The 450,346-nt window shown below is 69.4% G+C and carries 433 protein-coding genes, 1 tRNA gene, 3 rRNA genes, 6 pseudogenes and 2 riboswitches (2 of these 445 cut by a window edge); of the genes and pseudogenes, 260 read left to right on the forward strand and 183 right to left on the reverse strand.

All coding sequences use genetic code 11. From position 1 onward, the window contains the following. Positions 1-369 carry the 3' portion of a LysE family translocator gene (locus ACRSBM_RS06410; protein ID WP_434440613.1) on the forward strand. The gene continues 240 nt to the left of window position 1, outside the view, so 369 of the gene's 609 nt are visible here — the last part of the coding sequence; its start codon lies off the left edge, out of view; it ends in the stop codon at positions 367-369. Between the two features lie 42 nt (positions 370-411). Continuing rightward, entirely contained in the window at positions 412-585 is a 174-nt protein-coding gene (locus ACRSBM_RS06415) for a hypothetical protein (protein WP_434452993.1), read from the forward strand. Here the strand turns inward: ACRSBM_RS06415 and ACRSBM_RS06420 are convergent. The 5 genes from ACRSBM_RS06420 to ACRSBM_RS06440 form a co-directional block, all read right to left on the reverse strand. Continuing rightward, positions 582-2,738: an ATP-binding protein gene (locus ACRSBM_RS06420; RefSeq protein WP_434440614.1), complete on the reverse strand. Its 2,157-nt coding sequence runs from the start codon at positions 2,736-2,738 to the stop codon at positions 582-584. The two genes, ACRSBM_RS06415 and ACRSBM_RS06420, sit on opposite strands and share 4 nt — an antisense overlap. Positions 2,739-2,802: 64 nt before the next feature. Continuing rightward, on the reverse strand, positions 2,803-3,897 hold the full coding sequence (locus tag ACRSBM_RS06425) for a bifunctional lysylphosphatidylglycerol flippase/synthetase MprF (protein WP_434452995.1): 1,095 nt from the start codon (positions 3,895-3,897) through the stop codon (positions 2,803-2,805). Beyond that, entirely contained in the window at positions 3,839-5,284 is a 1,446-nt protein-coding gene (locus ACRSBM_RS06430) for a rhomboid family intramembrane serine protease (protein WP_434440616.1), read from the reverse strand. Before ACRSBM_RS06430 ends, ACRSBM_RS06425 begins: the two co-directional genes overlap by 59 nt. After that, entirely contained in the window at positions 5,251-6,543 is a 1,293-nt protein-coding gene (locus ACRSBM_RS06435; protein WP_434440618.1) for an alpha/beta hydrolase, read from the reverse strand. Before ACRSBM_RS06435 ends, ACRSBM_RS06430 begins: the two co-directional genes overlap by 34 nt. A gap of 91 nt (positions 6,544-6,634) precedes the next feature. After that, positions 6,635-7,573: a maleylacetate reductase gene (locus ACRSBM_RS06440; protein WP_434440620.1), complete on the reverse strand. Its 939-nt coding sequence runs from the start codon at positions 7,571-7,573 to the stop codon at positions 6,635-6,637. A gap of 101 nt (positions 7,574-7,674) precedes the next feature. Between ACRSBM_RS06440 and ACRSBM_RS06445 the strand changes: the two genes are divergently transcribed. Beyond that, entirely contained in the window at positions 7,675-9,525 is a 1,851-nt protein-coding gene (locus ACRSBM_RS06445; RefSeq protein WP_434440621.1) for a Xaa-Pro dipeptidyl-peptidase, read from the forward strand. A gap of 39 nt (positions 9,526-9,564) precedes the next feature. Next, complete coding sequence (recQ, locus tag ACRSBM_RS06450; RefSeq protein WP_434440622.1) at positions 9,565-11,550, forward strand: DNA helicase RecQ; 1,986 nt, start codon at positions 9,565-9,567, stop codon at positions 11,548-11,550. A 215-nt stretch (positions 11,551-11,765) separates the two neighbouring features. Here the strand turns inward: recQ and ACRSBM_RS06455 are convergent, their stop codons facing one another. The 3 genes from ACRSBM_RS06455 to ACRSBM_RS06465 all read right to left on the reverse strand — a co-directional run bounded on the left by ACRSBM_RS06455 (position 11,766) and on the right by ACRSBM_RS06465 (position 14,896). Next, on the reverse strand, positions 11,766-12,458 hold the full coding sequence (locus ACRSBM_RS06455) for a hypothetical protein (RefSeq protein WP_434440624.1): 693 nt from the start codon (positions 12,456-12,458) through the stop codon (positions 11,766-11,768). A gap of 49 nt (positions 12,459-12,507) precedes the next feature. Next, on the reverse strand, positions 12,508-14,523 hold the full coding sequence (locus ACRSBM_RS06460) for an NACHT domain-containing protein (protein ID WP_434440626.1): 2,016 nt from the start codon (positions 14,521-14,523) through the stop codon (positions 12,508-12,510). 181 nt (positions 14,524-14,704) lie between these two features. Then, positions 14,705-14,896: an antitoxin gene (locus tag ACRSBM_RS06465; protein WP_434440628.1), complete on the reverse strand. Its 192-nt coding sequence runs from the start codon at positions 14,894-14,896 to the stop codon at positions 14,705-14,707. 459 nt (positions 14,897-15,355) lie between these two features. Here ACRSBM_RS06465 and ACRSBM_RS06470 point away from each other — a divergent pair, with 459 nt between their 5' ends. Next, positions 15,356-16,051 carry a peptidylprolyl isomerase gene (locus tag ACRSBM_RS06470; protein WP_434440630.1) on the forward strand — a complete coding sequence of 232 codons (696 nt, stop codon included), beginning with the start codon at positions 15,356-15,358 and terminating at the stop codon, positions 16,049-16,051. Between the two features lie 9 nt (positions 16,052-16,060). On the opposite strand, the gene ACRSBM_RS06475 is transcribed toward ACRSBM_RS06470, so the two are convergent. From ACRSBM_RS06475 to ACRSBM_RS06500, 6 genes are read right to left on the reverse strand one after another with little or no spacing between them, the layout of a single operon-like run. Beyond that, positions 16,061-16,678 (reverse strand): TetR/AcrR family transcriptional regulator, encoded by a 618-nt coding sequence (locus ACRSBM_RS06475; protein WP_434440633.1) that lies wholly within the window; start codon positions 16,676-16,678, stop codon positions 16,061-16,063. 33 nt (positions 16,679-16,711) lie between these two features. Next, entirely contained in the window at positions 16,712-17,872 is a 1,161-nt protein-coding gene (locus ACRSBM_RS06480; RefSeq protein WP_434440635.1) for an acyl-CoA dehydrogenase family protein, read from the reverse strand. Position 17,873: 1 nt separating this feature from the next. After that, positions 17,874-18,959 (reverse strand): CaiB/BaiF CoA transferase family protein, encoded by a 1,086-nt coding sequence (locus ACRSBM_RS06485; RefSeq protein WP_434440637.1) that lies wholly within the window; start codon positions 18,957-18,959, stop codon positions 17,874-17,876. Next, positions 18,956-20,074 (reverse strand): Glu/Leu/Phe/Val family dehydrogenase, encoded by a 1,119-nt coding sequence (locus ACRSBM_RS06490; RefSeq protein ID WP_434440639.1) that lies wholly within the window; start codon positions 20,072-20,074, stop codon positions 18,956-18,958. The genes ACRSBM_RS06485 and ACRSBM_RS06490 overlap by 4 nt, the downstream gene beginning before the upstream one ends. Positions 20,075-20,082: 8 nt before the next feature. Then, positions 20,083-21,180, reverse strand: coding sequence for an NAD(P)/FAD-dependent oxidoreductase (locus tag ACRSBM_RS06495; protein WP_434452997.1), 1,098 nt, complete (start codon positions 21,178-21,180; stop codon positions 20,083-20,085). 43 nt (positions 21,181-21,223) lie between these two features. Continuing rightward, the gene (locus ACRSBM_RS06500) at positions 21,224-22,708 is read right to left on the reverse strand and encodes an aldehyde dehydrogenase family protein (RefSeq protein ID WP_434440641.1); all 1,485 of its coding nucleotides are present in this window, start codon (positions 22,706-22,708) and stop codon (positions 21,224-21,226) included. An 82-nt stretch (positions 22,709-22,790) separates the two neighbouring features. On the opposite strand from ACRSBM_RS06500, the gene ACRSBM_RS06505 reads away from it, so the two are divergent. Further along, positions 22,791-23,711 (forward strand): LysR family transcriptional regulator, encoded by a 921-nt coding sequence (locus tag ACRSBM_RS06505; RefSeq protein WP_434440643.1) that lies wholly within the window; start codon positions 22,791-22,793, stop codon positions 23,709-23,711. Between the two features lie 313 nt (positions 23,712-24,024). Here the strand turns inward: ACRSBM_RS06505 and ACRSBM_RS06510 are convergent, their stop codons facing one another. Genes ACRSBM_RS06510 through ACRSBM_RS06520 form a run of 3 tightly spaced genes read right to left on the reverse strand, consistent with a single transcriptional unit; the run spans position 24,025 to position 27,532 of the window. Beyond that, positions 24,025-24,510, reverse strand: a complete 486-nt coding sequence (locus ACRSBM_RS06510) for a DinB family protein (RefSeq protein WP_434440645.1) — start codon at positions 24,508-24,510, stop codon at positions 24,025-24,027. Positions 24,511-24,537: 27 nt separating this feature from the next. Next, on the reverse strand, positions 24,538-25,917 hold the full coding sequence (locus ACRSBM_RS06515; protein ID WP_434440647.1) for an ArnT family glycosyltransferase: 1,380 nt from the start codon (positions 25,915-25,917) through the stop codon (positions 24,538-24,540). A 28-nt stretch (positions 25,918-25,945) separates the two neighbouring features. Continuing rightward, positions 25,946-27,532 carry a thiamine pyrophosphate-binding protein gene (locus ACRSBM_RS06520; protein ID WP_434440649.1) on the reverse strand — a complete coding sequence of 529 codons (1,587 nt, stop codon included), beginning with the start codon at positions 27,530-27,532 and terminating at the stop codon, positions 25,946-25,948. Positions 27,533-27,797: 265 nt separating this feature from the next. On the opposite strand from ACRSBM_RS06520, the gene ACRSBM_RS06525 reads away from it, so the two are divergent. The 4 genes from ACRSBM_RS06525 (at position 27,798) to ACRSBM_RS06540 (ending at position 30,429) form a co-directional block, all read left to right on the forward strand. Beyond that, entirely contained in the window at positions 27,798-28,154 is a 357-nt protein-coding gene (locus ACRSBM_RS06525) for a PLDc N-terminal domain-containing protein (RefSeq protein ID WP_434452999.1), read from the forward strand. A gap of 194 nt (positions 28,155-28,348) precedes the next feature. After that, positions 28,349-28,753, forward strand: a complete 405-nt coding sequence (locus ACRSBM_RS06530) for a hypothetical protein (protein WP_434440651.1) — start codon at positions 28,349-28,351, stop codon at positions 28,751-28,753. A gap of 200 nt (positions 28,754-28,953) precedes the next feature. After that, positions 28,954-29,775 carry a hypothetical protein gene (locus tag ACRSBM_RS06535; RefSeq protein ID WP_434440653.1) on the forward strand — a complete coding sequence of 274 codons (822 nt, stop codon included), beginning with the start codon at positions 28,954-28,956 and terminating at the stop codon, positions 29,773-29,775. Positions 29,776-29,817: 42 nt separating this feature from the next. Next, positions 29,818-30,429: an ANTAR domain-containing response regulator gene (locus ACRSBM_RS06540; protein WP_434440655.1), complete on the forward strand. Its 612-nt coding sequence runs from the start codon at positions 29,818-29,820 to the stop codon at positions 30,427-30,429. On the opposite strand, the gene ACRSBM_RS06545 is transcribed toward ACRSBM_RS06540, so the two are convergent. Next, on the reverse strand, positions 30,410-31,822 hold the full coding sequence (locus ACRSBM_RS06545) for a hypothetical protein (protein WP_434440657.1): 1,413 nt from the start codon (positions 31,820-31,822) through the stop codon (positions 30,410-30,412). The genes ACRSBM_RS06540 and ACRSBM_RS06545 overlap by 20 nt on opposite strands. A gap of 449 nt (positions 31,823-32,271) precedes the next feature. On the opposite strand from ACRSBM_RS06545, the gene ACRSBM_RS06550 reads away from it, so the two are divergent. From ACRSBM_RS06550 to ACRSBM_RS06570, 5 genes are all read left to right on the forward strand, one after another. Further along, positions 32,272-33,498, forward strand: coding sequence for a branched-chain amino acid ABC transporter substrate-binding protein (locus ACRSBM_RS06550; protein ID WP_434440659.1), 1,227 nt, complete (start codon positions 32,272-32,274; stop codon positions 33,496-33,498). Positions 33,499-33,574: 76 nt separating this feature from the next. Next, on the forward strand, positions 33,575-34,489 hold the full coding sequence (locus ACRSBM_RS06555; RefSeq protein ID WP_434440661.1) for a branched-chain amino acid ABC transporter permease: 915 nt from the start codon (positions 33,575-33,577) through the stop codon (positions 34,487-34,489). Beyond that, positions 34,486-36,207: a branched-chain amino acid ABC transporter permease gene (locus ACRSBM_RS06560; RefSeq protein ID WP_434440663.1), complete on the forward strand. Its 1,722-nt coding sequence runs from the start codon at positions 34,486-34,488 to the stop codon at positions 36,205-36,207. Before ACRSBM_RS06555 ends, ACRSBM_RS06560 begins: the two co-directional genes overlap by 4 nt. Then, positions 36,204-37,013 carry an ABC transporter ATP-binding protein gene (locus ACRSBM_RS06565; protein WP_434440665.1) on the forward strand — a complete coding sequence of 270 codons (810 nt, stop codon included), beginning with the start codon at positions 36,204-36,206 and terminating at the stop codon, positions 37,011-37,013. The genes ACRSBM_RS06560 and ACRSBM_RS06565 overlap by 4 nt, the downstream gene beginning before the upstream one ends. Further along, positions 37,010-37,726: an ABC transporter ATP-binding protein gene (locus ACRSBM_RS06570; RefSeq protein ID WP_434440667.1), complete on the forward strand. Its 717-nt coding sequence runs from the start codon at positions 37,010-37,012 to the stop codon at positions 37,724-37,726. Before ACRSBM_RS06565 ends, ACRSBM_RS06570 begins: the two co-directional genes overlap by 4 nt. A 138-nt stretch (positions 37,727-37,864) precedes the next feature. Here ACRSBM_RS06570 and ACRSBM_RS06575 read toward each other — a convergent pair whose 3' ends face one another. Both ACRSBM_RS06575 and ACRSBM_RS06580 read right to left on the reverse strand, forming a co-directional pair. Next, positions 37,865-39,040, reverse strand: coding sequence for a lipase (locus ACRSBM_RS06575; protein WP_434440669.1), 1,176 nt, complete (start codon positions 39,038-39,040; stop codon positions 37,865-37,867). A 76-nt stretch (positions 39,041-39,116) separates the two neighbouring features. Continuing rightward, the gene (locus tag ACRSBM_RS06580; RefSeq protein WP_434440671.1) at positions 39,117-39,476 is read right to left on the reverse strand and encodes a hotdog fold thioesterase; all 360 of its coding nucleotides are present in this window, start codon (positions 39,474-39,476) and stop codon (positions 39,117-39,119) included. Here ACRSBM_RS06580 and polA point away from each other — a divergent pair. Further along, on the forward strand, positions 39,469-42,255 hold the full coding sequence (gene polA, locus ACRSBM_RS06585) for a DNA polymerase I (protein WP_434440673.1): 2,787 nt from the start codon (positions 39,469-39,471) through the stop codon (positions 42,253-42,255). The genes ACRSBM_RS06580 and polA overlap by 8 nt on opposite strands. A 267-nt stretch (positions 42,256-42,522) precedes the next feature. Here polA and ACRSBM_RS06590 read toward each other — a convergent pair whose 3' ends face one another. Both ACRSBM_RS06590 and ACRSBM_RS06595 read right to left on the reverse strand, forming a co-directional pair. After that, a complete protein-coding gene (locus tag ACRSBM_RS06590; RefSeq protein WP_434440675.1) occupies positions 42,523-44,631 on the reverse strand; it encodes a DPP IV N-terminal domain-containing protein in 2,109 nt (702 codons plus the stop codon). 28 nt (positions 44,632-44,659) lie between these two features. Then, a complete protein-coding gene (locus tag ACRSBM_RS06595; protein ID WP_434440677.1) occupies positions 44,660-45,265 on the reverse strand; it encodes a DUF4097 family beta strand repeat-containing protein in 606 nt (201 codons plus the stop codon). Between the two features lie 397 nt (positions 45,266-45,662). Between ACRSBM_RS06595 and ACRSBM_RS06600 the strand changes: the two genes are divergently transcribed. Both ACRSBM_RS06600 and ACRSBM_RS06605 read left to right on the forward strand, forming a co-directional pair. Continuing rightward, on the forward strand, positions 45,663-45,923 hold the full coding sequence (locus ACRSBM_RS06600) for a SecDF P1 head subdomain-containing protein (RefSeq protein WP_434453001.1): 261 nt from the start codon (positions 45,663-45,665) through the stop codon (positions 45,921-45,923). Positions 45,924-45,973: 50 nt separating this feature from the next. Then, positions 45,974-46,381 (forward strand): DUF2716 domain-containing protein, encoded by a 408-nt coding sequence (locus ACRSBM_RS06605; RefSeq protein ID WP_434440679.1) that lies wholly within the window; start codon positions 45,974-45,976, stop codon positions 46,379-46,381. Positions 46,382-46,600: 219 nt separating this feature from the next. Here ACRSBM_RS06605 and ACRSBM_RS06610 read toward each other — a convergent pair whose 3' ends face one another. Continuing rightward, positions 46,601-46,792 carry a hypothetical protein gene (locus tag ACRSBM_RS06610; protein ID WP_434440681.1) on the reverse strand — a complete coding sequence of 64 codons (192 nt, stop codon included), beginning with the start codon at positions 46,790-46,792 and terminating at the stop codon, positions 46,601-46,603. 319 nt (positions 46,793-47,111) lie between these two features. On the opposite strand from ACRSBM_RS06610, the gene ACRSBM_RS06615 reads away from it, so the two are divergent. Beyond that, a complete protein-coding gene (locus ACRSBM_RS06615) occupies positions 47,112-47,714 on the forward strand; it encodes a TetR/AcrR family transcriptional regulator (protein ID WP_434440683.1) in 603 nt (200 codons plus the stop codon). A gap of 8 nt (positions 47,715-47,722) precedes the next feature. Here the strand turns inward: ACRSBM_RS06615 and ACRSBM_RS06620 are convergent, their stop codons facing one another. Continuing rightward, positions 47,723-48,172: a winged helix-turn-helix transcriptional regulator gene (locus tag ACRSBM_RS06620; RefSeq protein ID WP_434440685.1), complete on the reverse strand. Its 450-nt coding sequence runs from the start codon at positions 48,170-48,172 to the stop codon at positions 47,723-47,725. Between the two features lie 76 nt (positions 48,173-48,248). Between ACRSBM_RS06620 and ACRSBM_RS06625 the strand changes: the two genes are divergently transcribed. From ACRSBM_RS06625 to ACRSBM_RS06660, 8 genes are all read left to right on the forward strand, one after another. Further along, complete coding sequence (locus tag ACRSBM_RS06625) at positions 48,249-48,761, forward strand: GNAT family N-acetyltransferase (protein ID WP_434440686.1); 513 nt, start codon at positions 48,249-48,251, stop codon at positions 48,759-48,761. A 100-nt stretch (positions 48,762-48,861) separates the two neighbouring features. After that, positions 48,862-50,331 (forward strand): hypothetical protein, encoded by a 1,470-nt coding sequence (locus ACRSBM_RS06630; RefSeq protein WP_434440688.1) that lies wholly within the window; start codon positions 48,862-48,864, stop codon positions 50,329-50,331. 107 nt (positions 50,332-50,438) lie between these two features. Next, positions 50,439-51,704, forward strand: a complete 1,266-nt coding sequence (locus ACRSBM_RS06635) for a Gfo/Idh/MocA family protein (RefSeq protein ID WP_434440690.1) — start codon at positions 50,439-50,441, stop codon at positions 51,702-51,704. A gap of 100 nt (positions 51,705-51,804) precedes the next feature. Further along, on the forward strand, positions 51,805-52,857 hold the full coding sequence (locus tag ACRSBM_RS06640) for a Gfo/Idh/MocA family protein (RefSeq protein WP_434440692.1): 1,053 nt from the start codon (positions 51,805-51,807) through the stop codon (positions 52,855-52,857). 38 nt (positions 52,858-52,895) lie between these two features. Then, entirely contained in the window at positions 52,896-53,411 is a 516-nt protein-coding gene (locus tag ACRSBM_RS06645) for a hypothetical protein (RefSeq protein WP_434440694.1), read from the forward strand. 213 nt (positions 53,412-53,624) lie between these two features. Continuing rightward, positions 53,625-53,828: a cold-shock protein gene (locus tag ACRSBM_RS06650; protein WP_086665400.1), complete on the forward strand. Its 204-nt coding sequence runs from the start codon at positions 53,625-53,627 to the stop codon at positions 53,826-53,828. An 85-nt stretch (positions 53,829-53,913) separates the two neighbouring features. Next, the gene (locus ACRSBM_RS06655) at positions 53,914-54,486 is read left to right on the forward strand and encodes an AAA family ATPase (RefSeq protein ID WP_434440697.1); all 573 of its coding nucleotides are present in this window, start codon (positions 53,914-53,916) and stop codon (positions 54,484-54,486) included. Then, entirely contained in the window at positions 54,483-54,992 is a 510-nt protein-coding gene (locus tag ACRSBM_RS06660; RefSeq protein WP_434440699.1) for a hypothetical protein, read from the forward strand. Before ACRSBM_RS06655 ends, ACRSBM_RS06660 begins: the two co-directional genes overlap by 4 nt. 12 nt (positions 54,993-55,004) lie before the next feature. Here the strand turns inward: ACRSBM_RS06660 and ACRSBM_RS06665 are convergent, their stop codons facing one another. The 5 genes from ACRSBM_RS06665 to ACRSBM_RS06685 all read right to left on the reverse strand — a co-directional run bounded on the left by ACRSBM_RS06665 (position 55,005) and on the right by ACRSBM_RS06685 (position 59,913). Further along, a complete protein-coding gene (locus tag ACRSBM_RS06665; protein ID WP_434440701.1) occupies positions 55,005-55,571 on the reverse strand; it encodes a TetR/AcrR family transcriptional regulator in 567 nt (188 codons plus the stop codon). Next, a complete protein-coding gene (locus ACRSBM_RS06670; RefSeq protein ID WP_434440703.1) occupies positions 55,568-57,442 on the reverse strand; it encodes a YhgE/Pip family protein in 1,875 nt (624 codons plus the stop codon). Before ACRSBM_RS06670 ends, ACRSBM_RS06665 begins: the two co-directional genes overlap by 4 nt. Continuing rightward, complete coding sequence (locus ACRSBM_RS06675; RefSeq protein ID WP_434440705.1) at positions 57,439-58,068, reverse strand: hypothetical protein; 630 nt, start codon at positions 58,066-58,068, stop codon at positions 57,439-57,441. The genes ACRSBM_RS06670 and ACRSBM_RS06675 overlap by 4 nt, the downstream gene beginning before the upstream one ends. A gap of 79 nt (positions 58,069-58,147) precedes the next feature. Then, positions 58,148-59,068 (reverse strand): GNAT family N-acetyltransferase, encoded by a 921-nt coding sequence (locus ACRSBM_RS06680; RefSeq protein WP_434440707.1) that lies wholly within the window; start codon positions 59,066-59,068, stop codon positions 58,148-58,150. Between the two features lie 11 nt (positions 59,069-59,079). Continuing rightward, a complete protein-coding gene (locus ACRSBM_RS06685; RefSeq protein WP_434440709.1) occupies positions 59,080-59,913 on the reverse strand; it encodes a class I SAM-dependent methyltransferase in 834 nt (277 codons plus the stop codon). A 177-nt stretch (positions 59,914-60,090) separates the two neighbouring features. Between ACRSBM_RS06685 and rpsA the strand changes: the two genes are divergently transcribed. The 3 genes from rpsA (at position 60,091) to coaE (ending at position 63,533) form a co-directional block, all read left to right on the forward strand. Next, positions 60,091-61,581 carry a 30S ribosomal protein S1 gene (rpsA, locus tag ACRSBM_RS06690; RefSeq protein ID WP_434440711.1) on the forward strand — a complete coding sequence of 497 codons (1,491 nt, stop codon included), beginning with the start codon at positions 60,091-60,093 and terminating at the stop codon, positions 61,579-61,581. Between the two features lie 175 nt (positions 61,582-61,756). Continuing rightward, on the forward strand, positions 61,757-62,374 hold the full coding sequence (locus ACRSBM_RS06695; RefSeq protein WP_434440713.1) for a hypothetical protein: 618 nt from the start codon (positions 61,757-61,759) through the stop codon (positions 62,372-62,374). A gap of 10 nt (positions 62,375-62,384) precedes the next feature. After that, on the forward strand, positions 62,385-63,533 hold the full coding sequence (coaE, locus tag ACRSBM_RS06700) for a dephospho-CoA kinase (RefSeq protein WP_434440715.1): 1,149 nt from the start codon (positions 62,385-62,387) through the stop codon (positions 63,531-63,533). Here coaE and ACRSBM_RS06705 read toward each other — a convergent pair. Both ACRSBM_RS06705 and ACRSBM_RS06710 read right to left on the reverse strand, forming a co-directional pair. Next, positions 63,509-64,027 carry a DUF402 domain-containing protein gene (locus ACRSBM_RS06705; protein ID WP_434440717.1) on the reverse strand — a complete coding sequence of 173 codons (519 nt, stop codon included), beginning with the start codon at positions 64,025-64,027 and terminating at the stop codon, positions 63,509-63,511. The two genes, coaE and ACRSBM_RS06705, sit on opposite strands and share 25 nt — an antisense overlap. Before the next feature lie 88 nt (positions 64,028-64,115). After that, positions 64,116-64,625 carry a DUF402 domain-containing protein gene (locus ACRSBM_RS06710; protein ID WP_434440718.1) on the reverse strand — a complete coding sequence of 170 codons (510 nt, stop codon included), beginning with the start codon at positions 64,623-64,625 and terminating at the stop codon, positions 64,116-64,118. Positions 64,626-64,675: 50 nt separating this feature from the next. On the opposite strand from ACRSBM_RS06710, the gene ACRSBM_RS06715 reads away from it, so the two are divergent. From ACRSBM_RS06715 to ACRSBM_RS06735, 5 genes are all read left to right on the forward strand, one after another. After that, positions 64,676-65,773, forward strand: coding sequence for a DUF5685 family protein (locus tag ACRSBM_RS06715; RefSeq protein WP_434440720.1), 1,098 nt, complete (start codon positions 64,676-64,678; stop codon positions 65,771-65,773). A 153-nt stretch (positions 65,774-65,926) separates the two neighbouring features. Further along, a complete protein-coding gene (gene uvrB / locus ACRSBM_RS06720; protein WP_434440722.1) occupies positions 65,927-68,089 on the forward strand; it encodes an excinuclease ABC subunit UvrB in 2,163 nt (720 codons plus the stop codon). 342 nt (positions 68,090-68,431) lie between these two features. Continuing rightward, a complete protein-coding gene (locus ACRSBM_RS06725) occupies positions 68,432-68,836 on the forward strand; it encodes a MarR family winged helix-turn-helix transcriptional regulator (protein ID WP_434440723.1) in 405 nt (134 codons plus the stop codon). Positions 68,837-68,843: 7 nt separating this feature from the next. Beyond that, positions 68,844-69,191: an MmcQ/YjbR family DNA-binding protein gene (locus tag ACRSBM_RS06730; protein WP_434440725.1), complete on the forward strand. Its 348-nt coding sequence runs from the start codon at positions 68,844-68,846 to the stop codon at positions 69,189-69,191. 354 nt (positions 69,192-69,545) lie between these two features. Then, a complete protein-coding gene (locus ACRSBM_RS06735; protein ID WP_434440726.1) occupies positions 69,546-69,938 on the forward strand; it encodes a VOC family protein in 393 nt (130 codons plus the stop codon). Positions 69,939-69,983: 45 nt separating this feature from the next. On the opposite strand, the gene ACRSBM_RS06740 is transcribed toward ACRSBM_RS06735, so the two are convergent. Genes ACRSBM_RS06740 through ACRSBM_RS06750 form a run of 3 tightly spaced genes read right to left on the reverse strand, consistent with a single transcriptional unit; the run spans position 69,984 to position 73,808 of the window. After that, positions 69,984-70,910 carry an ABC transporter permease gene (locus tag ACRSBM_RS06740; RefSeq protein WP_434440728.1) on the reverse strand — a complete coding sequence of 309 codons (927 nt, stop codon included), beginning with the start codon at positions 70,908-70,910 and terminating at the stop codon, positions 69,984-69,986. Then, entirely contained in the window at positions 70,907-71,143 is a 237-nt protein-coding gene (locus ACRSBM_RS06745; protein ID WP_434440730.1) for a hypothetical protein, read from the reverse strand. The genes ACRSBM_RS06740 and ACRSBM_RS06745 overlap by 4 nt, the downstream gene beginning before the upstream one ends. Next, positions 71,136-73,808, reverse strand: coding sequence for an alpha/beta fold hydrolase (locus ACRSBM_RS06750; RefSeq protein ID WP_434440732.1), 2,673 nt, complete (start codon positions 73,806-73,808; stop codon positions 71,136-71,138). Before ACRSBM_RS06750 ends, ACRSBM_RS06745 begins: the two co-directional genes overlap by 8 nt. A gap of 529 nt (positions 73,809-74,337) precedes the next feature. Here ACRSBM_RS06750 and ACRSBM_RS06755 point away from each other — a divergent pair. Continuing rightward, positions 74,338-75,348, forward strand: coding sequence for a TerC family protein (locus ACRSBM_RS06755; protein ID WP_434440734.1), 1,011 nt, complete (start codon positions 74,338-74,340; stop codon positions 75,346-75,348). Positions 75,349-75,417: 69 nt separating this feature from the next. Here the strand turns inward: ACRSBM_RS06755 and ACRSBM_RS06760 are convergent, their stop codons facing one another. Further along, the gene (locus ACRSBM_RS06760; RefSeq protein WP_434440736.1) at positions 75,418-76,626 is read right to left on the reverse strand and encodes an amidohydrolase family protein; all 1,209 of its coding nucleotides are present in this window, start codon (positions 76,624-76,626) and stop codon (positions 75,418-75,420) included. Positions 76,627-76,715: 89 nt separating this feature from the next. Between ACRSBM_RS06760 and ACRSBM_RS06765 the strand changes: the two genes are divergently transcribed. Next, complete coding sequence (locus tag ACRSBM_RS06765) at positions 76,716-78,578, forward strand: S9 family peptidase (protein ID WP_434440737.1); 1,863 nt, start codon at positions 76,716-76,718, stop codon at positions 78,576-78,578. On the opposite strand, the gene ACRSBM_RS06770 is transcribed toward ACRSBM_RS06765, so the two are convergent. From ACRSBM_RS06770 to ACRSBM_RS06780, 3 genes are read right to left on the reverse strand one after another with little or no spacing between them, the layout of a single operon-like run. Further along, positions 78,563-79,600: a DUF6236 family protein gene (locus ACRSBM_RS06770; protein ID WP_434440739.1), complete on the reverse strand. Its 1,038-nt coding sequence runs from the start codon at positions 79,598-79,600 to the stop codon at positions 78,563-78,565. The genes ACRSBM_RS06765 and ACRSBM_RS06770 overlap by 16 nt on opposite strands. Continuing rightward, complete coding sequence (locus tag ACRSBM_RS06775; protein ID WP_093596775.1) at positions 79,597-80,253, reverse strand: RES family NAD+ phosphorylase; 657 nt, start codon at positions 80,251-80,253, stop codon at positions 79,597-79,599. Before ACRSBM_RS06775 ends, ACRSBM_RS06770 begins: the two co-directional genes overlap by 4 nt. 28 nt (positions 80,254-80,281) lie before the next feature. Beyond that, positions 80,282-80,866: a DNA-binding protein gene (locus tag ACRSBM_RS06780; protein WP_434440741.1), complete on the reverse strand. Its 585-nt coding sequence runs from the start codon at positions 80,864-80,866 to the stop codon at positions 80,282-80,284. A 155-nt stretch (positions 80,867-81,021) separates the two neighbouring features. Here ACRSBM_RS06780 and ACRSBM_RS06785 point away from each other — a divergent pair, with 155 nt between their 5' ends. Then, positions 81,022-82,191, forward strand: a complete 1,170-nt coding sequence (locus ACRSBM_RS06785; protein ID WP_434440742.1) for a glycosyltransferase 87 family protein — start codon at positions 81,022-81,024, stop codon at positions 82,189-82,191. On the opposite strand, the gene ACRSBM_RS06790 is transcribed toward ACRSBM_RS06785, so the two are convergent. Beyond that, positions 82,133-82,678: an HdeD family acid-resistance protein gene (locus ACRSBM_RS06790; protein WP_434440744.1), complete on the reverse strand. Its 546-nt coding sequence runs from the start codon at positions 82,676-82,678 to the stop codon at positions 82,133-82,135. The two genes, ACRSBM_RS06785 and ACRSBM_RS06790, sit on opposite strands and share 59 nt — an antisense overlap. Positions 82,679-82,731: 53 nt before the next feature. Between ACRSBM_RS06790 and ACRSBM_RS06795 the strand changes: the two genes are divergently transcribed. Then, positions 82,732-83,253 (forward strand): hypothetical protein, encoded by a 522-nt coding sequence (locus tag ACRSBM_RS06795; RefSeq protein WP_434440746.1) that lies wholly within the window; start codon positions 82,732-82,734, stop codon positions 83,251-83,253. Here ACRSBM_RS06795 and ACRSBM_RS06800 read toward each other — a convergent pair. The 4 genes from ACRSBM_RS06800 to ACRSBM_RS06815 form a co-directional block, all read right to left on the reverse strand. Beyond that, positions 83,250-84,137 carry a hypothetical protein gene (locus ACRSBM_RS06800; protein WP_434440748.1) on the reverse strand — a complete coding sequence of 296 codons (888 nt, stop codon included), beginning with the start codon at positions 84,135-84,137 and terminating at the stop codon, positions 83,250-83,252. The two genes, ACRSBM_RS06795 and ACRSBM_RS06800, sit on opposite strands and share 4 nt — an antisense overlap. 417 nt (positions 84,138-84,554) lie before the next feature. Beyond that, on the reverse strand, positions 84,555-84,863 hold the full coding sequence (locus ACRSBM_RS06805; protein ID WP_434440750.1) for a type VII secretion target: 309 nt from the start codon (positions 84,861-84,863) through the stop codon (positions 84,555-84,557). A gap of 34 nt (positions 84,864-84,897) precedes the next feature. Then, positions 84,898-85,431 carry a YbaB/EbfC family nucleoid-associated protein gene (locus tag ACRSBM_RS06810; RefSeq protein WP_434440752.1) on the reverse strand — a complete coding sequence of 178 codons (534 nt, stop codon included), beginning with the start codon at positions 85,429-85,431 and terminating at the stop codon, positions 84,898-84,900. Between the two features lie 137 nt (positions 85,432-85,568). Beyond that, positions 85,569-85,943, reverse strand: a complete 375-nt coding sequence (locus ACRSBM_RS06815; protein ID WP_434440754.1) for an FKBP-type peptidyl-prolyl cis-trans isomerase — start codon at positions 85,941-85,943, stop codon at positions 85,569-85,571. Positions 85,944-86,115: 172 nt separating this feature from the next. Here ACRSBM_RS06815 and ACRSBM_RS06820 point away from each other — a divergent pair, with 172 nt between their 5' ends. From ACRSBM_RS06820 to ACRSBM_RS06830, 3 genes are all read left to right on the forward strand, one after another. After that, the gene (locus tag ACRSBM_RS06820) at positions 86,116-86,922 is read left to right on the forward strand and encodes a S1 family peptidase (protein ID WP_434440755.1); all 807 of its coding nucleotides are present in this window, start codon (positions 86,116-86,118) and stop codon (positions 86,920-86,922) included. A gap of 54 nt (positions 86,923-86,976) precedes the next feature. After that, positions 86,977-88,926 carry a beta-propeller domain-containing protein gene (locus ACRSBM_RS06825; RefSeq protein ID WP_434440756.1) on the forward strand — a complete coding sequence of 650 codons (1,950 nt, stop codon included), beginning with the start codon at positions 86,977-86,979 and terminating at the stop codon, positions 88,924-88,926. A gap of 67 nt (positions 88,927-88,993) precedes the next feature. Then, positions 88,994-89,395, forward strand: a complete 402-nt coding sequence (locus tag ACRSBM_RS06830; protein WP_434440758.1) for a nuclear transport factor 2 family protein — start codon at positions 88,994-88,996, stop codon at positions 89,393-89,395. A gap of 34 nt (positions 89,396-89,429) precedes the next feature. Here ACRSBM_RS06830 and ACRSBM_RS06835 read toward each other — a convergent pair whose 3' ends face one another. The 3 genes from ACRSBM_RS06835 to ACRSBM_RS06845 all read right to left on the reverse strand — a co-directional run bounded on the left by ACRSBM_RS06835 (position 89,430) and on the right by ACRSBM_RS06845 (position 92,564). After that, positions 89,430-90,185 (reverse strand): EI24 domain-containing protein, encoded by a 756-nt coding sequence (locus ACRSBM_RS06835; protein ID WP_434440759.1) that lies wholly within the window; start codon positions 90,183-90,185, stop codon positions 89,430-89,432. A gap of 48 nt (positions 90,186-90,233) precedes the next feature. Beyond that, positions 90,234-90,908: a GNAT family N-acetyltransferase gene (locus ACRSBM_RS06840; RefSeq protein WP_434440761.1), complete on the reverse strand. Its 675-nt coding sequence runs from the start codon at positions 90,906-90,908 to the stop codon at positions 90,234-90,236. 192 nt (positions 90,909-91,100) lie between these two features. After that, the gene (locus tag ACRSBM_RS06845; RefSeq protein ID WP_434440763.1) at positions 91,101-92,564 is read right to left on the reverse strand and encodes an IS4 family transposase; all 1,464 of its coding nucleotides are present in this window, start codon (positions 92,562-92,564) and stop codon (positions 91,101-91,103) included. 312 nt (positions 92,565-92,876) lie between these two features. On the opposite strand from ACRSBM_RS06845, the gene ACRSBM_RS06850 reads away from it, so the two are divergent. Further along, a complete protein-coding gene (locus ACRSBM_RS06850; protein ID WP_434440765.1) occupies positions 92,877-93,242 on the forward strand; it encodes a hypothetical protein in 366 nt (121 codons plus the stop codon). On the opposite strand, the gene ACRSBM_RS06855 is transcribed toward ACRSBM_RS06850, so the two are convergent. Further along, entirely contained in the window at positions 93,213-94,139 is a 927-nt protein-coding gene (locus tag ACRSBM_RS06855) for a YihY/virulence factor BrkB family protein (RefSeq protein ID WP_434440767.1), read from the reverse strand. The genes ACRSBM_RS06850 and ACRSBM_RS06855 overlap by 30 nt on opposite strands. Continuing rightward, positions 94,126-94,311 carry a hypothetical protein gene (locus ACRSBM_RS06860; RefSeq protein WP_434440768.1) on the reverse strand — a complete coding sequence of 62 codons (186 nt, stop codon included), beginning with the start codon at positions 94,309-94,311 and terminating at the stop codon, positions 94,126-94,128. Before ACRSBM_RS06860 ends, ACRSBM_RS06855 begins: the two co-directional genes overlap by 14 nt. 92 nt (positions 94,312-94,403) lie before the next feature. On the opposite strand from ACRSBM_RS06860, the gene ACRSBM_RS06865 reads away from it, so the two are divergent. After that, complete coding sequence (locus tag ACRSBM_RS06865; RefSeq protein WP_434440770.1) at positions 94,404-96,005, forward strand: hypothetical protein; 1,602 nt, start codon at positions 94,404-94,406, stop codon at positions 96,003-96,005. On the opposite strand, the gene ACRSBM_RS06870 is transcribed toward ACRSBM_RS06865, so the two are convergent. Next, positions 95,998-97,140 (reverse strand): cysteine desulfurase-like protein, encoded by a 1,143-nt coding sequence (locus ACRSBM_RS06870; RefSeq protein WP_434440772.1) that lies wholly within the window; start codon positions 97,138-97,140, stop codon positions 95,998-96,000. The two genes, ACRSBM_RS06865 and ACRSBM_RS06870, sit on opposite strands and share 8 nt — an antisense overlap. 119 nt (positions 97,141-97,259) lie before the next feature. Here ACRSBM_RS06870 and ACRSBM_RS06875 point away from each other — a divergent pair, with 119 nt between their 5' ends. From ACRSBM_RS06875 to ACRSBM_RS06885, 3 genes are all read left to right on the forward strand, one after another. Further along, complete coding sequence (locus ACRSBM_RS06875; protein ID WP_434440774.1) at positions 97,260-97,763, forward strand: DinB family protein; 504 nt, start codon at positions 97,260-97,262, stop codon at positions 97,761-97,763. 79 nt (positions 97,764-97,842) lie between these two features. Beyond that, the gene (locus ACRSBM_RS06880) at positions 97,843-98,757 is read left to right on the forward strand and encodes an NADP-dependent oxidoreductase (RefSeq protein WP_434440776.1); all 915 of its coding nucleotides are present in this window, start codon (positions 97,843-97,845) and stop codon (positions 98,755-98,757) included. A gap of 71 nt (positions 98,758-98,828) precedes the next feature. Next, positions 98,829-99,974: an endonuclease gene (locus ACRSBM_RS06885; RefSeq protein WP_434440777.1), complete on the forward strand. Its 1,146-nt coding sequence runs from the start codon at positions 98,829-98,831 to the stop codon at positions 99,972-99,974. Here ACRSBM_RS06885 and ACRSBM_RS06890 read toward each other — a convergent pair. Further along, entirely contained in the window at positions 99,961-100,407 is a 447-nt protein-coding gene (locus ACRSBM_RS06890; protein ID WP_434440778.1) for an NUDIX domain-containing protein, read from the reverse strand. The genes ACRSBM_RS06885 and ACRSBM_RS06890 overlap by 14 nt on opposite strands. A 10-nt stretch (positions 100,408-100,417) precedes the next feature. On the opposite strand from ACRSBM_RS06890, the gene ACRSBM_RS06895 reads away from it, so the two are divergent. Both ACRSBM_RS06895 and ACRSBM_RS06900 read left to right on the forward strand, forming a co-directional pair. Beyond that, on the forward strand, positions 100,418-101,479 hold the full coding sequence (locus ACRSBM_RS06895; RefSeq protein WP_434440780.1) for a DNA polymerase IV: 1,062 nt from the start codon (positions 100,418-100,420) through the stop codon (positions 101,477-101,479). Between the two features lie 28 nt (positions 101,480-101,507). Continuing rightward, positions 101,508-101,723: a hypothetical protein gene (locus tag ACRSBM_RS06900; RefSeq protein ID WP_434440781.1), complete on the forward strand. Its 216-nt coding sequence runs from the start codon at positions 101,508-101,510 to the stop codon at positions 101,721-101,723. A 3-nt stretch (positions 101,724-101,726) separates the two neighbouring features. On the opposite strand, the gene ACRSBM_RS06905 is transcribed toward ACRSBM_RS06900, so the two are convergent. Beyond that, positions 101,727-102,455, reverse strand: a complete 729-nt coding sequence (locus ACRSBM_RS06905) for a class I SAM-dependent methyltransferase (RefSeq protein ID WP_434440783.1) — start codon at positions 102,453-102,455, stop codon at positions 101,727-101,729. Positions 102,456-102,519: 64 nt separating this feature from the next. On the opposite strand from ACRSBM_RS06905, the gene ACRSBM_RS06910 reads away from it, so the two are divergent. The 4 genes from ACRSBM_RS06910 (at position 102,520) to ACRSBM_RS06925 (ending at position 106,580) form a co-directional block, all read left to right on the forward strand. After that, a complete protein-coding gene (locus ACRSBM_RS06910) occupies positions 102,520-103,347 on the forward strand; it encodes a hypothetical protein (RefSeq protein ID WP_434440784.1) in 828 nt (275 codons plus the stop codon). A gap of 156 nt (positions 103,348-103,503) precedes the next feature. Continuing rightward, a complete protein-coding gene (locus ACRSBM_RS06915; protein WP_434440786.1) occupies positions 103,504-103,686 on the forward strand; it encodes a DUF397 domain-containing protein in 183 nt (60 codons plus the stop codon). A 163-nt stretch (positions 103,687-103,849) separates the two neighbouring features. Continuing rightward, positions 103,850-104,713, forward strand: a complete 864-nt coding sequence (locus tag ACRSBM_RS06920; protein ID WP_434440787.1) for a helix-turn-helix domain-containing protein — start codon at positions 103,850-103,852, stop codon at positions 104,711-104,713. 280 nt (positions 104,714-104,993) lie between these two features. Beyond that, entirely contained in the window at positions 104,994-106,580 is a 1,587-nt protein-coding gene (locus tag ACRSBM_RS06925) for a toll/interleukin-1 receptor domain-containing protein (protein WP_434440788.1), read from the forward strand. Positions 106,581-106,833: 253 nt separating this feature from the next. On the opposite strand, the gene ACRSBM_RS06930 is transcribed toward ACRSBM_RS06925, so the two are convergent. The 3 genes from ACRSBM_RS06930 to ACRSBM_RS06940 are packed head-to-tail and all read right to left on the reverse strand — an operon-like array spanning position 106,834 to position 108,517. Beyond that, the gene (locus tag ACRSBM_RS06930) at positions 106,834-107,715 is read right to left on the reverse strand and encodes an SRPBCC domain-containing protein (protein WP_434440790.1); all 882 of its coding nucleotides are present in this window, start codon (positions 107,713-107,715) and stop codon (positions 106,834-106,836) included. A gap of 3 nt (positions 107,716-107,718) precedes the next feature. Continuing rightward, positions 107,719-108,030, reverse strand: a complete 312-nt coding sequence (locus ACRSBM_RS06935; protein ID WP_191302609.1) for an ArsR/SmtB family transcription factor — start codon at positions 108,028-108,030, stop codon at positions 107,719-107,721. Positions 108,031-108,061: 31 nt separating this feature from the next. Next, entirely contained in the window at positions 108,062-108,517 is a 456-nt protein-coding gene (locus ACRSBM_RS06940; RefSeq protein ID WP_434440792.1) for a GyrI-like domain-containing protein, read from the reverse strand. 74 nt (positions 108,518-108,591) lie between these two features. On the opposite strand from ACRSBM_RS06940, the gene ACRSBM_RS06945 reads away from it, so the two are divergent. Both ACRSBM_RS06945 and ACRSBM_RS06950 read left to right on the forward strand, forming a co-directional pair. Next, positions 108,592-109,728 carry a PLP-dependent aminotransferase family protein gene (locus ACRSBM_RS06945; protein WP_434440793.1) on the forward strand — a complete coding sequence of 379 codons (1,137 nt, stop codon included), beginning with the start codon at positions 108,592-108,594 and terminating at the stop codon, positions 109,726-109,728. Further along, positions 109,725-110,348 (forward strand): class I SAM-dependent methyltransferase, encoded by a 624-nt coding sequence (locus ACRSBM_RS06950; RefSeq protein ID WP_434440795.1) that lies wholly within the window; start codon positions 109,725-109,727, stop codon positions 110,346-110,348. The genes ACRSBM_RS06945 and ACRSBM_RS06950 overlap by 4 nt, the downstream gene beginning before the upstream one ends. 268 nt (positions 110,349-110,616) lie before the next feature. On the opposite strand, the pseudogene rnhA reads toward ACRSBM_RS06950, so the two are convergent. The 3 genes and pseudogenes from rnhA to ACRSBM_RS06965 all read right to left on the reverse strand — a co-directional run. Further along, positions 110,617-111,060, reverse strand: a pseudogene (rnhA, locus tag ACRSBM_RS06955) (ribonuclease HI); the annotation flags it as partial. Positions 111,061-111,071: 11 nt separating this feature from the next. Then, positions 111,072-111,449: a DUF1801 domain-containing protein gene (locus ACRSBM_RS06960; RefSeq protein WP_434440797.1), complete on the reverse strand. Its 378-nt coding sequence runs from the start codon at positions 111,447-111,449 to the stop codon at positions 111,072-111,074. 68 nt (positions 111,450-111,517) lie between these two features. Then, positions 111,518-112,483: an amidase family protein gene (locus ACRSBM_RS06965; protein ID WP_434440798.1), complete on the reverse strand. Its 966-nt coding sequence runs from the start codon at positions 112,481-112,483 to the stop codon at positions 111,518-111,520. A gap of 10 nt (positions 112,484-112,493) precedes the next feature. Here ACRSBM_RS06965 and ACRSBM_RS06970 point away from each other — a divergent pair, with 10 nt between their 5' ends. Beyond that, the gene (locus ACRSBM_RS06970) at positions 112,494-113,069 is read left to right on the forward strand and encodes a DUF7711 family protein (RefSeq protein ID WP_434440799.1); all 576 of its coding nucleotides are present in this window, start codon (positions 112,494-112,496) and stop codon (positions 113,067-113,069) included. A 208-nt stretch (positions 113,070-113,277) separates the two neighbouring features. Here ACRSBM_RS06970 and ACRSBM_RS06975 read toward each other — a convergent pair whose 3' ends face one another. From ACRSBM_RS06975 to ACRSBM_RS06990, 4 genes are all read right to left on the reverse strand, one after another. Beyond that, positions 113,278-114,300, reverse strand: coding sequence for a hypothetical protein (locus ACRSBM_RS06975; RefSeq protein ID WP_434440801.1), 1,023 nt, complete (start codon positions 114,298-114,300; stop codon positions 113,278-113,280). Between the two features lie 29 nt (positions 114,301-114,329). Next, entirely contained in the window at positions 114,330-114,884 is a 555-nt protein-coding gene (locus tag ACRSBM_RS06980) for an RNA polymerase sigma factor (protein WP_434440803.1), read from the reverse strand. Between the two features lie 112 nt (positions 114,885-114,996). Beyond that, positions 114,997-116,436 (reverse strand): carboxylesterase/lipase family protein, encoded by a 1,440-nt coding sequence (locus ACRSBM_RS06985; protein ID WP_434440805.1) that lies wholly within the window; start codon positions 116,434-116,436, stop codon positions 114,997-114,999. Positions 116,437-116,461: 25 nt separating this feature from the next. Next, positions 116,462-117,379: an MBL fold metallo-hydrolase gene (locus ACRSBM_RS06990; protein WP_434440807.1), complete on the reverse strand. Its 918-nt coding sequence runs from the start codon at positions 117,377-117,379 to the stop codon at positions 116,462-116,464. A gap of 102 nt (positions 117,380-117,481) precedes the next feature. Here ACRSBM_RS06990 and ACRSBM_RS06995 point away from each other — a divergent pair, with 102 nt between their 5' ends. Then, positions 117,482-118,450: a helix-turn-helix transcriptional regulator gene (locus ACRSBM_RS06995; RefSeq protein WP_434440808.1), complete on the forward strand. Its 969-nt coding sequence runs from the start codon at positions 117,482-117,484 to the stop codon at positions 118,448-118,450. A gap of 27 nt (positions 118,451-118,477) precedes the next feature. Here the strand turns inward: ACRSBM_RS06995 and ACRSBM_RS07000 are convergent, their stop codons facing one another. Continuing rightward, positions 118,478-119,746 carry an ATP-binding protein gene (locus ACRSBM_RS07000; RefSeq protein WP_434440809.1) on the reverse strand — a complete coding sequence of 423 codons (1,269 nt, stop codon included), beginning with the start codon at positions 119,744-119,746 and terminating at the stop codon, positions 118,478-118,480. Between the two features lie 324 nt (positions 119,747-120,070). On the opposite strand from ACRSBM_RS07000, the gene ACRSBM_RS07005 reads away from it, so the two are divergent. Beyond that, entirely contained in the window at positions 120,071-121,204 is a 1,134-nt protein-coding gene (locus tag ACRSBM_RS07005; protein WP_434440810.1) for an HIRAN domain-containing protein, read from the forward strand. Positions 121,205-121,289: 85 nt separating this feature from the next. Here the strand turns inward: ACRSBM_RS07005 and ACRSBM_RS07010 are convergent, their stop codons facing one another. Beyond that, positions 121,290-121,967 (reverse strand): MBL fold metallo-hydrolase, encoded by a 678-nt coding sequence (locus tag ACRSBM_RS07010; RefSeq protein ID WP_434440811.1) that lies wholly within the window; start codon positions 121,965-121,967, stop codon positions 121,290-121,292. Between the two features lie 137 nt (positions 121,968-122,104). Between ACRSBM_RS07010 and ACRSBM_RS07015 the strand changes: the two are divergent. After that, a pseudogene (locus ACRSBM_RS07015) lies at positions 122,105-123,064 on the forward strand (acyltransferase family protein); the annotation flags it as partial. A 47-nt stretch (positions 123,065-123,111) separates the two neighbouring features. Here the strand turns inward: ACRSBM_RS07015 and ACRSBM_RS07020 are convergent. After that, a complete protein-coding gene (locus ACRSBM_RS07020; RefSeq protein ID WP_434440812.1) occupies positions 123,112-123,864 on the reverse strand; it encodes a maleylpyruvate isomerase family mycothiol-dependent enzyme in 753 nt (250 codons plus the stop codon). A gap of 224 nt (positions 123,865-124,088) precedes the next feature. Here ACRSBM_RS07020 and uvrA point away from each other — a divergent pair, with 224 nt between their 5' ends. Further along, positions 124,089-126,968 carry an excinuclease ABC subunit UvrA gene (gene uvrA, locus ACRSBM_RS07025; RefSeq protein ID WP_434440813.1) on the forward strand — a complete coding sequence of 960 codons (2,880 nt, stop codon included), beginning with the start codon at positions 124,089-124,091 and terminating at the stop codon, positions 126,966-126,968. A 311-nt stretch (positions 126,969-127,279) separates the two neighbouring features. Further along, positions 127,280-127,747 carry an SRPBCC family protein gene (locus tag ACRSBM_RS07030; protein WP_434440814.1) on the forward strand — a complete coding sequence of 156 codons (468 nt, stop codon included), beginning with the start codon at positions 127,280-127,282 and terminating at the stop codon, positions 127,745-127,747. A gap of 16 nt (positions 127,748-127,763) precedes the next feature. Here the strand turns inward: ACRSBM_RS07030 and ACRSBM_RS07035 are convergent, their stop codons facing one another. Genes ACRSBM_RS07035 through ACRSBM_RS07045 form a run of 3 tightly spaced genes read right to left on the reverse strand, consistent with a single transcriptional unit; the run spans position 127,764 to position 130,836 of the window. Then, on the reverse strand, positions 127,764-128,957 hold the full coding sequence (locus ACRSBM_RS07035) for a hypothetical protein (protein WP_434440815.1): 1,194 nt from the start codon (positions 128,955-128,957) through the stop codon (positions 127,764-127,766). After that, positions 128,957-130,204 carry a VWA domain-containing protein gene (locus ACRSBM_RS07040; protein ID WP_434440816.1) on the reverse strand — a complete coding sequence of 416 codons (1,248 nt, stop codon included), beginning with the start codon at positions 130,202-130,204 and terminating at the stop codon, positions 128,957-128,959. Before ACRSBM_RS07040 ends, ACRSBM_RS07035 begins: the two co-directional genes overlap by 1 nt. Before the next feature lie 35 nt (positions 130,205-130,239). Continuing rightward, complete coding sequence (locus tag ACRSBM_RS07045; RefSeq protein WP_434440818.1) at positions 130,240-130,836, reverse strand: TetR/AcrR family transcriptional regulator; 597 nt, start codon at positions 130,834-130,836, stop codon at positions 130,240-130,242. A gap of 75 nt (positions 130,837-130,911) precedes the next feature. Between ACRSBM_RS07045 and ACRSBM_RS07050 the strand changes: the two genes are divergently transcribed. Together ACRSBM_RS07050 and ACRSBM_RS07055 are read left to right on the forward strand one after the other, a co-directional pair. Further along, entirely contained in the window at positions 130,912-132,063 is a 1,152-nt protein-coding gene (locus ACRSBM_RS07050; RefSeq protein WP_434440820.1) for an FAD-dependent oxidoreductase, read from the forward strand. A gap of 72 nt (positions 132,064-132,135) precedes the next feature. Then, the gene (locus tag ACRSBM_RS07055) at positions 132,136-132,951 is read left to right on the forward strand and encodes a hypothetical protein (protein ID WP_434440821.1); all 816 of its coding nucleotides are present in this window, start codon (positions 132,136-132,138) and stop codon (positions 132,949-132,951) included. Positions 132,952-133,002: 51 nt separating this feature from the next. On the opposite strand, the gene ACRSBM_RS07060 is transcribed toward ACRSBM_RS07055, so the two are convergent. The 5 genes from ACRSBM_RS07060 to ACRSBM_RS07080 all read right to left on the reverse strand — a co-directional run bounded on the left by ACRSBM_RS07060 (position 133,003) and on the right by ACRSBM_RS07080 (position 139,993). Continuing rightward, positions 133,003-135,093, reverse strand: a complete 2,091-nt coding sequence (locus tag ACRSBM_RS07060) for an alpha-galactosidase (RefSeq protein ID WP_434440822.1) — start codon at positions 135,091-135,093, stop codon at positions 133,003-133,005. A gap of 99 nt (positions 135,094-135,192) precedes the next feature. Then, positions 135,193-135,705, reverse strand: coding sequence for a hypothetical protein (locus ACRSBM_RS07065; protein WP_434440824.1), 513 nt, complete (start codon positions 135,703-135,705; stop codon positions 135,193-135,195). Positions 135,706-135,709: 4 nt separating this feature from the next. After that, positions 135,710-137,107 (reverse strand): GntP family permease, encoded by a 1,398-nt coding sequence (locus tag ACRSBM_RS07070; RefSeq protein WP_434440826.1) that lies wholly within the window; start codon positions 137,105-137,107, stop codon positions 135,710-135,712. Further along, entirely contained in the window at positions 137,104-138,687 is a 1,584-nt protein-coding gene (locus ACRSBM_RS07075) for an N-acyl-D-amino-acid deacylase family protein (RefSeq protein ID WP_434440828.1), read from the reverse strand. Before ACRSBM_RS07075 ends, ACRSBM_RS07070 begins: the two co-directional genes overlap by 4 nt. Before the next feature lie 13 nt (positions 138,688-138,700). Beyond that, entirely contained in the window at positions 138,701-139,993 is a 1,293-nt protein-coding gene (locus ACRSBM_RS07080) for an amino acid deaminase (RefSeq protein ID WP_434440829.1), read from the reverse strand. An 85-nt stretch (positions 139,994-140,078) separates the two neighbouring features. Between ACRSBM_RS07080 and ACRSBM_RS07085 the strand changes: the two genes are divergently transcribed. The 5 genes from ACRSBM_RS07085 to ACRSBM_RS07105 all read left to right on the forward strand — a co-directional run bounded on the left by ACRSBM_RS07085 (position 140,079) and on the right by ACRSBM_RS07105 (position 143,529). Continuing rightward, the gene (locus tag ACRSBM_RS07085) at positions 140,079-141,044 is read left to right on the forward strand and encodes a sugar kinase (RefSeq protein ID WP_434440831.1); all 966 of its coding nucleotides are present in this window, start codon (positions 140,079-140,081) and stop codon (positions 141,042-141,044) included. Next, complete coding sequence (locus ACRSBM_RS07090; RefSeq protein WP_434440832.1) at positions 141,045-141,791, forward strand: IclR family transcriptional regulator; 747 nt, start codon at positions 141,045-141,047, stop codon at positions 141,789-141,791. Positions 141,792-141,802: 11 nt separating this feature from the next. Further along, positions 141,803-142,183: a RidA family protein gene (locus ACRSBM_RS07095; RefSeq protein ID WP_089923748.1), complete on the forward strand. Its 381-nt coding sequence runs from the start codon at positions 141,803-141,805 to the stop codon at positions 142,181-142,183. A gap of 123 nt (positions 142,184-142,306) precedes the next feature. Beyond that, the gene (locus ACRSBM_RS07100) at positions 142,307-142,897 is read left to right on the forward strand and encodes a hypothetical protein (protein WP_434440834.1); all 591 of its coding nucleotides are present in this window, start codon (positions 142,307-142,309) and stop codon (positions 142,895-142,897) included. Then, entirely contained in the window at positions 142,894-143,529 is a 636-nt protein-coding gene (locus tag ACRSBM_RS07105) for a hypothetical protein (protein ID WP_434440836.1), read from the forward strand. The genes ACRSBM_RS07100 and ACRSBM_RS07105 overlap by 4 nt, the downstream gene beginning before the upstream one ends. Here ACRSBM_RS07105 and ACRSBM_RS07110 read toward each other — a convergent pair. Beyond that, entirely contained in the window at positions 143,523-143,873 is a 351-nt protein-coding gene (locus ACRSBM_RS07110; protein ID WP_434440838.1) for a DUF1844 domain-containing protein, read from the reverse strand. The genes ACRSBM_RS07105 and ACRSBM_RS07110 overlap by 7 nt on opposite strands. 288 nt (positions 143,874-144,161) lie before the next feature. Between ACRSBM_RS07110 and infC the strand changes: the two genes are divergently transcribed. From infC to ACRSBM_RS07135, 5 genes are all read left to right on the forward strand, one after another. After that, on the forward strand, positions 144,162-144,773 hold the full coding sequence (gene infC / locus ACRSBM_RS07115) for a translation initiation factor IF-3 (protein ID WP_434440840.1): 612 nt from the start codon (positions 144,162-144,164) through the stop codon (positions 144,771-144,773). Between the two features lie 49 nt (positions 144,774-144,822). Further along, positions 144,823-145,017, forward strand: a complete 195-nt coding sequence (gene rpmI, locus ACRSBM_RS07120; protein WP_086663968.1) for a 50S ribosomal protein L35 — start codon at positions 144,823-144,825, stop codon at positions 145,015-145,017. A 92-nt stretch (positions 145,018-145,109) separates the two neighbouring features. Further along, entirely contained in the window at positions 145,110-145,499 is a 390-nt protein-coding gene (gene rplT / locus ACRSBM_RS07125; protein ID WP_434440841.1) for a 50S ribosomal protein L20, read from the forward strand. Further along, complete coding sequence (locus tag ACRSBM_RS07130) at positions 145,496-146,338, forward strand: TrmH family RNA methyltransferase (protein WP_434453003.1); 843 nt, start codon at positions 145,496-145,498, stop codon at positions 146,336-146,338. The genes rplT and ACRSBM_RS07130 overlap by 4 nt, the downstream gene beginning before the upstream one ends. Before the next feature lie 37 nt (positions 146,339-146,375). Then, a complete protein-coding gene (locus ACRSBM_RS07135) occupies positions 146,376-147,260 on the forward strand; it encodes a S41 family peptidase (RefSeq protein WP_434440842.1) in 885 nt (294 codons plus the stop codon). 55 nt (positions 147,261-147,315) lie between these two features. On the opposite strand, the gene ACRSBM_RS07140 is transcribed toward ACRSBM_RS07135, so the two are convergent. After that, positions 147,316-150,018 carry a hypothetical protein gene (locus ACRSBM_RS07140; protein ID WP_434440844.1) on the reverse strand — a complete coding sequence of 901 codons (2,703 nt, stop codon included), beginning with the start codon at positions 150,016-150,018 and terminating at the stop codon, positions 147,316-147,318. Between the two features lie 2 nt (positions 150,019-150,020). Beyond that, positions 150,021-151,817, reverse strand: a complete 1,797-nt coding sequence (locus tag ACRSBM_RS07145) for an HSP90 family protein (RefSeq protein ID WP_434440846.1) — start codon at positions 151,815-151,817, stop codon at positions 150,021-150,023. A 218-nt stretch (positions 151,818-152,035) separates the two neighbouring features. Here ACRSBM_RS07145 and pheS point away from each other — a divergent pair, with 218 nt between their 5' ends. The 3 genes from pheS to ACRSBM_RS07160 all read left to right on the forward strand — a co-directional run bounded on the left by pheS (position 152,036) and on the right by ACRSBM_RS07160 (position 156,557). Further along, positions 152,036-153,103 carry a phenylalanine--tRNA ligase subunit alpha gene (gene pheS / locus ACRSBM_RS07150; RefSeq protein ID WP_434440848.1) on the forward strand — a complete coding sequence of 356 codons (1,068 nt, stop codon included), beginning with the start codon at positions 152,036-152,038 and terminating at the stop codon, positions 153,101-153,103. Between the two features lie 5 nt (positions 153,104-153,108). Continuing rightward, positions 153,109-155,586 carry a phenylalanine--tRNA ligase subunit beta gene (gene pheT, locus ACRSBM_RS07155; protein ID WP_434440850.1) on the forward strand — a complete coding sequence of 826 codons (2,478 nt, stop codon included), beginning with the start codon at positions 153,109-153,111 and terminating at the stop codon, positions 155,584-155,586. 473 nt (positions 155,587-156,059) lie between these two features. Beyond that, complete coding sequence (locus ACRSBM_RS07160; protein ID WP_434440852.1) at positions 156,060-156,557, forward strand: hypothetical protein; 498 nt, start codon at positions 156,060-156,062, stop codon at positions 156,555-156,557. Positions 156,558-156,605: 48 nt separating this feature from the next. On the opposite strand, the gene ACRSBM_RS07165 is transcribed toward ACRSBM_RS07160, so the two are convergent. Beyond that, positions 156,606-157,274, reverse strand: coding sequence for a DNA alkylation repair protein (locus ACRSBM_RS07165; protein WP_434440853.1), 669 nt, complete (start codon positions 157,272-157,274; stop codon positions 156,606-156,608). Between the two features lie 146 nt (positions 157,275-157,420). Between ACRSBM_RS07165 and ACRSBM_RS07170 the strand changes: the two genes are divergently transcribed. Both ACRSBM_RS07170 and sthA read left to right on the forward strand, forming a co-directional pair. Then, positions 157,421-158,410, forward strand: coding sequence for a hypothetical protein (locus tag ACRSBM_RS07170; protein ID WP_434440855.1), 990 nt, complete (start codon positions 157,421-157,423; stop codon positions 158,408-158,410). Between the two features lie 63 nt (positions 158,411-158,473). Next, positions 158,474-159,886, forward strand: coding sequence for a Si-specific NAD(P)(+) transhydrogenase (sthA, locus tag ACRSBM_RS07175; protein ID WP_434440857.1), 1,413 nt, complete (start codon positions 158,474-158,476; stop codon positions 159,884-159,886). A gap of 4 nt (positions 159,887-159,890) precedes the next feature. On the opposite strand, the gene ACRSBM_RS07180 is transcribed toward sthA, so the two are convergent. Genes ACRSBM_RS07180 through ACRSBM_RS07190 form a run of 3 tightly spaced genes read right to left on the reverse strand, consistent with a single transcriptional unit; the run spans position 159,891 to position 163,514 of the window. Continuing rightward, positions 159,891-160,532, reverse strand: a complete 642-nt coding sequence (locus ACRSBM_RS07180) for a response regulator (protein ID WP_434440858.1) — start codon at positions 160,530-160,532, stop codon at positions 159,891-159,893. A gap of 10 nt (positions 160,533-160,542) precedes the next feature. After that, a complete protein-coding gene (locus ACRSBM_RS07185; protein ID WP_434440859.1) occupies positions 160,543-162,024 on the reverse strand; it encodes a sensor histidine kinase in 1,482 nt (493 codons plus the stop codon). Then, positions 162,021-163,514, reverse strand: coding sequence for a sensor histidine kinase (locus ACRSBM_RS07190; RefSeq protein ID WP_434440860.1), 1,494 nt, complete (start codon positions 163,512-163,514; stop codon positions 162,021-162,023). Before ACRSBM_RS07190 ends, ACRSBM_RS07185 begins: the two co-directional genes overlap by 4 nt. 115 nt (positions 163,515-163,629) lie before the next feature. On the opposite strand from ACRSBM_RS07190, the gene argC reads away from it, so the two are divergent. The 9 genes from argC (at position 163,630) to ACRSBM_RS07235 (ending at position 171,662) form a co-directional block, all read left to right on the forward strand. Further along, on the forward strand, positions 163,630-164,646 hold the full coding sequence (argC, locus tag ACRSBM_RS07195) for an N-acetyl-gamma-glutamyl-phosphate reductase (RefSeq protein WP_434440862.1): 1,017 nt from the start codon (positions 163,630-163,632) through the stop codon (positions 164,644-164,646). Continuing rightward, positions 164,643-165,815, forward strand: a complete 1,173-nt coding sequence (gene argJ, locus ACRSBM_RS07200; RefSeq protein ID WP_434440863.1) for a bifunctional glutamate N-acetyltransferase/amino-acid acetyltransferase ArgJ — start codon at positions 164,643-164,645, stop codon at positions 165,813-165,815. Before argC ends, argJ begins: the two co-directional genes overlap by 4 nt. After that, entirely contained in the window at positions 165,812-166,684 is an 873-nt protein-coding gene (gene argB / locus ACRSBM_RS07205) for an acetylglutamate kinase (RefSeq protein ID WP_434440865.1), read from the forward strand. The genes argJ and argB overlap by 4 nt, the downstream gene beginning before the upstream one ends. A 148-nt stretch (positions 166,685-166,832) precedes the next feature. Continuing rightward, positions 166,833-167,990, forward strand: coding sequence for an acetylornithine transaminase (locus tag ACRSBM_RS07210; protein ID WP_434440866.1), 1,158 nt, complete (start codon positions 166,833-166,835; stop codon positions 167,988-167,990). Beyond that, positions 167,987-168,919, forward strand: a complete 933-nt coding sequence (argF, locus tag ACRSBM_RS07215) for an ornithine carbamoyltransferase (RefSeq protein WP_434440868.1) — start codon at positions 167,987-167,989, stop codon at positions 168,917-168,919. The genes ACRSBM_RS07210 and argF overlap by 4 nt, the downstream gene beginning before the upstream one ends. Beyond that, positions 168,916-169,401, forward strand: coding sequence for an arginine repressor (locus ACRSBM_RS07220; protein WP_434440870.1), 486 nt, complete (start codon positions 168,916-168,918; stop codon positions 169,399-169,401). The genes argF and ACRSBM_RS07220 overlap by 4 nt, the downstream gene beginning before the upstream one ends. After that, on the forward strand, positions 169,394-169,660 hold the full coding sequence (locus ACRSBM_RS07225; RefSeq protein ID WP_434440872.1) for an argininosuccinate synthase: 267 nt from the start codon (positions 169,394-169,396) through the stop codon (positions 169,658-169,660). The genes ACRSBM_RS07220 and ACRSBM_RS07225 overlap by 8 nt, the downstream gene beginning before the upstream one ends. A gap of 12 nt (positions 169,661-169,672) precedes the next feature. Next, positions 169,673-171,064 carry an argininosuccinate lyase gene (argH, locus tag ACRSBM_RS07230; protein ID WP_434440874.1) on the forward strand — a complete coding sequence of 464 codons (1,392 nt, stop codon included), beginning with the start codon at positions 169,673-169,675 and terminating at the stop codon, positions 171,062-171,064. Continuing rightward, positions 171,054-171,662, forward strand: a complete 609-nt coding sequence (locus ACRSBM_RS07235; protein ID WP_434440878.1) for a DNA-3-methyladenine glycosylase — start codon at positions 171,054-171,056, stop codon at positions 171,660-171,662. The genes argH and ACRSBM_RS07235 overlap by 11 nt, the downstream gene beginning before the upstream one ends. On the opposite strand, the gene ACRSBM_RS07240 is transcribed toward ACRSBM_RS07235, so the two are convergent. After that, positions 171,654-172,697: a TIR domain-containing protein gene (locus tag ACRSBM_RS07240; protein ID WP_434440880.1), complete on the reverse strand. Its 1,044-nt coding sequence runs from the start codon at positions 172,695-172,697 to the stop codon at positions 171,654-171,656. The genes ACRSBM_RS07235 and ACRSBM_RS07240 overlap by 9 nt on opposite strands. 12 nt (positions 172,698-172,709) lie before the next feature. Then, the gene (locus ACRSBM_RS07245) at positions 172,710-173,102 is read right to left on the reverse strand and encodes a hypothetical protein (protein ID WP_434440882.1); all 393 of its coding nucleotides are present in this window, start codon (positions 173,100-173,102) and stop codon (positions 172,710-172,712) included. A 109-nt stretch (positions 173,103-173,211) separates the two neighbouring features. Here ACRSBM_RS07245 and tyrS point away from each other — a divergent pair, with 109 nt between their 5' ends. The 15 genes from tyrS to ACRSBM_RS07320 all read left to right on the forward strand — a co-directional run bounded on the left by tyrS (position 173,212) and on the right by ACRSBM_RS07320 (position 190,859). After that, a complete protein-coding gene (tyrS, locus tag ACRSBM_RS07250) occupies positions 173,212-174,486 on the forward strand; it encodes a tyrosine--tRNA ligase (protein WP_434440883.1) in 1,275 nt (424 codons plus the stop codon). Positions 174,487-175,054: 568 nt separating this feature from the next. Continuing rightward, positions 175,055-176,571: ribosomal RNA gene (locus tag ACRSBM_RS07255) — 16S ribosomal RNA — on the forward strand. 338 nt (positions 176,572-176,909) lie between these two features. Further along, positions 176,910-179,993: ribosomal RNA gene (locus tag ACRSBM_RS07260) — 23S ribosomal RNA — on the forward strand. A 94-nt stretch (positions 179,994-180,087) separates the two neighbouring features. Beyond that, a 5S ribosomal RNA gene (gene rrf / locus ACRSBM_RS07265) occupies positions 180,088-180,204 on the forward strand. The 16S, 23S and 5S rRNA genes sit together here, the layout of an rRNA operon. A gap of 86 nt (positions 180,205-180,290) precedes the next feature. Beyond that, a complete protein-coding gene (locus ACRSBM_RS07270; protein ID WP_434440885.1) occupies positions 180,291-182,498 on the forward strand; it encodes a hypothetical protein in 2,208 nt (735 codons plus the stop codon). Then, the gene (locus tag ACRSBM_RS07275) at positions 182,495-183,289 is read left to right on the forward strand and encodes an HAD-IIA family hydrolase (RefSeq protein ID WP_434440887.1); all 795 of its coding nucleotides are present in this window, start codon (positions 182,495-182,497) and stop codon (positions 183,287-183,289) included. The genes ACRSBM_RS07270 and ACRSBM_RS07275 overlap by 4 nt, the downstream gene beginning before the upstream one ends. 5 nt (positions 183,290-183,294) lie before the next feature. Beyond that, on the forward strand, positions 183,295-183,462 hold the full coding sequence (locus tag ACRSBM_RS07280; protein ID WP_167980346.1) for a hypothetical protein: 168 nt from the start codon (positions 183,295-183,297) through the stop codon (positions 183,460-183,462). 6 nt (positions 183,463-183,468) lie between these two features. Further along, the gene (locus ACRSBM_RS07285; protein WP_434440889.1) at positions 183,469-184,266 is read left to right on the forward strand and encodes a TlyA family RNA methyltransferase; all 798 of its coding nucleotides are present in this window, start codon (positions 183,469-183,471) and stop codon (positions 184,264-184,266) included. Further along, entirely contained in the window at positions 184,263-185,153 is an 891-nt protein-coding gene (locus ACRSBM_RS07290) for an NAD kinase (protein WP_434440891.1), read from the forward strand. Before ACRSBM_RS07285 ends, ACRSBM_RS07290 begins: the two co-directional genes overlap by 4 nt. Before the next feature lie 95 nt (positions 185,154-185,248). Then, entirely contained in the window at positions 185,249-187,030 is a 1,782-nt protein-coding gene (gene recN, locus ACRSBM_RS07295) for a DNA repair protein RecN (RefSeq protein WP_434440894.1), read from the forward strand. A 169-nt stretch (positions 187,031-187,199) separates the two neighbouring features. Next, complete coding sequence (locus ACRSBM_RS07300) at positions 187,200-187,787, forward strand: hypothetical protein (RefSeq protein ID WP_434440897.1); 588 nt, start codon at positions 187,200-187,202, stop codon at positions 187,785-187,787. Between the two features lie 24 nt (positions 187,788-187,811). Then, on the forward strand, positions 187,812-188,243 hold the full coding sequence (locus ACRSBM_RS07305; protein ID WP_434440900.1) for a hypothetical protein: 432 nt from the start codon (positions 187,812-187,814) through the stop codon (positions 188,241-188,243). Further along, on the forward strand, positions 188,240-188,677 hold the full coding sequence (locus tag ACRSBM_RS07310) for a hypothetical protein (RefSeq protein ID WP_434440902.1): 438 nt from the start codon (positions 188,240-188,242) through the stop codon (positions 188,675-188,677). The genes ACRSBM_RS07305 and ACRSBM_RS07310 overlap by 4 nt, the downstream gene beginning before the upstream one ends. 62 nt (positions 188,678-188,739) lie before the next feature. After that, positions 188,740-189,924: a putative cytokinetic ring protein SteA gene (steA, locus tag ACRSBM_RS07315; RefSeq protein WP_434440905.1), complete on the forward strand. Its 1,185-nt coding sequence runs from the start codon at positions 188,740-188,742 to the stop codon at positions 189,922-189,924. Next, entirely contained in the window at positions 189,921-190,859 is a 939-nt protein-coding gene (locus tag ACRSBM_RS07320; RefSeq protein ID WP_434440908.1) for a copper transporter, read from the forward strand. Before steA ends, ACRSBM_RS07320 begins: the two co-directional genes overlap by 4 nt. A gap of 25 nt (positions 190,860-190,884) precedes the next feature. Here the strand turns inward: ACRSBM_RS07320 and ACRSBM_RS07325 are convergent, their stop codons facing one another. Continuing rightward, positions 190,885-191,568: a hypothetical protein gene (locus ACRSBM_RS07325; protein WP_434440910.1), complete on the reverse strand. Its 684-nt coding sequence runs from the start codon at positions 191,566-191,568 to the stop codon at positions 190,885-190,887. A gap of 177 nt (positions 191,569-191,745) precedes the next feature. On the opposite strand from ACRSBM_RS07325, the gene ACRSBM_RS07330 reads away from it, so the two are divergent. Genes ACRSBM_RS07330 through ACRSBM_RS07340 form a run of 3 tightly spaced genes read left to right on the forward strand, consistent with a single transcriptional unit; the run spans position 191,746 to position 194,447 of the window. After that, positions 191,746-193,428 (forward strand): CTP synthase, encoded by a 1,683-nt coding sequence (locus tag ACRSBM_RS07330; protein WP_434440913.1) that lies wholly within the window; start codon positions 191,746-191,748, stop codon positions 193,426-193,428. Then, positions 193,425-194,042 carry an NUDIX domain-containing protein gene (locus ACRSBM_RS07335; RefSeq protein ID WP_434440916.1) on the forward strand — a complete coding sequence of 206 codons (618 nt, stop codon included), beginning with the start codon at positions 193,425-193,427 and terminating at the stop codon, positions 194,040-194,042. The genes ACRSBM_RS07330 and ACRSBM_RS07335 overlap by 4 nt, the downstream gene beginning before the upstream one ends. Before the next feature lie 9 nt (positions 194,043-194,051). Then, positions 194,052-194,447, forward strand: a complete 396-nt coding sequence (locus tag ACRSBM_RS07340; protein ID WP_434440919.1) for a DUF2752 domain-containing protein — start codon at positions 194,052-194,054, stop codon at positions 194,445-194,447. On the opposite strand, the gene ACRSBM_RS07345 is transcribed toward ACRSBM_RS07340, so the two are convergent. Next, the gene (locus ACRSBM_RS07345; protein WP_434440921.1) at positions 194,444-195,055 is read right to left on the reverse strand and encodes an NINE protein; all 612 of its coding nucleotides are present in this window, start codon (positions 195,053-195,055) and stop codon (positions 194,444-194,446) included. The genes ACRSBM_RS07340 and ACRSBM_RS07345 overlap by 4 nt on opposite strands. Positions 195,056-195,108: 53 nt before the next feature. Here ACRSBM_RS07345 and ald point away from each other — a divergent pair, with 53 nt between their 5' ends. The 6 genes from ald (at position 195,109) to ACRSBM_RS07375 (ending at position 199,591) form a co-directional block, all read left to right on the forward strand. Then, positions 195,109-196,179: an alanine dehydrogenase gene (gene ald / locus ACRSBM_RS07350; RefSeq protein WP_434440924.1), complete on the forward strand. Its 1,071-nt coding sequence runs from the start codon at positions 195,109-195,111 to the stop codon at positions 196,177-196,179. Between the two features lie 8 nt (positions 196,180-196,187). Continuing rightward, positions 196,188-197,063: a site-specific tyrosine recombinase XerD gene (xerD, locus tag ACRSBM_RS07355; protein WP_434453004.1), complete on the forward strand. Its 876-nt coding sequence runs from the start codon at positions 196,188-196,190 to the stop codon at positions 197,061-197,063. A gap of 24 nt (positions 197,064-197,087) precedes the next feature. Beyond that, positions 197,088-197,417, forward strand: a complete 330-nt coding sequence (locus ACRSBM_RS07360; protein WP_434440927.1) for an ArsR/SmtB family transcription factor — start codon at positions 197,088-197,090, stop codon at positions 197,415-197,417. Positions 197,418-197,517: 100 nt separating this feature from the next. Further along, positions 197,518-198,441 carry a ParA family protein gene (locus ACRSBM_RS07365; RefSeq protein ID WP_434440930.1) on the forward strand — a complete coding sequence of 308 codons (924 nt, stop codon included), beginning with the start codon at positions 197,518-197,520 and terminating at the stop codon, positions 198,439-198,441. Further along, a complete protein-coding gene (locus tag ACRSBM_RS07370; RefSeq protein WP_434440932.1) occupies positions 198,438-198,764 on the forward strand; it encodes a hypothetical protein in 327 nt (108 codons plus the stop codon). The genes ACRSBM_RS07365 and ACRSBM_RS07370 overlap by 4 nt, the downstream gene beginning before the upstream one ends. Continuing rightward, complete coding sequence (locus ACRSBM_RS07375) at positions 198,761-199,591, forward strand: segregation and condensation protein A (RefSeq protein WP_434440935.1); 831 nt, start codon at positions 198,761-198,763, stop codon at positions 199,589-199,591. Before ACRSBM_RS07370 ends, ACRSBM_RS07375 begins: the two co-directional genes overlap by 4 nt. 348 nt (positions 199,592-199,939) lie before the next feature. On the opposite strand, the pseudogene ACRSBM_RS07380 reads toward ACRSBM_RS07375, so the two are convergent. After that, positions 199,940-199,987 (reverse strand): annotated as a pseudogene (locus ACRSBM_RS07380) (hypothetical protein); the annotation flags it as partial. An 80-nt stretch (positions 199,988-200,067) separates the two neighbouring features. On the opposite strand from ACRSBM_RS07380, the gene scpB reads away from it, so the two are divergent. The 8 genes from scpB (at position 200,068) to ACRSBM_RS07420 (ending at position 209,866) form a co-directional block, all read left to right on the forward strand. Further along, on the forward strand, positions 200,068-200,619 hold the full coding sequence (scpB, locus tag ACRSBM_RS07385) for an SMC-Scp complex subunit ScpB (RefSeq protein WP_434453005.1): 552 nt from the start codon (positions 200,068-200,070) through the stop codon (positions 200,617-200,619). Then, positions 200,612-201,346 carry a pseudouridine synthase gene (locus ACRSBM_RS07390; protein ID WP_434440937.1) on the forward strand — a complete coding sequence of 245 codons (735 nt, stop codon included), beginning with the start codon at positions 200,612-200,614 and terminating at the stop codon, positions 201,344-201,346. Before scpB ends, ACRSBM_RS07390 begins: the two co-directional genes overlap by 8 nt. Positions 201,347-201,597: 251 nt before the next feature. Beyond that, positions 201,598-201,780 (forward strand): hypothetical protein, encoded by a 183-nt coding sequence (locus ACRSBM_RS07395; protein ID WP_434440939.1) that lies wholly within the window; start codon positions 201,598-201,600, stop codon positions 201,778-201,780. Between the two features lie 158 nt (positions 201,781-201,938). Next, positions 201,939-204,653 carry an nSTAND1 domain-containing NTPase gene (locus ACRSBM_RS07400; protein ID WP_434440942.1) on the forward strand — a complete coding sequence of 905 codons (2,715 nt, stop codon included), beginning with the start codon at positions 201,939-201,941 and terminating at the stop codon, positions 204,651-204,653. Between the two features lie 114 nt (positions 204,654-204,767). Beyond that, positions 204,768-207,497 carry an nSTAND1 domain-containing NTPase gene (locus ACRSBM_RS07405; protein ID WP_434440945.1) on the forward strand — a complete coding sequence of 910 codons (2,730 nt, stop codon included), beginning with the start codon at positions 204,768-204,770 and terminating at the stop codon, positions 207,495-207,497. A gap of 80 nt (positions 207,498-207,577) precedes the next feature. Next, positions 207,578-208,321, forward strand: coding sequence for an ABC transporter permease (locus ACRSBM_RS07410; RefSeq protein ID WP_434440948.1), 744 nt, complete (start codon positions 207,578-207,580; stop codon positions 208,319-208,321). Next, on the forward strand, positions 208,318-209,085 hold the full coding sequence (locus ACRSBM_RS07415) for an ABC transporter permease (protein ID WP_434440951.1): 768 nt from the start codon (positions 208,318-208,320) through the stop codon (positions 209,083-209,085). Before ACRSBM_RS07410 ends, ACRSBM_RS07415 begins: the two co-directional genes overlap by 4 nt. Beyond that, the gene (locus ACRSBM_RS07420) at positions 209,069-209,866 is read left to right on the forward strand and encodes an ABC transporter ATP-binding protein (protein ID WP_434440954.1); all 798 of its coding nucleotides are present in this window, start codon (positions 209,069-209,071) and stop codon (positions 209,864-209,866) included. The genes ACRSBM_RS07415 and ACRSBM_RS07420 overlap by 17 nt, the downstream gene beginning before the upstream one ends. Before the next feature lie 124 nt (positions 209,867-209,990). Here ACRSBM_RS07420 and ACRSBM_RS07425 read toward each other — a convergent pair whose 3' ends face one another. Next, positions 209,991-210,848, reverse strand: coding sequence for an IniB N-terminal domain-containing protein (locus ACRSBM_RS07425; RefSeq protein ID WP_434440957.1), 858 nt, complete (start codon positions 210,846-210,848; stop codon positions 209,991-209,993). A 174-nt stretch (positions 210,849-211,022) separates the two neighbouring features. Next, complete coding sequence (locus tag ACRSBM_RS07430) at positions 211,023-212,192, reverse strand: 4-hydroxybenzoate 3-monooxygenase (protein WP_434440960.1); 1,170 nt, start codon at positions 212,190-212,192, stop codon at positions 211,023-211,025. A gap of 178 nt (positions 212,193-212,370) precedes the next feature. Between ACRSBM_RS07430 and ACRSBM_RS07435 the strand changes: the two genes are divergently transcribed. The 5 genes from ACRSBM_RS07435 (at position 212,371) to ACRSBM_RS07455 (ending at position 218,264) form a co-directional block, all read left to right on the forward strand. Beyond that, entirely contained in the window at positions 212,371-213,387 is a 1,017-nt protein-coding gene (locus ACRSBM_RS07435; protein WP_434440962.1) for an ABC transporter substrate-binding protein, read from the forward strand. A 221-nt stretch (positions 213,388-213,608) separates the two neighbouring features. Continuing rightward, positions 213,609-216,368, forward strand: a complete 2,760-nt coding sequence (locus ACRSBM_RS07440) for a nitrate- and nitrite sensing domain-containing protein (protein WP_434440965.1) — start codon at positions 213,609-213,611, stop codon at positions 216,366-216,368. Then, positions 216,365-216,787 carry a roadblock/LC7 domain-containing protein gene (locus ACRSBM_RS07445; RefSeq protein ID WP_030468876.1) on the forward strand — a complete coding sequence of 141 codons (423 nt, stop codon included), beginning with the start codon at positions 216,365-216,367 and terminating at the stop codon, positions 216,785-216,787. Before ACRSBM_RS07440 ends, ACRSBM_RS07445 begins: the two co-directional genes overlap by 4 nt. A gap of 17 nt (positions 216,788-216,804) precedes the next feature. Then, positions 216,805-217,401, forward strand: a complete 597-nt coding sequence (locus tag ACRSBM_RS07450) for a GTP-binding protein (RefSeq protein WP_434440968.1) — start codon at positions 216,805-216,807, stop codon at positions 217,399-217,401. Positions 217,402-217,748: 347 nt separating this feature from the next. Beyond that, complete coding sequence (locus ACRSBM_RS07455; protein WP_434440971.1) at positions 217,749-218,264, forward strand: snapalysin family zinc-dependent metalloprotease; 516 nt, start codon at positions 217,749-217,751, stop codon at positions 218,262-218,264. Positions 218,265-218,311: 47 nt separating this feature from the next. Here the strand turns inward: ACRSBM_RS07455 and ACRSBM_RS07460 are convergent, their stop codons facing one another. From ACRSBM_RS07460 to ACRSBM_RS07480, 5 genes are all read right to left on the reverse strand, one after another. Continuing rightward, a complete protein-coding gene (locus ACRSBM_RS07460; protein WP_434440974.1) occupies positions 218,312-220,144 on the reverse strand; it encodes a diguanylate cyclase domain-containing protein in 1,833 nt (610 codons plus the stop codon). Next, positions 220,144-220,944: an SAM-dependent methyltransferase gene (locus ACRSBM_RS07465; RefSeq protein ID WP_434440977.1), complete on the reverse strand. Its 801-nt coding sequence runs from the start codon at positions 220,942-220,944 to the stop codon at positions 220,144-220,146. Before ACRSBM_RS07465 ends, ACRSBM_RS07460 begins: the two co-directional genes overlap by 1 nt. A 103-nt stretch (positions 220,945-221,047) precedes the next feature. Continuing rightward, on the reverse strand, positions 221,048-221,491 hold the full coding sequence (locus tag ACRSBM_RS07470; protein ID WP_434440979.1) for a hypothetical protein: 444 nt from the start codon (positions 221,489-221,491) through the stop codon (positions 221,048-221,050). Next, positions 221,469-222,095 carry an RNA polymerase sigma factor gene (locus tag ACRSBM_RS07475; RefSeq protein WP_434440982.1) on the reverse strand — a complete coding sequence of 209 codons (627 nt, stop codon included), beginning with the start codon at positions 222,093-222,095 and terminating at the stop codon, positions 221,469-221,471. Before ACRSBM_RS07475 ends, ACRSBM_RS07470 begins: the two co-directional genes overlap by 23 nt. Positions 222,096-222,149: 54 nt before the next feature. Further along, complete coding sequence (locus tag ACRSBM_RS07480) at positions 222,150-222,995, reverse strand: S8 family peptidase (RefSeq protein WP_434440984.1); 846 nt, start codon at positions 222,993-222,995, stop codon at positions 222,150-222,152. A 12-nt stretch (positions 222,996-223,007) separates the two neighbouring features. On the opposite strand from ACRSBM_RS07480, the gene ACRSBM_RS07485 reads away from it, so the two are divergent. Together ACRSBM_RS07485 and ACRSBM_RS07490 are read left to right on the forward strand one after the other, a co-directional pair. Then, the gene (locus tag ACRSBM_RS07485) at positions 223,008-223,430 is read left to right on the forward strand and encodes a hypothetical protein (protein WP_434440987.1); all 423 of its coding nucleotides are present in this window, start codon (positions 223,008-223,010) and stop codon (positions 223,428-223,430) included. Beyond that, positions 223,427-226,015, forward strand: coding sequence for a CHAT domain-containing protein (locus ACRSBM_RS07490; RefSeq protein WP_434440990.1), 2,589 nt, complete (start codon positions 223,427-223,429; stop codon positions 226,013-226,015). Before ACRSBM_RS07485 ends, ACRSBM_RS07490 begins: the two co-directional genes overlap by 4 nt. Here ACRSBM_RS07490 and ACRSBM_RS07495 read toward each other — a convergent pair. Then, positions 226,012-229,218: an NACHT domain-containing protein gene (locus ACRSBM_RS07495; protein ID WP_434440993.1), complete on the reverse strand. Its 3,207-nt coding sequence runs from the start codon at positions 229,216-229,218 to the stop codon at positions 226,012-226,014. The two genes, ACRSBM_RS07490 and ACRSBM_RS07495, sit on opposite strands and share 4 nt — an antisense overlap. 46 nt (positions 229,219-229,264) lie before the next feature. On the opposite strand from ACRSBM_RS07495, the gene ACRSBM_RS07500 reads away from it, so the two are divergent. The 3 genes from ACRSBM_RS07500 to ACRSBM_RS07510 are packed head-to-tail and all read left to right on the forward strand — an operon-like array spanning position 229,265 to position 231,952. Next, complete coding sequence (locus ACRSBM_RS07500) at positions 229,265-230,185, forward strand: helix-turn-helix domain-containing protein (protein ID WP_434440996.1); 921 nt, start codon at positions 229,265-229,267, stop codon at positions 230,183-230,185. 10 nt (positions 230,186-230,195) lie between these two features. Next, complete coding sequence (locus ACRSBM_RS07505) at positions 230,196-230,357, forward strand: DUF397 domain-containing protein (RefSeq protein ID WP_434440999.1); 162 nt, start codon at positions 230,196-230,198, stop codon at positions 230,355-230,357. Between the two features lie 41 nt (positions 230,358-230,398). Continuing rightward, positions 230,399-231,952 carry an FAD-binding oxidoreductase gene (locus ACRSBM_RS07510; protein ID WP_434441002.1) on the forward strand — a complete coding sequence of 518 codons (1,554 nt, stop codon included), beginning with the start codon at positions 230,399-230,401 and terminating at the stop codon, positions 231,950-231,952. Here ACRSBM_RS07510 and ACRSBM_RS07515 read toward each other — a convergent pair. Further along, positions 231,915-232,151, reverse strand: a complete 237-nt coding sequence (locus ACRSBM_RS07515; RefSeq protein ID WP_434441005.1) for a YggT family protein — start codon at positions 232,149-232,151, stop codon at positions 231,915-231,917. The two genes, ACRSBM_RS07510 and ACRSBM_RS07515, sit on opposite strands and share 38 nt — an antisense overlap. Before the next feature lie 120 nt (positions 232,152-232,271). On the opposite strand from ACRSBM_RS07515, the gene ACRSBM_RS07520 reads away from it, so the two are divergent. Next, positions 232,272-232,601 (forward strand): TfoX/Sxy family protein, encoded by a 330-nt coding sequence (locus ACRSBM_RS07520; protein ID WP_434441008.1) that lies wholly within the window; start codon positions 232,272-232,274, stop codon positions 232,599-232,601. Between the two features lie 64 nt (positions 232,602-232,665). Here ACRSBM_RS07520 and ACRSBM_RS07525 read toward each other — a convergent pair whose 3' ends face one another. Further along, on the reverse strand, positions 232,666-234,144 hold the full coding sequence (locus tag ACRSBM_RS07525) for an Nramp family divalent metal transporter (protein WP_434441011.1): 1,479 nt from the start codon (positions 234,142-234,144) through the stop codon (positions 232,666-232,668). A 131-nt stretch (positions 234,145-234,275) separates the two neighbouring features. On the opposite strand from ACRSBM_RS07525, the gene ACRSBM_RS07530 reads away from it, so the two are divergent. Beyond that, positions 234,276-234,722 carry a nucleoside deaminase gene (locus tag ACRSBM_RS07530; protein ID WP_434441014.1) on the forward strand — a complete coding sequence of 149 codons (447 nt, stop codon included), beginning with the start codon at positions 234,276-234,278 and terminating at the stop codon, positions 234,720-234,722. Positions 234,723-234,732: 10 nt separating this feature from the next. Further along, the gene (locus tag ACRSBM_RS07535) at positions 234,733-235,245 is read left to right on the forward strand and encodes an SDR family NAD(P)-dependent oxidoreductase (protein ID WP_434441017.1); all 513 of its coding nucleotides are present in this window, start codon (positions 234,733-234,735) and stop codon (positions 235,243-235,245) included. On the opposite strand, the gene ACRSBM_RS07540 is transcribed toward ACRSBM_RS07535, so the two are convergent. From ACRSBM_RS07540 to ACRSBM_RS07550, 3 genes are read right to left on the reverse strand one after another with little or no spacing between them, the layout of a single operon-like run. Then, positions 235,227-235,595, reverse strand: coding sequence for an STAS domain-containing protein (locus tag ACRSBM_RS07540; RefSeq protein ID WP_434441020.1), 369 nt, complete (start codon positions 235,593-235,595; stop codon positions 235,227-235,229). The two genes, ACRSBM_RS07535 and ACRSBM_RS07540, sit on opposite strands and share 19 nt — an antisense overlap. Before the next feature lie 20 nt (positions 235,596-235,615). Beyond that, positions 235,616-236,386, reverse strand: a complete 771-nt coding sequence (locus ACRSBM_RS07545) for an iron-containing redox enzyme family protein (RefSeq protein WP_434441023.1) — start codon at positions 236,384-236,386, stop codon at positions 235,616-235,618. Then, the gene (locus ACRSBM_RS07550; protein ID WP_434441026.1) at positions 236,386-237,453 is read right to left on the reverse strand and encodes a carboxylate-amine ligase; all 1,068 of its coding nucleotides are present in this window, start codon (positions 237,451-237,453) and stop codon (positions 236,386-236,388) included. The genes ACRSBM_RS07545 and ACRSBM_RS07550 overlap by 1 nt, the downstream gene beginning before the upstream one ends. Before the next feature lie 49 nt (positions 237,454-237,502). Here ACRSBM_RS07550 and ACRSBM_RS07555 point away from each other — a divergent pair, with 49 nt between their 5' ends. Beyond that, a complete protein-coding gene (locus tag ACRSBM_RS07555; protein WP_434441029.1) occupies positions 237,503-238,426 on the forward strand; it encodes a DNA topoisomerase IB in 924 nt (307 codons plus the stop codon). Here the strand turns inward: ACRSBM_RS07555 and ACRSBM_RS07560 are convergent. Genes ACRSBM_RS07560 through ACRSBM_RS07570 form a run of 3 tightly spaced genes read right to left on the reverse strand, consistent with a single transcriptional unit; the run spans position 238,413 to position 240,077 of the window. Then, the gene (locus ACRSBM_RS07560; protein WP_434441033.1) at positions 238,413-238,838 is read right to left on the reverse strand and encodes a DUF4383 domain-containing protein; all 426 of its coding nucleotides are present in this window, start codon (positions 238,836-238,838) and stop codon (positions 238,413-238,415) included. The two genes, ACRSBM_RS07555 and ACRSBM_RS07560, sit on opposite strands and share 14 nt — an antisense overlap. A gap of 42 nt (positions 238,839-238,880) precedes the next feature. Then, positions 238,881-239,600, reverse strand: a complete 720-nt coding sequence (locus tag ACRSBM_RS07565) for a SigB/SigF/SigG family RNA polymerase sigma factor (RefSeq protein WP_434441036.1) — start codon at positions 239,598-239,600, stop codon at positions 238,881-238,883. A 12-nt stretch (positions 239,601-239,612) separates the two neighbouring features. Further along, positions 239,613-240,077, reverse strand: coding sequence for an SRPBCC family protein (locus ACRSBM_RS07570; protein ID WP_434441039.1), 465 nt, complete (start codon positions 240,075-240,077; stop codon positions 239,613-239,615). A 210-nt stretch (positions 240,078-240,287) separates the two neighbouring features. On the opposite strand from ACRSBM_RS07570, the gene ACRSBM_RS07575 reads away from it, so the two are divergent. The 10 genes from ACRSBM_RS07575 to ACRSBM_RS07620 all read left to right on the forward strand — a co-directional run bounded on the left by ACRSBM_RS07575 (position 240,288) and on the right by ACRSBM_RS07620 (position 250,651). Beyond that, positions 240,288-241,064 carry an ABC transporter ATP-binding protein gene (locus tag ACRSBM_RS07575; protein WP_434453007.1) on the forward strand — a complete coding sequence of 259 codons (777 nt, stop codon included), beginning with the start codon at positions 240,288-240,290 and terminating at the stop codon, positions 241,062-241,064. Continuing rightward, positions 241,061-241,840 carry an ABC transporter ATP-binding protein gene (locus ACRSBM_RS07580; protein ID WP_434441042.1) on the forward strand — a complete coding sequence of 260 codons (780 nt, stop codon included), beginning with the start codon at positions 241,061-241,063 and terminating at the stop codon, positions 241,838-241,840. Before ACRSBM_RS07575 ends, ACRSBM_RS07580 begins: the two co-directional genes overlap by 4 nt. Continuing rightward, positions 241,837-243,660, forward strand: coding sequence for an AMP-dependent synthetase/ligase (locus ACRSBM_RS07585; RefSeq protein ID WP_434441045.1), 1,824 nt, complete (start codon positions 241,837-241,839; stop codon positions 243,658-243,660). Before ACRSBM_RS07580 ends, ACRSBM_RS07585 begins: the two co-directional genes overlap by 4 nt. Continuing rightward, on the forward strand, positions 243,653-244,540 hold the full coding sequence (locus ACRSBM_RS07590; RefSeq protein WP_434441048.1) for a branched-chain amino acid ABC transporter permease: 888 nt from the start codon (positions 243,653-243,655) through the stop codon (positions 244,538-244,540). Before ACRSBM_RS07585 ends, ACRSBM_RS07590 begins: the two co-directional genes overlap by 8 nt. Continuing rightward, positions 244,537-245,646, forward strand: coding sequence for a branched-chain amino acid ABC transporter permease (locus ACRSBM_RS07595; RefSeq protein WP_434441051.1), 1,110 nt, complete (start codon positions 244,537-244,539; stop codon positions 245,644-245,646). Before ACRSBM_RS07590 ends, ACRSBM_RS07595 begins: the two co-directional genes overlap by 4 nt. Positions 245,647-245,676: 30 nt before the next feature. Then, positions 245,677-246,948, forward strand: a complete 1,272-nt coding sequence (locus tag ACRSBM_RS07600; protein WP_434441054.1) for an ABC transporter substrate-binding protein — start codon at positions 245,677-245,679, stop codon at positions 246,946-246,948. A 182-nt stretch (positions 246,949-247,130) separates the two neighbouring features. Further along, entirely contained in the window at positions 247,131-247,337 is a 207-nt protein-coding gene (locus tag ACRSBM_RS07605; RefSeq protein WP_434441056.1) for a hypothetical protein, read from the forward strand. Between the two features lie 101 nt (positions 247,338-247,438). Then, positions 247,439-248,065 carry a DUF4255 domain-containing protein gene (locus ACRSBM_RS07610; RefSeq protein WP_434441059.1) on the forward strand — a complete coding sequence of 209 codons (627 nt, stop codon included), beginning with the start codon at positions 247,439-247,441 and terminating at the stop codon, positions 248,063-248,065. Next, positions 248,062-250,050, forward strand: coding sequence for an ATP-binding protein (locus ACRSBM_RS07615; protein WP_434441062.1), 1,989 nt, complete (start codon positions 248,062-248,064; stop codon positions 250,048-250,050). Before ACRSBM_RS07610 ends, ACRSBM_RS07615 begins: the two co-directional genes overlap by 4 nt. Continuing rightward, entirely contained in the window at positions 250,025-250,651 is a 627-nt protein-coding gene (locus ACRSBM_RS07620) for an eCIS core domain-containing protein (RefSeq protein WP_434441065.1), read from the forward strand. Before ACRSBM_RS07615 ends, ACRSBM_RS07620 begins: the two co-directional genes overlap by 26 nt. A gap of 5 nt (positions 250,652-250,656) precedes the next feature. Here ACRSBM_RS07620 and ACRSBM_RS07625 read toward each other — a convergent pair whose 3' ends face one another. The 3 genes from ACRSBM_RS07625 to ACRSBM_RS07635 are packed head-to-tail and all read right to left on the reverse strand — an operon-like array spanning position 250,657 to position 254,190. Beyond that, positions 250,657-251,613 carry a TolB family protein gene (locus tag ACRSBM_RS07625; protein ID WP_434441068.1) on the reverse strand — a complete coding sequence of 319 codons (957 nt, stop codon included), beginning with the start codon at positions 251,611-251,613 and terminating at the stop codon, positions 250,657-250,659. Continuing rightward, entirely contained in the window at positions 251,610-252,812 is a 1,203-nt protein-coding gene (locus tag ACRSBM_RS07630) for an MFS transporter (protein WP_434441071.1), read from the reverse strand. Before ACRSBM_RS07630 ends, ACRSBM_RS07625 begins: the two co-directional genes overlap by 4 nt. Positions 252,813-252,831: 19 nt before the next feature. Beyond that, the gene (locus ACRSBM_RS07635; RefSeq protein ID WP_434441074.1) at positions 252,832-254,190 is read right to left on the reverse strand and encodes a CBM96 family carbohydrate-binding protein; all 1,359 of its coding nucleotides are present in this window, start codon (positions 254,188-254,190) and stop codon (positions 252,832-252,834) included. A gap of 239 nt (positions 254,191-254,429) precedes the next feature. Between ACRSBM_RS07635 and ACRSBM_RS07640 the strand changes: the two genes are divergently transcribed. The 15 genes from ACRSBM_RS07640 (at position 254,430) to ACRSBM_RS07710 (ending at position 270,765) form a co-directional block, all read left to right on the forward strand. Continuing rightward, positions 254,430-255,944, forward strand: a complete 1,515-nt coding sequence (locus ACRSBM_RS07640; RefSeq protein ID WP_434441077.1) for a phage tail sheath family protein — start codon at positions 254,430-254,432, stop codon at positions 255,942-255,944. Positions 255,945-255,959: 15 nt separating this feature from the next. Continuing rightward, entirely contained in the window at positions 255,960-256,403 is a 444-nt protein-coding gene (locus ACRSBM_RS07645; protein WP_434441080.1) for a phage tail protein, read from the forward strand. Between the two features lie 11 nt (positions 256,404-256,414). Beyond that, on the forward strand, positions 256,415-256,783 hold the full coding sequence (locus tag ACRSBM_RS07650; protein ID WP_434441083.1) for a hypothetical protein: 369 nt from the start codon (positions 256,415-256,417) through the stop codon (positions 256,781-256,783). After that, entirely contained in the window at positions 256,780-256,935 is a 156-nt protein-coding gene (locus ACRSBM_RS07655) for a DUF6760 family protein (protein WP_434441086.1), read from the forward strand. The genes ACRSBM_RS07650 and ACRSBM_RS07655 overlap by 4 nt, the downstream gene beginning before the upstream one ends. Before the next feature lie 1,856 nt (positions 256,936-258,791). Further along, positions 258,792-259,397: a hypothetical protein gene (locus ACRSBM_RS07660; RefSeq protein ID WP_434441089.1), complete on the forward strand. Its 606-nt coding sequence runs from the start codon at positions 258,792-258,794 to the stop codon at positions 259,395-259,397. A 9-nt stretch (positions 259,398-259,406) separates the two neighbouring features. Then, on the forward strand, positions 259,407-259,835 hold the full coding sequence (locus tag ACRSBM_RS07665) for a phage tail protein (RefSeq protein ID WP_434441092.1): 429 nt from the start codon (positions 259,407-259,409) through the stop codon (positions 259,833-259,835). Beyond that, positions 259,832-260,566 (forward strand): peptidase M23, encoded by a 735-nt coding sequence (locus ACRSBM_RS07670; protein WP_434441095.1) that lies wholly within the window; start codon positions 259,832-259,834, stop codon positions 260,564-260,566. The genes ACRSBM_RS07665 and ACRSBM_RS07670 overlap by 4 nt, the downstream gene beginning before the upstream one ends. Next, positions 260,559-262,328 carry a VgrG-related protein gene (locus ACRSBM_RS07675; protein ID WP_434441098.1) on the forward strand — a complete coding sequence of 590 codons (1,770 nt, stop codon included), beginning with the start codon at positions 260,559-260,561 and terminating at the stop codon, positions 262,326-262,328. The genes ACRSBM_RS07670 and ACRSBM_RS07675 overlap by 8 nt, the downstream gene beginning before the upstream one ends. Before the next feature lie 8 nt (positions 262,329-262,336). Next, the gene (locus ACRSBM_RS07680) at positions 262,337-262,621 is read left to right on the forward strand and encodes a PAAR domain-containing protein (protein ID WP_434441101.1); all 285 of its coding nucleotides are present in this window, start codon (positions 262,337-262,339) and stop codon (positions 262,619-262,621) included. Further along, complete coding sequence (locus ACRSBM_RS07685; RefSeq protein WP_434441104.1) at positions 262,621-263,022, forward strand: GPW/gp25 family protein; 402 nt, start codon at positions 262,621-262,623, stop codon at positions 263,020-263,022. The genes ACRSBM_RS07680 and ACRSBM_RS07685 overlap by 1 nt, the downstream gene beginning before the upstream one ends. After that, complete coding sequence (locus ACRSBM_RS07690; protein ID WP_434441107.1) at positions 263,022-264,947, forward strand: putative baseplate assembly protein; 1,926 nt, start codon at positions 263,022-263,024, stop codon at positions 264,945-264,947. Before ACRSBM_RS07685 ends, ACRSBM_RS07690 begins: the two co-directional genes overlap by 1 nt. 1 nt (position 264,948) lies before the next feature. Beyond that, on the forward strand, positions 264,949-265,485 hold the full coding sequence (locus ACRSBM_RS07695) for a phage tail protein (RefSeq protein ID WP_434441110.1): 537 nt from the start codon (positions 264,949-264,951) through the stop codon (positions 265,483-265,485). Continuing rightward, positions 265,482-266,426: an NADase-type glycan-binding domain-containing protein gene (locus ACRSBM_RS07700; protein WP_434441113.1), complete on the forward strand. Its 945-nt coding sequence runs from the start codon at positions 265,482-265,484 to the stop codon at positions 266,424-266,426. The genes ACRSBM_RS07695 and ACRSBM_RS07700 overlap by 4 nt, the downstream gene beginning before the upstream one ends. Beyond that, positions 266,423-269,383 carry a VWA domain-containing protein gene (locus ACRSBM_RS07705; RefSeq protein ID WP_434441116.1) on the forward strand — a complete coding sequence of 987 codons (2,961 nt, stop codon included), beginning with the start codon at positions 266,423-266,425 and terminating at the stop codon, positions 269,381-269,383. The genes ACRSBM_RS07700 and ACRSBM_RS07705 overlap by 4 nt, the downstream gene beginning before the upstream one ends. Positions 269,384-269,469: 86 nt before the next feature. Then, entirely contained in the window at positions 269,470-270,765 is a 1,296-nt protein-coding gene (locus tag ACRSBM_RS07710) for a COG1470 family protein (protein WP_434441118.1), read from the forward strand. 32 nt (positions 270,766-270,797) lie between these two features. On the opposite strand, the gene ACRSBM_RS07715 is transcribed toward ACRSBM_RS07710, so the two are convergent. From ACRSBM_RS07715 to ACRSBM_RS07725, 3 genes are all read right to left on the reverse strand, one after another. Further along, positions 270,798-271,424: a response regulator transcription factor gene (locus ACRSBM_RS07715; protein ID WP_434441121.1), complete on the reverse strand. Its 627-nt coding sequence runs from the start codon at positions 271,422-271,424 to the stop codon at positions 270,798-270,800. 64 nt (positions 271,425-271,488) lie between these two features. Further along, positions 271,489-272,118 (reverse strand): response regulator, encoded by a 630-nt coding sequence (locus tag ACRSBM_RS07720; protein WP_434441129.1) that lies wholly within the window; start codon positions 272,116-272,118, stop codon positions 271,489-271,491. Next, on the reverse strand, positions 272,115-272,759 hold the full coding sequence (locus ACRSBM_RS07725; RefSeq protein ID WP_434441131.1) for a sensor histidine kinase: 645 nt from the start codon (positions 272,757-272,759) through the stop codon (positions 272,115-272,117). The genes ACRSBM_RS07720 and ACRSBM_RS07725 overlap by 4 nt, the downstream gene beginning before the upstream one ends. A gap of 200 nt (positions 272,760-272,959) precedes the next feature. Between ACRSBM_RS07725 and ACRSBM_RS07730 the strand changes: the two genes are divergently transcribed. Next, positions 272,960-273,538 carry a hypothetical protein gene (locus ACRSBM_RS07730; RefSeq protein WP_434441134.1) on the forward strand — a complete coding sequence of 193 codons (579 nt, stop codon included), beginning with the start codon at positions 272,960-272,962 and terminating at the stop codon, positions 273,536-273,538. Here ACRSBM_RS07730 and ACRSBM_RS07735 read toward each other — a convergent pair. Further along, complete coding sequence (locus ACRSBM_RS07735; RefSeq protein ID WP_434441136.1) at positions 273,501-274,487, reverse strand: PHP domain-containing protein; 987 nt, start codon at positions 274,485-274,487, stop codon at positions 273,501-273,503. The genes ACRSBM_RS07730 and ACRSBM_RS07735 overlap by 38 nt on opposite strands. 46 nt (positions 274,488-274,533) lie before the next feature. Beyond that, positions 274,534-275,481, reverse strand: coding sequence for an MASE1 domain-containing protein (locus ACRSBM_RS07740; RefSeq protein WP_434441139.1), 948 nt, complete (start codon positions 275,479-275,481; stop codon positions 274,534-274,536). Between the two features lie 165 nt (positions 275,482-275,646). Between ACRSBM_RS07740 and ACRSBM_RS07745 the strand changes: the two genes are divergently transcribed. Next, positions 275,647-277,806: a molybdopterin oxidoreductase family protein gene (locus ACRSBM_RS07745; protein ID WP_434441142.1), complete on the forward strand. Its 2,160-nt coding sequence runs from the start codon at positions 275,647-275,649 to the stop codon at positions 277,804-277,806. Between the two features lie 452 nt (positions 277,807-278,258). Here the strand turns inward: ACRSBM_RS07745 and ACRSBM_RS07750 are convergent, their stop codons facing one another. Next, positions 278,259-279,242 (reverse strand): LacI family DNA-binding transcriptional regulator, encoded by a 984-nt coding sequence (locus tag ACRSBM_RS07750; RefSeq protein ID WP_434441145.1) that lies wholly within the window; start codon positions 279,240-279,242, stop codon positions 278,259-278,261. Positions 279,243-279,484: 242 nt separating this feature from the next. Between ACRSBM_RS07750 and ACRSBM_RS07755 the strand changes: the two genes are divergently transcribed. Next, complete coding sequence (locus ACRSBM_RS07755) at positions 279,485-280,387, forward strand: alpha/beta hydrolase family protein (protein ID WP_434441147.1); 903 nt, start codon at positions 279,485-279,487, stop codon at positions 280,385-280,387. A 7-nt stretch (positions 280,388-280,394) separates the two neighbouring features. Here the strand turns inward: ACRSBM_RS07755 and araD are convergent, their stop codons facing one another. Genes araD through ACRSBM_RS07770 form a run of 3 tightly spaced genes read right to left on the reverse strand, consistent with a single transcriptional unit; the run spans position 280,395 to position 283,634 of the window. Beyond that, positions 280,395-282,101 (reverse strand): L-arabinonate dehydratase, encoded by a 1,707-nt coding sequence (araD, locus tag ACRSBM_RS07760; protein WP_434441149.1) that lies wholly within the window; start codon positions 282,099-282,101, stop codon positions 280,395-280,397. After that, on the reverse strand, positions 282,098-283,003 hold the full coding sequence (locus tag ACRSBM_RS07765; RefSeq protein ID WP_434441151.1) for a dihydrodipicolinate synthase family protein: 906 nt from the start codon (positions 283,001-283,003) through the stop codon (positions 282,098-282,100). Before ACRSBM_RS07765 ends, araD begins: the two co-directional genes overlap by 4 nt. Beyond that, a complete protein-coding gene (locus tag ACRSBM_RS07770; protein WP_434453008.1) occupies positions 282,990-283,634 on the reverse strand; it encodes a GntR family transcriptional regulator in 645 nt (214 codons plus the stop codon). Before ACRSBM_RS07770 ends, ACRSBM_RS07765 begins: the two co-directional genes overlap by 14 nt. A 245-nt stretch (positions 283,635-283,879) precedes the next feature. Between ACRSBM_RS07770 and ACRSBM_RS07775 the strand changes: the two genes are divergently transcribed. The 4 genes from ACRSBM_RS07775 (at position 283,880) to ACRSBM_RS07790 (ending at position 286,769) form a co-directional block, all read left to right on the forward strand. Further along, positions 283,880-284,371: an anti-sigma factor gene (locus tag ACRSBM_RS07775; RefSeq protein ID WP_434441153.1), complete on the forward strand. Its 492-nt coding sequence runs from the start codon at positions 283,880-283,882 to the stop codon at positions 284,369-284,371. Between the two features lie 100 nt (positions 284,372-284,471). Continuing rightward, the gene (locus ACRSBM_RS07780; RefSeq protein ID WP_434441155.1) at positions 284,472-285,392 is read left to right on the forward strand and encodes a DUF1996 domain-containing protein; all 921 of its coding nucleotides are present in this window, start codon (positions 284,472-284,474) and stop codon (positions 285,390-285,392) included. Positions 285,393-285,513: 121 nt separating this feature from the next. Continuing rightward, positions 285,514-286,065, forward strand: a complete 552-nt coding sequence (locus ACRSBM_RS07785; RefSeq protein WP_382428635.1) for a sigma-70 family RNA polymerase sigma factor — start codon at positions 285,514-285,516, stop codon at positions 286,063-286,065. Next, positions 286,062-286,769 carry an anti-sigma factor family protein gene (locus tag ACRSBM_RS07790; protein ID WP_434441159.1) on the forward strand — a complete coding sequence of 236 codons (708 nt, stop codon included), beginning with the start codon at positions 286,062-286,064 and terminating at the stop codon, positions 286,767-286,769. Before ACRSBM_RS07785 ends, ACRSBM_RS07790 begins: the two co-directional genes overlap by 4 nt. A 41-nt stretch (positions 286,770-286,810) precedes the next feature. Here the strand turns inward: ACRSBM_RS07790 and ACRSBM_RS07795 are convergent, their stop codons facing one another. From ACRSBM_RS07795 to ACRSBM_RS07815, 5 genes are read right to left on the reverse strand one after another with little or no spacing between them, the layout of a single operon-like run. Beyond that, positions 286,811-287,755, reverse strand: coding sequence for a zinc-binding dehydrogenase (locus ACRSBM_RS07795; protein ID WP_434441162.1), 945 nt, complete (start codon positions 287,753-287,755; stop codon positions 286,811-286,813). 60 nt (positions 287,756-287,815) lie between these two features. After that, the gene (locus tag ACRSBM_RS07800; protein WP_434441165.1) at positions 287,816-289,204 is read right to left on the reverse strand and encodes an aminobutyraldehyde dehydrogenase; all 1,389 of its coding nucleotides are present in this window, start codon (positions 289,202-289,204) and stop codon (positions 287,816-287,818) included. Beyond that, positions 289,201-290,817: a thiamine pyrophosphate-binding protein gene (locus ACRSBM_RS07805; RefSeq protein ID WP_434441168.1), complete on the reverse strand. Its 1,617-nt coding sequence runs from the start codon at positions 290,815-290,817 to the stop codon at positions 289,201-289,203. The genes ACRSBM_RS07800 and ACRSBM_RS07805 overlap by 4 nt, the downstream gene beginning before the upstream one ends. Then, a complete protein-coding gene (speB, locus tag ACRSBM_RS07810) occupies positions 290,814-291,752 on the reverse strand; it encodes an agmatinase (RefSeq protein ID WP_434441175.1) in 939 nt (312 codons plus the stop codon). The genes ACRSBM_RS07805 and speB overlap by 4 nt, the downstream gene beginning before the upstream one ends. Then, a complete protein-coding gene (locus tag ACRSBM_RS07815; RefSeq protein WP_434441178.1) occupies positions 291,749-293,170 on the reverse strand; it encodes a sodium:solute symporter in 1,422 nt (473 codons plus the stop codon). The genes speB and ACRSBM_RS07815 overlap by 4 nt, the downstream gene beginning before the upstream one ends. Positions 293,171-293,252: 82 nt before the next feature. On the opposite strand from ACRSBM_RS07815, the gene ACRSBM_RS07820 reads away from it, so the two are divergent. The 7 genes from ACRSBM_RS07820 to ACRSBM_RS07850 all read left to right on the forward strand — a co-directional run bounded on the left by ACRSBM_RS07820 (position 293,253) and on the right by ACRSBM_RS07850 (position 299,297). After that, on the forward strand, positions 293,253-294,596 hold the full coding sequence (locus ACRSBM_RS07820; protein ID WP_434441180.1) for a PucR family transcriptional regulator: 1,344 nt from the start codon (positions 293,253-293,255) through the stop codon (positions 294,594-294,596). Between the two features lie 144 nt (positions 294,597-294,740). Then, positions 294,741-294,812 (forward strand) — tRNA-Glu (locus ACRSBM_RS07825). Between the two features lie 120 nt (positions 294,813-294,932). Beyond that, the gene (locus ACRSBM_RS07830) at positions 294,933-295,595 is read left to right on the forward strand and encodes an SAM-dependent methyltransferase (protein ID WP_434441183.1); all 663 of its coding nucleotides are present in this window, start codon (positions 294,933-294,935) and stop codon (positions 295,593-295,595) included. A gap of 108 nt (positions 295,596-295,703) precedes the next feature. Further along, complete coding sequence (locus ACRSBM_RS07835) at positions 295,704-296,372, forward strand: DUF4383 domain-containing protein (RefSeq protein WP_434441186.1); 669 nt, start codon at positions 295,704-295,706, stop codon at positions 296,370-296,372. Between the two features lie 77 nt (positions 296,373-296,449). Then, positions 296,450-297,130, forward strand: a complete 681-nt coding sequence (locus ACRSBM_RS07840; RefSeq protein ID WP_434441189.1) for a M50 family metallopeptidase — start codon at positions 296,450-296,452, stop codon at positions 297,128-297,130. 40 nt (positions 297,131-297,170) lie between these two features. Then, positions 297,171-298,904: an arginine--tRNA ligase gene (gene argS / locus ACRSBM_RS07845; protein WP_434441191.1), complete on the forward strand. Its 1,734-nt coding sequence runs from the start codon at positions 297,171-297,173 to the stop codon at positions 298,902-298,904. A 72-nt stretch (positions 298,905-298,976) separates the two neighbouring features. Next, positions 298,977-299,297: a WhiB family transcriptional regulator gene (locus ACRSBM_RS07850; RefSeq protein ID WP_434441194.1), complete on the forward strand. Its 321-nt coding sequence runs from the start codon at positions 298,977-298,979 to the stop codon at positions 299,295-299,297. Here the strand turns inward: ACRSBM_RS07850 and ACRSBM_RS07855 are convergent. Together ACRSBM_RS07855 and ACRSBM_RS07860 are read right to left on the reverse strand one after the other, a co-directional pair. Then, the gene (locus ACRSBM_RS07855) at positions 299,267-300,070 is read right to left on the reverse strand and encodes a SigB/SigF/SigG family RNA polymerase sigma factor (RefSeq protein ID WP_434441197.1); all 804 of its coding nucleotides are present in this window, start codon (positions 300,068-300,070) and stop codon (positions 299,267-299,269) included. The two genes, ACRSBM_RS07850 and ACRSBM_RS07855, sit on opposite strands and share 31 nt — an antisense overlap. Then, a complete protein-coding gene (locus ACRSBM_RS07860) occupies positions 300,067-300,435 on the reverse strand; it encodes an ATP-binding protein (protein WP_434441200.1) in 369 nt (122 codons plus the stop codon). Before ACRSBM_RS07860 ends, ACRSBM_RS07855 begins: the two co-directional genes overlap by 4 nt. Before the next feature lie 170 nt (positions 300,436-300,605). Between ACRSBM_RS07860 and ACRSBM_RS07865 the strand changes: the two genes are divergently transcribed. Beyond that, positions 300,606-301,274 (forward strand): ATP-binding protein, encoded by a 669-nt coding sequence (locus tag ACRSBM_RS07865; RefSeq protein ID WP_434441203.1) that lies wholly within the window; start codon positions 300,606-300,608, stop codon positions 301,272-301,274. Here ACRSBM_RS07865 and ACRSBM_RS07870 read toward each other — a convergent pair. Further along, positions 301,271-301,630 (reverse strand): STAS domain-containing protein, encoded by a 360-nt coding sequence (locus tag ACRSBM_RS07870; protein ID WP_434441206.1) that lies wholly within the window; start codon positions 301,628-301,630, stop codon positions 301,271-301,273. The two genes, ACRSBM_RS07865 and ACRSBM_RS07870, sit on opposite strands and share 4 nt — an antisense overlap. Before the next feature lie 144 nt (positions 301,631-301,774). Beyond that, a complete protein-coding gene (locus ACRSBM_RS07875) occupies positions 301,775-302,443 on the reverse strand; it encodes an ANTAR domain-containing protein (protein ID WP_434441209.1) in 669 nt (222 codons plus the stop codon). Between the two features lie 253 nt (positions 302,444-302,696). Between ACRSBM_RS07875 and ACRSBM_RS07880 the strand changes: the two genes are divergently transcribed. From ACRSBM_RS07880 to gcvP, 9 genes are all read left to right on the forward strand, one after another. Then, positions 302,697-302,912, forward strand: coding sequence for a hypothetical protein (locus ACRSBM_RS07880; RefSeq protein ID WP_434441212.1), 216 nt, complete (start codon positions 302,697-302,699; stop codon positions 302,910-302,912). Positions 302,913-303,018: 106 nt separating this feature from the next. Then, complete coding sequence (locus tag ACRSBM_RS07885) at positions 303,019-303,600, forward strand: CDP-alcohol phosphatidyltransferase family protein (protein WP_434441214.1); 582 nt, start codon at positions 303,019-303,021, stop codon at positions 303,598-303,600. A gap of 42 nt (positions 303,601-303,642) precedes the next feature. Further along, positions 303,643-304,026, forward strand: a complete 384-nt coding sequence (gene gcvH / locus ACRSBM_RS07890) for a glycine cleavage system protein GcvH (protein ID WP_434441217.1) — start codon at positions 303,643-303,645, stop codon at positions 304,024-304,026. Between the two features lie 113 nt (positions 304,027-304,139). Then, positions 304,140-304,598 (forward strand): glycogen accumulation regulator GarA, encoded by a 459-nt coding sequence (garA, locus tag ACRSBM_RS07895; protein WP_030476302.1) that lies wholly within the window; start codon positions 304,140-304,142, stop codon positions 304,596-304,598. Between the two features lie 48 nt (positions 304,599-304,646). Then, entirely contained in the window at positions 304,647-305,186 is a 540-nt protein-coding gene (locus ACRSBM_RS07900) for a MerR family transcriptional regulator (protein ID WP_434441221.1), read from the forward strand. Between the two features lie 179 nt (positions 305,187-305,365). Continuing rightward, positions 305,366-305,839, forward strand: a complete 474-nt coding sequence (locus ACRSBM_RS07905) for a bifunctional nuclease family protein (RefSeq protein ID WP_030468959.1) — start codon at positions 305,366-305,368, stop codon at positions 305,837-305,839. A 303-nt stretch (positions 305,840-306,142) separates the two neighbouring features. Beyond that, on the forward strand, positions 306,143-306,709 hold the full coding sequence (locus tag ACRSBM_RS07910) for a MerR family transcriptional regulator (RefSeq protein WP_434441226.1): 567 nt from the start codon (positions 306,143-306,145) through the stop codon (positions 306,707-306,709). 87 nt (positions 306,710-306,796) lie between these two features. Continuing rightward, positions 306,797-307,756: a Clp protease N-terminal domain-containing protein gene (locus ACRSBM_RS07915; RefSeq protein ID WP_434441229.1), complete on the forward strand. Its 960-nt coding sequence runs from the start codon at positions 306,797-306,799 to the stop codon at positions 307,754-307,756. 56 nt (positions 307,757-307,812) lie between these two features. Then, positions 307,813-307,908: riboswitch (glycine riboswitch) on the forward strand. 204 nt (positions 307,909-308,112) lie between these two features. Continuing rightward, positions 308,113-310,989: an aminomethyl-transferring glycine dehydrogenase gene (gcvP, locus tag ACRSBM_RS07920; protein WP_434441232.1), complete on the forward strand. Its 2,877-nt coding sequence runs from the start codon at positions 308,113-308,115 to the stop codon at positions 310,987-310,989. Positions 310,990-310,999: 10 nt separating this feature from the next. On the opposite strand, the gene ACRSBM_RS07925 is transcribed toward gcvP, so the two are convergent. The 4 genes from ACRSBM_RS07925 to ACRSBM_RS07940 are packed head-to-tail and all read right to left on the reverse strand — an operon-like array spanning position 311,000 to position 312,865. Beyond that, the gene (locus tag ACRSBM_RS07925; protein ID WP_434441235.1) at positions 311,000-311,182 is read right to left on the reverse strand and encodes a hypothetical protein; all 183 of its coding nucleotides are present in this window, start codon (positions 311,180-311,182) and stop codon (positions 311,000-311,002) included. A gap of 12 nt (positions 311,183-311,194) precedes the next feature. Beyond that, positions 311,195-311,800, reverse strand: coding sequence for a class I SAM-dependent methyltransferase (locus ACRSBM_RS07930; RefSeq protein ID WP_434441238.1), 606 nt, complete (start codon positions 311,798-311,800; stop codon positions 311,195-311,197). Positions 311,801-311,825: 25 nt separating this feature from the next. Continuing rightward, positions 311,826-312,485 carry a maleylpyruvate isomerase family mycothiol-dependent enzyme gene (locus ACRSBM_RS07935; protein WP_434441241.1) on the reverse strand — a complete coding sequence of 220 codons (660 nt, stop codon included), beginning with the start codon at positions 312,483-312,485 and terminating at the stop codon, positions 311,826-311,828. A 2-nt stretch (positions 312,486-312,487) separates the two neighbouring features. Further along, positions 312,488-312,865, reverse strand: coding sequence for a DUF3224 domain-containing protein (locus ACRSBM_RS07940; protein ID WP_434441244.1), 378 nt, complete (start codon positions 312,863-312,865; stop codon positions 312,488-312,490). A 49-nt stretch (positions 312,866-312,914) separates the two neighbouring features. Between ACRSBM_RS07940 and ACRSBM_RS07945 the strand changes: the two genes are divergently transcribed. Together ACRSBM_RS07945 and ACRSBM_RS07950 are read left to right on the forward strand one after the other, a co-directional pair. After that, entirely contained in the window at positions 312,915-313,886 is a 972-nt protein-coding gene (locus ACRSBM_RS07945) for a helix-turn-helix transcriptional regulator (protein ID WP_434441247.1), read from the forward strand. Then, positions 313,874-314,686 (forward strand): aldo/keto reductase, encoded by an 813-nt coding sequence (locus tag ACRSBM_RS07950; protein WP_434441249.1) that lies wholly within the window; start codon positions 313,874-313,876, stop codon positions 314,684-314,686. The genes ACRSBM_RS07945 and ACRSBM_RS07950 overlap by 13 nt, the downstream gene beginning before the upstream one ends. A 33-nt stretch (positions 314,687-314,719) precedes the next feature. Here the strand turns inward: ACRSBM_RS07950 and ACRSBM_RS07955 are convergent, their stop codons facing one another. Next, entirely contained in the window at positions 314,720-316,426 is a 1,707-nt protein-coding gene (locus tag ACRSBM_RS07955) for a substrate-binding domain-containing protein (RefSeq protein WP_434441252.1), read from the reverse strand. A 62-nt stretch (positions 316,427-316,488) separates the two neighbouring features. Next, the gene (locus ACRSBM_RS07960) at positions 316,489-317,304 is read right to left on the reverse strand and encodes a 3-methyladenine DNA glycosylase (RefSeq protein ID WP_434453010.1); all 816 of its coding nucleotides are present in this window, start codon (positions 317,302-317,304) and stop codon (positions 316,489-316,491) included. A gap of 76 nt (positions 317,305-317,380) precedes the next feature. On the opposite strand from ACRSBM_RS07960, the gene ACRSBM_RS07965 reads away from it, so the two are divergent. Next, positions 317,381-317,818, forward strand: a complete 438-nt coding sequence (locus ACRSBM_RS07965; protein ID WP_434441255.1) for an iron chaperone — start codon at positions 317,381-317,383, stop codon at positions 317,816-317,818. Here the strand turns inward: ACRSBM_RS07965 and ACRSBM_RS07970 are convergent. Next, the gene (locus tag ACRSBM_RS07970) at positions 317,815-318,060 is read right to left on the reverse strand and encodes a hypothetical protein (RefSeq protein ID WP_084401880.1); all 246 of its coding nucleotides are present in this window, start codon (positions 318,058-318,060) and stop codon (positions 317,815-317,817) included. The two genes, ACRSBM_RS07965 and ACRSBM_RS07970, sit on opposite strands and share 4 nt — an antisense overlap. A gap of 84 nt (positions 318,061-318,144) precedes the next feature. Here ACRSBM_RS07970 and ACRSBM_RS07975 point away from each other — a divergent pair, with 84 nt between their 5' ends. Beyond that, positions 318,145-318,759 carry an SDR family NAD(P)-dependent oxidoreductase gene (locus tag ACRSBM_RS07975; protein ID WP_434441257.1) on the forward strand — a complete coding sequence of 205 codons (615 nt, stop codon included), beginning with the start codon at positions 318,145-318,147 and terminating at the stop codon, positions 318,757-318,759. Here the strand turns inward: ACRSBM_RS07975 and ACRSBM_RS07980 are convergent. The 5 genes from ACRSBM_RS07980 to ACRSBM_RS08000 form a co-directional block, all read right to left on the reverse strand. Further along, on the reverse strand, positions 318,745-319,245 hold the full coding sequence (locus ACRSBM_RS07980; RefSeq protein WP_434441260.1) for a GNAT family N-acetyltransferase: 501 nt from the start codon (positions 319,243-319,245) through the stop codon (positions 318,745-318,747). The genes ACRSBM_RS07975 and ACRSBM_RS07980 overlap by 15 nt on opposite strands. Continuing rightward, positions 319,238-319,834 carry a dihydrofolate reductase family protein gene (locus tag ACRSBM_RS07985; RefSeq protein WP_434441262.1) on the reverse strand — a complete coding sequence of 199 codons (597 nt, stop codon included), beginning with the start codon at positions 319,832-319,834 and terminating at the stop codon, positions 319,238-319,240. The genes ACRSBM_RS07980 and ACRSBM_RS07985 overlap by 8 nt, the downstream gene beginning before the upstream one ends. A gap of 162 nt (positions 319,835-319,996) precedes the next feature. After that, positions 319,997-321,022, reverse strand: a complete 1,026-nt coding sequence (locus ACRSBM_RS07990; protein ID WP_434441265.1) for a hemolysin family protein — start codon at positions 321,020-321,022, stop codon at positions 319,997-319,999. Then, positions 321,019-322,326: a hemolysin family protein gene (locus ACRSBM_RS07995; RefSeq protein ID WP_434441268.1), complete on the reverse strand. Its 1,308-nt coding sequence runs from the start codon at positions 322,324-322,326 to the stop codon at positions 321,019-321,021. The genes ACRSBM_RS07990 and ACRSBM_RS07995 overlap by 4 nt, the downstream gene beginning before the upstream one ends. 108 nt (positions 322,327-322,434) lie before the next feature. Beyond that, positions 322,435-323,451: a LacI family DNA-binding transcriptional regulator gene (locus ACRSBM_RS08000; protein WP_434441270.1), complete on the reverse strand. Its 1,017-nt coding sequence runs from the start codon at positions 323,449-323,451 to the stop codon at positions 322,435-322,437. 122 nt (positions 323,452-323,573) lie between these two features. Here ACRSBM_RS08000 and ACRSBM_RS08005 point away from each other — a divergent pair, with 122 nt between their 5' ends. From ACRSBM_RS08005 to ACRSBM_RS08015, 3 genes are read left to right on the forward strand one after another with little or no spacing between them, the layout of a single operon-like run. Next, positions 323,574-324,716 carry a Gfo/Idh/MocA family protein gene (locus tag ACRSBM_RS08005; protein WP_434441273.1) on the forward strand — a complete coding sequence of 381 codons (1,143 nt, stop codon included), beginning with the start codon at positions 323,574-323,576 and terminating at the stop codon, positions 324,714-324,716. Then, positions 324,709-325,731, forward strand: coding sequence for a dihydrodipicolinate synthase family protein (locus ACRSBM_RS08010; protein WP_434441276.1), 1,023 nt, complete (start codon positions 324,709-324,711; stop codon positions 325,729-325,731). The genes ACRSBM_RS08005 and ACRSBM_RS08010 overlap by 8 nt, the downstream gene beginning before the upstream one ends. After that, positions 325,713-326,519 carry a sugar phosphate isomerase/epimerase family protein gene (locus tag ACRSBM_RS08015; RefSeq protein WP_434441278.1) on the forward strand — a complete coding sequence of 269 codons (807 nt, stop codon included), beginning with the start codon at positions 325,713-325,715 and terminating at the stop codon, positions 326,517-326,519. Before ACRSBM_RS08010 ends, ACRSBM_RS08015 begins: the two co-directional genes overlap by 19 nt. 114 nt (positions 326,520-326,633) lie before the next feature. On the opposite strand, the gene ACRSBM_RS08020 is transcribed toward ACRSBM_RS08015, so the two are convergent. Further along, positions 326,634-327,668, reverse strand: a complete 1,035-nt coding sequence (locus tag ACRSBM_RS08020; RefSeq protein WP_434441281.1) for a serine hydrolase — start codon at positions 327,666-327,668, stop codon at positions 326,634-326,636. A gap of 99 nt (positions 327,669-327,767) precedes the next feature. Between ACRSBM_RS08020 and ACRSBM_RS08025 the strand changes: the two genes are divergently transcribed. Next, positions 327,768-328,451: an SDR family oxidoreductase gene (locus ACRSBM_RS08025; protein WP_434453011.1), complete on the forward strand. Its 684-nt coding sequence runs from the start codon at positions 327,768-327,770 to the stop codon at positions 328,449-328,451. Here ACRSBM_RS08025 and ACRSBM_RS08030 read toward each other — a convergent pair. The 3 genes from ACRSBM_RS08030 to ACRSBM_RS08040 are packed head-to-tail and all read right to left on the reverse strand — an operon-like array spanning position 328,442 to position 331,168. After that, positions 328,442-329,245: an alpha/beta fold hydrolase gene (locus ACRSBM_RS08030; RefSeq protein WP_434441284.1), complete on the reverse strand. Its 804-nt coding sequence runs from the start codon at positions 329,243-329,245 to the stop codon at positions 328,442-328,444. The genes ACRSBM_RS08025 and ACRSBM_RS08030 overlap by 10 nt on opposite strands. Before the next feature lie 10 nt (positions 329,246-329,255). Then, positions 329,256-329,687, reverse strand: a complete 432-nt coding sequence (locus tag ACRSBM_RS08035) for a cupin domain-containing protein (protein ID WP_434441286.1) — start codon at positions 329,685-329,687, stop codon at positions 329,256-329,258. Next, the gene (locus tag ACRSBM_RS08040; protein WP_434441288.1) at positions 329,684-331,168 is read right to left on the reverse strand and encodes a diguanylate cyclase domain-containing protein; all 1,485 of its coding nucleotides are present in this window, start codon (positions 331,166-331,168) and stop codon (positions 329,684-329,686) included. The genes ACRSBM_RS08035 and ACRSBM_RS08040 overlap by 4 nt, the downstream gene beginning before the upstream one ends. 137 nt (positions 331,169-331,305) lie before the next feature. On the opposite strand from ACRSBM_RS08040, the gene ruvC reads away from it, so the two are divergent. From ruvC to ACRSBM_RS08075, 7 genes are all read left to right on the forward strand, one after another. Continuing rightward, the gene (gene ruvC / locus ACRSBM_RS08045) at positions 331,306-331,875 is read left to right on the forward strand and encodes a crossover junction endodeoxyribonuclease RuvC (protein ID WP_434441290.1); all 570 of its coding nucleotides are present in this window, start codon (positions 331,306-331,308) and stop codon (positions 331,873-331,875) included. A 106-nt stretch (positions 331,876-331,981) separates the two neighbouring features. After that, positions 331,982-332,563: a Holliday junction branch migration protein RuvA gene (gene ruvA / locus ACRSBM_RS08050; protein WP_434441293.1), complete on the forward strand. Its 582-nt coding sequence runs from the start codon at positions 331,982-331,984 to the stop codon at positions 332,561-332,563. After that, positions 332,560-333,573, forward strand: coding sequence for a Holliday junction branch migration DNA helicase RuvB (gene ruvB / locus ACRSBM_RS08055; RefSeq protein ID WP_434441296.1), 1,014 nt, complete (start codon positions 332,560-332,562; stop codon positions 333,571-333,573). The genes ruvA and ruvB overlap by 4 nt, the downstream gene beginning before the upstream one ends. Before the next feature lie 72 nt (positions 333,574-333,645). Beyond that, a complete protein-coding gene (gene yajC, locus ACRSBM_RS08060; protein ID WP_434441299.1) occupies positions 333,646-334,023 on the forward strand; it encodes a preprotein translocase subunit YajC in 378 nt (125 codons plus the stop codon). A 129-nt stretch (positions 334,024-334,152) separates the two neighbouring features. Continuing rightward, positions 334,153-335,940: a protein translocase subunit SecD gene (gene secD / locus ACRSBM_RS08065; RefSeq protein WP_434441302.1), complete on the forward strand. Its 1,788-nt coding sequence runs from the start codon at positions 334,153-334,155 to the stop codon at positions 335,938-335,940. A gap of 1 nt (position 335,941) precedes the next feature. Continuing rightward, positions 335,942-337,096, forward strand: a complete 1,155-nt coding sequence (secF, locus tag ACRSBM_RS08070; RefSeq protein WP_434441305.1) for a protein translocase subunit SecF — start codon at positions 335,942-335,944, stop codon at positions 337,094-337,096. A gap of 23 nt (positions 337,097-337,119) precedes the next feature. Then, positions 337,120-337,611: an adenine phosphoribosyltransferase gene (locus tag ACRSBM_RS08075; protein WP_434441308.1), complete on the forward strand. Its 492-nt coding sequence runs from the start codon at positions 337,120-337,122 to the stop codon at positions 337,609-337,611. A gap of 46 nt (positions 337,612-337,657) precedes the next feature. Here ACRSBM_RS08075 and ACRSBM_RS08080 read toward each other — a convergent pair whose 3' ends face one another. From ACRSBM_RS08080 to ACRSBM_RS08090, 3 genes are all read right to left on the reverse strand, one after another. Continuing rightward, positions 337,658-337,939, reverse strand: coding sequence for a hypothetical protein (locus ACRSBM_RS08080; RefSeq protein WP_434441309.1), 282 nt, complete (start codon positions 337,937-337,939; stop codon positions 337,658-337,660). 51 nt (positions 337,940-337,990) lie between these two features. Next, positions 337,991-338,329: a hypothetical protein gene (locus ACRSBM_RS08085; protein WP_434441312.1), complete on the reverse strand. Its 339-nt coding sequence runs from the start codon at positions 338,327-338,329 to the stop codon at positions 337,991-337,993. Between the two features lie 106 nt (positions 338,330-338,435). Continuing rightward, entirely contained in the window at positions 338,436-338,711 is a 276-nt protein-coding gene (locus ACRSBM_RS08090; protein ID WP_434441314.1) for a hypothetical protein, read from the reverse strand. Positions 338,712-339,095: 384 nt separating this feature from the next. Here ACRSBM_RS08090 and ACRSBM_RS08095 point away from each other — a divergent pair, with 384 nt between their 5' ends. The 4 genes from ACRSBM_RS08095 (at position 339,096) to ACRSBM_RS08110 (ending at position 343,802) form a co-directional block, all read left to right on the forward strand. Further along, positions 339,096-340,316, forward strand: coding sequence for a DUF222 domain-containing protein (locus tag ACRSBM_RS08095; protein WP_434441317.1), 1,221 nt, complete (start codon positions 339,096-339,098; stop codon positions 340,314-340,316). 72 nt (positions 340,317-340,388) lie between these two features. Further along, complete coding sequence (locus ACRSBM_RS08100; protein WP_434441320.1) at positions 340,389-341,243, forward strand: helix-turn-helix domain-containing protein; 855 nt, start codon at positions 340,389-340,391, stop codon at positions 341,241-341,243. Then, positions 341,218-341,394 carry a DUF397 domain-containing protein gene (locus tag ACRSBM_RS08105; protein ID WP_434441322.1) on the forward strand — a complete coding sequence of 59 codons (177 nt, stop codon included), beginning with the start codon at positions 341,218-341,220 and terminating at the stop codon, positions 341,392-341,394. The genes ACRSBM_RS08100 and ACRSBM_RS08105 overlap by 26 nt, the downstream gene beginning before the upstream one ends. 122 nt (positions 341,395-341,516) lie before the next feature. Further along, positions 341,517-343,802, forward strand: a complete 2,286-nt coding sequence (locus tag ACRSBM_RS08110) for a RelA/SpoT family protein (RefSeq protein WP_434441325.1) — start codon at positions 341,517-341,519, stop codon at positions 343,800-343,802. A gap of 78 nt (positions 343,803-343,880) precedes the next feature. On the opposite strand, the gene ACRSBM_RS08115 is transcribed toward ACRSBM_RS08110, so the two are convergent. Further along, a complete protein-coding gene (locus ACRSBM_RS08115) occupies positions 343,881-344,738 on the reverse strand; it encodes a peptidylprolyl isomerase (protein WP_434441328.1) in 858 nt (285 codons plus the stop codon). A gap of 114 nt (positions 344,739-344,852) precedes the next feature. Between ACRSBM_RS08115 and ACRSBM_RS08120 the strand changes: the two genes are divergently transcribed. The 3 genes and pseudogenes from ACRSBM_RS08120 to ACRSBM_RS08130 all read left to right on the forward strand — a co-directional run bounded on the left by ACRSBM_RS08120 (position 344,853) and on the right by ACRSBM_RS08130 (position 347,574). After that, complete coding sequence (locus tag ACRSBM_RS08120) at positions 344,853-345,563, forward strand: MBL fold metallo-hydrolase (RefSeq protein WP_434441331.1); 711 nt, start codon at positions 344,853-344,855, stop codon at positions 345,561-345,563. A 5-nt stretch (positions 345,564-345,568) separates the two neighbouring features. Then, positions 345,569-346,819: pseudogene (gene hisS, locus ACRSBM_RS08125) on the forward strand (histidine--tRNA ligase); the annotation flags it as partial. Between the two features lie 95 nt (positions 346,820-346,914). Continuing rightward, positions 346,915-347,574, forward strand: coding sequence for a hypothetical protein (locus ACRSBM_RS08130; protein WP_434441333.1), 660 nt, complete (start codon positions 346,915-346,917; stop codon positions 347,572-347,574). A gap of 10 nt (positions 347,575-347,584) precedes the next feature. Here ACRSBM_RS08130 and ACRSBM_RS08135 read toward each other — a convergent pair whose 3' ends face one another. Continuing rightward, a complete protein-coding gene (locus tag ACRSBM_RS08135) occupies positions 347,585-348,421 on the reverse strand; it encodes a spermidine synthase (protein ID WP_434441335.1) in 837 nt (278 codons plus the stop codon). Positions 348,422-348,467: 46 nt separating this feature from the next. Between ACRSBM_RS08135 and ACRSBM_RS08140 the strand changes: the two genes are divergently transcribed. Next, complete coding sequence (locus ACRSBM_RS08140; protein WP_434441340.1) at positions 348,468-348,821, forward strand: DUF1304 domain-containing protein; 354 nt, start codon at positions 348,468-348,470, stop codon at positions 348,819-348,821. Here the strand turns inward: ACRSBM_RS08140 and ACRSBM_RS08145 are convergent. Further along, positions 348,742-350,142 (reverse strand): YibE/F family protein, encoded by a 1,401-nt coding sequence (locus tag ACRSBM_RS08145; protein ID WP_434441342.1) that lies wholly within the window; start codon positions 350,140-350,142, stop codon positions 348,742-348,744. The two genes, ACRSBM_RS08140 and ACRSBM_RS08145, sit on opposite strands and share 80 nt — an antisense overlap. Before the next feature lie 126 nt (positions 350,143-350,268). Here ACRSBM_RS08145 and ACRSBM_RS08150 point away from each other — a divergent pair, with 126 nt between their 5' ends. Next, positions 350,269-352,245 (forward strand): intein-containing Rv2578c family radical SAM protein, encoded by a 1,977-nt coding sequence (locus ACRSBM_RS08150; protein WP_434441345.1) that lies wholly within the window; start codon positions 350,269-350,271, stop codon positions 352,243-352,245. 53 nt (positions 352,246-352,298) lie between these two features. On the opposite strand, the gene ACRSBM_RS08155 is transcribed toward ACRSBM_RS08150, so the two are convergent. Continuing rightward, the gene (locus tag ACRSBM_RS08155; protein WP_434441347.1) at positions 352,299-352,643 is read right to left on the reverse strand and encodes a nuclear transport factor 2 family protein; all 345 of its coding nucleotides are present in this window, start codon (positions 352,641-352,643) and stop codon (positions 352,299-352,301) included. A 19-nt stretch (positions 352,644-352,662) separates the two neighbouring features. Then, positions 352,663-353,394: a putative protein N(5)-glutamine methyltransferase gene (locus tag ACRSBM_RS08160; RefSeq protein ID WP_434441349.1), complete on the reverse strand. Its 732-nt coding sequence runs from the start codon at positions 353,392-353,394 to the stop codon at positions 352,663-352,665. A gap of 126 nt (positions 353,395-353,520) precedes the next feature. Here ACRSBM_RS08160 and ACRSBM_RS08165 point away from each other — a divergent pair, with 126 nt between their 5' ends. From ACRSBM_RS08165 to ACRSBM_RS08195, 7 genes and pseudogenes are all read left to right on the forward strand, one after another. Then, positions 353,521-354,048 (forward strand): TetR/AcrR family transcriptional regulator, encoded by a 528-nt coding sequence (locus tag ACRSBM_RS08165; RefSeq protein ID WP_434453013.1) that lies wholly within the window; start codon positions 353,521-353,523, stop codon positions 354,046-354,048. Beyond that, positions 354,045-354,779, forward strand: a complete 735-nt coding sequence (locus tag ACRSBM_RS08170) for a TIGR03084 family metal-binding protein (RefSeq protein WP_434441352.1) — start codon at positions 354,045-354,047, stop codon at positions 354,777-354,779. The genes ACRSBM_RS08165 and ACRSBM_RS08170 overlap by 4 nt, the downstream gene beginning before the upstream one ends. Positions 354,780-354,826: 47 nt before the next feature. Then, a pseudogene (locus ACRSBM_RS08175) lies at positions 354,827-356,298 on the forward strand (acyclic terpene utilization AtuA family protein). Continuing rightward, complete coding sequence (locus tag ACRSBM_RS08180; RefSeq protein ID WP_434441354.1) at positions 356,295-357,407, forward strand: acyl-CoA dehydrogenase family protein; 1,113 nt, start codon at positions 356,295-356,297, stop codon at positions 357,405-357,407. The pseudogene ACRSBM_RS08175 and the gene ACRSBM_RS08180 overlap by 4 nt, the downstream one beginning before the upstream one ends. Then, the gene (locus tag ACRSBM_RS08185) at positions 357,407-358,957 is read left to right on the forward strand and encodes an acyl-CoA carboxylase subunit beta (RefSeq protein WP_434441357.1); all 1,551 of its coding nucleotides are present in this window, start codon (positions 357,407-357,409) and stop codon (positions 358,955-358,957) included. Before ACRSBM_RS08180 ends, ACRSBM_RS08185 begins: the two co-directional genes overlap by 1 nt. A gap of 5 nt (positions 358,958-358,962) precedes the next feature. Further along, positions 358,963-360,795 carry a biotin carboxylase N-terminal domain-containing protein gene (locus ACRSBM_RS08190; RefSeq protein WP_434441360.1) on the forward strand — a complete coding sequence of 611 codons (1,833 nt, stop codon included), beginning with the start codon at positions 358,963-358,965 and terminating at the stop codon, positions 360,793-360,795. Continuing rightward, on the forward strand, positions 360,792-361,931 hold the full coding sequence (locus ACRSBM_RS08195) for an acyl-CoA dehydrogenase family protein (RefSeq protein ID WP_434441363.1): 1,140 nt from the start codon (positions 360,792-360,794) through the stop codon (positions 361,929-361,931). Before ACRSBM_RS08190 ends, ACRSBM_RS08195 begins: the two co-directional genes overlap by 4 nt. Positions 361,932-361,953: 22 nt before the next feature. Here ACRSBM_RS08195 and ACRSBM_RS08200 read toward each other — a convergent pair whose 3' ends face one another. Beyond that, on the reverse strand, positions 361,954-362,844 hold the full coding sequence (locus ACRSBM_RS08200) for a helix-turn-helix domain-containing protein (RefSeq protein ID WP_434441366.1): 891 nt from the start codon (positions 362,842-362,844) through the stop codon (positions 361,954-361,956). A 222-nt stretch (positions 362,845-363,066) separates the two neighbouring features. Here ACRSBM_RS08200 and ACRSBM_RS08205 point away from each other — a divergent pair, with 222 nt between their 5' ends. From ACRSBM_RS08205 to ACRSBM_RS08230, 6 genes are all read left to right on the forward strand, one after another. Further along, complete coding sequence (locus ACRSBM_RS08205; RefSeq protein ID WP_434441369.1) at positions 363,067-364,140, forward strand: S8 family peptidase; 1,074 nt, start codon at positions 363,067-363,069, stop codon at positions 364,138-364,140. A gap of 110 nt (positions 364,141-364,250) precedes the next feature. Beyond that, positions 364,251-365,429 carry a S8 family peptidase gene (locus ACRSBM_RS08210; RefSeq protein ID WP_434441372.1) on the forward strand — a complete coding sequence of 393 codons (1,179 nt, stop codon included), beginning with the start codon at positions 364,251-364,253 and terminating at the stop codon, positions 365,427-365,429. A 156-nt stretch (positions 365,430-365,585) separates the two neighbouring features. Beyond that, positions 365,586-367,394, forward strand: a complete 1,809-nt coding sequence (gene aspS / locus ACRSBM_RS08215) for an aspartate--tRNA ligase (RefSeq protein WP_434441375.1) — start codon at positions 365,586-365,588, stop codon at positions 367,392-367,394. Continuing rightward, positions 367,394-368,335 carry a DUF389 domain-containing protein gene (locus tag ACRSBM_RS08220; RefSeq protein WP_434441378.1) on the forward strand — a complete coding sequence of 314 codons (942 nt, stop codon included), beginning with the start codon at positions 367,394-367,396 and terminating at the stop codon, positions 368,333-368,335. The genes aspS and ACRSBM_RS08220 overlap by 1 nt, the downstream gene beginning before the upstream one ends. A 114-nt stretch (positions 368,336-368,449) precedes the next feature. Then, positions 368,450-369,631, forward strand: coding sequence for a hypothetical protein (locus tag ACRSBM_RS08225; protein WP_434441381.1), 1,182 nt, complete (start codon positions 368,450-368,452; stop codon positions 369,629-369,631). 53 nt (positions 369,632-369,684) lie between these two features. Next, positions 369,685-370,461: an SGNH/GDSL hydrolase family protein gene (locus ACRSBM_RS08230; RefSeq protein WP_434441384.1), complete on the forward strand. Its 777-nt coding sequence runs from the start codon at positions 369,685-369,687 to the stop codon at positions 370,459-370,461. A gap of 4 nt (positions 370,462-370,465) precedes the next feature. Here ACRSBM_RS08230 and ACRSBM_RS08235 read toward each other — a convergent pair whose 3' ends face one another. Together ACRSBM_RS08235 and ACRSBM_RS08240 are read right to left on the reverse strand one after the other, a co-directional pair. Beyond that, a complete protein-coding gene (locus tag ACRSBM_RS08235; RefSeq protein WP_434441387.1) occupies positions 370,466-371,830 on the reverse strand; it encodes a sensor histidine kinase in 1,365 nt (454 codons plus the stop codon). After that, positions 371,808-372,533, reverse strand: a complete 726-nt coding sequence (locus tag ACRSBM_RS08240) for a response regulator transcription factor (protein WP_434441390.1) — start codon at positions 372,531-372,533, stop codon at positions 371,808-371,810. Before ACRSBM_RS08240 ends, ACRSBM_RS08235 begins: the two co-directional genes overlap by 23 nt. A gap of 321 nt (positions 372,534-372,854) precedes the next feature. Between ACRSBM_RS08240 and ACRSBM_RS08245 the strand changes: the two genes are divergently transcribed. From ACRSBM_RS08245 to ACRSBM_RS08265, 5 genes are all read left to right on the forward strand, one after another. Then, positions 372,855-374,504 carry a bifunctional metallophosphatase/5'-nucleotidase gene (locus ACRSBM_RS08245; protein ID WP_434453014.1) on the forward strand — a complete coding sequence of 550 codons (1,650 nt, stop codon included), beginning with the start codon at positions 372,855-372,857 and terminating at the stop codon, positions 374,502-374,504. Between the two features lie 74 nt (positions 374,505-374,578). Then, positions 374,579-375,028 carry a hypothetical protein gene (locus ACRSBM_RS08250; protein WP_434441392.1) on the forward strand — a complete coding sequence of 150 codons (450 nt, stop codon included), beginning with the start codon at positions 374,579-374,581 and terminating at the stop codon, positions 375,026-375,028. 10 nt (positions 375,029-375,038) lie between these two features. Beyond that, complete coding sequence (locus ACRSBM_RS08255; RefSeq protein ID WP_434441396.1) at positions 375,039-375,362, forward strand: sunset domain-containing protein; 324 nt, start codon at positions 375,039-375,041, stop codon at positions 375,360-375,362. Positions 375,363-375,371: 9 nt separating this feature from the next. Beyond that, positions 375,372-375,866, forward strand: a complete 495-nt coding sequence (mug, locus tag ACRSBM_RS08260; protein ID WP_434441399.1) for a G/U mismatch-specific DNA glycosylase — start codon at positions 375,372-375,374, stop codon at positions 375,864-375,866. A 225-nt stretch (positions 375,867-376,091) separates the two neighbouring features. Continuing rightward, positions 376,092-378,896 (forward strand): BTAD domain-containing putative transcriptional regulator, encoded by a 2,805-nt coding sequence (locus ACRSBM_RS08265; RefSeq protein ID WP_434453016.1) that lies wholly within the window; start codon positions 376,092-376,094, stop codon positions 378,894-378,896. On the opposite strand, the gene ACRSBM_RS08270 is transcribed toward ACRSBM_RS08265, so the two are convergent. Then, a complete protein-coding gene (locus tag ACRSBM_RS08270; protein ID WP_434441401.1) occupies positions 378,886-379,437 on the reverse strand; it encodes an NlpC/P60 family protein in 552 nt (183 codons plus the stop codon). The two genes, ACRSBM_RS08265 and ACRSBM_RS08270, sit on opposite strands and share 11 nt — an antisense overlap. A 156-nt stretch (positions 379,438-379,593) precedes the next feature. Between ACRSBM_RS08270 and ACRSBM_RS08275 the strand changes: the two genes are divergently transcribed. The 7 genes from ACRSBM_RS08275 (at position 379,594) to ACRSBM_RS08305 (ending at position 384,599) form a co-directional block, all read left to right on the forward strand. After that, positions 379,594-380,352 (forward strand): LLM class flavin-dependent oxidoreductase, encoded by a 759-nt coding sequence (locus ACRSBM_RS08275; RefSeq protein WP_434441404.1) that lies wholly within the window; start codon positions 379,594-379,596, stop codon positions 380,350-380,352. Between the two features lie 75 nt (positions 380,353-380,427). After that, entirely contained in the window at positions 380,428-381,063 is a 636-nt protein-coding gene (locus ACRSBM_RS08280) for a DUF4041 domain-containing protein (RefSeq protein ID WP_434441407.1), read from the forward strand. Between the two features lie 22 nt (positions 381,064-381,085). Continuing rightward, the gene (locus tag ACRSBM_RS08285) at positions 381,086-381,535 is read left to right on the forward strand and encodes an SRPBCC family protein (protein WP_434441409.1); all 450 of its coding nucleotides are present in this window, start codon (positions 381,086-381,088) and stop codon (positions 381,533-381,535) included. Positions 381,536-381,567: 32 nt separating this feature from the next. Beyond that, on the forward strand, positions 381,568-382,311 hold the full coding sequence (locus tag ACRSBM_RS08290) for an ABC transporter ATP-binding protein (protein WP_434441412.1): 744 nt from the start codon (positions 381,568-381,570) through the stop codon (positions 382,309-382,311). After that, positions 382,308-383,288: an ABC transporter permease gene (locus tag ACRSBM_RS08295; protein ID WP_434441414.1), complete on the forward strand. Its 981-nt coding sequence runs from the start codon at positions 382,308-382,310 to the stop codon at positions 383,286-383,288. Before ACRSBM_RS08290 ends, ACRSBM_RS08295 begins: the two co-directional genes overlap by 4 nt. 36 nt (positions 383,289-383,324) lie before the next feature. Next, positions 383,325-383,702 (forward strand): GntR family transcriptional regulator, encoded by a 378-nt coding sequence (locus tag ACRSBM_RS08300; RefSeq protein ID WP_434441417.1) that lies wholly within the window; start codon positions 383,325-383,327, stop codon positions 383,700-383,702. Between the two features lie 57 nt (positions 383,703-383,759). Continuing rightward, the gene (locus ACRSBM_RS08305; RefSeq protein WP_434441420.1) at positions 383,760-384,599 is read left to right on the forward strand and encodes an ABC transporter ATP-binding protein; all 840 of its coding nucleotides are present in this window, start codon (positions 383,760-383,762) and stop codon (positions 384,597-384,599) included. Here the strand turns inward: ACRSBM_RS08305 and ACRSBM_RS08310 are convergent. Next, positions 384,587-386,131: a phytoene desaturase family protein gene (locus ACRSBM_RS08310; protein WP_434441423.1), complete on the reverse strand. Its 1,545-nt coding sequence runs from the start codon at positions 386,129-386,131 to the stop codon at positions 384,587-384,589. The two genes, ACRSBM_RS08305 and ACRSBM_RS08310, sit on opposite strands and share 13 nt — an antisense overlap. Further along, positions 386,128-386,991 (reverse strand): NAD-dependent epimerase/dehydratase family protein, encoded by an 864-nt coding sequence (locus ACRSBM_RS08315; RefSeq protein WP_434441426.1) that lies wholly within the window; start codon positions 386,989-386,991, stop codon positions 386,128-386,130. Before ACRSBM_RS08315 ends, ACRSBM_RS08310 begins: the two co-directional genes overlap by 4 nt. Positions 386,992-387,196: 205 nt before the next feature. Here ACRSBM_RS08315 and ACRSBM_RS08320 point away from each other — a divergent pair, with 205 nt between their 5' ends. Next, on the forward strand, positions 387,197-388,435 hold the full coding sequence (locus ACRSBM_RS08320) for an ABC transporter substrate-binding protein (protein WP_434441429.1): 1,239 nt from the start codon (positions 387,197-387,199) through the stop codon (positions 388,433-388,435). Between the two features lie 58 nt (positions 388,436-388,493). Here ACRSBM_RS08320 and ACRSBM_RS08325 read toward each other — a convergent pair whose 3' ends face one another. Further along, a complete protein-coding gene (locus ACRSBM_RS08325; RefSeq protein ID WP_434441432.1) occupies positions 388,494-390,818 on the reverse strand; it encodes a Tex family protein in 2,325 nt (774 codons plus the stop codon). A gap of 49 nt (positions 390,819-390,867) precedes the next feature. Between ACRSBM_RS08325 and ACRSBM_RS08330 the strand changes: the two genes are divergently transcribed. The 3 genes from ACRSBM_RS08330 to ACRSBM_RS08340 all read left to right on the forward strand — a co-directional run bounded on the left by ACRSBM_RS08330 (position 390,868) and on the right by ACRSBM_RS08340 (position 393,849). Beyond that, on the forward strand, positions 390,868-391,965 hold the full coding sequence (locus ACRSBM_RS08330) for an alkaline phosphatase family protein (protein ID WP_434441434.1): 1,098 nt from the start codon (positions 390,868-390,870) through the stop codon (positions 391,963-391,965). A 45-nt stretch (positions 391,966-392,010) separates the two neighbouring features. Beyond that, a complete protein-coding gene (locus ACRSBM_RS08335) occupies positions 392,011-392,871 on the forward strand; it encodes a patatin-like phospholipase family protein (RefSeq protein ID WP_434441437.1) in 861 nt (286 codons plus the stop codon). A gap of 66 nt (positions 392,872-392,937) precedes the next feature. Next, positions 392,938-393,849: an alpha/beta fold hydrolase gene (locus ACRSBM_RS08340; protein ID WP_434441440.1), complete on the forward strand. Its 912-nt coding sequence runs from the start codon at positions 392,938-392,940 to the stop codon at positions 393,847-393,849. A gap of 24 nt (positions 393,850-393,873) precedes the next feature. On the opposite strand, the gene ACRSBM_RS08345 is transcribed toward ACRSBM_RS08340, so the two are convergent. Then, positions 393,874-395,373, reverse strand: a complete 1,500-nt coding sequence (locus ACRSBM_RS08345; RefSeq protein WP_434453019.1) for a WS/DGAT/MGAT family O-acyltransferase — start codon at positions 395,371-395,373, stop codon at positions 393,874-393,876. A gap of 221 nt (positions 395,374-395,594) precedes the next feature. On the opposite strand from ACRSBM_RS08345, the gene ACRSBM_RS08350 reads away from it, so the two are divergent. Further along, positions 395,595-396,413: an esterase/lipase family protein gene (locus ACRSBM_RS08350; RefSeq protein WP_434441443.1), complete on the forward strand. Its 819-nt coding sequence runs from the start codon at positions 395,595-395,597 to the stop codon at positions 396,411-396,413. Between the two features lie 13 nt (positions 396,414-396,426). Here ACRSBM_RS08350 and ACRSBM_RS08355 read toward each other — a convergent pair whose 3' ends face one another. Further along, positions 396,427-397,212 (reverse strand): helix-turn-helix transcriptional regulator, encoded by a 786-nt coding sequence (locus ACRSBM_RS08355; protein WP_434441446.1) that lies wholly within the window; start codon positions 397,210-397,212, stop codon positions 396,427-396,429. A gap of 69 nt (positions 397,213-397,281) precedes the next feature. Between ACRSBM_RS08355 and ACRSBM_RS08360 the strand changes: the two genes are divergently transcribed. After that, on the forward strand, positions 397,282-398,016 hold the full coding sequence (locus ACRSBM_RS08360; RefSeq protein WP_434441449.1) for an SDR family oxidoreductase: 735 nt from the start codon (positions 397,282-397,284) through the stop codon (positions 398,014-398,016). 14 nt (positions 398,017-398,030) lie between these two features. On the opposite strand, the gene ACRSBM_RS08365 is transcribed toward ACRSBM_RS08360, so the two are convergent. Both ACRSBM_RS08365 and ACRSBM_RS08370 read right to left on the reverse strand, forming a co-directional pair. Then, positions 398,031-398,948: a hypothetical protein gene (locus ACRSBM_RS08365; protein WP_434441451.1), complete on the reverse strand. Its 918-nt coding sequence runs from the start codon at positions 398,946-398,948 to the stop codon at positions 398,031-398,033. Between the two features lie 11 nt (positions 398,949-398,959). Continuing rightward, positions 398,960-399,928, reverse strand: coding sequence for a DUF2332 family protein (locus ACRSBM_RS08370; protein WP_434441453.1), 969 nt, complete (start codon positions 399,926-399,928; stop codon positions 398,960-398,962). A 102-nt stretch (positions 399,929-400,030) separates the two neighbouring features. Between ACRSBM_RS08370 and ACRSBM_RS08375 the strand changes: the two genes are divergently transcribed. From ACRSBM_RS08375 to ACRSBM_RS08385, 3 genes and pseudogenes are all read left to right on the forward strand, one after another. Then, a complete protein-coding gene (locus ACRSBM_RS08375; RefSeq protein WP_434441455.1) occupies positions 400,031-400,789 on the forward strand; it encodes an enoyl-CoA hydratase/isomerase family protein in 759 nt (252 codons plus the stop codon). Positions 400,790-401,036: 247 nt separating this feature from the next. Continuing rightward, positions 401,037-402,122 (forward strand): annotated as a pseudogene (locus tag ACRSBM_RS08380) (IS4 family transposase); the annotation flags it as partial. Between the two features lie 121 nt (positions 402,123-402,243). Beyond that, on the forward strand, positions 402,244-402,525 hold the full coding sequence (locus ACRSBM_RS08385) for a hypothetical protein (protein WP_434441458.1): 282 nt from the start codon (positions 402,244-402,246) through the stop codon (positions 402,523-402,525). Positions 402,526-402,635: 110 nt separating this feature from the next. Here ACRSBM_RS08385 and ACRSBM_RS08390 read toward each other — a convergent pair whose 3' ends face one another. The 7 genes from ACRSBM_RS08390 to trxA form a co-directional block, all read right to left on the reverse strand. Then, positions 402,636-403,235: an MBL fold metallo-hydrolase gene (locus tag ACRSBM_RS08390; RefSeq protein WP_434441461.1), complete on the reverse strand. Its 600-nt coding sequence runs from the start codon at positions 403,233-403,235 to the stop codon at positions 402,636-402,638. Then, a complete protein-coding gene (locus ACRSBM_RS08395; protein ID WP_434441463.1) occupies positions 403,235-404,323 on the reverse strand; it encodes an S-(hydroxymethyl)mycothiol dehydrogenase in 1,089 nt (362 codons plus the stop codon). Before ACRSBM_RS08395 ends, ACRSBM_RS08390 begins: the two co-directional genes overlap by 1 nt. A 13-nt stretch (positions 404,324-404,336) precedes the next feature. Next, entirely contained in the window at positions 404,337-404,855 is a 519-nt protein-coding gene (locus tag ACRSBM_RS08400) for a VOC family protein (RefSeq protein ID WP_434441466.1), read from the reverse strand. Between the two features lie 69 nt (positions 404,856-404,924). Beyond that, complete coding sequence (locus ACRSBM_RS08405; RefSeq protein WP_434441468.1) at positions 404,925-405,194, reverse strand: DUF4235 domain-containing protein; 270 nt, start codon at positions 405,192-405,194, stop codon at positions 404,925-404,927. Next, entirely contained in the window at positions 405,191-405,478 is a 288-nt protein-coding gene (locus tag ACRSBM_RS08410) for a DUF3618 domain-containing protein (RefSeq protein WP_434441470.1), read from the reverse strand. The genes ACRSBM_RS08405 and ACRSBM_RS08410 overlap by 4 nt, the downstream gene beginning before the upstream one ends. Beyond that, the gene (locus ACRSBM_RS08415) at positions 405,475-405,864 is read right to left on the reverse strand and encodes a phage holin family protein (RefSeq protein WP_434441473.1); all 390 of its coding nucleotides are present in this window, start codon (positions 405,862-405,864) and stop codon (positions 405,475-405,477) included. The genes ACRSBM_RS08410 and ACRSBM_RS08415 overlap by 4 nt, the downstream gene beginning before the upstream one ends. Before the next feature lie 73 nt (positions 405,865-405,937). Next, complete coding sequence (gene trxA, locus ACRSBM_RS08420; RefSeq protein ID WP_434441474.1) at positions 405,938-406,309, reverse strand: thioredoxin; 372 nt, start codon at positions 406,307-406,309, stop codon at positions 405,938-405,940. Positions 406,310-406,472: 163 nt separating this feature from the next. Between trxA and ACRSBM_RS08425 the strand changes: the two genes are divergently transcribed. The 5 genes from ACRSBM_RS08425 (at position 406,473) to ACRSBM_RS08445 (ending at position 411,971) form a co-directional block, all read left to right on the forward strand. Further along, a complete protein-coding gene (locus ACRSBM_RS08425; protein WP_434441475.1) occupies positions 406,473-407,558 on the forward strand; it encodes a hypothetical protein in 1,086 nt (361 codons plus the stop codon). A gap of 273 nt (positions 407,559-407,831) precedes the next feature. Beyond that, positions 407,832-408,737 carry an ABC transporter substrate-binding protein gene (locus ACRSBM_RS08430; protein ID WP_434441478.1) on the forward strand — a complete coding sequence of 302 codons (906 nt, stop codon included), beginning with the start codon at positions 407,832-407,834 and terminating at the stop codon, positions 408,735-408,737. Further along, on the forward strand, positions 408,727-409,560 hold the full coding sequence (locus tag ACRSBM_RS08435) for an amino acid ABC transporter permease (protein ID WP_434441481.1): 834 nt from the start codon (positions 408,727-408,729) through the stop codon (positions 409,558-409,560). Before ACRSBM_RS08430 ends, ACRSBM_RS08435 begins: the two co-directional genes overlap by 11 nt. After that, positions 409,547-410,305, forward strand: a complete 759-nt coding sequence (locus ACRSBM_RS08440; protein WP_434441483.1) for an amino acid ABC transporter ATP-binding protein — start codon at positions 409,547-409,549, stop codon at positions 410,303-410,305. The genes ACRSBM_RS08435 and ACRSBM_RS08440 overlap by 14 nt, the downstream gene beginning before the upstream one ends. Position 410,306: 1 nt before the next feature. Continuing rightward, on the forward strand, positions 410,307-411,971 hold the full coding sequence (locus tag ACRSBM_RS08445) for an aminotransferase class V-fold PLP-dependent enzyme (protein ID WP_434441486.1): 1,665 nt from the start codon (positions 410,307-410,309) through the stop codon (positions 411,969-411,971). Here ACRSBM_RS08445 and ACRSBM_RS08450 read toward each other — a convergent pair. Both ACRSBM_RS08450 and ACRSBM_RS08455 read right to left on the reverse strand, forming a co-directional pair. Continuing rightward, positions 411,949-412,131: a DUF397 domain-containing protein gene (locus ACRSBM_RS08450; RefSeq protein WP_434441488.1), complete on the reverse strand. Its 183-nt coding sequence runs from the start codon at positions 412,129-412,131 to the stop codon at positions 411,949-411,951. The two genes, ACRSBM_RS08445 and ACRSBM_RS08450, sit on opposite strands and share 23 nt — an antisense overlap. Beyond that, entirely contained in the window at positions 412,106-412,945 is an 840-nt protein-coding gene (locus tag ACRSBM_RS08455) for a helix-turn-helix domain-containing protein (protein ID WP_434441491.1), read from the reverse strand. Before ACRSBM_RS08455 ends, ACRSBM_RS08450 begins: the two co-directional genes overlap by 26 nt. Before the next feature lie 206 nt (positions 412,946-413,151). On the opposite strand from ACRSBM_RS08455, the gene ACRSBM_RS08460 reads away from it, so the two are divergent. From ACRSBM_RS08460 to ACRSBM_RS08480, 5 genes are all read left to right on the forward strand, one after another. Next, on the forward strand, positions 413,152-415,398 hold the full coding sequence (locus ACRSBM_RS08460; RefSeq protein ID WP_434453021.1) for a chitobiase/beta-hexosaminidase C-terminal domain-containing protein: 2,247 nt from the start codon (positions 413,152-413,154) through the stop codon (positions 415,396-415,398). Positions 415,399-415,506: 108 nt separating this feature from the next. Then, positions 415,507-415,896, forward strand: coding sequence for a TIGR03618 family F420-dependent PPOX class oxidoreductase (locus ACRSBM_RS08465; protein ID WP_434441494.1), 390 nt, complete (start codon positions 415,507-415,509; stop codon positions 415,894-415,896). Then, positions 415,877-417,022: a precorrin-6y C5,15-methyltransferase (decarboxylating) subunit CbiE gene (gene cbiE / locus ACRSBM_RS08470; protein WP_434441496.1), complete on the forward strand. Its 1,146-nt coding sequence runs from the start codon at positions 415,877-415,879 to the stop codon at positions 417,020-417,022. The genes ACRSBM_RS08465 and cbiE overlap by 20 nt, the downstream gene beginning before the upstream one ends. Next, positions 417,019-417,759 carry a precorrin-4 C(11)-methyltransferase gene (gene cobM, locus ACRSBM_RS08475; protein WP_434441499.1) on the forward strand — a complete coding sequence of 247 codons (741 nt, stop codon included), beginning with the start codon at positions 417,019-417,021 and terminating at the stop codon, positions 417,757-417,759. Before cbiE ends, cobM begins: the two co-directional genes overlap by 4 nt. After that, positions 417,756-418,457, forward strand: a complete 702-nt coding sequence (locus ACRSBM_RS08480; protein ID WP_434441502.1) for a cobalt-precorrin-6A reductase — start codon at positions 417,756-417,758, stop codon at positions 418,455-418,457. Before cobM ends, ACRSBM_RS08480 begins: the two co-directional genes overlap by 4 nt. Here ACRSBM_RS08480 and ACRSBM_RS08485 read toward each other — a convergent pair. From ACRSBM_RS08485 to ACRSBM_RS08495, 3 genes are read right to left on the reverse strand one after another with little or no spacing between them, the layout of a single operon-like run. Next, the gene (locus ACRSBM_RS08485) at positions 418,429-419,880 is read right to left on the reverse strand and encodes a precorrin-2 C(20)-methyltransferase (RefSeq protein ID WP_434441505.1); all 1,452 of its coding nucleotides are present in this window, start codon (positions 419,878-419,880) and stop codon (positions 418,429-418,431) included. The two genes, ACRSBM_RS08480 and ACRSBM_RS08485, sit on opposite strands and share 29 nt — an antisense overlap. Beyond that, positions 419,877-420,497, reverse strand: a complete 621-nt coding sequence (locus tag ACRSBM_RS08490; RefSeq protein ID WP_434441508.1) for a precorrin-8X methylmutase — start codon at positions 420,495-420,497, stop codon at positions 419,877-419,879. The genes ACRSBM_RS08485 and ACRSBM_RS08490 overlap by 4 nt, the downstream gene beginning before the upstream one ends. After that, positions 420,494-421,567: a hypothetical protein gene (locus ACRSBM_RS08495; RefSeq protein ID WP_434441511.1), complete on the reverse strand. Its 1,074-nt coding sequence runs from the start codon at positions 421,565-421,567 to the stop codon at positions 420,494-420,496. Before ACRSBM_RS08495 ends, ACRSBM_RS08490 begins: the two co-directional genes overlap by 4 nt. A gap of 8 nt (positions 421,568-421,575) precedes the next feature. Next, a riboswitch (cobalamin riboswitch) is annotated at positions 421,576-421,707 on the forward strand. A gap of 35 nt (positions 421,708-421,742) precedes the next feature. Here ACRSBM_RS08495 and cobN point away from each other — a divergent pair. Beyond that, on the forward strand, positions 421,743-425,309 hold the full coding sequence (cobN, locus tag ACRSBM_RS08500) for a cobaltochelatase subunit CobN (RefSeq protein WP_434441514.1): 3,567 nt from the start codon (positions 421,743-421,745) through the stop codon (positions 425,307-425,309). On the opposite strand, the gene ACRSBM_RS08505 is transcribed toward cobN, so the two are convergent. Beyond that, positions 425,270-425,947, reverse strand: coding sequence for a helix-turn-helix transcriptional regulator (locus ACRSBM_RS08505; RefSeq protein WP_434441517.1), 678 nt, complete (start codon positions 425,945-425,947; stop codon positions 425,270-425,272). The two genes, cobN and ACRSBM_RS08505, sit on opposite strands and share 40 nt — an antisense overlap. A gap of 79 nt (positions 425,948-426,026) precedes the next feature. Between ACRSBM_RS08505 and ACRSBM_RS08510 the strand changes: the two genes are divergently transcribed. Beyond that, on the forward strand, positions 426,027-426,404 hold the full coding sequence (locus tag ACRSBM_RS08510) for a hypothetical protein (RefSeq protein WP_434441520.1): 378 nt from the start codon (positions 426,027-426,029) through the stop codon (positions 426,402-426,404). After that, positions 426,401-426,961 (forward strand): GTP cyclohydrolase I FolE, encoded by a 561-nt coding sequence (gene folE / locus ACRSBM_RS08515; RefSeq protein ID WP_434441523.1) that lies wholly within the window; start codon positions 426,401-426,403, stop codon positions 426,959-426,961. The genes ACRSBM_RS08510 and folE overlap by 4 nt, the downstream gene beginning before the upstream one ends. Here folE and ACRSBM_RS08520 read toward each other — a convergent pair. Both ACRSBM_RS08520 and ACRSBM_RS08525 read right to left on the reverse strand, forming a co-directional pair. Further along, positions 426,949-427,464 carry an EF-hand domain-containing protein gene (locus tag ACRSBM_RS08520; protein ID WP_434441526.1) on the reverse strand — a complete coding sequence of 172 codons (516 nt, stop codon included), beginning with the start codon at positions 427,462-427,464 and terminating at the stop codon, positions 426,949-426,951. The two genes, folE and ACRSBM_RS08520, sit on opposite strands and share 13 nt — an antisense overlap. A 56-nt stretch (positions 427,465-427,520) precedes the next feature. Next, positions 427,521-430,070 (reverse strand): AAA family ATPase, encoded by a 2,550-nt coding sequence (locus ACRSBM_RS08525; protein WP_434441529.1) that lies wholly within the window; start codon positions 430,068-430,070, stop codon positions 427,521-427,523. 290 nt (positions 430,071-430,360) lie between these two features. On the opposite strand from ACRSBM_RS08525, the gene ACRSBM_RS08530 reads away from it, so the two are divergent. Next, positions 430,361-432,982: a LuxR C-terminal-related transcriptional regulator gene (locus ACRSBM_RS08530; RefSeq protein ID WP_434441532.1), complete on the forward strand. Its 2,622-nt coding sequence runs from the start codon at positions 430,361-430,363 to the stop codon at positions 432,980-432,982. Here the strand turns inward: ACRSBM_RS08530 and ACRSBM_RS08535 are convergent. Genes ACRSBM_RS08535 through ACRSBM_RS08545 form a run of 3 tightly spaced genes read right to left on the reverse strand, consistent with a single transcriptional unit; the run spans position 432,936 to position 434,887 of the window. Next, positions 432,936-433,343, reverse strand: a complete 408-nt coding sequence (locus tag ACRSBM_RS08535) for a LapA family protein (protein ID WP_434441535.1) — start codon at positions 433,341-433,343, stop codon at positions 432,936-432,938. The genes ACRSBM_RS08530 and ACRSBM_RS08535 overlap by 47 nt on opposite strands. A 53-nt stretch (positions 433,344-433,396) precedes the next feature. Next, positions 433,397-433,924 (reverse strand): DUF742 domain-containing protein, encoded by a 528-nt coding sequence (locus ACRSBM_RS08540; RefSeq protein ID WP_434441538.1) that lies wholly within the window; start codon positions 433,922-433,924, stop codon positions 433,397-433,399. Positions 433,925-433,963: 39 nt separating this feature from the next. Continuing rightward, complete coding sequence (locus ACRSBM_RS08545) at positions 433,964-434,887, reverse strand: anti-sigma factor RsbA family regulatory protein (RefSeq protein WP_434441541.1); 924 nt, start codon at positions 434,885-434,887, stop codon at positions 433,964-433,966. Positions 434,888-434,989: 102 nt separating this feature from the next. On the opposite strand from ACRSBM_RS08545, the gene ACRSBM_RS08550 reads away from it, so the two are divergent. Beyond that, positions 434,990-435,811: a MerR family transcriptional regulator gene (locus ACRSBM_RS08550; RefSeq protein ID WP_434441544.1), complete on the forward strand. Its 822-nt coding sequence runs from the start codon at positions 434,990-434,992 to the stop codon at positions 435,809-435,811. 74 nt (positions 435,812-435,885) lie between these two features. Here ACRSBM_RS08550 and ACRSBM_RS08555 read toward each other — a convergent pair whose 3' ends face one another. Genes ACRSBM_RS08555 through ACRSBM_RS08565 form a run of 3 tightly spaced genes read right to left on the reverse strand, consistent with a single transcriptional unit; the run spans position 435,886 to position 438,100 of the window. Next, positions 435,886-436,518, reverse strand: coding sequence for a GTP pyrophosphokinase (locus ACRSBM_RS08555; protein WP_434441547.1), 633 nt, complete (start codon positions 436,516-436,518; stop codon positions 435,886-435,888). Positions 436,519-436,578: 60 nt separating this feature from the next. Then, a complete protein-coding gene (locus tag ACRSBM_RS08560; RefSeq protein WP_434441550.1) occupies positions 436,579-437,550 on the reverse strand; it encodes a D-cysteine desulfhydrase family protein in 972 nt (323 codons plus the stop codon). A gap of 19 nt (positions 437,551-437,569) precedes the next feature. Then, entirely contained in the window at positions 437,570-438,100 is a 531-nt protein-coding gene (locus tag ACRSBM_RS08565; protein ID WP_434441553.1) for an NUDIX domain-containing protein, read from the reverse strand. Between the two features lie 179 nt (positions 438,101-438,279). On the opposite strand from ACRSBM_RS08565, the gene ACRSBM_RS08570 reads away from it, so the two are divergent. Both ACRSBM_RS08570 and ACRSBM_RS08575 read left to right on the forward strand, forming a co-directional pair. Then, positions 438,280-438,630 (forward strand): hypothetical protein, encoded by a 351-nt coding sequence (locus ACRSBM_RS08570; RefSeq protein WP_434441556.1) that lies wholly within the window; start codon positions 438,280-438,282, stop codon positions 438,628-438,630. Between the two features lie 122 nt (positions 438,631-438,752). Next, positions 438,753-439,766: a hypothetical protein gene (locus ACRSBM_RS08575; RefSeq protein WP_434441559.1), complete on the forward strand. Its 1,014-nt coding sequence runs from the start codon at positions 438,753-438,755 to the stop codon at positions 439,764-439,766. Here ACRSBM_RS08575 and ACRSBM_RS08580 read toward each other — a convergent pair. Continuing rightward, the gene (locus tag ACRSBM_RS08580; RefSeq protein ID WP_434441562.1) at positions 439,756-441,093 is read right to left on the reverse strand and encodes an IucA/IucC family protein; all 1,338 of its coding nucleotides are present in this window, start codon (positions 441,091-441,093) and stop codon (positions 439,756-439,758) included. The two genes, ACRSBM_RS08575 and ACRSBM_RS08580, sit on opposite strands and share 11 nt — an antisense overlap. A gap of 22 nt (positions 441,094-441,115) precedes the next feature. Here ACRSBM_RS08580 and ACRSBM_RS08585 point away from each other — a divergent pair, with 22 nt between their 5' ends. Then, positions 441,116-442,564 (forward strand): IucA/IucC family protein, encoded by a 1,449-nt coding sequence (locus tag ACRSBM_RS08585; RefSeq protein WP_434441565.1) that lies wholly within the window; start codon positions 441,116-441,118, stop codon positions 442,562-442,564. A 27-nt stretch (positions 442,565-442,591) separates the two neighbouring features. Here ACRSBM_RS08585 and ACRSBM_RS08590 read toward each other — a convergent pair whose 3' ends face one another. The 4 genes from ACRSBM_RS08590 to ACRSBM_RS08605 all read right to left on the reverse strand — a co-directional run bounded on the left by ACRSBM_RS08590 (position 442,592) and on the right by ACRSBM_RS08605 (position 445,877). Further along, positions 442,592-444,028, reverse strand: a complete 1,437-nt coding sequence (locus ACRSBM_RS08590) for a WGR domain-containing protein (RefSeq protein WP_434441568.1) — start codon at positions 444,026-444,028, stop codon at positions 442,592-442,594. 88 nt (positions 444,029-444,116) lie between these two features. Next, on the reverse strand, positions 444,117-444,716 hold the full coding sequence (locus ACRSBM_RS08595) for a tetratricopeptide repeat protein (RefSeq protein ID WP_434441570.1): 600 nt from the start codon (positions 444,714-444,716) through the stop codon (positions 444,117-444,119). Between the two features lie 10 nt (positions 444,717-444,726). Then, positions 444,727-445,518, reverse strand: coding sequence for a hypothetical protein (locus ACRSBM_RS08600; protein ID WP_434441575.1), 792 nt, complete (start codon positions 445,516-445,518; stop codon positions 444,727-444,729). After that, positions 445,515-445,877: a hypothetical protein gene (locus ACRSBM_RS08605; protein WP_434441578.1), complete on the reverse strand. Its 363-nt coding sequence runs from the start codon at positions 445,875-445,877 to the stop codon at positions 445,515-445,517. The genes ACRSBM_RS08600 and ACRSBM_RS08605 overlap by 4 nt, the downstream gene beginning before the upstream one ends. A 67-nt stretch (positions 445,878-445,944) precedes the next feature. Here ACRSBM_RS08605 and ACRSBM_RS08610 point away from each other — a divergent pair, with 67 nt between their 5' ends. Further along, entirely contained in the window at positions 445,945-449,349 is a 3,405-nt protein-coding gene (locus ACRSBM_RS08610; RefSeq protein ID WP_434441581.1) for a CHAT domain-containing protein, read from the forward strand. Between the two features lie 17 nt (positions 449,350-449,366). Here ACRSBM_RS08610 and ACRSBM_RS08615 read toward each other — a convergent pair whose 3' ends face one another. After that, the gene (locus tag ACRSBM_RS08615; protein WP_434441583.1) at positions 449,367-449,801 is read right to left on the reverse strand and encodes a MarR family winged helix-turn-helix transcriptional regulator; all 435 of its coding nucleotides are present in this window, start codon (positions 449,799-449,801) and stop codon (positions 449,367-449,369) included. A 61-nt stretch (positions 449,802-449,862) separates the two neighbouring features. Here ACRSBM_RS08615 and ACRSBM_RS08620 point away from each other — a divergent pair, with 61 nt between their 5' ends. Further along, on the forward strand, positions 449,863-450,346 hold the 5' portion of the coding sequence (locus ACRSBM_RS08620) for a hypothetical protein (RefSeq protein WP_434441585.1). The gene runs 38 nt beyond the window's last position; the window shows 484 of its 522 coding nt (coding positions 1-484); it begins with the start codon at positions 449,863-449,865; the stop codon falls past the right edge of the window.

Here is a 450,346-nt window from a genome sequence, read left to right on the forward strand (position 1 = left end):
GCCTACCTGGTCTACCTGGGTGCCAAGGCGTTGTGGCAGTCCCGGCGCCCGGTCGAGCTCGACGAACCGGCGCCGGTGCCGTCGGTCCGCGCGGCCGTCCGGGTCGGACTCCTGACGAACCTGCTCAACCCCAAGCCGGGCGTCTTCTACATCTCGTTGCTGCCCCAGTTCCTGCCCGTCGGCCAGCCCGCGTGGGGCGCCGTGCTCGTGGCCGTGCACCTCGGCATCGGGCTGGTGTGGTTCCCGATCCTGATCACCGCCGCCGGTCGGGCCCGTGCTTTCCTGTTGCGCCAACGGCTTCTGCTGGACCGCCTGTCCGCTTCCGCGCTGATCGCGTTCGGCTTGAAGACGGCGGCGGATGCGCGCTGACGCTGAGCTTCTCGCTCGTCGCGTAGGCGCGCGGCCTACCTGATCTACGTGGGCGCCAAGGCTTTGTGGAACTCGCGCCAGGTCGCGACCCCGGAGGACTCACGTCCGGTGCCGAGCGCGCGGGCGTCGTTGCGCGTGGGGTTGCTGACGAACCTGCTCAACCCCAAGGTCGGCGTTTTCCACCTGTCGCTGCTGCCGATCCTCACCGCGGGCTAACGGTCGCCCGCGGCCGTGCGGTGCCAGGCCGCGAGCGCCGTCCTGCTCGGCAGTCCCAGCTTCACCCGGATGTTGACGACGTGCCGGTCCGCGGTGTGCGGCGAGATGAACAGCCTGGCCCCGATCTGCTTCGACGTGAGCCCCTCCGCGACCAGGCCCGCGATGGTGAACTCCTGCCTCGTCAGGCCGCCGGGCAGCGTGGGCTTGACCGGCCGGCGCTCGGAGTCCGGCACCGGTTCGAGGGCGAACGCCATCGCCTGCTCCGGCCGCAGGTCGGCGCCGAGCGTCGTGATCACCTGGTAGTCGTCGCCGAGCGCGCGGCGGACGGTCCTGTCGGCACGTTCCAGCAGCTTGTGGAACGGGCTCATGCCGCCGAACGAGATCCGCGAGATCCGCTCCTGCGACCGCAGCGCGCCGAGCAGCCGTGCAGCGCGGTCGAAGGCGCCCAGGTCGGCACACGTGCACGCGAGCAGCCACAGGCTGAACGTGGCGCCCCACGTGTCGCCGAGCGTCAGCTGGACCCGCAACGCCTGCACCGCGAGCGGATGCACCTGTGCCGGGTCGCCGTGCAGGAGCTCGTAAAGGCCTCGATGCCACAGTCCCCAGGCGTGCGACCAGTTCACGCCGTTGCTCTCCGCCTGCCGGGCGAGCCCGGTCGTGGCCTTGTCCGCAGCCTCGGCGTCCAGCAGGAAGCACACCGCCATCGCGTGCAGGAGTTCGGTGACGTAAGTGTCGCCCGGTGATGCGTACTGACGGCACAGCTCGACGACGTGCGCGTACAACGGCACGCAGTCCGGCGAGCCGTCCACGAAGAAGAGATGCGTGGCCTCGGCCAGCACCAGATGGACGTTGGTGATCGGCAGCCGTGGCAACGCCCGTGCTTCGTTCATCAGCGGGACGGCCACCGCCATGTCGCCACGCGCCTGAGCCAGGTACGCGCTGTGCGCGAGCAACGATGTGCGCAGAGGTGCCTCGGTGATCACCTCGCGGGCGGCCGCGAGCAGATCCCATGCCTGGCCGAGCATGCCCGCGAACAACGTGAAGCGCGCTCGCTGCAGGTTCATCGCCGCGGTCGTGCCGATCGCGGCCAGGCCGGGGGTCCGCAGAGCGTGCCCGATCGCCGCGCGGACGTTCGGCCACTCCTCCCAGAGCCTGCCCATCCACTGGCCCTCGTCGGGGCCGAACCACGAGCGGGCCGCCTCGTCCACGAACTCGCTGTAGTGCAACGCGTGGCGCCGCAACGGTTCGTCCGCATCGGTCAGCAGACCGGCGCCGAACCGCGAGACGGTGTCCAGCAACCGGTAGCGGGTCGCGCCGGTGACCACACTCGTCGTGGCCACGACGATCGACCGGCGAACCAACGCGGACAACGACTCCAGCACATCCGCGCCCGCCACCGCCTCGGCGGCGGCGTGGTCGAAGTCCGCCGGGAACACCGACAGCAGCGTCCACAGCCGTCGTTCCTCGTCCGTGCAGTGCCGCGCAGCCCACTCGAACACCCGCTCCAGCGTGGCGGACTCGAGCTCGCCGATCGGTGCGATCCCTGCCGCCGCCACGAGCTCGATCGCGAGTGGTAACCCGTCCACCGCCCGGCACACCGCCTCGGCCTCGGCCAGGTCCACCTCGGCCGGGGCCCGGTCCAGGAACAGCAGCACCGCCTCGTCCTCGCTCAACGGCGGAACCCGCAGCAGGTGCTCGCCGTAGACGCCGATGGGCTCCCGCGAGGTCGTGAGGATCGTCAGCCCCTCACAGTCCCGCAACAGGTGGTGCACCAGGTGCCGGACCGCCTCCAGCAGGTGCTCGCAGTTGTCCAGTAATAGGAGCAAGTGCTTGTCGTGCAACGACTCCACGAGCCGCCCGAGCCCGGCGGCGGGCGAGTTGTCGACGATCCGCAGCTCGGTCGCGACCGTGCGGGCGAGCAACGCCGGGTCCTTGAGTTCCGCGAGCCGCACTCGCCAGACGCCGTGCCGGAACGCCTCCGCCTGGGCCAGGACGCGGCCGGTCTCCACGGCGACGCGGGTCTTGCCGGCACCGCTCGCGCCCACCAGCGTGACCAGCCGGGCCTTGCCGAGGAGTGCCTCGGTGTCGGCGAGCACCGCCTGGCGGCCGATGAACGTCGTGATCTGGGCAGGCAGATTGCCCCGCACGGTCATCGGCGCATCTTCGCCTAGTGCCGCGGGGGTGTGATGACGAGCATCACCTCACCACCCTATCGGCCTAGCGAGTTCGACCATGCGTGGTCACGCGCTCTCTGGTCCGGATGATCATCTTGCTCGCCAGCCGAAGTCCCTGGCGCGCGTTGAGATGCGGCAGGTACGCACGGCTGACCGCGTTCGCGATCCGCGGCAGCGCGGCCGAGTCCGGGTACGCCATGAACATCGGCTGGTAGGCAGGCTGGAACTTCGCCTTGAACGCGAGCAGCGAGCGGAACCCGTACACCGGCTCCAGCACCTGCCCGGTGAAGTCGAGGACGCGCTGCAGCGCCCGAGGACGTTCGCCCCGGTCCAGCCGGGCCAGCGGCGCCCCGGACAGGCTCAGGAACCGCGCCCCCTCGGCCTGGAGTTGTTGCGCCGCCGACGCGATCAGGAACTCCATCGAGCCGCGGAAGCCGTTGGCGCGGCGGCGCATGAAGTCGAGCGTCCACCCGACGACCTCGCCGTCGGCGTACACCGGCAGCCAGCTCGTGATGCCGTGGACGGTGCGGTCGCCGTCCACCGCCAGCAGGCAGCGGACACCGTCGCCGGTCAGCTCCTCCAGGCCGCCCAGCGTGAAACCCATCTCCGGCAGGCCCTTGTCCGCCACCCACTCCGCCGAGATCGACCGGATCTGGTCGGTGATCGCGTACGGCGCGTCGGCGTACGTGCACCACTCCGCGGTGATGCCGGACTTGGCGGCCTTGTTCAGCGCCGTGCGCACGTCCTGCCACTTCTTGCCGGTGAAGCTCAGCTGGTCCAGTTCGATCACGGTGTCCTCGGCGACCTGCACAGCGGACCAGCCGAGGCCTTCGACCACCTCCCGCGTCTCGGTGCCCACGCTGTACAGGCACGGCGTCCAGCCGTTACGCGCGCAGAACTCCGCGAACCCGCGCACGGCGTCCACCCGCGCCGGACCGACCGGATCGCCGACCGTCAGCGCGATCGTGGCCACCACCCGGTACGCGATGGCCGTCTCGCCGTCGGGCGTGAACCAGTACTGGTTGCCACGCCACGTCGTCATGTACGACAACGACGAACCGCCGTGGCGTCGCATCAGCTCACGCGCGTGCGCCGCCTCCTTCTCGCACGACGACGGCCACGTGCGCCACGACGCCATCAGCAGACCGGCCAGCACGATCAGCCAGAAGACCACGCCCGTGTACTCGAACAGCAGCGCGCCGGCGAACCCCTCGGCGGAGAACCGCAACGGCACCAGGCCGAGGTATCCCGGCGGCAGGAACCGCGTCGGCAGGTCCGCGAGCAGCGCGGTGAACCCCGGCTCCGGCGTGAACTGGTCGCGGACCAGGTACCCGCCGAAGACGTACAGCGCCGACAGCAATGCGACGCTGCCCGCCGTGAACCGCCAGAACTTCCTGACGGCATGCCGAGGCAGCCGCACGTCGAAGTGCCTGCGGGTCGCCAGCAGCACGACGGTGATCGCGAGCGGCGCCAGCATCGGGACGCCGAACGACAACCGCGAGCTCCAGCACGCCGGCGTCCGGGAACTGCGCGACGTAGACGACGTACGAACCGATGAACGCCGCGAACGCCAGGTTGAACACCAGCGCCGACCGCCACGCGAACCGCCGGCCGCGTCGCAGCCCCTCCGCCAGCACGAGCAGCAGCAACGCCGGCAGCAACGACATCACGAGCGCGGGGAACCGGCCGTACGACAGCTGCACCACCATCGTCCGGCAGAACTCCGCCGCGTCCGAAGCGCACAACGCGTCGACGTCCTGCTGCGAGGGTTGCGCGACCGCCACGACGTCCGCCAACCACCACAGCGGGCCGTTCGGGTACGGCGACATCATCGACACCACCGGCCCGAGCGCCGACGCCGCGAGCAGCAGCGCCACCAGCACCCGCGTCTCCTGCAGCGAGCGGGCCCTGTGTTCCGGCCCGGTCCTCCACAGCAACGCTCCGATCAGCAACCCGGCCACGCCACCGGACAGTCGGAGCAGGTCTTCCAGCCAACCCGAGTACAGCGTAAGGACCAGCACCGACAAGATCATCAACAGGCGTATCCGGCGCCTCCAGAGCGGTGGCATCCGGAAGGTCAGCGCGAGCGCCAGCCCCACCCCGCCGATCGACGGACCGGCCGCGACCTCGCCCACCAGCGACTCGAGCCAGTCCCAGTCCACGTCCCGCCCGATCAGCACCAGCGCGAGCCCCAGGGACGAGCCGGCCACGTGCGAGGACAGGAAGACCGCCGCCGTCCGCAGCTGACCGAACGAGTGTTCGGCGAACGTGCCGGCGACGAGCAGCAGAACGGTCGTGCCGACGTAACCCAGCAGGTCCATCGACCACAGCGCCGAGGTGAAAACGGTCCACACCGGGCTCTCGGTGCCGATGCCGGTCCGCGCGAGAAGGTCGTCACCGGCACCGGTGATCGCACCGGTCAGCGCGCCGACGGTCCAGAAGACGATGAGGAACGCGCAGGTCAGCGGCGCGGTCCGGAAGAGCCGGGCGATCATCTGACCAGCCCGGTCCGCTGCGCGAGCCACGGCAGTGAGCTGTAGAGGCCCGGCCGCCACACGGTCCAGTCGTGTCCGCCGGGCAGTTCCGTCCACCGCACGTCCATTCCGGCCCTGCCACAGGCCTCGAACACCTCGGCGTCGGCCGGGCGGTAGAGGGCGTCGTCCCTGCCTGCCACGATCACGCCCGCCGTCCGCGGGAACCGTTGCCGGGCAAGGATGTCCATGGGGTTGACGCGGGCGAACGCCGCTTCGTCGCCGCCGAACGCGGCCTTGACCGTCTCCGCCCGGCTGCCGAGCGTGGGCTCGCGCTGCCCGGAGATGTCGATGAAGTTGCCGTACACGTCCGGCGCGCGCACAGCGAGCTGAAGCGCACATGTACCGCCGTGCGAGAAGCCCGCGATCGTCCAGGCCTCACGGCGTTCGTCGACCGTGAGGCGTTCTTTGATCCACTTGGGCGCGTCGTGGGCCAGGTAGGTCTCCGCCTGGCCCAGCTTCGAGTCGAGGCACAGCGGGTTCGCCGTGGTCGAGCCGAGCTGGTCGGCCATCACGACGATCGGCGCGAGACCGTTGTGGTCGCGCGCGAACGCGTCCATGTGCTCGACGATCCCGCCCGCGTCGTACCAGTCGCGGGGTGTGCCGGGCTGGCCGGCCAGCAGGACGATCACCGGCAGCCGCGGCCGGGGCTTCGTGGCGTAGGCGGGTGGCAGGTAGACCCACGCGGGGCGCGCCCGCAACGCGCCGGGGATCTCGATCTCGGACATCGTGCCCTTGTCCGGCAGGCCGGTGGCGGTCCAGACGTCGGCGAGCTTCTTGCCGGCCGGTACCTCCAGCACGTCGGACGGTTCGGCGTTGTCCGGCAGGTCGACGCTCGGGTTGTGGAACACCTGCAGCAGGGCCCGTGCCGTGGGGTACTGGCCGAAGTACGCGTTCGTGGCTGTCATCGCGCTCGTCATGACGACGAGCACGGCGAACACGCTCAATACACGGCCGTGCCACCGCGACGGGCGCAACCGCGCGATGGCGAGGCTCAGCGCCACCAGTGCGCCGCCCAGCCACACCATCAGGATGGTCGGCAAGGGCTCAGGCCACGGTTTCCACACGTTGTTGACGACGAGCGTCAGCCCTGTCACGACCAGCGCGCACGCCAGCACGACGATCGGCAGCACGCGGACCCACCACGTCCGGTTCCTCCGGATCGCCAGGAACGCGAGCGCGAGCACGGCCGCGACCGTGGCGGCCTTGGGGATCGGCCCGTGTATCAGGGACAGGTCCAACGGGCTGGGCATGTTCCCGATGCTTCAGGAAGTCTTCAGGTTCCACATCGGAGGTTCGTCTGAGTTCGGAGGTGTGAACATCACCCTGAAGAATGACAACCCGTCAGCCGGATGACGCGTCGTGCCACGCGTTCGTCAGCACCCGCAGCGCGTCCGGGTGCCCGGCGATCTCCGCGGCGCGGGACAAATCGGACTCCGCCATCCCCAGTGCGCGCAACGACGTCGCCGCACCGAACCGCGTGGCCGTCTCGTGGATGCGCTTGGTCAGGTCGGCGGGCGCCGTGTGGGGGAGCAGTGCCGTGTGCGTGGCGGCGTGCGGCAGTCCGAACGAACCGCCCAAAACGTGCGCGAGCTTGTGGTGCAGTCCCATGGGGACTGACGCGAGGCACGTGCCCGCGAGCCACGCCGAGGACAGCAGGTCGGTCCGCGCGTCCACAGTGGACGGATTTCCGCCCAAAGCGCGCAAAACGCCCTCGATCGCCTTGGTCGCGATGGCGTCGACCAACGGGTTCTCGTTGCCTCGTGCGGCGACGGCGTGCGCGAGAGCGTTGAGCGCGCTCGTCACCGTCACGTCGAGCGGCAGGTCCAGCGTGAGGTCGACGTCGTAGATCACGGTGTCCGGCTGGATCGCCGCGTCGCGCCGCGTCTTCTTCAGCCCTGCCGCCGTCTCCCCGAGCACCGGCGTGACCTCGGACCCGGCGTAGGTCGTCGGAAGGATGATCTGGGGGACGCCGGCGCGCACCGAGAGCGCCTTGGACAGCCCTGTGCTCGACCCGCCGCCGACCGACACCAGACAGTCTGCGCCGTGCTCGTGCAACGACGCGAGCGCGCGCTCCGTGACCTCGACCGGCGTGTGCATGGCCGCGCCGGTGAACCGGGCCGTGAGCAGCGGGCCGAGTGCGGCCGCCACCTCGTCGCCGCCGTGCCGGGCGATCAGCAGCACCCGTGTCGCACCGAGCCGTTCGGCCTCGGCGCGGACGGAGGAAGCGGTGCCGCGGCCGAAGACGACGCGGGTCCGCGCGGGTTCGAAGGTGAAGCTCACGAAGGTCGAATATTCGTGACAGAAGACGTCTGCGCAACAGCGGAGGGTCAAGCCTTTCGGCTCTGACGGGGCGACTTGGTCACTCCTTAGCGTGAATCTCTATGAAGCGTGTTCGTGTTGTAGTGGCGTTAGTAGGAGCACTGACCCTGACGCCAATCCCTGCCACAGCGGCGACACCCGCGTTCACCCTGTCCGGCGGCGTGTCCGCCCCGATCCACTCGATGGCCGACGCGGTCCGCGAGACCGTCTACGTCGACTCCGGGCTCGACCTCGACGGCAACGGCACCCGTGACCGGGTGGCCGCCGACATCATCAGGCCGTCCACGACCGGGCGCGTGCCCGTGATCATGGACGCCAGCCCCTACTACCAGAGCGCGGGACGCGGCAACGAGAGCGAGGTCAAGACCTACGACTCCGCCGGCGTGCCGGTGAAGTTCCCGCTCTTCTACGACAACTACTTCGTGCCACGTGGCTACGCCGTCGTGCTGGTCGACTTCCTCGGCACGAACCGGTCACGTGGCTGCGTCGACGTCGGCGGCCGGTCGGAGATCGCGTCCGGCACGGCCGTGATCGACTGGCTCAACGGCCGCCGGACCGGCTACTCGACCCTGACCGGCTCCACGACCAAGTCCGCCTCGTGGTCGACCGGCGCCGTGGGCATGATCGGCAAGTCGTGGGACGGCTCGATCGCGAACGGCGTCGCGTCGACCGGCATCGACGGGCTGAAGACCATCGTCCCGATCGCGGCCATCAGCTCCTGGTACGACTGGTTCCGCTCGGACGGCGTCGCGTACCCCGGTTACAGCTCGCCGACCGGGCTGGGTTCACAGTTCGAGAACTCCAACGCGCGCTCACGGTGTGGTGCCGTACGCACGCAGATGACGAACGGGTCCCCGGCCAACGGCGACTACACGGCGATGTGGCAGGCACGTGACTTCGTGCGCGACGCCTCGCGCGTGAAGGCGTCCATCTTCGCGATCCACGGACTGAACGACCTCAACGTGAAGACGCTGCAGTACGGGCAGTTCTGGGACGCCGTGCCCGCGTCGGTGCCGAAGAAGCTGTGGTTCTCGCAGACCGCGCACGTCGACCCGTTCGACTTCCGGCGCGCCGAGTGGGTCTCGACGTTGCACCGGTGGTTCGACCGCTGGCTGCTGAACGTGCCGAACGGGATCGAGAACGAGCCGCAGGTGTCCGCTGAACGTGCGCCGGACCAGTGGGCGGACGACCAGACGTGGCCGCCTGCGGGGACCGTCAGCACCGTGCTGCGTCCTTCTTCTTCGGGACTCGGCACGGTGGCCGGCACCGGTACGGCGGCGTTCACCGACAACGGCAGCGCCACGCCGTCCAGCTGGCTGTCCGGTTCGAACACCGGCCGGGTCGTCTACTCGACCGCACCGCTGACGTCCGACCTGCGCATCGCCGGTACCTCGTCGATCACGGTGGGAGTGTCGTCGTCCACGCCGACGGCGCACCTCACGGCGTACCTCGTCGACTACGGACCGGCTCGCGTGCGGACCGGTCAAGGCATCCGGACCCTGAGCACGGAGTCGTGCTGGGGCGAGAGCCGCACGGGCGACGACGCCTGTTACCGCGACACGGAGGCCACCGCGGGCAACGTCGACGCGCAGATCATCGCGCGCGGCTGGGCGGACCTCGCGAACTACGAGTCGCTCTCGGTTCCGCGCACGATCACGCCGGGAACCAAGTACCGCATGACGTTCCGACTGTCCACAACGGACCACGTGATCCCGGCGGGGCACCGGCTGGGGCTGCTGATCGGCGGTACCGACTCGAGCGCGATCGTGCGGCCGAGCCAGCTACCGCGGTTGACCGTCGACCTGGCGGACACCTCGGTGCGGATCCCGATGAAGGGCTCGGTGCCGTCCGCGTCGGCCATCCCGCTGGTCGCTTCCAGCGTTTCCGCTGGTACGAAGAGCGAGTTGGGCTAGCACACCGGACTGTCGGTGCTGCTCGCTAGCATCGGCGTCATGGGTTCAACCGAGGGTGTCGTTCTCGAAGACGCGCTGCAGGTCCTGCAGCGCGTCTTCGGGTACCCCGAGTTCCGCGGCGACCAGGCCGCCATCGTCGAGCACGTGATCACGGGCGGCGACGCGCTCGTGCTCATGCCGACCGGCGGTGGCAAGTCCCTCTGCTACCAGGTGCCCGCCCTGGTGCGGCCCGGCACGGGCGTGGTGATCTCACCGCTCATCGCGCTGATGCAGGACCAGGTGGACGCGCTGCGCGCTCTGGGCGTGCGCGCGGGCTTCCTGAACTCGTCGCTGTCCTGGGACGAACGCCGGATGGTCGAGGCCGAGTTCGTGGCCGGCGAGCTCGACCTGCTCTACCTGGCGCCGGAACGGCTGACGTCCGAGGCGACCCTGCGCCTGCTGGAACAGGGTGAGATCGCGCTGTTCGCGATCGACGAGGCGCACTGCGTCTCCCAGTGGGGCCACGACTTCCGGCCGGACTACCTCTCGCTGACGCACCTGCACGAGCGCTGGCCGAAGGTGCCGCGCATCGCGCTCACCGCCACCGCGACGGAGGCGACGCGCAAGGAGATCCTCACGCGCCTCGAACTGGGCGACGGCCGCCAGTTCGTCTCCAGCTTCGACCGGCCGAACATCCAGTACCGCATCGTCGGCAAGAAGGAGCCGAAGAAGCAGCTGCTGGACCTGCTGCGCGGCGAGCACCAGGGCGACGCGGGCATCGTCTACTGCCTGTCCCGCTCCTCGGTGGAGAAGACGGCCGAGTTCCTGGTGGCGAACGGCATCCCGGCGCTGCCCTACCACGCGGGGCTCGACTCCTCTGTCCGCCAGCGCAACCAGGCCCGGTTCCTGCGCGAGGACGGCCTGGTCATGGTCGCCACGATCGCGTTCGGCATGGGCATCGACAAGCCGGACGTCCGGTTCGTCGCCCACCTCGACCTCCCGAAGTCGGTCGAGGGCTACTACCAGGAGACGGGCCGCGCGGGCCGCGACGGGCTCCCGTCCACGGCCTGGCTCGCCTACGGCCTGCAGGACGTGGTGCAGCAACGCAAGATGATCGAGTCGTCGGAAGGCGACCTGGCGTTCCGCCGCCGCTCGCAGACCCACCTCGACGCGATGCTCTCCCTCTGCGAGACGATCACGTGCCGCCGCTCGGTGCTCCTGGACTACTTCGGCGAGTCCGGCGTCCCGTGCGGCAACTGCGACACCTGCCTGACCCCGCCCGAGTCGTGGGACGGCACGGTCGCCGCGCAGAAGATCCTCTCCACCGTCTACCGCCTGCGCAAGGAGCGGAACCAGAAGTTCGGCGCAGGCCAGGCGATCGACATCCTGCTGGGCCGCAAGACCGCCAAGGTCATCCAGTTCGACCACGACCAGCTCAGCACGTTCGGCATCGGCGCCGACCTGAACGAGAGCGAGTGGCGCGGCGTGGTCCGCCAGCTGCTCGCCCAGGGCCTGCTGGCCGTGGAGGGCGAGTACTCGACGCTGGTCCTCACCGAGGCGAGCTCCGAGGTCCTCGGCCGCAAGCGCGAAGTCAAGATGCGCAAGGACCCGGCGCCCACCCGCTCGACGACGCGCACGGCATCGTCCTCCACCGCCGCCAAGGCGAAGGTCGACCTCCCGGCTGACGCCGCCCCGCTCTTCGAGGCGTTGCGCGAGTGGCGCGCACAGCAGGCCCGCGAACAGGGCGTCCCGGCGTACGTGATCTTCCACGACGCCACGCTGAAATCCATCGCGGCCTCCCGCCCCGGCTCGCTCACCGCCCTGGGCGCGGTGAGCGGTGTCGGCCAGGCGAAGCTCACGAAGTACGGCGAGCAGATCCTGGAGGTGGTGGCGGGAGGCGGCCCGGCACCGGCCGAACAGGTCACCCCGCCCGCCGCCAAGCCCAAAGCCAAGCCGACGAGCCCAGGCGGCGCGGCGTGGGGTTCGGGCGCGGACGCCGACGAGTGGCCGGAGCCGGAGGAGCCGGACGAGCCGATGGACTGGTAGCCGGTGACGGTCAGACCGATGCGCTTCTGAGCGACCACCGGCACCATCTGCCGCAGTTCCCGGAACGCCGGTGAGCCCGGCCGCGATTGACGAGAACGCGTGGAAGCCGTCAAAGCAGCTCCGCGCCTTCACGCGATCTGCTCGACCAGCTCTGCTCCCGAGTGCGGAGAACGTCGAACATGCTCAGCCCCAGGTCAGGGCGGGAGCATACGTGGTCAGGTGACCTTTTCGACCTGAGCGCGCTCTATGGCGTCCTTCCCCGGCTCACCGACCAGGTCGAACGCGGTCCTGTTCAGCACGACGCAGGCCGAGCCGACCCCGACGACCCGCACGGTCGTCTGCTTCCCGTTGCTGAGGTTGGTCACCCGGACCGACGTGCCGACGGGCAGTTGCGACGAGAACGCCCCAGGCGCGCCACCGACGGCCGTCAACCCGACGGTCGTGCCGTCGCACACGACCCGCCCGCCGACGCCGGAGGTCCGGACCCGGGCCGCGGACGTCCGTGCGGTGGGTGCCGGCGCGTTTCCGACGATCTCGACGCGAATGCGCCGGAGAAGGCTTTCCGTCACATTCTCGGCGGGTTCGGCGGACCGAAGTGAATCGAACGCCGCGGTGTTCAGCACCGCGCAGCCGGTGGAGGTGCCGGTGACCGAAACGGTGATCGCCCGCCCGTTGGCGAGATTCGTGATCCGCAACGAGGTTCCGACGGGGAACTGGTCCGACAGCACACCGGCCGGTCCGGCGGACGGAACCGAACTCACCGGCTGGCCGCCGCACACCTCCTTGCCCGCCACCCCCGACCGCGACGCGGGCGCGCCGGAGCCGGCGAGGGCGAAGGCCGTACCCCCGACGGCGGCGACGACGGACAAGACTCCCGCGCTCGCGATCCAGCCCTTTGACCAGCGCATGTGCACCCCACCTTCCTGTCAGGCCGTACGGCCCGCGGATCGGGAAGGTTCAACGGCGCGTGGCTCGGACCAGCGCGGTCGGATCGCACGACGCCAGGTGGTCCCGCAGGGCGACGTGGACGAAGCGGTACTCGCCGTCGACGCGGGTGAGCAGCAGCCGGTCCTGCGCGAGATGAAGCAAAGCCTTGCGGCGGAACGACAACTCGCCCAGCGACAGGGGCCGGGTGACCCCTTCGGCGCTGATCTCGGCGAGCGCGTCGAACGGCCAGACGTAGTCGCGCGCGGCGGTCGGCGTCACCAGCAATCCCAGCGCGACACCCAACGCGGTGCCCCACGATCCCAGCGTCCCGATGCCGCCGAGCAGACCGACCGTGCCGAGGAGAGGGACGGCGGGCTGGATCCACCACGGACGCCCAAGCCGCATGCGTTGCTGTTGTGCCGGACGCACCGTGCGCCACACGCGTCCCACCGCCGCCGAGAAGATGCCGCCCGCTACGCCGGCGGAAAAACCGATGCCCATGCCTGCCATCACCGCGTAGGGGCCCGTCCAGATCATCGCGACGCCTGGTGCGGCGGCGATCAGCGCCGCCCACGGCACAGGTGCGTCACCCGGTATGAATCCCAACGCCAAGAAGAATGACGCCACCACCACGAACACGTACGCGACGAAGTAGGGCCACGACGTTCCGATGCCACCGAGCCACAAGCCTGCGAGCCCGACCAACAATCCGGCGAAGATCCCGGCAAGGAATCCGAGTGCGGCAGTCAGAATGCCGTGCGCGCGTCCGGGCGGGTGGAAGACGCGCGGCAGTTTGTTCACCAGCACGAGCAACGACGAAGCGGCGACCACGAAAGACAAAGCGGGCCACACCCCGAGGCGCATCGCCGTCATGAACGCCACCGCACAGACACCACCGGCATATGCGGCGGGTACTGCTCGGACGAACAGCAGCCACAACGGACGCGTCGGCAACAGCGGAAGCCACGCACGGCGGTGAGGCATGTGCACGGGCGCACCGAGGTCCGGGCGGTCCAACCGCGCGAGGAACTTCAACGCGCGAATGGTGGGGCCCGCGCCACGTTGGCCGGAGAGGCGCTCCACCACGAACGAGCCCACGAAGTCGGTGCCGATCGTGTCGACCTGCTTGTCCAAATGCGTCAACGCCAACAGGTTCAGCGCCAGCGGTGAGTCCAGTCGCTCCCAGATCTCCGGCGTCAGGGCGGATTCCAGACTATCGAGACGTGGACTGACCGATGCGATGTACGCCAGCACCTGACCGCGTGACAACGGCTCCACGACCACCGTGGGCAGGTTCTCGATCGGACCCGTCGAGCACACGACCGAGGCGAACGGCGCGAGTTCGGACTCGCAGTGCGCACGGTCGACGCGCGGCACCTCGTCCAGACCGTCGATCAGCACCGCCACCCGCTCGCGGCGCAGCCAGATCGAGCCCGCCGAACGACTGATTCCGTAACGGCGGTTCATCTCCCGCAACAACCATGCGGTGAACTCGGTCGGCTTACGCGTGCCGTACGCACGCCACGTCGCCAAGTCCACGAGGACGGGAATCGGTGCCTCGGGGTCGTTGCGTGCTCGCTCGACCAGCACCAGGCACAGTTCGCGTAACAGGGTCGAGCGCCCACTGCCGACCGGACCGACCAGGACCATCGAGTGACCGAGCCGCTCGTAGACAGCCTCCACGTCGGAAGAAGAGTCCTCCTCGTCCTCGACCCGGACGGCGAGCCGGGGCGGCTGCAGGACACCGAGCTTGATCTGCGTCTGGGCCGCCAGCGAGGAGGCGATCAACGCCTTCACCCGCGACTCGACCCGAGCGAGCGCGGCGGTGCGGCTGCTGGTCTCGTGACCGCGAACACGTTCCCAGAACGCGAGACCGATCGCGACGAGCACCATCGCGCCGACCGCGGGCCACAACCACCGGCCGAACTCGCCGAAGAACCCCGGCACGGCCCCGCCGGTACTCACACTGATGGCCGCCGGAAGCAGCAAAACAACGGTGACCAGGCACAATGCCGCCAACGCGGTCAGCCGTGCCGCTCTGGTCACCCCGCTCGGATCCACCTTCACCTCCGCGATCCCGGCGACCGACGGTAAACCGTGCCGCCAGGATCGCGGAAGTGACTCAGACACGTGTATGTGTCCGCGGCCACGGATGGTCCGATCAGGCGTAACTCACACGCGCACCAATCGCGTGTGCAGCCCCAGGGACGCACGCTGGGTAAGGCTGTTACTGCTGCTGACCGCCGAAGTCGCGGAGGCCTTCCTTCAGCTTTTCCTCGCCTTTGTCGATGTGCTCGCCGTGCTTGCCGCCGGTCTTCTCGTCGGCGAACTGGCCGGCACGCTCGACACCCTGGTCGACCTTGTCGCCGTGCTGCCCGACCATGTCCTTGGCCTTGTCCTTCATTTCCTCGAAGCCCATGACTGCATCACCTCCCTATGGATTTCGGATACCCGGTCTTGGATCCAGCACACGTCACTGGATGGAGTGAAGCTCCGCGACCGCGCACCTGTTGTGAGTGCGGTGAGGACGTCAAGCACCACGCCGGCGGAGGGAACAGGCGCCTGCCAGGGCTGGTTGACGCCGAGCGAGATGTTGGCGAGCCACACGTGGGGAATCCCGATGGCGAGCTCGGCTACAGGCGGCCTGATTCCGTTCGAGCACCGACAGTCCGATCGCGATTCCACCGAACGCGGATCACTCTCCACATCGGACGCGTCGGTAACGCACCGCCGAAAGAACGCCGCTGAAAGGAACGCCGCCACCGTCATGCAAAGTGCGCCCGGAGGCGACGTGCGAGGACGAGATCACCGATGCCCCTGGCAACTGAGTGATCCGTTAAACCTTGCCGGTCACCGCCGGCTCCCGTAGGAAACGCGCATGAGGCGAATCGCAGCTGGTCTGGCAGTGGCGGCACTGGCCGTCGGGTTCATCACGACGGGTACCGCAGCCGCCGAGGAACAGGTGACGAGGCCCGACTGCGGCTACACCGCGACGCCGGAGGAACCGGCCGCCCGCCCGGTGTCGATCCCGCACGACCCTTGGTTCACCAAGGGCAAGGTCCTGGTGAAGGTGAAGACCAACCAGGGTGATGTCCCGATGCTGCTCGACCGGTCCAAGGCGCCGTGCACCACGCACAGCTTCATCCACCTGGCGCACCGCGGGTTCTACAACCAGACCGAGTGCCACCGCCTCACCGCGTACCCGACGTTGAAGGTGCTGCAGTGCGGCGACCCGTCCAACACGGGTGAGGGCGGCCCCGGCTACAAGTACTCCGATGAGTTGCCGACCGACCTGCAGCCCGCGCCGAACGACCCGACCGGCCAGCGCCGCATCTACCCGCGCGGCACGCTCGCCATGGCGAACGCCGGCCCGGACACGAACGGCTCGCAGTTCTTCCTCGTGCAGTCGGACTCGATCCTGCGCCCGAACTACACGGTGTTCGGTCAGATCCTGCCCGAGGGCCTCAAGACCCTGGACAAGATCGCGGCCGGTGGCATCGCGGGCGAGAACCCGCTGGACGGCAGGCCGAACGTCAAGTCCGAGCTGAAGTGGGTGCTTCCCCTCGGACTCTGACCGAGTGCGTCACACGTCGGAGAGCGTCCACCCGGACAGGGCGCCGTAGAACGCGTCGCAGAGCCGCCGGACCACCTGCTCGTCAGGTAGTCCGGCGGTCTTCGTCAGATCGATGATCTCGCGCGGGTCGAACAACGCGTTGTGCAGGAACCGTGCCACGTTCAACAACGCGTCCGGCAGAGCCAGGTCGATCAGCACACCGCGCAGGGCCTGGTCCCACGCGCCGCACGACAGCCTCGTCGCCTCGTCGGCGTGGTGCAGGCGTTCCAGAAAGCCGCGCTGCGACCAGAACCGCACTATCACCGGTCCGTGTTCGTCCTGCAGCTTCACCCAGCGCGTGGCCTGGTGCTCGAACAGTTCCTTGCCGGTCTTGCGAGACTTTTCGCCGTGCTCGACCAACGACGCTACGACGTCCTCGTGGTAGGCCACCACGAGCGCTTCCACGGACGGGAAGTGCCGATAAGCCGTCGCCTGGGAAAGCGCCGCCTCGCGCGCGATCGACTGCATCGTCGCCGTTGCTGGTTCAGCCCGCAGGACGTGCGTCGCGGCATCCAGCAATCGCTTGCGGTTGCGGCGCGCGTCACTACGGCTGTTTGTCTCCTCCGGCAGAACGTCCTCCCACCCCACGAATCCAGTGCGGGTGCAGGATAGGGCGAAGGATCAGCGGAATGAGGCGATTCCGGTCAACGCGTGGCCGATGGATAGCAAATGGATGTCGGACGTGCCTTCGTAGGTCAACACGGATTCCAGGTTGTTGGCGTGGCGTAGTGGCGAGTACTCCAAAGAGATGCCGTTGGCGCCGAGGATCGTCCGGCTTTCCCGTGCGATCGCGATGGCCGACTCGACGTTGTTGTACTTGCCGACGCTGATCTGTTCGGGCTTGAGCGTGCCCGCCTCCTTGAGCCTCGCGAGGTGGAGCGCCAGCAGCATCGAGTTGCTGACCTGCACCGTCATGCTCGCGAGCTTGCGCTGGGTCAGCTGGAACGCGGCGATCGGCTTGTCGAACTGGATACGCGTGCCGGAGTAGTCGAGTGCCGCCTGCAACGAATCCCGGGCGGCGCCGACGGCCCCGAACACGATCCCGAACCTCGCCTCGTTCAAGCATGAAAGTGGTGCGCGCAAGGAAGTCGCGAGCGGCAGCCGAGCGCTTTCCGGCAGCCGTACGCCCTCCAGGACCAACTCGGAAGTGACGGATGCTCGCATTGACAGCTTCTGCTTGACGTCCCGCGTCGAGAATCCGGGCGTGCCGCGCGGAACGAGGAATCCTCGAATTCCCTCCTCGGTTCGCGCCCACACGGTCGCCACGTCGGCGAGGCCGCCGTTGGTGATCCACATCTTGGTGCCGTCGAGCACCCAGTCCGAGCCGTCCCGCACGGCCCGCGTGCGCATGCCGGACGGGTTCGAGCCGAAGTCCGGCTCGGTCAGCCCGAAACACCCGATCGCCTCACCGGCGGCCAGGCGCGGCAGCCATTCCTGTTTCTGCTCCTCCGACCCGTACTTCCAGATCGAGTACATCGACAGCGAGCCCTGCACGGACACGAAGCTGCGGATCCCGCTGTCCACCGCCTCGAGCTCCAGGCACGCGAGCCCGTACGCGAGCGCCGACGTCCCCGCGCACCCGTAACCCTCCAAGTGCATGCCCAGCACGCCGAGCTTGCCGAGTTCCCGCGCCAGCTCGCGCGGCAGGATGCCCTGTTCGAACCAGTCCGCGATGTGCGGCCGGACGTGGTCGGACAGGAACGCCGCGACGGTGGCCTGGATGTCGCGTTCCTCGTCGCTCAGCAACGACGGGATGTCCAGCAACTGCAACGGGTCCTGCACGTCACTGCTCCAGCTTCGGCGGGCGCAGCCGGTAGGTGACCGGCGTGCGCGACAGGCGGATGGGGTTCGCTACGAGCGTCATGTCGTCGATCGTGGCGGTCGGGTTGAGATCCAGCGATTCGGCCAGCGCGAACGCGTGCGCGACGTCGTTCACCGGACCGCACGGGACACCGAGAGGCGTCAGCGTCTCGAACCAGTGCTGGGCCGGCCGCGTTCGCAGCCGTGCCGAGAGCACCTCGAACAGCTCGTCCACGTTCAGCACCCGGCCGGAGTTGGTGACGAACCGCTCGTCCGTGGCGAGTTCCGGCACGTCGAGCACCGAGCACAGCCGGCGGAACTGCCTGTCGTTGCCCACCGCGAGCACGATCGGCTGGTCGGCCGTCGGGAACACCTCGTACGGTGCGATCGACGGGTGCCGGTTGCCCATCGGCTTCGGCACCGAACCGGCCAGCGTGAAGCCCGCGCTCTGGTTCACCATGCTGGACAGCAACACCGTCAGCAGGTCCAGCTCGACGAGCTGGCCCAGCCCGGTCGCCTCCCGGTGCCGCAACGCCGCGAGGATGCCCACGCAGGCGTGCAACCCGGTCAGCACGTCGACGAGCGCCACACCGGTCTTCACCGGCTCGTACGGACCGGGCCCGGTCACGCTCATCAACCCGCCCACGGCCTGCACGAGCAGGTCGTAGCCGGGCAGGTCCGCGCCCTTGCCCGAACCGAACCCCGAGATCGAGCAGTAGACGAGGTCGTCACGCCCCAACGACTCGTAGTCCAGCCCGAACTTCTTCATCGTGCCCGGCTTGAAGTTCTCGACCACGACGTCCGCACGCGCGATCAGCTCGCGCGCCTGTTCCCGGCCCGCCCTGGTCGACAGGTCGATCTGCACGGATGTCTTGTTCCTGTTCACGGACAGGAAGTACGTCGCCTCGTCCTCGTAGTGCGGCGGACCCCACGTGCGGGTCTCGTCGCCCCTGCCGGGCTGTTCGACCTTGATCACCTCGGCGCCGAGGTCGCCCAGCATCATCGTCGCGTACGGCGCCGCCAGCACCCGGCTGAAGTCCGCGATCACCACACCTTCGAGCGAGCTCATGCGACCCGTCCCCGCAGCTTCATCGCGGCCAGCACACGCTCCTGTGCCAGCTCCCGTGCGGCCACATGTGTTGTGGTGCCACGGCTTCTCGCCTCGACGATGACGTTCGCGGCGTTCGCCCTCAGCTTCTCCGACACGGCGTCCAGCACCGTCGCCGGGTTCACCGGGAACGGTGAGTACCGCGCGTCCATCCCGAACGCCGCCGCGACCACGCCGCCGGCGTTCGCGATGAAGTCCGGTACGACGGTGATCCCGCGCCGCGCGAGAACCTCCTGCGCCGCGGCGGAAGTCGGCAGGTTCGCGCCCTCGACCACCAGGGTGGTGTCGAGCTCGCCCGCGAGATCCGCGTCGATCACGTCCTGCATCGCGGCGGGCACCAGCACGTCGCACGGCACCCGGAGCTCGGCACCGAGCTCCCGGACCTCGCCGTACTCCTGCACCGCGAGGTCACCGAACTCGCTCCGCAGCTTCACCAGCCGGGCCACGTCGAGACCGTTGGCATCGACCAACGCGCCGTGCACCGACGACACGGCAACGACGACAGCGCCCAGTTCGGCGAACCGCTTCGCCGCTGCGGCACCGACCGCGCCAAAACCCTGAAGGGCCACACGCTTGCCCCGCAAGGGCATCAGTTCATCCGCCACCTCGGCCACGCCGAACCCGGTGACGCCCAGCTCGTCGTACGGAAGACCGCCGAGTTGAGCCGGTGCGCCCATCATAGCGCCGCGGTCCGACAGTTCGTCCTGGACGATCGCGGCGTCCCGTTCGGTGAGGCCCATGTCGAGCCCGAGCACATACTCTCGCGGCACCTCGTTGGAGAGCTTGCGCGCGAACGCCCGCAGCGCCGCTTCCTTGCCGGGCGAGGCCGGATCGAACACGATCCCCGCCTTCGCGCCGCCGAAGAACAGGTCGACCCCGGCCCACTTCCACGTCATCACGCGCGCGAGACGGGCGATCTCCGCGACCGTCACGGCCGGGCTCATCCGCGTGCCGCCCTTGCCCATGCCGCGCGCGGTGTTGTCGATGACGAGCACGCCCTTCATGCCGGTGCGCCGGTCGGACACGCAGACGACCTTCTCCGGCCCCCACTCGTCCATGAGCTCGAGAACATCCATCAGTTTCCTCACACGCAGTTGAGTTCCGGCCGTGCCCGGTCGGCGGCGAACCTTGCGGCGTCCAGACTGGACACGTCGACGAAGGGCTCGCGCTCCAGCACGAGGTCGCGCACGACCTCGCCGACCGCGGGGCCCTGCAGGAAGCCGTGCCCGGAGAAGCCGGTGGCGTAGAAGAACCGGCCCACGGAGCCGATCAGCGCGTTGTGGTCCGGTGTCACCTCGTACAGCCCGGCCCACCCGTTGCGCACGCCCACGTCCAGCAACCTCGGGGCGCGTCGTCCGATCGCCTCGGTCAGACGTGGCAGCCACGCGTCGGACATGTCCAGCTTGAAACCCGGTGTCTCGTCCGGGTCGGACATGCCGAACAGCAGCCCGCGGCCTTCGCGGTGGAAGTAGAAGGTGCTGCCGAAGTCGATGGTGAAGGGCACCACCCGATCGTGTAGTTCGGGCATGGGCTCCGTGAACATGACCTGCCGTCGCAGAGGAGAAACCGGCAGGTCAACGCCCACCATCTCGCCGATCGACCGAGACCACGCGCCGGCCGCGCAGACGACTGTGCCCGTCGAAACCGTCCCGCGGTCGGTCTCGACGCGAAAAGTGTCAGACCCCGTCCCTACGATCGATCTCACGGTTGTTCTGGTGCAGAAGCGGGCACCGAACCGGCGGGCCGCGGTGGCATAGCCGAGGACCACGGACTCAGGAGTGCAGTGTCCGTCGTCCGGCGAGAAGGTCGCCGCGAGCAGGCCGTCCGTTTCGATCAGCGGCGAGATCCGTTGTGCTTCCTCTGCGGTCAGCATGCGACTGCGCACTCCGAGGGAGTTCTGGAGCTCGACGTTGCGCTCGAACGCCGTGACGTGTTCCCGAGAAGAAAGGAGGAACAGGTAGCCGACCTGGTGCAGATCGATCTCCTGCCCGGGCCGCTGCGAGAAGCGTTGGAACAGTTCGATGGATCGAGCTCCGAGCCTGATGTTCAGCTCGTCGGAGAACTGGGCGCGCACTCCACCCGCTGCTTTGCAGGTGGAGCCGGAGCCCAGCTCGTCCTTCTCGACGACCACGACATCCCGGATGCCTGCCTCGGCGAGGTGAAAGGCGATGGACGATCCCATCACCCCGCCGCCGATGACGACGACTTCGGCCTGACCAGGCAGCTCAGCCGAGCCGGTAGTCAAGGTTCGCCTCGATCGCGAGAGTGTCCATTTGCGCTTTCTGCAGCTTCCCGGAGTAGTCCCAGTTCATGGACTGCCAGCGGGTGAACTGGTCGAGCACCCACACGCCCGACTGCCGGGAGCCGTTGCCGCTCTTGCCGTTACCGCCAAACGGCAGGTGCGCCTCGGCCCCGGACGTCGAGTTGTTGACGCTCACCATCCCGGCGGAGATGCCGGCACGGAACCGGAAGGCCTTGTTCGGGTCCGTGGTGTAGATCGAGCACGACAGGCCGTAGCCCGGCTTGTTGCCCAGCTCGATCGCCTCGTCCAGGTCCGAGTACTTCATGACGCCGACGATCGGTCCGAAGGTCTCCTGCAGGAACAGTTCGTCGTCGGCGCGCACACCGGAAACGATTGCGGGGTGGTAGAAGAAGCCGTTCTCACCAGTGAAACCGTTGCGCGGGCTGGATGCCGTGATGCGGCCGGTCGTGCCGTGCACCGTGTGGTGCTCGCCGATCCAGCCGAGGTACTTCTCGTACGCCAGGGCGAACTTCTCGTCCAGCAGCGGTCCATAGAGGACATCACCGGTCGGGTCGCCGACCACGGCGCCGGCCACGGCCTCGACGAACCGGGACAGGAACTCGTCGTACACCGACTCCTGCACGATCGCCGTGCCGAGCGAGGTGCACCGCTGACCCGCGGAACCGAAGCCCGCGAACAGCGCGCCCTGCACGGCCAGGTCGAGGTCCGCGTCCTCGGTGACGACCATCGGGTTCTTGCCGCCCAGCTCCAGGCACGGCGTCTGGAGGTGGCGCCCGCACAGTTCGCCGATGCGCACACCGACCTCGCTGGAGCCGGTGAAGCCGACCTTGTCGACGAGTCCCTGCCGCAGCGCCTGTTCCAGGCCGTCGAACGTCTCCGAGCCCTCGGCGAAGACGATCTCGAACACCCCGGTGGGGATGCCGGCTGCCTGGAACACGTCGTAGAAGGCCTGGGCTGAGGCGGCGGAGTACTCGGCGGGTTTCCAGACGACCGAGTTGCCGCACAGCAGCGCCGGGATGATGTACCAGGACGGCACGGCCACCGGGAAGTTGCCGGCGGTGATGATCGCCGCGACGCCGACCGGGTTGCGGAACGTGAAGAGCTGCTTGTCCGGCATCTCCGACGGCACCGTCTGCCCGTACAGGCGCCGGCCCTCGCCGACGAAGAAGTTGCAGGTGTCCACGATCTCCTGCACCTCGCCACGGGCCTCGGCGATCGGCTTGCCGATCTCGCGGGTCACGAGCTGGGAGAGGGGCTCGAAGTTGGCCTCGACGAGCCGGCCGATGTTGCCGATGACCTGCCCGCGCACGGGTGCGGGTACGCGTGCCCACGCGCGCTGTGCCGCTTTCGCCCGCTGTGCCGCGTCGACGAAGGTGCGGCTGGTCCCGAGCTCGATCTCGGTGACCACGTCAGAGGTGTTCGCCGGGTTCGTGGAGACGTAGGACATGCACTCCACCCTGGTAGCTGCCAGGTGGTTCCGCCAGGGGTTGCAGACTGAAACCTCGCGAAGTCGAGCATAAGCTGTCCTGGTGCTCAATCCGGTCCATCTCCGCACGCTCGTCGAGGTTGTGAAGACGGGTTCCTTCGCCGAGGCCGCCCGCCGTCTCGGCTACACGTCGTCGGCCGTGTCGCAGCAGATCTCGGCGTTCGAGCGCGCGGTCGGCGTGACGCTCTTCGAACGCGAGGCGCACTCGATCAGGCCGGCCAGCGCCGCTCTGCTGATCGCCGACCGCGGTGGTGAGCTGCTCGCCGCGTTCGACGGGTTCGAGCATGAGGTGAAGGCGATGGTGCAGGGGCTGCGGGGGCGGCTGCGGATCGGCACGTTCCCGACCGCGAGCTCACGGGTCGTGCCGAAGGCGCTGGCGAAGCTGCAGGCCGACCTGCCGGGTGCCGAGATCCGCCTCGACGAGGCCGAGCCGGACGACGTGCTGCCGCTCGTGCTGACCGGTGAGCTCGACCTCGCGCTGGTCTACGCCTACGACCTCGTCCCGCGGACGTGGCCGGACGAACTGACGGTGTTGCCGCTGCTGGACGAGTCCCTCCTGGTCATGGTGCCGGTCGAGCACCCGGCCGCGAAAAGCAACGTCAGACTCGAAGATCTGAAGGACGAACGCTGGATCGCCTCGCGGGATGGAACGTCCGGGGCCACCTGTCTCACGCGTCTCTGCGCGGCGGCGGGATTCGCGCCGAAGATCGCCTTCCGCAGCAACGACTACGAGGTCGTGCAGTCACTCGTGGCGGCCGGTGTGGGGGTCGCGCTGGTGCCGGCGCTCGGGCACAAGGCGTTGCCGGGGACGCACGCGATGCCGTTGCGGCACAAGCCGTTGCGCAGGCACGTGCACGTCGTTCACCGCACCGCGAACACGAACCCGTTGCTGCGCGATGCGGTAAATGCTCTCCAAAACGTGTGCCAAAGCGCTGTAGGCGGCTACATAAGTCCGCCTCGATGAAGGAACAGGCGAACTCAGCGGCGATGGGCGCCGGCTGCGATCCGGAACGGGGTTTCGCCGGAGGTCTACCGCGGTCCGTGGGTGTGGCTGTACGGCATCACCAGGCTGCGCAACGCGAACCCGGTCGAGCGCGTCACGCCGGCTGGCGGAGACCGGCGTGCGGGTGGGAAGCGTCGCCGGCGCACTGGCACTCCCCGGTCTGCGCGACCGCCTGCTCCGGTCTCGCGCCGCGCTGATGTCACTTGCCGGTGCCGTCGTCGACTTGGACGGTGTGGTCGCACCGCTCACACCGCTGTGGCCAGGCGAGGTCTGGCTACTCGCCGGTCTGCCCGTCCGCCAGTTCGCGAAGCAGGTCCAGATGGCCCACGTGGCGTGCGGTTTCCTGCGCGACGTGGGCCAGGATCCATCGCACGGTGCGTTCGCCGTCCGCCGCAGTCGCGTCGGGGTCGAGCTTCTTCAACGCCTCGGCGTTCGCCCACTCAGCCTGGTAGGCCTGGATGAGCGACGCCGGGGTGTCGTCGTCGGTGAGGTCCCACGACGGATCCGGGTCGCCCTTCCACAGCGACGGCAGTTCCAGGCCCGCGCCTGCGATGCACAGCCAATACCGTTCCACCGCCGCGAGGTGTTTGAGCACGCCGAGCGCCGTCAGCTTCGGGGAGGTGGCGATCGGGGCCGCCGCGGCCTGGTCGCGGGTCAGGCCCTCGACCTTCGTCACGGCGGTCTTGCGGAGGAAGTCGAGGAACTCCCAGGCGAGAACGCCTTCGTCCGTGGCGAGGTTGGTGGGCCAGGTACGGGTCACCGGGCGAGTTTGCCAGTCAGCAAGCGCTTAGTAGTAGTGGCGTAGCTTCGGCCAGAACTCTTCCCACGGTTCTGTTGGTGCCGAGCACACCTTGATTTCCACGCCGTCCTCTTCGTTCTCGACGGCGTTGTGGTGCTGGGTGACGACCTTGCAGTCGCTGAACGGCGGTTGGCTGAACCCGACCAGCAGCACCTTGCCGGAGGTGCGCGGAGGTGGTCCCCAGTCGTAGAACGACATGTGGCCGGAGTACGGCTGGATGTCGGTGTGGACCTCGATCGCACCGGCCTGGCCGTAGTTGCGGGTGATGACGGTGGGGTGGTCGTTGTCCCGCCATGCGTTCTGGACTGTCATGGCCAGTTCGTGCCAGCCGACCTGCTCGCCTTGTTCGGGGTTGATGGCGATGACCGGTCCCAACGCGCTGGGCGGAAGGACGGGGAGCGAACCGATCACAGCCGGCACGACGCTCAGCGCCACCAGCACGCCGCCGAGTGCCTTGCGGCGCAACAACCATTCCTGGGCCTGGCGTGCGCCCGCCGCCATCAGCACCAGCAGCAGGGGCACCGCGTAGTACGGCTTGCCGCCGGTGATCAGGCACAGCGTGCACAGGATCGGGTAGGCGAGCGCAAGCGAGCGGAACGTCCGGTCGCGCCACAGGTTTCGCAGGCCGATCACCCATACCGGAACGAGAAGCGGTGACAGCAACAGCAACTGCATGGGGACGAACATGACGCGGTTCTCGGTGCCGTCGTCCTCGCTGATGCCGCGGGCGACGGTGAGCAACGGGAAGTCGTGCAGCGCTTGCCAGATGACGACCGGCGCTGCGATCACCGCGCACACGGCCACGCCCGAGGGGAGCCACCAGGTGCGCAGGACGTCGCGGGGGCCGGTGATGAGCAGGGCGGTCGCCAGTGCGGCCAGCAGGAGGAGCAGCAGCCACTTGTTGGCGAGGCCCACGCCGGCGATCGCGCCGAGGGCGAGCCACCAGCGGGTGTCCCGGGTCTTCAGGAGTCTGATCGCGAAGTAGGCGATGAGCACCCAGATGAGGAGGTCGACGGTGGCGGTGGAGAGCATGTGGCCCAAGGCCAGGACGAACGTCGACGTTGCCGATGCGGCGGCGGCGAAGACCGCGCCGCCGCCCAGTTCCTTCGCGATGAGCGCCACGACGACCGTGATGGCCAGCGCCAGCACGGTAGCGGCCACGCGGAGGCCCATCGGGGTCTCGCCGAACGCCTCGGTGGTGAGGCGGGCGAGGAGCGGGGTGATCGGCGGCTGGTCGACGTAGCCCCAGTCAGGCCGTTTGCCCGCCGCGATGAAGTACAGCTCGTCGCGGTGGAACCCGTACCTCCCTGATAACGCGGTCAGCACTACCGCCTGTACAGCGAGCACGAGCCCCACCCCACGTCTCATGGACGGACGGTAGCGAGTGCACGCTTGATCAAGTGGCCGTTTTGCGATACCAGCGGGGTGAGGTGTTGATCGGCGGCTTGAGGCTCGCGTTGACCACGATCATGGTGGGACCCTCCGCGTCGCCCAGCGCGTCTGCGAGGCCGTCGAAGCCGTTGAGGGTGACCGCGGGGATTCCGAAGCTTCCGGCCAGCTTGGCGAAGTCGGGTCTGGTCAGGTCGACGCCGCTGATGGCGTGGTTCGCGAGCTGCTGGTCGTACCTGAGCATTCCGTAGCCGCCGTCGTCGACCAGCACGATCGTCAGCGGCAGGCCTTCCTGTTTGAGGGTGGCGAGGTCGCCGCACGCGAAGAGGAAACCGCCGTCACCGACGACCGCGATCGTGCGGTGGTCGACGGCGGCTCCGATCGCCGCGGGGAAGCCGAAGCCGAGCGTGCCCCAGCCGACCGGATAGGCGAGGCCCCGCGGCTTGGTGACGTGGTGGAAGCCGCCGATCCAATAACCGGGGATGCACATGTCGGCGACGATCGTGGCATCGGTGCCCTCCAACGCCTTCAGCAACACGGCGGCTTCGGGGGAGTCGGCTTCGGCCAGCGCACGCACCCCGGCGTTGACCGCCTCGACGTCGACGGTGGCTTCCTTCGCGCCCACCTCGGCCGCCAGTGCCGCGGTGACGGTGGCCGCGTCGCCTTCGATCGTGACGTCGGCGGGGTAGTTCTTGTTCGCCTCTGCTTTGTCGATGTTGATGGCCAGCAGGGCAGGAGGCTTCGGCTGCAACCAGTTCTGGGTCATCATGCCGTCGAAGTCGGTGCCGATCGCGATCACGAGGTCGGCTTCGTCCCAGAGCTTGCCGACGGGTGGTGCGTGCACCGGCCCTCGCACGACCTGAGGACTGTCGGTCAGGCCACGCGCGCCATACGTCGTGACGATCGGCGCCTGCAGCTTGGCGGCCAGCGTGCGGATCGCGGCGCCGGCTCCTGAGCGTGCCGCGCCGCCGCCCGCCCAGATGAGCGGCCGGGTGGCTCGGGCGATGAGCTGTCCGGCCTCGGTGAGGTCGGGGACGAAATGAGTGGGCTCGGCTTTCGTCGTGACGTGGTGAAGGACCTCGGCGGACAGGAAGTCCGTCGGGACGCCCAGGTAGACCGGGCCGTGCGGGCTCCGGGTGGCCAGCTGGACGGCCTTGTCGGCGTATGCGCCGAGTTCCCGCGCCGACGGCACGTCCAGGGCCGCCTTGGTGACCGGCGTGAACATGGATTTCTGGTCGCGTGTCTCGTGCAGAACGCCGCGGTGGACGCCGGGCCGCCGCAGTGTCGACGGGATGTCCGTGGCGATCACCAGCACCGGGCTGCCCGACGCCCACGCCTCGCCGGTGGCGCCCAGGGTGTTCGCCGCGCCGGGACCGGTGGTCACGACCGCCACGCCGAGCTTGCCCGTGGCGCGTGCGTAGCCGTCTGCCGCGTAGACCGCCGTCTGCTCGTGGCGCACGCCGATCATGCGGATGCCGGGACGCTTCCCCAGCGCCTCCCAGATAGCGAGGTTGTGCACACCAGGCAGGCCGAACACCACCTCGACGTCGTGCGCGGCCAGCACGTCCAGCAAGCTCTCGGCACCCGGGGGCATGGCCTCGACGCTAAGGCTCCCTTATGCCGCAGGCAACGGATGCGCAGCAGGTCTGGTGCTCAGCGTCAGGGACGCTGTGAACGTTCCGGCACGGGAAACCGCACCCGAATCGAGCGGGAACGAATTCAAGCCGGTTCTTTTCGCCCCGTGGGGTGAATTGGTTGCTCAGTCAGGAATTGGTTCGCAGATGATTGACATGTGAACCATGTTCAGGAGTGGCCCCTTGTGCCACGATATGCGCGACCGCACTGACCTGGGGGTGGAGATGCTGTACTTCGGTGGGCTCTTCGGAGTGGTGATGATATGCGTGACGATCTTCGCGGTCGTGGACGTGGTCACGACCGACGAAGGCTCGGTTCGCAACCTGCCGAAGATGATGTGGCTTCTCCTGGTCTTGCTGTTCCCGTTGGTCGGCTCGATCGCGTGGCTCGTCGCGGGGCGTCCGGTGGTGGGGACCGGACGCGCGCGATTCGGAGCGTTCGAGCGCGGTGCTCCTGCCTATCCCGAGTACGACCGGCCGGGGCGGTTCGCGGCCACCGATGCTGACGACGACCAGGAGTTCCTGCGCCGCTGCCGTGAGCGCGCGGAGGAACAACGACGCAAGGGACGCGAGAACCAGTGAGGATTGTCCTGCTGTTCTTAGTTGTTCTGCTCGCCGGTTGTGGCGGAAACGCGCAAATGGCGGCCTCACCCCCGGCTACTCAAACGTCCACTTCGGACAAACTGGCGCCGGCGGATTTCCAGGCGCGCTGGTGGACGTGGGCCTCCCAGCCCGCGAACAGCAACCCGGTGTCCGACACCTCCGGGCGTTTCTGCATGCGCGACCAGCCTGTCGAGGTCTGGCTGCTCGCCGGCTCCCTCGGCGACGGGCCGGTCGAGCGGCAGTGCCGCGTCCCCGCCGACAAGCCCCTGCTCGCGCCCGTCGTGAACCTCGCCGGTGACGTCGCGAGCTGCGAGACGTTCATGAAGAACGCGCAGGGCGAGGTGCTGGTCGACGGCTCCACCCAGGCACTGACCAGAGTGTCCGCCACGCCGTTCACCTACGAGGCGCGCGCGGGCAACCCGTTCGGTGTCCAGACGGGCCGCATCAACTCGGTCGGCTGCGGCCTGTACGCGTGGATCGCCGCGCCCGCGTCCGGTGAGCACGAGCTCGTGATCCGGGGTTCGGCGGACGGCAAGGAAGTCGACGTCAAGTACAAGCTGATCGTGGGCGCGGACTAGAAAATCGGGTGCGGTCGTCCGGTAACGTGGTTCGTGGCGTCCGAGCAGACGTGAGGCTGGAGCCGCTCCCCGGCAGTGAGCGGCGTTCTCCGCCGCAGTGTTCAGCAACTCCTGCTCACCGAAGCGAACCGACCACGTAGACGCGTGACACATGCGTCCTTGTCGTGCCGAGCCGGGCGGCGGAAACGAGGACTGCTGTCATGGCACGTCTGTCCATCACGGACCAGCTCGCCGATCTGCGGCGCACCTACACGGGCGAGAACCTCTCCCAGGCGGTCCCGGCCGTCCGCGACGGGGAGCTCCTGCTGCCCGACGCGACCACCGAGGCCCAGCGGCAGCTCGAGGCCAAGGTGCTGATCGCGGGGTGCACCGCGGCCGCCACGCTCCAGCTGATGCCACCCGCGAGCATCGTCAGGCCCGCCCACGCGTTCCGCACCGTGGAACCGGGGGAGACCTTGAAGCTGCATCTGAGCGACAGGGCGCTCGGCCCGCTGCTGTTCGAACTGCTGCCGCGCACCGAGGGCGGCTTCGGCATGGGTGTCGCGGGTCTGGCCCACCGGCAGTACCGGCGCTCGGCCGAGCTGAGCACCGGTGACGCCGGTGTGGTGCTGGCCGGAGTCGACGAGCGGGCGTGGGACCTCGGCATGCGCTACGTGCGCTGGATGCACGAGTTCCGCGGCGTCGAGTACACCGACGGTGGCGGCAACGACGAGGAAGTCGCGGAATCGGCCACTGGGAGCGCACTTCTGCGCCGGGTACACCTGTGGCATGACGCGAGCTGGTTGCGAGCACTTCCGCTGGGCGAGGCCTGGTTCGTCGAGTGGCCGGGCGGCCCGTCCGAGGACGACGTCAGGCAGAAGCTCGGCCACCCGGACTTCGGGACCACCCGCGAGATCACGTTGCGCCGCATCGACGCGCCGGCCCAGGACGTCGGGGAAGGCCTGCGCACCTATCCGTGGCCTGAGGAGTTCGTGTCTGCCGTCACGGCTGCTGAGCCTGATCAGCTGCCTGACCGCAGGTAGACTGCCCTTTCGCCCGCAGGAACGATCGTCAGGAGGACCCCGGTGACCCAGCAGGCTGCCGAGGCCCAGTCCGAAGCCACGCGCAAGGCCCCTCGCGTGCTCGTCGCCGAGGACGAGGCGCTGATCCGTCTCGACCTCGTGGAGATGTTGCGCGAAGAGGGCTACGACGTGGCGGGCGAGGCCGCTGATGGTGAAGAGGCCATCAAGCTCGCGACCGAGCTCGACCCCGACCTGGTGATCCTGGACGTCAAGATGCCCAAGGTCGACGGGATCGAGGCGGCGCAGCACATCGCGGGCAACCGGATCGCGCCGGTCGTGATCCTCACCGCGTTCAGTCAGCGCGAGCTGGTCGAGCGTGCCCGCGACGCGGGTGCGATGGCCTACCTGGTCAAGCCGTTCGCCAAGCGGGACCTCGTGCCCGCGATCGAGCTGGCGATGAGCCGGTTCAACGAGCTGGCGGCGCTGGAGCAGGAGGTCGCGGGGCTCACCGAGCGCCTGGAGACCCGCAAGGTCGTGGAACGGGCCAAGGGCATTCTCATGACCAAGCAGGGTCTGAGCGAGCCGGAGGCGTTCCGCTGGGTGCAGCGCACCGCGATGGACCGCCGCACGACGATGAAGGCCGTCGCAGAGGCCGTCATCGAGAACTTCGGCTGAGTTCGAGCCACACGGAGGCCGTCTGCGTCCCGGGATCTTCCGGGCGCAGGCGGACCTCGACGTTGCGGCTGCCTTTCAGCGAGATCTGGAGCTCGTGCCGCCCGCCGACACCACCCGGTATCGGGACGGTCGCGGCGAGACCGCTGTCGACGTACACCTCGAAGCCCGCCACAGGCGCCACTGACCGGGCCTGGGCGGCGTCGAGGGTGACCACGAGGGTCACGTCGTTCGGGGTCATAGCGTCGAACTCAGCGGTCATGACGGGCAGAACGGGCGCGGGCTCGCCCGGCGCGTTCCCGAGCCTCTCCGACGACCGCCCCGGCACTTCCAGGTAGCTCTCCAGCACCTGCGCCTGCGACGCGCCGGGCATGCGCAGCACGAACGGCGTCAACGCGTCCGGCCCGGCCTGGGCGAGCAGTGCGGCGGGCACGTCCCCGGTCAGCGTCAGTTCGCTGTCCTCCGCCGCCGACCAGCCGCTGACGACCGGGCGCAACGGCACCTTCGCCGAGCCGAGCTGCGCGACCAGGCCGTTCGGGTCGCCGCGGTCACCGAACCGGATCGTTGTGCGTAATCGTGCCGAAGGGGCCCCACGCAACGGTGCGCGCGCCACACCGATGCCCGGCGCCTCCTCCTCGGGTTCCAGCACACGCAGAGTTCCCGCCACGATCGGTGTCTCGGTCACCTCGGCCACGGACTGAGGCCGCCCGGTGATGCCGACCGCGTCGATTTCCACCCGTCCGGGATAACTGGGCGGCGGGGTCACCCCGATCACCACGCTCGCCTCCCGCCACTTCGGCACGGCGGGTGCCGTCGCTATCTGGGCACCGTCCTGCAGAACTTGTACGCCGTTATCTGTCAGCACTGCTTCGAATCGATGCAGAACGCCCGCACCGCGCGTTCCCGGCGCCACGGAGTCGTCCACCACGACACGGATCGCATCAGCAGGAAGTATGGGTCCGAGGCGATCCGGGGTTCCGGGGACCAGGTCGAGCACGAGCCTGCCGCGCGGCCCGGCCGCATCGGTCACCACGGCCACCCGGCCCAGTTCGTCCGACTCGTTCAACTGCAGCAGCGTCCGTGCGCGCAACACCGCCGTGTCGTTCCCGCACGGCATGTCGATGACCAGGCGACCGCCGGGGCCCGCGCCGGGGTTCACGCACCCGCGGCGGCCGCTGAGGTGGTAGCGGCTGTCCAGGAACGGGTCGTCGAAGTCGTCCAGCCAGCCGTTCACCGCGCGGCGCCACGAGTCGTCGGCAGGGCGTTCCTCGGCCTTGGCGGGCAGCGAACGCCGTCCGAACGCGTCCACCGCCCGCACGTCGGGCCGGCCGGAGCCCGTGACCTCGGGCGACGCGACGAGCTTGCCAAGGACCTCGTAGCCGGCCGCCCCGTCCACGGGTGTCCATTGGACCCGCCCGTCGCTGCTCCATACGGAGGATGGCGGGCTGGGCGCAGCCGGTTGAGACGCCAACTTGACGAAATCCGCGGCGTACTCGGTGAGGCGAATGGGCTCTGAGCTGGGCTTCTTCCCGGCGTCATCGGTCTCACGCAGTACCAGCACCGCCGCGACGAGTACTGCGGCGCGCCCACAGCGGCGACAATCCGACGACGCGGAGTCATATGCCCAGGTTATGGCAGCCGTCCAAAGAGTGAACGAAGGTTACAGGCTGTGAGATTGCTTAAGTGAAACATAACGCCGCGTTGCGTTATGGTCACGAGCCCATTGGCTTTGATGACTGGGGTCACAGTCATCGCCTAGGTTCCGGCCATCCCTCAGGAGAGGGTGATGGAGCGGCGCGCGGAGATCTCGCGTAGCCGGGAGCAGGGATAGAGGAGGGACATCACGTGCGTAAGCACTCTGTGAAGTCCGCAGCGATTGTCGGTGCCTCGCTGCTTGTTCTTGCAGCCTGTGGCTCGAACAAGGATGAAGCCGGCGGCAACAACGGGGGCAGCTGCGACACGTCGAAGGGCACTCTGACCGTCGGTGTTGTCGCTCCGCTGTCTGGCAACCTGTCCGCCCTCGGCCTCGGCATCCGCCAGTCCGCCGAGCTCGCGGTGGACGAGGCGAACAAGAAGTGCACGGTCAAGGGCTACAAGCTGACCGTGTCCCCCCAGGACGACGAGGCCAACCCCGCCAAGGGCGCCCAGGCCGCCACGAAGCTGTCGACTGACCCGAACGTCGTGGGTGTCGTCGGCACGCTGAACTCGTCGGTGGCCCAGACGGTGCAGCCCATCCTGCGGGACAAGAAGATCCCCCAGGTGTCGCCTGCCAACACGAGCCCGACGCTGACCAGGGGCAACGACTTCCTGACGGCCCCGAAGCGGCAGTTCGAGAACTACTTCCGCGTCTGCACCACCGACGACCTGCAGGGCCCGTTCGCGGCCAACTACCTCGTCGAGAAGGCCGGCAAGAAGAACATCGCCATCATCACCGACGGCAAGACCTACGGTGAGGGCCTCGCCGCCGAGCTGTCGAAGCAGGTCACCAAGAAGGGTGGCCAGATCGTCGGCTCCGAGAAGGTCGGCGAGAAGGACACCGACTTCTCCGGCGTCATCTCCAAGATCAAGGCGCTCAACCCGGACGCCGTCTACTACGGCGGTGAGTACCCGGTCGCCGGCCCGCTGTCGAAGCAGATGGCGAGCGCGGGCCTGAACGTTCCGCTGATGGGCGGCGACGGCATCTTCGACCCGAAGTTCATCGAGCTCGGCGGTAAGGAAGGCGACCTCGCCACCTCGGTCGGCGCGCCGACCGAGTCCCTGGCCACGGCCAAGGCCTTCGTCGAGGCTTACAAGGCGAAGTTCGGCAAGGAGGACTACGCCGCCTACGGTGCGTTCTCCTACGACGCCACGAACGCGATCATCGGTGCGCTGGCCAAGACCGTCGACGGCTCCACCTGGGACGAGTCGAAGCGTGACGCCATGCTGACGAACGTCGGTGCCTACAGCGGCTCCGGCGCCACCGGTGAGGTCAAGTTCGACGAGTACGGCGACAGCACGAACAAGGTGCTGACCGTGTACCAGGTCACCTCTGGCAAGTGGAAGGACGTTCAGACCGGCGAGTACACCGGCTGACGACTACTGACAACTGGTTGAAGCTACGGCGGGGGCGGGCGTTGTTTGCTCGCCCCCGCCGTCTACGGAGGTAGTCGTGTCAGTCCTGCTCCAACAGCTGGCCAACGGGGTCGTGCAGGGCGCTTTGATCGCCCTGATCGCCCTCGGGTACACCATGGTGTACGGCATTATCCAGCTGATCAACTTCGCTCACGGCGAGGTTTTCATGGTGGCCTCGTACGGGGGCCTTGCCACGTTCACGCTTCTTCCTGACGATCTCAAGAAGTCGCCTGCCGTGGCCCTGCCGCTCATGTTCGTCGGCGGCATCCTGGTGGCGGTCATCGTTGCCGTGATCATGGAACGGTTCGCCTACCGGCCGCTGCGCAACGCGCCACGGCTGGCGCCGCTCATCACAGCGCTCGGCGTGTCCGTGTTCCTGCAGGAAGCCGTGCGCGTTTTCTACCCGAACGCCAAGTCGAACCTGCCCTACCCGAAGGTCTTCCCCGAGGGCAACCTGACGCTCGGCCCGGTCAGCGTGTCGTGGACCGGTGTCATGCTGGTCGTGCTCTCGGTCGGTCTCGCGGTCATCCTGCAGACCTACATCAACCGCTCGCGTATGGGCCGGGCGATGCGCGCGACCGCGCAGGACCCCGACACCGCGAAGCTCATGGGCGTGAACCCCGACCGCGTGATCGTGCTGACGTTCATCTTCGGCGCGGTGCTCGCCGGTGTCGCCGGCATCATGTTCGGCGGTTACCTGAACAACATCAACATCGACATGGGCTTCCAGAACGGCATCTTCGCCTTCACGGCGGCCGTCCTGGGCGGCGTCGGCAGCATCCGCGGCGCGGTCATCGGTGCGTTCATCATCGGTCTGATCAAGACCGTGGCCGGTCAGTACATGCCGGGTGGCACCCAGTACGACTACGTGTGGATCTTCGTCGTGCTGATCCTCGTACTCGTCTTCCGCCCGCAGGGTCTGTTCGGTGAGCCGGAAAGGGTGCGCGCATGAGCACGATGGTCGCTACTACTTCTGGCAAGCCTTCCTCGCTCGCCGGCCTCGGCAAGCCGTTCGCGGCAGTCGCCGGCGTCCTGGGCATCGTCGCGGCACTGCTGCCGTGGGTCACGTTCGGTCTCAACGACGGCAACTGGCCGGACAAGGCGACGCTGCAGTTCTTCGACGCCCCGTTCGCCGTCACCGGCTTCCGGTGGCACGTCCTGGTGCTCGGCGTGCTCATCCTGCTCGCCGCGTTCGTACCGCAGGTCCCGTCCAAGGGCCGCGTCGTCAGGGCCCTCGGCTGGGGCCTCGCCGTCATCTCGTTCGTCAACGGCGCGTACATCACCGTCAAGGGCGGCGGCCTCGGTGCCATCACGGCCCTCGACGGCGCCTTCGCGTTCGGCGCCATCGCCGGCCTCGTCGCCGGTGTGCTGGCGATCCTGGCGGGCTACGGCATCGGCATCGAGCCGGTCGGTGAGTGGAAGCTCAAGGTCTCCACTCCGGTCGCGTACGTGGTGCTGCTCGTGTCCTTCGTGGCCGTGCTGCTCGCCGTCGCCGCAATGCTCACCACCGGTGGCGTCGGCTCCGCGAACCCGTACGCGGGTGCCATCTTCCTGTCGTTCCTCGGTTTCGCCGGCGGTGTGCTCGGCGCGCTGAGCGGCGTCGGGTACGTCCGCTGGATCTCCGCTCTGTCGGAGCAGCACCGCGTGTTCAGCGTGATCGTGCTGGCGGCGTGCGCGCTGCTGCTGCCGTTCACCGACGCCGGCAACGAGTACTGGATGACGGTCGCGGCGAACATCGGCATCTACGCCGCCACCGCGATCGGCCTGAACATCGTCGTCGGTCTCGCGGGTCTGCTCGACCTCGGGTACGTGGCGTTCATGGGCATCGGTGCCCTCGTGGCAGCGAACTTCTCCGGTGCCGCCACCGCGTACTTCGGCTTCGACCTGCCGTTCCCCGTCGCCGCCGTGATCGCGGCGATCGTGGCCGGCATCTTCGGCGCGGTCGTCGGTTCCCCGACGCTGCGGGTCCGCGGTGACTACCTGGCCATCGTGACGCTGGCGTTCGGTGAGATCTTCACCCGCTCCGCGCAGAACGACATCGGTGGTTTCACCAACGGCTCCAACGCCATCCCGGGCATCCCCGCGCTGTCGCTGTTCGGCGCGGAGTTCAACAAGTCGTTCACGATCGGCGCGGTGAAGCTGCCCGCCGGTGTCCTCTACTACATCCTGATCGTGCTGCTCGTGGCGGCGACGATGGCGGTGTTCGCGAACCTCAAGTTCAGCCGCATCGGCCGCGCATGGATCGCGATCCGCGAGGACGAGGACGCCGCCCGCGCGATGGGCATCCGCACCGGCAAGATGAAGATCCTCGCGTTCCTCATCGGTGCGATGCTCGCCGGTGTCGCGGGTGCGGTGTTCGCGCACAAGAACGGCACGGTGTCGTACGAGTCGTTCAAGTTCCTCGAGTCGGTCACGCTGCTCGCGGCGGTCATCCTCGGCGGCATGGGATCGATCCCCGGTGCCGTTCTCGGTGCCGCACTGCTGTTCGTGCTGCCCGAGAAGCTGCGCGACTTCGAGGACTACCGCCTCATGATCTTCGGCCTCGCGCTGGTCCTGATCATGCGGTTCCGGCCGGTCGGCCTGATCCCCGATGCGCACAGGCGCGCTGAGATGATCGAGCGCGCCGATGAGAACGCCGAAGAGGCGCACGTGGAGGCGAAGAAGGCATGAGCACTCCGGTTTTGGAGGCGCGTGACGTCTCGATGGTCTTCGGTGGCCTCAAAGCGTTGAAGGGCGTCACACTGACGCTCGAGGAAGGCAAGATCGTCGGCCTGATCGGCCCGAACGGTGCGGGGAAGACGACGTTCTTCAACTGCCTGACGGGTCTGTACACGCCGACTACGGGTCAGGTGCTGCTCAAGGGCAACGTCCTGCCCGGCGACCCGGCCAAGGTGACGGACGCGGGTGTCGCCCGCACGTTCCAGAACATCCGCCTGTTCCCCAGCATGACCGTGCTGGAGAACGTCATGGTGGGCCGCCACGTGCGGATGAAGCAGGGCCCGCTGGCCTCGCTGTTCCACGGCCCCGCGTACCAGCGCGGTGAGAAGGCGGCTCGCGAGCGGTCGCGGGAGCTGCTCGCGTTCGTCGGTCTCAACGGCGTGGAGGACGAGCTCTCGCGCAACCTCCCGTACGGTGACCAGCGCCGTCTCGAGATCGCGCGAGCGCTGGCGACGGACCCGGCGGTGCTGCTGCTGGACGAGCCCACCGCGGGTATGAACCCGCAGGAGACGGAAGCGACGCAGCAGCTGATCTTCCGCATCCGCGAGACGGGTGTGTCCGTCGTGGTCATCGAGCACGACATCAAGTTCATCTTCGGGCTGTGCGACTCGGTCTCCGTGCTCGTGCAGGGCGAACTGCTCGTCGAGGGCAGCCCCGAGGTCGTGCGGGCGGACCCGCGGGTGGTCGAGGCCTACCTCGGCAAGCCGCCGGAGGAAGTGCAGCACGACGTCGAGGCCGCGAAGGGAGAGCAGGCATGAGCCCGCTGCTCGAAGTCCGCAACCTTTCGGTCGCCTACGGCGCCATCGAGGCTGTCCGCGACATCTCGTTCACCGTCGAGGCCGGTCAGATCGTGTCGCTGATCGGCTCGAACGGCGCGGGTAAGACGACGACGCTGCGCACCATCTCGGGTCTGCTGCGTCCGGCGGCCGGCGACATCCTGTTCCAGGGCAAGCCGATCCACAACGAACCGGCGCACGCCATCCTGGGCATGGGCATCTCCCACTCGCCGGAGGGCCGTAGGCTCTTCCCGCGGATGACCGTGGAGGAGAACCTCCAGCTCGGCGCGTACGTCCGCAAGGACGACGGCGTCCAGGCCGACATGCAGCGCGTCTACGACCTGTTCCCGGTGCTCGGGGAGCGGCGGCACAACAAGGCCGGGCTCTTCTCCGGTGGCGAGCAGCAGATGCTGGCCATCGGCCGGGCGATGATGTCCAAGCCCCGCCTGCTGATGCTCGACGAGCCCTCGATGGGTCTCTCGCCGATCATGACGCAGCGGATCTTCGACACCATCAAGGAGCTGCAGTCGCTCGGCACCACCATCCTCCTGGTGGAGCAGAACGCCCTGGCGGCGCTGGCGTTGTCGGACCACGGGTACGTGATCGACCTCGGCAGGACCACTTTGGACGGTCCGGGGCACTCCCTCCTGGCCGACCAGCGGGTGCGCGACGCGTACCTGGGTGAGGCTCACTGAGGTTTCGTCGTGAGGGCGGGGTGGAGGACTTTCCTCCGCCCCGCTTTCGGTTGCGCGCCTGGAGGCCGGCGGCATTGACCTGCGTGTGCCGTCCGGTGAGTTCCGGCGCTGTCGTGCTTCGCTGAAGGCGAGGTCTGCTCACCTCTCGCGGTCGAACTCGGCCAGGATGCGCGGCAGGGCCAGCTTGGCGGCCTTGCCGTGGTTCACGTCCGCGCCCAGGTCCACGAGGGTGCTGCGGGCGTGGTGTGCCTTCAGGCGCTGGTCGCAGTAGGCGGAGGTCTCGAGCAGCGTGTCGCGGTCGCCGGCGGAGGAGTAGATCGTCACCGGGACCGCAGGGCGCCAGTCGCAGTAGCCGTCGGCCTCGCGCAGTTTCGCGCGCAGAACGCCGGTCGGGTGCTGCACGCGGTCGAGGTAGGCGGGGGTGAGGAGCTCGGCCATGGTCGCGGGCAGGTGCCGGAAGATCTCCTCGTCGCGGTGCTCGCCGTCGAACAGAGCCTCGATCGACGGGTCCCTGAAGGCCTCGGCCGGGTTGTCGTAGAGGTGGTGGACGCGGTTCCAGGCCACCGTCCAGTACGCCATGTACGCCACGCCGTTGGCGATCTTGTCTTCTGTCGCCCTGGAGACCAGCAGGCTCGGCTTGAACGGGCCACCGATCGGGGCCAGGCCGCCCACCTTCAGCCGCCGATCGGCGCCGGCCTGCAGGGCTCTGCCCAGGGCCATGGCGGCGTGGCCGCCCTGGGAGTGGCCGGTGATCATGACGCGCGGGTCGGGGCGCAGGCCGCTGCGGGCGGCGAGCACGCGGGCCGCGCGTAAGGCGTCCACCGAGGCCGTGACGGTGGACGGGGCGTCGATGTACGGGTGACGACCGGGGCCGGTGCCCAGGCCCAGGTAGTCGGGCGCTGTGGTGAGGTAGCCGGCGGAGGCGAAGAGCAGGGCCGCCGCGCGGTCGTTGCCGTCCGCCACCGAGGCGACCGAGCCGCGGTAACCGGTGGTGCCGTGCAGCCAGGCGGCCTGGCGCGGTGATCTGACGGCGTTGCGGGGCAGGGCGATCAGTGCGCTGGCCGTGGTCGGCCTGCCGTGCGCGTCGATGGTGCGGTACGTGATTCGCTTCGCGTCCACGGCGAAGCGGACGCGTGAGGCGTCCAAAGCGTGATCCCCCAGGTAGGTGACCAGCTGGGTGGTGTCCATCGTGGACACCGGGACGACGTCGAGGAGTGCGCCGCGGGTCGTGCGGGCCAACGCGGTGGCCGGGGCCGAGGCCGCGACCAGTGCGCCGCACAGGACTGCCGCTGTGAGTCGAGTCGTGAAGGTCATGTCCCAACGATGTCGGGGTGATCTTGGTCGGACACTGGGGCTGACCGCACAAAGAAGGTGTGGTTTACCCCAGTACTCACGCTCCCGGCGCCTTGGGACGGATGAGGCAGGTGAGGCGCGCGGTGCAGGTGCGCTTGCCTTCCTCGTCGGTCATGACGATCTCGTACGTCGTCGTGCTGCGGCCGAGGTGGATCGGCCGCGCCACGCCCGTCACGATGCCCTCGCGCGCAGCTCGATGATGGGTGCAGGACAGCTCGAGTCCCACCGCGATGCAGTTGAACTGCGCGGCGTGCATCGCGGACGCGATGGAGCCCAGCTGTTCGGCGAGCACGGCGTTCGCGCCGCCGTGCAGCAGGCCGAACGGCTGGCGGTTGCCCTTGACCGGCATGGTGCCGACCATCTCCTGGACATCCCATCGAGTGATTTCGATGCCCATCCGGAGGTGCAGTTGTTCGTCGGCGAACTCGACGGGCAGGTCGGGGGTCACACGTGCTCCAAGGGCTCAAGCGAAACTGTCAGACCCCCACCCTAGACTCGGGCTCGTGACTCCCTCAGACGTGAAGCGGCTCCTGCTCATCGACGGTCACTCGATGGCCTACCGAGCGTTCTACGCCCTGCCCGCCGAGAACTTCCAGACGGCGACGGGGCAGGTCACGAACGCCGTGTACGGGTTCACGTCCATGCTGATCAACATCCTGCGGGACGAGAAGCCCACGCACGTCGCCGTGGCGTTCGACGTGTCGCGCAAGACCTTCCGCTCCGAGCAGTACCCCGAGTACAAGGCCGGTCGCTCCAAGACGCCGGACGAGTTCCGCAGCCAGGTCTCCCTGATCAAGGACGTGCTGGCCACGCTGCAGATCCCGACCATGGAGAAGGAGAACTACGAGGCGGACGACATCATCGCGACGCTCACCACGCAGGCCGTGGAGCAGGGCTTCGAGGTGCAGATCGTCACCGGCGACCGCGACGCGTTCCAGCTGGTCAACGACCAGGTGACGGTGCTGTACCCGGTCAAGGGCGTCTCGGAGATGGGCCGGTTCACCCCCGCGTACGTCGAGGAGAAGCACGGCGTGCGCCCCGACCAGTACGCGGACTACGCGGCGGTGCGCGGCGACTCGTCGGACAACCTGCCGAACACGCCGGGCGTGGGCCCGAAGACGATCATCAAGCTGCTCAACCAGTTCGGTGGCCTCAACGAGCTCGTCGACCGCATCGACGAGGTGCCCGGCAAGGTCGGCGAGGCCCTGCGCGGCAACCTGGCGAACATCATCATGAACCGCCAGCTCACCGAGCTGATCAAGGACGTCGAGCTGCCGTACACGATCGACGGTCTGGCGGCGCAGGCCTGGGACCGCGACGCCGTGCACCGGCTGTTCGACGAGCTGGAGTTCCGCGTTCTGCGTGACCGTCTGTTCCAGACGCTGACGACCGCGGAGCCCGAGGCCGAGGAGGGCTTCGAGGTCTCCGGCGGCGCGATCCCCGCCGGCACGCTGGCGAAGTGGCTGGACGAGCACGCGCGCAAGACGCGCGTCGGTGTCGCGCTGCGCATCACGACCGACCTGGAGGGCGTCGCGCTGTGCACGGCCACCGGTGAGGGCGGGTACGTCGACGTCACCGAGCTGAACGAGGCCGACGAGCAGGCGCTCGCCGCCTGGCTGGCCGACGAGGGCGTGGCCAAGGCGGGCCACGACCTGAAGCTGCCGTTGCGCCGCGTGCGCGCCCGCGGGTGGAAGCTGCGCGGCCTCTCCTCCGACACGGCCCTGGCCGCCTACCTCGTGCGTCCCGGCCAGCGTTCGTTCGCGCTGGACGACCTGGCGCTGCGCTACCTCAAGCGGGAGCTGCGGGCGGAGGAGTCCGGCGACGGCCAGCTGTCGTTGCTCGCCGACGAGTCCGAGGAGGCGCAGAAGGTCGCCACCGGCACGATCCTGCGCGCGCGTGCCGTCGCCGAGCTCGCCGACCGCCTCGACGAGGAACTGGTGACGATCGGCGGCGCCGACCTGCTCGCGAACCTCGAGCTGCCGCTGATGAACGTGCTCGACGAGGTCGAGGCCGTCGGCATCGCGATCGACGTCGACCACCTCTCCGAGCTGGAGGCGCACTTCGCGGCGGGAGTGAAGCACGCCGCGCAGGAGGCGTACTCGGTGATCGGCAAGGAGATCAACCTCGGCAGCCCGAAGCAGCTGCAGACGGTCCTCTTCGACGAGCTGAACATGCCGAAGACGAAGAAGACCAAGACCGGCTACACGACGGACGCGGACGCCCTGCAGAACCTCTTCGAGCAGACCGAGCACCCGTTCCTGCAGCACCTGCTCTCGCACCGCGACGTCACGCGGTTGAAGTCCACTGTGGACGGCCTGCTGAAGTCGGTGGCCGACGACGGCCGCATCCACACGACGTTCCACCAGACGATCGCCGCCACCGGCCGGCTGTCCTCGACGGACCCGAACCTGCAGAACATCCCGATCCGCACGGACGAGGGCCGCCGCATCCGCCAGGCGTTCGTCGTCGGCAAGGGCTACGCGGAGCTGATGACCGCGGACTACAGCCAGATCGAGATGCGGATCATGGCCACGCTGTCCGGCGACGAGGGCCTGATCGCGGCGTTCAACAGCGGCGAGGACCTGCACACCTACGTGGCGTCGCAGGCGTTCTCGATCCCCACCTCCGAGGTGACGGGCGAGATGCGCCGCCGCATCAAGGCGATGTCGTACGGCCTCGCGTACGGCCTGTCGGTGTTCGGCCTGTCGCAGCAGCTCCGTATCCCGACCGAAGAGGCCCGCGAGCAGATGGAGGCCTACTTCTCCCGCTTCGGCGGCGTGCGCGACTACCTCAACGAGATCGTCGAGAAGGCCCGCAAGGACGGCTACACCGAGACCGTCCTCGGCCGCCGCCGCTACCTGCCGGACCTGACCTCGGACAACCGCCAGCGCCGCGAGATGGCCGAGCGCATGGCCCTCAACGCCCCGATCCAGGGCAGCGCCGCGGACATCATCAAGGTCGCCATGCTCGGCGTCTACCGCGCGCTGGAGTCGTCCGGCCTGCGCTCGCGGATGCTCCTGCAGGTCCACGACGAACTGGTGCTGGAAGTCGCCGAGGGCGAGCGCGAGGCTGTGGAGGCTCTCGTGCGCGACCAGATGGGCAACGCCTACCAGCTTCAGGTCCCGCTGGAGGTCTCGGTCGGCGTGGGTCGCTCCTGGGACGACGCCGCGCACTAGGACACACGACGCAAGTTGTTGCGGACGAGTCGTCGCGGAGTTCGAGGAGTGCGCGACGGTCCTCCGTGCGGCAGGACGAGCAGACTGGGCAACTGAGGTTGCAGTGGGGCGCAGTAGGCCCTCCCCGCGGCGATCGACAGTCAGGCAGGACGCGAGGTGGCCGTCCACCCCGCGTCCGTAGGCGACCACCGTGTTCGGCGCGCATCAGGTGCACAACGGCGCAGCCCGCCCAAGCCTGAGCTCGGACGGGCTGCGTGCTGCCGCGGATCAGAAGATCTCGCTCAGCAGTTCGGGGTCGATGACGATCGGCGCGGGCCGGTACGCCGGCGGCTCGGTGCCCATCAGCGTGCGCACCAGGAAGTCCCAGCAGCGCGTGCGGACGTAGGCCAGGCTGTCGAGGAACATGTGCTCGGCGCCGGGCACGATGAGCATCTCGAAGTCCTTGTTCGCCGCGATGAGCCGGTCGGCCAGCCGCAACGTGTGGTCCACGTGCACCTGGTCGTCCATCTCACCGTGGACGAGCAGCAGCTTGCCTTCCAACCGGTCGGCGATGTCGACGTTCGAGGAACGGGCGTACGCCTCGGGGTTGTTCGCGCCGTCGTAGGTCTCGATGAAACCCAGGTTGAACGTCCGCGCGTCGTGCCAGCCGGAGAGCGAGACACCGGCCTTGTACGTCTCGGGATGTGTCAGCAACGCCCGCATCGTCGCGAAACCGCCTCCCGAGTGGCCGAACGCGCCGACGCGGTCCAGGTCCATCCACGGGCGGGAAGCCGCGAGCTGGTGCAGTGCCGCGACGTGGTCCTCCAGGGCGCCCGCGTCCGCGATGCGACCGTAGGACGCGTCGTGGAAGGCCTTGCCGCGTCCCAGGGTGCCGCGGCCGTCGATCGCCACCACCACGAAACCCAGTGCTGCCAACGGTTCGGCGTCCATGCCCATGCCGCCGGGGTCGAAGCCCGGCTCGACGCGGTTGACCTGCGGGCCGGGGTAGATCGTGTCCACCACGGCGTAGCTCTGGGTGGGGTCGAACCCGCGTGGCTTGTAGAGCACGCCGTAGATGTCCGTCTCGCCGTCAGCCGCCTTCACGCAGAAGCGTTCCGGTGCCGTCCAGCCGGTGGCGGCGAGCCGGGTGATGTCGGCACGCTCCAGTTCGACGAGCACGTGACCGGTCCAGTCACGCACCACGGTCACCGGCGGAGTGTCCACAGTGGAGGCGGAGTCGATGTAGTACCTCCCGTTCGGGGACACCGTGACGACGTGGTCCAGCCCGTCGTCGGTGAGGAGGGCGAACCCGGTGCCGTCCAACCCGATCCGGCAGACCGAACGCCGGTACGGGTCCTCGGCGACCAGGCCGGACGCGACGAAGTGCACGACCCCGTCGGCGACGCGCAGGATCTGCCGCACCGTCCACTCGCCCGAGGTGACCTGGTTCAGCAGTTCGCCGGTGTGCAGGTCGTAGCGGTAGAGGTGACCCCAGCCGTCGCGCTGCGAGAACCACAGCACCTCGTCGTCGAGCACTTGGACGATAGCGGGCTCGAACAGCCACTGGTTGGGCTCGACGCGTGTGGGACCTGACTCGCTCAGCACGACGCTGACCTCACCGGTCACCGGGTCCATCCGGTGCAGCGTGAGAGTGCGCTGGTCACGGGGTTGCGCCAGGTAGTAGACCGCCGAGCTGTCCTCGGCCCACCACGCCCACCGGGTCATGATCGGCGACACCTGGGAGAGGAACAGCGGCTCCGCCTGGGCGCGGACCACCGTGCCGGTGGCGACGTCCAGCACGACCAGTTCGGCCTGTGGCGCGTGCTCGTCGCCGGCGTAGCCGTATCGCTGCGTGTGCACCACCGGGGCGCCACCGTCGGCGGGCGCGGCCTCGACCAGGTGGGTCAACCGGACGTCGCGCTCGTCGAGGCGGTGCGTCAGGACTTTCGCCGAGTCGGGCGACCAGGCCACCGCGGGCGGCAGGTGCGGCAGACCGAACCTCCTCATCAGCGTGCGGTAGCTCGTGATGTCCGGACCGTAGCCGTAGCCGTGGTCCTGCTCGCCGTCGGTCGTGAGCGCCCACTCGCGCTCGCCGGAGCGCGCCCACAGGTCCTGCCCGCGGCGCGACACCGCGACCTTGCCGTCCGGTGAGGGCACCTCCAGCGGGTTGCCCGGCGCCGCGATGAACGGCATGGGGTCGAAGCCGGGCGTGCGGGTCCCCTCCACCGGGTCGACGACCACGAACCGGCGGTCGGCGCCGTCGCGGACCTGGTACCAGAAGCGGTCGCCGTCCTCGATCCACTGTGGACTGACCTTGGCGCCGACGACCAGCTCGGCGGGGTTGGCGAGGCGGCGGAGGAGCTGCTCGGCGGCCTGGTAGTTCTCGGTGGTGCTCACTGTCTTCTCCCCAGTTTTCGACGTGTGGTCAGAGGCTGCGGGCGGTGATGTCGCCGTAGGCGGTGGTGGCGCGGATGGTGAGATCGGGTGCTCCGGTGTTCTTGAGCGAGTTGTGGACCCGGCCGTAGGTGGTGCCGGCGTCCAGGGAGGCCGAGCGTCCGGCGGCGACGCTGACGGTGATGTCGCCCTTCTGGGTGCTGATCTCGGCGGATCCGTTGAGGCGGCCGACGGTGACGTCACCCGCCTGCGTGTTCAGCCGGACGTGCGCGGCTTCGTCGATCTTGATGTCGCTCTGCGCGGCCTCGAAGGCGATGTCCCCGAGTCGGCCGACGCCGCGGAACTCGGCGCTCGCGGCCTTGGCCTCCACGCGTGACCCGGCGGGCAGCTGGACCGTGATCTCGACGGACCCGGAGGAGCCGAGGATCGTGCTCCCGGCCTCGGCCCTGACCCGCAGGACGCCGTCGGCGAACGCGACGTCGATCTTCTCCGCGGCCTTCACGTCACGGCTCTTCGAAGCGTCGACGGGCAGGACCTCGACGGCGGCGTCGGCGCGGTCGGCGGCGATGAACTGAACGCGCCCGGCGGGGATGTCGAGGACGGCGGTGATCGGGGCGGTGGTGGCGAACGTGTGCATCTCTGGCTCCTGTGGCTCGTCGTTTCTGACAAGCGAAAAGCTACGTTGCGTTCATGGGAGACGCCAACACGCTTGTTGCGCTGTCGGCATATCTATGCAGCTCACAGCTGTTCAATCATTGCAATGGAGTCTAGATCTAACGCAACGTGCAAACGGAATCGTTGCAATGATAGTGAACTGAACGCTATGGCTGAGACGGGAGCTGGGGCATCGGCGTCGAAGTCGCGCCGTCGGCCTTCGTGGCCTCTGGAGGCCACGGCCGTCAAGTTCACCTACTGGAGTAGTCAGGCCGAGGGTGCGACGCTGACCGGTCGGCGACGGCCGTGACGCCCGAGGTCCTCGACGAGATGCGCCGGCTCGCCGAACCGGGTCCCCGAGTGGGTACAGACGTGCGAGGATCGCCGGAGAACGACGTTGCGATTCGCCTGATGCGAATGGTGGCCACGTCATGACGGTCGAGTTCGAACCAATGGGCTCGGTGACCTGGGACGACTTCATGAGCGCCAACGAGGGGCAACAGGTGGCGATCTTGACCAACGGACACGTGCTCAGCGCGCCCGGCATCCAGTCGCCGATCCTCGGTGGCGCCACGCAGATCGCCGGGAGGTTCATCGCGGACGAGGCCGAGCAACTCGCGCAGCAGCTGAGCGGGCGATGATCCGGGATTACGACGAACGACGGCTCGGCAGAACGCCGTGTGGTGCTGTGGTGGAGCAGGACGGCGTGCTCGTCGACTTCCCCGGCATCGCCGAGCCGGCGGACTCCGTCACCTGGGGCGGTGCCTTCGCGGCGGAGGACGCCGTCACAGCGGTGATCAGGCGTGGACTCACCGCCTGCACTGAGCCCGGCGAGCGGATCTTCTGGGCGGACCCCTACCACTTCGGGACCGCGGCGGACCTGCACCGCGTGGGCGGCCTGGGCCAACCGGTGTGGGAGGAACCTGTTGTCGGCGACGGCGACTACGCCATCAACGCGCCGTACGACTTGAGGTTCGGCACGTTCGGGCATCCGTGGGAGAACTCGCTGTGCGTCTGGGGCGCCGACCTTCTCGCCGAAGTCCAGGACGAGGTCGACGCGCTGTTGCCACGCCTGCGCGCCGGCGGCGAGAAGAGGTGAACCGAGCCGGCTGAGACGTACGTGTAGGGGGTGTCCGCAGTGAGGGGTGACCCGCGATGCCGTACCAGGTTGGGCTCGATCTCGGATCCGCAGGCACCACCGTCGCCACTGATCGTGGCGTCACGGCCAACGGCCGTCGCCAGCGGACTCCGGCCGCTGGTGCTGATGGAGAACACACGGCGCCCCGGCCCATTCCCTGCACGGCCCCCCGCAGGGAAGTCACGACGATCCAGGCCGTCCGTTGGACAGCTTCTCCGGGGCGAACGGCAGTCCGGTGTTCAACGCTTTCGCGCCCACGGCGCACAGCTCGCCGAGCATGCTCACGCCGATGGACAGCTGTGTCGGCGCGTGCCCGCCGATGAGCAGTCCGAGTCCCAGGCCCACGCCGAGCGACGCCACCCAGACGACCAACGTCCACGGCGTGTACCGCTTGCCACAGGTGGCCGTCGCGTTCGAACAGCTTGGTCGTCATGCCCCGGACGGCACCGAACGCGAACCCGGCGGTGAGCGGGAGCAGGTAGCTGAGGTGGAACTCGTCGACCGCGCGGATGCCGAAGAACAACAGGAACGCGGGTGGCGCCAGCAGGTCCCTCGCGTTCAGCGGCTCCCCCCTGAACCGGCGCACCAGCACGTACAGCACACCGGCCGCTATCAGCAGATAAGTCATCGCGTCCCCCTAAGTAGCATGACCTTGCTACTTAAACTAGCAGGGCCGTGCTACAAAAGGGAGGTGTCACCGAGAGTCGTCGATCCCGCCGCCCGCCGCCAGGCCGTCGCCGAGGCGGTGTTCCGCGTGGTCGTGCGGGACGGCGTCGAGCAGGCCTCGCTGCGCAACGTGGCGGTGGAGGCGGGCCTGGCGATCGGCTCGATCCGCCACTACTTCGACAGCCACGACGACATGATCATCTTCGCGGTCGAGGCGCTGATCGAGTCGACAGAACAGCGGGTCTTCGCGCAGGTCCGGTCGCTCGGCGACCGCTCGGGCCACCGGCGCCCCGCCGAACGCGTCCTCTCGGAGGTTCTCCCGCTCGACGACCGCCGTCGCGACGAAGCCGTGCTGTGGCTGGCCTTCGCCACGGCGGCGCGCACCCGTCCCTCACTGCTGCCGCACGCCGAGCGGCTCTACGACGGCCTGCGCCGGCTCTGTCACCGCGCGCTGTCCGTGATGTCCGAGGCCGGAACCGTCGCGGCGACGCTCGACCTCGTCCTGGAGTCCGAACGGCTCGCGTCGCTGCTGGACGGGCTCACCGTCGACGGCGTGTTGCACCCGGACCGCATGACGCCGGAGCTCACGGTCTCGTTGCTGCGCAGGCACCTCGACTCGCTGCGCTAGGCCCAAGTTCACCGCTTGGCGGTCACCTGCACGTCGCGCGCCGTCAGTTCGGCGCCGCAATCGGTGCACTCGACCTTCGCCCGCACGCCGCCGCCACAGCCGCGGTGGTGGGTCTCGAACGACTCCTCCTCGTCCGGGGCCATCCACTTCTCGCCCCACGTGCGCAACGCCATCAGCACGGGGTAGAGCTCCCTGCCCTTCTCGGTGAGGCGGTACTCGTGCCGGGTGCGGCCGTCTTCCCGCTGATAGGGCACACGCTTGAGCACGTCCTCCTGCAGCAGCACGTTGAGGCGGTCCGTCAGCACGCTGCGGGAGATCTCCATCGTCGACTGGAAGTCCTCGAAGCGGCGGGTTCCCAAGAAGATCTGGCGGAGCAGCAGCAGCGTCCAGCGCTCGCCCAGCAGTGCCGCGGGGCGGCTCAGGCTGCAGGGCATGCTGGCGAAACTCGCGTACGACATGGGCCAAGGATATCCCTTGCGTTCGTTTTTCGAACTCAGTTACAGTTCGGATTCCGAACTCAGGGAGTCGATCCTCATGCGCGTCACCGAGCTCAACCGCGACACCGCCGGAGAGGCTGTCGACGCGGTGTTCGCAGGACTGTCCGCGCGAAGCCGCTACCTGCGGTTCCACTCCCCGACGCCACGGCTGACGGCGTCGGCTCGCCGCGTCCTGGCCGACGTGGACGGGGAGCGTCACGCGGCCGTGTGTGCGCGGATCGGTGGCGAACCGGTCGGCATCGCGCGGTTGATCAGGACCAGCGAGTGCGGTGCGGAGATCGCCGTCGCCGTGATCGACCTGTGGCAGCGCCGCGGGGTCGGCCGCCGGTTGCTCGAAGAACTGACGGCGGTCGCGGCCCGGATGAACGTCGCGGAACTGCACGGTGACGTGCTGCCGGACAACCTGGCCATGCTGGCGCTGGTCCGCAAGGTGCTGCCCGGTGTGCGACTGCGGCGGGAGATCGACACGATCCAGCTGAGCTACCCGCTGGCGTGGGTGACCGCGGAGGTCAGCGACGAAGACCTCGTGAACAGCCTGCAGGGCATCTAGGAACGGCCGTGAGGGCAGAGTTCGCCGCCCCCGGGAGCCGGCCGAATACAGGACGTTCGACTGGACCAAAACTTCACATCGCCTTGCTACGGTGACCGGCATGAGATCGTGGGGGATGTTGGCGGTCGCCGCGGCGGCCATCACGTTCGGCTCGACGCTGGCCATGCCGGACGTCGCGGTCGCGGCCGCCGAGGGCGGGGTGTTCTGCGGCGCGTACGAGGCGAACCAGAAGATCACGCGCAGCGAGGTCCTGGCGCGGTCGCGCACGTGGATCAGCGCGCGGGTGCCCTACAGCCAGAGCGACTGCTTCGGCAACAAGTACGGCGCCTACCGCACGGACTGCTCCGGCTTCGTGTCGATGGCCTGGGGCCTGCGCATCTCCTACACCACGCACATCCTCGAGCAGGTCGCGCACCGCATCGACTGGGAGGACCTCCGTCCCGGCGACGCGCTCAACGACCGCGAGAACCACGTCGCGCTGTTCATCGGCTGGGCCGACGCGGCCAAGACGCGGCCGATCGTGCGCGAGCAGGCGGGCCCGGACGGCAGCCGCCCGGTCCAGCGCGTGTGGAGCGCCGCCACGGCCAGCAGGTACGTGCCGCTGCGCTACAACAACATCCTCGAGGCCGGGAGCGGCGGCACCGGCAGCGAGACGCCGGTGACGGACAAGGTCGTCGTCAACTCCGGCCCGCAGATCTCGAACACCGGCCAGCAGCAGCTCGAGATCTTCGCGCGCGCCACCGACGGCACCATCATCACGAACTTCCACAAGACGAGCCGCTGGGCGGGCTGGCAGCAGCTCGGCCCCGAGCTCTTCGCCGGCGACCCGGTCGCGCTGATGAACCCGCAGACGAAGATCGTCGAGGTGTTCGCGCGCGGCACGGACGACAAAATCTACCGCCGCGTCGACGGCAAGTGGCTCGCGCTGGGCGACACGGCCGTCGCGGGCGACCCGACGCTGCAGTGGAACGACAAGACCAAGGCCGTCGAGGTCCTCGCCCGCGGCGCGGACGGCCTCCTGCTCCGCTTCACGGACAAGTGGGCGCCGGTCGGCGACCGCAGGATCCAGGGCAACCCGGCCGTCGCCGACAAGGACCTCTACGCGCGCTCCGCCGACGACAAGCTGGTCAAGTGGGACGGCACGACGTGGCAGGACCAGGGTGACGTGAAGATCGTCAGCGACCCGAGCGTCGCCGTCGACCAGGTCTTCGTCCGCACCGCGTCCGGCAGCGTCGAGCAGTACGCGGCGGGCGTCTGGAAGACGCTGGGCGGCAAGGGCACCGGCGCGCCGTCGGCCGTCTTCAACTCGACGACCGGCTCGATCGACGTCGTGCAGCTCGGTGAGGGCGGCTACGTCGAGCACTCCCGCGCGACCGACAAGGGCTGGACCACGTGGGCGAGGCTCGGCACCACCGAGGTCTCCGCGGCGCCGACCGCGATGTACCACGCGCAGACCAAGACCGTGGAGGTCTTCGCCCGCACCGACGACGGCAAGCTGATCCGCCGCTTCTACAAGGAGAAGGCCGGCTGGAGCCAGTGGGCCCTGCTCAGCGACCGGGGCATCGGCTGAGCCTCTCCGCCAGTCCAAGAACCGCTCAACGTCCACCAGGGCGTTGGGCGGTTCTTTTTTGTTGCCGTCGACTAGCGTGAGGAAAACGTTTTCAGAGGAGGTCGCGGATGGCTCGCAGGCGGTACGCGGTGGTCGGCACGGGGTCGCGGGCACAGCGGCACGTCGACGCCATCGCGGTCGAGCACGCGGACACCTGCGAGCTGGTCGGGTTCGCCGACGTGAACCGCACCCGGATGACCGTCCACAACGACCGGCTCGCCGGTCTGGGCATCGAGCCGGTTCCCGCCTATGACGCCGCCGACTTCCTCAAGATGCTCCACGAACAACGGGTCGACGTCGTCGTCGTGACCACCGTCGACCGGTTCCACGACACCTACATCGTCGAGGCGCTTGACGCTGGTCGCGACGTCGTGACGGAGAAGCCGATGACGACGGACGTCCCGTCGTCGCGCAAGATCCTCGACGCGGTGCACCGCAACGACGGCACCCTCACGGTCACCTTCAACTACCGCTACAACCCGATCCACGAGAAGGTCCGCGCACTGCTCGCGGACGGCGCTGTCGGCGAGATCGGGTCCGTGCACTTCGAGTGGCTGCTCGACACGCGCCACGGCGCCGACTACTTCCGCCGTTGGCACCGTGACAAGGCAAACTCCGGCGGCCTCATGGTGCACAAGGCGACCCACCACTTCGACCTGCTCAACTGGTGGGTCGGCTCGGTGCCCGAGACTGTGTACGCACACGGCCGGTTGTTCTTCTACGGCGCGGAGAACGGCGAACGCCACGGTCACGCCCGCGACGACAGGTTCGCGATCGACCTCCGGCGCGACGACTGGCTCAGGAAGCTCTACCTCGACGCCCGGCACGAGGACGGGTACCGGCGCGACCAGAACCCGTTCGAGGCTGGTGTGTCCATTGAGGACGACATGTCGGTGCTCGTCCGCTACGCCAGTGGCGCGAACCTGACCTACCACCTCACGGCCTACTCGCCGTGGGAGGGCTACCGGCTGATGGTCAACGGCAGCAAGGGCCGGCTCGAACTCGAGGTCGTCGAGAACTCCTGGGTGTCGGGCCAGCACCCGGCCGTGCACGGCGTCAGCGCCAACCCGGAACAGGGGTGGGCGAAGCTCTCCGTCCAACGGCTGTTCGAACAACGGCAGGAGATCCCGCTCGACTACGACAGGGACGGGCACGGCGGCGCGGACCGGCGGATGGTCGACGCGCTGTACGGACCGGCAGGGCAGGAGGATCCGCTGGGACGCAGGGCGACGCACCACGACGGCGCGCTGTCGCTGCTGACCGGGTTCGCCGCCAACCGCAGCTTCGAGACCGGCGAACCGGTCCACGTCGCCGACGTGCTCGACCTCCGCTGACGGCAAACGTGTCTTGGTTGGCGCGGCGCATTGATATTCGCGGCACCTCGGCCGATGCTGAGGACGGCGTCGGTGGCCGCCGGTGTGCCCGAGAAGGGTGATGACGATGCGTGTTGCGCTGGTCGGTGCTCGCGGGCATGGGGCGCGGCACGTGGAGAACCTGCTCCGGCTCGGCCACGACGGGATCGCCACCTTCGTCGGTGTCGTGGACGTGGCGGACGTCGACGTGCCGGTGCCGTCGTACCCCGATCTGCCGTCGCTGGCCGCCGAGCTCCACCCGGAGGTCGTGGTGATCTCCTCGCCGCCGTCGACGCACCACGACCTCGTGCTGTCGGCGTTCGAACTCGGCTGTGACGTGCTGGTGGAGAAGCCGGCGGTGCTGTCGACGGCCGACTTCGACGAGATCTCCGCGGTGGCGGAGAAACGCGGGCTGGTGTGTCAGGTCGGGTTCCAGACGCAGGGCAAGGGCTCGTACCGGCGCCTCTGCTCGTTGATCGGCTCCGGCGCGTTGGGCTACATCTCGGGCATCGGCGCTGCCGGGCGTTGGGTGCGCACGGACTCCTATTACGAACGCGCTGACTGGGCCGGACGGCAGGGGGAGGACGGGACGCTCGTGAACCCGTTCGCGCACGCCCTGCAGAACGCGTTGCTTCTCGCAGACGTCGAGGAACAAGCCGAGATCGCCGTCGAACTGGAACTGTTTCGGTGCCGCGACACGATCAGTTCGGACGACACGGCGTGTGTCCGGGTGACGGCAGAGGGTGCGCCGCCGGTCGTGGTCGCCACCACGTTGTGCGCCACGACATCGTTGCCACCGGTCGTGCTGGTACACGGATCGTTGGGGCAGGCGGTCTGGTGGTACGACGACGACCGGTTGACGGTCAACGACCACCGCATGGCCGTGGCACCCGCCGTCGACCTCCTGGAGAACCTCGTCCGGCACCGGCAGAGCGGCGAGCCCCTCGTGGCACCGCTGGCCGCCGCACGGGCGTTCACGTCGGTCGTCGAGCAGTGCGGCAAGGCGGACGTGTCGCTGTTGCCTGCCCGCCGCATCGGCGACCGGGTGGTGCTCGACGGCATCGACGAGGTGGTCGTGCGCGCCGCCGAGAAGGTCGCGACGTTCGCCGAGCTGGGCTGCGGATTCGGGCGGTAGTCTGCCGCGCAATCCGTCGTGTTCGGGGGTTGCCTGCGTTGGACACCTACATCGACCTGAAGGACGTCCGGGTCACCGGCTACGTCAGCATGGGACTCATCGCGCTCGTCGCCGCCGAGTCGGTCTGGGGCACGATCAACGACTGGCAGGGCGGCTCGTCCTCGTGGAGCTTCCTCGCCATCGTGCTCATCCTGCCCGCGGCCGTGGCGTCCGTGCTGTGGTTCCGCAGCGCCACCCACAACGCCGAGGCCATCGCGCTGCACGGCGTCCGGATGGTGGCGCAGGTGTGGAAGGCGAGCGACCCCGAGCAGCGCGAGGTGCCGTTCGACCAGCGCGTGGCGAGCCCGCTGATCAAGCCGTGGCAGTACGCGTTCCTCGCGATGGTGCTGTGTGACGTGCTTGAGTCGTTGCTGCTCGACACGCCCTTCTACGTCGTGTTCTCGACGCTGTCCACGGTGTGCGCGCTGGGGGCGGCCGGGCTGGCCTGCTACCTCGTCTTCCGGATCTCGCTCATGCAGCAGCGGTTCGCGGTTCCGCAGCGCAAGCGACGCTAGTGTGGCCCGGAACATTGCCGGGTCACCCCACTGACCGCCGCCGTGGGGTACACTGGTCCTTGGTTGCAGTTTTGTGTTCGTGTCTTACACGCTCGCCAAACTTCAGTTGCGGGCGCTTCTCCTTCTTAGCGGTTGGGGCGGTCAGCTCATGACCAACCACGGAGCGGCCGCACAGTGCGGTTCGTTCTTCAGCATTGAAGGAGCAGTAAGTACATGGCAAACGGCACCGTCAAGTGGTTCAACGCCGAAAAGGGCTTCGGCTTCATCGCCCCCGAGGACGGCGGCGCTGACGTCTTCGTCCACTACTCGGCCCTCAACGGCGGCGGCTACCGCAGCCTCGAGGAGAACCAGAAGGTCTCGTTCGACGTCACGCAGGGCCAGAAGGGCCCGCAGGCGACGAACGTCACCGCTCTCTGACTTTAGTCCCGCAGCGCAGGGCCTCCGGTTTTCCGGGGGCCCTGCGCTCGTTTTGTGATCATGTGGTTTTCGTTAGCCTGGCCCGATGCCGTTGCTCGGACCAGCCGATCCGCTGCCGCACGTGCCCCGGCGCATCCTCGTCGCCGGCAACGCCGGATCCGGCAAGTCGACGCTCTGCCTGCGCATCGCCGAGCAGCACGACCTGCGGAGGGTCGAGCTCGACAGTCTCTACTGGGGTCCGCGGTGGACGCCGCGGCCGGAGTTCTCCGACGAGGTCGCCGCGTTCGTGCGCGAGGACACCTGGGTCACGGAGTTTCAGTACAAGGCTGTGCGGCCCATGTTGCTGGCGCGGGCGGACACGGTGGTGTGGCTCGACCATCCGTTCGCCACGGTGATGGGACGCCTGGTGAGTCGCACGATCAGGCGACGCGCGGGCAGGGTGGAGTTGTGGAACGGTAACCAGGAATCGTCGCTGTGGTCGGTGTTCACGGACTCCGAGCACATCCTGCGATGGGGCCTGACGTCCTACCGGCGCAGCCGGGCCAGGGTGCTCGCCCTGGTCGACGAGCTCGTGGTCGTCCGGTTGCGCGGGCAGGGGCAGGTGGAGCGGTGGCTGGCGGGGCCGCTGGCCTCGGTCCGGGAGGAGCGTGCTCGGTGAGAACGGCGCTGGTGCTCGGCGGGACCGGCATGCTGGCCGGATGCGCGCAGGAACTCGTCACCCGCGGCTGGCGGGTGGTGCTGCCGTCGCGGACCCAGCCCCTGATGGCCGACGACGGTCCGGGACGGGCGGCGCGCGCCTCGATCTCCCGCGGGCACCGGCCGACCTGGGTCAAAGCCGACTGGGCCCAGCCCGTCGCACTAGCGTCGGAGGTCGAGTACGAACTCGACGGCCACCTGGTGAACCTGCTGGTGGCGTGGGTGCACACCACCTACCGCGTGGACGTTCTCCGTGCCGTGCAGCTCCTTCTCGCCCAAGGCGCGCCGGTGGTGGAGGTGCACACGTGTGCGCCGGTGCCCGACCCGGTGCTGCCGAACCCGACACAGCAGGTGTTGCTCGGTCATTTCGCCCACGACGCCACGCAACGCACGAGCCGTGCGGTGCTTGAGGCGGTCGAACGGGCGTTGGAAGGGCGCGCGCCCTCGCTGCACTACGAGGCCCCTTGAGCCTCACACCTGTCACCGGGCCGAGCGCATGCCCCGCACCAGCAGCATGACCGACTCGCGCACCTCCGCGCGTGACCGCTCCGGCTGGAACACCTGCCAGTCCAGCGCGATGACGAGCAACGTGCCGAACAACGCCGCCGAGGCGGTGCCGACCTCGACCCCCTCCGGCAGGCGGCCCGCGTCGGACAGACGCTTCATCTGGCCGCGCACGATCGACACGATGTCGTCGCGCAACAACGAGAGAGTGCCGTGCCACTGGCCCGGTGTGCGCCACAGCTCGGAGACGAGCAACTGGCCGAACGCCGGGTACTCGGCCCAGAAGCCGAGCATCTCGTCGACCAGTGCCTCCAGCGAGTCCTCGGCGGACCGCAGCCGGCTCGCGAGGATCTCCACGCCGTGCCGCAGCAGGGCTTCGACGAGGGCGTCCTTCGACGCGAAGTTGTAGTAGATCGTGCCTTTGGCGACGCCCGCCTCGGCGGCGATCTCGTCGACCGTCACCGAGGCCGCGCCCCGCTCGCCGACCAGCTTCAACGCCGCGTCGAAGAGCTTCTGCTTGGTCGCCGTCGTCCGCGCGCTCACAGCACGAGCTCCGGCTTCAGCTTGGACGCTGTCCACACCCGCTGCTTGTAGGCCGCCACGGACGTCAAGGCTAGGGCCCCGACCAGCCAGGCGAGAAGGATCAGTGCGTCCTTGCCGACGCTGCCCAGGTCACCGCCGTACATCAGGTGCCGCAGGCCGTCGACCGCGTACCCCATCGGCAGGCCGAAGTGCAGCGGGTACAGCGGCACCGGGATCGTCTGCCACGGGAACGTGCCGCCCGCGCTGACCAGCTGCAGGATCAGCAGGATGAGTCCCAGGAACTTGCCGACAGCGCCGAACGCGGCGTTGAGCGCGTGCAGGATCGCCACGAACGTCAGCGACATCAGCGCGAGGAACGCGAACGTGCCGAAGGGGTTCGACGGCTCGATGTCCACCACGAACCGCACCACCGTGAACATCACGAGCACCTGCACGATGCCGAGCAACGCACCCGGCAGCCAGCCGCCCAACGCGACGCGCAGCGCCGACTGACCGGCGGCCAGCGCACGGCGTGAGAGCGGGCGCAACAGCAGGAACAGCACGAACGCGCCGATCCAGGTCGCCAGGCCGAGGAAGAACGGCGCCAGGCCGGCGCCGTAGGTGGCCGCCTTCGTCTGGGACAGTCCGCGCACCGCCACCGGGTCACCGATGGCCTGCGCGATGGCCGCACGGGTCGGGTCGTCGGCGTTCGGGATCTTGTCGATGCCGCCGGTGAGGCCGTCGCGCAGCTGCGCGGAGCCGTCGGCGACCTTGGACGCGCCGTCGCGCAGCTGCGGCGTGCCGGTGGCCGCCTTCTGCAGGCCGTCGCGCAGCGTCGTGGCGCCGTCGTCGAGCTTGGCGATGCCGGCGGTCAGGGCGGGCATCTTCTCCGAGAGCTGCTCGGCGCCGTCGGCCACCTGGTCCGCGCCGTTCGCGAGCTTGCGCAGGTCGCCCGCCGCGCCCTGGACCTTGCCGTTGGCGTCGTCGACGGGCTTGCGGACCTGGCCGAGCGTGGTCAGCACGTTCTGCACCTGCTCCTCGGTGAAGCCCAGGGAACGCAGGCGGGCCGCGATGTCGCCGTCGGCCTGGTCGAGCACGCCGACCAGGGCCTGGGCCTTCGCCGCGTACTCCTCCGCCGAGCGGGCGGCGGTCTCGTTGCCGGTCGCGACCTGGCGCGCCCCGTCGGCGATCTTCTTCGCGCCGTCGGGCAGCTGTGCGGTCTGCGTGCGCAGCTCGTGCGTGCCGTCGCGGAGCTGCGCGGCGCCGCTCGACAGCTGCTGGACGCCGTTGTCGAGCTCGCCGATCTTGTCGCGCAGCGTCGCGCTGCCGTCCGCGAGCTGCCGGGCGCCGTCCGCTGCCTTGGTGGTCTCCTCGCGGATCGTGGAGAAGCCGAGCAGGAACCTGTCGGCGGCCTCGGTGGAGACCTTCGCCGTGATGGCCCTGCGGACCTCGCTCACCACCTGGTTCGCGATCGTGGAACCGAGGTAGTTGTTGGCGTCGTTGGTCGTCAGGGTCAGCACGCCCTGGCGCGGCTTGTTCTGCTCGGCGGACGTGAGCGCCTCGGAGAAGTCCTCCGGCAGGGTCAGCGCGAAGATGTACTTGCCCTCGCGGACGCCCTCGTCGGCGTCGTCCACGACCTGCCAGTTGAACTTCCTGCCGTTCAGCAGCTCGTCGGCGACGTCCTTGCCTGCGTTGAGGTCCTTGGCACCCTTGTCCTTCACGACCAGTGCGGCGGGGACGTGGTCGAGGTTCGCGTACGGGTCCTTGTTGGCGTACAGGTAGAGCGACGCGTACAGCAGAGGCACGAGGGCCAGAGCCAGGACGGCGAGCTTGGGGAGCGTGCCGGAGGTGATCCGGCGCAGCTCGTTGAAGGCCATGCGAAGGGCGCTCATGCGGTGATCTCCAGCTTGGTGTCGTTGTCCTCACCAAGGCGTGCGTGCGGGATGTCGAGGAGGTGGGCGGAGGAGTTCGAGCACAGGACGACGACGGACCGTTCGGGGGTCACGTGGTCATGGGCCAGTGCGAGCCACTCGCGCGGGTCGGGGTGGTAGCGGTCGGGGCTGTCGAGGACGAGTGCCGTCACACCTGGGCGCGCCGCGGCGAGTTCGAGCAGCACCGCGCACCGCGTCCGCGCCGGCACGTGCTCGAAGCGCTTGTCCGCGTGTTCGTCGGCGGCGTGCTCGACCAACCAGTCGTGTACGGCTTTCTTGCCGGACGGCATGCCGTTCATCGCGAGCTCCTCGCCGACGACGGCGGTGAGGCTGAGCGCCTCCTCCGGCTCGTTGACCTCGGGGGCGTCGATCAGCACGACGCGCTTGCGCAGCGTCTTCGCGTCCGGCGACACCGTGCCCGTCGAGGGCTTCATGCGGCCGGAGAGCAGCAGGCCGAACGCCGTGTGACCGGTGCCGGGCTCGCCCGCGACCAGCGTCAGCTCACCGGGCTTCACGGTCAGCGAGGTCGGCCGGAGCAGGGGACCATGGCCCCCGTTGACGCCTGCGCGTTGCGCATGGATCTCCACGGCCTTTACCTTCCATTTAAACTGACCGGTCAGTACAAATTGTTGCGCAGACGTCGGCGTCCCGCAACCCGGACATAGGTCACCTAAGGGCGGAGGCGGGGCGTACTTCCCAGACGGTCCACAACGGCCGGTAGCCCTGCCGTGGCCAGAACACCGAGCTCAGCGGGTTCGGCGGGTTGTAGTAGAGGTAGGTGCCGACCGTGCCCATGCGGTGGAGCTCCTGGTGGGCGTGGGCGAGCAGCTGCTGGCCGATGCCGGTGCCGCGGGCGCCGGGCAGCACCGAGACGCAGTTCACGTAGCCCCACCGGCCGCGCGGCAGGCGTGCTGCCGCCATGGTGCCGGGCTCGGACGACACGATCGCGCACTCGGCGAGCGCCACCGCGACGCCGTCGCGTTCGGCGAGCCAGATCGGGCTCGCGTTCCTGAGGCGCTCGACCAGCGCGCGGCGCTTCACCGCCGGGGCGTCCGGGCGGACGATCGTCGAGCCGACGTAGGAGGAGTACTCGAGCTCGGCCAGTGACAGCTCCAGCACCGTTTCCAGGTCGTTCGGGGTGGCGCGGCGGATCGTGAGGGTGCGGGAGACGTGCTGCGCCGGTGTCCTGAGTCGTACGGCGAGCACCGACAGCGGCACGAGACCGTGGTCCAGGAACGCCCGTGCGGCCTTCGTGTCGCGACTCGGCCAATGCACGACGCACGCCGTGTCCTCGCCGGCCTCCTGCGTGTCGAGGTGCCGGCGGAAGCGCGTGAGCAGCGCGCCCATGCCCTGGGTGCTCCCGACCAGCGGCAACATCTCCCACACCTCGGCCGCCGACCACAGCCGTGTCGTCGAGTGCGGTTCGAAGCTCTGGTGACTGATGACCGCGGCAACGCGCGTGCCGTCCGCGAGCGCCGCCGTGATGACGTGGCCGTCCGTCGGCGGTTCGGTGGCCGGCGGCAGCAACGGGTCCAACGCCGCGAAACGTGCCGACTGGGCCGCCACCAGCCCGCGTGCCGAGGTCATAGCAGGTCAGATTACGACGTCAGGCGGGTGCGGAAGATCGCGGTGCCGGGGAAGAGCTTGCCGCGCAGGGGGCTCCACTGGCCCCAGTTGCGCGTGTGGCCCTGCGGCCATTCGGGTTCGACGAGGTCTTCGACGACGAAGCCGGTGTTGGTGAGCGCCCTGACGTAGTCGCCGAGCGTGCGGTGGTGCTCGACGTAGGTGGCCCGGCCCTCCTCGTCGACCTCCACGTACGGAGTGCGGTCGAAGTAGGACTGGGTGACCGTGAGGCCGAGCGGGCCGGGGTCGTCGGGGAAGATCCACCGCATCGGGTGGTTGACCGCGAACACCCACCGCGCGCCCGGCCTGAGCACGCGGGCGACCTCGCCGAAGACCTCCTGGACGTCCGCCACGAACGGCACGGCGCCGAACGCCGAGCAGGCCGCGTCGAAACTGCCGTCCCGGAACGGCAGCTGGTCGGCGCTGGCCTGGACGAGCGGGACGTCGATGCCGGTCTCGGCGTTGGCGCGGCGGGCGTGCCGGAGCATGCCCGCGGAGATGTCGAACGCGGTGACGTTCGCGCTGTTGTCCTTGAGCCAGCGGGCGCAGGGAGCGCTGCCGCACCCCACCTCGAGGATGCTCTGACCAGCGACGTCACCCAGGAAGCGGACGTCCTGCTCACGCAGTCCCTCCGGGCACCAGACGAAGTCCGCCGCACCCAGGAACTCGCCGTGCGTCTCGTGGTAGTCGTCGGCGTCCGCGTCCCACCAGATGCGGTTCGCCACGCGTGACTCGGCGGCGTCCGCCCCGCGCTTGACGATGCCGGCGGTGCCGAGCGCTTGTTCCGCGCTCGCGTGCTGGTTGGACACACTGCTCCTTCACGTGGGGGCTGGTTTGCTTGCGCCTCTGGCGGCCGCGTACGATATCGCGTGCGTAGTGGGTTAGTGCTGCCCATGATCCAGATCCGCGGATTCCAGGTCGCTGCGACGCTGCGCGCGCACCACTACCAGCCATCAATGCCAATCCGTACCGGAGCCACCTACCTAATGTCCACCGACACCACCACCGCCCCCGTTGCCGCTGCGCCCAAGCAGGTCGCGATCAACGACATCGGGACGGAGGAGGACTTCCTCGCAGCTATCGACAAGACGATCAAGTACTTCAACGATGGCGACATCGTCGAAGGCACGATCGTCAAGGTCGACCGGGACGAGGTCCTGCTCGACATCGGCTACAAGACCGAGGGCGTCATCCCCTCGCGTGAACTGTCGATCAAGCACGACGTCGACCCCAACGAGGTTGTCAAGGTTGGTGACGAGGTCGAGGCGCTTGTTCTCCAGAAGGAGGACAAGGAAGGCCGCCTGATCCTCTCCAAGAAGCGCGCCCAGTACGAGCGCGCGTGGGGCACCATCGAGGCCCTCAAGGAGAAGGACGAGCCGGTCAAGGGCACCGTCATCGAGGTCGTCAAGGGTGGTCTCATCCTCGACATCGGCCTCCGCGGCTTCCTCCCCGCCTCCCTCGTCGAGATGCGTCGCGTCCGCGATCTCCAGCCGTACGTCGGCCGTGAGCTCGAGGCGAAGATCATCGAGCTGGACAAGAACCGCAACAACGTGGTCCTGTCCCGCCGCGCGTGGCTCGAGCAGACCCAGTCCGAGGTCCGCAGCGAGTTCCTCAACCAGCTGCAGAAGGGCCAGGTCCGCAAGGGCGTCGTGTCCTCGATCGTCAACTTCGGTGCCTTCGTGGACCTGGGTGGCGTCGACGGTCTCGTCCACGTCTCGGAGCTGTCCTGGAAGCACATCGACCACCCGTCCGAGGTCGTCGAGGTCGGCCAGGAGGTCACGGTCGAGGTCCTCGACGTCGACATGGAGCGCGAGCGCGTCTCCCTGTCGCTGAAGGCGACCCAGGAAGACCCGTGGCGCCAGTTCGCCCGCACCCACGCGATCGGCCAGATCGTGCCGGGCAAGGTCACCAAGCTGGTTCCGTTCGGTGCGTTCGTCCGCGTGGACGAGGGCATCGAGGGCCTGGTCCACATCTCGGAGCTGGCCGAGCGCCACGTCGAGATCCCGGAGCAGGTCGTCCAGGTCGGCGACGACGTCATGGTCAAGGTCATCGACATCGACCTCGACCGTCGCCGCATCTCGCTGTCGCTCAAGCAGGCCAACGAGGGCTTCACGGTCGACACCGAGTTCGACCCGACCCAGTACGGCATGGCCGCCGAGTACGACGACCAGGGCAACTACATCTACCCCGAGGGCTTCGACCCGGAGACCCAGGAGTGGCAGGACGGCTTCGACAAGCAGCGTGAGGAGTGGGAGCGCCAGTACGCCGAGGCGCACACTCGTTACGAGGCCCACATGAAGCAGATCCGCAAGGCCGCCGAGGCCGAGGAAGAGGCCACGGCCGAGGGTGCGGGCAACTACACCTCCGGTGGCGACGCTCCTTCCACCTCGGTCGGTGCGCCGGCGCAGTCCGGTGGCACGCTGGCTTCCGACGAGCAGCTCGCTGCTCTGCGGGAGAAGCTGTCGGGCGGCATGTGACCGCTCCGGCTACCTCGTAGCTGACTGACGAAGGCCCCCGCACTCCGGTGCGGGGGCCTTCGTCGTTCCCTGGTGCCCTGAGGGCCGGGCTCGTGTCCCTCGATCGGAGGGCTTGGCGCGCCACCCGTTCATGCTGTGGTGGCGGCCGGAGCCCGTTGTGTAGGTTGACAAACCTATGCGTTGGAACACTTTCTTCGTGGCGTTGGGCGCGGTCGCGCTGACGGTGAGCGCGGCCTGCTCGACTGCGGAGCCGCAGCCCCAGGCGCCGCCGCCGCAGATCCCGAAGATCACTCCGTCCACCTCGCCGTCGCGGGTACCGGTGATGGTGGACCGGCCGTTGCCCGACGACTGCGAGCTCGTGGTGCCCGTCGACGTCATGAACGCGACGCTCGGGCAGGAGCTTCCCGGGGAGCCCCGGATCATCATCGGCATCAAGGAGCCGGCGATCGGGCGGACGGGAAAGGTCGACTGCTACTACGGGATCCCCGAGAAGAAGAACCTGCCGGACGCCAAGATCGTCATCGGCTTGTCGACGTACACGGACGACCTGACGGCCCGGACTCGGGTCACCGAGGGCGTCGAGGCGGAGCGGCAGAACGGGGCGAAGATCAGCGAGGTCGACGTCGGCAAGCAGAAGGGCACGCTGATCGAGGGCAAGGACGAGCAGATCCTGATCGGGTCGCTCGGGAAGTCGACGTTCGTGGTGCGCAACCGGCACAACTTCATCCCCAAGGAGAAGCTGGTCGCCGTCCTGCCGGTACTCGCCCAGCAGGCGATGACACCTCCCGTCTAACCTGGCCCGCATGCTCAGGGTGGGGTTGACCGGGGGAATCGGGTCCGGCAAGTCGACGATCGCGCGGTTGCTCGCCGAGAACGGCGCCGTCGTCATCGACGCGGACAAGCTCGCGCGTGAGGTGCTGGAGCCGGGGACCGACGGGCTCAAGGAGGTCGTCAGGGCGTTCGGTGAGGACGTGCTCAACGGTGACGGCACGCTGAACCGGGCGGCGCTGGCGGCCAAGGCGTTCGCCGGCGAGGAGTCCCGGCAGACGCTCAACGCGATCACGCACCCGCGCATCGGGGCGCTCACCGGGCAGCGGATGGCGGAGGCGCCCGAGGACGCGATCGTGGTGCACGACATCCCGTTGCTGGTCGAGCGGGACATGGCGGCGGCCTACCACCTGGTGATCGTCGTGTACGCGGACGCGGCCACGCGGCTGGAGCGGCTGGTCGGCAGCCGGGGGATGGACCGGCAGGACGCGCGGAACCGGATCGCCGCGCAGGCCACCGATGAACAGCGCCGCGCCGTTGCGGACGTGTGGCTGGACAACAGCGGTGAGGTTCCGGACGTCACGGCGTTGTGGGACCGGTTGGTGGGCTTCGAGAAGAACGTGCGCACGCGGTCTTACGCCGCCGGGCCGCCGATCGTCGTGCCGTACGACGAAAGCTGGCCCGCGCAGGCGAGCAGGATCGCCCGGCGGATCAGTCTGGCGGCCGGTGGCCGGCACGTGGAGCACATCGGGTCGACGGCGGTGCCCGGACTCGCGGCGAAGGACGTGCTCGACTTCCAGCTGGCGGTCGAGGACATGGAGACCGCGGACGGGCTGCGGGAAACGTTGGGGCAGGCCGGTTTTCCGTACTTGGGGTCGTACGTGGACACGCCGCGTGGCGAAGGTGACTGGAGCAAGCGGCTGCACGCCGGGGCTGATCCGGGGCGCCGGGTGAACCTGCATCTGCGCGTTCAGGACGGGCCGGGGTGGAAGTGGGTGGTCGACTTCCGTGACTGGCTGCGGAGCGACGCGCAGGCTCGCGAGGAGTACGCCGCGCACAAGTTGGAACTGTCGCAACGGTTTGCGGCCGACTCCAGCGGGTTCGCCTACGGTGAGGCGAAGGACCCGTGGATGGAGACGGCCGTCGCGCGCGTCGAGGCCTACAGGGGCGGCCAGGAGTCGTAGATGCCGTGCCACGTCAGCCACGACGTCAGGTTGTGGTTGACGTTGCTCAGCTCTTCGAGCGTGCGGTGGACCGTGCGCAGCGCCTGGTCGGCGTCGCCCGGTCGCAGCACGCGGCCCGCGACGGCGGCGGCGAAGTCCTCGCTGCGCACGATGCGGGGCGTGGTGCCGCCGGGGACGGCCAGGCCCAGCAGCAGGTCGGTGGTCTGCCAGTGGCGGTGGTCGCGTTCGACCCGGACCGCGGACAGGATGCTCGGGCCGCTGCGGGAATGGCGCGAGCGCGCGCGGTAGGTCGTGAGGCGCAGGCCCAGTTCGGGCATGAGCCAGGTGATCTCGGAGTCCGAGAACGGGTCTTCCGGTGTGGGATGTTCGATTCGCAGACCCCACCGTTCGACATGGCACGAACTGAGAGTTCGCGAGCCACCGGACGAATACGCGCGCACCCCCGAAATGGTGTCGACGACATCGACCAGCTGAGGTGTAGTGACCGCTCCCACGCCGCCGAGCGTAGTCAAATAAGTGCTCCCAGTTACACGGCGAGTCGATTCGTTACGTCACGTTCAGATGACGACCACACTCTGTGTATCAACGCCACGTCGTAGGGCAACCCGAAGAGGTGAGCCACCGGATCACATCGTGACCGTGCGCTGAAATGCCGGACACCGCCGAGTAGGTGGTTTCCAGTGCCCATTGCGCGCGTTCCGGGGAGATCAACTTGTGCTGAACTGCGGCGATCAGCTCGTCCGTGTCCAAAACAATCACGCTGTGCCCCGTTCGGACTATCAGGTCGAGGTAAAGATCGATCGTTTTCCACACGGTGCCGATCGCGGTGATCTCCACGACGTCGACGTAGAAGTCGAAGTCGAGCTCGTGGCCGGGGTGCCAGGACTGGCGCGTGACCCGGAGGTTGAGCTTGGGCAGGAACCAGCTCTCGAAGTGGCTGATCTTCGGATGCCCGGCGAGCGGCCGGAACATGTAGAGGCCCGTCGGGGTGAGGCGGTACTCGTCGACGCTTCTCAGCTGTCCCTTGGGATCGGTGTTGCTCTTGGCGTCCAGGTCGAAGTACTCGATCTTCGGCGGATGGATGTGTGCCACGTCCGCGATACTGCCATCGTCGCGGCGTACGGCCACTTAGGATGCCGCGCATGTTCGGGATCATCCGCCCCTGCCGCAACAGAATGGGCGCTGAGCTGCGGTCCGCGTGGCTCTCTCACCTTTGTGGAATGTGCCTGTCGTTGCGCGACGAGCACGGTCATCTCTCGCGTCTCGTCACGAACTACGACGGGCTGATGATCTCGGCCGCCGTGGAGGCGCAGTCCGGGGTCTCGCGGCGGACCGCGGGACCGTGCGCGTTGCGTGGCATGAAGTCGGCGGACGTGGCCATCGGCTCCGGCGCGCGGCTGGCGGCGTCGGTGTCGCTGGTGCTGGCGTCGTTGAAGATCCACGACCACGTGGACGACGGCGACGGGCTCGCGGGCCGGCTCGGCTGGGCCGGGCGCGCGGTGGCGCAGCGCTGGGCCGCCAAGGGGCTGGGAACCGCCGCTGATCTCGGGTTCGACGCGTCGGTGATGGTGGATTCGGTGCGCCGGCAGCCCGCGGTGGAGGCCGCGGCGGGCCTGGGCAGCTCGGTGCTCGTGGTCACCGAGCCGACGGAGACCGCGACGGGGTTCGCGGTCGCGCAGACCGCGGTCATCGCCGGGAAGCCAGGGAACGTGGAACCGTTACGCGAGGTGGGGCGGCTGTTCGGGCGGGTGGCGCACCTGGTCGACGCCGTGGAGGACCTGGAGGAGGACCGCGCGTCGGGCGCGTGGAACCCGCTGCTCGCCACCGGGACGCCCGTCGAGGAGGCGCACCGGCTGTGCCTGGACGCGGTGACCGGGATCAGGCTGGCGCTCGGCGAGGTGGAGTTCACCGACGCGCGGCTCGTGCACAAGCTGCTGGTGCACGAGCTGGAGGAGTCGATCGTCCGGGTGTTCGGCAAGCGGCGGCGGCACGAGTACCCGCCGGGCAAGCCGCGCTGGTCGGATCCCGGCAGCGGGCTGTGGGCGTACCCGAGGCTGAACTGGCAGCCGCGGCCGCGCGGGTGCTTCGAGGGCTGCGGTGCGTTCCTCTACATGTGCGGAACGTGCCAGTTCTGCTGCCGCGACCCGTTTCCCGGGCCGTGGAGCGACAAGCGGCGCGACGGGTGTGACGGCGGCGACTGCAGCCCGAACTGCGACTGCAACTGCTGCCCCTGCGACTAGCCCGTGTCCTGCGACTCTCATCGAACGCACCCGCGTGGCGACCCGCCGCAAACCGCATCGACGACCCCGCGGGTCGGCACACCCAAGGGTCGTTGTGGCGCTCTGACCAGCCACAATCGGAAATTGTCAGACCTGCGGCGTAACGTGCTTCCCGTGGCATTCGCAACCGAGCTTCCGCCAGAGGAGAGCACCGTCAAGGCGCACTCCGAGCACCGTCCCGTCGGCGACATCGTCCGCACCGAGGGGCAGTTCCGCGTGGTCAGCGAGTACCAGCCGGCGGGCGACCAGCCGGCTGCGATCGCCGACCTGGAACGCCGCGTGCGCGCCGGTGAGCGCGACGTGGTGCTGCTCGGTGCCACCGGTACGGGCAAGTCGGCGACCACGGCGTGGCTGGTCGAGAAGCTGCAGCGCCCGACGCTGGTGATGGCGCCGAACAAGACCCTGGCCGCCCAGCTGGCGAACGAGCTGAAGGAGCTCTTCCCGCACAACGCGGTGGAGTACTTCGTCAGCTACTACGACTACTACCAGCCAGAGGCGTACATCCCGCAGACGGACACGTACATCGAGAAGGACTCGTCGATCAACGAGGACGTGGAGCGCCTGCGCCACTCGGCGACCATGTCGCTGCTGACCCGGCGTGACGTCATCGTGGTCGCCTCGGTGTCGTGCATCTACGGCCTGGGCACGCCCCAGTCGTACCTCGACCGCTCCATCCCGCTCGAGGTGGGCGTGGAGGTCGACCGCGACGCGTTCCTGCGCCTGCTGGTCGACGTGCAGTACACCCGCAACGACATGTCGTTCACCCGCGGCTCGTTCCGCGTGCGCGGCGACACGGTCGAGATCATCCCCTCCTACGAGGAGCTCGCCATCCGGGTCGAGTTCTTCGGCGACGAGATCGACAAGCTCTACTACCTCCACCCGCTGACCGGCGACGTGGTCCGCGAGGTGAAGGACCTGCGGATCTTCCCGGCCACGCACTACGTCGCGGGCCCGGAGCGCATGGAACGCGCGATCCGCGACATCGAGGCGGAGCTGGAGACGACGCTCGCGCAGATGGAGCGCCAGGGCAAGCTGCTGGAGGCCCAGCGCCTGCGCATGCGCACCCAGTACGACCTGGAGATGATGAAGCAGGTCGGCTTCTGCAACGGCATCGAGAACTACTCGCGCCACATCGACGGCCGCGGTCCCGGTACGGCGCCGGCCACGCTGATCGACTACTTCCCGGACGACTTCCTGATGGTCATCGACGAGTCGCACGTGACGGTGCCGCAGATCGGTGGCATGTACGAGGGCGACGCCTCCCGCAAGCGCAACCTCGTCGAGCACGGCTTCCGGCTGCCGTCGGCGATGGACAACCGCCCGCTGACGTGGGAGGAGTTCGCCGACCGGATCGGGCAGGTCGTGTACCTGTCGGCGACGCCGGGGCCGTACGAGATGGGCCAGGCCGGCGGCGAGTTCGTCGAGCAGGTGATTCGGCCCACCGGCCTGGTCGACCCCGAGGTCGTGGTCAAGCCGACCGAGGGGCAGATCGACGACCTGGTGCACTCGATCCGCGAACGGGCCGAGCGGGACGAGCGGGTGCTGGTCACGACGCTGACCAAGAAGATGGCCGAGGACCTGACGGACTACCTGCTGGAGCTGGGGATCCGGGTCCGGTACCTGCACTCCGAGGTCGACACGCTCAGGCGCGTGGAGCTGTTGAGGCAGCTGCGGCTCGGCGACTTCGACGTGCTGATCGGCATCAACCTGCTGCGGGAGGGTCTCGACCTTCCCGAGGTGTCGCTGGTGGCGATCCTCGACGCCGACAAGGAAGGGTTCCTGCGGTCGGGAACGTCGCTGGTGCAGACGATCGGCCGTGCGGCTCGTAACGTGTCCGGTGAGGTCCACATGTACGCGGACCGGATCACCGACTCGATGCGGCACGCGATCGAGGAGACCAACCGGCGCCGGGCCAAGCAGATCGCGTACAACACGGAGCGCGGGCTCGATCCGCAGCCGTTGCGCAAGAAGATCACCGACATCCTGGAGGCGGTGTACTCCGAGGTGGAGGACGAGGTTCCGGTCGGCGGGTCCGGGCGGAACGCGTCTCGGGGGAAGCGGGCTGCCGGTGAGAGCGGCCGGTTTTCCGGGGTTGTCGCCTCGCACGAGCGGGCCGGGATGGCTCGGTCCGAGCTCGCCGATCTGGTGCAGTCGTTGACCGATCAGATGATGAACGCGGCTCGGGACCTGCAGTTCGAGTTGGCGGCTCGGTTGCGGGACGAGATCCAGGACCTGAAGAAGGAGTTGCGCGGGATGGACGCCGCCGGAGTCAAGTGACCTTCGAAGAGCGCCCGTTTCGTAGGTCGGCTCCGTGTCGCGTGGCGGTGCCTGGTTCGTAGGTGCGCGAGATGAGCCAGGAGGGTGAGGCAGCCACCACCTTGGTTTTGTCGGCAGGACTGGTCACCTGCGGCATCGCCGACGAGTGTCCACTGTGGAGCAAATGTGGACGCCGTGTGCGTTGCGTGAGTGCGGCGGAAGCGGTGGGTCACGTGTCCGACGGGATTTGGTTCAACGCTGTCGCGTAAATCGCCCTCTGGGGTGAGATGTTCGCTGACAGCTTTCGTCAGGCCCCAGGACGGCCATGATCTCACGGTGGATGTGGACTCCCACCTCGCCGCGGTGGAGCAGGCGCTGATCGCTGTGCGGCGCAGTCAGTCACGTCGGGCGTTGGCCGAGTTGGCTGTTCCGGCTTTTGACGTCCTTGATGTCGTGGAAACGGCCGAGCGCACCGGTGCGCAGGCGACGGTTTCCAGTGTGGCTTCGGCTTTGCACGTCGATCAGCCGCGGGCCAGCAAGCTCGTCACCAGTGCCGTCGACGCCGGGTTGGTGTCGCGGATCGCCGACAAGGCGGACGGGCGGCGGGTGTTGCTCGTGCGCACGCCGCAGGGCCGGGCCACGTCCGCTGAGCTGCACCGGGCGCGGCAGAACGCTTGTGCGGTGGCGATGGCGGGCTGGAGTGATGCGGAACGGGCGGAGTTCGCCCGGCTGCTCACGCGTTTCGTCGAGGTGTTCGGCGCGCGATAATCCTGTTGTGACGCTGGACGAGTTGATCGCCTACTGCGCCGGCAAGCCCGGTGCGGAGGAGACGTATCCGTGGGGTGAGACCGAGTTGGTGTGCAAGGTCGGGGGCAAGGCGTTCGCCTTCATCGGGCTCGACGTACACACCGTGGGGCTCAAGTGCGGTGTCGATGCCGAGGCCGCGTTGCCCTGGCGAGAGCGCTTTCCCGGCGACGTCACGGTGAGCGGGTACATCGGGCGGTACGGGTGGAACACCATCGCGCTCAAGGGATCCGTGCCGGACGACGACCTGCTGGAGCTGGTCGACGGGTCCTATGACGCCATCGTCGCGCGGTTGCCGAAGTCGAAGCGGCCCGCCTAGGTGTACTTGGCCGGGATGTTGGTAGCGGTGGACAGGTGTTGACGTGGGGAGAGCCTCCGGTTGGGGTGTGGTTTGTCTAGGACCCACGTCAGCGGAAGGCTCTCGTGTCTCACCGTAACGCCCGGACCACGTTCCTGGGCAGACTGCTGATCGTCCAGCGGTATCAAGCCGGGTGGCCTCAAGCCCATATCCCGGCCGCATCACTCACCGCGCCGTACCAGCGCCGAGCTCGAGCAACGCATCGTCGCGCTGTGCCGTGAGCAGCGGCGTGGATCTCGAAGTGCACGGGACGTGACATGAGCGGGCACGCTACTCCGGACAGTGGTTGTCCGCATTGGTCTCTACGGTTGCTTCATGGCAATCGGAATCCAGGTCACGATGGACGCGGCGGACCCCGGCAGGCTGTCCGCCTTCTGGGCGGAGGCACTCGGTTACGTGGTGCAGCCGCCGCCTCCCGGCTTCGAGTCGTGGGAGGACTTCGCCGTCAGGAACAACATTCCGCAGGAGTCGTGGAACGACTTCACGGCGATCGTCGATCCGGAGGGCAAGGGGCCGCGGATCTTCTTCCAGCGCGTGCCCGAGGCCAAGACGGCCAAGAACCGCGTCCACCTCGACGTGAACGCGGGACTCGAGGCGGTCGATCGGCTCGTTGCCCTCGGGGCGACAAAGGTCCAGGAGTTCAAGGACGCCAAGGGCCACTGGGTCGTGATGCTCGACCCCGAGGGCAACGAGTTCTGCGTGCAGTAGCCGGTGACCGGCGACCTTCGCTGGGCAAGGCCGCCGGTCGCGGCGCTAGCTCGTGATGTCCTTCGTCTTGAACTGACGTGCCGCGAGCAGCGTGAAGATGCCGCCGTAGACGAGCGCGGAGAACGTTCCGCGGGTCATCTCCGACCAGTCGATGTCGGTCGAGAGCAGGTCGGCCCACGCCATCGCGTAGTGCGTCGGCAGGTAGTTGCGCAGGTCCCCGAGCGGTTCGATCTGGTCGAGGATCTGCGACAGGATCGAGACGAGGACCGTGCCGCCGACCGCGCCGAGAGGTGCGTCGGTGGAGACGGACAGGAACATCGCGAGACCTGCCACCCAGAACAGGTTGATCGAGATGTAGACGACCGCCAGCGCCATGCCGAGCACGCCGTCGCCGAACGGGGCCGCCTCGCCGGTCGGGCTCACGACCTCGCCCGCGCCGTACCAGACCACGCCCACCGCCAGCGCCACCGCGGGGAGCAGGGTGAGGGCGAAGATGCTGAGGATGCCGCTGCTGATCGCCTTCTGGCGCAGCAGGCGGTGCCTCGGGATCGGTGCGGCGAGCAGGTACTTGAGGCTCGACCACGACGCTTCGGACGCGATCGTGTCGCCGAAGAACAGCGCCACGATCATCGGCAGCAGGAAGCTGCTGCTCACGAACAGCGTCAGCACCACGAAGTTGATGCCGCTGGCGGTCGCGAGGTCCACGAAGCCGCCGGTGCGGCGGTTCGGGTCCGACTGACCGATCTCGAAGCTCAGCGCGAGGATGAACGGCAGCAGCACCAGGAAGCCCAGCACCAGCTGGGTCCGGCGGCGGCGGATCTGCCGTTGCAGCTCCACGTGGATGCGCAGTGTGCGGCGCGCCTTGTAGCCGACCGACGAGCCGTCCGGAGCCACCTTGGTGTGCTGCTGGGCGGCCGCGTCGGTGAGGTCGTTGAGCGCGCCGGGATCGGTGTGGACGCCGTTGTCGCTCATCGGTCCACCTCCTGCCCGGTCGGGGCCTTCGTGCGGTTCGGGTTCGCGGTGAGGACGGTCTTCACCACGGGCGTGACCTCGGCGGGCCCGGAATTGTCGGTGTCGCCTGGGATAATGGAATCAAGGGGACCCCCTTCGCCGGCGAGCAGCGTGCGCTCGCTCGACGAGGGGACCTCTGCTTCGGCCTGGGCGTCCGTGGTTGCGCACGCCGCTGCCATCAGGAAGTCATTCACCGACCAGCTCCAAGAACGCGTCTTCCAGCCTGCGGCGCGGACCCGCCTGGTCCACCGCCACGCCTGCCGCCACGAGGGCGGACAGTGCGGCGGCGCGCGGGACGCCGTTCATCGACGCGTGCACGGCGTCCTCGTCCTCGTGCACGTCGTGCACGCCTTCGATGCTCCGCAGGACGTCGGCCGCCTTCGAGGGGGAGTCGACGCGGAACGTCGCCTCGCCGCCTCCCGCCGCGATGTCGGCCACCTCGCCGGCCGCGACGAGCTGGCCCTTGTGCATCACGACCACGTGCGAACAGGTCTGCTCGACCTCGGCCAGCAGGTGCGACGACACGACGACCGTGCGGCCCGCCGCGGCGTAGCGGCGCAGGACCTCGCGCATCTGGTGGATCTGGGGCGGGTCGAGCCCGTTGGCCGGTTCGTCCAGGATCAGCAGGTCCGGGAGGCCGAGCATCGCCTGGGCGATCGCCAGCCGCTGGCGCATGCCCTGGCTGTACGTGCGCACGCGGCGGTGCACCGCGTTGCCGAGGCCCGCGATCTCCAGCGCCGCCTCGACGTGCGCCTCCTCGACCGGCCGGCCGGTCGCCGCCCAGTACAGGCGCAGGTTCGCGGCGCCGGAGAGGTGCGGCAGGAAGCCGGAGCCTTCGACGAACGAACCGATGCGCGACAGCACCGGAGCGCCCGGCGTGACCTTGTGGCCGAAGACCCGGATGTGGCCCTCGGACGGGTGGATGAGGCCCATCACCATGCGCAGCGTCGTGGTCTTGCCCGCGCCGTTGGGTCCGAGCAGACCGAGGACCATGCCGTGCTCCACGCGGAACGACAGGTCCTTCACCGCGGTCACGCCACCGGGGTAGGCCTTCGTCAGGTTCGAGATGACCAGCGGCACGCCGGCGAGGTCGGGGTCCGAGTCCTGCGCCATGCGACGGCGGAACATCGCGACGATGCCGGCGCCGATCAGCACCAGCAGCGCGATCACGATGCCCCACAGGGCGCTCGTCGGGAAGCCGGTCGTCACGTTGCGGCCGGGCACCACGGGCACCGAGATCTCCTCGGAGGCCAGCGAGATCCGGTACGCGGCGGGCTGTTCGGCGTTCGCGAACGCCTGGTCCGTCGTCGACACCACCAGAGCCAGCTTGTGCTCGCTCTCGACCGGACGCACGGCCGGAGGCAGCGTCACGGTCACCTCGGCGGCCGAGCCGTCCGGCGGCAGCGCCACCCGGAACGGGGCCACGGTCGAGCCCGGCAGCACGCGCGTGCCGTCGGCCGAGACGTCGTAGAGCTTGGCGAACAGGATCGCCTCACCGGAGGTCTGGTCACCGCGCGCGACGCGCAGCTTCACCGTCGACGAACCGGTCAGCAGCAGCTGCGAGTCCAGGGCTTCCGTGCTGAACACCGCGGCCTGACCTGGCAGGTCGAGCGACAGCCGCGACGAGATCGCGGACGAGCGCGACAGCGCGGAACCCAGGCCCGGCAGGTTGCTGATCGCCGCCGGGTTGCCACCGGCCGGGTTCACCGCCACCTGCTCGCGTCCGGACAGCTTCAGCGTCCTGCGCTCGGTGGAGGAGCCACCGGAGAGCCCCGGGTAGGACGGTGCGACGACCGTGCGCAGCGACGGCTGGCCCGACGAGCGGAACGCGCCCTGCACCGCGTACTCGAAGCCGGTGCCGGGGTCGGTGCCGTTGCCCCGCAGGTGGAAGTCCATCCAGTCGGCGATCTCGCCCCGCAGCGCGGTGCCGGGGTTGCCGCCGTCGTGACCGCCCGCGTACCAGACCATCTTGACCTTGCCGCCGGCCGCGGCGATCTGGCGCGCGGTCGCGTCGGACTGGTCGAGCCCGAACAGGGTGTCCTGCTCGCCCTGAACCAGCAACGTCGGCTGCTTGATCTGGTCCGCCACGGCGACGGGGGACGACTTGCGCAGCAGTTCGAGCGTTTGCTGCGAGGCGCTGCCCGTCGTGGCGACCTCCGTGTAGGCGGCGCAGACCTCGGGCGTGAACCGGCCGCAGGCGCCCAGTGACGGCGTCGGCTGCTGCTGGCCCTGAGCACCCGAGCCGCCACCCGGCTGCTGTTGCTGCTGGTCGGCGGGCTGGTTCGACTCGGTCTGCCCCATCTCCGGCGCTTCACCGGTCGGCGAGGAGAGGTCGATCGACGTCATGCCCGCCGAGAAGAAGATGCCCGCCCACGACCGCTTGAAGACGCCGTCCTCGGCGAACGCGGTGGCCGCCGGCGTGGCGTCCGAACGCGGTGTCGCCAGTGCCGAGTTCGGCAGGAGCGACTGCGCGAGGTCGTTGTACGTGATGATCGGGACGAGGGTGTCGACGCGCTTGTCGACGCCCGCGAGCAGCAGTGACAACGCACCGCCGTACGACGCGCCTGTCACGCCGACGCGCGGGTCGCCGCCGCTGTCCTTCTGCACCTCGTCACGTGTGCCGAGGAAGTCGAGCAGCTTCTGGGCGTCGCGGACCTCGCGGTCGAGCGAGTTCAGGGCGATCTGGCCGGTGCTGCGGCCGAACCCGCGCGCGGACCACGTCAGCACGACGAAGCCGCGTCGCGCGAACTCCTCCGCCTGGGTGTGCACGCTGCGCAGACTGCCGCCGAAACCGTGCGCGAGCATGATCGCGGGCGCGGGCGTCTGCTGGGGGAGGTAAAGACGCGTCTCGATCGTCACCGTCTGAGCGCTGTCAGGGCTCTCAGGTGCGTCGATGGTCGCTTCTTTGAAGGAAACGGCTACGGGGTCGTCTCCGGATCGAGTGAAGTACACGCCGCCGGCGACGAGGGCGAGTACCACGATCAATGCGGGGATCGTCCACCTGCCGCGAAGGCGGGAGAGGCGGGACACAGCGATGACGATAGGCGAGTTTTGCTGAGAACGGCCTGTCGGGATCCGGTCGCGGTCTCAGCATGAGTGGATCTTCAGCAGGCCTTCAGGTAGTGGCAGGTTCAGATTCGAACGACACGCTGCGTATTCCCGTTGCAGCAGGTTGCGTGGGTCTGCTCACCCTGTGTGGCGCTAGACGGACTCCGTAGAGCACAATATTGACGCAGCATGGAGGGGAGTACTCCCTAAGCGGCGGTGTCGTCAGTACGGAGCTCGGCGTGGAGCTCCCGGTGCCGTCGGTCGTTCGAGAGATCATCTCGGCGGCGGAGGAGACCTCCGGGTTTATTTGGCATGCGCTAAGAATCCCGGAGGTTGGGTTGTGAACGTCCCCGCATGGATGTGGATCGCGACGATCGTGGGTCTGCTCGTTCTACTAGCCGTCGACCTCGTGATCGTCGATCGAAAGCCCCATGAGGTGACGATCGGTGAAGCCGCCCGCTGGGTGATCTTCTACGTTGCGATGGCCGTGCTCTTCGGTATCGGCATCTGGTACTTCTCCGGTGGTCAGTACGCGACGGAGTTCTTCGCGGGGTACATCACCGAGTACTCGCTGAGCGTCGACAACCTCTTCATCTTCTTGATCATCATGACGACGTTCAAGGTGCCCGCGATCCACCAGCACAAGGTGCTGCTGGTCGGCATCCTGCTCGCACTCGTCATGCGTGGCATCTTCATCGCGGCCGGCGCGGCGCTCATCAGCCAGTTCAGCTGGGTGTTCTTCATCTTCGGCGCGTTCCTCATCTACACCGGCTGGCAGCTGGCGCGGGAGAACCACGACGAGGAAGAGGACTTCAAGGAGAACCTGATGCTGCGCATGGTGCGCAAGGTTTTCCCGGTGACCAACGACTTCCACGGCTCCAAGTCGTTCATCAAGATCGACGGCAAGCGCTTCGTGACCCCGATGTTCATCGTGATGGTCGCGATCGGCTCCACCGACCTGCTCTTCGCGCTCGACTCGATCCCCGCGATCTTCGGCCTCACCAAGGAGCCGTTCCTGGTGTTCACGGCCAACGCGTTCGCGCTGATGGGCCTGCGTCAGCTGTACTTCCTGCTCGGCGGCCTGCTCGCGAAGCTGGTCTACCTCTCGATCGGCCTGGCGGTGATCCTCGGCTTCATCGGCGTGAAGCTGATCCTCGAGGCGCTGCACACGAACACCTTGTGGTTCCTCAACGGTGGTGAGCCGTTCCACGTGCCGACGATCGGCATCGAGGTCTCGCTGTCGGTGATCATCGGCGTGCTGGCCATCACGACGATCGCCAGCCTGCTCAAGGTGCGCCGCGACCCGGACTCCGCGAAGCACGTCGGCGCGGGCGCCGACGCCAACCACTAACGGGTACTTTTTCCGGCACGCGGGGGCCCTACGTACTGTCTGACGGTACGTAGGGCCCCCGCGTGCAAACTAAGGCTGGACGGTGGGGGTGCCGTTCTGGTACACGGCGCGGATGGCCTGTTTGAGGGTGCCGGCCTCCACGTGCTGCTCGGCATCACCCTCCACGAGAACGAGATCGGCGAGCTTGCCAGGGGCGAGCTCGCCGAGGTCGTTTCCGAGGCGCATCAGCTCGGCGGCCGACGTGGTGGTCGCGTAGAGCGCCTCCGCCGGCGACATGCCGTACTCGACCATCAGCGTCAGCTCGTTCAGGTTGTCGCCGTGCGGGCCGACGCCGGAGTCGGTGCCCATCGCGATCTTCACACCGGCCTGGTGCGCCTTCTGGAACGACTGGAAGTGCTGCGAGACAACGGATTTCGCCTTGTCCAGGATGACGTCCGAGATCGCCACGCCCGCCGCGGCCTGGTCCAGGACCATGCGCGGGGCCATCAGCGTCGGCACGAGCCAGGTGCCGTTCTTGATCATCTCTTCGACGCCCTCGTCGGTGAGGAAGACGCCGTGCTCGATGGACCGCACACCGTTGCGCACGGCCGTGAGGATGCCATCGCCGCTCATGGCGTGCGACATGACCGCGATGCCCGCGGCGTTCGCCTCCTGCACGATCATCGCGATCTCCTCGTCGCGGAAGTGCGCGTGACGGGGGTTGCTGCGCGGTGACATCACGCCGCCGCTGGACGCGATCTTGATGATGTCGGCGCCGTGGCGGACCAGCGTCCGGATGACCTTGCGCAGCTCCTCGGGACCGTCGGCGACGGTGTCGGGGAGGCCGGGGTGCAGCGGCGGCGAGATGTGCGCACCGCACTGCATCCAGTCGTCGTTGTGGCCACCGGTCTGCGAGACCATGTTGACCGCGATCTGCATGCGCGGGCCCTGGATCAGCCCGCGCCGGACCGCTTCAGCGACACCGAGGTCCGCGCCGAGCGCGTCGCGGACCGTCGTGATGCCGCACTGCAGCGTCGCTTTCATGTTGCCGATCGCCTCGTAGAACGGCAGCGAGAACGGCGTGTTCAGCGACCGCACCAGGTCGGCGCCGCTGAACATGAAGTGCACGTGGCAGTCGAACAGCCCCGGCAGGATCGTGTGGCCGGTCGCGTCGACCTTGGTGTCACCGTCGAGTCCGATGCCGACGTCGACGATGCGGTCGCCCTCGACCACCACGTCGCCGGGCTCTGTCGCCCGGCCGGTGAAGACCCTGCCCCCAGAGAACACGATGCGCGTCATAGGCGCGAATCTATGCGGCGAGTCAATTTTTGTGATCGGTCAACAAATAACTCTGAGCTTTGCTAACAAGTTCTGTTAGCGTCCACGCCGTGCGCCCTGAAGACCTGCAGCTGCTCACCACGCCCGGCACCGTCGCCGTGTCCGGAGACCTGGTGCTGGTCAGCATCACCACGCCCGACCTCGACAAGAACACCTACCGGGGCGGTCTGCACCGGGTGTTCCCGGACGGCACGACAACACCGTGGACGCACGGTGATCGTGACAATGCACAGCGCATTTCTCCCGACGGCCGGATGGTCGCGTTCCTGCGCGTCAGTGGAAAGTCGAAGCCGCAGCTCTACGTCGTCCCGGTGGACGGCGGCGAGCCCCGCCGGCTGACCGACCTGCCGCTGGGCGCCGGTGCCCCGGTGTGGTCGCCGGACTCGTCGCGGATCGCGTTCGTCGCCCGCGTGCCCGAGGCCGGCCGTTACGGCACGACCGACGACGGTCCCGAGGCCGAGGCGCCGCGCCGCATCACGCGCCTGGACTACCGCGTCGACGACGTCGGCTTCCTCGCCGACCGCCGCCCGCGCCTGCACGTCGTCGACCTGGACGGTGTCGTCTCCGAGGTCACCGACGGTGCGTACGACGTCTCCGACCCGGCCTGGCTCGACGACTCCACGCTGGTGTTCGTCGCGCCGCGCGACCTGGGCGTCTCCGAGACCCTGCACTGTGACCTGTACACGGTCCCCGCCGCCGGCGGCGAGGCCTCGCTGCTGGTCCGCGGCGCCGGTGAGGTCTCGATGCCGTTCGTGGCCAACGGGTCGCTCTACTGGCTGGGCACCGAGTTCACCGGGATCGAGGCGGTGGCGCGCAACCACGGCTTGTGGAAGTCGCCGGTGGACGGTTCGGCTCCCGTCCGGCTCACCGACGTCGAAACCGTCGACGTGGAACGGCTTTCCGGCCAACCGGTGGCCGACTCGTCGGGCGTGCTCCTGGTCGTGCGCAACCGCGGTGCGTTGGAGCTGCAGCGAATCCCGTTCGACGGCGGGCCCGGCGAGGTGCTGGCGGGTTCCAAGGCCGCCGTCCGGTCGTTCGCTTCCGACGGGTCCACTGTGGTCGCTGTCGTGTCCACTCCGGACAGCCCTGGCCAGGTCGAGTTCGTCGGAACCGGCGTGCGCACCGCGTTCTCGTCGGTCGGCTCTGCTCGCCGCGTCGTCGAGCTCTCCGGTGAGGCCTCGGACGGATATCCGGTGCACGGCTGGCTGGTCCTGCCAGAGGGGGAGGGCCCGCACCCCGTCGTGATGGCGGTGCACGGCGGCCCGTTCATGTACCACAGCTGGGGTTTCTTCGACGAGGCCCAGGTCTGCGCCACCGCCGGGTACGCCGTCGTGCTGCCGAACCCGCGTGGCTCGGCGGGCTACGGCCAGGCCCACGGTCAGGCGGTGATCGGCAAGTTCGGCACCGTCGACGTCGACGACGTGCTGTCCCTTTTGGACGTTGCGCTCGCTCGGCCTGACTGCGACTCCGAACGAGTCGGCGTCATGGGCGGCTCCTACGGCGGCTTCATGACGTCGTGGCTGTCCGCGCACCACGGCGAGCGCTTCAAGGCCGCCTGGAGCGAGCGCGCCGTGAACGCCTGGGACTCCTTCTCCGGCTCGTCCGACATCGGCTACTTCTTCGCCGACGCCTACTGCGGCACCGATCCCGAGGCGCAGCGCGCGATGTCGCCGCTGACCTACGCCGAGAAGATCAACCTGCCGTTCGCCGTCGTGCACTCCGAGCAGGACTGGCGCTGCCCGCTCGAACAGGCCCAGCGCATGTTCGTGACCCTGAAGCGCCGCGGCGTCGAGACCGAGATGCTGATCTTCCCCGGCGAGGGGCACGAGCTCACCCGGTCCGGCCAGCCGCGGCACCGCAGGCAGCGCTTCGACGCGGTGCTCGAGTGGTGGGGCCGCTACCTCAGGGCCTGACCCGCCCGGAACAGCCAGCCGACCGGTGACTCCCGCACCGTGTCCGCCTTCAGCCACACGCGGACGCGGCGCGGGACCAGTTTGACCGAGCGGAGCTTGTCCTCCAGTTCCAGGAGTTCGGCGCGGACGAGTTCGTCGACCGCGACGCCGATGTGCAGGTCCGTCGTCGCTTCCGCCCTCAACTCGGTGAAGCGATCCCCGACGTGCGCGCGGAAGCGGTGGAAGTCCTTGGGGAACGTCTCGCGCAGCTCGAGGATCTTCTCGGCGGGGACGTCCGCCAGTCCTTCGGGCACGACGGCGTCCACCGCGGCGGTGACGAACGACTGCGTCGAGTCCTGCCTGGAGGAACGGGCCGGCAGGCCGAGCAGCACCTCGGTGATGTGGTCCAGGTCCTGAGTCATGAGCGCGCTGTGGGGAACCGCCTGATCGGTCAGGGGGTGCAGCGACTCGTACCGGGCCAGGTCGTCGGCCAGCAGGCACATGTAGACGGCGGCGAGCTCGGGGTGCATGCCGAGCCAGCTGAGGCCGTGGCTCTCGCCGAGACCGTTCGCGATGAGCCCTTGAACGGCGGAGAGACCGATCTTGCCGACGTGCAGGTAGGTGAGCCTCGGGTCGGCTCCCGGTCCGGCCGAGGTGGCGCCGCCGTCCCGGACCGCCCATCCCGCGCGTTGGGTGAGTCCGTAGCGGGGGCGGAGCTCGTCCGCACGATCCAGGACCATCGGGAAGAAGCGGTCGTGCCTGCCGGTGAACATCCAGGGGCGCGGCACCTCGGTCAGCACCTCGGCACGAACGAACTCGCGCGCGGTGGGCGAGTCCATCGTCTGGTATCCGTGCGGGACCAGACGGGCGATCGTCGGCCAGTACATCGCCGCGTACTTCAGCCACGTGTCGTCGCGGACGTGGATGTTCGGGTAGTAGAACGCGATCGAACGTGCCTGTCTGCGCGGCTGCTCGACGTGCAGGTTCCCGATCTGCGTCGCCGTCCCGGTGACGCCGCCCTTGATCTCGTTGTGCGTGCTCACCCGAGCAGTGTGTAGTTGAGTTCCTCGCACACGCGCGCCAACGGCAGATCCAGACCCGGATGGTCGAGAGGAAGCAACACGTCCGGGGCGGCCGGCAGCCCGGAGGCGCCGGGCGGGTCCCACAGGCAGATCGCCGGGTCGCCCGAGTCCATCGACGACCGGTACCAGAGCCCGTCCAGCTCCGGATAGGCCGCCCGGATGGCCCGCGACCACGCCTGCGTCACGATCTTCGGCCCGGTCGAGATCTCCTGCGACGCGCCGACGCGGGTGGGCCACAGACCGCCGAGGTCCAACAGCCGCAACGTGCGCCGAGGCCGGAGGACGACCAGGAACGGGCTGCGGGTGCGGCGGTCGACGATCGAGGTCGCCTGGAAGACCTCGGCGATCGACGTGCGCACGGACAGCCCGAAGTACAGGACGCCGTTCTCGTGGTCCTGGACCGGGCTGCCGTCGTCGGCCGGTTGCTGCGCGTCGAAACGGGCGTGCGGGAGCGGGCCCGTGTAGCGGAACGTGTTCCAGCGCTGGGGATGGGAGCCCTTCGCCGTGAACACACGCACCAGGCGGGTCGCGCGGTGCACCGCCACCACGTCCTCGGTGCGGCGCAGGTGTGCTTGGAGCACGGCAGGGGCAGGCGGCTGCGGAAGCCGTGACATTCGCGTCCTGTCGGGTGTTCGGGAATGGCTAGGCAGGTGTGCCGAGCACGCAGGCCAGGGTGGCGACGCGGCGGGGGTCTCCTCCTGCGAGGAGCCAGTCGCGCGGGGTCGCGGGCTTGCCGTCGACGGGCAGGTCCTCCTGGTCGGTGGTCATGAACGCGGCGACTACCAGCGCCGGTTGGTCCGGCGGGATCTCCGCCAGCACGGTTTCCAGGCCGGGCAGTACGCCGCTGCCCGCGAACTGCCACGCGGGCAGCCGCCAGCTGCCCCGGTCCTTCCAGCCCACGAGCCTGCCGACACCGAGCCGGTGCCGGATGCGGCTCGTGTCGACCTGGAGCTGGCGCGCGGCCTCGTTGACCGTCAGCGCCGAGTCGCGCAGCACCGCGTGCGCCACGACGGTGCGGGTACGGGGACGGGCGTCGTCCTGGTCCGCCGGGGAGAGGTCCAGACCGACGTCGCTCAGGGCGGCCTGCTGGTCCGGCGTGAAGTAGGTGGCCGGTTCCGGGTGTGGCGGGGCGAGCCTGCGTGCCGCGTCGGACACGAGGGCCAGGAACTCGTCGGGGCTCACCTGCAGGCCGGCCTTGGCCAGCACCGTCTCCAGCGCGGGACTCATGCGCACAGGGTATCCCGTGCGTGCGCTTTTGTGCGCCCTACGAACGGCTTAAGCGGTAATGTCCGACGTTGCGCGGCCACGCAATAACGCTACGTGAGATCTCCCGGCGCAGACCGTGACGTGGGCCTCATCTGGCACATCGATACCATTCCACGATGCAGCTGGACCGCTCCGCCAAGCGGGTCGTGGTGGCGTGGGCCGCCGTCATGGTCGCCACGCTCACCTACGTCATGCTCCGCCCACCGGGATGGTCCCTCGATCTCCGCGTCTACCGCAACGGCGGTGCGGCGTTCCTGCGGGACCTGCCCCTCTACGTCGACGGCTTCGCGAACCCGCTCGGCGGTCCGGACCTGCCCTTCACCTACCCGCCGATCGCGGCGGTGCTGTTCAGCCTGCTGGCGCTCGTCCCGCTCGGCGTCGCGATCTTCGCGGTGGCGGCGGCGAACCTGGCGATGCTCACCGCGTTGTGCCTGATCGCGGCCCAGCGCGTGGTGGGCTGGGGTCCGGGCGCGGTCAAGTGGGGGCTGGGCGCGGCGGCGGTGTCGTCGATCTTCGACCCGCTGCGCGAGACGCTGTGGTTCGGCCAGATCAACCTGCTGCTGGGCGTGCTGGTGATGGCCGACTGCCTGCTGGAACGCACCCGCTGGTGGCCGCGTGGCGCGCTGATCGGACTGGCCGCCGCGATCAAGCTGACGCCGGCGTTCTTCGCGTTGTACTTCGTGGCGCGACGGCAGTGGAAACCCGTGTTCGTGTCCATCGGGTCGTTCTTCTTCTTCGGACTGGTGGGGTTCCTCATCGCGTTCGGTGACGCGAAGGAGTACTGGACGCATGCGCTGCTCGACCCAGGCCGCGTCGGACGCCTGACCTACGCGTCGAACCAGGCCGTTCGCGGCATGCTCGCGCGCTTCGGCCTGGAGAACGGCGCCCAGGTCGCCGTGTGGCTGCTGCTGGCGGTGCTGGTCGTGGCGGCGGTGTGGTGGCTCGCGTCGAAGCTGGGCGATGTCGAGGCCTTCTTCGCCGTCGCGCTGGGCGGGTTGCTGATCTCGCCCGTGTCGTGGGGGCACCACTGGGTCTGGATCGCGCCCGCGCTCGTCCTGCTGGCGCGTCCCGCGCTGCGCCGCCACTGGGCGTCGTGGGCGATCGTGGCGGTGTTCGCGATCGGGCCGCACTGGCTGTTCCCGCGCGACAACGACGTCGAGCGGAACTGGGCGTGGTGGCAGCAGGTGATCGGCAACCTCTACGTGCTCGTCGCGGTCGCCGTGCTGGTCACGCTTGCCGTACGCGTGGTGCGAACGCGCCGCCGAACTGCTTCAACCGCAGGCTGAACAGCACCAGCACCACGCCCCACAGGATCGCGAAGACGCCGATGGTGATCACGAACGCCATCGCGCCCGCGGCCGGGTTCACGACCAGGATGATGCCGAGCAGCACCGTCAGCGCACCGGTGACGACGTAGAACCACTCGTTCGTCATCACCTTGCGCAGCCGGATGGCGTCGACGATCTGCAGCACGCCGGTGACGAGCGCCCACGCGGCGATGAGGAGCAGCAGCGCGGTCGCCGTGATGCCCGGCCAGAACAACGCGATCAAGCCCGTGACCAGGCCCAGCACGCCGATGAGGCCGAGCGCCCAGCGTGCGGGCCACTCCTTGTGGGTGAGGGTCGCGTAGAGCATCATCGCGCCGTCGAAGAGCGCGTAGGCGCCCCACAGGATGATCAGCGCCAGCAGGGTGAGGCCTGGCCAGATCAGGGCGGCCAGGCCGAACAGGACAGCGAACACTCCGCGCACCGTGAAGAGCCACCACCGTTGCATGGCCAGGATCGTCTCGGCTGTCGCGGAGGTCGGCAACCTGAGACCCTCGTCCGGTGCTGATCCGAGTGGCTGACTGGGAGCGCATCCGGTCCGGCGAGGTCACGCTGCAGTTCCGGCGGTGGAAACGGCCGGCGGTCAAGGCGGGCGGGACCTTGCGGACGTCGCTGGGCGTCCTGGCGATCGACGCGGTGGACGTCGTGTCGCGGCCGACCCGTGCCGAGGCGGTGGCGGCCGGGTTCCCGACCGTCGTCGCGCTGATGTCCTCTGTGGAGGGTCGAGAGGGCTCGCTCTACCGCGTCCGCCTGCGTTTCGTCGGGGAGGATCCGCGGGTCGAGCTGCGGTCGTCGTCCGATGTGGACGGGCTGGAGCTTTCGAGCGCGGCCGTGGCGTTGCTGCGGCTGATCGCGGCGAACCCCGGTGTGCGGGCCGCGGACCTGGCCGCCTCGGTGGGCCGCGAGAAGCTGCCGTTCAAGGCGGACGTCCGCAAGCTCAAGGCGAAGGGGCTCACCGAGTCGCTGGAGGTGGGGTATCGCCTCTCCCCGCGGGGAGAGGCGTACCTGCGAACGCTGGACTAGCTCTGGCCCGTGATGATCGACACCGCGCGCTCCTGCGTCTGGTCGCTCACCTCGGCGACCTGGAACCCGCGCGCGGCCGCGTGCGCGACCAGCTCGGGCTCCGGCGGGAGGCCGTACTTGCGCAGGTAGTGCGGCACGGCGCCGGCCCAGATCCAGGTGCCGTCGGTGCGGAAGTTGAGCGGCACGTCCTGCTCGCCGTTCTGCGAGAACTCGTCGAGGTCGTAGCTGCGCGCCGCCAGCACCACCGGCGCCGACTCCAGGTAGGTGAGCAGGCCGTCGAGCAGCTGCGGGTCGACCGGCTGACGGTTGACGATGATGCGGCCGTCGTCGTTCTTGCCGTCGTACACGCGTGCCGTGCGCAGCTCACCCTCACCCTGCTGCTCCACCTGCTGCGGCGGAACCTGGAACTCCTGCTGCTGGGGTTCCGGCTCGGGCGCGGGCAGCGGCGGCAGGCCGACGCGCTGGCGCCACCAGTCCGGAATCTGCCGGTCCGGCCGCGGGAACGTCTGCAGCTCGTCGCGGAAGCCGATGGGCGGCGGCGCGTTGCGCCAGCGCGGCTCGTCCTCGGCGTTGAAGTCGACCGTGAACGCCGCCGGCGCCTCGATCTCGTACGTCGCACTCAGCCACGTGCCGCGCTCCGGGTGGTACATGCCGCCGCGCAGGTGCCCGAACATCTGCACCACGTCCATCGGCGGCCGCACCGGTCGCAGCTGGCCGTCGGGTCCCGCGAACGCCAGGTCGACCTCGATGTGCCGTCCCGCCGCGCGGTACTCGGCCCGGATGCGCTGCCAACCCTGCGGTACGGCCGGCAGCATGGAACGGCCGATCTGCCGCACCAGCTGCTGCTGGTCCTGCTCGCTCAGCGGTGTCGCCGGCTGGCTCATGTGGTCCTCGCCCCTCTCCCCGTGAAAGCGCGCTGATCTTATCGGGCTACCGCGACGCGCGCGGGCCGGTCGGGCTTGACACCACTCCAAGTGGGTGCTGTCCCTGGTGGTTCCGGGTGATTTTCACCGGGTGGTCCCTGCTGCGGGCCGCCGTTCGCGCACGTCATGCCCGTCGAGCACCGCGCGCAGGTCCAATTCCCGGCGGTTGATCGTCCGCTGCTCGGCGAGCCGGCCGTGGGGGACGCCACCACCGCCACTCGCCGGCGTCGGCTCAGGCGACGTGTTCGTACGTCAGCGTGCCTTGGTCGTCGAACTCGGTTTCGAGCGCGAGTTGCCCGTTCGGGTGCCAGTTCCGGTTCACGCCGCCGAGCAGACCGAACCTCCGGGCTCGGCGGGCAGCGGATTCGGGGATGACGATCAGACTCCACCCGTGAAGGTCTGGGTGATCTGGTCCTCGATCGCCTGGTAGTGCTTGGCGGTCTCGGTGATCTTCTTCGAGGTGGCGTCCATCGCCTCCGCGGCGCCCTTCAGTGCGTCCATGCCCCACTGCTCGACGGGGTCGAGCAGCATCCGGAACGGCTGGCAGATGATGCCGTACGCGTCGGTCGGCATCGACACGGTGTTCGCCGCGTCCACTGTCGCTTGCAGCCGTCCTTGGAGGCCCTCCAAGGTCTTGGCGTGCGCTTCCAGCACGTCCGACGTGACGTTGAAACCACCGGCGGTCATCGAACCCCCTCAAGTTCGAGCAGCGGACAGGAGATCAGGAGAGCACGGACTGCCCGCCGAAGTCGTCGTCATCGTCCGACGGCGGGCGGCGGCGCGGGGGAGGCGGCGGTGGCGTCGGGCGGGCGGGTGGCGGGGCCTCGTCCTCCACCCGGAAGCTCATCTCGTTGCGGTCGTACGGCGTGCGCGTCGGCTCTTCGGCCGGCGGCGCCGGGAAGTTCTTCTTGGCCTCGTTGAACAGCACGTTGGCCGTCTCGTCCTGCGTGCCGATGGTCTCGGCCATCGCGTTCTGCAGCAGTTCGGGGATCCGGGACTGGGCGCGCTGCAGCAGCTTCATGATCTCGCCGCTGATCTCGGACATGCGCTTGCCGGCGGCCGACTCGTTGATCACGAGGTTCTGCAGGATCCCGTTGGACCCGACCAGGATCTCGATGGAACCGTCCTGCGACCGCTCGGAGATCGTCATCCCCTGCACGCGGGTCGCCATCTCCTGGTAGCGGGCGGCGCGGTCCTGGATCTTCTGGTTCCAGTTCGCGAGCATCTGCTCGGATCCGGCGATGTCCTCGGGCACCGGTGTTTCCCTCCCACAAGCGGCGGCGGACTCAAAGGATGACGCAGCCGGACCCGATCCCGTTCCAGCCCGGGGTCAAATCGGCTGAACGGACCAGCGGCGTCCCACTGATCGGACCAGCGGGACGCCGCCAGGCCCTAGTTCACGCCGAGCAGGTCGACGACGAAGATCAGCGTCTCGTTGGGCTTGATCACGCCACCGGCGCCGCGCGCGCCATAGCCCAGGTGCGGCGGGATGACCAGCTTGCGACGGCCACCGACCTTCATGCCCTGGACGCCCTGGTCCCAGCCCGCGATGACGCGGCCGCCGCCGAGCGGGAACTGGAACGCCTCGCCGCGGTCCCACGAGGCGTCGAACTGCTCGCCCGTCGAGTGCGAGACACCGACGTAGTGCACGGACACGAACTGCCCGGCCGTGGCCTCCGCGCCGTCGCCGACGGTGATGTCCTCGATCAGCAGGTCGGTGGGCGCCGGGCCGTCGTGCGGGTCGACCTCAGGCTTCGTGGGGGCCATCACAGACTTCCTCTCGGAACGGGGTTGTTCGCGGTCGATCCAATCACGCGCGCGCGTGCGCGGCCGAATGGCCTACGCGGACCAGCCCTTGCCGGTCCTGGTGCACCCATGTCTTTCTTTGATGACCAACGGCTCCTGCAGCCGGAGGACACAACAGAAGAAGGAGACCCCCATGGCGGCAACCCTGCACCGCCTCCGGTCACTACTCGGTGCGGCACTGGCGGCGGCGACGCTGTCGATGGCGTGCGTGAGCGTGGCCGAAGCAGATCCGGCTCCGACGGCCGACGGTGAGCTCGGCACCCAGATCGTGGGCGGCACGCGCGCGAGCACGTCCACCTACCCCTGGGTCGTCTACCTCGCCACGAGCAGCGGCTTCCAGTACTGCGGCGGCACTCTCGTCGCTCCCGACAAGGTCGTCACCGCCGCGCACTGCACCAAGGGCGACTCGGCGTCCGCCGTCCGCGTCGTCGCCGGCCGCGACGACAAGAACTCCACCGCGGGCACCGTCGCCCGCGTCACGCGGATCTGGATCCACCCGAGCTACCGCGACGTGACCCGCGGCTACGACGTCTCGGTGCTCACGCTCGACCGCAACCTGTCGCAGACCCCCATTCCGTTCGCCACCTCGGCGGACAGCGCGCTGTACGCCGCGGGCACCAGCTCGACGATCCTCGGCTGGGGCACCACCTCGTCCGGCGGTTCGTCCTCGCGCTACCTGCTCAGGGCCACCGTGCCGCTGACGAGCAACTCGAGCTGCTCCGGCTCGTACGGCAGCGACTTCAACGCCACGCACATGGTGTGCGCCGGCTACGCGCAGGGCGGCACCGACACCTGTCAGGGCGACTCCGGTGGCCCGCTCGTGGCCGGTGGCAAGCTGATCGGCATCACGTCGTGGGGTGAGGGTTGCGCGGCCGCCGGTTACCCCGGCGTCTACGCCCGCGTCTCGGCCTACGCGACGCAGATCCAGGCCCAGCTGTAGGAACGGCCGGGAAGGGCGAGCAACCCTTCCCGGCACTTTTTACGTCCTGGTGGCATGAACGGCAGAAAGCTGTTGGCCGGCGCCGCCGTGCTGGCCGTCGCCGGAGTGTGCGTGAGCTCCGCGGTGCGGGACGAAACCCTCACACCACCACCGGTCGTGGACCACGGGCCGGTGCGTCTCGTCGCGTTCGACTCGTGCGACAACGCACTGACCGAACTGCGCCGCGCCATGGCCCCGTACGTCAGCGCGTACGGCCTCGGCTCACCGCAGCTCTTCACCACGGAGAGCTCGGCGTCCGACACGAGCGCGGGCGTCGCGCAGAGGAGCGTGCCCGAAGCGAAAGCCGCCACGCCGCCCGCGCAGCAGCAGGAGCACTCGACGACGAACGTCCACGAGCAGGGCGTCGACGAGCCGGACATCGTGAAGACGGACGGAAAACGTGTCGTCTCCGTGGCCGACGGCAAGCTGCGCGTGATCGACGTCGCGAGCAAGGCCGTCACGCGCACGATCGACCTCGGTGAGCGCCGCGCCAGCCAGTTGCTCGTCTCCGGCGACCGCGCGCTCGTGGTCACCGACAACCCGGTTCCGTTCGAGAAACCGGTGCTGCCGCCCGGCCGGCCGTCGTACGCGCAGTACGCCGGCACCGAGCTCGTCCTGGTGGACCTCAAGGAGTTCAAGGAGATCGGCAGCCTCAAGACCGACGGCTTCTACCTCGACGCCCGCCAGATCGGCGGCACCGCGCGTGTCGTCGTCCGCTCGCAGCCGCGCATGCCGTGGGTGTACCCGGACCAGACGACCAACGAAGCGGGAGCGTTGCGCCGCAACAAGGAGATCCTGCGGACCGAGCCGATCGCGTCGTGGCTGCCGCGCTACGAGCTGACCGAGAACGGCGCGAAGTCGAGCGGATCCCTGGTGGGCTGCGAGAACATCAGCCACCCGGTCGTGCACTCGGCGACGTCGATGCTGACCGTGCTGACGTTCGAGCTCTCCGGCGCGCTCGGCACCGGCCAGCCGGTTTCGATCATGGCCGACGGCGATACCGTCTACGGCACCGACCGCAACCTCTACATCGCCGACGACCACCGCCTGGTGCCCGAACTTCCTGCCAGGCCACCGGTCCAGCGCCAGATCACCACGGCGATCCACCAGTTCGACATCAGCCAGGCGGGTCCGCCGAAGCACGTCGCGTCCGGTGACGTCGGCGGCACGCTGCTGAACCAGTACTCGTTGTCCGAGCACGACGGCGTTCTCCGCGTCGCCACGACGACCGGCACCGAGACCCGGTGCTGCTGGCGCATGCCGGCCGACATCGCGCCGCAACAACAACAGCAGCCTTCGGAAAGCTTCGTCACGACGCTGCGGCGCGAGGGCAACCAGCTCGCCAGGGTCGGCCAGGTCGGCGGGCTGGGCAAGGGCGAGCGGATCTACAGCGTCCGGTTCATCGGCACGATGGGCTACGTCGTCACGTTCCGCCAGACCGACCCGCTCTACACGCTCGATCTCAGCGATCCCCGGCAGCCCAGGGTGACGGGCGAGCTGAAGATCACCGGCTTCTCCGCCTACCTGCACCCGGCGGGTGACGGGAAGCTGATCGGCGTCGGCCAGGAGGCGACCGAGCAGGGCAGGACGACCGGCACGCAGGTGTCGCTGTTCGACGTGCGCGATCCCGCGTCACCGCGGCGACTTGCGCAGTACCACCTGCCGGGGTCCACCTCCGAGGCGCAGTTCGACCCGCACGCGTTCCTGTACTGGCCGCAGGACGGCACGCTCGTGATCCCCGTGTCGGCCTACAAGACCTACCACGAGGTCTCGTCGCTGGTGCTGCGCGTCGACGGCGACCAGTTGCGCGAGAGCGGCAGGATCGTCGAGCCGTCCAGCCAGAACCACGGCGGCGGTCAGCGGCGCACGATCGTGATCGGCGACCAGCTGTGGTCGATCTCCAGCGCGGGCGTGCAGGTCAACGCGCGCAACGGTCTGGCGCAGCAGGCCTGGCTGCCGTTCTGAGGCCGCAGCTCGGTCGTGCTCTCGGACGGGCGATATCGTTGATCAACGATGAGCGATGGGGAGAAGCATGACGATCGACCAGAACAAGGAGTCCGTCACCAAGCTGGTCGAGGGTCTGGGAACGAACGGCAGCCCCGACGCCTTTGACCTTCTGCACGAGGAAGCCGTGTGGACCGTCATGACCGACGCTGCCACTTTCCCGGTCTCCGGTGACATGTCGAAGCCCGCGTTCATCGAACACATGAAGAGGTTTCACGACTCGCTTCCCAGTGGGATACACATGTCGGTGACCAGCGTGATCGCCGATGAAGCGAACGCGTCAGTGGAGGCGACGTCGAACGCACTCCTCGTCAACGGGAAGAGCCTCGATCAGGTGTATCACTTCGCGTTCGAACTGGCGGACGGCAAGATCGTCGCAGCACGCGAGTACATCGACACGGCCCGCGCTCTCGCCGCGTTCTCCGGGTGAGCGATCTGTTGGCGACAACCAGTTCGCAGGTGCTTCAGGCAGCGGAACGATCAGCGGTGAGCAGGCGGTGCGACAACACCGTGCCGCCTGCCATCGCCGCCGGGATCACGATCATCGCGGCCAGCGGGATCAGGCACAGCAGGTAGGTGGGCACGGCGAACCCGAGCACCATCGCCCGGCGCGTCGCGAGGATCTGCCTGCGCTGCTTGAACGTCCGGCCGCGCCGCGTGAACGGGATGCCGGTCAGCTCGATGCCGAGCAGGTAGCCGTTGATGCACACCGCCAGCACCGGCACGACGGTCTGCCCGACGACCGGGATGAACCCGCAGACGAACAGCGGGATCGCGAACAGGATCGACGTGCCGACCAGCAGGAGCGTGCTGCGCAGTCCGACCAGGAACCCGCGCCACCAGCCGACCTGCTCTGCCTCCGGCACGCCGCCGAGCTCGTCCTCGACCTCTTCGGAGATGTACTCGTAGAACGGGCCGCCGATCATCAGCGTGATCGCGGTGAACAGCAGCACGCTCAGGCCGAGCAGGGCCGCGATCACCGAGATCCCGACGGCGACCTCGACGACGTTGCGCCAGGTCTCGCTCCACGAGTCGGCGAAGCCCGTCAGCCACCCGGCGATCGAGTCGATGCTGGTGAGCAGGAACACCCAGCCGGTGATCATCAGCGCGGCGGTGATGACCGCGGGCAACGCCCCGACCAGCACGCGCTTGGGCGAGCTGAACACCAGCTTGAACCCGCGCAGCAGCAGAGCGACACCGGCACCGAAGTCCTTGATCACGCGCGCAGGATAGTCGGTGCGGGATCGGGCCGCTGCGAGGTCCGGGAACTACTCGGCCGGTGCGGCGATGCAGGCCGTTCCGATCCGGCGGAACCCCACGCGCTCGTACACCCGCGCGACGTCCAGGCTCCCCGCGGACAGGAACACCAGCTCGGCGCCCCGGTCCAGGGCGTCGCGCGCCAGTTCGGCGGTGACCGCGGCACCGAGACCACGCCGCCGTGCGGCCGGGAGTGTGCCGATGCCCACGATCTCCACGACGTCGCCCGCCCGTTGCGCGGTGCCCACCGCCAGCACGCCCTCGCCCGGCAGGTCGGCCACCGCGTGCCGGTGCCGGGTGTCCGCCGGGGTGGCCGTCGCGAGCGCCGCGTCCCGTTCCGCCGTGCCTGCCTCGCCCGTCGCGGTGCCCGGCGTCGAGAACGCCAGCTGTGCCACCACCGACACCTCGGCGGGCCGCGGGCCGAGCACGCGCACGTGCGGGTGCGGTTCCGGCAGCTTCTCGGGGTCGAGGACCATCAACGGAGCTTGGAGCACCTCCAAGCCCGCCTCGATCGCGACGTCGAGGAGGCCGGGAGTCGTCTCGTGCACCCACTCGAACGCTTCGGGCACACCGAGTTCGCGCTGCCGCTCGCGCACCTTCAGCACGTCGTCGAGGCTCGGGTTCCCGCCGGGGAACCGGGGCCGCGCGTAGTAGGGGTAGCCGTCGCCCGCCTGCAGGAACAGCACCAGCTCGCCGTGTTCCTCAACGCGAGATCCCGGTCGGGGCACAGAGTCGTAAAACTCTTCCAGAACACTCCGCATAGAAGATCACGCTAGTGGTGTGGCTCGGAACGTTGCCAGGCGAATTCGCGGTCAGACGGGTGCATCGTGGTGCCGCCCCCACGTCGTCGTACTGGTTGTACGGGCAATGCCTGGAACTTAAGCGGTTCTGGGGCTGCTTGTGGTTGGCGGGTGCGTGGTAGCTGTTGTTGAAGTCGTTGTGGGGAGTACCTGGATCTGGTAGCTGGCGTTGTTGCTGGTCAGCTGCCGGGTCTTCCCGCGCCACGGGTATCGCGCGTAGGTGTTCTTGAGCGCGCGGGGGAAGATCCGGTGGTGGGTGTGGACGGTGACCAGCTGCCGGCTCAGGTCGTGTACTGCCCAGGCGAGGTGTCTGGCGGCGTCGGCGGGCGTGGTAGTGATCGCGTGCTCGACGGTGTCACGGGCGGCGGTGAAGGAGATCCGGGACGGGTCCAGGTCGTGGGTGAGTGCGGCGTGGCCGATCAGTAGCCGGATGGCCTGGTGGACGACCAGGGTGGCCCATAGTTCTTGCTGGGCGCGGATCGGGGTCTGGCCGCGTAGTGCTCGCTTGGCCAGCAGCACGGTTTTGATCTCGCCGATGCCGGTCTCGGCGGCCCACCGGCGGGCGTAGAGGGCCACCAGCTGGTCCGCGGGGGCGGTGGCGGGGTCGAGCAGGCTGGTGACCAGCCGGTATTTCTCGGTGCGGGTCTCGCCGTCGGCGGTGACGGTGATCAGCGCCTCGACCACCCGCACCACGATGCCCTTGATCGGACGGGGCGTGGGCGGGCGGTGTCCGTGTTGCTTGTTGCGGCGCACGTTGCGCCGCCAGTTGCGGGCGTCGTCGGGGTCGTGGAGCACGGACAGCCACGATCCGTCCGGCAGTGCCTGCCGCACCGGCAGAATCGGCTTGTCCAGCTTGGCCCGCCACAACAGATGCGTGCCGCGGGCCCGGCACGCGGTCCACAACGCGTGGCTGAGAAAGCCGCGGTCGGCCAGCAGCAGCATCCCGGCGCGCAGCCGCTCGATGAGCTGCCCGGCCAGGAATCTCTCGCTGCGGGCGACCCGCCCGGTGGCCGCACCCAGCAGACGGCGTCCGCCGCAGGCCAGCAGCACCAGAACCCGTGTCTTGGGCAGTCCGTGGAAGACGCCTTTGCGTTGATGGGGCGGGAAGTGCTCGCGGTTGGCGGTGGTGTCGGCCAGCTCGATCTCGGTGCCGTCCCAGGCACACACCAGCAACCCGAACGCATGCGACCACGGTCGGACTGGGGCCGGTATCGCCTGGACAAGCGCGCCGAACAACAGTTGAAACGGCACCACGCCGATCCGGTCCCGCAGCGCGGTCAACGCCGTGCTCGACGGCAGCCGCCAACCCCGCACCGATAACCGGACCAGACCGTCGAGCGGGAACATCGCCTTGATCGTTGTGGCTGCCGACTTGGTGCGCAGCAGGCATAACGCGAGCACGAAGTACACGCCCAGCCGCGATGGCAACGCCCGGAACCGTCGCTCGTCGCGGCCCGACACCGCCAATGCCTCATCGACCAACGCCGGTGGCAGGACGCACGACAACAGGCCTAGCGCGGACCGGGACAACAACCGCCCCACCGGCGAGGACCACCCTGAGGGCATGGCAGCATGAACAGACAACGAGGCTCCTGGCCCAGACTGCTGACTTCGACAATCACCAGTCCTAGCCGGAGCCTCGTTGCCTGTTCAGGCAGCCACACTGATCACAGCCGAACCGTGATCAACGCCCTCCGCCACCCAGCCTTAAGTTCCAGGCATTGGTTGTACGGGGGCGTGGGGGCGGTGCCGCGAGGTGCCCTGCTGAGCGTGAATTACCCAGCCAACGTTCCGGGCCACACCACTGGCTACCTTTGGCGGTATGACGCACGGCATTTCCCGCAATGAGCGGTCATGAGGGCCCTGGCGGCGGTCGTCGCCCTGGCCGTGGTCCTGACCGGGTGCGGCGGCGACGGCGAGGACCGGTTCGCGAGACCCGGCGCGCCCAAGTCGTCGCCGAGCGGGAACTTCGTCGCGCACGCCGAGAGCGCGAGCGAGGTGCGGGTGACCGACCGCAACGGCGGTGACGTGTTCCGCAAGTCATACGAGTACGCCACGAGTTCGCGCTCCGACGGCATCGGCGTGGTGTGGCTGTCCAAGAAGGACCAGCTGTGGGTCCTCGTCCCCGGCGACACGAGCGAGCGCATCGAGGCGGGCCCGGACGGGGTCTGGACCGCGGTCGAGGCCGACCTACCCGGGGAGATCACGCGGCTCGGGTGAGGCTTCCTGCTCCGTGGCGCCCTGTGCGATCCGCCTGCCGCGCTCCAGTTCCGCGTCGAGCTCGGCACCGAGCAGCACGGCGATGTTCGAGATCCACAGCCACACCAGGAAGACGATCACGCCACCGAGCGAGCCGTAGGTCTTGTTGTAGGACGCGAAGTTCGCCACGTAGACCGCGAACCCGACGGTCGCGAGCGCCCACAGCGCGATCGCGAGCAGGCTGCCGGGCGTGACCCACCGGAAGCCGGGCTGCCGGACGTTCGGCGCGGCCCAGTACAGCACCGCGAACGCCAGGCTCACGAGCAGCAGGATGACCGGCCACTTCACGATGTCCCACACGGTGACGACAGTGTCGCCGAGCCCGATCGCGTTGCCGACCGCGTCCGCGATCCCGCCGGTCAGCACGAGAGCGCCGAGCGTGAGCGACACCACGACCACCGAGCCGAGCGTCAGCGCGACGCGCAGCGGCAGCGTCTTCCAAAGCGGCCGGCCTTCCTCGACGTCGTACACGGCGTTGCAGGCGCGGATGAACGCACCGAGGTACCCCGACGCGGTCCACAGCGCTGTCAGCAGACCGATGATGCCCAGCAGGCCGGCCGCGCTCTGGCTCTTCTGCAGCTCTTCGATGGACGACTTCACCAGGTCGCCGGCCTGACCGGGCGCGACCTGGTCGACGTACTTCATCAGCTCCTGCGTCGTCGTCTCGCCGAGCAGCGCGAGCACGGACGTCAGCACGATGATCCCGGGGAACAACGACAGCACCGCGTAGTAGGTGAGCGCGGCCGCCCAGTCCGTCAGGTTGTCGTCGTTGAACTCTTTGCCGGTCCGCTTGAGAACGCCCCACCAGGCGCCTTTGTTCAACCTGGTGGGGCCGTCGACGGTCTTACCTGCGGGCACGGCGCCATCCGAAGGAACGGGTGCTGGTGCCGATTCCCGCGAGGTGCAGCGCGAGCAGCAGCAAGCCGAGCACGACGAGCGTGTTGACGGTGATCACCTCACCGAGGGCTGCCTTCGCCAGGTCCAGGATCAGTGCTAAACCGAAGGAAACTGCGGCGATGATGGCCAGCATGTGTCCACCTCCGTATTGGGTGACGTGCGGATACCCGTTTCGTTGGTGGTGAACCGCGCCGTTCGGAGCAACGGACGTGTCATGATCCCTCCGTGGACGTCCAGCGCTGGCAAGCGGCCGCGGTTCCGTGGTGGGTGACCAAGGTCGGACTCGTCGGTGGGTGGCTCGTCGCCTTCTACTTCGCCGCGAGCGGGAACGAGGCGCCCTGCACCACCGCACAACCCTGCGTGCCGGACCCGCTGTTCTCCCTCGCCGTGGTGCCGTTGCTCGCCACGCCGCTGTTGCTGTTGTCCGGTCGTGTGCTCACGGGCTGTGCCATGGGCCTGCTGTTCGGTGTCCTGGACCTCGTGCTCGACGGCAGCGCGGCCGCCAACGTCGCGTTCGGCCTGCACGCCGGTGCGTGTGCGGTGGTGGCGGCGTGGACCGTCAGGGCGCGCGCGGACCAGCACGACGCGGCGGGTGCGGCGCTCGTCGCGCTGCCGGATCTGCCGCCGCAACGCGGAGTTCTCCGCGTCGTCGCCGTGCTGCTGGTCGTCTTCGGGTTCCTGACGTTCGTGCAGTACGGCCTCATCAGCGACGAGATCGAGCAGCACGTCGCCAAGGCCAGCCGCGTCGAGGCCGAGGTCGTCGAGATCAAGGACACCTACGAGGTGTGGGTGGAGCTGCCGGACCGGCAGCGCGCCGCGTTCGAGCCGCTCGCGCCGGAGTCGTACCGGGTCGGCGACCCGGTGCCGGTGCTCGCGGACGGCACGTGGGTGCGGATGGAGAACGAGCCGGAGGACGTCACGTGGTGGCTGACGCTCGGCGGCGCCGCCGTGTTCCTCTCGATCATGCTGGCCGCGCGGGAACGCCGCCGCCGCTCGTTGTGGCACGGCCCGGTGAAGGCGCTGCGCCTGCAGGCGCACCCGGTCGGCCCGCGCCGCATCCTGTTGCGCTACAAGGGGGAGGACATCGCCACGGTCACCACGCTCGCCGACCTCGGGCTGGAGGAGCCGCTCTACCACGACACCGAGCAGTTCGGCCGGGTGTGGCGCGGCGAGGAGGACCCGCCGCTGCAGCTCGACCCGGTCGAGGTCCTCGTCGCGGGGGAATGGCACCACGGCGGCCAGGTGGCGTTGCTGGTGGAAGGCGACGTGGTGGCGACGAGCACCCTGAACCGGGTCCGCCCGCGCCACACCGTCCACAGTGCACACCTGCCGGGCGAACCGGTCACCGCGGGCGCGCCGGTCGACCTGCCGCACGCGGTGTGGCCGGGCGATCGGCGGCGGAGCGAGGGCGTGGTGCTGCTGCTCGGCGCCGCCGGTGCGTTGGTCGCGCTCGAGTACTACCCGGAACTGATCGTGCTCGGCCTGATCGGCGTGCAGTGCGTGCTGTCGGCGGTGACGCGGTTCCAGCCGATGCTGCGCCTCGACCACAACGCGGTCGTGCTCTACACCGGCGTCTGGACATATCGCGTGCCGTGGGCGCAACTGCACGGCGTGCGCCGCTCCGGACCTCAGCTCATGCTGGCGTTCGGCCCGCACGGCGACGTGCTCACCACCCCGCACCTGCCCGACCGGCAGGCCGGCGAGAAGCTGATGTGGGCCCGCGCCCGGTCGCTGGTCGCGGAGCACCCCGGCGAGCGGGTGACCCGCAAGCTCAACATCAGCGTGTTCGCCGGGGCCGCCTACGCCGCGCTGGTCCTGTTCATCTGAGCTTGGCCACGGCCTTGAGCAGACGGTCCACATCGGACTCGTCGGTGTAGGGCCCGATGCCCGCCCGCACGGCGCCCTTGTCGCCCAGACCGAGCCAGCGCGAGCACTCGATCGCGTAGAAGTGGCCGGCCGGCGCGTTCACGCCCTCGGCGCCGAGCCTGCGGTAGACCTCGGCCGGCTCGAGGCCGTCGACGGAGAACAGCACGGTCGGCGTGCGCGAGGCCGCCTTGCCGTAGATGCGCACACCGAGCTCCCGCAGTCCGGTCTCCAGCTGCTGGCGCAGCCCGAGCTCGTACTCCTCCAGCCCCTCCAGCGTGCGCATGAACTCCACCGCCGCCGTCGTCCCGGCCAGCAGCTCGTACGGCAGCGTGCCCAGCTCGAACCGCTCCGGCACGGCGTTGGACGACGGCAGCAGCTTGTCCGGCCGCAACGTCTCCAGCAGCTCCGGCGCGGCCGCCAGCACGCCGAGGTGCGGGCCGAGGAACTTGTACGGCGAGCACACGAAGAAGTCCGCGTCCAACGCCTCGACGTCCACCGGCACGTGCGGTGTGTAGTGCACGCCGTCGACGTAGACGAACGCCGCCATTTCGTGCGCCGCCCGTGCGATCTCCGCGATGTTCGGACGCGTGCCGAGCAGGTTCGACGCCGCCGTGATCGCGACGACGCGCGTGCGGTCGGACAGCAGCTTCGTCACCGACTCGACGGGCAGCTCACCGGTCGTGCGGTCGAACGACGCCCAGCGCACCGTGGCCCGTGCCGCCTCGGCCGCCTGCACCCACGGCCTGATGTTCGCGTCGTGGTCGATCCTCGTCACGACGATCTCGTCGCCGGGCCGCCAGTTCTTCGACAGCGTGCGGGCGAAGTCGTAGGTCAGTTGGGTCATGCTGCGCCCGAACACGATGCTGCCCGCGTTGAGGAACTCGGCCATCGTGCGGCGTGCCGTCCGCACGACCTCCTCGGCCCGGCGCTCGGCGGCCGTGACGCTGCCGCGGTTGGAGATCGCCGAGGTCAGTGTCCGGCTGACCGCCTCGGCGACGACGTCGGGCACCTGCGCGCCGCCGGGGCCGTCGAAGTGCGCGGCACCCTCGCGCAACGCGGGGAAGTGGGCGCGGACCGCTGCGACGTCGTAGGCCATGCCCTCATGGTGCTCGACCACCGGCGGATCGGGAAAGGATCAACCGTAGGGTCATCACCCGCCCGGCCGTAGTGCTTCCAGGACGGTGGTTGTCCGCAAACGGATTTACCGTCGTCCGCATGGACTGGAACAAGCAGTTGACGGACCAGCTCGGGTTCCACTGGAGTGTGCTGTTGCGGCCGCGGCTGGAGGGACTGACCGACGACGAGTACTTCTGGCAGCCCGTGCCCGACTCGTGGACCGTGCGTCGGGACAACTCGATCGACTGGCAGTACCCGGCTCCCGAGCCCGCGCCGGTGACGACGATCGCGTGGCGGATGGCGCACATCATCGTGGGTGTGTTCAACGCGCGCACGGCTTCGCACTTCGGTGGTCCGCCGGTCGACTACGCGACGTGGCAGTACGCGATGAGCGCAGACGAGGCGTTGAAGCAGCTGGACGACGCCTACGAGGCGTGGATGGCCGGCGTGCGTACGGCCGACCTGTCGAAGGCCGTCGGTCCGGCGGAGGGGCCGTTCGCCGAGGAACCGATGGCGACGCTGGTGCTGCACATCAACCGCGAGGTGATCCACCACGGCGCGGAGATCGCGCTGCTCCGCGATCTGTATCTGCGGGAGAGCTAGGCACCTCGAAGTGCCTACTTTCTAGAAGTTGGCGCTAACTGCAAGATGGTGTCCATCGAGAACATCGAAGGGGATCATCATGCGAGTCATCACGCAGAAGACCGTTGGCGCCGCGTCCGTGCTGGAGGTCGCCGAGGTCGCGAAGCCCGTGCCCGGACCGGGTCAGGTGCTGGTCGAGGTGGGGGCGGCGGCCGTGAACCCGGTCGACACCTACATCCGCGCCGGCGGGTTCCCCGCGCTCGGGGAGCCGCCGTTCACGCTGGGCTGGGACGTCGCGGGCACGGTCGAGCAGGCCGGTGAGGGTGTCCGGGACTTCGCGGCCGGCGACGAGGTCTACGGCCTGCTGACCTTCCCCGGCACAGGCGGCGGTTACGCCGAGTACGCCGTGGTGGACGCCGCCAACGTGGTGCGGCGGCCGTCGTGGCTGACCGTCGAGCAGGCGGGCGCGGTGCCGATGGTGGCGCTGACGGCGTGGCAGGCGCTGGTCGGACGGGGTGGCGTGGCCGCTGGTCAGCGCGTGCTGGTCCACGCGGCCGCCGGTGGTGTCGGGCACGTCGCGGTGCAGATCGCCAAGGCCCGGGGCGCCTACGTGATCGGCACGGCGTCGGCGGCCAAGCACGACTTCCTGCGCTCGCTGGGCGTGGACGAGGTCGTCGACTACCGCAACCAGGACTTCACCGAGATCGAGCCGGTCGACGTCGTGCTGGACACGGTCGGCGGGGAGTACGCCGAGCGTTCGGCCACGGTGCTCAAGCCCGGTGGCGTGCTCGTGTCGATCATTCCGGGCAACCCGGGTTTTGACGTTGACCGAGCTTCCGAGCTCGGCATCCGGTTCGAGCTCTTCACCGGCGTCACCGCGTCCGGTGCCGATCTCGCCGCGTTGCCGCAGCTCAGGGTGCAGATCGACCACGCGGTGCCGCTGGCGGAGGCCGCGAAGGCCCACGAACTGGTCGAGTCCGGGCGCACCACGGGCAAGGTCGTCCTGCTGCCGTGACCGCTCGTTAACCAGTCGTTGACCATGTGCACCGATCGTGTGCGCAACATCCACACGATCGGGGAGTGCTCATGGCACGGTGGAGTCCACTTGCGTTAGTCGTCGCTCTGCTGGCGGCGGTCGGCCTGTACGGGTCGACCGCCGCTGTCGCCGCTGGTCCGCTGACCGTCGCCCAGGCGATCGGCCAGCAGAACGGGTCGTCCGCGACGGTCAGGGGGTACGTCGTCGGCCAGCCCACGGCGACGAACACCGTCATACGATCGAATTACCCGAACGACTACGCGCTCGCGCTGGCCGACTCGGCGTCCACGACCAGCACGTCGAACATGATCTACGTGCAGATCCCGTCGGCGTTCCGCGCCTCGTGGGGCCTCCGCACGAACCCGTCGCTGCTGGGCAGGCAGATCGACGTGACGGGCTCGTTGAGCGCGTACTTCTCGCACGCGGGACTGACTTCGTCCACGGCGTTCGCGTTCGCGGGCACAACACCGCCGCCCACCACCACCGTGACGACAACACCGCCGTCGACCTGCACCGGTTACTACGCGGCGGCCTGCAACAAGACCGGTACGGCGTTGAAGTCGGCCTTGAACGGCATCATCCGCAACCAGACCAAGCTCAGTTACGACCAGGTCTGGGACGCGCTGAAGGCCACCGACCAGGACCCGGCCAACTCGGGCAACGTGATCCTGCTGTACAGCGGCCGTTCGCAGTCGAAGTCGACCAACGGCGGTGGGGCCAACGACTGGAACCGCGAGCACGTCTGGGCCAAGTCGCACGGTGACTTCGGCACGTCCACCGGTCCCGGCACCGACATCCACCACCTGCGGCCGGAGGACGTGTCGGTCAACTCCGCGCGCGGCAACCTCGACTTCGACAACGGTGGTTCCCCGGTCAGCGAGGCGCCGGGCAGCCTCGCCGACGGCGACTCGTTCGAGCCGCGCAACGCCGTCAAGGGTGACGTCGCGCGGATGATCTTCTACATGGCCGTGCGCTACGAGGGCAACGACGGCTACGTGAACCTGGAGATGAACAACTCCGTGTCCAACGGCTCGGCGCCGTACATGGGCAAGCTGTCGGTGCTCAAGCAGTGGCACCTGCAGGACCCGCCGGACGCGTTCGAAAAGCGGCGCAACCAGGTGATCTTCGACAGCTACCAGCGCAACCGCAACCCGTTCATCGACCACCCGGAGTGGGCCGCGGCTATCTGGCCGTGAGTCGTTCGAGGAAGGGGCGTTGCGCGGAGATGATCTTCGCGCTCGCCTCTTCCACGCTGAACCACTGCACGCGGTCGACCTCGGGAAACGACTTGAGCTGACCCGACTTCGGCGGCCATTCCATCTCGAAGACTCCCGGCGTGACCGCCTCGGGGTCGAGGTCGCCTTCGAGCGCCCACACCGTGATGACCTTGCCGGAGCCCTTGGCCTCACCGAGCGGGATCAGCTCGCCGTCCGGCACCGGCAGGCCGAGCTCCTCGGTGAACTCGCGCCGCGCGGCCACCTCGGGCGTCTCGTCCTCGGTGTACTCGCCCTTCGGCACGGACCACGCGCCGGCGTCCTTGCGGGCCCAGAACGGGCCGCCCATGTGCCCCAGCAGCACCTCGAGCCCGGTGGTTCGTCTGAACAGCAGGATTCCGGCGGACCGTTTCATACTGTCCAGCATGGCGGACTGGGTCCTGCACGTGGATCTCGACCAGTTCATCGCCGCGGTCGAGGTCCTGCGCGATCCGTCGTTGCGCGGCAGGCCCGTGGTGGTGGGCGGCAACGGCGACCCGACCGAGCGCGCGGTCGTGGCCACGGCGTCCTACGAGGCGCGCGCGTTCGGGGTGCGCTCGGGACTGCCGTTGCGGACTGCGTTCAAGAAGCTGCCGGACGCCGTGTACCTGCCGGTGGACCACGCGCTGTACGAGGCCGCGTCGGCGGACGTGATGGCCGTGCTGCGGTCGTTCCCCGTGGTCGTCGAGGTGATGGGGTGGGACGAGGCGTTCGTCGGTGCCTCCGTGGACGACCCTGTGGCGCTGGCCCGGTCGTTGCAGGCCGCGGTGCTGGAGCAGACCGGTCTGCACTGCTCGGTGGGCATCGGCGACAACAAGCTGCGCGCCAAGATCGCGACCGAGTTCGGCAAGCCCGCCGGCGTCTTCCAGCTCACCAGGGACAACTGGGTCGAGGTCATGGGACACCGGCCGACGTCCGCGTTGTGGGGCATCGGCGCGAAGACCGAACGCAAGCTGTCCGAACTGGGCCTCACGACCGTCACGGACCTGGCCTCCGCTCCGGTGGACGCGCTGGCCGCCCGGTTCGGCCCCCGGATGGGCCCGTACTACCGCAGCGTCGCGCAGGGCGCGGGCGACACGATCGTGAGCGCGACGCCGTGGGTGGTGAAGTCGCGCAGCCACGAGAAGACGTTCCAGCAGGACCTCGCCTCGCTGGAGGACATCCGGCGCGAGGTCGTGGCGCTGGCCCACCAGGTGGCTCTCGACGTGGTCGCCGAGGGACGCCCGGTCGTGCGCGTCGGCGTGAAGGTGCGCTTCGTGCCGTTCTTCACGAAGGTGCGCCTGATGAAACTGCCGGCGCCGACATCGTCCGCCGACGAACTGGCCGCAGCCGCTCTGGTCGTGCTGGACCGCTTCGAACACGGCCGCGCCGTACGTCTTCTCGGCGTCCGCGCGGAATTCTCTGCCGATGATGTCGAACCGAAGCCTTCTCCTTCGACGTATCAGTAAGTAGACGCTTCGCCGCAGGGAGAAGAAGATGACCGACTCATCGCTCACACATCGCGACCGCGCGGTTCTCCGAGCCGTCGCCGACGGCCGTTGCGAGATCTCCGGAAGCTTTCTGCTCGTCGACGGCCTTTGCTGCGCCGACCAGTTCGTCGGACTGCGCCTGACCTCCGCGGGCCTGATCAGCACCCGTCCCGGCCCCGCCGCGCTGACCAGCGCCGGGTACGAGATCCTTGCCGCCGCCTGATCGTCAGTTCTCGTTCTTGCGGAAGAGCGACATCAGGTACTTGTTCGCGAACCGGTAAGAACCGTCCGCGGCTCGGAACGGTTCGGCGGCGGCCCTGATCTTCTCCGCGACCTTTTTCTCACCTTCGCTCTCGATGATGCGCTGATAGCTGCCCACGCTCAGAAAGCTGTGCAGCATCGTGGCCTCGTCGGGATGCGCCTGGGGAATGTCGATCGTCAGTTTCTCGTCCGGGACGGGAAGCTTCGCGCCCGTGCGCCCGCCTGGTCCTCGCACGGCCCGGCCGATGACCAGCAGGTCGCTCGGGTGCTCCGGATGCCACTCGCAGACCACCACATGGCTCCTGCTGACCCTGACCGCCTCCGCGAACGCCTCGTCGGGATCGGCCGCGAAGAACAGCGCGTTGAACGCCGTCACGACGTCGAACGTGCCGTCCTGCCAAGGCAACGCTCCCAGCGCGAGCTCGTGGAACTCGGCGGTGCTCGCCTGTCGCGCCAACGCGATCATGGCCGGTGAGATGTCGATCCCGGTGGCCGTGGCGCCCGCCGCCACCGCGGCGGCGCAGAACTCGCCGCTGCCGCACGCCAGGTCGAGGACCGTGGTGCCCGTGGTGATTACGGTGCGTTCGATGGCGGCCTTCCAGGCGGGCATGGACATCTTCGCTCCCAGCGCCGCTCGTTGCGCGGCCCTGCGGCCCCACAGTTCGCCTTCCCGGACTGGCTGGGTTTCGGTCATGATCGCGACCCTAGTGGGGTGATCGGCGCGAAAATCGCTGGCCGATGCCCGGATCATGGTGGGCATGGGTGTCCTGACGCGGGTGTTGCGGTCGTTGGGCGGCGAGGAGGCGCTGGACCGGCTCGCGAGCCTGTCCGGCAGCGACCTCACCAGTGTTCTGCTCGCGTTGACGCGCCGGCGTGCGGGCAGGTTGTCGGGCCCGGATGTGTTGCGGCAGTACCGGTCCGACCGTTTCGTGGCGCCTGCCGCGGTGCCGTTCGCCGTGCTGCGCGCGGCGGAGGACCGGCTGCTGGCCGCGCTGCCCCCGTCGTTCGACGTGCTGGGGCTGGCGCCCGTCGCGCCGCTGGGAACGTGTTCCGCGGTGGCCGAGATGGACCAGAACAACGTGGTGTCGACGGTGCGCGGCACCGAGGTCGCCGCCGACCCGACCAACGCGCTGGCGCTGGAAGCCGCTGTGCGCAGGCAAGCCGGGCCGGACGACGTGCGACTCGCGACCGTACAACGCGTGGTGCGGGCGCAGTTGTTCAGCGGTGCCGGGAGGTTCGCGCACTTCACGTTGTTCGCCGCGGTGTCGGCCGGGCGCGACCGCGGCTCGCTCGCCTTCGAACGCGAGCACTTCGCCGAGCACATCGCGTTCCTGCGCGAGGCGTGTGGTGACATCGAGGTGCGCGTGACGGTGCTGGATCCGCGGTTCGAGGTGGTGCGCGGCGACCTGCCCGCCGACCCGTCCCGGCGGACCGGGTACTACCAGGGCTTGTGCTTCAAGGTCTTCCGCGACGGCGTGGAGATCGGCGACGGCGGGTTCGTCGACTGGACGCAGCGGTTGACGGGCAACCGCAAGGAGCGCCTGTTGATCAGCGGCGTGGGTGTCGACCGCTTCGCCACGCTCTGATTCCATGTGATGCCAACAAGTCCGTGTCGGCGTGTCCTTGATCTGTCAGGTTTCTGTCCAGGGAGTGGGCAACCTCTGGCGGTAGCTCGATCAACTAGCCGGACCTAGGCTCAGGTGTGGCCTTGTCGGGTCGGGGACCTTGCCGGGAGGGCGACGGTGGCGGCGGAGCTCAGGTGGAAGCGCAGTTCCTACAGCGCCAGTGGTGGCGACACGCAATGCGTCGAGTGCGCCGATGACGGCCGTGTGGTGCAGGTCAGGGACTCCAAGGACCGTGGTGAGCGGCAGCTCCAGGTCTCGCCGGACGGCTGGCGCGCGTTCGTGAACTTCGCCCGTTCTTGATCTCACCGAAAAGGTGACACCTGGAGGGTTGGCAAGAGTTGATCTGCCATGCCTCTGACTGGTACTTCTCTCCCTGAAATCGGCCAATTGGTTGACAGGCATTGTGGAACCCTGCCAATTAGCCGCTACCATTCTGCTAGGTAGCAGATTGAGAGGAGCGGTGTTGCCCCGCAAGGAAAGTCCCGTGGTGTTGCAGAAGCGCCTGCTGACCGAGTTGAGGCAGACGCGGATGGGACTCGATCTCAGTCAGCAGGCGGTCGCCGAAGCCATGGACTGGTCTGTTTCGAAACTGATCAGGATCGAGAAGGGGGAGAACAAGATCTCGGTCACCGACGTTCAGGCGCTCCTCTTCCACTACGGCGTGCGCGATGACGACCGCGTCGCCGCGCTGGTGGGGATGGCCAGGGCGATCCGGCAGTCCAAATCGGAGTGGATGGACAAGTACCGCGGCTCGTTCACCGAGCAGTTCGCCAAGTTCCTCGAACTGGAGACGGCCGCCGTACGGATCCGCCAGAGCCAGCTCAACGTCGTCTCGGGCCTGCTGCAGACCCCGGACTACGCACACGCGCTGGTCAAGAGCTACGGGAACACCGACGACGTCGTCGAACGCGGCGTAGAGATCCGCATGCACCGCCAGTCGGTGCTGGACCCGGACGGCCCCGAGATCTTCATCATCCTCGACGAGTCGGTCCTGCACCGGGTGATCGGCAACGAGGGTGTGCTCCGCCGGCAGTTGTTGCGGATCAAGGAGGTCGCGGCGCTGGACCACGTGACGATCCAGATCGTGCCGTTCTCCGCCGGCGTCCACCCGGCGATGAAGGGCTCGTTCTCGATCCTCGAGTTCTCGGAGGGTGACGAGGACTTCGCTCTGCTGCTCGAACATCCCGGGCGCGACGAGCTCATGACGTCCGGGCCGGAGCTGAAGGAGTACCTGAACCACTTCTTCCAGCTGGAGGACTTCGCGTTGCCCGCGAGGGAGACGCCGGACGTGATCGACCGACGACTGCAGGAGCTAGGAGGGGCCTGAATCGCAATGGCCGGGCGGGTGGCTGCGCCAACAGCCACCCGTCCGATGGCAACCCACAACCGAACCCCAGTCCAATGAGGCGAGGCGATGTCGCCGTAGGTCAGCCTATGACGTTCGAACCCTGATGAGTGCCGCCATCCAGGTCCCCTTCGGGTGATTGGTCCTCGCCGCACCGGTCTTCGGACCGCGCGTGACCACACTGGCAGGAGGCGCACCATGTGCAATGACACCAGAAATCGCACCCACCCCCTCGTAGCTCGTCACGAGAGAGGTCGCTGCGATGGCCGTATTCGTTAGCTACAGCAGTAGCGATGGAGGTCCGGCGGCGTCGGCGGTGGTGGAGGCGTTACGTGCCCGCGGGTTCGACGTGCTCTGGGACGGCGATCTCACGATCATCCACCCTCTGTCCATTCCGGCCTGGATGGAGACGGCGGTCCGCGACAGGACAGTTCTCGTCATCGTCTCGGACGACTACCTGAAGGCCTTGCTGTCCAACGACTTCGTGGAGCGCAGGGGAGTGCGCTACGAGGCGGGCCTGGTACGGCACAAGATCTACCACCACGGCGGCGCGCACGGTTGTGCGGTGCTTCCGGTGGTGCCGCCGGAAATCGACGCGAACGCGTTGCCGTCCGTCCTGCAACAGCTGGTGATCCACCGGTTCGATCCCGGCACGCGGCACGGCGAGGAGGAACTGGTGCGCAGTCTCGGCGCGCTCGAGGTGGGGAACGGGGGTGGGGAGATGCAGGTCGAGCGGGAGATCGTGTACCGGAGCAGGCTGCTGCTGGCAGGTCTGGAGGCACATCCGCCGTCGTCGGCGGCGGCGTACCGGCTCGCGCACGAGCTGGTGGAGCAGGGCGAGGGCGATCTCGAACTAGCCAGGGCGTTCGACTCGGTCGTCGGCGTGGCCAAGGCGCACGGCGATGTCGGGCTGGTCAGCCGTCTCTCGCAGGTGTGCCTGAAGACGCTCTCGTCGACGTTGCCGTTGAAGGGCGAAGGGGCCCTGATGGCGAAGGTCCTCGTCTCGGGGAAGGCGTGGCACCTGGTGCGGGAGCACCGTTTCAGCCAGGCGGCCTCGGTGGCCGAGGAGGGGACGCAGATCGCGAAGAAGTACCGCGACCTGTACACGGCCGCACGCGGCCAACGCGTCCATGCGCGGGTCTTCCTGCACATGGCGGCGGAAGCGCTGCCGTACGACCGCGAGTTCTACCTGCGCAACTGCGAGCACCTGCTGATCCTCGCGACCACGCAGTTCCGCTCCGTCAGCGGTCCGACGAGCGAGGAGGTCGGGGTGTGCGCCTCGCTCGACGCGGAGAAGCAGCTGCTGCGGTACGAGATGACGGGCGACCGCGCTCTGCTCGGCGTCGCGTGGGAACGCGCGCAGGTCGCGGAGGGACTGCTGACGCCGGGCACCGAGCCGTACCACTGGCTCACCGTCCTGCAGGCACGGCTCTGCCTCGCGGCGCGGAAGTACAACGAGGGCAAGGAGTTCGCCTCGAACGTCATCGCTACCGCGGACTTCCCCGAGGTGGTCGCCAGGGCCAGGCAGGTCCGCGCCGACCTGCTGTTCGCCACCCGAGAGAAGGCCGAGGCGGTGCGGGACCTCCTCGACGCCGAGGAACAGTTCCGCGCGCTCGGGTGCGACTACGCGGCCGCCACCTGCTGGTGGACGGTCGCGAAGGCCGACCCGACCAAGCTCGTCGGCTTCCGCCTCACCGCGGCCGACGTGCTCCGGCTCGAGGACCTCGCGCCGGACCCGCGCGTCCGGCGGCTCGCGGTGCTGGCCCACGAGCTGAGGTCGGCCCGGCGACTCGGCCGGCGGTGCGTGCCGGACTGGGCCTGCCTCGTCGACCGCGTGCAGCACGCTTGACCTCGGTCGCGGCCGTTGGGTGACGGCCGCGACCGAGGTCGGGGCAGGGGGCGCGGGGTGGTGGGCGAGGCGCGGAGGCGTGATCGCGGCCGGTCTGCGCGATCTGGCCGTGTTGTGCGCCGGTAGGGCCGCGGTACGAGCTCACGGGCTCGCCTGGAGCACGGGATGCTGCGCCAGCCGGGATGGTCGGGCAGCCGGGACTGCCGTGCCGCCGGGTCTCTCGGGACCGAGGTGTCGTGCGTCCAGGCCTCCGTCAACGCTCGGCGTAGCGCTTGGCCAGGTCCTCCTCCCGCTCGGCCGGCCACGGGCAGCGGATGTCGCCCTGCGTGGCGGCGAAGAACAGCTCCAGGTGCACGTGCCACGCCGCGAGCGCTTCGGGGCCGTGCGCGTTCTCCTGGAAGAGCGTGACGGTGGTGCCCTGCAGCGGCACGTGGTCGAACTCCCAGCGCACCACGCCCTTCGGCTCGCCGTCCTGGAGCCACTCGTACTCCAGCAGGCGCGGCGCCTCGGACCTGGTGACCTTGCCCGGCGTGAGGCCGGGGTGTGCGGCGCGGACCGGTACGGCATTCTCGGTGCCTTCGGTCAGGAGCTGCCAGACTTCGTCCAGCGGCTTCCACACCAGGTCGCGGACGAACACGACGCCGTCGGGCCGGTCGGTGCCCTCGTCCAGGCCGAACTTGCCGATGTAGTGCTCGATGAGCGACAGCCACTCCGTCGGCGGCTCGAACGTCGTGCCGTCGGCGTGCGCGACCAGCGCGTCGAGGCAGGTGGTCCAGCCGGGGGCGTCGCGGCCGACGGCCAGCTTGTTCGTGACCACCGCGGTGAAGACGAGCAGGCAGCCGTCCTCGCGCGGCAGGATCTCGAAGCGCAGCACGTCGGTGAGCCAGCGGAACGCGAACACCTTCGGCGGGTCGGACTCGAGCACTTCGCCCTCGCCGCCGTCGGCGTCGACGGGTGCCTCGGCCGGGAACGTGAAGCGCATCTTGCGGCCGTCGATCCCGACCTCGGCCGGGAACCAGTGCTTCATCTCGGCCGGATCGCTGACGACCCGCCAGACCTTCTCCGGCGAGTGCCGCAGCCTGCGCTCGAAGCGCAGGACGGGCTTGCCCTCGATCATCTGTAGTTCGGCGTCCACGGGTCAGTCCCCTTCGATCTCGTCGAGTCGTCGTTCCAGTGCGTCGAGGCTCTTCTCCCACATCCGCCGGTACGGCGCCAGCCAGGCGTCGATCTCCGCCAGGGGACCGGGCGAGACCCGGTACCAGCGCTTCTGGGCGTCGGTGCGCACCTCGACCAGGCCGGCCTCGCGCAACACCTTGAGGTGCTTCGAGACGGTCGGCTGGGCGAGCGTCAGCCGGTCGACGAGGTCGCCGACCGGCCGCTCGCGTTCACGCAGCAGGTCGAGGATCTCCCGGCGACTCGGATCCGCCAGCACGGCGAATGTAGATGCCATGCCAGCAATATAGCCTTATCGGCATATAAGCTCAACCGGCGAGGCGGATGGCGACCTCCGTTGCCCATTTGCTTTGGTCGGGCTCCACCGCGGGGTCGGTGAAGTACGTCTCGACGCGTGCGCCCCACCTGTCGCCGTCGCGGTCGAACTGGACGGTGTGGGCGAGGAGCCGATCGGTGACGGCGGCCAGCCCGTCCGGGCTGCCCTCGTGCAACGCGACCAGGTACTGGCCGGCGGGCAGCGTCGCCGTGAACACCTCGCCGTCGCCGGGCACCCCGGCGACGGTGGGAATCCCCGCCTCCACCTCGAACTCCCCGGCCGTGACGCGTAAGTACCGCAGGAACGGCGCTCCGAGAACCGGTAACTCACGATCGGCCAGCCACTGCATGACCTCGGGGAACCGGTCGGCGATCCCGGCGAACGTCTCCAGCGTCACCGTGGCCCGGACGGCTGCGTAGGGCTGCTCTCCACGTGTCTCGATGTCCATGCCACCACGCTAGCCACGAGCACCGACAGAAAATCGGCGTCCGGCCGGGAGGGCGACCGATTAACGTGAAGTTCATGCACCGCACCCTTTCCGTGGCCGGCTCTCCGGTGCGCGACCTGCTCGCGCTGACCTCGCGCCCCGAGGTGATCTCGTTCGCGGGCGGCCTTCCCGCCGCCGAACTGTTCGACCTGGACGGTGTGCGCGCCGCCTACGACGTCGCCCTGCGAGACCGCTCGGTGCTGCAATACGCCCCCACAGAAGGAAATCCGGACCTGCGCGCCCTGGTCTGCGCGCGTCTGACCGGCCGTGGACTGCCCACTTCGGACGTCCTGATCACGACCGGCTCCCAGCAGGCGCTCACCCTGGTGGCCACCGCGCTGCTGGAACCGGGCGCCGTCGTGGCGGTCGAGGAGCCGACGTATCTGGCGGCGCTGCAGTGCTTCCAGCTGGCAGGAGCCCGGATCGTGCCCGTCGCGAGCGACGCCGACGGCCTGGTTCCGGAGTCGCTGCGGTCGGTGGTGGCCGCCGAACGTCCTTCGCTGCTGTACCTGGTGCCGACGTTCGCGAACCCGACCGGCCGCACGCTGTCGGCGTCACGCCGCGCGGAGATCGCGGAGATCGCCGCCGAGAACTCGCTGTGGGTCGTGGAGGACGACCCGTACGGCGAGCTCCGCTACCGGGGCTCGGCCGTCGCGCCGCTCGCGTCCATCAGCGATCGAGCCATCTACCTGGGCAGCTTCTCGAAGGTCGGTGCGCCCGGAATGCGCCTGGGCTGGCTCCGCGCGCCCGCCGACCTGCTGCGCACGCTGGTGATCGTGAAGCAGGCCGCCGACCTGCACACGTCCACTGTGGACCAGGCCGCCGCCGCGGCCTACCTGGCCCACAACGACCTCGACGTCCACATCGCCAGCCTGTGCACCGAATACGGCGCGCGGTGTGCCGCGATGATCGCCGCGCTGCCGTCCGCCGTTCCCGACGGCACGACGTGGAGCGACCCGGACGGCGGCATGTTCGTGTGGCTGCGGCTGCCCGGCGACGTGGACAGTGCCGAACTGCTGACGGAAGCCCTGCGCCACGACGTCGCTTTCGTGCCCGGCGCACCGTTCTTCGCGACCACGCCGGATCGTTCGACGTTCCGGATGTCCTTCACCTCCAACACGCCGGAGGAGATCCGGGAAGGCCTGGCCCGGCTGGCGAAGGTGCTGCGGTGAGCCTGCTCGGCGACGAGGCGCTGTGGAGCTCGTCGGTCGTCGCGAACTGCGAGATGAACCGTGAACGAGGCTTGGCGAGCTACCGGCGAGAGCTGGGAACCGATCTCTCACTGAGACCCGGTGCTCGGTGGGTCGATCTCTGTTGCGGCTCCGGCAAAGCGCTGGCCGAGGCGGCGAGGGAGGACCTGACGATCACCGGGGTGGACCTCGTCGACCAGCACGTCTCCGCGCGACCAGGACTGAGTTTCGTCATCGCGCCAGCGGACCAGTGGGAGCCCGACGAACCGGCCGACCTCGTGACGTGCGTCCACGGCCTGCACTACGTGGGCGACAAACTCGGCCTGCTGGTGCGCGCCGCGTCCTGGCTCGCACCCGGCGGCCGGTTCGTCGCGAACTTCGACGTCGCCGGCGTGCGGCGCGCCGACGGCACCCCGTTCGGACGTTCGCTGACCAAAGCGTTGCGCGAAGCCGGATTCACCTACGACACCCGCAGACGTCTCATCGACTACGAAGGGCAGGGACGGCCGCGCCTGCCGTTCGCCTATCTGGGCGCGGACGACAGGGCAGGCCCGAACTACACGGGACAGCCCGCTGTCGACTCCTGCTACGAGCTCCTCTGACGCCCTTCGCCTGCCTTCACACGAACAGTTCGAGGGCGTCCTGGTGGTACTCGCACCGGCCGCCGCCGGTCGCGATGGTGCAGGGCGTGCCCTTCTTCGTGGTGGCACCGCACTGCAACGCCGGGTCGTGCACGTGGCACAGCCCGTTCTTCCCCGCCGTGATCGGACACGGCGTGCCCTTCTTCGTGGGCGCGCCACACGGTTCGCCGCTCAGCTCGCGCGCCTGCTTCGGCTTGGCCACCTTCTTGGGTTTTGCTTGGGGCTGCTTGACTTCCCGCCCCGTGACCTCCTCCACGCCGCGCACGGCCAGGCGGTCGGCGCGCTCGTTCTCGGGATGGCCCGCATGGCCCTTGACCCAGTGCCACGCCACCTCGTGCCTGTTGGCGGCTTCTTCCAGGCGGCGCCACAGGTCGGCGTTCTTGACCGGCTCACGGGCCTTCGTGAGCCAGCCGTTCGCCTTCCACCCGTGCACCCAGGAGGTGATGCCGTTGCGGACGTACGTGCTGTCCGTGTAGAGCTGCACGGTGGACGGCCGCGTGAGGCTCTCCAACGCCACGATGGGCGCCATCAGCTCCATGCGGTTGTTCGTCGTCGGGCCGATGTCACCGCCGTACATGTCCTTCTCGTGCTCGCCGTAGCGCAGCACGGCGCCCCAGCCGCCCGGACCGGGATTGGGGCTGCACGCACCGTCGGTGTAGATCTCGACCTCCATGCGTGGTGAGGCTACCGACGAGGTCCGGCACTCCTGCGCCTGCGGTTGTTGGCGATGATGTGGCGGAACATCTCGACGAGCGCGGGCGCGTTGATGGGCTGGTCGTGGTACACCGAGATCATGCGCGCGGTCTTGTTGCCGTGGCCGCTCGTGATGATGTTCTGTGGATCGGGCACGGCCGCCTTGTCGTAGAGCATCACGTTCACGTGGTCCTTGGTGCCGAGCAACGCGCAGACGTTGCCGTCCAGCACGAAGTACGGCCGGTTGGTGAACTTGATCGTCTCCTCGACGTCCGGATCGGCCTGGTGGACGAGCCTGCGGACCTCGCGGCAGATGTCCTGCTGCCACTCGGGCAGTCCGGCGATGTAGTCGTCAACTCGTGTGTCCATGACCCTGTGTCGTAGCCTCTCGCGGTTTCTCGACATCGTGCCCGTGCGGTAAGACCCGCAGCGACTGATCAGCGAGATGGATTGGGCTCAAAACACCCGATGGGGTGAGATTGACGCGCCAGGACCACGCGTGCCGCGGCGACCAAATCCGCCTCACGCCCGTGCCGGGCCACCGCCTGCAGCCCGACGGGCAGACCGGACGAGTCGAAGCCGGCCGGGATGCTGATCGCAGGGTGCCCGCTCAGGTTGAACGCCCAGGTCAGCGCCGTGTTGATGCGAGCGCCCGGACCGTCGTGCCCGTGCGGCGGGCCGGGCGTCGTCGGGGTGAGCAGCAGGTCCGTCGTCTCGAACAACGCGTCCAGCACCGGACTCGGGCCGCAACTGCCGGCGAACCAGTCGTCGGCAGGGTCCTCGAGCACCAGGTCAACGGCTTGCGGGCGGAGCGGAGCCGCCGCCCGCCAGGCGATCTCGGCCTGCTCGTCGTCCACGGTGGCGAAGCCCAGGTCCGTCGACCAGACGGCGGTGGGCGAACTGACCTCCGTGGTGCCGAGGTAGGTCGCGAGCAGGGAGGGGTCGCGGGTGAAGACCCCGACAGCGGCCCGTTCGGACGAGGTCGTCTTCAGGCCGAGCACGCCGCACCACGCGGCCGGGACGCGGATCGAGCCCGCGCCGTCGACGCCGGTGGCCAGCGGCACGACGCCCGCGGCGACCGCCACGGCCGAGCCCGCGGACGAACCGCCCGGTGTGCGGGAGAGGTTCCACGGGTTGCGGGTGAGCCCACGGGCGTTGCGGCCCCACGTCTGCCACGGCGTGTTGCCGTCCGGCGTGGTGGTCAGGCCGATCGGTACGCAACCGAGGGCCGTCAACGCCTCCCGGTGGCTGCGGCGCTCACCCCGTTTCACCGCGATGGGCATGCCGGCGAGCGGCAACGCGGGATCGACCGGGGGAAAGGAGCGGTAGACCTCGTGGAACGCGTTCAGCACGGGTTCCACGAGGTGCAGCCGGGCCAGGGCGGACTCAACGGCTTCGGGCATGATCCACCTCGTGAAATGGACTCGCGCTGTGCACCACCTGGCTGAGCTCACCGAGAAGTGTGGCGACCTGCCGGCCTCGTTCTTCCGGTTCCAGGTGGTCGAGCTGTGGGTCTTCGGCGATCTGCTCGACGTGCCGCGCGACGTCGAGGCCATCCAGGTCGCGCTGGTCACCGACCTGCCGGTGGACGAGGTGCCGTGGCTGTCCGAGCCCGTCGGGGCCGAGCACTGGGCGAACTCGACGCGGCTGTCGCGCAACCCGTTCGACGCGCGGTGGCGGTCGAAGGACGCGCCGGTGTGGAACCACCGCATCGAGCGGCCCGCGTTGATCTGGAGCGCTGCCGACGGGATCAACGAGGAAGCGCTCGTCGCGGTCAGCGACGGCACGGCCGAGCTCGTGCGCCAGGCGGCGCCATCCGCGGAAGAGCTCCGCAAGCGTGTCGCGGACGAGCTGGAGGTGAGCCTCAGGGCGTTGCGGCGGGTGAACCAGGACTACACCGACCGCCGCTGGAATCCCGGCAAGCTGACCCCCTACTCGGACGCGCTGTGGCGCACCACCACCGGCTACCTCGACCTGCTGGACGCGTAGGGCGTCAGCAGGCATGACGCGGGCTAGGTTGCTCATGTTCGTGTGGAACCTACAAACGGCCGTCGCTTCCGCGCGCAGAGGCCACAAGATGACCATCTGATCAGGTATCGAGGACAGCTCCTCTATCGCAACGTGCGCTCGTGCCGACGCGCGAGTCCGGGGAGGACCGACATGATCTCGGCCCTCCCCGGACAGTTCGCCAGGAGGATCAGATCTTGCCCGCCGCCACGTCGGCGAGGTTCACGCGGGACGACTTGTAGGTCATCACCCAGGGCGTGGACACGGAGTCCTTGACCATGGTGCCCTCGGAACGGATCGGCAGGCCGTTGTCGGCGTTGATGGTGAACACGTGCGAAGCGCTGCCACCGCCGATGGCGGGGCCCACGGTGAGGGCCAGCGCGGGCTGGCCGTCGACCTCGGTCTTGGCGATGGCCACGTCCTGGATGGTCGCGAGCAGCTTCAGCACGCCCGCGCGGACGTCCGGGTTGGCGGCGCCGCGGGACAGCGCGTACGTGGAGCCGCTCCACACCCTGTTGTTGATGCGGTTCTCCAGGTCCTTGCCCGTCGGGCGCGGCCCGGCGTCGGGCACCTTCTTGCCGATCTTTTCCAACTCCTTGGCGACCGCCGCCTGGTGGTCCGCCCACGCCTTGTCGGCCTCGGCGGGGCTCAGGCCGAGGCCGAGGCCGTTGGCGGAGGCATTGACCATCGCGATCTTGGCCTTCTCCACGTCGCCGTTCGCGGCGAGGCTGGCCGCCGCCAGCACGTTCTTGTCGTACTGCTGTGTCGAGTCGTCGTCGCCCTTGCGGACCGCGTCCGCCAGGGTCTTCACCGAGTCGCCGTGGAAGACCTGGCCCTTGTCGGTGTAGAGGTCGTAGAAGGGCTGCGGCGATACGTTGTTCAGCGGGGGCTTCGTGGAGATGACCAGCGACGCGTCACCGGACGTCGTGCCGGACTCCTTGACCTCGGAGGCCAGCTTCACCAGCGGCGACTCGACCACCTGCGGGGCCGCGTCGGACGTGCCGGCCGGGACGCTGCCGCCCGTCGTACCCATCACCACGGCCGCCGCGACGGCTGCCGCGCCCACGGCGGCGACGCTGACCTTCGGCCAGGAGAACCAGCGCTTCGGTCGCACGACCGTGTTCACGGGTTCCTCCATCGCCGTGTGCAGCGCCGAGCGTGCACGGTCGTAGGCCTCGGGACTCGGGGACGGCACATCACGCAAGTTCTTCATGAGATCCATTTCATCCATGGGTTGTCTTTTCACGTTGTCGGGACTTGCAGCAGCGCGGCCACTTCAGGGGCCTCACGCAACGTCTTGCGCGCTTGGTGCAGCAGGCGGCGAGCCGTGCCCGCCGGGATGTCGAGCACCCGCCCGGCCTCGGCGACGGTCAGGTCCTCCCAGGCGACGAGGCCCAGCACTTCCCGCTCTTCCGGTTTGAGCCGAGTCAGTGCCTTTCGCAGCAGTGCCTGCGTGTCCACGCGGGCGTCCACCGTCGGCCAGGGGTCCCAGTCGCTCGCCACTCGGGTCAGGTCCGCCGCCGGCTCCTCGACCGGTTCGGACCGCCAGTACCGGCGCAACCTGTTCAGTGCGACGCCGTACAACCACGGCCTGGCTTCGGGATACGAACTGTCGTAGTTCGCACGGGACTCGTAAGCCGCCACCCACACCTCGCCGAGTACGTCCTCGGCGGCCTGCCGCCCCACTCTGCGCGCAAGGTAGTTCCCGATCGCGGCCTCGTGACGACTGATCACTGTCACGAAGGCATTGGTGTCTCCGCGCAGCGATCTGCCGATCAGTTCCGCGTCTGACGACATGAAGCTCCTCGGGTTTCGCTTCGCCCTTGCATCCCCTCTTTGCCAACGCGGGCCGAAACCGTTCAGGTTGCTTCCATGAATGACGATCTCTGCTGTTCAGCGTGGCGGACGCTCAGCTGCCGAGTGCCTCCGCCACGGGCTGCCGCGGGTCGTACGCGGCCCAGCCCGGGTCCCCGGTGGCGGCGAACGCGACCCAGGCGGTGTGCACCCTGGCCGCGAGCCCGGCTGGGGCGGGATCGGGGCCGAGCAGGCCCGTCTCACCGTGCAGCCACGGCTCGTCGGCGATGTCGAAGACGAAGGGCAGCTCGACGGTGTGGGTGGCGCCGAGGCGCCCGTTCAGGGCTGTTGAGCGATACCCGAACGAGTAGACGTGCGTGCGGCCGCCTGAGATCTGTGCGTGAGCTTGTGCCATGCGGGCCGTGCCGGCGCCGAACAGGGCGTCTCCGAGCACCGCGGAGCGCAGCTCGCCCGGTGACGCGTCCGGCAGCGCCGCGCGGTGTGCGGCGACCTTGGTCTCCGGGTCCGCGGACAGCTTTGCGGCGATGGCGAGCACGTCCGCGTTCGTGGAGGACTCCAGGTTGCCCTGCGGCACGAGGTAGAGGTGTCCTTCTTCGGTGTTGGTGCCGATCAGCAGGTCGACGTCGCGGGCAGGGCCGTCGGGGAGACCGTCGGCGGGCTGGACCGGAAGGACCACACTGAACGGGCTGAGGCCGGCCAGCGGGTCCGTGGCGGTGCTGGTGCGCAGGTCGAGTCCGGCCAGTGCGGGCAGGATCTCCAGGAAGCGCTCGTCGGGAATCGTGGCGAACGCGTCGGCGGTCGGGTCGACGCCCAGCGTGGCGGCCGCCGAGGCGGTGACCCGCCGCGCCTGTTCCGGGGTGAAGGCGCCGGTGCCGCTGCCGCTCTGGATGATCGCCCGCCGGAACAGGCCCTTGGCCTCCGGCGTCGCGAGCAGCGCCCCGACGAGCGTGGCGCCCGCGGACTGGCCGAAGACCGTGACGTTGTCCGGGTCACCGCCGAACGCCGCGACCGTGGCGCGCACCCAGCCGAGCGCGGCGAGCACGTCGAGCAGCCCGCGGTTGGCCGGAGCGCCCTCCAGGTCGAGGAATCCGGGGATGCCGAGGCGGTAGTTCACCGTCACGAGGACGATGCCGTCGCGGGCGAACGCGCTGCCGTCGTAGAGCGCCGCACGGTTCGAGCCGGTGACGAAGCCGCCGCCGTGCACGAAGACCATGACGGGTCGCTTGCCGCTGTCGGCGGCGGGCGTGCGGACGTCGACGGTCAGGTACTCCTCGCCCCGGACCCAGCCCGGCCCGAAGTAGGGGGTCATGTCGAGCGTGCCGAAGTCGCGGACCGGTTGGGGCGCGGTGGGTGAGGGTCGCGTGCCGTCGCGGACGCCGGACCAGCCAGGATGCGGCGCGGGCGGGGCGAAACGGCGGGCGGCGATCGGTGCCGCCGCGTAGGGGATGGCACGGTAGAACTCGCCGGAGTCGTCGCGGACGCCGCGCACGGCGCCCGCCGGGGTGTCGACGACCGGGTCTTGGTGCTGGATCACGGGAAACGCTTTCCTTTCGAGAGGGTCAGGAGATGCGGGAGAAGGCAGCCCACTCCTTGATCGCGAACTTCGACCCGTGACGCTCGACCTCCGCGGCGCCCTGGCCGCCGAAGTGCGCGGGGAAGACGAGCGCGTTGTTCTCGGCGGCGTGGCCGAGCAGCTTGTGCCGGGTGGCCCTGGACTCGGCCGGGTCCTCGCAGAAGCAGGAGTTGGTCTCCGGCTCCGCGATCTGCAGCCCGGTGTGCACCAGGTCCCCGACGAACAGGGCCTGGTCGCCGCCGGACTCCAGGACGAGCACGGACGAGCCGGGGGTGTGCCCGGGAGCGAGGTCGAGCCGCAGGTTCCGGTCGATCCGGTAGGACCCGTCCCACAGGTGGGTCAGGCCGGCCTGGTGGACCGGCGTGACACTGTCCTCGAAGACGTTCTGGTTCCCGCGGCCCAGCACGGACCTGTGCTCGTTGGCGGGGTCCCAGAACTCGAAGTCCCGCCGCGCCATCAGGTACGTGGCGTTCGGGAAGGTCGGCACCCAGGTACGGCCGTCGAGCCGGGTGTTCCAGCCGACGTGGTCGACGTGCAGGTGCGTGTTGACGACGATGTCGACGTCCTCGGGCCGCACCCCGGCGGCGGCGAGGTTGTCGAGGTAGCCCGTGTCCAGACGGCTCCACACCGGCGAGTACGGCCGGTCCTTGTCGTTGCCCACGCCGGTGTCGACGAGGATCGTGCGCCCCTCGCTGCGCAGCAGCCAGGACTGGATCGCCGAGTGGCACTCGTCCGTCTCGGGATCCCAGAAGTCGGGCGCCAGCCAGCCGCGGTGCTCGTCCCACGAGCCGTCGGGACTGTCCGGGAAGAACTCGCCCGGCGTCATCTCGACCGAGCCGTAGTACTCCTTGATGCGCGTCACGGTGACATCGCCCAGGATGATCTGGTCGGGTTGCTGATCCATGAGACCGAGCCTGGACACGTGGGCGGGCACCAACCACTCCCGCGTTGTCCTACCCCTCGCGGGGTGTGGCTGGGACCGGGCAGCGCCCCGGATACTGGGGACATGGACGGACCTGGCCCACTCGGAGATTTCCTGCAGGTCAGACGCGCACTGCTGCGCCCGGAGGACGTCGGACTACGCGACCTCGGACCCCGCAGGCGGGTGGCCGGGCTCCGGCGTGAGGAACTGGCCCAGCTGGCGGGCGTCAGCGTCTCGTACTACACGAGGCTGGAGCAGGGCCTGTCCCGCGGCGCCTCGGCCGAGGTGCTCGAGGCGATCGCCCGCGCCCTGCTGCTCGACGACCACGAACGCGACCACCTCTACCGGCTCGCCGAGTCCGCCCGCCGCACTCCCCGCGCGCGCCGCCCCCGGCCCGAGAAGCTCACCGACGAGACGCGTGACCTCCTGCGCGCCGTGGACGGCGTCCCGGCGCTGGTACTCGGCCGGCGCACGGACGTGCTGGCGTGGAACACCCTCGGACACGCCCTGCTGGCCGGCCACCTGGACTTCCACAGCCCGGACGACCTGACCGGGCGGCCGAACATGAGCCGGATGCTGTTCCTGGACCCGCACTGCCGCGAGCTGTACACCGACTGGAAGCGCAAGGCCCGCGCGGTAGTCGGCAACCTGCGGATCACCGTCGGCAGGCACCCGGACGACCCGCTGCTCGCGGAGCTGATCGGCGAACTGACGATGAAGAGCCCGGAGTTCGTCGCACTCTGGGCCGACCACCGCGTGGAGCCGTGCGACGCCGCGTCCTACGACCTGCACCATCCCGTCGTGGGCACGGTGACCGTGACACAGCAGACACTGTCGATCGCCCGCTCACCGGAACAGATGCTGATCGTGTGCACGACGCCTGCCGGCTCCTCCTCCGAGGAAGCCCTCGCGCTACTTCGGCAGACGAGCAGCGGCCAGGCGCCTTACGTGGACGATGTCGACCGCTTGATCAGCCGCGACGCGAAGACTTCAACGCAGCGACGCGAAGTTGTCGGCGGACGTGGTCTTCCCCACACCCCCCGGAAAGAGTGAATCACACCAGCGGTGAACACATCGCGATCATCGGTGACTGAGTTGCCACAGTGATGCGATGGGAAGTGACACGAGTCGGTCACCAAAGCCGATTGCCCCCTGTCGGCCGGTGTGTAGAACAATCCCCTGGGAGAACTGGTCGCCGAGAAGGTCGCGCAACGTCGCGAGCCCTCGGAAGTCTTCTCCGGTCACAGTATCTCTTGCTTTGGACTCGATGCCGATGACCTGGCCGTCGTCTCGCTCCAAAACCACGTCGACTTCCGCTCCGCCGCTGACTCGCCAGTGATGCAACCGAACCGCCGTCTCGCTCCAGGTGGCTTGCTTCGCGAGCTCGTTGACGATGAATGTCTCGATCAGCGGGCCGCGGGCCGGAGCGACCGGCTTGGCCAACGACTCCGGTGAAACACCCAGCAGCGAAGCGGCAAGTCCCGTGTCGGTGAGGTGCAGCTTCGAGTGTTTTATGACTCGCGCAGTCAGGTTGCGCGACCAGGCCGGAAGCCGGTGGATCAAGAAAACTGCTTCGAGAAGCTCGAGGTAGCGGTTCACCGTGGTGCGATGAAGTCCCGTCTTGCCGGAGGTGTTGACACTGTTGTGCTCCTGCGCGGTGATCGACGCGAGATAGGAGAGCAGCGCGGTGATCGCGCTAGGCTCGTTGATTTTGGCCATTTCGCGAATATCTCGTTCGGCGATTGCTTGCACGTAGCTTCGGAACCAAGCCCTACGTGCTCGTGTGCTCGTCATGAGTGCCGGCTCGGGGAAGCCGCCCCGGCAGACGCGCGCGAAGTAATCGGCGCGATCCACCTGAGAGGGTGCGATGTGGCTCAGCGAGCGAGTTTCGTCGAATGCGATATCGATGAACGACTCGAACTTTCCCTCGAACTCGCCTTGTGAGAACGGCCAGACGTCCACGACAGCGCCGCGACCCGCCAGCGATTCGGACAAGCTCGGGGTTGTCAGGAACCGCGTGGACCCAGCGAGCACGTAGCGACCTGGTCGTGGAACAGCATCGACCTCTGCCTTGATCGCCCTGACGAGTGGGTCGCCGGCTCGCTGTACCTCGTCGATGAGTCTCGGTTCGCTGCCTGTACCCGCGAACGCTAGTGGGTCGCTGACCGCCGCCTGCAAGAGCTGTTCGTCGTCGAGGCTGAGCAACGTTCCGCCGTGGCGGTGCTGCAGGTGTCTGAGCAGTGTCGTCTTGCCGGCCTGGCGTGGTCCGTTGAGTATCACGACACGGAAGGTCGACAGGTACTCCTCCGTGACGCCGGAGCACGCGCGAACCAGGTCTGACTCGGGCACAAGACCTCTCAGCGGTGAGAACGACGGGCGACTGGCGTGTGAGTGTACATCTCACGGCATCTCAAGCCGACAGACCACGATCAGGTCGACCGACATTCTGCAGGCATTAGAACCGACAGATTGCTGATCTTCGCATCCTGCGTTGAGTCCGCTGTCATCGGTCTCCTGGGCTCGAAACCGCGCCGGACGGATCTCGCGCGACGGAAACCGGTCGTGGGTTTGCCCAGCGGTCCCCGCGACGATGTGTAACGGCCGCCTGCTGCCAGAACGACTAGCGGTTGAGTTGGTGCCACTGAGCGCGCCGTGAGCCGATAGGAGTATTCGGTGGACGGGTACGGAATTTCTGTCGACTTCGATGGTCAACAGCTCGTCGTCCAGCCCAAGAACGCACTGACGAAGGTGGCGCTGGGCCGGAGCAGGCTCGTGGTGACCAGCGCGGACCTGGTATCAGTCTCGATGACAAGGGCAGGCCTGTTCCGGAATGGCCGTCTGGATCTCGTCGTTCGAGACGAACGTCCTTGTCAGCTGCACTTCACCCGTAGGCAACAGGCGGATTTCGAGCAGCTGTATCGTGGGCTGCGTTCATTCTGCGCGGGAGACGCAACTATCCCCGAAGTCTCCTCGCGGGAGTCGAAGCAGCAGCCTCGCCCCGCATCAGCTGAACGTTCGACAGGAAAGTCCCTCCTGCTGCGGGGTTCTGGCTGGTTCGGCCAAGAGGTGGTTGGCGAGTCGCACTACTTCCAGGCGTTGCGCGGCCTGGCCGGCGCAACGTCGACTGGTGAGCGGGAAATGACTGCTCAGTTGCGCCGTGAACCGTCGAATCGCCACGATCGCAACGCGGTCCAGGTGTTGATCGAGGGGCGGCTGGTCGGTTACCTGCCGCGCGAATCAGCCGCCGAATACGTGACTCCTCTGCAGGCGGTGGAACAATCCGGCAAGATTGCCCAGTGTCGTGCACGGGTCTGGTGGCGTCGTGGTCCCGGGGACTTCATCGCCAGCGTATCGCTCGATCTTGCTGAACCATCAGTCCTGTTCCCGATCAACGATGTCGATAACCGGTCGCGCCACATGTTCATTCCGTCGGGACGCTCTTATCAGCTGACTCGCGAAAGTGAGCATTTGGACGTGCTGGGACCGTTCATGAGTCGTGCCCAGGCGCAGGGCAAGGCTCTGGTCGTCGCCAGTCTCCGAGTTCTTGAGCGTTCCGGCCCGCGATCGAAGAGCGAAGTTGTCGTGGTCTACGTCGATGGTCGGGAAATCGGCGAGTTGACGAAGCAAACGTCAGCCAAGCTGTTGTCGATCGTGCGCCCGCTGCAGGAAGCCGGCATCACGTGTTACGCCGATGCCGTGTTGACGGGGAACGCTTTGGCCGTTGAGGCGAAGCTCAACATCTCGCCGCCGGAAGCATTGCCGCACGACTTCGTGCGGCAACTGCAGCTCGCGGTTCAGCAACCTTGACGCGTGTCCGGCTCATGACAAGGTCACGTCGTGCCGGTGAGCTCGGCCACCTGAGAGGCCGGTGGCCGAGCTCACTGCGTCTGCGTCACCAGCCGCGGGCGCGCCACTCCGCGAGCGAGGGGCGTTCCTTGCCGAGCGTCGAGTCGTCGCCGTGGCCGGGGTAGAACCACGTGTCGTCGGGCAGCACGGCGAACAGCCGGTCCTCGACGTCGTTGATCAGCGACGCGAAGTTGTCTGCGGACGTGGTCTTCCCCACACCCCCCGGAAAGAGTGAATCTCCGGTGAAGAGGTGCGGGTGGCCGGCCGGGTCGTCGTACACGACCGCGATCGAACCCGGCGTGTGGCCGCGCAGGTGGATGATCGAGAGCGGGACTTCTCCCACGTTGACGGTGTCGCCGTGGTCCACGAGGACGTCCGGCGGGACCGGGAGGACGGCGGCGTCGAGCTCGTGGGCGACGGTGTTCGCGCCGTGGGCGCCGGCGAGGGCTCCCAGTGCCTGCCAGTGATCGGCGTGCTGGTGCGTCGTCACGATCGTGCGCAGGCGTGGGCGGTTCGGGATGTGGCCGAGCAGGTCGGACAGGCGCTCGTAGTCGTTGGCCGCGTCGATCAGCAACGCCTCGTTCGTGGACCGGCAGACCAGCAGGTAGGCGTTGTTGTCCATCGGGCCGACGGAGATCTTGGTGATGGTCAGCGCGTCCAGGGTGCGGCGGGCCGCGGGGCCGTCGGGATCAACGTGTCCGGTGTAGTTCTCGAGTACGTCCACGGTGGCAGACGGTAGTAGCTCGATGCGGCGAGACGCACACCTTCAGGTTGCATACAGGTCTCACTCATAGGGTAAGTAAGGATCTAGCTTCGATCCCCGAGTACGCCGAAAGCACCAGCGAACGGTCCCCGCCTCTCGTGATTTCAGAGCAACGACAGCAGCCCAGGACGGCCCGCAGGGTCAGCTGGGACGTCCTCCGCGTCGTCGCCATCGGGTGCGTGTTGCTCCACCACGGCACGCTCACGAGCGTCAGCAGTCACCCCTATCTCGGGCCGCTGCCGTTCACCTTCCCGATGTCGATGGGCGCCAGCACGCTGATGGTCGTCTCGGCCTTCTTCGCCTGCGCCTCGCTGAACAGCGGCAGACCCGGGCTGTTCCTGTGGAGGAGAGTCGCGCGGCTGCTGCCCGCGTACCTGGCGGCGGTGCTGCTCACTTATGCCGTGCAGCGGTGGATCGCGCCGGAGGGGTGGAGCCAGCTCGACGGCAGGGACGTCGTCTACAACCTGCTGCTGGTCAACCAGTGGTTCCCGGACGTCGACATCGTCGACTTCGCGTACTGGACCGTGCCGGTGCAGCTCACGGCGTTCATCGCCGGTGCCCTGCTCGTGAAGCGGCTGAAGGGCACCAAGCTCCGCGTCTTCCTGTGGGCGCTCATCATCACGCCGCTGGTGATGCGTCCGTTGCTGGACCACTCGCACACGCTCTTCATGATCTACAACGGGTTCGCGCTGCACAGGGCACAGCTGTTCGCCGCCGGCATCGCGGTCTGGCTGTGGCACAAGGACCGGATCGGCGCGAAGCATCTCGCCGCGCTCCTCGTCGCCACCCTGGTCGCGCAGGCGATTCACACGACCGAGTACGGATCGACGCTCGGCTTCGCCGTACTGCTACTCATGGTGTGCGCGGCGGCCGCTGGACCCGATTGGGTGTTCTTCGGGCCGATCGCCAGGCCGATCACGTGGCTCGCCGGCATCTCGTACGGCGTCTACCTCGTGCACCAGCAGATCGGCACCGTGGTGATGGACCGCATGCACGCCGTTGGGCTGCGGTCCTGGTGGGTCCTCGCCGGGTTCCTCACCTCGGCGCTGGTGCTCGGGTGGGCGATGACGAAGTTCGTCGAACGGCCCGCGTACCGGCTGCTGACTCAGCCCCAGTCGGGCAGGTCGGGCAGCTCCCCGCGCAGGTCGGCGCCGTCGGTCCGGCCGGTCAGCCATCCCAGGACGGCGGCCGCCGACCCGCTCACCGAGCTGCGGCTCGCCGGGCCGTTGACCATCCAGCTGCGCTGACTGCCGTCGGGCAGTGTCACCTCGATGCCGAACGGGTCGACCCTGCCCGCGAACTGCGCGACCGCGTCGTCGAGGAACTCCTCCACGAAGTCGGCGGGCAGGTCGTCGAACCCGATCCCGGCGTTCAGGTCGACGAGGTGGATCCAGATCTCGCGCAGCCGGAACAACGGCACCATGGACGCCGGGATCGCCTGCCCCTTGGGCGTGGTGATCTCCGAACGCCACGCGTGCGCGGGCAGCTCGCGGCACGCGGCCTCGAACCGCTGGCACGCCGAGTCCAGATCGGCCTTGATTACCTGCAGGATCCTGCGGGAACCCTCTTCGATGTCGGCGTCGCGATCCGCCCGTGACGTGTAGGCCTGGTGCTCGACCCCGGTCTTCGCCCAGGTGAGCAGGTTCACCAACGCGTCCGCGTTGCGCGCGAGGTGGGTGATGACGTGTCCGCGGGTCCATCCCGGAAGCAGGCTCGCGCCGCGCACGGCGGCCTGGTCCAGCTCCTCGACGACCTCGTACAGGACGTCCGTCGCCTGGCGCACGGCGTTGATGTGCCGGTCAGGCACTCCCCGAGGTGCAGGTACGGACGTGTCCTGGGTGGACGGCGTGTAGGTCATGTGCTGCCTCTCCCCGACGTTGAGGCTCTGATCGAAGTGACCAGACTATGAGTAAACCCAGCTCAGGGGAATGCGACAGCCATCCGAACCGTTTTTGTCAGGGGTGCGCCCTAGCATGGTCGGCGGGTCGGTCGCAGCCTCCAATCCGATGCTAGTACTCTTCGAACGCTTGTTCGGGAGAGTGTGGCGTGAGTGACCCGCCGATCGCAGCCGAAGGGACCCCAGTGGCAGACCGTCTTGTTGTTCGCGGCGCCCGCGAGCACAACCTGCGCGGCGTGGATATCGACCTGCCGCGGGACAGCCTGATCGTCTTCACGGGGCTGTCCGGCTCCGGCAAGTCGAGCCTGGCTTTCGACACGATCTTCGCCGAGGGGCAGCGCCGCTACGTCGAGTCGCTCTCGGCGTACGCGCGCCAGTTCCTCGGGCAGATGGACAAGCCCGACGTCGACTTCATCGAGGGTCTCTCGCCCGCGGTCTCGATCGACCAGAAGTCCACGAGCCGCAACCCGCGCTCGACCGTCGGCACCATCACCGAGGTCTACGACTACCTGCGCCTGCTCTACGCGCGCGCCGGCAAGCCGCACTGCCCGCAGTGCGGCGAGGCGATCGGCAAGCAGACGCCGCAGGAGATCGTCGACCAGGTGCTCGCGATGGAGCAGGGCATCAAGTTCCAGGTGCTCGCACCGGTCATCCGCGGCCGCAAGGGCGAGTACCTCGACCTCTTCCAGAACCTGCAGACGCAGGGCTACTCGCGCGCGAAGGTCGACGGGGTCGTCTACGCGCTCGCCGAGGTGCCCAAGCTCAAGAAGCAGGAGAAGCACCACATCGCGGTCGTCATCGACCGCCTGTCGGTCAAGTCGTCGTCCAAGCAGCGCCTGACCGACTCGGTCGAGACCGCGCTGCGGCTCGCCGACGGCCTGGTCGAGCTCGAGTTCGTCGACCTGCCCGAGACCGACCCGAAGCGGATCAGGGGCTTCTCCGAGAACCTGGCGTGCCCCAACGGCCACCCGCTCGCGATCGAGGACCTGGAGCCGCGGTCGTTCTCCTTCAACTCGCCGTACGGCGCGTGCGTGGTCTGCACGGGCATCGGCGTGCGCAAGGAGGTCGACCCGGAGCTCGTCGTCACGGACGACGAGCTGACCCTGGAAGAAGGCGCCATCGCGCCGTGGGCCGGCGGGCAGACGGCGGAGTACTTCACCCGGCTGCTGCAGTCGCTCGGCGAGACCATCGGCTACCGGATGGACACGCAGTGGCGCCACCTGCCCGCCAAGGCGCAGAAGGCGATCCTGCACGGCATCGACGAGCAGGTGCACGTCCGCTACAAGAACCGCTACGGCCGTGAGCGCTCCTACTACGCCAACTACGAGGGCGTGATCCCGTTCCTCGAACGGCGTCAGGAGCAGACCGAGTCCGACTACATGCGGGAGAAGTACGAGGGCTACATGCGCGAGGTCCCGTGCCCCGCGTGTGCGGGTACGCGCCTCAAGCCCGAGATCCTCGCCGTCACGCTGCACCACGGCAAAAAGGGCGACAGGTCCATCGCCGAGGTCTGCGCGATGAGCGTCTCGGAGTGCTCGGACTTCCTCGACGGCCTCAAGCTCGGCAAGCGCGAGTCGATGATCGCGGGTGCGGTGCTCAAGGAGATCCAGGCCCGCCTGCACTTCCTGCTCGACGTCGGCCTCGACTACCTCTCGCTCGACCGCGCGTCGGGCACCCTGTCCGGCGGTGAGGCGCAGCGCATCCGCCTCGCCACGCAGATCGGGTCCGGTCTGGTCGGCGTGCTGTACGTGCTGGACGAGCCGTCGATCGGCCTGCACCAGCGCGACAACCACCGGCTGATCGAGACGCTGACGAGGCTGCGCGACCTCGGCAACACGCTGATCGTCGTCGAGCACGACGAGGACACGATCCGCAGCTCGGACTGGGTGGTCGACATCGGCCCCGGCGCGGGCGAGCACGGCGGCAAGGTCGTGCACAGCGGCCCGTACAAGAAGCTGCTGACGAACAAGGAGTCGATCACCGGCGCGTACCTGTCGGGCCGCAAGTCGATCCCGATGCCCGCCAAGCGCCGCAAGATCGACAAGAAGCGCCAGCTCACGGTCGTCGGCGCGCGCGAGCACAACCTGCGCGGCATCGACGTGTCGTTCCCGCTCGGCACGCTCACCTCCGTCACCGGTGTGTCCGGCTCCGGCAAGTCGACGCTGGTCAACGACATCCTGGCCACGGTGCTCGCGAACAAGCTCAACGGCGCGCGCCAGGTGCCCGGCCGCCACACCCGGATCAACGGCCTGAACGAGGTCGACAAGCTGGTGCGGGTCGACCAGTCGCCGATCGGCCGCACGCCGCGGTCGAACCCGGCCACCTACACCGGTGTGTTCGACCACGTGCGCAAGCTGTTCGCGGCGACGACCGAGGCGAAGGTCCGCGGCTACCAGCCTGGCCGCTTCTCGTTCAACGTCAAGGGCGGCCGCTGCGAGGCGTGCGCGGGCGACGGCACGATCAAGATCGAGATGAACTTCCTCCCGGACGTCTACGTCCCCTGCGAGGTCTGCAAGGGCGCGCGGTACAACCGCGAGACGCTGGAAGTGCACTACAAGGGCAAGACGATCTCCGAAGTCCTCGACATGCCGATCGAGGAAGCGGCCACGTTCTTCGAGCCGATCAACGCCATCCACCGCCACCTGCGCACGCTGGTCGACGTCGGCCTGGGCTACGTGCGGCTGGGCCAGCCGGCACCGACGCTGTCCGGTGGCGAGGCGCAGCGCGTGAAGCTCGCGTCGGAGCTGCAGAAGCGCTCGACCGGCAAGACGGTCTACATCCTCGACGAGCCCACGACGGGCCTGCACTTCGAGGACATCCGCAAACTGCTGGGCGTGATCAACGGCCTGGTGGACAAGGGGAACACCGTCATCGTCATCGAGCACAACCTCGACGTCATCAAGACGTCAGACTGGATCGTCGACATGGGTCCCGAAGGGGGCTCCGGCGGAGGTATGGTCGTGGCAGAGGGCACACCCGAGCAGGTCTCCGAGGTCGAGAAGAGCTACACGGGGCAGTTCTTGCTGCAGGTGCTCGAAAATGAGGAGGTGTCGGCAGCAGGGTGATGATCCCACTCGATGCGCTGGCCCACCGCGAGCGCGCCCTTCAGGCGTCGCGCGGAGAGCCCACTGCGTACCCCTTCAGCCTCGTTGAGGCGCTCGACTCGTCGGAGCAGGCACTCCGCCGCGTCGCGGCTGTCGGTTGGTTGCGGACCCTGGAACGGTTTCCTCATCTAGTCGGCAAGTGAACACGGACGGCCTAGTGAGACGCTGGAGTCTCACTAGAGCCATATGACACGCCGTGAGGAATTCCCGGTCCGCTGTGAGTTTTGTCGAGGACCTGTCACTCGGACGAGCGATCCGGGATGATGGCGGCCGTGTCACTGAACCGCTATCACTTCCGCAGCGTGTGGCACGTCGACGCGTCCCCGGCCGATGTGTACGAGGTGCTGTCCGACATCGCGAACTATCCGTTGTGGTGGAACGAGGTCCGGAAAGCGACGAAGATCGACGACGAGACCGGCGAGCTCCGGTGCCGCTCGTTCCTTCCCTTCGACCTCGTCGTGCAGGTCAAGCACAGCATCCGCAACCAGCAGGCCGGCCTTTTGCGCGCGACGTTGTCCGGTGATCTCGAAGGCTATGCCAGCTGGGAGATCACCGGCAGAGACGGCGGCACGGACCTGATGTTCGACCAGGAGGTCGTGGTCAACAAGGCGCTGCTGCGGCGGCTGGTGCTGATCGCCAAGCCGTTCTTCCGCGGCAACCACGACCTGATGATGCGCGGCGGCTTCAAAGGCCTGAAGCAGGCCCTCGAAGCCAAGGCGGCCAGCCGGGACGAAGCCTGACGGTCGCCGGTGCCTCTCATCGCTGGTAGTCACCGATCTGGATCAAGGCTTTGTCGCTCGCCCGCCCGCACTTGAGCGGGACCTGGGTATGCGCGAGGCCGTCCTCGTAGGGCCAGGAACAGGCCCAGTCGCCGGACTGCCAGAGCATCAGCTGGCCCTGCACCTGACCGGTGTCGAGCGCGACCTGGTAGCGGTCCACGACGTCGATGGCGGCCGGGCAGTCGATCCAGCCGTCCAGGATGGTGACCTTCCGTTCACCGTCACGGCAGACGACCGGTTCCTTGAGGCAGTCGAAGTTCCACGCGGCCCAGACTTCCTTCGGCACCTGGCCGCACGGCATGTCCGTCTGCGCCAGCGTTTTCTGCCACGCGTCATCCTTGAACTCGAAGACGACCGGCATGTCCTGCCCCTCGCGGTTCGACGAGTTCAAGGCCGCGAGCACGTAGCGGTCCTGCTGGCACTTGATGTCGAAGTAGGTCAGGCCGGGCTCCGGCAGGTACGCGGCAGCGAGAGTCTCCTGGGACACCGAGTCGCACGGAGCGATCTTCACCTCCTTCGCGACCAGATCGGCGGGGACCGAGATCTCCTTCATCGTGGTGACGAGCTCGTCGGAGCTTTTGGTGAGACGGGGCTTGTGCGCGTCGGACGCGGCGGCGATCTCGTTGAGGACTCGGATCTGTTCCGGGGTGAGCCGGTGGCCGACGAACCGGAAGTCGATCTTCACCCCGGCCCGCGCCACGTGCTCGTCGATGATCGTGCGGACCTCGTCGGCGTTCTTGCCGCAGGCGTCGGCACCGCCGCGGGCGACGACCACGATCCGGTTGGTCGCGGAGCCGCGGAACGGATAGGTGCGGGCGAAGTCGTCGATCGCCGCGAGGATGCCGCTGAGCAGGGTCGCCTTGCCGCGGGGCGTGATCGCGCGGGCGGCGGTACCGATCTCGGCCGCCTGGCCGGTGCCGGGCGTCACCAGCTCGGCGGTGTCGGGGGAGTCGCAGGTGCCGCCGAAACGGCGCAGCGCCAGTGAATCGTCGGCGGACATGTTCGACGCGGCGGTTCCGACGGCGTCCGCCACCTCGCCGAAGTCCGGCGACTCGGACGCGTCGACCAGGAACGTCGTGCGGTGGTCCGGAGTCAGGAACATCCACGCCCCGCCGGTCACCAGCCCCAGCACCAGAACCACGGCACCCGCTGCTGCCAGCCAGCGTTTCATCACGTTCCCCCTGGGCCTTGCGCGCGCAGCGCCGTCAGCTCGTCCGTCATGTTCCGTGCCTCGGCGTTGTACGCGCCGGCGGCCTTGGTGTAGACGGCGAGCGGTTCCGTCAGGTTCCGTCCCGAACGAGCCGAGTCGAGCAACGACTCCGCCGCCGTGATCACCGAAGCTTGCAAGGAGCGCAGCCGCACCGCGATGTCCCGCAACCGCACCGCGTCCGCCGAGCTGGTGCGGCCGTCGAGGTCCTTGATCTCGATGTCGACGACGGCGTCCCGAGCCTCGGTCATCGCGGCGTCGGCGAGGTCGAGCCGGCCGCTCTTGATCGCCTCGGTGGCCGAGTTGAGCTTGTCCACGGTCGGGTTCAGCACGTTGACGACCGACTGCGACGACCGCAGCACCGGCTCGATGGTGGTGAACCACGCGAGCATGCGCCGCAGTTCCTCGGGTGAGTCCGTGAACGCCGGTTCCTGCTGATTGAGCTGCATGGCCAGCTTCGTCAGCTCGTCGCCGCCGTCGCGGACCTGGTAGCCGATGAACCGGAACTCGATCGACAGCCCGGCGGCCGCCACCCGGTCCCGGATCTGGGCCTGGACGAACTCGTCGTCGGGATCGCACTCGTCCCGGCCGTGCCTCGTCACGACGATGATCCGGTTGACCTGCTTGGCTTTCAGCGACAACGGCGTGGTGAAGTCGCTGACCGCCTCGACGATCCCGCGCTGCAGCGTGGCTTTCGCGCCCTGCCGCACCGACTGCGCCGCCTGGGCGATCTCCTGGCGGTTGCCGGTGCCGAACCCGACGAGCTGCGTGGTGTTCTCGTCCGACCCGCACTCGCCACCGAAGCTGCGCAACGACTGGGAGTCGTGCTCGCCCGAGTTGCCGACGACGGTCGTCAGCGCACCGGTGACGCTCGCCAGGTCACCCTCGGCGGCGTCGATCAGGAACGTCGTCTTGTAGATGGGCGCGAACACCGGGACGACCCACCGCACCACCACGAACCCGCCGCCGGCGACCAGGACGCCGGCGAGCAGGGCGACCAGCAGGCGCCGCACGCTCTTCGGCAGTTCCCAGAACGTGTTCCACTGCCGCGCGTTGTCCCCGACGATGACGCCCTTGGCCTTGCCCAGGTTCACCGTGTACTGGGCGTCCGCTGCCGGTTCTTCGAGTTTCCCGTGCGCCTTCCGGATCGCCTCGGACGCCGCCGGCGACAGCTCGTTCGCCGCGTCGACGGACAGACGGATCTCGTCCATGGAAGAAAAGGTACAGAGTTTGGGAGGAAAGGAAGTCAGGTTCGGCCGGACAGGTGGCGGATCAGCAACGCGAGTTGTTCCGCGTACCTGTCGGCGAACTCCGGTGTCGCGGGGTCCTCGCCGGTGATCTGGCTCGCGGTGTGCCGCAAGGTCAACGGCGCGGAGGCGGCGGCCATCAGTGCCAGCAACAGGAAACCGGGGTCCAGGTCCGCGGGTAGCTCTCCGGCGGCCTGGCGCTCCCGCATCTGCTCGACCTGGGCGCGCAGGAACGCCGCGTCGGTGGGTGGGCTGTCGCCTGCCAGGTTCGACCACGCCCACAGCCGGCCGTGGTCGGTCAGCGTGGTGTGCACGAAGCTCGCCAGCACCTTGTCGAGTGGCTGCTCCGTGCTCGCCATCTCGGCCGCGGACCCGTGCCAGCTCGTGGCGAGCTCCTTGTACAGGCCTTCCTTGCCGCCGAAGTAGTACGAGATCAGCTGCTTGTTCACGCCCGCCCGCGCCGCGATGTCCGTGGTGCGCGTGGCCGCGTAGCCCTTCGCGCCGAACTCCGCCGCGGCCGCCTCCAGCAGCAGGGCCCGCGTGCGTTCCGGGTCGCGCTTGCGTTCCGCAGCGCTGGGAGAGCGGCGTTGATCCACGTCGACACGGTAGCCGACCGACCCTTATCAACCAACGGGTTGACTTAATCAACCGCGCGGTTGAAACTCGATGACATGAGGATCGCAGTCATAGGTGGGGGAATCGGCGGGCTGTGCCTGGCGCACGGGTTGCGCAGGGCCGGCGTGGACGTGGCGGTGTACGAGCGCGAGCTGTCGCGCACGGACCGCTTGCAGGGATACCGGGTGCACATCAACCCGGACGGTGCCGCCGCGCTGAAGGAGTGCCTGCCCGCGGAGGGGTGGGCTCGTTTCGAACGGAGTGCGGGCAGTGGTGGCAACGGGTTCGGCTTCCTGACCGAACAGCTCACGCCGTTGCTGGTGCTGGACGCCGAGCCCGAGCGGCACTACTCGGCCAGCCGGATCACGCTCCGCCAGGTGTTGCTCGACGGCCTGGACGTCCGGTTCGGCAAGCGGTTCGAGCGGTACGAGCAGAGCGACGACATCACGCTGTACTTCGAGGACGGCACCACGGCGTCGTGCGACGTGCTGGTCGGCGCGGACGGGATCCGGTCACGGGTGCGTCAGCAGTACCTGCCGCACGCGGGAACGGAAGAGGTCGGGATCACCGCGGTCGCGGGGAAGCTCTTCCTCGACGAGCACGACTGGATTCCGCGCGATCTGCTCGTCAGGGCCAACTCGATCGTCCCGACCGGCAGATGCGGCATGTTCCTGGCGGCCCACGACGGCCTTGGCCACTCGGATCACGACGGCTTGCTGTTCGACAACGTGCGCCCGTACCTGATGTGGGCGTACGCGGCCAGGGACCTCGACGTCCGCAACGGGTTGCAGTCCGAGGTGCTGCGGCGGATCGGCGGGTGGAGCCCCGATCTGCGCAGGATCGTCGAGTCGTCGCATCCGGAGACGGTCAGTCAGTGGCACATCAGGTCGTCTAAGCCGATCGAGCGTTGGCAGCCAACGAACGTCACGCTGCTCGGCGACGCCATCCACGCGATGACACCGATGAGGGGCATCGGAGCGAACATCGCACTGAAGGACGCGCAACTGCTCGCGCGGTGCATCACCGAAGGCGGCGACGCCATTGCCCGGTACGAGGCGCAGATGTACGAGTACGGGTTCGCGGCGGTGCGCGACTCGCTGCGGGCGGCGAGGCAGTTCGCGGAGGGCAGCCCGGTGTCGCGGACCCTGTTCCGGACGGTGCTCAGGACGGCCGCGGCGGTGCCCGCGTTGAAGCGCGCGATGTTCTGAAGATCGATGTGAACCGATCTGGCGTGCTCTGCGTGTGATGGGCGTTGGAGGGCACGAGCCAGGAGGTCCAGGATGATCCGCAAGAGCGTTGCGGTCGTCGCGCTGGGGTTGGTCTCGTTGACGGCCTGCGCGGGCACACCGGAGAGCAGGCCGGTCGCGCAGCAGCAGGAAAGCGTTGTGGCGCTGAACGTCGCCGAGAACGCGGACCTCGGTCCCGTGGTCACCGACGCCGGGGGTTTCACGCTCTACCGGTTCGACGGCGACACGGCCCAGCCGCCGGTGTCCACTTGCGACGGTGGCTGTGCCGCGACCTGGCCGCCGGTCTACGTGGAGGGCGAGACGCCGCGGGTGAAGGGCATCGACCCCAAGCTGCTCGGCACGATCACCCGCGAGGACGGCAGGAAGCAGCTCACGGTCGCGAACTGGCCGCAGTACACCTTCAAGAACGACGGCAAGCCCGGTGAGGCCAAGGGTGTCACCGTGCCGAAGTGGTTCGCCACCGCCACCGACGGCAGGAAGGCCCAGCAGAACAAGGCGATCGCGTTGACCAGCGCGACCGTCGCGGACCTCGGCGTCGTCGCCACCGACGCCGGCGGCATGACGCTCTACCGGTTCGACGACGACTCGGCGGACCCGCCGGCGAGCACCTGCTCCGGCGGGTGCGCGGCGCAGTGGCCGCCCGCGTTCGTCAGCGAGGGTTTCCAGGTGCAGGGCGTGGATTCCTCGCTCGTCGGGACGATCGAGCGGGACGGCAAGAAGCAGCTCACCATCGCGGGGTGGCCGCAGTACCTGTTCGCAGGGGACAAGGTCTGCGGTGAGGCCAACGGGCAGGGCGTTGGCGGGAAGTGGTGGGCCACCAAGGCCGACGGAAGTCGCGCCGGCCGGTAGAAGGGGAGAGAGCGGTCCCGGCGGGAGACTTCCCGCCGGGACCGTCCCGTTCTACCTCAGGCGCAGCAGGACGGCCTGCTCCGGTTCCAGCACCGGCAGCTGGATCCCGACCTCCGACAGCACGGAACCGGGCAGCTCCACCGGCTCCCAGAGCGCGGCCTTCGGCTGCGTCAGCCGGGGCAGGCCGGCGGGGGCGTCGAACGACAGCCGGTACGTCCGTGCCGGGTCGAGCCCGGGCAGCCGCACCCGTCGTGGCTTGTTCTGCACCGACGTCGTGAGCTGCGCGTAGCAGAAAAGTGCCTCCGACTGGTCGGTGGCAACGACTCCGTGCACCCAGGCCGCGGGATCCGGGTGGTCTGAGTGCACGACGACGCCGCTGTGCAGCAACGCCCGCGCGTCCTTGTAGTACTCGATCGCGGCCTGCAGCCCGGCCCGGTCCTCGTCGGTGGCCGAGTTGATGTCCCACTCGATCCCGAAGTGCCCGAGCATCGCCGTCGCGACGCGGAACGACAGGTCGTGCACGCGTCCGGTCGTGTGCGACTTCGTGGGGCCGACGTGCTGGCCCATCAGCTCCGGCGGCAGGAACACGCCGGTCCACCGCTGGATCAGCTGGCGTTCCAACGCGTCGTTGCAGTCCGACGTCCACACGCGGTCCGTGCGCGCGAGCACGCCGAGGTCGATCCGCGCGCCACCGGACGAGCAGCTCTCGATCTCCACGTGCGGGTGCCGGAGCCGCAGCTCGTCCAGCAGCCGGTAGAACGCGGCGGTCTGGTCGTGCACGCGGGAGCCGATCAGGTCGCGGTTGTGGTCCCACTTCACGAACGCGATGTCGTTGTCCGCCAACACCGACGAGACGCGGTCGAGGATGTGCGCGTAGGCCTCCGGGTGCGCGATGTTCAGCACCTGCTGGTTGCGCGACGGCGGCGGCAGCACGCCGGGACGCGGGCCGAGCACCCAGTCCGGGTGGGCGCGGTAGAGGTCGGAGTCCGTGTTGATCATCTCGGGCTCGAACCACAGACCGAACTCCATGCCGAGCGCGCGGACGTGCTTGATCAACGGCGTCAGGCCGTCCGGCCACACCGTCTCGTCGACGTACCAGTCACCGAGCCCGGCGGAGTCGTCGCGGCGGTGGCGGAACCAGCCGTCGTCCAGCACGAACCGCTCGACGCCGATGGCGGCGGCGGTGTCGGCCAGCGAGGTCAGGCGGGCCAGGTCGTGGTCGAAGTACACGGCCTCCCACGTGTTGAGCACGACCGGGCGCGGCCGCAGCTCGCGCTCGCGCAACTGCCGGTGGAACGCCGCGCTGATGCCGTCGATGCCTGCGGAGGAGTAGGCCGCGTAGAGCCACGGCGACTCGTACTCCTCGCCCGGGGCGAGCGTGATCTCGCCCGGCAGCAGCAGTTCGCCACCGCCCAGGACGGGCAGACCGTCCACCAGGTTCTCCGCATACGTCACGTGGTTGCCGCTCCACGCCACGTGCAGCGCCCACACCTCGCCGTCGCGGAACGAGAAACCCGGTGTGCCGGCCAGCAGCCCGATGGTCGCGTCGTGCCCGGTGCGGCCACGACGGTTCTCCCGCACCCATGAGCCGTACTGGAAAGCCTGCCGTTGCGGCGCGCGCTCGCGGCTCCAGCGCCCGGTGAAGTCGAGGAGTTCGGCGGCGTGCGACGGGATCGGGAGCGCGGTTTCCAGGCCCTCCACCGAATACGGCGTAGTGCCGTCGTTGCGGACGGCGTGCCGGAGGCGGAGCATCCCGGACGCCAGCAGCTCGACCGTGCCGGTCACGGTCAGCTCGGCGGCCTCGTCCGACGCCACGTAGCGGAAGATCGAGTCGGCCTCCCCGGAGAACGACGTCACCGCCAGCGAGGGCGCGAAGTGCTCGCCGCCGCGGTGGCCGCGCAGGCCGGGGCGACCGGTGTACCCGGCGCCGGCGTCGGGCAGCAGCGCGAGTGGGACCGGGAGGTCCGGCGCGTTGTTCGGGTTGGTCCACGACACGGCGCCGGCCAGCCCGCGCAACGCGGCCTCGCCGACGTCTCCGAGCGTGCGCCCCCAGTGCGTCACGACCGGCAGGCTCGCGCCGTGCAGGGCGATGACGACGCTGGAGCTGTCGTCGTGCAGGTGCACGACTTCCGGGTTGTTCATGCGGGCCCCGTCCACATCAAACAGAAATGAACAATGGGCCGATCCTGAGACGCGGAACTCGCCTTGTCAAGCGTTGGAGAATGTTGAGTTGTGTCCGTTTCAGCTGGAGCACTGCGGGGCTTGCAACTCGGCCAACCGCGGCCCCTCCGGCTTCCACGTCATGGCGTCGAGGCCTGCCAGCGTGAGCGGTGCGTCGATGCTCTGAGCTGGGAACTTCTGCGCCTTGTCCAGGTAGTCCTGCAACTTCGGAACGAGTTCGCCGAGGCCCTTGCGGCGTCCGGCGACCAGTTCGTCGCCTCGGGGCACCGGCGACGGACCGATGGCGTCGTACGCGGTCTTCGACTCCGTGTACATGTCACGGAGTTTGGTGAGGGATGCGACCACGGCCGGCCGGTCGGCTTCCGTCGGCTGCTGTCCCTGGGCGAACTTCGGGGCCGTGGCGACCACGGCGCTCACGACGAGGATCGGTTTGTCGGCGGCGCAGACCTGGTCGACCCACGCCTGTACGGCCGCTTGGTCCGGGGTCGCGGAAGGGGGCGGAGATGCGACCGGCGGCGGCGAGGAACACCCCGCCGCCGCGATCACGAGCGAACAGATCAGGATCCGGTGCACATGGTCAGACAACCAGACTGAGCAACGCGGCGACCACGAAACCGACCACCGAGAGAATGGTTTCGAGGACGGTCCACGACTGCAGCGTCTCCTTGACCGACAGGCCGAAGTACCGCGAGACGATCCAGAACCCGCCGTCGTTGACGTGCGAGGCGATGATCGACCCGGACGCGATGGCCATGACGACCAGCGCGAGCTGCGGCTGCGAGTAGTTCAGGTCCGCCAGCACCGGTGCCACGATGCCCGCGGTCGTCACGATCGCGACCGTCGCCGAACCCTGCGCGATCCGGATGACGCAGCTGATCACGTACGCCAGCGCGATCACCGGCAGGCCGATGCCGGACAGTTCGCCCGCCAGCGTCTTGCCGATGCCCGTCGCGGCCAGCACGGCGCCGAAGAAGCCACCGGCACCGACCACGAGCAGGATCATCGCCACCGGGCGCAACGAGGCGCCGGACAGCTCCGCGATCTTCTCGCGGGTCATGCCGCGCCGGAAACCCAGCAGCCAGAACGCGAGCAGCACCGAGATCGTCAGCGCCACCGCGGGCGTGCCGAAGAACGTCGCCACCGAGTAGAGGCTGGAGCCCTTCTGCAGCAGGATCGAACCGAACGTGCCGGCGAGGATCAGCACCAGCGGCAGGCCGATGATCGAGAGCACCAGCCCGAGCGACGGCGGTTCGCGGTCACCGTTGTCGGCACGCGCCGCCTCGGCCGCGACCAGCATCTCCTCCGGCACCGGCACGGTGAGGCGCTTGCCGATCCAGTACGAGTACAGGACACCGCCGACGAACCACGACGGGAGCGCCACCGCGAGACCCATGATGATGATCCAGCCGAGCGACACCCCGAGCAGACCGGCCGCCGCCACCGGTCCGGGGTGAGGTGGCATGAACGCGTGCATCACGGACAGACCCGCGAGCAACGGCATGCTGAACAGCACGATCGACTTGCCGCTGCGCTTGGCGGCCACGTAGACCAGCGGTGCCAGCACGAAGATGCCGATGTCGAAGAAGACCGGCACACCGAAGATCAGACCGGCCAGGCCGATCGCGACCGGCGCGCGCTTCTCGCCGAACGCGCTCATCAGCTTGTCCATCAGGACCTGGGCACCACCGGACGCCTCGAGGATCGCGCCCAGCAGCGTGCCGAGTCCGATGATCGCGGCGATGTGCCCGAGGATGGAGCCGAAGCCCTTCTCCAGCAACGAGTCCGAGGCCTTCTGCGCCGACCCGACGAGCGTCTCCGTCGGGACGCCCGCGGCCAGTGCGACCAGGAGCGCGACGACGATCAGCGCGATGAACGGCTCGACCTTGAACCTGATGATGAGCAGCAACAGCACCGCGATGCTGACTACCGCGAGGGTGAGCAAGCCCCCTGTTGAGTGTTGCAACCAGTCGATCACGGGCGGCTCCTGAGTGAATGGCCTGGCAATGCGCCGGTGGCGGTTCCGTCGTCGATCACCGGTACCCCGTTGCAGAACACGTACGGGATGCCGGCGGCCTGCTGGCGGGGGTGGTCGAACGTCGCCGTGTCGGCGATCGCCGAGGCGTCGAACAGCACGAGGTCGGCCGCGTAGCCCTCGCGGACCAGACCCCGGTCGGTGAGCCGCAGTCGCCGGGCTGCCCTGCCGGTGAGGTGCTCGACGCACTCCTCCAGGCTCAGCACGCCCAGCTCGCGGACGTAGCGCGCGAAGTAGCGGGGGAACGTGCCCCACGCGCGCGGGTGCGGCCGGTCGCCGACGAGCAGGCCGTCGCTGCCGCCCGTGTGCGCCGGATGCTTCATGATCGCCTGCACGTTCTCCTCGTGGCCCACGTGCATGAGGCAGGAGGTACCCAGGCGTTCGTCGACCAACACGTCGAAGTACAGGTCGGCGGGCGCACGTCCGAGGCGTGCCGCCGACCGCAGGACGCTCGCGCCGACCAGGTGCGCGTTGCGGTCGTTGCGGACACCGTTGATCTCGATGGAGTCCCAGTCGACCGGCACGCCGTGGCACCCGTCCGAGCCGGTCTCCTCGATCTCGGCGCGGATGCGTTCGCGGGTGTCCACATCGGACAGGCGCGCCAGCGCCTTCTCCGGCCCGCCCTCCGTCGCCCACGACGGCAGCAGCGCACTCAGGTAGGTGGCACCGGGCAGGTACGGGTAGGTGTCCAGCGAGATGTCCGCGCCACCGGCGATCGCGTCGTCCAGCAACGTCAGCAACTCGGGCGCACGCCCCTTGTTGACCGGGAAGTTCATCGTCGCGTGGGCGAGGTGCAACGCGCAGCCGGACCGCTTCGAGACGTCGACCATCTCGGCGTACGCCTCCAGCGCGCCCGCGCCGTAGCTGCGGTGGTGCGGACTGTAGAACCCGCCGTGCTGCCCGACGACCTCGCACAGCCGCACGAGCTCGGACGTGTCCGCGTACATGCCCGGCGTGTAGGTGAGCCCGGACGACATGCCCATCGCGCCCTCGGCGAGTGACTGCGCGAGAACGGACCTCATCCTGTCCATTTCGGACTCGGTCGGCGGCCGGTCGTCCCAGCCGACGACGAGCATCCGCAACGTCCCCTGCGGCACCAGGTACGCGGCGTTGACCGCGATGCCCTGGTCGAGCCGGTCGAGGTACTCGCCGACCGAGCGCCAGTTCCAGTCGAAGCCCGGCGGGTCGTCGTTCCACCCGGCGAGCTGGCCGCGCAACGTCGCGAGCACCTCGTCGTCCACCGGCGCGTACGACAGCCCGTCCTGGCCGAGCACCTCGGTCGTGACGCCCTGCGAGACCTTCGCCAGGTGGTCCGGCTCGGCGAGGACCCGCAGGTCGGAGTGCGAGTGCATGTCGATGAACCCCGGCGCGAGCACGAGCCCGTCCGCGTCGATCGACCGCGTGGCGCTCACCCCGTCGCCGATCGACGAGATGACGCCGTCCTTGATCCCCACGTCCGCCCGGTAGGCGGGTGCGCCGGTGCCGTCGGCGATCAGTGGTCCGCGCAGGACGACGTCGTCCATCGGAACGCTCCTTCTAGAAGTAGGTGCGGATCAGGTCGACCACGGTCGTGCCCTCGACGACCGGGATCAGCTGCCACTTGTCGAACACCGTGCAGGGATGCGAGAGACCGAGGCCGATCCAGTCACCGACGCGGACCGCGGACTCCGGCCCCAGCGACAGGAACGCGTGCTGGTCGTTCATCGCGGTGACCTTCGCCTGGGTCAGCGGCGCGATGGCTCCGTCGCCGCGGCGCACGAGCTGCGGTTCGGGCAGGCCCTCGTCGAACGACGCGTCGCGCTTGCCGATCGTCAGCAACGCCAGGTCGCGCTGCGGCCGTGACGTCACCTGGGCCCACGCCCGCAGGGCGCTGCGGAACGGCTCCACGCCCTCGATCCGCGAGAACGGCGAGATCCCGCGGTAGAAGCCGTCGTCGTGCGTGACGTACGCGCCGCTGCGCAGCACCGGGGTCACCGGCACCGGCCACGGCTGGGCCAGGGTCGCCGCCACCTGGTCGAAGTACGCGCTGCCGCCGGCGGTGACGATCACCTCGTCGAGTTCGTCGAGCATCCCGGCGTCGGCCACGCGCAGCACGAGAGACCGCAGGTCGGTGAGGTAGCGGTCCACAATGGACTGCGACGACTCGGAGGCGTCGTGGGCCAGCGCGCCTTCGTAGCCGCTGACGCCTGTCAGCCGCAGCACCGGGCTCTGGTCGATCGCGCGGGCGACGGAGAGCGCGGTCTCCGGGTCGCGGGCGCCGGTCCGTCCGCCGGGTGCACCCAGCTCGACCAGCACGTCGACCGGCCGCGACGGCTGGAACTCCTGCAGCGTCTCGCTCATCAGCGCGACGCCGGCCTCGGAGTCGGCCCAGCAGCTGAACTCGAAGCGCGGGTCGCGGTCCAGTTCGCCGACCAGCCAGCGCAGCGCGGCCGGGTCGAGCAGCTGGTTCGCCAGCATGATCCGGCTCACCCCGAACGCCCGGTAGACGCGCAGCTGCGAGGCGTTGGCCGCGGTGAGGCCCCACACGCCGTGCTCGAGCTGCCGCTGGAAGAGCTGCGGTGCCATCGTTGTCTTGCCGTGTGGCGCCAGCTTGACGCCGTGGTTGTCACACCACTTGGCCATCGTCGTCAGGTTGTGCGTCAACGCGTCCGCGTCGAGCACGACGAGCGGGCCGACGAACTCGTCGGCGAACAGGTCGAGCCGCCGGTCCGCGACCTCGCCGATGGTCGAGCCGAACGTGCTCGACGGCAGGCCCTTGAACCGCCAGCTCACCTGTTCGGACCTGATGTCCGCGACGGCCGAGAGGTCCATCTCCGTCAGTTGTTGCATATTTTGCAACTCCCATTGCGCGATGTGATGCTGGAGTGTGTAGCATTCGGGTGCGCCGCCGTCAACGAACACCTCTGGAGCACGCATGCGGTTCGAACACGTCGGCGGTGTCGTGTGCCTCGGCGAGACCATGGTGATGATGGTTCCGGCTGAACCCGGTCCCGTGCATCTGGTACGCACCTGGCACCGCGCCGTCGGTGGCGCCGAGTCCAACGTCGCCTGCCACCTCACGCGCCTGGGCGTGCGGTCCTCGTGGGTCAGCTCGGTCGGCGACGACTCGTTCGGGCGGGCGGTGCTCGACGTGGTCGGCGGCTTCGGCGTGGACGTCTCGGCGGTGCGGATCGACTCGTCCCGCCCGACCGGCCTCTACGTCAAGGAGGCCTCGCCCCACGGCAGCCCGGTGCGCTACTACCGGCGCGGTTCGGCGGCGTCGGGCATGGGCCTCGAGATGATCGACCGGCTCGGGCTCGGCGAGGTGAAGCTCGTGCACCTCAGCGGGATCACCGCCGCCCTGTCCGACTCGTGCCTCGCGATGATGCGGGAACTGCTGCGCCGGCCGCGCCACGGGTTCCGGATCTCGTTCGACCTGAACTGGCGGCCCGCGCTGTGGTCCGACCGCGACCCGCGGGTGCTGCGGGAGCTCGCGGACCTGGCGGACGTGGTGCTGGCCGGCTCCGACGAGGCGGAACTGGTGTGGGGCACCGGCGATCCGTCCCGGTTGCGGAAACTGCTGCCCGGACCGGCGTCGCTGGTGGTGAAGCACGGCGCGGAGGGCGCGACGCTGCTGGAGGGCGGTTCGTCGTACTTCGAACCGGCGCTGAAGGTCGCGGTCGTCGAACCCGTGGGCGCGGGTGACGCTTTCGCGGCCGGGTTCCTCGCGGCCACACTGGCGGGGGAGAGCCCGTCCGTGCGGTTGCGCGCCGGGCACCTGCAGGCGGCCTCCGCTTTGCTCACCGCGGAGGACGTCGGAGATCCTTTGCCGGAGGACGTGACAGGTCCGCTGCTGCACGCCGACCCGCAGACCTGGGCGTCCGCCCGCCTGGAGGTATAGATGAGCCAGAGCCTCGACAGAGCGCTCACCCTGGTGAGCCAGCTCGCGACGGGCCCCAAGACGCTGGACGAGCTGTCCGGCGTGATCGGCGTGCACAAGTCGACGACGCTGCGCCTGCTGCGCACGCTGGAGTCGCACCGCTTCGTGCAGCGCGACGGCGTGCACCACTACCGCCTCGGCACCGCCCTGTTCGACCTCGCGAACCTCGCCCTGGAGGAACGCGACGTCCGCCGTGCCGCCGAACCCGCGTTGCGCGAGCTGAACTCCCGCCTGGGCCACACCGTCCACCTCGCGTCCTATGAGGACGGTGAGGTCATCTACATCGACAAGTACGAGTCCAGGCACCAGATGCGGATGTACTCGCGCATCGGCCGCCGCGCGCCGTTGCACTGCACCGCCGTGGCGAAGATCCTGCTGGCCGACCTGCCCGCTCCCGCCCTGCAGAAGGTGCTGGCCGGCATGGAGTTCCCGCGCCTGACCGAGAACACCATCCTCGGCCCCGCGGCGTACCTGGCCGAGCTCGACCGCGTGCGCGCCAACGGCTACGCCGTCGACAACTCCGAGCACGAGGACTTCATCCACTGCATCGCCGCCCCGATCAAGGGCGCGCGGGGCGAGGTGCTCGCCGCGGTGTCGATGTCCGTGCCGAAGGTGCTGCTCGACTACGACGGCCTGCTGTCCCACCTGCCCGACCTGCTCGCCACCGCCGAAGCTGCATCAGTCGAATGCGGTTATGTTCCAAGATGAGGGAGTTTCCGTTGTCCAAGGTTGAGATCAAGACCGCCGACGCGCCGCAGCCGGTGGCCCGTTTCTCGCAGGGTGTGCGCAAGGGCAACATCCTGCAGGTGGCCGGTCAGGTCGCGTTCGACCCCTCCTCGGGCGAGATCGTCGGCACCACCGTCGCCGAGCAGACCCGCCAGACGTTCGCGAACCTGCACGCCGTGCTCGCCGCCGGTGGCGCGTCCATCGACGACGTGGTGATGATCCGCGTCTACCTCACCGACACCGCGCACTTCGCGGAGCTGAACGAGGTCTACGGCGAGTTCGTGACCGACCCGGCGCCTGCGCGCACGACCGTCTACGTCGGACTGCCCGCCGGTCTGCTGGTGGAGATCGACGCGCTGGCCGTCGTCGACTGACCTGTTCGTCGGGCGGGGCGTGTCCGTTGCGGGCACGCCCTGTTCGCGTTGTGCGGTTGTGACGCGCGTCTTGCGGCTCACAGGCGGTAAAACGCCACTCACCGTTGTGGCAGCATCCGCGACATGAAGTGGTACGCGGACAGACCGGGCAGGCTCACGCGTCAGCTGATCGCCGACCTCCTAGCCGTGGCATGGGTGGCCCTCTGGATCTGGGTGGCCACCACCGTCCACGACTGGGTCCTCGGACTGAGAGCTCCGGGAGACGGCCTGGTCAACGCCGGTGGCGACATCCGCGACGTCTTCACCAACGCCGCGGACAAGGCCAGGGGCGTTCCCTTCGTGGGCAACGACCTGGCCGGTGCGCTCGGCAACGGCACCAAGGCCGGCGAGACGCTCACGAACGCGGGCAACGCGCAGATCAGCGTCGTGCAGGACACCGCGTTCTGGCTCGCCGCGGCCATCGTGGTGGTCCCGGTGCTGTTCCTGCTGATCACCTGGCTGCCGATCAGGCTCCGGTACGCGCGCAGGGCCGCCACCATCCTGAAGCTCAGGGACAAGCCCGACCTGCTGGCCCTGAGAGCGCTCACCAGCCTGTCGCCGCGTGAGCTGGGCAGATTCGACGGTGACCCGGCGGTCGCGTGGCGCACCGGGGACACCGACGTCATCGACGAGCTGGCCGGTCGTCAGCTCGCGGCACTGGGGGTGCGGGCATGATCACCCTGGCAGTGGTGGCCGCCGTGGTGGCGATGTGCGCCACCGCCGTGTCGTTGTGGCAGGCCCGCGAGGCGAAGCGAGCCCAGGAAGCCGCCAGGTCCGCCCAGGAAGCCGCGGTGAAGGCCCAGGAGGAGGCGCAGGCGGCGCGCAAGGCCGTCGAGCAGGCCACGTCCAGCGCACTGCAGGCCAGGACGGCGGCGGAGGAGACCAAGAAGGCGGCCGCGACGGCCGAGGAGGCCGCCACGGCGGCGCGGATGCTGGCCGACGAGGCGCAGCTCACCGCCCACCAGGTGGCGGTACAGGTCAACGAGCTGGTCGAGGCCCTCGAGGCCGAGCGCAGCCGCCGGGGCATGCCGACGTTCGCCATCACGCCCGGCGCGCCCGACGAGTTCCGGCTCAGCTACTTCGGCGGGCCCGCCGTCATCGAGCAGCTCACCGTGTCGGTGGTGCCGGGCTCGCGGGTCCTCGGGCTCTCGCAGTACGACGAACCACCGGCGGAGCACCTCGAGGTGGGGCCGCTCCACAACGGCTCCGCCATCACCTTCCGGGCCGCGACCGGCCAACGGGCCAGCGCGGTGTTCCAGGTCAGGGCGGAGCCGTGGGAACCGGTCGTGGTCAGGGCGGATCAGTAGACGGGACCGGTGTACTTCTCGCCGGGACCCTGGCCCGGCTCGTCCGGCACGGCGGAGGCCTCGCGGAACGCGCGTTGCACCGACTGCAGGCCGTCCTTCAGCGGCGCGGCGTGCGGGCCGAGGTACTCCGAGGTCGCGGTGACCAGGCCGGCCAGGCCGGTGATCAGGCGGCGGGCCTCGTCGAGGTCGCGGCGCGGGGAGTTGTCGGGGTCCGGGTCGGCGAGGCCCAGGCGCTCCGCGGAGGCGGACAGCAGCATCACCGCGGCCCGGCTGATCACCTCGATGCTGGGGACATCCCCGAGGTCACGGGCGTTCAGAGCGCTGTCTTCAAGCGGATCGGTCACGCCCACATTCAAGCAAGCGGACGTCACGGGGCCGCGATTCGGGGGTTGACAAGAGCGTCTGCTACTATTTCCGACGCGACCAGCTCTCGTTAGTGCGAGAGCGGCAAGTGGAGCCCCGCTCCCACCCGCGATCACCGCTTCTTGAGGTGGCCGGGTCCGGTCCTCCTGAACGCCAGGGCACACGGGTGCCCGACGGTACAGGTTTGTGATCGGTCGGAAGCGGGCCCTGTCGTCGACATCGACGACGGGGCTCTTGTCTTTGGCGCAACCGAGTCTCAAAGGACGTGAATGACAAGTCCCTCGAACCGCGGTGCACCCGTCAGCACCGAGCCGCGCATCAACGACCGGATCCGCGTGCCCGAGGTCCGTCTGGTCGGGCCGAACGGCGAGCAGGTCGGGATCGTTCGCATCGAGGACGCACTCCGACTCGCGCAGGAAGCGGATCTGGACCTCGTAGAGGTCGCCGCTCAGGCTCGCCCGCCGGTCTGCAAGCTGATGGACTACGGCAAGTTCAAGTACGAGACGGCGCAGAAGGCCCGCGAGTCTCGTCGGAACCAGCAGCTGACGGTCATCAAGGAGCAGAAGCTCCGCCCGAAGATCGACCCGCACGACTACCTGACGAAGAAGGGCCACGTGGCCCGCTTCCTCTCGCACGGGAACAAGGTCAAGGTGACCATCATGTTCCGCGGTCGCGAGCAGTCGCGCCCCGAGCTCGGCTACCGGCTGCTGCAGAAGCTGGCGGAGGACGTCGCGGAACTGGGCTTCGTCGAGTCGAACCCCAAGCAGGACGGCCGCAACATGATCATGGTGTTGGCGCCGCACAAGAACATCAAGCCGCGCGCGGTCAAGCAGGACGACGGCGCGCCCGAGGCGGACGACACCGCTTCGGACGAGGCTTAGGACGCACGCCCGCCCCCGACCCGGTGGGTAGCACGAGACGAGGACGGAAATGCCGAAGAACAAGACGCACAGCGGGACCTCGAAGCGGTTCAAGGTCACCGGCAGCGGCAAGATCCTCCGGGAGAAGGCCGGCAAGCGCCACATCCTGGAGAAGAAGTCCAGCAAGGTGACGCGTCGCATGAGCGGCACCGCGGTCGTGTCGGAGAACGACGCCCCGCGCATCAAGAAGCTGCTCGGTCTCTGACCCGCTTCGACACCCCCTAGCTAATTCGGGCGGCGGCAGCGCCAAGTTTTCTGGCGAACTCCGCCTCCCCATGAGATCGACAGGATGGACCCGTGGCACGCGTCAAGCGGGCTGTAAACGCCCAGAAGAAGCGTCGTACCACCCTTGAGCTGGCGAGCGGTTACCGCGGCCAGCGCTCGAGGCTGTACCGCAAGGCCAAGGAGCAGGTGCTCCACTCGCTCAACTACGCGTACCGCGACCGGCGTGCGCGCAAGGGCGACTTCCGCAAGCTGTGGATCCAGCGCATCAACGCCGCTGCCCGCGCGAACGGCATGACGTACAACCGCCTGATCCAGGGTCTGCGCCTGGGCGGCGTCGAGGTCGACCGCAAGATCCTCGCGGACCTCGCCGTCCACGACGCCAACGCCTTCACGGCCCTCGTCGAGATCGCCCGCAAGGCGCTCCCGGCCGACGTGAACGCTCCGGCCGGGAGCCAGGCCTGAGCCAGCACCACGGCGGACACCACCGACCCGAGGCAGCTCCGTTCACCGAACGGACGCCTCGGGTCGTTGCTGCTCGCCACCTGACCCGCCGCCAGGGCCGTGACAAGGCAGGCCGGTTCCTCGTCGAGGGCGCCCAGGCCGTGCGCGAGGCACTCGCCTGGAAAACCGGTGCGGTGCACGAGCTCTTCGTCACGGCGACGGCCGCGGAACGCAACGCCGAACTGCTCCAGACAGCCACGAACCAGGGCGTCCGGATCAGCGAGGTCGACGACAAGGCCGCCGCCTCGTTGTCGGAGACCGTGACGCCCCAAGGGCTCGTCGCGGTCTGCGACGTCGTGCCGCAGCCGCTCGACGCCGCCCTGCGGGGCACCCCGCGTCTGGTCGCGGTGCTCTACGGCGTCTCCGATCCCGGCAACGCGGGCACCGTCACGCGCGTGGCCGACGCGGCCGGCGCCGACGCGGTGATCTTCGCCGGTGACACGGTCGACCCGCACAACGGCAAGTGCGTGCGCGCCTCCACCGGCTCGCTCTTCCACCTGCCGATCGCTCGTTCCCGCGACGCGGACGAGGTCTTCGCCGCCTGCCGCCAGGCCGGGCTGAGGCTCGTGGCCGCCGACGGGTACGCGAAGCAGGACCTGGTCGAGGCCTCGGCGAACGGCGAACTGGAGCAGCCCACCGCCTGGGTCTTCGGCAGTGAGGCGCACGGCCTGCCCGACGACGTCGTGGCGAAGCTCGACACCTCGCTGAAGGTGCCGCTGTACGGCGCGGCCGAGAGCCTGAACCTCGCGACGGCCGCCGCGGTCTGCCTCTACGCCTCCGCGCGGGATCAGCGGAATTGAGCTGACGGGCGACGGGCGCGCGATCTACTGTGCGCCCGTGCGTGAACCCGAGATCGAACTCCTGTGCTCCCAGCTCGCCTCCTATTACGTCTTCCCGGACACGGCCAACGAGATCGCGAAGGTCCTGCGCTCCCGGCTGGACCAGGGCGCCTACTCCGATGTGGACGATGAGGAGTTCGCGGCGAGGGTGACCGCGGACCTGCAGAGCGTCAACGGCGACAAGCATCTCCGCCTGCTGCACAGCACCGAGGAGATTCCGGAGACCGGCCAGGAGACGGCCTGGGACCCGGTGGCGCACCGGAAGGAAGCCGAACTGGACGCGTTCGGCGTCCGCAGGATCGAGCGCCTGCAGGGCAACGTCGGGCTGCTGGAGCTCACCCGGCTCTACGACGCCGGGATCGCCACGCCCGCCATCACCGCGGCCATGAACCTCATCGCGCACACCGACGCGCTGATCATCGACCTGCGCGACAACGGCGGCGGGGACCCGCACACGGTCGCGTTGATCTGCAGTTACCTCTTCGACGAACCCGTGCACCTCAACGACATCTACAACCGCCCGGACGACACGACCCAGCAGTTCTGGACGCTGCCGCACGTCCAGGGCCCGAAGTTCGGCGGCAGCAAGCCCGTCTACGTGCTCACCAGCAGCCGCACGTTCTCCGGCGCGGAGGAGCTGAGCTACAACCTCCAGCAGAACGAGCGCGCCACCCTCATCGGCGAGACCACCAGGGGTGGCGCCCACCCCGGCGACCGCTACCGGGTCGGCCCGCACCTCAAGTCCGCTGTCCCCAACGGCCGCGCGATCAACCCGATCTCCGGCACCAACTGGGAGGGCGTCGGGGTCGTCCCGCACGTCCAGGTGCCCGCGGACACCGCGTTCGAGGTCGCCTACGAGAAGGCTGTCCAAGCCCTCTCTTGATCTTGATGAGGGGAGCTTTCATAAACCTGAGGTTTATGAAAGCTCCCCTCATCAATCAGTCGAGCCGGGCGGTCAGCTCCCGCACGAGCGGATCGGTGCCGGACGGCTTGTTCTGCCGCCGCAACGCTTCCGACAGCATCGACAGCACGTTTCCGACCTGGTTGTCGTCGGGCAGCAGCGATGCCGCCCGGCGCGCCTCGGCCTCCGCGCCCTCGGCGTCGTCGGCGACCAGCAGCACGTGCGCCGCCTTCAGCACGACGAACACCCGCCAGCCCTCGTCGCCCAGCGACACCACGAGCTCCTCGGCGTCGCGGTAGTGCTTCATCGCCAGCGCGAACTCACCGACCTGGCCGTGCACCCACGCCCGGATCGCGGCGATCTCCGCCTGCCGGCGCGTGACCTCGCGCGGCTCGTCCAGCAGCGGCAGCAGCGCCTCCGCCTCGTCGACGGCCGCACGGGTCTGGGTCACCTCGTCGTCGGGCAGGTTGGACGCGAGCTCGACCAGCGAGCCGATCGCCTCCGTGAGGTTGTCCTCCTGCTGCCACAACGCGGCGGCCGCGCGCCAGGACGCCGTCGCCTCGTCGTGCTTGCCCAGCCCGTTCTGCACGGACGCGAGCGCGTCGAGCAGGAACGCCCGGCGGCCCGTCTCCTCGGGCGGCAGCAGTTCGGAGGCCTCGCGCAGGTACCGCTCGGCCGCCGGGAGCTCGCCCAGCTTGCGGCACACCTGGCCGAGCCGGAACACCACCTGCAGCCGCAGGTCCTCCTGGCCCTCCTGCAGCAGCCGCAGCGACTCCTCCAGCACCTCGGCCGCCTCGACGAACCGGTTCGTCTGCACGTACCCGCCGCTCAGCGCGAAGCAGAAGTGCGCGGTGTGGCCGAGGGACAGGTGCACGCGGGAGATCGCCACGGCCTCGCGGAGGTCGCCCAGGCAGGCGCCTTCCTGGTCCAGCTCCTGGATCGTCGCGACCTGGTACCAGCGGGCCTCGGCGGATTCCGGCAGCGGGAACGCCGACACGAACGCCCGTGCCGTCGCGATCGCCTCCGGGACCTTGCGCAGCAACGTCTCCAGCCGTAGCCGCAACCGGTAGCCCTCGAACCGGGCGTTCAACGGCAGTGTGCCGGCCATGGCCGCCACGACGTCCGCGTACGCGCCGTCGAGATCCTGTTGCCGCGCCCGGTGTTCCGCCGCCTCGATCGCGACCCGCCCGCGCAGCTCCGGAACGTCCAAAGAGGACGCCAGTGCGAGCATCTCGCCGGCCCGCTCGTGCGCGTGGGCGTTGTCGAGCAGTTCGGCCAGCGACAACGCCGCGACCGTGCGCGTGTAGTCCGACGCCGCCTCGGCCAGGCACCGCTCGGCGAGCTCCTGGCCGCCTTCGAGGCCCATCGCGAGCCGCGCCTGGTACCGCAGCGCGAGGTCGGCGGGCAGCGCCGTCAGCAGCTGGTCGAAGACCTCGGGGTCGAACGGCACCAGCCCGGTCGTCATCCGCCGGATGCCCGCGTGCGCGGCGAGGTCGGGCGGCAGCAACGAGTCCATGTCCGCGGGCAGCGAGTCGAGCATCCGCCGCGCCTTCACGAAGTCGCCCTGGTCGTACAGCAGCACCATCGACTCGGCGATCTCCACCGGGTCGCCGAACACGACGGACTCCTCGGCGGGAGGGGTCACCGGAGCGGACGGCACCGCCAGCTCGACGGCCGGGTAGTCGGCCTGCTCCAACGCCCTGGTCACCCGCTCGATCCACGCCGACGTGCCGTTGCGCTCGTCGAACTGCTTCGCGAGCTGCACCGCCCGCTTCGACAGCCGGTCGAGCAGCTCGGCGGCGGTCCGCGAACCGACCGCCGGGACCTCGAACACGGTGTCCGCCGGAAGTCGTCGCAACAGAACGGAAGCGCACTCGGCGAACGACATCTCGTCGGCAGGCAGCTGGGTGGCCTTCACCTTGTGCAGCGACCGGCGCAGGATGTCCTCGCCGCGCGCCAGGTTGCCCGTCAGCGCGCAGAACCGGATGTGCTCGTGCACGTACGAGGTGATCTCGTCTTCCTTGATCAACCGGTACGCGGTCGTGTGCGCGTGCGCGGCCTTCTCGGCGTCGCCGATCTCCAGCAACGGCCACAGCAGCGCGGTCAGGATGCCCTGCGGCTGCGTGGCGCAGCCGGTGTTGCCCGACAGGCCCTCCCAGCCGTGCGCGGCGGCCTCCTGGTGCCGGCCGAGCCGCGCCAGCATCCAGACCTGCTCCTCGATCACGCAGGCCTCGCAGTCGGCCATCGGCCCGCGTTCGGTGGCGAGGTAACGCCCGAGGTGCTCGGCGAGCCCGGTCATGTCACCGACGTGGTAGGCGAGCTCGGCGCGGGCGCCGTGCACCGGCTGCACCGAGAAACCGAGCCGCCCGTAGCGGTCCGCGAGCTCGCCGATCACGGCCTTCAGCTGGTCCAGCGAGAACCGCGGGTCCCGGCGCAGGCCCGTCGCGATCCACTTGTGCGACCAGTTCAGCGAGCGGACCTCGTAGTCGTTGAACGCCTCGGGGTCCTTCTCCTCGGCGGCCCGCACCCACGCGAACGGCGCCAGCATCAGGTCGTAGCGCGACAGGTAGTACGCCGAGTCGATCATCGCGACCCGGCACGAGACCCCGAGCGGCAGGTGCCCGAGCGTGTCGGACATGCGCGCGGCCCGTTCCAGCGCCTCGTGCTTCGGCATGCCCGCCGGCATGTGGTACGCGTCGAGGAACGCTCTTTCGGCGTCCTCAGCGGTGAAGTCGGCCATGTTCACTTACCCCCAACGGCGCGGTCCAGCAGTTCCAGGAACGAGCGGTTCAGCGCCGCCGTGTCCTTCGGTCGCATCGGCCGCCGAGCCTGCAGAACGGCGTGCACGTAAAGAGATTCGAGTGTCAGCTCCACCAGCGACGGGTCGGTCAACCGCGCCAGCCGCTGCACGAGCGGGTTGCGGCAGTTGAGCACCAGCTGTTCCGGGCGCGACGACGACGAGCCGGCGGTCAGCTGTCCCAGCAGCTCGGCCCACAGCGGGTCCGTGGTCTCCTCGGCGGTCTGCTCCGTGTCGAGCTTGCGCTGCTGCTCGGCGTTGCTGATCAGCAAAGCGGGCAACGAGACCGGGTCGAAGTCGCGGATCACCGCGTCGCAGTCGTGCCGGTCCAGCGCCGCCGCGCCCTCGGACAGCCGCAGCCGCAGCGCCGTCTCGATGTCCGGTTCCGGATCGGCCAGCGCCGCCAGCAGCTCCGTCGGCGCGACCCGGCGGGCGACGGCAGGGCCGTCCAGCGCGCTCAGCCGGTTCAGCAGCTCGAGGTCGTAGGCGTAGCCGGCGTTGACCAGCCCGAGGCCCTGCGCGGCCGCGACCGGCGCGAGCTGGTGGAACTCGTCGACGTCCGGGATGTAGAGGATCGCGCCGTGCTTGCGCCTGAACTGCCGCAACGGGACCGGGCCGTCCGTGGTCTCGAACGGCAGCCAGCGCTCGACCAGCCGCAGCATCTCGTCGTCCGACCGCGCGAGCGACTTGATGCCCAGGTGGTGCGCGGCCAGCAGCTCACCGGCCCGGCGCGGCTCGATCGCGTCCAGCCTGATCAGCCAGTCGCGGATCTGCTCGCCCAGCTCCTCGCGCACCGCGAGCAGCATCTCGTCCTGGTACAGCGACTCGCGCGACGCCGTCGGCCGGATCGCGGACGCGTCGACCACGCACCGCACGAAGTACGCCCAGTCCGGCAGCAGGCCCTCGACGGTGTCGCCGACCAGCATCCGCTTCAGGTAGACCCGGTGCGTCTGGCGCGTTCCGGGGTGCACCCCGGACGGCAGCACGAACGCGACACCGGTCAGTCCCGCCGCCTCGACCTCGATCGGGATCGCCTCGAACGGCGTGAACCCGAAGATCTGCTCGCAGTACTCGGAGAGGTCGGCGTCCTCGTCGTCCCACGGCCGTTCGCCTCGGGTCACGACCGCGCCGTCCAGCGTCACGACGGCCGGCAGCAGATCGCCGTAGTCGCTCACCAACGGCCGCACGACGTCGGCCTCCAGCCAGTGCTCGTTGCCGCGCGAGGCACTCAACCGCACCGTCGTGCCGACCGGCACGTCACCGTCCGCGGTGTCTACTTCGGACACGGTGTAGTTGCCGGACGAGTCCGCCTCCCACCGCACGGCCGGACCACCACGAGCGGACCGCGTGACGACCGTCACGGAGGAGGCGACCAGGAAGCACGACAGCATGCCGACGCCGAACTGGCCGAGGAACCCTTCGCGGGCGAACCCGAGGTCGTCTCTTTTGGAGGTGCGGCCGAGCGTGGACAGCAGCTCGTGGACCTCGGTCTCGGTGAGCCCGATGCCGGTGTCGGTGATCGTCAGCGTGGGACCGCAGGTGATCGTGACGTCGGCGGGGCACGACGGGTCGAGCTCACGCCGTGCCGTGATCGCGTCGACGGCGTTCTGCAGCAGTTCGCGCACGTAGACGCGTGGACTGCTGTACAGGTGGTGGCTGAGCAGGTCGATGATGCCGCGCAGGTCGACGCGGAAGGTGTGCGACATGATGCCGCTCATCCTAGGGACGGCGGGGCGGTCCATGCCGCTGTTTATGCGCAAGGGCTGAGGTCACGGACTGGGGGTTCGGATCGTGCCGGAGATCTCCGGCACGCTCGCCGGCCCTGCCCTGATCGGTCACCACCGCGACGCAAGGGGCCGGTAGCCGCGCCCTAACGGAACGGGCGAGAGTGGTCAGGACGGCACCGACTAGGATCGGCCTGTTTATTTCCGATGTCCGCGACGGGAGCTGTTTTACAACCATGTCCGGAGCCAACGACCCGTACGACCCGAAGCAGGTCGCGGCGCTGTCGGCCGAGAACCTCGACGCGGCCGTGCAGAAGGCGCGCGAGGCGTTCGCCGGAGCTGCCGACCTGGAGGCACTGGCCGCGGTCAAGCCCGGCCACCTCGGTGACCGGTCGCCCGTGCTGCTGGCCCGCCGCGAGATCGGTGCACTGCCCCCGAAGGCCAAGGCCGACGCCGGCAAGCGCGTGAACGAGGCGCAGTCCGCGATCAGGACCGCGTTCGACGAGCGCCACGCCGTGCTCCAGGTCGAACGCGACGAGCGGGTGCTGCGCGAGGAGTCCGTCGACGTCACGCTGCCCTGGGACCGCTTCCCGCGCGGCGCGCGCCACCCGATCACCACGCTCGCCGAGCGCATCGGTGACGTCTTCGTGGCCATGGGCTACGAGATCGCCGAAGGCCCCGAGCTCGAGACCGAGTGGTTCAACTTCGACGCGCTGAACTTCGGCAAGGACCACCCGGCCCGCTCGATGCAGGACACGTTCTACATCGCGCCGGGTGACTCGCAGCTGGTCCTGCGCACGCACACCTCGCCGGTGCAGGCCCGTACGCTGCTGGAGCGCGACCTGCCGGTGTACGTCGTGTGCCCCGGCCGCACGTTCCGCACCGACGAGCTCGACGCGACCCACACCCCGGTGTTCCACCAGGTCGAGGGCCTCGCGGTCGACAAGGGCCTGACGATGGGCCACCTCAAGGGCACCCTGGACGCGTTCGCGCGCGCCATGTTCGGCGAGGACTCGAAGACCCGCCTGCGTCCCAGCTTCTTCCCCTTCACCGAGCCGTCGGCCGAGGTCGACGTGTGGTTCCCGGAGAAGAAGGGCGGTGCCGGCTGGGTCGAGTGGGGCGGCTGCGGCATGGTCAACCCCAACGTGTTGCGCGCCACCGGCGTCGACCCGGACGTGTACTCCGGCTTCGCGTTCGGCATGGGTCTGGAACGCACCCTGCAGTTCCGCAACGGCCTGCCCGACATGCGCGACATGGTCGAGGGCGACGTCCGCTTCACCCAGCCTTTCGGAACGGAGGCCTGATCCGGATGCGCGTCCCGGTCAGCTGGCTGGTCGAACACCTCGGTTTCGACGAAGTCCCCACACCCGACGAGCTCGCCGAGGCGTTCACCCGCATCGGCATCGAGGTCGAGGAGGTGAGCCCGCTCGGTCCCGTGACCGGCCCGATCGTCGCCGGTCGCGTCGTCGAGATCGAGGAGCTCACCGAGTTCAAGAAGCCGATCCGATACTGCAAGGTCGAGGTCGGCCCCGAGCAGGTCAACCAGATCATCTGCGGCGCCACGAACTTCGTCGAGGGCGACTCGGTCGTCGTCGCGCTGCCCGGCGCCGTCCTGCCGGGTGACTTCACGATCTCCGAGCGCAAGACGTACGGCCGCCTGTCCCAGGGCATGATCTGCGCCGCCGACGAGCTCGGCATCGGCGACGACCACTCCGGCATCCTGGTGCTGCCCACCGGCACCGCGCAGCCCGGCGACGACGCGATGGAGCTGCTCGGCCTGAACGACAGCGTGCTCGAGCTCGCGCCGACCCCGGACCGCGGTTACGCGTTCTCGGTGCGCGGCCTGGCCCGCGAGATCGCCTGCGCGCTCGAGGTGCCGTTCGGCGACCCCGGTCTCGCCGAGATCCCGGAGCCCGAGGGCGAGGCGTGGCCGGTCCACATCGAGGACCGCGGCGGCTGCTCGCGGTTCGTCGCGCGCCGCGTGACCGGTGTCGACCCGACGGCGCCGACGCCGTGGTGGATGCGCCGCCGCCTGATGCTCGCGGGCATGCGCTCGATCTCGCTGCCGGTCGACGTCACGAACTACGTGATGCTCGAGCTCGGCCAGCCGCTGCACGCGTTCGACGCCGCGTCCCTCTCCGGAGCGCTGACGGTCCGCCGCGCGCTCGCGGGGGAGAAGCTGACGACGCTGGACGACCAGGTCCGCGCGCTCGACACCGACGACATCGTGATCGCCGACGACTCCGGCGTGATCTCGCTCGCCGGTGTCATGGGCGGCGCGTCGACCGAGGTCGGCGACGACTCCTCGGACATCCTGCTCGAGGCCGCGAACTGGGACCCGGCGTCCATCGCGCGCACGGTCCGCCGCCACAAGCTGCCGTCCGAGGCCGCGAAGCGCTTCGAGCGCACCGTCGACCCGGCGCTGGCACCGGTGGCGCTGGAACGGGCCGCGAAGCTGCTCAACCACTACGCCGAGGGCCAGATCAAGCCCGGCCGGACCGACGTGGGCGCGCCCTCGGTGCCCGAGCCGGTGTCGATGCCGATCGACCTGCCGGACCGCGTCGCCGGGGTCCGCTACGCGCGGGGCGTCACCGCTCGCCGGCTCGGCCAGATCGGCTGCCAGGTCTCCGTGACCACCTCGGAGGAGGGCCAGACGATCGTCACGGCCGTGCCGCCGACGTGGCGTGCCGACCTGGTGCAGCCCGCCGACCTGGTGGAGGAGGTGCTGCGCCTGGAGGGCTACGACACGATCCCGTCGGTGTTGCCGCCCGCCCCGGCCGGTCGCGGTCTGACCGAGCAGCAGCGCCGTCGCCGCGCCGTGTGGCGCACGCTGGCCGAGGACGGCTTCGTCGAGGTCAAGCCCTTCCCGTTCATCGACCCGTCGGTGTTCGACGCGTTCGGGCTGGCCGCGGACGACATCCGCCGAAACACCGTCGGCGTGCTGAACCCGTTGGAGGCGGACAAGAACGTCCTCGCCACCACCCTGCTGCCGGGGTTGCTCGAAACGCTGCAGCGCAACCTGGCCCGTGGTGCTCGCGATGTCGCTCTGTACAACGTCGCGCAGGTGACGTTGCCGCGCGCCCAGCAGATCCCGGTGCCTTCGCTCGGGGTGGACCGTCGGCCGACCGAGGCCGAGGTGGCCTCGCTGCTGGCCGCGTTGCCGCAGCAGCCGCTGCACGTCGCCGGTGTGCTCACGGGCCACCGCGAGCTGGCCGGCTGGTGGGGCAAGGGCCGCATCGCCGACTGGTCGGACGCCGTCGAGGCCGCGCGCCGCGTCGGTGCCGCGTACGGCGTGACGCTGCGGGTCGTGGCGTCGGACCTGCTGCCGTGGCACCCCGGCCGGTGCGCCGAGCTGCGCGTCGGCGACTGGCCCGTGGGTCACGCCGGTGAGCTGCACCCGAAGGTGGTCGAGGCGCTGGGCCTGCCCAAGCGGACCGTGGCGTTCGAGCTCGACCTCGACGCGCTGCCGCTGGACGACCACCGCCCGGCTCCGATCGTGTCGGCGTACCCGCCGGTGCTGCTGGACGTGGCGCTCGTCGTCGACGCCTCCGTGCCGGTGCAGTCGGTGTCGGAGGTCCTCGGCGCGTCCGCGGGCGACCTGCTCGAGGACATCCGCCTGTTCGACGTCTACACGGGTGAGCAGGTGGGCGAGGGCAAGAAGTCGCTCGCGTACTCCCTGCGCTTCCGCGCGCCGGACCGCACGCTGACGGTGGAGGAGGCGACCGCGGCCCGCGATGCCGCCGTCGCGGCCGCCGGCGAACGCGTGGGTGCGGCTCTGCGCGCCTGATCGGTGACACCGCGAGAGGCCCGGGATTCTTCGCGAATCCCGGGCCTCTCGCGTGCCGGTGATCGTCACGATCTCGGGCCGGACGCTCGAGGCTGGTCGTCGGCGACACCGCTCAGGAGCCCGGTAAGATCACCCTTTTCATCCAGGCCGTGGACCGTTCAGGCCATGTCGGCTGGAAAGATCTGTTCCTGATAATTCGCTCGATCGGCTGAATCTCGTTCGCCGGGATTTGGGATCAAACCAGCAGGTGGTGGCCCTGCGTAGCTGTCAAGGTGCCGAAAGCCCCTCATTACAAGGGGAAATCGGCGCCCGTCGGACGCTTGCGCAGTACGTGAAGGTTCTCCAAGATTGTCCACGCGGCCCGCTGGGCCGAGGGGCGAAGCGATGAACCACCGGGCGAGTATGGTCGCCGGTCCGGTGGGGAGCTAGAGGCGAACCCACCGCCTGGAGCAACAACTCTGGAGAGTTGCGCCATGCGTAATCTGGGTCCGCGCCTTGAGATCGCCGTGTCGTTGACGATTCTCATGGTCGGCGCCGCGGTCGTGGCGGCCATGCACCTGACGTGGCCGGAGCCGCAACTGCCGGCGATGGCGTACTCCGTGAGCAGTGGCGAGTCGGGCATGCAGGAGCTCAAGCCGTTCGAGATCAACGACATCTCCGGCGCGGCCGTGGAGCTCAAGCCGGGCGCCGAGGGTGAGCGCAAGGTGCGGCTCTCGAACCCGAACCCCGTCGACATCATCGTCGAGAGCCTGTCCGCGGTTCCCGGTCAGCCGCTCGACGCGACCCAGCAGCGCGTCGACGGATGTTCCGCCGGCCTGCTGACCGTGGTGCCGCTCGAGGACATCGTGGCGATCCCGGCCGGAGGCGCGGTCGAGGTCGTCATGAAGGTCCAGGTGGCCGCGGACGTTCCCGCCGCGTGCGCCGAGCTCGCCTTCCCGCTCACCTACTCGGGCCGCGCGAAGCACGGCTAGCGGTGTGGCTCGTCCCGGGGCTCGGCCGCGGACCTGGGGGACGGCGCACTAGAGGTGCTTCAACGCCTCCCGCCGCGACAGCGGCGACAGCCCCGGCCGGGCCTCGACGAACGACCGCACCCAGCCAGGTTCGGTCTTCGCGAACTCGCGCAACGCCCAGCCGATGCCCTTGCGCAGGAAGAAGTCGGGATCGTCCGCGTTGGCGTCGATGCACGCGGTCAGCAGATCGGCGTCGGTCGCGCCCTTGGACCCGAGCTGGCAGATGATCGACGTCCGCCGCCGCCACCTGTCCTCGTCGGCCGACCACTTGAGCATCAACGGCCGCACGACGTCCGGCGCCGACCGCAGCAACGGCCCGACCCGCTTCGACGCGATCTCGTCGACGTAGTCCCACCACGCGCCGGTCACGATCATCTCGTCGAACCACGGCAGCAGGTCGACGGACTGGAAACGGCGATCACCGCTCAACGCCAGCGCGACGTACCTTTCCTCCCGATAAGTCGCCTCGCGCCACAACGTCCGCACGGCGTCGAGCCACTCGTCCCGGTCGCCGGGCACCGGTAACGATCGCAGCAGCGCCACTCGTCCGGGTTTCTGCACGCCCAAGAACGGCATATCGGACTTCATGTACGCCTGCATCTCCGGCGCTTTGCGCGGATCCGCGAGCGCCTCGAGCCCTGCTCGAACCGCCTCGATCAAGGAAACCTTAAGCGTCACGCCCAAACGGTATAGGCATTGGGAGTAACGCCGTTGAGATTTATGGCCCCTTTGGTACCGAAAGTGCTAACAAACCCGCAAAACATCACTTGACCGGGGGTGACTGTGAACGGAAAGGCCGCTTGATCCCGTTACAGTTCCAGTTCATGCGCGTGCTCATGGTGGTGGCGGCGCTCGTGCTCGGCAGCATGGGCGCCACCAAGGCGGATACGGTGGATTACCTGGATCTGCCTCTGGTGAACGGAAACGGTGAGCAACGGGGTGGCGTTCATCCCGATCTCCCGTACGACCGTGCCGTGATCGAGCGCGCGCTGACCGGTTATCGGGAGAAGGGCATCGCGCCGGCCAGGTTCAAGGCGTTGCTGTGGCAGTACTGGATCGTCCGCGCGGCCGAGGACGCCGGCGTGCGGTTGGCCGACTGGGACCCGCAGCGCAGCGCCGAGAACAACCGCTCGGTGATCTTCGCCGTCTACGACTTCTACGCGAAGCTCTACCTGACGCACCCGGACTCGTTGCGGTGGATGGGTTTCGCGAACATCGGCGCGCCCGCGTTCGCCGCCGGGATGCTCGACCTCGGCACGGTTCCGGAACTGCGCTGGTACTCGTCGATGCTGATGTCGATGCAGAAGCACATCTTCATGGACCTCGGCGCGATGCACGCGGCCTACCTGTACGGCGGGATCGCGGCCGTGCAGGAGATGCGCGACGCGGGGATCATCGACCCGGAGACCACCGCCGCGTGGGCGGATCCGGCGCAGGCCGTCATGGAGTTCTCGTCGCGCGAGCAGAACCTGGTGATCGCCGAGCAGTTCGACCGGATGCGCGCCCGGCTGCTGCCGCCGGGGGAGGTGGTCACGTACGCGATCACCGTCGCCGGTCCGATGCCGGTGCCCGGTGGCAAGACCCCGGCGCAGTACCGGCCGCTGCTGGGCGGACCGCTGCCCGCGTTCAACTACGCGGACCGGCTGGCGCGCTGGGACTTCCTCAGCAACGACACCGTTCCCGCTTATGAACGGCTTTCGCGCGACACCGTACACAGCATCGTGCGGCGGCCGTTCGCGGAGCGCGTCGAGGAATACCGCGCCACGGCCCGGTTGCTCGACCTGCTGACGCCGTTCAGCGCCGACGTGCCGTAGCCGGTCCGCGATTCATTTTTCGTTCAGGCGTGGAATCGGGTTCGCCGAAGTAGGCTGCTGACCATGACGTCGTACGACTACGACCTGATCGTCATCGGCTCTGGCCCTGGTGGCCAGAAGGCGGCGATCGCGGGTGCGAAGCTGGGCAAGCGCGTGGCGATCATCGACCGGCAGGAGATGGTCGGGGGCGTCTGCGCGAACACGGGCACCATCCCGTCGAAGACGCTGCGCGAGGCCGTCATGTTCCTGACGGGCATGAGCCAGCGCGAGCTGTACGGCGCCAGCTACCGGGTCAAGCAGGACATCACGATCACCGACCTGATGGCCCGCACGCAGCACGTGATCGGCCGCGAGGTCCAGGTCGTGCGCGCCCAACTGCATCGCAACGGCATCGACCTGCTCAACGGTTTCGGGCGTTTCGTCGACGAACACACCGTTGCGGTCGAAGGAAGTCACCGCAACGACCGGACGACGATCAGCGGCGAGTTCATCGTCATCGCGACCGGCACGACGCCCGCCCGCCCGTCCGCCGTCGACTTCGACGAGGAGCGGATCCTCGACTCCGACGAGGTTTTCGCCCTGCAGGAGATCCCGTCGTCGCTGGTCGTGGTCGGCGCCGGTGTGATCGGCATCGAGTACGCGTCGATGTTCGCCGCGCTCGGCACCCGTGTCACGGTCGTCGAGCAGCGCGAGAAGATGCTGGACTTCTGCGACCCCGAGATCGTCGAGTCGCTGAAGTTCCACCTGCGCGACCAGGCCGTGACGTTCCGCTTCGACGAGAAGGTCGTGGACGTGTCGGTGTCCGACTCGGGCACGATCACGACCCTGGCGTCCGGCAAGCGCATCCCGGCCGCCGCGGTCATGTACTCGGCCGGCCGCCAGGGCTGTACGGACCTGCTCGACCTCGCCGCCGCGGGCCTGGAGGCCGACCGCCGCGGCCGGTTGAGCGTCGACGAGCACTACCGCACGCCCGTCGAGCACATCTACGCCGTCGGCGACGTGATCGGCTTCCCGGCGCTGGCCGCGACGTCGATGGACCAGGGCCGCCTGGCCGCGTACCACGCGTTCGGCGAGCCGGTGCACGAGCTGACCGCGCTGCAGCCCATCGGCATCTACACGATTCCCGAGATCTCGTACTGCGGCGCGACCGAAGCCGAACTGACGTCGTCCGCCGTTCCCTACGAGGTCGGCATCTCCCGGTACCGCGAGCTCGCGCGCGGCCAGATCGTCGGCGACGCGTACGGCATGCTGAAGCTGCTCGTGTCCACTGTGGACCGCAAGATCCTCGGCGTGCACGTGTTCGGCACCGGCGCCACGGACCTCGTGCACATCGGCCAGGCCGTGATGGGCTGCGGCGGCACGGTGGACTACCTGGTCGACACGGTCTTCAACTACCCGACGCTGTCCGAGGCCTACAAGGTCGCGGCCCTCGACGCCACGAACAAGATCCGCGCGCTCGACCGCTTCACGACCTGAGTGATCACGACCGGGTGAGCCCGGCGTCGTGGGCCACGATGGCGGCCTGCACGCGGTTGGTGACCTCCAGCTTGGGCAGGATCCGGCTGATGTGCGCCTTCACCGTGCCGGTCGCCATGTAGAGCCGCTCGCCGACCTCGGTGTTCGACAGCCCTTCGCCGACGAGCTTGAGCACGCCCCGTTCGGTGTCGGTGAGCGCGTCGATCTTGCGCCGCGCCTCCGACCCGCTGCCGGGCGCGGTCAGGTGCTTCTCGATCAGGCGTCTGGTGATCTGCGGCGCGAGGATCGGCTCGCCCTGAGCCGCCTTGCGGACGGCGATGATCAGCTCCTGCGGCGGGGTGTCCTTGAGGAGGAACCCCGTGGCGCCGACCTTCAGGGCCTGGGCCACGTAGGAGTCCTCGCCGAACGTCGTGAGCATGACGACGTTGGTGCTCGCGGCGATCTGCTCGGCGGCTTTCAGGCCGTCGCCACCGGGCATGCGGATGTCGAGCAACGCCACGTCGACGTTGTGCGCGCGGGTGAGCTCGACGGCCTGTCTGCCGTCGCTCGCCTCCGCCACCACGGTGATCTCGGGGTCGTTCTCCAGGATCAGCCGGATACCGGCGCGCATCAACGTCTCGTCATCGGCGATGAGGACTCGGATCACGCGGGCCAGACTACGGGCGTTCCTGCTCCTTCGACGCCAACTTGCCGTCCCGGAAGCACAGCTTGTAGAGCAGGTCGGGGTTGTGCGAGGTCCGGAACCGCGAGCACCCGTCCAGCCCGAGCTGGCCGAGGCCGTACCGGTCCATGATTTCCTCCTCGGACGTCACGCCCTCCCGCAGCGAGTCGAAGTAGGGCGCGTTCATCTGCGCCGGGTTGAGCAACGCGAAGAGCAGCAGCGCGATCAGCGCGCCGGCGATCGGCAGCAGCGCGAAGAGGCCGAGGCAGCCGCCGCCCAGCACGCGCGGCACGGTCAGCACCTCGGCCGCGAGCGGGGGCGGCACCTCCGCCACCTCGGTCACGGACTGGTCCGACTGCGCGGCGGGGTGCAGTGGCACGTCGGCCGCCACCCGGAAGCCGCCCTCCACCGGCGGGCCCGCGGTGAACGAGCCGCCGAGCAGGCCGACGCGTTCCTCCAGGCCGATGAGGCCGCGCCGGGTGCCCTTGCCGGGAGTGGCGGACGTCGGTCCGTTCACCACCTGGATCCGTGCCCGCCCGCCCTGGACCGCGACCTGCACCCGAGTGCGGGCGGACGGCGCGTGCTTGTGCACGTTGGTCAACGCCTCGCGGACCACGCGGTGCACGGCGCGCCGTGTGCGGGGGTCGGCGCCGTGCAGGTCGTCGCCGGACCAGTCGAGCGAGACCGTGATCCCCGCGGCCACCGAGTTCTCGACCAGGGCGGCGATGTCGGACCTGGTGCCGGTGTCCTCGTCGAGCGACTCGGGTTCGGGGTTCGTCCGCAGCACGCCGACGATCTCGCGCAGCTCGGCCATCGCGAGCGACGACGTGGTGCGGATCAGTTCGGCCTGCTCGTGCAGCTGGGGTGCCTTGGCCGCGGTCGCGAGCTCGAGGGCGCCCGCGTGGATGGAGATCAGGCTCAGCCGGTGGCCGAGCATGTCGTGCATCTCGCCCGCGATGTGCGCGCGTTCCTCGGAACGGGCCGACGCGGCGGTCAGCGCCCGTGCGCGTTCCAGGTACTCGTTGCGCTCCCGCAACAGCCGGACCATCGGCTTGCGGCGGCCGAGCAGCATGCCCGACACGGCGGGGAAGAGCACGAAGAACACCGAACTGAAGGCCGCGCCGACCAGGGCCTCCCAGAGCGGCAGCGCCCGGTAGCTCTCCTGCAGCAGGCTGAACGCGCTCTGCAGCATCGCCATGACGCCGAGCAACGCCCACAGCCGGCCGAGCCGCGTGATCCGCCGGCACGCGGCGAAGACCACGAACGTCGTGACGGCCTGCGCCCACAGGTTGTTGACGGCGAAGAGCGGCGCGGTGAGCAGCAGCGCCAACTCCGGTCTGCGCGGCGCCAGCCACACGAGCGCCGCGATCCAGAGCGCCGACGCGATGGTCAGCAACGGGTGCGGGATCGGCGCCAGTGGGGCGACCAGCGGCACCATGCCCACCAGGAACGCGAGCGACGGCCAGACGAACCTCACCGGGCAAGCTCCTTCTTCGTGGTCAGCACACCCTGCCGGTCGAAGCACAGCTCGACGTCGCGGTCGGCGGAGTCGCGCACGTGGTAGCGGAAGCAGCCGCTGTTGTCCGACGGCACCCCGAAGCCGTGCGTCTCGGTGACATCCTCCTCGTGCGTCACCGACACCTGGAACGCGTCGAACTCCGGCCGGCTCATCTCGCTGCTGCTGAAGACCGCGACGAGGAGCAGGACGAGCACCGTGACGAGCGCCGGGACGACGGACAGCGCGGCGAGGCAGCCGCCGCCGACGACCCGCGGCACGGTCAGGACCTCGGCCGTGATCGGCGGCGGAGCCTCGGCCACGGCGCCCGCCGCACCCCCGTCCTCCTGCGCCACCGGGTGCAGGGGCAGGTCGGCCGCCACCCGGAACCCGCCGGTGACCGGCACGCCCGCGAGGAACGACCCGCCGATCAGCTCGACCCGTTCCTCCAGCCCGATGAGCCCGCGCCGGGTGCCGCCACCCCGGGGCGAGTCGGTGGGGCTGTTGACCACCTCGACCCGCACCCGATCTGCGACGACCACGGATACGCGCGTGCGGGCTGACGGCGCGTGCTTGTGCACGTTCGTGAGTGCTTCGCGCACGACTCGGTGCACCGCCCTCCGAAGCCGTGCGTCGGCGTCGGACAGATCGTCACCTGACCAGTCGAGAAGGACGGGCACCCCTGCGGCGGCGGAAGCGGCCACGAGCCGTTCGACATCTGCGCGCGTACCGGCGTCCTCATCGGTTTCCGTCGACGTGCCGAGCACGCCGAGGATCTCGCGCAGCTCCTCCATCGCCACCGCGGACGTCCTGCGGATCAGCTCGACCTGTTCGCGCAGCTCGGGGGCGTGTTCGGCAGCGGAGGCCTCGAGCGCGCCCGCGTGCGCGGTCAACTGCCTGAGCCGGTGGCTGAGCATGTCGTGCATCTCGCCCGCGATGTGCGCGCGCGTCGCCGACCTCGCGGTGTTCGCGGTCAACACACGCGTGTGTTCCAGGTAGTCGTTGCGTTCCATCAGCACCTGCGTCAACGGCTTGCGCCGCCCGACGAGCGCACCGGCCACGGCGGGGAAGACCAGCAGGAACAGCACGCTGAACCCCGTGCCGAGCAGGTAGTCGCGCAGGCCGTCCCCGGCCCGCCACGAATAGAGGCCGCCGAACCCCGCCTGCAGCACCGTCGTGACGCCGATCAACGCCCACAGCTGGGACTGCGAGCGGACGGACCGGGCGGCGCGGAAGACCACGAGCGCGGTCGGGGCGATCGCCAGCAGGTTGTTGACCGCGTTCAGGGGTGCGGTGAGCACGATCGCCCACCGCGGCCACCGCGCGCTGACCGGCACCAGCGCGGCCGCCCACACCGCGGACGCCACGATCAGCCACCACTGGCCGGGTCTGCCGAGCGGTGCCATCAGCGTCACCAGCGCCACCAGGAGGACAGCCGCCGCCCAGATCCAGTCGCGCACCCTCACGTTCACGCCGATCATCATGGTCGACCCGGTTCCGCCGCCCACAGCGCCAGGTGGCTCGATCGGGTGGCCAGGTGGCCATGCTCGGTTGAGTGAGTTTGCATGACCGTGCATAATCATGCGCATGACAGTGAGGATCGCGGTCGCGGGCGCCAGCGGGTACGCGGGTGGCGAGCTGCTCCGCCTGCTACTCGGCCATCCGGACATCGAGATCGGCGCGCTGACGGCCAACAGCAGCGCCGGCGACAAGCTGCTCAGGCACCAGCCGCACCTCCTGCCGCTCGCCGACCGACAGCTACAAGACACCACAGTCGAGACCCTCAAGGGCCACGACGTGGTGTTCCTCGCACTTCCTCACGGTCACTCAGCCGCGCTGGCCGGGCAACTCGGCGACGACACGCTCGTGATCGACTGCGGCGCCGACCACCGGCTGACCAGCGCCGACGACTGGACGCGGTGGTACGGCGGCGAGCACGCGGGCACCTGGCCGTACGGGTTGCCCGAACTTCCCAACCAGCGGGAGAAGCTCGTGGGCGCACGCCGCGTCGCCGTTCCCGGCTGCTACCCGACGGTCTCGTCGCTCGCGCTCGCCCCGGCCGTCGACCTGATCGAGGACGAGGTCGTCATCGTCGCCGTCTCCGGCACGTCCGGCGCCGGCAGGTCGCTGAAGCCGAACCTGCTCGGGTCCGAGGTCATGGGCTCGGCGAGTGCCTACGGCGTCGGTGGCGCGCACCGGCACACCCCCGAGATCACCCAGAACCTGAGCGGCGCGGCCGGCCGGTCGATCAAGGTCAGCTTCACGCCGGTGCTCGCGCCGATGTCCCGGGGCATCCTCGCGACCTGCACCGCGACGTTGAAGGACACCGCCGCAAACGTTCGCGAGGCCTACGAGAAGGCCTACGCGGACGAGCCGTTCGTGCACCTGCTGCCCGAAGGCCTCTGGCCGACGACGAACGCCGTTCTCGGCTCGAACGCCGTCCAGCTGCAAGTCACCGTCGACGCCGACCTCGGCCGGCTCGTGGTCGTCGCCGCCGTCGACAACCTGGCCAAGGGCACCGCCGGTGCCGCTGTCCAGTGCATGAACCTCGCTCTCGGACTGCCGGAAACGACCGGCCTCTCGACCGTTGGAGTCGCTCCGTGAACCGCAACAAGGGCGTCACCGGACCCCAGGGCTTCCGTGCCGCCGGGATCGCCGCCGGCATCAAGGAATCCGGCGCGCTGGACCTCACCCTCGTCGTGAACGACGGGCCGTCCGACACCGCCGCGGGCGTCTTCACCACGAACAAGGTGAAGGCCGCGCCGGTGTTGTGGTCGCAGCAGGTGATCCAGTCCCGACGCCTCACCGCGGTCGTGCTCAACTCCGGTGGCGCCAACGCGTGCACCGGCCCCGAGGGTTTCCAGGACACGCACGCCACCGCCGAGAAGGTCGCCGAGGTGCTCGGCACCGGCGCCGTCGACGTCGCGGTCTGCTCCACCGGACTGATCGGCGAGCGCCTGCCGATGGACAACGTGCTCGCCGGTGTCGAAAGCGCCGCGAAGGAGCTCGCGTCCTCGGTGGAGGCCGGCCTGAACGCCGCGACGGCCGTGATGACCACCGACAAGCGCCCCAAGCAGTCGTGGAAAGCGTCCGAGCAGGGCTGGTCCGTCGGCGGGTTCGTGAAGGGCGCGGGCATGCTCGCCCCGAACATGGCCACGATGCTGTCGGTCATCACGACCGACGCCAAGATCTCCGGCGACCAGCTGGACCAGGCGCTGCGCCTGGCCACCGGCCGCACGTTCGACCGCCTCGACGTCGACGGCGGCACGTCCACCAACGACACCGTGCTGGTGCTGGCCTCCGGTGCCTCGGGGGTCGAGCCCTCGTTCGAGGACTTCACCGCGTTGCTGACCGAGGTCGCGGGTGACCTGGTCAAGCAGCTGCAGGGCGACGCCGAGGGGGTGACCAAGGAAATCAGCATCACCGTCCGGCAGGCCGCCACCGAGGCCGAGGCCGTCCTCATCGGACGGACGGTCGCCGAGGACAACCTGGTCAAGACGGCGTTGTTCGGCAGCGACCCGAACTGGGGCCGCATCGCGATGGCGCTGGGCCGCGCGGACGCCGAGATCGACCCGGACGTGCTGCAGATCCTGATCAACGGCGTTTCCCTGTACCGCAACGGGACCCGCGACCGCGACCGGTCCGAAGCGGACCTGTCCGGACGCGACATCGAGATCGTCATCGACCTCAACGTCGGCGACGCGGAAGCCACCGTCCTGACCACGGACCTGTCCCACGACTACGTCGAAGAGAACAGCGCGTACTCCTCATGAACGCACAAGAGAAAGCGGCAGTCCTCGTCGAAGCGCTGCCGTGGCTGGAGCGTTTCCGCGGCGCGCTCGTGGTCGTCAAGTACGGCGGCAACGCCATGGTCGACGACGAGCTGAAGAAGGCGTTCGCCGAGGACATGGTGTTCCTGCGGCTGTGCGGGCTGCGCCCGGTCGTCGTGCACGGCGGCGGCCCGCAGATCAAGTCGATGCTGGACCGGCTCGGCATCCACAGCGAGTTCCGCGGCGGCCTGCGCGTCACCACGCCCGAGGCCATGGACGTCGTGCGGATGGTCCTGGTCGGCCAGGTCGGGCGTGAGCTCGTCGGGCTGATCAACCAGCACGGTCCCTACGCCGTCGGCATCTCCGGCGAGGACGCGCACCTGTTCACGGCCACGCGGCGCGGCGCGGTCGTGGACGGCGAAGAGGTCGACATCGGTCTCGTCGGCGACATCACCGAGGTCAACCCGGACGCGGTGCTCGACATCGTCCGTGCGGGCCGGATTCCGGTCGTGTCGTCGGTCGCGCCGGACATCAACGGCGTGCCGCACAACGTGAACGCGGACACGGCGGCCGGCGCTCTCGCGGTCGCTCTCGGCGCCGAGAAGCTCGTCGTGCTGACCGACGTCGAGGGCCTGTATGCGAACTGGCCGGACAAATCCTCGCTGCTGAACCAGGTTCGCGCGACCGAGCTCGAGAAGATGCTGCCGGAGCTGGAAAGCGGCATGGTGCCGAAGATGGAGGCCTGCCTGCGGGCGGTGCGCGGCGGGGTGCCGCAGGCGCACGTGATCGACGGCCGGCTGGCCCACAGCGTCCTGCTGGAAGTCTTCACCACCGAGGGCGTCGGCACCATGGTGCTGGGTGATGCCCAGTGAGCCGCGAGTTCGCGTCGGTCGTCCGGTCGCCCCTTCGGGTCAACCGCCGAAGGCGATTCGGGCCGAAGCGGTGGCCGGACGACCGACTCACAGGCGAACTCGCCGCCGTCTCCGGAGGAGCGGCAATCAAACACAGCTTGGGGGACAAATGACCTCGCGGTGGCAACAGTCCATGATGGACAACTACGGCACACCTTCGCTTCAGCTCGAACGCGGTGAGGGCGCCCACGTCTGGGACGCGGACGGAAACCGTTACGTCGACCTGCTGACCGGCCTCGCCGTCAACGCCCTGGGCCACGCGCACCCGGCGATCGTCGAGGCGGTGTCCACGCAGATCGCGAAGCTAGGCCACACCGGCAACCTGTACGTCAACGAACCCGCGCTGAAGCTCGCCGAACGCCTGCTGGACCTCGCGGGAGAGCCGGGCAGGGTCTTCTTCTGCAACTCCGGCGCCGAAGCCAACGAGGCCGCGCTGAAGATGGCACGCCTCACCGGCCGCACCAAGATCGTCTCCACCCTCGGCGGGTTCCACGGCCGCACGATGGGAGCGCTCACGCTCACCGGCCAGGAGCCGAAGCGGGCGCCGTTCGAACCGCTGGTGCCCGGCGTCTCGCACATCCCGTTCGGTGACGTGGCAGCCCTCGAGGCCGCGATCGACGACGACACGGCGGCGTTCATCGTCGAGCCGATCCAGGGCGAGCAGGGCGTCATGATGCCGCCCGCCGGCTACCTGCAGGAGGTCCGCCGGATCACCTCGGAGCACAGCGCGCTGTTCATCCTCGACGAGGTCCAGACCGGCGTCGGCAGGCTCGGCACGTGGTTCGCGTTCCAGCAGGCCGGGATCGTGCCGGACGTCATGACCCTCGCCAAGGGCCTCGGCGGCGGCCTGCCGCTGGGCGCCACCATCGGTTTCGGCGCGGCGGGGGAGCTGTTCCAGCCGGGCCACCACGGCAGCACGTTCGGCGGCAACCCGGTGTGCTGCGCCGCCGGTCTCGCGGTGCTGGACACGATCGCCTCGGAAGGCCTGCTGGAGCACGCCTCGTCCGTGGGCAAGGAGATCGCCGCGGGAGTGGAGGCGTTGCACCACCCCGCGATCTCCGGCGTCCGGGGAGCCGGCCTGCTGCTCGGCATCACGCTGCGCGAGGCGGTCTCGGCGAAGGCCGCGGCGGCCGCGCAGAAGGCCGGTTACCTGGTCAACCCGATCCAGCCCGACGTGATCCGGCTGGCCCCGCCGCTGGTGCTGGAGGAGTCCGACGCGCAGGCCTTCGTCGCCGCGCTGCCCACCTTCTTCGAGGAGACGCCGTGAGCCCCAGGCACTTCCTGCGCGACGACGACCTGACCACCGAGGAGCAGGCCGCCGTCCTCGATCTCGCCGACACCTACAAGGCCGACAGGTTCACCGCGAAGCCGTTGGCGGGCCCCAAGTCCGTCGCGGTGATCTTCGAGAAGAACTCCACGCGCACCCGGTTGTCGTTCGAGGTCGGCATCGCGCAGCTCGGCGGCAACCCGGTGATCATCGACGGCCGGTCGATGCAGCTGGGCCGCGAGGAGACGATCGAGGACACCTCGCGGATCCTGTCCGGGTACGTCGACGCCGTGGTGTGGCGGACGTTCGCCCAGGCGCGCATGGAGGCGATGGCCAGCGTTTCGCGGATCCCCGTGGTCAACGCGCTGACCGACGAGTTCCACCCGTGCCAGGTGCTCGCGGACCTGCAGACGATCCGCCGCCGGTACGGCCGGTTGGCCGGTCTTACGCTCACGTACCTGGGCGACGGCGCCAACAACATGGCGCACTCGCTGCTGCTGGGTGGTGCCACGGCCGGTATGCACGTCCGCGTCGGCGCACCCGCCGGGTTCGTGCCCAACCCGCAGTTCCTCGAGGACGCCAAGAAGCGCGCCGCGGAGACCGGCGGTTCGGTGGCGTTGATCAGCGATCCGCGTGAGTCGGTCGACGGCTCGGACGTGCTGGTCACCGACACGTGGACGTCGATGGGGCAGGAGAACGACGGCAAGGACCGCGTCGGCCCGTTCCGCCCGTACCAGGTGAACGCGGATCTGCTGGCCGCCACCGGAAAGCCCGACTCGACGGTTTTGCACTGCCTGCCGGCGCACCGCGGCTGGGAGATCACCGACGACGTGCTCGACGGACCGCAGTCGCTCGTGTGGCAGGAAGCGGAGAACAGGCTGCACGCGCAGAAGGCGTTGCTCGTGTGGTTGCTGGAGCAGTCGTCATGACTCGCACCGCACGTCAGGGCCGCATCGTGGAGATGGTCAGCCAGCAGGCCATCCGCAGCCAGTCGGAGCTCGCGAAACTGCTTGCGGCGGAAGGCGTCGAGGTCACCCAGGCCACGTTGTCGCGCGACCTCGACGAGCTGGGCGCGGTCAAGCTGCGCGGACCTGACGGCGGTGCGCCGGTCTACGTCATCCCGGAGGACGGCAGCCCCGTGCGCGGCGTGCAGAGCGGGACCACGCGCCTGGTTCGCGTGCTGGGCGAGCTGCTGGTGTCGACGGACTTCTCGGGCAACCTCGCGGTGTTGCGCACTCCGCCGGGTGCCGCGCAGTTCCTGGCGTCGGCACTGGACCGCGCGGCGTTGCACGAGGTCGTCGGCACGATCGCGGGTGACGACACGATCCTGGTCGTGGCCCGCGAGCCGATGACCGGCGCCGAGCTCGCCGACCGGATCGCCGCGCTGGCCACGGGCTCCGTCGATGAATGACCCCGTCCATGCCGTTCTGACGTTCGACGCCGGCGTGCCGGTGGCCGTGGACGGCGAGACCGTCTCGGTCGCCGAGGCGGTCCGCGAGCTCAACTTCCGCGCCGGCGTGGTCAGGTCCAGCCTGGGCTCGGTCGCGGTGCGCGTCGCGCGGATGGCCTTGACGTCGGGTTCCGGCGAGGTCGACGTCGCGCTGTACGAGGGGCGCGTGGTCGGGCTGGTGGCCCGTTCGGAAGAATCGCTTTACGACTTCGCTAGCTGAAAGTTGCGTGTGATGAGTTCTTTGTGGGGTGGCCGGTTCGAGTCGGGACCGGCCGAGGCGATGGCCCGGCTGTCGCTGTCGACGCACTTCGACTGGCGGCTCGCGCCGTACGACATCGCCGGTTCGCGCGCGCACGCCCGTGTGCTGCACGCGGCGGGCCTGCTGTCGGACGACGAGCTGGCCGGCATGCAGAAGGCGTTGGACGCGCTGCTGGCGGACGTCGAGTCCGGCGCCTTCACCCCGGTGCTGGAGGACGAGGACGTCCACACGGCGCTGGAGCGCGGCCTGATCGACCGCGCGGGCACCGATCTCGGCGGCAAGCTGCGCGCCGGCCGTTCCCGCAACGACCAGGTGGCGACGCTGTTCCGGATGTGGCTGCGTGACGCGGCCCGTCGTGTCGCCGCCGGTGTGCTCGACGTCGTGGACGCGCTGGCCGCCCAGTCCGAGACGCACTTCGGCGCCGTGATGCCGGGCCGCACGCACCTGCAGTCCGCCCAGCCCGTGCTGCTGTCGCACCACCTGCTGGCGCACGCCCACGCGTTGCTCCGTGACGTCGACCGCCTGCACGACTGGGACAGGCGCGCGGGCTACTCCCCGTACGGCTCGGGCGCCCTGGCCGGTTCCTCGCTGGGCCTGGACCCGGCGAAGGTGGCCGCGGACCTCGGCTTCTACGCGCCCGTCGAGAACTCGATCGACGGCACCGCCTCCCGCGACTTCGCCGCCGAGATCGCGTTCGTGCTGGCCATGATCAGCGTGAACCTCTCCCGCGTCGCCGAGGAGGTCATCATCTGGACCACCGCCGAGTTCCGCTTCGCGGTGCTCGACGACGCCTGGTCCACCGGCAGCTCGATCATGCCGCAGAAGAAGAACCCGGACGTCGCCGAACTCGCGCGCGGCAAGTCGGGCCGCCTGATCGGCAACCTCGCGGGGCTCCTGGCGACGCTGAAGGCCCAGCCGCTCGCGTACAACCGCGACCTGCAGGAGGACAAGGAGCCCCTGTTCGACTCGGTCGAGCAGCTGGAGCTCCTGCTGCCCGCCTTCGCCGGCATGGTCGCGACGTTGAAGTTCGACGTCGACCGCATGGCCTCGCTGGCCCCCGCCGGCTTCACCCTGGCCACGGACATCGCGGAATGGCTGGTGCGCCAAGGCGTTCCGTTCCGCGTGGCGCACGAGGCCGCCGGTGCCTGCGTCCGCGCCGCGGAGTCCCGTGGCGTCGGCCTGGAAGAGCTGACCGACGCCGAGTTCGCCGCGATCTCGCCGGCCCTGACCCCCGAGGTCCGCTCCGTGCTGACCGTCGAGGGTTCCATCGCCTCACGCAACGCCCAGGGCGGCACCGCACCCTCCCGCGTCCGCGAACAACTGGACGCACTGGTGGCGAAGGCCGCTGCCGCACGTGAGTTCTAGGCTGCTGACCCAGGAGGAGCTGGCCGTCGACCCGGTCGACGCAGCCCATCTCCTCCTGGGCTCTTTCCTGGAAGCCGGCGACGTGCGGGTGCGCATCGTCGAGGTGGAGGCCTACCGGGGCGGCGACGACCCGGCGTCCCACTGCTACCGCGGCAAGACGCCGCGCAACGAGGTGATGTTCGGTCCGGCCGGCCACCTCTACGTCTACTTCGTCTACGGCATGCACTTCTGCGCCAACGTCGTGTCGCTGACCGACGGTGTTCCTGGTGCCGTGCTGCTGCGCGCGGGCGAAGTCGTCGAGGGCGAGGACGTCGCGTTCTCCCGGCGCCCCGCATCGCGTTCCGCCGCCGAACTGGCCAAAGGACCCGCACGGCTGTGCAAGGTCCTCGGGTTGGACCGCTCGTCCAACGGCCTCGACCTGACGTCGGTCGACTCGCCCGTGCGGCTGTACGCGGCGGAGGAGCCCGCGGTGCGGGTGTTCTCGGGTCCACGCGTCGGTGTCGCCGTGGCGATGGACGTGCCCTGGCGGTTCTGGATCGACTCTCCGGCGGTGTCGACCTACAAGAGAGGCGGCAAGCGCCGCCGCCCCTCAGCGTGAGAGCTGGTCCAGCGCTGCCTTGAACTGCCGTTCCAGCTCGGGATCCACCTCGAACACCAGCGGTACCGTGATGTCGATCTCCTCACCGGCGGTCAGCCGTTCGACCAGCGTGTCCGCCACCTCACGCAGGTCCCGTGCGACCGCGTGCATGGCCTGCAGCTGCTGGTCGGCGAACCGCGCCTGGATCCGGGCGGCCGTGCGAGCGTGCTCCTGCGCGTAGCTCGTGCCGTGGATCTTGCGCGCCCACTCCAGGATCTCGTCGAACGTCCGCACGAACAGCTCACCGAGGTGCACGATCCGGTCCGGGTTCCCCGGCACCCCGGACTGCCCGAACGCGGCCTCCTGGGTGTCCGCCGTGAAGACCGCCTCCACCGCGACCTTGACGATCTCGCCCAGCAGCACGTTGCGGTCCCGGATCAGGCCGATGCCGTTGCCGTGCTCGACGGTCCCGTTGCGCGGCGCGTACCGGAGGAAGTGCTCCCAGTATTTCGACTCCAGCTCACGGAGTCCTTGCGACACAACGGTCACGTACAGCAGGTACTCCCAGCCGCGCGGCTTCTCCCGCACGAGCGCCGCCACTGACTGAGGCGTGATCGGCGTGTGAGTGGTGAACTCCGCACGGTGCTGCGCCAGCTTCTGCACGACAGCGCGTGCGATCAGGTCGGTGTCGTGGACGCGCAGGTCCAGGAAACCGATGGTGGACGCGAGACCCGGCACCTCGGTGTCGTCGATCCGGATCGGCAGCAGGAACTCGGCCTGCTGCTCCAGCGCCCGCGCCTGAGCGGCCCGGCGCTGCAGACGTGCCCAGCGCTCGTCGACGTAGTGCCGCGACACGAACGGCAGCACGTACCGGACCCGCCGGCTGAACGTCTCCGAGGTGTGTTCGACCAGGTCGAGGCCCCATCGCTCGACCAGCTGGTCCTCGTCGTAGTAGACGGTGACGCCCAGGTCCTTCAGCCGTTGGACGACCTGGAGGACCTGGGCGCGGTCTTCGTCGGCGAAGGACGGGGCGACGTCGAACTCGTACTCCGGCACCCCGCCATTCTTTTACGGCCGCACGCTCCGGCGGTACCAGGCTCGCCGATGTCCGGACGGCAACGCGACACGAGTGATCAGGTTGGTGAGCAACGCGCCGATGACCAGCCACAGGAGAGCGGCGAGGCCCTCGTTGAGAAGGATGGCCACGGACTGGTTGTCCGAGGTGAAGAGACCGTCCAGGCCGAGGGTGATCCCGTCCGCCCAGCCGGCGACGAACTGGAAGAACCCGTTGCCCGCGTTCGCCCCCGCGATCACGAGGAAGATGTGCACCAACAGCACGATGGCGAACGTCCAGCACACGATGTCGATCACTGCGCAGACGGTTCGTACCGTCCGCACCCTGCGATAGTCGTCGTCGCGCTCCACGACCTCTTCGACGACAGGTTCGTTCACGCGCGGCATGCGTTCAGTGGGCCGCCGTAACTCGTCACGTGGCTCCGTCATGGCCACCGCATACCCGTCCGCCCACCGGGTCGAAACCCGTTGGACCAGGTAGGCGACAATGAACGCCGTGAGCGAGCACATCCTTGACGAACTGTCCTGGCGCGGCCTGATCGCGACGTCCACCGACCTCGACGCACTCCGGAAGGACCTGGACGGCGGCCCGCTCACGCTCTATTGCGGTTTCGACCCCACGGCGCCCTCGCTGCACGCCGGCAACCTGGTCCCGCTGCTCATGCTCAAGCGCTTCCAGAAGGCCGGTCACCGGCCGATCGTGCTGGCCGGTGGTGCCACGGGCATGATCGGCGACCCGCGCGACACCGGTGAGCGCACGCTGAACTCGCTGGACACCGTCGCCGAGTGGGCCGGCCGCATCCGCGGCCAGCTGGAGCGGTTCGTCGACTTCGACTCCTCGCCCACGGGCGCCGTCGTCGAGAACAACCTCAACTGGACCGGCCAGATCAGCGCGCTGGAGTTCCTGCGCGACGTCGGTAAGCACTTCTCGATCAACGTCATGCTGTCGAGGGAGACGGTGAAGCGCCGCCTCGAGGGCGACGGAATGTCGTACACCGAGTTCAGCTACCTGTTGCTGCAGTCGAACGACTACCTGGAGCTGCACCGCAAGTACGGCACCGCGCTGCAGATCGGCGGCTCGGACCAGTGGGGCAACATCGTCGGCGGGGTCGACCTGATCCGCCGTGTCGAGGGCAAGCACGTGCACGCCCTGACCGCGCCGCTGGTCACCGACGCCGAGGGCCGCAAGTTCGGCAAGTCGACCGGTGGCGGCAACGTGTGGCTCGACCCGGAGCTCACCTCGCCTTACGCCTGGTACCAGTACTTCGTGAACGTCGGTGACGCCGACGTGCTCCGCTACCTGCGCCTGTTCACCTTCCTCACGCGTGAGGAGCTGGACGAGCTGGAGAAGGAGACCGCCGACAAGCCGCACCTGCGTTCGGCGCAGAAGCGCCTCGCGCAGGAGTTCACGGACCTGGTCCACGGCGAGCGCGCGACGCAGCAGGTCATCCTGGCGTCGTCGGCGCTGTTCGGCCGGGGCGAATTGCGCGAACTGGACGCGTCGGTGCTGGAAGCGGCACTGGCCGAGGCACCCAAGGGCCAGGTGCGGCTGGCGGACGAGCCGACGATCGTCGACCTGCTGATCGCGTCGGGCCTGGCCGAGAGCCGGGGTGCCGCGCGGCGCACGGTCAACGAGGGCGGTGCCTACGTCAACAACGCGAAGGTGACCGACGAGGAGTGGAAGCCGGCGCCGGCGGACCTCCTCCACGGCAAGTGGCTCGTGCTTCGTCGCGGCAAGCGCAACAACGCGAGCGTGCACGTAGAGCTCTGACCTGCACGTTCAGGTCACCGGAGGCCGTCGATCCCACTGGGGATCGACGGCCTCCGGCCTTTCTCGGTGTGATCGCGGTCACAGTGTGTGCGGTTCCGGGCTGCGATAGCGTGGTCGGAGGGTCCTGTACGGGGCTGCTGACCTGCGGTTTCTTAACCGCGGGTGGCTGGGGCGCCCCCGATTTGACCCTCAGTTGGCGTGCGTGTAACTTTCTCTCTGCCAGCGCGGAACGGGCCGGGAACACCGGAACGGAGCGCGGCGGGGGTCACGAACCAAGCTTCCACGGACCGTGGTAGAGTGGGTGACCGCGAAACGATGAAGACCCAGCCGGTAGCTCTTCTGAGCTCAGAGGCCAAGGGCGTCGGAAGTTTCAAACAACAAGCTTACGTACGACACAGCCTCGGATCGAGTCGCCATACGGCGGCTCGTGATGATGAGCGCGTGTTCTTTGAGAACTCAACAGCGTGCCGAAACACAGCCAGTAATATATGAATTACCTCCTCGTCGAGGTAGTTCCTTTGAGAAGATAGATGCCAGACATATTCCGTCTGGAGCGATCACACAATCCTTATTGGAGAGTTTGATCCTGGCTCAGGACGAACGCTGGCGGCGTGCTTAACACATGCAAGTCGAGCGGTAAGGCCCTTCGGGGTACACGAGCGGCGAACGGGTGAGTAACACGTGGGTAACCTGCCCTGTACTCTGGGATAAGCCTTGGAAACGAGGTCTAATACCGGATACGACCTGGGATCGCATGATCTTGGGTGGAAAGTTCCGGCGGTATGGGATGGACCCGCGGCCTATCAGCTTGTTGGTGGGGTAATGGCCTACCAAGGCGACGACGGGTAGCCGGCCTGAGAGGGTGACCGGCCACACTGGGACTGAGACACGGCCCAGACTCCTACGGGAGGCAGCAGTGGGGAATATTGCACAATGGGCGAAAGCCTGATGCAGCGACGCCGCGTGAGGGATGACGGCCTTCGGGTTGTAAACCTCTTTCAGCAGGGACGAAGCGCAAGTGACGGTACCTGCAGAAGAAGCACCGGCTAACTACGTGCCAGCAGCCGCGGTAATACGTAGGGTGCGAGCGTTGTCCGGATTTATTGGGCGTAAAGAGCTCGTAGGCGGTTTGTCGCGTCGGCCGTGAAAACTTGGGGCTTAACCCCAAGCCTGCGGTCGATACGGGCAGACTTGAGTTCGGCAGGGGAGACTGGAATTCCTGGTGTAGCGGTGAAATGCGCAGATATCAGGAGGAACACCGGTGGCGAAGGCGGGTCTCTGGGCCGACACTGACGCTGAGGAGCGAAAGCGTGGGGAGCGAACAGGATTAGATACCCTGGTAGTCCACGCCGTAAACGGTGGGTGCTAGGTGTGGGGGGCTTCCACGCCCTCTGTGCCGCAGCTAACGCATTAAGCACCCCGCCTGGGGAGTACGGCCGCAAGGCTAAAACTCAAAGGAATTGACGGGGGCCCGCACAAGCGGCGGAGCATGTGGATTAATTCGATGCAACGCGAAGAACCTTACCTGGGCTTGACATGGACTAGAAAGCTCTAGAGATAGAGCCTCCCTTGTGGCTGGTTCACAGGTGGTGCATGGCTGTCGTCAGCTCGTGTCGTGAGATGTTGGGTTAAGTCCCGCAACGAGCGCAACCCTCGTTCCATGTTGCCAGCGGGTAATGCCGGGGACTCATGGGAGACTGCCGGGGTCAACTCGGAGGAAGGTGGGGATGACGTCAAGTCATCATGCCCCTTATGTCCAGGGCTTCACACATGCTACAATGGCCGGTACAAAGGGCTGCTAAGCCGTGAGGTGGAGCGAATCCCATAAAGCCGGTCTCAGTTCGGATCGGGGTCTGCAACTCGACCCCGTGAAGTCGGAGTCGCTAGTAATCGCAGATCAGCAACGCTGCGGTGAATACGTTCCCGGGCCTTGTACACACCGCCCGTCACGTCACGAAAGTCGGTAACACCCGAAGCCCGTGGCTCAACCCGCAAGGGGGAGAGCGGTCGAAGGTGGGACTGGCGATTGGGACGAAGTCGTAACAAGGTAGCCGTACCGGAAGGTGCGGCTGGATCACCTCCTTTCTAAGGAGCATCTACCAGTGTTCTGAGCGAACGTCTCAGCGCTGGTCAGAACCTGCACTCGCTTAAGCGAGGTAGGGCTCATTAGTGGATGCTGGCTGGCTAGACGTCCGGTTGCCGGATGAGTGAGTACTGCAGGTTCGCCTGCGTGGAAAGGTCATCGGGGGGCTGGGTGAACAGATCGGTACGCTGTTGGGTCCTGAGAGAACACGTGAGTGTCTTTCAGTGATCGGTCATCAGACGCGGATGAACCACCTGGCTTTGGTCAGGCCGGCGTTCGCAGTGGTTCTGGTGGGTCTGATTGTTCTTTGAGAACTGCACAGTGGATGCGAGCATCTTTGTAGCAAGTTAGTAAGGGCATACGGTGGATGTCTTGGCACCAGGAGCCGATGAAGGACGTAGGAGACTGCGAAAAGTCTAGGGGAGCTGTCAACCGAGCTGAGATCCTAGAATTTCCGAATGGGGAAACCCGGCCCCAGTCATGTGGGGTCACCCATACCTGAACACATAGGGTATGTGGAGGGAACGCGGGGAAGTGAAACATCTCAGTACCCGCAGGAAGAGAAAACAACCGTGATTCCGTGAGTAGTGGCGAGCGAAAGCGGATGAGGCTAAACCGCGTCTGTGTGATACCCGGCAGGGGTTGCATTCGCGGGGTCGTGGGACCTCTTGGCTAGTTCTGCCGAGCTAGCAAACAGTCAGAAAACGCATCGTTAGAGGAACGTGTCTGGAAAGCACGGGCGTAGAGAGTGAAACCCTCGTACTCGAAAACGTAGCGTCTGTTTAGAGTGTTCCCAAGTAGCAGCGTACTCGTGAAATTCGCTGTGAATCTGGCGGGACCACCCGCTAAGCCTAAATACTCCCTGGTGACCGATAGCGGACTAGTACCGTGAGGGAAAGATGAAAAGTACCCCGGGAGGGGAGTGAAATAGTACCTGAAACCGTGTGCCTACAATCCGTCGGAGCCTTTAGGGGTGACGGCGTGCCTTTTGAAGAATGAGCCTGCGAGTTAGTGCTACGTGGCGAGGTTAACCCGTGTGGGGTAGCCGTAGCGAAAGCGAGTCTGAATAGGGCGCTTGAGTCGCGTGGTCTAGACCCGAAGCGGTGTGATCTAGCCATGGCCAGGGTGAAGCGCGGGTAAGACCGCGTGGAGGCCCGAACCCACCAGGGTTGAAAACCTGGGGGATGAGCTGTGGTTAGGGGTGAAAGGCCAATCAAACACCGTGATAGCTGGTTCTCCCCGAAATGCATTTAGGTGCAGCGTCGTATGTTTCACCGCGGGGGTAGAGCACTGGATGGTCTAGGGGGCCCACAAGCTTACCGAAATCAACCAAACTCCGAATACCGTGGTGTGAGAGTGCGGCAGTGAGACTGCGGGGGATAAGCTTCGTAGTCGAGAGGGAAACAGCCCAGAACGCCAGCTAAGGTCCCTAAGTGTGTGCTAAGTGGGAAAGGATGTGGGGTCGCACAGACAGCCAGGAGGTTGGCTTAGAAGCAGCCACCCTTTAAAGAGTGCGTAATAGCTCACTGGTCAAGTGGTCCTGCGCCGACAATGTAGCGGGGCTTAAGCACACCACCGAAGCTGTGTCATTTCGAGCTTGACTCGGGATGGGTAGGGGAGCGTCGTGTAGCGGTTGAAGCGGCGGAGTAATCCAGCCGTGGACGCTATGCGAGTGAGAATGCAGGCATGAGTAGCGAAAGACGAGTGAGAAACTCGTCCGCCGGATGACCAAGGGTTCCTGGGCCAGGCTAATCCGCCCAGGGTAAGTCGGGACCTAAGGCGAGGCCGACAGGCGTAGTCGATGGACAACGGGTTGATATTCCCGTACCCGTGTGAACGCGCCCATGATGAACCTTGTGATACTAACCGCCCGAAGCACCAGCGAAAACCCTTCGGGGTCTAGCTGACTGTGGAGCGCGGGACCTGAACTTGTAGTAGTCAAGCGATGGGGTGACGCAGGAGGGTAGCTCCGCCAGTGAGTGGTAGTACTGGTGCAAGCGTGTAGGGAGTCTGGTAGGCAAATCCGCCAGGCATATATCCTGAGACGTGATGCGTAGCCGATTGAGGCGAAGTAGAGTGATCCCATGCTGCCGAGAAAAGCCTCTAGCGAGCTTTCACGCGGCCCGTACCCCAAACCGACACAGGTGGTCAGGTAGAGAATACCGAGGCGATCGGGCGAACTGTGGTTAAGGAACTCGGCAAAATGCCCCCGTAACTTCGGGAGAAGGGGGGCCGTAGCGCTTGAAGCCTCTTGCAGGCTAGGGCGAGACGGCCGCAGAGACCAGCGAGAAGCGACTGTTTACTAAAAACACAGGTCCATGCGAAGTCGCAAGACGATGTATATGGACTGACGCCTGCCCGGTGCTGGAACGTTAAGGGGACCGGTTAGTCCTTCGGGGCGAAGCTGAGAACTTAAGCGCCAGTAAACGGCGGTGGTAACTATAACCATCCTAAGGTAGCGAAATTCCTTGTCGGGTAAGTTCCGACCTGCACGAATGGCGTAACGACTTCTCGACTGTCTCAACCACAGGCCCGGCGAAATTGCATTACGAGTAAAGATGCTCGTTACGCGCGGCAGGACGGAAAGACCCCGGGACCTTTACTATAGCTTGGTATTGGTGTTCGATTCGGCTTGTGTAGGATAGGTGGGAGACTGTGAAGCGCTGACGCCAGTCAGTGTGGAGTCATCGTTGAAATACCACTCTGGTCGTATTGGATGTCTAACCTCGGTCCGTGATCCGGATCAGGGACAGTGCCTGGTGGGTAGTTTAACTGGGGCGGTTGCCTCCCAAAGAGTAACGGAGGCGCTCAAAGGTTCCCTCAGCCTGGTTGGCAATCAGGTGTCGAGTGCAAGTGCACAAGGGAGCTTGACTGTGAGACTGACGGGTCGAGCAGGGACGAAAGTCGGAACTAGTGATCCGGCCATGGCTTGTGGAAGCGTGGTCGCTCAACGGATAAAAGGTACCCCGGGGATAACAGGCTGATCTTCCCCAAGAGTCCATATCGACGGGATGGTTTGGCACCTCGATGTCGGCTCGTCGCATCCTGGGGCTGGAGTAGGTCCCAAGGGTTGGGCTGTTCGCCCATTAAAGCGGTACGCGAGCTGGGTTTAGAACGTCGTGAGACAGTTCGGTCCCTATCCGCCGCGCGCGTAGGATACTTGAGGAAGGCTGTCCCTAGTACGAGAGGACCGGGACGGACGGACCGCTGGTGTGCCAGTTGTTCTGCCAAGAGCATTGCTGGTTGGCTACGTTCGGAAGGGATAACCGCTGAAGGCATCTAAGCGGGAAGCTCGTTCCAAGATGAGGTATCCCACCCTTCGTGGGTTAAGGCCCCCAGCTAGACCACTGGGTTGATAGGCCAGAGGTGGAAGACCGGTAACGGTTGGAGCTGACTGGTACTAATAGGCCGAGGACTTGTTACAAAGACGCTACGCATCCACTGTGCGGTTCTGGGAGAACAACCAGGACTGATCGAGCCCTGTTGTTCGGGGTTTTGGTTGAATATTTCCATAGTGTTTCGGTGGTTATAGCGTTGGGGAAACACCCGGTCCCATTCCGAACCCGGTAGTTAAGCCCTTCTGCGCCGATGGTACTGCACTGGTTACGGTGTGGGAGAGTAGGTCGCCGCCGAACTTCTTCCCTGAAGGGGCTTGTGATTGCGGGGCACAACAATAGTGCTCGCTCACAAGCCCCTTTCAGCGTGTCCATAGGAGGATTAGGTGTCCAGGTTCGGGGAACGTCCCGGCGACCGTCAGCGTGGCCAGGGAGACCGACCGCGCCGTTCCGAGGGTGGCCGTCCAGCAGGCGATCGAAAGTTCAGCAGCAACTCCCAGCGTGGTGAAGGCTCCGGCGACCGCACCAACAGCGGTGACCGTCGAGACAACCGCGCCGGCTCAAGCGACCGCGGCGGCTATCGCGGTCAGGGTTCCAGTGACCGTGGTGGTTACCGCAAGGACGACTCCGGCGACCGCGGTGGCTACCGCGGCGACCGTTCGAGCGACCGCGGTGGCTCCGGCGAGCGTGGCGGCTACCGGGGCGAACGCTCCAGCGGCGGCTCCAGCGGCGCCGGCCGCGGCCAGGGTTCCGGTGAGCGCAGTGGCTTCCGCAGCGACCGGCCCGGCTACCGCAAGGACGATTCCGGTGACCGTGGCGGTTACCGCGGCCAGGGTTCCAGTGACCGTGGCGGTTACCGCAAGGACGACTCGAGCGATCGCGGTGGTTACCGCAAGAGCGAGCCCGGCGATCGCGGTGGATATCGCGGCGACCGCGCCGGATCTGGTGATCGCGGTGGTTACCGCAAGAGCGAGTCCGGCGACCGTGGCGGCTACCGCGGCCAGGGTTCCAGTGACCGTGGCGGTTACCGCAAGGACGACTCGAGCGATCGCGGTGGTTACCGCAAGAGTGAGTCCGGCGATCGCGGTGGATATCGCGGCGACCGCGCCGGCTCTGGTGACCGTGGTGGTTACCGGGGTCAGGGTTCGAGCGACCGCGGTGGCTACCGCAAGGACGACTCGGGTGACCGTGGTGGCTACCGCAAGAGCGAGTCCGGCGATCGCGGCGGCTACCGCGGCGACCGCGCCGGAACTGGCGATCGCGGTGGTTACCGCAAGAGCGACTCCGGTGATCGTCCCGGCCACCGTGGCCAGGGCTCCGGCGACCGGGGCGGCTTCCGTTCGGACCGCGGCAGTGACCGCGGCAGTGACCGTGGAAGTGACCGTGGCGGCTACCGCAGGGACGACCGCGGCGATCGCCGCGACTCCCGTCCGGCTCGCGACAGCCACCGCAACGACGAGCGTTCCGGCCCTCAGCGCGACGACCGTCGTGACGAGCGCAGCCGCGAGCGTGCGGCGCGGTTCCAGGGGCGTCAGCCAGAGCAGGACGTCACGGCCAAGGACGGCACCGACGTCGAGGCCGCCGGCCAGGACGTGGCGGGTGCCGCTGAGGTGACCCCGGCCGCCGAGCGCGCCGGTTACCGCCTGGGCGACGGCGCCGCGGCCACCCGAGCCGCTGCCGGTCGCGAGTCCGTCGCCGGCACCGAGCCTGCCAACGCCGAGCCGGCCGACGCCGAGTCCAAGGTCGCCGAGTCCGAGGTCGCCGTCGAAGGCGACGCGGGTGAGGTCGCCAAGGCCGACGTCAACACCAACACCAACACCGACGTCGATGCGGACGATCGCGACGCTGCCGACGAGCCTCGTGCCGAGGCCGGCGACGCGGAGCAGCGTGACGAGGCGCCCGCGCCCCGTGGCGGACGGCCCGAGCTTCCCGAGGAAGCCGACCTGTCGCTGCTCGACCCGGAGATCAAGCTCGAGCTGCGCAGCCTGCCCAAGGGTCTCGCGGAGATCATCGGCAGGCACCTGGCCGCGGCTGGGCTGCTGATCGACGAGGACCCGCAGCTGGCGCTGGAGCACGCGCGGTACGCGCGGAGCAAGGCTGCTCGCGTCGGTGTCGTGCGGGAAGCGGCGGGTCTGACCGCCTACTTCGCGGACGAGTGGGCCGAGGCGCTCAGCGAGTTGCGGGCCGCGCGCCGGATGATGCCCGGACCGGGCCACCTGGCGATCATGGCCGACTGCGAGCGGGCGCTCGGGCGGCCGGAGCGGGCGATCGACCTCGCCAAGGACCCGGCGGCCAAGGAGCTCAGCCAGGAGGACGAGATCGAGCTGCGGATCGTCGCGGCCGGCGCTCGTCGCGACATGGGGCAGCTCGACGCGGCCGTGATCGCGCTGCAGGGTCCGGACCTCGATCCGGGGCAGCGCACTCCCTACTCCGCGCGGCTCTTCTACGCTTACGCCGACAACCTGGCCGCGGCCGGTCGCACCGAGGAAGCGGTCAAGTGGTTCCTCAACGCCGCCGAGGCTGACGACGAAGGGGAGACCGACGCCGCCGAGCGTGCGTTCGAGCTCACCCAGGAGGAGACCCCGGAGCAGTGAGCGACACGTTGGTCGACCGGTACGACGCATTGCTGATCGATCTCGACGGCACCGTCTACCGCGGGTCCGAGGCCGTGCCGGGTGCCGCTGAGGCGATCGCGGCGGCCAGGAGCAAGGGCGTCGGGATCCGGTACGTCACCAACAACGCTTCACGCTCACCGCAGATGGTGGCTGATCACCTCGTCGAGCTCGGGTTCGACACGAGCGTCGACGAGGTGAGCACCTCCTCCCAGGCGGGCGCGGCCATGCTCGCCGAACGCCTGCCCAGGCGATCCACTGTGCTCGTGCTCGGCACCAAGGCCCTGGAGGCCGAGGTGTTCAAGCGCGGACTCATCCCGACCGACACCGCCGAAGGCGCGGTGGCGGTCCTGCAAGGCCTCAGCATGGACCTCGGCTGGCGTCAGCTGGCCGAGGCCGCCGTGGCCATCCGCGCCGGTGCGCTGTGGGTGGCGTGCAACGTCGACGCCACCCTCCCCACCGAACGCGGTCTTCTGCCAGGCAACGGCAGCCTCGTCGCGGCGCTGCGGACCGCCACCGACCAGGAGCCGCTCGTCGCCGGCAAGCCCGCCACCCCGCTGTTGCAGCAGGCGGCGAAGGATCTCGGCGCGCACCGGCCGCTGGTGGTCGGCGACCGCCTCGACACGGACATCCTGGGCGCGGTCAACGCGGGCATGGACTCGTTGCTCGTGCTCACAGGTGTGTCCACGGAGCAAGAGGCGCAAGCGCTTCCGGTTGAGCAAAGGCCCACGTATGTCGGCGCGGACCTGTCGGTACTCCATCGGCTACCGTAAGAGGAGTGAGCTACCCCCTGCCCGGACCGCCGCCCAACCCGGCTGACGCCATCGACGGCGCGCTGGCGAGGCTCGACGGGCTTGAGAACGTTCCCCTCGACGAGCACGTGGCGCGGTTCGACGCCGTGCACGCGACGCTCACCGACGCACTGTCGAGCATCGACAAGGTGTGATGCACAGTGCCTCGCAGGGTGCGGCTCGACGCCGAACTCGTGCGCAGGGGACTCGCCAGGTCCCGTGAGCACGCCAGCCAACTCGTCGCGGACGGCCGCGTCACGGTGCGCGGCACCGTCGCGACCAAGCCCGCGACCGCCGTGGAGACCTCCGACGCGGTCGTCGTGAAGGACCTCGGCAACGACCCGAACTGGGCGTCCAGGGGCGCGCACAAGCTGATCGGCGCGCTCGAAGGCTTCAAGATCGACCCCACCGGCAAGCGCTGTCTCGACGCCGGCGCGTCCACCGGCGGCTTCACCGACGTGCTGCTGCGGGGTGGCGCACGGCAGGTCGTCGCGGCCGACGTCGGGCGCGGTCTGCTCGACTGGAAGCTGCAGACCGACGACCGGGTCGTGGTGAAGGACAAGACCAACGTCCGCACCCTCACGCCCGAGGACATCGGCGGCCCGGTTGAACTCGTGGTGGCCGATCTTTCGTTTATCTCGTTGAGGCTTGTGCTCCCCGCACTGGCCGCGTGCCTCGACGAGGAGGGCGACCTGCTGCCGATGGTTAAGCCGCAGTTCGAGGTCGGCAAGGAACGCCTCGGCTCCGGTGGCGTCGTGCGCGAGCCTGAGCTGCGCGCCGAAGCCGTGCTCGACGTGGCCGGCGCGGCGGCGGAACTGGGGCTGGCCGTGCACGGGGTCGTCGCGAGCCCGCTGCCCGGTCCTTCCGGCAACGTCGAGTACTTCCTCTGGCTGCGCAAGCGCGACGCCGTCGACCCTGCGGAGATGGTGCGCACCGCCGTCGAAGAAGGGCCCCAATGAGGGAAGTCCTGCTGGTCGTCCACACCGGCCACCAGAGCAACATCGATCTCGCCCGTCAGGTGGCCGGCCGGCTCGCGGTCGGGGGCATCACGACGAGGGTGCTCGACGACGAGGCGCGTGACCTCGGCCCGTCGTGCTGCACCAAGGTCGTGCCCGCCGACGACCACGCGGCCGAGGGCACCGAACTGGTGCTGGTGCTGGGCGGTGACGGCACGCTGCTGCGCGGCGCCGAGCTCGCCCGCCCGGCGCGGGTGCCGGTGCTGGGCGTGAACCTGGGCCGCGTCGGGTTCCTCGCCGAGGCCGACTCGGACGCCTTGCACGAGGCCGTCGGCCACGTGCTGGAGCGCGACTACTTCGTGGAAGAGCGCATGACGCTCGACCTCGTCGCGACGGTGGGCGGCGAGGTCGTCGCGAAGACCTGGGCGCTCAACGAGATCAGCGTCGAGAAGCTGATCCGCGAACGCATCCTGGAGGTCGTCGTCGAGGTCGACGGACGTCCGGTGTCGGCGTTCGGCTGCGACGGCGTGCTGTGTGCGACGCCGACGGGCTCGACGGCGTACGCGTTCTCGGCCGGCGGACCTGTCGTGTGGCCGGACGTGCAGGCGATCCTGGTGGTGCCGAGCAACGCGCACGCGCTGTTCGCGCGGCCGCTGGTCGTCTCGCCGAAGTCGCACGTGGCGTTCGAGATCGAGGCGACAGGGCACCCGGCGGCACTGTCCGCGGACGGCCGGCGCACGTTCGAGCTGCCCGCGGGCGCGCGGATCGAGATCGTGGAGGGCGAGGTGCCGCTCAAGGTCGTGCGGCTGCGCCAGGCTCCGTTCACGGACCGGCTGGTCGAGAAGTTCGACCTGCCGGTGAAGGGATGGCGGGGACCATCGGCAGGCTGATCGCGCCGCTCGGCGCATCGGCACTCGCCCGCTACGGTGCCCCCACAGAGACGCCCCATCCGGAAATGTCGGACCCGACAAGTAAGGTTCGCCCTGTGCTGGCCGAGATGCGCATCAATGGCCTTGGCGTGATTGACGAGGCCACTCTCGAACTCGATCCCGGATTCACCGTCGTCACCGGTGAGACGGGTGCGGGCAAGACCATGGTCGTGACCGGGTTGCACCTGCTCGGCGGTGGCCGGGCGGAAGCGTCCCGTGTGCGCACCGGTGCCGACAAAGCGGTGGTCGAAGGCCGCTTCCAGGCTCCGGCGGGCAGTCCTGCCGCGAAGGTGGCGGAGGAGGTCGGCGGTGAGGCGGACGAGGACGGGTCGCTGATCGCGATCCGCACCGTCGGCGCCGACGGCCGCTCCCGCGCCCACGTCGGTGGCCGCTCCGTGCCCGTCGGCGTGCTGTCCGAACTGGCCGAGCAGCTGATCGCCGTCCACGGCCAGAACGACCAGCTGCGCCTCATGCGCCCGACCGAGCAGCGCGGCGTCCTCGACCGCTTCGCCGGCGACGACGTCGCCGAGCCCCTGCGCGCGTACCAGGCCGTCCGCGAGGAGTGGCTGCGCGTCTCGACGGAGCTGCGCGAGCGCACCGAACGTTCCCGCGAGCTCGCCCGCGAGGCCGACCTGCTGCGCCACGGCCTCGGCGAGATCGACGCCGTCGACCCGAAGCAGGGCGAGGACGCCGAGCTGCACGACGAGGCCCGCCGGCTGGCCGACGCCGATCAGTTGCGCGAGGCCGCCCAGGGCGCGCAGTTCGCGGTGTCCGGCTCGCTGGAGGGCGACCTGGACAACCCCGGTGCGCTCGGGTTGATCTCCGAGGCCGCCCGGCGGTTGTCGGCGTCCGAGGACCCGAAGCTGCGGGAGTTGGAGCCGCGGCTGGTCGAGGCGGCGACGTTGCTGGCCGACGTCGGGGCCGAGATCTCCGGGTACCTGGACCACCTGGAAGCCGATCCGGGCCGCCTCGAATCCGTGCTGCAGCGCCAGGCCGAGTTGAAGGCGCTGACCCGCAAGTACGCGGCCGACGTCGACGGCGTGATCGCGTGGGCGGCCGATGCCCGGGCCCGGCTGGACGGGTTGGACACGTCCGAGGAGGCTCTGACCGCTCTGGCGAACCGTCGCGACGAGCTGGCCACGGAGCTGGCCTCGCTGGCCGAGCGGGTCACCGCCGCGCGCGTCGAGGCCGCTCTGGAGCTGGGCAAGGCCGTCACCGAGGAGCTGGACGGGCTGGCGATGCCGCACGCCTCGGTGGAGCTCGCCGTCCGTCCCCGGCACGCCGAGGCCGGAGACGCGCAGGCGCTCGCCGTCGGCCGCTCGATCCTGCACGCCGGGACTTCGGGCGTCGACGACGTCGAGCTGCGGCTGATCTCGCACCCCGGTGCACCGGCGCTGCCGGTGCACAAGGGCGCGTCCGGCGGTGAGCTTTCGCGGGTGATGCTGGCGTTGGAGGTCGTGCTGTCGCACTCCGACCCGGTCCCCACTCTCGTCTTCGACGAGGTCGACGCCGGGGTCGGCGGCCGGGCCGCGGTCGAGGTCGGGCGGCGGCTGGCTCGGCTGGCCCGGTCGCATCAGGTGATCGTGGTGACGCACCTGCCGCAGGTGGCCGCTTTCGCTGATCGGCACCTGGTGGTGGACAAGTCCGCCGACGGGACTTTCACGCGGTCCGCCGTGCGGAGGCTGGACGAGACGCAGCGGGTCGTCGAGCTGGCCCGGATGCTCGCCGGGATGGATTCGACCGATACCGGGCGGGCGCACGCCGAGGAGCTGCTGGCCGCGGCCAAGGCGGACAAGACCGCTGCTCCCGTGGTGCGGCGGAGGAAGAAGAAGTCCTGACGACGCCTTGCCGGCGGCGCGCTGCGTCGCGGCTTCGCGTGAGCCTGGGTTGCCTCCGGCTTCGCTGTACCTGAACCCCTGCTTCCGCCGATGTTCGGCATGATGAGAGCGTGACCGAGTTGCGGTCAGCGGACGCACACGGTGGTGCGGTGGAAGGTGGACCGGATCTGTGACCACGCGCCGGGTGTTCGGGGCGGTGCTGGTGTTCGTCGCGGCCGGGCTGGCGGTGGCGGCTACGTTCTTGCCCGCCTTCTCCGTGCAGGTCGTGCTCAACGGGCGGACGTTGCGGTTCGAGGCCACGTCGTGGGTTGTCGAGCGGGACGACTTCCGTGGGGCGCTGATGCTGGAGCCGCTCGAGTTCGGGGAGCCTTCGGTGGGGGCGGCGCTGATCATGGCGCTGGCCGTGGTGATCGCGTTTCGGGTGCCGGCCGCGAGGGTGGCGTCGTTGCTCGGGGCCGGGGTGCTGGCCGGGGTGGCCTGGTCTGCCCTCGGGCGGGTTCAGGGGTTGCTGGAGGAGCTCGCCGAGCTCGAGTCGCCTGTGCCCATCGAGGTGGAGCAAGGTGAGGGCGTCACGCTGCTGATCGTGGCGGCCGGGGTGGCTGTGGTGTCGGCGGTGTTGCATCAGGAGTTGCCGCGCGCGGTCAGGGCGGAACCCGCTGAGGGCGGGGTGGTGATCCACCAGCTCGAGGACGAGGCTGATGACACCGACACGCCGCCGTACGGATATCCGGTCATCGTGGAGCCGAAGAGTGATTGACCGTGTTGTGCGGCAGGAGGCGCGGTGATCGGCAGGCCTACCGCGGTGGCGTTGATCGCGGCGGGCGTGGTGCTGACGGCCACGGCGATGGTGTTGCCGTGGTACTCGACCGCGTACGCCGGCGGGGTCGAGGTCGTGGTCAGGGCCTGGGGCACGGAGGTCGTGAACAAGCCCGGTGACTGGCCCGCGGGCGAGCTGTCGCCCTGGTACGGGCTGCCGGTCGCGGTCGCGGCCGCACTGCTGGTCGCCGGGGTCTGGGTCAACCGGGCCGCGCTCGCCGGTGCCGCGGCCCAGCTCGGAGCGGTCGGCATCACGGCGGCGCTGGTCGTGTCCGAGCGTGGGCACGCGGTCGAGCAGCAGGGCGAATTCGCGATCGGCTACGGGCTGGTGTTCCTCGTCGTCGGGACGGTGGTCGCGCTCGTGGGAGCCATTGCCGTGCAACGGGAGTCGGCGTGAAGCTGCTGAGCACCGTCCTGTTGGGACTCGCCGCGGCCGCGGCCGTGGCGGCGACGTTCCTGCCGTTGTCGGAACTGTTGATCCGTCTCGCTCCCGGCCAGCCGCAGACCGCGTACGTCACCACCGGGTGGAGCACGCACTTCGGTGGCACGAAGGACGAGCACGGGCCGCTCTTCGCCATCCCGGTCGTCGCGGCGGCCGCGGCGGTGCTGGCCGGGATGCGGTGGCGGAAAGTCGCATTCGCCGGAGCGGCGGCACTCGCGGGCGTCACCGGAATGTTGTTCGTCTATCTGCTGAACGCGATCAGCTTTCACAAGACGGGCAACATCGCCATCGATCCCGGCCTGGAAGCCGGGTTCGGCAACGGTATCTGGGTGCTCATAGGCGCGGTCGTTCTCGCGTTCGCAGCCGTGGTGGTTCACCCCGACGACTGACCAGCCAAAATCGCCCGGCGTGCCTCACCTGTCGCGTGCGCACCGTGGGTCACTATCGGCGCATGAAGCTTTCCGGGCTGCTGAGCCGCACCAACCACGAACTTCCCGGTGTCACCGGCGTCGCGCGGGTTGACAGGCGCGCGAGCGACCTGGTGCGGCGGATCAGTCCCGGCGATGTCGCCGTGTTCGACCTCGTCGACCTCGACCGGCGCACCGCGGAGGCACTCGTCGCGGCCGAGGTGGTCGGTGTCGTGAACGCGTCGCCGTCGATCTCCGGGCGCTTTCCCAACCTCGGTCCGGAACTGCTGATCGAGGCGGGCATTCCGCTGATCGACGACGTCGGCCTCGTCGCGTTGCGGGAGATCAAGGACGGCGTCAAGATCCGGCTGCACGAAGGCGTCGTCTACGCCGGGGAGCGCGAGCTCGCCAAGGGTGTCGAGCAGGACGCCGAGAGCATCGCCGACGCCATGATCGAGGCGAAGGCCGGCATGTCCGCGCAGCTGGAGGCGTTCTCCGCCAACACCATCGAGTTCCTGCGCCGGGAGCGGGCGCTCGTGCTCGACGGTGTCGGCGTGCCCGAGGTGTACGTGCCGATGCGCGACCGGCAGGTGCTCGTCGTCGCGGGTGGACCGTCGCACGCGGACGAGCTGCGCCGGCTGCGCAAGTACATCCGCGAGTACCGGCCGGTGCTGATCGGCGTCGACACCGGCGCGGACACGTTGCTCGACGCCGGGCTCAAGCCGGACATCGTCGTCGGCGACCCCGACGGCATCGGCACCGCGTCACTGCGCGCGGCCGCCGAGGTGGTCGTGCCCGCGCAGACCGACGGCCACGCGCCCGGCCTGCAGCGCATCCAGGACCTCGGCATCGGCGCGGTGACGTTCCCCGCGTCGGGCAACGCGGAGGATCTCGCGTTGCTGCTCGCCGAGGCGCACGGCGCGTCCCTGGTCGTGACGGTGGGGTTGCGCGCGACGTTGCGCGAGTTCCTCGACCGGGGACATTCCGGTTCCAACCCCTCCACGTTCCTCACCCGGTTGAAGCTCGGCAGCAAGCTCGTCGACGGGGAGGCCGTCGCGACCCTGCACCGCAGCCGGGTGTCGCTGGGCGTGATCGTCCTGCTGGTGACCGCCGCGATCGCCGCCATGGCGGCGGCCCTCGCGGTGTCCGGCGTCGGTCACGTCTACGTCGACATCGTGGTCGATGGCTGGCACTCCGTCGTCAACTGGTTCAAGGGGTTGTTCTCGTGATAACGCTGCGCTACCACATAGTTTCGATCACCGCGGTGTTCCTCGCGCTCGCGGTCGGTGTCGTGCTGGGGTCGACCGCGATCAGCGGACGGCTGCTGTCGGGGTTGAGCGACGAGAAGAACTCGTTGGCGAAGCAGGTGAACGACCTGCAGAACGACCGCAACGCGTTGAACGCGAAGCTGACCGAGGCGGACGAGTTCGCCGCGTCCGTGGGACCGCTCGCCGTCAAGGACCGGCTCGCCGAGCGCACGGTCGTGCTGGTGACCACGTCGGACGCCCGTCCGTCCGATCGGGACGCTCTGGCGGGGCTGCTGAAGGCCGCGGGCGCCACCGTCAACGGTGAGATCCAGCTGACCGACGCGTTCGCCGACCCGTCCCGCGGCGACCAGCTGCGCGACCTCGTCGCACGGCTGCAGCCCGCCGGTTCGCAGCTGCCCACCGCCGCCGACCCCGGAACGCGCGCCGGCGGCCTGTTCGGAACGTTGCTGCTGCTCAACTCGTCCACCAACCAGCCGCAGGCCACCGACGACGAGACGGCCGCCGCCCTCGCCGGGCTCTCCAACGCCGGGTTCGTGAAGGCGACCTCGGGAGTCAAGCCGGCGCAGCTCGCGATCGTCCTGACCGGAGGCGCCGCGCTCGGTGACTCGGCCGCCGACCGCGCCGCGACCGTCGCGCGCTTCGCCGCCCAGCTCGACCGGACCGGCGCGGGTGTCGTGCTGGCCGGCGCGAACGGCTCTGCCAACGGCACCGGCGCGATCGGCGTGGTCCGCGCCGACACCGCCGCGACGTCGATCCTGTCCACGGTGGACAACTCCGACACCCCGGCGGGCCAGGTCGTCGTGGTGATGGCGCTGCGCGAACAGCTGGAGGGCCGCTCCGGCCGGTACGGCGTGGCGGGCAACGCCGAGGCGTCCTCGCCGGGCACCGCGGGTTAGGGCCGAGCCGTTCCCGCGCCGCCGTTCAGCACTCGGTCGTCCAGTCGCCGGGCAGGGTCTTCACCAGCAGCTCCAGCGCCTCCGGCGTGCGGGCGCGGGCCCACAGCCACTGGTGGTCGTCCTCGCGGACGATCAGGTCCTCCGCGACGAACCAGCGACTGCCGGGACTGTGCAGCGGCAAGAGCGTGAAGTGCTCTTCGAGCAGGGGGACGTCCGCCTCGGACGTCTCCCTGTCCGCTGTTTCGGCTCCGTCGCGGAACAGCGCCTCCGACAGCACCATCTCCACGCACGCCAGTGAGAACCGGGGCAGCCACCGCTGCCAGCGCTCCTCGGTCTTGTCCACGAGGTCGAGCTTGATCATGACCTCCGGGTCGTCGCCGTCCAGCGCCGTCCCCCAGGCGGCGACCCACTGGTTCTCGTCGCGGAACACCAGCACGTCGTCGTCGACGCGCAACTCCGACGGCATGAGCAGGCGGTCCTGGTTGCTGGTCAGGTCGGGCCGCTTGCCGAACAGCGACAGCGCCTCCTTCACCGCCTCGGGCAGCCGCACGCGCAGCTGGTCCTCGGTGGCGGCGAGATCGGCCCTGTCCCAGCCGTCCCGGGCTTCCAGCGGCTCGGCCCACGCGGCGGCGAAACCCTCGATGAAACGCCACGCCGCCGAACGGTCGTCCACGGCTCTCGCGGCCGCACCTGCCACGTCGAAGGTCACGTGGCAACTTTTCCTGATGCCGGCCCATGCCGGGGGAAGTTCGGCAAAACCCCTCGCTGCGCCGATCGGGTGATGTGATCTGGTGGGTCGTGGTGCGCTGAGTGACCGGCGGCGTGTTAGCGTTATGGCCCGTGGATAGGGGGATTTACCCCCACGATTTTCACGGGAGCCCCGTTGGTGCAGCAGGCACGTACGACCAAGCACGTCTTCGTCACGGGAGGCGTCGCCTCCTCCCTGGGCAAGGGGCTCACCGCCTCCAGCCTCGGCCAGTTGCTCACCTCGCGCGGCCTGCGGGTAACGATGCAGAAGCTCGACCCGTACCTGAACGTGGACCCCGGCACGATGAACCCGTTCCAGCACGGCGAGGTCTTCGTGACCGACGACGGCGCGGAGACGGACCTCGACATCGGCCACTACGAGCGGTTCCTCGCGCGGGATCTGAGCGGCGACGCGAACGTGACCACCGGCCAGGTGTACTCCGAGGTGATCGCCAAGGAGCGGCGCGGCGAGTACCTGGGCGACACGGTCCAGGTCATCCCGCACATCACCGACGAGATCAAGCGCCGCATCCGTGCGATGGCCGAGCCGGACGCCGACGGCGTCACGCCGGACGTGGTCATCACCGAGGTCGGTGGCACCGTCGGCGACATCGAGTCGCTGCCGTTCCTCGAGGCGTGCCGCCAGGTCCGTCACGACGTCGGCCGCGACAACGTCTTCTTCCTGCACGTCAGCCTGGTTCCGTACCTCGCGCCGAGCGGTGAGCTGAAGACCAAGCCGACGCAGCACTCCGTCGCGGCGCTGCGCAACATCGGCATCCAGCCCGACGCGATCGTGTGCCGCGCGGACCGGGAGATCCCGGACTCGCTGAAGCGCAAGATCGGCCTGATGTGCGACGTCGACACCGAAGCCGTCGTCGCGGCCGTGGACGCGCCGTCGATCTACGACATCCCGAAGGTGCTGCACTCCGAGGGCCTCGACGCCTACGTCGTGCGCCGCCTCGGCCTGCCGTTCCGCGACGTCGACTGGACGGTGTGGGGCGACCTGCTGGAGCGGGTGCACAACCCGTCCGAGACGGTGAAGATCGCGCTCGTCGGCAAGTACGTCGACCTGCCGGACGCCTACCTCTCGGTGACCGAGGCGCTGCGTGCGGGCGGTTTCGCGCACCACGCCAAGGTCGAGATCAAGTGGGTGCCGTCGGACGAGTGCAAGACGCCGGAGGGTGCGGCGCGGGCGTTGTCCGGCATGGACGCGGTGCTGATCCCCGGCGGGTTCGGCGTGCGCGGCATCGAGGGCAAGATCGGCGCGCTGAAGTACACCCGCACGCGCGGTGTGCCGACGCTGGGCCTGTGCCTCGGCCTGCAGTGCATGGTCATCGAGGCCGCGCGGAACCTGGCGGGCATCGAGGACGCGAACTCCAGCGAGTTCGAGGAGGGCGGCTCGCCCGTCATCTCCACGATGGCCGACCAGGAGGACGTCGTCTCCGGCCAGCGCGACATGGGCGGCACGATGCGCCTCGGCGCGTACATCGCGAAGCTCACGCCGGGTTCGCAGGTCGCGAACGCGTACGGCGCCACCGAGGTGTCCGAGCGGCACCGGCACCGCTACGAGGTCAACAACGCCTACCGCGGTCAGCTCGCCGACGCGGGCCTGGTCTTCTCCGGCACCTCGCCGGACGGCCGCCTGGTCGAGTTCGTCGAGCTGCCGGCCGACGTGCACCCGTTCTACGCCGCCACGCAGGCGCACCCGGAGCTCAAGTCGCGTCCCACGAAGCCGCATCCGCTGTTCGCGGCGTTCGTGAAGGCCGCGATCAACTACCGGGTTGCCGACCGCCTGCCGCTGACTGCGGGGGCCGCGAAGTGACCCGGCACGACTTCCGGACCGTGTCCAGCGAGGACGTGCACGTCGGGAAGGTCGTCGCGCTGCGGGTCGACGTGGTGGAGATGCCCGGCGGCGACACGGCCAAGCGCGAGATCGTCGAGCACATGGGCGCGGTCGCGGCCGTGGCCGTGAACGACGCCGGTGAGGTCGTGCTGGTCCACCAGTACCGCCACGCGCTCGGCAGGCACCTCTGGGAGCTGCCGGCCGGGCTGCTCGACCACGACGGCGAGGAGCCGGTCATCGGCGCCCGCCGGGAGCTGGCCGAGGAGGTCGGGCTCGACGCGCAGCGCTGGGACACGCTGGTCGACACGGCCGCTTCGCCCGGCTTCACCGACGAGGTCGTGCGCGTCTTCCTCGCGCGCGAGCTGTCCGAGGTGGACCGCGACGTGCAGGGCGAGGAGGAGGCGGATCTGGAGATCCATCGCTTCCCGCTGGCCGAGGCCGTGCGGATGGTGCTCTCCGGCGAGATCGTGAACTCGTCCACGGTCGCCGGGCTGCTCGCGGCCCGCGAGGTGCTGGAGGGCAGGGCCGAGCCGCGCCCGGCCGATGCGCCGTTCCGCGACAAGCCGACCCGGTTCGCCGCCCGCGCGAAGTAAAGTGGACCGATGCGGACGGTGAAGGGTGTCTTCTCGCGGATGAAGGCACCCTTCGGCGTTCTCGCGCTGGGTGGCGCGGGCGTGGTGTTGCTGCAGTTCGTCGACCCGACCAAGCCGGGCAACCTGCTGCCGAAGTGCCCGCTCAACTGGCTGACGGGGCTGGACTGCCCGGCGTGCGGTGCCACGCGCATGGTCCACGCGTTGCTGCACGGTGACGTCGTCAGCGCGTTCCACTTCAACGCCGTGTTGCTCGCGTTGGGCGTGCCACTCGCGGTGTGGCTGTTCGCGCGGTGGACGAAAGATCGCTGGACTGGCGAACGGCGATCCGTGCCGAAGCCGGTCGGTGTCGCCGTTCTCGTCGTTGCCGCCGTGTGGGGCGTGGGGCGCAATCTCGCGGGGATCTAATCCCGCAGTTTGCGGCCCTGGGCGTCCGTGCCGCCGCTGACCAGGATGATGATCCCGTCGATCAACGACCAGATGCCGCAGCCACCGCAGGTCAGCAGCTGGGCGACGGCCATCCCGGTGTGGCCGGTGTAGAAGCGGCCGATGCCGAAGTTGCCCAGGAACAACTGCAGCACGCCCGCCGCGACCTTCGACTTCTCCGACAGCGGCACGCCGGTGATCGGGTCGAAGCCGTACGGGGCACCGGGAGTGCCGTAGCCGGGCGGCATCATGCCGGGAGGCGGCGGCGGAGTACCGAACTGCGGCTGCGGGCCGGTGGGCGGTGGGTAGTACGGCTGGGTGGGTGGGGGCACGTATCCGGGCGGCGCCGGCGGAACGGCCGCGAACGGCACCGAGGGCGGCGCGAGGAACGGCGGATGGGGCTGCGGGAGGTCGCGGAACAGCTCGGCGAGCTCGGCGTAGGCCTGCGCGACCGACGCGCGGTTCACCCGCTCCTGGTACTCCGTGATGTCGAGCCGCGCCATCGCGAAGTGGTCGTTGAGCGCGGTGATCGCTTCTTCGCGCTGCTGGTTGCCGATGCGCTGCTGCTCCGGCCCGAATGCTTCTGACACGGCTCAGCACGTTATCCGATGCAGCGCGTCGATATCGCGAATACGCTGCGACGATGCTGGTCGGTGTCCCAAAGGAGATCAAGAACCACGAGTACCGGGTCGCCATCACGCCCGCGGGAGTGGTCGAACTGGTCCGCCGCGGGCACTCCGTCGTCGTCGAGCGCGACGCCGGCGCGGGGTCGTCGTTCCCCGATCACGAGTACACGGCGGCCGGTGCGCGGATCGCTCCCTCCGCGGACGAGGTGTGGGGTTCCGCCGACCTGGTGCTGAAGGTCAAGGAGCCGATCCGGCCCGAGTACCACCGGATGCGCCGGGACCAGGTGCTGTTCACCTACCTGCACCTGGCCGCGAGCCCGGAGTGCACCGAGGCCATCGCGTCCTGCGGCATCACGGCCATCGCCTACGAGACCGTGCAGCTGCCCGACGGGTCGCTGCCGCTGCTGGCGCCGATGAGCGAGATCGCCGGGCGGATGGCGGCCCAGGTCGGCGCGCACTGCCTGGAACGGGCCCAGGGCGGGCGCGGGGTGCTGCTCGGTGGTGCTCCCGGGGTCGCGGCGGGCAAGGTCGCGGTGATCGGCGCGGGGGTGGCGGGGATGAACGCGGCGACGATGGCGATCGGCATGCAGGCCGAGGTCGTCGTGCTGGACAACAACGTCAACCGGTTGCGGCAGATCGACTTCACCTACCGCGGGCACCTGCAGACGATCGCGTCGAACGCCTACGAGGTCGAGAAGGCCTGCCGCTGGGCGGATCTGGTCGTCGGAGCGGTCCTCGTGCCCGGTGCGAAGGCGCCGAAGCTCGTCAGCAACGACCTGGTGTCGCGGATGCGGTCCGGCAGCGTGCTCGTGGACATCGCGGTCGACCAGGGCGGGTGTTTCGAGGACACCCGGCCGACCACGCACGACGACCCGACGTACCGCGTGCACGACTCCGTGTTCTACTGCGTGGCGAACATGCCCGGTGCCGTGCCGAACACGTCGACGTACGCGCTCACCAACGTGACGCTGCCGTATGTCATCGCGTTGGCGGACAAGGGTTTCGACGGGGCCGTGGCAGCGGATCCGGCGCTGGCCAAGGGGGTCAACGCGCGTGACGGGGAGATCTTGTTGGAAGGCCTGGTGTGATCGCTGATCTGGTGGCGACGTATCTCGACCACCTCGCCGTGGAACGCGGCACCGCCCGCAACACCCTCGACTCGTACACCCGCGATCTACGCCGTTACACCGAACACCTGGAATCCATCGGTGTCACGGACTTGGGCGCGGTGACCGAACTGCACGTGAGCGAGTTCTTGGCCGTGTTGCGGGAGAGCGGGCTCGCGGCGTCGTCTGCCGCACGGACGTTGGTCGCTGTGCGGGGATTGCACCGTTTCGCGCATCGCGAAGGCGTCGTGCCACATGACGCCGCACGGGCCGTGCATCCGCCGTCGCCACCCAAGAGGCTGCCGAAAGCATTGCCTATCAATGATGTTCTGACGCTGCTCGAAAATGTGGGAAACCTCAGGGACAAGGCCCTGCTCGAGCTGTTGTACTCGACGGGAGCCCGGATCTCCGAGGTGGTCGGGCTCGACCTGGACGACATCGACGCGGCCGAGCGGACGGTGCTGCTCGACGGGAAGGGAGGCAAGCAACGGCTGGTTCCGGTGGGGCGTCCGGCGTTGGCGGCGGTGGACGCGTACCTGGTGCGTGCACGTCCTGCGCTGGCGGCCAAAGGTCGTGGCACGCCTGCGTTGTTCTTGAACGCGCGTGGCGGGAGGCTCTCCCGGCAGAGCGCGTGGACCGTCCTGAAGACCGCTGCGGAGGAGGCTGGAATCACCGCCGTGGTGTCGCCTCACACGTTGCGACATTCGTTCGCCACCCATCTGCTCGAAGGGGGTGCGGACGTTCGGGTGGTGCAAGAACTCCTCGGGCACGCATCGGTTACGACCACTCAGGTGTACACCCTGGTGACCGTTACGACTTTGAGGGAGGTCTACGCAACTGCACACCCTCGAGCCACTGGAACATGAGGCTTCCACGGGTACGGTGGGCAGGTGCCGAACTTGGACGAGCCGTCCCCACAGGCCATTGATCTAGCCGCCGTGCTGCACGCGCTGAGCGACCCGACGAGGCTCGCGGTCGTACGCCAGATTCAGTCCAGCGGCGAGAGGCTGTGCGGGGCCTTCGAGGTCGACGTCGCGAAGTCGACCCTTTCCCAGCACCTGCGCGTGTTACGCGAAGCAGGCATCACACGAACACGGTGCCGGGGCAACCAGCGCTGGGTGTCGTTGCGCCGCGATGACCTGGATCTTCTCTTCCCGGGTCTGCTCGACGTGGTGCTGACGGCGTCCGAGCGCCGAACACGAACGGATGTTCCGGCCTAACTGAGTCTTGACAACACCGGCGAGGCGCGTTGCCGCTCGCACGGGTGCGGCCTAGGCTGCGCCCGGAGAGACGACTACGACGAGTGAGGGAACGCCAGCCATGTCGACACCGGAGCACGCTTTCGCGCCCCGTGCCGATCTGAGCCTGGCTCCGCACGCCGCGCCGGTGGACGACGTCGCTCAGGAGCAGCTCGACGGCATCGGGCCGACAGGCCGCCCACGCCGCCACATCCCGGATCCGCCGCCGCTGCTGCACCACGGTCCGGCGAAGATCCTCGCGGTGTGCAACCAGAAGGGCGGCGTCGGCAAGACGACGTCGACCATCAACCTGGGCGCGGCGCTGGCCGAGTACGGCAGACGGGTGCTGCTCGTCGACTTCGACCCGCAGGGCGCGCTGTCCGTGGGCCTCGGCGTGCACCCGCACCAGCTGGAAACCACGATCTACAACGTCATCATGGAAGGCGACACCGCCGTCCGCGACGTCATCCGCAAGACCATGATCGACGACATGGACCTGCTGCCGAGCAACATCGACCTCTCGGCGGCCGAGATCCAGCTCGTGTCCGAGGTGGGCCGCGAGCACACGCTCGTGCGCACCCTCCGTCCCGTCATCGACCACTACGACTACGTGCTGGTCGACTGCCAGCCCTCGCTCGGCCTGCTCACGGTGAACGCCCTCGCGGCCGCGGACGGTGTGCTGATCCCGCTGGAGTGCGAGTTCTTCTCGCTGCGCGGGGTGGCGCTGCTCATCGACACCATCGAGAAGGTCAAGGAACGCTTGAACCCCAAGCTCACCATCACCGGCATCCTCGCCACGATGTTCGATCCGCGCACGCTGCACTCGCGCGAGGTCATGGCCCGCGTCGTGGAGGCGTTCGGCGACATCGTGTTCGACTCGGTCATCAACCGCACGGTGCGCTTCCCGGAGACGACCGTGGCCGGCGAGCCGATCACCCGCTGGGCCCCCCGTTCCTCGGGCGCCAACGCGTACCGCGCGCTGGCTCGCGAGGTGATCGCCCGGTGAACCGTCGCCCTTCGTTGCCGGGGGCGGCCGAACTGTTCCGGCTGACGGCTGCTCCCGCCGCCCCGGACGAGGTCTCGTCCGCCGAGGAGACTCCGCAGCAACGCCGCGGTTCCGGCCGCACCAAGCACACCACGAAGATCACGGTCTACGTGTCCGACGAGGAGCTCCTCGCGCTGGAACAGGCGCGGCTGGTGTTGCGCGGCTCTCACGGCCTGGGCGTCGACCGCGGCCGCGTGGTGCGTGAGGCGATCGCCATAGTGCTGGACGACCTCGAGGCGCACGGTGACGCGTCGTTGCTGGTACGCAGGTTGCGCGAGCAGTGACCGAGGACGTACCCGAGCAGGCACCGGTTGACGACGGCAAGTTCAAGGTTCGGCTCACGAACTTCGAAGGTCCGTTCGACCTGCTGCTGCAACTGATCTCCCAGCACACGCTCGACGTGACCGAGGTGGCGCTGCACACGGTCACCGACGACTTCATCGCGCACATCCGCGGCATGGGCGACGCGTGGGACCTCGACGAGACCACCGAGTTCCTCGTCATCGCGGCCACGCTGCTCGACCTGAAGGCCGCGCGGCTGCTGCCCACCGGTGACGTCGAGGACGAGGACGACCTGGCGTTGCTGGAGGCGCGCGACCTGCTGTTCGCGCGGCTGCTGCAGTATCGGGCCTACAAGCAGGTCGCGGCCCTGTTCGCGGAACTGGAACAGGGCGCGTACCGGCGCTACCCGCGCTCGGTGTCGCTGGAGCCGCGCTTCGAGGGCCTGCTGCCCGAGGTGATGCTCGGCGTCACCCCGGACAAGTTCGCCCTGATCGCGGCCGCCGCGTTCCGGCCGAAGCAGAAGCGGACACTGTCGGTCGACCACATCCACCAGCACCGGGTGTCGATCCGCGAGACCGCCGACGTCCTGCGGGCGATGCTGATCGAGAAGGGCACGGCGTCGTTCTCGGAGATCGTCGCCGAGTGCACCGAGACGATGGAGGTCGTGGCGCGGTTCCTGGCGCTGCTGGAGCTGTACCGGGAGAAGTCGCTGGCCTTCGAGCAGGAGGACCCGCTCGGGCCGCTGCAGGTGACGTGGGTCGGCGGGACGTTGGAACAAGCGCAGGCGCAGGTGCACGCCGGCGACGAGGATGAGGACTACGGCGGATGAGCGAGCCACTGGTCGGGCCGGACGCGGCGGAGATCGAGAAGCCGGGGCCGGCGTACGACGGGGGCGAGCCCGGGGTGGCGGCGCCCGCCGGGGCCGCCGAAGGAAAGCCTGAGACCGAGCCTCCCGCAGAGCCGACTGCCGAGCCGACTGCCGAGCCGGGGGAGTCGGCTGAGCCGGGCTCGGGCGCGGGGGTCCCCCCGGTTTCCAGTCTATCGGGCGGCACCGACGAAAACGGCGGGTCAGGGGCCGAGCCTGTGGACAACTCCGCGGCCGAGCCCGCCGCTGTCGAGGCCAAGCCCGACGCAGCCGAGCCCGACGCAGCCGAGCCCGACGCAGCCGAGCCCGACGCAGCCGAGCCCGACGCAGCCGAGCCCGACGCAGCCGAGCCCGACGCAGCCGAGCCCGACGCCGACGCCGCCACCCTCGAAGCCCAGCTCCTCGCCGCCGCCCCCGAAGAGGCGATCGAGGACAGCGGCCTGCCGGACCTCACCGACGACGCGACCTTCGAGGCCGCGCTCGAGTCGGTGTTGCTCGTCGTCGACAGCCCGATCGCGGAAGACCAGCTCAGCAGTGCCCTCGAGCAGCCGGTTAAGCGAATCAAGCAGGCACTCCGTAGACTCTCCACCCGGTACACCGAGTCCGGCAGTGGCATCGACCTGCGCAGGGCGGGGGACGGCTGGCGGTTCTACACGCGGGACCGGTTCGCCCCGTTCGTGGAGAAGCTGCTGCTCGACGGTCAGCGCGCGAAACTCACCCGCGCGGCCCTGGAGACGCTCGCGGTGATCGCCTACCGGCAGCCTGTCACGCGGGCGCGGATCGCGGCGGTTCGTGGCGTCAACGTCGACGGTGTGATCCGGACCCTGGTCGCGCGGGGGCTCATCGAGGAGACGGGCACCGACAGCGACACGGGTGGGATCCTGTACCGCACGACCGAACTGTTCCTGGAGCGGTTGGGGCTTTCGTCGCTTGCCGACCTGCCGCCAATCGCCCCGCTGCTGCCCGAAGTGGATGCGATCGACGATGTCTGAGAACGAGGGCGTGCGCCTGCAGAAGGTGCTCGCACAGGCCGGGATCGCCTCCCGCCGTGCTTCTGAGGAGCTGATCGACCAGGGCCGCGTCCAGGTCGACGGCGAGGTCGTGCGCGAGCAGGGGCGCCGGATCGACCCCGAGACGGCCATCGTGCACGTGGACGGCGTGCGGGTGCAGATCCGCGAGGACGTCGTCACGATCGCGCTGAACAAGCCGTTCGGGATGCTCTCCACGATGGAGGACGACCTGGGCCGCCCCTGCGTCGGCGACCTGGTGCGCAACCGCAAGGAGCGCCTGTTCCACGTCGGCCGGCTCGACGCCGAGACCGAGGGGCTGCTGCTGCTCACGAACGACGGCGAGCTCGCGCACCGGCTGATGCACCCGAGCTACAACGTCAAGAAGACCTACCTCGCCGAGGTGCCCGGCCCGGTCGAGAAGGGTCTCAACAAGAAGCTCAAGGCAGGCATCGAGCTGGAGGACGGCCCGGCCAAGGTCGACTCGTTCAAGCTCATCAGCGCCGTGCCCGGCAAGGCGCTGGTCGAGATCGTGCTGCACGAAGGCCGCAAGCACATCGTCCGCCGCCTCATGGAGGCCGCCGGCTACCCGGTGCAGTCGCTGGTCCGCGTCGCGGTCGGCGACGTGTCGCTGGGCAACCAGCGTCCCGGCTCGATGCGGGTGCTGAACCGGCAGGAGGTCGGCGGGCTCTACAAGCTCGTCGGTCTCTGATCGGACCTGCCCCGCGAGGGGCCGCCGACGCCGTGGCGGGACGATCGCAAGACCGTGCAGCTGTGGAGGATCGACGGCACCCCGCGGTGGTGGGCGGATCTGCCCGGCTCCTCGACGTCCGTGCCGGCCGTGGAGTTCGGGGACGGCACCGTGGCAGTGCACACGGAGCCGGTCGTCCAGGTCTGGGACCTCCGCGGTGACCAGCCGCGGCGGGCACCCGGTTCGGCGGGTTCGGCAGCCACGTCCAGTCGGTGCGTTATCGGCCGGACATAAGGGAGTTCGTCGCCTTCGAGTGGGACGGCGCGAAGGTGTGGACGTTGCGCGGTGACCTGGCCGGCGCGCTGAGGAAGGTCTGCGACGTCGCGGGGGCACCGCTGCCGGACGCCGAGTGGGAGCGGCGGTTCCCGGACGTGGAACGTGTGCCGGTGTGCTGAACGAAGCCGTGGATGGCGTTGCGTGTCGCCACCCACGGCCACACCGGCGCCGGTTCGGGGCGAAAGCACCGGGTCTTCCCCAGCAGTGACGTTAGGGCGAATGGGTTGTTCACGGTCATGTGTTGGCCGCTGAACAAAGTTCTCTGAACAATGACGGGATGCCGAGACGGGAACGCCCTCTCGACGAGGGCGAGAGCGGCCTGCTGCGGTTCGCGGCGGAGCTGCGCCGGCTGCGGGAACGCGCGGGCAGCCCCACCTACCGCGAACTGAGCCGGCGGGCGCACTACTCGGCCGCGGCGTTGTCGGAGGCGGCGGGTGGGCGCAAGCTGCCGAGCCTCGCGGTGACGAAGGCGTACGCCAAGGCCTGCGACGCCGACCCGGAGGAGTGGGCGCGGCGGTGGCGGGCGGTCGCCGAGTCCGAACAGGACGCGGGCGGCGACAGTCCGTACGCGGGCCTGGCGACGTTCCAGCCCGACGACGCCCCGAGGTTCTTCGGGCGCGAGCGGTTGACGGCCGAACTGCTCACCACCCGGAACCGCTTCACCGGCGTGTTCGGGCCGTCCGGGGTGGGGAAGTCGTCGTTGCTGCGGGCCGGGCTCATCGCCCGCACCCGTGAGCCCGTCCTGTTGTTCACCCCCGGCGCGAACCCCGTGGAGGAGTGCGCGGTCGCGCTCGCCCGGCTCACCGGCGCGGACGCCGTCGAGCTCGCCCGCGAACTGGAAGACCCCCTGGAACTCCACCGCAGGCACCGGCACCTCGTGGTCGTCGACCAGTTCGAGGAGTTGTTCACGTTGTGCCGCGCCGAAGAGCTGCGCACATGGCTGATCGCGGCACTGAAGGGCTGTACCAAGGTCGTCATCGGTGTGCGGGCCGACTACTACGGCCACTGCGCGCGGTACCCGGAGCTGGTCGAGGCCCTCGAAGGCGCCCAGCTCCTGCTCGGCCCGATGACCCCGGACGAACTGCGCCTGGCCATCACCGAACCCGCCGCGGTCGCCGGTGCCAAGGTCGAGTCGGCGTTGCTGGCCAGGCTGATGGCCGACGCGGTCGGGCAGGCGGCGGTGTTGCCGTTGCTGTCCCACGCGCTCGCGGAGACCTGGCAGCACCGCCGCGGCATGACGCTGACCCTCGCCGCCTACGAGGAGGTCGGCGGCCTCGAACACGCCGTCGCCCGCACCGCGCAGGAGGTCTTCGACCGGTTGACGCCGTGGCAGCGGGAGCAGGCGAAACGGATCCTGCTGCGGCTCGTGACCGCCGAGGACACGAAACGCCGTGCGCTCTCCGACGAGCTCGAAGCCGACGACGAGGTGTTGTGCGCGCTGGCCGCGGCGCGGCTCGTGGTGATCGACCGCGACGGCGTCGAGCTCGCGCACGAGGCGTTGATCCGCGGCTGGCCCGCGTTCCAGCGCTGGGTCGAGGAGGACCGCGAGAACATCAGGGCGCAGCGCGAGCTCACCCACGCCACGCGGACCTGGGAGGCACTCGACCGCGACCCCGGAGCGTTGTTGCGCGGCCGCCGGCTCTCCTCGGTGCCGGCCGGGTTGTCGTTGAACGCCGCGGAACGCGCGTTCCTGGCCGCGAGCCACGCCGCGGAGGCCGATCTCTCGGCCAGCGCGCGAAGACGCACCCGCCGCCAGCGTCAGCTGCTCGCCGCGCTCGCGGCTCTGGTGGTCGTCGCCGCCAGTTCGACCGTCTTCGCGTTGCAGGCAGGCAGGACCGCCGACGAGCAACGTGCCAACGCCGCCGTGCTGCGGGCCGTGGGGGAGGCCGCCGTCCTGCGCTCCACGAACCCCGCGCTGGCCCAGCAGGTCGCGCTCGCCGCCTTCCAGCTCGTGCCGCTGCCCCAGGCACGCAACGGCCTGCGCCAGGAGGACGTGCCCTCCCAGGTGCTCCGCGAAGCCCAGTCCGAGGTCACCGCGCTCGTCGTCGGCCCGACCCAGCAGCAGGTCGCGACCGGCCACCGCGATGGCACGGTCGTGCTGACCGCGCTCGACGACCTGCCGTCGCCACGCACCTCCCACGACGCCACGAGGCACGCCGGTGCGGTCACGGCCCTCGCGATGGACTCGACCGGCGGCATGGTCGCCTCCGCGGGTGAGGACGGCGCCGTCCACGTCGTCGACGTCTCCCTCGGCAAACCCCGCGAGCTCGCGGTGCTCCCCGTGCGCGCCACCGCGATCGCTTGGCAGGGCACCACCCTCGTCACCACCGGGCAGGACGGCGCCCTGAGCTTCTGGACCGACCTGCGCCGCGAACGCCCGCGGCTGCTCGCCGGTACGCAGCTCGGCCTGGGCCCGCTGACGGGCCTGGCCTTCCGCGCCGACGGCCACGTCCTCGCCGCCGTCACGACCGGGCGCGCCGTGCACCTCGTCGACGTCTCCGACCTGGGCGACGCCAAGCTCCTGTCGCTGACCAGGAAGTTCGCCGGCGGCGCCCAGTTCGCCGGTCCCGGCGACCTCCTGACCACGGCCGGCAACGCCGTCCACGTCTGGGACACCACGGACCCGCGCGCCCCGGTCCTGCGCGCCGAGATCCCGTCGGGCGGCGGCGAGGTCACCGCGGCCTGGCTCGGTGCCGGCCGGGTCGCGGTCGCCACCGACGACGGCCTGGTGCGGCTCTGGCTGCTCGGTGCCGGCGAACCAGTGGAGCAGGCCCTGCTGCGCGGGCACGCCGGGCCGGTCGCCGCGGTCGGTCTCACGCCCAAGGGTGACGAGGTCGTGACGGGTGGTGCGGACCGGGCGGTGCGGCTGTGGGACGTCGACCCGCGGGACCCCGCGGTGCGCATCTGCGAGCAGGCCGTGCCGCGGATGAACCGCGACCAGTGGGAGCAGTTCTTCGGCGGTCTCGACTTCACCCCGCCGTGCCGCGACTGAGGCCCAGCGTGCGGCAGGTGGAACGATCACGAAGCGCACGTCCGGGTGGTGAGTGATTAGCGGGCCGTTAGACGGCGGGCGAACCTCTGGTGGACAATCCCGCCAGGAGGCGGCATGCCACGAGGGGAACGACCGCTGGGTCCGGAGGACACCGCGCTGCTGCGGTTCGCCGGTGACCTGCGTCGACTGCGCGACCAGGCGGGCAAACCGAGCTACCGCGAGCTGGCCAGGCGGGCGAACTACTCGCCGACCGCGCTGTCCGACGCGGCCGGCGGGCGCAAGCTGCCCTCGCTCGCGTTGACGCTCGCGTTCGTCCGCGCCTGCGAGGCCGATCCGGCGCCGTGGACCAAGCGCTGGCGTGAGCTGGCGGCCGAGCACGCGCAGCCGTTGCACCCGAACGCGCCGTACCCCGGCAACGCGCCCTTCACCGAACACGACGCGAAGCGGTTCTTCGGCCGTGAGAACCTCGTCGAGCAGGTGCTGGAGTCGGTCCGGGCCAGACCGCTCACCGTCGTGGTCGGCGCCTCCGGCTCCGGCCGCACGTCACTGCTGCACGCGGGCCTGCTGCCCGCCCTCGACGACGCCGTGGTGGTCACTCCGGCGGAGAACCCCCTCGACGACCTGGCCGGTGCCCTCGCCGAGGTCTTCGGCGACATCACGCCCGACCGGCTCGCCGACGAGCTCCGGCGGGACCCCGACCACCTCAGGCTGCGGATCCGGCAGCACCGCCCCGGCCTCGTGCTGCTCGTCGACGACGCCGAGAAGGCGCTCGGCGCGGACGACTTCCTCGCCGCCGTCACCCGCTGCCCCCACGTGGTGCTCGCGGTGCGTGCGGACCACCAGCGGCGGTGGCGGGAGAAGGACCTCGGCGGCGGCGAGATCGTCATCGAGCCGATGAGCGCCGACCAGCTGCGCCGCGCGATCACCGAGCCCGCCGCCAAGATCGGCGCCACCGTCGAGACCGCGGTGATCGCGCGACTGGTCGCCGACGCCGCGAACCAGCACGCGCTGCCGTTGGTGCAGCAGGCCCTCGTCGAGACGTGGCGGCGCAAGCGCGGCATGACGCTGTCGCTCGCGGGCTTCGAGGAGGCGGGCGGCGTCGAGCACGTCGTCGCGCAGGCCGCCCAGACGGTCCTCGCGGAGCTCGACGAGACCGGCAGGGCAGCGGTCAGACAGCTCTTCCTGCGGCTGATCTCGGTGCAGCGCAACGGGATCGTGCAACGCCGCACGCGCGCGCTCGACATCGACGCACACCTGCTCGACCTGCTCGCGAAGGCCAGGCTGGTCACGCTCACCGAGGACGGCGTCGAGCTCGTCCACGACGCGGCGCTGCGCTGGCCGAAGCTCGCCGAGTGGATCGACGAGGAACGCGAGAACCTCCAGACGCACCAGCAGCTCGTCACCGCGATGGAGCTGTGGGAGGCGAGCGACCGCGACCCGCTGGCGCTGTACCGGGGAGCGCGCCTGCGCAAGGCCAAGGAGCTCGGCGGGTTCCTGACGGTCCAGGAACGCAGGTTCGTCGAGATCAGCACCCGCCGCGAGACACGCCGTTCGACGGCGTTGATCGCGGTCATGGCGGTGCTGATCGCGCTGGTGCCGGGCACCGTCGTCTACGCGCTGGCCAACGAACGCAAGATCACCGAGCTGCACGACAGGGAGCTCGGCAGCAAGGCGATCTCCCAGTCCGAGTCGCTGATGGAACAGCGCCGGCCGTACGCGGACAGGTACGCGCTGGTCGGCTACCGGGTCAGCCCGTCGGCCGAGGCCGAGAAGGTGCTGCGGCTCGCGAACGCGGTCGCGCGCGGCATCCCGTTCACCGGCACGCCCAAGGACGACGCGGACGTCATGGTCACGCCCCGCGGCGACCTGGCGGCGGTGACCGACGAGGACGGCACCGACCGGATGTGGAGCCTCGACGAGGACCGGGCGGTGCCCGGCAAGAGGTTCGCCGACCGCCACCGGGTCGTGAAGCTCGCCCAGGGCCGTGCCGTCACCAAGGACAACACCAGCCGGGAACACCTGTGGGCCATCAGTGACGGCGGCGACGTCACCTACCTCGCGCCGCTGCGCGACCGGTTCCGGACGCTCGACCTCAGCGCGGACGGCTCGCGGATCGTCGGCAAGGTCGGCGAGTCGGTCGACGTCGGCCTCCCGACGCCGGACGCGTCCGAGCACGCCGAGCTGTTCGACCTCAACGACCCGCGGCACCCGCGCGAGCTGCCGATGCCGGTGCGCAACCCCGAGACCGTCGCGCTGAGCCAGGACGGCCGCGAGCTCTCGACCGCCGTCTGGGACGCGGCCGCGGGCACGACGACGATCGAGTTCTGGCGCATCGGCGGCACCGTCGAACGCGCCGCGCCGGCGTTGCAGCAGGGCGTCTACGTCCGCGGTCTCACCTACAGCGGTGACGGCCGGTGGCTCGCCGTCGAGCAGTCGCCCGAGTCCGTCGTCGAGGTGTGGCAGCGCGTGCCCAGCGGCACGCCCGTGCTGCGCGCCCGGCTGGACACCACGCTGCGGTCCGGTGCCCGGGTCACGTTCGCCGCCGACGACCGCGTGGCCGTGGTGCGCGACAACGTCTTCGAGGTGCAGCGGCTCTACGCGTCCGACCGCTTCCCGGACCGGCTCGTGTACGTCGTCGGCCACGGCAACTCGACGCGTGCGGTGTACCGGTCGCAGTACGACGACTTCCTCGTGCGCAGCGGGGGCCGCGAGCCCGAGCTGCTGCCGTACGAGCTCGACGCCGCCCGCATCATCTCCAGGATGTGTGAAAAAGACGGCGCGAGGCTCACGGACTCCGAATGGGTGAAGAGCTTCGGCGAAGTGGAGCGCGTCGAAGTCTGCTGACCGCCGCGATCCGCCGGAAACAACCCGGAGTTGCGCATGCACGCATTGTGAAGCAGAGGTCCACTCTCTAGGGTGACCGAGTGCGTGCGTTCACAAGGGGACTTCTCGGCATTGCCGGGTTCCTCGCTCTCTGGGAGCTCTTAGGACGCTCTCCCCTCCTACCTGCACACGCGCTCCCGCCACCGTCCGTCGTGTTCGGTGAGCTCGTCGTGCAGCTGACTTCTCCTGAGTTCATCAGTCATGTCGTGGCAACGGTTCTCGCGGTGCTGATCGCCATCGGCATCGCCATCGCCATCGCGGTGCCGAGTGGACTCGTCCTCGGCTCCGTCCCGGCGGTACGCCACGCGACGCGCGCCGTGATCGAGTTCCTGCGCCCGATCCCTTCTGTGGCACTGATTCCACTCGCGCTCGTGATGCTCGGTTTCGGACCGGAAACCAAGATCACGCTGGCCGTGTACGCGGCACTGTGGCCGATCTTGTTCAACACCATCTACGCCCTGGACGAACTGGACCCGCTGCAGGTTGAGACAGCAAAGGTTTTCGGCACCGGACGGGTGGGCGTGCTGTTCCGGGTGGCGTTGCCGAGCGCGCTGCCGTTCGTCCTGACCGGAATCCGGCTCGCCGCGACGACGGCGTTGATCGTGATGGTGAGCGTGGAGCTGATGGCGGGCAGCCAGGTGGGCCTCGGCTACTTCATCATGGAGGCCCGCAGCGGGCCGGGCCGCATGGACCAGGTGCTGGTCGGCACCGTGGTCGCGGGCACCATCGGTGTCCTGCTGAACAGCGGTCTCGAGCGCGTCCGCCGGCGTTGGGTGGCCTGGTGAACAAGTTCCTCCAGAGATGGGCCGTGTTCGCCGGTCTCGTCGTCGTGTGGCAGCTGGCCGGCTGGCTCGCCGAGGACCCGTTCTTCCCGCCTCCGTCCGACATCCTGGCGTCGGCCTGGGAGTTGTGGGTCCTCGAGCCGCAGAACTTCACCGAGCACGTCGTGCCGTCGATCGGGCGGCTGCTGTCCGGCTGGGCGATCGCCTCGGTCATCGGCGTCGCGCTGGGACTGCTGCTGGGCCGCTCGGACCGGGCGATGGAGTACGCGGGACCGCTGCTGGTGTTCCTGCGCTCGATCCCGCCGCCCGCGCTGGTGCCGGTGTTCCTCCTGCTGTTCAAGGCGGGGACGTCGATGCAGCTCGCGACGATCGTCTTCGGCGTGATCTGGCCGGTGCTGCTCAACACCGTGGACGGCGCCCGTTCCGTCGACGTGACCAAAGTGGACACCTCCGCGGTCTTCCGGATCCCGCGCTACCAGTGGGTTCTCGGAGTGGTGCTGCCCGCGGCCTCGCCGAAGATCTTCGCCGGGCTCCGGGTGTCCCTGTCGCTCTCCCTGGTGCTGATGGTCATCTCCGAGCTCGTGGGCACGGACAACGGCATCGGCTCACAACTCATGCAGGCACAGCGCGAGTTCGACTACACGCGCATGTGGGCGGGCATCGTCCTGTTGGGCGTGCTCGGCTACGGACTCAACACCGCACTCCTGGCGGTGGAACGCAGGGCTTTGGCGTGGCAACCGAGGAGTCGGGATGAGCAACATGCTTGAGGTGGCCGACCTAGGCCACACCTACGGCGACTACGAGGCCATCGGCGGCCTCACGTTCACCGTGCGCGCCGGCGAGCTGGTGTGCGTGGTCGGACCTTCCGGATGCGGCAAGTCCACTCTGCTGCGCACGATCTCCGGGCTCATCACGCCCTCCCGCGGTGACGTGTCCCTGAAGGGCTCCCACCTCGCGGTGGTGTTCCAGGACTACTCCCGTTCGCTGTTCCCGTGGCTCACGGTGCAGGGCAACGTGGAGTTCCCGCTGCGCTCCCTGCCGCGCGCGGAACGCCGCTCCCGCGCCGCTGAGGCGCTCGAGTGGGTGGGGCTCGGCGCGGCGGCCAGGAAGCGGCCGTGGCAGCTCTCCGGCGGCATGCAGCAGCGCGTGGCGATCGCGCGGGCGCTGGCGTTCCGGCCGGCGTTGTTGTTGATGGACGAGCCGTTCGCCTCCGTGGACGCCCAGACCCGTTTCGAGCTGGAGGACCTGTTACTCCGCGTACGCCGTGAGCACGACACGACCGTTCTCGTGGTCACGCACGACATCGACGAGTCGGTGTACCTGGGCGACCGGATCCTGGTCCTTTCCGGATCACCCGCGAAGCTGGTGGCGGATCTCGAAGTGCCGTTGCCGGCCGAGCGCGACCAGGTGACAACCCGCACCGACGAGGCCTTCGTGGCGCTGCGGTCGAAGGTGGCGCGGCTGCTGAACGTCGGCAAGCCCTCGGTGGACGTGGAGAAGTGGGCCGCGGCCGAGCGCGACTCGCTGAGCGAGACCGTCTCGTCCTGACCAGAACGCGGATCAGCCCCGGACCTGATGTGGTCCGGGGCTGATCCGCGTTCGAGGTGGAGGCGGGCACTTCGGGCTCGGGGGCAGCGCCGCGGGGAGCGCCCGCCTGCCGTTCGAGCACGGATCAGAAGTGGATGTCCGTGTCGTTGCCGTTGCCGATGCCGCCGTCGAGCACGTCGCCGAGGTGGAGGTCGCCGACGACCTGGCCGACGCTGTTGTGGACGTCGCCGACCTGCGCGACGTCCTGGACCACGTTGCCGGTCACGTCGACGACGTCCTTGACGTCCACGACGTCGCTGACCAGCACGTCGGTGTTCTTGACGAGCACGTCCACGTCGACGACGTCCTTGACGAGCACGTCGGCGTCGAGGTCCTCGACCAGCACGTCGGTGACGGCCTTGACGTCGGCGACGCCGGCCACCTCGGTGACGTTGCCGTAGCCGAGGCCGGAGACGGTGGAGACGGCCTCGTTGCCCGTCAGGAGGGCGGAGTCGAGGGTGCCCGACACGTCGCCCAGGCCGGAGAAGTCCGAGGCCAGCGCGGTGATCGAGGAGGGCGCGGCGACGTCCGTGATCGCGGTGACGCCCTCGACGTTGTCGGAGACCAGCTTCAGGCAGCTGGACGCGTCCAGGTCACCGGCCCCGCCGAGCACCTCGTCGATCGCGTCGACGTTCGCGACGGACGCGGCGTCGAGCACCAGCGGCAGGATGTCCTGGACGTCGCCCGCCGTGATGTCGCCCAGACCGGCCGCCTGCAGGGCGCCCAGGGGGTCCTGCTGGAACGCGGCGCGGGCGTCCAGGTCGGTCAGGAGGCCGAGAGTGAAGTCGTGCAGCGTGGTCTGCTCGGTCTGCACCGTGGTGCCACCGGTCTGCACCGTCGTGCCACCGGTCTGCACCGTGGTGCCACCGGCCTCCACGCTGGTGTCACCGGTCTGAGCCGTGGTCGGTCCGGTCTGCACCGTGGTCGTCTCGGTCTGCTGCATGGAACTCAAGCTCCTGATGGTGGATCGGGGGATGTCGTGCTGAACCGTATGGACGAACGGCATCCCCCGGCATCGGGAGTTGGCCCCAGATCGTGACGCAACGAGGTCCCTAGGGGGTTGGTGTCACCCATTAGGGGAACGGTGATTTCACCCATATGGGTCGACTTCGAGCCCTCACGGGCCGACGTAGTTCTCCGCGAAGGTCGCGCGGTAGGCAGGGGACTCGGCCAGGTGCTCCAGCCGTGCCTGGGCCAGCCGTCCGAAGAACGGTGAGGTGACGTCGGTGTGGATCATGTTCACCATCCACTGCGAGAACTCCTGTGCCCGCCAGACGCGGCGCAGGCAGTCCTCCGAGTAGGTCTTGAGACCCGTCTCGGATCCGGTGGTGTAGAAGTCGATAAGCGCACGTCCGAACGTTGCGGCGTCGTTCATGGCGAGGTTCATGCCCTTGGCGCCCACCGGAGTGATGATGTGGGCTGCGTCACCCAGGAGGTACAGCCGCCCGTACGACATCGGCTCGACCACATGGCTGCGCATATCGAGCACGCGCTTTTCAATGATCTTGCCCTCGGTCAGCGCCCACGAGCTGTCGTGCAATGCGAAACGCTTGTGCAGTGCTTCCCAGACCTGTTCGTCGGACCAATCCGAAGCCTTTGTCCCGACGGGCACCTGCAAATAGAAGCGGGACACCGACGGCGATCTCAACATATGTCCGGCGAAACCGTCCTCGTGCAGCGCGTAAATGATGGCTTTAGTCGACGGAGGAGCCTCCGCGAGAATGGCCAGCCACTCGATCCCGTGCTGGTGCGTGAATTGTGAGAGCGCTTCCTCGGGAATCGACCGGCGCGTTACGCCGTGGAACCCGTCGCAGCCGGCGACGAAGTCGCTCGCGGCCGATTCGCGGACTCCGTCTGCGCTGGTCCAGGCCACCGACGGGGTCGAGGACGTCAGGTCCCGCAACTCCACGTCGCTGACCGAGAACCGGATGTCACCTCCCGCGTCCAGAAATGCCGCGACGAGGTCCTTCACCACTTCCTGCTGGGGGTAGACGTAGTGTTCGCGGCCGCCGTAGAGGTCGCTGTACGACACCTGGAACGCCTGACCGTTCACGCGGAATTCACACGTTCCGTGACGGTCTGCTTCCAACAGCAATCGATCCGCCAGACCGAGTGACTCCAACATGGTCACGGAGCGGTGCTCCAGCACTCCTGCCCGTGGCCGGGTTTCCACGTGGGCTCGACTGGCTTTTTCGAGCACCACGCAGTCGATACCTGACTGCTGGATCAGGTTTGCCAAGGTCAGACCTGCCGGCCCGGCACCGACGACGGTCACTGCGCGCTTCAATTGGGGTTCTCCTAGCGCTCGGCCTGCTGTGCTTAGATGCTCACCGCAGGTAGTGGACTGGAACCTGCTCGTGTCGGTCAACTGGGGTCTTTTGGAGCAGCATCATTACTCTGAGTGGTTGACCGTCGCGACTCCTCCCCCGCAACGACGACACCGCTCCGACAGGAGAGTGCTCCCGATGACTCGAAGAGTCCGCCGTATGGCCATCCGTGGCATCGCCCTTGCCACGCTGCTCGCCACCGTGGCGAGCTGTGGTGCGCTCGGCGGCACAGAGCAGGCGCCCCCGGCCGACGCGAACAGCAGCGGCCCGGTCGAGAAGGCCAAGATCACCCTGGGGACGATGCCCGTCCTCGACGTGGCCTCGATCCACGTGGCGATCAAGAAGGGCTACTTCAAGGCCGAGGGTCTCGAGGTCGAGCTGAAGACCATCCAGGGTGGTGCCCAGGCGATCCCCGGCCTGATCAACAAAGAACTGGACTTCACGTTCGGCAACTGGGTCTCGTTCTTCGCCGCCCAGTCGAAGGACGCCGCCAAGGCGGTCGACGGCATCAAGCTCATCGCCGACGGCTACCAGGCGAAACCCGACATGTTCCTGATCTTGGCGGGCGGCGACTCCGCCATCAAGGGCCCTGGGGACCTCGCGGGCAAGACCATCGCGATCAACACGTTCAAGAACATCGCGGAGCTGACCGCCAAGGCCACGCTCGAAGCCGCGAACGTGGACGTGAGCACGGTCAAGTTCAAGGAGATGCCGTTCCCGGACATGCAGGCGGCGGTCCAGAACAAGACCGTTGACGCGGCCTTCATGGTCGAGCCGTTCATCACCCGCGCCCAGCGCGCCGCCGGTCAGATCAAGGTGCTGGACGCCGCGTCCGGCCCGACCGACAACATCCCGATCGCCGGCTACGCCACCAGCGGCGAGTTCGCCAAGAACAACCCCAAGACCGTCGCCGCGTTCCAGCGTGCGATGGCCAAGGGCCAGGCCGACGCCGCCGACCGTCCCACGGTCGAGCCGCTGCTCGTCGAGTACGCCAAGGTCGACAAGGAAACCGCAGGTCTCGTCCACTTCGGTGCCTTCCCGACGACGCTCGACCAGACGCGCCTGGAGCGCGTCGTCCAGCTGATGCAGCGGTACGGGATGCTGGACAAGGAGCTCGACGTCAAGCCGATGCTCATCCAGCCCTCCGGTAGTTGACGAACAGCGCGGGCGCCTGTGATCAGGCCGTGATCACAGGCACCCGCGCTCCTCGTTTCCACCAGATGAATTATCGCTTGGGGGCCGTTTAGCCGCCCACAGCAAAGTTGTTGATTCTCGAACCAGCTGTTTTGTCGTCCAAACGGCGGTATGAGAACAGCGTGTTTTACTCCAAGATCCACCAGGTTTGCAGCTATTAAACGGGGCGGGGAGTGTTGACGGTGCGCGGTCGTGAGGACCAGCGAGGCATCGACCGGTTCCGCCTACGCAACTGGCGGTTGCGGAGCAAGCTCGCGGTGGTGTTGCTAGTTCCGGCCCTGAGCACCGCGACTCTCGCGGGTCTGAGGCTGAACACCCAGCTCGACGACGTCGAACTCTTCGGCACCGTCCAGCGCGAGTTGGCCGTGAGCCACCAGGCCGCGAAGGTGGAGAACGCGCTGCAGGTCGAGCGCGACTGGGCCGTGCAGTGTGTGGCGGCGGGCAGGCAGAACGCGTGCCCCGAGCACGCGGCCCGTGCGGGTCTCACCGACACGGAACTGGGCAACTATCGGGATTCGGGCGCGACGGCCACGGCCATGAGCGCGCCCCTGCAGGAGTCGTTCACCAAGTCCATGCAGGCGCTCGACGGACTGGCGAGCCTGCGCGTGACGTTGCTGAGCACCAAATACCCGGACATCGCCGTGGTCGGTGCGTACAACCAGATCATCGCGCCGCTGAGCCAGGTGCACCGTGCCGCGGTGTCCAGCCTGAGCGAGCCGGAGATCGTTCCGCTCGTCGCGGCGGCGCAGGCGCTGTACCTCGCGCAGGAACAGCTCGGCCAGCAGAACTCGATCCTGACGTCCACCGCGCTGCGCCGGGGTTTCGCGCCCGGTGCCGCGGACGAGCTGCGGTCCGCGCAGTCCCGGTTGGACGCGGCGTTCAGCGAGTTCAACGACGTGGCGTCGGCGGCGAACAAGCAGAAGTTCCAGGACATCGTGTCCGGTGCGTCCGTGGACGGCCGCAACCGGCTCGTGAAGCTGGCGCTCGCGCAGCACGCCGAGGGTGTGCCGGTGTCCATTACGGACGCCGAGGTCCTCAAGATCGGCCAGGACACCGCGAACCTGGTGCGCGAGGTCACGTCGGACCTCGAGGGCCAGGCCGACGCGACGGCGACCCGCCTGGCGTCCGAGGCGCGTGGCTCCGCGTGGCGTGACGCCGCACTGGTGGCCGTCTCGCTGCTGGTCGCGTTCGGTCTCATGGCGATGGTCGCGCAGTCGATGCTGCGACCGCTGCGCGTGCTGCGCCGCAGCGCCCTCGACGTCGCGCGCAACCAGCTGCCGGACGCCATTCGGCGCATTCGCTCGCACCGCGATCCGGAACGGGCCGCGGAGGAGGCGATCGTCCCGGTGCCGCTCAACACGACCGAGGAGGTCGGCCAGGTCGCGCGGGCGTTCGACCTGGTGCAGCGCGAGGCCGTCCGCCTCGCCGTCGAGCAGGTGGCACTGCGCGCGAACGTCAACGACATGTTCATCAACCTGTCGCGGCGCTCGCAGGCGTTGGTGGAACGCCAGATCAGCGTGATCGACCGGCTCGAGCAGGACGAGCAGGACCCCGACCACCTGGCGTCGCTGTTCGAGCTCGACCACCTCGCCACGCAGATGCGCCGCAACAGCGAGAACCTGCTGGTGCTCTCCGGCACGACGGTCAACCGCCGCGTCACCCGCCCGGTCGCGATCGCCGAGGTGCTCGGCGCCGCGGTGTCCGAGGTCGAGAAGTACGCGCGCGTCCAGATCGCGCCAACGCCGGAACTGATGGTGCAGGGCCGCGTGGTCAACGACCTCGCGCACCTCGTCGCCGAGCTGCTCGACAACGCGACGGCGTTCTCCAAGCCGACCACCAAGGTCACGGTGCGCACGATCGAGACCCGCAAGGGCGAGGTCGCGATCCGCATCCACGACCGCGGTGTCGGCATGCAGGAGGACGACGTCGTCGAGTTCAACGCGAAGCTCGCCGAGCCGCCGGAGGTCGACGTCTCCGTGGCCCGCGAGATGGGCCTGTACGTGGTCGGCCAGCTCGCGAAGCGCCACGAGATCCGCGTGACGCTCGCGAACAACGACGACATCGAGGGTGGCGTCACCGCTCAGGTGATCTTGCCGATCTCCTTGTTGCACAAGGGATCAGTGCCCGCACTGCCGTTGCCGCCCGCCGCTCCCGCCGCCTCCGAGTCGACCGGCGAGGGCCTGTCCGGTGTGCCGAAGTGGACGCCGGAGCACCCGGTCGTCGTGCCGGCGCGCGCCACCACGGAGGAGAACTCCGGGCGGCACCGCATCGAGCAGACGTCGGCGGACGGCCTGTTCACCGCGCGGATCGAGGCGACGGAGGAGGCCGCTGAGGACGGTTACTCCTACGAACCGCCGATCGAGAAGCCGGAGCCGGACCCGGCGACCGAGATCTTCCCGGCGATCGCCGACGAGCCGGAGATCTCGCACGACGAGCTGTCGCGGTGGTTCCAGACCCCCGCGGCACCCGAACCCTCCACAAGGGACGTTCCGTCAGCGGAGCCGGTACGTGCCGAGGAAGAGGACGCGGAGCCCGCCACCGTGAACGGCCTGCCCAAGCGGCAGCGTTCGGCGGAGACCGTGAAGATCGAGGCTCCCACGGCGGTGCCGCGTGCGGTCGCCGACTTCGCCGACTCCGACTGGGGAGCGGCGGACGAGGGCTGGAAGGCCGCGGGCGCGCTGGACAAGGGCGCACCCGCGCAGACGACGGAGAACGGTCTGCCCAAGCGCGTCCCGAAGGCGCGCCTGGTTCCCGGTTCGCTGCCGAAGCCGGCGTCGCCGGCACCCCAGCTGGCGACCGCCGGCGCCATCCCCGGGCGGTCGGCTGACCGGTTGCGTCAGCGGTTCGCCACGTACCAGAAGGGTGTCCAGATGGGCCGCGAGTCGCTCTTCGACTCGGCCGTCGGAGGCATCCCCGTGATCGCAGAAAGGGAACGCCAGTGACCACCGCGACTGAGGAACTGGACAACTTCAGCTGGCTGGTCGAGGACTTCGTCAGCAGGGTCGCCGGTGTCGCGCACGCGATCGTCGTCTCCGCGGACGGCCTGCTGCTCGCTTCGTCCGACCGCCTGCCCCACGACCGCGCGGAGCAGCTCGCCGCCGTATCCTCTGGCCTGGTCTCGCTGAACCTCGGCGCGGCCCGCTGCTTCGAGGCCGGTGAGGTGAAGCAGACCGTCGTCGAGATGGAACGGGGCTATCTTTTCCTGATGTCCATCAGCGACGGATCCTGCCTCGCCGTGCTCGCCGCGCCCAACTGCGACATCGGGCTCATCGGTTACGCGATGACCCGGCTGGTGGAGCGGGTCGGTCTCCAGTTGACGCCGGAGATCCGGGCCCAGCTGCACGTTTCCATGCGAGCCTGAGTAGAGAGAAGTTCCCCATGAGCAACGGTGCTCCGGGTCGTCCGGGGTCACCTGGGGCCGGCCTGAACGCGATGTCGGCGAAGATCGTCGTCGCGGGTGGGTTCGGCGTCGGCAAGACGACGTTCGTCGGGTCGGTCTCCGAGATCACCCCGCTGACGACCGAGGCCGTGATGACCCAGGCATCGGTCGGAGTCGACGACCTGTCCGCGGTGCCGGACAAGGTGACCACCACGGTGGCCATGGACTTCGGCCGCGTGTCGCTGGACAAGGACCTGATCCTGTACCTGTTCGGCACGCCCGGCCAGCACCGGTTCTGGTTCATGTGGGACGACCTGGTCCGCGGCGCGATCGGTGCCGTGGTCATGGTCGACACCCGCCGGATCGACGAGGCGTTCGCGCCCATCGACTTCTTCGAGGACCGCGACCTGCCCTACGTGATCGCGGTGAACTGCTTCGACGGCCTGATGCACCACCGGGCCGAGGAGATCCGGGACGCGCTGACGATCCCGTCCTCGGTGCCGATCATCCCGTGCGACGCGCGGAACCGGCAGTCGACTAAACAGATCCTGATCGCATTGGTGGAGCACGCGCTGCGCCAGCCTTCGTTCGCTTAGACCCGCCTCCCGCGGAAAAACGGGGCCGGTGCCGCACGCACCGGCCCCGTTGACATTCGCCTGACCGGCCCGCATCCCCGGCACCCTTCCGGTTCATCAGAGCAGCAAGGGTGTCAACGGTTATTCGCCCGTTCGGCGGCGGCCTGTCCGGTGCGCTGGGCCGCGGGAAATCCGGTAGTAGGGCGTGTTTCCGCTCGCCGCGCCGCACCGGCGCAGAGCAGGCCGTTCCGATCACCTACGAACTCTCTGGACCGTGTCAGCGCCGCTTCACACTTGACTCTTCTTGTGCGCCAACGCCGCAGCGATACAGTCGGGGTGCAATTACCCTGCATTGCGAGGAGATTCCTGTGTTCCTGCGCAAAACAATTGCTGTGGTCGCCAGTGCTGCCGCCATCTCGGCCGGCCTCATCGGCACCGCGGAAGCCGCGCCCCGCACCGTCACCTACAACTCGAGCAACACCGGCGAGTTCCAGGCCGCGATCGACAAGGGCGCCCAGGTGTGGAACGCCAGCGTGGTGAACGTGAGGCTGGTCAAGGTGACCGGCACCGCGCACATCACCGTGTCCGTGGACAACCAGTGGCCCCGCGCCTACGTGTCGAGCCTCGGCCGTGGCCGGTGGGTCATGGGCCGCCAGGCGGTCAACGAGGGCCACGACACGGTCCGCATCTCGTCCCACGAGTTCGGGCACCTGCTCGGTCTCCCCGACCGCAGGACGGGGCTGTGCACCGACCTGATGTCCGGCGCCAGCGCCGGCACGTCCTGCAAGAACCCGAACCCGAACGCCAGGGAGAAGGCCGAGGTCGAGGCGAAGTTCCGGACGGGGGCTACCGTCCAGGCCACGACGTTCTCCGACGCTGCCTGATCAGCCCGTGAGTGGGTGGTTGTGGTCTCCCTGACGGCCACAACCACTTACGGCGACACGATCAGATCGACGCCGAGCGCCCGAAGCTCGTCCGGGTCACCCGGCCCGCCGATCACATGCACGCCGGCCGAGCGCAGCAGCGGCACCATGAGCGCGAGGCCCTGCCGCGCCAGCCGTTCCGACGGCGGCCGGGCCAGCCGGACACCCCAGACCGGACAGCGGTCCACAGTGGACAGCCCGGTGAACCCGCCGCCGAACTCGTGCAGCAGCACCTGCACCCCCATGTCGTGCAGGACCTCCATGTTCTCCTCGCCGTCGGGCATCGCCCGGACGTCCAGCGCCAGGAACAGCGAGGAAGCAGGGAAAGCGCAGGCCCGCAACGTGGAACGAACGTGCGCCGCGAGGTCCGGGTCCCGCGACTGGTCCCGCGACAACCTGATCAGCACCGGCTCGCCACGCGAACAGGCGTCCTGCAGCACCAGCTGCCCGGTCCGGGACGCCAGGCCGAGGGCGTCCGCGTAGGCCACGACGTCGTCGTGCCGGCTGACGCCCCACCGCAGTGAGGCCTCCAGGAACGCCCGCTCGCCCGAAACCCACGACACCGGCGCGTACTCCACGGAGATCTCGCCGTTCTCGAAGGCACCGGGCATCGCCGCGATCCGCGCGAACCGGGTGCGGTCGGCGGTGTCGGCCTCGTGGTCGTAGATGCCCCACTGCCTCTTGCCGCCGGTCTCGGCTCTGCGCAACGTCGAATGCGCGCGCCGCAGCACCGCCGTCGGATCCACACCGGGGCCCATGGCGTGCACGAACCCGATCGACGTCGACACCGCGACGCCGGCGCCCTCCAGGTACACCGGCTCGGACAGTTCCTCGTCGATCATCGCCGCGAGTGCCGCCACGTCGGGCGAACCGTGGATCAGCACCACGAACTCGTCGCCGCCGACCCGCGCCACGACCGCGTCCGGCAGCGCCAGCCGCAGCCGTCGCGCCACCTCGACCAGCACGGCGTCGCCCGCCACGTAACCGAGGCCGTCGTTGACGATCGTGAGGCTGTCGACGTCCAGGTAGCCCAGCGTGTACGGCTCGCCGGACGCGAGCGCGGACTCCAGCTTGTCGGTGAACGAGGCCCGGTTCGGCAGCCCCGTCAGCAGGTCGGTCAGCGACTGGTGCCGCAGCCACTCCTGCAGCATCCGCTGCTCCGTCACGTCCTCGATCAGCGCGACGTGGAACTTCGGCAGCCCGTCCGACCCGCGCAGCACGGACAGCACGACGTTCGCCCACACCGTGTCGCCGTTGTTCTTCGTGATCTCCCACTCGCGCCGGTCGGTGTCCACAGAGGACGAGATCATCCGCTGGCACGCCGCCGCCAGCGCGGTCGCGTCCGCCTCGGCGAAGAGCTCCTTCGGCATCTCCTCGTGACCGAGGATGGTGGCGAGCGCCTCGTTCGCCTCCACGACGCTGCCGTGCAGGTCGAAGATCGCGATGCCCACCGCCGTCGTCGCGAAGACCTGGGCGAACCGCGCCTCGCTGTCGTGCAGGTCGCGCTGCGCGTCCTCGACGGCCTTCAGCAGCGAGTTCTTGACCTTCTCCTGCTCGGCGAACAACTGGTCGCGCGTCGCCCGCACGTAACCCGACGCCAGCGCGCCGAGCACCTCGGGAGGGAACTCCGGTGCCAGCACCTCCAGCGTGCGGCGCAACGAGTCCGGGCCCGTGAAACGCTTGCGCACCAACCACTCGCCGACGTCCGCCGCGGCCTCCCCAGCACGCAGCCGGGCGGCGTGTTCCTCGAGGTGCTGCGTCAGCCTCCGCCGTGACATCGGCGAGTACGCGCTCTCGATCAGAACAGCCGCCCAGCGCTGTGCGATGGGCGAGGTGGCCATCAGGGCTTGCGGCCGACCGCGGCGTAGAGGTTGGCCTTGGACGGCTCGGCGCCGACGTCCTCGGGCGTCTCCGGGCGCCACTCCGGCGTGAAGACGATGCCGGGCTCCACGACCTCCGTGCCCGCCAGCATGTCCATCACCTGCGCCTTGGTGCGTGGCGTGATCGGCTCGGCGGTCTTGGCGAAGATCTCCTTACCCGCCGCCATGGCCGCCGGCATGCTGTCCGCGGTGAAGTGCGACAGCGCCAGGTACGAACCGGACGAGAGGGATTCCACGTACCGGGACAATACGCCCCACGGGTCGTCCGAGTCAGGGATGAACTGCAGGACGCCCACGACCAGAAGCCCGACGGGCTGGGAGAAGTCGAGGTGCTGCCGCGCCTGCGCCACGACCTTCTCCGGCTCGCGCAGGTCGGCCAGTAACGCCGTCACGTCCGGTTCGTCGGCCAGCATCAGCTCGGCGTGCGTGATCGCGACCGGTTCGAAGTCGACGTACACGACCTTCGACTCGGGGGCGACCTCGTGCGCCACCTCGTGGACGTTGCCGACCGTCGGGATGCCAGAACCGAGGTCCAGGAACTGCCGGATGCCGAGCCCCGCGAGCTCCAGGACGACGCGGCGCAGGTAGGCGCGGTTGAGCCGCGCCATGGCCCGTACCGGCAGCACCTTGATCAGGGCTTCGGCCGTCTCGCGGTCCGCCTCGAAGTTGTGCCCGCCGCCGAGGAGGTAGTCGTAGATCCGGGCGGAACTCGGAACGTCGACGTTGACACCTTCCGGAACCCAGCTGACTCGATCGACCACAGCAGCACACACCCTCTCGCGATGCGAATTCTGAGTGCCGATAACCCTACTGGCCGCAGATGTGGACCAATCGAGCGAATTCCCCCAGCACACGAATGGCGAGTCAGAGGATGAACCAATCGGTGCAACCGTTTGTGAACCGGAACTTGACCGGTCCGCGTGGTGCCGCGCCCATGACGAACATGCCCAGCTCGTCGACCGCGACGGTCTCGTGGTCGCCGTTCGGCGTCACCAGCGTGACCGACTCGGCGGCCGGCATCAGCTGACCGGTGACCCCCGCTGCCGACACCTCCACCTGCAGCATCACGCCGTCCGCGTCGAACACGAGCTGCCGAGCCGTCGCCGTCGACCGGGCACGGGCGAACAGCGTGTCGTCCAGCACGGAGTCGTACGACGTGACGAGCAGCAGCTCCTCGTCGATGTTCCGCCAGGTGAACGCGGCCTTCGCGGCCTCGACGAACTCCGGCGGTACGTCGTCGGAAGGTGTGCTCAACGCGTCGCGCAGGGCATCGAGCAGTACTTCGTCACTGTCCCAGTCGTGCCGCACCCAGCACACCTCCTCTCGCTGACTTCCTCGGGGGCGAGCCCAGGAACGCTGAGATCGCAGGGGTCTTGCGCAACTTCTCGAGGCACCGTATCCGCGTCGGCCCGATGCTGCCGACCGGCATCGCGAGCTCTTCGCTCACGACCTGGTAGCTCGGCGGCGGATCGGTCATCAGCTTCGTCAGCAACCGCTTGCACTGCTCGGTGAGCTCGGCGAACCCGTCCCGCAACGCCTGCCGCCGCTCCACGGCCAGCAGGTCCGCCTCCACGTCCGCGTCCACCTGCTCCGACTCCAGCGCGTCGGACTCGGACAACGGGTCGTACAGGTGCGTCCGCTGCTGCACGCGCAGCACGCGCAGACACTCGTTGCGGGTGGTCGTCATGATCCAGCCCGGCAGCGCCTCCGGCTCGCGCAGTCGTCCGATCTGCTCCACGAGCCGGAGCCACAGCGTCTGGTTCACGTCGGCCGCATCCGACGGGCGCAGCCGGTGCTTGTAGATCACCGACACCACCAGCGGCGTGTAACGGTCCACGATCTCGTTCCACGCCGACTGGTCGCCCTCGGCCGCCGCGCTCACGAGCGCGGCGATCGGGGATGCAGAGGTCACATCGACTCCTTGCGGTCACAACTGGCGGAGGCCGAGGTTGCTCCCCAGATACAACTATTTGACAAAAACTCCGTAGCCGGGGTGGAACTCCGGGCCGCTCAACAGTTTGTCACGCGCCTGAGCTGCGTCGACGCCGTCGGCCACCATCGTGGCGGCGATCCGGCCGGTGACCAGGGGCGCGGCGAACGACGTGCCGTACCAGTACGCCCACAGCGCGAACGGCGTCGCGGCGGCCTCGCCCGGCAGCTGCCACTCGCCCTTGAGGTAGGTCGAGGCCCGGTTGCCGATCGCGCACGCGTCGACCCAGTGGCCCCAGTTCGAGTACGCCGCGGGACCCACCGAGCCGTCCCGCGCCTGCTCGGCGGCGGCGACGGCGGTGACCCGGCACAGCGCGGCGGGCCAGCTCGGCCGCTGCGTGCCCTGGTTGCCGGCCGACGCCACCACGACGATCTCCGGTGGCAGCGCCTCGATCGTGCGCCGCAGCGGCTCGGACGCCACGTCGTCCTCGGTGAAGCAGCCCAGCGAGAGGTTGAGAATGTTGATCTTCTTCTGGCTGAGCTCGGTGATCTTGGCGCAGAGCCGTTCCTCGTCCCCGAAGCCGTTGGCGTCGAGGGCGACCTCCGGGTCGAACGTGACGCCGGGCGCCGCGTTCTGGATCACGCCCGCGACGAACGTGCCGTGCCCGCCCTGCAGCGCGAACTGGTCGCCGCTGCTGTACGCGGGGTCGACGTCGTCCGCCTCCTTGAGGTAGCGGTCGGCGAACCAGTCGGAGTGGTCGCTGTCGGCGCCGGAGGAGATGCCGGTGTCGACGATGCCGACGCGGACGTTCTTGAGGCGCTCGTCGAACTTGGGCGCGGAGATCGGGTCGGTCGGGTGGGGCCGGTCGCCGGGGTTGCCCATGACGAGGCCACCGTGGCCGACGATCACATGGTGCGGCTGCACCAGCGGCACGCGCTCGTTCGGCCAGTTCCGCTGGTCGCGCAGCAGGCGGACAATGCGGGGAACGTCCTCCGGGTTGTTCGGCAACGTCAATCGTGCCAATCCGGCGAATCCTTCGCCGGGGCGAGCGATGATGTTGTTTTCGCGAAGCTTTTCGACCACCCGTTGTTGGTCCTCGGCGCCGACGAGGAGCTGACCGGGCCGATAAAGGAATTCACGCCCGCGTTCGGCGTGGAAGCTGATGTTCTTGTCCTCGGCGATGAGCTGCAGGAAAGCTCTTTGGTAAAGCTCCGCGCTTTCTGGCGATTTCGACACCACGGCCTCACTAAAGCAGCGTTGACGGGCACCCCGACCGAGCTTGATCAAGCTACCACAGCCGATAAAGTGTCGCCGTGACCGATTTTTCCGCCCAGGACGCGCTGGAGGCCAGGCAGCGCGACCCGCGCGCGGCCGTGGAGATGGCCCGCGCGGTGCTCCGCGGGACGGCGGATCGCTCCGAATGCTCGATCGCCGAGCGCGCGATCGGTCTCGCGTTGCGCGAGATGCACGATTTCCCCGGCGCCGTCCGTCATCTGCGGCGCTCCATTCGGATCGCGTCCGGGGCCTCGTTGTCCCGTTTGTCCGCTTTGGCGCAGATGAGCCTGGCGTGGGTGCTCGCCTACACGGGCAAGCAGAAGCAGGCGCTGACGTTGCTGGACGAGGCGATGCCGGAACTCAGCGGCGCCGACGCGGTGGCCGCGCTGATGCAACGCGGCGTCGTCTTCCACTACCTGACCCGCTACGACGACGCGCAGCGCGACTACACCGCGGCCATCGCCGGTGCCCGCCGCGTCGGCGACCAGCTGGTCGAAGCGCGCGCCCTGAACAACCGCGGCCTCGTACGCGCGTACGTGGGAAACATGCGTGAGGCGTCGGCTGACTTCGAGCTGGCCGCGTCGCTGCTGGGTGAGCTCGGCCAGGAGCTCGGTGTCGCCGACGTGCACTGGAACGCCGGCATCATGGCGACTCGCGGCGGTGACGTGCCCGCCGCGCTGACCCTGTTCGACAGGGCCGAAGAGGTGCACCGGCGGCTCGACGTGATGCGCCCGGTGCTGCTGGTGAACCGGCTGGAGCTGCTCGTCTCGGTGCCGCTGCTGGACGAGGCCCGTGCCGCGGCCGACCGGGCGATCGTCGAGCTGAAGGCGCTGAAGAACCCCCTGGGGGTCTCGGAGGCGTTGTACTTCCGCGCCCGGATCGCGTTGCTGGACGACGATCCCGACGCGGCCAACTCCTTCGCCGCCGAGGCGCGCCGCCGGTTCCGCCGCGAGCAACGGCTGCTGTGGGCGGCCGGTGCGCGGTACCTGGAGCTGCACGCGGCCGTGCTGCGCGGCGACCGGACGCGGCCGTTGCGGCTGGCGTTGTCGCGGGTCGCGTCCGAACTGGACGCGATGGACTGGCGGCTGCCCGCGCTGGAGGCCCGCATCGACGCCGGACTGGTGGCCGCCGACCTGGGTCACCGGGCCCGTGCCGTCGCGGAGTTCTCGGTCGCGGCCTCCGCGCGGTTGCGCGGCCCTGCCGGTCTGCGCGTCCGTGGCTGGTACGCGGAGGCATTGCGGCGCAAGCTTTCCGGCGACGTCCGGGGCACGTCGTCCGCACTTCGCCGCGGCATCGGTCTGCTGGACGAGTACCGGGTGTCGCTGGGCGCCGCCGAACTGCGGGCGTCGGCCGGTGTGCAGGGGCAGGCGTTGGCGTTGGAGGGTCTGCGGATCGCCGTCGCCTCGGGGAACGCGGCACGGGTGCTGTCGTGGACCGAGAGCTGGCGCGCCGGGGCGTTGCGGATGAAGTCCGTGTCGCCGCCGGACGACCCGCGGCTGGAAGACGCGCTGGCGTCGTTGCGCGCGGTGGCCGCGGACATCGAGTCCGCCGTGCTGGCGGGGAAACCGGCCGGGTCACTGCGCGGCAAGCTCGTCCGCGCCGAGCAGCGCGTCCGCGACCTCACCCGGCAGGTGTCCGGCGAGGTCTCGGTGTTCAAGCCGCCGCCGGTCGCGTCCCTGGGTGCGGCTCTGGGGGCGTCGGCGCTGATCGAGTTCGTCGAGTACGACGGGACGCTGATGGCCGTGGTGCTGGCGGGCGGCCGCTCGTCGCTGCACTCGCTGGGCGCTGTCGAGGGCGTGGTCCGCGAGATCCGCCTGTTGCGCTTCGCCCTGCACCGCCTGGTCACCCTGCCGCCGCACCTGCCGAACCTCGCCGTGGCGCGCTCGTCGGCGTCCCACGCCGCCTCGTTGCTGGCCCGCCGCCTGCTGGACCCGCTGGCCGCGCGGATCGACGGACGGCCTTTGGTCGTGGTGCCCGCGGGTGCGTTGAACGGCCTGCCGTGGGCTGTCCTGAACCGCCAGGTGACCGTCGCGCCCTCGGCCTCGGTGTGGCTGCGTGCGTGTTCGGTCGCCGACGCCTCCGGTGAGGCGGTGCTGGCCGCCGGACCCCGGATGGCCGCCGCGCCCGCCGAGATCAAGGCCATCAGCGCGCACGTGCCGGGGCGCGTTCTCGTCGGCTCCGAGGCGACCGTCAGCGCCGTCGCGTCCGCAATGGACGGTGCCGCTCTGGCCCATATCGCGGCGCACGGCTCGTTCCGCGTCGACAACCCGCTGTTCTCGGCTCTGGAACTGGCCGATGGACCGTTGACGGTCTACGACATCGAACGCCTGCGCCGTCCGCCTACGAGGGTGGTGTTGTCGGCGTGCGACACGGGCCAGTCCGCGGTCCGGCCCGGCGACGAGTTGATGGGCTTCACGGCGGCCTTGCTGGGGCTGGGCACTCGTACGTTGATCGCGCCCGTCGTGCCGGTGCCGACCGATGGCACGGCTCCGGTGATGGTGGAGCTGCACCGGAAGCTGGCCGCCGGGGTGGCTCCGGCGGAGGCGTTGGCGGAGGTGCAACGGGGGGCCGCCGACAACGCCGCTTACGCCGCGGCCGTCGGCTTCGTGTGCTTCGGCGCCGGTTAGGCCCGGAGCCAGGCCAGCAGGGCGCGGTGGCCGGCGGCGGCTTCGATCGCCTGGGCGCGGTGACCGACCTTGACCAGGTTGTCCGCCGCCTCGACGCCCTTGGCGACCTCCAGGTCGTGGTGACGCACGACGTCGAGCCACAGCATCACCGCGTGGTCGAGCAGACCGTTGAAGACGAACACGGTTGCGATGTCCATCCGCTGCCACACGCTGAGGTTCGACTCCCTGACCTTCTCGACGACGACGTCCGCGTGGGCGGACCCGCTGATGTCGAGCAGCGTGCCGACGCAGTCGTCGACCTCGTAGCCGCCGAGCGACCGGTGGAAGGCGTCCAGCGCGACTTCGGCCGCCCTTTCCGGTTGCCCGACCCGGTGCAGGATCGGCGCGAACCGCCGCGCGACCGCCGGATCGTGCTGCCCAACCACGACCCGCAGGTGGTCGTACAACCGCTGGGCCTCCTTCGGCACCTTCTTGCCGATCATCCCGTCGAGGCAGATCACCGCGGACATGGCGTCGAGTGGTTCGGTCAGCAGCGTGCCGGCGAGGTGCTCCGCCTGGGTGAGGTGACCGGCGTTGAAGAGCACCGCTGCCGCTGTGGCGCGCTGCCCGGGAAGTCCGTTCGCGACTTCGGCGTGCAGGTATTCGGCCTCGAATCCCATACTCAGCAGGGAGTCCAACATCTCGGTGAAGCGCTGCTCATCGGCGACCATGGCCACGTCGAGCTGGCTGAGGTCGAAGGAGAGTGTCACGTTGGCCAGTTCGACCACGTCGTTGGGGGCGAGTGAGCGGCGGTTCCTGACCAGCTCCCACACCTCCGGCCGGACCGGAGCCAGGATCTGGCAGGCGCGCACGAACTGGTCGTCGTCCGCGGTCGGACGGGTGATGACGGAGTACGCGAGCTCCTCCGTCAACGGAGGATCGACGGCCTTCAGTTGCTCGGCGACGATCAGCACGTGCTCCGGGGTCAACGAGCGGGCGCGGGCGATGAGGGCGTCGAGCGCGGGTTTGCCGCCGTGTGCCAGCACGGCCTTGACCGCTGTCTCCCATTGCCTGCTGTCCACAGAGGACTGTGTGAGGATCCGTTCGGCCAGCCACAAGGCGTCTTCCGGGCAGTCCAGTTCCATCGCGTGGGTGCAGAGGACGTCCCAACCGAACGGGCTGGTGTCCGAGAGCGCGCCGAAGTGCGGGATGTGCGGGCTGCCCGGCTCCACGGCACGGAGTCGCCGCACCAGGTCGCGGAGCAACCGGCGGGCGGGCTCGCGGCGGTCGAGGTCGAACCTCAGCGTGTCGATCACCGTGATGCCGATGCTGTAGCTGTCGGTGGTCTTCACCAGCCGCAGCAGGAGCTCCTCCGCCAGATCGGCGCCGTTCGGCAGGATCTCCGCGAGTCCCATCGCGATGGCGGCCAGGGCGTACGAGCGGCGCACGTCGGCGTGGTCCCGCAACCACGTCGCGGCCTGCTCCGGCGATTCGAGGTGCCCGAGCGCGACCGCGCAGCCGATCCGCACCACGTCAGGCAGGTCGTCGTTGTCGCGCAGGCCACGCAGCCGGGGGATGAGCAGATGGGCGACCGACTCGTTGTCGAGGCCGGCCAGCACCCGGCCGATCCGGGCACCGTCCTCCCACGGAATGTCCCTGACCCCGTTGGCGAGCAACAACTTCACGAGACGATCGACCACCTCGCCCATGCGTTGCGTGGTGATCGAGACGTCCTCGGCCAGCAGGCGACCGGCGAGCAGGGCGTGTTTGACGCCGCCCTCCAGCAGCCGCTCGATCACCAGGTCCAGGTCGTGACCGGGTTTGCGGCCCCACAGGACGAACGTGAACAACACCGAGGTCTCGCGGGCGGGCTGGGTGCCCATCTCGACCCAGTCGTCGAGCTCCGGGAAGTCGGCCGGGATCCTCGCCGCCCGCACCCGTGCGGCGAGGAACTCCGCGAACGAGTGGTGCAGGAACTTCAGCCCTGCCTCGCCGTGGACGAACAACCCGGTGCTCGACAGCACCGCGAGCACGTCCTCCGGCAGGGCGGGGTGGTCCCAGGACGAGGCGATGTCGAGCAGCGCCTGTTCGGACTCCAGGCGTTTCACCGCCAGTTGTTCGACCAGGTCCTTGCGGCGTTCGTAAAGCCACTCGACCTGGTCGACGCGGGACGGGTCGTCGGCGTGCGCCTTGCGGAACTCGGCGAGGGTGGTGCGCCCGCTCGCCCTGTCGTCGAGCAGGTAGCTCATGAACCGCTCGTAGAGGTCCGCGCGGTTGTGGGGAAGCTTGCGCTGGGGTTCGAGGGTGTTCGCGATGGCCGCGATCGTGGCGAGCAGCGGGTTGCGGACGAGTTCGCGCAGCCGGCCGTCGTGGACCTGCCGGACGAACTCGGCGGCGCGGTCCTTCGCGTTCGTCGGGTTCTGCGCGCGGAACCAGGCGGAGGCGAAGTCCTGCAGCTCGACCGGGCCGAACGGCTGGATCGTGAACGAGTCGACGAGCCCGCTGAGCTTCTGCAACTCGTCCGGCGGGAGCGGGCGGGTGGTGATGACGAGGCGGTGGTCGCCGCCCCGGCGCATGCGGCTGGCGAGCGCGTCGATCACGCGGTCGCGGCGTTCGGGCTCGGCGATCTCGTCCAGGCCGTCGACGAAGACGAGCCAGCGGGCACCCAGCGCGCGTTTGGCGAACAGCTCCGGTTTGAGAGGGGCGTTGAGCCGGCGGTCGCGGACGGCGCCGGCGAGCAGTTCGCTCCACGACAGGTCGTCGGCGAGTGCCTTGGCCGGGATGCGCAACGGCATCACGGGCTCCGGCAGCGGCGGGTCGGCGCTCGGGTCGAGCCACTCGGTCGCGAGGCGCTGGACGTACATCTGACCGAGCGTCGACTTGCCGGCCCCCGGCTCGCCGGTGACCAGGAGGTGCTTCGACCGTGCCAGCGCCTCGCCGATCGGGACCGGACGGTCCTGCTGGTCGGTCTCGCGGACGCTCTGCTGGACGTAGACGCGGGTCAGTTCCGGCTGCCGCACGCCGAGGAGGCGGTAGGGGAGCGCCTCCGCCGCGTCGCGTTGCACGTGGAGGAGGTCTTCGAGCTCCTCGGTGAGGTCCGGGCGGTCCTGCCACGAGGTCAGCGGCGGGTGCGGGACCTCGGTGCCGTGCACGTGCAGCTCGCCGATGTTGTGCGCCTGGACGACGTGGCCGTGCACCGTGCTGCCCTGGACCTCGTTGTGCATAGGAAGCTTTCTACCTGATAGGCACGCACGGGCCCTATGAAACTTGATGGACGCCTTCCAACGACCGCCTTTTCGGTTGGAACTCACGCACAACTGTGTTCGGCGCGGCGGAATGCGCCCTACGTTCGTCCGTATGCCAGCCAGAGCTTCCACGGTGCGCGGTCGCGAGTTCGGAGCCGGAGTCCGCGCGGTAGTCGATTCGACAGGGATGTCGCACCGCGCCATTTCCGAACTGTTGGGGTGGGACCCGCAGAAACTCTCCGACCTGTTGACGGGGAAGGGCGGGGTCGACGAGATCGACTTCGCCCGCCTGTTGGGCCTGTGCCGGGTGTCGGAGGAGGAGTTCCACCACCTCATGGCGTTGCTGAAGGTGTCGAGAGAGAAGGGGTGGTGGCAGTTCTACGGACCTGATCTGCCTGTTCAGCTGCGCACGCTCTTCGAACACGAGGACGTGGCCAAGCAGATCATCAGCTGGCACCTGTCGCTGGTTCCGGGGCTTCTCCAGACCCCGGCGTACATGCGGCCGCTGATCAGCGTCTGGCCCACGATCAAGAAGCCGGAGCAGATCGAGCAGCGGGTAAAGGTACGAGTTGAGCGGCAACAGGTGCTGGACGGGCGGAGGAAGTTCGTCTTCCTCGTGCACGAACAGGCGCTGAGGCTTCCGGTCGGTGGTGATGCCGTGTGGCGGGATCAGCTCCACCATTTGTTGCGAATGTCGGTTCGGCCGAACATCTCCCTCAGAGTGGTGCCCACCGCGATCGGGGCGCACGCGGGGACGATGGGCGAGTTCAAGGTGATGAAGTTCGAGAAACTGGAGCCCATCGTCTACCTGGAGACGAACAACTCCTGCATCTTCTTGGAGGACAAGGCAACGCTCGACCTCTACACCACGATCCTGAAGTCGCTCGATGAGGTGGCGTTGGATGAGGGACAATCTCGGAGGTTGATCACCGACATCGTCTCCTGAGGAGGCCACTGTGTGGCGCAAGAGCAGCTATAGCCCCGACGGCGACAACTGTGTGGAGATCGGTACGGGTGTTGGTGTCCGGGACAGCAAGGCTCCTGCCGCCCACATCGCGGTGTCGCCGTCGGCCTGGGAGGCGTTCCTCTCCTGCGCCAAGAGTGGTCACTTCGAGTAGCTAGTTCCAGAACTGCGGCGTTTCGCTTATGGTTGCTCGCCATGACGACGAGGTCGTGGTGGGGCTGGGGCAACGTCGAGGACGCCGTCACCCCCGCTGAACGCCGTGCGCTGGTCGAGCGGGTCCGGGCGGTGCTGCCGGACGCGGACCTGACGTTCCACGCGCCGCCGGATCCGTCGTCGCTGGACCTGCCCGGCCCGCGGATCCGGCCGCCGGGCGAGGTCTACTCGACCGATCCGGTCGACCGGCTGAGGCACGCCCGCGGTCAGGCTTATCGCGATGTCACCCGGAACCTCGCGGGCGATGTCGGGCCGTTGCCGGACGCCGTCGCCCGGCCGCGCACCGAGCAGGACGTCGTCGACGTGCTCGACTGGTGCGGCGAGAACGACGTGGCCGTGATTCCGTTCGGTGGCGGCACTTCCGTCGTCGGCGGGGTCGAGCCGCGCGAGCTGGACCGCGTCGTGACGCTCGACCTCGGCGGGCTGGACCAGGTGCTGGAGGTCGACAGGACCAGTCGTGCCGCGAGAATTCAGGCGGGTGTGCTGGGGCCGTCGCTGGAGGCCCAGCTGAAGCAGCACGGCCTTACGTTGCGGCACTTTCCGCAGTCGTTCGAGTTCTCGACGCTCGGCGGCTGGCTCGCGACGCGCGCCGGCGGCCACTACGCCACGCTCTACACGCACGTCGACGACCTGACCGAGTCGCTCAGGGTCGTGACGCCGCGAGGGATCTCCGAGTCGCGCCGGTTGCCGGGGTCGGGGGCGGGGCCGTCGCCGGACCGGCTCTTCCTCGGCTCGGAAGGCGCGCTGGGCGTGATCACCGAGGCCTGGATGCGGTTGCAGGAGCCTCCGGTCCACCGCGCGGGTGCCTCGGTGCGGTTCGCGTCGTGGGAACGGGCGGTCGAGGCGACGCGGTTGATCGCGCAGTCCGGGCTGCACCCGGCGAACTGCCGGCTGCTGGACCCGGCGGAGGCGTTCCTCAACGCCGGCTCACCGCAGTCGGTGCTGGTGCTGTCCTTCGAGTCGGCCGACCACCCCGTCGACGCACGACTCGCGCGGGCGCTGGAGCTCTGCGGCGAAGGAGAGGTCGTCGAGGGTGCGGCGGGGCAGTGGCGGAAGTCGTTCCTGCGCATGCCCTACCAGCGCGACGCGATGGCGCAGCACGCGATGATCACCGAGACGTTCGAGACGGCCTGCACCTGGGACCGGTTCCCCGCACTGCACGCGGCGGTCACGGAGGCGGCGACCGCGGCGCTGCGCGAGGTGTGCGGCATCGGCATCGTCACGTGCCGCTTCACCCACGTCTACCCGGACGGCCCCGCGCCCTACTACGGCATCTACGCGCCGGGCCGCTGGGGCAGCCTCACCGCGCAGTGGGACGAGATCAAGGCCGCCGTGTCGGAAGCGCTGATCGACGCGGGCGGCACCATCACCCACCACCACGCCGTCGGCCGCGACCACATGCCGTGGTACCTCCGTCAGCGCCCGGACGTCTTCGGCGCGGCCCTGTCCGGTGCCAAGGCCGCGCTGGACCCCCGAGGCGTGCTCAACCCCGGCGTCCTCACCACACGACCGACCGGAGGATCAGCGCCGCGATGAACACCACCGTGAACGCCAGATCCAGGCCGAACCCGCCGAACCGCACCGGCGGCAGCACCTTGCGCACCGGCGAGAGCACCGGCTCGGTGACGCCGTGGGTCACCCGCCGCACCTTCCACACCCAGTCGCCGCGCGCCTGGAAGGTGACCGCCCAGTCGACGATCATCCTGCCGATCATCACGATGATGAACAGCGTCAAGAGCCAACCGAGTATCCAGCCGACCAAGCCGAACAAGATGGCCTCCCTATGTCCTGTATGTCCATGAAGCCACATGAAACTGAGAGGCGCCTGGCAACTCGCTGAGACAGTATTCAGCTCGTGGCTTACGACGAGGGCTTGGCCCACCGTCTGGGCGAGTCGCTGGGCGACCTCCCGGACCTGAGCACGAAGAAGATGTTCGGCAGCCTGGTGTTCCTCTGGCGGGGAAACATGCTGGTAGGGGTGCTGGGCCCGGACCTGATCGCACGCGTGGGCCCCCAGGCGCAGGCCGACGCGCTGGCGCAGCCGGGCACCCGCGTCTTCGACTTCACCGGACGGCCGATGAACGGCTGGGTGGTCGTCGACGGCGAGGCGGTGTCGGAGGACGAGGCGCTGGAGGACTGGCTCGCGCGGTGCCGCGAGTTCGTGGAAGCGCTGCCGCCGAAATGACCCTGGTGGACGCGCGGCACGGCCGAGGACGCCCTCGGCCGTGGAACACCGCACGCCGTCGAGGTCAGAACCGCACCAGCGGGCCTCCCGTGAAGAACTCGTAGACAAAGTTGACGAAGAAGAACCCGAAGAACACCACGTTGAGCACCAGGACGACGTGGTGCCACCACCGGGGCCGCGCCGGCCGAGGCAGCCGGGAGTTCAGGTACATCAACGCGAACGGGAACATCAGCGCGCCCAGGTTCGACATGTTCGCCGAGATCTGCACCAGCTCGACGGGCAGCGCGAGGTGCAGCGCGCCGGCGATGATCACCAGCACCAGCAGCATGAACGGGTAGTAGAACCGGCGCGGGTCGTCCTCGATCCGGCGGCGCAACCGGGGTGAGACGGCGTGCATCGCGTCGGTGAAGTTGCGTACCAGCGCCTCGAAGATGCCGAGCTGCGTGGAGAACAGCACCAGCACGCCGACCACCAGCATCAGGTAGAACATGCCCTGGCCGTAGAGCAACCCGAGCTGTTCGGCGGAGAACGTCGGCACGTTCGCCGCCGTCGGTTCCTGGCCGGACACGGCGACGAGGTGCGCCATCAGCACTGTCGGCAGCAGCATGCCGAGCATCGCGCCGACGAAGAACACCGCCCACTGGTCGATCAGCAGCAGGCGGTACCAGCGCTTCCACAGCGACTGGTTGGCCGGGGTGTCCACAAAGGTCACTCCGACCGGGCGCAGCTCCTGCTTGCCGCCGCGCAGGCCCGCGATGAAGCCGACATGGTGGCCCATGCCGTACCCCTTGTCGCGGTAGTGGCTCATCGCGTACCAGTTCAGCCCGGACGCCAGCGCCGTGAACCCGGCCAGGCCGCCGAGCTGCGTCGCCGTGATGCCCTCCGGTGGCGCGGCCGGGGTCACCAGGCCGCGGACTCCCTCCGACCACACCGAGAACGGCACGATCGCCACCGTCACGACGATCAGGACCAGCAGCAGCGAGCCGACGAGGACCCAGTTCGTCAGCTCCAGGGCACGTGACACCTTGCGGGCGCCCGCGGTGATCAGGAAGACGACGACCAGCAGGCCGATCGCGAGCAACCGCACGTACTCGATCTCGTCCGGCCGGTAGCCGCGGCCCGCGATCAGGGCGAAGAGTCCCTGCCCTGCGCCCGCCGCCCAGCCGCCGAAGATGAACGCGAAGTAGAAGACCGCCAGGGACACCGGGACCCAGAACTTCCAGCCGGGCGGCACGCGGCCCCAGCCGACGACCGGGGTCTCACCCGTCGCCACGACGTAGCGGGCGATCTCCACGTTGTAGAACGTCTGGAGCAACGCCGACACCGTGATCACCCAGCCGATGCCGACGAAGCCGAACCTGCCGACCGCCTGCGGGCCGAGCAGCCACTCGCCGCTGCCGATCGAGATGCCGAGCGCGATCAGGCTCGGGCCGATGACGAACTGGACCACCTGCAGCGGGCCCAGTTTCCGGACCTTGAAGACTTTCTCCGGCTCCGGCAGGTCCGCCACGTCCAGCGGCGGCCTGCTCACTCCGATTTGCATCGACGACACTGTCGACCTCCCGGCACACGCGGGGAACGGAATCCACCACTTTCCCGATGTCGCGGGCGATCGGTCAACAGCACGTTGGCGCAGAACGGTGAAGTCGTTCGAGACCAAGTAGTTTCACCGGCATGACTTCCGCTGAGGACATGCTGGCCGTCGCCGTCGAAGAGGCACGGACGGGACTCGCCGAGGGCGGGATCCCCATCGGCGCCGCGCTCTTCGCCGGCGACGGCCGGCTGCTGGGCCGGGGCCACAACCGCCGCGTGCAGGACGGCGACGCCTCCATGCACGCGGAGACCTCGGCCTTCCGCAACGCCGGCCGCCAGCGCGGTTACCGCGGCACCACGATGGTCACGACCCTGTCACCGTGCTGGTACTGCAGCGGCCTGGTCCGCCAGTTCGGCATCTCGAACGTGCTGATCGGCGAGGCCACGACGTTCCACGGCGGCCACGACTGGCTGGCCGAGAACGGCGTCGGCATCACCGTCGTCGAGGACCCCGCGCTGATCGAGCTGATGACGACGTTCATCGCCGAACGCCCTGAGCTCTGGCACGAGGACATCGGCCAGGATTAGCGTGGACGGCATGGCTGCTGTGCTGATCACCGGCGCGAACGAGGACTCCGGTGTGGAGACCGCCCGTCAGCTCGTGCTGGCGGGGCACACCGTGTGGCTGGGCGGCGGTGACACCGGGGGCGTGCAGGCGGCTGCTTCGACGGCGGGCGCCCGGTTCGTGCGGCTCGACGCCGGTTCGGACGAGTCGGTGGCCGCAGCGGCCGAAGTCGTGCGGGAGCTGGACGTGCTGGTCAACAACGCGGGCGTCGCCGCGGAGTCGTTCGGGTCCGCTCTCACCGACGTGGTCCGCGTTCTGCAGGCGTTCCTGCCGTTGCTGGAACGTTCCACCTCGCCGGTGGTGGTGAACGTCGGCAGTCGTACGGCCACCGAGTCGAAGGCCGCGGTCGCCATGGCCACCGTGGAGTACGCGAAGGCGTTCCCCCGCATGCGGATCAACGCCGTCGAGCAGGACGCCGGAACTGTCACGCGGATGGCGCAGATCGGGCAGGACGGGCCGAGCGGCGGTTACTTCTCCGATGTGTAGCGCTCCGTCGCGTCGTCCATCGACCGCAGGATCGTGAACACCGAGTCGAGCCCGGTCGCCTCGATCGGCCGCAACGCGGCGCGCGTGGAGGCGACCACGACGAACTCGACATCGGCACGTGACGCGCGTTGCTGGCCGAGGACCAGGGCTTCGAGCCCGGCCGAGCCCAGGAACTTCACGCCACCCAGATCCACGACGACGGCCCGCTGGCCTGACACCACGTGGCTTTCCAATGGGCCGTTGAGTTCGTTGCTGCTCGTGGTGTCCAGTTCGCCGGACACGTGCAGCACGACGACGTCGGGTGCGATCCGGTCGACGACCACAGAAGCCAGAGCGGTGGGGTCGGGCACGCTGTCTCCCTTCAAAGCCTTCAGCACCCCACGTTAACAACGCGTCCCGGCGAGAGCGACCAACGGCCCCTCAACGAGGTGCGACCCGCCTGCGCACACGCGTGAACGTGCTGGGTCAACCGGGCGTGCAGTTCGTGGCACACGGTGAAACCGAGCCGCACGTCGTCGGGCGGGCACTGGACGGGGAGCAGCTGCGCGAACGGGTCACCGCCGATGGTGTCGACCGCGGTCAGGAAGCCGACCAGTGCTCCCACCAGGCGTTGGCGCAGACCGAACAACGACAGCGCGTTCACCAGCGCCAGGGTGGGGGCGGGCATCTCGTCGACGCTCGCGGTGGGATCGAGATCGCGCAGTGTCACGGTGAACAGGACCGAATGGGTCCGTTCGGATCGCGCGCCGTATGCGTCACCTTGAATATCGCGCAGCACCGAGCGCATCTCGCCGCGCGGCCGCCAGAACGCGTGGTGCCGGCGAAGTTCGGCAAGACCCTCGCCGGTCAGCGTCGCCGGCGACGTCGTCTCGGTCAGCGAACGCAGCGCCGACTCCCAGCGCGATTCCAGCGCGGCGTGGAACTGGGCGAGCGCGGGGTGGTCCTCCCAGCCCGCGGCGACGTCGTCGAACCCGCGCATCCGCAGTTCGTAGCAGATCCACAACGACAGCTGCAGGTCGTCGTCCAGCCACGCGTCCCTGGCACCACCGCTGACGAGCAGCGCGGGGCGGGGCAGCGGCGGGACGCGCAGCGCGGCGAGGAGAGCAGAGCTCATGTGGCCGCGGGGAGCAGGGAGGCGCATCAGATTTCCTCACGCGTTCGGGCGATCAGCATGTCCACCAGGGACTCGGGGTCCGGGCAGCGTCGTTGCCGAGCGGCACCGCAGCCGTTGTGGCGCAACCAGTCGATCTGCCGCTCCACAGTAGACAGAGTGCCGCGATCGCGCAGCGCGACCTCGACGTGTTCCACGAGCGACACCGCCCGGTCGAACGCGGGGGAGAGTTTTCCGGTGTGTGGATCGGCGGCCAGTCCGTCGACCCCGTCGCGCGACGCCCGCCAATATGCCGCTCGCAGCACGGAGTCGTCCACCCTCTGTTCGGAGGGTTCCGTCACGACGAGCGCACGGATGAGCTCCGCCAGAACGGCTACTTCCGTTGCGAGCTGGGGGATGTCGGCGACGCGCACCTCAACCGTCGGATGATCGGCCGACGGTCGCACGTCCCAGTACACCATCGCCCGGTCCAGCAGCGCCTGCGTCGCGATGATCGCCTCGACGGTGTGGTCGTAGTGCTCGGGACCGTCCCAATTGGGCGGTGGCCCGCTCACCGGCCAGCGTGACCACACCATCGACCGCCAGCTCGCGTACCCGGTGTCCTCGCCGCCGTAGATGGGGGAGTTGGCGCTCAGCGCGAGCAACGTCGGCAGCCACGCCCGCAGCTTGTTGGACGCCCGCAGCGCCTCGGTCTTGTCGGGAACACCCACGTGGACGTGCAACCCGCACGCACCCTGCCCGATGACGAGCCGGCGGTGGGAGTACTCGATCTGGTGATACCGGACGTCGTCCGAGCCGGGAGGGGGACCGGCCTCGCCGATCGGTGGCATGCCCGTCGCGACCAGCCGGCACCCTGCCTCGTCCGCGGCCCGCACGAGCACCTGCCGTGCGCGCCGGACCTGCTCGTCGAGGTCGGAGAAGGACGCCGTGACGCCGGTCGCGATCTCGATCTGGAACGGGGTCAGCTCGCCCTGGACGTCGAGGTCACCGGTGGCGCGGGAGAGCTCCCGCACTCGGGGTGCCAGTGCCGCCGGCCGCCGCGACTCGGGATCGACAAGAAGGAATTCTTGTTCCACACCGACCGTGTAGTGGTTCATCGGCGGCTGGGTACCCGGATCCCGTGCTGATCAACCTCGGAGTGACCACATGAGACTGCGCCGCAGCGACCCCGCCGGACCGGGCTGGACGCGCCGCCGGCACGGCAAGGGCTTCCGCTACGTCGACGAGAGCGGCCAGGCCCTCACCGCCGACGCCGTCTCACGGGTGAAAGCCCTGGTCATCCCACCCGCGTGGCGCGAAGTCTGGATCTCGCCGCATCCGGCCGGCCACATCCAGGCCGTCGGGTACGACGACGCGGGCCGCCGCCAGTACCTCTACCACGAGCAGTGGCGCACCGACCGCGACGCGGAGAAGTTCGACCGCGTCCTCAAGCTCGCGCCGCGGCTGCCGAAGTTCCGCGCGCAGGTCGCCGGGGACATGAGGTCACGCGGTCGCCGCCGGTTGCTCGCCATCGCGTTGCGCATGCTCGACCTCGGCGTGTTCCGCGTCGGCCACGAGCAGTACGCCGAGGACAACGGCACGCACGGCGTCGCGACGCTGCTCTGTGAACACCTCATCGTGCGCGGCGACCGCGTCCGGTTCCGGTTCCCGGCCAAGCACGGCGTCGAGGTCGACGAGGAGATCGCCGACCCGCCGCTGGCCCGTGCCGTCCGGTCGCTGCTCAGGGACAAGACGCCCGACTGCCGCGTCTTCGACCTCACCGCCGACGACGTCAACGAGCGGTTCCGCGAACTGGTCGGCGACGAGTTCAGCGTGAAGGACCTGCGGACCTGGCACGCCACCGTGCGGGCCGCACAGGCCTTCGCCGAGGCGTTGGCGCAGCGCGGCAAGCCGTCACAGCGAGCGGTCAGCGCGGTGATGAAGGAGGTCGCGGAGCACCTCGGCAACACGGCGGCGGTCGCGCGGAAGTCCTACGTCGACCCGCGCCTGGTCGAGGCGTTCGAGAACGGGGAGGTCATCGGCGGGGGCGACCCGGAGCGGGCCGTCCGGAAGCTGCTCAGGCGTCCTTGAGCGCCGCGGCCCGGTCGCACTGCCGGCACCAGACGGCACCCTGCGCCGCCGCCAGCGCCGCGAACCCGGTGAGCAGGTGCAGCACGTTGCTGCCGGAGTTGACGTTCAGGAAGTTGACCATCTGGTCGTCGTAGCGGGCCGTTCCGAACCCGAACAGCACCAGGAACAGCAGCGCCACCAGCAGCCCGATCCCGTCCAACGCCCTCAAGCGGGGAGCGGCCAGCGCCAGCGCGGCGCCGAAGACGACGTGGATCGTGTTCTGCAACGGGTTGACCCGCAGACCGAGAACCCAGGTGGGGGCTTCACCGGCGAAGTTCGAGAAGCCGGTCACGAAGAACCCGGCCACACCCCAGAGCACGAGCAGGACGCCAGTGCTGATCGCCAGCTTCTGGGGCCACCGCAACCGCTTCATGCGGCCAGTATCGCCAGAACCGGACATTCCCGCTCGTTCATTTCACTCCTCCGCCAGCAGGTCGTGCCGCAGCTGCTCCAGGGACTTGGTGAGCAGCCGCGACACGTGCATCTGGGAGATGCCCACGCGGCGGGCGATCTCGGTCTGGGTCAACCGGCCGAAGAACCGCAGCACCACGATGGTCCGCTCACGGCGGGGAAGGCCCCGCAGCATCGGCTGCAGGGCCTCGTGGATCTCGACGCCCTCGAGTGCCGGGTCGTCGGCGGTGGAGCTCTCCAGCGACTCGAGCGACGCGAACGCGACGTTCGACTCGATCCGCAGGCCCTCGTACACGTCCGTCAGCGGGAGCCCCAGGTGCCGGGCGATCTCGGAGGGAGTGGGAGATCGCCCGGTCCGGTGCGACAACTCGGCGGTCGCGCCGTCGATGGAGTCGCACAGCTCCTTCAGCCTGCGGGGCACCCGCACGGCCCAGCACTGGTCGCGGAAGTGCCTGCGCACCTCGCCGGTGATCGTGGGCACGGCATAGGACAGGAAGTCCGTCTGCCGGCCCACGTCGAACCGGTCGATCGCGTTGATCAGACCCACCGCGGCCACCTGCGCGAGGTCTTCCATGGGCTCGCCGCGTTCGCTGAAGCGGCGGGCGATGTGCCGGGCAAGTGGGAGGTACTCGCGCACCAGCCGGTCTCGCAACGCGTAGTAACGCGGCGAGTCACGACAGGTGCGGGCGAGTTCCTCGAACGCCGCGTGCTGGTCTGGCGTCAACGCGCACCGCGATCAGACCTGGGGCGGCGGCGTCACGTCGCCACGCCATGCGCCGGTCTCGGAACCGCGGTTCTCGATGAACTCCTTGAACCGCTTCAGGTCGCCCTCGACCCGGTGGCCGACGACGCCGAGCGCGGCGCCCGCCTTCTCGGTGAGGGTCTCCGGGTTGTACTCCATCTGCAGGTGCACCCGAGTCGTCTCGTGGTCGAGCCGGTGGAACGTGACCACGCCACCCTGCGGCGATCCGTCGACCGTGGTCCACGCGACCCGCTCGTCCGGGTGCTGTTCGGTGATCTCCGCGTCGAACTCGCGGACGACGCCACCGATCTTCGTGGTCCAGTGCGTCTTGGTCGGCGTGACCTGGTCGATCTTCTCGACGCCGTCCATGAACGCCGGGAAGGATTCGAACTGGGTCCACTGGTTGTACGCCGTGCTCACAGGTACGTGGACGTCCACCGACTTCTCAATGGTGGTCACGAAACCTCCTCCTTCGATTGGTGTCGACAGGTGAGTACCCGCGTCACGCCCCGTTACACATGGGTGACAGGTCCACTCTGGACGGTCACGCAGAGTGCTGGAGTCCTCGCGATCCGCGCATCACGAAATCGCTCTTAGTGGTCAAAGTGGTATGTGATACACGTCATAGCCACGGCATACTGCTCGGTATGTCAGGGGCCCTAGGAGGCGCTGGTGCTCGAGGCGAACAACCTTGAGGTTGTCTACGACGACGTGATGCTGGTGCTCAGAGGCGTGAGCCTCAGGGTGCCCCAGGGCAAGGTCGTGGCCCTGCTCGGAGCGAACGGAGCTGGGAAGACGACGTTGATGAGGGCCTTCAGCGGGCTCCTCGACGTGCACGACGGCAAGGTCACCAAGGGCTCGATCACGCTCGACGGTGAACCGATTCACCGCCTCTCACCGGCGCGGATCGCCGACCGAGGCATCAAACAGGCCCTCGAGGGCCGCAGAATCCTGGCCGAGCTGACCGTCGAGGAGAACCTCAAGGTCGGCGGCCACGCGCGGCCCAAGAGGCTCAAGCAGAACCTCGACCGCTGCTACGAGCTCTTCCCGCGGCTGCTGGAGCGGCGGAAGCAGAGCGCGGGCTACCTGTCCGGCGGCGAGCAGCAGATGCTCTCGATCGGCCGGGCGCTGATGTCGGAACCGTCCTACCTGCTGCTGGACGAACCCAGCCTCGGCCTCGCGCCGTTGCTCGTGCAGCAGATCCGCGACCTCGTCGTGAAGATCAACGAACAGGGCACCACGGTCCTGCTGGTCGAGCAGAACGCCAGCATGGCGCTGTCCATCGCCGACCACGGCTACGTGCTGGAGACCGGCAAGGTCGTCATGGACAAGCCGGCGGCGGCACTGCTCGCCGACGACGACATCCGCGAGTTCTACCTCGGTCTCGGCACCTCCTCGTTCCGTGCGGTCAAGCACTACAAGCGCAGGAAGCGGTGGCTGTCATGAGCGTCCTGGAAGTCACCGACGTCAGGCTCGCGTTCGACGGCGTCGTGGCCGTCGACGGGGTCTCGTTCACCGTGGAGGAGGGCGAGCTCTTCGCCATCATCGGCCCGAACGGTGCCGGCAAGACCTCCATCTTCAACGTCCTGAGCGGCGTCTACCGGCCGCAGCAGGGCACCGTGCGGTTCCACGGCGACGACCTGATCGGCATGCGCCCGCACCGCATCGCCGCGCGGGGCCTGGCCCGCACGTTCCAGAACATCGAGCTGTTCTCCCACCTCACCGTCGTCGACAACCTCATGCTGGGCCGCCACAACCACATGCGCTACGGCGCGCTGTCGGCGTTCTTCTGGCTCGGCAAGGCCCGCGGTGAGGAGCTGAAGAACAGGGCGGCGGTCGAGGACGTGATCGACTTCCTGGAGCTGGAGCAGTGGCGCCGGTTCCCGGTCGGCCTGCTGCCCTACGGCGTGCAGAAGCGCGTCGAGCTGGGCAGGGCGCTCGCGATGGAGCCGAAGCTGCTCCTGCTGGACGAGCCGGTCGCGGGCATGAACGTCGAGGAGACCGAGGACATGGCCCGGTTCATCCTCGACGTCCGCGAGGAGCTGAACATCCCGATGATCATGGTGGAGCACGACATGGGCCTCGTGATGGACCTCGCCGACCGCGTGATGGTCATGGACTTCGGCCGCCCGATCCGCACCGGCACGCCCGCGGAGGTGCAGTCCGACCCCGACGTCATCCGCGCCTACCTCGGCGAACAGCACAAGAGCGTGACGCCATGACGATCACGACAGTCGTCACCAGGGTGAAGGACCGAGCCGCCCGCACGCCGGAGCGGATCGCGTTGCGGGCCAAGGACTTCGGCATCTGGCAGGAGGTCAGCTGGTCCTGCTACTGGGCGAACGTCGAACTGGTCGGGCACGCGCTGCTCGCACTGGGCCTGCAGCCGGGAGAGCGGGTCGCGATCCACTCCGAGAACCGGCGCGAATGGCTCTACGCCGACCTCGGCATCGTCGCCGCCCGCGGCATCACGGTCGGCCTTTACCCGACGAACCCCGCGGCCGAGGTCGCCTACCTCCTGTCCCACTCGGGCGCCCGGATCCTGATCGCCGAGGACCAGGAGCAGGTCGACAAGGCGTTGCTGGTGCTGGAGGACACGCCCGACCTGGAGTGGATCGTCTACCTCGAACCACGCGGGATCAGGGGCCGTTACGACAACCCGAAACTCCTTGCCTGGGACGACTTCCTGGCGCTGGGAGCACAGCACCGCGACTCGTTCCCCGATGAGCTCACCGAACGGATGGCGGCCGTCGAACCCGGCGACGTCATGACGTTGATCTACACGTCGGGCACCACCGGGCCACCCAAGGGCGCGATGCTCACCGTGGCGAACGTCGAGTTCGCCGTCCACGTGCTGGTGGAGGGCGGCGGTTTCGCTTCGCCACCGCCGTCCTCCGCCGACGTCACGCTGTCCTACCTGCCGTTGTGCCACGTGGCCGAACGCATCTTCACCACGTGGTTCAGCGCGGCCAGCGGTGTGCAGGTCCACTTCGCCGAGTCGATCGAGACGGTGCAGGCGAACCTGCGCGAGGTGCAGCCGACGATCCTGTTCGGTGTCCCGCGGATCTGGGAGAAGGTGCTGGCGGGGGTCAAGATCGGCGTCTCCAGCGCGTCCTGGCTCAAGCGTGCGGTGACCGGGTTCTGGCTCAGCCGCGCCGAGACCATCGGCGAGACGCTCGTGCGGACGGGCGGCAGGCACACCGGGCGGAGCAGGCTGCTCTACGCGCTGGGCTGGCTGTTCTGCTTCCGCGCGCTCAAGGCCAGGATCGGCATGCGGCACGTCCGGTACGCGGCGTCCGGTGCCGCCCCGATCGCCCCGGACGTGCTGAAGTTCTTCATGGGCATCGGGGTGCCGATGCACGAGGTCTACGGCATGACCGAGAACACCGCCGTGGCGACGGGGAACCGGCCGGGGCGGGTCAAGGTCGGCACGGTCGGCGAGCCGCAGCCCGGCACCGAGCTCCGGATCGACTCCGAGACCGGCGAGATCCTCACCCGGCACGGCGGCACGTTCGCCGGCTACTGGCGCGATCCCGAGGCCACGCAACGGGTGCTGAGCAACGGCTGGCTGCACACCGGCGACGTCGGGCAGTGGGTCGACGGCTCGCACGTGAAGATCACTGACCGGATGAAGGACATCATCATCACGGCGGGCGGCAAGAACATCGCACCGTCCGAACTGGAGAACGCGCTCAAGACCTCCCCGTACATCAAGGAAGCCGTGGTGATCGGCGACCAGCGGGCGTACCTGGTGGCGTTGATCGGCATCGAGTACGAGACCGTCGGGCACTGGGCGCAGCAGCGCCGGATTCCCTACACCACCTACCGGGACCTGTCGGAGAAGGCCGAGGTCCTGGAACTGGTGCAGCAGATCGTGACCGACGTGAACGCCAGGTTCGCGACGGTCGAGCAGATCAAGAAGTTCCGGATGTTCCCCAAGGAGCTCGACCACGAGGACGGCGAGCTGACCGCGACGCAGAAAGTGAAGAGATCCGCCCTGGGCAAGATGTTCGACGATCTTGTGGAGAGCATGTATGGATGAGTTTCTCCAGTCGTTGATCCGTGGCCTCGGCACCGGGTCGATCTACTCGCTGCTCGCGCTCGGCTTCGTGATCATCTACAAGTCGACGCGGGTGATCAGCTTCGCGCAGCCGGCGTTCATGCTGGCGGGCGCGGTGCTGGTCTCGTACCTCTCGCCCTCGGTGTCGTTCGTCGGCGCGGTTCTCGTCGCCGCCGTGGTGATCGCGGTGCTCGCGCTGGGCGTCGAACGCACGGTGCTGCGGCCGATGGTCGGCAAACCGGTGTTCGTGGTCGCGATCATCACCATCGGCGTGGACGTCGTGGTCAGGGTCGTCACCAACGCGTTCATCGGCCTGGACGTGCGCCAGGTCGGTGATCCGTGGGGGCTGAACACGATCAGCTTCCTGGGCGCCGAGGTGCAGCAGCGGTACCTCGTGATGATCGCGACGACCGCTGTCGTCACGGTCGCGCTGTTCGCGTTCTTCCGCTACTCGCGGATCGGTCTCGCGATGCGGGCGGTCGCCTACGACCAGGAGGTCGCGCTGGCACAGGGGATCTCGGTCGGGTCGGTGTTCGCGCTGTCCTGGGCGCTGGCCGGCGGGCTCGCGGCGCTGGCCGGGGTGTTCGTCGCGACCGGCGCCGGCGTCGACCAGCAGCTGTGGATCGTGGCGCTGAAGGCGTTGCCCGCGATCATCCTCGGCGGCCTGGAGTCGCTGGGCGGTGCCGTGGTCGGCGGGCTCGCGGTCGGCGTCGTCGAGTCGCTCTTCGGGACCTACCAGGGCGACTTCGCGCCGTGGCTCGGACCGAACTTCGCGCTGGTCGCGCCGTATGCGTTGATGTTGCTGGTGTTGCTCGTCCGACCCTACGGACTGTTCGGGAAGAAGGAGGTGGAGCGGCTGTGAAAGGACTCAAAGGCCGGCCGGAGCTGTACACCTCCTACGGGCAGGACATGGCGTTCCTGAACACGCGTCCCAAACGCGCGTGGACGGGTGGCCTCGTCGTCGTCGCCCTGCTGATGCCGTTCCTCATCACCGACGACCTGCTGCAGTTGCTCGCGACCGGGTTCGTGGCGGCGATCGGCGCGATCGGGCTGAACATCGTCACGGGGTACGCGGGCCAGGTGTCGCTGGGCCACGCGTTCTTCCTCGCGATCGGTGCCTACACGGGTGCGGCGCTGAGCGGGTCCGAGACCGGGCGGGTGATCGGGTTCGGCATCACGTCACTGCCGATCTGGCTGCTGGCCTCGGGTCTGGTGGCCGCGTTCTTCGGTGTGCTGGTGGCGCCGGTGGCGGTGCGGTTGCGGGGCCTCTACCTCGCGATCGTGACGCTGGGACTGGTCTTCCTGGGAGAGCACGTGTTCCGGGAGTGGACGTCGCTGACCGGCGGGCCGGGAGTCGGCCGCCCTGCCGCCGTGCCCGAGCTCTTCGGGGTGCGGCTGGACCGGGACAACGCGGTGTTCACGGCGGCACAACAGCTCTACCTGTTGATGTTCGTGCTGCTGGTGATCTTCGGTGTGCTGGCGCGGAACCTGGTGCGCTCGCGCGTCGGGCGGGCGTTCGCGGCGGTGCGGGACCGCGACCTGGCCGCGTCGGTGATCGGCGTGGACCTCACCAGGTACAAGGTCCTGGCGTTCGCGGTGTCCTCGTTCTACGCGGGGGTCGCGGGCGCGCTGCTGTTCGTGGTGAACGGGTTCTTCGACCCCGGCTCGTTCAACCTGTTGTTGTCAGTGCAGTACATCGCGATGGTGCTCATCGGCGGCGCGGGCACCATCTCCGGAGCGATCATGGGCGCGCTCTTCATCACGCTGCTGCCACGCATCACCAGGGAACTGCCCACGGTGCTGCCGTTCATCAGTGGTGACGCGACCGGCGTGATCACGGTCTTCCAGCTGGAAGCCGTGCTCTACGGCGTGCTCATCATCGTGTTCCTCATCGTCGAGCCACGCGGTTTGTTCGGCATCTGGGTCCGCGTCCGCAACTACTGGCGCACCTGGCCGTTCTCGTACTGAGGAGAGAGATTCCCCATGTCTGGTAAGAGATTGGCAGTCGTATTCGTAGGAGCTCTCGCTCTTGCGGCCTGTCGTGGCGGGGACGGCGCCGCGCCGCAGGAGGGCGCGGGCGGCATCAAGGTCGACGTCGGCGTCACGTCCGAGGCGTGCCCCGACGCCGTCGACAAGTCCAAGGGGTGCATCTACCTGGGCACCATCTCGGACCTCACCGAGGGCCCGTTCAAGACGCTCGCGGTGCCGATCACGGACGCGCAGAAGGCGTTCTGGAAGCGCGTGAACGACAAGGGCGGCATCGGCGGCTACGAGGTCGACGTCACCAAGTACGTCAAGGACAACAAGTACAACCCGCAGATCCACAACCAGGTCTACCAGGAGATCAAGGGCAACATCCTGGCGCTGACGCAGACGCTCGGCTCACCCACCACCGCCGCGATCCTGCCGGACCTCGAGAGCACGCAGATGGTGTCGGTGCCGGCGTCCTGGACGTCGTTGTGGGGCTTCGAGGAGGTCGTGCTGGAGTCCGGCGCGAACTACTGCGTCGAGTCGATGAACACCGTCGACTATGCCGTCGACAAGATGGGCGTGAAGTCCGTGATGGCCGTGCACCTCGCCGGTGACTACGGCGACGACGCGGCGGCCGGCGCGAAGATCGCCGCCGAGAAGCGCGGGCTGACGTTCGAGAGCGTGACCACGCAGACGGGTCAGGACAACCAGGGCGGTGCGATCGACGCCGTGGTGTCGAAGAAGCCCGATCTGGTCGTGCTGACGACCGGCCCGACCGACGCCGCCGTGATCATCGGTCAGGCCGCGGCCCGCGGGTACCAGGGCAAGTTCATCGGCACCTCGCCGACGTGGAACCCCGGCCTGCTGAAGTCGCCGGCCGCTCCCGCGATCAAGGCGTTGTACATGCAGTCGGCGCCGTGGAAGGCGTGGAACACCGAGACCGTCGGTCACACCGCGATGCGTGCGGCGCTGCCCGGCGTCACGCCGAACGACGGCTACACCGCCGGTTGGGTGTGGGCGTACCCGCTGAAGGCGGCACTGGAGAAGGCCGCGCAGAACAAGGACATGACGCGGGCCGGCGTGCTCGCGGCCGTGCGCCAGCTCACCTCGGTGGACTACGAGGGAATGCTTCCTTCGGGTGCGGGTAACTTCGCCGCTTCGCCCCAAGACGCCGCGTTCCGCCAGACGCTCATCTACAAGCCCGACGACGCTGCCCCGACCGGAGTGTCGCTGGTCGAGGAGTTCTTCACCGGTCCGACGGCAAAAGATTTCAAGTTCGAGAAGCCCTGCTACCAATGAACCGAACGGGTGACACTCGACGCTGCTGACCGCACTTGCTGGCTAGTCTCGCTGTGAGCTGGTCGTAGGAGGTTGGTGCGGTGTTGTCGTGCGTCGAGGTTCGCCGATCCGCCGGAGGCCTCCGGTTGTTCGTTCGTCCCCCTGCCGCGTCGTGCTGGAGCGCGCGGCTGGGGTACGAACGGGTGTCGGAGCTGTTGGCCGCGATCCGTCAGGCGGAGTCGTGCTCCGTGCCGGACGTGTCGCTGCGGTACGTGCCCGACCAGCGCACCGGCGAGGCGGAGCTGGCGTGCGAGACGGGGTCCGTTCTGCTGTGCGCCGACGAGGTCTCCGCGTTGCACGACACCCTCCGCGCCCACATGCCGGACCGGATGAAGCCCCTTCCCGCCTGACCCGACCGTGGTGGCGCTGCCCGTTGGGGCAGGCAACCGTGCCCGCCGGGACGCCACTGCGTTGATGGCTCCCGCTGCCGGGGCGCGCGATCGTGGACGACGTGATCCACGAGGTAGACGAGGCTTTGCGCCGCCTGGTGCGGGACGAGGCGTTGCGCGGTTCCGACCTGGAGGTCGCGTTCGACGCGCCGACCAAGGACTGGGCGGCGCGGCGCAACGCGCCCACGGTCAACATCTACCTCTACGACATCCGCGAGGACCTGCGCCGGCGGCAGCGCGGTCTGCTCAACGAGTACGACGCGCAAGGTCAGGTCGCGGCTCGCCATCTGCCGCCGCGGCACATGAAGCTGTCGTACCTCGTCACGGCGTGGACGCAGCGGCCGGAGGACGAGCACCGGCTGCTGTCGGACCTGCTCATGGGGTTCATCGGGTACGACGCCGTGCCGCCGGGCCTGCTCGGCGGCACCCTGGCGGAGCTCGCGCTGCCCGTGCCGATGACCGTTGCCCTGCCGCCGCCGGAGGATCGCGCGTTCGCGGACGTGTGGAGTGCGCTGGGCGGTGAGCTGAAGCCGTCGCTGGACGTCGTGGTGTCGGCGCCGGTGTCGTCCGGCCGCAGGTTCGCCGCCGGGCCGCCCGTGCGGGAGGGCGTGGAGCTGCGGACCGGTTCGGACCGGGTGCGGCACCACGTCTCGGACGACGGTGTGTCGATGCGCAAGGTGGCGCAATGATCTTCGAGCGGATGGCGGGGCTGGAGCGGCGGATCCGGGTGGCGGTGGCCGCGCGCCGGGCCACGGATCCGAACCCCGACGACCCGTTCCGCGGGCTGTACCTGTCCGACGAGGTCATCGAGGCGTTGCTGGACAACGGCCGGGAGCCGTTCGCGCCGTTCACCGGGACCACCGCGGACGGCCGCCTCGGCCGGCTCGCCGCGAAGGCCCAACTGTCCGAAGTGGACGTGGAGCTGCTGCTCGTGGCGCTGGCGCCGGACGTCGACAGCCGGTTCGAGCAGTTCTACGGGTACCTGAACGACGACGTGACGCGGCGCCGGGCGACCGTCGGGCTGGCGCTGCGGTTGTGCGGGCTCGCGGAGGCTGCGCCGCAGGGCCGGTCCCGGCTCGACCCCGGCAGTCCGCTCGTGCGGTGCGGGCTCGTCACCGTGGAAGATCCCGAGCGGCCGTTGCTGAGCAGGTCGTTGCGGGTGCCGGACCGGGTCGGCGCGCATCTGCTCGGTGACGACCGGCCGGATCCGCTGCTCGCCGATGTCGTGACGCTGCCGGGAGATCCGGTGCGGATGCCGGGTGCCGACCGGCTGGCCCGCGGCGTCGAGCGCGGTGTCCGGCTCGTCTACCTGCGCGAGCATCCCGGTGGTGGCGCGGCGGAACTGGCCGTGGCGGGGCTGGCGCAGGCCGGGTTCCCGGCGTTGCTGGTGGACGCGCCACGCCTGACCGACCCGCTCGCGGTGGCGCGGGAGGCGTTGCTCAGGGGTGCGGGGATCGTCGTCGGGCCGGTCGACTCGGGCTTCACGCTGGATCCGTTGCTGCACGACGAGATCCCGGTGGTCGCGTACGGGTCCGGAGCGTGGGAGCCGCGCTGGACGCGGATGCCGCCGTTGCAGCACGACGCGGTGCAGGTGCCGTTCGACGTGCGGGTGGCGTTGTGGCGCGGCGAGCTCGACGGCAAGCTGGCGGGTGGTATCGACCCGGCCGAGGTCACCGCGCACTTCGTGCTGGGGCCCACGCAGATCAGCAGAGCGGCGAACGCGGCCACGGTCTCGGCGCTGGCCGACGACGGCCTGGTCGGCGTGACGCACCTGCGGGCGGGCGCGCGCAGCCAGAACGCGGGGGGCCTGCAGAGGCTGGCCCGTCGCATCGAACCGGCCGTCGGCTGGCCGGACCTGGTGCTGCCCGCACCGGTCACAGCACTGCTGCGCGAGCTCGCGGCCAGGGCGAGGCACCGCGACCGCGTGATCGACGAGTGGCGCATGCGGCCGGGAGGCGGCCGTGGCCGGGGTGTGACGGCGCTGTTCGCGGGCGACTCGGGTACCGGCAAGACGATGTCCGCCGAGGTGATCGCGGCGTCGCTCGGCCTCGACCTCTACACGGTCAACCTCGCGACGGTGGTGGACAAGTACGTCGGCGAGACCGAGAAGAACCTGGAGCGGATCTTCGTCGAGGCGGCCGGCGTGAACGGCGTGCTGCTGTTCGACGAGGCCGACGCGATCTTCGGCAAGCGCTCGGAGGTCCGTGACGCACACGACCGGTACGCGAACATCGAGAGCGCGTACCTGTTGCAGCGCATGGAGTCGTTCGACGGGATCGCGGTGCTGGCCACGAACCTGCGGGCGAACCTCGACGACGCCTTCACCCGCCGCCTAGACGTGATCGTGGACTTCCCGTTGCCCGACGCGGACCTGAGGCGCGGGCTGTGGGACCGCTGCCTGGGCGGCGCGGTGCCGCGGTCGTCCGATGTGGACCTCGACTTCCTGGCGGCGTCCTTCGAGCTGGCGGGCGGGCACATCCGGTCGGCGGCGGTGACCGCGGCCTACCTGGCGGCCGCGGCCGGGCACGTGGTCGGGATGGTCGAGCTGATCGGGGCCGTCGCGCGGGAGTACCGCAAGCTCGGCCGGCTGGTGGGCGAACGGGAGTTCGGCCGCTATTTCGAACTCGCCACGGAGAGAGAAGGTTGTGATGCGCGGGCACGAACACGAGCATGAGACATCGTTGCGCCCCAAGGGCGACCGGCTGCCTCAGGAGGAGACCGACCTGATGGGCCGTGCGGCCGTCGCCGGGCGCCCTGACGTGCTCGGACCTTCGGGCGTGCTTGGCCTGCAACGGGCCGTGGGCAACGCCAGCGTCGGCGACGTCGTCTCGTCCGGCGGGTCGCCGCTGGACGCCGATGTGCGTGAGGACATGGAAGGCCGCTTCGGGCAGGACTTCTCCGACGTGCGGGTGCACACCGGATCCGACGCGCACGAGTCCGCCAAGTCGGTGAACGCGCACGCTTACACCGTCGGGTCGAACATCGTGTTCCAGCGCGACAAGTACGACCCGTCCTCGGACTCCGGCAAGCACATGCTGGCGCACGAGCTGACGCACGTGGTGCAGCAGCGGTCCGGGCCGGTGGAGGGCACGGACACCGGTGGTGGCGTGAAGGTCAGCAGCCCGTCCGACCGGTTCGAGCGCGAGGCCGTCGCCAACGCCGACCGCCTGATGTCCGCCCCCTCTGTGCAGCGTGAGGAGGCGCCCGAGGAGGAGGAGACCGCCCAGACCTACGTGCAGCGGGCCGAGGAGGAAGAAGAGGCCGCCGCCGAGTGAGAGTCCTAGCTGATCGGAGCCGGTGAGCTGGCCTCGGGGACGAGGATCGCGGGCGTGCCGGTGCCGTCCGCCGGTACGGCCCACACGTCGTTCAGGCCGTCGTCGCGCTGGATGCCGTACGCGACGGTCCTGTCGTCGACCCAGGCCGGCTGGTCGTCGATGCTGCGGGTCTCGGCGAGTTCGGTGATCTTCCTGGTGGCAAGGTCGAGCACGGACACCCGCCAGCCCTGTTGCGGGTCGCCGCCGACCGCCTTCTTGTAGGCGATGCGGGTGCCGTCGGGGGACAGCGACGGGCACTCGACGTTGTCCAGGTCCTTGAGCGGGCGGATCCTGCGTGCCGCGAAGTCGCCTTCGAGCAGGTAGCGGTGCCCGCCGGTGGACATGGTGGCGTAGAAGCGGTTGTCGTCGGCGGTGAAGGTGACGCCCCAGTAGTTCGTGTCGACCGGGCGTTGCGGCATGCCCTCGACGGTGAACTCCTCCAGCGACGGCACCAGCGCGCCGGTCTTCGTGTCGAGGATGCCGGTGCTCGTGGAAAACCCGTTGGCGGCGTAGGAATGCCCGTCGACGAACAGCGTCCACGCCACCATCCGGCCGCTGGCGGACACGCGGGTGCGGTTCGGGAACCCGGTCAGTGGCACCGTCCTGAGTTCCTTCAGGTCGCTGTCGAGCACGGCCAGTTCACCTGCTTTGAGAGCACCGACCGGACGCAGGCACGAGATGGTTCCGGCGGCGGAGTACACGCGGTCGCAGCGCTGTTCGGTGACCTCCCGCGACCCGGCCGGATCGGAGCGCGCGACGGTGGAGAGCTTGCCGTTGCTCAAAACCATCAACCTTGGTCCGGCGCCGGTGGGAACGGACTGCGCGGCGTCCTCCGGAGCGGCACCGGACAGCGCGGTGTAACCGACGGCGACACCTCCGAGCAGCACGGCGGCGGTCAGCGTGATCAGCAGGCGGGGGTTCATGAGCGGCGTCCCAGCAGAGCGGCGGTGGTGATCAGGGCGAGGACGACCGCGACAGCGGCGGCCCTGGTGGCGGCCTCGGGGCTGAAGAACTGCCAGGCGAGGCCGAACAGCACGGACGAGCCGAGGTAGGCGAGCGCCTGTCCACTTTGGATCAGCGCGATGCCGGTGGTGCGCAGGCTTTCCGGCAGGACCGGACCTGCCAGCGCCATCAGCACGCCGTCCGTCGCGGCGTAGAAGACGCCGTAGAGCAGCACGACCGCGGCCAGCAGCGGCCAGCCGCCGATCGGTCCGTGCAGCAACAGGTAGACGAGGGTCAGCGCGCCGTAGCCCGCCAGCATGACCTTGAGCCGGCCGATCCTGTCGGCGAGCGCGCCCAGCGGTGCGGCGAGCAGCAGGTAGACCAGGCTCGTGCCGACGGCGAGCAACGGGAACCAGCCGAAGGCCAGGCCCTCCCGCTTCTGCAGCAACAGGTACACGAACCCGTCGCCGATCGTGACCAGGCCGAGCAACGACGCGGCCAGCACGATCCTGCGGACGGCCGGGTCCTTGAGCAACGCGAGCTTGAGGGGTTCCCTGCGCTGCACGGGTTCCGGCCGGTCGCGCACGTAGAGCACGAGGACGAGCACGCCGAACGCGGCGATGCAGAAGCTGGTGACGAACACCGCGTCGAACGACTGGGCCGAGGCGGCGAGCACGGCCATGGCGACCAGCGGTCCGGCGAACGCGCCGATGCCGTCCATCGCCCGGTGCACACCGAACGCCCGGCCCAGGTCACCGCTGGGGGTGGAGAGAGTGATCAGAGCGTCTCTGGGTGCCGTGCGCAGGCCCTTGCCCGCGCGGTCCGCGGTGATCACGAGCCCCAGCGCGGTCAGGGAGTTGCCCGCCGCCAGCAGCCCGAGCTTGGCCCCGGCGGAGATGCCGTAGCCGAAGCCCGCGACGGCCTTGCGCCGGTTGGTCCGGTCGGCGAGGTAGCCGCCGGCGAGTCTGAGCAGAGTCGTGGCGCCGGTGTAGACGCCGTCGATCAGCCCGTACGCGGCCGGGCTGAGCTGGAGGCCGATGACCAGGTACAGCGGCAGGATCGCGGCCACCATCTCCGACGACACGTCGGTGATGAGGCTGACCGTGCCGAGCGCGAAGACGTTGCCGCTCAGCCCTTTCCAGTTCGCCGTCTTGGGTTTGTCGATGGTGGACAGGTACACGCCGGCCTCCAGCAGCCCGTCAGTGACAGTTCGTGGTGCCGCTGTCGGTGTAGGTCTTGCCCGCCTCGGGGACGAACTGCCAGTCGAAGCTGTTGTCGTGCAACGTGAACTTCAGGACGCCGCGAGTACCGGTGTTGCGGGTCTCGCTGTTCGGCTTGATCGTGCCGAAGCCGTACGCGCCCGCGCCGCCCATGCCCGCGACGAACGTCCGGATGCCGCGCGAGTTGTCCAGCGCGCCGCTGGGGTTCTGCGGGGCGAACCGCTCGTACTGGTGGTTGTGGCCGAAGACGACCACGTCCGCGTTGTAGTCGTACAGCGCCTGGAACAACGGCCTGGTGGCCGTCGACGGCGAGTGGTTGGCACCGCTGGTGAACAGCGGGTGGTGCCAGTACGCCGCGGTGCACGGCTTCGTGCTCGCCGCGAGGTCCTGCCGCAGCCACTGCTCCTGCGCGCTGCCCGCGGACATGCTGATGTTGGAGTTCAGCGACACGATGTGCCAGTTGCCGAGGTCGTAGGAGTAGTAGCCCCTGCCCGACGGCCCGGCCTGCGCCCCGAAGTAGTTGTAGTACCCCGTCGCGCCACTGGTGTGGTAGTCGTGGTTGCCGGGCGAAGGCCTGGTGCGTGCCTTGTGCCGGCCCCACGTGGGCTCGTAGTAGGTGGAGAACTGCGAGGCGGTGCCGTCCGGGTAGACGTTGTCGCCCGTGGTCCAGACGGTGCCCTGGATGTTGTCCAGCAGCGCGGCCGTCGCGGTGTCACCGGAACCGGAGTCGGCGATGTCGCCCGCGCCGACCCAGACCGGGTCGCCGGGCGGCGGCGTCGTTCCGCTGGTGACCACGAGCTGCGGCGCGGTGGAGCCGCTCTCCCGTGAGTCGTAGTCGGCGCCGTCCGAGCTGCCGGACGTGATGCCGATGCTGAACGTGCCGTTGCCCGTGACGTAGCTCGTGACGTCGACCTCGTACCAGGCGTTGCGGACCACCGACCCGAGCGAGCCGAGGGTGGCGCCGTCGACGGCGGGCTGGTTGTTCCAGGTCACGGACGTCTCGGTCCAGCTGACGTTGGACATCGACCGGAACGTGCCGCCGTTCGGGCTCTCGGCGCCGGAGACGTTGTCGGTGTGGAGGCGCAGCTTGGCGCTGCTGACCGCGCCGCTGGTGCCGGAGACGGTGAACTTGAGGAACGACCGCTTGACCGGCGAGTTGTCGATGCCGAGCTGGCTCGACGTGCCGTGGTTCGTGCCGGTGGCGGTGCTGTCGACGTACGTGTCGGCGGTGGGGGTGAACGTGATCGTGGCGGCGTGGGCCGCGGTGGAGGCGGTGAGCGTGGCCGCCGTGACGATGACGGTGGAGAGCACGGCTAGGGGAGCCCTGCGACGTGACATGCCTGTCCTTGGTGTGGTGGGCGGACATGGGCCGTCGGCGAGAGTAGGGGCGCGGTGGTTCGGTCACCAATGATCCTTCGGCGGCAGTTGGGTGAACGGTGGGAAAACCCCTCCCAGGGGTGACTGCCCCTTCGGGCAGCCACCGGCTCCCTCCAGCACCGTCGCGTGGTCGTGCCGGGTTCTGCCCGGCCGCTCCAGCATGAGTCGCACAGGGTTCCGTACGACTTGGGAGGCCGTCGATGCCCACCTATCTCTCGCCGGGCGTGTACGTCGAGGAGGTGGAGGCAGGTGCCCGCCCGATCGAGGGCGTGGGCACCGCCGTCGCCGCGTTCGTCGGTTTCGCGGCCAAGGGTGACTACAACACACCGACGCTGGTCTCGAACTGGGCGCAGTACACCGAGAAGTTCGGCGACTTCGCGGAAGGCTGCTACCTGCCGCTCGCGGTCTACGGCTACTTCCTCAACGGCGGCACCAACTGCTACATCGTGCGCGTCGGCGGCGAGAAGTCCGCGAAGGCCCTGCCCGCCGGTGCGCAGGCTCAACTCGGCGGCTACCGGGTCTCGGCTCGCGAGCTCGGCGCCGGAACGCTCTCCGTCGAGGTCGGCGACCCGGCGGGGGAGAACGCGCAGGACGACCGCTTCTCGTTGCTGGTCAAGGACAACGGCAAGGTCGTCGAGACCCACCAGGTCTCCGCCAAGCGCGGCAAGGAGCACGTCGTCACCGTCGTGAACACCGCCTCCAAGCTGATCACGATCGAGGAGGTCGCCGGAGCCTCGCTCGCGAAGCCGGACAAGGCTTCCGTGGCGTTGCGCGAGGCACCCACCCCACCGCCGGCACCGCGCAAGGTCGTGGCGGACGACTACGTGGGCGACGTCGCCGACCGCACCGGCTTCGGCGGCCTGGAGGCCGTCGACGAGATCACGATGGTCTCGGTGCCGGACCTGATGAGCTCCTACCAGCGCGGGCTGATGACGCTGGAGGGCGTGAAGACCGTGCAGGCGGCCATGATCGCGCACTGCGAGCTCATGGGCGACCGCATGGCGATCCTCGACCCGCCGCCGGACCTCACGCCGGACCAGGTGAAGAACTTCAAGCAGGTCGAGGCGGGCTACGACTCGAAGTACGCGACCCTCTACTACCCCTGGATCAAGGTCTACGATCCGTCCACATCGGACAACGTCTTCGTTCCCCCGTCGGGCCACATGGCGGGAGTCTGGGCGCGCACGGACGCGACCCGCGGCGTGCACAAGGCCCCGGCGAACGAGACCGTGCGCGGCGCCGTGGCGTTGCAGACGCAGCTCACCAAGGCCGAGCAGGAACTGCTGAACCCGATCGGCGTGAACTGCATCCGCTCGTTCACCGGCCGCGGCATCCGCGTGTGGGGCGCCCGCACGCTGTCCTCCGACCCGGCGTGGCGCTACCTGAACGTCCGGCGGCTCTTCAACTACCTAGAAGAGTCCATTCTGGACGGAACGCAGTGGGTCGTCTTCGAGCCGAACGACGACGCCCTGTGGGCCCGCATCCGCCGCACCATCGCGGCGTTCCTGGTGATGGAGTGGCGCAAGGGCGCGCTGTTCGGCCTGACGCCCGACGAGGCGTTCTACGTCAAGTGCGACCGCGAGACCAACCCCGCCGAGGGCATCGACCTCGGCCAGGTCGTGTGCGAGATCGGCGTCGCACCGGTGAAGCCCGCGGAGTTCGTCATCTTCCGGCTCGCCCAGCTGCAGGGCGGCACCAGTCTGGTCAACGAGTAAAGGCGGTTCATCGACATGGCACTCCCCGATCTCGACACGTCGGTAGGCCACTCGTTCGGCCTGGAGGTCGACGGCATCACGATCAAACAGATCTCCGAGGTGACCGGCCTGAAGATGGAACAGGACGTCATCGAGCTCAAGCAGAACATGGCCGACGGCAAGTACGTCGTGAAGAAGCTGCCCGGCCGCATCAAGGCGGGCGAGGTCGTCTTCACCCGGGGTCTGACCGCCGACAACTCCTTCGAGAAGTGGGTGAAGGACTCCCGCTTCGGCAAGATGGGCGTCGCCCGCAAGAACGGCGTGGTCGTCGTCTACGACTACGAGGGCGAGGCCATCAAGCGCTACAAGATCATGCGCGCCTGGCCCAAGTCGCTCGAGATCGGCACGCTGAAGGCCGGCGACACCTCCGTGCTGACCGAGAAGCTCACGGTCACCTACGAGGAGATGGAAGTCGAGTGAGAACTTTGTCCATGCAGACGGAGTTCGCGTTCGAGCTCCCCCGCGGCTACGTGGACGACTCGGGGGCGGTGCACCGCTCAGGCGTGATGCGGCTGGCGACGGCCCGCGACGAGCTGATCCCGTTGCGGGACGACCGCGTCCGCGAGAACTCCGCCTACCTGACCGTGGTCCTGCTGGGCCGGGTGGTCGTGCGGCTGGGCTCCGTGACCGACGTGCACGCGGGCATCATCGAGAACCTGTTCGCCGCTGATCTGGCTTTCCTGCAGGACATGTACCGCCGGATCAACAGCGAGGGACACACACGTTCCGCCGTCTTGTGCCCTTCCTGCGGACATGGGTTCGAGGTCGACATCGCGGGTGGGCGTTTGGGGGAATCGTGACGTACGCGCCGGACCGGCTCTACTCGGAGGTCGCGTACGTCGCCTACCACTTCCACTGGTCGCTCGACTCCATTGTGGACCTGGAGCACGCCGAGCGGTTGCGGTACGTGGAGGAGATCGGCCGGATCAACACTCGGATCTCTGCTGGTTGAGGGTTGGTTCTTGGGTTTGTTGCTCGGGTCGTTTGTGGGGAGGTGGGTTGGTCGTGTGGCCCTTTCGGCGGCGGCGTGCTGTCGCCACGCTTCCCGTCGTCCGCTCCGACTGGCGGACCCTGCCGCCCTTGCAGCGTGTTGTCGCACCGCATCCGTTGATCAACCCGGTGTCGGCGTTCTCCGGCCGGTTGACGGCTTGGCAGAACCCGTCTTTTCTGGCCCCTCTGGCTCACGCCGTTGGGCCGTCGGAGCCTTCCGGCGCGATCGCGGATGTGGCCACTCCTGTTGCCGCCTCTCCTCCGGTGGTGTCTCGCAGCGTTGATCCGGCCGGCTCGCGCCCGGTCCAGCGCACGCCCGCTCCGTCGTTGGGCTCGGCAGGTGGGGTGGTGGAGGCTGGGCCGGTCGCTCGTCCGGTGGAGGCGGAGGCCGCGCAGGTTGCCGGTCCGGTGGTGGGGGAGGAGACCGGGCAGGTTGCCAGTTCGGCAGCTGGGGTGGATGCCGCGCCGGCTACTTTGGCTGTCAGCCCCGTGGTGGGACCGGAATCCGCGCGAGCCGCCAGTCCGGTGGTTGGGGTGGAGTCCGGGCAGGTCGTCAGTCGTGCGGTCGAGGTGGAGGCCTCGCCGCCTTCCAAGCCTGTGCTCACAGCGGACGCCGCGCAGGCCGCCACCCCGACGGTAGGGGTGCAGGCTGCGCAGGCCGCCACCCCGACGGTAGGGGTGCAGGCAGCGCAGGTCGCCGGCCCGGTGGCCCCGGCGCGGGGCGCGCAGGTCGCCAGTCCGGTGGCGGGGACGGATGCTTCGCCAGCACCCAGCCCGATGGTCAAGACAGGTGCGGTGCCACCTGGTTCGGTCCCGGAGACGGACTTCGCACCACCGCCCGCTCCGACGGACGGCCCGCCCATGGTCCTGTCCCGCAGCATCGCGGACGAGGCAGCCACCGCACCCCTGCTCGGCTCACCGGCCGGGCCGGACGTCACACCACCGTCCAGCCGGGCGGTAGGGCCGGATGTCAGCCGATCGTCCAGTTCGCCGGCCGGGTCGGATGTCGCACTGCTGTCCAACCCGCCGGTCGGGCCGGCTGCCACACCGACGTCCAGTCGGACGGTCGGGCCGGATGTCCCACCGCCATCCAGCCGGGCGGTGGCGCCGGATGTCGCGTCACCACCCATGCTGGTCTCCCGCATCGACGCCACCTCGGCGCCTCACACCGATGCCGGTTCGGCGCCTCATGCCGCCGCCGAGCCGGTGGAAGCCGCTGCGCCGCTGCTCGGGCTGACCCGGTCGGCGGCCGCTCTCCCGAGCGAACCCGCCGCCGTGCAACGCTCCACCTCCGCTGACCAGCTTCGCCCGGCGCAGCCGCCCACCCGTCCGAGAAGGCTGGGACTGGGCGAACCGATCTCCCCGCTGCTGCAACGCTCCGCCGAGCCCGGCCACCCGGCACCCTCACCCAGGCCCGCCGGCCAACCAGAACCGCCAACCGCGGGACCCGCCGGGCAGACCTCGCCGCTGCCCGCGGAGCCTGTCAGCCCAGCACCCGCCCGGCCCTCCGAGCCAGCCGGCCCAGCACCCGCCCCGCCCTCCAGGACCGTCAGCCAGGCAGACCCACCGCTCGCCAAGCCGGTCCTGCAACGTGCCCCCGACCTCGCAACCCCACCCGAGCCCGCAGCGGCCCTCCCGGCCCAGCCAGACCCATCGCTCACCCGGCCTGTCCTGCAACGAGCCCCCGAGCCCACCGCCGCAACGCCGGCCGGAGCAGGCAGGCACGAGGCGTCTGCTGGGCTTGTCGCGCAACCGGCGTCTGATGCCGGGTCAGGCACAGCGCCACCGATCGGAGCCCACGCACCCACCGGCCCTCTGGTGCAGCGGGCCGCCGACGGCGCGACCGGCACCGCCAGGGCAGAGGAGCGGCCGTTGGTCGGGACCGTCACCCAGGCGATGGTGTCGGACGGCAAGCCTGTCGTGCGGCCGAACGTGCAACGCACCGCTGACACCGAGGCCGCCATGGCGCCGCTGGTCGGCACAGGCGGTCAGTCGATGGTGCCGGACGCCAAGCCGGTCGTGCAGCGGGCAGGCGACACGGCGGTGCAGCACCGCGTTGAGCGGCTCCGACCCGCACCCCCTGTAGTGCAACGAAGAGAAGCGGCGATCCCGAGTACCCCGAACACCCCGAACATGCCGGTCGTGCAGCGAGCCACCGAACCTGAACACCCCGAACATGCCCCAGAGACGGCCGTCCAGGTGGTGGAAGTGCAGCGAACAGCCGAGCCCATAACGGAAAGCCCCGCACCGGCCCAGAACGGCGCGGCACCGGCCCAGAACGGCGCGGCACCGGCCCAGAACGCCGCGGCGCCGCCCCAGAACGCCGAAGAGCTGCTCAGGAAGTTGTACGACCCGCTGCTGCGCCGGCTCAAGGCCGATCTGTGGCTCGACCGTGAGCGTCGCGGGGCGCTCACCGACCTGTGAGGACGTGCCATGACCGCACTGGAGGAAGCCGTCGCCGTCTGCTTCAGCGTGTCGGTGGACAAGGACGACCTGGGGTCCTTCAACAGCTGTGAGGGGCTCGGGTGCGAGTTCGTCATCGAGCAGCGTGAGGAGGGCGGCAACAACGGGATGGTGTGGCAGCTGCCCACGCGCATCAAGTACCCCAACGTGAAGCTGAGCAGGCCGGTCACCAGCGACAGCCAGAAGATCACGAACTGGATCGCGGGCATGGCGGCGGGCGTCAAGCGCAGGACCGCGGTCATCGAGGCGAAAACCTTGGAGGGTAAGACGATTGCCAGCTGGTCGCTCGCCGAGGTGGTGCCGGTCAGGTGGACCGGGCCGCAGCTCAGCGCGGAGCAGACCAAGGTCGCCACCGAGACGCTCGAGCTGGCGCACCACGGGTTTCTGGACGCGCGATGACCGTCACGTTCACGAGCGCGGGCTCGGCCACCACGTCCAAGAAGATGGAGCACGCGTCCCTCACCGTGCACGAGCCGCCCAAGCCGGGTGGGCTGCAGAAGCCGGGGGCGCAGCTCGACGAGATCAAGTTCCAGTTCAACCCCAAGGAGCTCACGCTCGCCAAGAACGCCAAGTGGCAGCGGCAGACGCAGCCCAACGCGGCCAAGGCGGGCGTGCCCGAGTTCAAAGGGGCCGAACCGGCCAAGCTCGCACTGGAGATCTTCCTCGACTCCACGGACACTATGGGCGACGCGACCATCAAGAAGGTCGAGCAGCTCTTCAACCTCACCGTGCCCACAAAGGACTCCCGGCAGAACGGCAAGGGCAGTCCGCCGTGGGTCATCTTCAAGTGGGGCACCACGACCGGCTTCCCGAGCTACGTCTCCAGTGTCACGGCCAAGTACACGCTCTTCACCCCCGGCGGCATGCCGGTCAGGGCGCTCTGCACGGTCAACCTGGAGGAGGTCAGCGGTGAACCCGGCGGGCAGAACCCGACCAGCGGCGCGCTGGCGGCCAGGAACTCGCACACGCTCACGGCCGGCGACTCGCTGCAAAGCCTGGCGTACCAGGCGTACGGCAGCCCCGAGCTGTGGCGCCACATCGCCGAGGCCAACGAGATCGACGACCCGATGCGGCTCAGGCTCGGCACGACCGTCCTCGTTCCGGCGCTGGAGGAGATCGAGCATGGCTAACGAGAGCTTCTCCAACAACCTCACCATCGAGGTCGACGGCAAGGCGCTGCCCGCGGACGTCAAGCTGCTGCTGACCTACGCCTACGTCGACGACAGCCGCAACCTGCCCGACATGTTCGTGCTGCGGTTCCGCGACCCCGGCCACGTCGTGCTCGCCAAGGGCGGGTTCAAGATCGGCGCGCGGGCCGTGCTCAAGGTGCAGACCGCCGACCCCGGCGGGCCGAAACCGTTGATGAGCGGTGAGATCACGGCGGTCGGCGTCGAGCTCGACGCGCAGGGCACGTTCACCGAGGTGCGGGGCTACGACGAGGCGCACCGGCTGTTCCGCGGCAGGCGCGTCGCTGTCTACCCGAACATGACGGTCGCGGACGTCGTCAGGAAAGTCGCCGCACGCGCGGGCATCGCAGCGGGCGAGATCGACAACGTGCCGGGTTTCGGCGGCCGCCCGGACACGCAGCTCAGCCAGGACAACGTCAGCGACTGGGACTTCCTGAGCCGCCTGGCCCGCACCGTCGGCGCGCAGATCGCGGTCAGGGACGGCAAGCTCGGCTTCACGCTGCCCGAACCACCGGCCACGGCGCCGAACGTGAAGGCCAAGGCCAAGTCGGACCCGCTCGTTCTCGAGATGCACAGCACGCTCGTCGCGCTCAGGGCCGGCATCACGACCGCGGGCCAGGTCCCCGAGGTGCAGGTCAGGGGCTGGGACTTCGAGAACAAGCAGGAGGTCCTCGCGACGGCGGCACCGACCACGGCGGGAGTCGAGGTCGCGCAGGCGAATCCCGTGGCGCTCGCGAACAGGTTCAAGGCGCCACCTCACCTCGAGGCCGGGCAGCCCTACCGGACGCACGCCGAGGCCAAGGCGGCGGCGGAGGCGCTCGCGGCCCAGCTCGGCGGCTCCTGCGCGGAACTCACCGGTGTGGCAAGGGGAAACCCGCTGCTCAAGGCGGGCACCGCGGTCGCGCTCACCAACGTCGGCGAACCGTTCCAGGGCAAGTACACCCTCACCAGCACCAGGCACCTGTTCGCCGAGCACACCGACTACACCACGGAGTTCACCGTGTCGGGCAGGCAGGAACGCTCGCTCTACGGACTGGTCCACAACGCGAAGGACAGGCCGCTCAACGGACTCGTCCCCGCCATCGTCACGAACGCCAAGGACCCGCTGCGACTCGGCCGCGTCCAGGTGAACTTCCCTTGGCTGGCAAAGGATCTCACCAGCGTCTGGGCGCGCACGGTGCAGCAGGGTGCCGGGGCGAACCGCGGCACGGTGGTACTGCCCGAGGTCGGCGACGAGGTGCTGGTCGGCTTCGAGCACGGCGAGTTCGACGCGCCGTACGTGCTCGGCGGCCTCCACAACGGCAAGGACAAACCTCCCAAGCTCGGCAAACCCGTGGTCGACGGCTCCAGCGGCGAGATCGCGGCGCGCGGGTTCGTGAGCCGGAGGGGGCACCGGGTCGAGTTCGTCGAGGACGACGGCGTCCTGATCTCCAGCGGTGACGGGAAGTTCGTCGTCAGGCTCGACCAGAAGGCGCAGCACATCGAGATCACCAGCGGCAAGTCCATCAGCGTCAAGGCGCGCAACGGCATCACCGTCGACGCCGGCGCGGGCCCGCTGGAGCTCAAGGGACAGAAGGTGTCCGTCACGGCGCAGGCCGAGCTCAAGGCGGAGGGCGCCCAGGTCAAGATCGCCGGCCAAGCGCAGACGGAGGTCACGGCCGGTGGCCCGCTCACCGTCAAGGGCGCGATCGTCAAGATCAACTAAGAGGAACCATGCCTCCCGCAGCCAGAATCGGCGACCTGACCGCACACCCCGGCGTCATCACCGGCCCCGGTGTGCCGACCGTGCTCATCGGCGGCAAGCCCGCCGCGACGGTCGGGGACCTGCACACGTGCTCGTTCCCGCCGCCCGCCGTGCACCCGCCGACGCCGATCGTCCCGCCGGGCTGCCCGACCGTGCTGATCGGCGGCAAGCCCGCGGCCCGCGTGACCGACCTGAGCGGCTGCGGCGCGCCGATCCTGTCGCCCGGCTGTCCCACTGTCCTGATCGGAGGGTGATGGAGTTCATCGGCAGGGGCCTCAGCTTTCCCGTCCGCACCGACGCGACGGGCTCGGTGGCGCTCGTCGACGGCGACCGCGAGATCGTCGAGAGCATCCGGCTCATCCTCGCGACGGCGCCGGGTGAACGCCCGATGCGACCCGAGTTCGGCTGCGCGATCCACGACCTGGTGTTCGCGCCCGCCGACTCCACGACGGCCGGGCAGATCGCCTACGAGGTGCGGCAGTCGCTGGAGCGGTGGGAGCCGCGCATCGACCTCACCGACGTCGTCGTCGACTTCGCCGAGGCCGGCCACGGCACCCTGCTGATCGACATCCGTTACACCCTGCGCAACACCAACGACCCGCGCAACCTCGTCTTCCCGTTCTACGTCATACCGCCGCACGAGGACGGTGCGTGATGCCGCTTCCGCTGCCGAACCTGGACGACCGGCGCTTCCAGCAGCTCGTCGACGAGGCCAAACGCCGCGTCCAGCAACACTGTCCCGAGTGGACGGACCACAACGTGTCCGACCCCGGTGTCACGCTGATCGAGACCTTCGCGCAGATGGTCGACGAGCTGATGTACCGGCTCAACCGGGTGCCCCGGCTGCACTACCTGAAGTTCCTCGACCTGATCGGCGTGGAACTGTTCGCGCCGACCGCCGCGCGCGTGGACGTCACCTACTGGCTGTCGGCACCCCAGGAGGCCCCGGTCGAGATCCCGCTGGGCAACCAGGTCGCGACGCAGCGCAGGGGAATCGAGGAGCCGGTCGTCTTCACGGTCGACCGCCCGCTGACGATCGTCCCCTGCGCACTCGCGCATCTGGCGACGGCGACGGCGAACGGCCAGCCCGTCGACCGCACCGACGACCTCAGGGCGGCCAAGGAACCGGCGGCGTTCGGCGAGCAGCCGGAACCGGGCGACGCCGTGCTGTTCGGACTGTCTGCCGCCGTCCCCGGCTGCGCGGTGCTGCTCAGGTTCGACTGCGAGCCGATGGGCTCCGGCATCAACCCGGCCGACCCGCCCTGGGCGTGGGAGGCCTGGACCGGCGAGGGCTGGGCCGCCTGCGAGGTCGACCACTTCACCAACGGCGGCTTCAACTCCGCGGGTGACGTCGTCGTGCACGTCCCGCCCGGCCACACGACGTCGGTCCTGGCCAGGCAACGCGCGGGCTGGTTGCGGTGCCGCGCCGCCGAACTGTGGCCGGACCAGCCGTTCTACCAGCGCTCACCGCGGATCCGCGACGTCACCGCCGCCACGATCGGCGGCACCACCGAGGCCGTGCACGCCGACGTGGTCAAGGGCGAGACCATCGGCGTCTCGGAAGGAGTTGCGGGGCAACGCTTCCCGCTCGCCCGTACCCCGGTCGTCGCCGGCGCGCCGATCACCGTCGAGGTCGCGACCACGGACGGCTGGGACACCTGGACCGAGGTCCCCGCCTTCGTCGAGTCGAGCCCGGACGACCGGCACTTCCAGCTCGACAACACCGGGGGCCAGATCATCTTCGGCCCTGCCGTGCGCCGGCAGGACGGCACGCTGCGCCACTACGGCGCCGTTCCGGCCAAGTCGGCCGCGATCCGCGTCCCTGAGTACCGGACCGGTGGCGGGACGAGGGGCAACGTCGCGCGCAACCTCGTGACCGTGCAACGGGATCCGGTCCCGTTCGTGAGCAACGTGACGAACCGCAAGCCCGGCCGTGGCGGTGTCGCGGGGGAGTCCGTCGAGGACGCGGCCCTGAGAGGCCCGCTGTCGCTGCGGACCCGCGATCGGGCGGTGACGGCCGAGGACTACGAGATCCTCGCCAGGGAGGCCGCTCCGGAGGTCGCACGGGTGCGGTGCGCGCCGGGGGACGACGGGGTCCGGGTGCTGGTCGTGCCGGCCGTGCCCACGCACGAGGAACCGAACTTCGCGGCCTTCCAGGTCGACCAGGAGACCCTCGAACGGATCGCCCGCCACCTCGACACCCGCAGGTGCGTCGGGGCGCGGGTGAGCGTGGAACCGCCGTTCTACCAGGGCGTCACGGTGGTCGCGGACCTCAAGGCGCGACCCGGCGCGCCGACCGAGGCGGTGCGCGCACGGGCGATGGACGCGTTGAGCGACTACCTCGACCCGATCGGCGGCGGCGCGGACGGCGACGGGTGGCCGTTCGGGCGGCCGGTGCACTCGGGCGAGGTGTACGCGGTGCTGCAACGGATCGCGGGCGTCGAGCTGGTCGAGGACGTGCGGCTGTTCGCGGCGAACCTGGTCACCGGCGAGCGCGGGCAGGCGGTGCAACGGGTGGACCTGCCGCCGCACGGCCTCGCTTTCTCGTACGGGCACCAGGTGCGAGTGGTGAGGAGCTGACATGCGCGCGGCCGTCGACGCCCTCGTCTCCCCGCACCCCCTCGGCGAGCGCATGCCCGCCGTCTACACCGACGACGACTTCACCCAGCGCTTCACCCAGGCCCTGGACGAGGTCCTCGCGCCGGTCTTCACCGTGCTCGACTGCTTCGCCGCCTACCTCGACCCGCGGCTGGCCCCGGCGGACTTCGTGGACTGGCTGGCCGGCTGGGTCGCGCTCGACCTCGACGAGAGCTGGTCCACCGCCCAGCGCCGCGAGCTCGTCGCCCGTGCCGTGCGCCTGCACCGGTTCCGCGGCACCAGGAGAGGTCTCGCGGAACACGTCTGGCTGCTCACCGGCGGCCGCGTCGACGTCGTGGACAGCGGCGGCACCACGGCGTCGGCCCGCCCGCAGGGCCCCCTGCCGGGCAGTTCGCCCGCGCACGTGCTGATCCGCGTCCGGGTGCCGAACCCGGACGCGGTCGACCACGCGCGGATCACCGCTGCGGTGCGCCGGATGGTGCCCGCCCACGTCGCCACGACCATCGAGGTGACCACATGATCGTCTGTCAGACGTGCGGGGAGCACAACGCGCCCGGCACGGAGTTCTGCGGCAGCTGCGGCGACTTCCTGAAGTGGACCGGTGCGCCGGTGCAGGCCGGTCCGGTCCGCCCGGACACCGCCGTGCAACAGCAGCCGCACCACCGTCCACAGCAGACAGTGCGACGCCTGCCCCAGCCAGGCGACCTGATCTGCGGCCAGTGCGGCTCCGGCAACGTGCCCAGCAGGCGGTTCTGCGCCGTCTGCGGCCACTCGCTGCACGACGCGGTGACCGAGAAGCAACCGTGGTGGAAGCGCTGGCTGCCGGGCAGGGGACCGAAGGTCAGGGAGAGCGGCAGCCGCCCGCCCAGGACCCGCGCGAGCACCAAGGTCCGCCAGGGTATCGGCAGAGCGGTCCGCTGGGGGCTGGTGCTCGCGGTGCTGCTGTTCGGCGGTCTGTACGGGTTCTCACAACCGTTCCGCGCCAACGTCAACACGCAGGTGATCGAGGCGAAGAACACGGTCGCCGGCATCTTCGTCGAGGACTGGGTACCGGTGCGGCAGAGCTCGATCTCGGCCGCACAGGAACGTCCCGAGCACCCCGCGAAGCTGGCCATGGACAACGACAAGGGCACGTTCTGGTCCGCGCCCACCGACCCGCGGACCGCGGCGCTGACCATCCAGTTCGACCACACCACGGACCTGCGCCGGGTGATCGTCTACAGCGGCGACCCGAAGAAGTACCTGGGCTCCCAACGGCCGCAGCGCCTCACGCTCGTGTTCGACACCGGCAAGACCCACGACATCACCCTCACCGACCAGCCGGACCAGCAGGAGCACGCCATCAAGAACGGTGACGGCGTCAAACAGGTCCAGGTGCTCATCGCGGGCGTCTACCCGTCCACCGAGAGCACGGACACGGTGATCAGCGAGATCGAACTGTTCGAGAAGCAGGTGAAATGACCGTGCGCGCACTTCCGTTGCTGCTCGTGGCGTTGCTGGTGATGCCGGTTCCCGTCATGCAGGCCCAACCGGCCACGCCCGAGCCGTTCACCATCGGGTTCACCGGCGGCGACGACATCCTCACGGTCGACAGCAACGGAAACGCGCGCACCAACCTGACCGACGACGAGAACGAGCAGTACGACCCGGCGTTCTCGCTCGACGGCACCAAACTCGCCTACGTCGACGAAGACCGCGTCATGATCGCCAATGCCGACGGCACCGACCCGAGGCGCCTCAACGACGAACGGCTCAGGCAGTCGCAGCCCGCGTGGTCGCCGGACGGCTCGATGATCGCGCTCGTCACGTGGATCCCGGACGGCGAGGGCTCGAACCCCGTCGTCCAGATCCACACCGTCGCCGACGGCGTGCGGATCGGGGAGATCCCGATCCCGGAGCACCTCGACGCCGAGGACACCCAGCCGGACTGGTCACCGGACGGCAGAACCATCGCGATCACCAGGCGCTCCAGCACCATCACCGCACCGCCACCGCGGATCACCCAGCCCGACACCGACCTGCCGGCCCGCCGGGGCAGCACGTTCGACCTGGAACAGGTCGTGCACACGCCGCGCGTCCCGCCGAAGCCGGACGTCGTCGTCCTCATCGACATCAGCGGATCGATGCGGGACGAGCTCGACAGCGTCAAGAAGACCCTGAACGACATCATCGCCGAGGTCCGCACCCTCCAGCCGGAGACCCGGTTCGGCATCGGCTCCTACGCGGGGCCGGAGAACGAGGGCCGGACCTTCACCCCCCACGTGCCGCTCACCGAGAACGTCGGCGACTGGCAGGACAAGGTCGACATCATCGTGAACGAGGGCTCCACCGAGGTGTGGGCGCACGCGTTGATCCAGACCGCCACGGGTGCGTTCGACTTCCGCCCCGACTCGAGCCGGGTCGTCGTGGTCATCGGTGACGAGGGCACCGCGGAGGGGCTCATGCCGGGCGGCACCGACACCGTTCCGAACGCCATCAGCGCCTTGCAGGCCAAGAACATCCGGTTCGTCGGCATCGACAGCGGCGGCCTGAACCAGTTCGGGCAGGCCGACCGGTTCGTCACCGCCACGAACGGGTCGCTCAAGACGTTCGACGAGACCAAGCCGGGCGAGATCAGCACCGCGATCCTCGACGGCATCAAGGACCTCGACGTCACGGTCACCCCGGTTCCGGAGTGCGACAACGGACTCACCGTCGCGCTCGACCCCAGCGCGCCGGTCACCGTTCCCAGCGGAAAGGACGCCGGGTTCACCGAGAGGTTCACGGTAGCCCCGGACGCCACGCCCGGCAGCACCCTGCGCTGCACCATCGAGTTCCGGCTCAACAACGAGCAGCAGGCCAGGCCCGGCCACGTCCAGACCGTCACCGTCCGGGTCGCCGGCCCCGCCGAACCCCTGGTGCGCGTCGACGACGTGACCGTGCAGGCGCAGGACGCCACCGGCGCCACGATCACCTATGAGGCGAGCGCCACGGACAGCCAGGGCCGGCCGCTCACCCCGGCCTGCACCCCGCCGTCCGGCACGAGGTTCCCGATCGGTATCACCACGGTGACCTGCACCGCCACCGACGGGCAGGGCCGCACCGGCACCGACACCGCCGTCATCACGATCAGCGCCGAGCAGGACCCGGGCGGTCCCGAGGTCTGGCTCGTCACGCCCGACGGCACCAGCCAGACCAACCTTTCCGCGCGCCTCGGCGAACCGTGCCGCAACCGCGTCAGCCAGGACCCGGCGTGGTCACCGGACGGCAGGAGCCTCGCCATCACGCAGGACGGGCACATCTGCGCGGCCGGCGCCGACGGCGGCGGAGCCCGCGTGGTCGTGTCCAGCAGCGAGGACGTCGTCCGCCCGCGCGGCCCGGCGTGGCTGCCGGACGGCACCAGGATCGTCTTCCAGGCAGCGGAGGCCGAGGCCACACCGGACCTCTGGACCGTACCGGTGGCGAACGGCACCCCGGAGCTGTTGACCCGCAACGGAAGCCAGCCCGCCGTGCGACGGCTTCCGCGTCTCACCGTGAGCACGGCCGCCACGCCGGCCGAGGTTCCGTTCAACGGCAGGACGACGATCGAGGTCACCGTGGCGAACACCGGTTTCGCACCCGCTCCCGCCACGCTCACCGTGACCGTGCCACCGGGTCTGCGCGGCGGGCCGGTGGGCGGCGACCTCGGCTCGATCGCGCCGGGGGAGCGGAAGGTCGTCAGCGGCGAGGCCACCGGCGTCACGGCCGGGGACCACGTGGTGACCGCCGCGGCCGGCACGATCACGTCCAGCGTCACCGTCAAGGTCCTGGAGCGAACGGGATCGCTGTCGCTCGCCGTGGCGGCGAGCCCGCAGCCCGCGTTCGTCGGCGGTGACGACGTGACCGTGACCTTCACACTGCTCAACAGTTCCGGCTCGACGCTCACGGACGTGCGGGTGGTCGCGTCGGCGTTCGGCTGCGTGCCCGACTGCCCGGCCGGCATGCTCGGGCCGGACGGCCGGACGGAGGTCAAGCTCACGATCCCGGCCACTCAGGCGGTCGACCGCGAGCTGGTCGCCGTCGTGATCGCCACCGGACCCGACGAGGACTCGCTCGACAACGTCGCCGCCACCCGGATCGTCGTCAGGCAACCGGTGCTGACCCTCGACCAGCAGGCCGGTCCGCTCGGCGGGGTGGTGCTGGCGCAGGGCAGGGACTTCCCGCCGGGAGCCAGGATCAGACTCGGCTGGACCACCGGCATCTCCGAGGCACCGGGCGAGCTCACGACCGCGGACGGCACGTTCTCCGCGCAGATGCTGGTCTTCCACAACGACGCCGACGGACCGAGGCAGGCACAGGCGACACCGGTCGAGGGCACGAGGTTCGGCGAGGTGAGATCGGAGGACTTCCTCGCGCTGCCGAACACCGTGCAGCCCTCGGACTTCGTCGAACGCGGCTGACCTTCCCGAACGGGCAGAGAAGTGCGCACCCGTCCACGCCTGTGCCGCCGCTTCCGGACGGCCGCGGAAGAAGGAGACTGCTAGTCATGGGAGCAACTGCCACACTGTCCACTTCGGACCTCTCGGTCGCGCCGGGCGCGGACGTCACCTGCCAGGTGGTGGTGCGCAACGCGGGCGAGCTGGTGGACCAGTTCACGATCGACGTCGTCGGCGAGGCGGCGTCGTGGAGCCACGCCGAACCGGCCGTGGTCAACCTCAACCCCGGCGAGTCCGCACCGGTGCTGGTCCGGTTCGCGCCACCCCGCGAGCCCGGTGTGTACGCGGGCTCGGTGCCGTTCGGCGTGCGGGTGATCTCCCGCGAGGACCCGCACGGCTCGGTCGTCGAAGAGGGCGTCGTCGTGGTCGGCGCGTTCACCGACGTGGCCGCGGAACTGGTGCCCGCCAAGGCCGAGCGGGCGCGGCGGGCGAAGTACGAGGTCGCGATCGACAACATGGGCAACTCGCCCGCGCTGCTGCGCCTGCGGGCCGTCGACCCCGAGGACGAGCTGGACTTCCGGCTGGACCGCACCGAGATCGAGCTGCCACCCGGCACCACGGCGTTCGTCGCGCTGCGGGCCATGCCGCGCAGGACGTTCCTGCGCGGTGAGCCGCAGCGGCGCCCGTTCCAGGTCGAGATCACGCCGGAGCTGGGCGACCCGATCCTCGCCCAGGGCACCATGGTCCAGCGCCAGCTGCTGCCGAAGTGGTTGCTGCCGGCCCTGATCGCGCTCCTGCTGATCGCGGGGGCGTTGGTGGCGCTGTGGTTCACGGTGCTGGCGCCCGCGGTGAAGTCCGCGGCGCGCGAGGCGATGCAGCAGGAGAGCAAGGAGATCAAGGAGAAGGCCGACGAGGCGGCCAGCGCGGCCGGAGCGGCCAAGGACGAGTCGAAGCAGGCCGCCGCGAACGCCGGTCAGGCACTCGACGCGCTGGGGATCAAACCGGGCGACACCGGAGCCACGCCGACGTTGCCCAAACCCGCGGAGAGGGGCGAGCCGGTGACGTTCCGGATCGACGTCACCGCGCCGATCGTGGCGAACACCGGCTCCTTCACCGAGGTCACCTTCACCCCGCCGGACGACAAGAAGACGTTCTTCATCAAGGACATCTTCTTCGAGAACGCCAAGGGCGACACGGGCACGGCCCAGCTGGTCCGGGACGCGGGCGGGACGCGCAGCACGGTACGGGTGATCGGGCTCGGGAACTTCCGGGACCGCGACGAGCACTTCCAGGAACCGCTGCGGTTCCAGCCGGGCGAGAAGATCGTGTTCCGGGTGAGCTGCCAGAACCCGCAGCCCAAGGGTGCGTGCACGCCCTCGGTCGTCCTCAACGGGCGCTCGGAGTGAACCCGGCTTTCGCTCTGGATAAGGCCTTCACCCTAGATCAGACCTTCACGGAGTGCGAAGGCCACCGCGTGGGCGCGGTTGCGCAGCTGGAAGCGGTTGGTGATGTCGTGCAGGATCGACTTCACCGTCCGCTGCGAGTAGCACAGCCGCTCCGCGATCTCGCTGGTCTCGAGGCCGTCGGCGATCATCCGCAGTACCTCGGTCTCGCGGCTGGACATGCCGGCGAGGTTCAGTCCGTTGGGGCGCAACACGTTGCGCTGAAGCTGCGAGACGCGGCCGAGCAGCCGTCCCAGCAGGTCCGCGGGCAGCGAGCCCTCCCCGGCGTGGGCCGCGCGGATCAGCCGCACCAGCGTGTCGGGGGTGGCGTCGGCGCGGCGCAGGACGGCGGACACCCCGCTGCCGACGACGTCGAGCAGCTCGGAGTCGGCCACGTCGCCCGCGATCAGCACGATGCCGGGGTTCGGCTGGCACTGCAGCTTCCTCAGCAGCTGCAGCACGTTCTCGTCGAGGCGTTCCGCGACGACGAGTGCGACGCAGCTCTCGGCGGTCTCCGGCTCGACGAGCCTGATCTCCGGGCGGGACCGCAGCGCGACGGTGACTCCCGCGCGGGTGATGGAGTCGGTGGCGTGCAGGACGACGGTAACCGGTTCGGCGTTCATCAGCTCCCCTTCTGACGTCGGCTCCTCCATGGTCCTGCGGGCACGTCCCGGCCGACAGGGGCACTTATCCCGGACTGTCCCGAAGCGTGTTCACCGCCTGGGCCCGATCGGCGACCTGCAGTTTGCGCAGGATGTTCGACACGTGGTTCCGCACGGTTTTGGTGCTCAGGAACAACTCCCGCGCGATCGTGGCGTTGCCCTTGCCCGCCGCCATGAGGTTCGCGACCTCGCGTTCGCGCCCGGTCAGCTCCGGCAGCGTGCTCGGACGTGGTGCGGTGGCGAAGAAGTCGAGCAGCCGCGTCGCCACGGCCGGGCTGAAGATCGCCTCGCCGTCGCCGACCGCGCGCACCGCGTCCACGATCTGCCGTGGCCGCGAGGACTTCACCAGGTAGCCCCGCGCCCCGGCGCGCATCGCCGCGAACACCGACTCGTCGTCCTCGAACATGGTCAGCACGAGCACCCGTGCGGACGGCCGCGCGGCGACGATCCGGCGCGTCGCCTCGATTCCGCCGAGGTCGGGCATGTTGAGGTCCATCACGATCACGTCGGGCTGCAGCTGCTGCGCCAGCGCGACCGCGGGGGTGCCGCCGGACGCCTCGCCCACGACGTCGATGCCGCCCTCGACCAGCGTCGCCACCACACCACGCCGGAAGAGCGGGTGGTCGTCCACGACGAGGGCGCGCAAGCTGATCATGAGACCGGCAGCGCGGCCGCGAGTCTCGTGCCGCCGTCGCGGCCTGGTTCGACCAGGCAGTTCCCGCCGAGATCGCTGGCGCGCTGCCGCATCGACGCCAGCCCCACACCGGAGCCGGCCTCCCCGGCGGCCCCGACACCGTCGTCGGCCACCACGACGTGCAGCTCGGCGTCGAACCACAGCCGCACCTGGCACGTGCGCGCACAGGCGTGTGTGACGACATTCGTCAGCGCCTCGCGGATGATTCGGTACGCCGCCACGCTCACCGCGTCGGGCAGTGGCGGGATCTCACCGAGCACCACGACATCGATTGTGACGCTGTGCAGCCGGGTCCGCAGGGTCGCCACGAACTCCTCGACCGCGCCGGCCAGACCGAGCCTGGCCACCGACGACGGGTTCTCGTTCGCGACCAGCGCCTTGATGTCACCGATCGCCGAGTGCACCTCGTCCTCGAGCACCGCGAGCAGCCTGGCCGCGGCCACCGGGTCCGAGGTGAGCAGCTGGCGGGCGGACCGCAGCCCGAGGGCGACCGCGGCGAGTGAGGGGCCGACACCGTCGTGCAGGTCGCGCAACACCGTGCGGCGGGCTTCAGCCACCCCCCTGGCGCATGTCTCCGCGGGCACGATGAACTGGCGACGCATGCTCGCTCCCTCCCACCGATGACGTCGCTCCCACGACAGCGCCCGTTTCCGCCATTCCCGATCGTGTTACAGCAAGTCCCTCGATCGGCCGACACGCAGTGGAGTGACGGGTCGGTTGAACTCGCGACAGAGCGGGGAAGACACCGCGGCCGTTGAGCGATCCGGAGGTATTTGCGCACCGAACGGCGGCTCTTACAGGTATGGGAGTCGAGGTCCACGACCCTCGCTGGCTCAGCGCCGTGCCGGGAGCCGAGCTCGTGGTCGGGCTGGACGAGGTGGGTTCGCACGCTGCCGACGGTCACCGGGTGACGGTGTCGATCGACCTCGTGCCGGGCAACGTGTCGATGCTGCGGGGGATGGCCGCCGAGGCGGTCGGGGCGGGCGCGCGCAAGGTCCGCGTGCGGCCACACGGCGTCGACCGGGTCGACCTGGTCTACGCGGCCGTGGAGCTGAACCGGGTCGCCGAGGACGACGCCGTCGAGGTCCAGTTCGACGTCACGTCCGCCGCGCTGCTGCGGGCGGACCCGCTGGCGTTCGTGCAGGTCGATCCGCTCGTGGTCACCGCGGACGGGACGGTCGTGCCGATCTGCGCCGGGCTGGAGCGGTACGCGCTCGGGTCGCTGGGGTCGCTCGACGAGCTGCTGGCCGCCTGGGACCCCGAACCGGTGCGCGACCTGTGCCGGGTCGCCCTGGGCCGGGCGCTGGCCGACACCGGCCCGCTCGTGTCCTGGTACGAGCACCTCACCCGGACAGCAGCCGGGATGCGGGCCGGGTGTTGATCACGAGGTCCGGCATGACACCGCACTCCTCCGCCCGCGCGCAGCCGTAGTTCAGCCAGTCCAGCTGGCCGGGCGCGTGCGCGTCGCTGTCGATCGAGAACGTGCAGCCGGCGTCGGCGGCGAGGCTCAGGAGCCGGCGCGGGGGATCGAGCCGCTCGGGCCGTGAGTTGATCTCCACCGCGGTGCCGTGCTCGGCGCAGGCCTCGAAGACCCGTTCCGCGTCGAACTGGGACTCCGGCCGGCCCTTGCCCACGACCAGGCGGCCCGTGCAGTGGCCGAGGATGTCGACGTGCGGGTTGCTGACCGCGTTCACCATCCGCCGGGTCATCTCGGCGCGGGGCATCTTCAGCTTCGAGTGGACGCTCGCGACGACGACGTCCAGCCGTGCCAGCAGGTCCTCGTCCTGGTCGAGCGAGCCGTCGTCGAGGATGTCGACCTCGATGCCGGTGAGGACCACGAACGGCGCCAGTTCCGCGTTCAGCTCGGCGACGACGCCGAGCTGCTTCTCCAGGCGTTCCCTGCTCAGTCCATTCGCGACGGTCAGGCGCGGGGAGTGGTCCGTCAGCACCATGAACTCGTGGCCGAGGTCGCGTGCCGCCTCGGCCATGTCCCTGATCGGGCTGCCGCCGTCGGACCAGTCCGAGTGGACGTGGCAGTCGCCCTTGAGCTGTGCGCGCATCTCCTCGCCGCCGGTGATGTCGACGTGCCGCAGCTTCGCGAGGTAGGCGGGTTCGCGGTTCGCGAGCGCGTCCGCGATGACACCGGCCGTCGACTTGCCGACGCCCTTGAGGTCGGTGAGCGTGCCGAGCTTCGCCCGCTTCTCCACGTCGGCGGGGTCGAGGCCGGCGAGGACGGCGGCAGCGTTGCGGAACGCCTGGACGCGGTAGGTCGGCTCGCCGGCCCGTTCGAGGTGGAACGCCACCTGCTTCAACGCCTTGACCGGATCCATACCCCTTCCTACCCCATCCCGATCGCGCGCGGCGGGCAGTTCTCGCCTACCCGGGCGGCACGATCCGCCCGAGCCGTTTGCGCACACCCTGCTCCTGGGACCGGGCCACGGTCGCGGCCAGCTGCTCGCACGCCCGCTCGATGGCCTGCTTGGCCTCGTTGCGCTCGCTGGTGATGGCGCTCAAGATCAGCCCGGTCAGCGCCACCGACCCGTTGAACGCCTGCAGCACGATCATCGTGGCCAGCAGGTCGTCCTGGGCGAAGCGGCCACTGGCCGCGGACATCACGGCCGCCACGGAGATGATCGCGGCGCACGGCGCGGCGATTCCGTGCTGGAACCGCAGCGCCGCCCAGATCAGCATCGGGAACACCAGGAACAGCAGCCGCGACTCGGCCGTTGTCACGAACGACACCAGTACCGCGGTCACGACCAGCAGCACGGCGGCCTCGGCCAGGCGGCGCGGCGGGACGCTCCAGTGCCGGGGCAGCGTCAGCAGCAACGGCGTGAACACGAGCACGCCCATCGCGTCGCCGGTCCACCACACCGACACCACCGCCGGCACGTCACGCCACGGGATCACGCCGCCGATCCGCAACGCCGCCGTGCCCACGACCGCGCTGATCAGCATCGCGCCGAGCGCTCCCGCGAACACGAGCAGCAGCGCGTCCTTCAGGCGGTCGAGCGACGGGCGGAACCCGAAGCGGTTCAGCAGGTACCAGGCGGCGAGCGGCGCGGCGGTGTTGCCGAGCGTGATCAGCAGGGCCGACCCCGGCGGCGCGCTGAGCGTGATGTTGGTGGCGAACGCACCGAGCGTGATGCCGGGCCAGATCCGGTGGCCGGACATCAGCAGCGCCGCCACGGAGATCCCGGTCGGCAGCCACAGCGGGGTCACCTGGCCCTCCACCAGGGCCAGAACCAGGCCGACCTGGGCGGTCGCGTAGTACGCGACCGCGACCGCGACGATCGTGAGGGCGGTGCGGAGTGCGGCGTTCACCGGCACATGCTGCACCTGTGCCCACCTGACCGCCAGACCTCGCGACAGGCCGTACCCACCTGGACTCACTCCGTGGATGAGCCCCGCCGGAAACGGTGGCTGGTCAGCGCATCCCGGTTCGAGCACACTGGTACCCGTTGGTAACAAGCCGCTCCAGGGGGACGCATGAAGACCGTGTTCACGACCTGTCCTCTCTGCGAAGCGACGTGCGGGCTGGAGCTGACGGTCGAGGGCGACCGCATCACGAAGGTGCGCGGCGACCGCGAGGACGAGTTCAGCAGGGGCTTCCTGTGCCCCAAGGGCGCCTCGCTCGGCACGCTCGACGCCGACCCCGACCGGCTCCGCGGCCCGCTGATCAAGCGCGACGGTGAGTTCCAGGAGGCCACCTGGGAGGAGGCCTTCCGGTACGTCGACGAACGCCTGAAGGACTTCCCGGACCGCGACACCGTCGCGCTGTACCTCGGCAACCCGGTCGTGCACTCGCTCGCCGGCGGCCTCTACGCCGGACCGCTGCGCAAAGCCCTGGGCAGCCGCAACGTCTTCACCGCCAGCACCGTCGACCAGATGCCCAAGCACGTCCAGGTCGGCCTCATGTACGGCGGCGTCTTCTCGATCCCGGTACCCGACATCGACCGCACCGACTTCATGCTCCTGCTGGGCGCGGACCCGTTCTCGTCCAACGGCAGCTTGTGGACGGTCCCGGACGCGCCGGGCCGGTTCCGGGAGCTGCGCGAGCGCGGCGGCCGGTTCGTCGTCGTCGACCCGCGCCGCAGCCGCACCGCCCAGGCCGCCGACCAGCACGTCGTGATCCGGCCGGGCACCGACGTGTTCCTGCTGCTCGCGTTGATCCACGAACTGTTCGCGCAGGACCTGGTCGACCTCAAGGACCTCGCGAGCCACGTCACGGACCACACGGTGATCCGCGAGCACGTCCAGCCGTTCAGCCCGGACGCCGTCGAGGCCCGAACCGGTGTCGGCGCGGCCACGATCCGGGCGCTGGCAAGGCAGTTGGCCTCGGCCGGGCGGGCCGCCGTCTACGGCCGGATCGGCACGACGACGGTCGAGTTCGGCACGGTCGCGTCGTGGGCGGTCGACACCCTCAACATCCTCACCGGCAACCTCGACCGGCCCGGCGGTGTGATGTGGCCGCTGCCCGCGCACGGCAGGCGCGGATCGGGACGCGGCAAGGGGTTCGGCACCGGCCGCTGGCACAGCCGGGTCAAGGGGCACCCCGAGGTGCTGGGGGAGTTCCCGGCCGTGACGATGGTCGACGAGATCGAGACGCCGGGAGCCGGCCAGGTGCGGGCGCTGCTCACGATCGGGGGCAACCCCGCGCTGTCGCTGCCGAACTCGGCCCGCGTGAACGACGCGCTGTCCTCATTGGACTTCATGGTCAGCGTCGACCCGTACCTCAACGAGACCACGAGGCACGCGGACGTCATCCTGCCGACGCCGCCGCCGTCCCGCCGCGACCACTACGACATCGCGTTCCTCAACAACTCCGTGCGCAACGTCGTGAAGTACTCGCGCGCGGCGATCCCGTTGGAGCAGGACAGGGTCGACGAGACGGACATCTTCTTCCGGCTCACGACGATCCTGAGCGGCATGGGACCGGAGGCCGACCTGGACGCCATCGCCGCGGTCCAGCTGAACGACCTGAGGCAGCAGCTCGGCGCCGACTTCGAACCCGAGGGCGAGACGCGCGAGGAACGCTTGCTGGACCTGAAACTCCGCACCGGAGCCTACGGCGTGACGCTGCGGCAGCTCCTCGACCACCCGCACGGCATCGACCTCGGCCCGCTCACCTCGCGCCTGCCGGAGATCCTCCGCACGCCGTCCGGCAAGGTCGAGCTCACCCCGCAGCCGATCGTGGACGACCTGCCGCGCGTGCGCGAAGCCCTCGGCACGCCCGAGACCGAGATGGTGCTCGTCGGCCGCAGGCACCTGCGCACCAACAACTCCTGGATGCACAACGTCCCCACGCTGGTGAAGGGCAAGCCGTTGTGCACGCTGCTCGTCAATCCCGGCGACGCCACCCGGATCGGCCTCACCGACGGCGCCACCGCCCAGGTCACCTCGCGCGTCGGCAAGATCGAGGTGCTGGTCGAGGTCACCACCGACATCGCGCCGGGCGTCGTCTCGATGCCGCACGGCTGGGGCCACGACCAGCCCGGCACGCGGCTCACCGTGGCGAGCGAGCACGCCGGCGTGAACGTCAACCTCCTCACCGACGACCTCCGCATCGACCCGCTCTCGGGCACCGCGGTGCTGAACGGCACGCGCGTGCGGATCGCGCCGACCGGAAGCAGTGCGGTGTGGCACTGATCACACTGGACGCGCATGAGATCGCGCGGTGAGTGACGGCGACGAGCTTGCCGTTCGACGTCGAATCTTTGGTGGGTCACCCAGAAGTGCGAGGCCTCGTGAGGGAGGTCCTCCACGAAGCGAACTCCCATTTCGCCAGTGTTTTGCGGGTAAGGAAGTTCGCGCTGCTCATCAGGGATCTGTCCCAGGAGGAAGGTGAGCACACGCGGACGTTGAAGTTGTACTGCGCCTTCACTCTCAGTTGTACGAAGGCCTCTGCGAGTAACCCGTACGTACGAGAAATCCAAAAACAGGTACATCCACCCTGGCGGTTTCCCTCCGCTCAGGGCAGAGTGGGATACCAAGCGGCGCCAGGCCCCCTCCCCCCTCGGGCCCAGCCGCTTCGCGGCCCCGGCTCACGGCGTACTCCCCCCAGACGCCCTTGCCGGGGCCGCCTTGTATTTCCGGGACGGCTAGCCGCGTGGCGGTGCGGTCGTTCCGCGCACGATCAGTTGCGTCTCCGCCACGATCTGCGGAACCTCGCTGTGGTCCGAGTCGAGCCGGTCGAGCAACAGGTTCACGGCCGTGCGTCCCGCCTGTGCCACCGGCATTGCCACCGTTGTCAACGCGGGTGAGCACAACGCCGCGTAGGTGAGGTCGTCGAACCCCGTCACCGAAACCGCGCCGGGCACCGAGATCCCGCGGTCCCGCAGTCGTGCCAGCACGCCCAGCGCCATGATGTCGTTGTAGGCCACGATCGCGGTCGTGCCGGCCGCCACGGCCAGATCGGCCGCCTGCAGGCCGCCTTCGTAGCGCGGCGCGAACGGACCCAGGTCGACCAGGTCCACCTTGTGCCTCGCGACCGCCGACATCAGACCGCGGCGACGCTCCTGGTTGGACCAGGACGTGCGCGGCCCGTTGAGGTAGGCGATCCGCCGGTGTCCCAATGCGACGAGATGGTCGATGACCGCGTGCATCCCGCCCGCCGAGTCCATCAACGCGGCCGGCACGCCCGGCAGACGCCGGTTCAGCAGCACCAGCGACGTCACGCCCGCCACCTCGTACACCTGCGAGTCCTCCAGGCCCGGCGCGCACAGCACGACGCCGTCGACCTGCTTGGCCATCGCGTGCACGAGCGTCGCCTCGGCGACTGGGTCCTCGTCGCTGTCCGCCACGAACACCGCGTAGTCCGCCTGCATCGCGCGCGCCTGCACGGCCTTGAGCACGCCCGTGAAGAACGGGTTGTCGAGGTCGGGCACGACGATGCCGATGTTGCCGGTCCTGCCGGTGATGAGTCCCCTGGCCGCCCGGTTGGGCTGGTAGCCGAGGTCGGTGGCGGCGGCCAGCACGCGCGACCGGGTCTCCGGTCGCACGAGGTCCGGTGACGTCAGCGCGCGTGACACGGTCGCGACCGACACGTGCGCCCTGCGTGCCACGTCGCGAATGGTGACTGCCACTGGTACCTCGCCCTCGGTTGCCGGTTGAAGACAATCATGGCGGGCCGGGTGTTAAGTCAAGCCCGCGGAACGGTTCCGGTCGGCCGGTCGGTGCCGGACCGGAACGCGTCCGCGAGCGGCGAGTCCGAAGTGGACAGCGGCGGCCCGCCTGGATCCGGCACGGTTGACAAAGCGGAACGGTGTTCCGTATCGTTCCGGAACGTCGCTCCGCTTGAGCGGCAGACTACCTCGAAGGGAACACGATGACCGTCTTCACGGTGAGCCCTGTCGTGCTCGGCGTCCCCGGCAGGCCCGTCGACCTCCAGCTCAAGGCCTCCTGGCCGGCCGAGGGTGACGAGCTGCCGATCCTTCTGCTGTCCCACGGGCACGGCTACTCGAACCACCTGTCCTCGCTCAACGGCTACGCCCCGCTCGCGAACCACTGGGCGGAGCAGGGCTTCGCCGTCCTGCAGCCGACCCACCTGAGCAGCAGGACCTTGAACCTGCCCGCCGACACCCCCGGCGCACCGCTGTTCCCCCGAGCACGGGCGGAGGACATGACGCGGATCCTCGACCGGCTCGACGACATCGAGAAGGCCGTGCCCCAGCTGCGCGGCCGCCTGGACCGCGACCGGGTCGTGGTGGCCGGGCACTCGATGGGCGGTCACACCGCGAGCCTGTTGCTGGGCGCGCGGTACACCGAGAACGGCGAGGAGGTGGACCTGGCGGAACCCCGGATCAGGGCGGGCGTGCTGCTCGGTGCCACCGGCCGCGGTGACGCGCTCACCGACTTCGTGCGGGAGCACTACCCGTTCATGGCCACCACGGACTTCTCGGCCATGACCACGCCCGCACTGGTGGTCGCCGGCGACGCCGACGCCTCCGAGCACCTGACCACCGCGGGTCCCGCCTGGCACGCCGACCCGTACCACCTGTCACCGGGCGAGAAGGACCTGGTCACGCTGTTCGGCGCGGAGCACGGGTTCGGCGGGGTGTCCGGGTACGACGTCGCCGAGACCACGGACGAGAGCCCCGAACGGGTCGCGGCCGTGCAGCGGCTCACGACCGCCTACCTGCGCAGTCAGCTGTACAAGACCGACGACTGGCAGGAAGCCCGGGACTGGCTCAGCGCGAGCGAGCCCGGTACGGCCGAGGCCAAGGGCTAGTGCTGCACTAATGCGCGTCAGGCTCGGGGTTGCGGCCCGGCCGTGACAGGAACTCGAAGTCGCAGCCCTCGTCGGCCTGCGTGATGTGCTCGTAGTACAGGGCGCCGTACCCGCGTTCGAACGTCGGCGGTGGCGGTGTCCACGCGGCCCTGCGCCGCGCCATCTCCTCGTCGGAGATCTCCACCCGCAACACCCGCGCCTCGACGTCCAGCGTCACGAGGTCGCCGTCGCGCACGAACGCCAGCGGCCCGCCGACGTGCGCTTCCGGTGCCACATGCAGAACGCAGGCACCATAGGAAGTTCCGCTCATCCGCGCGTCGGACACCCGCACCATGTCCCGGACGCCCTGCTTCAGCAGCTTGTCCGGGATCGGCAGCATCCCGTACTCCGGCATGCCGGGCCCGCCCTTCGGGCCGCCACCGGCCAGCACGATCACCGAGTCCCCGGTCACCTCCAGATCGGGTGCGTTGATCCGTGCCCGCAGATCCTGGTAGCCGTGGAAGACCACGGCGGGCCCGGTGTGCCGCCACAACGCGGGATCGGCCGCGACGTACTTGATGACCGCACCATCAGGAGCCAGGTTGCCGCGCAGCACGGCCAGTCCGCCCTCGGGCGAGATCGGGTCGTCCAGCGGGCGGATCACCGCGGGGTCGTACACCTCGGCGCCGTCGAGGTCCTCGCCGAACGTTCGCCCGGTGACCGTGATCCGCTCGAGGTGCAACGACTCCCGCAACCGCGACAGCAGCCCGCGCAGCCCTCCCGCGTAGTAGAAGTCCTCCATCAGATGCTCGCCCGCCGGCTGGACCGACGCGAGCACCGGCACCTCGCGCGAGAGCCGGTCGAAGTCGTTCAGCGACAACGGGATCCGTGACCGCCCGGCCATCGCGATCAGGTGGATGTACGAGTTCGTCGAGCCGCCCAGCGCCAGCACGGTCCGGATCGCGTCCTCGTAGGCCGCCGCCGACAGGACGTCGTCGATGCCCAGCCCCTCGCGCACCATCTCGACGACCCGCGTCCCGGACGCGGCCGCCATCCGGTGGTGCGCCGAGTCGACGGCCGGGATCGACGACGCCCCGGGCAGGGTGAGTCCCAACGCCTCCACGGCGGCCGTCATCGTCGAGGCCGTGCCCATCGTCATGCACGTGCCGGGGGAGCGGGCCAGCCCGGACTGGATCTCCGCCCAGTCCCCGGACGTGATCGTGCCCGCCCGCTTCTCGTCCCAGAACCGCCACATGTCCGTGCCGGACGCGAGCTTCTCGCCGCGCCAGTGTCCGCGCAGCATCGGCCCGGCGGGCACGAAGACCGTCGGCAGGCCGGCGGAGGCCGCGCCCATCAGCAACGCCGGCGTGGTCTTGTCGCACCCGCCCATCAGCACGCAGCCGTCGACCGGGTAGGAGCGGAGGATCTCCTCGGTCTCCATCGACAGCATGTTCCGGTACAGCATCGGGGTCGGCTTCTGGAACGTCTCCGACAACGTGGAAACCGGGAACTCCAACGGGAATCCGCCCGCCTCCCACACACCGCGCTCGACCTGCTGCGCCCGTTCGCGCAGGTGCATGTGGCACGGGTTGATGCCACTCCACGTGTTCAGGATCGCGATGACCGGCTTGCCGAGGTGCTCGGACTGGTTCAGGCCGAGCTGGCGCATGCGGGCGTTGTGCGAGAACGCCCGCAGTCCCTCGCCGTCGAACCACTCCCCGCTGCGCAACGTCACAGCAGGCCCCAGGAGTCCAGCAGCACACCCACCGCCGAACGATCGGCCTCGTCCAGCACCGACGCGGGCGGACGCACGTCCCGGCGGCACAAACCGAGCTGTGCCAGCGCTTCCTTCACCACCGACACGTTGTTCGCCGACTCGTTCGCGGCGCGCAACTCCTCGAAAGTCCTGATGAACTCCCAGAACTCCATCGCCGCACCGAACTCGCGAGCCTGGAGGGTGTTGAACATCTGCACCGACAGCTGTGGTGCCACGTTGGCGAGCCCGGACGTGAAGCCCGTCGCCCCCACGGCGAAGTAGCCCGGCGCCGACAGCTCGGCGAGCCCCGCGATCCACGTCAGCCTCTCCAGCCCGGCGTCCCGCGCGACCGAGGCGAACCGCACCGGATCCGGCACCGCGTACTTGACGCCGACGACGTTCGGGCAGGCGTCCGCCAGCGCGGCGATCCGTGCGCCGCTGATCCGCGGGTTCCGCACGTACGGGACGACGCTCAGTTCGGGCACCGCGTCGGCGATCGCCCGGTGGTACTCGACCCACCCGTCCAGCGAGACGTACGGGTGCACGGGCTGGTGGATCATGACGCCCCGCGCGCCGGCCCGGTCCGCGAACCGCGCCGCGGCCACGGCGGAGGAGAGGTCGTGCCCGACCCCGGCGACGATCGCGGCCCGGCCACCGGCCGCGTCCACGGTGATCCGCAGCGCGCGTTCGGTCTCGGCGGCGGACAGCGTGTAGAACTCGCTGGTGTTGCCGTTCGCCGTCACGACCGAGACGCCGCCGTCCACCATCCGGTCGACGACCGCGGCGTAGCTCTTCTCGTCGATCGCCCCGCCGGCGTCGAACGGCGTGACGGTGATCGCCACGACGGACGCGAGCTGCTCGGTCAGGTCATCGAACGACATCGGGAAGCTCCTCGGCAACGCGGTCGGCGAAGGTCTGGATGTGGTGGCGGAGCAGGCCGGCCGCGACGTCGGCGAAGCCCTCCTGCGCGGCGACGAGGATCGCGCGGTGCTCGGCGGCCTCGTCGTCCCAGGTCGGGCGGAGGCCCCAGCCGGCGACGGTGATCAGCGCGGCCTGGTCGCGCAGCCCGTCCAGGATCTGGATCATCACCGGGTTGCCGCACCCGGCGTACAGGGCGCGGTGGAAGCGGCGGTTCGCGAGGCTGCGCCGGGCCAGGTCGGCGACGTCCTCCAGGACTGAAGCGGCGCTGGAGAAGTCAGCGCCCAGCGCGACCGAGCGGCGCAGTGCCTCGGGTTCCAGTAGCAGCCGCACGTCGTAGACGGACCGGGCCATCGCGGCGTCGACCGTGCGGACCGCGACGCCCTTGTACGGGCTCATCACGACGAGTCCCGACCCGGCGAGCGTCTTGAGCGCCTCGCGCACCGGCGTCTTCGAGACGTCGAGCGTCGCCGCGAGATCCGTTTCCACGAGCGCCTGCCCGGGTTTCAGTTTTCCGTTCAGAATCGCTTCTTTGATCGATTCCAGAACGAAGTCCGTGCGGGACGCGGGAGGCGCTCCCGGCCGGTCATACATCATATATGAGACCTTAACCGCAGCTGGAGACGCAGGTCAACGGTCTGATGTGGGCTGGGCAACGTCGTTGTATCCGCGTTGAACCAACTTCCTCGCCGGCTCGTTCTGAAGGTGTTGGTCACCGCCTACGCGGGACTGGAAAAGGAGAAATCGAGTGCATCGTTCCGCGTAACCGCGTCCATTGGCGCGGCCGCCGGCGCAGGGCACCGAACGTCCTGGGCACCGACGAGTTGAACGAGAACGACATGCTGATGGAAGAACTGCCACCGGAGGCCGCGCTGGACGGGCCTCCACCGCACGCGGACGACCTGCTCCAGCGCACGCTGGGCACGGTCCGCGATGAGAGACATCAGGCCGTGCGCCGCCGAGGGCGGATCACGGCCGTGTCGTCGACCCTCGTGGTCGCCGGAGTGCTCGCCGGGGGCGTCTGGGTGGGCCAGGGGATGGGAGACGCGGTCCTGGAGGGAACCTCGCCGGCGGGCGCGCACATGGCCGTGCGGGTCACCGACACCGAGGGCGGCCTGAGGCTGGTCGCGACGGTCGACGGCGTGCGGGACGGCGAAGCCTGCTGGCTGGTCGTGCACACGAAGGACGGCAGGACCTTCACCGCCGGCTCGTGGCGGGCGCACGCCGGTGAGGTGACCTTGGCCGGGTCCGCGATGGTGCGGGCGGAGAACGTGGCCGGGGTCAGCGTCGTGAACCACGACCGCCGGCCGCTGGTGACCGCGAACCAGTGACCCGCCGGGATTTGACCCTCCTGTTTCGGCGATGTCAGCATTCGGACATGCCTGCCCCCGCGGTCCGCCCCGTCGCCCGGCCGATCGGCAAGCTGTAGCCGTGGTCCGGAACAAACCGATGACCCTCGTGGTCGCGGCGCTCGCAGTCCTCGTGCTCGCCGGCGCCGCCGCTGTCTACGGAACGTCCGGCACGGACCAGTACGTGAGTGAGCTCGACCAGGTGCTGGACGAGCCGGAGACGCCGAACGTCGTCATCCGGTGCGGCACGAACGAGGAACGCCACCTCAACGCGGACAACCCCGTCGTCTCGCCCGGCCTCCCGTTCGGCGCACACCACACGCACGAGTACGTGGGCAACAAGTCGGCCGACGCGATGTCGACGAACGACTCTCTCGCGGCCGCGCCCACCACGTGCGAGAAGGGCGACCTGTCGACCTACTACTGGCCGGTGCTGCGCCTGACCGACGGCACAGGCCACGACGCGCACGCGGACGGCGGTGGCGTGCACGGCAACACAGGTGAGGTGCTCGAACCGAAGAGCGTGGAGGTCCGGTACGAGGGCAGCCCGGTGAGCGCCGTGCTGCCGATGCCGCGGTTCCTGCGCCTGATCACCGGCGATCCGTCGGCGTTCACGAACGGTTACGGACCGACGACCAGGGCCCGGTGGGGCTGCGCGGACCGGCCGGGTCGCTTCACGACGAAATACCCGCTGTGCGGAAGCGCGACCACGTTGCGCAGCTACGACTTCGGCAGCTGCTGGGACGGCAGCAACACCGACAGCCCGTCGCACCGCACCCACGTGGTCTTCCCGCTGGCGGGCGGCGCGTGCCCGCCGAAGACGTTCCCGATCCCGCGCCTGCGCGTCACGGTCGGCTACGACGTTCCCGCGGGCCGGCCGTTCGCGATCGACAGCTTCCCCGAGGAGCTGCGCGACCCGGCGACCGACCACGCGATGTTCATCAACGTCATGCCCGAGGCGGTGATGAACGAACTCGTCGGCCACCTCAACCGCTCCCGCTAACATGCCCCGTTTCCTTTCTTCGAAATCTCGTTGAACCAAGACCCGTCTCCGCTCGTGTGTCGGCTGAGGTCTTGAACAGGACGCCCGCAAGTGGTGTTCGCGGGCGGGGAGGAGTGGGTGGATGGCGGCTTTGTTCTCCCGCAAACGGGAGACCGCGGCCGACGAGGCACTGATCCGATCGCTCTACGAGGAGCACGGCCGGGCGCTGCTGGCGTACGCGACGCGGTTGACCGGCGATCGGGCGGCTGCCGAGGACGTGGTCCAGGAGACCCTGGTCCGAGCGTGGCGCCATCCCGACGCCCTCGTGAACGGCAAGGGATCGGTGCGCGGCTGGTTGCTGACCGTGGCGCGCAACATCGTCACCGACCGGGTACGTGCCAGGGCGGCACGCCCCCAGGAGGTCGCCGAGTCACCGGCGACGCCTCCGATCGAGCGCGACCACGCGGACCAGGTGGTCGACTCGGTGGTGGTGCTGGAGGCGCTCGACAGGTTGTCCTCCGACCACCGCGACGTGCTGATGGAGATCTACTTCCGCGGCCGTAGCGTGACGGAGGCGGCGGAGGCGCTGGGAGTGCCACCGGGCACGGTGAAATCAAGATCGTATTACGCGTTGCGAGCCTTGAGGGAGACCTTTGGCGGTCAGAAGGTCGCACTGAAGGGGGTGGCCGGATGACCACGCAGCACGACCCGCAACTGCTCGGTGCCTACGTTCTCGGAGCACTGGACGAGCAGGAGGTGCGTCAGATGGACCAGCACCTGGCGTCCTGCCCCGACTGCGCGCGCGAAGTCGAGGAGCTCCGTGACATGGAGGCCTTCCTCGGCGAGGTTCCGCCGGAGGCCATGCTGGACGGGCCACCCGAGGGCGGCGACCTGTTGTTGCAGCGCACCCTGCGCCAGGTGCGCTCCGAACGAGGCGGCGTCACCCGGCGTCGTCAGTTCGCGCTGGGTGCCGCGGCGGCCGTCGTGGCCGCGGTGGTGCTGGGCGCCGGTGTCTTCGTCGGTAAGGCCACTTCGCCCGATGCGGACGTGGCCCTTCCCACCCCGACGGTGGCACCGGACCCGGCGGGCACCAAGCTCGCCACGTTCACGGACCCGGTGACCAAGGCGTCGATGACCGTGAAGGTCGTCCCCGCCGCGGGCTGGGTGCGCACGAACATGGCGATCAACGGCATCCCCGAGGGCGAGAAGTGCCGGATCTTCGTCGTCGCGAAGGACGGCAGCCGCCAGGAGGCGGGTTCCTGGGTGGTGTCCAAGAAGGGCGCCGCCGAGGGCACGAACCTGGACGGTTCCGCGTTGGTCGACCCCAAGGACGTGCGGTCCGTGGTGGTCGAGAACTTCGCGGGCAAGAAGTTCGTCGAGGTGCCGGTCCCGGCGTGACCGATGGCAATGGGGCCGTCCCTTGTGGACGGCCCCGTTGTTCACGGCCTGAGCACCACTTTCCCCGCCGTGGCGCGGGATTCCAGTGCCTCGTGTGCCTGCGCGGCGTCCTTCAGCGCGAACGGCGGGTTGACCAGCGGCACGAACCGGCCGCTCGCCAGCCCCGCCATCGACTCCTCCTCCAGCGCCCGCAGCCCGCGCCGCATCAGACCGGGCCCGAGCGCGACGGTCGCGGTGAGGCTGTTGGCGAACAACGCTTCCACGCTGATCGGCGTCGCCTCCCCGGACGCCCAGCCGTAAATGATCTGCCGCCCGCCCGGCCCCAGCGTCCTCAGCGCCTGAGCACCAGCCTCGCCGCCGACGCCGTCGAGCACGACGGTCATGTCCTTGAGGCCGTCCGCCCAGCCGGGCAGCGTGTAGTCGATGGCGGCGTCCGCGCCGTTGTCCATGACGAGGTCGAGCTTCTCGCCGCTGGCGAGACCGATGACCTGCGCGCCGACGTTGCGCGCCTCCTGCACGAACAACGCCCCCATCCCGCCCGCCGCCGACGTCACCAGCACCACGTCGTCCGCGGTGAGCCGGGCCCTCTCCAGCACCCCGACCACCGTGCGCCCGGTGCCGATCATGGCGACCGCGGCCTCGAAGGACACGTCGTCGGGCAACGCGTGCAGGGCGCCGACACCGGCGACCGCGAGTTCGGCGTAGCCGCCGTTGGCCTGGCCGAGGTGCGCGACGACCCGGCGGCCGAGCCAGTCCGGCGAGACGTCCTCGCCCAGTGCCGTGACGACACCGGCGACCTCCCGTCCGGGCGTCATCGGGAAGTCGACCGGCCCGAACCCGCCCTGGCGGATCGTGGTGTCGACGAGGTGGACGCCGGCGGCGGCCACGGTGACGCGCACCTGACCCGCGGCGGGCTCCGGGTCGGGGACCTCCTCGAAGAGGAGGTTGGTGGCCGGGCCGAACTCGTACTGCCGAATCGCGAACATGCCGCTGACGCTAGGAACTCCACCTAACTGGAGGTCAAGTGTCCGATGTCGTCCCGGTGCTCAGTGCGCGATCATCACGTGCTTGACCCGCGTGTAGTCCTCCAGCCCGTGCATCGACAAATCCTTGCCGTATCCCGAGGCGCCGAACCCGCCGTGGGGCATCTCGGCCGCGACGAGGCCGTGCGTGTTGACCCAGACGATGCCGAAGTCGAGCCGTGCGGTCAGCGACGCGACCCGGCCGGCGTCACGGGTCCAGATCGACGACGCGAGCCCTTGCGGCACACCGTTGGCGAGCGCGACGGCTTCGTCGTCGGAGCCGAACGACTGCACGGTGATCACCGGGGCGAACGGTTCCTCCTGGACGAGCTCGTCGTCCTGGGTGAGCCCGGAGACCACGGTGGGCTCCAGGAAGAACCCGGTCGACCCGTGCCGCTTCCCTCCACAGTGGACGACGGCGGAGGACCGCGAGAGCAGCCCGAGCACGCGGTCCAGCTGGGCCTGGCTGTTCAACGGCCCGAAGTCCACTCCGGGAACCTGGGCGGAGGCCGTTTTCGCCAGCGTGGCAACGAACTCGTCGTGCACGGCCGAGTGCACCAGCACGCGGGTGGCGGCGGTGCAGTCCTGGCCGGCGTTGTAGAAGGCGGCGCCCACGATGCCGTCCACGGCTGTGGTCACGTCCACGTCGTCGAACACCAGGACCGGCGCGTTGCCACCGAGTTCGAGGTGCGTGCGCTTCACCGTCGCGGCGGCGCTGCGGGCCACCTCGACGCCGGCGCGGGTGGAACCCGTCAGCGACACCATCGCCGGGACGGGGTGCTCCACCAGGAGCTTGCCGGTGTCCCGGTCGCCCAGCACGACGTTGAACACGCCCGCCGGCAGCGCCCGAGCGGCCAGCGCCGCGAGCAGCACCGTGGACGACGGCGTGGTGTCGGCGGGCTTGAGCACGACGGTGTTGCCCGCGGCGAGCGCCGGGGCGATCTTCCACACCGCCATCATCAGCGGGTAGTTCCACGGCGTGATCTGCGCGATCACGCCCACCGCCTCACGCCGCTGGTACGAGGTGTGGCCGGGAACGTACTCACCCGCGGCGGCGGTGCCCAGCGCGCGGGCGGCACCGGCGAAGAACCGGATCTGGTCCACGCACTGGGGAATCTCCTCGTCCACCAGGACCGAGCGGATCTTGCCCGTCTCCCGGACCTCCGCGTCGGCGACCACGGAGGCGTTCGCCTCCAGCAGGTCCGCGAGCTTCAGCAAGGCCAGCTGCCGCTCGGCCGGCGTGGTGCGCGACCACGCGGGGAAGGCGGCCTCGGCGGCGCGCACCGCCGCGTCGACCTCGGCGGCACGGGAGACGACCGCGCGGCCGAACTCCTCGCCGGTGGCGGGATCGATGAGCGGTGAGGTCTCTTCAGCGGTGGCGGAGGTGCCGTTGACGAAGTTCGCGACGATCACATGTGCTCCAGGTGTGTGGGGGCGAACATGCGCAACACCGCGGGCAGGACCACCACGTGCGGGCCGTCACCAGCGAAGGCCTTGGCGAGATCCTCGCTGAGCGACTCGGGCGTGCTGCGGGTGGCGGGCACCCCGAACGCCCCGGCGAGCGCCACGAAGTCCGGCCGGGCGAGCTCGGTGGCGGTGGCCTGGCCGAACGCGTCCGTCATGTACTCGCGCAGGATGCCGTAGCCGCCGTCGTCGACGATCAGCCACACCACCCGCGAGCCGTGCTGCGCGGCCGTGGCGAGCTCGGAGATCCCGTACATCGCCCCGCCGTCACCGGACACCGCGAGCACCGGCCCGTCGATCGCCGCCGCGACCCCCAGCGCGGCCGGGAAGCCGTAGCCGAGACCGCCGGCGCCCTGAGCGGAGAACTGCGCGCCACCACGCGGATCCCAGGCGGACCAGGCCCAGTACGCGAGGATCGTCATGTCCCAGCAGGTCGGCGTGCCGTCGGGAACCGCCGCCCGCAGCGCGCCCAGCACCTGCCACTCCAGGTCGAGCTCCTGCTCCGCGAACCGCGCCCGAACCCTGGCCAGCAGTCCCCGCACGCGTTCCTCGGCGGCACCGTCCACGGCTCGGGCGGTCACACCGGAAGCCAACGCGCGCAAGGCATGCCGGGCGTCGGCGTGGATGCCCAGCGCGGGGTAGTTCGACTCCAGCTTGCCGAGGTCGGCCTCGATCTGGACCACCGCGCCACGCGGCCGGAACGTCCGGTAGTTGCTGGACAGCTCACCCAGCCCCGAGCCCACGACGAGCAGCACGTCCGCGTCGGCGAGGAACTCGGTGGTGTGCCAGTCCTCCAGCCACGACTGCGCGGAAAGCGGGTGCTCCCAGGGAAAACAACCCTTGCCACCGAACGTCGTCACGACCGGCGCCCGCAGCTTCTCCGCCAGCTCCCGCAGCTCCGCCGCGGCGCCGAGCGCACCACCACCGGCCAGGACCACCGGCCGGGAGGCGCCGTCCAGCAACCGCACGGCCTCCTCGACCAGCTCCGCCCGCGGGTGCGCCTCGCGCGGGGACCACGGCACCGACATCACCGGCGGCACGGAGGCCGGTGCGAGCAGCACGTCCTGCGGAATCTCCACCCACACCGGCCCGAACGGCGCGGTCAGGGCGATCTCCCAGGCCTCGGCCAGCGCCGACGGGATCTGCGAGACGTGCCGGACCACCCGCGCGTGCTTCACCACGTCGCGGAACGACGCCAGCTGGTCGGTCAGCTCGTGCAGGTAGCCACCGCGAACGCCACCGAGCCCGGCGGACGGGATCTGCGACGAGATGCCCAGCACCGGCGCCGAGCCGGCGGCCGACTCCTGCAGCCCCGCAAGCGTTTGCAGCGCGCCGGGCCCGGTCGACACCAGCAGCGGCGTCACGGAACCGGTGATCCGCGCGTGCCCGTCGGCGGCGAACGCGGCGTTGACCTCGGTCCGCGAACCGACGTACCGCAGCTCCGACCGCCGCAGCGCGTCGAAGAGCCCGAGGGCGTGCTGGCCGGGAATGCCGAACACGGTGTGCGCGCCGAGCGCCTCCAGCGTCTCGACGACGACGTCACCGCCGTTGCGCGTACTCACACGGCCTCCTTCAACGCCAGCAGACTCACGAGGTCGTACGCTACGTGGGAGGCTGCCACGGACGTGATGTCCGCGTGGTCGTAGGCGGGCGCCACCTCGACGACGTCCGCGCCGACCAGGTTCAGCCCCCGCAGTCCGCGCAGGATCTCCAGCAGCTCCCGCGACGTCATCCCGCCGGCCTCGGGCGTCCCGGTACCGGGAGCGTGCGCCGGATCCAGCACGTCGATGTCGACCGACACGTACAACGGGCGTGAGCCGATCCGCTGCCGCAACGCGTCCACGGTCTCGTCCACACCCCGCCGCATCACGTCCGACGACGTCACGATCCCGAACCCGAGCCGCCGGTCGTCCTCCAGATCCTTCTTGCCGTACAACGGTCCTCGCGTCCCGACGTGCGAGATCGCCTCGGTGTCGAGGATCCCGTCCTCGACCGCGCGCCGGAACGGCGTCCCGTGCGTGTACGGCTCGCCGAAGTAGGTGTCCCACGTGTCGAGGTGCGCGTCGAAGTGCAGCAACGCCACCGGCCCGTGGATCCGGGACACCGCCCGCAGCAACGGGAGCGCGATCGTGTGGTCACCGCCGATCGTCACCAGCCGGGTGCCGTCCCGCTGCAGATCGGCCGCGGCACCCTCGATCGTCTCGATCGCCTCACCGATGTGGAACGGGTTGACCGCGATGTCCCCGCCGTCCACGACCTGCAGGCGTTCGAACGGCGACACGTCCAGACCGGGGTGGTACGGGCGCAGCAGCCGGGATGCCTCCCGCACGGCCGACGGTGCGAACCGCGCGCCCGGCCGGTACGAGACGCCGGTGTCGAACGGGACTCCCACCACGGCCACGTCCGCGTGCGCCACCTGGTCGAGGCGCGGCAGCCGGGCGAAGGTCGCCGGGCCCGCGTAGCGCGGGACCCGCGAGGAGTCGGCGGGGCCGATCATGCGTTCACCAGTTCCTCTTCGTCAGGAGCCTGCCCGGCCACCCGGCGGTCCCAGTTCGCGAGCACCTCGGGCGAGGTGGCCGGCGTGGCCAGACTGACCACCACGTACGTCACGAGCGACGCACCGAGGCTGTAGTAGATGGGCGAATCGGCCAGCACACCGTCCACGACCATGAACGTGATCGCCGTCAGCGCGCCGACCGCCATGGACGCCATCGCGCCCACGCGGGTGCCGCGCTTCCACACCAGCCCGCCGATGATCGCGACCAGCAGGCCGCCGACGAGGATGTTGTAGGCGACCGTCAACGCCGCCACCACGTCGTTCAACGCCACCGCTATGCCGATCGCGGCCACGCCCAGCACGAGCGTGAACATCCGGTTGGAGTGCACATCGGTCTTTCGGCGCCAGATGTCGTTGGCCGCCACCGTGGAGCACGCGATCAACGCACCGGACGACGTCGACATCATCGCCGCCAGCGCGGCGGCGAGCACGAGCCCGCGGACACCGGTGGGCAGCAGGTTCTCGACCATCACGGCGAACGCCTCGTCCTTGTTCGCGATGTCCGGGTACAGCGCCTTGCCCGCCGTGCCGATCAACGCGCCCGCGACGGCGTAGACGAGGCAGTAGAGCCCGGACGTGACGCCGCCCCAGGTGGCCACGCGGGGCGACTTCGCGGTGAACACGCGCTGCCAGATGTCCTGCCCGATCAGCAGGCCGAAGACGTAGATCAGCAGGAACGTGATGATCGTGCCGCCGCCGATGTTGCCGACGTCGAACATCGCGGGGTCGTCGAGCCGCTCCCGCATGCCGTCGAACCCGCCCGCCGAGACGATGCTGACCGGCAGCAGCAGGAACAGGATGCCGATCGTCTTGATGACGAACTGCACGATGTCGGTCAGCGTGATCGACCACATGCCGCCGAGAACGCTGTACAGCACCACGATTGCGCCGCCGATGACCACACCGACGGTCTTCGGGAGTCCGAAGAGGACGTTGAAGATCGTCGAGTACGCGATCGTGGACGTCACGGTCAGCATCAGCGTGTACGCCCACATCACCGTGCCGGACACGAGCGAGGAGTTGCCGCCGTAGCGCAGGTCGAGCATCTGGGAGACGGTGTAGACCTTCAACCTGACGATCCGGCGCGCGAACAACGCGGAGAGCAACAGGATGCCGAGCCCGATCGCGAACACCATCCACGCGCCGGAGAGGCCGTACTGGTAGCCGAGCCCCACGCCGCCGATGGTCGACGCGCCGCCGAGCACGACGGCCGACATGGTGCCGGAGTACATCCCGAGACCGAGCCGGCGCCCGGCGACCAGGTACTCGCTCTTGCTGGTGGCACGGCGCATGCCCCACCAGCCCATGCCGATCATGCCGAGCACGTAGGCGGCGATCACCGCGTAGTCGAGAGCCACTGTCGGACCTCCTTGGGTTGCAGGTCACAGTAGGAACGCGCACTGGCGCTGATAAGTGGTCGTTCTGCACAATCGTCCGACCATGGTTGTGCACACCGTCCCGCTGAAGGACCTCGTCGCGCGAGCCGGCCTCGGGCTGACCGTCCGGTGTGGAGCCGGCGCGCTGGACCGGCCGGTCCGCTGGGCGCACGTCTCCGAGCTCGCGGACCCGACCCCGTACCTGGTCGGCGAGGAGCTGCTGCTCACGGCCGGCGTGCGGTTCCCGTCCGACGTGCCCGGCTACGTCGCCGGGCTGGTGTCCTCCGGCGTCACGGCGATCGGGTTCGGCGTCGAGCCGGAGTTCCCGACCGTGCCGGAGTCGCTGGTGGCAGCCTGTGCGGCGCAGGGGATGCCGCTGCTGGAGGTGCCGCCGTCCACCCCGTTCCTCGCGGTCTCGCAGGCCCTCGGCGCGCTGCTGGCGGAGATCGCGGTGCGGGAGCAGCGGATGCTCGCGGACAGCCAGCGCGCGCTGACCCGTGCCGCCACCCGCGTCCGTCCCGTCGAGTCGGTGCTGACGACGCTGGCGGTGGTGCTGGACTGCCGGGCCGACCTCGTCGATCCCTCGGCCGCGCCGGAGGACGTCGCGTCACTGGCCCGCCGCGTCGCGTCGGGCACCGGGCCTCGTTCGGCCTCCGCCCAGGTGGGCGAGGACCACGTGACGCTGGACCCGGTCGAGTCCGCGGTACTCGTGGTGCGCAGGCCGGCCCCGCTGTCGCCCGCCGAACGGGCCGTCGTCGCGGTCGCGCTGGCGTTGCTCGGGCTGCTGCGCCGCGACGTGGAGAGCGAGCGCGGCCAGATCGCCCGGCTCGCGGCCTCGGCCCTGCTGCGGTCACGGGTGTCCGGGGTGGAGGCGGTGCTCGGGCCAGGGCCCTACCGGGTGGTGGCGGGCCAGTCGCGGGCGGACTACGACGTGCTGGCCCAGCGGTACGGGCCGCTGGTGTCGGCGGTGGGGGACGGGTTCCTGGCGCTCGTGGCCGGAGGGGCCGAGGTGTCGGGACCGGTGGGCGTGTCACCGGTCGCCGCCCCCGTGTCCCGGCCGGAGCTCGACGCCGCCGCGGCCGAGGCTTCGGCGTTGCTGGCGCGCGCCCAGGCGACCGGCGAGCCCGCCTACCCGGCGTCCGCCCTGTCGTCCCTCGTGGACCCGGTGGCGGCACGGGAGTTCGCCCGCCGCGAGCTCGCCGGCCTGCTCGGCCGCCCCGAACTGGTCGACACGCTGAGGGCCTGGCTCGGTCAGCACGGCAGCTGGGACCGGGCCGCGGCGGTGCTCGGCGTGCACCGCAACAGCGTCCGGCACCGGATCTCCCACGTCGAACGGCTGCTCGGCCGCGACCTCGCGACGGCCGACGCGCGCGCCTCGCTGTGGCTCGCGCTGACGTGGCTCGATTAATTGCTTTGCGGTCTGGTCGCACCCTCGGTCATCATTGTTCCATGATTCGCGCAGATGAATGGGCAGGAGCGCCCTCCAAGCTCTGACCAGCAGGTTTATTTTCTACTATTCTCTGCGAGCATTTGTGTTTCAATGCTCGTCCTTGGCGTGTTCGTCTAGTGGTCAGGACGTCGGATTCTCAATCCGGAAACACGGGTTCGATCCCCGTACGCGCTACGTGGCCCGGTCTGTGTGGGGTGGACCGGGCCCTCCCGCGAAAGGGTCCATGTCAGACGGACCCAAAGAATCTTAGAAAAACTTCGCCCGAATGGTCTAGGCGCCAGTTACGCTCTGCGAATGGCTGCGGTCCCCGCCTTCGCACGGTACGAGGTCGACGTACGTCGGCCCAACGCCGCGCGGATCCACGACTTCTACCTGGGCGGTGCGCACAACTACGCGCCCGACCGCGCGTTCGCCAAGCAGGCGGTCCGGATCGACCCGGAACTGCCGCTCGTGACCAGAGCGCACCGGACATTCCTGCGCCATGCCGTCCGCCACTGCTGGGCCTCGGGCGTGCGCCAGTTCCTCGACCTCGGCGCGGGCATCCCGACGTGCGGCTCGACGCACCAGACCCTGCCCGAGGCCCGTGTCGTCTACGTCGACTCCGACCCGGTGACGGTGGCGTTCGGGCGCGGGCTGCTGCGCGGCGAGCCGCGGGCGTGCGCGGTCGAGGCCGACCTGCGCCGTCCCGACCAGGTGCTGAGGCATCCCGGCGTGCTGTCCCACCTCGACCTGCGCGAGCCGTACGCGGTGCTGATGGTCGACGTCCTGCGGTACGTCGACGACGCCACCGGACCGGGCCGCGTCGTGCGCCGGTACCGCCACGCGCTGCCCGCGGGCGGGTTCCTCGTGGTGTCGCACCCGGCTCCGGTCGAGCAGCTGATGGAGGGGCTGTCGATCGAGGCGCCGTGCGTGGTGCCGGGCGCGTACGCGTCGATCGGCCGCAAGGGCAGCGTCTGACCAGGTGAGCGGGCGGGTCCCGGCGTGTCGGTGAGCGGTGTGCCCGGTTTGACCGGGGTGAGGTCCGGGTAGACCGCTGAGCGACAAGAACGGAGCCTGGAGGGCATCATGACCCACCGCATCAAGGTCGCCGGTCTGCAACCGGTGCAGGTACTGGCCGGGCTGGCCGGTATCGCGTTCATCGTGTTCGGCATCGTGGGCTTCACCCGCACCGGCGTGGGCGACTGGGCCGCCCAGTCCTACGTGCTCGGGTTCTCGGTGAACCCGTTGCACAACACGGTGCTCGTGGCCGTCGGCGTGCTCGGACTGCTCATGGCTCTCGGGTCTGGTCTCGCCCGGCTGTACGGCTGGCTGCTGTTCGCCGGCTTCGCCGCGCTTTTCGTGTGGGACCTCATGATCACCGGAGTCCTCGCCCAGAATCCGGCGGAGCGGTTCGGCAACCCGTTGGCGGTCAACACCAACGACAACTGGCTGCACCTCGGCATCGCGCTCTTCGGCCTGCTGCTCGCGGTGATGCCCGCGCGCCGCAAGCTGGTCGAGGACGTCGACGACGAGGAGCACATGCTGCCGCAGCAGCGCTCGGCGGCGTTCCGCGACGAGCGTGACGACGCGCCGCGCGTCGAGCAGATGGATCCGACGGTGAGCACCCGGCCCAGCAGCACGGCCGTCACCGAGCCGATTCCCACCGCCACCCGTGGCACGGAGCCGGTCACCAAGGAGCAGGCGGTGGCCGACCCGCAGACCGACCGGATGAACACGGACAAGATCAAGCACTAAGGGCAGCCCCTGTCCGGACCAGACGCGTCGCGAGAGCCCACATGCGGCCCTCACGGCGCGTCTGTTTCGATGTCGCGATGCCTTCCGAGTTGCTGACGGACGAAGTGCTGATCACCTGGGGCACCGCGGCCGCCGCGTTCCTGGCCGTCGCGTTGCACGGGATCTGGCGCGTCACCCGCAACGTCATCACGATCGCCCACGAGGGTGGGCACGCGTTGCTCGCGGTGCTCACCGGACGGCGGCTCAGCGGGATCAAGCTGCACTCCGACACCAGCGGTCTCACCGTGTCGCGGGGAAAGCCCCGCGGGCCGGGGATGGTGCTCACGGCACTGGCCGGCTACGTCGCGCCGTCGCTGCTCGGGTTCGGCGCGGCCGTGCTGATCACCACCGAGCAGATCCAGCTGATGCTGTGGATCAGCATCGGGTTCCTGGCGGCCATGCTGATCATGATTCGCAACGTGTTCGGCGTGCTGTCGATCATCGTCACCGGCGGGGTGTTCCTCTTCGTCTCGTTCTACGCGTCCGCCGAGGTGCGGGACGCGGCCGCGTACGTGTTCGCGTGGTTCCTGTTGCTGGGCGGGGTCCGGCCGGTGTGGGAGCTGCAGGTCAAGCGCTGGCGGCGGCAGGCCCCGCGCAGCGACGCCGACCAGCTCGCCTGGCTCACCGGCGTGCCCGCGCTCGGCTGGGTGACGCTCTTCGGGATGGTCAGCGTGGCCGCGCTCGTGGGCGGCGGTGCGTTACTCCTTGGACGTTGGTGAAATACTGAGCTGAACAAGCCGCGGTCGAGAGGTGGGTTCAGTGCTGCGTGGAGATGTCGGGCTCGAACTGGGCCGGCGGGTGGCGCGGGCGTTGCGCGTCGCCCTGGACGTGGACATCACCGCAGGGGAAGCGCTGATCCGACCGTCCAACCGAGACGGTGCCGACTACCAGTGCAACGTGGCGATGAGCCTCGCCAAGAAGGTCGGCAAGAACCCTCGTGAGGTCGCCGCGCTGATCGTCGAGCACCTCGACGCCGCCGACGCGATCGAGCCGCCGGAGATCGCCGGGCCCGGGTTCATCAACCTGAAGCTGAAGCGCGAGTGGCTCGAGGCGCAGGCCGCGCGCCTGCTGGCCGACGACCGGCTGGGCGTGCCCAGGACGGACGAGCCGCGGCGCATCGCGATCGACTACAGCAGCCCGAACGTCGCCAAGGAGATGCACGTCGGGCACCTGCGTTCGACGATCATCGGGGACGCGTTCTGCCGGTTGCTGACCTTCGCCGGCCACGAGGTGATCCCGCACAACCACCTCGGTGACTGGGGTACGCCGTTCGGCATGTTGATCGAGCACCTGACCGACGAAGGTCACGGGGCCGATCACGAGATCAGCGACCTCAACGCGTTCTACCAGCAGGCACGGCAGAAGTTCGACAACGAGCCGGGCTTCGCCGACCGGGCGCGGCGCCGGGTGGTGCTGCTGCAGGGCGGCGACGAGGCCACGCTCAAGCTGTGGCACGAGCTGGTGGGGGAGTCGCAGCGGCACTTCAACCAGGTCTACGAGCTGCTGGGGATCGGGTTGTCCGCACAGGACAACTACGGTGAGAGCTTCTACAACCCCTACCTCGCGGACACGATCACCGAGCTGCAGCAGAAGGGCCTCATCGAGGTCAGCGACGGCGCGCTCTGCGTGTTCCCGCCGGGGTTCACGAACCGCGAGGGCGACCGGCTGCCGCTGATCGTGCGCAAGAGCGACGGCGGGTACGGCTACGCCACCACGGACTTCGCGACCGTGCGGTACTGGGTGCGGGAGCGCGAGGTCGACGACCTGATCTACGTCGTCGGCACGCCGCAGTCGCAGCACTTCCAGATGATCTTCGCCACCGCGAAGCAGGCCGGGTGGCTCGACGACGCGCACACCGCCGTGCACACCGGGTTCGGCACGATCCTCGGGTCGGACGGCAAGACGATCCGGACGCGGGCCGGCGGCACGATCAAGCTGATCGACCTGCTGACCGAGGCCGTCGAGAACTCCTACAAGGTGATGCCCGAGACGTCTGAAGTGGAGGGTGCGGAGAAGGACGCTCTCGCCCGCACCATCGGCCTGGGCGCGGTGAAGTACGCGGACCTCTCCAACGACCGGGAGAAGGACTACGTCTTCACCTGGGAGAAGATGCTCGCCAAGACCGGCGACACGTCGGTGTACATCCAGTACGCGAACGCGCGGATCCTGTCGATCGGGCGCAAGGTCGGGCGTGAGGCGCCCCAGGACGCGCCGCTGGTGCTGCGGGAGCAGGCCGAGCGGGAACTGGCGTTGAAGCTGCTGCAGCTGCCCACGGCCATCCAGGCGGCGATCGACGAGCTGGCGCCGCACAAGCTCACGACCTACCTGTTCGAGACGGCGACGGCGTTCTCCACCTTCTACAACGACTGCCCGGTGGCGACGGCGGAGACCCAGGAGTTGCAGGACTCGCGCCTGCACCTGCTCACGCTCACGTCGCGGGTGCTCACGCTGGGCCTGTCCCTGCTCGGCATCGGGGCACCCGAAAGGCTGTAACAGGTTTACCCCTGCTCCAGCAGAGGTACGCAGTGATCGCAACTCTTTCCCCTTAGTTCTCAGGGAGTCGCGATGACCTGCACCACCCGTCTGCCCAAGCCGGTCACCGACGTGTGGGACTGGCAGATGGACGGCCTGTGCCGCGGGCAGAACAGCGCCGTCTTCTTCCACCCCGACAACGAGCGTGGCTACGCGCGTGCGGCGCGGGAGGAGAAGGCGAAGGCGATCTGCGGACAGTGCCCGGTGCTGCGGCAGTGCCGCGCCCACGCGCTCGAGGCCCAGGAGCCGTACGGCGTGTGGGGCGGGATGGGGGAGGACGAACGGCGCCAGATCGTGTCCGCGGCCCGGCGCCGTGTCCGTGCCTACTCCTCTTCGAGCACGTCCCTGAGCTGACGCAGCGTCTTCGCGAGCAACCGCGACACGTGCATCTGGGAGATGCCGACCTTCTGCGCGATCTGCGTCTGGGTCATGTTGCCGAAGAAACGCATGATCACGATCTTGCGTTCCCGCTCGGGCAGCTTCTCCAGCAACGGGTGCAACGCCTCGCGTTGCTCGATCATCGCGATCTCGGGGTCTTCCTCGCCGATCGTGCTTCCCAGCGAGATGGACGAGTCCTCTGACATCAGCATGTCGTCCAGAGAGGCGCTCTGGTAAGCGTTTCCGGCCGCGAGTCCTTCGTGGATCTCGTCGCGGGTCAGGCCCAGGTGCTCGGCCAGTTCCGACGGCGTGGGCGCGCGGCCCAGTGACTGCGACAGCCGCGAGGTGCCGGCGTTGATCGCCAGGTGCAGCTCCTTGAGCCGCCTGGGCATGCGCACCGACCAGCTGGAGTCGCGGAAGTACTTCCGGACCTCACCCATGATCGTCGGCACCGCGAACGACAGGAAGTCACTGCCCCGCTCCGGGTCGAAGCGGTCGACGGCGTTGATCAGGCCGACCGTCGCGACCTGCACGAGGTCCTCGTGCGGCTCCCCGCGGTGACCGAACCGGCGGGCGATGTGCTGGGCGACCGGGAGGTGCTCGGTCACGAGCCGGTCCCGCAACGTCTCCCGCTGCGGCCCCTGCTCGGTGGCGGCGAGCTCGGCGAACAGCGGGGCCAGGTGGTCGTAGTCACCCGACCTGGAGGACCTGGTCTCCTCCGTCTTGGTCGCCTCTTCCGATCCGGTCACGCATCCACCGCCCCTGCCGTCGACTTCAGTAGGCCGATGTGGACCACGAACCCGTCGGACTCCTCGACCCGGGTCTGTACCGAGTCGACGAGCGCGGTGAGCACACGCCAGCCGAAGCTGGCCTCGTCGGGCCCGGACGCGGACTTCGCGGAGACCTTCGCCGAGACGTGGACCGCGCCCTTGTCGTCCACCGCGAAGTGGCAGCTGAGCACGGCGTCCTGCGCCGCCAGCGTGATCAACGTCGAGCACGTCTCGTCCACGGCGAGCTTCAGGTCCTCGATCGAGTCGAGGTCGAAGTCCTGCCGCATCGCGATGTCCGCCGCGACGGCCCGCACGATGGACAGCTGCGTGGGATCCGCGGCCATCCGAAGTTCGACCCCTGACAATTGCGTCACAGCCACCTCGTAGTCCGTTCTGCTGAAGGCCGGCATGTTCCATGCCCTACCCGAATCGATCGAATTTCACACGTGTATTAGTGCCGCCGCCAGGGAAATCACCTGCTGGAGGCAGCAGGAGATCACCTGGAAGGAGCGCTGTGCTGGTGCACGATGACTTCCTGGCTCTCCGCTTCCCGGCGGACGCGCACGAAGTGGGGCCCGTACGGCACCAGCTCCGTGAATGGCTGCAGGACAGCGGTTTCGGTGAGGACGAGGCGAGCGATCTCGTTCTCGCCGTCAGTGAAGCGGTCAACAACTCCGTGGAGCACGCCTATCCCGGCCCGGCACGGGGCACCATCGAGGTGCGCGCCCGCGTCGAGCCGGACGGGTCGGCTCGCGTCGACGTCACCGACCACGGCCAGTGGCGGGTGCCGCCTCCCGCGCTGACCACGCGCGGACGAGGTCTGCTGCTCATGCGGGAAAGCGTGGACGACGTCGAGATCGAGCGCAGGGCGAGCGGCACGACAGTGCGCCTGCACCGGGCTCCTTCGCCCATGGTGCCCGCGGCCCGGGTCGCGTCCGAGTGCGACGTCCAGGTCCACGAGACCTCCTCCGGCGTAGTAGCGGTCGTGCGGGGGAACGTGCCCCTGGAGGCCGCTCCGTCGTTGCGCCGCACGCTGAGCACCGCGGCGCGGGGCGGCACGGTGCCGCTGACCGTCGACCTCAGCGGGCTCGGCGCGGAGAAGAGCGGTGTCGAACAGGCTCTTCGCGCGGTCGCCGACGCGCTCAGGGCGGCCGGTAACCGCCTCACCGTCCGGACGCCTTAGCCCAGCGCCGAGTCCACGGACGGGTGCAGGCTGAACACCTCACCCAGCCCGGTGGCCTCCAGCGGACGGGTGACGGCCCGTGCCGTCGCCACGACCTTGAAGGCCGCGTTCTGCTGCGGGGCGAGCCGGGCGGCCTCCACCAGCACCGCCAGGCCGGCGGAACCGAGGAACGTCACGCCGGTCATGTCCACGACGAAGGTGCCGCCGTCGCGGAGGCCGTCGACGAGCGCCTCGCGCAACGCCGGCGCCGACACCATGTCGACCTCGCCGGACACGGCGAGGACGGTGGCACCGGGCGCCGGCTGCCGCACCGACAGCTCGATGGTCTGTTCCGCTCGCGGGTCCTGCACAGTCACCGATGTACTCCCTCTTCGGAAATTACCGGGAACCGCCGCGCAGCGGTCCCCCGCGGCTGCTGGCTCAACCGCTGCGGCATCACCGTACGGGAGACGCCGCTCGACAGGACAGGTCGAGGAGTCGGTACCCGGACAATGCCCGGTTCAAACGCGCAGGGCCTGCCAAAGCCGTCGCGCCGTGTCGAACGCGGCGGCCGGCGGTTCGCCGACCTCGTCCGAACTGTCCTCCAGTGTCCCGCCGACGATCAGCACCAGCGCCTCGGCCACGTCCCGCAGCTTCACGTTGGCGTGCTGGCTGGCGCGCACGAGCAGCTCGAACGCCTCGCCGGGCGGGCACGACCGCGCGCTCATCACCAGGCCCTTCGCCTGCTCGATGTGACGGCGGTGCTGCACCATCCGCACCATCTGGTCGGCGCGCAGCACCTCGCCCGCGCAGAACTCGACCAGCGCGGCGGCCGTCGCGACCAGCGGCTCCACCTCCTCGATCACCTTGAGGTCCTCGACCCGCGGCGGGTGCGACAGGTACACCGTCAGCACCACCGGGCCGCCGTCGCCCCAGCTGCCCGGCACCGCCACCACGTCGACGCCGCCGACCCGCCCGGACACCTGCCGCTCGTCGCGGGAGGCGTCGACGAGCGGTCCTTCGCCGCTGTCGAGCTGCGCCTGGTCCAGCTCGGCCGCGACGCCGGCGGCGCTCTGCAGCTTGCCGTCCGGCCACACGCTGAGGCCCACGCCCTCGCAGCCGTCGAGCCGCGAGCACAGATGGTCCATCAGCCGGGAGATGAGCTCGGTACCGAATTTCACCTGGTCCACCCTGCGAGGTTAGTCCGAGCCGATCCTTTTCGAACGGCGTGCGGTCATCGTCGTACGACGAACGGTTGCACCGGCAAGCACCCGTCCATCCGTTCAGCTTCGGGCCCGAACAGCTCGGCGCGCCGTTTGATCCAGTCACCGCTGGGGACCCGCACGGGAGACGTGTTCTGAACCACAGTCCGCCAAAATTCGTTCGCAGGGATAACGCCGGAGCCCCGGCGCGCGACATCCCTGGTGTCACGGAGGGACCGAAATGAGAACCGCCATGGAAACCCAGCCGCAGCAGGACGCAGCGACTCAGACCGGGCTGCCGACCACGCCGTGCAGCGTGGTGTGGAGCCGCGGCCACGCGTACGTGCTCGAGGGTTTCCGCGCTCGCTGGGTGGGTCGCGACGACCGGGGCCGCCCGCACGCCATCACCGGTGCCGAGATGCAGCGCCGCGGCTGGACACTCACCAGGACAGCCTGAGCTCACCCGTAGGAAACGAACGTCCCGCACCGCCCGCAACCAGTCGCACCGCGTGCCGTGACGCCATCCGGCAGCCCTTGCGCAGTCACTCGTTTAGAGTGCGGGTGTGCGTGATCCGGCTGATCGCCTGCTGACGATTCCGAACCTGCTCAGCGTGCTGCGGCTGGCCGGAGTTCCGCTCTTCCTCTACCTGTTGCTCGGACCCCGCGAAGACGGCTGGGCGCTGCTCGTCCTCGTCTTCGCGGGCTTCTCCGACTGGCTCGACGGCAAGCTCGCCCGCTGGCTCAACCAGATGAGCAACCTCGGCACGCTGCTCGACCCCGCCGCCGACCGCCTCTACGTGTTCTGCACGCTGCTGGCGTTCGTGATCAGGGACATCGTGCCGCTCTGGATCGCCCTGGTGCTCGTGGGGCGGGAGGTCGTCGTCGGCCTCTGCCTGCTGGTCCTGCGGTACCGGGGCTGGGGGCCGTTCGAGGTCACCTACCTGGGCAAGGCCGCTACCTTCAACCTGCTGTACGCGTTCCCCCTGCTGCTGCTCGCGCAGGGCGACTCGGGCTGGGCCCAGGCCGCCCAGCCGTTCGCCTACGCGTTCACGGCCTGGGGCGGAGCGCTCTACCTGTGGTCGGCGCTGCTGTACGTCTACCAGTTCTTCCTGGCCCTGCGGGCAACACCTCGCACGGTCGCGTGAAAAGATCACCCCATACAGGTTCAGCACGAGGAGCGCAGTCAGTTGATTCCCGAGGAGCTTCGCTACACCGAGGAGCACGAGTGGGTCGCCAGCACCGGCGAGAACACCGTGCGCGTCGGCATCACCGACTACGCCCAGGAACAGCTCGGTGACGTCGTCTTCGTCCAGCTGCCCGAGGTCGGTCACACGGTGGCGGCGGGTGACACGTTCGGCGAGGTCGAGTCCACCAAGAGCGTCTCCGACCTCTACTCACCGCTCGACGGCGAGGTCGTCGCCATCAACGACGCCCTGGTCCAGACGCCCGACTCGGTCAACAGCGACCCGTACGGCGAGGGCTGGATGGTCGAGATCCGGCTGAACGACCCGGAAGCGCTCGACGGCCTGCTGGACGCGGACGGGTACAAAGCTTTGGTGGAGAAGGAGTGACGTCGATCTTTCGCCGGATCTTCGGCCGGAAGGGGAGCCGCGCTGAAGGCGGTGACCCCAACGCGATAGGTTTTACCGGAAGTGACGGATCCAGCAGCAGGAGGAGAGCTCAGGTGAGCACGAACGACGGCCCAGGCGTTCCGCCGGAGCAGTCCCCGGAGCGGACCTCCGTCTTCCGGGCGGACTTCCTCCAGGAGATGGAAGGCGGCGCCGAGGCGCCCGCACAGGAGCCGGCCGTTGCCGGTGTTGACGCCCTTCCCGCCGGTTCCGCGCTGCTCGTGGTGAAGCGCGGCCCGAACGCCGGTTCCCGGTTCCTGCTGGACCGAGACACGACGAGCGCCGGGCGCCACCCCGACAGCGACATCTTCCTGGACGACGTGACGGTCTCGCGCCGGCACGCCGAGTTCCGCCGGGAGAGCGGCGAGTTCGTCGTCATCGACGTCGGCAGCCTCAACGGCACCTACGTCAACCGGGAGCCGGTCGACCAGGCCGTGCTCGCGAACGGTGACGAGGTCCAGATCGGCAAGTTCCGTCTCGTCTTCCTGACGGGTCCTGGCTCCGCGGGAGCCTGACGCGTGACGGCCGGGCGGCCACCACGCGGGGGCTCGAGCATCGGGGCGGTGCTCGCACTGCTCCGGCCCGAGTTCCCCGACGTCACCATCTCCAAGATCCGCTTCCTGGAAGCGGAGGGGCTGGTCCGCCCGGCACGCACCGCCTCCGGCTACCGCCAGTTCAGCGTGGCGGACGTCGAGAGGCTGCGGTTCGTGCTGTCCGCGCAACGCGACAGGTACCTGCCGCTCAAGGTGATCCGCGAGCAACTCGACGCCGTCCCGGTCGACGCCACCTCGGTGTCCCGCGCCGACGTCCTCGCCCAGACCGGCCTGAACGCCGGCCAGCTGTCCCAGCTGGAGCGCGACGGTCTGCTGCGCCCCGGTCCCGGTGGCCGGTTCACCACCGACGACATCACCGCGCTCCGCACGATCCGGACGATGACCGGACTCGGCGTCGAGCGCGAACACCTGCGCGCCCTCCGCGCGGCAGCGGATCACGAGGTGGTTCTGCTGAAGTCGTTCTCAGATCCCGAGACGGTCCGGGAATTGGCTGACCTGTTCACCTCGTTGCACACGTTGTTGGTGAAAGCGGGCTTGCGCCAGTCCTGATCCGCCTGTGCACGGGTCTGCCGATGGTGCAGTCTTGATCACGATCTGCCCGCAACAATTGAGCACACGGCCCGCTTGGCGGGTAGCGTCGAACACGTACGCCGGGGGATGCTCGGGTGTGATCCGGGTACTCCTCGATCTGGTCTGGGACCAGAACGACTGCAGGGAGGCGAGACCCGATGAGCGAAATGCGCGTCGTCGGCGTGCGGGTGGAGCTGCCCCAGAACCAGCCGATTCTTCTTCTGCGCGAAACCGAGGGCGAGCGGTACCTGCCGATCTGGATCGGCTCCGTCGAAGCCACCGCCATCGCTCTCGAGCAGCAGGGCGTCCGGCCTGCCCGGCCGCTGACGCACGACCTCCTCAAGGACGTCATCGGAGCGCTGGGCCGAAACCTTGAGCAGGTGCGGATCACCGATCTGCAGGAGGGCACGTTCTTCGCGGAGCTCGTGTTCGACGGCGACGTGCGGGTGTCCGCGCGGCCCTCGGACTCGGTGGCGCTGGCGTTGCGCGTGGGCGTCCCGATCCACGCCGAGGAGTCGGTGCTCGCCGAGGCGGGCCTCATCATCCCGGACGAGCAGGAGGACGAGGTCGAGAAGTTCCGCGAGTTCCTCGACTCGGTGTCCCCGGAAGACTTCAGGGGCGCGGACACCTGATCGGCGGCACGTCGCTGTCTGTCTCGTTTGGATCCACCGCAACCCGCCAGCGTGTCGCTCTATCGGACTACGTTCCGCTCCGATCGCCCGCTAAACGATCACTAAACGTCACCTGAACGTCCTTGTTCGGGTGACGGTATGACCCTCTACCTGAGGTTGAGAGTCGACACTCCCCGCGCGTCGCGTTGACCTGCCCTCGGAGCGGTCTTACCGTCGGACTCGAGTGGACGTCGCCGGTTCACGAGAGTGGACGCGGCGGCTTGACGGTCATGAGTTTCGTGGCCGTTCCGAGGGGAGGCAGGCGTGGTCGAGGAAGCGCCCTTGAGGGCGGAATCCGGGCTGCAGGGTGAACTGTTCCCGGACTCCTCGCTGCCGGACGAGCTCGTCGGTTACCGGGGTCCCGCGGCGTGTCAGATCGCGGGCATCACCTACCGCCAGCTCGACTACTGGGCCCGGACCGGACTCGTCGCCCCGACGGTGCGGATGGCGCACGGCTCCGGTAGCCAGCGGTTGTACTCGTTCAAGGACATCCTGGTCCTGAAGGTGGTCAAGCGACTGCTGGACACGGGTGTCTCGCTGCAGAACATCCGCGTCGCGGTCGACCACCTGCGCAGGCGTGGCGTGCAGGACCTGGCGAGGATCACGCTCTTCTCCGACGGCACCACCGTCTACGAGTGCACCTCGCCGGAGGAGGTCGTCGACCTGCTCCAGGGCGGTCAGGGCGTGTTCGGCATCGCGGTGAGCGGCGCGATGCGCGAGATCTCCGGCACGATCCACGAGTTCCCGGCCGAACGTGCGGACGGCGTCGAGATCGCTCCGATGACCGAGGACGAGCTGGCCCGCCGGCGCCGCGAGCGTGCCACCGGCTGACCGGCCCGGCGAACGTGGCCGACTGGCCGTCGCGGATGGCCGGTCGGCAGCAGCGCCGGGACCTCGCCGGTCCCTAGCGTTGTCCGCATGATCACCACACCCTCCCGGCAGGTCGTGAAGGTGCTGACCGCCGCGGTGAAGCGAGCGGCCCGGCTGGAGTTCGGCGTCGTCGGCACCGAGAACCTCCTGATCGCGCTCGCCGACAGCAGTGGACCCGGTCGCAAGCTGGGCGTGAAGTCGTTGCGGGCCCAAGCGGCCGCACGGGGAACCGAGCACTGGGCCGGTGACGACGGCGGTGTGCTTCCCGAGGCTGATCCGGAAGTCATGGCGCTGATGCGCACCGCCCGCCACTCCGCCGGCGTCGAGTCGCCGTTGCCGGTCAGCCGTGCGCTGGACGGGTGCCTGCGGGCGGCGATCGCGCGGGCCGGTGACGGTGTCCTCACCACCACGCATCTCTCGGTGGCGTTGTTGTCGCAGGAGTCCGGCCGGGCCGCTGACCTGTTCACCGTGCTGCGGGTGGACGTCGAGGCGACGACCGAGGCCGTGCGGGCGGCCGCCGTGCCCGAGGACGCGCCCGCGGTGTGGTTGCTGCGCAAGGCAGGAGCGCTGGAAGGGGAGTCCGGCGGCGGGTACGTGCGCTGGCTGACCCGTTTGATCGCGCGCGGCCAGGGACTGGGCGGGCCGGTGCTGACCGTCGTCCGCCACGAAGCCGAGCGGATCGCCGTCGCCGCGGAACGGACCGTCTCGTCCCGGGACCTCGTGGCCGCGGTGCTGACGGTCGACCACCAGCTGGCCGTGGCGGGGCGGCGGCTGAAGCCGGAGTTCGCGTCCGGCACAGCGGCGGCGCTGCGGGCGGCGGGAGTGGACCCGGCCACGTTGCCGGTGGCGCCCGGCGCCGGGGTCGAGCGCTTCGTCGAAGGCGCGAAGCTCGTCGCGGCCCAGCGCGGGGACGACGTCGTGAGCACCGACCACCTGCTGGCGGCGGTGCGCGACGACCTGCTCGATCCGGTCGGCGGGGTGCTGCGGGGTCTTGGTGTTGAGACGTAGGTCGCGTCCGTAGCGACTAGCCGGGCTGCCTGCGGGTATTCTGCGCGGGTAGTCGCTGAACTCAGGCGGGAGAGACCGGGCTTCGAGCCCGGCGCCGAAGGAGCAATTCCCTCCCCGGGAACCTCTCAGGCACCCAGGACCGCCCGAGCGAGACGCCTCTGGAAAGTGGATTCCCCGGAATCCCGCCGACGGTGAAAGCCCATTCTCGTGGTGGGTGAACCTCTCAGGCGCCCGACATCGGGTACGGACAGAGCGGGGAGGGCACCAGGACACGTGTGCCCGCAGCCCCCCGGAGGCGTTTGATGACGCAGGACTCTGTTAGTACCGACCCCCAGCAGGGGGCCCACCCCCTCCGGATGCCGCTCGCCGCTCTCGAGCACGGCACCCCGTTCGCCGACCGCCACGTCGGCCCGCGCCCCGCCGAGCTCGCGCGCATCCTCGACGTCATCGGCGTCGGTTCGCTCGAGGAGCTGGCGCAGCACGCGGTGCCTTCGTCGATCCACGAGCGCGACCTCGTGCTGGACCTGCCCGCCCCGGCCACCGAGACCGAGGCGCTCGCGGAACTGCGTGAGCTCGCGTCGCAGAACCGCCCGATGACGCAGATGATCGGTCTCGGCTACTACGACACCGTGACGCCGGGCGTGATCCTGCGCAACGTCCTGGAGTCGCCCGCCTGGTACACCGCGTACACGCCGTACCAGCCGGAGATCTCGCAGGGCCGTCTTGAGGCGCTGCTGAACTTCCAGACGATGGTCGGCGACCTGACGGGCCTGCCGGTCGCGAACGCGTCCATGCTGGACGAGTCGACCGCCGCGGCCGAGGCGATGACGCTGGTGCGCCGGGCCGGCCGCGCGAAGTCGAACAAGTTCGTCATCGACGCCGACACGCTGCCGCAGACGCTGGCCGTGATCGAGACGCGCGCCGAGCCGCTGGGCATCGAGATCGTCGTCGCCGACCTGTCGCAGGGCATCGAGGGCCTCGGCCTCGGCGGCGACTTCTTCGGCGTCCTGCTGTCCTACCCCGGCGCGTCCGGTGTGGTGCGCGACCAGGCCGCGTTGATCGAGGAGATCCACGCCGCGGGCGCCCAGGCCGTCGTCGCCGCCGACCTGCTCGCGCTGACGCTGCTGCGCGCGCCGGGCGAGATCGGCGCGGACGTCGTCATCGGCACCACCCAGCGCTTCGGCGTGCCGATCGGCTTCGGTGGCCCGCACGCCGGCTACATGGCCGTCCGGTCCGGCCTGGAGCGTCAGCTGCCCGGCCGCCTCGTCGGTGTCTCCGTCGACGCCGACGGCTCGCTGGCCTACCGCCTCGCGCTGCAGACGCGCGAGCAGCACATCCGCCGCGAGAAGGCCACGTCGAACATCTGCACCGCGCAGGTGCTGCTGGCCGTGATCGCCTCGATGTACGCCGTCTACCACGGTCCCGAGGGTCTGCGCGCCATCGCGACCCGCGTGCACCGCCTGGCCACCGTGCTCGCCACGGGCCTGTGCGAGGCCGGTCTGGACGTCGTGCACGGCGAGTTCTTCGACACCGTCGAGGTCCGCGTTCCCGGTGAGGCCGCCGCGGTCGTCGAGAAGGCCCGTGCCGCCGGCATCAACCTGCGCAAGGTCGACGAGGACGTCGTCGCCATCGCCTGCGACGAGAAGACCACGCGCGCGCACGTCGTCGCCGTGTGGCAGGCCTTCGGTGTCACCGGGGCCGATGTGGACGCGATCGACGCCGACACCGCGGACGGCATCCCGGCCGACCTGCGCCGCACGTCCGACTACCTGACCCACCCGGTCTTCCACGCGCACCGCTCGGAGACCGCGCTGCTGCGCTACCTGCGCGCGTTGTCCGACAAGGACGTCGCCCTGGACCGCAGCATGATCCCGCTCGGCTCCTGCACGATGAAGCTGAACGCCACCGCGGAGATGGAGTCCATCACGTGGCCGGAGTTCTCGACGCTGCACCCGTTCGCTCCCGCCGAGGACGCTGCCGGTCTGCTGCGCATCGTCTCTGATCTCGAGGCCTGGCTGGCCGAGGTCACCGGGTACGACGCGGTGTCGTTGCAGCCCAACGCCGGTTCGCAGGGTGAGTTCGCCGGTCTGCTGGCGATCCGCGCCTACCACCGCGCGAACGGCAACGCCGACCGCGACGTCTGCCTGATCCCGTCGTCCGCCCACGGCACCAACGCCGCGTCCGCCGTCATGGCCGGCATGCGCGTCGTCGTCGTGAAGTGCGACGACAAGGGCAACATCGACATGGGCCACCTGCGTTCCACGGTCGCCGAGCACGCGGACGACCTCGCCGCGATCATGATCACCTACCCGTCGACCCACGGCGTGTACGAGGACACCGTCCGCGAGGTCTGCGGCCTGGTCCACGACGCGGGCGGCCAGGTGTACGTCGACGGCGCGAACCTCAACGCTCTCATCGGCCTGGCGCGGTACGGCAAGTTCGGCTCGGACGTCTCGCACCTGAACCTGCACAAGACGTTCTGCATCCCGCACGGCGGCGGTGGCCCCGGCGTCGGCCCGATCGGCGTCCGCTCGCACCTCGCCCCGTTCCTGCCGAACCACCCGCTGCAGCCCACCGCCGGTCCCGCCACGGGCGTCGGCCCGATCAGCGCCGCCCCGTGGGGTTCCGCGTCGATCCTGCCGATCTCGTGGGCGTACGTGCGGATGATGGGCGGCGACGGCCTGCGCCGCGCCACCCTGACGGCCGTGGCCGCCGCGAACTACGTGGCGCGCAGGCTGGACGAGCACTACCCGGTCCTCTACACCGGCGAGGGCGGCTTCGTGGCCCACGAGTGCATCCTCGACCTGCGCCCGATCACCAAGGCCACCGGCGTGACGGTGGACGACGTGGCCAAGCGGCTCGCCGACTACGGCCTGCACGCCCCGACGATGTCGTTCCCGGTCGCCGGCACCCTGATGGTCGAGCCGACCGAGTCCGAGGACCTGGCCGAGATCGACAGGTTCATCGACGCCATGATCGCCATCAAGCGCGAGATCGACCGCGTCGGCGCCGGCGAGTGGCCCGTCGAGGACAACCCGCTGCGCAACGCGCCGCACACCGCGGCCTGCGTGACCGTCGGCGAGTGGAACCACCCGTACACCCGCGAGGAGGCCGTGTACCCGGCCGGTACCGGTGCTCCGAAGATCTGGCCGCCGGTCCGCCGGATCGACGGCGCGAAGGGCGACCGCAACCTGGTCTGCTCCTGCCCGCCGCTCGAGGCGTACAGCAGCTGATCGAGGGTTTTCAGGCCCCGACGGGACAGGCGTCGTCGCCGCAGTTCTCGTCGGGGCTCAGGCCCGGCTTCGCGAGGTCGTGCTCGAACGCGAAGTGGAAGCACTCGGGGTGCATCCGCTCGAACAACTCGAAGTCCTCGGTCTCCAGCTCGACCGTCTCACCGCAACGCTGGCAGGTCTGTTCCTCTGACACGGCCAGATGGTCTCACCCGCGGCGCGCGAACAGCACCGCGCCGTCCTCGCCCAGCAGCCACCGCGCCTCCACGGTGAAGCCCGCGTCACGCAGCCACCCCGCGACCCGGTCCGGCGGCCGCAGGTGCACGTTCACCCTCATCGGATGCCCGCCGTAGCCCTGCGTCTTGAGGTTCGTGCGGTCGCCGGCGTGAAAACCCAGCTGCAGCAAGCCGTCCGGCCGCAGCGCCTGGTGGAAGTGGCCGAACACCAGGGGGACGAGCTGGTCGGGCACGTGGATCAACGACCACCAGGCGAGGATTCCGCCGACCTCGTGGCCGAGCGGCTCCGTCATCGACCCCACCTCGAACCGCAGCCCGGGGTGGTTCTCCCGCGCCAGCGCGATCATCGCGGGGGACAGGTCGATCCCGAACGCGTCCACGCCGAGCCCGTTCAGGAGCGCCGTGACGGTTCCGGGCCCGCAGCCGACGTCCGCGACGGGTCCGCGCACCTCCTCCGCGAACAGCCGCAGCGCGGCCCGCAGGTGCGGCAGGCCGTCGAGCAACCCACGCGTGTAGTCGGCGTAGCTGACCGCCACCGTGTCGTAGGAGTCGCGCGTGTCCGCCAGCCAGTCGCCCACGCCAGGGAAAGTTACACCCTGCAGATCACTCGCTGAACGGTTCCGCCCGGTGCCGCCCGAACAAGGCCAGCGAGGAGATCCACACGTCCGGATCGCCGTCCCAGTCGAGCGCCTTGATTTGGTCCGCCGACCGCCGCCCGCCGATCGCCCGCATCAGCTCGAACGACGTGGTCCGCAGCGTCCCGGCGGGCTCGCCGTGCCCGAGCACGCGGTCGCCGTGCTCCAGCGTGATCCGCAACGCCGGCACGTCGTTCTCCCGCATCCGCTGGTCGAGCTGCTGCAACGGCCGCACCAGCGCCGCCCGGACCTCGACGCCGTCGCGGCCTCCCGGAGCCCCGAGCGCCGCGCGGAGGTCGTGCTCGTGCGCGATCACCTCGGTCACCAGCACCGGCCCCATCGGTGTGTCGAACAGCGGCCGGGCCAGCTCCAGGTTCGCGTCCCACTCGGCGAACGAGTCCGCCAGCGTGTTGTCGCGGCGGTCCCGCACCTGCCGTTCGCCCCACTCGCCGGACTCGACACCGTCGAACCGGCGGTCCGCGAAGTCGCGCAGACCGCCGGCGAGGTGCGCCACCACGTCCTTGACCGACCAGCCGGGCGTCGCCGCCACGGGCGTGAGCGGGTCACGGCCCTCGACCAGCGAGGCGATCCGCTCCTTGGCCGCGTCGTAGATCGGGGCGTTGGTCATGGTCAGACCTCGTACTCCAGGGTGTAGGTGCCGCTGCCATCCTGCGCCCAGTCGACCGTCGCCGCACCTCGCGCGTTCAGGTACTTCCCGGTGCCGTCGACGATCTCGATCTCGGCTTCCACCGCGGACCGGTAGGCGCCGACGTGCCGCAGCACCAGCGTGCCCCCGTCGGCGGTGATCTCCTCCAGCGCGGTCGTCCACGCCACGTCGTCGCCGTAGTACATGAGGTACCGGCAGTTCCCGGTGCCGCTGACGTCGCCCGTGTAGGAGAACCGCACGTGCGCCTCGGTCAGCTTGCGTCCCTCGACCTCCTGGTACGACCGGCCGTCCCAGGTGTTCTCGTCCCAGCTCTGCACCGCGATGGTTCCTGTTGCCTTCATGCGGACCACTCTGCTGGCTATTCCTGACAGTTCGTGTCAGGTTTGTGGCATGAAGTCGAGCCGGCTGATGCAGGTGTTGCTGCTCCTCCAGTCGAGGGGCCGGATGACGGCGGACGAGCTGGCCGCCGAACTGGAGGTCTCGCCGCGTACGATCTACCGCGACGTCGAGTCGCTGAGCGCCGCCGGCATCCCCGTCTACGCCGACCGCGGCCCCGCCGGCGGCTACCGGCTCGTCGACGGCTACCGCACCCGCCTGACCGGCCTCACCACCGACGAGGCCCAGTCGCTGTTCCTCGCGGGGCTCCCCGGCCCGGCCGAAGCGCTGGGGCTGAAGGAGTTCGCGGCCGCCGCCCAGCTCAAGCTCCTCGCCGCGCTGCCGACCGAACTGCGCGCGCGGGCCGAGCAGATTCGGCAGCGGTTTCACCTCGACACCCCGACGTGGTTCCGCGGCGACGAACCCACCGAGCACCTCGCCACGATCGCCGACGCCGTCTGGGAGCAGCGTCGCGTGCGGATGACCTACCAGCGCTGGGGTGCGCAGACCGTGGAGCGCGAGGTCGACCCGTACGGGCTCGTGCTGAAGGCCGGCACCTGGTACTTCGTCGGCAGCGGCCGCACCTACCGCGTCTCCCGCGTGCTGGCGCTCCAGACCACCCAGGAGACCTTCGAACGCCCGCAGGACTTCGACCTCGCGCGGTTCTGGGCGGAGTGGTCCGAGCGGTTCGAGGCCCGCATGTACGGCGTGCGCGTCACGGTCCGCATGAACCGGGCGGGTCTCGACAAGTCGCAGTACCTGCTCAGCGGGTACCAGGCGCGCGTCATCAGGGACGCGGCACCGCAACCGGGCCAGGAGTTCGGCTTCCCCACCGAGTCGGCCCGGCACGCCGTCGCTGACCTGCTCAAATTCGGCGCGGACGTGGAAGTGCTGGCGCCGGACGAGGTACGCCGCGACATCGTTGACGCCATCAAGGCGATGCAGGACCTCTACAACGATGCGAAGCTACCCGCATGGTTCCGCTGATCTCGTTGAACAACGGAGTACGGATCCCGCAACTCGGCTTCGGCGTCTTCCAGGTGCCGGAGGAGCAGGTGGCCGGAGCGGTCACGACCGCCATCGAAGCCGGCTACCGCAGCATCGACACCGCTGCCGCCTACCGCAACGAGTCCGGCGTCGGCGACGCGATCGCCGGCGTCCCCGACCTGTTCGTCACGACCAAGCTGTGGAACTCCGACCAGGGCTACGACTCGACGCTGCGCGCGTTCGACGAGAGCATGCGCCGCCTGCGCCGCGACGTGCTCGACCTCTACCTCATCCATTGGCCCGCCCCCGAGCGCGACCTCTACGCCGAGACCTGGCGCGCCCTGGAGCAGCTCTACGCCGACGGCCGCGTCCGCGCGATCGGCGTCTCGAACTTCCACACGCGCCACCTGCGGCGCCTCTTCGACGAGTTCCCGACCACCCCGGCGGTGAACCAGATCGAGCTGCACCCGTTGCTGCAGCAGGAGGAGATGCGCAAGGTCCACGCGACCCACCGCATCGTCACCGAGGCGTGGTCGCCGCTGGCCCAGGGCGCGCTGCTGCGCGAGCCCGACCTCACCGGTCTCGCCGAGAAGTACGGCAAGACCCCGGCGCAGATCGTGCTGCGCTGGCACGTCCAGCTCGGCATCGTCGTGATCCCGAAGTCCGTCACCCCGTACCGGGTCAAGGAGAACATCGACATCTTCGACTTCGAACTGGCCCAGGACGACATGACGGTCATCGCCGAGCTCGACAACGGCACCCGCACCGGCCCGGATCCCGACCACTTCAACGCCGCCTGAGCGGACCGTCGGCGAAGGCAGGGACCCGCGTGGTCACGCCTTCGTCGACAACACCTGCCCGAGCGCGGCCTCCACGCCGTCCACGTTGTCCACCACCGACACCGACCCGCCGGTCGTCTGCGCGATGTCCGTCAGCGCCGCCTTGTCGACCTCGCCGCCGATGGCGATGAAGCTGACCGGCAGGTCCGTCCCGTGCAGCTGCTCCTTCAGCGCCGCCAGGTCGATCCCGCCGTCCGAGGCGCCGTCGGTGATCACCACGACCCGGTTGACGCGCCCGGCCACGAACCCGTCGTGGGCGGTCTCGTAGCAGGCCGCCAGCGAGGTGTAGAGCTGCGAGCCGTCCGCGGTCTTGAGGCCGTCGACGGCCCGGCGCAGCGCGTCGCGCTTCTCCGTGACCGGCCCCGTCGAGACCAGTTGCCGGTACGGCTTCGAACCGTCGAGGTCACGCGCGAACGACCACAGTCCGAACGACCCGGACACCGACCGGTCGACCTGGCCGCGCAACGCCGCCTTCACCTTGTCCAGCCGGGGTTTCATCGACGTGGAGACGTCCGCCAGTACCGTGACGACCTGGCCGCCGCGGTCGGCGGAGGCCCAGGCAGAGGAGATCTGCTGCGTGGTCGTGGCGTCGGCGGGCACGAGGTTCTCGGTCACCGGAGCCCAGGACACGCCGGGCGACGGCGACGGACGGTCCTGAGTGGACTCGACGCGCAGGCCGCCGCGCGCCAGGATCGCCTGCTGCGCGGGTTCGGTCATGAAGTCGCGGAACGCCTGCGCCGCCCGCTCTTCCGCCTCGCCGACCTCGGGACCGCCGAGGGCGAGGTACGGGAAGTCGGCCACCGGGCCCGGGCCCGCGGGGAGCACGCCCACGAGCGGCTTCGACGGCGCCTCCTTGCCCGTGTTGTGCTTGAACAGGTCCACTTCGGACACCGGCGTGACGGAGAAGCCCGCCGCGTTCACCGTCGCGCTGTCACCGAGGCGACCCAACGCGTCGCGCGTCGTCGGCGGGACCTCCGGCGGCACCGTGGCCGCGAGCTTCGTCAGCTTCGCCTTCGCGGCGTCCGAGCCGAGCGTCTCCGCCGTCACCGGGCCCGCGCCGCCGGCCAGCGCCGACTGGATCGCGAGCGCGGACGCCGTGTTCGCGGACGGGTCCGGCATCGCGACGCTGAACCGGCCCCAGTTCTGGCCGAAGCGGCTCCAGTCCGACACCTCGGGCAGATCCGACCAGCGGAAGTCCTTCAGCACCGGCGCGGCGGCCTCCGGTGCCGCGAGCAGCACCGGCGACGTGCCGACGGACTTCGGTGCCGAGCCGACGAGCTTCGCGTTCAGCGCGCTCAGCCGGTTCGCCCACAGCGTCGAGTCCGGCAGCCACGCGTGCGGCCGCCTGCCGAGCTTCGTCTCGTCCCAGGTCGTGGTCAGGCCTTCGAGCACCGCGGACGAGTCCGCGGAGGTCACTTCGATCGCGATGCAGTGGTCGTACACGACGGGCCGTGTCGCGCTGTACGCGCGTGCGACGTCCGCGACGGCTTCCGCCACACTCGGCGTCGCGGAGACGCGCAGCACCGAGTCGCCCTCGCTGCAGTCCTGGGCCAGTGCCTCGGAACGCCGGTCGAGCACTCCTCCCGCCCAGGACAGAGCGAGCCAGCCGAGGCCGATCAGCACCACGAGCACGACGATGAGCACGGGCCACCTGGCGATCCCACGCTTCACCTTCGCCCGCAGAGCGCGGTGTCGAGACATCCATCCCTCACAACTACTCAGCGGCCCCCGACGACCGCCAATCACGCTAACAGGTGACTTCGTCAGCGAAGTGAAGTCACTGCACGTATCGACTGGCACACGGTAATGAGCCGTTCTCGCAACGGTCGGGCCCGCTGGGCGAACTCCGACTGCCTCCGAACGTACTCCGCGCGTCCCTCGGCGTCCTCGATCCGCACCGGCGCGTAGCCGAGCCCGGCCAGATCGTACGGGGACGCCTGCATGTCGAGTTCGCGCACGTCAGCGGCCAGTTCGAAGCAGTCGGCGACCAGGTCCGACGGGGTCGCGGGCTCCAGCTTGTAAGCCCACTTGAACAAATCCATGTTCCCGTGCAGGCACCCCGGCTGCTCGTTCGCGACCTGGTCCTCCCGCGTGGGCTGCAGGGTGTTGCGAGGCCGCGCGGGCTGCGTGAAGAACCGGAACGCGTCGAAGTGCCCGCACTGGATCCGGCTCGCCTCGACCACGGCGTCGGTGCCGTCGCTGCCCAGGCGCAACGGCCACGCGTTGTGCCGGACCTCCTCGGGCTGCTGCCGGTAGACCATCGCCCACTCGTGCAGCCCGAAGCACCCCAGCCGAGCCGGTCTGCCGAGCGTGGCCGTGAGCAGCGCCTGGACGAACTCCAGCGTCTTCTCGCGCTGCCCCAGGAAGCTCGCGACGTCGAGCGTGACACCCTCGTCGACCCGCCGGTAGTGCGGAAACTCCAGGTACTCCGCCGCGTCCTCAAGGACGACGCCGGGCCCCGGATGCCACCGTTCGAGCCGTACGGGCCGATGGCTGTAGTACGTGAAGAGGAAATCCATGACCGGGTGCTTCTCTTTGCGAAGCTTCCGCTCCTGGTGCGGACCGGTGAACCGGCGCATGCGCGCGACGTGCGAATCGCGCAGTTCGTGCCATTCGGCTCGGGTCAGGACCTCCACGAGCGGTTACCGTACGCGCATGGTGCGGAGCAAGGCCTCGACGGTCGCCGAGTACCTCGCCGAACTGCCTGACGAGCAGCGTGCCGAGGTCAGCGCCGTGCGCGACGTCGTCCTCGCCCACCTCCCCGACGGCTACGCCGAGGGCATGATGTGGGGGATGATCACCTGGTACGTGCCGTTGGAGGTGAGCGGCCCGACGTACAACAAACAGCCGCTCAGCTACGTCGCCCTGGCCGCCCAGAAGCGCCACTACTCGGTCTACCTGACCGCGGTGAACGGCGAGGGCGAGGAGTCGTTCCGCTCCCGGTACGCGGCCACCGGCAAGAAGCTCGACATGGGCAAGTCCTGCGTGCGCTTCAAGCGCTCCTCGGACCTCGCCCTGGACGTCATCGGCGAGGAGATCGCGAGCCTGCCGGTGGACGCCTTCGTCGACTGGTACCGCAAGGTCAGGTCCTAGAGGGGCGGTACCAGCCCGGTGAACGTCCGCGCGCCGTTGCAGTGCGGGCATTCCCGGCCGTTGTCCACGGTCCGCGGCGCCCCGCCGATGATCGCCAGCGTCGGCGCCGCGATGTAGCTCGCACCCCCGCACAGGTGGCAGACGGTGCGCGGCTCGGGCGTGACGGCGAAGAGGTCGTCCGGGTCTTCCTCGTCCTCGAAGTCGTCGTCCTCGGCGAACTCGTCCTCGTCGTCCTCACTCATGCCGCCCAACCTAGTGGGTCGGCTCGGCCGCACGGGTCAGTGACTCGGGTGTCGCCTCCTCGCCGCACGCCGAGCACACGACGCGTGGCTCCAGCACGGGCGTTCGCGCGGGAGTTCGCGAAGCGCGGCGCGAAGGTCTACGCCGGCGCGCGGAACCCCGCGTCCGTCGTGGACGACGGCGTCGTCCCGGTTCGCCTGGACGTGACCGACGACGCACACGTCGAGGCGGCGGCGAAGGAGCTCGGCGACGTCTCGATCGTCATCAACAACGCCGGCGTGCTCGTGGAGGGCGGGGGCCTCGACGGCATCAGGGCGGAGTTCGACGTCAACGTCCTCGGGATCGTCCGCACGACGGACGCCTTCGCGCCGGTCCTGAAGGCCAACGGCGGCGGCGTGATCGTGAACGTGCTGAGCATCCTGTCGTTCGTCGGCCGGCCGAACTGGAGGGGTTACGCCGCGTCCAAGGCGGCGGCATGGTCGCTGACCAAGTCGACGCGGGAAGCGTTGCGGGACCAGGGAACCCGGGTCGTCGCGGTGCACTCCGGCTTCATCGACACCGACATGGCGGCAGGGCAGGACGGGCCCAAGATCACCACCGGGGACCTCGTCGCCCAGGTGCTGCGGGCGATCGAGAACGGTGACGAGGAGGTGCTCGCCGACGAGCTCACCCGTGCGGTGAAGGCCTCACTCGCCGCGTGAGCCCGGCTCCCTCAGCTCCCACACCACGTCCACCCCGGCACGGCTGCCGGCCGGGGGCACGCGCGGCGGTGTGCGGGGGCCGACCTCGGTGAACCCGAGGCGCCGCGGCACACCGCTGCTCGCGACGTTGGCCACGTCGTGCCAGATCTGGACCCTGCGCACGCCGTCCAGCGCGAACGCGAACCCGACCAGCTCCGCGGTCGCGGCGGTGGCGTGGCCGCGTCCGGTGTGCGCGGGATGAAGCCAGTAACCGATCTCCACGAGGTCGTCGGCGCGCTCCGCCGCCACCACGCCGACGATCGCGCCGTCGACGGTGATGGCGTGCGGGAACGACGTCCCGCTCCGCCAGCCCTCCGCGGCGTCGCGGAGGAACGTGGCGGCGGCCTCCGCGTCGTAGCCGTCGGCCACCCACGGCGCCCACGGCCGCAGGTGGGCGAGCGACTCCGTGACGGCCCGGAGCAGCTCCGCCGCGTCGGCGTCAGTCACTCTCCGGAGCTTCATACTTCACTTTGTAGCGCAGGTGCGTGACAGACGTGCTCTCGATTACCGACACCGGCCCCTCCAGCGCGTACCCCTTGCCGGGCGCGAAGAACGGCGTGCCTCCGCCGAGGAGCACCGGCACCAGGTCGAGGCAGATCTCGTCCACCAGACCGGCGTCGATGGCCTGCCGCGCGATCTCGCCGGAGTTCAGGCCGACACCCTTGTCGCCCGCGTGCTTCTGCGCCACGGCAACGGCTTCCTCGATGCCGCCGGTGACGAACGTGAAGTGCTCGTTGTCCTCCAACGGCCGGTGGGTGAGCACGACGGTGTGCACGCCCATCGGATGCTGGCCGGCCCAGCCGTCGGTGAAGTCGTAGAGCCTCCGTCCCACCACCAACGCGCCGGTCTCCTGGATCAGGCCGCTGTAGTACGCGGCGCTGGCCGGCGTGAGGTGCACGGTCATCGCGCCCGTCGGCACCGTGAACGCCACGTCCCCGGCCTCGTACCAGGCGAACAGCTTGTCGAAGCCGGAGAAGTCCGGACCCGAGACGTAGCCGTCGATCGAGGTGCTGGCGCCCGTGTAGACCTTGCCCATTTCGTGTGCCTCCCTGTTGTGGTCCTGCACAGGGACGTCGAACGTGGCCAGACCCGAATCGACAAGGGTCCTCCAGGCACATACCGGCGGGCGTACCGGCTCAGCCGATGGGGTCGGGCAGCCTCGTCACCTAGTGATGCTGGAGATCCGCACCGCGCCCGGCTAGACCCAGCGCACGTGCGTGCCGTCGCGCACCGTGCCGACGTACTCCTCCAACAGGTCCTCCAACGCCACGACACCGATGACGGCGCCGTCGGCGCCCACCGCGCGGGCGAGGTGCGACTGAGCCCGGCGCAACGCGGCCAGCGCCTCGTCCAGCCGGGCGTCGACGGGCACCTCGGGCAACCCGCGCACCCGCGTGCGCGGGATCAGGGTCGAGGCGCCCTCCAGGTCCAGCACGTCCTTGACGTGCAGGTACCCGATCAGCCCCTCCTCGGCGAGCACCGGGAAGCGGGAGAACCCGGTCGTCGTGACGGCGGCCTCGATCTCACCCACGGTCGGCGACGCGGACACCGTCGTCAGCCGGTCCAGCGGCACCACGACGTCCGCCACCGTGCGTGCGGCCGACGACAACGTCTGCGCCAGCCGCCGGTGCTCGGAGTCCTCCAGCAAACCCTCGGACCGGGACTGGCCGATCAGCAACGCGAGCTCGTCCGGCGTGTACGCGGACTCCAGCTCGTCGACCGGCTCCACCCCGAACCGCCGCAGCACCCACCGGCCCACGGCGGTGAACAGCGCCAGCACCGGCGCGATCATCCGCGAGAACCCGTAGTGCACCGGCACCAGCCACACCGCGGCCCGCTCGGGACCGGCGATGGCGAGGTTCTTCGGCACCATCTCACCGAGGATTGTGTGCAGCGCGACCACGATGATCAACGCGACCGCGAACGCCACACCGTGCACCACGGCCGCCGGCAACCCGACGGCGCCGAGGGGCCCCTCCAGCGCGGAAGCCAGCGCGGGCTCGGCGATCGCACCCAGCCCCAGCGAGCACAGCGTGATGCCCAGCTGCGCGCCCGCGATCAGCAACGGCAGCTGCTGCGACGCCTTGATCGCGGTACGGGCTCGGCTGGAACCCTTGTCGGCCAGCGCTTCCAGCCGGTCCCGGCGCGCGGTGATCACCGCGAACTCGGCGCCGACGAAGAAGGCGTTGCCCGCCAGCAACAACGCGATGACGAGGAAGTTCACGACGACACCACCCGCAGCTCGGCCACGCGATGCTTGTCCATCCGCATCACGGTCACCCGCCACCCGCCGACGCGGATCTCGTCACCGACGTCCGGGATCCGCCCGAGCCGCGACAGCACCAGGCCGGCCAGCGTCTCGTAGTCACCTTCCGGCATCTGGAACCCGGTCGCCTCGGCCACCTCGTCGTCCCGCAGCAGCCCCGAGACCAGCCAGCTGCCCTTGCCGAGCGACCGCACCGGCGGCGGCTCGCCGCGGTCGTGCTCGTCGCGCACGTCGCCGACGATCTCCTCGACGACGTCCTCCAGCGTCACCATGCCCGCCGTGCCGCCGTACTCGTCCACGACCAGCGCCGACTGCAGCCCGGAGGCCCGCAGCCGGTCCAGCAGCGCGTCGCCCTCCAGCGTCTCCGGCACCGAGTGGACCGGCCGGGTCACCGCCGACAGCGGAGTCGACCCGCGCAGGGCGGAGGGCACGGCGAACGCCTGCTTGACGTGCACCATGCCGCTCACCTCGTCCAGCGACCCGTTGTGCACCGGGAACCGCGAGAAGCCGGTCTTGCGCGCCTTCAGCACCAGGTCCGCCACCGTCGCGTCGGCCCGCAGCGCCTCGATCCGCACGCGTGGCGTCATCAGCTCGCCGGCCGTCCGGTCGCCGAAGCGCAACGAGCGGTCCAGCAGCGCCGCGGTGCTCTGGTCGAGCGTGCCGTGCTCGGCCGAGCTGCGTACCAGCGCGCCCAGCTCCTCCGGTGACCGCGCGGACGCGAGCTCCTCGACCGGCTCGACGCCGAGGCGCCGGACCAGCCAGTTCGCCGCGTTGTTCATCGCGTGGATCAGCCAGCGGAAGACCGTGGAGAACCCCGCCTGCAACCCGACCACGCCGCGCGCGGTCTCGAGCGGCTTCGCGATCGCCAGGTTCTTCGGCACCAGCTCGCCGAACACCATCGACAACGCCGTCGCGATCGCCAGCGCCAGTGCCAGCGACAACCAGTCCGCCACGGCGCCGGGCACGCCCAGCCCGGTCAGGCCGGGCTCGATCAGGTTCGCCATCGCGGGCTCCGCGATGTAACCGGTGATCAGCGTGGTCAGCGTGATGGCGAGCTGCGCGCCGGAGAGCTGGAACGACAGGGTGCGATGGGCACGGTCGATGGTGCGCGCCTTCGTGTCACCGACCTCGGCGACGTGGCGTTCGACGGTGCTGCGTTCCAGCGCGGTCAGCGAGAACTCCGCCGCCACCGCGATGAACGTGCCGGCGGTCAGCGCCACGACGGCGACCAGACCGAGCACGCTGAGCAGGGTTCCGGTCACCTGCGCGCTCCAGTGCGGCACGGGACCGGGTTGGTATGCCAGTCAGGGCCAGACCCCATGGGGACGGCTCAACTCCTCGTGACTTGGTACGTGAACAGCCAGACGAGTCTAATTGTGGGCAGTCGAGGCCCGCAGCACCACCTCGCCCGCCACCCGGACGGTGCGGGCCTCGTCACCACCCGCGTCCAGCACGAGACCTGCGGCGATCTCGCCCATCTCCTCGAGCGGCAGCCGCACGGTCGACAGCGCCGGAACCGTGTCGCGCAGCGTCGGGATGTCGTCGAACCCGGCGATCGACATGTCCTCGGGCACCCGCACGCCGCGTTCGCGCAGCGCCGCCATCGCGCCCATCGCCATCACGTCGGTGACGGCGAACACGCAGGTGACGCGCGATTTCGACGCCAGCAGCCCCATGGCCGCCTCGTACCCGCCGTCACGGGTGAAAGCGCCGTTGATCACCACGGGCGGGGCGATCCCCGCGTCGGCGAGTCCCGCCTTGAACCCGGCGAGCCGGTCACGGGCCACCACGAGTTCCGCGGGACCACCCAATACGGCGAACTTCTTGTGTCCCAGCTCCGCCAGCGCACGGGCCAGCGCCCGCCCACCGGCCCGGTTGCCGGGGACGACCGTGTCGGTGCCGAGCTTCGCCTGCGACACGCACGCGACCCGCCCGCCCTGCTCGGTGAACGCGTCGATCTCCGCCGCCAGCCGCGACTGCGCCGCACGGTCCGTGGTCCGCGACCCGGCCAGCACCACCGCACGCGCCCGATGCGCGCGCAGGGTGGAAAGCAGCTCCGCCTCACGCTCCGGACGGCGCCCGGTGGTGCCGAGTACGACGACGAGCCCGGCTTCCTCGGCGACCCGCGTCACACCCGCCGCGATGCACGAGAAGTACGGGTCGGTGATGTCGTGGACCACCAGCCCGACCAGCGAGCTGGAGTTGCGGGCCAGCGCCTGCGCCGAGGCGTTCGGCACATAACCGACCTCTTCCGCGGTGCGCAGGACGCGTTCGCTGAGCTCCTCGCTCACCTGCCGCGTACTGCCGTTGAGCACGCGAGAAGCCGTCGCCAGCGACACACCCGCCTGCTTCGCCACCTCGGCGAGCGTCACCTGTCGGGCGGACACGACCACCTCCGTCAACCTGCATGTGAGCGCTGAGACTAGCTCGCGGGGAGGTTGACGGCCGCGAAGTCCCGCGATTAGCGTGATGGGAAAGCGCTTTCCAGCGCTGCTACCAGGGAGGTGCGATGGCGGAACGGATCATCGGGATCGCGGTCAACGGGGTCACCGGACGGATGGGATATCGCCAGCACCTGGTCCGGTCCCTGCTCCCGTTGCGCGACGAAGGCGTGCGGCTGCAGGACGGAACCGTGCTGAAGGTGGAGCCGGTCCTCGTGGGCCGCAACGGCGACAAGCTCAAGGAGATCGCCGAGCGCCACGACCTCGCGCGCTGGACGACGGACCTCGACGCGGCGCTGTCGGACCCGTCGGTCGAGCTCTACTTCGACTCGCAGGTCACGTCGCGGCACGTCGCGTCGATCACCAAGGCGATCGAGGCCGGCAAGCACGTCTACACCGAGAAGCCGGTCTCCGACACGGTCGAGGAGGCGCTGCAGCTCGCCCGCCTGGCCGACGCCCGTGGCGTGAAGCACGGTGTCGTCGCGGACAAGCTGTACCTGCCCGGCATCCGCAAGCTCAAGCGGCTGATCGACGGCGGCTTCTTCGGCCGGATCCTCAGCGTGCGCGGCGAGTTCGGCTACTGGGTCTTCGAGGGCGACTGGCAGCCCGCGCAGCGCCCGAGCTGGAACTACCGCGCGGAGGACGGCGGCGGCATCGTCTCGGACATGTTCTGCCACTGGAGCTACCTGCTCCACGACTTGTTCGGCCGGGTCGAGGCCGTCACCGCGAAGGCCGTCACGCACATCCCGACCCGCTGGGACGAGCAGGACAACGCCTACGAGGCCACCGCCGACGACGCCGCGTACGGGATCTTCGAGATCGAGAACGGCGTCATCGCCCAGATCAACTCGTCCTGGTGCGTGCGCGTGCGCCGCGACGAGCTCGTCGAGTTCCAAGTGGACGGCACCGAGGGCAGTGCGGTCGCCGGGCTGCGCGAGTGCTTCGTGCAACCGCGCGCCGCCACGCCGAAGCCGGTCTGGAACCCGGACCTCCCGGTCACGGACCCGTTCCGCGACCAGTGGCAGCAGGTGCCGGACAACGAGGAGTTCGACAACGGCTTCAAGGTGCAGTGGGCGGAGTTCCTGCGGCACGTCTACGAGGGCAGGCCGTTCCCGCACGACTTCCGCGCCGGGGCACGCGGTGTCGCGCTCGCCGCCGCCGGTCTGCAGTCCTCTTCGGAGGGTCGCCGGGTGGAGATCGACAGTGTCTGAGCACCGGATCGTGTTCGCCGCGGCACATGTCGTGGCGAAGGACGAGCGCACGGTCGACTGGGACGCGACCCTGGCGTTCCGGCACCACCTGTGGTCGCACGGGCTCGGCGTCGCGGAGGCGATGGACACCGCGCAACGCGGCATGGGCCTCGACTGGCCGACCGCCGCCGAGCTCGTCCGCCGCAGCGCCGCCGAGAAGGCCGGGCGGATCTGCGCGGGCGTCGCGACCGACCAGCTCCAGGGCGAGGCCGGGCTCGACGACGTGCTGCAGGCCTACCTCGAACAGCTCGATGTCGTGCAGGAGGCCGGCGCCCAGCCCGTGCTGATGTGTTCACGTCAGCTCGCCGCCGCGGCCAGAGGACCTGAGGACTACGAGAAGGTCTACGGCACGTTGCTCGACCGCGTGAGCGAACCGGTGGTCCTGCACTGGCTCGGCACGGCGTTCGACCCGGCGCTGGAGGGCTACTGGGGTGCCGCGGACGTTCCCCAGGCCACCCGGAACTTCCTGGAGATCATCGCATCGCGGCCGGACAAGGTCGACGGCGTGAAGGTGTCGCTGCTCGACGCCGGCCACGAGATCGGGCTGCGGCGCGCGCTGCCGTCCGGCGTGCGCTGCTACACCGGCGACGACTTCAACTACCCGGACCTGATCGCGGGCGACGAGGAGGGCTACAGCCACGCGTTGCTCGGCATCTTCGACCCGATCGCGCCGGTGGCCGCTCGCGCACTGGCCAAGCTGGCCGAGGGCGACACCGCCGAGTTCCACCGCATCATGGCGCCCACGGTTCCGTTGTCACGCCACCTGTTCAGCGCGCCGACCTACTACTACAAGACCGGCGTCGTATTTCTCGCGTGGCTTGCCGGGCACCAGGAGAACTTCCTCTTGCTCGACGGCCTGGAAACAGCGCGCAGCGTCGAGCACCTCGCCGAGGCGAAGCGGCTCGCGGAGATCGCCGGCGTCATCGAACCGGAGTTCGCGGAACGGAGGTGGCGCCAATGGCTCGCCTCTCGCTGAACCAGGCCACGATCAAACGGGCGACGGTCGCCGAAGCCGTCGAAGGCTGTGTACGGCACGGGATCGAGGCGATCGGCCTGTGGCGGGAACCGGTCGCGGACCACGGCCTGGAGCGCACCGCGAAGCTCGTCGCGGACGCCGGACTGCGCGTGTCCTCGTTGTGCCGCGGAGGGTTCCTCACGGCCGTGGACAACCGGAGCGCGATGGACGACAACCGCCGCGCGATCGACGAGGCGGCGGCATTGCGAACCGACACGCTGGTCATGGTCGTCGGGGGAGTGCCCGGCGACAAGGACCTCGTCGGCGCACGTCAACGCGTCGCGGACGCCATCGCCGAGCTGTCGTCGTACGCGGCGGAGGCAGGCGTCGTCCTGGCGCTCGAACCGATGCATCCGGTGTTCTGCGCGGATCGCGGCGTGCTGTCGACGCTGGCGCAGGCGCTGGACCTCGCCGAACGGCACGAGTCGGTCGGCGTCGTCGTCGACGCGCTGCACGTGTGGTGGGACCCCGACCTGGACGCGCAGATCGTCCGCGCCGGCCCGCACATCGCGTCGTACCAGGTGTGCGACTGGCTCACGCCGGTGCCCGCCGACGTGTTGCTGGGCCGCGGTTATCCGGGTGACGGCGACATCGATCTGAACCGCCTGACCAGGCACGTCGCCGCCACCGGGTATTCGGGGGACGTCGAGGTGGAGATCTTCAACGCCGGGATCTGGGCGGCGGACTTCGACGAGGTGATCGAGGAGGTGAAGCGCAGGTACCACGACATTGTGGAACCGGCGCTCTGACACCCACGCGGGAAGCCGGTCGTCGACGGCGGCGACGACCGACCCCGGCGTGAATACCTATATATCCGAAAACCCGCGCTCTTTGGTCCAGATTTCAGCGGAATCTCAGAAAAATCAGCCGCCGTTGAAGAACCTGTAGACCTTTTCCCGGTGCCTCGGGCGGGTGGTCGTGATCTTGATGACCGCGTCGAACATCGACCGCCCGAGCTCCGCGCGGGCCGCGACGGCCGGGTGCGTGGCGCTGAAGTCCTGGTCGTTCACCGTCTTGTCCCCGGCGAACTCGCCCGACGCGAACAGCGAGTAGATCAGGATCGCGCGGTTGTCCTCGCTGAACATGATCCCGGCCTCGTTGCGGCCGTCGGAGAACCAGCCGGCCTTCGTGGCGACGCGCAGGCGCTCGTTCGTCGTGAGGTTCAGCCGCACGCCGTCGGTGAAGCTCGCCGTCGCGCGCAGGATGTTCAGCAGGTACGCGGTGGACGCGGCGGACAGCAGCTGGCCGTCGACCAGCTTCTGCAGCAGCGTGTGCGTCTCGCGCGCCGTCGTGGTGCCGAGGAAGAACCGGTTCGGGTTCGCCACCGGGACGACCTGGGTGTGCACGAAGCCTTTGGACCGCAGGATCTCGTTGAGCTCCAGCGCGGGTACGACCAGGCCGCACAGGCGGACCGCGGTGTTGTCCGAGACGGTGAGCAGGTTCGCGAGCGCGTGACCGACCGTGACCTCGCTCGGGTACGCGCCGTCGAGCGCGAAGATGCCGTCCGTGTCCTGGATGACGATGGCGGACGACACCGTGACCGTCTGGTCGAGCCTGACGAGCCCGCGGTCCACCTTGTCCAGCAGGGCGACGGCGACCGCCACCTTGTTGACGCTGTAGGCCTCGACCACCTTGTCGGCGTTCTCGTCGACGGCGGACTTCGTCGCTCCGTCGAGGTCGGCGACCGTGATCAACGACGACCAGCCACCCCGAGCCCGGCGGGTCTGCCGTTTGTAGATCTGGGCCACGCGCTTGCGCGAGCGGTCGGCCGTCGTCGGAAAGCGTTCGATCTCGGCCTCCGCGTCATCCTGGGCTTGTGCGGCACCGTCGGAACCGAGCACGGCCGTCGCGGCCGCGACGGTACCCAGCCCGAACACGGACCTGCGGTTCAAAGTCATGCGCGACATCCAAGCAGGCAGCACTGACAAGTCTCTGACGTTTCACTCTTCGGATCATCCGGCCCGGCGGAGTTCCGGTGTCCCGCACTAGGGTCGCAGATCATGGAACACGTCTTCGTGGTGACCGGCGCTTCCCGCGGTATCGGCGCAGCGACCGCCTCACTGGCCGCCGATGCGGGATATCGCGTGGTCAGGGCCTCACGCTCGGCCGAGGAATCTGTCGGGGATCGCGGCTGGGACGCCCAATGCGACGTTTCCTCGTGGAATTCCGTGCAGGATCTCATGTCCCGTGTGGAATCACGCTGGGGTCGTATCGACGTGGTCTTCGCGAACGCCGGAGTGTCGGTCGACACGTCGTTCGTTTCCGACGCGGGAGCGCAGCCTTCGGAATGGACCGACATGGTCGTCACGAACGTGTGCGGACCGGCGTTCACCGCGCGCGCCGCCATGCCGGCGCTGCTCCGGTCCGGCGGTCACCTGGTGCTGACCGGCTCCGCCGCCGGCCGCGGAGTCCGTCCCGGCAACCTGTACTCGGCCACCAAGTGGGCGATCACCGGTCTGGCACAGGCGATCCGCGCCGAGGCGGTCGGCACCGGCGTCAGGGTGACCGTGGTCCAGCCCGGCCTCGTGGACACCGACGCGATTCCGCCGTCGCGTGTGGACGACCCGAAGCTGGAGCCGGAAGACGTTGGCCGCGCGGTGCTCTACGCCGTGTCGCAGCCGTCCACTGTGGATGTGAACGAGATCCTGATCAGGCCGACCGGCCAGGCGGCTCACCGCTGAGCGAGGAACTCGAGCAGCAGCCGGTTGACCTCGTCCGGCCGCTCCAGGTACCCGACGTGCCCGCACCCGGCCACCTCGGCGTACCGCGCGCCGGGGATCACGTCCGCCACCTCGCGGGACAGCCGCGGCGGCAGGACGAGGTCGTCGGCGAACCCGACCACCATCGTCGGCACGGCGATGGCCCGGTACGCCTCCAGCCGCGTCTCGTACTCGGCCAGGCCGAGCTGGACGCGTTCGCCGGGGCCGAACGAGGAACCGGCGAACTCGTACATCTGCAGCCAGTCGCGGGCGACCATCTCCTCCGCCAGCGTCGCCTGCGACACGTTCCGGATCACCGACGCCACCGCGTAGAACTCCGCCGGCACCTCGACGCCCTTGTCGTACAGGTCGCAGAGGGCCTTCGACCAGGCCTGCTGCACGGGTTCGGGACGTCCGGAGGTCGCCATCAGCACCGCCGACCGCACCAGCGACGGGTGGGCCAGCGCCAGTTCCTGGGTGATGCGGGCGCCCAGCGACGTGCCGATCACGTGCGCCGGGCCGCCCAGGTGGGAGATCAGCGCGGCGGTGTCGGCGACCATGTCGTCGAGCGTGAACCCGTCCCCGCACACCGACGACGGCCTGATGCCGCGGTTGTCGAAGTACGCGATGCGGTAACCGGCCTCGACCAGCGCGGGCACCTGGTAGGTGCGCCAGACCCGGCCGGGACTGCCGGTGCCCATGACGAGCACGACGAGGTCGCCGGACCCCTCGGTCTGGACGTTCAGGTCGATGCTGTTGAGCTGGACGAGGGCCATGCGCGAGATCCTAGAAGCGGCACAAATGTCTGATCGCCGCCGCGTGAGAGGGATAACGCGCGCACAGGTCGTCCGCATGCCCGAACTCCACGATGTCGTCGGTGTACGGCGGCACCACCACCGTGCCGACCAACGACCAGTCACCGGCCGGAGTGCTGCCCTGCCACACGCCCGCGGGCACCACGACCTGCGGGTTGGACGCGCTCAGCACGGGCTCGGACACCGAACCGTCCGGGTGCAGCAGCAGCATCCGCAACGGCGACCCGGCGTGGAAGTGGTAGATCTCCAGGTGCTTCAGCACGTGCATCCCGGAGAAGTCGGGACGCCGCAACAGGTACGCGATCGCGGACACCTCATCGGACCGGTGCGTCTGCGCGAAGTACCCGCCCTCGACGGGAAGCTCCTGCATGCCCAGCGAGGAAATCAACTGCTCAGGGGTCACGTCATCTCCGGAAGCGGGGAACCGTGCACGACGACCATGCCCTTGCCGAGCCGCTTCGCCGTGTACATCGCGGCGTCCGCGGCTCCCAGCACGTCGTCGGCGCTGATCGATGGGTCGTACGAGAACCGTTGCGCCACACCGATGCTGGCGTGCACCCGGTGCACCCGGCCCAGCACCTCGTGCGGCTGCGCCAGCGCCGTGAGCAGCCGTGACCCGATCTCCTCGGCGTCGCCGCCGTCGACCAGCACGCCGAACTCGTCACCGCCGAGCCGCGCCACCACGTCCTCGGGCCGGACGCTGTGCTCCAGCCGTGCGGCGACGTTGCGCAGCACGATGTCGCCCTCGGCGTGCCCGTTGTTGTCGTTGACGGCCTTGAACCCGTCCACGTCGATGAACAGGAGGATCAACGGCGCCACGCGGTCAGGAACGGCGAGCGCGCGCTCCAGCCGTTCGCGGAACAACGAGCGGTTCGCCACGCCCGTCAACGGGTCGTGCGTCGCCTCGTGCCGTAGCTGCTCGCGAGAGACGCGTAGCTGGTCCATCAGACGGACGTTGTCCATCATCGTGAGCAGCTGACGCACGATCACGAGACACACGACCGCGAGCCCGACGTAGATCTCGACCGGGTTCAGTCGCCCGCCGGTCGCGGTGTTCCACAGGACGAAGAGACCGGTGATCGCGAGCGGCAGGTACGGCACCAGCAGGTGCAGCAGGTCGGCCACGCGCATCCGGCCGGGCGTGGGGTCGAGGTTGCGGGCCGGGGCCAGCGCGCTGAGCAGGAAGAACGCCGGGCACAGCATGAAGCCGATGTCCGCGGTCGCCGGGATCGCCGTGCTGCCCTGCGAGATGAGGAACGCGAACACCCAGCCCGACGACGACTGCGCGATACCGGCCAGTGCCACGAAGACCATCGGCCACTGGCGCACGGCGTGATGGGTCCACGACATCACGACGATCGTCACGAGCAGCACGAGGTACGCGGCGGGATGCGCCACCACCGTGGCGAAACCGGGACCCTCGGTGGCCCACGTCCTGGTCAGCGACTCCAGCGCGGACACCCACGTCAGCACGAACAGCGAGCCGATCACGATCAACCCGTCGAGCACGACGACGGTACGGCTGCGGTAGTTCGGCAGCAGGTCGTCGGCCCGGCGCTGCTGCGCCTTCACGACCACCGCGGCCAGGCAGAGGACCGGCACCATCGTGAACCCGAGCGGCGCGATCGTCGACGAGGGCAGTTGCACGCCCATGATCTGCTGGCCCCAGATCCACGCGGACAACCCGACGGTCAGGCTGATCATCGCCGCCGTCATCCAGCGGTCGCGTTTGCGCGCGTAGGCGATCAGGGCCGCGACGGCGAAGAGGAGCTGCACGACCTTGTCGATCGCGATGCCGACGTCGCGGGGCGCGGCGAGGACGGCGAGGATCGTGAGGGTCATGAAGGCGCCGACGCACCCCGCGACGACCCAGAACCTCTTCACCCGTTACTCCCGTGATCGAAACCCGACCACCGTAGTGACGGCGGAGTGACCTTGTCGAACCGTGTCGGTGCCCGTCCCCGTTCGGGGTACCGGATATGGTTCGAACTGTTGTTCGTTCGGCGATCCGGGGAGCTGTTGTGCGGGTGTTCGGGGTCGACCCCGGTCTGACCAGGTGCGGCTTCGGCGTCGTCGACGGCGGGCCGGGCCGGGTCGTGCGCGCCGTGGCCGTCGATGTCCTGCGCACGCCCGTTGACGCTCCGCTGTCCGTGCGGTTGCACGAGCTGTACGACGGTGTTTGTGTGTGGCTGGACCGTTACGAACCTCAGGTCGTCGCCATCGAACGCGTCTTCGCCCAGCACAACGTCCGCACCGCGATGGGAGTCGCGCAGGCGTCGGGCGTCGTGGCACTGGCCGCCGCGCAACGCGACCTGCCCGTCGAGTTCCACACGCCGTCCGAGGTGAAGGCCGCCGTCACTGGCTCGGGCCGCGCGGACAAGGCGCAGGTGACCGCGATGGTGACCAAGCTGCTCGGCCTCAAGGTGGCGCCGAAGCCGGCCGACGCGGCGGACGCCCTGGCGCTCGCCATCTGCCACCACTGGCGCGCGCCGATGCGGTCGCGCCTGGAGGAGGCGCAGGTCCGCGCCGCCGAACTCGCCCGCGTGCACAAGGCCAAGCTGGCCGAGGCGGCGCGGCGGAGCGGGTCATGACGGTTTCAGTGCTCGCCGAAATTGTCGGTGCCGGCTGGAAGAATGAAATCAAGGGGTCCCCTTCGCGAGGGGACGCCTGCGTGAGCGTGAAGTCCGGAGGAACCAGGTGATCTCGTCACTGCGCGGCCAGGTGCAGCACGTCGGCCTCGACCACGCCGTCGTCGAGGTGGGCGGCGTCGGGTTCGCCGTCCAGGCCACCCCCACCACCCTCGCGAGCCTGCGCCGCGGCGAGGAGACCACGCTCGCCACCACCCTGATCGTCCGCGAGGACAGCCTCACCCTGTTCGGGTTCGCCGACGCCGAGGCCCGCGAGCTCTTCGGCCTGCTCCAGACGGTCAGCGGCATCGGCCCGCGGATCGCACTGGCCACCCTCGCCGTCCTCGAACCGGACAAGCTCCGCCACGCGCTCGCCGAAGGCAACATCACGGTGCTGACCCAGGTCCCGGGCATCGGCAAGAAGGGCGCCGAACGCCTGATCATCGAGCTGCGGGACAAGGTCGGTCAGCTCCCCACGCCCACGACGCCCGCGCACAGCAAGACGCGCGACCACGTCGTCGAAGCGCTCCTCGGCCTCGGCTTCCCGGCCAAGGCGGCGGAGCAGACGGTCGACGGCGTCCTCGCGGACAACCCGGAGCAGTCGACGCCCGCCGTCCTGCGCCGTGCGCTCGCGACCCTGGGGCGCAAGTGACCGAGGACGAGCTCAGCCCGTACGTCGCCCCGGCCGAGCGCGACGTCGAGACCACGCTGCGCCCGCGCGACCTGCACGAGTTCGTCGGTCAGCAACGGGTCCGCGAACAGCTCGAACTCGTGCTCCAGGGCGCCATGCGCCGGGGCACGGCACCGGACCACGTCCTGCTCAGCGGCCCTCCCGGCCTCGGCAAGACCTCGCTGGCCATGATCATCGCGAAGGAGCTCGAGAGCGCCATCCGCATCACCAGCGGCCCGGCCCTGGAACGCGCGGGCGACCTCGCCGCGATGCTGTCCAACCTGGTCGAGGGCGACGTCCTGTTCATCGACGAGATCCACCGCATGGCGAGGCCGGCGGAGGAGATGCTCTACCTCGCGATGGAGGACTTCCGCGTCGACGTCGTGGTCGGCAAGGGCCCGGGGGCGACCAGCATCCCGCTCGACATCGCCCCGTTCACGCTGGTCGGGGCCACGACGAGGTCCGGCGCGCTCACCGGGCCGCTCCGGGACCGCTTCGGCTTCACCGGCCACATGGAGTTCTACAGCGCCGACGAGCTCGACCTCATCGTGAAGCGCAGCGCCAAGATCCTCGGCGTCGACCTGCACGAGGACGGCGCGCTCGAGATCGCCGGACGCAGCAGGGGCACGCCCAGGATCGCGAACCGGCTGCTGCGCCGGGTCAGGGACTTCGCCGAGGTCAGGGCCGACGGCAGGGTCACCCAGGAGATCGCCAAACAGGCGCTCGAGGTCTACGACGTCGACGAGCTCGGCCTCGACCGGCTCGACCGCGCGGTGCTGAGTGCGCTGGTCAAGAGCTTCAACGGGGGCCCGGTCGGGGTGTCCACGCTCGCGGTCGCGGTCGGTGAGGAACCGACCACCGTGGAAGAGGTGTGCGAACCGTATTTGGTGCGGGCTGGCATGCTGGCCAGGACACCGCGCGGCCGAGTGGCGACGCCCGCCGCGTGGCACCACCTGGGGCTCGAACCGCCCGCCGGTGATCAACTGTGGTGACCTGGCACAATCGGTGAAAGCACCTGGACATATCGGACGTGCGTCGAGGCATGTCCACTTGATCGGAGAATGATGGACCTTACGTCTTTGATGTTCCCGTTGCTGCTGGTGCTGCTGGCGGTGCCGCTGTTCCTCAGCGCACGCAAGCAGAAGCGTGCGATGGCCGAGCAGCAGCAGCTGCAGAGCTCGCTCGCCCCCGGCGACAAGGTGATGACGACCTCGGGTCTCTACGGCACCGTCGCCGACGCGAGCCACGACACCACCATCGACATCGAGATCTCCGAGGGTGTCGTCACGCGGTGGCTGCGCGCCGCCATCCGCGAGAAGGTCGAGGAGAAGACCTCTGACCTGGACGAGGTCATCGCGAAGGAGGACGACGAGGTCGAGGCCGAGGCCGAGCCGACGACCGCGAAGGTCGCCGAGCCCCTCGACCACAACGCCAAGAAGTAACCAACACGTTCGTGACACCTGGGGTTGGCAACTGTGAACACCGCCAACTCCAGGTAGTGACGCGCAGCTCACGCGGCGCGCGTTACGCTGCGCGCTCGGAAACCATCGCTACTAGGAGACGGACGGATCGTGGCACCTCCGGCCGGGCAAATTCGCCCTGCGAAGTATTTGGCGAGTTTTGTCCTCATCGTGGTCGCGCTCTACGCCCTGGTGTTCCTCACCGGGAACGGTTCGGCCAAACCCAAGCTCGGAATCGACCTCCAGGGCGGCACGCTCGTCACCCTGACAGCTCGGCAGGAAGACGGCGCACAGCCGAGCGAGGAAGCGCTCAACCGCGCACGTGACCTCATCGAGGTCCGCGTGAACGGTCTCGGCGTCTCCGGTGCCGAGGTCGTGCGGGACGGCAACAACCTGGTGATCACGGTCCCGGGTGCGGACAGCGAAGGCGCGAAGGGCCTCGGCCAGACCGCTCGCCTCGCGTTCCGCAAGGTCATCGGCCAGCCGGTTCCGGCAGCCGCCGCCCCGACCCCGACGCAGCCGTCGTCGAGCACCGCGCCGTCGAGCAGCGCGAGCACGCCGCCGTCCGCGAGCGCGGGCAGCCCGCCGCCGTCGAGTGGTGCTCCGCAGGGCCGCCCCGCGCCGAACCTGGCCGCGCAGCCGTCCAGCACGCCGCCGCCGAGCAGCACCGCCCCGTCCTCCTCCAGCGCTCCGACCTCCACGCCCGCCCCCTCCAACGTCGACCCGAAGGTCGCGAAGGAGATCCAGGAGGCCAAGGCGATGCGTCAGAGCACGGACCCGCAGGTCCTGCAGCAGGCCGCGCTCATGCTGGACTGCACGCAGCCCGACCCGCTGCGCGGCAACGACGACCTCGACAAGCCGCTCGTCACCTGTGACGAGAAGGGCGAGTTCAAGTACACGCTGGCTCCGGTCAACCCTCCCAAGGAGGACACCGAGACCAAGCCGGACGACTACACGAACTACTCCCGCCTGACCGGTGAGGACATCAACAACGCCGTCGCGAACAGCAACCCGAACGGCACCGGTTACGTCGTCAACCTCGACTTCAAGTCCGAGGGCGGCAGCAAGTGGGCCAAGTTCACCTCGGCCAACGTCCAGCAGGCCGTCGCGGTCGTGCTCGACGGCGAGGTCATGTCCGCCCCGACCATCCAGTCGGCCATCGAGGGCGGCTCGACCGAGATCAGCGGCAAGTTCACGCTGGCGGAGGCCCAGAACCTCGCGAACACGCTGAAGTACGGCGCGCTGCCGCTGTCCTTCGACTCGTCCGAGGCGCAGACGATCTCCCCGACGCTCGGCCTGCAGTCGCTCAAGGCGAGTCTGATCGCCGGCGGCATCGGCCTCGCGCTGGTCTTCGTCTACTGCATGTTCTACTATCGCCTGCTGGGCATCCTGACGATCCTGTCGCTGGCCCTGTCCGGCGTGATCATCTTCGCGTTCCTGGTGCTGCTGGGCCGCCTGATCGGGTTCACGCTCGACCTCGCCGGCATCGCCGGATTCATCGTCGCCATCGGTATCACGGCCGACTCGTTCATCGTCTTCTTCGAACGACTGAAAGACGAGGTGCGTGAAGGCCGTTCGTTCCGTTCGGCTGTCCCGCGCGCGTGGGTCCGTTCCCGCCGCACGATCCTCTCGGCCGACGCGGTCAGCTTCATCGCCGCCGCCGTGCTGTACGTGATCGCGGTCGGCCAGGTGAAGGGCTTCGCGTTCACGCTGGGCATGTCGACCGTCCTCGACCTCGTGGTCGTGTTCCTCGTGACGCACCCGCTGGTCGCGATGGCGTCGAAGTCGAAGTTCCTGTCCAACCCGAGCCTGTCCGGCCTGGGTGGTGCCGCCCGCGAGGGTGCTGCTCACCGCGTCGCCTCGACCGGCAAGACCACCGCCGCCGTGAAGGAGGCCTGACATGGGCAGCGTGTTCTCGCGCCTCTACGTGGGCAACGGCGCGTTCGACATCGTCGGCAAGCGCACCCGCTGGTACATCATCTCGGGCATCATCCTGCTGGTCTGCATCGGCTCGATGGTGTTCAAGGGCTTCAACCTCGGTATCGACTTCGAGGGCGGCACGAAGATCTCGTTGCCGTCGGTCTCGGCCAGTGGCCAGCCCATCACGACCGGCGCCGTCGAGGACGCGTACGCGAAGGCCCTGCCCGGCAAGAAGCCGAACGCCGTGCAGTCCGTCGGCTCCGGTGCCAGCGCGTCGATCCAGCTCAAGTCGCCCGCCCTGAACATCCAGGAGGTCGCGACCCTCAAGACCACCCTGGCGCAGGACACCAACCCGCAGGGCGGCCAGACGGCGATCTCCGACAGCGCCGTCTCCGCGTCCTGGGGTGGTGAGATCAGCGGCAAGGCCCTGTGGGCCCTGTTCTGGTTCTTCATCGCGGTGACGCTGTTCCTGGCGTTCTACTTCGAGTGGCGGATGGCCGTCGGCGCGCTCGTCGCCGTCTTCCACGACGTCATCATCACCGCGGGCGTGTACTCGCTCATCGGCTTCGAGGTGACGCCGGCGACGGTGATCGGCCTGCTCACGATCCTCGGCTTCTCCCTGTACGACACGGTCGTCGTGTTCGACAAGGTCAAGGAGAACACCCGAGGCCTGCTGGGCCTGACCCGCCGCACCTACGCCGAGGCGTCCAACCTGGCGCTGAACCAGACGCTGATGCGCTCGATCAACACCTCGCTGGTCGCGCTGCTGCCGGTCCTCGGCCTGCTGGTCGTCGGCGTAGGCATCCTGGGCGTGGGCACCCTGCAGGACCTGGCGCTCGTACTGCTCGTCGGTATGTTCATCGGCGCCCTGTCCTCGATCTTCATCGCCACCCCGGTGCTGGTGGACCTGAAGATGCGCGACCCGAAGTACATCGCGCAGGCCAAGCGCGTGGCCGCCCGCCGCGCCAAGGCCTCCGGTCCCCAGGTCGCCGAGGGCATCGAGTCGGTAGACGAGGACGCGCTCGCCGCGGACCTGCGCAAGGAAGAGGCGTTCGCCGCCGCCGCGTCGGTGCCCCACCGCACCGCCAAGGCAGGCGACGTCCGCCGCCGCCCGACCGGAAAGCGCCAGCGTTGAAATTGGATCGTGCTCTGGGACTGATGCGTGAGGTCCCGGACTTCCCCCAGCCGGGGGTCGTCTTCCGGGACTTCACGCCGGTCCTCGCCGACCCGGACGCCCTGCGCGCCGTGGTCGACGCCCTTCAGGACAAGATCGACGACAGCACCCAGGTGATCGCCGCCATCGAGTCGCGCGGCTTCCTCCTGGGCGCTGCCCTGGGCTACGGCTGGCGCTACGGCGTCGTGCCGCTGCGCAAGCCGGGCAAGCTCCCGGTCGTCGCCGACTCCGTCTCGTACGACCTGGAGTACGGCACCGCGTCCCTGGAACTGCCCGCGGACGCGATCCAGCCCGGCCAGCGCGTCGTGGTGGTCGACGACGTCCTGGCGACCGGCGGGACCGCGGAGGCCGCGTGCACGCTGGTCGAACGGGCCGGCGGCATCGTGACCGGCGTGTCCGTGGTGCTGGAGATCGCCGCCCTGGGCGGACGTTCCCGGCTGGCCGGACGTGAAGTCAGCGCGCTGCTGGCCGTGTAGGAGATCGTGCTGAGGGACCGGCCTGGTGCCGGTCCCTTTCGCATGTTCAGCCCGTCACGGGAACGACGAACCGGTAGGCGACCACGACGGTGATCGCCCACAGGAAGTGGAAGATCGGCAGGCCCAGCAGGACCAGGCGCCAGGCCTTCATCTCGCCGTGCCCGACCCGCATCAACGCCGCCGAGGCGCCGAGCCAGGGCACCACCCCGAGCGCCGCCGTGCGCACCGCCTCGTCGCCGCCGCTGGTCACGAGGTTGAGCAGGACGATCGCGACGTACCAGACGCCCGCGAACGCCAGGCAGTGCCAGACGGGTCGATGTTCGTGCACGCTTCCCCCAGACCTCCACGATCGCGCAGATCATGTCAGGCCGGTGGGGGATCAGCCGACCAGGAACCCGTACACCCGGCTCAGCGCGCCCATGACGCCCTGGAGCAGCACCCACACCACGACGAAGACCGGCAGCACCACGATGATCACCACCCACGGCTGCAGGCGTACCCTCATCAGGACCAGCCACGTGACGACGGTCGTCGGCGCCCAGTGGAGCAAGCCGATCAGCAGCGCGACGAGCAGTTCGGTCACGCCCAGGCCGGAGCCGAGCGCGGCGACATGAGCCACTGTGAACGCGGCGTACCAGACCGCGGCGGCCGCCGCGCAGTGCGTGAACGGAGTCCCTTTTCTGCTGGGCTGTCCCGGCTGTGGCGGAGCAGGAAACATGCGGTTCCCCCAGACCTGGCGCCTCACGTGCTCACATCGAGTGAGCAAGCATGTCAGCCCCGTGGGCTCGTGCGCACCGCTTTCGGCACAGAACGTGACGAAGACGTCAGGCGGCCGGCGGCGGCGCCACGAAGGCGGCGCCGACGCTGACGAACACGAGCGTGACCAGCGAGGCCGGGGCCGTCACCACGGCGATCTCCCACAGCTGCGGCCGGTCGGCGCGGCGCAGCAGCAGCCAGCTGATCGAGGTCGCGAACACCCAGCCGACGGTCGAGCCGATGATCGACCGCGGATCGATGTAGCTCGGGTCGTCGAGCGCGAGGTACGCCATCGTGCCGAGCCACACGAAGGTCATCGCGGCGCACCAGAGAAGTGTCCTCACGCCGGCGAGTGTGTCAGGCGTGCGCCCGCGCCGGCCCGGCACAGGCCCTCCTTCGCCGGAGGCTGGTTTGGTGCGTGCGGTCCTTCGTGGGTGTGCCGATCCGGCCCGCGTGCTCCTTCGTCGGGGCGTGAGGCGTTCCCGCACATGCCCTTCTTTGCCGGTCGTGCACCGGAACGAATCTCCTTCTTCCATTTCTTGTGCGGTGGCGGCGTGTGGTTCGTATACCTTTTTCTCCGCGTTAGGTGCGTGCGCGGCTGTTAGTGGTTGCGTTGCGTCTAGGGCGTTGCGCACTAACGGCACTATCGCCAGCTGGCTAGTCGCTTCACCCAAACGTGTACCCGCTGACCTGCTGTTTAGTCGCGATCCTGCGGTATTGTCGAACGCATGAGCGAACCGGACTTCCGTCTCCTGTCGACCGACGAACTGCTGAGTGCAGTCGTCGGAGACGTGGCGGAAATTCGCGTTCTGGAGAATTCGGTGATGCAGAAGATCGCCGAACTGGAACGGCGTGGCGCCGCAAGCGAGTTGGGCTACCGGAATGTGGCGCACGTGTTGCGTCACGCCGTCCGGTGGGATCTGCGGACCGCGCGGCAGTGGGTCGCTCGCGCCGAGGTGCTCACGCGTGAGGTCACGCCGTCCGGTGCGGTGCTGGAGCCGAGCTTGCCGGCCACCGCCGAGGCGGTGGCGGAGGGCGCGCTCTCCGGCGAGCACATCTCGGCGGTGGCCGAGGTGATGCAGGACCTTCCGCCCGAGGCCGAACAGCCGGTCGTGGAGTTCGCCAGGCAGCACGAGCCCGCCGCGGTGCGCTCGTTCGGCAAGGAACTGGCCTACCGCCTCCACCAGCGCGACGCGGAGCCGCGCGAGGCCGAGCAGAAGCCGCCGGTCAACCGCCTGCGCATGGAGTGGAAGGGCGACCAGCTGGAGGTGTCCGCCAGGCTGGACAAGATCACCGGCGCGAAGTTCGAGGCGATGATCGACCCGCTGGCCAAACCCCGCCCCACCACGCCCGAGGAAGGCCCGGACCCGCGCACGCGCGCCGAGCGCGAGGGCGACGCCTTCGCCGACCTGATCGACCTCATGCTGCGCGCCGACCGCCTGCCAGAACACGGCGGCGAGCCGGTCACGCTGACCCTCACGATGGCCTACCAGGACCTGGCCGAGCAGACCGGCTTCGCCACCCTGGACACCCGCGAACGCATCCCCGCCACCCTCGTGCGCCGCCTGGCCTGCAACGCCGGAGTCATCCCGGTGGTACTGGGCGGCCGCTCCGAACAGACGAACATCGGCCGCAAGACCAGGACCTTCCCGGCGTCGATCCGCCGCCTCCTGGTCGCCAGGGACCAGGGTTGTTCGTTCCCGGGCTGCGACCGCCCGCCCAAACACTGCGACGCCCACCACCTGCGGTTCTGGTCCCAAGGCGGCGAGACCTCGGTGGACAACGCTGCCCTGCTGTGCCGCCACCACCACACCTTGATCCACCAAAGCGACTGGGAGGTAAAGCTCCGCGATGGCACCCCGACGTTCATCCCGCCTGCCTGGCTCGACCCCGCCCGCACCCCGAGAACGAACACCACACCGCACGGCCCCCAACGCCTCACCGCCTGATGCGCTGCGCGCGACCGGTTTCACCCCAAAGAGCTGGTTCGTGGAGGAGGGTCAATGCCTACCGTCGGACGAATGACTGCGATCACCTCCACCGCCTACAGCCGCGACCTGGGCGACGAACTGCGCCGGCTCCGCGAGAAGTTCACCGGGCTGACGGGCTTCGCCTTCGCCGAACAACTCGGCTGGGACCCGAGCAAGGTCTCCAACATCGAGAACGGCAAGGCGCGTGCGAGCGAGATCGACCTGGTGCAGTACCTGATGATGTGCGGCAGGGACAGCGTCTTCTTCGAGTCGTTCCGCGACCGCTACCGCTACGCCTTCGACCCGTACGTGGTGACGGTGCCGGACAACCTGCGCACCCTCGCGCTGGCCGAGGCGCAGGCGAAACGCATCACCAGCTTCGACGGCTTGACCATGCCCGGTCTCGCTCAGACGCCTGAGTACGCACGGGCATTGCTCACCGAGGGAGGCAACGAGGCGTCGGAGAACATCGAGAAGTTCGTTCAGCTGCGCGTCGATCGTCAGGCGATCATGCGGCGCCCGAACAGGCCGGAATGCACCTTTTACGTGCATGAGCTCGCATTGAGGATGCGCGTGGGCAACGCTCAGGTGATGGAGGAGCAGTACCTGCGTCTGCTCTTCGAGACCCACTGCCTGCGCATCGTGCCCATTTCGGCCGGGATCGCCATCGCGATGAGGTCAGCCCGGCGGTTGTTCAGCTTCGAGAAGCTGGTGCCGGTCGCCTACAGCGAGACCGACGTGGCGCAGGTGTTCGCGCATGACGGCAAAGCGATCGCGAGCAGCCGCGAGTTCTTCAAGTGGTTGGATTCCCTCGCGTTGGATGAGGGACAATCACGGAGCATGCTGGCGGACTACGTCAGCGGACTCCGAGAGGACCTCCATGACGCTCGACCGGAGCTGGCGTAAGAGCAGCTACAGCGGCAGCACGGACAGCGGCACATGTATCGAGGTGTCACTGGCCCACGACGCTCTGGTGCGTGACTCGAAGGCGACTCGGGGTGACGTTCTCGCCTTCTCGTTCGCCGCCTGGCGGGCGTTCGTGGTGAGCGTCGCCTGATCGGCTCAGCGGAAGTTTGGGTGGCGTTCACCGTGTGAGCTGCGCCGCTCACCGCGCCATCGGAAGTTTCGTCAGCGTAAACGCGTTATCCTCGGTACTCGCGAGACCCGAGGAGCGTGGGGTTGAGTCAAGACACCGAACCCGCTGCGACGGTTGTTCAACCGTCGGCTACCCGGCGTGTGCGCGCCCGCCTCGCGCGGCGCATCACTGCCCAACGTGCGGCCCCGGTGAAGCAGGTCCTCGAACCTCTCGCCGCTGCGCACTACGACCTCCATCCCAAGGCCGATCTGGCGCTTCTGCAGCACGCATATGACGTCGCCGAGGAGAAGCACCGCCCGCAGCGCCGCAAGTCGGGCGACCCGTACATCACCCACCCGCTCGCCGTGGCGACGATCCTCGCCGAGCTGGGCATGGACACCACGACGCTGGTGGCCGCGCTGCTGCACGACACCGTGGAAGACACCGACTACTCGCTGGGCCAGCTCAAGGAAGACTTCGGTGAGGAAGTCGCCCGGCTGGTCGACGGCGTGACGAAGCTCGACAAGGTCAAGCTGGGGGCAGCGGCCGAGGCGGAGACCATCCGCAAGATGGTCATCGCGATGGCGAAGGATCCGCGGGTTCTCGTCATCAAGCTCGCCGACCGGTTGCACAACATGCGCACGATGCGGTTCCTGCCGCCGGAGAAGCAGGCCCGCAAGGCCCGCGAGACGCTCGAGGTGCTCGCGCCGCTGGCCCACCGGCTGGGCATGGCGACGGTCAAGTGGGAGCTGGAGGACCTCGCGTTCGCGATCCTGCAGCCGAAGAAGTACGACGAGATCGTCCGCCTGGTCGCGAAGCGCGCGCCGAGTCGCGACACGTACCTGCGGTCCGTCGTCGACGAGCTGAACACGCAGCTCGAGAGCGCACGGATCGTCGCGAAGGTCGAGGGGCGGCCGAAGCACTACTACTCGATCAACCAGAAGATGATCGTCCGCGGCCGGGACTTCGACGACATCCACGACCTGGTGGGTGTCCGGATCCTCGTGGACGAGGTGCGCGACTGCTACGCGGCCATGGGCGTCGTTCATGCCGCCTGGCAGCCGATGCCCGGCCGGTTCAAGGACTACATCGCGCAGCCGCGGTTCGGCGTCTACCAGTCGCTGCACACGACCGTGATCGGTCCGGACGGCAAGCCCCTCGAGGTGCAGATCCGCACGCAGGACATGCACCAGCGGGCGGAGTACGGCATCGCCGCACACTGGCGCTACAAGGAGACCAAGGGCACGCACAACGGCAAGTCCGTCGAGATCGACGAGATGGCGTGGATGCGCCAGCTCCTCGACTGGCAGCGGGAAGCCGCGGACCCCGGTGAGTTCCTGGAGGGCCTGCGCTGGGACCTCGCCGCGCGCGAGATCTTCGTGTTCACCCCCAAGGGTGACGTCGAGACGCTGCCGACGGGCTCCACGCCGGTCGACTTCGCCTACTCCGTGCACACCGAGGTGGGTCACCGCTGCATCGGTGCCCGCGTGAACGGTCGCCTGGTCGCTCTCGAACGCAAGCTCGAGAACGGCGAGGTCGTCGAGATCTTCACCTCCAAGGCGGAGGGCGCGGGCCCGTCCCGCGACTGGCTGAGCTTCGTCGCGTCCCCGCGCGCCAAGGCGAAGATCAAGCAGTGGTTCGCCAAGGAGCGCAAGGAAGAGGCGATCGAGCAGGGCAAGGACGCGATCACCAAGGAGGTCCGCCGCGTCGGGCTTCCCATCCAGCGCCTGGTCAGCGTCGACTCGATGCAGGCCCTCGCGAAGGAACTGCACTACCCGGACATGAGCGCGCTGTACGCCGCGGTGGGCGAGGGCCACACGAGTGCCCGCCACGTCGTGCAACGGCTCGTCGCGCAGCTCGGCGGTGTCGACCACGCCGAGGAGGAGCTGGCCGACCGCGCCACCCCGTCCACGGTCACCCGGCGCCGTCCCACCGGCGACGCGGGCGTGATCGTCAAGGACGCGGGCGACGTCTGGGTGAAGCTCGCCCGCTGCTGCACCCCGGTGCCGGGCGACGACATCCTCGGCTTCGTCACGCGTGGCGGTGGTGTGTCGGTGCACCGCACCGACTGCACGAACGCGGAGGAGCTGCTGAAGTCCCCGGAACGTCTCCTCGACGTCGAGTGGGCGCCGTCGTCCTCCAGCGTCTTCCTGGTCGCCATCCAGGTGGAGGCGCTCGACCGGCACCGGCTGCTCTCGGACGTCACGAAGGTGCTGGCCGACGAGCGGGTGAACATCCTGTCGGCGTCGGTGACGACGTCGCGCGACAGGGTGGCCGTCAGCCGGTTCTCGTTCGAGATGGGCGACCCGAAGCACCTCGGCCACGTCCTGAAGGCCGTGCGCGGCATTGAGGGCGTCTACGACGTGTACCGCGTGACGTCGGCGTCCTAGCGGCCGGGTAGCAACCCCGCAGACGCCGAACAGCCCCCGGAACCGCACTGGTTCCGGGGGCTGTTTCGTGGTGCGGAGTTAGTTCGCGACCAGCGCCGACTTGATGTCGACCGGGGTCTTCGGCTTGCCGTCGCCCTGGCCAGGCTGCTGCGAGATCGTGCCGGTCTTCGCGACCTCGTCGATCTTCTTCAGCGACTCCTCGTCGACCGTGCCGAACACCGAGTACTTCGCCTGCAGGTTCGCGCCGTCGCCGTAGACGATGAAGAACTGCGAGCCGTTGGTGTCCGGGCCCGAGTTCGCCATGGCGAGCACGCCGCGGCCGTAGGTGAGCTCCGGGTAGATCTCGTCCTTGAACGAGTAGCCGGGGCCGCCCATGCCGTTGCCGCCGGGGTCGCCGCACTGCAGGACCTGGATGCCGGTCACCACGAGGCGGTGGCAGGTCGTGTTGTCGAAGTACTTCTGCTTCGCCAGCTCCACGAAGTTGTTCACCGTGCACGGCGCGAGGGAGCGGTCCAGGTTGAACTTCAGGTCGCCGATCGAGGTACCGAGCGTGACGCCGACCGTGCCGGTGGCGGGCTGCTCGCCGTTCGCGGGCGGCGTGTTCTCCTTGGCCGCCGGCTCCTGGCCCTTCGTGTATTCACAGTTCACCTTCTCCGGCAGCGCGGTCGGGCGCTTCGGGATCTGGTGCAGCGCGGTGGGGATGTTCTCCGCCTTGTCCACCGACTCCTGGGTAGGAGTCTCCGACGCGGCGGCGTCGCCATTGCCGAAGACGTCGTTGGTCGCGAGGAACCACACGCCACCTCCAACGAGCGCAACAACGACGACCGTCGACACGACGGCGATGATGCGACGCTTCTTGGCCCGCTCCTGGCGGTAGACCATCTGACGCTCAAGCTTGCGCTTGGCTGCCGCGCGTCGCTGCTCGTTGGTGGGCACGTGCTCCCTCCCCAGGGACTCATGCGAATAGGGCGGTCGGCTCGGCAGTCTAGGGCCTGGGCATATGAGCTTTGTGTGGTGGTTAGGCTGTGGTTGAACAGGGAGGTCATTTTCGTGCTCGTGATCGGGTTCCCCACTGGTGCGCTCCAGGCGAACTGCTTCGTCCTGGCGGCCGGTGAGGGCGAGCCCTGCGTGATCATCGACCCCGGTCAGGACGCGGTCGAGCCGGTCGAGCAGGCCCTGCGCAAGCACCGGCTCGCGCCCGTGGCGGTGCTGCTCACGCACGGGCACTTCGACCACACCTTCTCCGTCGCCCCGGTCTGCGACGGCAACGACATCCCCGCGTACATCCACCCGGACGACGTCGAGATGCTCGCCGACCCGCTGAAGGGCATCAGCCGCGAGTCGGCCGCGTTCTTCGGCGGCAACCTCGAGATGCGCGAGCCCTCGGAGGTCCGCGAGCTCACCGACGGCGCCGCGCTCGACCTCGCCGGGTTGCGGATCACCGTCGACCACACGCCGGGCCATACCGGCGGGTCGGTGATGTTCCGCTCCGGCGTGCAGGAAGGCGGTCGCCTGGTCATCTCGGGTGACACGCTCTTCGCCGGGTCGATCGGACGCACCGACCTGCCTGGCGGTGACCACACACGCATGCTGTCGTCTCTGCAGAACAAGGTCATGACCTTGCCCGACGACACGGTGGTGCTGCCCGGCCACGGCCCGACGACGACCATAGGCCGCGAACGCGCGACGAACCCCTACCTGCTCCAGTTGCAGGATGCCGTTCACGACAAGGGCGTGGCCGCCCCGCACCGAGGACTCTGAGAGACGTGTTTTCCGCACCCAAAGGCGTTCCCGACTACATCCCGCCGACGTCCGCCGCGTTCGCGCACGTCCGGTCGACGCTGACGCGTGCCGCCGAGCTGGCGGGCTACGGCTACATCGAGCTGCCGGTCTTCGAGGACACGGCGCTGTTCTCGCGCGGCGTCGGCGAGTCGACCGACGTCGTGACGAAGGAGATGTACACCTTCCTCGACCGCGGCGAGCGCTCGATCACCCTGCGTCCCGAGGGCACCGCGGGCGTGATCCGGGCCGTCATCGAGCACAGCCTCGACCGCGGCTCGCTGCCGGCGAAGCTCTACTACGCGGGCCAGTTCTTCCGCGCCGAGGCACCGCAGGCCGGCCGCTACCGGCAGTTCCACCAGGTCGGCATCGAGGCGGTCGGCATCGACGACCCGGCGCTCGACGCCGAGGTCATCGCGGTCGGTGACGCGGGGTTCCGCGCGATCGGCCTGACCGGCTACCGCCTGGAGCTCACGTCGCTGGGCGACGCGAACTGCCGTCCCGCGTACCGGGAGAAGCTGCAGGCGTTCCTGGCGAAGCTGCCGCTCGACGAGGCGACCCGTCAGCGTGCCGAGCTGAACCCGCTGCGGGTGCTCGACGACAAGCGCCCCGAGGTGCGCGAGATGGTCGCCGAGGCGCCGCTGATGGTGGACAACCTGTGCGACGAGTGCCGTGCGCACTACGAGCTCGTCAAGGGGTACTTGACCGAGCTGGGCGTGAAGTTCGTCGAGAATCCGCGCATGGTCCGCGGCCTCGACTACTACACGAAGACGACGTTCGAGTTCGTCCACGACGGCCTGGGCGCCCAGTCGGGCATCGGCGGCGGCGGTCGCTACGACGGCCTGATGGCGCGGCTCGGCGGCCAGGAGCTCTCCGGCGTCGGCTTCGGCCTCGGCGTCGACCGGGCGCTGCTCGCGGCGCAGGCCGAGGGCGTGCTGCCGGAGTTCAGCCGGGTCGACGTGATCGGCGTGCCGCTGGGCGAGGCCGCGCGGTCCCGGCTGGTCGCGATCGCCGGTGAGCTGCGCGCGGCGGGCATCCGCACGGACCTCGTGTACGGCGGCCGGTCGATGAAGGCGGGCTTCAAGGCCGCGGACAAGTCGGGCGCGAAGCTGGCGCTCGTGCTCGGTGAGCGCGACCTGGAGGCGGGCAACATCGGCATGAAGACCCTCGCGACCGGCGAGCAGGTCACGGTGGCGCTGGCGGACGTGGTCGAGGCGGTGCGCGACGGGCTGAAGCCGGCCGCGGCCGACCTCGTGGCCGCCGTGCCGGGCGGCGTCGAGGGACTGGCGTCGGATGCCGGAGCCGACGTGGCCGAGGCGGTGCGAGAGACCCCGTGAGCGACGACAAGCCCGTGAGCGACAAGCCGGTGAGTGACGACAAGCTCGTTCTCGACCTGCTGGACAAGGTGACGGTCCGCAAGCGGGCGCGCATGGTGGCGATCGGCGGCATCATGGTCGCCCTCGCCTTCGGCGCGATCGTGGGTCTGATCGGTGGCCGCTGGCCCGGCGTCATCGCCGGGCTGATCGTGTCGGTGCCGGTGATCCTGCTGGCGCTGTCCGAGGCGCGCCGCACGGTGTGGCTGGCGGGCACGACGGTCTACGTGCGGGCGTTCGGCACCCGCCAGGTCGACCTGGCCACGGCCAACGGGCTCGACCTGCTGGTGACCGACCTGCGCGGCGCGCGGACCGTGGGCCTGCTCGTGCGCGGTGGCAAGAAGGCGATCAACATCGCGCTGTCGATGTACTCGGGTGTCGGTGGCCGTGAGCTGGGCGTCTACCAGCTGCGGCGGCTCGCCGACGCCCTCGCGGCGCGTGGTGACACGCCCGGCCTGGTGTTCTCGGAGCTGCTCGTGGCCCAGCTGCGGGCCGAGGCCCGCGGGCTCGCCGCACCGGACCGTCCGCTGTTCCGGCTGGGATCGCTCGCACCGGCGGGGCGCATGGCGCAGAAGCTGCACCCGGAAGCCGTCTCGAAGTTCGTGACGTCGCTCGACTGAGTGGCTGGGCTCAGGTGCCCCAGAGGCCCGAGGGCGGCGCGGGGGACAGGATCGCGGTCGCGTCGGTGGTGACCGGCGCGCCGCCGATGAACTTCGTCAGCCCGGTGCCGTGCTCGACGCGGCCGGGGAACGGGTCTCCCGCCGTCGCCCGCGTCAGCTGCTGTAGCGGCAGGCCGTTGTGCGAGGCCATGATCACGAAGTTGCCGAACCGGCGGCCGCGGAACACACCCGGTTCGGCGAGCACGCACACGTGCTCGAAGACCTCGCGCACGGTCGCGCACTGGGCGCGGGCGAACTGCAGCCCGTTGCCGTCGCCGATGTTCGCCGCGTAGATCCCGTCCTCGGCCAGCGCCGCCGACGCCTGCCGCACGTACTCGACCGACGTCAGGTGCGCCGGTGTGCGGGCGCCGGCGAAGCAGTCGCTCACGATCAGGTCGAACGAGCCGGGCCGCGCCTTGACGAGCACGGCGCGCGCGTCGCCCGTCGTGATCCGCACGCGGGACGGCGGGGGGAGCTCGCGGCGGATGAACGCGATCAGCCCGGCGTCGATCTCGGCCACCTGTTGAGACGACCGAGGCAGTAGGGCGGCCACGTAGCGCGCTAGCGTGAGCGCTCCACCACCGAGGTGGAGGACACGTGAAGGCGCGGTGAGATCGACGATGTGACCCAGCCGCCGGACGTACTCGAACTCCAGATAGGCCGGGTCGTCCAGGTCCACATGCGACTGTGGGGTTCCGTTGACCCGCAACGTCCAGGAGTTCCGGCCACCGAGGTCGGGGACGAGCTCCGCGACGCCGGAGTCGACCGACTCGGTGATCGCCTCTGTGTCGGGCCGCTGTCTTCCCACCGCTCTATTGTCTCATCGTGTGTGTCAGCTCCGAGGAGGAACCTAAGTGCAGGTCGTCGCAGGCGTTCTGATCGCCCTCGTGGCGGTGATCCACCTCTACATCGTGGTGCTGGAGATGTTCCTCTGGACGACGCCGCGCGGCCAGAAGGCATTCGGCCTCACCCCTGAGTTCGCCCAGGAGTCCAAGGCGCTCGCGGCGAACCAGGGCCTCTACAACGGCTTCCTCGCCGCCGGTCTGATCTACGCGCTGATCCGCCAGGACTTCGGCGCGTCCGTGCTCTTCACGGTGTTCGTCATCGTCGCGGGCGTCTACGGCACGTTCACGGCGAGCCGGAAGATCTTCTTCGTGCAGGTGGTGCCGGGCTCTCTCGCGCTGCTCTTCGTGCTCCTGGCCGGCTAGGGCGCTCCCACGGCCCCTTGTCGGGGTCGTAGCCGGTGAAGAGGTCGCCCTCGATCCGCGTGGGCCGTGGTTGCACGGGCTTCGCGCGTTTGACGGTCTTCGTCTTGGGCTCGGGTTCCGGTTCCGGTTCCGGATCTGGTTCCGGGGCCGGCGCGGCGATCGGGGCGACCTCCTGGCGCACGGCGACGAGCGCGGCCAGCGCCGTTGTCAGCGGCACCGCCGCCACCAGACCGATGCTGCCGACGAGTGTGCGGACGATCTCCTGCGCGATCTGCTGGGCGGTCAGGATCTCGCCCATCGACCGCCCGGCCAGCGAGATCGCGAGCAGCAACGGCAGCGCCGCACCCGCGTAGGCCATGACGAGCGTGTTCACCACGGACGACATGTGGTCGCGCCCGATCCGCGAACCCGCCGCGTACAGCTCGCGCCACGTCAGCTTGTCGTTGGCCCGGCGCAGCTCCCACACCGCGCTGGTCTGCGTGACCGTCACGTCGTCGAGCACGCCCAGCGCGCCGATGAGCGTGCCCGCGAGCAGCAGGCCGCGGGTGTCGATGTCGGTGCCCAGCACGGTGACGAGGTTGATCGTGTCCTCGTCGAGCCCGGTCAGCCTGGACACCGCCGAGAACACCGCGCCCAGCGCGCCGATCAGCGCGAGGCTGACCAGCGTGCCGAGCACCGCGGTCGACGTTCGGGCGGAGATCCCGTGGGTCAGGTACAGCACCACGAACATGATCAGTCCGGCGCCGACCACCGCGACCAGCAGCGGGTTCTCCCCGGCCAGGATCGACGGCATGATGAACAGCGCCAGCACCACGAAACTCAGCAGCAACGCGCCGAGGGCCGCGAGGCCCTGCCATCGGCCGAGCAGCAGGACCGCGGCCGCGAACAGCAGCGCCAGCACGGCGAGCGACCAGCCGCGCTGGAAGTCGACGATCTGGTACGACTCGGCGGCCTGCGGCTGACTGCCCGCATAGGACAGCACCACCTCGTCGCCGATCTGGAAGTTCGGCGCTCCGGGGCCGCGCACGCTCGGGATGGTGATGCTCTGCCCGCTCGCGGCGCCGTCGGTCATCCGCACGGTCACCGCGACGCACCTCTCGCCGCAGTTCTCGGCCACGCCGGTGACGATGGCCTCGACCGGTATCTGGTGCAACCCGACGTCGGCGCCGGTCTTCTGCTCGTGCCCGAACGGGTAGAGCAGCGCCGCGCCGACGATGGTGGCCAGCGCCAAGGGCACCAGCAGCCACATCAGCAACGTGCGCACGCGCTCCGAGGCGGGTTCTTCTGGTTGCGCGTGGCTGTGCCCGTGACCGTGACCCACGCGCGACATCCTGCCTCATGAGGTGTTCGGCGGCCGTGGTGCGGGCACTCGACCACCTCGCGCACCTCGAACGGGTGACCCTGGCACGCCTTGACCGTCGTTCGAACATGTGTTCGAATCGAAGGTGTGCGATGGGACGGACAGAAACTCGAGGCAGAGCCGCAGCAGGCACTACCGGGGCTACCGGGACTGGTGCGCAGCGTACGAACTCCTGAGTTCGCGGACGTGGTGTTCCACGAGGTCCGCGCCAAATCCGTGCTCAACGGGGTACCGGGTTCGTCGCTGCCCTTCTCGTGGACCGTGAACCCGTACCGGGGTTGCTCACACGCCTGCACCTACTGCCTGGCCGGTGACACCCCGATCCTCATGGGCAACGGCCGCACCAAGCCGTTGTCCGAACTCCGGGAGGGCGATGAGATCTACGGCACCGAGCTCGTCGGCAACTACCGCCGCTACAAGCTCACGACCGTGCTCGCGCACTGGGAGACGCGCAAGAACGCGTACCGGGTGACGCTGGAGGACGGCACGTCCGTGGTCGCGTCCGGTGACCACCGGTTCCTGACCGATCGCGGGTGGAAGCACGTCACGGGGGACACGGCGGGAACCGGCCGCCGCCCGCACCTCACGACCGGCAACAAGCTGATGGGCACGGGGGCTTTCGTCGAGCAGCCCGCCGTGACCGACGACTACCGCCGCGGCTACCTGCGCGGCATGGTGGACGACGAGACCGAATTCCACATCCCCCTGGCCGACATCGAGGCCATGGAGCGCACACAGGAGTATCTCGACTACTTCGGTGTGCGGGAAGGGAGGGGATTTCTGTACCAGGTGCGCGAGCTCGCGCACTGGCAGATAGCCCCGAACCCCGACTGGCTCAAGGGATTCCTGGCCGGCGCGTTCGACTACCTCGGGACCTGCTCGCGCAGCATCCTGCGCCTGTCGACGCGCAACGCCACCGTTCTCGAAGCGATCTGCCTGGCGCTCAAGCACTTCCACTTCGACTTCGCGATCGAGGAGCTGCGCCGCCGCCGCGGCGTGCGGGTCGTGCGGTTGCGCGGCGGGCTGCGGGAGAACCTGCGCTTCTTCCACACCGTCGACCCGGCGATCACGCGCAAGCGCGACATCGACGGCGTGGCGATCAAGTCGCAGCAGCCGCTGGGTGTGGTGTCCGTGGAACCGCTGGGAGAGACGGCTTTGTACGACATCTCGACCGGCACCGGCGACTTCATCGCGAACGGAGTGGTGTCGCACAACTGCTTCGCGCGCAAGACGCATTCCTATTTGGACCTAGACACCGGCCGCGACTTCGACAACCAGCTGATCGTCAAGGTCAACGCGGGGGAGGTGCTGGCGCGTCAGCTGCGTGCTCCGAAGTGGAAGCAGGAGCACGTGGCGCTGGGCACCAACACCGACCCGTACCAGCGGGCGGAGGGGCGGTACGCCTTGATGCCAGGGATCATCGAGGCGCTGACCGCCTCCCGCACGCCCTTCTCGATCCTGACGAAGGGCACGCTGCTGGCACGTGATCTGCCGCTGCTGGCCGCGGCGGCGGAGGTCGTGCCGGTCGGGATCGCGGTGTCGCTCGCGTTGATGGACCGGGACCTGCACAAGTCGCTGGAGCCCGGCACGCCGACGCCCGCCGCCCGGCTCGACCTGGTGCGGAAGGTGCGGGAAGCCGGTTTGCCGTGCGGGGTGTTCGTGGCTCCGGTGTTGCCCGAGCTGACGGATTCCGTGGAGCAGCTGGACTTCCTGCTGGAGCAGATCGCGGCCGCCGGAGCCACCGGCGTGACCGTGCTGCCGCTGCACCTGCGTCCTGGTGCCCGGGAGTGGTTCGCCGCCTGGTTGCGCCGCGAACACCCGGACCTCATCGAGACGTACCGGTACCTGTACGGCAAGGGGTCCTATGTGGACAAGCGGTACCGCGCGCGGCTGACGGCGCGGGTGGTGCCGTTGATCGAGAAGCACGGACTGGCGCCGCGCGGCCGTTCCACCGACGCCGTCACCGGTGTGCCCGGTGACGACGACGGCGTGTGGCCCGATGGCAGCCTGCCGGTGGGTGTGCCGGCGCCGCGCGTGGACCAGGAACAGCTCACCTTGCTGTGACTTCGAGCGGTAGGAACACCCTCTTCCCCAGGGTGTCCTTCGCCGCGTGGTTGCTAGGCCCAGCCGCCCTGGGCCATCGTCTGGAACTTCCACTCGCCGCCGACCCTCGTGAGCAGGTCGCCGTAGCGGACCGTGATCCCGTTGATCGTCCCGTCGGTGATCACGAAGACCAGGTTGTCGTTGATGAAGTGCGGCGTCCTGGTGGACTCCATCTGCACGTCACCGCCCAGCTGGGCCCCCATCTCCTTCAGGAACGTCTCGCGGTCCCACGACGTCGCCGAACCGTCGGTGACCGTGTTGATCGGGAACAGCGCCATGTCGGCCATCGCCTCGACGTTGCCCTCGACCGCGAGCGCGTCCCACTTCTCGAACCACTGCATGACCTCGTCGTACGACATACCGTACATTGTACGGAAGTTAGGCGCTGCCCACCACCGCATTTGTGTCTTCGCTGGTCACGAGCTTGGCGTCGAGTCCGGCGGCCGTGAAGGCGGCGAGTGCGGCGGGGGCCTGGCGTTCGCTGGTCTCGCTCAGCAGCTGTCCGCCCGGCCGCAGCCAGGCCGCGGCTTGAATTGCCGTTCTGCGCAGGATCTCGAGGCCGTCCGCGCCTCCGTCGAGGGCCACTCGGGCCTCGTGGTCGCGGGCCTCGACCGGCATGAACGGGATGTCGCCGGTCGGCACGTACGGCACGTTGGCGACCACGACGTCGATCCGCCCGCGCAGGTCTGCGGGGAGGGCGTCGAAGAGGTCGCCCTCGAACACGTCCGGGAGGTTCCGGCGCGCGCACTCGACCGCCACGGGGTCGATGTCGGCCGCGTAGACCGCGGCGTCCGGCAGCCGGTGCCGCAGCACCGCGCCCACCGCGCCGGAACCGCAGCACAGGTCGACGACGACGGCGGGCTTCAGGTCGGTGGCGAGGTCGACCAGCAGTTCGGTGCGGTGGCGTGGCACGAACACACCCCTGGTGACCACGATCCGCTGCCCGCAGAACATCGCCCAGCCGACGACGTGCTCCAGCGGCAGTCCGTCGATCCGCTGCCTGACCAGCTCTTCGAGGTGCTCGCGGTCGGTGGCCGCTTCCTCCAGTAGTGCGGCCTCCTCCTCGGCGAACACGCAGCCGGCGGCCCTCAGTCTGTTCACGATGCTCATCGAGGCGGACGCTAGCAGCGATATTTACAAGCAGGCTTGACTGTTTGTTTGTGGGCCGGAACACTCGGAGGCGTGGAGACGAGGCAGCGCCAGGCCGACCGCACCCGCGAGACCAAGCGGAAGCTGATGGAGGCCACCGTGGCGTGCCTGGTGGAACGTGGCTGGTCCGGCACGACGACGACCGAGGTGGCCGAGCGGGCCGGGGTGTCGAGGGGTGCGCAGCTGCACCACTTCCGCACCCGCGGCGAGCTGGTGGCGGCGGCGGTGGAGCACGTGGGCGCGGAGAGCGTCGAGGTGCTCAAGCGGCGCGCGGAGATCGCCGAGAAGAGCACGCACGCGGTGGTGGAGCTGATCGCGGACTTCCACGCCAGCGACCTGTTCACCGCGGCACTGGAGCTGTGGGTGGCCGCGCGCACCGATCCGGAGCTGCGCGAGCAGGTGCTCGAGCTGCAGGCGCGGCTGGGGCGCGAGGTGTACGGGCTCGCGCTGGAGCTGCTCGACGTGGACGACACCAGGCCCGGCGTGAAGGACGCCGTGCAGGCGACGCTCGACCTGGTGCGCGGGCTGGCACTCGCCAACCAGCTCGGCGACGACGCCAAACGCCGCGCGCACGTCGTGCGGTACTGGGCGAGGATGCTGGAGGAGCAGCTGTGATCACGGAACTGCTGGCCGATCTCGACGCCGAGTCGCGCGCACTGGACGAGATGGTCGCCGGTGTGGACGACTGGACGGTGCCCACGCCCGCCGAGGGGTGGACGGTCGGGCACCAGATCGGCCATCTCATGTGGACGGACAAGGCGGCGATCCTCGCCATCACGGACCCGGAGGCGTTCCAGGCGCAGCCGCTGACCGCGGACATCGTCGACACGACCGCGGCGGAGGCGGCGGCGCTGCCGGACCTGCTGCGGTTGTGGCGGGACAGCCGGGCCGCGTTGCGGGAGCACCTCGCGCGGGCGTCCGGGAAGATCGTGTGGTTCGGGCCGCCGATGAGCCCGGCGTCGATGGCCACCGCGCGGATCATGGAGACCTGGGCGCACGGGCAGGACGTCGCGGACGCGCTCGGGGTGGTGCGGGAGCCCACGGCGCGGATCAGGCACGTGTGCCACATCGGTGTGCGGACGATGGGGTTCGCGTTCCTGCTCAACGGGTTGGCGGTGCCGGACGCCGAGGTGCGGGTCGAGCTGACCGGGCCCGGTGGCGAGTCGTGGACCTGGGGACCGGAGGACGCCGAGAACCGCGTCGTGGGGCCGGCATTGGACTTCGCCTGGCTCGTGACGCAGCGCCGCAGCCGCAAGGAGCTCGCGATCGAGGCCACCGGGCCGGTGGCGCGGGAGTGGGTGCCGATCGCGCAGGCCTTCGCGGGACCTCCCGGAGGCGGCCGGTGATCAGGATCGGCAACGCCTCCGGGTTCTACGGCGACCGGCTGTCCGCGATGCGGGAGCAGCTCGAAGGCGGCGAGCTCGACGTGCTGACGGGGGACTACCTCGCCGAGCTGACCATGCTCATCCTCGGGCGCGACCGGATGAAGGACTCCTCGCTGGGCTACGCCAGGACGTTCCTGCGGCAGATGGAGGACTGCCTGGCGCTGGCGCTCGACCAGGGCGTCCGGATCGTGGTCAACGCGGGCGGGCTCAACCCCGAGGGGCTCGCGCGCAAGCTCGGCGCCAAGGTCGGGTACGTCACGGGTGACGACCTCAAGGGGCGGTTCCCGGACGCGTTGACCGCCAACGCCTATCTCGGCGCGTGGGAGATCGCGGAGTGCCTGGAGCAGGGCGCGCAGGTCGTGGTCACCGGGCGGGTCACCGACGCGAGCCTGGTGGTCGGGCCCGCCGCGGCACACTTCGGCTGGGCGCGCGATGACTGGGACCGGTTGGCCGGCGCCACGGTCGCGGGGCACGTGCTGGAGTGCGGGACCCAGGCGACGGGCGGCAACTACTCGTTCTTCACCGAGATCGACGTGACCCGGCCCGGGTTTCCGATCGCGGAGATCGAGGAGGACGGGTCGAGCCTGATCACCAAGCACGACGGGACGGGCGGCGCGGTCACGGTCGACACCGTCACGGCGCAGCTGCTGTACGAGATCGGCGCGCCGGAGTACCTGGGGCCGGACGTCACCACGCACTTCGACACGATCCGGCTGGACGAGCACCCCAGGGGCGTCCGGATCAGCGGAGTGAAGGGCAGTCCGCCGCCGGAGACGCTCAAGGTCTGCCTGAACACGCTGGGTGGGTTCAGGAACTCCACGACGTTCGTCCTCACCGGACTCGACATCGACCGGAAGGCCGAGCTCGTCCAGCGGCAGCTGCACAACGCCATCGGCGAGGACGGGCTGGCCTGGACGCTGGCGAGGACCGACCAGCGGGACGCGGCCACCGAGGAGCAGGCGAGCGCGTTGCTGCACGTCACGATCAAGACGACGGATCCCCAGCGGGCCAAGGGGTTCAGCCGGGCCGCGATCGAGCTGGCGCTGGCGAGCTATCCCGGGTTCCACGTCACGGCGCCTCCGAGTGACGGGACGCCGTTCGGCGTCTACCAGGCCGCGTACGTGCACCGCGACGAGGTCAGCGCCAAGGCGGTGGTGCTGTGAAGGCGCCGCTGGGAACGGTCGCCGGTGCGCGCAGCGGCGACAAGGGTGGTGACGCGAACCTCGGTGTGTGGGTTCGGTCCGACGAGGCTTTCAAGTGGCTCAACGGTTTCCTGACGACCGAGAAGCTCAAGGAGCTGCTGCCGGAGGCGGGTGAGGTCAGCAGGTACGAGCTGCCGAACCTCCGGGCGCTCAACTTCGTGCTGCACGGCCTGCTCGGTGACGGGGTGGCGAGCAGCACGCGGTTCGACCCGCAGGCGAAGGCGCTGGGCGAGTGGTTGCGCAGCAGGGAAGTCGAGATCCCGGAGGAGCTCCTGTGATCACGAAGGATCTGTACGAGCGGACAGAGCTGAGGCAGCTCGTCCGCGACTTCACGCGCAAGGAGATCGCGCCGCACCTAGGCCAGTGGGAGCGCGCCGGCGAGGTTCCGCGCGAGCTGCACAAGAAGGCGGCGGAGCTCGACCTGCTCGGCATCGGGTTCGAGCACGGCGACCTGCTCGACACGGTGGCGCTGACCGAGGAGGTCATTCAGAACGGCGGGTCGTCGGGGCTGATGGCCGCGTTGTTCACGCTCGGCATCGCGATCCCGCACATCTGGCAGAGCGGCGACGAGGACCTGATCGAGAGGTTCGCGAAGCCCGCCATCCGCGGCGAGAAGATCGGCAGCCTGGCCGTCACCGAACCCGGCGCCGGCTCCGACGTCGCGGCGATCAGGACCACGGCGGTCAGGGACGGCGACCACTACGTCGTCAACGGCGAGAAGACGTTCATCACCTCGGGCTGCCGGGCCGACTTCGTCACGACCGCGGTGCGGACCGGCGGCGAGGGCTACCAGGGCATCTCGCTGCTCGTCATCGAGGACGGGTTCACGCGGCGCAAGCTCGACAAGATGGGCTGGCACTGCAGCGACACCGCGGAGCTGCACTTCGACGACGTGCGCGTGCCGGCGGAGAACCTGGTGGGCGAGGAGAACCAGGGCTTCGTGCAGATCATGCGGCAGTTCCAGGTCGAGCGGATCACGATGGCCGTCCAGGCGTACGCGACGGCGCAACGGGCGTTGGACCTCACCGTCGAGTGGGTCCGCGACCGCGAGACGTTCGGCAAGCCGCTGATCAGGCGCCAGGTGGTGAGCCACCGGCTGGCCACGATGGCGCAGAGGATCGACCTGGCGCGGACGTACACGCGGGAGGTCGCGGCCAGGGTCGACCGCGGCGAGGACTGCGTCACCGAGGTCTGCTTCGCGAAGAACGCCGCCGTCGAGGCCTGTGACGAGGTGGTCGACGCGGCGGTGCAGTTGCACGGCGGCATGGGGTACATGCGCGAGTCCGAAGTGGAGCGCCACTACCGGGACGCCCGCATCCTCGGCATCGGGGGCGGGGCGAGTGAAGTGATGACCGAGCTCGCGGCACGACGATTGGGGTTCGCCTGATGGGCAACAGGGAGGCGCTGCTCGCGAAGATCGCGGAGCTGGACGCCGAGCACGCCAAGGCGCTCGCGGGAGGCGGGCCGAAGTACGTCGAGCGGCACCACCGGCGCGGCAAGCTCCTTGCCCGCGAACGGGTCGAGCTGCTCGTGGACGAGGACAGCCCGTTCCTCGAGCTGTCGCCGCTCGCCGCCTGGGGCACCGACTTCCCGGTCGGGGCCAGCGTGGTCACCGGCATCGGGCGGATCGAGGGCGTCGAGTGCGTGATCGTCGCGAACGACCCGACGGTGCGCGGTGGTTCGTCGAACCCGTACACGCTGCGGAAGTCGTTGCGGGCCAACGACATCGCGCTGCAGAACCGGCTGCCGCTGGTCAGCCTGGTCGAGTCGGGCGGAGCGGATCTCCCGACGCAGAGCGAGATCTTCATCCCCGGCGGCCGGGCGTTCCGCGACCTGACCAGGCTGTCGGCCGCGGGCATCCCGACGGTCACGGCGGTGTTCGGCAACGCGACGGCCGGTGGCGCGTACGTGCCGGGCATGTCCGACTACGTGATCATGATCAAGGATCGCTCGAAGGTGTTCCTGGGCGGGCCGCCGCTGGTCAAGATGGCGACCGGGGAGGACGCGGACGACGAGTCGCTGGGTGGCGCCACGATGCACGGCGCCACGTCCGGGCTCGCGGACTTCGTGGCGGAGGACGAGACCGACGCGATCCGGCTCGCCCGCAGGGTCGTCGCGCGGCTGAACTGGCGCAAGCTGGGGCCGGAACCCGCGCCCGTCGAAGAGCCGCTGTTCGACGCCGAGAGCATCCTGGACATCGTCTCCGAGGACCAGCGCGTGCCGTTCGACCCGCGGGACGTCATCGCGCGGCTGGCCGACGGCTCGAAGTTCGACGAGTTCAAACCGTTGTACGGCACCAGCCTCGTCACCGGCTGGGCCCGCGTCCACGGCTATCCGGTCGGCATCCTCGCCAACGCGCGCGGTGTGCTGTTCAGCGAGGAGTCGCAGAAGGCCACGCAGTTCATCCAGCTGGCCAACTCCAGCGACACGCCGCTGGTCTTCCTGCAGAACACCACGGGCTACATGGTCGGTGCCCAGTACGAACAGGGCGGCATCGTGAAGCACGGCTCGATGATGATCAACGCGGTGTCCAACAGCCGGGTGCCGCACCTGACGATCACGATGGGCGCCTCGTACGGTGCGGGCAACTACGGCATGTGCGGCCGGGCGTACGACCCGCGGTTCCTCTTCACCTGGCCCAACGCCAAGTCAGCCGTGATGGGGCCCGCGCAGCTCGCCGGCGTGCTGTCGATCGTCGGACGGCAGGCCGCCGCCGCGAAGGGGCAGGAGTACAACGAGGAGCACGACGCGGCCATGCGCACGATGGTCGAGGCGCAGATCGAGGAGCAGTCGCTCGCGCCGTTCCTGTCCGGGAAGCTCTACGACGACGGCGTGATCGACCCGCGCGACACCAGGACCGTGCTCGGCCTGTGCCTCTCCGCTGTCCACAGTGGACCGATCAAGGGCGCCGACGGCTTCGGCGTCTTCCGGATGTGAGCCCCGTGATCAAGACTCTCCTGATCGCCAACCGCGGCGAGATCGCCCGCCGGATCATCCGCACGTGTCAGGCGAACGGCATCCGGACCGTGGCCGTGTTCTCCGATCCGGACGCGGAGTCCCCGCACGTCCGGGAGGCCGACCTCGCGGTCCGGTTGCCGGGCGCGGCGCCGTCCGAGACCTACCTGCGAGCCGACCTGCTCGTCGAGGCGGCTCAGCGGGCCGGTGCGGACGCCGTCCATCCCGGTTACGGGTTCCTGAGCGAGAACGCGGACTTCGCGTGCGAGGTCCAGGCGGCAGGGTTGACCTGGGTCGGGCCGGAGCCGGACGCCATCGAGGCGATGGGGTCGAAGGTCGCCGCGAAGAAGCGGATGGCCGCCGCGGGGGTGCCGACGCTGCCGGAACTGGACCCGGAGACGGTCTCCGAGTTCCCGGTGCTGATCAAGGCGTCGGCCGGTGGCGGTGGCCGGGGTATGCGGATCGTGCGGGAGAAGGCCGAGTTCGCCGATGCGCTCGCGAGCGCGCGGCGGGAGGCCGAGTCGGCGTTCGGTGACCCCACGGTGTTCTGCGAGCCGTTGCTGGAGCACGCGCGGCACGTGGAGGTGCAGATCCTCGCGGACGCGCACGGCACGATCTGGGCGCTCGGCGAGCGCGAGTGCTCGATCCAGCGGCGGCACCAGAAGATCGTCGAGGAGTCGCCCAGCCCGGCGGTGAACGACGACGTGCGCAAGCGTTTGTTCGCGGCGGCGACCGCGGCGGCCGAGTCGATCGGGTACGTCGGCGCCGGCACCGTCGAGTTCATGCTCAAGGGCGAGGACTTCCACTTCCTGGAGGTCAACACGCGGCTGCAGGTCGAGCACCCGGTCACCGAGCTCGTCCACGGCGTCGACCTCGTCGAGTGGCAGCTGCGGATCGCCGAGGGCGCCCGGCTGCCCGCGCAGGCGCCGGAACCGCGGGGGCACGCGATCGAGGTCCGGCTCTACGCCGAGGATCCCGCGCACGGCTGGCGTCCGGCGAGCGGGACGCTGCACCGGTTCCACGTGCCCGGCGACGTCCGGCTGGACAGCGGTGTCGAGGACGGCTCCGTGATCTCCGTGCACTACGACCCGATGCTGGCCAAGGTGATCGCGTACGCGCCGACGCGTGCGGGTGCGGCGCGCAAGCTGGCGACGGCGTTGGCGAGCGCGCGGATCCACGGCCTCGTCACGAACCGACAACTGCTCGTGGACATCCTGCAGAACGACGCTTTCCTCGACGGTGACACGCACACCGGGTTCCTCGCCGAGCACGACTTCACCGGGACCGTTGACCCGCAACCGTTTGCGCTCGCCGCAGCACTCGCGCTCGCGGCCGGCCGCCGGATCGGGCACCTGCCGCTGGGCTGGCGCAACGTGCGGTCCCAGCGGCCGGCGGCGAAGTTCCTGTTCGGTGAGGAACTGGTCGAGGTCGAGTACGACCCGGAGCAGGCCACCACGGACACCGTCGTGCTCGACCTCGACGGCGTGCGCGTTCCGTTCCACGTCAGCAGGTACGGCGACGCGGTCGAGGTCGACTCGCCGCGCGGTTCGGTGTCGCTGACGGTCGTGCCGCGCTTCCCCGAACCGGAGACGAAGCTCGCTCCCGGGGCGACCGTCGCCCCGATGCCCGGCACGGTCGTCAGGGTCGGCGTGCGGCAGGGCGACGTGGTCGAAGCCGGTGCCGAGCTGCTGGTGCTGGAAGCGATGAAGATGGAACACCGCGTGCTCGCGACCAACGCGGGCACGGTCACCGAACTCCTTGTGCAGCAAGCCCAGCAGGTCAACGCCGGCGACGTCCTGGCCGTAGTGGAGGAACAGTGAGCTTCGTCGAGTCCGAAGAGCGGATCGCGCTGCGCAAGGCCGTCTCCGAGTTCGGTGCCAGGTACGGCGACGAGTACTTCACCGCGAAGGCCCGCGCGGGGGAGAAGACCACCGAACTGTGGGAGGAGGCCGGCAAGCTCGGCTACCTCGGCGTCGCGGTGCCCGAGGAGTACGGCGGCGGTGGCGGCGGCATCGGCGACCTAGCGGCGGTGTGCGAGGAGCTGGCGGCGGCGGGATGCCCGTTGCTGCTCATGGTGGTGTCGCCGGCGATCTGCGCGACGGTGATCGCGCGGTTCGGCACGAGTGAGCAGAAGTCCCGGTGGCTGCCCGGTTTCGCGGACGGCACGCTGAAGATGGCGTTCGCGATCACCGAGCCGGACGCGGGTTCCAACGCGCACCAGCTCAGGACGCACGTCCGGCGGGACGGCGACGACTGGATCCTCAAGGGCACCAAGACCTTCATCTCCGGCATCGACGAGGTCGACGCCGTGCTCGTGGTCGCGATCCAGCAGACCGGGCCGGTGCTCGTGGTCGTCCCGACGGACGCCGAGGGCTTCACCTGGCACGAGATCGACATGGACCTGGTGATGCCGGAGAAGCAGTTCACGTTGTTCTTCGACGACGTGCGGCTGCCCGCCGACGCCGTCGTGGGCTCACCGGACCAGGGGCTGCTGCAGGTCTTCGCGGGCCTCAACCCGGAACGGATCATGGGCGCGAGCATGGCCACCGGTTCGGCGCGGCTGGCGATCGGCAAGGCCGTCGCCTACGCACAGCAGCGCACGGTCTGGGACACCCCGATCGGCGCGCACCAGGGCCTCGCCCACCCGCTGGCGAAGATCCACATCGAGGTCGAGCTCGCGCGGCTGATGACGCAGAAGGCGGCCGCGCTCTACGACTCGGGCCGCGACAAGGAGGCGGGCGAGGCCGCGAACATGGCCAAGTACGCGGCGGGCGAGGCGATCGCGGCGGCCGTCGACCAGGCGGTCCAGGTCCACGGCGGCAACGGCCTGACCCGCGAGTTCGGGCTGGCGTCGATGCTCGGCGCGTCCCGGCTGTCCCGCATCGCGCCCGTCTCGCGGGAGATGGTGCTGAACTTCGTCGCGCAGAACTCGCTGAAGCTGCCCCGCTCCTACTGACACACCGCGATCTCGGGGGTTTTCACGACCCCGGGGCGCTCGCCGGCGCGGTCCAGCGCATTCCGTAGAGGCCAGGACCGAAGTCGAGCGCGGCGGCGTGCGCGTAGCCCCCGTCGTCCACCGGGGCCGGGCGGGCGCCGCCGACCATTTCCGCGCCCGCCGGGCCGGAGGAGAACTGCTCACAGGAAGCGGGCGGTGACCCGGCCGGGAATTTGATCTCCAGCACGTAGTCGTGCACGCGTTCGGCGAACCGCCGGAAATGCGTGTGCTCGACCGTCGGATGGGGATAGATCAATTCGTACTCGATCGCGATCGAGTCGCCGGGGGAGATCGGTTCGGCGAACAACAGCTCGGCGACGAGCACGCCGTTGGTGCGTTCCCGCGCGATCCGGCCGACCCGGCAGGAACGCACGGCCGTGAGCGCGGGCTGCGCCGAACCCGTTTCCTGGCACAGGACCCAGCGGTCCACGCCCGCGGAACGCGCCTGCATGACCTGCCGGGAGCGGACGCCGCGCACCCCGCCGCAGGGCGCGACGTCGACCCGGTCGTGCTGGGCCGTCACCACCAGTCCGGAGCCGTCCCACGGCGTCCGCGCCGACGTCTCCCGCCTGCGGGAACGACCACGCGGCCGGGGTGGGCCCAGCAGCCTCGACAGGGCCGCCTCCGGCAGCCCGAGCACGTTCTCCAGATGCGCGAGCGCCCTCAGCGACTCTGGCCGCTCGGGCCTGCGCCGGCCTGACTGCCAGTAGCTCAGCGCCGTGACGCTGATCGGCGCCCCGCGCACCTTCAGCCGGTGCTGCAACCGTTCCAGGCTGAGGCCGCGCACCTGGATCGCGACCCGCAACGCGTCCGCGAACGGACCCGTCACCAGCAGGTCGGCGAGCTCCTCACGCGGTGGGTAAATCGTGAGCATCACTCCTCCGTTTCACGGAGTCAAGATCGGAAGGCTATCGGCCACAAAGGGAGTGCGGTACAGCCGATCGGCGGTTTCGGGTCGTTGGCGAACCCGGAAAGTTCAGATCTCGGGCCTATTACGCCGCCAATAGTCCCGATCGAGTTCCCCGCGGCGAAGATGTGCGGCCCCGGCTCCTGCAAGCCGGGGCCGTTTTCCCTGCGAACGAAAGGAAGCCTGCCTGTGAGAGCCCTGCTGGCAGTCGCCGCCGTCGCGGCAGCGGTCGTGGTCGCCCCGGCGTCCGCGGCCACGTCCTCCTACATCGTGGTCCTGCGGGACGGGACCGTGTCGTCGTTCAGCGGCCCGGTCGAGCACCGGTACACCGAAGTGTTCGACGGTTTCAGCGCCCGGCTGACCTCCGCCCAGGTCAGGGCGCTGAAGGCCGATCCCAATGTGTCCTCTGTGGAGCGTGACGGGATCGTGCACGCCAACGGCGTCCAGCTCAACCCGCCGTGGAGCCTGGACCGGATCGACCAGCGCGCGTTGCCGCTCGACCAGCGCTACGAGTACACGAGCACCGGTCGTGGCGTGAACATCTACGTGATCGACACCGGTCTCCGCGTGACGCACACCGACTTCGGCAACCGGGCGCGCAACGGCTGGGACACCGTCGACAACGACGCGATCGCGCAGGACGACAACGGTCACGGCACGCACGTCGCCGGCATCGCCGCGGGCGCGAAGCACGGCGTCGCGAAGCAGGCGACGGTGTGGGGCGTCCGGGTGCTCAACGGGTCCGGTTCCGGCACGATCTCCGGTGTCATCGCGGGCGTCGACTGGGTGACGCGCAACGCGGTCAAGCCCGCGGTGGCCAACATGTCGCTGGGAGGCGGCGCTTCCGCGGCACTGGACGCCGCGGTCAAGAAGTCGATCGACTCGGGCATCTCGTACACGGTCGCGGCGGGCGGCAGCAACACCGATCCCGTGAACTCGTCGCCACAACGGGTTTCGCAGGCGATCTGCGTGGGTGCGTTGACGCAGAACGACACCAAGTCCCCGTCGTCGAACTACGGTCCGCTGGTGGACATCTGGGCTCCGGGCGTCAGCATTCCCTCGGCCTGGAACACGAACGACACGGCGACCGCGACGCTGAGCGGTTCCTCCATGGCCGCACCGCACGCGGCCGGTGTCGCGGCCCGGTACCTGGAGTTCCACCGTGCCGCCACGCCCGCGCAGGTCGAGCGCGCGCTGGTTACCACGGGCACGCCGGGGACACCACCCGTCACTCGTATCCTCTACTGGCCACCATCCCTGTGAATGGTGAATTGTTCGGCAATACAACAGCGTCTTAATATTTAGGACGCCCTTGGCAGGAACCGGATCTCTCCATAACGTCGGAAGCGCTTCGTTCCCCTGCAAAGAACGGAATGCGACTCATGACGCGAAAGATCCGGTTCCTGGCCGGTGCCGGCGCGGCGACCCTCGCCATGTCGGTTCTGATGGTTCCCAACGCCTCCGCCGCCGAAGGCGAGGTGCTCTCCCTCGGCTCGCCCGAGAAGATCACCGGCAGCTTCATCGTGAAGCTGAAGGAGGGCAAGGCGAACGGGCACGCCCTCGCTTCGCGGTTCGGCGCGAAGGTGGAGCGCGAGTACACCAGCTTCGGCGGCTTCAACGTGAAGCTGACCGAGAAGCAGGCCAAGCGCCTGGCCGCCGACCCGTCCGTCGAGTTCGTCGAGGCCGACCAGGTCGTGCGCACGCAGGCCACGCAGACGAACCCGCCGTCATGGGGTCTCGACCGCATCGACCAGCGCAACCTGCCGGTCAACCAGTCCTACAGCTACACCTCGACCGGCAGCGGCGTGACCGCGTACGTCGTCGACACCGGTGTGCGCATCAGCCACTCCACGTTCGGTGGCCGCGCCGCGAACGGCCGTGACTTCGTGGACAATGACAACGTTGCCCAGGACGGCAACGGCCACGGCACGCACGTCGCCGGCACCATCGCGGGCTCGCAGTACGGCGTCGCGAAGGCCGCCCGGATCGTCGCCGTCCGCGTCCTCGACAACAACGGCTCCGGCACCCTCGCGGGCGTCGCGGCCGGCGTCGACTGGGTGGCCGCCAACGCGGTCAAGCCGGCCGTCGCGAACCTGTCGCTCGGCGGCGGCGCCAACGCCACCATCGACGCGGCGGTCCGCAACGCCGTCGCCAAGGGCGTGACCGTCGCGGTCGCGGCGGGCAACTCCAACGCCAACGCGTCCGGGTTCTCCCCGGCCCGCGTGACCGAGGCGATCACGGTCGGCTCCACCGACCGCACCGACGCCCGCTCGTCGTTCTCGAACTACGGCTCGGTGCTCGACATCTTCGCCCCCGGCCGCGACATCACCTCGGCCTGGAGCACGTCCGACACCGCCACCAGGACCATCTCGGGCACGTCGATGGCCGCCCCGCACGTCGCGGGTGCCGCCGCTCGCTACCTCTCGACGAACCGCGCGGCGACGCCGGCCCAGGTCGCCTCGTACCTGATCGGGCAGTCCACGCCGTCGAAGGTGACGAACCCGGGCTCGGGCTCGCCGAACCGCCTGCTGTACCTCGCGCCGTCCGCGTGAGCTGACTGAAACCGGGAAGGCCGCGACCTGCGTCGCGGCCTTTTCCCGTTGTGGCGTCCAGAGGTGGGACCCGCGATCCGACCTGCGTGAAAATCTGTCGGTGGCTCCGGCTAGCCTTGACGCCAAAGCTGACTTCGTCTACAAGGAGCCACCACCGTGTTGCGCACGCACGAGGCCGGATCACTCCGGGCCGAGCACGCCGGGCAGTCCGTCACCCTCACCGGGTGGGTCGCTCGCCGGCGTGATCACGGCGGTGTCATCTTCATCGACCTGCGTGACGCGTCCGGTGTGGCCCAGGTGGTGTTCCGCGAGGGCGAGATGGCCGAGCGCGCGCACCGGCTGCGCAGCGAGTACGTCATCAAGGTCACCGGTGAGACGAGCTTGCGGCCCGAGGGCAGCGAGAACCCCGAGCTGCCCACCGGCGCGATCGAGGTCTACGTGAGCGACCTCGAGGTCCTCAACGAGGCCGCGCCGCTGCCGTTCCAGGTCGAGAGCGACATCGAGCCGGGCGAGGAGGCCCGCCTCAAGCACCGCTACCTCGACCTGCGCCGCAGCGGCCCGGCCAAGGCCATCCGGCTGCGCAGCGAGGTCAGCCGCATCGCCCGCGAGGTGCTGCACGGCGAGAAGTTCGTCGAGATCGAGACGCCGACGCTGACCCGCAGCACCCCCGAGGGCGCGCGCGACTTCCTGGTGCCGGCGCGGCTGCGTCCCGGTTCCTGGTACGCGCTGCCGCAGTCGCCGCAGCTGTTCAAGCAGCTGCTCATGGTCGGTGGCCTGGAGCGCTACTACCAGATCGCGCGCTGCTACCGCGACGAGGACTTCCGCGCCGACCGCCAGCCGGAGTTCACCCAGCTCGACATCGAGATGAGCTTCGTCGAGCAGGACGACGTCATCGCGCTCACCGAGAAGCTGCTGGCCGCGATCTGGAAGGAGACCAAGGGCGTCGAGCTGCCGCTGCCGTTCCGCCGGATCTCCTACGCCGACGCGATGGCGAAGTACGGCTCGGACAAGCCGGACCTGCGCTTCGAGCTGGAGCTCACCGAGCTGACCGAGTACTTCAAGGACACGACGTTCCGCGTGTTCCAGGCGCCGTACGTCGGTGCCGTGGTCATGCCGGGTGGCGCCTCGCAGCCGCGCCGCACGCTCGACGCGTGGCAGGAGTTCGCGAAGCAGCGCGGCCACAAGGGTCTCGCCTACGTGCTCGTGCAGGAGGACGGCACGCTCGGCGGCCCGGTCGCGAAGAACCTCACCGACGCCGAGCGCGACGGTCTCGCGAAGGCCGTCGGCGCCAACCCCGGCGACTGCATCTTCTTCGGTGCGGGTGAGGCCCGTGACGCGCGTGCCCTGCTGGGTGCGGCCCGTGTCGAGATCGCGCACCGCGTCGGCCTGGTCGACGAGAACGCGTGGGCGTTCGCGTGGGTCGTCGACTTCCCGATGTTCGAGTCGGTCGACAAGCTCGAGGCCGGTGACGTCGCGGTCGGCGGCAGCAACTGGACGGCGCTGCACCACGCGTTCACCTCGCCGACCCCGGACTGGATCGACAACTTCGAGTCCGACCCCGGCAACGCGCTGGCCTACGCGTACGACGTGATCCTGAACGGCAACGAGCTCGGCGGTGGCTCGATTCGTATCCATCGCGCGGACGTGCAGCAGCGCGCGTTCGACGTGATGGGCATCGGTGGCGAGGAGGCGCAGGAGAAGTTCGGCTTCCTGCTCGACGCGTTCAAGTTCGGCGCCCCGCCCCACGGCGGCATCGCGCTCGGCTGGGACCGCCTCTGCATGCTGCTCGCGGGTGTCGACTCGATCCGCGAGGTCATCGCGTTCCCGAAGAGCGGCGGCGGCTACGACCCGCTGACGGCGGCTCCGGCGCCGATCACCGCCCAGCAGCGCAAGGAAGCGGGCGTCGACGCCAAGCCCCAGGAAAAGGCCCAGGACAAGACGCAGGACAAGGCCGAGAAGGCGTAATGCTGCGGCTGCGGGTGGTCTGCCCGGCGGACCAGTCCGAAGCCGCGCTGCAGCTCCTCCGCGACCACGCGGGAACCACCCACCTGGTGGTCCTGCGTGGCGCGGCGGTCGACCCCGAGGGCGACCTGATCACGGCGGACGTGGCGCGCGAGGCGGTCGACGAGGTCGTCGGCGCGTTGTGCGGGCTGGGGATCGACCGCGACGGCGGCATCACGATCGAGACGATCGAGACCTCGCTGTCCGACGCCGCCGACCGGGCGCAGGAGGAGGCGCCGGGCGAGGGGCCGGACGCGATCGTCTGGGATGAGCTGATCGCGCGGACCGGCGAGGAGTCCAGGCCGAGCGTCACGTTCCAGGCCTTCCTCACCATCGCGTGCCTGCTCGCGGCCGTCGGCATCGCGACGGACTCGACGGTGACGCTGGTCGGCGCGATGGTCGTGGGGCCCGAGTTCGGGCCGCTCGCCGCCATCGCCGTCGGCATCGTCGCCCGGCGCTGGGACCTGGTGCGGCGGGCGGTGGCGGCCCTCGTGATCGGGTTTCCGGTGGCGATCGCGATCACCGCGGTCCTGACGTGGCTCGGTGCGCGGTTCGGCCTGCTGCAGCGCGAGACGTTGCTGAACGGGACCGAGGTCGAGTTCATCTACCAGTTCGGGATCTTCTCGCTGATCGTGGCGCTGCTCGCGGGCGCGGCGGGCATGCTGTCGATGACGTCCTCGAAGTCGGCGGCGCTCGTCGGGGTGTTCATCTCGGTCACCACCGTGCCCGCCGCCGGGTACGCCGCACTGGCCGCGGTTCTCGGAGTGTGGGACAGGGTCGGTCCCGCGGTTGCCCAACTGGGCATCAACTTGATCGGTATTGTCCTCGCGGCCGCGCTCGTCCTGTTGATCCGCAGGCGCGGGGCAACGGATGGTGTTTCCACACGTCCACTGTCCAGGGGATGATCTACGGACTTCCCGGGAGCGGTCCGAGCCGTTACCAACGAGTGATGGTGGCCGCGGTCTGGCCGGATTAGCGTTCGGTCCGGCTCACGGACATGGGGAGTAGGGTCGGAGGGGATGAGCGTGGAGATCACCGCGGGCCCTCCCGAGACGACTTCTCCTGAGATCGCGGAAGCTGTCGGGGCTGCCGAGCAGGTACTGACCAGGCGACTGGGTGCACAGGTGCGCCTCGCCGACCCCGAGGCACTCGGGGGTACCGGTCGTTCCGTCGTCATTCGCGTGAGAGTCGCCTCCTCGCCGTTCTCCATGCCGCGCACGCTGGTCGTGAAGCGCTATCCGGCGGGCAGCGGCGACCGGGACCCGTGGGCGCACGAGGCGGTCAGCCACCAGCTCCTCACCGCGCTTCCCGCCGAGGAACGCGCGACGCCGGAGTTGTTCGCGCACGACGCGGCGTCGCGTCTGGTCGTGCTGGAAGACCTGGGCCGTGCGCCGCGGCTGTCCGAGAAGCTGCACGCCATGGACGCGCGCGCCGCCGAACGAGGGCTGCTGTCGTGGGCACACGCGATGGGCCGCCTGCACGCCACCACGGCGGGCAGGGACGCGGACTTCGACGCGTTGATGCGCCGCGCCGGCGCGCAGTGCTGCCAGGATCCGATCGCGGTCGACGTGCACGCGGCGATCGCGGGCTTACCGGCGCTGCTCGGGTCCACGCTGGGCATCGAGACGTCCGTGCAGGCGGTCGAGTTCGCCGTCGGTGCCGCGCGGGCGTTCAGCACCTCGCGGCGCCGTGCGTTCAGTCCGTCGACGTCCTGTCCGGACAATCACCTGGTCACCTCGCGCGGTGTCCGGTTCGTCGACTTTGAGGGCGGCTGCGTCCGCGACATCGTGTTCGACGCCGCCGCGTTGCGCGTGCCGTTCCCGTCCTGCTGGTGCGGCTGGGGTCTGCCGCCGGGCATGTCCGAGGCCATGGTCGCCGCCTGGCGTGCCGAGGTCGGGTCGGTGTGGCCCGAGATGGACGACGACGCGGTGCTCTTACCGCGCCTGCTGCAGGCCCAGCTGCTGTGGGTGTGGCTCGCGACGTGGCGGGCGTTGTCCAAGCCCATGCCGAACGCTGACAACGTCGACAACTCGCCGCCGCGCAGTGTGGTGCTGACGGGCCGCTGGATCCGGTTGCGGTCGGACGCGTTGTTGCTGGGCGAGAAGACGGTCGCGTCGCACGCCGACGCGGTGATCGGCGCACTGGCCGACCGCTACGGCCCCGAGGCGCTCGAACTCCCGCTTTACCCTGCATTTCGCTGAACCGTTCCCACACCGTCATTCCAGGATCACCGGGCCACCTGATGCTGTTCGGCGTGCTGGTGTTACTCGGTGACTCGACAGCGGTCGGGATCGGCGACCTCGTTCCCGGTGGCTGGCGCGGCTTCGGCCCGATCCTCTCGGCCGCCTACCCGGACAACGGCTACCGCAACCACGCCGTCTCCGGCGCGCGGCTGGCCGACGTCAGACGTGTCCAGCTGCCGCGGGCGTTGCGCGACAAGCCGAGTGCGGCCGTCGTCATCGCCGGTGTCAACGACACGCTGCGGTCCGACTTCTCGGTGCGGCGGATGCACGAGGACCTCGACCACATCTGCCGTGAGCTGACCGCGGCCGGCGTTTCCGTTGTCACGGTGCGGTTTCACGACCAGGGACGCGTGTTCAAGCTGCCCGGCCGGTTGCGGCGCGTGCTGAAGGACCGCATCGACGAGTACAACCGTGTCGTCGACGTGGTGGTGGCCCGGCACGGGGTTCGCTGCGTCGACCTGCACACGCTGCCCGGCGCCTACGAGCTGGAGACCTGGGCGGTCGACCGGCTGCACCCGTCCGAGCGCGGTCACCGGATGCTGGCGAGGGCCTTCGCCACCGAGCTGCGCGCCGCCGGGCACGCGGTCGGTGAGATCAGCCTGGAGTGCTCGGGCGGGCGGGAGCTCACGGTGTGGCACCACGTGGCCTGGTTGGTGCTGAAGGGGATTCCGTGGTTGTGGCGGCGGGGTGCGGACCTGTTGCCGTTGCTGTGGGTCGACGAGGTGCCGGTCGAGGTGGCGGCGCCGGTGCCGGGGGAGGTGTTCCCCGCCGACACCGGCCGCCTGTAGCGGATCAGCCCGTTGTGCCCAGGGAGACCGTGAACGTGGTGCGGCCCGGCTCGCTCGCCACCGACACCTCACCGTCGTGCGCGCCGACGACGGCGGCGACGATCGAGAGTCCGAGACCGGTGCTGCCCGCCGCCCGTGAGCGCGAGGAGTCGCCGCGCGCGAACCGTTCGAACACCGCCAGGCCTTGGGGAATGCCAGGGCCGTCGTCGGTGACGGTCAGGTCGATGCGTCCGTTGTGGACGGACAGGCCGGTGGTGACGGTGGTGCCCGGCGGGGTGTGCGTGCGGGCGTTGGACAGCAGGTTGCCGAGGACCTGGTGCAGCCGTTGCACGTCGCCGGTCACGACGACGGGATCCTCCGGCAGCGCGAGCTTCCAGCTGTGGTCGGGGCCCGCGATCCTGGCGTCGCCGACCACGTCCAGCACCAGCCGGGAGAGATCGACGTCCTCGCTTTCCAGCGGGCGTCCGGCGTCGAGCCTCGCCAGCAGCAGCAGATCCTCGACGAGCGAGGTCATCCGCAGCGCCTCGGACTCGACCCTGCCCATCGCGTGGGTCACCTCCGGCGGCAGGTCCGCGCCGGTTCTGCGGGTCAGCTCGGCGTAACCCCTGATCGCGGCCAGCGGCGTGCGCAGCTCGTGCGAGGCGTCGGCGACGAACTGCCGGACCCTGGTCTCGCTGTCGTGCCTGGCTTTCAGCGCCTGGTCGACGTGGCCGAGCATCCTGTTCAGCGCGAGGCCGACCTTGCCGACCTCGGTCGCCGGATCGGTGTCCTCCTCCGGCACGCGTTCGGCGAGCGCGACTTCCCCCTCGTGCAGCGGGAGCTCGGAGACGCGGGTGGCGGTCTCGGCGACCCGGTCGAGCGGCACCAGCGCGCGCCGCACGACCACCCGGCCCGCGAGCGCCACGGCCGCGGCTCCCGCGACGATGAGCCCGGCGAGGATCCACACCATCCGCCACACGACGTCCGTGACGGGTTGCAGCGACAGTCCCTTGATCCCGAACCTGTCGGTGACCACGCGGAACTCGCCCGCGTCCCCCAGGACGACGGTGCGCGGGCCCGACGGCGCGGCCTCCAGTACCGCGATCTCGTCCTCGGTGAGCGCGCGCGGCGCCTGCCAGCCGGGCAGTTCCACCGTGCCGCGGATCGTGCCGTCCGGCCTGATCACCGCGTTGATCCCGCGCGGGCCGTACGGCGATCCCGGCGGTGCCGGGCGGAGGTTCGTGACCTCGCGGTCGAGGTTGGTCATCAGGAACGAGTGCAGCGCGAGCACCGAGATCCCGCCGATCACCAGGCACAGCGCCGTGAGCAGGACGATCTGGCCCGAGACCAGCTGCGCCCGCAACGTCCTAGGACGTAGGCTTGAGGACATATCCGGCGCCTCGCATCGTGTGGATCATCGGGGTGCGCCCGGCGTCGATCTTCTTGCGCAGGTAGGAGATGTAGAGCTCGACGATGTTCGCCTGGCCGCCGAAGTCGTAGCTCCACACGCGGTCCAGGATCTGGGCCTTGCTCAGCACGCGCTTCGGGTTGCGCATGAGGTAGCGCAACAGCTCGAACTCCGTGGCGGTCAGGTCGATCGAGGTGCCGCCGCGCTCGACCTCGCGCGTCTCCTCGTTCAGCGACAGGTCGCCGACGACGAGCCGGGTGCCCGCGTCCGCGTCGGTCACGCCGGTGCGCCGCAGCAGTGCCCGCAGCCGCAACACGACCTCCTCCAAGGAGAACGGCTTGGTGACGTAGTCGTCGCCGCCCGCGGTGAGGCCGGCGATGCGGTCCTCGACCGCGTCCTTCGCCGTCAGGAACAGCACCGGCAGGATCGGGGCCTCCGCGCGCATCCTGCGCAGCACCTCGAAACCGTCGAAGTCCGGCAGCATCACGTCGAGCACCACCACGTCCGGCCGGAACTCCAGCGCGGTCCTCACCGCGGTCTGCCCGTCCAGTGCCGTGCGGACGTCCCACTTCTCCATGCGCAGCGCCATCGACATCAGCTCGGCCAGGGCCGACTCGTCGTCGACCACGAGCACCCGCACCGGCTGTCCGTCCGGCCTGCGGAGTTCGGTCTTCATCGCGCGCATGGCTCCCATCGTGAACGCCGATCCTGTGTACCAGCTGTGAGCGCGGCGCACGCTCAGGCCTACGGCACACACAGGTCCGGCACAGGCGGTGCGGCCACGGTGGCCGAAGGTGTCGAGAAGGGGACATCGTGACGGTGATCGCCGCCACAGAGGGCGGCGAGCCGGCGGCTTCGAGCCGTCGTCGAGCCTGGTCAGCGCGGGCACCGGAACGGGCAGGCCCCACCGGCCACGTAATACGTGGGTCAAGTGTGAGTGGTTATGGTCGGGTTCAACGCCCGATCACAACCGGAGGTGAGCGGTCTGCGCACGTTCACACTGACCGTGTTGGGCACGACCGACCTGCACGGCAACCTGTTCAACTGGGACTACTACCTGGACCGCGAGTTCGACGACTTCCTCCACAACGACGTAGGGCTCGCGAAGATCTCGACCCTGGTGAACAACGTGCGTTCGGCCGTGGGGCGGCATCGGACGTTGCTGCTCGACGCCGGTGACACCATCCAGGGCACACCGCTCGCGTACTACTACGCGAAGGTCGAGCCGATCACGCGCGCACACGTGCACCCGATGGCCGCCGCGATGAACGCCATCGGCTACACCGCGGCGGCGTTGGGAAACCACGAGTTCAACTACGGGTTGGCCGTGCTGCGGACCTTCGAGCGGCAGCTGAAGTTCCCGTTGCTGGCCGCCAACGCGGTGGACGCGGTGACCGGCCTGCCCGCGTTCCGGCCGTACGTGGTCAAGACGGTGTGGCGCACGGGTGGGCCGCCGTTGCGGGTCGGGATCCTCGGGCTGACCAACCCCGGCATCGCGGTGTGGGACCGGGCGCACGTCGACGGCGTGCTGACGTTTCCGGGGCTGGTGGAGCAGGCGCTGCACTGGGTGCCGGAGATCCGGCGCAAGTCCGACCTCGTGATCGTGGTGGCGCATTCCGGTGCCGATCTCTCGTCGTCGCTGGGCGACCAGGTGCCGTTTCCGGAGAACTGCGCCGAACTCGTCGCCGAGACCGTGCCGGGGATCGACGCGGTGCTGGTCGGGCACGCGCACGTGGAGATCCCGGCGCGGTTCGTGGCGAACAAGGTCACCGGGCGGCCGGTGCTGCTGACCGAGCCGTTGTACTGGGGCAAGCGGTTGTCGGTGATGGAGTTCGACCTGGAGCACAACGGGCGCTGGGAACTGGCCGGGTCGCGCTCGTCCGTGCTGTCGTCGGCGGCGGTGGAGGAGGATCCGCGGATCGTGCGGCTGCTGCGGCACGACCACTCCAAGGTCGTCTCGTACGTCAACTCCCGGATCGGCACCTGTTCCTCGGCGATGTCGGCCGCGCGGTCGCGGTTCGAGGACACGCCCGCGTTGCGGTTCATCAACCACGTGCAGGCGCTGGAGATCGCGAAGTCCACCTCGCTGCCGGTGCTGTCGCTGTGCGCGCCGTTCAACCGCGCGGCGGCGATCCCGGGCGGGGAGGTGTCCATCCGGGACGTCGCCGGGCTGTACATCTTCGACAACACGCTGGTCGGCGTGCGGCTGAGCGGCGAGCAGCTGCGCGATCTCCTGGAGGAGTCGGCCCGGTACTTCCCGCAGGTGTCGGGCGCCGGCCCGTTCACCGTCGCCGAGTTGTCCGCCGACGTGCCGGACTACAACTTCGACATCGCCTACGGGCTGACCGCGCCGTTGACCTACGACATCGACATCGCGCGGCCGGTGGGTTCGCGGATCGTCGATCTCCGGTTCGGTGGCGTGCCGGTGGACGGGCTCGAGTTCGCGGTGGCGGTGAACAACTACCGGCAGGCCGGTGGCGGCGACTTCCCGCACATCGCGTCCGCGCCCGTGCTGCACAACCAGCAGCAGGAGATCCGCCAGCTGCTGATCGACTGGGTCAGGGCGGCGGGCGTGCTGAACCCCGGCGACTTCACCGGCACGGACTGGCGGCTGGTCGCCGCGGGCGAACCCGTGGCGGTTTCCACGAACGAGTGAATTCGGACGCGGTGTCCTGGGCGTTCTGGTTCCGGTGGTGGCAGGCGGACGGCCGGATGAGGTAGGTCAGGCGCGTGCAGTTGCCGCAACGGGTCCTCGTCGGTGCCCTCGTCGTGCCGGCGTTGCTCGCGGCGGTGGCTCTCGCGGCGCACCCCGCGCCCGCCGGCCACCTCGTGGTCGCGGTGCGGTCGTCCGAGATCGTGCTGGCGGGCACGGCCGGGTCCGCCGCGGAACGCCAGGAGGTCGTCGACGCCGTACGTGCGCTGAGCGCCGGCCACCGGGTCACCGACGTGATCACCCCTGCCGCGGGCGAACGCCTGCCGATCACTCCGGATGTGGCCGCGGCGCTGCTCGGCGCGGTGCTCGACCGGGACGTCGCCGACTTCACCGGCGTCGTCCGCGAAGGACACCTGACCGCGACGGCACGCGTCGCGGACGCCGGGCGCGCGGGCTCCCTGAGCGACGCCCTGCGGCTGGCCGCCCCCGGCCTGCGCGTCGACGAGGACTTCACCACTACGGGCTAGGAGCTGTTCGGTGTTCGGGTTCTTCTTCCAGATGTTCCTGCTGTGCGCGGGCGCCTTCCTCGCCGGCGTGCTGCTGACCTGGCTCACCATGCGCTCGCGCGAGCCCTCGGCCGAGGCCCCGGTCGAGGCCGCGCCTCTGTCGATCATGGAGCAGCCCCCGGCCGCCGCGCCCGCGATCAAGGCGAACTCCCGCACGATGATGTTCCACACGCCCGAATCGCCGTACTACAAGCGGATGAAGGGTGACGCGTTCTTCCACTCGCCGGAGGACGCCCGCCGCGCGGGCTACACGATGTGGACGCCGCGCCCCCGCGTGCCCGCCACCACCTCGTAAGCTCGGCGGGTGATTGCGGACGTGATCAAGCCCGGCCTGCGCGTGCTCTTCTGCGGCATCAACCCCGGCCTCGTGTCGGAGGCGACCGGGCACCACTTCGCGCGGCCGGGAAACAGGTTCTGGCCCGCCCTTCATTTGTCCGGGTTCACTCCGTCTCAGTTCGCGCCCGCCGAGCAGGAGAAGCTGCTCGATCTGGGGCTCGGCATCACGAACGTCGTCGCGCGGCCCAGTGCCAAAGCCGACGAGTTGACAATTGACGAATTGCGGCGGGGTGGGGCCGAGCTCACCGAAAAGGTCGAGCGGTATTCACCGGCGGTTCTCGCGGTGCTGGGTGTGACGGTGTACCGGGCCGCCTTCGATCGCAGGAAAGCCCAGGTCGGGCCGCAGCAGGAGACGGTCGGCGGGGCACGGGTGTGGTTGTTGCCGAATCCGAGCGGGCTGAACGCGCACTACCAGTTGCCGGCGCTCGCCGAGGAGTTCGCGCGACTGAAAGCCAGTTTGTAAAGAGGACAAAAGTTCACATTCATCCCCACTGAAAGTGGCCGGACGGAGAGCGATCGGATCTGGTTGCATCCAGATCTGCGTCCATTCGAGTGTCTTTCACCCGGAAGTGGAACCAGGCGCGGCGGGCTGCGTCAGAATTTCGCAGCGCCGCGCGAAACTTGGTGAATCTTCAACACTGGTGGGGGCACAGTGGAGATCAGGATTCTCGGGCCGGTCGAGCCGTCAGTGCCGCCGAAGCCCGCGCAGATCCTAGCTGTCTTGGCCGTGGAATGCGGGAAGATCGTGCCCGTCGAACGGCTCATCGATCTCATCTGGGGCGAGGAACCGCCGCCGCAGGCGCGCAAGTCGCTGCAGGTGCACATCTCCAGCCTGCGCCGGGCCGGGCTGCCGGTCGAGCACCGGGCCGCGGGGTACGTGCTCAACGCCGCGCCCGGAAGCGTCGACCTGCACGCGTTCCGCGGGCTCGTCGCGCGGGCGGGCGACGAGGCCGACCTCAAGGTCAGGGCCGAGACCCTCAACGCGGCGTTGCAGCTCTGGCGCGGCACGCCGGTGGTGTTCGCGCAGACGCTCGACGTGCAACGGCTCGCGGCCGCCGAGGCGTGGATCGACGCCGAGCTGGCGCTGGGGCGGCACTCCGAGCTGCTCGACCGGATCGGGGCGTTCGTCGCCGAGTACCCGCTGGCCGAACGGCTGCGCGGGCAGCTCATGACGGCGCTGGCGCGGGCCGGGCGGCGCGCGGACGCGATGCGGGTGTTCCGGGAGACGCGCAGGGTGCTCGTCGACGAGCTCGGCGTCGAGCCGGGTGCGCAGCTCCAGCAGCTCTACCGGGACGTGCTGGAGGGCTCGCGGGACAGCAGGCGCAACTACCTGCCGCGCGACGCGGGCGACTTCACCGGGCGCGACGGGGAGCTGTCCCGGCTGCTCGACGGCGACGGCGGCGTCTGGTGGATCGAGGGACCGGCGGGCGTCGGCAAGTCGGCGCTGGCCGTGCACGCGGCGCACCGGCTCGCGGACCGGTATCCCGACGGGCAGCTGTTCGTGGACCTGCACTCGCCGTCCGGGGCGCTGGACGCGTTGCTGCGCGCGATGGACGTGCCGAGCGAGCGGGTCCCGGAGTCGGCGGAGGAACGCGCGGCGCTGTGGCGGGCCACGGTCGGCGGGCGGCGCGTGGTGATCGTGCTGGACGGCGTCACGAGCGTGTCGCAGGTCAGGCCGCTGCTGCCGGGCAGTCCCGGCTGCCTGACGCTGATCACGAGCCGCAGCCGGCTGTGCGGGCTGGAGGGCGTGCGCCGCATCCCGCTGGACGTGCTGAGCGAGGACGAGGCCGTCACGCTGCTGGGCAGGATCCTGGGCGACGACCGCGTGGCCACCGAGCCCGACCAGGCCAAGGAGGTGGCGCGGCTGTGCGGCTACCTGCCGCTCGCCGTGCGGATCACCGGCGCGCGGCTGGCCGGGCGGGCGCACTGGCCGGTGTCGAAGCTCGTCAGACGGCTCGCCGACGAACGGTCCCGGCTCGACGAGCTGGTCGCGGACGACCTCGCGGTGCGGGCCGGCCTGGAGCTCACCTACCGGGCGCTCGACGAGGACGCCCGCGCCGCCTACCGGGTCTTCGGCTTCCTCGGCCTGCCGGAGGTGCCGAGCTTCCTGTGGGCACACCTGCTCGACGAGGACGTGCTCGACCAGCTCGTCGACGCGCGGCTGCTCGACGTCACCGGCAGCGCGCGGTACCGGATGCACGAGCTGGTGCGGCTGCACGCCCGCGAGCTCGCCGAGGCGGAGGACCCGCGGTGCCGGCGCGAGGACCTCGTCCGCAGGGCCGTCATCGCCGCGCTGTCCACTGTGGATGGTCTGACCGAGCAGCTCTTCCTGGCCGTGCCGCGCATGCAGGACTCGCTGGGTGTCGTCACGACGGCCGTGCGCCCGGCCGACAAGGACGTCTGGTTCGCCCGCGAGGAGCCGTTGCTGACGAGGCTCGTGGAACGCGCGGCGGAGCTCGGGCTCGCGGAGATGGCGTGTCAGCTGGCCGAGGGGCTGGTGTTCGCCTGGTTCGGGCTCAGGAACCGGTACGAGGCTTGGGAACGAACGCACACCGCGGCGCTGGAGGCCGTGTGGAAGGCCGGCGACCTGCGGCTGGAGGCGGTGTTGCGGTGCAGCCTCGGCCAGATGCACTACAAGCGCGACAACCTGGCGGAGGCGCGGTCGTGGTTCGACACCGCGCAGACGTTGTTCGTGAACCTGGGCGACGAGCACGGTGAGGCCGTCGCGATGAACGGCATCGGCATGGTGTGCCGCGACCTCGGCGAGTACCCGTGCGCGCTGGAGGCGCTGAGCCGGGCCCGTGAGCTGCTGGCGGCGACGGACGTCGAAGGCGTCGCCCACGCGTACTACGGAATCGGCTCCATCAAACGGGAACTCGGCGACGACCGGGAGGCGTTCGAGACGCTGGGGCTCGCGGAGACCTGCTACCGCCAGGCGCGGAGCAGGAGGGGCGAGGCGCTGGCGGCCCGCGGTATCGGGCTCGTGCACCGGGCCCGCGGCGAGCTGGACCTCGCCGAGGAGCACATCGTCCGCGCCCACGAGCTGGTCGCGGGCATCGGCGACGAGCTGCTCGGCTGCTACACCGCCCAGGCGTGGGCGAAGGTGTTGCTGCGCAAGGGGTTGCTCGACCCGGCGGAGGCACTGCTGCGGCAGGCGCTGGACGGCTGCCGCGACGTCGGTGACCGGTTCGGCGAGGCGCTCGTCCGCCGCACGCTGGGGGAGTGGCGGCTCGCGGCCGGTGACCACTCCGGCGCGCGGGTGGTGCTGACCGAGGCGCTCGCGTCGTGGACCGACCTCGGCCTGCCGCTGTGGCGGGCACGCACGCTGCGCGACCTCGGAGCGGTCCACGCCCGTCTGGGGGACGTCGAGGGCGCGGACCGCTCCTGGGACGAGGCCGCCGGCCTGTTCACGAGACTGGGCACCAGAGAGAGGGGGGAGGTGCGCCAGTGGCCGGCTCAGTGGGGCCTCGCGACCACCCGGTTCAGCCGCTGATCTTCTTGTACTTCCACGGGGCGTAGCCGCCGCTCTTCAGCGACGAGATCGACACGGTCTCGTGGTCCATGTCGGTCGCGGTGCTGCCCTGCTCGTAGATCCACGCCGACGTCTTCGCGGAGTTGGCCCACTTCTCGAACAGCTTCACGTGACCGTTGCGCAGGATCATGTCGCCCGGCTTGAGGTTCGCCCACGAGATCTTCGTGGCGACCTCGTCCAAAGTGGACGTGTTGCGGCTCGAGGTGAGCTTCCACGCCATGGACACGAAGCCGGAGCAGTCCGTGCGGTACTTCTTGCCCTTGTTGATGTCCCACGCGTAGGCGGACTGGCTGTAGGGCACCTTGCGGTCCCACCAGTTCTTGGCCCGCTTGATGACCTCGGTGCGGGTGATCGTGCCGCCGTACCCGGCCGCCGCCTCGACCTGCGAGATGGCGGTCTCCCGCTCGGCGGGACCCTCCGGTGAGGCCTGGGCGACGCCGCTCAGTCCGCCCAGCAGCCCGAGCGAGATCGCGGTCGCCGCGACGGCGTGTCGAATTCGCATGGTTGTTGCTCCGATCGACTTGCTGTTGGTGATGACCGGAACTGTTCACAGCGGCGCCAAAGATCGGGCAAAGGCCGATTTAGGCGTGCCTTTACCGGGGCCACGCGGTCTTCGGCCTGTTGCCCGACGACGGCCCGGGCCGGTAGTAGTTGTCGGGTGACCACACTCGGCGCTGTCTACCGGCCCCAGCTCCCACCTGAGAACCTGCGATCCGTCGTCCTCGCCGCCGAGGAGTCCGGTGTGGACTCGTTGTGGCTGTGGGAGGACTGCTTCCTGGAGAGCGGCATCGCCTGCGCCTCCGCCGCCCTCGCCTGGACGTCGCGGCTGAAGGTCGGCGTCGGCCTGCTGCCGGTGCCGTTGCGCAACGTCGCGCTGACCGCGATGGAGGCGGCGACGCTGGACCGGTTGTTCCCCGGCCGCGTCACGATCGCCGTCGGGCACGGCGTGCAGGACTGGATGGGGCAGGTCGGCGCGCGGGTCTCGTCCCCGCTCACGCTCCTGCGCGAGTACACGGACGCGTTGAAGGCACTGCTGGCGGGCGAGCGGGTCACGACGGACGGCCGGTACGTGAAGCTGACCGGCGTGGCGCTCGACTGGCCGCCCGCCGCGCCGATGCCGGTCTACGTGGGCGGGCTCGGCCTGAAGACGCTCGACCTCGCCGGTGAGGTCGGTGACGGCACGATCCTCGACGCGTCGGCCGATCTCGACAGGGTCCGGGCCATCAGCGCCTCCCGCGAGCACCCGGTGATCGTGTACGTGGAGACGGACTCGCGGGACCGGGCGTTCGTCACGGACCTGGTGGCGCGGGTGGCGGACGCGGGCGCTACCAGCGTGATCCTGCAGCAGTCCGCCGCGAGCGAGGACCCCGAAGGGTTCGTCCGGTTCGTGGGGTCACTCGATGGAGTGAGTGCCTAGCTCGCGGGATAACGGCGGATTCCTCCGTGCGATGGAACGGTCATGGGCCTTTCGTCGCTGTTCGGGGAGGTAGGCATGCTCGGGCGGAAGAACCGGCGGATCGCCGAGCTGGAGCGGACCGTGGAAGGCCTGCGCGAACTCCTCGCCCGAATCGGTGACGCCCGGACGGCCCAGACGCACGCGCTGGAGGAGGTCGACCGGGCCGGGGCCGAGCTCGCCGCGTTGCGGCACCGCATCCAGCACGCGCGCGCCGAACTGCAGCCGCTGAAGGACGAGCTGGTCTTCCAGCGGGCCGGCGTCGTCCGCACGGACGCGGCGGCGGCTGCGGACCACCAGGTACAGCTCGACCTGATCCACGCCGAGATGAAGACGCTGATCAAGACCGGTGCGGCGATCGAAGGTGGCGGGCAGGTCACCTGCAACGGGTCGGACGCCACCGGGCGGCGGCTCGTCGAGAACTGGTCGGCGCTGATGCTGCGCTCGTACAACGGCGAGGCGGAGAACTGCCTGCGCATGTTGCGAGCCGGTGGCCTGGACGCGGCGAGGAGGAGGCTCGATCGCGCGGCGTCGGCGATCGAGCGCCTGAGCGGGACGTTCGCGCTCCGCGTCTCGCCGCGTTACCAGGCGTTGCGGACCTACGAGCTGGAGCTCACCGCCGACCACCTGCGGCGCAAGGCCGAGAGCCGGCGCATCCGCCGGATTGCTTCCTGACCCACGGGGTATCTCCCAGGGCGTGGCCGAGGTATCTCTGAACGTCGAAGCTCCTGTCGGCGCCGTGTGGGCGGTCCTCGCCGACGGCTGGTCCTACGCGGGGTGGGTGGTCGGCGCGTCGCACATCCGCGACGTCGACGACGGCTGGCCGGCGCAGGGCACGCGCATCCACCACAGCGTGGGGCCGTGGCCGCTGGTCATCGAGGACACCACCGAGGTGGTCCGCTGCGAGCCGTCCCAGCTGCTCGAGCTCGACGCGCGGCTGTGGCCCGCCGGTGCCGCGCGGATCAGGATCACGCTCGAGGCGCGGTCCGAGTCGCTCACCCACGTGCGGATGGGTGAGCGGGTGGTGCGAGGGCCGTCGACCATCCTGCCGAAGTTCGCGCAGGACGCACTGCTGACCCCGCGCAACAAGGAGACCCTGCAACGGCTGAACGCGCTGGCCAAAGGGCGTTCAGCACCCTTTAACTAGGTAACTAGTGAAAGGGTGCTACGGTTGTTCCCATGCGACAGAGGGAGCACCCGCCGGTCGTGGCGGAGAACCTGGGGAAGAAGTACTCGCGGGGCTGGGCGTTGCGCGACTGCACGCTCGAGATCCCCGCGGGCAGGACCGTGGCGCTCGTCGGCCCGAACGGCGCCGGCAAGAGCACGCTGATGGGCATGATCACCGGCCTGATCCGGCCCACCGGGGGCCGCATCGCGGTGTTCGGCGACGCGCCGACCGGGCGCGGGATGCACCCGTCGGTGGCGTTCCTGACCCAGGCGAAGCCGTTGTACCCGCAGCTCACGGTGACCGAGACGTTGCGGTACGGCCGCAACGCCAATCCCGGCTGGGACCAGGCGTACGCCGAGCAACTGGTGGAGCGCGCGCAGGTGCCGTTCGCGGCGAAGGTGGGGACGCTGTCGGGCGGTCAGCGCACGCGGGTCGCCCTGGCGCTCGCGCTGGGCAAGCGGCCGCGGCTGCTGATGCTCGACGAGCCGCTCGCGGACCTCGACCCGCTGGCCCGCGAGGCCGTGCTGCGGACGCTCGTGCAGGAGTGCCGGACGCACGGCATTACGGTGCTGCTGTCGTCGCACGTGCTGGCCGAGCTGGAGGACGTGTGCGACCACCTCGTCCTGCTGACCCAGGGGCGGGTGCGGCTCGCGGGTGACGTCTCCGAGCTGTTGCGCGCGCACGCCGGGCGGCCCGGTCTACAGCGGCTGAGCCAGCTCGCGCTCGCCTACATGCGTGAGGAGGTGGCGGCATGACGTGGATCGTGTGGCGTCAGCAGCGCCCGATGTTCATCACGCTCGCCGTGGCGCTGGCCGTGACGGTGGCGGTCATCCTGGTGTGGCGAGCGGGAATGATCGCCGACATCAGTGCGCGCAACCTGCTGGACTGTGTCCGCGGGGAAGCGGACATCTGCCGCGGCACTGCCGTCGTCAACGAGTTCCAGAACGCGTGGTTCATGCGGCTGCACGTGACGCAGGGCCTGGTCCTCGTCGTGCCCGCGTTGCTGGGCGTCTTCGTCGGAGCACCGTTGTTCGCCCGGGAGTTCGAGCAGGGCACGCACGCCCTGGCGTTCACCCAGTCCGTCAGCCGGACGCGGTGGATGGCGACCAAGTTCCTCGTCGCCGCGGTGCCCGTGCTGCTGTTCGTGGGCGTGTTCCAGGTCGTCGTGCACAGCTGGCTCGACGCCGCGGGCAAGCTCGGGCCGCTGGGGACCGGGCCGTTCTACTTCACCACGTTCGACTCCCAGGGGGTGTCGCCGATCGCGTACACGCTGTTCGCCTACACGCTCGGCATGGCGACCGGTGCGCTGTTCAAGCGGACGCTGGTGGCGATGACGGTGACGCTTGGTGTTTTCGTGGCGGTGCGGGCGGCGCTCGGCGCGGTGCGGGAGTCCATGATCACGCCAACCCGGTTGCTGTCGGACGACGTCGCGACGCCGGGGGGCTTCGTCGAACGCGGCGGCCCTCTGGTGTTGGAATCGGGTTTTCTGGACCCCCAGGGTGCCGTCGTCGCGGACCCCGGATCGTTGATGAGCTGCCCGTCGAACGGCCAGAAGGTCACCGATGCGGACCTGGCCGCCTGCTACCGGAAGAACGGGCTGGCACAGTCGTACGCGGACGTCATCCCGGTCGACCAGGCGACCACGCTGCACCTGCTCGAAGGGGCGATCTTCGCCGGACTCACCGTGTTGCTGGTGCTGGGCTCGGTGTGGGCCGTGCGCAGGCAGGTGTGACCTGAACCCGACAGGTGGGCACCTATGCTGAGCGGCGTGATCGAGTTTCGCATCGATCGGCACTCCGGGGTGTCCACCTATCTCCAGATCGCCGCACAGGTCAAGCAGGCCATGCGGATGGGGCTGCTCGGACCCGGTGACAAGCTGCCGACGGCACGGGAGGTGGTGGAGGCCACCAGGGTCAACCCCAACACCGTGCTGAAGGCGTACCGCGAACTCGAGCACGAGGGGCTCGTCGAGGGCCGCCGCGGCATGGGCACGTTCATCACGGCCTCCCTCGCGACCGACGCGGCCCGCGCCGACGCGCCGCTGCGGCAGGATCTGGAGCAGTGGATGGACCGCGCGGTGGACGAGGGCCTGTCGGCCGACGAGGTCGACGCGATCTACACCGACGTGCGGGGCATGCACTACTAGTGTCCACTGTGGATGTTTGGACGTGGGATGGACTTGAGCCCGGTTCACGCTGAGGGCGTGGCGAAGCACTTCGGACGCACGCGGGCGCTCGACGACTGCACGTTCACGTTGCCGGAGGGCAGTGTGACCGGGCTGGTCGGGCCGAACGGCGCGGGCAAGAGCACACTGCTGGCGGTGATCGCCGGACTGGTCGCGCCCACCCGTGGTTCGGTGAGCGTGCACGGCATGCCGGTGCGCGGCCGGATGCACCCGGACGTCTCGCTGCTGACCCAGAAACGTCCTCTGTACGACCAGTTCACCGTCCGGGAGATGATGCGGGCGGGCGCGGCGATGAACGACCGCTGGTCGGCCGAACGCGCCTTCGAGGTGCTGGATCTCCTGGCCGGCGTGGACAAGGACGCGCAGGTGCGCACCTTGTCCTCCGGCGCGCGCACGCAGGTCGCGATCGCGTTCGCTCTCGGCCGCCTGCCGAAGGTGTTGCTGCTCGACGAACCGTTGTCCGACCTCGACCCGTTGGCGCGCGATGAGACCTTGCGCATCGTCATGACCGATGTCGCGGAACGGGGCACGACGGTCCTGCTGTCGTCGCACCTGCTCACCGACCTCGGCGACGTCTGCGACCACCTGCTACTGCTTGACGAGGGCCGCGTGCAGGTGTCCGGTGCCATCGACGACGTCCTGACCGCCCACCGGATCGTGGTGGGAGCGGCGGAGCTGGAGCTGGAGACCGACGGCGTGGTCGTCGACACCTCGCACACCACGCGGCAGACGACGGCGCTGGTGCGTGGCGGGGCCGGGCTCGACGGCTGGGAGACGACGCATCCCGACCTGGAGGCGCTCGTGATGGGCTACCTGCGTGCCTCGCGGACCCGCAGGCTCGCCCGTCAGTCGCGGTAGATCGCCTTCTGGGCGCCCTGGACCAGCATCCGGTACACCTCGCCCGCCGCACCCCAGCGCGCGAGCGCGGCGCGTGCCGCGTTCGCGCCCCCCGCGCCGTGCACGCCGCCACCCGGCCACGCCGAGGAGCCCGCGAGGTAGAGGCGGTCGAACGGGGTGTCCGCGCGGCCGAGGCCCGGCACGGGACGGAAGATCAGCTGCTGGTGGATGGCCGCCGTGCCGCCGTTGACCGTGCCGATCTCCGCCGGGCCGAGGACCGACCGCTCGATGACGCGGGAGCGGAAGCCGGGCGCGTGGTCCTCGATGACCTGCTCCATGCGGTCGGCGCGGCGCTTGAGGCGGTCCGGTGTCCAGGTGCCGTCGACGGGCACGTGGGTGTACGACCAGGCGGCCTCGGTGCCGGCGGGGGAGCGGGTCGGGTCGGACGTCGTCATCTGCCCGATGACCATGAACGGCGCGCGCGGCACCTTGCCGCACGCCAGTTCGTGGGCCGTGGTGGCCAGGCCGTTCAGGTCGCCGCCGAGGTGGACGGTGCCGGCTTGCGCGGCTTCCGGGTTGCTCCACGGGATCGGGCCCGACAGCGCCCAGTCGACCTTGATCGTGTCGGCGTCCCACTGGAACTTCCTCAGGTCCTCGGCGAGCCGCGCGGGCAGCGCGTCGGCGCCGATCAGGTCCCGGTAGAGGTTCGGCGCAAGGATGTCGGCCACAACGGCGCGGCGTGCGCGCACGAGTGAGCCGTCTTCCAGCCGCACACCAACGGCGACACCGCGCGCATGCAGCACCTCGGTCACGCGAGCGCCGGTCTCGACGCGCCCTCCGAAGCGGCGCAGCAGGGACGCGGTCAGTTGACCCGCCCCGCCGCGCGGCACCGGGTTGCCGACGTCCTGGGCGAGCATGGCCAGCAGCCAGCCGAAGCCCGCGCCGCCGGCCTGGTCCGGGCCGAGGTCCGTGTGCATCGTGTTGCCCGCCAAGAGAACACGAGCGCCTTCGCCCTCGAAGAGTTCCTCGCCCAGACGCCGCACCGGCAGCGTCAGCGTGCGCACCAGCCGGAGGGCGTCACCGATTCCCGCGGCCTTCAAGAGAGATAAGCCACCACGCACCGGCGGGAAGGGTCGCAGCAATGAGTCGAGCACCGCGTCACGCACGCCCTGCCAGCGCGCGTACTCCGCGTGCCACCGGTCGGCGTCGGCGTGGGCGAACGCTCCGACGGACTTCGCCGTGGTCTCGATCTCGCGCGAGAGCAGCGCAACGCGGTCGTCCGGCAGCACGTGGGCGAGCACGGCAGGTGCGTGTTGCCACTGCACGTCGAGGTTCAACGCGCCGATGACGGGCGATCCGAGCCCGAGGGGGTAGAACGCGCTGTAGACGTCGTTGGTGAAGCCCGGCGCGGTGATCTCGGCCGACGCGACGGCGCCACCGGGGGTGTCGCGCTGCTCCAGCACCAGCACGTCCCAGCCCGCGTCGGCCAGCAGCGTCGCGGCCACCAGGCCGTTCGGGCCGGAGCCGATGACGACGGCATCAACCTCGTTCACGCACGTCCTCCCATAGCCGTGACGACCTCGCGCAGTACGTCGCGCGCGTCATGTTCGGGCCACCATTCCAGATCCTCGTGCGCTCGGGTCGTCCGGATGAGGGGTGCCTGATCGGCCATTCGGACCCACTCCGGCGTCAGTGGTTGCAGCCTCAGCCGTGCCGTCGCGCCCGCCAGCTTCTCGATCACCGGGTACGGCACCGGCAACCGCCCGGCACCGACACGTTCGGCGATCATCGGCGCCGTCAGCACCGGCTCGGCAGCGAGGTTGAAGGCGCCCAACGCTTTGCGGCGCACTATCTCCACGATCGCGCGCGCCACGTCGTCGGAGTGCACGAGCTGCAAGCGCAGGTCTTTCCACAACGGGATGGGCAGGTACGGCAACAGCCGGGGTGAGAGCCAGCGGCTCAGCAACCACTGCCGCAGCTGGGGTGCCGCGGACGCCTGCCCGATGCCGCACGGCCTGATCACCGTGCACGGCAGGGGATAGCGGCTCACCATCTCCTCCAGCCGCGCCTTGTGCGCGCTGTAGGAGCTGCCGGGGATGCCCGTCACCGCCCACGACTCGTCGACCCTCGACCAGCGTTCCGCCGGGGCGTAGGCCGCGACCGACGACGCGATGACCAGGTGACCGACCTCTTCCCTGGCACAGGCGGCGAGCACGTGCTCGGAACCGTCGACGTTCGTCTCGCGAATCGTGGGCTTGATCGCCCACGCCAGGTGCACCACCACGTCGGCGCCGCGGAAGGCGTCCCGCAACGACGACAGCGCGCGCACGTCGACATCGGCGTCCTCGAAGGCCAGGTGACGGCGCAGCGCGGTGCCGACGTTGCCGGAACCACCGGTGACGACGATCTTCACGCCGCAGGGGTACCCGCGATGTGGCCGATCACGCGTATCTCATTTCGTTCGGCACCGAAGAGCTAGCACACTCCGTAGTCGAGCGGTAGTCACATGAACCCTACGGGCGTGTGTTCCGTACCACATAAGGGGCCACTGTGTGGGCTCCAGACCAATACTGAGCTACCGCTTAGTATGTCTCGATCATTTGGACAAGGACCTCTGCATGCCCCTCCGCCGCGTACTGCCCACCGCCGCCTTGGCGCTCGCCGTCCTCGTGGCCGGTTGTGGCGCGAAGGAAGACGAGAAGGCCCACGTCAAGACGGGGCCGGGCGTGAGCGACGACACGATTTCGCTCGGCATCCTCACGGACATGACAGGACCGTTCAAAGCCTCCGCGCTGACCCGCATGAAGGGCTACGAGCTGTACCTGAAGCAGGTCAACGACCGTGGCGGCATCTGTGGTCGCAAGATCGAGCTCAAGCAGAAGGACCACGCGTACGACGTGCAGAAGGCGCTCGACGCCTACTTCGAGCTGGAGCCGCAGGTGCTCGGCCTGCTGGAGCTCGCCGGCACGCCGATGACCGCCGCGATCGAGCCCGACATCATGCAGACCCGCACGCTGACCGCGCCCGCCTCGTGGGCCGCGTCGCTGCTCGGCAACCCGCACATGATGATCGTCGGCACCACGTACGACCTCGACGTGATCAACGGGCTTGACCACTACAAGCGCCGGGGCGTCATCAAGGACGGCGACACCGTAGGCCACGTCTACGCGCAGGGCAGCTACGGCGACAACGCCGTGGAGGGCAGCCGGTTCGTCGGCACGCAGTGGAACATGAAGATCGCCGAGCAGCCCATCGGCGAGACCACGGCCGACCTCACCCAGCAGATCGCCGCTCTCAAGGCCGCGGGCGCGAAGGCCGTCGTGCTGAGCACCACCCCCGCCCAGACGGCCGCGGCGGTCGGCGTGGCCGCGGCGCTGAAGTGGGAGGTGCCGTTCATGGTCAACGTGGTCGGGTTCGACACCGCGATCCTCGACTCGCCGGTCGGTCCTGCCGTGGAGAAGCAGGTGTCCGTGGTGACGTCGGTGGCGCCGTTCACCGGCAGCCAGCCCGGCCCGCGCGAGGTGGCGGCGGCGTTCAACAAGTACTACCCGAACGACAAGCCCGCGATCTACGTCGACCACGGGTACACCGTCGCGAAGGTGTTCCTCTCGGTCATCGAGAAGGCCTGCAAGGAGGGCGACCTCACGCGTGACGGTGTGCTGAAGGCGTTCCACGACACCAACGGCCTGGAGACCCAGGGACTGACCGGTGCGCTGCACTACTCGCTGGTGGGCCGGCCGTCCGCCACGCAGTCGTACATCACCAAGGTCGACTCGAAGGTGCCCGGCGGTCTCACGACCGTCGAGGAGCTGTTCGAGTCGGAGCTCGTGAAGGCCAAGGGCACGCGCGCCAAGTAGTTGATGAGGGGAGCTTTCGTCAACCTCAGGTTGAGGAAAGCTCCCCTCATCAACGTCGCTACTTGCCGAAACCGGCCTTGCGGAGCGCGTCCGCCATCGAGCCGGTCGCCGGCGGAGGCGAGTTGCGCTGCTGGCCGCCGCGCTGCTGCCCACCGCGCTGCTGCGGACGACGGTCCCGGCCGCCGCCACCGCCGCCCTGCTGCTTCGGAGCGGGCTTGCCCGGCTCGTCGGTCAGGCGCAGCGTCAGGCCGATGCGCTTGCGGGCCTCGTCGACCTCCAGCACCTTCACCCGCACCACGTCACCGGACTTCACGACGTCGCGCGGATCCTTCACGTAGGTGTTGGACAGGGCGGAGATGTGCACGAGACCGTCCTGGTGCACGCCGATGTCGACGAACGCGCCGAACGCGGCCACGTTCGTCACGACTCCCTCCAGCACCATGCCGGGCTTGAGGTCGGCGATCTTCTCGACACCGTCCGCGAAGGTCGCCGTCTTGAACGCCGGGCGCGGGTCGCGGCCGGGCTTCTCCAGCTCGCGCAGGATGTCCGTGACGGTCGGCAGACCGAACTGCTCGTCGACGAACTTCTCCGGCCGCAGCTTCGTCAGCACGGCCGTGTTGCCGATCAGTTCCGCGCCGGCCTCGGTCTGCATCCTCCGCACGACCGGGTACGCCTCGGGGTGCACCGAGGACGCGTCGAGCGGCTCGTCGCCACCGCGGATCTTGAGGAAGCCCGCGCACTGCTCGAACGCCTTCGGGCCGAGCCGAGTCACGTTCTTGAGCGCCGTGCGGGTCTTGAACGGACCGTTCTGGTCGCGGTGCAGCACGATGTTCTCCGCGAGACCGGCCGTGATGCCGGAGACGCGGGCCAGCAGCGGCACCGACGCCGTGTTCAGGTCGACGCCGACGGCGTTCACGCAGTCCTCGACCACCGCGTCGAGCGAGCGCGACAGCTTGGACTCCGCGAGGTCGTGCTGGTACTGGCCGACACCGATCGACTTCGGGTCGATCTTCACGAGCTCGGCCAGCGGGTCCTGCAGACGGCGCGCGATCGAGACGGCGCCGCGGATCGACACGTCGAGGTCCGGCAGTTCGGACGACGCGTAGGCCGACGCCGAGTAGACCGACGCGCCCGCCTCGGACACGACGATCTTGGTGAGGTTGAGCTCCGGATGGCGCTTGATCAGGTCGGCGGCGAGCTTGTCGGTCTCGCGTGAGGCCGTGCCGTTGCCGATCGCGATGAGGTCGACGTTGTGCTGCTTGGCCCACGCCGCGAGCTTCGCGATCGACTCGTCCCAGCGGTTCGCGGGCACGTGCGGCTGGATGACGCCGTGCGCGACGACCTTGCCGGTGGGGTCGACGATCGCGACCTTCACGCCGGTGCGGTAGCCGGGGTCGAGGCCCATGGTGGCGCGCGTGCCGGCCGGGGCGGCCAGCAGGAGGTCGCGCAGGTTCGAGGCGAACACCTTCACGGCCTCGTCCTCGGCGAACGCCCGCAGGCGGCCGCGCAGGTCGATGCCGAGGTGCACGAGGATCCGGGTCCGCCAGGCCCAGCGCACCGTGTCGGTGAGCCACTTGTCGCCGGGACGGCCCTGGTCGTCGATGCCGAAGCGCGAGGCGATGCGCACCTCGAACGTCGAGGGACCCTCCTCCCGCGGCTCCTCCGGCTCCAGGACGAGGTCGAGGACCTCCTCCTTCTCGCCGCGGAACAGCGCCAGGATGCGGTGCGAGGGCAGCTTGGTGAACGGCTCGTCGAACTCGAAGTAGTCCGAGAACTTGGCGCCCTCGGTCTCCTTGCCCTCGCGGACCTTGGAGACGACGCGGCCGCGCGTCCACATCTGCTCGCGCAGCTCGCCGATCAGGTCGCCGTCCTCGCCGAACCGCTCGACCAGGATGGCCCGCGCGCCCTGCAGGGCGGCCGCCGCGTCGGCGACCTCCTTGCCGGGGTCGACGAACTTCGCGGCTTCCTCCTGCGGGTTCAGCCCTGGATCACCCAGCAGCGCGTCGGCCAGCGGTTCGAGACCGGCCTCCTTCGCGATCTGGGCCTTCGTGCGGCGCTTCTGCTTGTACGGCAGGTAGAGGTCCTCAAGGCGCGCCTTGGAGTCGGCGGCGAGGATCTGCGCTTCCAGGGCGTCGGTGAGCTTGCCCTGCTCGCGGATCGAGTTGAGGACGGCCGCGCGGCGCTCCTCCAGTTCGCGCAGGTAGCCGAGGCGTTCCTCGAGCGTGCGCAGCTGGGCGTCGTCGAGACCGCCGGTCGCCTCCTTGCGGTAGCGGGCGACGAACGGGACGGTCGCGCCACCGTCGAGCAGTTCGACAGCAGAGCCGACCTGGCCAGCGGCCACACCGAGCTCGTCAGCGATCTTCTGGTGGATGAGCGTTGTCACAGCGCGCCATTCTGCCCGTTGCCGGATTCGACGTGGCACGGTGTCCTGCATGACCATCGCCGAGGTCGTCCCCTCACTGCTGTCGGGCCTGGACGTGCCGGGTGCCGACAACACGCTCGGCCTGCCGCGGGCCCGGCGTGTCGTGCTGCTGCTCGTCGACGGCCTGGGCCACGAGCTGCTGCGCGCCCACGCCGGTCACGCCCCGTTCCTGTCCGGTCTGCACGGCGGCGTGATCGACGCGGGCTTCCCGTCCTCGACCGCCACGAGCCTCGCCTCGATCGGCACCGGGTTGCTGTCCGGCGAGCACGGCATCGTCGGCTACACGTTCGCGGTCGGCGACGAGGTGCTCAACTCACTGACCTGGTCGCGGGCGAACGAGCGCCACCACGACCTGCGCAAGACGCTCGTGCCCGAGGTCGTGCAGCCGCACCCGACGCTGTTCGAACGCGCGGCGGCGGCCGGGGTCGCGGTCAGCGCGGTCGCGCCGCTCACCCATCGCGGCAGCGGGCTGACCAGGGCGGTGCTGCGCGGCTCCTGGTTCCGTGGCGCGGCGGGGTTCGGCGACCTCGCACTGGGCGCCGTCGCGGGGGTCGAGCAGGACCGCTCGTTCTGCTACGCCTACCACGCCGACCTCGACACGATCGGGCACCTCTACGGGCCCGGCTCCGAGGAGTGGTTGCTGCAGCTGGAGTTCGTGGACTCGCTGGCATCGCGCATCGCCGCGCGCCTGCCGTCCGGCTCGCTGCTCGTCGTCACCGCCGACCACGGCATGGTCACCGCGGGCGAGCGGATCGACTTCGACACCGAACCCGTGCTGTGGCAAGGAGTTCGCGTGATCGCCGGCGAGCCGCGGGTGCGGTACCTGCACACCGAGAGCGACGAGGTGACGGCGGTGTGGCGGGAGTTCCTCGGCGACCGCGCGGACGTGCTGACGCGCGAGGACGCGGTGGCGGCGGGGTGGTTCGGGCCGGTCAGCCCGCTGGCGGCCGACCGCATCGGCGACGTCGTCGTCGCGATGAAAGACTCCGCGGTCCTGCTGCGCAGCCAGGCCGAACCCATGTGGAGCGGCATGACCGGGTTCCACGGCGCACGGACGCGGGAGGAGCTGGCGATCCCGCTGTTGGTCCACTCGGTGGGTTCAGTGTAGACCGAAGTCAGCTTTGGTCGATGACCGGCTTTAGGATCACCGGACGTGACGATCGAACTGCCAGGACCTGTCGCGTTCGTGCTCGGAGGCGGCGGAAGCCTCGGTGCCGCGCAGGTCGGCATGCTGCGCGCGTTGCAGGAGCACGGCGTGCGGCCCGACCTGGTCGTGGGCACCTCGGTCGGTTCCGTCAACGGGTCGCTGCTCGCCCTCGACCCCGGCAAGGCCGCCGAGCGCCTGGCCGTGCTGTGGCAGGGCATGACGCGGCAGCGGGTGTTCCCCGGTGGCCCGATCGCGCAGCTGAGGTCGTTGCGCACCAACAAGACCTACCTCTTCCCGAACACCGGCCTGGCGCACGTGCTGGCCGAGGGACTCGACGGCACCACGTCGTTCGCCGAGCTGACCCTGCCGTTCGGCGCGGTGTCGGTGGACTGCGTGACGGGCGAGGCCGTGAACATCGTCGAGGGCGACCTGGTCCCCGCGATCCTTGCCAGCGCGGCGATTCCGGGCGTCTACCCGCCGGTGAGGATCGGCGGCCGCGTGCTCTACGACGGCGGCGTGCTGGCGAACGTCCCGATCCGGCAGGCGCTGGCGATGGGCGCGAAGTCGTTGGTGGTGCTGGACTGCGCGTTCCCTGGCCACCTGCCGACCGTGCCGGGGACGCTCGCCGAGACCCTGCTGTTCTGGGCGACGCTGGGCATGCGCAACCAGGCGGTGCTGGAGGTCGAGCTCGCCTCGCAGCAGGCGCCCGTGCTGTACCTGCCCGGCCCACCCGTGCAGGCCGTCACGCCGTTGGACTTCTCGCACACCGCTGAGCTGGTCGAGGCTTCTTATGTGGCTTCGGCCGCGTTCCTCACGACGCTGGAGATCGCGGGGGCGGGGTTGTACGGCCATCCGTCACACGGGTAGCGCGGGCACGACGTGGCGCCGAACGCGGGCTACCAACCGGTTGGCCCAAGCGACATACTGGTTGGTATGACGACTGTGGCGCACTTCGGCGGTACCAGCCACCACGCGGACCTCGGCGGGGCCGTGCACTGGGTCGACTTCGGCGGGCCGGCGGACGGGCCGCGGATCGTCCTCGTGCACGGGCTCGGCGGTTCGCACCTCAACTGGGCGTTGTTGGCGCCGTTGCTCGCGAAGAAGGCCCGTGTCACGGCCGTCGACCTCGCCGGGCACGGCCTGACCAACCCCGAGGGCCGGCTGACCACGGTTCAGGCGAACACGAAGCTGCTGGGCAGGTTCATCAGGGAGGTCGCCGGGGAGCCGGTGGTCCTCGTCGGCAACTCGATGGGCGGGATGATCTCGCTCTTCCAGACCGCGCACGACCCCGAGCTGGTCAGGGGCCTGGTGCTGGTCGACCCCGCGTTGCCGATGGTGCTCGGGACGCGACCGGACCCGACGATGCTCGCCACGTTCTTCCTGTACTCGGTGCCCGGTCTGGGGGAGCGGTACCTGGCGAGGTCGAGGGCCGTGTCCGCCCGCCGGCAGGTCGACCGCGTGCTCGAGCTGTGCTGCGCGGACCCGTCGGGCATCCCCGAGGAGCTCAAGCAGGCGAGCGAGCACCTGATCGGCGTGCGTGCCGGGGTCGAGGGCCTGGACAAGGCGTTCCTCGCGGCCGCGCGCAGCACCGTGCTCACGTCGTCGCGGCGCGGCGCCTACCGCGCGGCGATGTCCCGGATCCGCGTGCCGGTGTTCCTGATGAGCGGCGACCGCGACCGGCTGGTCAACGTCGCCGCCGCGCGGTACGTGGCGCGCAGGCATCCGCACTGGCGCTACGACGAGTACGCGGGCGTCGGTCACGTGCCGCAGATGGAGATCCCCGAGGTCGTGTCCGAGCGGGTCCTGGAGTGGATGGACGCCAACCGCCTGGGCACCACGGCCTGAGCACCGCCGGCCGGCCGGGTCGGCTCAGGCCGTGGTCTCCGGCTTCACGCCGTTGACCGAGGCCTTGGACCTCGTCCGGACGGCACGAGGCTTCGGTGCGGGCTTGGCGTCGACGACCTTCCGCGCGGCCTCGGTCTTCTCCGCCGCTTCCGCCGCCAGTGCCACCATCTCGTCGAACCCGGCGCGGATGCCGTCCGCGAGCAGCTGCACGTCCGGCACGCCGTCGAAGTCGGCGTTGATGCCGAAGGTGAACCTGTCGAGGTAGGAGAAGATGCCGACGGTGATCCGGATCGTCGAGGCGACCGGCACGTACGGGAACATCTCCACCAGCGGCCGGCCGAGCATGTACAGCGGGATGCGCGGGCCGGGGACGTTCGTGGTGACGGTCTGCAGGATCTGCTGCGGGAACCGCATCGCGGTCCGCGACCCCAGCGCCATCAACGTCGGCGCGGCGAAGTTCGACAGGTTCGTGATCACGTCGGCACCGGCGGCCTGGCGCGAGCCCTTCAGGTCGTCCATCTGCGCGCGGATCGACGCGAGGCGCCGCACGGGGTCCGCCTCGCCGACGGGCAGGTTCACCAGCACGGCGCTGACGCGGTTGTTCAGCTCGTTGTGCTGGTCGGCCTTGCGCATCGACACGGGCACCATGGTCCGCACGACCATGCCCTCGGTCAGTTCGCCGCGTTTCTCCAGCAGGTCCCGGAAACCACGCGTGATCGCCGCGAGGATGACGTCGTTGACGGTGCCACCGGCGGCGGTGCGGATCTGTTTGATCTCAGCCAGGTTCGCGCGCGCCCACACCCAACGCCGGTGCGGTCCGATCGGACCGTTCAAAGAGGTCGCCGCACGCGTGACCAGACGGCGGGCGGTACCGGGAAGCGAACCGAGAACGGACTTGCCGAAGTCCATGATCTCGGTGAAGGAACGCAGGTTCCGCGCGAAGGCGGGCAACGCGGCGAGGTGCTGCACGGGTGTCACCACCGCGTCGCGCACACCGTCGACCACGAGGTCGAGCGTCGACGGCTGCGGCTCCGGCTTCCACTCCTTGGGCTCCGGGAGAACGCTTTCCTTCTGGAAGTCCAGGATGAGCTGCAGCATGTCCGAACCGGACACTCCGTCGATCATGCAGTGGTGGACCTTGGAGATGATGGCCCAGCGGCCGCCTTCGAGCCCCTCGACGAGCCAGGCCTCCCACAGCGGCTTCGAGTCGTCGAGCTTCTGCGCGAAGATCCGGCCCGCGAGGTTGCGCAGCTGGTCCTCACCGCCCGGCGACGGCACCGCGGTGTGCCGCACGTGGTACAGGATGTTGAAGTGGTCGTCGTCGACCCAGACCGGACGGCCCACGTGGAACGGCAGGGCCTTCACCTTCTGCCGGTAGCGCGGCACCTGGTCCATGCGCGCCAGGAAAAGGCGGATCACGTCGCCGTAGGACGGGACCGGCCCGTCGAAAACCAGGACGGAACCGACGTGCATCGGCACGTTCTCGTCCTCGACGAAGTAGAAGCCTGCGTCCAGTGAGCTCATGCGATCCACTTGAAAAATGGTAGAGGAGCCGGACATCTGAATCGACGTCCATGCAGGTGAGAGGCACTGCACAGGTGTGAGGTCGCCGACGCGTTACCTGCGGGTGGCGAATCGAGACTCGAAAGTGCTGGCGAAAAGATCGTTCACGAAACATCATGGACTCACTGGGCGACGCCGCCCAGGGCGCCGGCTCGGGGTTGTCGACGTGTGGGGAGGCTCCTATGTCCGCCATGCCTTCGGACGAGGTCTTCGAAGTTCCTGCGGCCTCGCCCCTGCACCTCGTCAGAGGATCGGCGCCCGGCCTCTTCTGGTATCTCACCGAGCCCACCCGGTGCGCGCTGGACGTCAGCGAGTTCGTCGCCACGCGCTCGATGCTCAAGGGCGCTCAGGCGGGCGACGGCCACCCGGTCCTCGTGTTCCCCGGCCTCGGTGCCGCCGACTCGTCCACGGTGATGCTGCGCCGCTTCCTGTCCGGACTGGGCTACCAGGTGAACCCGTGGGGCCTGGGCCGCAACATCGGCCCGACGCGCAAGGCCGTGGACGGCATGCACGCCTTGGTGAAGAAGGTCTCCGACGACTTCGGCGGACCGGTGTCGATCGTCGGCTGGTCGCTCGGCGGGATCTTCGCGCGCGAGATGGCGCGCGACCACCCGCACCGGGTCCGCCAGGTGATCACGCTCGGCTCGCCGTACAACATGAGCGATCCCGTGCAGTCAAGGGCGATGCCGGCCTTCGCGCTGTTCTCGCGCCTGCACATCCCGCGCGAGGAGTTCCCGCCGCCGGAGGCGACGCGGCCGCCGATCCCGGTGCCCGCCACGTCGATCTACTCCAAGACCGACGGGATCGTGTCGTGGGAGTCGTGCGTCGAGGAACCCGGGCCGCGTCGCGAGAACGTCCAGGTCGCCTCGTCTCATCTGGGATATGGCTTCAACGCCAGCGTTTTGTGGGTGGTCGCCGACCGGCTGGCGCAGGTGGAGGGCACGTGGGCGCCCTTCGCCGCGCCGCCGGGAATGGCTCGGCTGTACCCGCGGGCCGCCTGAACCACCGCCGGGATCACTGGCACGGCCTCGGATCCGCGTAGACCACCAGCGTGTGGTCGGGCTGCTCGGCGAGGTGGAACGCCGTGTACGCGTAGTCGAGGGCGCCCAGGCTAGGGTGGCGCAGGCGTTTGCGCCCTCCGGTTTGCGCCCGCACCTCCTGGTGGGGCCACCAGGACCGCACCTCCCCGCTCGCCTCGCGCAGTTCGTCGAACAGCCGCGTGAACCGCTCGTCGCCGGGGTGCCGGCCGGCGAGCGTGCGCAGCCGGGCGAGCAGGCCACGCGCCTCCTGTTCCCAGTCGAGCACGACGAGTCGTGACGTCTCGTCGGTGAACACCCAGCGGGCGAAGTTCGGCTCGGCCGTGCGCAGGACGGGGAAGAGCTCCGCGGCCGCCTCGTTGTGGCTGTGCACGTCGTAGGTGGCGCCGATGATGTAGGCCGGGTTCGGTTGCAGCAGGTGTGGCACGGCGGCTGTCTCCGCCGTCAGCGGTTCCGCTCCGGCGTCGCCCGCGGGCCCGTGCCCGGCGAGGCGGAGCAGATGGTCCTTTTCGGACCGGTCGAGTCCCAGCGCGGCCGCGAGCGCCTCGAGCACCTGGCCGGACGCCTGCACGTCGCGGCCCTGTTCGAGGTAGGTGTACCAGGTGGCGCTGATCCCGGCGAGCACAGCGAGTTCTTCCCTGCGCAGACCGGGAGTCCGGCGTCGCGAGGTGCGCGGCAGACCTGCCTCGGCGGGGGTGAGGCGTTCCCGCCGGCTGCGCAGGAACGCGCCCAGCTCGTCGCGTTGATCGGCGGTTCTCCGCATGCTGGCACCCCCAGTACCAGAATAAGCTCGCTCTGGATACCAGGTTAACGCTGCCACAGGCTGAGCGTCATGGCAATCAACGAGAAGGTCGTGGCGATCACCGGTGCGAGCAGCGGGATCGGCGAGGCGACCGCGCTGCTGCTCGCGGAACGGGGCGCGCGCCTCGTGCTCGGGGCTCGCCGGTCGGATCGCCTCGAGGACCTGGTGACCAGGATCGAGCAGGCAGGCGGCACGGCGGTGTGCACGCGTACGGACGTGACCCGGCGCGAAGACCTGCATGCGTTGGTGGGCCTCGCTTGTGCACGGTTCGGGCGGCTCGACGTGCTGGTCGGCAACGCCGGGGCAGGCCCTATCTCGCCGTTGGACGACCTGCGCGTCGACGAGTGGGACGAGATGGTCGACGTCAACATCAAGGGCGTGCTGCACGGCATCGCGGCCGCACTGCCGGTGTTCCGGGAGCAGCGGTCCGGGCACTTCGTCACCACCGCCTCCACCGCCGCGTTCACCGTGGTGCCGTCGATGGCGGTCTACGCGGGCACCAAGGTCGCGGTGCGGGCGATCTGCGAGGGCCTGCGCCAGGAGGCGGGTGCTTCGCTGCGGGTCACCACCGTGTTCCCGGGTTTCGTGCACACCGCTTTCGCGGAGGCGTCGAGCAATGCCGCAGTGCGGGAACGCATCGCGGGCATGCGGGACGAGATCGCGATCCCGCCGGACTCGATCGCCCGCGCGGTCGCGTTCGCGATCGAGCAGCCGGCCGACGTCGACGTGAACGAGATCGTCGTGCGGCCGGCTGCTCAGGCCTAGGGCGTGGAAGCGGTTCAGCGGAAGGAGTTGCGCGTGTAGGTCAGGCTGAAGTCGCCCTTGTTGGAGAAGTACCTGTCGATCACCAGCGCCGGGTCGGTGGCCAGGTAGCCGCGGTAGACCGGGCCGTCGTTCTGGTCGTCCCAGCCCCACGGCGCGTTGGCGGCGTTGTCCTTGCCGTTGTCGCCGCGGAAGGTGCCGAACGACGAGAAGGTCTCCGAGTTGTTGCGGCGCGCCCACATGCCGTTCGCTTCCAGCGTGTTCACCAGGCGGTAGCCGACGCTCCGGTCGTTGCCGCCCGACGGCACCTCACCGGTCGCGGCGGGGTGGTAGATCACGCCGTCGCCGCCGGGGAAGTCGGTGCCGTCCCAGCGGTACAGGCCGTGGCCCTTGGCCTCCTGCCAGGTCGCGGGGCGGCCGCCCACCAGCAGCAGGGTGCCGTCGATGGTCTCCGCGCCGTTCCGGTACGGCGACCCGGCGGGCACGTAGGAGTAGAAGTCGCTGTGCGCCACGGTGACCGCGGCTTCGAGCGTGCCGAACCCGCTGTTCCTGCGGACGGCCAGCAGCACGCCCTCCAGGTCGTTCTCGTGGGTGCGGGTGCCGAACGGGTCGGGCTGGTCGTCCCAGTCGCGCGGGTGGAAGAAGCCGTAGACGATGAACCAGTGGGTGCTCGTCTCGGTCACCGAGTAGTACGCGGCGCCGGTGAGCCTGGCGAGCTGGGGCTGGTTCTCCCAGTTGTTCAGCGAGTTCCAGTCGCCGTCGAAGTCCACAGTGGACAGGTAGTCGGCGTCGTGGTCGGACGAGTCGGTGTCCTGGTGGTGGACCGGGGCCCAGTGGAACGCCAGGTCGTGGTCGGAGACGGCGGCGTGGGCCGGGGCGGTGAGGGCCGTGGTGAAGAGAGCGACGGCCAGCAGGATGGCGCGGATCGTTTTCACGACGCCGGAGGTTAGCTGTAGATGGTGACCGTCAGGCGGGGGTTTGAGCGAAAGTCCGTCGACTCGTAGGCAACGCGCGCGAGCGGCATCGACCCCGCCGCCGCGGTCAGCGTCGTCTCGATCTCGTTGCGCTCGTCCTCGGTCAGGTACGCCCAGAACGAGCTGTGCCAGACCACCGTGTACGTGCCGCGGTCGTCGGGAGGCACGAGGTTCTCGCGCAGCCACCGCCCGGCGGGCGAGCGCGCGACCTTCACGCCGACCCTGGCCGCGAGCTCGATGGCGTCGTCGAGGTCCCACCGCAGCGCGTCGTGCTCGGGCGGGATGAACGAGTGCAGGATCATCGCGTGCTTGGGGTCGCTCGGATCGCGCGGCTGCAGGTCGCAGCCGGCCCGGTCGACGATCTCCAGCTTCGGCGGCTGCGGCCCGGCGGCGGCCAGGCGCACCGGTGAGTCCTTCTCGCCCCACTCCCAGCCGAGCCCGAACCAGCGGTAGTGGTCGAGGATCAGGTTCAGCCCCGCGCACGCGCCGAGTTCGAGCAGCCGGACCTTCGGCGCGCCGATCATCGTCAGCCCTCTCAGCAGGAACGCGGCCGTCTTCGGCTGGTGCTGCTGCACGGTGCGGTCGAGCGCCGCGAGGATGTCGCCCGCGTTCTCGACGATCGCGCTCCGCGCCGCGAGCCAGGCCAGCAGCGACGCCGAGTCGGACTCGCCGGCCATCGCCGCCGCGTGCGCGCCGGCGAACCGCTGGCTGAGCTCCGGTGCCTTTCCGGACAGCATCAGCAACCGCACGCCCGCGAGCGCCTGGATGCCGAACAACGGACTGTGCACGGCACTGTGCGAGCACAACAGGTCCGAGACCGGCCCGCCGCGATCCAGTTCGCTGGCGAGCTCGGAGAGGATGCGCGCGGAAACGGGCGCGCTGGTGCGCAACCGCACCGCGAACGTGCGCAGCGTGGAAGCCCCGATGCTCGCCGCCGTCACGGTCCCTCCCCTCCCCGGCACCGGGACTTTACAAGGGCGTGAACGTTTTCGGCCCACGTGAGACCGCGCGTGGGCTCCTGGCCGGTCGGTATCGTGCGGCTGGTGAGCGAGTTCCTGGAGCTGTCCGCGGCCGGTCCGGTCGCCACGTTGACGATCAACCGCCCGGCCAAGCGCAACGCGATGAGCTACGAGATGTGGTCGGCTCTGCCAGGCTTGCTGGCTGACGTTTCCGCTGATGAGAGCATCCGCGTGCTCGTGATCCGCGGCGGGGGGCACTTCTCCGCGGGTGCCGACATCGCCGAGTTCTCGACCCTGCGGCGGGGCGCCGCCGGTGCCGCTCACTACGGCGAAGCGGTGCACAACGGCGAACGCGCGATCGCCCGGCTGGACAAACCGACGATCGCCGCGGTGTCCGGTTTCTGCGTCGGCGGAGGCTGTGAGATCGCCCTCGCGTGCGACATCCGGGTGGCCTCGCCGGAGGCGCGGTTCGGCATCACACCCGCGAAACTCGGCATCGTCTACAACTTCACGTCCACCAAGGCGCTCGTGGACGCGGTCGGCCCGGCCTGGGCGAAGCAGATCCTGTTCTCCGCCGACCTGATCGACGCTCCGACGGCGCTGCGGATCGGCCTCGTCAACGAGGTCGCCGAGTCGCTCGACGCCCGTGTGAAGGAACTGTCCGAGCAGATCGCCGCCCGCGCGCAGGTGTCCGTCCGGGGCGCCAAGAGGATCATCAACTCGATCACCGACGGCGGGCACGAGGACGACTTCGTGCGCGCGCTGTACGCGGAGGCCGCCTCCAGCGACGACTACGCCGAGGGCGTGTCGGCGTTCCTGGAGAAGCGGCCCCCGCGGTTCTAGTGGTGTGGCTTGGAACGTTGCCGGGCGAATTCGCGGTCAGACGGGTGCATCGTGGTGCCGCCCCCACGTCCTCGTACTGGTTGTACTGGCAATGCCTGGAACTTAAGGCTGGGTGGCGGAGGGCGTTGATCACGGTTCGGCTGTGATCAGTGTGGCTGCGTGAACAGGCAACGAGGCTCCGGCTAGGACTGGTGATTGTCGAAGTCAGCAGTCTGGGCCAGGAGCCTCGTTGTCTGTTCATGCTGCCATGCCCTCAGGGTGGTCCTCGCCGGTGGGGCGGTTGTTGTCCCGGTCCGCGCTAGGCCTGTTGTCGTGCGTCCTGCCACCGGCGTTGGTCGATGAGGCATTGGCGGTGTCGGGCCGCGACGAGCGACGGTTCCGGGCGTTGCCATCGCGGCTGGGCGTGTACTTCGTGCTCGCGTTATGCCTGCTGCGCACCAAGTCGGCAGCCACAACGATCAAGGCGATGTTCCCGCTCGACGGTCTGGTCCGGTTATCGGTGCGGGGTTGGCGGCTGCCGTCGAGCACGGCGTTGACCGCGCTGCGGGACCGGATCGGCGTGGTGCCGTTTCAACTGTTGTTCGGCGCGCTTGTCCAGGCGATACCGGCCCCAGTCCGACCGTGGTCGCATGCGTTCGGGTTGCTGGTGTGTGCCTGGGACGGCACCGAGATCGAGCTGGCCGACACCACCGCCAACCGCGAGCACTTCCCGCCCCATCAACGCAAAGGCGTCTTCCACGGACTGCCCAAGACACGGGTTCTGGTGCTGCTGGCCTGCGGCGGACGCCGTCTGCTGGGTGCGGCCACCGGGCGGGTCGCCCGCAGCGAGAGATTCCTGGCCGGGCAGCTCATCGAGCGGCTGCGCGCCGGGATGCTGCTGCTGGCCGACCGCGGCTTTCTCAGCCACGCGTTGTGGACCGCGTGCCGGGCCCGCGGCACGCATCTGTTGTGGCGGGCCAAGCTGGACAAGCCGATTCTGCCGGTGCGGCAGGCACTGCCGGACGGATCGTGGCTGTCCGTGCTCCACGACCCCGACGACGCCCGCAACTGGCGGCGCAACGTGCGCCGCAACAAGCAACACGGACACCGCCCGCCCACGCCCCGTCCGATCAAGGGCATCGTGGTGCGGGTGGTCGAGGCGCTGATCACCGTCACCGCCGACGGCGAGACCCGCACCGAGAAATACCGGCTGGTCACCAGCCTGCTCGACCCCGCCACCGCCCCCGCGGACCAGCTGGTGGCCCTCTACGCCCGCCGGTGGGCCGCCGAGACCGGCATCGGCGAGATCAAAACCGTGCTGCTGGCCAAGCGAGCACTACGCGGCCAGACCCCGATCCGCGCCCAGCAAGAACTATGGGCCACCCTGGTCGTCCACCAGGCCATCCGGCTACTGATCGGCCACGCCGCACTCACCCACGACCTGGACCCGTCCCGGATCTCCTTCACCGCCGCCCGTGACACCGGTCGAGCACGCGATCACTACCACGCCCGCCGACGCCGCCAGACACCTCGCCTGGGCAGTACACGACCTGAGCCGGCAGCTGGTCACCGTCCACACCCACCACCGGATCTTCCCCCGCGCGCTCAAGAACACCTACGCGCGATACCCGTGGCGCGGGAAGACCCGGCAGCTGACCAGCAACAACGCCAGCTACCAGATCCAGGTACTCCCCACAACGACTTCAACAACAGCTACCACGCACCCGCCAACCACAAGCAGCCCCAGAACCGCTTAAGTTCCAGGCATTGGTCGTACTGGTTGTACGGGGGCGTGGGAGCGGTGCCGCGAGGCGCCCTGCTGAGCGTGAATTACCCAGCCCACGTTCCGGGCCGCGCCACTAGCGTCCTAGAAGACCTCTGCGGCGATCGTGGTGTCCGGGCCGTGGCCCGTGTGCACCACGGTCTCACCGGGCAGCGTCAGCAGCTTCTCCCGGATCGACGCCTCGATCGTCGGCCGGTCCGAGAACGACCGCCCGGTGGCGCCGGGTCCGCCCTGGAACAGCGTGTCCCCGGTGAACACCGCGCCCAGCGACGGCACGTGGAAGCACACCGCGCCAGGGGAGTGCCCCGGCGTGTGCAGCACGTGGATCTCCTCGCCGGCCACCGTGATCACCTGGCCGTCCTCCAGCGCCAGGTGCGGGAGCACGCCGGTGTGCGTCAGGTTCCAGACCACGTGGTCGGCCTGGTGCAACGCGAGCGGCGCGCCCGTCGCGTGGGCCAGGTCCGGCGCCACCCGGACGTGGTCGTCGTGGGCGTGGGTCAGCAGGATCGCCACCACGCGGCGCCCGTCGACGGCCTTGAGGATGGCGTCGACGTCGTGCGGGGCATCGATCACGACGCACTCGGAGGAGTCGCCGATCACCCAGACGTTGTTGTCGACGTCGAAGGTCTCGCCGTCCAGCGAGAAGGTGCCGGAGGTGACGGTGTGGTCGACGCGCAGGGCCATCAGAACACCACGACCGATCGCAGCACGTCGCCGTGGTGCATCTTCTCGAACGCGCCTTCGACGCCGTCGAGGGGGATCTCCTCGGTGACGAACGCGTCCAGGTCGAAGCGGCCCTGCTGGTACAGGTCCACGAGCAGCGGGAAGTCGCGGGACGGCAGGCAGTCGCCGTACCACGACGACTTCAGCGAGCCGCCGCGCGAGAAGAAGTCGATCAGCGGCATCTCGAGCTTCATGTCCGGCGTCGGAACGCCCACCAGGACAACGGTTCCGGCGAGGTCGCGGGCGTAGAACGCCTGCTTCCACGTCTCGGGGCGGCCGACCGCGTCGATCACCACGTCCGCGCCGAACGAGTCGGTCAGCTCCTGGATGGCCACCACCACGTCGTCGACCTCGCGCGCGTTGATGGTGTGCGTCGCGCCGAAGCCCTTGGCCCACTCCAGTTTCCGCGGGTCGGTGTCGACAGCGATGATCTTCGCGGCACCGGCGAGCCGGGCGCCCGCGATGGCGCCGTCACCGACACCGCCGCAGCCGATCACGGCCACCGAGTCGCCGCGGCCGACGCCACCGGTGTTCACGGCCGCGCCGACGCCCGCCATCACGCCGCAGCCCAGCAGGCCGACGGCGGCGGCACGGGCCGAGGGATCGACCTTTGTGCACTGTCCGGAGTGAACGAGCGTCTTCTCCGCGAACGCGCCGATGCCCAGGGCGGGGGACAGCTTGGTGCCGTCCGTCAGCGTCATGGGCTGCGAGGCGTTGAACGTCGAGAAGCAGTACCAGGGCTTGCCGCGCTTGCAGGCACGGCAGGTGCCGCAGACCGCGCGCCAGTTCAGCACGACGAAGTCGCCGGGCTCCAGGTCCGTGACGCCCGCGCCGACCGACTCCACGACACCCGCGGCCTCGTGGCCCAGCAGGAACGGGAACTCGTCGTTGATGCCACCCTCGCGGTAGTGCAGGTCGGTGTGGCAGACGCCGCACGCCTGGACCTTCACCACGGCCTCGCCGGGACCGGGATCGGGCACCAGTACCGAGGTCAGTTCGACGGGAAGTCCCTTGCCACGGGCGATGACGCCCTTGACCTCTTGTGCCACTGCGGTTCCGTCCTTACTTGATCAACGTCGTGCCTTCGAACTCACCGAGTTCTTCCCGGTAGAACTCAATCCCTACACCGTTGGGGTCACGGATGTACAGGCTGTCTTCAATGCCCCTGTCGGGACCCAGGTACTCGATGCCGGCCTCGTCGAGTTTGGACCTGATCTCGGCGAACCGCTCGGCGGACGTGGACAGCGCGAGGTGCTGCACCGCGCCGATCGTCTCGGAGAACGGCGGGTGGTCGTGACCGGGGAAGTCGAAGAACCCCAGCAGGTTCTTGCTGCCGAGGTCGAAGAAGAAGTGGCTGGAGCCCTGGTAGTCGCGGTTCTCGACCAGCTCCACCAGCGGGAAGCCGAGGAACTCCTGGTAGAACCGGATGGTCTCCTCGACGTCCCGGCAGATCAACGCGATGTGGTGAACACCGCGGGTGGGGGAGCCGCCTCGTTCGGCGAGGGGCTTCACATAGCGTTCGCGGAGCTCGTCGCGCTGGGCCCGGATGGCGGCGAGCTCCTCACCCTCTGGCTGTGGCATGCGAGCAGGGTAGTTGAGGATTCAAACTTCCGCAGCGCGGAGCCCCCGCGCGCCATCCGGGTTCGGTGCTCAGTCTTCCTCGTCGCCGGGCCATTCGCCGGTCAGCTTCTGGAAGCCCTTGGCGCCGCCGCGGTCGATCGCGGCCTTGACCAGGCTGAAGATGGCGCCCTGCAGTGCCGCGGCCACCAGCACCTCGGTCCAGGCGCGGTTGCGCATCGTGGCGCTGGGCGCTTCCTTGTCGCCCGCCACGAGCTTCCAGATCTGCCCGAAGATCGCGGTGGCGAGGAAACCGCCCAGGGCGCCGAACAGCATGCCCAGCGGCCGGTACAACAGCTTCATCGGTTCCTCCTGGAGATCGCCCAGATCGCGACGACGAGCGCGATCAGCGCCGCCGCGATCGCCCCGGGGTGCCGGCGTGCCTTCTCGACCTGCTCCGCGACGGGCTCGGGCAGCGAGTCGATCGCCTGGTTGGTCGCGGCGGTCATCCGCACGACCCTCTCGTGCGCCTGCTCCTTCACGCGGCCGGGCACGTCGGCCTTGTGCGCCAACGCTTCCACGGTCTCACCCAGTTCCCGGCGGGTGCGCTCGACATCGCGCTGCAGCTGCTCCTTGGGGTCACTCATCGGTGCGCACTCTCCTTGATCGTCGCGATGTCACGCTGGACGTTGTCCATCGCCTGCCTCGGCACCGGGGGAGCCGCCTGCCTGACCTGCCCCTTGCCCACCAGCGCGAAGATGCCCGCGAACAGCAGAAGGGCGGCCGCGACGATCAACGCGGCCGCCCACGGCGGTACTACGAGAGCCAGTAGCAGGATCAGGCCCGCGACGACGCTGAGCCCGCCCCACCACGCGAACACACCGGCCGCGCCGAACATCCCGGCGCCGACACCGGCGTGCTTGCCCTTGTCCTTCAGCTCGGCGACGGCGAGACGGATCTCATCGCGTGCGAGCCTGCTCACCTGCTCGGACAGCTGGTTCACCAGCTGTGCGGTCGACGTGTCGGTGTTCATGCACGTCGGCTACCCACAGCCAGGAAGAACCAATCAGCGCGCGGACGAGCCGATCAGTGCGAGGAAGAGCCGATCAGCCCTGCTGGGCCTGGGCCTCCGCGACCTTCGCGTGGACCTCTTCCATGTTCACCTCGCGCGCCTGCTGGATCAGGTCGTCCAGGGCGTTGCCCGGCAGCGCGCCAGGCTGCGAGAACAGCACGACGCCTTCGCGCACGATCATCAGCGTCGGGATCGAGCGGATGCCGAACGTGGCAGCGAGCTCCTGCTGCGCCTCCGTGTCGACCTTGCCGAACGTGATGTCGTCGTTCTTGTCCGACGCCGCTTCGTAGGTGGGCGCGAACGCGCGGCACGGGCCGCACCACTCGGCCCAGAAGTCGACCAGGACGATGCCGGATCCGCCGACCACCTCGTCGAAGTTCTCCGTGGTCAGCTCGACCGTCGCCATGTGGTCCTCCTCGTTAGCTTGGGGGTACCGCTTTCCAACGAAGCGGACTCCGATGGAATTCCCCCGGATCCGCCCGGTCACGCCCGGAGGGGTGTCCGGACCGGGTCGAGCGGGCCGGCGGAGCGGCGTGATCAAGACGACGTCCGCCTGACATGATGCGGCCGTGCGCACTCCGGAAGCGATCCTGCGGGACACCGCCTGGGACGAGCTCGACCACGCTTACGGCTCCGCCTCGGACGCCCCTGAGCAGCTGCGGAACCTGCTCAGCGAGGACGACGAGGCCTGCGGGAACGCGCTCGGTTACCTGGACGGGGCACTGCTGCACCAGGGCTCGGTCTACTCGGCCACCTCGCCGGCCGCCGCGTTCGTGGCCGCGATCCTCGACGACCCCCGCGTGAGCATGCTGTGCGAGAGCGCGTTGCCGTGGGACGACCGCGAACGCCCACTGCGCGCCGCCCTGCTGGAGTGGCTGGGTTCACTCGCGGAGTCCCTCACCTACGACGAGTGGGAGTTCGACGACTCCGAAGACGCCGCGTCGGAGGCCGCCGCGCTGGACGCCGGCCGCGCGCTCCTGCCCGAGTTGTTCGACCGGATCGCACCGTTCCTGGACGACACCGACTCGGCCGTGCGCCAAGCCGCGACCGGTGCCGTGTCACACCTGCTGCGCGCGCCCAAGCTCGCCGACCAGCGCGCCGAGGTGGCCGAACGGCTGTTGCGCGCGGCACGGGACGCGTCCCCGGTGGAACGTGCGGGCATCGCGCTGAGCCTTGGCGGCTGGGGCATCTCGGTGCTGCTCGACGACGAACACCCCGGCGTGCGGGCGTGTGCGGCCATCACCACGGCGTACGACGACGATCTCGTCGCTCTCGCCGAGGTGCGGACGGCGCTGCGCGACCCCGCCGCGGTGGACGGCCTGCTGGAGGGCCAGCCACCGCAGCTCGACGGGCGGCTGCGGTTCCAGCTCGTCGCGGCGCTGTTGCGGCGCACGGCCACGTTCGACGAGATCGCCGACGAGGCCGTCGCCTTCGCGCGGATGACCAACGAGTACACCGTCGACTCGGACTGGGGACCGCTGGTGCTCAGGGCGTTCCCCGACGGCCCGGCCGATGCGCTTTCCCCGGCACAGCAACGGTTTCTCGCCGCCCTCGTGGCCAACGACCGGTGCTGGGGCTTGATCGGGAACCGGACCTCGTGGCTGCGGAAGGCCGGACTGCCGACTGAACGGGACGCGTTGCGCGCCCTGGTCTAGCCGGGGTGTCGCGGTGGCGGCGGTTCCCGGGCGGGATGGCGCCGGGATGCCGGGGCGCTGGCAGCTGCTGGTCGCCGGAGCCCTGGCCACCACCCCTCCGCGCCAACCGCCGCAGCGCCACCAGCCGAACCGTTGTCAACTTTTCGTGGAGGCGTTCAACGACCTGTTTACGCAGCTCCGACGGCCTGTCGCCCACCGCGTCGGCGAACTGTCGCAAATGGTTGGTTCAACTTTTTGTGGACGGCTTCAACTCGGCGTTGTACGGTCCCCGCCATGATGCCGCGTCTGCTCGTGACCTCGCTGCTCGTACTGGGGCTCGCCGCCTGCGGGTCCACGTCTGACACCAGTTCCCAGACGTCCACGCCCCCGTCGTCCGACCTCGGTTCGGTCCAGAAGGACGACAAGCTCGCCGCGCTGCTGCCGCCCGAGATCGCCTCGGCCGGCACGCTGAAGGTCGGGTCGAACATCCAGAACCCGCCGAACAACTTCTACGACCAGGACGGCAAGACGCCGCTCGGATCCGAGGTCGACCTGATCAAGGCGATCTCCGCGAAGCTCGGTCTCAAGGCCGAGCACAGCGACATGGCGTTCAGCTCGCTGATCACCAGCCTCGAGACCGGCCGTGTCGACGTGACGATGGCCGCGATGAACGACACCGCCGAACGCCAGCAGAAGATCGACTTCGTCGACTACTTCACCTCCGGCATCACGATCATGGTGCAGAAGGGCAACCCGCAGGGCGTCAAGGCCGTCGACGACCTGTGCGGCAAGGGGATCGCGGTCAACCTCGGCAGCTCGCAGGAGCAGTTCGCCAAGGACCAGAGCCAGAAGTGCGTCGCCGCCGGCAAGCCCGAGGTGCAGCTCTCCGTGACCGACAGCGACACCGGCAACCAGAACCAGCTGCGCACCGGCCGGGTCGCCGCGATCCTGAACGACCTGCCGACCGCCGTCTACGTCTCGAAGACCGCCGGTGAGGGCCAGTACTTCGAGGTCGTGCCGCTCGCGCCGATCAACGGTGGCCCGTACGGCATCGGCGTCGCGAAGAAGAACGCCAAGCTGTCCGAGGCGATCAAGGCCGCGTTGCAGTCGCTGATCGACGACGGCACCTACGAGAAGATCCTCACCACCTGGGACATCAAGCAGGGTGCGATCACGAAGGCCACGATCAATGGCAAGTGATCTCCACAGTCCTGAGCTCCGGCAGTCCGAGCTCACCGTCGTGCCGCTGCGCCACCCCTGGCGGTGGATCAGCGGCGCGGTGATCCTCCTCGTCATCGCCGGCCTCGGCTGGTCGATGGCCGAGGCGCAGATCCAGTGGGACCACGTGCCGGGGTTCTTCACGCACCCCGTCATGCTCGAAGGCCTGCTCAACACCATCGTGCTCGCCGTCGCCGCGCAGGGTGGCGCGATCCTGCTCGGCGTCGTCATCGCGTTGATGCGGCTCTCGGCGAACCCCGTCGCGCGGTGGTTCGCGGTCGGCTACATCTGGCTGTTCCGCGGCCTGCCGGTGCTGCTGCAGATCCTGATCTGGTTCAACCTCGCGCTGGTGTTCCAGGAGATCAGCATCCCGATGCTGTTCTCGGTGCCCACCAACGTGGTCATGACCGCGTTCGTCGCGGCACTGCTCGGGTTGGGGCTCAACGAGAGCGCCTACATGGCCGAGATCGTCCGCGCCGGCCTGAGCAGTGTCGACGAGGGGCAGACCGAGGCCGCCAAGTCGATCGGCATGACCCCGCTGACGACCCTGCGCAGGGTCGTCCTGCCGCAGGCGATGCGGGTGATCATCCCGCCGACCGGCAACAACTTCATCAACATGATCAAGGGCACCTCGATGGCGTCGGTGATCGCCTTCCTGGAGCTCATCCACGCCGCGAACAACATCTCCTCGCGGAACCTGGAGATCATGGAGACCCTGTTCGCCGCCGCGGCCTGGTACCTCGTGATGGTGTCCCTCGCGTCGATCGGGCAGCACTACCTGGAGCGTGCTTATGGCCCTCGTTGAGGCGATCGGTGTCCGCAAGTCGTTCGGCCACACCGAGGTGCTCAAGGGCATCGACCTGGAGGTCGAGCGCGGTGAGGTCGTCTGCCTGCTCGGGCCGTCGGGCGCGGGCAAGTCGACGTTCCTGCGCTGCGTGAACCACCTGGAGACCATCGACGCCGGCCGCATCTGGGTCGACGGCGTGCCGGTCGGGTTCCGCTCGGCGCACGGGAAGCTCTACGAGCTGCGCGAACGCGAGGCCGCCCACCAGCGCCGCGACGTCGGCATGGTGTTCCAGCGGTTCAACCTGTTCCCGCACCGCACGGCGCTGGAGAACATCATGGAGGGCCCCGTCCAGGTGCTCGGGCGCAGCCGTGCGGAGGTGCGCGCGGAAGCGCTGGCGTTGCTGGAAAGGGTGGGACTGGCCGAGAAGGCCGGCGCCTACCCCGGCCAGCTGTCGGGCGGTCAGCAGCAACGCGTCGCGATCGCCCGCGCCCTGGCGATGAAACCCAAGCTGATGCTGTTCGACGAGCCCACGTCCGCGCTGGACCCGGAGCTGGTCGGCGAGGTGCTCGACGTGATGACCTCGCTGGCCCGCGACGGCATGACGATGATCGTGGTCACCCACGAGATCGGCTTCGCCCGCTCGGTCGCCGACCGCGTGGCGTTCCTCGTCGACGGCGCGGTGGTGGAGACCGGTACACCGGCCGACGTGCTGGACAATCCGCAGCAGCCGCGCACGCAACAGTTCCTCGCAAAGGTGCTCTGACTTGATCGACGCCTCGTACCTCGCCCAGTTCCGCGAACCGGAGGGGTATCTCGACTTCGCCCGCTTCGGTCCGCCGTCGCTCCCGGTCGTCACGGCCACCGCACGGTTGATGGAGCAGGCGTCGCTCGCCGGTCCATCCACAGTGGACACGTTGATGCGCGAGGAACAACGCGTGAAGGCCGCCGTCGCGCGGTTGTGCCGCTCGGACACCGACCACGTCGCGCTGGTGCCGAACACCTCGATCGGGTTGTTCCAGGCGGCTTTCGGGCTGTCCGGCACGGTGATGTACTCGGCGGCGGAGTTCCCGTCCAACACCTATCCGTGGGTGCGGGCGGGGCTCCCGTCCGTCGTGCTGGACGGTCCGGTGCACTCCGCCGCGGTCGCGACCCGCCTGACACCGGAGGTCTCCGCGCTGTCGGTGTCCGCTGTGGACTTCCGCACCGGTTATCGCGCGGACCTGGCGGCACTGCGCGAGACCGTGGGTGACCGGCTGCTGATCGTGGACGGCATCCAGGGCTTCGGCGTGGTCGACGAACCGTGGGAGCTCGCCGACGTGCTCGTGGTCGGCGGCCAGAAGTGGTTGCGCGCCGGGTGGAGCACCGGTTTCGTGGTGCTGTCGGACCGGGCGCTGGAACGGCTCTCGCCGGTGCTGTCCGGCTGGACCGGGGCCGTGGACGCGGGCCTGTTCGACGACTCGGTGCACGACGCCGCCCCCGACGCCGCCTCCTGGAACATCACGAACCTCTCGCCGGTCGTGTCCGGCGCCTTCGCCGAGGCGCTGGAACTGGTCGAGCTGGCCGGGGTCCCGTCGCTGGACGCCGCGGTGGGTGAGCTCGTCGCGGAGCTGGAGGAGATCGTGCTGTCCAGCGGCGGCAAGATCGTGTCCGCGCGCGAACGCCGTGCCGGGATCCTCGCGTTCACCATGCCAGAGGCCGCCTCGGTGGTAGGCGAGGCGTTGAACGCCTTCGGCATCACCGCGACGGTCCGCCCGGAGCACGTCCGGCTGTCACCGCACGCCTCGACTTCCCGCGGCACGCTCGAACGGGTGCGCGCGGCCCTGAAGTCGTTGTCCGGCTCGGCTTCCTCACCGGTGCCGGCCGCGTTGTCGGCGCTGGTGCCGACCGTGGACAGCCTCGCGTCGGCGCTGGGCCCGGACACCGAGGTCGTCGTGCACGACCTGTCGCGGCTGCCGAACTCGATCATCGCCATCGCCGGGTCGCTGACCGGGCGGCAGGTGGGCGGCCCGATGACCGACCTGCTGCTGGGCCTGGTCCGGCGCGGCACGACCACCGACATGCCCGGCTACGAGACCTACGCCCCGGACGGGCGCGCGATCTGGTCGTCGACGACGTTCGTGCGTGACGCGGCCGGGGTCGCCGTGGGCTGCCTGTGCGTCAACAAACTCGCCGCGCACGAGGCCTCCGGACCCGTCGAGTCGTTTCCACAGGACGTGGACACGCTGCAACGGGTACTGGTCGAGAAGGCGATCGCGGACGTGGGCGTGCCGGTCGAGCTCATGAAGAAGGTGCACAAGTCCCAGGTCGTGCGCGTACTGGACGAGGCGGGGTTCTTCCTCATCCGCGACTCCGTCGACCATCTAGCGGGTGTCCTGGAGGTCACCCGCTACACGATCTACAACTACCTCAACGAGAACCGAGGAAGCTGAGCAGGTTGTGCCAGGCAGGGACCGAGAACGCGAGCACATCGCCGCTCGCGTTCTTCGAGTCCCGGACGAGTGCGTCGTGGGCCAGTGACACCTCGACGCACTCGCCCTCCTCGGTGCCGTTGCTGTAGCTGCTCTTACGCCAGGTGCGGTCCTGAGTCATAGTTTTCCCCTCGCGGTCGGCCGACGTAGTCCGCCAGCTTGCTCCGCGATTGTCCCGCATCCAAGGCGACCTGATCCAGGCGGTCGAAGAGCAACCGCGTGCGTGCGATCGCGCCCAGATCTTGCACGAACACATGCGTGAGGTCGGTTTCGCTGTAGGCGATGGGGTGTGCCTTCTCGTACTCCCACAACACACAGCTTGAGGCGGCCATAGGTGCGTCCGCGGGCACGATCCGGATGGTGTGAGTGTCGAACAGCAGCCGCGCGTACTGATCCTCCATGATCCGGTCGCTGCCGACCTGCAGTTGCAGCGCATGCTCATGAACGAAAAACACGCAAGTCGGCCGATCGTGTCGGCGTAGGAGCGTTTGGCGGTCGGTTCGGAACTGGACGAGCGCCGGGATGCGGGACTCGGTCACCTGTCCGGTCATCCGGTATAGCCCGTCAGCGTATTCCGGAGTCTGGATCAGGCCTGGTACCGACTGCGGTGAGTAGCTTGTGATCGTTGTAGCGGTGGACTCGGCCATTGCAACCGTGCGCAGTTCGTCGGACACCTGCACGATGTACTCGTCGAAGGCGTACTGGTAGCGGCGCCGGAAGTCGTTGACGAAGTCGATGTCCTTGCCGCACATGGACAAGTACTGGATGAGGTCGATCTCGCTGGCGCGCGCCTTGCCGTGCTCCACGGTGGAGACCTTGCTCGGGTCCCAGCCCAGCTTCTCGGCGAGCCGGTTGCCGCTCAGCCCGGTGCAGGTCTCCCGCAGGCGCCGGAGCTCGTCGCCCAGATCCCTGCTGTACGCGGTGGATGGAGTCATGGGTCGACGCTATGGGTTGTATTCACTACAAGCAGCTGCTCGTTCGGGTGAAAACAGTTCCGGGACCGGTTCGCGTTCCGGTGGAGTCGCGCACCTTTCCTGAAACTTACGTCTTCCCTCCTCGTCATCTCGGCTTTACCGTTCCAGGTGTGAGAGCGCTCTCAAAGGTGAGATGGCGGGCTGGACTGGCCGCCGTAGCGATTGCCCTGTCGTCATTGGCGACGGTCGAGGCCGCACATGCGGCCGACGACTACACGCAGAACGTGACCGCGATCGACGCGACTCAAGCACGGATCAACTTCACGCCGGCGACCCCTGCCCTGTACGTCGACGTGCACTACCTGATCGCCAACGTCCCGCAGCAGAACTTCCGGATGACGAACAACGCCGGGACCTGGCAGAAGACCGTCGGGTCGCTGTCGTCCGGCACGCAGATCGAGTACTGGTTCACCTACGAGAAGGGCGGTCCGCAGTACGACAGCCCGCACTTCACCTACACGCACGGCAGCACGCAGGCACCGGTCGCGACGCCGACCTTCAGCCCGCCCGGTGGCGCCTACACGTCGGCGCAGACCGTGACGATCTCGACCGCCACCTCCGGCGCGACGATCCGGTACACAGTGGACGGTTCGACGCCGACGGCCAGTTCTCCGGTCTACAGCGGGCCGATCTCCGTGCCCAGCAGCAGAACCGTGAACGCGATCGGCATCAAGGCCGGTCTCACGAACTCGGCCGTGGCGAGCGCGACCTACACGATCGGCACGCAGCAGGGCTGCGTCCAGTCGAACAACCCGGACTTCGGGCCGAACACGCGCATCTTCGACCCGAGCATGTCGTCGGCGAGCATCCAGACCCAGCTCGACGCGGACTTCAACATGCAGAAGGACACGCTGACCGCGCAGATGGCGCCTCGGCGGGTCGCGCACCTGTTCAAGCCGGGCACCTACAACGGCATCCACGACGACGTCGGCTACTACACGTCCGTCTCGGGCCTGGGCCGCAACCCCGGTGACGTCCTGATCAACGGCGACATCACCGTGGACGCGTTCAACGAGTCCGACAAGGGCGTGGCGCTGCAGAACTTCTGGCGCTCGGCCGAGAACATGGCCGTGAACCCCAGCAACGGCACCAACCGTTGGGCCGTCGCGCAGGCGGCCCCGTTCCGCCGCATGGACATCCGCGGCAACCTGGCGCTCTACCCGGCCTCGTACGGGTTCGCGTCGGGCGGCTACACGGCCGACACCCGCGTGTCCGGTCAAACGGCCTCGGTCTCGCAGCAGCAGTGGTACACGCGTGACTCGAACTACGGCAGCTGGAACGGCGGCGTGTGGAACATGGTGTTCTCCGGGACGCCCGGCGCGCCCGCGACCACGTTCCCGAACCCGCCGTCGACGAACCTCGCGACCACGCCGATCTCGCGGGACGTGCCGTACCTCTACCTCGAGAACGGCGCCTACCGAGTGTTCCTGCCGTCCTTGCGCACCAACGCTTCCGGTGCGTCGTGGATCAACGGCGGCACGCCGGGGTCGTCGTTGCCGATGAGCCAGTTCTACGTCGTGAAGGCCGGTGACACGGCCGCCACGATCAACGCGGCGCTGGGTCAGGGCTGCAACCTGTTCTTCACGCCCGGCATCTACAACGTCAACCAGACGATCAACATCACGCGGCCGAACACCGTCGTGCTGGGCATCGGCTACGCGACGATCGTGCCGCAGAACGGCGTCACCGCGATGCAGGTCGCGGACGTCGACGGCGTGCGGATCAAGGGCATCCTGTTCGACGCCGGCACGACGCTGTCGAACTCGCTGCTGACGGTGGGCCCCGCCGGTTCGTCGGCGTCGCACGCGGCCAACCCGACCACGTTGCAGGACGTGTTCTTCCGGGTCGGCGGCGCGATCGCGGGCAAGGCGACCAACAGCCTGGTCGTCAACAGCCACAACACGATCATCGACCACAGCTGGATCTGGCGCGCCGACCACGGCAACGCCGGCACCTGGGGCTGGGACGAGGCGATCGGTGACACCGGTCTGGTCGTGAACGGCAACGACGTGCTGGCCACCGGCCTGTTCGTCGAGCACTACCAGAAGTACCAGACCATCTGGAACGGCGAGCGCGGGCGGACCATCTTCTACCAGAACGAGATGCCGTACGACGTGCCGAACCAGGCGGTGTGGAACAGGCCGAACGGGCAGGCCGGATACGCGGCCTACAAGGTCGGCGACCACGTCACCACGCACGAGGCGTGGGGACTCGGCAGCTACTGCTTCTTCAACGTCAACCCTTCCGTGCGGGCCGAGAACGCGTTCGAGGTGCCCAACCGGCCCGGCGTGAGGATGCACAACCTGCTGACCGTGTCGCTCAACTACCAGGGAACGATCACCCACGTGGTGAACGACGTGGGGGCGGTGACGCCGCCGGGCACGGTGCCGGTGAACGTCGTCAGTTACCCGTAGTGCTGCTCTGGAATACGGCCCGTCACCTCCAGGTGGCGGGCCGTATTCCCGTTGGGTGAGCAAAACGACGCGCCGATCGATTTCGTTTCGGGGCTTTCGCATTGCATGATGCGTGCCATGTCGATCGAGCGGGGCGCCGAGTTCGCCGAGTTCTGGGCCGAACGGCACCTGTGCACGTTGTCCACCGCGCGTCCGGACGGGACCGTGCAGGTGGTGCCGGTCGGGGTCACGCTCGACACCGAGCACGGCATCGCGCGGATCATCACGCACGGCGCCTCGTGGAAGGTCAAGCACGTGCGCAAGGCCGGGTACGCGGCCGTGTGCCAGGTGGACGGACGGCGCTGGTCCACGCTGGAGGGTCCGGCGGTCGTGCGTGACGACGTGGAATCCGTGCGGGAGGCCGAGCGCCGGTACACCGCGCGGTACAAGGAACCCCGGGTCAACCCGGAGCGTGTCGTGATCGAGATCCAGGTGCGGCGTGTCACCGGAACCGTCTGACGTCGTTGTCGTCGGCATCGGGGCCGACGGGTGGGACGGGCTCTCCCCGGCCGCGCGGCAGGCCGTCGCGGGCTCGAAGGTGCTGATGGGCTCGCAGCGGCAGCTCGACCTGGTGCCGGGGGAGTTCGAGCGGGTCGCGTGGCCGTCGCCGCTGGTGCCGGCGTTGCCCGCGCTGTTCGAGAAGTACTCCGGCGTGTGCGTGCTCGCCTCCGGCGACCCCATGTTCCATGGCATCGGCACCACCCTGGTCCGGCTGCTGGGGGAGCGCGTGACGGTCGTGCCGCACCCGTCGTCGGTGTCGCTGGCGGCGGCGCGGCTCGGGTGGGCGTTGAACGAGGTCGAGGTCGTGTCCCTGGTGGGACGGTCTCCCGACCTGCTGCGTCCCGCCCTGACGCCGGGACGGCGGGTGCTCGTGCTCGGGGGCGATCCGGCGACCGTGGCGGCGCTGGCCGGGCCGATCACCGTGCTGGAACAGCTGGGTGGGCCCGCCGAGCGGGTTTACCCTTGGTCCGGGCAGGACTCGGACCCGTTGTGCGTGATCGCGATCGAGTACAGCGGGAGCGCCCTGTCGCGGGTTCCCGGACTGCCGGACGACGCCTACGAATCCGATGGCCAGCTGACGAAGCGAGAGGTGCGGGCGATTTCTCTGTCGAGATTGGCGCCGCTGCCGGGGCAGCTGCTGTGGGATGTGGGGGCCGGGTCGGGGTCCATCGCGATCGAGTGGGCGCGGACGCACCCGACGTGCCGGGCCGTCGCGATCGAGCAGTCGGCCGAGCGGGCGGAACGGATCGTGCGGAACGCGGCCTCGCTGGGTGTGCCGGGGGTTGCCGTCCACATCGGACGCGCCCCGGACGCGTTGGAGGGCTTGGAGAAGCCGGACGCGATCTTCATCGGCGGCGGCGTGACCGTGCCGGGCGTGATTCAGGCGTGCTGGGACGCGCTGGCGTCCGGCGGGCGGCTGGTGGTGAACGCGGTGACGCTCGAGTCCGAGGCCGTGGTGGCGCAGTGGTACGCGCGGCTCGGCGGTGACCTGGTGCGGATCGCGGTCAACCGCGGGTCGTCGGTCGGCAAGTTCACCGGCTGGCGGCCGCACATGCCCGTGACGACGTGGAGCGTGACCAAGTGACCGTGCACTTCATCGGCGCCGGACCCGGTGCCGCCGACCTGATCACGGTGCGGGGGCGCTCGTTGATCGAGTCGTCGCCCGTCTGCCTGTACGCGGGTGCGCTGGTGCCGGTGGAACTGCTCGCGTACTGCCCCGAGGGTGCGCGGAAGGTCGACACGGCGTCCCTGACGCTGGACGAGATCGTCGCCGAGCTGGTCGCGGCCTCCGAGCAGGGGCTCGACGTCGCCCGGCTGCACTCCGGGGACCCGGCGGTGTTCAGCGCGATGGCCGAGCAGATGCGGCGGCTGGACGCGCTGGAGATCGCCTACGACGTGACGCCCGGCGTGCCGGCGTTCGCGGCCGCGGCGGCGTCGTTGCAGCGCGAGCTGACCGTGCCGGGCGTGGGGCAGACGGTGATCCTCACGCGGACGTCGCAGCGCGCCACGCCGATGCCTCCGGGGGAGGACCTGGACACGTTGGGGCGCAGTCACGCGACGCTCGTGCTGCACCTGGCCGTGCAGCGGATCTCCGAGGTCGTCGCCGAGCTGGTGCCGAACTACGGCGCCGACTGCCCGGTCGCCGTGGTCGCCTACGCCTCGCGGCCCGACGAGGTCGTGCTGCGCGGGACGCTGGACGACATCGCCGCGCAGGTCCAGGCCGCCGGGATCAAGCGGACCGCGGTGATCATCGTCGGCCGGACGCTCGGCGCCACGCAGTTCCCGGACAGTCACCTGTACTCGGCGGCGCGCGTTCGATGATCCTGATCCTCGGTGGGACGGGGGAGGCTCGTGAGCTGGCCTCCCGTGTTCCCGCCGTGTCGTCGCTGGCCGGCCGGGTGAGCTCGCCCCGGCTGCCGGTCGGCGAGGTGCGGGTCGGCGGGTTCGGCGGGGTGGACGGGCTCGCGCAGTGGTTGCGGGACAACGACATCCGTGCCGTGGTCGATGCCACGCACCCGTTCGCGCGCCGGATCACCTTCAACGCCTTCGAAGCGTGTGCGCGGGTCGGGGTGCCGTTCCTTGTGTTGCGGCGGCCAGGATTCACGCCTCAGCCCGGTTGGCGATGGGTGGACAGCGTGGCGGACGCGGCTTTGGACCTGCCCGGTTCCCGGGTGTTCCTGACGACCGGGCGGCAGGACCTCGCGGAGTTCGCTTCGTGCTCGCAGTGGTTCCTGGCGCGGATGGTCGAGCCGCCGGAACCGCCGCTGCCGCAGCGGATCGAGGTGCTGCTGTCGCGCGGTCCGTTCACTGTGGACGGTGAGCTGGAGCTGATGCGGGCGCACCGGATCGACGTCCTGGTGACCAAGGACAGCGGCGGCGCGATGACCTCGGCCAAGCTCGAAGCCGCTGCTCAGCTGGGAGTTCCGGTCGTGATCGTCCGCCGGCCACCGCTCCCGCCCGCGGAAACGGTGGCCGACGTCGACGCGGCCGTCAGGTGGCTGGGTACCGCCGGGGCGTGAAGACGACGCCCGCGTCGGTCACGATCGTCTGCGACGAGCCGATGATCAGCAGGCAGCGCATGTCGATCGTGGCCGGGTCGAGGGCGCCGAGCGTGAGGACGCGGATCTCCTCCTCGGGGCCGCCGACGTCACGTCCGACGACGACCGGGGTCTCCGGCTTGCGGTGCCGCAGCAGCAGATCCCGCATGTCCGCCACCTGGTGCGTGCGGGCCTTGGACGCCGGGTTGTAGATCGCGATCACGAGGTCGGCGCTCGCGGTGGCCTCCAGCCTGGCGGCGATGACGTCCCACGGCTTGAGGCGGTCGCTCAGCGAGATCACCGCGTAGTCGTGGCCGAGCGGCGCGCCCGCCTTGGCCGCCACGGCGTTCGCGGCCGTGACGCCGGGGATGACCCTGACCGGCACGTCCGGGGACTCCGCGGCGACTTCCAGCACCGCCGTGGCCATCGCGAAGACGCCGGGATCGCCCGACGACACGACGGCGACCCGCGCACCCTTGCGAGCCAGGTCCAGGGCGAAGGCCGCGCGTTCGGACTCGACCTGGTTGTGGGACGTGTGCCGCTTCTGGCCGGGGCGTTGCGGGACACGGTCGAGGTAGGTGCTGTAGCCGACCAGCTCGTCGGCGGCGGCGAGCTCCTGGCGGGCTTCCGGCGTGAGCCAGTCGCGCGAGCCGGGGCCGAGGCCGACCACGACGACCTCGCCCTGCGGTTTCGCGGGCTTGGAGTGGCTGGGGAGCACGGCGATGGAGAAGTACGGGACGGTCTCGGGGTCGACGTCGGCCAGCGGCGACATCTTCTGCCGGCCGGTGGTGGCGCGTTCCACGTACCAGGCGCCGTCGAGCCTGTCGGACGCTTCGAGGGCCGCTTTGACGTTGCCGAAAGTGCGGCCCAGCTTGAGGATCGCGGCGCTGTCGGTGTCGGCGAGGCGGCTCGCGAGCTCGGCGGGCGGCAGCGTGCCGGGCAGGATCGTGAGGACCTCGTCGCGCTCGACGAGCGGCGTGCCGAGAACCGCGCTCGCGCCGCTCACCGACGTGACGCCCGGGACGACCTCCCACTCGTAGCGGCCGGCGAGCCGCTTGTGCATGTGCATGTACGAGCCGTAGAAGAACGGGTCGCCCGCGGCGAGCACGACGACGTCGCGCCCGGCGTCGAGGTGGGCGGCGAGCCTGGCCGCGGCCTGTTCGTAGAACGCGTCGATCTCACCCTGGTAGTCGTCCGTGTCCTCGGTCGTGACCGGGTAGACGAGCTGCTCCATGATCTGGCCGTCGCGCAGGTACGGTGCCGCGATGGTTCTGGCGACGGACTTGCCGTGCCGGGCGCTGTGGAACGCCACCACGTCGGCTTCGGTGATGAGTCGCGCGGCCTTGACCGTCATGAGTTCCGGGTCGCCGGGACCCAGGCCGACGCCGTAGAGCTTGCCGGTCATTCTTCCTCGCTCGCAATCGCGTTGATGGCCGCCGCCGTCATGGCACTCCCGCCGCGCCGGCCGCGCACCACGAGGTGCTCCAGATCCGTTGCGGCCAAGGCGTCCTTGGACTCTTTGGCGCCGATGAACCCGACCGGGATGCCCAGCACCGCCGCCGGTCGCGGGGCGCCCTGCTCGATCAGGTCGATGAGGTGGAACAGCGCGGTGGGGGCGTTGCCGATCGCGATCACCGCGCCGTCGAAGCGGTCCGCGAGCAGTTCGAGCGCGGCGGCGCTGCGCGTGTTGCCGATCTCCTGCGCCCGTTGGGGCGTGCGCGGATCCTGCAGGTAGCACAGGACTTCGTTGTCCTTCGGCAACCGGCGGCGGGTCACCCCGGACGCGACCATGTTGGCGTCGCACAGGATCGGGGCGCCTCCCCGGAGCGCCTCGCGTGCGTCGCGGACGACGTTCGGCGAGAAGGCGACGTCGTCGGGCAGGTCGGTCATGCCGCACGCGTGGATCATGCGGACGACGACCTTCGCGACGTCGTCGGGGAACCTGGTGAGGTCCGACTCCGCGCGAATGGTGGCGAAGGACTGGCGGTAGATCTCCGCCCCGTCCTTGATGTACTGCGTCACCTGTACTCCTCGTAGCCGTCGCCGGTCGCGACGAACTCGGTCACATCGCCGGCGGGACGACCGCAGCGGCGTGCACAGCCCGACCAATGAACCGCGCCGGGAGTGTCGGACCTGCTCCTTAGAATTGAAATTGGGGGTACCCGGCCCGGCGCGTGTGTGTGGTGTGTCGTATCGGCCCGTGCGTGCGCATCGACCCAAGCGTGCACATCGGCGCGTATGTCGGAGAGCGACTTCGCGCAGCCGGGGCGTCCGGTGCAGGCGCTGACGCCGTGCCACGGGGAGGCGGGGTCCGTGATCAGGCCGGCGACGTCGGTCCCGGCGGGCACGACGAGGCTGCGCCACGGCGTCAGCCGCAGAGGTACCCCGGCGAGCTGATGGGCGTCCAGGCGGCCGAGCGGCACACCCGGCGTCACCGGCGAAGGTGCGACGGGCGTCACAACCGGGGTGAACACCTCGTCAGCAGAGACGCCGAAGTAGTCGGTGATCTTTCGCACACCGCCGTCCACTTCGGACAGGCGCCAGGCGGATCCGCGCATCGACTGGAACAGCCGGGCGGCGGACACCACCGCGTCGACCGGATCGTGAACTCGGACACCTGTATCGGTACCGGCCAGCAGTAGCACGTCTCCGGCGAGGCCGAAGTCGCCGCCCAGACCGCTCACCGCGGCACCCACCGTGACCAGGAAACGCCCTGGTAGCGAGGCCAGCGCGGGGTCCGCGCACAGGGCGGAGTCCAGGGAGTCGACCAGCGCCTGGTTGTCGTCCAGCGGCGCGGCGATGATGTTGCGGATCCGCTCGTGCGACGCGGAGGGCAGCAGGCCGGCGGCACGTAACCGCGAGCCCAGCTCCACGCCGTCCGCGAGGCCTCTGATCTGGAGATTCGCCCGCGAGGTCAGCTCCACCGCGCCCGACCCCAGTTCGAGCGCGGCCAGTCGCACGACGTCCCACTGAGCAGCGGAAAGAGTGCCGCCCGGCACCCGGATGCGCGCCAGCCCGCCGTCGGCCGCGGCGTGCAGCTCGACGGCGCCGGGGCAGGCGTCCGGGTGACCCCGTTGAATTCCGGTGGGCATAGGTCGGACTGTAACCCGCCGGTTAGGGTGAGCCCGAACGACGAAGCGCAGGAGGAAGCCGGTGCGAATCCGGCGCGGTCCCGCCACTGTGACCAGCGGACGCTGGGAGTCAGGAACTCCGCTTCGCCAGTCACCCGCAACCTGGGGCGAGGACCCCAAGAGGGATGGAGCCCGCGTGATCCTGCTGCTGTCGACCTCCGACACCGACCTGCTGTCGGCGCGTGCGAGCGGTGCCGAGTACCGGCTCGCCAACCCCGCCCGGCTCACGGCCGACGACCTGCCCGAACTCATCCAGGACGTCGACCTCGTCCTCGTGCGCATCCTCGGCGGCCGCCGGATGTGGGAGGAAGGCCTCGACTGGCTGCTCGCCAGCGGGCTGCCGGTCGTCGTGCTCGGCGGCGAGCAGCAGCCGGACGCGGCGCTGATGGAGCTGTCGACGGTGCCGGGTGGTGTCTGCGCGGAGGCGCACCTCTACCTCGCGCACGGTGGCCCCGCGAACCTCGCCGAGCTGCACAAGTTCCTCTCCGACACGATCCTGCTGACCGGCCACGGGTTCGAGGCCCCCACCGCCACCCCGACGTGGGGTGTGCTCGAACGGGAGCCCGTCAAAGCCGAGGGTCCGACGGTCGCGGTGCTCTACTACCGCGCCCACCACGTGGCCGGGAACACGGCGTTCGTGCACGCGCTGTGCGACGCGATCGAGGCCAAGGGCGGCAGGCCGCTGCCGGTCTACTGCTCCTCGCTGCGCACCGCCGAGCCCGAGCTGCTCGACACCCTGCGCCAGGCCGACGCGCTGGTCGTGACGGTGCTGGCGGCCGGTGGCACGAACCCCGCCAAGGCGTCTGCCGGTGGCGACGACGACGCGTGGGACGTCGGTGCGCTGGCCGAGCTGGACGTGCCGATCCTGCAGGGCCTCTGCCTCACCTCCAGCCGTGAGTCGTGGGACTCCAACGACGACGGACTGTCTCCTTTGGACACCGCGACCCAGGTCGCGATCCCGGAGTTCGACGGCCGGATCATTACGGTTCCGTTCTCCTTCAAGGAGATCGATGAAGACGGCCTCACCGTCTACGTCGCCGATCCGGAACGGGCGCTGCGCGTCGCGGGCATCGCGGTCCGGCACGGGCGTCTCCGCCACATCCCCGTGGCAGACCGCAAGATCGTCGTCATGCTGTCGGCGTACCCGACGAAGCACTCCCGGATCGGCAACGCGGTCGGGCTCGACACGCCCGCGTCGACCGTCCGGCTCCTGAAGGCCATGCGGGAGCACGGGTACGACATCGGCGACGAGCTGCCGGGCGTCGAGGAGCTGGACGGCGACAAGCTGATCCACGCGCTGATCGCCGCCGGTGGCCAGGACGCGGACTGGCTGACGCAGGAGCAGTTCGAGAGCAACCCGATCCGCATCGCCGCGGCCGACTACCGCGAGTTCTACGAGACGCTGCCCGACGACTTCCGCGAGTCGATGCAGGAGCACTGGGGCGACGCGCCGGGCTCGCTCTTCGTCGACCACAGCAGGTCCAAGGACGGCGAGATCGTGCTGGCCGCGCTGCGGTCCGGCAACGTCGCGGTGATCGTCCAGCCGCCGCGCGGGTTCGGCGAGAACCCGATCGCGATCTACCACGATCCCGACCTGCCGCCGTCGCACCACTACCTCGCGGCGTACCGGTGGGTCGAGTCGAACTTCGGCGCGGACGCCGTGGTGCACGTCGGCAAGCACGGCAACCTGGAGTGGTTGCCGGGCAAGACCGTCGGCATGTCGGCATCGTGCGGCACGGACGCGGCGCTCGGCGACCTGCCGCTGATCTACCCGTTCCTCGTCAACGACCCCGGTGAGGGCACGCAGGCCAAGCGGCGCGCGCACGCCACGCTGGTCGACCACCTCGTGCCGCCGATGGCCCGCGCCGACAGCTACGGCGACATCGCGCGGCTGGAGCAGCTGCTCGACGAGTACGGGAACATCTCGGCGATGGACCCGGCCAAGGTACCGGCGATCCGCGCGCAGATCTGGACGCTGATCAAGGCCGCCAAGCTCGACCACGACCTCGGCCTGGACGACCGGCCGCACGATGCGGAGTTCGACGAGTTCATCCTGCACGTCGACGGCTGGCTGTGCGAGGTCAAGGACGTGCAGATCCGCGACGGCCTGCACATCCTCGGCGAGGCGCCGACCGGAAGCGTCCGCGTCAACCTCGTGCTCGCGATGCTGCAGGCCCGGCAGATGTGGGGCGGTCAGGTCGCCGCGCTGCCGGGGCTGCGGGAGGCGCTGGGACTCGTCGGTACCGCCCGCGAAGACGTTGACGCCGTTGAGGAACAGGCACGCGCCCTCGTCCAGGCCATGGAAGACGCGGGCTGGGATCGTGAGACCGCCAAGACCCTGCACGAGTCGACGGACGTCCAGAAGATCCTGGAGTTCGCGGCCGTCGAGGTCGTGCCCCGGCTGGCGCGGACGACCGACGAGATGACGAACGTGCTGCACGCGCTGGACGGCGGCTACATTCCCGCCGGTCCGTCCGGATCACCGTTGCGCGGCCTGGTGAACGTGCTGCCGACCGGCCGCAACTTCTACTCGGTCGACCCGAAGGCGATCCCGTCGCGCCTCGCGTGGGAGACCGGCCAGGCGATGGCCGACTCGCTGCTTGAGCGCTACCGCTCTGAGAACGAAGGTGAATGGCCGCCCTCGGTCGGGTTGTCGGTCTGGGGCACGTCCGCGATGCGCACCGCCGGCGACGACATCGCCGAGGTGTTCGCGCTGCTCGGCGTGCGGCCGGTATGGGACGACCAGTCGCGCCGCGTCACCGGGCTCGAAGTGATCTCCTTGGAGGAGCTGGAAAGGCCACGCATCGACGTCACGGTCCGGATCTCCGGCTTCTTCCGGGACGCCTTCCCGCACGTCGTGTCCATGTTGGACGACGCCGTGCAGCTGGTGGCCGCACTGGACGAGCCGGCGGAGCAGAACTTCGTGCGGGCGCACATGCTCAAGGACCTGGAGGAGCACGGCGACCAGCGCAGGGCCACGTTGCGCGTCTTCGGTTCCAAGCCCGGCGCGTACGGCGCGGGTGTGCTGCCGTTGATCGACAGCCGCAACTGGCGCGACTCGTCCGACATCGCCGAGGTCTACGCGGTGTGGGGCGGCTACGCCTACGGCCGCGGGGTCGACGGTGTGGCGGCGCGCGCGGACATGGAGTCGGCGTACCGGCGGATCGCGGTGGCGGCCAAGAACATCGACACCCGCGAGCACGACATCGCCGACTCGGACGACTACTTCCAGTACCACGGCGGCATGGTCACGATGGTGAAGGCGTTGACGGGCAAGGCACCCGCCGCGTACGTCGGTGACAGCACGCGCCCGGAGGCGGTCCGCACGCGCACGCTGACCGAGGAGACGTCGCGGATCTTCCGGGCCCGCGTGGTGAACCCGCGCTGGGTCGGGGCGATGCGCAACCACGGCTACAAGGGCGCGTTCGAGCTGCAGGCGACGGTCGAGTACCTGTTCGGCTACGACGCCACCACCGGCGTCGTCGCGGACTGGATGTACGAGAAGCTGACCGAGACCTACGTCCTCGACCCGGAGACCCGCAAGTTCCTGCAGACCAGCAACCCGTGGGCGCTGCACGGCATCGCCGAGCGCCTGCTGGAGGCAGCGGACCGCAAGATGTGGGAGCACCCCGAGGAGTCCACTCTGGACGCCCTGCGCGCTGCCTACCTGGAGACCGAGGGCGACCTGGAGGACGGCGCCTGATCGAGCCGGACGCAGCACTGGCCCGGTGACGGATCGAGGCGGGCGGACACCCCGTTCGCCTCGATCCCGTCCAGCAGGCCGCTGATCAGGCACAGGTTCATCCCGCACACCAGTTGCGTGTGCCGTTGCGCCAGGCTGTGGAACGGGCAGTTGCCCAGCAGGATCGAGCCGTCCTCGTCCCGCGGCTCGAAGCCGAAGTCCTCCAACGCCTTCGACACCTCACCCGCGGCACGCGCCGCCAGGTCCGCGCCCCACTCGTAGGCGCGCCGGTTCAGGATCTCGCGCGCCGGCTCGCCCGTGGTCTCCGCCTCCAGCAACGCGTCCGTGAGCAGGTGGCTCGCGGCCTCGTAGCGCCGATCGGGCAGCGACACCTCGATCTGCTCCTCGGACCGCTGGTAGAGCTTCGCCGGTCGTCCGGCACCAGGCCCGCTGCGCCCGGAGCGCCGCTGGTGCACCACGTCCAGCAGGCCCATCTCGACCAGCTTGTCGAGGTGGAACGCGGCCGTGGTCCGCGGCAGCCGGGCGGCCTGAGCGGCCTCGTCCTTGCTGATGGGCGCGGTCTGGCGCACCACGAAGTCGTAGAGCCTGCGCCGGTTCGGCTCGTCGAGAGCCGCGACGGCGGCGACGGGGTCGGCCATCTCTAAAACCCACTTCAGTTGACTAAATTCGGTGGACGGTTCTAACGTTAGCGCAAGTTGTCGTTAGAAGGAGGAAGTCATGGCCGTCCTGACGCGTACCGATCCGGCGACCCAGGCGTTCGTGCTGCTGCGCACGGTCTTCACGGTGGCGCCGATCCTGTTCGGGCTGGACAAGTTCTTCAACGTCCTCGTGGACTGGCCGGTCTACCTGGCGCCGTGGATCGACTCGATCGTTCCCGGCACCCCGCAGACGGCGATGTACCTCGTCGGAGTGATCGAGATCGTCGCCGGCGTGCTCGTGGCGCTGCGGCCGAAGTGGGGCGGGCTGGTCGTCGCGGCCTGGCTGCTGGGCATCATCGTCAACCTGCTGACCCTGTCCGGCTACTACGACGTGGCGCTGCGCGACTTCGGTCTGCTGGTGGGCGCGCTGGCGTTGTCCCGGCTGGCGAGCCGATGACCGACCCGATCGACGTCGAGGCGGCGCGGCAGGCCGTGACCGACCTGCTCAAGGCACTGGGCAGGGACCCGTTCTCGGTGCACCTGGCCGACACCCCGCGCCGCGTCGCCGAGGCCTACGCGGAACTGCTGACGCCGCGATCGTTCAACCTGACGACGTTCCCGAACGACGAGGGCTACGACGAGCTCGTGCTGGCGCGCGGGATTCCGGTGCAGTCGTTGTGCGAGCACCACATGCTGCCGTTCCACGGCGTCGCGCACGTCGGATACCTGCCGGGGGAACGGATCCTGGGCCTGTCGAAGCTCGCGCGGGTCGTGGAGATGTTCGCCCGCGACCTGCAGGTGCAGGAACGGCTCACCAAGCAGATCGCCGACTGGCTGCAGGAACACCTGCGGCCCAAGGGAGTCGGTGTCGTGATCGAGGCCGAGCACATGTGCATGGCGCTCAGGGGCGTGCGGGTCGCCGGGTCCCGGACGGTCACGTCGGCGCTGCAGGGCGTGCTGCGGGAACAAGCCGCGTCACGTCAGGAGTTCTTCACCCTCGTTCACGCCGCCTGAACGGGCCCGAACACGTGGGAACCGGCGGCGGCAGGGTCGTCGCCCGCCCAGAACTCCGCCCACAGCGCGGAGAACTCGGCCCGCGACAGCCTGCCGTCGCCGTCGAGGTCGAGCTTGCCGAAGTCGGCCGGGCTCTCACCGCCGGTCCAGGCGTTGATCATCATCCGGAACTCGGCCTCGGAGACGTAGTCGTCGCCGTCCGCGTCCACGGCGCCGAACATCGCGTCCGCCGTCCCGTGCACCATCTCGATGCTGCCGGGCAGCACGTCGACGACGGCGAGGACGTCGTCCAGCGTCACCCGGTCGGCGCCACCCGCGACCGACTGCAGCGTCTCCCACCAGCTCAGCATCACGCGGGTCAGCAGCGCCTCGTCGCCGCCGCGCAACGCCGCCCAGCGCGCCGCGAGCAGCTCGAAGTCCTCTTCGGTCAGATAGCCGTCGCCGGTGGTGTCCATCGCGCCGAACACCAGGTCCACCTTGCGTCTCTGAAATTCGCTCGCCATGCGCAGCACGATAGGCCGAATGCCGCAACGCCAACTATCGGCCGAACGGGTCCGAACTAGTCCACGAACAGAGCATCGCTCAGCTGCGACCTGCCGGACACGCCCAGCTTTCGGTAGATCCCGGACAGCACGCCCGCGACGGCCTCCGCCGGGATGAGCAGCGTCGCCGCGATCTCCTCGTCGGAACGACCGCGGGCCGCCAGCTCCGCCAGCTGGTGCTCCGCCGGGGTCAGGGCGGTCGGGCCGGTCTGCCGCATCCGCCGAGGTCCGGCGTTCGTCGCCACCAGTTCGGAGTAGGCGCGCGCGGCCATCGCGGTGGACCCGCACTTCTGCGCCAGGTCCAGTGCGTCACGCAGGCACGTGCGCGCGTGAACCGTGTCGGCCTGTCTTCGCAGCACCACGCCGAGGTCGACCAACGCGCGCGCGAGCTCCAGGCGGGCGGGGGAGCCGCGCAGCACCTGGACGGCCTCTTCCAGCAACGTCCGCCCGGCCGTACCCGCGGTCACCCGGCCGGCCGCGCGCAACGCCATGCCCAACGCCCTCGGAGCGCCCCAGGACCGTGCCAGCTCGACCTCTTCCAGTGCGAGTTCGCGCGCCCGTTCGCCGTCGCCCATCGCCGCACAGGCGAGCGCCGCGCCGGACCGCCACGCCAGGGCCGCCGGGTTGCGGTAGGGCCAGGCCGCGCAGTGCCGTCCGGCGGCCAGGAACGCTTCCAGCGCCTCGTGATCGTCACCGCGCGCGGTCAGCATCCGTCCACGTACGGTCAGCACGCCGCCGAACGACCACGTGCGGCGCGCCTCGTCCGTCGACGCGTCGGCGATCACCTGAGCGGACTCGTCCAGGCGGCCCTCCTCGAGCAGGATGTCGGCGAGCAGCGCGGCGTGCCAGGTGGAGACCGCGTGCCACCGCCCGTCCTGCCGCAGATGGTCGCTCGCCACCTCCAGGTCGGCGCGGGCGGAGGCGAGATCTCCCTTGCGGCGCTGGACGTTCGCGCGCATCACGTTCGTCAGCGCGCGCAACGCCGGTGCCTGCGCGCGGTCGACCTCGTCCAGCACGGCGAGCGCCTCGTCGAGCGAGTCGGCCAGGTTCAGCGTCATCGCGGACGTCAGCGAGGACAGGACGTCCGAGGTGGAGACGAGCGGAACCGCCTCGGCGGCGCTGATGTCCCCGACCATCACGTGGTGCAGCACCCCGGCGGGCGTGTCGAGCGAGACCGCCGACGGCACGGCTTCCTGCCACACCAGCCCGTGCACGGCCAGATGCGCCTGCGCCCACGGAGAGCTCTCCGGCAGCACAACCGGAATCTCCGCCGGCTTCCCGTCCGCGTGCAGGGCGTAGGAGAGAGCCACGGCGGACTCGGCGTCGTCCACATCGGTCTGGTACGCCTCGCGCAACCGGGCGGTGGCGCCGGGGAGGTCGCCGACCAGCTCCGCGATTCCCAGTAGCCGCAACGCACGTGCCGGGTTCGCCACCGGTTCGCGCAACGCCCGCCACAGCAGGCGCGCGGCCCCGGCCGTGTCGCCCTGGCTCACCGCCTCCTGCGCGGCCCGGTCGAGCACCTCGCGCGCCCACGGCTCCAGACCGGGTGAGGTCTCCAGCAGGTGATCGGCCACGACCCGGTCCGAAGCGCCGTGCGCGCGCAACGACCGTGCTGCCCGCAGGTGCAGATCGGCCCGTGCGGGAGCGGGCATGTCGTCGAGAACGGCGGGCCCGGCCACGCCGAGCAGGTCGACGGTCCGGACGGCGTCGGCCAGCTCGGCCGGGCTCAGCCCGGTCAGTTCGGCCAGCACGCCCGGATGCGGGGACGGCCCGAGCGCCGCCAGGCAGTGCGCCGCGGTCACGACCGCGGCGGGACGGCGGCGCAGCCGGGCCGCCATGATCTCGCCGGACACCTCCGCGCCGCGCTGGGCGACCCGCCACGCGGCCCCGGCCGTCGGCGGTACCCCGTCCTCGGCCAGGGCACCGACCAGGCGCGTGAGCGCCAGCGGGTTCCCGCCGGTCGCCTCGAAGCACGCCGTCACGAACTCGGGTGCCGCCTCGCCCAGGTGGGCCGAGACGAACCGGTCCGTCTCGGCCAAGGTGAGGTGGTCCAGCGTCACCCGCCGGCACGCGGCCATGATCTCGTCGTAAGAAGGGTCGTCACACCGCTCGCCGGCTCCCACGGCCAGCACGACAGCGATGGGCAGTCGTTGAATTCGCAAGGTCAGATAGGCGAGCCAGCGCAACGACGCGGCGTCGGCCCAGTGCGCGTCGTCCACCACGACGAGCAGGCCACCGCGGGCGGCCAGAGCGGCGGCCAGCCGGTAGACGCCGTGCAGCACGGAGAACTCGGCGGTCGTGGCGGTGAGCCGCAGCGCGCCCAGCGCCTCGGCGGGCACGAGATCGGCGTCGGCCTGGTCGAAGAGCTGGGCCACGACCCCGAACGCCAGATCACCTTCGAGCGCACTGCCGCGCGCTCGCGCGACCTGCCCGCCCGAGGACTCCCACCGCGCGGCGAGGTCGTCCAGCGCCGCGGTCTTGCCGGTGCCGGGAGCGCCCTGGACCACCGTGGTCGTGCCCGGCGCCACGCTGATTCCGGCGCACCACACTTTCGGCCGGTTTTCCAAGATCTCTCCACAATCCGCCGCTGAAAGATCAGCGGAATTGATGCTAGGAGAAAGCGCTCCACTTGCCCAGGTAAAGGTTCCTGCGCTATGGGGCGTCTCAACAGGAGGGCTGCCCGTATGATCCCGCGGGCAACTACCCGAATGGGTAGCGGCAGCCTACGGGCGGCCTCGCGGAGACGTCCCAGTCATCCCAACGGCCTAGAGGTGATGCGTCAGGGCTGGTCGTGGTGCGGGTCGTTGTGGTATTGCAGCGCCTGTTCTCCGCCGCTGTGGAGCGAAAGGAAAAATGGGTGTCGGGGAATCGGGACGGGGTGTTCCGCGGGCGTGAGGGGGAACGGGAGCTCCTGAGCGGCGTGCTGGACGCCGGCACCGGCGTGGTGCTGGTCGACGGAGCGGCGGGGACCGGGAAGACGCGGTTGCTGGCCGAGATGGCCGCCGTCGCCGCGCGCCGCGGTTTCGAGGTCGCCACCGCGCAGGACGAGCTGGACCAGCCGTTCCTGTTGGCCCGCCTGGCAGAACGCCGGTTGGAGGGCCCCGCGCTCGTGGTGCTGGACGACCTCCACCTGGCCGAACCGGGAACCCTGGCCGCGTTGCGCGCGCTGCTGCCCGCCTCCGCCCACGAGAAGGTGGTGTGGCTGCTCGCCCGCCGCCGCGAGGGCGCCGACCGCCTGTTCGCCGCCGCTGCTCAGCGCGGTGCCGTGCGGATCGACCTGGGGCCGTTGACCGACGACGTGGTCGTGGACCTGGTCACCGATCTCACCGGCGGCGTCCCCGATCACGACCTCCGCGCGCTGGCGTCCACCGCCAGGGGCAATCCCGCCGAGCTGATCGGCCTCTGCGCGGCGTTGCACCAGGACGACCAGGTCGAGGTCAGCGCCGGCAACGCCACGCTGCGCGCCGACCGCTCGCCGTGGCGCACCGAGGCGTTGCTGCGCGACCGGATCAGCTCGTTGAGCGACCGGGCCCGGCACCTGCTGCAGGTCGCGTCCGTGCTCGGGCAGCGCTTCGAACCCGGTGACGTCGCGGAGATGCTGGCCTCCAGCACCGCGATCCTGTTGCCCTCACTGGACGAGGTCATCAGCGCGGGCGTCGTGACGTCGCTGGAGGACCGCCTGGCGTTCCGGCACGAGCTCCTCTGGCGGCTGGTGGCCGACTCCGTGCCGCCACCCGTCCTTCGCGCGCTGCACCGCGAGGCGGGCGAGATGCTGCTGGCCCGCGGCGACTCCGCCGTCGCCGCTGCCGAGCACCTCCTGCACGGCGCCCAGCGCGGCGACGTGCGGTCGATCGACGGACTGGTCGCGGCGGCGAAAGCCGTGCTGTGGAACGCACCGGACGCCGCCGCCGAGCTCGCGGTGCGCGCGCTCGAGCTCACCGACCAGGCTTCCGCCTCACTGGTGCACCGCACGGTCATCGCGGTCCGGGCGCTGAGCGCGGCCGGGAAGCTCGCCGCCGCCCAGGCCCTCGCGCAGGACGCCCTGTCCCGCCAGGTCTCCCCGGAGTCCGCCGCCAAGCTGCGGCACTGCATCGCCACGACGACGTTGCTGGCGGGGCGGCACGCCGAGTCGGTGGAGATCACCGAGGCGCTGCTGCAGGAGCCGGACCTGCGGCCGGAACTTGCCTCATGGGTGGAGATCACCCGCATGATGGCGCTGCTCGGCCACGACCGGCGCCGCGCGGAGGAACTGGCCGAGGCCGTCGTGCGCACCCGCCAGGGCTCACCGGACGACGTGCTGGCAACAGCCCTGGCCGTCCTCGCGGCGATCGCCCGCGACACCGGACAGCCCGGCGCGGCACTGGCACTCGCCCGCGAGGCCGCTCAGGCCAGTACGTCCCACGACCTCTCGGCCTATCCGCAGCTGCTGCTCGCGACCGTGCTCTCCGGGCTGCGGGAGTTCGCCGACGCCGGCAGCGTGGTGCGGCTGGTGCGCAGCGGGCCGTCCGCCGTGGTGGCCAAGGAGACCATGACCTCGGTCGTGCAGGCGCGGATCCTGTTGCAGGCAGGGCGGATCGACGAGGCCGCCGTCGAGGCGCGCGCCGCGCTGGCCGTGGCGGAGGAGACCGGGCACGAGACGGTGGTGGCACCGGCGCTGGCGGTGCTCGCGATGGTCGCGCTGCACACCGGCGACCTGCCCGCCGCGATCGAGCACGCCGGGCGCTTCCGCGAGCAGGCCCCGGTCGACGGGATCATCTTCTCGCGCGCCTACTACCAGTGGGCCGACGTGCTCGTCACCTACGTCGGTTCCGGGCTCGACGAGGCGCTGGCGCTGCTTACCGGCTCCTACCCGGGGCTGGTGACGTCCGGGCTGTTCGCGGAGGAACCCCGCGCCGCCGGGTGGTTCGTGCGCAGGGCGCTGGAAGCGGGCGACGCGGGGCTGGCCAAGGCCGTCGTGGACCAGGTGGAACGGCTGGCCGGGGGCAACCCCGGGTTCCGCGCGGTGGCGGCGGCCGCGGTGCACGCGCGGGGCCTGCTCGACGGCGACGCGTCGTCGCTGGAGCTGGCCTCGCAGCAACACCGGGACCCGTGGGCGCGGGCGAACGCGGCCGAGGACCTCGGCGTGCTGCTCGCGGAGTCGGCCGACCGCGCGGAGTCGGTGAAGGCGCTGGAGAACGCGCTGGGCCTGTACCGGGAGATCGGCGCGTCCCGTGACAGCGCCCGCGTGCTGGGCCGGCTGCGCAAGCTCGGCCGGCGCAGGCGGGCCGCACCGGCCCGTCCCGCGTCCGGATGGTCCAGTCTGGACGACACCGAACTGGCGATCGCGAACCTCGTGGCCAAGGGTCAGACGAACCGGCAGATCTCCTCGCAGCTCTTCATGTCGCCGCACACGGTGAACTTCCACCTGCGCAAGATCTTCCGCAAGCTCGGGATCAGCTCTCGCGTCGAACTGGTGATGAGGTCTCGCGACGACCGGTGAGCCGCTTGGCCTGACGGCGCAGCTGCAGGATCCGGGCGGCGCCGATGACCGCGACCAGCAGCGCGCCGCCGATGGCCGCGAACAGCAGGCTCACGCCGAGCGGAAGGCTGAACTGACCCCACAGGAAGTGGATGGTCGTGGTGCCGCCGTTCTGCAGGATGAACACCAGCAGGAAGATCAGCACGACGATCGCGACCAGCACGGCGATCCAGGTGCCGCTGATCCGGGTGGGCCGCAGCTTCTTCGGTGCGGCCGCACCGGCGGGGGGAACCGCCGGGGGAAGAGCGGGAACATCCGGCGGAGCGGTCGGGAGGGGTTCCGTGACCGGCGTCTTCGGGGTCTCGTCGCTGGAGGTCGCCACGAAAAGATTATCGGCGACCCGGCGCCGTCCCGCGCGCTGGCGAACGGGTGGTGCTACAACCGCCGCAGGCCGGACAGCACGCGTTCGAGCAGCGCCATGTTCGGCTGCGCGCCCGGCTCGTGCACGGCGACCAGGTTCAGCGTGATCAGGTCGCTCAGCAGCACGCGCGTGACGCCGAGCGGGATCTTCATCAGCGCCGAGATCTCGGCGACCGACCGCGGCTGCAGGCACAGCCGCATCATCGCCGCCTGGTCGTTGGTGGCGTGGTACAGCCTTTCCTCGTCGGTGGAGAGCAGCGTCTCCAGCCGGAGGTCGTGGCGGGCCGTCGTGCGGCCACCGGTGCGGGCGTAGGGACGGATGAGCGAACTGTCCTGGGAGGGGGCGGGTGGTTCCTGTTCCTGCATCGGCCACTCCGGTGGCGGTTCCGGTGGGCGTTGGCGCAACGGTTGCTGACGGGGCAGTTGTTGCGTCTCCGCGCCGTTGAAATTTCCACTTTCGTCGGCGTGCAGCCGTCTGCGGATCGCCGGAGACCCGAAACGAGCCCCCGTGTAACCGATTTCCGTCGCTTCCTTGTCGTGCACGTGCCCAAGCTATAACGAAGTCGGCCAAATGTATGTCGATCACGTTGCCTTTTTGTCGCCCAGATCGAATCTGACCTGGATTGCAGTGCCCGACGACGTCGTTTGGGTGCGCACGAGATCCGCCAAACGGTTGACAAGCAACAGACCGCGACCGCCTGGTTCGTTTGCGTGAACGGGGGTGCGTCCGGCCAGAACATCGGTGATGTGACCGTTGTCGTTGACTTGGCAAACAATACTTCTGCTTTCCGCCCACACGCGCACCGTGCTCTCACCGCCGCCGTGCCGGACGCTGTTCGTCGCGAGCTCGGTGACCGCGAGCGCGAAGTCGTCGAGGCGGTCACCGGCCAGTCCGAGCTTCACCGCCTGCTCGCGTGCGAACGCCCGCACCGCCGCCATCGCACCGGCGCCGGCCGACGTGCTGGCCGCGTCGACCGGGATCTGCAGGGGCAGCGAGTGCGCGGCGACGACCACCCGTGCGGGGTGGAAGTGGTCGCTGGGGCGGTGGCCGCCCGCGTCGATCACGACCGGGTGGGTCTTCTCGGCGTCGGCCAGGATGTCGTGGCTGAGGGCGGTGGTGTCGTACGGGCACAGGATGCTGAGGTCGCGGCCGCTGAACGCGTAGTTGACCAGCGCCTCGTGCAGCGCGCACGCCGGGTACTCGACCTCGGTGCGCAGGTCCCACACCGGCTCGCTGATGATGCGGACGGCCCCGCGGTGCCGGTCGGCGAACGCGCGGAGCTCCGGGATGATCCGGCCGGGGTTGCGGCCGGTGTCCGCCATGTCGACGAACGTCACGAGGTGGGCGAACCCGCTCAGCGCGTCTCTGAGCAGCTCCAGGTTCCTGCTGGGCACCGCCACGGCGACCGGTTCGGCGCTCGCGAGTGCCTCCACCACGAACGGGACGGTCCCGTCGATGTAGGAGTCCTCGTCGGAGTAGAACAGCGCCGGATGTGCGAACGTCATGTGCCACCTCTCGTCAACGCCCCGGGGTGTGCACCCGGCGCGTTGTTCAAACCCATCATTTCTTGACCCTCACACCGTGTCAGCCCCTACACCGGAGCAGTCATGTTCACCATCGGAGACTTCGCCCATCTGGGGCGCGTGTCGGTGCGGATGCTGCGCCACTACGACGCGGTCGGGTTGCTCCTGCCGGCCCACGTGGACCCGTCGAGTGGCTACCGCTACTACACCGCCGCCCAGCTGCAACGACTCAACCGCCTGGTCGCGTTGAAGGACCTCGGCCTGACGCTGGACCAGGTCCGTGTCGTGCTCGACGAGAAACTTTCCGTCGAGCAGCTGCACGGGATGTTGTCGTTGCGGCGAGCCGAGCTACGACAGCAGATCCTCGCGGACGAGTCGCGGCTGCGGCGAGTCGAGGCACGTCTCCGCGCCATTGAGAGGGAGGGCGCCATGCCCACCGACGAGATCGTCGTGAAGCCCGTTCCCGCGGTCCGGATCGCCTGTCTGACCGCGACCGCGGCCTCGTACGAGCCGGAGGACATCGGGCCGGTGATCCAGCCGATGTACCCGCAGCTGCTCGAACGGCTGGAACGGGCCGGGGTCGCGCTCGCCGGCTACGGCATCGCGACCTACGAGCCCGCCGAGGGCGACCAGGTCGTCGTGCACGCCGGGGTGACCGTGGCCGTCGAGCCGTCGCCGGGCTACGACTTCGAGGTCGTCGACCTGCCGGCGCTGGCCGAGGCGGCGACGATCGTGCACCGCGGGTCGATGGACGGCGTCGACGCGACCTACCAGGCCGTCGCGGCGTGGATCGAGGCGCACGGGTACCAGCAGAACGGGTTCGCCCGCGAGGTCTACCTCAACTACGGCGAGGGTGACCCCGCGGACTGGGTCACCGAGCTCCAGCTGGAGATCACCAAGCCGTAGGGGTGATCACGGCGGCCGGCCACCGGGCCGGCCGCTCCGTTCGTCCGAAGTGGACTTCGCCGCGCACGACGTGGTTATGCGTCGTCGGAGTGGATGCGGCGGTGCAGCGACTCCATCCGCTCGTCGAGCTGTGCCGCGATCAGCGCCGACGACATCAGCTCGTCCACGAAGTCGGCGGGCGGGCTGTCGTCGTACTTGTAGAACAGCTTGTGCTCCAGCGTGGCCCAGAAGTCCATCGCGATGGTGCGCAGCTGCACCTCGACCTTCACGTGCTCGACCCGGTCCGACAGGAACACCGGGATTCGCACGATCAGGTGAAGGCTGCGGTAGCCGTTCGGCTTCGGGACGGCGATGTAGTCCTTGGTGCGCAGGATCTCCACGTCGTGCTGCCGGGCGAGCATCTCCTTCACCCGGTAGACGTCCGAGACGAACGGGCAGATCACCCGCACGCCCGCGATGTCGTCCAGCACGTCACCGATCGCGTCGAGGTCGAACGAGAACCCCTTGCGCCGCAGCTTCTCGAGGATGCCCTCCGGCTTCTTCACGCGGTTGGTGATGTGCTCGATCGGGTCGTGCCGGTGGACCGAGTCGAACTCCTCGCTGAGGATGCGGAGCTTCGTCATCAGCTCCTCGATCGCGAACTTGTAGACGAGCAACCGCCGTTCGAGGTCGCGAAGCAGGCTCAGGTCGTCGGCCAGGTCGGTCACGGCTCCAGGGTACTGATCACGCGGACCCACGATGGTGGTGGTCGCGCACGGCGACCGGAGTCAGAACTGGGCGACGGCTTCGGGGGCGTACCCGTAGAAGCCGGGCAGGCCGCCCGTGTGGAGGAACACGACGGGCACGTCGCTCCTCGGCGCGATCTCCCGGAACTTGACCGCCGCCTTACCGGTGTAGACCGGGTCGAGGATCACTCCCTCGGTCTCGGCGAACAGCTTCAGCACGCTCCACATCTCCGGCGTCGGCACGCCGTAGCCCGGCCCGATGGTGTCGTCGGTGACGGTGACGTGCCCGAGCCCGGGGGCGGGGCGGCCGAGGAGTGCGGCGGCGTCGGTGGTGAGGGTCCGGAGCTCCTGCTCGGCCTCCTGAGCGGTGTGCGAGACGCTCGCGGCGTGGACGGTGCCGCCCCAGCCGAGCAGCTCGGTGCCGAGCGCGATGCCCGCGGCCGTGGCGCCGCTGCCGTCCGGCACGACGATGGTGGCGTTGTCGATCCCCCGGTCGTGCAACTGCCCGACGAGCTCGACGGCGGCGGCGACGTAGCCCAGCGTGCCCAGCCCGTTCGACCCACCGACGGGCAGCGTGACCGCCGTGTCGTGGTTGATGCGCTCGTAGGCCCGCACGGTCTCGTCGGCGTCCGCGCAGACATGGACGTTCGCGCCGAACATGTGGTCCAGCACGACGTTGCCGGACCTCTCGTACGCGTCGCCCTTCATCGGCACCTTGGCCGTGAGCACGAGCTCACACCGCAGCCCGAGCTTCGCGCACGCCGCCGCGGTCTGCCGGCCGTGGTTGGTCTGCAGCGCGCCGAACGTGATGATCGTGTCCGCGCCCTGCTCGATCGCCTGGCCGAGCAGGAACTCGAGCTTGCGCAGCTTGTTGCCGCCCGCGCCGAGCCCGTTGACGTCGTCCCGCTTGATCAGGACCGGCGGGCTGCCGAGCGTGGCCGCGAGCCTCGGCGCGTCGTCCAGCGGGGTCGGCCAGCTGCCCAGGGTGACTCGGGGGAACGCGCTCAGGTCCATGCGGCGAGCTTATTCGCCCCTAGACCTCACGCCCGAACTCCGCGTACCGCGTGGTACCGCTCTCCAGGGCGGCGACGGCGAGGGTGAGCCTGCGGTGCAACGACGGGTAGATCCTCGGCCGGGCCTCGTCGAGCGTCAGGTACACCACGCCCTCCAGCTCGGGGTCGCGGGCCACGGCACCGTCCACGACCCCGCCGTCGAACACGAACTGGTGGCAGTCGCGCCAGACCCCGTTGCGCGGAGTCCAGTCGACCACCAGCAGCGGTCCCGGGGTGACGTCGAGGCCGAGCTCCTCGCGGATCTCCCGGATCGCCGCCGCCTTCGGCGACTCGTCGTCCTCGGCCATGCCGCCGGGGATGTCCAGCACCGCCTTGTACGTCGGCACGACGAACAGCACGCGTCCCGCGGAGTCGCGGATCAGGGCACCGCCGGCGCACGTCTTGGTGGGACGCCGCGACGCCACCCCCGGTTCGTACTCCAGTTCGGCCGGACCCTCGTCGAGAACGTCGGTGGCGAAGGAGGCGGGATCTCCCGCGTGCAGAGCGGACACCGGCCGATGATCACACCACCGAGTGAATCGCGCACGGGGTGGGCACCGGGTTCGTCCTGGTGGGCGGATGTTGGCGAAGTTGGCGGTCCGCAACCAAACGATCGGGGAGTACGCTGAGCGTTGTAACTCCGTGCGATCAATCGCCGATGTCCACGGCAACATCGGTGGAGGTGACGCCAATGGGGGCAACCGGTGCCGCCAAGCGCAGGCGCGACGGTAGTTCGGCCCCGTGGTCGGTGGTCGGGCTGACTGTCGTCTTCGTCGTGGTGGCCCAGGTCCAGTTCGCCATCGCGGTCGCGGAATCGGTCTGGTGGCCGGCCGTGGTCGGGGTGCTGCTGCTGGCCGTGGCGGTCGTGTTCGTGAAGACGGCGCGCAGGCTGCGTTGGGAAGACGACAACCCGTACGAGGCACCGCCCGAGGTGGCCAAGCCGCTTCCGGCGCACTACGAGGAGGCCCATGTCGACGCCGACGGAAGCCTCGCCCGTGCGGTCGGCGAAGTCGTCCACGCGTCCAGGCGCTGGCGGGCCTGACAGCCTCGTGCGGCGGAGACCGGGCCGAGCTGGGTGGCCCGGTCAGTTCGCCGTGTTCCTGAAGTCTGCGTATCGCAGGGGCTCGCGGGCCTGGTCGCCTGACGTCCCCGGACAATGGGGCCATGCCGACGTCCGCCGAGTGGCTCGCAGTGCGCGCCCACCTGCTGGAGCACCGCCACGCCCTCGCGGTGCGGGCCGTCTCGGAGTACGGGGACGTGCCCAGGGTCGCGGGCACGCCGCTGCTCACGTCGCCTGCCTGGATGCCCTCGTCGCCGGTCCCGCTGGCCGACCTGTCGCTGGAACTCACGCCCTCGCCTGGGTTCCCCGCACTGCCCGGTTCGGTGCTGCCCGACGGTTTCGGCAGCTACTCGGAGGCGATGGCCGCGCTCGCGGCGCCGGCCGTGTTCCAGAACCGCGAGACCTACCGCCTGCTCGGTTTCACCGGCCGGCACCTGACGTTCGGGCTCGGCACCTACTTCGACGGCATCGACGTCGGTGAGGCCTGCGCCCACGAGTACGCGGCCCGCTCGCTCGGTCTCACCGACGCGCTGCCGTTGCGGTCCGCGGTGGGCGATCCGTGCGATCTCCGGCGACGCCCGGCCAACGTCGCCATCAGCACTCTCACCCTGCGCCACGATCCGGCGTCCGGAGAGGCCACGTTCTTCCTGCACTGGCGCGACCCGAAGCGCGTCGGCCACGCCGGCGGGATGTACCAGGTGCTGCCCGTCGGCGTGTTCCAGGGTTCGTCCGCCGCCGATTTCTCGTTGTGGCACTGCATGATCCGCGAGTTCGCCGAAGAACTGCTCGGAGAGCCGGAGATCCACTCGGCCGACTACGCCTCCTGGCCGTTCGCACAGCGGCTCACGTCGTCGGCGCGGGTGTTCTACCTCGGCATGGGCGTGGACCCGCTGACGTTCGCCACCGACATGCTGACCGTCGCGGTGATCGAGGCCGCGCGTTTCGACGAGCTGTTCGGCGATCTGGTGTCGCACAACGAGGAGGGCCGTGTTCTGCGCGGACTTCCTTTCACCGCCTCGAACGTCGAGCGCTTCGTCCACCGTGAACCCACGCAGGCTGCCGGTGCCGCGCTGTTGTCGCTGGCGTGGCAGTGGCGTTCGGTGCTGCTCAACGCCTGAACGGGTTGCGCAGGTACGCCCACGCCGTCGTGGCCGGGTCGAGCCGCATCAACGTGAGCGGCTTGGCGGGCAGCGGGTCGTGCAGCAGCGCGTGCCGGTCGGGCGTGTCCGGGACGGCCTTCGCCACCACGTCCCACAGTTCGGCGTCCGGCGCGTCGAGCAGGTCGACCAGCCCCGTCACGGCGGTCGCGAAGAACGTGGCGAACGTCTTGGCGCGCAACGCTTCCGGGCTCGCGTGCAGCCGTGCCGGCAGGTCGGCGCGCGGGCTGACCCGGATGTCCGCGAGGTCGCGGTAGATCACCCGGTGCGGCCTGCCGTTCACGAGCCCCACCAGCAGGTTCTGCTCGTGTGCCTCCAAGGCCACACCGCGGGCGAGCAACGTCATCAACGGTGGCACGGTCAGTTCCGCGAACTCCGCGAGCCACGCGACCGGATCACTCGGCGGCGACGCGCGCAGTGCGGCGAGCGGCAGCAGGGTCTCGCCGTCGTGCGGCACGGGCTTGTCGCGCAGGATCACGCCGAGCGCGCGGTTCGGTGCGCCGTCCGTGAGCACCGCGGCGGAGGCCCGGTTGGGCTGCAGTTCGATCCCCTCGACGACGCCACCGAGGAAGTCGGACACGGTGGTGGCCGTGGTGATCGAGCCGGCGGAGATGTCCCGCACGGCCGAGGTGATCTGGGCGCTCAGCGTCGTCTTCACGTGCCAGTCGCCGGCCGACAGGGTCCGCAGCGCCATCAGCGGGCCGGCGTCCATGGTGCCGGTCGTGGGGAGGTTCAGGTGGTCGGCCTGCCACGGGTGCACCGGGAGGAGGATCCGCTCGCCGTCGCGCAGTTCGTCCGGCCAGTCGCCGAACACCACGTGGTCGCGCGCCGGATGCAGGCGCAGGGCGACCACGGGGCGGTGCTCGGGCCCGTACGCGAGGTGGTCCTGGGCGGTGAACCCGGTGCGGTTGCGGCAACACGGGTGCAGCGGGTGGCCGTCGACGACGCTCTGCTCGTGCTCCTCCAGCGTCCTGTGCGCGAACGGCGTCGTCAGCGGGCTCGTCGTGCGTGACAGGGCCAGCCCGGCCACGCTGTGGGCGACCTCGGCGGCCAGGCGTTCGGAGCGGGGCCAGCGCTGTGCGGCGACGAGATCGGCCGGGTGCTCGGTGTCGACGTGGCTGACCGGCGGCAACGGTTCGATCTCGAAGGCCCGGCGCAGGCGCGCGAGGATCGCCGCACGGGCTCCCGGCAGCTCCGCGAGGAACCTCTCCGCGCGGTCACCCTTCACCGCGGCGGCGAATTCCGTCTCGATCGGCGTTTGCGTCAGAATGATCAGATCCTGACACATCGCCAGAGGGAAGCGGGCAGCGGTGGACACGATCACTGATCCCGACGGCATCACCACGACGGCCCTGCTGAACTGCGTGCGCCGCGAGGTGGGGGAGCAGGGGCCGGACGGCACGATCCGCCTGCCCCGCACCGATGTGCTGCTGCGGGTGCGGGAGGGCCGCTGGCCGTCGGATCCCGAGATGCTCGCCGGCACGTGGCAGCCGTTGTCGTGGCACGAGCTGGCCGTGCTGGTCACCAAGGAGCTGGGCGACCCGCCGGTCGGTTTCCTCGACGAGATCGCGGGGTCACGGTCGGCCGTCGCCGCGGTTCTCGACGCCCGGCCAGCGCTTCCGCCCGACCTCTACCAGCGATCCGAACAGGCGTTGGTCGCCGGTCACCGCTACCACCCGGCGCCGAAGGGCCGCGGTGGCGTGCCGGCGTCCGAGTGGCTGCCGTACGCGCCCGAGGTGCACGCCCGCTTTTCGTTGGCGCACCTGGAAGGCGAGTTCGTCGACGATGGTGACGTCCCGCTGCCTCCCGGTGTTCTTCCGGCGCATCCGTGGCAGCTGTCGTTGCTGGGACTGCCCGGCGCGGTGGCGGATCACGAGGTGTGGCCGACGTCGTCGGTGCGCACGGTCTACGACCCGGCCGCGGACCTGTTCTACAAGTTCAGCCTCGACGTGCGGATCACCAACGACGTGCGCCGGTTGTGGGCGCACGACCTGCGCTGGATCCCGCCGCTCGCGGGCCTGCTGAGACCGGTCTTCACCGACATCGCCTCCCGCTTTCCCGGCGCGGCCTTCCTGATCGACCGCGGCTACCGGACGTCACCGGACTGGTTCGAGGGCCTCGCGGTCGTGGTGCGCGACGGTGTCCGGCAGCACCTGCTCCCCGGCGTGACTCCGTTGCTGGCGGCGGGAATCAGCGAGGGTTTCGCCGGAAACCCGTTGGACGGCTTGAGCTCCGACGACGCGCTGCGGTGGTTCCGGCAGTACGTCTCGGTCGTCGTTCCTCCGGTCCTGTACGCCTTCTTCGCGCACGGCATCGTGATGGAGTGCCACCTGCAGAACGTCGTGGTGGGCGTGGACGCCGCGGGCAGGCCGGCGCAGGCGATCTACCGCGACCCCGAGGGCATGCGCCTGCTGCCCCGCCACGCCGCCCTTCTGTCCTCTGTGGATGGACCGGGTGGTTCCTCTCGTGGCGTCTCCGAGGAGAAGGGCTGGGAGCGGCTCCAGTACTGCCTGGTCGTCAACCACCTCATCGAGATCGCCGGCGCCGTCCTGGATCGGCACCCCGAGCTGGACGTGTGGGCGGAGGCGCGGGCGGTTTTCGTGGAGTGCGCCCGTGATCACGGCTCACCCGAGCTGCTGACGTCGTTGCTGCGCCGCCCGTTCGTCCCGGCGAAGGCGAACCTGCTGCTGCGCTGGACGCGGGCGGAGGGCGCGGCGAGCCGGTACGTGGACTGCCCAAACCCGTTGTACCGGCCCTAGCTCCGCGGCCGCTGAGAGCTCGTCGTCTTACAGGAGGCGCTTGATCTCGCCCCTCGCCCGGTAGAAGCCGCCGCTCGCCGAGGTGTGGATCTCGGTCACCAGGTAGCGCGCGCCGGGGACGCGGATGTCCTTCGGGAACTGCACGGCACGACTGCGGTCGTAGCCGTCGGAGACCACACGCACCCGGAGGCGGCCGCTCTCCTGCACGCACTCCACGATGACACCGCCCTGCGGAACCGCGCTCGCCACCACGGTTTCGACCTCGGTGGTGGCCTCGACGCGCTGCCAGTGGTCGGCCTTGATGTCGTTGCGCTGCGGCAGCTGCCCCTGCTCGGCGGCGTGGATCGCGGCCGGGCTCGCGTCGATGCACGCCAGCGAGCCGTCGGTTGTGACGATGTAGAGGCGTTCGTCGCGGTACTGCATGGAGTACGCGGAACCGCAGCCCGTGCCGAGCTTCCACAGGCGCGTGCCGTCGGCGGCGAAGCAGTACACGGACGAATGGTTGTCGCCGGCGAACACGTAGTCGCCGGCCGGGGAGGTGGCGCACGAGAAGACCGCCGCGTCGCAACGGTAACGGGCCGTCTCGGCACCGGTGGCGCGCGCCAGCCGGTGCACCCAGCCGCGGCTCGTGCCCGCGAACACCTCTGTCGGCTCCTGCCAGCCGAACAGCACCGCGCCCTCGGTGTCGGTGTGCCACACGGGATCGCCGGTGCGCGCCCCGTAGTGCGTGACGCCGCGCGAGTGCCCGTGGAACACGCCTTCCGCCGCGCAGCGCACCATCCAGCCACTGCCACCGGTGCTGCGGCGCGACCACTGGAACTCGTCCTCGTGGTCGACGATCGTGATGCCGCCCTGCCGGTCGGACACGCCGAGCACGCCGTCGTCGATGTCGAGCCAGTAGATGTCGACGTCGTTCGCGATCTCGTACGCGACGCGCGGAACCTTGCCGCCCAGGTCGTACACGCGGCCGTCGTCGCAGCCCGCGTAGATCCAGAAGTCGTCGGCGACGATGCACTTCACGCCGTCCGGCAGGCCGTAGCGGCCGGTGACCCGGCCGTCGTGCGCGAGGGTGAAGACGTCGCCGCGCTCGTTGCCGACCCAGGCCTCGTCCTCGCCGATGAAGATGCCGAACGCGGGCGCGCCGGAGTGGAAGCGCCACAGCACCGGAGCCTGCCGCGCGCTCGACTGGACGCTCGTTATCTCCCGCCGGGTGATCGCCCGCCGCTGCCGCTGCCCCTTCACCGCGGGCGCGTAACCCTTGCGCACCTTCTCGCCGATCTTCTTCTCTGCGGCCTGCACCGCCTTGACCGCGTCGGCGAACGTCGACGTGCGGGTCGACCCTCGTTCGCCGATGCGGCCGAACGTGATGGTGACGGTCGTGCCGTCGACGATCACCTCGTAGAACTTGTGCGCGCCTCCGTCGGCTTCGGACAGCTCCAGGTACGTGGTGGCAGCAGCAGCCACGGTCTTCCCCCTCGTGTTGATCAGCTGGTACGGACCGTAGCAAGGGGGTCTGACAATTCTGGTCGCCGCCGGTCCTGGCCTGGCCGGATCACCTTCCCAGCCGCGAGTTGCGCAGCACGATGTCCAGCTGGTGCGCGATGTCGGCGACCAGCGGGTCGTTCTTTCCGAAGGCTCGCGTGCCCGCCTGCAGCGCCTCGCTGAGCGTGGTGATCGCGCCCTGCGCGTCGCCCTTGGTGAACAGGAAGACGCCCAGGGTCTTGGCGGTCGTGATGGTGTCCTGGTGGCGCTTGCCGAGCTTGCGCCGCTGGCGGGTCAGTGTGTCGTTCAGCAGCGGGATCGCCTCCCGGTCACCCATGAGCACCATGGCGCAGGCGAGGTTGTGCGCGATGGACAGGGTCGCGGGATGGTTGAGGCCGAAGGTGGTGAGCGCCCGGCGGTGTGCTTCGTCGTGCATGTTCCGCGACAGGTCCAGTTTCCTGAGCCGGAAGAGCACCGAGCCGAGCCGGTCGATGTTCTTGATCGTCTCCGGGTGGTCGGGTCCGAGCTGGTCCGTGTGCTCGCGCACGATCGCGCGCCACTCCGGTTCGGCGTGCTGGTACTGGCCCGCGTCGAACAGTGCCAGCGCGCTCCAGGTGCGGCGTGCGAGCTCCTCCGGGACCGGCTTTTCCTTACGACGTGCGAACCACACGGTCGCCTCCCTACTGACCGGACTTCCTCAGGCGATCGTCGATCGCCTTTCCGTCGCTGACACCGAGCACTTCCCCGAGGCCAGGCAGGTGAACGTCGATGGCGGACTCGACCAGTTCGGCGTGCTCCGCGACCGTGCCGCGCGCCCGCTGCCACGCGGTGAGCCACACCGCGCTCCCGATGATCAGCGCGGGCCACCACAGCAGGCCGGCCGTCAGGTACAGGGTTCCCCAGCCGGTGAGCGTCACGGCGTCGGCGTAGCGGGCCCGGGCGTCGCTGATCGGACGGCGGGCGTCCTCGGTGAGCAGGAGCCACACGCGGGGCCACACCAGCGCCGCGCTCACGTGGTACTCGGCCCTGACGCGTGCCTCGACGAGCCGGACGCGGTCACCGATCCACGTCGGTCGTTTCGGCAGGTACGCGTCGATCGGGACGGTGTCCGCGAGCCGGGCGGCGGCCACCGCGCGCGACCGCCGCGACCACCGGGACCGGGTGATCAGGCCGCCGGTGAGGAAACGCTCGCGCAACCACCAGCGCTGCACCACTTTCCCGATCCCGCCGGCCGCGGACCCGAGGACGCCGGCCGCGGCGGCGGCCAGTGCCATGGTCACCACCAGCTGGCCTGCCTGGGCCTTGAGGAGCTTGCTCACCTCGTTGCTCAGCCGGGTCAGGTCGAGCGCGTGAGCGTGGCCGAGCACGAAGCCGGTCGCGGCGACGGCCACGAGGAGCAGTCCCGGCAGCAGGATCGCGGTGAGCCAGTGGGCGCTGACCCGCTTGCCCGCCTCGGTCAGCAGACTGGTCATGCGGGTCGCATGGGCTCGTCGAACGCGGTGCACCGGGGCACGTGGCCGTGCTCGTCGCGGCGTGCGTGGCGGCCGCACCCGTCACGCGGGCAGACGTAGTCACCCGCGTTCGTTCCGGGCGTCGCGCCGACACCGGGGAGTGCGGCGATGCCTGCCGCCGGGCGGTCCGCCCAGCCGCGCAACGCTTCGGCCGACTCGGGCGGAAGCCACTTGAGCAACGCGCGGTGCGCCGATCCGCCCTCGCGCACCCGGCCGACGTCCCGGTCGAGCCGTGCGAGAACTCCGTTGCGGCGGGCGTGGTCGCGCAGAGAAGGCAGCTGTGCGCACCAGAGTGCGAGGAAGTCCTGCTCTTTGCCCAACGAACACTCCTCCCGCCAGTTACCGTGAGCGTAGACCACGTCACTGCGTGGAGTTGGGGGTTCGGGCATGTTCCGACGTCGTGCACGCGAGAAGTACGACCCCACAGGGGACATCTTCCTCGCGTTGCGCAACGCCCGTGCCTGGCTGCAGCGGTACCAGCAGTCGGGGAGCACGTCCGCGCTCGACGAGTCCGTCGCCGAGGCCACGCACGCGCTCTCGCTGTGCGCGCCGGGCGCGCCGGAACGGCCGGCGGCGCTGCTCGTGCTCGGCGAGGCTCTCGGCATCCGCTGCCAGAACACCCAGTCGCAAAAGGACTTCAAGGACTGCGTCGAGGTGTACCGGGAGCTGACCGAGGTCGCGCCGGAGGCATCGCGGCTGTTCGCGTTGCAGAGCCTGGCCGCCTACTCCCTCATGCTGGGGCAGGCCACCGGCGACTGGCGTCCGGTGGCCGAGGCGGCCGAGGTCGCCAAGACGCTGTTGCTGATCGGCGGGAACCACGACGCGGCACTGGTGCTCCATGCGATCGAACTGACGGGTCTGTGCCTGGAGTCGCTGCCACCCGACCTCGACGGTCTCGGTTCCCTGTACGGCCTGCGTGGCGCGGCCATCGTCACGTGGACCGACCTCACCGGTGATCTCTCGCCGCTCGACGCGGCCCAGGAAGACCTCGAACGCGCGTTGCGGCTGCTGCCCGCCGGCGACGACAACCACTTCCCGTTCCTGGTCAGCCTCAGCGAGGTGCACGGCAAGCGGTACCGGCACAGCGGCGGCGCCGAGGACCTCGACGCGATTCTGCGGATCCTGCACCGGGTCCTCGACCTGTGCCCGCCCGATCATCCGGTCGGCGCACGCATGTTGTTCAACCTCGGCGCCGCTTACCGCGACCGGTTCCGCGTCACGGGCGCCGTCGCCGACATCGACGAGGCGGCGCAGTACCTGCGGATGGCGGCGGAACGCGCCACGGAACCCCACGTCCGGGCCGCCGCGGAGGAAGCGCTGGCCGAGGTCGTCACGCTGCGCGGTCCACTGCGGTTCCAGCTGCCACCGGGGATGAAGCTCCAGTACGTCGACGACGCCGAGTCGATCACCGCGCGCGCCAACAGGTTGATGAGGTCGCTCAGTCGGTACGAGGACACCGGTGACGTGGTGCTGCTCGACCGGATCTGCGCCGAGGGGCGCGTTCTGGTGGCCGAGGCGGGGCCGGACCGGTGGATGGCCGGCTGGGCGGTCGGTCCCGCCCTGATGCGCCGGTTCGAGGAGCACGGGCACGCGGCCGATCTGGACGACGCGGTCGACCTGTTGCGGGAGTCCGTCGCACGGCCCTCGCCTGGGGGCGTGCCGCTCGGCGACGACAAGCTCGAACAGCTGGTGAACCTCGGCGCGGCGTTGCTGATCCGGTTCCGGCGCGACCACGGCGGCGCGGACCTGGACGAGGCCATCGGGTACGCCCGCCGGGTCGTCGAGCTGCGGCCGGGACAAACCCGTTACCTCAACCCGCTGGGCACCGCGCTGATCTACCGCTACGAGCACGCCGGACGCCGCGCGGACCTCGACGAGGCCATCGAAATCGGTCGCAGCGCGGAACAGTCGGCCACCTCGCCGGCCGAACGCGCCCACGCCCAGGCCAACCTCGGCAACCGCTTGCGCTACCGGTTCTGGCTTTCCCGGGAACGCCAGGACATCGACGCGGCCATCGACTCCCTGCGCGCCGCTCTCGACGTCCGGCCGGTCCCCTCGGACCGGCTCAACCTCGGGCTGGCGCTGCGCGACCGCGGCCTCGGGACCGGTGACCGCGACGACCTGGCCGAGGCCGCCGAGCAGTACCGCGCGGTGATCGCCGCCAGGCCGGAACAGGCGCCGGACCACCAGAAGGCGTTGCTGGCACTGGCACAGGTGCTCGCGGATCTCGGCATGGCGGCGGGCGCCACCGAGGCGCTCACCAGTCAGGTCGCCGGGACCACCGGGAGCCCGATCGACCGGATGGACGCGTTCGTCACGCTGGCCAGGCTGCACGCCGGCGACGGCGAGTGGGAGTCCGCGAGCCGGGTGTACGCGGACGCGGTCGACCACCTGCACCAGGTGCTCTGGCGCGGCCTCGCCCGCGCCGACCGCGAACGGCTGCTCGCGCGCTGGCCGACCGTCGCCTGCGACGCCGCGGCGGCGTTCGTCGCGACCGGTGAACCCCGGCGCGCCGTCGAACTGCTCGACCACGGCCGTTCGCTGCTCTGGGGCCAAACCCTCGACACCCGCGCCGACCTGCGGGCACATCCCGACCTCGCCGCCCGGCTGGCGGAGTTGCGCGCCGAGTCCGACGCGCTGGGGTGGGCGGACAGCCGTGGCGCGACCGACGTGGCCGAACGCAGGCGGGCGCTGGCCCACGAGTGGGACACGCTCGTCACCGACGTCCGCGCTCGCCCCGGGTTCGAGCGGTTCCTCCTGCCCACCCCGTTCACGGAGCTCGCCGAAGCGGCCGCGGACGGCCCGGTGGTGCTCGTCAACGTGAGTGAGCTGCGGTGCGACGCGCTGGTGGTGACGGACACCGGTGTCCACGTGGTGGAGCTGCGCGATCTCACCCCGGAACTGGCGGAAAACCAGGCCTCGCGCTATCTGGACGCGGTCGCCAAGGCCGGTGCCGGCGCCGGCGGCTCCGCCGGGTCGCGCGAACAGGTCGTGCTCGAAGTCCTGGAATGGCTGTGGGAGACGGTGGCGGCGCCCGTTCTCGCCTCGGTCTCCACCGAGCGCGTGTGGTGGTGCCCGACCGGACCGCTCGCACTGATGCCATTGCACGCCGCGGGTTTCCACGACCCGGAGGACGAACCCGGCTCCGCCGTTCTCGATCGCGTCGTCTCGTCCACGACGCCGACCTTGCGCGCGTTGCTGTACGCGCGGCGGGCGTCCGCGGCGAGGTCCGAGCCGCTGCTCGTCATCGCCTGCGCCGACCGGCCCGCCTACGTGTCCGGCCTGCCCGACCTGCCGTCGGCCGCCGCCGAGGCAGGCGTGCTGCGGGAGCGTTTTCCGCACGCCGTGGTGCTGACCGGGGCCGAGGCGACCCGCGCACGGGTGGTGGAGTCACTGCCGCGGCACACGCGTGCGCACTTCGCGTGTCACGGTGGACGGGACGGGCTCTACCTCGCCGACGCCCTGCTGAACATGGCCGACATCGCGGGACTCGACCTCGACGCCGAACTGGTCGTCCTCTCCGCCTGCCACACGGCCATGGGCGGCGATCTGCCGGACGAGGCCTCGCACGTCGCCGCGGCCATGCAGGTCGCCGGCGCCCGGCAGGTCGTCAGCACCCTGTGGGCGATCGGCGACGACACCGCGGCGCTCGTCACCGACCTGCTGTACGGCGAGCTCGCCGCCGCTCCGGCGCGGGCGGCGCGGGCACTGCACGCCGTGGTCCGGCTGCTACGCGACGAGGATCCCTACCGCCCCAGCAGATGGGCGCCGTTCGTCCACTTTGGACAGTGAGCGTTCCTGCGAGGCGTTCAGCGGTTGTCGGACAGATAACGCGCGACGATGCCCTTGAGTGCTTTCGCGTCCTCGGGGTCGAGCCTGTCCAGCAGGTGCTTGCGACTCGATGTCTCCAGCGCCGGTACCGACGCGTCGATCATCTGCCGACCCGCCGGCAGCAGCGTGACTTCGACGCCGCTCGCGAGCTTGGTGCGCGAGACGTAGTCGCGCTTCTCCATCCTGGTCAGCAGGTGTGAGAGCCGGGTCCGATCCCAGCCCAGTGCTGCGGCGAGGGCGTTCTGCCGCAGGACACCGCCGGACTCGTGCAGGTGCACCAGGACGCTCAGTTCCGACTCGGACAGCCCGGACGCCGTGGTCACGTCGGCGACGATCGCGGTGCGTGCCTTCTCGTACGCCTGCTTCCACAGTAGCCACAGCTGGGTTGCCTCCCCAGGCGTGCCTGTTGACATGTCAACACCGCCCTTCTAGGGTTGCATCGTACAAGGCGGCTCCCACGTGAGGATTCCTGCAATGCTCGATGCTCGTCGGCACTACGTCAGTCTGCGTTATCTGGCAATTCTCCCTCTCGTACTGTTCTTCCCGGCGGTGATAGCCTTCTTCGTCAACCCGGAAGTGGAATGGGGAGAATATCTGGGAGTATTTTTCCATCTTTCCATATTCTTCCTGGTCTCGCGCCTCGACGCGGCGCCGTGGGCCAAGGCCGCCGGGTACGGCTGGGTGACCCTGGACGTGCTCGCCGGCATTCTGATGATCAACGAGATCGAGTACGACATCGCCTGGGCGGTCCGGCTCGGCGGCCACGTCCTCGCCGGCGTCTGGATCGTGGCGAGTTCCCTGGTCAGCCGGGTGTGGCCGGTCATCGTAGTGGGCATGATCACCGGGCTCTGGCTCGCGTCGTACTCCTTCGTGGGAACCGTGCTCCCGGAGACCTATCTGCGTCCGGCGGGAATTCTGATCCTGGTCTGGTTCGCGCTCCTGGCGATCTTCCAGCCGA

The sequence above is a fragment of the Lentzea xerophila genome (genome assembly GCF_051094245.1).
Lineage (GTDB): Bacteria > Actinomycetota > Actinomycetes > Mycobacteriales > Pseudonocardiaceae > Lentzea > Lentzea xerophila.

What these genes read in the sequence shown, in the direction of transcription:
- ACRSBM_RS06420 (WP_434440614.1), bottom strand. Translation starts at nt 2,738, where the DNA reads ATGACCGTGCGGGGCAATCTGCCTGCCCAGATCACGACGTTCATCGGC.
- ACRSBM_RS06425 (WP_434452995.1), bottom strand. Translation starts at nt 3,897, where the DNA reads ATGGCGTCGTGGCGCACGTGGCCGTCGTCGTGCGAGAAGGAGGCGGCG.
- ACRSBM_RS06435 (WP_434440618.1), bottom strand. Translation starts at nt 6,543, where the DNA reads ATGCCCAGCCCGTTGGACCTGTCCCTGATACACGGGCCGATCCCCAAG.
- ACRSBM_RS06445 (WP_434440621.1), top strand. Translation starts at nt 7,675, where the DNA reads ATGAAGCGTGTTCGTGTTGTAGTGGCGTTAGTAGGAGCACTGACCCTG.
- recQ (WP_434440622.1), top strand. Translation starts at nt 9,565, where the DNA reads ATGGGTTCAACCGAGGGTGTCGTTCTCGAAGACGCGCTGCAGGTCCTG.
- ACRSBM_RS06455 (WP_434440624.1), bottom strand. Translation starts at nt 12,458, where the DNA reads ATGCGCTGGTCAAAGGGCTGGATCGCGAGCGCGGGAGTCTTGTCCGTC.
- ACRSBM_RS06465 (WP_434440628.1), bottom strand. Translation starts at nt 14,896, where the DNA reads ATGGGCTTCGAGGAAATGAAGGACAAGGCCAAGGACATGGTCGGGCAG.
- ACRSBM_RS06470 (WP_434440630.1), top strand. Translation starts at nt 15,356, where the DNA reads ATGAGGCGAATCGCAGCTGGTCTGGCAGTGGCGGCACTGGCCGTCGGG.
- ACRSBM_RS06485 (WP_434440637.1), bottom strand. Translation starts at nt 18,959, where the DNA reads ATGAGCTCGCTCGAAGGTGTGGTGATCGCGGACTTCAGCCGGGTGCTG.
- ACRSBM_RS06490 (WP_434440639.1), bottom strand. Translation starts at nt 20,074, where the DNA reads ATGGATGTTCTCGAGCTCATGGACGAGTGGGGGCCGGAGAAGGTCGTC.
- ACRSBM_RS06495 (WP_434452997.1), bottom strand. Translation starts at nt 21,180, where the DNA reads ATGGGATCGTCCATCGCCTTTCACCTCGCCGAGGCAGGCATCCGGGAT.
- ACRSBM_RS06500 (WP_434440641.1), bottom strand. Translation starts at nt 22,708, where the DNA reads ATGTCCTACGTCTCCACGAACCCGGCGAACACCTCTGACGTGGTCACC.
- ACRSBM_RS06515 (WP_434440647.1), bottom strand. Translation starts at nt 25,917, where the DNA reads ATGAGACGTGGGGTGGGGCTCGTGCTCGCTGTACAGGCGGTAGTGCTG.
- ACRSBM_RS06520 (WP_434440649.1), bottom strand. Translation starts at nt 27,532, where the DNA reads ATGCCCCCGGGTGCCGAGAGCTTGCTGGACGTGCTGGCCGCGCACGAC.
- ACRSBM_RS06525 (WP_434452999.1), top strand. Translation starts at nt 27,798, where the DNA reads ATGCTGTACTTCGGTGGGCTCTTCGGAGTGGTGATGATATGCGTGACG.
- ACRSBM_RS06530 (WP_434440651.1), top strand. Translation starts at nt 28,349, where the DNA reads ATGCGCGACCAGCCTGTCGAGGTCTGGCTGCTCGCCGGCTCCCTCGGC.
- ACRSBM_RS06535 (WP_434440653.1), top strand. Translation starts at nt 28,954, where the DNA reads ATGGCACGTCTGTCCATCACGGACCAGCTCGCCGATCTGCGGCGCACC.
- ACRSBM_RS06560 (WP_434440663.1), top strand. Translation starts at nt 34,486, where the DNA reads ATGAGCACGATGGTCGCTACTACTTCTGGCAAGCCTTCCTCGCTCGCC.
- ACRSBM_RS06565 (WP_434440665.1), top strand. Translation starts at nt 36,204, where the DNA reads ATGAGCACTCCGGTTTTGGAGGCGCGTGACGTCTCGATGGTCTTCGGT.
- ACRSBM_RS06570 (WP_434440667.1), top strand. Translation starts at nt 37,010, where the DNA reads ATGAGCCCGCTGCTCGAAGTCCGCAACCTTTCGGTCGCCTACGGCGCC.
- ACRSBM_RS06575 (WP_434440669.1), bottom strand. Translation starts at nt 39,040, where the DNA reads ATGACCTTCACGACTCGACTCACAGCGGCAGTCCTGTGCGGCGCACTG.
- polA (WP_434440673.1), top strand. Translation starts at nt 39,469, where the DNA reads ATGCCCATCCGGAGGTGCAGTTGTTCGTCGGCGAACTCGACGGGCAGG.
- ACRSBM_RS06580 (WP_434440671.1), bottom strand. Translation starts at nt 39,476, where the DNA reads ATGGGCATCGAAATCACTCGATGGGATGTCCAGGAGATGGTCGGCACC.
- ACRSBM_RS06595 (WP_434440677.1), bottom strand. Translation starts at nt 45,265, where the DNA reads ATGCACACGTTCGCCACCACCGCCCCGATCACCGCCGTCCTCGACATC.
- ACRSBM_RS06620 (WP_434440685.1), bottom strand. Translation starts at nt 48,172, where the DNA reads ATGTCGTACGCGAGTTTCGCCAGCATGCCCTGCAGCCTGAGCCGCCCC.
- ACRSBM_RS06625 (WP_434440686.1), top strand. Translation starts at nt 48,249, where the DNA reads ATGCGCGTCACCGAGCTCAACCGCGACACCGCCGGAGAGGCTGTCGAC.
- ACRSBM_RS06630 (WP_434440688.1), top strand. Translation starts at nt 48,862, where the DNA reads ATGAGATCGTGGGGGATGTTGGCGGTCGCCGCGGCGGCCATCACGTTC.
- ACRSBM_RS06635 (WP_434440690.1), top strand. Translation starts at nt 50,439, where the DNA reads ATGGCTCGCAGGCGGTACGCGGTGGTCGGCACGGGGTCGCGGGCACAG.
- ACRSBM_RS06640 (WP_434440692.1), top strand. Translation starts at nt 51,805, where the DNA reads ATGACGATGCGTGTTGCGCTGGTCGGTGCTCGCGGGCATGGGGCGCGG.
- ACRSBM_RS06650 (WP_086665400.1), top strand. Translation starts at nt 53,625, where the DNA reads ATGGCAAACGGCACCGTCAAGTGGTTCAACGCCGAAAAGGGCTTCGGC.
- ACRSBM_RS06655 (WP_434440697.1), top strand. Translation starts at nt 53,914, where the DNA reads ATGCCGTTGCTCGGACCAGCCGATCCGCTGCCGCACGTGCCCCGGCGC.
- ACRSBM_RS06670 (WP_434440703.1), bottom strand. Translation starts at nt 57,442, where the DNA reads ATGAGCGCCCTTCGCATGGCCTTCAACGAGCTGCGCCGGATCACCTCC.
- ACRSBM_RS06680 (WP_434440707.1), bottom strand. Translation starts at nt 59,068, where the DNA reads ATGACCTCGGCACGCGGGCTGGTGGCGGCCCAGTCGGCACGTTTCGCG.
- rpsA (WP_434440711.1), top strand. Translation starts at nt 60,091, where the DNA reads ATGTCCACCGACACCACCACCGCCCCCGTTGCCGCTGCGCCCAAGCAG.
- ACRSBM_RS06695 (WP_434440713.1), top strand. Translation starts at nt 61,757, where the DNA reads ATGCGTTGGAACACTTTCTTCGTGGCGTTGGGCGCGGTCGCGCTGACG.
- coaE (WP_434440715.1), top strand. Translation starts at nt 62,385, where the DNA reads ATGCTCAGGGTGGGGTTGACCGGGGGAATCGGGTCCGGCAAGTCGACG.
- ACRSBM_RS06715 (WP_434440720.1), top strand. Translation starts at nt 64,676, where the DNA reads ATGTTCGGGATCATCCGCCCCTGCCGCAACAGAATGGGCGCTGAGCTG.
- ACRSBM_RS06735 (WP_434440726.1), top strand. Translation starts at nt 69,546, where the DNA reads ATGGCAATCGGAATCCAGGTCACGATGGACGCGGCGGACCCCGGCAGG.
- ACRSBM_RS06740 (WP_434440728.1), bottom strand. Translation starts at nt 70,910, where the DNA reads ATGAGCGACAACGGCGTCCACACCGATCCCGGCGCGCTCAACGACCTC.
- ACRSBM_RS06760 (WP_434440736.1), bottom strand. Translation starts at nt 76,626, where the DNA reads ATGACGCGCATCGTGTTCTCTGGGGGCAGGGTCTTCACCGGCCGGGCG.
- ACRSBM_RS06775 (WP_093596775.1), bottom strand. Translation starts at nt 80,253, where the DNA reads ATGTCACGGCTTCCGCAGCCGCCTGCCCCTGCCGTGCTCCAAGCACAC.
- ACRSBM_RS06780 (WP_434440741.1), bottom strand. Translation starts at nt 80,866, where the DNA reads ATGAGTCCCGCGCTGGAGACGGTGCTGGCCAAGGCCGGCCTGCAGGTG.
- ACRSBM_RS06785 (WP_434440742.1), top strand. Translation starts at nt 81,022, where the DNA reads ATGCAGCTGGACCGCTCCGCCAAGCGGGTCGTGGTGGCGTGGGCCGCC.
- ACRSBM_RS06790 (WP_434440744.1), bottom strand. Translation starts at nt 82,678, where the DNA reads ATGCAACGGTGGTGGCTCTTCACGGTGCGCGGAGTGTTCGCTGTCCTG.
- ACRSBM_RS06800 (WP_434440748.1), bottom strand. Translation starts at nt 84,137, where the DNA reads ATGAGCCAGCCGGCGACACCGCTGAGCGAGCAGGACCAGCAGCAGCTG.
- ACRSBM_RS06805 (WP_434440750.1), bottom strand. Translation starts at nt 84,863, where the DNA reads ATGACCGCCGGTGGTTTCAACGTCACGTCGGACGTGCTGGAAGCGCAC.
- ACRSBM_RS06815 (WP_434440754.1), bottom strand. Translation starts at nt 85,943, where the DNA reads ATGGCCCCCACGAAGCCTGAGGTCGACCCGCACGACGGCCCGGCGCCC.
- ACRSBM_RS06820 (WP_434440755.1), top strand. Translation starts at nt 86,116, where the DNA reads ATGGCGGCAACCCTGCACCGCCTCCGGTCACTACTCGGTGCGGCACTG.
- ACRSBM_RS06825 (WP_434440756.1), top strand. Translation starts at nt 86,977, where the DNA reads ATGAACGGCAGAAAGCTGTTGGCCGGCGCCGCCGTGCTGGCCGTCGCC.
- ACRSBM_RS06830 (WP_434440758.1), top strand. Translation starts at nt 88,994, where the DNA reads ATGACGATCGACCAGAACAAGGAGTCCGTCACCAAGCTGGTCGAGGGT.
- ACRSBM_RS06850 (WP_434440765.1), top strand. Translation starts at nt 92,877, where the DNA reads ATGAGGGCCCTGGCGGCGGTCGTCGCCCTGGCCGTGGTCCTGACCGGG.
- ACRSBM_RS06860 (WP_434440768.1), bottom strand. Translation starts at nt 94,311, where the DNA reads ATGCTGGCCATCATCGCCGCAGTTTCCTTCGGTTTAGCACTGATCCTG.
- ACRSBM_RS06870 (WP_434440772.1), bottom strand. Translation starts at nt 97,140, where the DNA reads ATGGCCTACGACGTCGCAGCGGTCCGCGCCCACTTCCCCGCGTTGCGC.
- ACRSBM_RS06875 (WP_434440774.1), top strand. Translation starts at nt 97,260, where the DNA reads ATGGACTGGAACAAGCAGTTGACGGACCAGCTCGGGTTCCACTGGAGT.
- ACRSBM_RS06880 (WP_434440776.1), top strand. Translation starts at nt 97,843, where the DNA reads ATGCGAGTCATCACGCAGAAGACCGTTGGCGCCGCGTCCGTGCTGGAG.
- ACRSBM_RS06885 (WP_434440777.1), top strand. Translation starts at nt 98,829, where the DNA reads ATGGCACGGTGGAGTCCACTTGCGTTAGTCGTCGCTCTGCTGGCGGCG.
- ACRSBM_RS06890 (WP_434440778.1), bottom strand. Translation starts at nt 100,407, where the DNA reads ATGAAACGGTCCGCCGGAATCCTGCTGTTCAGACGAACCACCGGGCTC.
- ACRSBM_RS06895 (WP_434440780.1), top strand. Translation starts at nt 100,418, where the DNA reads ATGGCGGACTGGGTCCTGCACGTGGATCTCGACCAGTTCATCGCCGCG.
- ACRSBM_RS06900 (WP_434440781.1), top strand. Translation starts at nt 101,508, where the DNA reads ATGACCGACTCATCGCTCACACATCGCGACCGCGCGGTTCTCCGAGCC.
- ACRSBM_RS06905 (WP_434440783.1), bottom strand. Translation starts at nt 102,455, where the DNA reads ATGACCGAAACCCAGCCAGTCCGGGAAGGCGAACTGTGGGGCCGCAGG.
- ACRSBM_RS06910 (WP_434440784.1), top strand. Translation starts at nt 102,520, where the DNA reads ATGGGTGTCCTGACGCGGGTGTTGCGGTCGTTGGGCGGCGAGGAGGCG.
- ACRSBM_RS06925 (WP_434440788.1), top strand. Translation starts at nt 104,994, where the DNA reads ATGGCCGTATTCGTTAGCTACAGCAGTAGCGATGGAGGTCCGGCGGCG.
- ACRSBM_RS06935 (WP_191302609.1), bottom strand. Translation starts at nt 108,030, where the DNA reads ATGGCATCTACATTCGCCGTGCTGGCGGATCCGAGTCGCCGGGAGATC.
- ACRSBM_RS06940 (WP_434440792.1), bottom strand. Translation starts at nt 108,517, where the DNA reads ATGGACATCGAGACACGTGGAGAGCAGCCCTACGCAGCCGTCCGGGCC.
- ACRSBM_RS06945 (WP_434440793.1), top strand. Translation starts at nt 108,592, where the DNA reads ATGCACCGCACCCTTTCCGTGGCCGGCTCTCCGGTGCGCGACCTGCTC.
- ACRSBM_RS06960 (WP_434440797.1), bottom strand. Translation starts at nt 111,449, where the DNA reads ATGGACACACGAGTTGACGACTACATCGCCGGACTGCCCGAGTGGCAG.
- ACRSBM_RS06965 (WP_434440798.1), bottom strand. Translation starts at nt 112,483, where the DNA reads ATGCCCGAAGCCGTTGAGTCCGCCCTGGCCCGGCTGCACCTCGTGGAA.
- ACRSBM_RS06975 (WP_434440801.1), bottom strand. Translation starts at nt 114,300, where the DNA reads ATGAAGAACTTGCGTGATGTGCCGTCCCCGAGTCCCGAGGCCTACGAC.
- ACRSBM_RS06980 (WP_434440803.1), bottom strand. Translation starts at nt 114,884, where the DNA reads ATGTCGTCAGACGCGGAACTGATCGGCAGATCGCTGCGCGGAGACACC.
- ACRSBM_RS06990 (WP_434440807.1), bottom strand. Translation starts at nt 117,379, where the DNA reads ATGGATCAGCAACCCGACCAGATCATCCTGGGCGATGTCACCGTGACG.
- ACRSBM_RS06995 (WP_434440808.1), top strand. Translation starts at nt 117,482, where the DNA reads ATGGACGGACCTGGCCCACTCGGAGATTTCCTGCAGGTCAGACGCGCA.
- ACRSBM_RS07020 (WP_434440812.1), bottom strand. Translation starts at nt 123,864, where the DNA reads ATGACCTACACGCCGTCCACCCAGGACACGTCCGTACCTGCACCTCGG.
- ACRSBM_RS07035 (WP_434440815.1), bottom strand. Translation starts at nt 128,957, where the DNA reads ATGAAACGCTGGCTGGCAGCAGCGGGTGCCGTGGTTCTGGTGCTGGGG.
- ACRSBM_RS07040 (WP_434440816.1), bottom strand. Translation starts at nt 130,204, where the DNA reads ATGGACGAGATCCGTCTGTCCGTCGACGCGGCGAACGAGCTGTCGCCG.
- ACRSBM_RS07050 (WP_434440820.1), top strand. Translation starts at nt 130,912, where the DNA reads ATGAGGATCGCAGTCATAGGTGGGGGAATCGGCGGGCTGTGCCTGGCG.
- ACRSBM_RS07055 (WP_434440821.1), top strand. Translation starts at nt 132,136, where the DNA reads ATGATCCGCAAGAGCGTTGCGGTCGTCGCGCTGGGGTTGGTCTCGTTG.
- ACRSBM_RS07060 (WP_434440822.1), bottom strand. Translation starts at nt 135,093, where the DNA reads ATGAACAACCCGGAAGTCGTGCACCTGCACGACGACAGCTCCAGCGTC.
- ACRSBM_RS07075 (WP_434440828.1), bottom strand. Translation starts at nt 138,687, where the DNA reads ATGGACGACGTCGTCCTGCGCGGACCACTGATCGCCGACGGCACCGGC.
- ACRSBM_RS07080 (WP_434440829.1), bottom strand. Translation starts at nt 139,993, where the DNA reads ATGCAACAACTGACGGAGATGGACCTCTCGGCCGTCGCGGACATCAGG.
- ACRSBM_RS07085 (WP_434440831.1), top strand. Translation starts at nt 140,079, where the DNA reads ATGCGGTTCGAACACGTCGGCGGTGTCGTGTGCCTCGGCGAGACCATG.
- ACRSBM_RS07090 (WP_434440832.1), top strand. Translation starts at nt 141,045, where the DNA reads ATGAGCCAGAGCCTCGACAGAGCGCTCACCCTGGTGAGCCAGCTCGCG.
- ACRSBM_RS07100 (WP_434440834.1), top strand. Translation starts at nt 142,307, where the DNA reads ATGAAGTGGTACGCGGACAGACCGGGCAGGCTCACGCGTCAGCTGATC.
- ACRSBM_RS07105 (WP_434440836.1), top strand. Translation starts at nt 142,894, where the DNA reads ATGATCACCCTGGCAGTGGTGGCCGCCGTGGTGGCGATGTGCGCCACC.
- infC (WP_434440840.1), top strand. Translation starts at nt 144,162, where the DNA reads ATGACAAGTCCCTCGAACCGCGGTGCACCCGTCAGCACCGAGCCGCGC.
- rpmI (WP_086663968.1), top strand. Translation starts at nt 144,823, where the DNA reads ATGCCGAAGAACAAGACGCACAGCGGGACCTCGAAGCGGTTCAAGGTC.
- ACRSBM_RS07140 (WP_434440844.1), bottom strand. Translation starts at nt 150,018, where the DNA reads ATGGCCGACTTCACCGCTGAGGACGCCGAAAGAGCGTTCCTCGACGCG.
- ACRSBM_RS07145 (WP_434440846.1), bottom strand. Translation starts at nt 151,817, where the DNA reads ATGGACCGCCCCGCCGTCCCTAGGATGAGCGGCATCATGTCGCACACC.
- pheS (WP_434440848.1), top strand. Translation starts at nt 152,036, where the DNA reads ATGTCCGGAGCCAACGACCCGTACGACCCGAAGCAGGTCGCGGCGCTG.
- pheT (WP_434440850.1), top strand. Translation starts at nt 153,109, where the DNA reads ATGCGCGTCCCGGTCAGCTGGCTGGTCGAACACCTCGGTTTCGACGAA.
- ACRSBM_RS07160 (WP_434440852.1), top strand. Translation starts at nt 156,060, where the DNA reads ATGCGTAATCTGGGTCCGCGCCTTGAGATCGCCGTGTCGTTGACGATT.
- ACRSBM_RS07170 (WP_434440855.1), top strand. Translation starts at nt 157,421, where the DNA reads ATGCGCGTGCTCATGGTGGTGGCGGCGCTCGTGCTCGGCAGCATGGGC.
- sthA (WP_434440857.1), top strand. Translation starts at nt 158,474, where the DNA reads ATGACGTCGTACGACTACGACCTGATCGTCATCGGCTCTGGCCCTGGT.
- argC (WP_434440862.1), top strand. Translation starts at nt 163,630, where the DNA reads ATGACAGTGAGGATCGCGGTCGCGGGCGCCAGCGGGTACGCGGGTGGC.
- argB (WP_434440865.1), top strand. Translation starts at nt 165,812, where the DNA reads ATGAACGCACAAGAGAAAGCGGCAGTCCTCGTCGAAGCGCTGCCGTGG.
- ACRSBM_RS07210 (WP_434440866.1), top strand. Translation starts at nt 166,833, where the DNA reads ATGACCTCGCGGTGGCAACAGTCCATGATGGACAACTACGGCACACCT.
- ACRSBM_RS07220 (WP_434440870.1), top strand. Translation starts at nt 168,916, where the DNA reads ATGACTCGCACCGCACGTCAGGGCCGCATCGTGGAGATGGTCAGCCAG.
- ACRSBM_RS07225 (WP_434440872.1), top strand. Translation starts at nt 169,394, where the DNA reads ATGAATGACCCCGTCCATGCCGTTCTGACGTTCGACGCCGGCGTGCCG.
- argH (WP_434440874.1), top strand. Translation starts at nt 169,673, where the DNA reads ATGAGTTCTTTGTGGGGTGGCCGGTTCGAGTCGGGACCGGCCGAGGCG.
- ACRSBM_RS07245 (WP_434440882.1), bottom strand. Translation starts at nt 173,102, where the DNA reads ATGCCGCGCGTGAACGAACCTGTCGTCGAAGAGGTCGTGGAGCGCGAC.
- ACRSBM_RS07290 (WP_434440891.1), top strand. Translation starts at nt 184,263, where the DNA reads ATGAGGGAAGTCCTGCTGGTCGTCCACACCGGCCACCAGAGCAACATC.
- steA (WP_434440905.1), top strand. Translation starts at nt 188,740, where the DNA reads ATGAAGCTTTCCGGGCTGCTGAGCCGCACCAACCACGAACTTCCCGGT.
- ACRSBM_RS07340 (WP_434440919.1), top strand. Translation starts at nt 194,052, where the DNA reads ATGCGGACGGTGAAGGGTGTCTTCTCGCGGATGAAGGCACCCTTCGGC.
- ald (WP_434440924.1), top strand. Translation starts at nt 195,109, where the DNA reads ATGCTGGTCGGTGTCCCAAAGGAGATCAAGAACCACGAGTACCGGGTC.
- ACRSBM_RS07365 (WP_434440930.1), top strand. Translation starts at nt 197,518, where the DNA reads ATGTCGACACCGGAGCACGCTTTCGCGCCCCGTGCCGATCTGAGCCTG.
- ACRSBM_RS07390 (WP_434440937.1), top strand. Translation starts at nt 200,612, where the DNA reads ATGTCTGAGAACGAGGGCGTGCGCCTGCAGAAGGTGCTCGCACAGGCC.
- ACRSBM_RS07400 (WP_434440942.1), top strand. Translation starts at nt 201,939, where the DNA reads ATGCCGAGACGGGAACGCCCTCTCGACGAGGGCGAGAGCGGCCTGCTG.
- ACRSBM_RS07405 (WP_434440945.1), top strand. Translation starts at nt 204,768, where the DNA reads ATGCCACGAGGGGAACGACCGCTGGGTCCGGAGGACACCGCGCTGCTG.
- ACRSBM_RS07420 (WP_434440954.1), top strand. Translation starts at nt 209,069, where the DNA reads ATGAGCAACATGCTTGAGGTGGCCGACCTAGGCCACACCTACGGCGAC.
- ACRSBM_RS07425 (WP_434440957.1), bottom strand. Translation starts at nt 210,848, where the DNA reads ATGCAGCAGACCGAGACGACCACGGTGCAGACCGGACCGACCACGGCT.
- ACRSBM_RS07435 (WP_434440962.1), top strand. Translation starts at nt 212,371, where the DNA reads ATGACTCGAAGAGTCCGCCGTATGGCCATCCGTGGCATCGCCCTTGCC.
- ACRSBM_RS07450 (WP_434440968.1), top strand. Translation starts at nt 216,805, where the DNA reads ATGAGCAACGGTGCTCCGGGTCGTCCGGGGTCACCTGGGGCCGGCCTG.
- ACRSBM_RS07460 (WP_434440974.1), bottom strand. Translation starts at nt 220,144, where the DNA reads ATGGCCACCTCGCCCATCGCACAGCGCTGGGCGGCTGTTCTGATCGAG.
- ACRSBM_RS07480 (WP_434440984.1), bottom strand. Translation starts at nt 222,995, where the DNA reads ATGGGCAACCCCGGCGACCGGCCCCACCCGACCGACCCGATCTCCGCG.
- ACRSBM_RS07495 (WP_434440993.1), bottom strand. Translation starts at nt 229,218, where the DNA reads ATGCACAACGAGGTCCAGGGCAGCACGGTGCACGGCCACGTCGTCCAG.
- ACRSBM_RS07500 (WP_434440996.1), top strand. Translation starts at nt 229,265, where the DNA reads ATGGACGCCTTCCAACGACCGCCTTTTCGGTTGGAACTCACGCACAAC.
- ACRSBM_RS07510 (WP_434441002.1), top strand. Translation starts at nt 230,399, where the DNA reads ATGACGACGAGGTCGTGGTGGGGCTGGGGCAACGTCGAGGACGCCGTC.
- ACRSBM_RS07525 (WP_434441011.1), bottom strand. Translation starts at nt 234,144, where the DNA reads ATGCAAATCGGAGTGAGCAGGCCGCCGCTGGACGTGGCGGACCTGCCG.
- ACRSBM_RS07530 (WP_434441014.1), top strand. Translation starts at nt 234,276, where the DNA reads ATGACTTCCGCTGAGGACATGCTGGCCGTCGCCGTCGAAGAGGCACGG.
- ACRSBM_RS07535 (WP_434441017.1), top strand. Translation starts at nt 234,733, where the DNA reads ATGGCTGCTGTGCTGATCACCGGCGCGAACGAGGACTCCGGTGTGGAG.
- ACRSBM_RS07545 (WP_434441023.1), bottom strand. Translation starts at nt 236,386, where the DNA reads ATGCGCCTCCCTGCTCCCCGCGGCCACATGAGCTCTGCTCTCCTCGCC.
- ACRSBM_RS07550 (WP_434441026.1), bottom strand. Translation starts at nt 237,453, where the DNA reads ATGAACCACTACACGGTCGGTGTGGAACAAGAATTCCTTCTTGTCGAT.
- ACRSBM_RS07555 (WP_434441029.1), top strand. Translation starts at nt 237,503, where the DNA reads ATGAGACTGCGCCGCAGCGACCCCGCCGGACCGGGCTGGACGCGCCGC.
- ACRSBM_RS07560 (WP_434441033.1), bottom strand. Translation starts at nt 238,838, where the DNA reads ATGAAGCGGTTGCGGTGGCCCCAGAAGCTGGCGATCAGCACTGGCGTC.
- ACRSBM_RS07580 (WP_434441042.1), top strand. Translation starts at nt 241,061, where the DNA reads ATGAGCGTCCTGGAAGTCACCGACGTCAGGCTCGCGTTCGACGGCGTC.
- ACRSBM_RS07585 (WP_434441045.1), top strand. Translation starts at nt 241,837, where the DNA reads ATGACGATCACGACAGTCGTCACCAGGGTGAAGGACCGAGCCGCCCGC.
- ACRSBM_RS07590 (WP_434441048.1), top strand. Translation starts at nt 243,653, where the DNA reads ATGGATGAGTTTCTCCAGTCGTTGATCCGTGGCCTCGGCACCGGGTCG.
- ACRSBM_RS07615 (WP_434441062.1), top strand. Translation starts at nt 248,062, where the DNA reads ATGATCTTCGAGCGGATGGCGGGGCTGGAGCGGCGGATCCGGGTGGCG.
- ACRSBM_RS07620 (WP_434441065.1), top strand. Translation starts at nt 250,025, where the DNA reads ATGCGCGGGCACGAACACGAGCATGAGACATCGTTGCGCCCCAAGGGC.
- ACRSBM_RS07625 (WP_434441068.1), bottom strand. Translation starts at nt 251,613, where the DNA reads ATGAACCCCCGCCTGCTGATCACGCTGACCGCCGCCGTGCTGCTCGGA.
- ACRSBM_RS07635 (WP_434441074.1), bottom strand. Translation starts at nt 254,190, where the DNA reads ATGTCACGTCGCAGGGCTCCCCTAGCCGTGCTCTCCACCGTCATCGTC.
- ACRSBM_RS07640 (WP_434441077.1), top strand. Translation starts at nt 254,430, where the DNA reads ATGCCCACCTATCTCTCGCCGGGCGTGTACGTCGAGGAGGTGGAGGCA.
- ACRSBM_RS07645 (WP_434441080.1), top strand. Translation starts at nt 255,960, where the DNA reads ATGGCACTCCCCGATCTCGACACGTCGGTAGGCCACTCGTTCGGCCTG.
- ACRSBM_RS07650 (WP_434441083.1), top strand. Translation starts at nt 256,415, where the DNA reads ATGCAGACGGAGTTCGCGTTCGAGCTCCCCCGCGGCTACGTGGACGAC.
- ACRSBM_RS07665 (WP_434441092.1), top strand. Translation starts at nt 259,407, where the DNA reads ATGACCGCACTGGAGGAAGCCGTCGCCGTCTGCTTCAGCGTGTCGGTG.
- ACRSBM_RS07670 (WP_434441095.1), top strand. Translation starts at nt 259,832, where the DNA reads ATGACCGTCACGTTCACGAGCGCGGGCTCGGCCACCACGTCCAAGAAG.
- ACRSBM_RS07675 (WP_434441098.1), top strand. Translation starts at nt 260,559, where the DNA reads ATGGCTAACGAGAGCTTCTCCAACAACCTCACCATCGAGGTCGACGGC.
- ACRSBM_RS07680 (WP_434441101.1), top strand. Translation starts at nt 262,337, where the DNA reads ATGCCTCCCGCAGCCAGAATCGGCGACCTGACCGCACACCCCGGCGTC.
- ACRSBM_RS07685 (WP_434441104.1), top strand. Translation starts at nt 262,621, where the DNA reads ATGGAGTTCATCGGCAGGGGCCTCAGCTTTCCCGTCCGCACCGACGCG.
- ACRSBM_RS07690 (WP_434441107.1), top strand. Translation starts at nt 263,022, where the DNA reads ATGCCGCTTCCGCTGCCGAACCTGGACGACCGGCGCTTCCAGCAGCTC.
- ACRSBM_RS07695 (WP_434441110.1), top strand. Translation starts at nt 264,949, where the DNA reads ATGCGCGCGGCCGTCGACGCCCTCGTCTCCCCGCACCCCCTCGGCGAG.
- ACRSBM_RS07700 (WP_434441113.1), top strand. Translation starts at nt 265,482, where the DNA reads ATGATCGTCTGTCAGACGTGCGGGGAGCACAACGCGCCCGGCACGGAG.
- ACRSBM_RS07705 (WP_434441116.1), top strand. Translation starts at nt 266,423, where the DNA reads ATGACCGTGCGCGCACTTCCGTTGCTGCTCGTGGCGTTGCTGGTGATG.
- ACRSBM_RS07710 (WP_434441118.1), top strand. Translation starts at nt 269,470, where the DNA reads ATGGGAGCAACTGCCACACTGTCCACTTCGGACCTCTCGGTCGCGCCG.
- ACRSBM_RS07715 (WP_434441121.1), bottom strand. Translation starts at nt 271,424, where the DNA reads ATGAACGCCGAACCGGTTACCGTCGTCCTGCACGCCACCGACTCCATC.
- ACRSBM_RS07720 (WP_434441129.1), bottom strand. Translation starts at nt 272,118, where the DNA reads ATGATCAGCTTGCGCGCCCTCGTCGTGGACGACCACCCGCTCTTCCGG.
- ACRSBM_RS07725 (WP_434441131.1), bottom strand. Translation starts at nt 272,759, where the DNA reads ATGCGTCGCCAGTTCATCGTGCCCGCGGAGACATGCGCCAGGGGGGTG.
- ACRSBM_RS07730 (WP_434441134.1), top strand. Translation starts at nt 272,960, where the DNA reads ATGGGAGTCGAGGTCCACGACCCTCGCTGGCTCAGCGCCGTGCCGGGA.
- ACRSBM_RS07735 (WP_434441136.1), bottom strand. Translation starts at nt 274,487, where the DNA reads ATGGATCCGGTCAAGGCGTTGAAGCAGGTGGCGTTCCACCTCGAACGG.
- ACRSBM_RS07745 (WP_434441142.1), top strand. Translation starts at nt 275,647, where the DNA reads ATGAAGACCGTGTTCACGACCTGTCCTCTCTGCGAAGCGACGTGCGGG.
- ACRSBM_RS07755 (WP_434441147.1), top strand. Translation starts at nt 279,485, where the DNA reads ATGACCGTCTTCACGGTGAGCCCTGTCGTGCTCGGCGTCCCCGGCAGG.
- ACRSBM_RS07765 (WP_434441151.1), bottom strand. Translation starts at nt 283,003, where the DNA reads ATGTCGTTCGATGACCTGACCGAGCAGCTCGCGTCCGTCGTGGCGATC.
- ACRSBM_RS07770 (WP_434453008.1), bottom strand. Translation starts at nt 283,634, where the DNA reads ATGTATGACCGGCCGGGAGCGCCTCCCGCGTCCCGCACGGACTTCGTT.
- ACRSBM_RS07775 (WP_434441153.1), top strand. Translation starts at nt 283,880, where the DNA reads ATGCTGATGGAAGAACTGCCACCGGAGGCCGCGCTGGACGGGCCTCCA.
- ACRSBM_RS07785 (WP_382428635.1), top strand. Translation starts at nt 285,514, where the DNA reads ATGGCGGCTTTGTTCTCCCGCAAACGGGAGACCGCGGCCGACGAGGCA.
- ACRSBM_RS07790 (WP_434441159.1), top strand. Translation starts at nt 286,062, where the DNA reads ATGACCACGCAGCACGACCCGCAACTGCTCGGTGCCTACGTTCTCGGA.
- ACRSBM_RS07795 (WP_434441162.1), bottom strand. Translation starts at nt 287,755, where the DNA reads ATGTTCGCGATTCGGCAGTACGAGTTCGGCCCGGCCACCAACCTCCTC.
- speB (WP_434441175.1), bottom strand. Translation starts at nt 291,752, where the DNA reads ATGATCGGCCCCGCCGACTCCTCGCGGGTCCCGCGCTACGCGGGCCCG.
- ACRSBM_RS07820 (WP_434441180.1), top strand. Translation starts at nt 293,253, where the DNA reads ATGGTTGTGCACACCGTCCCGCTGAAGGACCTCGTCGCGCGAGCCGGC.
- ACRSBM_RS07830 (WP_434441183.1), top strand. Translation starts at nt 294,933, where the DNA reads ATGGCTGCGGTCCCCGCCTTCGCACGGTACGAGGTCGACGTACGTCGG.
- ACRSBM_RS07835 (WP_434441186.1), top strand. Translation starts at nt 295,704, where the DNA reads ATGACCCACCGCATCAAGGTCGCCGGTCTGCAACCGGTGCAGGTACTG.
- ACRSBM_RS07840 (WP_434441189.1), top strand. Translation starts at nt 296,450, where the DNA reads ATGCCTTCCGAGTTGCTGACGGACGAAGTGCTGATCACCTGGGGCACC.
- ACRSBM_RS07850 (WP_434441194.1), top strand. Translation starts at nt 298,977, where the DNA reads ATGACCTGCACCACCCGTCTGCCCAAGCCGGTCACCGACGTGTGGGAC.
- ACRSBM_RS07860 (WP_434441200.1), bottom strand. Translation starts at nt 300,435, where the DNA reads ATGGCCGCGGATCCCACGCAGCTGTCCATCGTGCGGGCCGTCGCGGCG.
- ACRSBM_RS07880 (WP_434441212.1), top strand. Translation starts at nt 302,697, where the DNA reads ATGAGAACCGCCATGGAAACCCAGCCGCAGCAGGACGCAGCGACTCAG.
- ACRSBM_RS07905 (WP_030468959.1), top strand. Translation starts at nt 305,366, where the DNA reads ATGAGCGAAATGCGCGTCGTCGGCGTGCGGGTGGAGCTGCCCCAGAAC.
- ACRSBM_RS07915 (WP_434441229.1), top strand. Translation starts at nt 306,797, where the DNA reads ATGATCACCACACCCTCCCGGCAGGTCGTGAAGGTGCTGACCGCCGCG.
- gcvP (WP_434441232.1), top strand. Translation starts at nt 308,113, where the DNA reads ATGCCGCTCGCCGCTCTCGAGCACGGCACCCCGTTCGCCGACCGCCAC.
- ACRSBM_RS07935 (WP_434441241.1), bottom strand. Translation starts at nt 312,485, where the DNA reads ATGACCAACGCCCCGATCTACGACGCGGCCAAGGAGCGGATCGCCTCG.
- ACRSBM_RS07940 (WP_434441244.1), bottom strand. Translation starts at nt 312,865, where the DNA reads ATGAAGGCAACAGGAACCATCGCGGTGCAGAGCTGGGACGAGAACACC.
- ACRSBM_RS07945 (WP_434441247.1), top strand. Translation starts at nt 312,915, where the DNA reads ATGAAGTCGAGCCGGCTGATGCAGGTGTTGCTGCTCCTCCAGTCGAGG.
- ACRSBM_RS07950 (WP_434441249.1), top strand. Translation starts at nt 313,874, where the DNA reads ATGGTTCCGCTGATCTCGTTGAACAACGGAGTACGGATCCCGCAACTC.
- ACRSBM_RS07955 (WP_434441252.1), bottom strand. Translation starts at nt 316,426, where the DNA reads ATGTCTCGACACCGCGCTCTGCGGGCGAAGGTGAAGCGTGGGATCGCC.
- ACRSBM_RS07960 (WP_434453010.1), bottom strand. Translation starts at nt 317,304, where the DNA reads ATGCGCCGGTTCACCGGTCCGCACCAGGAGCGGAAGCTTCGCAAAGAG.
- ACRSBM_RS07965 (WP_434441255.1), top strand. Translation starts at nt 317,381, where the DNA reads ATGGTGCGGAGCAAGGCCTCGACGGTCGCCGAGTACCTCGCCGAACTG.
- ACRSBM_RS07970 (WP_084401880.1), bottom strand. Translation starts at nt 318,060, where the DNA reads ATGAGTGAGGACGACGAGGACGAGTTCGCCGAGGACGACGACTTCGAG.
- ACRSBM_RS07985 (WP_434441262.1), bottom strand. Translation starts at nt 319,834, where the DNA reads ATGGGCAAGGTCTACACGGGCGCCAGCACCTCGATCGACGGCTACGTC.
- ACRSBM_RS08005 (WP_434441273.1), top strand. Translation starts at nt 323,574, where the DNA reads ATGGCGGAACGGATCATCGGGATCGCGGTCAACGGGGTCACCGGACGG.
- ACRSBM_RS08015 (WP_434441278.1), top strand. Translation starts at nt 325,713, where the DNA reads ATGGCTCGCCTCTCGCTGAACCAGGCCACGATCAAACGGGCGACGGTC.
- ACRSBM_RS08020 (WP_434441281.1), bottom strand. Translation starts at nt 327,668, where the DNA reads ATGACTTTGAACCGCAGGTCCGTGTTCGGGCTGGGTACCGTCGCGGCC.
- ACRSBM_RS08030 (WP_434441284.1), bottom strand. Translation starts at nt 329,245, where the DNA reads ATGGCCCTCGTCCAGCTCAACAGCATCGACCTGAACGTCCAGACCGAG.
- yajC (WP_434441299.1), top strand. Translation starts at nt 333,646, where the DNA reads ATGGACCTTACGTCTTTGATGTTCCCGTTGCTGCTGGTGCTGCTGGCG.
- secF (WP_434441305.1), top strand. Translation starts at nt 335,942, where the DNA reads ATGGGCAGCGTGTTCTCGCGCCTCTACGTGGGCAACGGCGCGTTCGAC.
- ACRSBM_RS08075 (WP_434441308.1), top strand. Translation starts at nt 337,120, where the DNA reads ATGCGTGAGGTCCCGGACTTCCCCCAGCCGGGGGTCGTCTTCCGGGAC.
- ACRSBM_RS08085 (WP_434441312.1), bottom strand. Translation starts at nt 338,329, where the DNA reads ATGTTTCCTGCTCCGCCACAGCCGGGACAGCCCAGCAGAAAAGGGACT.
- ACRSBM_RS08095 (WP_434441317.1), top strand. Translation starts at nt 339,096, where the DNA reads ATGAGCGAACCGGACTTCCGTCTCCTGTCGACCGACGAACTGCTGAGT.
- ACRSBM_RS08100 (WP_434441320.1), top strand. Translation starts at nt 340,389, where the DNA reads ATGACTGCGATCACCTCCACCGCCTACAGCCGCGACCTGGGCGACGAA.
- ACRSBM_RS08105 (WP_434441322.1), top strand. Translation starts at nt 341,218, where the DNA reads ATGACGCTCGACCGGAGCTGGCGTAAGAGCAGCTACAGCGGCAGCACG.
- ACRSBM_RS08155 (WP_434441347.1), bottom strand. Translation starts at nt 352,643, where the DNA reads ATGTCGTACGACGAGGTCATGCAGTGGTTCGAGAAGTGGGACGCGCTC.
- ACRSBM_RS08160 (WP_434441349.1), bottom strand. Translation starts at nt 353,394, where the DNA reads ATGAGCATCGTGAACAGACTGAGGGCCGCCGGCTGCGTGTTCGCCGAG.
- ACRSBM_RS08165 (WP_434453013.1), top strand. Translation starts at nt 353,521, where the DNA reads ATGGAGGCCACCGTGGCGTGCCTGGTGGAACGTGGCTGGTCCGGCACG.
- ACRSBM_RS08185 (WP_434441357.1), top strand. Translation starts at nt 357,407, where the DNA reads ATGGGCAACAGGGAGGCGCTGCTCGCGAAGATCGCGGAGCTGGACGCC.
- ACRSBM_RS08200 (WP_434441366.1), bottom strand. Translation starts at nt 362,844, where the DNA reads ATGCTCACGATTTACCCACCGCGTGAGGAGCTCGCCGACCTGCTGGTG.
- ACRSBM_RS08210 (WP_434441372.1), top strand. Translation starts at nt 364,251, where the DNA reads ATGCGACTCATGACGCGAAAGATCCGGTTCCTGGCCGGTGCCGGCGCG.
- ACRSBM_RS08220 (WP_434441378.1), top strand. Translation starts at nt 367,394, where the DNA reads ATGCTGCGGCTGCGGGTGGTCTGCCCGGCGGACCAGTCCGAAGCCGCG.
- ACRSBM_RS08225 (WP_434441381.1), top strand. Translation starts at nt 368,450, where the DNA reads ATGAGCGTGGAGATCACCGCGGGCCCTCCCGAGACGACTTCTCCTGAG.
- ACRSBM_RS08235 (WP_434441387.1), bottom strand. Translation starts at nt 371,830, where the DNA reads ATGTCCTCAAGCCTACGTCCTAGGACGTTGCGGGCGCAGCTGGTCTCG.
- ACRSBM_RS08240 (WP_434441390.1), bottom strand. Translation starts at nt 372,533, where the DNA reads ATGCGCGCGATGAAGACCGAACTCCGCAGGCCGGACGGACAGCCGGTG.
- ACRSBM_RS08270 (WP_434441401.1), bottom strand. Translation starts at nt 379,437, where the DNA reads ATGCGAATTCGACACGCCGTCGCGGCGACCGCGATCTCGCTCGGGCTG.
- ACRSBM_RS08280 (WP_434441407.1), top strand. Translation starts at nt 380,428, where the DNA reads ATGCTCGGGCGGAAGAACCGGCGGATCGCCGAGCTGGAGCGGACCGTG.
- ACRSBM_RS08290 (WP_434441412.1), top strand. Translation starts at nt 381,568, where the DNA reads ATGCGACAGAGGGAGCACCCGCCGGTCGTGGCGGAGAACCTGGGGAAG.
- ACRSBM_RS08295 (WP_434441414.1), top strand. Translation starts at nt 382,308, where the DNA reads ATGACGTGGATCGTGTGGCGTCAGCAGCGCCCGATGTTCATCACGCTC.
- ACRSBM_RS08320 (WP_434441429.1), top strand. Translation starts at nt 387,197, where the DNA reads ATGCCCCTCCGCCGCGTACTGCCCACCGCCGCCTTGGCGCTCGCCGTC.
- ACRSBM_RS08330 (WP_434441434.1), top strand. Translation starts at nt 390,868, where the DNA reads ATGACCATCGCCGAGGTCGTCCCCTCACTGCTGTCGGGCCTGGACGTG.
- ACRSBM_RS08340 (WP_434441440.1), top strand. Translation starts at nt 392,938, where the DNA reads ATGACGACTGTGGCGCACTTCGGCGGTACCAGCCACCACGCGGACCTC.
- ACRSBM_RS08345 (WP_434453019.1), bottom strand. Translation starts at nt 395,373, where the DNA reads ATGAGCTCACTGGACGCAGGCTTCTACTTCGTCGAGGACGAGAACGTG.
- ACRSBM_RS08350 (WP_434441443.1), top strand. Translation starts at nt 395,595, where the DNA reads ATGTCCGCCATGCCTTCGGACGAGGTCTTCGAAGTTCCTGCGGCCTCG.
- ACRSBM_RS08355 (WP_434441446.1), bottom strand. Translation starts at nt 397,212, where the DNA reads ATGCGGAGAACCGCCGATCAACGCGACGAGCTGGGCGCGTTCCTGCGC.
- ACRSBM_RS08360 (WP_434441449.1), top strand. Translation starts at nt 397,282, where the DNA reads ATGGCAATCAACGAGAAGGTCGTGGCGATCACCGGTGCGAGCAGCGGG.
- ACRSBM_RS08390 (WP_434441461.1), bottom strand. Translation starts at nt 403,235, where the DNA reads ATGGCCCTGCGCGTCGACCACACCGTCACCTCCGGCACCTTCTCGCTG.
- ACRSBM_RS08400 (WP_434441466.1), bottom strand. Translation starts at nt 404,855, where the DNA reads ATGCCACAGCCAGAGGGTGAGGAGCTCGCCGCCATCCGGGCCCAGCGC.
- ACRSBM_RS08405 (WP_434441468.1), bottom strand. Translation starts at nt 405,194, where the DNA reads ATGAAGCTGTTGTACCGGCCGCTGGGCATGCTGTTCGGCGCCCTGGGC.
- ACRSBM_RS08410 (WP_434441470.1), bottom strand. Translation starts at nt 405,478, where the DNA reads ATGAGTGACCCCAAGGAGCAGCTGCAGCGCGATGTCGAGCGCACCCGC.
- ACRSBM_RS08415 (WP_434441473.1), bottom strand. Translation starts at nt 405,864, where the DNA reads ATGAACACCGACACGTCGACCGCACAGCTGGTGAACCAGCTGTCCGAG.
- trxA (WP_434441474.1), bottom strand. Translation starts at nt 406,309, where the DNA reads ATGGCGACGGTCGAGCTGACCACGGAGAACTTCGACGAGGTGGTCGGC.
- ACRSBM_RS08430 (WP_434441478.1), top strand. Translation starts at nt 407,832, where the DNA reads ATGATGCCGCGTCTGCTCGTGACCTCGCTGCTCGTACTGGGGCTCGCC.
- ACRSBM_RS08435 (WP_434441481.1), top strand. Translation starts at nt 408,727, where the DNA reads ATGGCAAGTGATCTCCACAGTCCTGAGCTCCGGCAGTCCGAGCTCACC.
- ACRSBM_RS08440 (WP_434441483.1), top strand. Translation starts at nt 409,547, where the DNA reads ATGGCCCTCGTTGAGGCGATCGGTGTCCGCAAGTCGTTCGGCCACACC.
- ACRSBM_RS08450 (WP_434441488.1), bottom strand. Translation starts at nt 412,131, where the DNA reads ATGACTCAGGACCGCACCTGGCGTAAGAGCAGCTACAGCAACGGCACC.
- ACRSBM_RS08455 (WP_434441491.1), bottom strand. Translation starts at nt 412,945, where the DNA reads ATGACTCCATCCACCGCGTACAGCAGGGATCTGGGCGACGAGCTCCGG.
- ACRSBM_RS08465 (WP_434441494.1), top strand. Translation starts at nt 415,507, where the DNA reads ATGCGTGCCATGTCGATCGAGCGGGGCGCCGAGTTCGCCGAGTTCTGG.
- ACRSBM_RS08480 (WP_434441502.1), top strand. Translation starts at nt 417,756, where the DNA reads ATGATCCTGATCCTCGGTGGGACGGGGGAGGCTCGTGAGCTGGCCTCC.
- ACRSBM_RS08485 (WP_434441505.1), bottom strand. Translation starts at nt 419,880, where the DNA reads ATGACCGGCAAGCTCTACGGCGTCGGCCTGGGTCCCGGCGACCCGGAA.
- ACRSBM_RS08495 (WP_434441511.1), bottom strand. Translation starts at nt 421,567, where the DNA reads ATGCCCACCGGAATTCAACGGGGTCACCCGGACGCCTGCCCCGGCGCC.
- ACRSBM_RS08505 (WP_434441517.1), bottom strand. Translation starts at nt 425,947, where the DNA reads ATGGCCGACCCCGTCGCCGCCGTCGCGGCTCTCGACGAGCCGAACCGG.
- ACRSBM_RS08510 (WP_434441520.1), top strand. Translation starts at nt 426,027, where the DNA reads ATGGCCGTCCTGACGCGTACCGATCCGGCGACCCAGGCGTTCGTGCTG.
- folE (WP_434441523.1), top strand. Translation starts at nt 426,401, where the DNA reads ATGACCGACCCGATCGACGTCGAGGCGGCGCGGCAGGCCGTGACCGAC.
- ACRSBM_RS08520 (WP_434441526.1), bottom strand. Translation starts at nt 427,464, where the DNA reads ATGGCGAGCGAATTTCAGAGACGCAAGGTGGACCTGGTGTTCGGCGCG.
- ACRSBM_RS08545 (WP_434441541.1), bottom strand. Translation starts at nt 434,887, where the DNA reads ATGACGTTCGCACATCCGGCGCTGTTCTACTCCGACGAGGACTCCTAC.
- ACRSBM_RS08550 (WP_434441544.1), top strand. Translation starts at nt 434,990, where the DNA reads ATGTTCACCATCGGAGACTTCGCCCATCTGGGGCGCGTGTCGGTGCGG.
- ACRSBM_RS08560 (WP_434441550.1), bottom strand. Translation starts at nt 437,550, where the DNA reads ATGGACCTGAGCGCGTTCCCCCGAGTCACCCTGGGCAGCTGGCCGACC.
- ACRSBM_RS08570 (WP_434441556.1), top strand. Translation starts at nt 438,280, where the DNA reads ATGGGGGCAACCGGTGCCGCCAAGCGCAGGCGCGACGGTAGTTCGGCC.
- ACRSBM_RS08575 (WP_434441559.1), top strand. Translation starts at nt 438,753, where the DNA reads ATGCCGACGTCCGCCGAGTGGCTCGCAGTGCGCGCCCACCTGCTGGAG.
- ACRSBM_RS08580 (WP_434441562.1), bottom strand. Translation starts at nt 441,093, where the DNA reads ATGTGTCAGGATCTGATCATTCTGACGCAAACGCCGATCGAGACGGAA.
- ACRSBM_RS08600 (WP_434441575.1), bottom strand. Translation starts at nt 445,518, where the DNA reads ATGACCAGTCTGCTGACCGAGGCGGGCAAGCGGGTCAGCGCCCACTGG.
- ACRSBM_RS08610 (WP_434441581.1), top strand. Translation starts at nt 445,945, where the DNA reads ATGTTCCGACGTCGTGCACGCGAGAAGTACGACCCCACAGGGGACATC.
- ACRSBM_RS08615 (WP_434441583.1), bottom strand. Translation starts at nt 449,801, where the DNA reads ATGTCAACAGGCACGCCTGGGGAGGCAACCCAGCTGTGGCTACTGTGG.